The 452562-nt window shown below is 70.0% G+C and carries 419 protein-coding genes (2 of these 419 only partly in view); 250 read left to right on the forward strand and 169 right to left on the reverse strand.

Annotation, left to right across the window (positions count from 1 at the left end; translation table 11 throughout):
* A protein-coding gene (locus tag ACQHIV_RS05325) for an NADPH-dependent oxidoreductase (protein ID WP_427892236.1) crosses the window boundary here: on the forward strand, window positions 1–574 show its 3' portion. The gene continues 245 nt to the left of window position 1, outside the view; 574 of the gene's 819 nt are visible here — the last part of the coding sequence; its start codon lies beyond the left edge, outside the window; it ends in the stop codon at window positions 572–574.
* A 19-nt stretch (window positions 575–593) separates the two neighbouring features.
* On the opposite strand, the gene ACQHIV_RS05330 is transcribed toward ACQHIV_RS05325, so the two are convergent.
* The 3 genes from ACQHIV_RS05330 to ACQHIV_RS05340 form a co-directional block, all read right to left on the reverse strand.
* The gene (locus ACQHIV_RS05330) at window positions 594–932 is read right to left on the reverse strand and encodes a hypothetical protein (protein WP_427892238.1); all 339 of its coding nucleotides are present in this window, start codon (window positions 930–932) and stop codon (window positions 594–596) included.
* 6 nt (window positions 933–938) lie between these two features.
* Entirely contained in the window at window positions 939–1400 is a 462-nt protein-coding gene (locus ACQHIV_RS05335) for a MarR family winged helix-turn-helix transcriptional regulator (protein ID WP_427892240.1), read from the reverse strand.
* A 111-nt stretch (window positions 1401–1511) separates the two neighbouring features.
* Window positions 1512–2204 carry a fasciclin domain-containing protein gene (locus ACQHIV_RS05340; protein WP_427892242.1) on the reverse strand — a complete coding sequence of 231 codons (693 nt, stop codon included), beginning with the start codon at window positions 2202–2204 and terminating at the stop codon, window positions 1512–1514.
* Between the two features lie 178 nt (window positions 2205–2382).
* Here ACQHIV_RS05340 and ACQHIV_RS05345 point away from each other — a divergent pair, with 178 nt between their 5' ends.
* Window positions 2383–4071, forward strand: a complete 1689-nt coding sequence (locus tag ACQHIV_RS05345; RefSeq protein ID WP_427892244.1) for a cytochrome c biogenesis protein CcdA — start codon at window positions 2383–2385, stop codon at window positions 4069–4071.
* Here the strand turns inward: ACQHIV_RS05345 and ACQHIV_RS05350 are convergent.
* Genes ACQHIV_RS05350 through ACQHIV_RS05360 form a run of 3 tightly spaced genes read right to left on the reverse strand, consistent with a single transcriptional unit; the run spans window position 4058 to window position 6362 of the window.
* On the reverse strand, window positions 4058–4834 hold the full coding sequence (locus ACQHIV_RS05350) for a MerR family transcriptional regulator (protein WP_427892245.1): 777 nt from the start codon (window positions 4832–4834) through the stop codon (window positions 4058–4060). The two genes, ACQHIV_RS05345 and ACQHIV_RS05350, sit on opposite strands and share 14 nt — an antisense overlap.
* Window positions 4835–4848: 14 nt before the next feature.
* Window positions 4849–5607: an ABC transporter permease gene (locus ACQHIV_RS05355; protein WP_427892247.1), complete on the reverse strand. Its 759-nt coding sequence runs from the start codon at window positions 5605–5607 to the stop codon at window positions 4849–4851.
* Window positions 5604–6362 (reverse strand): ABC transporter ATP-binding protein, encoded by a 759-nt coding sequence (locus tag ACQHIV_RS05360; protein WP_427892249.1) that lies wholly within the window; start codon window positions 6360–6362, stop codon window positions 5604–5606. Before ACQHIV_RS05360 ends, ACQHIV_RS05355 begins: the two co-directional genes overlap by 4 nt.
* Window positions 6363–6473: 111 nt before the next feature.
* On the opposite strand from ACQHIV_RS05360, the gene ACQHIV_RS05365 reads away from it, so the two are divergent.
* Window positions 6474–7652: an MFS transporter gene (locus ACQHIV_RS05365; protein ID WP_427892251.1), complete on the forward strand. Its 1179-nt coding sequence runs from the start codon at window positions 6474–6476 to the stop codon at window positions 7650–7652.
* Here ACQHIV_RS05365 and ACQHIV_RS05370 read toward each other — a convergent pair.
* Window positions 7544–8398: a helix-turn-helix domain-containing protein gene (locus tag ACQHIV_RS05370; protein WP_427892253.1), complete on the reverse strand. Its 855-nt coding sequence runs from the start codon at window positions 8396–8398 to the stop codon at window positions 7544–7546. The two genes, ACQHIV_RS05365 and ACQHIV_RS05370, sit on opposite strands and share 109 nt — an antisense overlap.
* Window positions 8399–8500: 102 nt before the next feature.
* Here ACQHIV_RS05370 and ACQHIV_RS05375 point away from each other — a divergent pair, with 102 nt between their 5' ends.
* Entirely contained in the window at window positions 8501–8686 is a 186-nt protein-coding gene (locus ACQHIV_RS05375) for a hypothetical protein (RefSeq protein WP_380201949.1), read from the forward strand.
* Here the strand turns inward: ACQHIV_RS05375 and ACQHIV_RS05380 are convergent, their stop codons facing one another.
* Complete coding sequence (locus tag ACQHIV_RS05380) at window positions 8687–9877, reverse strand: PucR family transcriptional regulator (RefSeq protein WP_427892255.1); 1191 nt, start codon at window positions 9875–9877, stop codon at window positions 8687–8689.
* A gap of 260 nt (window positions 9878–10137) precedes the next feature.
* Here ACQHIV_RS05380 and dnaK point away from each other — a divergent pair, with 260 nt between their 5' ends.
* From dnaK to ACQHIV_RS05420, 8 genes are read left to right on the forward strand one after another with little or no spacing between them, the layout of a single operon-like run.
* Window positions 10138–12003: a molecular chaperone DnaK gene (gene dnaK / locus ACQHIV_RS05385; protein ID WP_427892257.1), complete on the forward strand. Its 1866-nt coding sequence runs from the start codon at window positions 10138–10140 to the stop codon at window positions 12001–12003.
* Complete coding sequence (locus ACQHIV_RS05390) at window positions 12003–12476, forward strand: nucleotide exchange factor GrpE (protein WP_427892259.1); 474 nt, start codon at window positions 12003–12005, stop codon at window positions 12474–12476. The genes dnaK and ACQHIV_RS05390 overlap by 1 nt, the downstream gene beginning before the upstream one ends.
* A 4-nt stretch (window positions 12477–12480) precedes the next feature.
* Window positions 12481–13326: a DnaJ C-terminal domain-containing protein gene (locus ACQHIV_RS05395; protein ID WP_427892261.1), complete on the forward strand. Its 846-nt coding sequence runs from the start codon at window positions 12481–12483 to the stop codon at window positions 13324–13326.
* On the forward strand, window positions 13326–13631 hold the full coding sequence (locus ACQHIV_RS05400; RefSeq protein WP_427892263.1) for a chaperone modulator CbpM: 306 nt from the start codon (window positions 13326–13328) through the stop codon (window positions 13629–13631). The genes ACQHIV_RS05395 and ACQHIV_RS05400 overlap by 1 nt, the downstream gene beginning before the upstream one ends.
* Window positions 13622–16243 (forward strand): ATP-dependent chaperone ClpB, encoded by a 2622-nt coding sequence (gene clpB / locus ACQHIV_RS05405; protein ID WP_427892265.1) that lies wholly within the window; start codon window positions 13622–13624, stop codon window positions 16241–16243. The genes ACQHIV_RS05400 and clpB overlap by 10 nt, the downstream gene beginning before the upstream one ends.
* A complete protein-coding gene (gene trxA, locus ACQHIV_RS05410; RefSeq protein ID WP_427892267.1) occupies window positions 16243–16665 on the forward strand; it encodes a thioredoxin in 423 nt (140 codons plus the stop codon). Before clpB ends, trxA begins: the two co-directional genes overlap by 1 nt.
* Window positions 16666–16672: 7 nt before the next feature.
* Complete coding sequence (locus ACQHIV_RS05415) at window positions 16673–17287, forward strand: manganese catalase family protein (RefSeq protein WP_427892269.1); 615 nt, start codon at window positions 16673–16675, stop codon at window positions 17285–17287.
* Window positions 17284–17934: a BON domain-containing protein gene (locus ACQHIV_RS05420; protein ID WP_427892271.1), complete on the forward strand. Its 651-nt coding sequence runs from the start codon at window positions 17284–17286 to the stop codon at window positions 17932–17934. Before ACQHIV_RS05415 ends, ACQHIV_RS05420 begins: the two co-directional genes overlap by 4 nt.
* On the opposite strand, the gene ACQHIV_RS05425 is transcribed toward ACQHIV_RS05420, so the two are convergent.
* Complete coding sequence (locus tag ACQHIV_RS05425; protein WP_427892273.1) at window positions 17909–18856, reverse strand: Dyp-type peroxidase; 948 nt, start codon at window positions 18854–18856, stop codon at window positions 17909–17911. The two genes, ACQHIV_RS05420 and ACQHIV_RS05425, sit on opposite strands and share 26 nt — an antisense overlap.
* Before the next feature lie 182 nt (window positions 18857–19038).
* Between ACQHIV_RS05425 and ACQHIV_RS05430 the strand changes: the two genes are divergently transcribed.
* Both ACQHIV_RS05430 and ACQHIV_RS05435 read left to right on the forward strand, forming a co-directional pair.
* Window positions 19039–20076, forward strand: coding sequence for a M23 family metallopeptidase (locus ACQHIV_RS05430; protein ID WP_427892275.1), 1038 nt, complete (start codon window positions 19039–19041; stop codon window positions 20074–20076).
* 34 nt (window positions 20077–20110) lie between these two features.
* Entirely contained in the window at window positions 20111–21058 is a 948-nt protein-coding gene (locus ACQHIV_RS05435) for a helix-turn-helix domain-containing protein (protein WP_427892277.1), read from the forward strand.
* On the opposite strand, the gene ACQHIV_RS05440 is transcribed toward ACQHIV_RS05435, so the two are convergent.
* Together ACQHIV_RS05440 and ACQHIV_RS05445 are read right to left on the reverse strand one after the other, a co-directional pair.
* Entirely contained in the window at window positions 21055–21222 is a 168-nt protein-coding gene (locus ACQHIV_RS05440; RefSeq protein ID WP_427892279.1) for a hypothetical protein, read from the reverse strand. The two genes, ACQHIV_RS05435 and ACQHIV_RS05440, sit on opposite strands and share 4 nt — an antisense overlap.
* Window positions 21200–22585, reverse strand: a complete 1386-nt coding sequence (locus ACQHIV_RS05445) for an MBL fold metallo-hydrolase (RefSeq protein ID WP_427892280.1) — start codon at window positions 22583–22585, stop codon at window positions 21200–21202. Before ACQHIV_RS05445 ends, ACQHIV_RS05440 begins: the two co-directional genes overlap by 23 nt.
* An 86-nt stretch (window positions 22586–22671) precedes the next feature.
* On the opposite strand from ACQHIV_RS05445, the gene ACQHIV_RS05450 reads away from it, so the two are divergent.
* Window positions 22672–22929 (forward strand): metal-sensitive transcriptional regulator, encoded by a 258-nt coding sequence (locus tag ACQHIV_RS05450; RefSeq protein ID WP_427892281.1) that lies wholly within the window; start codon window positions 22672–22674, stop codon window positions 22927–22929.
* On the opposite strand, the gene ACQHIV_RS05455 is transcribed toward ACQHIV_RS05450, so the two are convergent.
* Genes ACQHIV_RS05455 through ACQHIV_RS05465 form a run of 3 tightly spaced genes read right to left on the reverse strand, consistent with a single transcriptional unit; the run spans window position 22926 to window position 26992 of the window.
* Window positions 22926–24935 (reverse strand): glycoside hydrolase family 36 protein, encoded by a 2010-nt coding sequence (locus tag ACQHIV_RS05455; protein WP_427892283.1) that lies wholly within the window; start codon window positions 24933–24935, stop codon window positions 22926–22928. The two genes, ACQHIV_RS05450 and ACQHIV_RS05455, sit on opposite strands and share 4 nt — an antisense overlap.
* Window positions 24936–24941: 6 nt before the next feature.
* Window positions 24942–25679, reverse strand: coding sequence for a FadR/GntR family transcriptional regulator (locus ACQHIV_RS05460; protein WP_427892285.1), 738 nt, complete (start codon window positions 25677–25679; stop codon window positions 24942–24944).
* On the reverse strand, window positions 25676–26992 hold the full coding sequence (locus ACQHIV_RS05465; protein WP_427892287.1) for an L-fuconate dehydratase: 1317 nt from the start codon (window positions 26990–26992) through the stop codon (window positions 25676–25678). The genes ACQHIV_RS05460 and ACQHIV_RS05465 overlap by 4 nt, the downstream gene beginning before the upstream one ends.
* A 135-nt stretch (window positions 26993–27127) precedes the next feature.
* On the opposite strand from ACQHIV_RS05465, the gene ACQHIV_RS05470 reads away from it, so the two are divergent.
* Genes ACQHIV_RS05470 through ACQHIV_RS05495 form a run of 6 tightly spaced genes read left to right on the forward strand, consistent with a single transcriptional unit; the run spans window position 27128 to window position 35511 of the window.
* Entirely contained in the window at window positions 27128–29476 is a 2349-nt protein-coding gene (locus ACQHIV_RS05470) for a glycosyl hydrolase family 95 catalytic domain-containing protein (RefSeq protein WP_427892289.1), read from the forward strand.
* 25 nt (window positions 29477–29501) lie between these two features.
* A complete protein-coding gene (locus ACQHIV_RS05475; protein ID WP_427892291.1) occupies window positions 29502–30491 on the forward strand; it encodes an ABC transporter permease in 990 nt (329 codons plus the stop codon).
* Complete coding sequence (locus tag ACQHIV_RS05480; protein WP_427892293.1) at window positions 30488–31447, forward strand: carbohydrate ABC transporter permease; 960 nt, start codon at window positions 30488–30490, stop codon at window positions 31445–31447. Before ACQHIV_RS05475 ends, ACQHIV_RS05480 begins: the two co-directional genes overlap by 4 nt.
* Window positions 31448–31481: 34 nt before the next feature.
* The gene (locus tag ACQHIV_RS05485; RefSeq protein ID WP_427892295.1) at window positions 31482–33170 is read left to right on the forward strand and encodes an ABC transporter substrate-binding protein; all 1689 of its coding nucleotides are present in this window, start codon (window positions 31482–31484) and stop codon (window positions 33168–33170) included.
* Between the two features lie 14 nt (window positions 33171–33184).
* Window positions 33185–34498 (forward strand): alpha-L-fucosidase, encoded by a 1314-nt coding sequence (locus tag ACQHIV_RS05490; protein ID WP_427892296.1) that lies wholly within the window; start codon window positions 33185–33187, stop codon window positions 34496–34498.
* Complete coding sequence (locus ACQHIV_RS05495) at window positions 34498–35511, forward strand: glycoside hydrolase family 43 protein (protein WP_427892297.1); 1014 nt, start codon at window positions 34498–34500, stop codon at window positions 35509–35511. The genes ACQHIV_RS05490 and ACQHIV_RS05495 overlap by 1 nt, the downstream gene beginning before the upstream one ends.
* 29 nt (window positions 35512–35540) lie before the next feature.
* Here ACQHIV_RS05495 and ACQHIV_RS05500 read toward each other — a convergent pair whose 3' ends face one another.
* Both ACQHIV_RS05500 and ACQHIV_RS05505 read right to left on the reverse strand, forming a co-directional pair.
* On the reverse strand, window positions 35541–36011 hold the full coding sequence (locus tag ACQHIV_RS05500) for an SRPBCC domain-containing protein (RefSeq protein ID WP_427892299.1): 471 nt from the start codon (window positions 36009–36011) through the stop codon (window positions 35541–35543).
* A 39-nt stretch (window positions 36012–36050) separates the two neighbouring features.
* Entirely contained in the window at window positions 36051–36545 is a 495-nt protein-coding gene (locus ACQHIV_RS05505; RefSeq protein WP_427892301.1) for a DUF3592 domain-containing protein, read from the reverse strand.
* 153 nt (window positions 36546–36698) lie between these two features.
* Between ACQHIV_RS05505 and ACQHIV_RS05510 the strand changes: the two genes are divergently transcribed.
* Entirely contained in the window at window positions 36699–40079 is a 3381-nt protein-coding gene (locus ACQHIV_RS05510) for a beta-N-acetylglucosaminidase domain-containing protein (protein WP_427892303.1), read from the forward strand.
* An 88-nt stretch (window positions 40080–40167) separates the two neighbouring features.
* A complete protein-coding gene (locus tag ACQHIV_RS05515; protein ID WP_427892305.1) occupies window positions 40168–42222 on the forward strand; it encodes a transglycosylase domain-containing protein in 2055 nt (684 codons plus the stop codon).
* On the opposite strand, the gene ACQHIV_RS05520 is transcribed toward ACQHIV_RS05515, so the two are convergent.
* On the reverse strand, window positions 42223–42645 hold the full coding sequence (locus ACQHIV_RS05520; RefSeq protein WP_427892307.1) for a MarR family winged helix-turn-helix transcriptional regulator: 423 nt from the start codon (window positions 42643–42645) through the stop codon (window positions 42223–42225).
* 80 nt (window positions 42646–42725) lie between these two features.
* On the opposite strand from ACQHIV_RS05520, the gene ACQHIV_RS05525 reads away from it, so the two are divergent.
* Genes ACQHIV_RS05525 through ACQHIV_RS05535 form a run of 3 tightly spaced genes read left to right on the forward strand, consistent with a single transcriptional unit; the run spans window position 42726 to window position 44616 of the window.
* Window positions 42726–43505 (forward strand): alpha/beta fold hydrolase, encoded by a 780-nt coding sequence (locus tag ACQHIV_RS05525; protein ID WP_427892309.1) that lies wholly within the window; start codon window positions 42726–42728, stop codon window positions 43503–43505.
* On the forward strand, window positions 43502–44257 hold the full coding sequence (locus tag ACQHIV_RS05530) for an MBL fold metallo-hydrolase (protein ID WP_427892311.1): 756 nt from the start codon (window positions 43502–43504) through the stop codon (window positions 44255–44257). The genes ACQHIV_RS05525 and ACQHIV_RS05530 overlap by 4 nt, the downstream gene beginning before the upstream one ends.
* The gene (locus tag ACQHIV_RS05535; protein ID WP_427892313.1) at window positions 44254–44616 is read left to right on the forward strand and encodes a putative quinol monooxygenase; all 363 of its coding nucleotides are present in this window, start codon (window positions 44254–44256) and stop codon (window positions 44614–44616) included. Before ACQHIV_RS05530 ends, ACQHIV_RS05535 begins: the two co-directional genes overlap by 4 nt.
* Here ACQHIV_RS05535 and ACQHIV_RS05540 read toward each other — a convergent pair.
* The gene (locus ACQHIV_RS05540) at window positions 44596–45255 is read right to left on the reverse strand and encodes a FadR/GntR family transcriptional regulator (protein WP_427892315.1); all 660 of its coding nucleotides are present in this window, start codon (window positions 45253–45255) and stop codon (window positions 44596–44598) included. The genes ACQHIV_RS05535 and ACQHIV_RS05540 overlap by 21 nt on opposite strands.
* A 104-nt stretch (window positions 45256–45359) precedes the next feature.
* Here ACQHIV_RS05540 and ACQHIV_RS05545 point away from each other — a divergent pair, with 104 nt between their 5' ends.
* The 8 genes from ACQHIV_RS05545 to ACQHIV_RS05580 all read left to right on the forward strand — a co-directional run bounded on the left by ACQHIV_RS05545 (window position 45360) and on the right by ACQHIV_RS05580 (window position 54689).
* Complete coding sequence (locus tag ACQHIV_RS05545) at window positions 45360–46799, forward strand: MFS transporter (protein WP_427892317.1); 1440 nt, start codon at window positions 45360–45362, stop codon at window positions 46797–46799.
* Window positions 46799–47683 carry an ABC transporter substrate-binding protein gene (locus ACQHIV_RS05550; RefSeq protein WP_427892319.1) on the forward strand — a complete coding sequence of 295 codons (885 nt, stop codon included), beginning with the start codon at window positions 46799–46801 and terminating at the stop codon, window positions 47681–47683. Before ACQHIV_RS05545 ends, ACQHIV_RS05550 begins: the two co-directional genes overlap by 1 nt.
* Entirely contained in the window at window positions 47680–48672 is a 993-nt protein-coding gene (locus tag ACQHIV_RS05555) for an ornithine cyclodeaminase family protein (protein WP_427892321.1), read from the forward strand. Before ACQHIV_RS05550 ends, ACQHIV_RS05555 begins: the two co-directional genes overlap by 4 nt.
* 67 nt (window positions 48673–48739) lie before the next feature.
* Entirely contained in the window at window positions 48740–50128 is a 1389-nt protein-coding gene (locus tag ACQHIV_RS05560; RefSeq protein ID WP_427892323.1) for an NAD-dependent malic enzyme, read from the forward strand.
* On the forward strand, window positions 50116–50838 hold the full coding sequence (locus ACQHIV_RS05565; protein ID WP_427892325.1) for an aspartate/glutamate racemase family protein: 723 nt from the start codon (window positions 50116–50118) through the stop codon (window positions 50836–50838). Before ACQHIV_RS05560 ends, ACQHIV_RS05565 begins: the two co-directional genes overlap by 13 nt.
* A gap of 111 nt (window positions 50839–50949) precedes the next feature.
* Window positions 50950–52371: an MFS transporter gene (locus ACQHIV_RS05570; RefSeq protein ID WP_427892327.1), complete on the forward strand. Its 1422-nt coding sequence runs from the start codon at window positions 50950–50952 to the stop codon at window positions 52369–52371.
* Between the two features lie 15 nt (window positions 52372–52386).
* Window positions 52387–53808 (forward strand): M24 family metallopeptidase, encoded by a 1422-nt coding sequence (locus ACQHIV_RS05575; protein ID WP_427892328.1) that lies wholly within the window; start codon window positions 52387–52389, stop codon window positions 53806–53808.
* Complete coding sequence (locus ACQHIV_RS05580; RefSeq protein ID WP_427892330.1) at window positions 53805–54689, forward strand: ABC transporter substrate-binding protein; 885 nt, start codon at window positions 53805–53807, stop codon at window positions 54687–54689. The genes ACQHIV_RS05575 and ACQHIV_RS05580 overlap by 4 nt, the downstream gene beginning before the upstream one ends.
* A 3-nt stretch (window positions 54690–54692) precedes the next feature.
* Here ACQHIV_RS05580 and ACQHIV_RS05585 read toward each other — a convergent pair whose 3' ends face one another.
* Complete coding sequence (locus ACQHIV_RS05585; protein WP_427892332.1) at window positions 54693–55553, reverse strand: MurR/RpiR family transcriptional regulator; 861 nt, start codon at window positions 55551–55553, stop codon at window positions 54693–54695.
* 100 nt (window positions 55554–55653) lie between these two features.
* On the opposite strand from ACQHIV_RS05585, the gene ACQHIV_RS05590 reads away from it, so the two are divergent.
* Genes ACQHIV_RS05590 through ACQHIV_RS05600 form a run of 3 tightly spaced genes read left to right on the forward strand, consistent with a single transcriptional unit; the run spans window position 55654 to window position 59623 of the window.
* On the forward strand, window positions 55654–57081 hold the full coding sequence (locus tag ACQHIV_RS05590; protein ID WP_427892334.1) for an MFS transporter: 1428 nt from the start codon (window positions 55654–55656) through the stop codon (window positions 57079–57081).
* A 2-nt stretch (window positions 57082–57083) separates the two neighbouring features.
* A complete protein-coding gene (locus tag ACQHIV_RS05595) occupies window positions 57084–58247 on the forward strand; it encodes an amidohydrolase family protein (protein WP_427892336.1) in 1164 nt (387 codons plus the stop codon).
* Window positions 58247–59623, forward strand: a complete 1377-nt coding sequence (locus tag ACQHIV_RS05600) for an amidohydrolase family protein (RefSeq protein ID WP_427892338.1) — start codon at window positions 58247–58249, stop codon at window positions 59621–59623. The genes ACQHIV_RS05595 and ACQHIV_RS05600 overlap by 1 nt, the downstream gene beginning before the upstream one ends.
* 61 nt (window positions 59624–59684) lie before the next feature.
* On the opposite strand, the gene ACQHIV_RS05605 is transcribed toward ACQHIV_RS05600, so the two are convergent.
* Together ACQHIV_RS05605 and ACQHIV_RS05610 are read right to left on the reverse strand one after the other, a co-directional pair.
* The gene (locus tag ACQHIV_RS05605; protein WP_427892340.1) at window positions 59685–60956 is read right to left on the reverse strand and encodes an ABC transporter ATP-binding protein; all 1272 of its coding nucleotides are present in this window, start codon (window positions 60954–60956) and stop codon (window positions 59685–59687) included.
* Between the two features lie 93 nt (window positions 60957–61049).
* Window positions 61050–62186, reverse strand: a complete 1137-nt coding sequence (locus ACQHIV_RS05610; protein WP_427892342.1) for an N-acetylglucosamine-6-phosphate deacetylase — start codon at window positions 62184–62186, stop codon at window positions 61050–61052.
* Between the two features lie 118 nt (window positions 62187–62304).
* Between ACQHIV_RS05610 and ACQHIV_RS05615 the strand changes: the two genes are divergently transcribed.
* On the forward strand, window positions 62305–63078 hold the full coding sequence (locus ACQHIV_RS05615; RefSeq protein ID WP_427892344.1) for a 6-phosphogluconolactonase: 774 nt from the start codon (window positions 62305–62307) through the stop codon (window positions 63076–63078).
* 92 nt (window positions 63079–63170) lie between these two features.
* Here ACQHIV_RS05615 and ACQHIV_RS05620 read toward each other — a convergent pair whose 3' ends face one another.
* Window positions 63171–64460, reverse strand: a complete 1290-nt coding sequence (locus ACQHIV_RS05620; RefSeq protein WP_427892346.1) for a Gfo/Idh/MocA family protein — start codon at window positions 64458–64460, stop codon at window positions 63171–63173.
* 10 nt (window positions 64461–64470) lie between these two features.
* A complete protein-coding gene (locus tag ACQHIV_RS05625; protein WP_427892348.1) occupies window positions 64471–65124 on the reverse strand; it encodes an SGNH/GDSL hydrolase family protein in 654 nt (217 codons plus the stop codon).
* 93 nt (window positions 65125–65217) lie between these two features.
* Here ACQHIV_RS05625 and ACQHIV_RS05630 point away from each other — a divergent pair, with 93 nt between their 5' ends.
* Together ACQHIV_RS05630 and ACQHIV_RS05635 are read left to right on the forward strand one after the other, a co-directional pair.
* A complete protein-coding gene (locus ACQHIV_RS05630; protein WP_427892350.1) occupies window positions 65218–66441 on the forward strand; it encodes a hypothetical protein in 1224 nt (407 codons plus the stop codon).
* A gap of 26 nt (window positions 66442–66467) precedes the next feature.
* Window positions 66468–67709, forward strand: a complete 1242-nt coding sequence (locus ACQHIV_RS05635; protein ID WP_427892352.1) for a putative glycoside hydrolase — start codon at window positions 66468–66470, stop codon at window positions 67707–67709.
* Window positions 67710–67750: 41 nt separating this feature from the next.
* Here ACQHIV_RS05635 and ACQHIV_RS05640 read toward each other — a convergent pair whose 3' ends face one another.
* Entirely contained in the window at window positions 67751–68743 is a 993-nt protein-coding gene (locus ACQHIV_RS05640) for a LacI family DNA-binding transcriptional regulator (protein WP_427892354.1), read from the reverse strand.
* A gap of 183 nt (window positions 68744–68926) precedes the next feature.
* On the opposite strand from ACQHIV_RS05640, the gene ACQHIV_RS05645 reads away from it, so the two are divergent.
* The 5 genes from ACQHIV_RS05645 to ACQHIV_RS05665 are packed head-to-tail and all read left to right on the forward strand — an operon-like array spanning window position 68927 to window position 74357.
* The gene (locus ACQHIV_RS05645; RefSeq protein ID WP_427892356.1) at window positions 68927–70546 is read left to right on the forward strand and encodes an ABC transporter substrate-binding protein; all 1620 of its coding nucleotides are present in this window, start codon (window positions 68927–68929) and stop codon (window positions 70544–70546) included.
* A complete protein-coding gene (locus ACQHIV_RS05650; protein ID WP_427892358.1) occupies window positions 70543–71547 on the forward strand; it encodes an ABC transporter permease in 1005 nt (334 codons plus the stop codon). The genes ACQHIV_RS05645 and ACQHIV_RS05650 overlap by 4 nt, the downstream gene beginning before the upstream one ends.
* Window positions 71547–72431, forward strand: coding sequence for an ABC transporter permease (locus ACQHIV_RS05655; RefSeq protein ID WP_427892360.1), 885 nt, complete (start codon window positions 71547–71549; stop codon window positions 72429–72431). Before ACQHIV_RS05650 ends, ACQHIV_RS05655 begins: the two co-directional genes overlap by 1 nt.
* Window positions 72428–73414, forward strand: a complete 987-nt coding sequence (locus ACQHIV_RS05660) for an ABC transporter ATP-binding protein (protein ID WP_427892362.1) — start codon at window positions 72428–72430, stop codon at window positions 73412–73414. The genes ACQHIV_RS05655 and ACQHIV_RS05660 overlap by 4 nt, the downstream gene beginning before the upstream one ends.
* Entirely contained in the window at window positions 73398–74357 is a 960-nt protein-coding gene (locus tag ACQHIV_RS05665; protein WP_427892364.1) for an ABC transporter ATP-binding protein, read from the forward strand. Before ACQHIV_RS05660 ends, ACQHIV_RS05665 begins: the two co-directional genes overlap by 17 nt.
* Here the strand turns inward: ACQHIV_RS05665 and ACQHIV_RS05670 are convergent.
* A complete protein-coding gene (locus tag ACQHIV_RS05670; RefSeq protein WP_427892366.1) occupies window positions 74343–75764 on the reverse strand; it encodes a PLP-dependent aminotransferase family protein in 1422 nt (473 codons plus the stop codon). The genes ACQHIV_RS05665 and ACQHIV_RS05670 overlap by 15 nt on opposite strands.
* A 108-nt stretch (window positions 75765–75872) precedes the next feature.
* Here ACQHIV_RS05670 and ACQHIV_RS05675 point away from each other — a divergent pair, with 108 nt between their 5' ends.
* Both ACQHIV_RS05675 and ACQHIV_RS05680 read left to right on the forward strand, forming a co-directional pair.
* The gene (locus tag ACQHIV_RS05675; RefSeq protein ID WP_427892368.1) at window positions 75873–76952 is read left to right on the forward strand and encodes a Gfo/Idh/MocA family protein; all 1080 of its coding nucleotides are present in this window, start codon (window positions 75873–75875) and stop codon (window positions 76950–76952) included.
* A 2-nt stretch (window positions 76953–76954) separates the two neighbouring features.
* Window positions 76955–77317 (forward strand): cupin domain-containing protein, encoded by a 363-nt coding sequence (locus tag ACQHIV_RS05680; protein ID WP_427892370.1) that lies wholly within the window; start codon window positions 76955–76957, stop codon window positions 77315–77317.
* A 5-nt stretch (window positions 77318–77322) separates the two neighbouring features.
* Here ACQHIV_RS05680 and ACQHIV_RS05685 read toward each other — a convergent pair whose 3' ends face one another.
* The 11 genes from ACQHIV_RS05685 to ACQHIV_RS05735 are packed head-to-tail and all read right to left on the reverse strand — an operon-like array spanning window position 77323 to window position 89924.
* Complete coding sequence (locus ACQHIV_RS05685; RefSeq protein ID WP_427892372.1) at window positions 77323–78408, reverse strand: Gfo/Idh/MocA family protein; 1086 nt, start codon at window positions 78406–78408, stop codon at window positions 77323–77325.
* A gap of 32 nt (window positions 78409–78440) precedes the next feature.
* Window positions 78441–81293, reverse strand: a complete 2853-nt coding sequence (locus ACQHIV_RS05690) for an AAA family ATPase (RefSeq protein WP_427892374.1) — start codon at window positions 81291–81293, stop codon at window positions 78441–78443.
* An 18-nt stretch (window positions 81294–81311) separates the two neighbouring features.
* Window positions 81312–81974 (reverse strand): SDR family NAD(P)-dependent oxidoreductase, encoded by a 663-nt coding sequence (locus ACQHIV_RS05695; RefSeq protein ID WP_427892376.1) that lies wholly within the window; start codon window positions 81972–81974, stop codon window positions 81312–81314.
* Window positions 81964–83112, reverse strand: a complete 1149-nt coding sequence (locus tag ACQHIV_RS05700; RefSeq protein ID WP_427892378.1) for a sialidase family protein — start codon at window positions 83110–83112, stop codon at window positions 81964–81966. The genes ACQHIV_RS05695 and ACQHIV_RS05700 overlap by 11 nt, the downstream gene beginning before the upstream one ends.
* Window positions 83109–83867 (reverse strand): HpcH/HpaI aldolase family protein, encoded by a 759-nt coding sequence (locus ACQHIV_RS05705; RefSeq protein ID WP_427892380.1) that lies wholly within the window; start codon window positions 83865–83867, stop codon window positions 83109–83111. The genes ACQHIV_RS05700 and ACQHIV_RS05705 overlap by 4 nt, the downstream gene beginning before the upstream one ends.
* 13 nt (window positions 83868–83880) lie before the next feature.
* On the reverse strand, window positions 83881–84819 hold the full coding sequence (locus ACQHIV_RS05710) for an aldo/keto reductase (protein WP_427892382.1): 939 nt from the start codon (window positions 84817–84819) through the stop codon (window positions 83881–83883).
* Window positions 84816–85646 (reverse strand): ATP-binding cassette domain-containing protein, encoded by an 831-nt coding sequence (locus ACQHIV_RS05715; RefSeq protein WP_427892384.1) that lies wholly within the window; start codon window positions 85644–85646, stop codon window positions 84816–84818. The genes ACQHIV_RS05710 and ACQHIV_RS05715 overlap by 4 nt, the downstream gene beginning before the upstream one ends.
* The gene (locus tag ACQHIV_RS05720; protein WP_427892386.1) at window positions 85643–86488 is read right to left on the reverse strand and encodes an ABC transporter ATP-binding protein; all 846 of its coding nucleotides are present in this window, start codon (window positions 86486–86488) and stop codon (window positions 85643–85645) included. The genes ACQHIV_RS05715 and ACQHIV_RS05720 overlap by 4 nt, the downstream gene beginning before the upstream one ends.
* A complete protein-coding gene (locus ACQHIV_RS05725) occupies window positions 86488–87372 on the reverse strand; it encodes an ABC transporter permease (protein ID WP_427892388.1) in 885 nt (294 codons plus the stop codon). The genes ACQHIV_RS05720 and ACQHIV_RS05725 overlap by 1 nt, the downstream gene beginning before the upstream one ends.
* Window positions 87372–88304 carry an ABC transporter permease gene (locus tag ACQHIV_RS05730; RefSeq protein ID WP_427892390.1) on the reverse strand — a complete coding sequence of 311 codons (933 nt, stop codon included), beginning with the start codon at window positions 88302–88304 and terminating at the stop codon, window positions 87372–87374. The genes ACQHIV_RS05725 and ACQHIV_RS05730 overlap by 1 nt, the downstream gene beginning before the upstream one ends.
* Window positions 88305–88307: 3 nt before the next feature.
* Entirely contained in the window at window positions 88308–89924 is a 1617-nt protein-coding gene (locus ACQHIV_RS05735) for an ABC transporter substrate-binding protein (RefSeq protein ID WP_427892392.1), read from the reverse strand.
* 138 nt (window positions 89925–90062) lie between these two features.
* On the opposite strand from ACQHIV_RS05735, the gene ACQHIV_RS05740 reads away from it, so the two are divergent.
* Genes ACQHIV_RS05740 through ACQHIV_RS05750 form a run of 3 tightly spaced genes read left to right on the forward strand, consistent with a single transcriptional unit; the run spans window position 90063 to window position 93111 of the window.
* Window positions 90063–91319, forward strand: coding sequence for a four-carbon acid sugar kinase family protein (locus ACQHIV_RS05740; RefSeq protein ID WP_427892394.1), 1257 nt, complete (start codon window positions 90063–90065; stop codon window positions 91317–91319).
* On the forward strand, window positions 91309–92313 hold the full coding sequence (pdxA, locus tag ACQHIV_RS05745; RefSeq protein WP_427892396.1) for a 4-hydroxythreonine-4-phosphate dehydrogenase PdxA: 1005 nt from the start codon (window positions 91309–91311) through the stop codon (window positions 92311–92313). The genes ACQHIV_RS05740 and pdxA overlap by 11 nt, the downstream gene beginning before the upstream one ends.
* A 24-nt stretch (window positions 92314–92337) precedes the next feature.
* Window positions 92338–93111, forward strand: coding sequence for a DeoR/GlpR family DNA-binding transcription regulator (locus ACQHIV_RS05750; RefSeq protein ID WP_427892398.1), 774 nt, complete (start codon window positions 92338–92340; stop codon window positions 93109–93111).
* A 58-nt stretch (window positions 93112–93169) separates the two neighbouring features.
* On the opposite strand, the gene ACQHIV_RS05755 is transcribed toward ACQHIV_RS05750, so the two are convergent.
* Window positions 93170–93700 (reverse strand): universal stress protein, encoded by a 531-nt coding sequence (locus ACQHIV_RS05755; RefSeq protein ID WP_427892400.1) that lies wholly within the window; start codon window positions 93698–93700, stop codon window positions 93170–93172.
* 57 nt (window positions 93701–93757) lie between these two features.
* Window positions 93758–94402 carry an HAD family hydrolase gene (locus tag ACQHIV_RS05760; protein WP_427892402.1) on the reverse strand — a complete coding sequence of 215 codons (645 nt, stop codon included), beginning with the start codon at window positions 94400–94402 and terminating at the stop codon, window positions 93758–93760.
* A gap of 37 nt (window positions 94403–94439) precedes the next feature.
* On the opposite strand from ACQHIV_RS05760, the gene ACQHIV_RS05765 reads away from it, so the two are divergent.
* A complete protein-coding gene (locus tag ACQHIV_RS05765; protein ID WP_427892404.1) occupies window positions 94440–95453 on the forward strand; it encodes a DUF4037 domain-containing protein in 1014 nt (337 codons plus the stop codon).
* Window positions 95450–96478: an enolase C-terminal domain-like protein gene (locus ACQHIV_RS05770; protein WP_427892405.1), complete on the forward strand. Its 1029-nt coding sequence runs from the start codon at window positions 95450–95452 to the stop codon at window positions 96476–96478. The genes ACQHIV_RS05765 and ACQHIV_RS05770 overlap by 4 nt, the downstream gene beginning before the upstream one ends.
* On the opposite strand, the gene ACQHIV_RS05775 is transcribed toward ACQHIV_RS05770, so the two are convergent.
* A complete protein-coding gene (locus tag ACQHIV_RS05775) occupies window positions 96430–97353 on the reverse strand; it encodes an aminoglycoside phosphotransferase family protein (protein WP_427892406.1) in 924 nt (307 codons plus the stop codon). The two genes, ACQHIV_RS05770 and ACQHIV_RS05775, sit on opposite strands and share 49 nt — an antisense overlap.
* 41 nt (window positions 97354–97394) lie before the next feature.
* Entirely contained in the window at window positions 97395–98909 is a 1515-nt protein-coding gene (locus ACQHIV_RS05780; protein ID WP_427892407.1) for a sulfatase family protein, read from the reverse strand.
* Window positions 98910–98988: 79 nt separating this feature from the next.
* Between ACQHIV_RS05780 and ACQHIV_RS05785 the strand changes: the two genes are divergently transcribed.
* From ACQHIV_RS05785 to ACQHIV_RS05795, 3 genes are read left to right on the forward strand one after another with little or no spacing between them, the layout of a single operon-like run.
* On the forward strand, window positions 98989–99978 hold the full coding sequence (locus tag ACQHIV_RS05785) for an acetylxylan esterase (protein WP_427892408.1): 990 nt from the start codon (window positions 98989–98991) through the stop codon (window positions 99976–99978).
* 49 nt (window positions 99979–100027) lie between these two features.
* On the forward strand, window positions 100028–100771 hold the full coding sequence (locus tag ACQHIV_RS05790; RefSeq protein ID WP_427892409.1) for a beta-phosphoglucomutase family hydrolase: 744 nt from the start codon (window positions 100028–100030) through the stop codon (window positions 100769–100771).
* A complete protein-coding gene (locus ACQHIV_RS05795) occupies window positions 100768–103137 on the forward strand; it encodes a glycoside hydrolase family 65 protein (RefSeq protein ID WP_427892410.1) in 2370 nt (789 codons plus the stop codon). Before ACQHIV_RS05790 ends, ACQHIV_RS05795 begins: the two co-directional genes overlap by 4 nt.
* 18 nt (window positions 103138–103155) lie before the next feature.
* On the opposite strand, the gene ACQHIV_RS05800 is transcribed toward ACQHIV_RS05795, so the two are convergent.
* On the reverse strand, window positions 103156–103410 hold the full coding sequence (locus ACQHIV_RS05800) for a GlsB/YeaQ/YmgE family stress response membrane protein (protein ID WP_380202086.1): 255 nt from the start codon (window positions 103408–103410) through the stop codon (window positions 103156–103158).
* A 146-nt stretch (window positions 103411–103556) separates the two neighbouring features.
* Here ACQHIV_RS05800 and ACQHIV_RS05805 point away from each other — a divergent pair, with 146 nt between their 5' ends.
* Window positions 103557–104657 (forward strand): DNA glycosylase AlkZ-like family protein, encoded by a 1101-nt coding sequence (locus ACQHIV_RS05805; RefSeq protein ID WP_427892411.1) that lies wholly within the window; start codon window positions 103557–103559, stop codon window positions 104655–104657.
* 2 nt (window positions 104658–104659) lie between these two features.
* Here the strand turns inward: ACQHIV_RS05805 and ACQHIV_RS05810 are convergent, their stop codons facing one another.
* From ACQHIV_RS05810 to ACQHIV_RS05825, 4 genes are all read right to left on the reverse strand, one after another.
* On the reverse strand, window positions 104660–105415 hold the full coding sequence (locus tag ACQHIV_RS05810; RefSeq protein ID WP_427892412.1) for an SDR family oxidoreductase: 756 nt from the start codon (window positions 105413–105415) through the stop codon (window positions 104660–104662).
* A gap of 44 nt (window positions 105416–105459) precedes the next feature.
* Window positions 105460–105660, reverse strand: coding sequence for a DUF1918 domain-containing protein (locus tag ACQHIV_RS05815; protein ID WP_427892413.1), 201 nt, complete (start codon window positions 105658–105660; stop codon window positions 105460–105462).
* Between the two features lie 74 nt (window positions 105661–105734).
* Window positions 105735–106742 (reverse strand): sensor histidine kinase, encoded by a 1008-nt coding sequence (locus tag ACQHIV_RS05820; RefSeq protein ID WP_427896409.1) that lies wholly within the window; start codon window positions 106740–106742, stop codon window positions 105735–105737.
* A 440-nt stretch (window positions 106743–107182) separates the two neighbouring features.
* Complete coding sequence (locus tag ACQHIV_RS05825) at window positions 107183–107860, reverse strand: response regulator transcription factor (protein ID WP_344187609.1); 678 nt, start codon at window positions 107858–107860, stop codon at window positions 107183–107185.
* Between the two features lie 118 nt (window positions 107861–107978).
* Here ACQHIV_RS05825 and yicI point away from each other — a divergent pair, with 118 nt between their 5' ends.
* Both yicI and ACQHIV_RS05835 read left to right on the forward strand, forming a co-directional pair.
* Window positions 107979–110003: an alpha-xylosidase gene (yicI, locus tag ACQHIV_RS05830; protein WP_427892414.1), complete on the forward strand. Its 2025-nt coding sequence runs from the start codon at window positions 107979–107981 to the stop codon at window positions 110001–110003.
* Window positions 110000–111949, forward strand: coding sequence for a beta-galactosidase (locus tag ACQHIV_RS05835; protein ID WP_427892415.1), 1950 nt, complete (start codon window positions 110000–110002; stop codon window positions 111947–111949). The genes yicI and ACQHIV_RS05835 overlap by 4 nt, the downstream gene beginning before the upstream one ends.
* On the opposite strand, the gene ACQHIV_RS05840 is transcribed toward ACQHIV_RS05835, so the two are convergent.
* Both ACQHIV_RS05840 and ACQHIV_RS05845 read right to left on the reverse strand, forming a co-directional pair.
* On the reverse strand, window positions 111890–112906 hold the full coding sequence (locus ACQHIV_RS05840; RefSeq protein ID WP_427892416.1) for a LacI family DNA-binding transcriptional regulator: 1017 nt from the start codon (window positions 112904–112906) through the stop codon (window positions 111890–111892). The genes ACQHIV_RS05835 and ACQHIV_RS05840 overlap by 60 nt on opposite strands.
* Window positions 112815–113750 carry an EamA family transporter gene (locus tag ACQHIV_RS05845; RefSeq protein WP_427892417.1) on the reverse strand — a complete coding sequence of 312 codons (936 nt, stop codon included), beginning with the start codon at window positions 113748–113750 and terminating at the stop codon, window positions 112815–112817. Before ACQHIV_RS05845 ends, ACQHIV_RS05840 begins: the two co-directional genes overlap by 92 nt.
* A 40-nt stretch (window positions 113751–113790) precedes the next feature.
* Here ACQHIV_RS05845 and ACQHIV_RS05850 point away from each other — a divergent pair, with 40 nt between their 5' ends.
* The 4 genes from ACQHIV_RS05850 (at window position 113791) to ACQHIV_RS05865 (ending at window position 118627) form a co-directional block, all read left to right on the forward strand.
* Entirely contained in the window at window positions 113791–114282 is a 492-nt protein-coding gene (locus ACQHIV_RS05850) for a MarR family winged helix-turn-helix transcriptional regulator (RefSeq protein ID WP_427892418.1), read from the forward strand.
* Window positions 114283–114392: 110 nt separating this feature from the next.
* On the forward strand, window positions 114393–116300 hold the full coding sequence (locus ACQHIV_RS05855) for a glycosyltransferase family 4 protein (protein ID WP_427892419.1): 1908 nt from the start codon (window positions 114393–114395) through the stop codon (window positions 116298–116300).
* 11 nt (window positions 116301–116311) lie between these two features.
* Window positions 116312–117130, forward strand: coding sequence for an alpha/beta fold hydrolase (locus ACQHIV_RS05860; RefSeq protein WP_427892420.1), 819 nt, complete (start codon window positions 116312–116314; stop codon window positions 117128–117130).
* Between the two features lie 57 nt (window positions 117131–117187).
* Window positions 117188–118627 (forward strand): glycosyltransferase family 87 protein, encoded by a 1440-nt coding sequence (locus ACQHIV_RS05865; protein WP_427896411.1) that lies wholly within the window; start codon window positions 117188–117190, stop codon window positions 118625–118627.
* Here ACQHIV_RS05865 and ACQHIV_RS05870 read toward each other — a convergent pair.
* Window positions 118624–119550, reverse strand: coding sequence for a threonine ammonia-lyase (locus ACQHIV_RS05870; RefSeq protein ID WP_427892421.1), 927 nt, complete (start codon window positions 119548–119550; stop codon window positions 118624–118626). The two genes, ACQHIV_RS05865 and ACQHIV_RS05870, sit on opposite strands and share 4 nt — an antisense overlap.
* Window positions 119551–119634: 84 nt before the next feature.
* Here ACQHIV_RS05870 and ACQHIV_RS05875 point away from each other — a divergent pair, with 84 nt between their 5' ends.
* On the forward strand, window positions 119635–119895 hold the full coding sequence (locus ACQHIV_RS05875; RefSeq protein ID WP_427892422.1) for a WhiB family transcriptional regulator: 261 nt from the start codon (window positions 119635–119637) through the stop codon (window positions 119893–119895).
* Here the strand turns inward: ACQHIV_RS05875 and ACQHIV_RS05880 are convergent.
* The 4 genes from ACQHIV_RS05880 to ACQHIV_RS05895 form a co-directional block, all read right to left on the reverse strand.
* The gene (locus tag ACQHIV_RS05880; RefSeq protein ID WP_427892423.1) at window positions 119892–120740 is read right to left on the reverse strand and encodes an ATP-grasp domain-containing protein; all 849 of its coding nucleotides are present in this window, start codon (window positions 120738–120740) and stop codon (window positions 119892–119894) included. The genes ACQHIV_RS05875 and ACQHIV_RS05880 overlap by 4 nt on opposite strands.
* Window positions 120685–122010 (reverse strand): hypothetical protein, encoded by a 1326-nt coding sequence (locus tag ACQHIV_RS05885; RefSeq protein WP_427892424.1) that lies wholly within the window; start codon window positions 122008–122010, stop codon window positions 120685–120687. The genes ACQHIV_RS05880 and ACQHIV_RS05885 overlap by 56 nt, the downstream gene beginning before the upstream one ends.
* A 233-nt stretch (window positions 122011–122243) precedes the next feature.
* The gene (locus ACQHIV_RS05890) at window positions 122244–123494 is read right to left on the reverse strand and encodes a DUF2064 domain-containing protein (protein ID WP_427892425.1); all 1251 of its coding nucleotides are present in this window, start codon (window positions 123492–123494) and stop codon (window positions 122244–122246) included.
* Window positions 123491–124141 carry a glycosyltransferase family 2 protein gene (locus tag ACQHIV_RS05895; protein WP_427892426.1) on the reverse strand — a complete coding sequence of 217 codons (651 nt, stop codon included), beginning with the start codon at window positions 124139–124141 and terminating at the stop codon, window positions 123491–123493. Before ACQHIV_RS05895 ends, ACQHIV_RS05890 begins: the two co-directional genes overlap by 4 nt.
* Window positions 124142–124263: 122 nt before the next feature.
* On the opposite strand from ACQHIV_RS05895, the gene ACQHIV_RS05900 reads away from it, so the two are divergent.
* Together ACQHIV_RS05900 and ACQHIV_RS05905 are read left to right on the forward strand one after the other, a co-directional pair.
* Window positions 124264–124959: a response regulator transcription factor gene (locus ACQHIV_RS05900; RefSeq protein ID WP_380202134.1), complete on the forward strand. Its 696-nt coding sequence runs from the start codon at window positions 124264–124266 to the stop codon at window positions 124957–124959.
* A 24-nt stretch (window positions 124960–124983) separates the two neighbouring features.
* A complete protein-coding gene (locus ACQHIV_RS05905; RefSeq protein WP_427892427.1) occupies window positions 124984–126114 on the forward strand; it encodes a sensor histidine kinase in 1131 nt (376 codons plus the stop codon).
* A 57-nt stretch (window positions 126115–126171) separates the two neighbouring features.
* Here the strand turns inward: ACQHIV_RS05905 and ACQHIV_RS05910 are convergent, their stop codons facing one another.
* On the reverse strand, window positions 126172–127218 hold the full coding sequence (locus ACQHIV_RS05910; protein WP_427892428.1) for an NAD-dependent epimerase/dehydratase family protein: 1047 nt from the start codon (window positions 127216–127218) through the stop codon (window positions 126172–126174).
* Window positions 127215–128045, reverse strand: coding sequence for an S-methyl-5'-thioadenosine phosphorylase (locus ACQHIV_RS05915; RefSeq protein WP_427892429.1), 831 nt, complete (start codon window positions 128043–128045; stop codon window positions 127215–127217). Before ACQHIV_RS05915 ends, ACQHIV_RS05910 begins: the two co-directional genes overlap by 4 nt.
* A gap of 86 nt (window positions 128046–128131) precedes the next feature.
* On the opposite strand from ACQHIV_RS05915, the gene ACQHIV_RS05920 reads away from it, so the two are divergent.
* Entirely contained in the window at window positions 128132–128620 is a 489-nt protein-coding gene (locus ACQHIV_RS05920; protein ID WP_427892430.1) for a hypothetical protein, read from the forward strand.
* Here the strand turns inward: ACQHIV_RS05920 and ACQHIV_RS05925 are convergent.
* Complete coding sequence (locus ACQHIV_RS05925; RefSeq protein WP_427892431.1) at window positions 128617–130950, reverse strand: HAD-IC family P-type ATPase; 2334 nt, start codon at window positions 130948–130950, stop codon at window positions 128617–128619. The genes ACQHIV_RS05920 and ACQHIV_RS05925 overlap by 4 nt on opposite strands.
* Window positions 130951–131026: 76 nt before the next feature.
* On the opposite strand from ACQHIV_RS05925, the gene ACQHIV_RS05930 reads away from it, so the two are divergent.
* On the forward strand, window positions 131027–132025 hold the full coding sequence (locus ACQHIV_RS05930) for an RNA polymerase subunit sigma-70 (protein WP_427892432.1): 999 nt from the start codon (window positions 131027–131029) through the stop codon (window positions 132023–132025).
* Between the two features lie 53 nt (window positions 132026–132078).
* Here ACQHIV_RS05930 and ACQHIV_RS05935 read toward each other — a convergent pair whose 3' ends face one another.
* The 3 genes from ACQHIV_RS05935 to ACQHIV_RS05945 form a co-directional block, all read right to left on the reverse strand.
* Window positions 132079–132249, reverse strand: coding sequence for a hypothetical protein (locus tag ACQHIV_RS05935; RefSeq protein ID WP_427892433.1), 171 nt, complete (start codon window positions 132247–132249; stop codon window positions 132079–132081).
* 32 nt (window positions 132250–132281) lie between these two features.
* Window positions 132282–132446 carry a hypothetical protein gene (locus tag ACQHIV_RS05940; RefSeq protein ID WP_427892434.1) on the reverse strand — a complete coding sequence of 55 codons (165 nt, stop codon included), beginning with the start codon at window positions 132444–132446 and terminating at the stop codon, window positions 132282–132284.
* A gap of 160 nt (window positions 132447–132606) precedes the next feature.
* Entirely contained in the window at window positions 132607–134262 is a 1656-nt protein-coding gene (locus tag ACQHIV_RS05945) for a bifunctional 3'-5' exonuclease/DNA polymerase (protein ID WP_427892435.1), read from the reverse strand.
* 418 nt (window positions 134263–134680) lie between these two features.
* On the opposite strand from ACQHIV_RS05945, the gene ACQHIV_RS05950 reads away from it, so the two are divergent.
* The 8 genes from ACQHIV_RS05950 (at window position 134681) to ACQHIV_RS05985 (ending at window position 142651) form a co-directional block, all read left to right on the forward strand.
* Window positions 134681–136033, forward strand: a complete 1353-nt coding sequence (locus ACQHIV_RS05950; RefSeq protein ID WP_427892436.1) for a PLP-dependent aminotransferase family protein — start codon at window positions 134681–134683, stop codon at window positions 136031–136033.
* Window positions 136034–136105: 72 nt separating this feature from the next.
* Complete coding sequence (gene pdxS, locus ACQHIV_RS05955) at window positions 136106–136999, forward strand: pyridoxal 5'-phosphate synthase lyase subunit PdxS (RefSeq protein WP_427892437.1); 894 nt, start codon at window positions 136106–136108, stop codon at window positions 136997–136999.
* Window positions 137000–137407: 408 nt separating this feature from the next.
* Window positions 137408–138823, forward strand: coding sequence for an N-acetylglucosamine/diacetylchitobiose ABC transporter substrate-binding protein (ngcE, locus tag ACQHIV_RS05960; RefSeq protein ID WP_427892438.1), 1416 nt, complete (start codon window positions 137408–137410; stop codon window positions 138821–138823).
* The gene (locus tag ACQHIV_RS05965; RefSeq protein ID WP_427892439.1) at window positions 138820–139815 is read left to right on the forward strand and encodes a carbohydrate ABC transporter permease; all 996 of its coding nucleotides are present in this window, start codon (window positions 138820–138822) and stop codon (window positions 139813–139815) included. The genes ngcE and ACQHIV_RS05965 overlap by 4 nt, the downstream gene beginning before the upstream one ends.
* Complete coding sequence (locus tag ACQHIV_RS05970) at window positions 139812–140693, forward strand: carbohydrate ABC transporter permease (protein ID WP_427892440.1); 882 nt, start codon at window positions 139812–139814, stop codon at window positions 140691–140693. The genes ACQHIV_RS05965 and ACQHIV_RS05970 overlap by 4 nt, the downstream gene beginning before the upstream one ends.
* A 23-nt stretch (window positions 140694–140716) precedes the next feature.
* Window positions 140717–141268 (forward strand): DUF6891 domain-containing protein, encoded by a 552-nt coding sequence (locus ACQHIV_RS05975; protein WP_427892441.1) that lies wholly within the window; start codon window positions 140717–140719, stop codon window positions 141266–141268.
* A complete protein-coding gene (gene pdxT / locus ACQHIV_RS05980; protein ID WP_427892442.1) occupies window positions 141265–141858 on the forward strand; it encodes a pyridoxal 5'-phosphate synthase glutaminase subunit PdxT in 594 nt (197 codons plus the stop codon). The genes ACQHIV_RS05975 and pdxT overlap by 4 nt, the downstream gene beginning before the upstream one ends.
* 31 nt (window positions 141859–141889) lie before the next feature.
* Window positions 141890–142651, forward strand: coding sequence for a YebC/PmpR family DNA-binding transcriptional regulator (locus ACQHIV_RS05985; protein WP_427892443.1), 762 nt, complete (start codon window positions 141890–141892; stop codon window positions 142649–142651).
* A gap of 28 nt (window positions 142652–142679) precedes the next feature.
* On the opposite strand, the gene ACQHIV_RS05990 is transcribed toward ACQHIV_RS05985, so the two are convergent.
* The gene (locus ACQHIV_RS05990; RefSeq protein ID WP_427892444.1) at window positions 142680–143465 is read right to left on the reverse strand and encodes a hypothetical protein; all 786 of its coding nucleotides are present in this window, start codon (window positions 143463–143465) and stop codon (window positions 142680–142682) included.
* A 96-nt stretch (window positions 143466–143561) separates the two neighbouring features.
* Between ACQHIV_RS05990 and ACQHIV_RS05995 the strand changes: the two genes are divergently transcribed.
* Complete coding sequence (locus tag ACQHIV_RS05995) at window positions 143562–145343, forward strand: hypothetical protein (RefSeq protein ID WP_427892445.1); 1782 nt, start codon at window positions 143562–143564, stop codon at window positions 145341–145343.
* A gap of 59 nt (window positions 145344–145402) precedes the next feature.
* Here the strand turns inward: ACQHIV_RS05995 and ACQHIV_RS06000 are convergent, their stop codons facing one another.
* Entirely contained in the window at window positions 145403–149164 is a 3762-nt protein-coding gene (locus tag ACQHIV_RS06000) for a S8 family peptidase (protein ID WP_427892446.1), read from the reverse strand.
* A gap of 150 nt (window positions 149165–149314) precedes the next feature.
* Here ACQHIV_RS06000 and ACQHIV_RS06005 point away from each other — a divergent pair, with 150 nt between their 5' ends.
* From ACQHIV_RS06005 to ACQHIV_RS06060, 12 genes are all read left to right on the forward strand, one after another.
* Window positions 149315–150337, forward strand: a complete 1023-nt coding sequence (locus tag ACQHIV_RS06005; protein WP_427892447.1) for a hypothetical protein — start codon at window positions 149315–149317, stop codon at window positions 150335–150337.
* A gap of 9 nt (window positions 150338–150346) precedes the next feature.
* Window positions 150347–150808: a hotdog fold domain-containing protein gene (locus tag ACQHIV_RS06010; RefSeq protein ID WP_427892448.1), complete on the forward strand. Its 462-nt coding sequence runs from the start codon at window positions 150347–150349 to the stop codon at window positions 150806–150808.
* 10 nt (window positions 150809–150818) lie between these two features.
* A complete protein-coding gene (locus ACQHIV_RS06015; protein ID WP_427892449.1) occupies window positions 150819–151988 on the forward strand; it encodes a GNAT family N-acetyltransferase in 1170 nt (389 codons plus the stop codon).
* A 72-nt stretch (window positions 151989–152060) separates the two neighbouring features.
* Window positions 152061–152657, forward strand: a complete 597-nt coding sequence (gene ruvC / locus ACQHIV_RS06020; protein WP_427892450.1) for a crossover junction endodeoxyribonuclease RuvC — start codon at window positions 152061–152063, stop codon at window positions 152655–152657.
* Between the two features lie 22 nt (window positions 152658–152679).
* Window positions 152680–153282: a Holliday junction branch migration protein RuvA gene (gene ruvA, locus ACQHIV_RS06025; protein WP_427892451.1), complete on the forward strand. Its 603-nt coding sequence runs from the start codon at window positions 152680–152682 to the stop codon at window positions 153280–153282.
* Window positions 153283–153285: 3 nt separating this feature from the next.
* The gene (ruvB, locus tag ACQHIV_RS06030) at window positions 153286–154338 is read left to right on the forward strand and encodes a Holliday junction branch migration DNA helicase RuvB (protein ID WP_427892452.1); all 1053 of its coding nucleotides are present in this window, start codon (window positions 153286–153288) and stop codon (window positions 154336–154338) included.
* 195 nt (window positions 154339–154533) lie between these two features.
* Window positions 154534–154989, forward strand: coding sequence for a preprotein translocase subunit YajC (gene yajC / locus ACQHIV_RS06035; protein WP_427892453.1), 456 nt, complete (start codon window positions 154534–154536; stop codon window positions 154987–154989).
* Between the two features lie 95 nt (window positions 154990–155084).
* The gene (gene secD, locus ACQHIV_RS06040) at window positions 155085–156854 is read left to right on the forward strand and encodes a protein translocase subunit SecD (RefSeq protein WP_427892454.1); all 1770 of its coding nucleotides are present in this window, start codon (window positions 155085–155087) and stop codon (window positions 156852–156854) included.
* Window positions 156854–158041, forward strand: a complete 1188-nt coding sequence (secF, locus tag ACQHIV_RS06045) for a protein translocase subunit SecF (RefSeq protein ID WP_427892455.1) — start codon at window positions 156854–156856, stop codon at window positions 158039–158041. Before secD ends, secF begins: the two co-directional genes overlap by 1 nt.
* Window positions 158041–158580, forward strand: coding sequence for an adenine phosphoribosyltransferase (locus ACQHIV_RS06050; protein WP_427896413.1), 540 nt, complete (start codon window positions 158041–158043; stop codon window positions 158578–158580). Before secF ends, ACQHIV_RS06050 begins: the two co-directional genes overlap by 1 nt.
* Window positions 158581–158724: 144 nt before the next feature.
* Window positions 158725–161088: a RelA/SpoT family protein gene (locus ACQHIV_RS06055; RefSeq protein WP_427892456.1), complete on the forward strand. Its 2364-nt coding sequence runs from the start codon at window positions 158725–158727 to the stop codon at window positions 161086–161088.
* A 290-nt stretch (window positions 161089–161378) separates the two neighbouring features.
* Window positions 161379–162044 carry a hypothetical protein gene (locus tag ACQHIV_RS06060; protein ID WP_427892457.1) on the forward strand — a complete coding sequence of 222 codons (666 nt, stop codon included), beginning with the start codon at window positions 161379–161381 and terminating at the stop codon, window positions 162042–162044.
* On the opposite strand, the gene ACQHIV_RS06065 is transcribed toward ACQHIV_RS06060, so the two are convergent.
* The gene (locus ACQHIV_RS06065) at window positions 162041–162943 is read right to left on the reverse strand and encodes a hypothetical protein (protein WP_427892458.1); all 903 of its coding nucleotides are present in this window, start codon (window positions 162941–162943) and stop codon (window positions 162041–162043) included. The two genes, ACQHIV_RS06060 and ACQHIV_RS06065, sit on opposite strands and share 4 nt — an antisense overlap.
* A 176-nt stretch (window positions 162944–163119) precedes the next feature.
* Here ACQHIV_RS06065 and ACQHIV_RS06070 point away from each other — a divergent pair, with 176 nt between their 5' ends.
* The 3 genes from ACQHIV_RS06070 to ACQHIV_RS06080 all read left to right on the forward strand — a co-directional run bounded on the left by ACQHIV_RS06070 (window position 163120) and on the right by ACQHIV_RS06080 (window position 165124).
* The gene (locus ACQHIV_RS06070) at window positions 163120–163704 is read left to right on the forward strand and encodes a papain-like cysteine protease family protein (RefSeq protein ID WP_427892459.1); all 585 of its coding nucleotides are present in this window, start codon (window positions 163120–163122) and stop codon (window positions 163702–163704) included.
* Between the two features lies 1 nt (window position 163705).
* Complete coding sequence (locus ACQHIV_RS06075) at window positions 163706–164488, forward strand: hypothetical protein (RefSeq protein WP_427892460.1); 783 nt, start codon at window positions 163706–163708, stop codon at window positions 164486–164488.
* A gap of 66 nt (window positions 164489–164554) precedes the next feature.
* A complete protein-coding gene (locus ACQHIV_RS06080) occupies window positions 164555–165124 on the forward strand; it encodes a GrpB family protein (RefSeq protein ID WP_427892461.1) in 570 nt (189 codons plus the stop codon).
* An 11-nt stretch (window positions 165125–165135) separates the two neighbouring features.
* Here ACQHIV_RS06080 and ACQHIV_RS06085 read toward each other — a convergent pair whose 3' ends face one another.
* Complete coding sequence (locus ACQHIV_RS06085) at window positions 165136–166296, reverse strand: hypothetical protein (protein WP_427892462.1); 1161 nt, start codon at window positions 166294–166296, stop codon at window positions 165136–165138.
* 99 nt (window positions 166297–166395) lie between these two features.
* Entirely contained in the window at window positions 166396–167253 is an 858-nt protein-coding gene (locus ACQHIV_RS06090; protein WP_427892463.1) for a hypothetical protein, read from the reverse strand.
* A 128-nt stretch (window positions 167254–167381) separates the two neighbouring features.
* Here ACQHIV_RS06090 and ACQHIV_RS06095 point away from each other — a divergent pair, with 128 nt between their 5' ends.
* Window positions 167382–171233 (forward strand): hypothetical protein, encoded by a 3852-nt coding sequence (locus ACQHIV_RS06095; RefSeq protein WP_427892464.1) that lies wholly within the window; start codon window positions 167382–167384, stop codon window positions 171231–171233.
* 40 nt (window positions 171234–171273) lie between these two features.
* Here ACQHIV_RS06095 and ACQHIV_RS06100 read toward each other — a convergent pair whose 3' ends face one another.
* Window positions 171274–172500 (reverse strand): DUF349 domain-containing protein, encoded by a 1227-nt coding sequence (locus ACQHIV_RS06100; RefSeq protein WP_427892465.1) that lies wholly within the window; start codon window positions 172498–172500, stop codon window positions 171274–171276.
* 237 nt (window positions 172501–172737) lie between these two features.
* On the opposite strand from ACQHIV_RS06100, the gene ACQHIV_RS06105 reads away from it, so the two are divergent.
* From ACQHIV_RS06105 to ACQHIV_RS06120, 4 genes are all read left to right on the forward strand, one after another.
* Window positions 172738–173427, forward strand: a complete 690-nt coding sequence (locus ACQHIV_RS06105) for an MBL fold metallo-hydrolase (RefSeq protein ID WP_427892466.1) — start codon at window positions 172738–172740, stop codon at window positions 173425–173427.
* A complete protein-coding gene (hisS, locus tag ACQHIV_RS06110; protein ID WP_427892467.1) occupies window positions 173424–174752 on the forward strand; it encodes a histidine--tRNA ligase in 1329 nt (442 codons plus the stop codon). The genes ACQHIV_RS06105 and hisS overlap by 4 nt, the downstream gene beginning before the upstream one ends.
* Window positions 174749–176518, forward strand: coding sequence for an aspartate--tRNA ligase (gene aspS / locus ACQHIV_RS06115; RefSeq protein ID WP_427892468.1), 1770 nt, complete (start codon window positions 174749–174751; stop codon window positions 176516–176518). The genes hisS and aspS overlap by 4 nt, the downstream gene beginning before the upstream one ends.
* A gap of 93 nt (window positions 176519–176611) precedes the next feature.
* Window positions 176612–177550: a glycoside hydrolase family 19 protein gene (locus tag ACQHIV_RS06120; protein ID WP_427892469.1), complete on the forward strand. Its 939-nt coding sequence runs from the start codon at window positions 176612–176614 to the stop codon at window positions 177548–177550.
* Here the strand turns inward: ACQHIV_RS06120 and ACQHIV_RS06125 are convergent.
* Window positions 177547–177936, reverse strand: a complete 390-nt coding sequence (locus ACQHIV_RS06125) for a DUF4440 domain-containing protein (RefSeq protein WP_427892470.1) — start codon at window positions 177934–177936, stop codon at window positions 177547–177549. The two genes, ACQHIV_RS06120 and ACQHIV_RS06125, sit on opposite strands and share 4 nt — an antisense overlap.
* A gap of 39 nt (window positions 177937–177975) precedes the next feature.
* Between ACQHIV_RS06125 and ACQHIV_RS06130 the strand changes: the two genes are divergently transcribed.
* The gene (locus ACQHIV_RS06130; protein ID WP_427892471.1) at window positions 177976–178542 is read left to right on the forward strand and encodes a TetR/AcrR family transcriptional regulator; all 567 of its coding nucleotides are present in this window, start codon (window positions 177976–177978) and stop codon (window positions 178540–178542) included.
* Here ACQHIV_RS06130 and ACQHIV_RS06135 read toward each other — a convergent pair.
* A complete protein-coding gene (locus ACQHIV_RS06135; protein WP_427892472.1) occupies window positions 178535–179200 on the reverse strand; it encodes a class I SAM-dependent methyltransferase in 666 nt (221 codons plus the stop codon). The genes ACQHIV_RS06130 and ACQHIV_RS06135 overlap by 8 nt on opposite strands.
* Window positions 179201–179341: 141 nt before the next feature.
* Between ACQHIV_RS06135 and ACQHIV_RS06140 the strand changes: the two genes are divergently transcribed.
* From ACQHIV_RS06140 to ACQHIV_RS06150, 3 genes are read left to right on the forward strand one after another with little or no spacing between them, the layout of a single operon-like run.
* Window positions 179342–180223 carry a hypothetical protein gene (locus ACQHIV_RS06140; protein ID WP_427892473.1) on the forward strand — a complete coding sequence of 294 codons (882 nt, stop codon included), beginning with the start codon at window positions 179342–179344 and terminating at the stop codon, window positions 180221–180223.
* Window positions 180220–180612, forward strand: a complete 393-nt coding sequence (locus tag ACQHIV_RS06145) for a GntR family transcriptional regulator (protein WP_427892474.1) — start codon at window positions 180220–180222, stop codon at window positions 180610–180612. The genes ACQHIV_RS06140 and ACQHIV_RS06145 overlap by 4 nt, the downstream gene beginning before the upstream one ends.
* 12 nt (window positions 180613–180624) lie before the next feature.
* Window positions 180625–180978, forward strand: coding sequence for a GntR family transcriptional regulator (locus ACQHIV_RS06150; protein ID WP_427892475.1), 354 nt, complete (start codon window positions 180625–180627; stop codon window positions 180976–180978).
* On the opposite strand, the gene ACQHIV_RS06155 is transcribed toward ACQHIV_RS06150, so the two are convergent.
* Window positions 180950–181699: a class I SAM-dependent methyltransferase gene (locus ACQHIV_RS06155; protein ID WP_427892476.1), complete on the reverse strand. Its 750-nt coding sequence runs from the start codon at window positions 181697–181699 to the stop codon at window positions 180950–180952. The two genes, ACQHIV_RS06150 and ACQHIV_RS06155, sit on opposite strands and share 29 nt — an antisense overlap.
* A gap of 20 nt (window positions 181700–181719) precedes the next feature.
* On the opposite strand from ACQHIV_RS06155, the gene ACQHIV_RS06160 reads away from it, so the two are divergent.
* The 4 genes from ACQHIV_RS06160 to ACQHIV_RS06175 all read left to right on the forward strand — a co-directional run bounded on the left by ACQHIV_RS06160 (window position 181720) and on the right by ACQHIV_RS06175 (window position 187294).
* Complete coding sequence (locus ACQHIV_RS06160; RefSeq protein WP_427892477.1) at window positions 181720–182190, forward strand: hypothetical protein; 471 nt, start codon at window positions 181720–181722, stop codon at window positions 182188–182190.
* Window positions 182191–182267: 77 nt separating this feature from the next.
* A complete protein-coding gene (locus ACQHIV_RS06165) occupies window positions 182268–184340 on the forward strand; it encodes a M64 family metallopeptidase (protein WP_427892478.1) in 2073 nt (690 codons plus the stop codon).
* An 11-nt stretch (window positions 184341–184351) separates the two neighbouring features.
* A complete protein-coding gene (locus tag ACQHIV_RS06170; protein WP_427892479.1) occupies window positions 184352–185119 on the forward strand; it encodes a hypothetical protein in 768 nt (255 codons plus the stop codon).
* A 234-nt stretch (window positions 185120–185353) separates the two neighbouring features.
* On the forward strand, window positions 185354–187294 hold the full coding sequence (locus ACQHIV_RS06175; RefSeq protein ID WP_427892480.1) for a GxGYxYP domain-containing protein: 1941 nt from the start codon (window positions 185354–185356) through the stop codon (window positions 187292–187294).
* Window positions 187295–187311: 17 nt separating this feature from the next.
* Here the strand turns inward: ACQHIV_RS06175 and ACQHIV_RS06180 are convergent, their stop codons facing one another.
* On the reverse strand, window positions 187312–187869 hold the full coding sequence (locus ACQHIV_RS06180) for an AMIN-like domain-containing (lipo)protein (RefSeq protein WP_427892481.1): 558 nt from the start codon (window positions 187867–187869) through the stop codon (window positions 187312–187314).
* A gap of 64 nt (window positions 187870–187933) precedes the next feature.
* On the opposite strand from ACQHIV_RS06180, the gene ACQHIV_RS06185 reads away from it, so the two are divergent.
* The 17 genes from ACQHIV_RS06185 (at window position 187934) to ACQHIV_RS06265 (ending at window position 206499) form a co-directional block, all read left to right on the forward strand.
* Window positions 187934–188725, forward strand: a complete 792-nt coding sequence (locus tag ACQHIV_RS06185) for a GNAT family N-acetyltransferase (protein WP_427892482.1) — start codon at window positions 187934–187936, stop codon at window positions 188723–188725.
* A 40-nt stretch (window positions 188726–188765) separates the two neighbouring features.
* Window positions 188766–191348, forward strand: a complete 2583-nt coding sequence (locus ACQHIV_RS06190) for an accessory Sec system translocase SecA2 (RefSeq protein WP_427892483.1) — start codon at window positions 188766–188768, stop codon at window positions 191346–191348.
* A complete protein-coding gene (locus ACQHIV_RS06195; protein ID WP_427892484.1) occupies window positions 191320–192150 on the forward strand; it encodes a class I SAM-dependent methyltransferase in 831 nt (276 codons plus the stop codon). The genes ACQHIV_RS06190 and ACQHIV_RS06195 overlap by 29 nt, the downstream gene beginning before the upstream one ends.
* A gap of 74 nt (window positions 192151–192224) precedes the next feature.
* Window positions 192225–192863, forward strand: a complete 639-nt coding sequence (locus tag ACQHIV_RS06200) for a VC0807 family protein (RefSeq protein ID WP_427892485.1) — start codon at window positions 192225–192227, stop codon at window positions 192861–192863.
* Window positions 192864–193118: 255 nt separating this feature from the next.
* Entirely contained in the window at window positions 193119–194540 is a 1422-nt protein-coding gene (locus tag ACQHIV_RS06205; protein WP_427892486.1) for a replication-associated recombination protein A, read from the forward strand.
* Window positions 194537–194845 (forward strand): nuclear transport factor 2 family protein, encoded by a 309-nt coding sequence (locus tag ACQHIV_RS06210; protein ID WP_427892487.1) that lies wholly within the window; start codon window positions 194537–194539, stop codon window positions 194843–194845. Before ACQHIV_RS06205 ends, ACQHIV_RS06210 begins: the two co-directional genes overlap by 4 nt.
* A gap of 50 nt (window positions 194846–194895) precedes the next feature.
* Window positions 194896–195576: a hypothetical protein gene (locus ACQHIV_RS06215; protein ID WP_427892488.1), complete on the forward strand. Its 681-nt coding sequence runs from the start codon at window positions 194896–194898 to the stop codon at window positions 195574–195576.
* Between the two features lie 112 nt (window positions 195577–195688).
* Window positions 195689–196099, forward strand: a complete 411-nt coding sequence (locus ACQHIV_RS06220; protein ID WP_427892489.1) for a DUF948 domain-containing protein — start codon at window positions 195689–195691, stop codon at window positions 196097–196099.
* Window positions 196096–196332 (forward strand): DUF6167 family protein, encoded by a 237-nt coding sequence (locus ACQHIV_RS06225; protein ID WP_427892490.1) that lies wholly within the window; start codon window positions 196096–196098, stop codon window positions 196330–196332. Before ACQHIV_RS06220 ends, ACQHIV_RS06225 begins: the two co-directional genes overlap by 4 nt.
* A 5-nt stretch (window positions 196333–196337) precedes the next feature.
* Window positions 196338–199007 (forward strand): alanine--tRNA ligase, encoded by a 2670-nt coding sequence (gene alaS / locus ACQHIV_RS06230; RefSeq protein ID WP_427892491.1) that lies wholly within the window; start codon window positions 196338–196340, stop codon window positions 199005–199007.
* An 18-nt stretch (window positions 199008–199025) separates the two neighbouring features.
* On the forward strand, window positions 199026–199484 hold the full coding sequence (gene ruvX / locus ACQHIV_RS06235) for a Holliday junction resolvase RuvX (RefSeq protein ID WP_427892492.1): 459 nt from the start codon (window positions 199026–199028) through the stop codon (window positions 199482–199484).
* An 11-nt stretch (window positions 199485–199495) separates the two neighbouring features.
* Window positions 199496–200683: an endolytic transglycosylase MltG gene (gene mltG / locus ACQHIV_RS06240; RefSeq protein ID WP_427892493.1), complete on the forward strand. Its 1188-nt coding sequence runs from the start codon at window positions 199496–199498 to the stop codon at window positions 200681–200683.
* Between the two features lies 1 nt (window position 200684).
* Window positions 200685–201509 carry a shikimate dehydrogenase gene (locus ACQHIV_RS06245; protein WP_427892494.1) on the forward strand — a complete coding sequence of 275 codons (825 nt, stop codon included), beginning with the start codon at window positions 200685–200687 and terminating at the stop codon, window positions 201507–201509.
* A complete protein-coding gene (locus tag ACQHIV_RS06250) occupies window positions 201496–203058 on the forward strand; it encodes an FAD-binding oxidoreductase (RefSeq protein ID WP_427892495.1) in 1563 nt (520 codons plus the stop codon). The genes ACQHIV_RS06245 and ACQHIV_RS06250 overlap by 14 nt, the downstream gene beginning before the upstream one ends.
* A gap of 10 nt (window positions 203059–203068) precedes the next feature.
* The gene (locus ACQHIV_RS06255; RefSeq protein WP_427892496.1) at window positions 203069–204109 is read left to right on the forward strand and encodes a DUF2330 domain-containing protein; all 1041 of its coding nucleotides are present in this window, start codon (window positions 203069–203071) and stop codon (window positions 204107–204109) included.
* Between the two features lie 11 nt (window positions 204110–204120).
* Window positions 204121–204828, forward strand: coding sequence for a prepilin peptidase (locus ACQHIV_RS06260; protein WP_427892497.1), 708 nt, complete (start codon window positions 204121–204123; stop codon window positions 204826–204828).
* Window positions 204829–204915: 87 nt separating this feature from the next.
* Window positions 204916–206499 (forward strand): FAD-binding protein, encoded by a 1584-nt coding sequence (locus ACQHIV_RS06265; protein ID WP_427892498.1) that lies wholly within the window; start codon window positions 204916–204918, stop codon window positions 206497–206499.
* On the opposite strand, the gene ACQHIV_RS06270 is transcribed toward ACQHIV_RS06265, so the two are convergent.
* A complete protein-coding gene (locus tag ACQHIV_RS06270; RefSeq protein ID WP_427892499.1) occupies window positions 206484–207599 on the reverse strand; it encodes an ADP-ribosylglycohydrolase family protein in 1116 nt (371 codons plus the stop codon). The genes ACQHIV_RS06265 and ACQHIV_RS06270 overlap by 16 nt on opposite strands.
* Before the next feature lie 125 nt (window positions 207600–207724).
* On the opposite strand from ACQHIV_RS06270, the gene ACQHIV_RS06275 reads away from it, so the two are divergent.
* The 4 genes from ACQHIV_RS06275 to aroB are packed head-to-tail and all read left to right on the forward strand — an operon-like array spanning window position 207725 to window position 210747.
* Window positions 207725–207925 carry a hypothetical protein gene (locus tag ACQHIV_RS06275; protein ID WP_380199148.1) on the forward strand — a complete coding sequence of 67 codons (201 nt, stop codon included), beginning with the start codon at window positions 207725–207727 and terminating at the stop codon, window positions 207923–207925.
* Window positions 207926–207968: 43 nt separating this feature from the next.
* Window positions 207969–209168, forward strand: coding sequence for a chorismate synthase (gene aroC, locus ACQHIV_RS06280; protein ID WP_427892500.1), 1200 nt, complete (start codon window positions 207969–207971; stop codon window positions 209166–209168).
* The gene (locus tag ACQHIV_RS06285; protein WP_427892501.1) at window positions 209165–209665 is read left to right on the forward strand and encodes a shikimate kinase; all 501 of its coding nucleotides are present in this window, start codon (window positions 209165–209167) and stop codon (window positions 209663–209665) included. Before aroC ends, ACQHIV_RS06285 begins: the two co-directional genes overlap by 4 nt.
* Entirely contained in the window at window positions 209662–210747 is a 1086-nt protein-coding gene (gene aroB / locus ACQHIV_RS06290) for a 3-dehydroquinate synthase (RefSeq protein WP_427892502.1), read from the forward strand. The genes ACQHIV_RS06285 and aroB overlap by 4 nt, the downstream gene beginning before the upstream one ends.
* A gap of 36 nt (window positions 210748–210783) precedes the next feature.
* On the opposite strand, the gene ACQHIV_RS06295 is transcribed toward aroB, so the two are convergent.
* Window positions 210784–212751, reverse strand: coding sequence for a HelD family protein (locus ACQHIV_RS06295; RefSeq protein WP_427892503.1), 1968 nt, complete (start codon window positions 212749–212751; stop codon window positions 210784–210786).
* Between the two features lie 56 nt (window positions 212752–212807).
* Between ACQHIV_RS06295 and ACQHIV_RS06300 the strand changes: the two genes are divergently transcribed.
* The 3 genes from ACQHIV_RS06300 to ACQHIV_RS06310 all read left to right on the forward strand — a co-directional run bounded on the left by ACQHIV_RS06300 (window position 212808) and on the right by ACQHIV_RS06310 (window position 214491).
* Window positions 212808–213389 (forward strand): TetR/AcrR family transcriptional regulator, encoded by a 582-nt coding sequence (locus ACQHIV_RS06300; protein WP_427892504.1) that lies wholly within the window; start codon window positions 212808–212810, stop codon window positions 213387–213389.
* A gap of 4 nt (window positions 213390–213393) precedes the next feature.
* The gene (gene aroQ, locus ACQHIV_RS06305) at window positions 213394–213831 is read left to right on the forward strand and encodes a type II 3-dehydroquinate dehydratase (protein ID WP_427892505.1); all 438 of its coding nucleotides are present in this window, start codon (window positions 213394–213396) and stop codon (window positions 213829–213831) included.
* A 66-nt stretch (window positions 213832–213897) separates the two neighbouring features.
* Window positions 213898–214491, forward strand: a complete 594-nt coding sequence (locus ACQHIV_RS06310) for a LuxR C-terminal-related transcriptional regulator (protein ID WP_427892506.1) — start codon at window positions 213898–213900, stop codon at window positions 214489–214491.
* Here the strand turns inward: ACQHIV_RS06310 and ACQHIV_RS06315 are convergent.
* Both ACQHIV_RS06315 and ACQHIV_RS06320 read right to left on the reverse strand, forming a co-directional pair.
* Window positions 214488–215081 carry an NAD(P)-dependent oxidoreductase gene (locus ACQHIV_RS06315; RefSeq protein ID WP_427892507.1) on the reverse strand — a complete coding sequence of 198 codons (594 nt, stop codon included), beginning with the start codon at window positions 215079–215081 and terminating at the stop codon, window positions 214488–214490. The two genes, ACQHIV_RS06310 and ACQHIV_RS06315, sit on opposite strands and share 4 nt — an antisense overlap.
* Entirely contained in the window at window positions 215078–215968 is an 891-nt protein-coding gene (locus tag ACQHIV_RS06320) for an EamA family transporter (RefSeq protein WP_427892508.1), read from the reverse strand. The genes ACQHIV_RS06315 and ACQHIV_RS06320 overlap by 4 nt, the downstream gene beginning before the upstream one ends.
* 59 nt (window positions 215969–216027) lie before the next feature.
* On the opposite strand from ACQHIV_RS06320, the gene ACQHIV_RS06325 reads away from it, so the two are divergent.
* Both ACQHIV_RS06325 and fxlM read left to right on the forward strand, forming a co-directional pair.
* The gene (locus ACQHIV_RS06325; protein WP_380199161.1) at window positions 216028–216525 is read left to right on the forward strand and encodes a MarR family winged helix-turn-helix transcriptional regulator; all 498 of its coding nucleotides are present in this window, start codon (window positions 216028–216030) and stop codon (window positions 216523–216525) included.
* A gap of 2 nt (window positions 216526–216527) precedes the next feature.
* Complete coding sequence (gene fxlM / locus ACQHIV_RS06330) at window positions 216528–217637, forward strand: methyltransferase, FxLD system (protein ID WP_427892509.1); 1110 nt, start codon at window positions 216528–216530, stop codon at window positions 217635–217637.
* Here the strand turns inward: fxlM and ACQHIV_RS06335 are convergent.
* Window positions 217615–218466, reverse strand: coding sequence for a hypothetical protein (locus ACQHIV_RS06335; RefSeq protein ID WP_427892510.1), 852 nt, complete (start codon window positions 218464–218466; stop codon window positions 217615–217617). The two genes, fxlM and ACQHIV_RS06335, sit on opposite strands and share 23 nt — an antisense overlap.
* 134 nt (window positions 218467–218600) lie before the next feature.
* On the opposite strand from ACQHIV_RS06335, the gene efp reads away from it, so the two are divergent.
* Together efp and nusB are read left to right on the forward strand one after the other, a co-directional pair.
* On the forward strand, window positions 218601–219164 hold the full coding sequence (efp, locus tag ACQHIV_RS06340; RefSeq protein WP_380199164.1) for an elongation factor P: 564 nt from the start codon (window positions 218601–218603) through the stop codon (window positions 219162–219164).
* Window positions 219165–219187: 23 nt separating this feature from the next.
* Window positions 219188–219598: a transcription antitermination factor NusB gene (gene nusB / locus ACQHIV_RS06345; RefSeq protein ID WP_427892511.1), complete on the forward strand. Its 411-nt coding sequence runs from the start codon at window positions 219188–219190 to the stop codon at window positions 219596–219598.
* A 181-nt stretch (window positions 219599–219779) separates the two neighbouring features.
* Here the strand turns inward: nusB and ACQHIV_RS06350 are convergent, their stop codons facing one another.
* Window positions 219780–220295 (reverse strand): transcriptional regulator BldD, encoded by a 516-nt coding sequence (locus ACQHIV_RS06350; RefSeq protein ID WP_141851350.1) that lies wholly within the window; start codon window positions 220293–220295, stop codon window positions 219780–219782.
* 205 nt (window positions 220296–220500) lie between these two features.
* On the opposite strand from ACQHIV_RS06350, the gene pyrR reads away from it, so the two are divergent.
* From pyrR to ACQHIV_RS06395, 9 genes are read left to right on the forward strand one after another with little or no spacing between them, the layout of a single operon-like run.
* On the forward strand, window positions 220501–221094 hold the full coding sequence (gene pyrR / locus ACQHIV_RS06355; protein WP_427892512.1) for a bifunctional pyr operon transcriptional regulator/uracil phosphoribosyltransferase PyrR: 594 nt from the start codon (window positions 220501–220503) through the stop codon (window positions 221092–221094).
* Window positions 221091–222026: an aspartate carbamoyltransferase catalytic subunit gene (locus ACQHIV_RS06360; protein ID WP_427892513.1), complete on the forward strand. Its 936-nt coding sequence runs from the start codon at window positions 221091–221093 to the stop codon at window positions 222024–222026. Before pyrR ends, ACQHIV_RS06360 begins: the two co-directional genes overlap by 4 nt.
* Window positions 222023–223315 carry a dihydroorotase gene (locus tag ACQHIV_RS06365; RefSeq protein WP_427892514.1) on the forward strand — a complete coding sequence of 431 codons (1293 nt, stop codon included), beginning with the start codon at window positions 222023–222025 and terminating at the stop codon, window positions 223313–223315. Before ACQHIV_RS06360 ends, ACQHIV_RS06365 begins: the two co-directional genes overlap by 4 nt.
* A complete protein-coding gene (locus tag ACQHIV_RS06370; RefSeq protein WP_427892515.1) occupies window positions 223312–223797 on the forward strand; it encodes a hypothetical protein in 486 nt (161 codons plus the stop codon). Before ACQHIV_RS06365 ends, ACQHIV_RS06370 begins: the two co-directional genes overlap by 4 nt.
* The gene (gene carA, locus ACQHIV_RS06375; RefSeq protein ID WP_427892516.1) at window positions 223794–224927 is read left to right on the forward strand and encodes a glutamine-hydrolyzing carbamoyl-phosphate synthase small subunit; all 1134 of its coding nucleotides are present in this window, start codon (window positions 223794–223796) and stop codon (window positions 224925–224927) included. The genes ACQHIV_RS06370 and carA overlap by 4 nt, the downstream gene beginning before the upstream one ends.
* Window positions 224927–228232 carry a carbamoyl-phosphate synthase large subunit gene (gene carB, locus ACQHIV_RS06380; RefSeq protein WP_427892517.1) on the forward strand — a complete coding sequence of 1102 codons (3306 nt, stop codon included), beginning with the start codon at window positions 224927–224929 and terminating at the stop codon, window positions 228230–228232. The genes carA and carB overlap by 1 nt, the downstream gene beginning before the upstream one ends.
* A gap of 7 nt (window positions 228233–228239) precedes the next feature.
* Window positions 228240–229271, forward strand: a complete 1032-nt coding sequence (locus ACQHIV_RS06385) for a quinone-dependent dihydroorotate dehydrogenase (RefSeq protein ID WP_427896415.1) — start codon at window positions 228240–228242, stop codon at window positions 229269–229271.
* Window positions 229268–230107, forward strand: a complete 840-nt coding sequence (pyrF, locus tag ACQHIV_RS06390) for an orotidine-5'-phosphate decarboxylase (protein WP_427892518.1) — start codon at window positions 229268–229270, stop codon at window positions 230105–230107. The genes ACQHIV_RS06385 and pyrF overlap by 4 nt, the downstream gene beginning before the upstream one ends.
* Window positions 230108–230120: 13 nt before the next feature.
* Window positions 230121–231068 (forward strand): DUF4037 domain-containing protein, encoded by a 948-nt coding sequence (locus ACQHIV_RS06395; protein WP_427892519.1) that lies wholly within the window; start codon window positions 230121–230123, stop codon window positions 231066–231068.
* Here the strand turns inward: ACQHIV_RS06395 and ACQHIV_RS06400 are convergent.
* Window positions 231047–231901: a LysR family transcriptional regulator gene (locus ACQHIV_RS06400; protein ID WP_427892520.1), complete on the reverse strand. Its 855-nt coding sequence runs from the start codon at window positions 231899–231901 to the stop codon at window positions 231047–231049. The genes ACQHIV_RS06395 and ACQHIV_RS06400 overlap by 22 nt on opposite strands.
* A gap of 69 nt (window positions 231902–231970) precedes the next feature.
* Here ACQHIV_RS06400 and ACQHIV_RS06405 point away from each other — a divergent pair, with 69 nt between their 5' ends.
* From ACQHIV_RS06405 to ACQHIV_RS06450, 10 genes are all read left to right on the forward strand, one after another.
* Window positions 231971–232936, forward strand: coding sequence for an EamA family transporter (locus ACQHIV_RS06405; RefSeq protein ID WP_427892521.1), 966 nt, complete (start codon window positions 231971–231973; stop codon window positions 232934–232936).
* 9 nt (window positions 232937–232945) lie between these two features.
* On the forward strand, window positions 232946–233326 hold the full coding sequence (locus ACQHIV_RS06410) for a hypothetical protein (RefSeq protein ID WP_427892522.1): 381 nt from the start codon (window positions 232946–232948) through the stop codon (window positions 233324–233326).
* Window positions 233327–233404: 78 nt separating this feature from the next.
* A complete protein-coding gene (locus ACQHIV_RS06415; RefSeq protein ID WP_427892523.1) occupies window positions 233405–233785 on the forward strand; it encodes a hypothetical protein in 381 nt (126 codons plus the stop codon).
* A gap of 85 nt (window positions 233786–233870) precedes the next feature.
* Window positions 233871–234185 (forward strand): integration host factor, actinobacterial type, encoded by a 315-nt coding sequence (mihF, locus tag ACQHIV_RS06420; RefSeq protein WP_141851332.1) that lies wholly within the window; start codon window positions 233871–233873, stop codon window positions 234183–234185.
* A gap of 53 nt (window positions 234186–234238) precedes the next feature.
* Window positions 234239–234859 (forward strand): guanylate kinase, encoded by a 621-nt coding sequence (gmk, locus tag ACQHIV_RS06425; protein WP_427892524.1) that lies wholly within the window; start codon window positions 234239–234241, stop codon window positions 234857–234859.
* A gap of 2 nt (window positions 234860–234861) precedes the next feature.
* A complete protein-coding gene (rpoZ, locus tag ACQHIV_RS06430) occupies window positions 234862–235167 on the forward strand; it encodes a DNA-directed RNA polymerase subunit omega (RefSeq protein WP_209695034.1) in 306 nt (101 codons plus the stop codon).
* Window positions 235168–235205: 38 nt separating this feature from the next.
* Window positions 235206–236501 carry a bifunctional phosphopantothenoylcysteine decarboxylase/phosphopantothenate--cysteine ligase CoaBC gene (gene coaBC / locus ACQHIV_RS06435; RefSeq protein ID WP_427892525.1) on the forward strand — a complete coding sequence of 432 codons (1296 nt, stop codon included), beginning with the start codon at window positions 235206–235208 and terminating at the stop codon, window positions 236499–236501.
* A gap of 40 nt (window positions 236502–236541) precedes the next feature.
* On the forward strand, window positions 236542–237654 hold the full coding sequence (locus ACQHIV_RS06440; protein WP_427892526.1) for a winged helix DNA-binding domain-containing protein: 1113 nt from the start codon (window positions 236542–236544) through the stop codon (window positions 237652–237654).
* A 186-nt stretch (window positions 237655–237840) separates the two neighbouring features.
* Window positions 237841–239034: a methionine adenosyltransferase gene (metK, locus tag ACQHIV_RS06445; protein WP_427892527.1), complete on the forward strand. Its 1194-nt coding sequence runs from the start codon at window positions 237841–237843 to the stop codon at window positions 239032–239034.
* Window positions 239035–239146: 112 nt separating this feature from the next.
* Window positions 239147–241171 (forward strand): primosomal protein N', encoded by a 2025-nt coding sequence (locus ACQHIV_RS06450; protein ID WP_427892528.1) that lies wholly within the window; start codon window positions 239147–239149, stop codon window positions 241169–241171.
* Between the two features lies 1 nt (window position 241172).
* Here the strand turns inward: ACQHIV_RS06450 and ACQHIV_RS06455 are convergent, their stop codons facing one another.
* Together ACQHIV_RS06455 and ACQHIV_RS06460 are read right to left on the reverse strand one after the other, a co-directional pair.
* Window positions 241173–242246 (reverse strand): phosphotransferase enzyme family protein, encoded by a 1074-nt coding sequence (locus ACQHIV_RS06455; protein WP_427892529.1) that lies wholly within the window; start codon window positions 242244–242246, stop codon window positions 241173–241175.
* A 203-nt stretch (window positions 242247–242449) separates the two neighbouring features.
* Entirely contained in the window at window positions 242450–243439 is a 990-nt protein-coding gene (locus ACQHIV_RS06460) for an ArsR/SmtB family transcription factor (RefSeq protein ID WP_427892530.1), read from the reverse strand.
* A 64-nt stretch (window positions 243440–243503) separates the two neighbouring features.
* Between ACQHIV_RS06460 and ACQHIV_RS06465 the strand changes: the two genes are divergently transcribed.
* The 3 genes from ACQHIV_RS06465 to ACQHIV_RS06475 are packed head-to-tail and all read left to right on the forward strand — an operon-like array spanning window position 243504 to window position 245877.
* Complete coding sequence (locus ACQHIV_RS06465; protein WP_427892531.1) at window positions 243504–244706, forward strand: MDR family MFS transporter; 1203 nt, start codon at window positions 243504–243506, stop codon at window positions 244704–244706.
* Between the two features lie 9 nt (window positions 244707–244715).
* The gene (locus tag ACQHIV_RS06470; RefSeq protein ID WP_427892532.1) at window positions 244716–245336 is read left to right on the forward strand and encodes an HAD family hydrolase; all 621 of its coding nucleotides are present in this window, start codon (window positions 244716–244718) and stop codon (window positions 245334–245336) included.
* A 4-nt stretch (window positions 245337–245340) separates the two neighbouring features.
* The gene (locus ACQHIV_RS06475; protein WP_427892533.1) at window positions 245341–245877 is read left to right on the forward strand and encodes a DUF1707 SHOCT-like domain-containing protein; all 537 of its coding nucleotides are present in this window, start codon (window positions 245341–245343) and stop codon (window positions 245875–245877) included.
* Here ACQHIV_RS06475 and ACQHIV_RS06480 read toward each other — a convergent pair.
* Entirely contained in the window at window positions 245874–246977 is a 1104-nt protein-coding gene (locus tag ACQHIV_RS06480; protein ID WP_427892534.1) for a hypothetical protein, read from the reverse strand. The two genes, ACQHIV_RS06475 and ACQHIV_RS06480, sit on opposite strands and share 4 nt — an antisense overlap.
* Complete coding sequence (locus ACQHIV_RS06485) at window positions 246978–248369, reverse strand: C39 family peptidase (RefSeq protein ID WP_427892535.1); 1392 nt, start codon at window positions 248367–248369, stop codon at window positions 246978–246980.
* A 159-nt stretch (window positions 248370–248528) separates the two neighbouring features.
* Between ACQHIV_RS06485 and def the strand changes: the two genes are divergently transcribed.
* Genes def through ACQHIV_RS06505 form a run of 4 tightly spaced genes read left to right on the forward strand, consistent with a single transcriptional unit; the run spans window position 248529 to window position 252441 of the window.
* Entirely contained in the window at window positions 248529–249077 is a 549-nt protein-coding gene (gene def, locus ACQHIV_RS06490; RefSeq protein ID WP_427892536.1) for a peptide deformylase, read from the forward strand.
* Complete coding sequence (gene fmt / locus ACQHIV_RS06495; protein WP_427892537.1) at window positions 249074–249997, forward strand: methionyl-tRNA formyltransferase; 924 nt, start codon at window positions 249074–249076, stop codon at window positions 249995–249997. Before def ends, fmt begins: the two co-directional genes overlap by 4 nt.
* On the forward strand, window positions 249994–251400 hold the full coding sequence (locus ACQHIV_RS06500) for an RsmB/NOP family class I SAM-dependent RNA methyltransferase (RefSeq protein WP_427892538.1): 1407 nt from the start codon (window positions 249994–249996) through the stop codon (window positions 251398–251400). Before fmt ends, ACQHIV_RS06500 begins: the two co-directional genes overlap by 4 nt.
* Before the next feature lie 48 nt (window positions 251401–251448).
* Window positions 251449–252441, forward strand: coding sequence for a DMT family transporter (locus ACQHIV_RS06505; RefSeq protein ID WP_427892539.1), 993 nt, complete (start codon window positions 251449–251451; stop codon window positions 252439–252441).
* A gap of 840 nt (window positions 252442–253281) precedes the next feature.
* Here the strand turns inward: ACQHIV_RS06505 and ACQHIV_RS06510 are convergent.
* Window positions 253282–254226 (reverse strand): DMT family transporter, encoded by a 945-nt coding sequence (locus ACQHIV_RS06510; RefSeq protein ID WP_427892540.1) that lies wholly within the window; start codon window positions 254224–254226, stop codon window positions 253282–253284.
* Window positions 254227–254335: 109 nt separating this feature from the next.
* On the opposite strand from ACQHIV_RS06510, the gene ACQHIV_RS06515 reads away from it, so the two are divergent.
* From ACQHIV_RS06515 to ACQHIV_RS06530, 4 genes are read left to right on the forward strand one after another with little or no spacing between them, the layout of a single operon-like run.
* Window positions 254336–255532 (forward strand): cysteine desulfurase-like protein, encoded by a 1197-nt coding sequence (locus tag ACQHIV_RS06515; RefSeq protein ID WP_427892541.1) that lies wholly within the window; start codon window positions 254336–254338, stop codon window positions 255530–255532.
* Window positions 255533–255568: 36 nt separating this feature from the next.
* On the forward strand, window positions 255569–257122 hold the full coding sequence (locus ACQHIV_RS06520) for a hypothetical protein (RefSeq protein WP_427892542.1): 1554 nt from the start codon (window positions 255569–255571) through the stop codon (window positions 257120–257122).
* Window positions 257115–258332 carry an ROK family transcriptional regulator gene (locus ACQHIV_RS06525; RefSeq protein WP_427892543.1) on the forward strand — a complete coding sequence of 406 codons (1218 nt, stop codon included), beginning with the start codon at window positions 257115–257117 and terminating at the stop codon, window positions 258330–258332. The genes ACQHIV_RS06520 and ACQHIV_RS06525 overlap by 8 nt, the downstream gene beginning before the upstream one ends.
* A gap of 8 nt (window positions 258333–258340) precedes the next feature.
* Entirely contained in the window at window positions 258341–259609 is a 1269-nt protein-coding gene (locus ACQHIV_RS06530) for a glycoside hydrolase family 125 protein (RefSeq protein ID WP_427892544.1), read from the forward strand.
* Here ACQHIV_RS06530 and ACQHIV_RS06535 read toward each other — a convergent pair.
* From ACQHIV_RS06535 to ACQHIV_RS06560, 6 genes are all read right to left on the reverse strand, one after another.
* Window positions 259602–260447, reverse strand: coding sequence for an ABC transporter permease (locus tag ACQHIV_RS06535; protein WP_427892545.1), 846 nt, complete (start codon window positions 260445–260447; stop codon window positions 259602–259604). The genes ACQHIV_RS06530 and ACQHIV_RS06535 overlap by 8 nt on opposite strands.
* Entirely contained in the window at window positions 260437–261333 is an 897-nt protein-coding gene (locus ACQHIV_RS06540; protein WP_427892546.1) for an ABC transporter ATP-binding protein, read from the reverse strand. The genes ACQHIV_RS06535 and ACQHIV_RS06540 overlap by 11 nt, the downstream gene beginning before the upstream one ends.
* Window positions 261334–261409: 76 nt before the next feature.
* A complete protein-coding gene (locus tag ACQHIV_RS06545) occupies window positions 261410–261826 on the reverse strand; it encodes a hypothetical protein (RefSeq protein ID WP_427892547.1) in 417 nt (138 codons plus the stop codon).
* A gap of 34 nt (window positions 261827–261860) precedes the next feature.
* On the reverse strand, window positions 261861–262526 hold the full coding sequence (locus tag ACQHIV_RS06550) for a response regulator (protein WP_427892548.1): 666 nt from the start codon (window positions 262524–262526) through the stop codon (window positions 261861–261863).
* A 10-nt stretch (window positions 262527–262536) separates the two neighbouring features.
* Complete coding sequence (locus ACQHIV_RS06555; RefSeq protein WP_325036283.1) at window positions 262537–263181, reverse strand: response regulator transcription factor; 645 nt, start codon at window positions 263179–263181, stop codon at window positions 262537–262539.
* Entirely contained in the window at window positions 263178–264320 is a 1143-nt protein-coding gene (locus tag ACQHIV_RS06560) for a sensor histidine kinase (protein WP_427892549.1), read from the reverse strand. Before ACQHIV_RS06560 ends, ACQHIV_RS06555 begins: the two co-directional genes overlap by 4 nt.
* Window positions 264321–264648: 328 nt before the next feature.
* Here ACQHIV_RS06560 and ACQHIV_RS06565 point away from each other — a divergent pair, with 328 nt between their 5' ends.
* Complete coding sequence (locus ACQHIV_RS06565) at window positions 264649–265029, forward strand: DUF6069 family protein (protein ID WP_427892550.1); 381 nt, start codon at window positions 264649–264651, stop codon at window positions 265027–265029.
* Here the strand turns inward: ACQHIV_RS06565 and ACQHIV_RS06570 are convergent.
* Window positions 264961–265713: a FadR/GntR family transcriptional regulator gene (locus ACQHIV_RS06570; protein WP_427892551.1), complete on the reverse strand. Its 753-nt coding sequence runs from the start codon at window positions 265711–265713 to the stop codon at window positions 264961–264963. The genes ACQHIV_RS06565 and ACQHIV_RS06570 overlap by 69 nt on opposite strands.
* A gap of 74 nt (window positions 265714–265787) precedes the next feature.
* On the opposite strand from ACQHIV_RS06570, the gene ACQHIV_RS06575 reads away from it, so the two are divergent.
* Window positions 265788–266999, forward strand: a complete 1212-nt coding sequence (locus ACQHIV_RS06575) for an alpha-hydroxy acid oxidase (protein ID WP_427892552.1) — start codon at window positions 265788–265790, stop codon at window positions 266997–266999.
* Here ACQHIV_RS06575 and ACQHIV_RS06580 read toward each other — a convergent pair.
* From ACQHIV_RS06580 to ACQHIV_RS06615, 8 genes are all read right to left on the reverse strand, one after another.
* Entirely contained in the window at window positions 266943–268415 is a 1473-nt protein-coding gene (locus tag ACQHIV_RS06580) for a sensor histidine kinase (RefSeq protein WP_427892553.1), read from the reverse strand. The two genes, ACQHIV_RS06575 and ACQHIV_RS06580, sit on opposite strands and share 57 nt — an antisense overlap.
* Window positions 268412–269077: a response regulator transcription factor gene (locus tag ACQHIV_RS06585; protein WP_427892554.1), complete on the reverse strand. Its 666-nt coding sequence runs from the start codon at window positions 269075–269077 to the stop codon at window positions 268412–268414. The genes ACQHIV_RS06580 and ACQHIV_RS06585 overlap by 4 nt, the downstream gene beginning before the upstream one ends.
* A gap of 22 nt (window positions 269078–269099) precedes the next feature.
* Window positions 269100–269864 carry an ABC transporter permease gene (locus ACQHIV_RS06590; protein ID WP_427892555.1) on the reverse strand — a complete coding sequence of 255 codons (765 nt, stop codon included), beginning with the start codon at window positions 269862–269864 and terminating at the stop codon, window positions 269100–269102.
* Window positions 269861–270775, reverse strand: coding sequence for an ABC transporter ATP-binding protein (locus ACQHIV_RS06595; RefSeq protein ID WP_427892556.1), 915 nt, complete (start codon window positions 270773–270775; stop codon window positions 269861–269863). Before ACQHIV_RS06595 ends, ACQHIV_RS06590 begins: the two co-directional genes overlap by 4 nt.
* A 109-nt stretch (window positions 270776–270884) precedes the next feature.
* Window positions 270885–271745: a methyltransferase domain-containing protein gene (locus tag ACQHIV_RS06600; protein ID WP_427892557.1), complete on the reverse strand. Its 861-nt coding sequence runs from the start codon at window positions 271743–271745 to the stop codon at window positions 270885–270887.
* A gap of 9 nt (window positions 271746–271754) precedes the next feature.
* Entirely contained in the window at window positions 271755–272888 is a 1134-nt protein-coding gene (locus ACQHIV_RS06605) for a sensor histidine kinase (protein WP_427892558.1), read from the reverse strand.
* A 79-nt stretch (window positions 272889–272967) separates the two neighbouring features.
* Window positions 272968–273606 carry a pyridoxamine 5'-phosphate oxidase family protein gene (locus ACQHIV_RS06610; RefSeq protein WP_427892559.1) on the reverse strand — a complete coding sequence of 213 codons (639 nt, stop codon included), beginning with the start codon at window positions 273604–273606 and terminating at the stop codon, window positions 272968–272970.
* A complete protein-coding gene (locus tag ACQHIV_RS06615) occupies window positions 273606–274853 on the reverse strand; it encodes an MFS transporter (protein WP_427892560.1) in 1248 nt (415 codons plus the stop codon). The genes ACQHIV_RS06610 and ACQHIV_RS06615 overlap by 1 nt, the downstream gene beginning before the upstream one ends.
* 121 nt (window positions 274854–274974) lie before the next feature.
* Here ACQHIV_RS06615 and ACQHIV_RS06620 point away from each other — a divergent pair, with 121 nt between their 5' ends.
* Window positions 274975–275403: a hypothetical protein gene (locus tag ACQHIV_RS06620; RefSeq protein WP_427892561.1), complete on the forward strand. Its 429-nt coding sequence runs from the start codon at window positions 274975–274977 to the stop codon at window positions 275401–275403.
* Here the strand turns inward: ACQHIV_RS06620 and ACQHIV_RS06625 are convergent.
* Window positions 275396–276037, reverse strand: coding sequence for an alpha-ketoglutarate-dependent dioxygenase AlkB (locus ACQHIV_RS06625; RefSeq protein ID WP_427892562.1), 642 nt, complete (start codon window positions 276035–276037; stop codon window positions 275396–275398). The genes ACQHIV_RS06620 and ACQHIV_RS06625 overlap by 8 nt on opposite strands.
* Before the next feature lie 226 nt (window positions 276038–276263).
* Between ACQHIV_RS06625 and ACQHIV_RS06630 the strand changes: the two genes are divergently transcribed.
* Entirely contained in the window at window positions 276264–276851 is a 588-nt protein-coding gene (locus ACQHIV_RS06630) for a GNAT family N-acetyltransferase (protein ID WP_427892563.1), read from the forward strand.
* Window positions 276852–276922: 71 nt separating this feature from the next.
* Here ACQHIV_RS06630 and ACQHIV_RS06635 read toward each other — a convergent pair whose 3' ends face one another.
* Window positions 276923–277651, reverse strand: a complete 729-nt coding sequence (locus tag ACQHIV_RS06635; protein WP_427892564.1) for a VOC family protein — start codon at window positions 277649–277651, stop codon at window positions 276923–276925.
* Window positions 277652–277766: 115 nt separating this feature from the next.
* Between ACQHIV_RS06635 and ACQHIV_RS06640 the strand changes: the two genes are divergently transcribed.
* Together ACQHIV_RS06640 and ACQHIV_RS06645 are read left to right on the forward strand one after the other, a co-directional pair.
* Window positions 277767–278738: a helix-turn-helix transcriptional regulator gene (locus ACQHIV_RS06640; RefSeq protein WP_427892565.1), complete on the forward strand. Its 972-nt coding sequence runs from the start codon at window positions 277767–277769 to the stop codon at window positions 278736–278738.
* A 182-nt stretch (window positions 278739–278920) separates the two neighbouring features.
* On the forward strand, window positions 278921–279718 hold the full coding sequence (locus ACQHIV_RS06645; protein WP_427892566.1) for a MarR family winged helix-turn-helix transcriptional regulator: 798 nt from the start codon (window positions 278921–278923) through the stop codon (window positions 279716–279718).
* On the opposite strand, the gene ACQHIV_RS06650 is transcribed toward ACQHIV_RS06645, so the two are convergent.
* Window positions 279712–280245, reverse strand: a complete 534-nt coding sequence (locus ACQHIV_RS06650; RefSeq protein ID WP_427892567.1) for a DinB family protein — start codon at window positions 280243–280245, stop codon at window positions 279712–279714. The genes ACQHIV_RS06645 and ACQHIV_RS06650 overlap by 7 nt on opposite strands.
* Before the next feature lie 88 nt (window positions 280246–280333).
* Here ACQHIV_RS06650 and ACQHIV_RS06655 point away from each other — a divergent pair, with 88 nt between their 5' ends.
* From ACQHIV_RS06655 to ACQHIV_RS06665, 3 genes are all read left to right on the forward strand, one after another.
* Window positions 280334–281662 carry an amidohydrolase gene (locus ACQHIV_RS06655; protein ID WP_427892568.1) on the forward strand — a complete coding sequence of 443 codons (1329 nt, stop codon included), beginning with the start codon at window positions 280334–280336 and terminating at the stop codon, window positions 281660–281662.
* Between the two features lie 21 nt (window positions 281663–281683).
* On the forward strand, window positions 281684–282460 hold the full coding sequence (locus ACQHIV_RS06660) for a dienelactone hydrolase family protein (protein ID WP_427896416.1): 777 nt from the start codon (window positions 281684–281686) through the stop codon (window positions 282458–282460).
* A gap of 225 nt (window positions 282461–282685) precedes the next feature.
* Complete coding sequence (locus ACQHIV_RS06665) at window positions 282686–283402, forward strand: hypothetical protein (protein WP_427892569.1); 717 nt, start codon at window positions 282686–282688, stop codon at window positions 283400–283402.
* Here ACQHIV_RS06665 and ACQHIV_RS06670 read toward each other — a convergent pair.
* Entirely contained in the window at window positions 283399–284019 is a 621-nt protein-coding gene (locus ACQHIV_RS06670; protein WP_427892570.1) for a hypothetical protein, read from the reverse strand. The two genes, ACQHIV_RS06665 and ACQHIV_RS06670, sit on opposite strands and share 4 nt — an antisense overlap.
* A 487-nt stretch (window positions 284020–284506) precedes the next feature.
* Between ACQHIV_RS06670 and ACQHIV_RS06675 the strand changes: the two genes are divergently transcribed.
* From ACQHIV_RS06675 to xylA, 3 genes are read left to right on the forward strand one after another with little or no spacing between them, the layout of a single operon-like run.
* A complete protein-coding gene (locus tag ACQHIV_RS06675) occupies window positions 284507–285724 on the forward strand; it encodes an ROK family protein (protein ID WP_427892571.1) in 1218 nt (405 codons plus the stop codon).
* Window positions 285721–286884: a Gfo/Idh/MocA family protein gene (locus ACQHIV_RS06680; RefSeq protein ID WP_427892572.1), complete on the forward strand. Its 1164-nt coding sequence runs from the start codon at window positions 285721–285723 to the stop codon at window positions 286882–286884. Before ACQHIV_RS06675 ends, ACQHIV_RS06680 begins: the two co-directional genes overlap by 4 nt.
* Entirely contained in the window at window positions 286881–288041 is a 1161-nt protein-coding gene (gene xylA, locus ACQHIV_RS06685) for a xylose isomerase (RefSeq protein WP_427892573.1), read from the forward strand. The genes ACQHIV_RS06680 and xylA overlap by 4 nt, the downstream gene beginning before the upstream one ends.
* Here xylA and ACQHIV_RS06690 read toward each other — a convergent pair whose 3' ends face one another.
* Window positions 288042–289097, reverse strand: coding sequence for an epoxide hydrolase family protein (locus tag ACQHIV_RS06690; protein ID WP_427892574.1), 1056 nt, complete (start codon window positions 289095–289097; stop codon window positions 288042–288044).
* A 54-nt stretch (window positions 289098–289151) separates the two neighbouring features.
* On the opposite strand from ACQHIV_RS06690, the gene ACQHIV_RS06695 reads away from it, so the two are divergent.
* Both ACQHIV_RS06695 and ACQHIV_RS06700 read left to right on the forward strand, forming a co-directional pair.
* Window positions 289152–289454, forward strand: coding sequence for a hypothetical protein (locus ACQHIV_RS06695; RefSeq protein ID WP_427892575.1), 303 nt, complete (start codon window positions 289152–289154; stop codon window positions 289452–289454).
* Window positions 289451–290188 carry a YqjF family protein gene (locus ACQHIV_RS06700; RefSeq protein WP_427892576.1) on the forward strand — a complete coding sequence of 246 codons (738 nt, stop codon included), beginning with the start codon at window positions 289451–289453 and terminating at the stop codon, window positions 290186–290188. Before ACQHIV_RS06695 ends, ACQHIV_RS06700 begins: the two co-directional genes overlap by 4 nt.
* Here the strand turns inward: ACQHIV_RS06700 and ACQHIV_RS06705 are convergent.
* Window positions 290115–290870, reverse strand: coding sequence for a hypothetical protein (locus tag ACQHIV_RS06705; protein ID WP_427892577.1), 756 nt, complete (start codon window positions 290868–290870; stop codon window positions 290115–290117). The genes ACQHIV_RS06700 and ACQHIV_RS06705 overlap by 74 nt on opposite strands.
* Before the next feature lie 66 nt (window positions 290871–290936).
* On the opposite strand from ACQHIV_RS06705, the gene ACQHIV_RS06710 reads away from it, so the two are divergent.
* Together ACQHIV_RS06710 and ACQHIV_RS06715 are read left to right on the forward strand one after the other, a co-directional pair.
* A complete protein-coding gene (locus tag ACQHIV_RS06710; protein ID WP_427892578.1) occupies window positions 290937–291431 on the forward strand; it encodes a MarR family winged helix-turn-helix transcriptional regulator in 495 nt (164 codons plus the stop codon).
* Window positions 291432–291499: 68 nt separating this feature from the next.
* On the forward strand, window positions 291500–291673 hold the full coding sequence (locus ACQHIV_RS06715; RefSeq protein ID WP_427892579.1) for a hypothetical protein: 174 nt from the start codon (window positions 291500–291502) through the stop codon (window positions 291671–291673).
* On the opposite strand, the gene ACQHIV_RS06720 is transcribed toward ACQHIV_RS06715, so the two are convergent.
* From ACQHIV_RS06720 to ACQHIV_RS06730, 3 genes are all read right to left on the reverse strand, one after another.
* Window positions 291663–291962 carry a GNAT family N-acetyltransferase gene (locus ACQHIV_RS06720; protein ID WP_427896418.1) on the reverse strand — a complete coding sequence of 100 codons (300 nt, stop codon included), beginning with the start codon at window positions 291960–291962 and terminating at the stop codon, window positions 291663–291665. The genes ACQHIV_RS06715 and ACQHIV_RS06720 overlap by 11 nt on opposite strands.
* A 162-nt stretch (window positions 291963–292124) precedes the next feature.
* On the reverse strand, window positions 292125–292700 hold the full coding sequence (locus ACQHIV_RS06725) for a GNAT family N-acetyltransferase (RefSeq protein ID WP_427892580.1): 576 nt from the start codon (window positions 292698–292700) through the stop codon (window positions 292125–292127).
* A gap of 2 nt (window positions 292701–292702) precedes the next feature.
* A complete protein-coding gene (locus ACQHIV_RS06730; protein WP_427892581.1) occupies window positions 292703–293497 on the reverse strand; it encodes an SGNH/GDSL hydrolase family protein in 795 nt (264 codons plus the stop codon).
* A 28-nt stretch (window positions 293498–293525) separates the two neighbouring features.
* On the opposite strand from ACQHIV_RS06730, the gene ACQHIV_RS06735 reads away from it, so the two are divergent.
* The 7 genes from ACQHIV_RS06735 to ACQHIV_RS06765 all read left to right on the forward strand — a co-directional run bounded on the left by ACQHIV_RS06735 (window position 293526) and on the right by ACQHIV_RS06765 (window position 303393).
* The gene (locus ACQHIV_RS06735) at window positions 293526–293957 is read left to right on the forward strand and encodes a cupin domain-containing protein (RefSeq protein ID WP_427892582.1); all 432 of its coding nucleotides are present in this window, start codon (window positions 293526–293528) and stop codon (window positions 293955–293957) included.
* Window positions 293958–293966: 9 nt separating this feature from the next.
* A complete protein-coding gene (locus ACQHIV_RS06740; protein WP_427892583.1) occupies window positions 293967–297632 on the forward strand; it encodes a sacsin N-terminal ATP-binding-like domain-containing protein in 3666 nt (1221 codons plus the stop codon).
* A gap of 240 nt (window positions 297633–297872) precedes the next feature.
* Window positions 297873–299717 carry an ABC transporter substrate-binding protein gene (locus tag ACQHIV_RS06745; protein ID WP_427892584.1) on the forward strand — a complete coding sequence of 615 codons (1845 nt, stop codon included), beginning with the start codon at window positions 297873–297875 and terminating at the stop codon, window positions 299715–299717.
* On the forward strand, window positions 299714–300808 hold the full coding sequence (locus tag ACQHIV_RS06750) for an ABC transporter permease (protein WP_427892585.1): 1095 nt from the start codon (window positions 299714–299716) through the stop codon (window positions 300806–300808). Before ACQHIV_RS06745 ends, ACQHIV_RS06750 begins: the two co-directional genes overlap by 4 nt.
* The gene (locus ACQHIV_RS06755; RefSeq protein ID WP_427892586.1) at window positions 300808–301689 is read left to right on the forward strand and encodes an ABC transporter permease; all 882 of its coding nucleotides are present in this window, start codon (window positions 300808–300810) and stop codon (window positions 301687–301689) included. Before ACQHIV_RS06750 ends, ACQHIV_RS06755 begins: the two co-directional genes overlap by 1 nt.
* Window positions 301682–302491, forward strand: a complete 810-nt coding sequence (locus ACQHIV_RS06760) for an ABC transporter ATP-binding protein (protein WP_427892587.1) — start codon at window positions 301682–301684, stop codon at window positions 302489–302491. Before ACQHIV_RS06755 ends, ACQHIV_RS06760 begins: the two co-directional genes overlap by 8 nt.
* Complete coding sequence (locus tag ACQHIV_RS06765; protein ID WP_427892588.1) at window positions 302488–303393, forward strand: ABC transporter ATP-binding protein; 906 nt, start codon at window positions 302488–302490, stop codon at window positions 303391–303393. Before ACQHIV_RS06760 ends, ACQHIV_RS06765 begins: the two co-directional genes overlap by 4 nt.
* Here ACQHIV_RS06765 and ACQHIV_RS06770 read toward each other — a convergent pair.
* The 3 genes from ACQHIV_RS06770 to ACQHIV_RS06780 all read right to left on the reverse strand — a co-directional run bounded on the left by ACQHIV_RS06770 (window position 303386) and on the right by ACQHIV_RS06780 (window position 307143).
* The gene (locus tag ACQHIV_RS06770) at window positions 303386–303613 is read right to left on the reverse strand and encodes a hypothetical protein (RefSeq protein ID WP_427892589.1); all 228 of its coding nucleotides are present in this window, start codon (window positions 303611–303613) and stop codon (window positions 303386–303388) included. The two genes, ACQHIV_RS06765 and ACQHIV_RS06770, sit on opposite strands and share 8 nt — an antisense overlap.
* A gap of 238 nt (window positions 303614–303851) precedes the next feature.
* Complete coding sequence (locus ACQHIV_RS06775; protein WP_427892590.1) at window positions 303852–305885, reverse strand: phosphocholine-specific phospholipase C; 2034 nt, start codon at window positions 305883–305885, stop codon at window positions 303852–303854.
* Between the two features lie 223 nt (window positions 305886–306108).
* Window positions 306109–307143, reverse strand: coding sequence for a beta family protein (locus ACQHIV_RS06780; protein WP_427892591.1), 1035 nt, complete (start codon window positions 307141–307143; stop codon window positions 306109–306111).
* A gap of 120 nt (window positions 307144–307263) precedes the next feature.
* On the opposite strand from ACQHIV_RS06780, the gene ACQHIV_RS06785 reads away from it, so the two are divergent.
* The 3 genes from ACQHIV_RS06785 (at window position 307264) to ACQHIV_RS06795 (ending at window position 311064) form a co-directional block, all read left to right on the forward strand.
* On the forward strand, window positions 307264–308631 hold the full coding sequence (locus ACQHIV_RS06785) for an NAD-dependent succinate-semialdehyde dehydrogenase (protein ID WP_427892592.1): 1368 nt from the start codon (window positions 307264–307266) through the stop codon (window positions 308629–308631).
* Window positions 308632–308712: 81 nt separating this feature from the next.
* A complete protein-coding gene (locus ACQHIV_RS06790; protein ID WP_427892593.1) occupies window positions 308713–310167 on the forward strand; it encodes a hypothetical protein in 1455 nt (484 codons plus the stop codon).
* A gap of 24 nt (window positions 310168–310191) precedes the next feature.
* Entirely contained in the window at window positions 310192–311064 is an 873-nt protein-coding gene (locus ACQHIV_RS06795; RefSeq protein WP_427892594.1) for a hypothetical protein, read from the forward strand.
* Here ACQHIV_RS06795 and ACQHIV_RS06800 read toward each other — a convergent pair.
* A complete protein-coding gene (locus ACQHIV_RS06800) occupies window positions 311019–311666 on the reverse strand; it encodes an excalibur calcium-binding domain-containing protein (RefSeq protein WP_427892595.1) in 648 nt (215 codons plus the stop codon). The genes ACQHIV_RS06795 and ACQHIV_RS06800 overlap by 46 nt on opposite strands.
* Before the next feature lie 119 nt (window positions 311667–311785).
* Between ACQHIV_RS06800 and ACQHIV_RS06805 the strand changes: the two genes are divergently transcribed.
* The gene (locus ACQHIV_RS06805) at window positions 311786–312298 is read left to right on the forward strand and encodes a PaaI family thioesterase (protein ID WP_427892596.1); all 513 of its coding nucleotides are present in this window, start codon (window positions 311786–311788) and stop codon (window positions 312296–312298) included.
* Here ACQHIV_RS06805 and ACQHIV_RS06810 read toward each other — a convergent pair.
* From ACQHIV_RS06810 to ACQHIV_RS06825, 4 genes are all read right to left on the reverse strand, one after another.
* Window positions 312289–313551: an aminotransferase class I/II-fold pyridoxal phosphate-dependent enzyme gene (locus ACQHIV_RS06810; RefSeq protein WP_427892597.1), complete on the reverse strand. Its 1263-nt coding sequence runs from the start codon at window positions 313549–313551 to the stop codon at window positions 312289–312291. The two genes, ACQHIV_RS06805 and ACQHIV_RS06810, sit on opposite strands and share 10 nt — an antisense overlap.
* A 51-nt stretch (window positions 313552–313602) precedes the next feature.
* Window positions 313603–316020 (reverse strand): penicillin-binding protein, encoded by a 2418-nt coding sequence (locus ACQHIV_RS06815; protein ID WP_427892598.1) that lies wholly within the window; start codon window positions 316018–316020, stop codon window positions 313603–313605.
* A gap of 124 nt (window positions 316021–316144) precedes the next feature.
* Entirely contained in the window at window positions 316145–316873 is a 729-nt protein-coding gene (locus ACQHIV_RS06820; protein ID WP_427892599.1) for a hypothetical protein, read from the reverse strand.
* An 87-nt stretch (window positions 316874–316960) separates the two neighbouring features.
* The gene (locus ACQHIV_RS06825; protein WP_427892600.1) at window positions 316961–317998 is read right to left on the reverse strand and encodes an alcohol dehydrogenase catalytic domain-containing protein; all 1038 of its coding nucleotides are present in this window, start codon (window positions 317996–317998) and stop codon (window positions 316961–316963) included.
* Between the two features lie 101 nt (window positions 317999–318099).
* Between ACQHIV_RS06825 and ACQHIV_RS06830 the strand changes: the two genes are divergently transcribed.
* The gene (locus ACQHIV_RS06830) at window positions 318100–318969 is read left to right on the forward strand and encodes a helix-turn-helix transcriptional regulator (RefSeq protein ID WP_427892601.1); all 870 of its coding nucleotides are present in this window, start codon (window positions 318100–318102) and stop codon (window positions 318967–318969) included.
* On the opposite strand, the gene ACQHIV_RS06835 is transcribed toward ACQHIV_RS06830, so the two are convergent.
* The 3 genes from ACQHIV_RS06835 to ACQHIV_RS06845 are packed head-to-tail and all read right to left on the reverse strand — an operon-like array spanning window position 318960 to window position 324750.
* The gene (locus ACQHIV_RS06835; protein ID WP_427892602.1) at window positions 318960–320732 is read right to left on the reverse strand and encodes an ABC transporter ATP-binding protein; all 1773 of its coding nucleotides are present in this window, start codon (window positions 320730–320732) and stop codon (window positions 318960–318962) included. The two genes, ACQHIV_RS06830 and ACQHIV_RS06835, sit on opposite strands and share 10 nt — an antisense overlap.
* Complete coding sequence (locus ACQHIV_RS06840; RefSeq protein WP_427892603.1) at window positions 320729–322510, reverse strand: ATP-binding cassette domain-containing protein; 1782 nt, start codon at window positions 322508–322510, stop codon at window positions 320729–320731. The genes ACQHIV_RS06835 and ACQHIV_RS06840 overlap by 4 nt, the downstream gene beginning before the upstream one ends.
* Window positions 322507–324750 carry a HelD family protein gene (locus tag ACQHIV_RS06845; protein ID WP_427892604.1) on the reverse strand — a complete coding sequence of 748 codons (2244 nt, stop codon included), beginning with the start codon at window positions 324748–324750 and terminating at the stop codon, window positions 322507–322509. Before ACQHIV_RS06845 ends, ACQHIV_RS06840 begins: the two co-directional genes overlap by 4 nt.
* Window positions 324751–324949: 199 nt before the next feature.
* Here ACQHIV_RS06845 and ACQHIV_RS06850 point away from each other — a divergent pair, with 199 nt between their 5' ends.
* Genes ACQHIV_RS06850 through ACQHIV_RS06860 form a run of 3 tightly spaced genes read left to right on the forward strand, consistent with a single transcriptional unit; the run spans window position 324950 to window position 327530 of the window.
* The gene (locus ACQHIV_RS06850) at window positions 324950–326317 is read left to right on the forward strand and encodes a ferredoxin reductase family protein (RefSeq protein WP_427892605.1); all 1368 of its coding nucleotides are present in this window, start codon (window positions 324950–324952) and stop codon (window positions 326315–326317) included.
* Complete coding sequence (locus tag ACQHIV_RS06855) at window positions 326311–326751, forward strand: FMN-binding protein (protein ID WP_427892606.1); 441 nt, start codon at window positions 326311–326313, stop codon at window positions 326749–326751. Before ACQHIV_RS06850 ends, ACQHIV_RS06855 begins: the two co-directional genes overlap by 7 nt.
* Complete coding sequence (locus ACQHIV_RS06860) at window positions 326748–327530, forward strand: FAD:protein FMN transferase (protein ID WP_427892607.1); 783 nt, start codon at window positions 326748–326750, stop codon at window positions 327528–327530. The genes ACQHIV_RS06855 and ACQHIV_RS06860 overlap by 4 nt, the downstream gene beginning before the upstream one ends.
* On the opposite strand, the gene ACQHIV_RS06865 is transcribed toward ACQHIV_RS06860, so the two are convergent.
* Window positions 327464–328018, reverse strand: a complete 555-nt coding sequence (locus ACQHIV_RS06865; RefSeq protein ID WP_427892608.1) for a TetR/AcrR family transcriptional regulator — start codon at window positions 328016–328018, stop codon at window positions 327464–327466. The genes ACQHIV_RS06860 and ACQHIV_RS06865 overlap by 67 nt on opposite strands.
* A 75-nt stretch (window positions 328019–328093) precedes the next feature.
* Here ACQHIV_RS06865 and ACQHIV_RS06870 point away from each other — a divergent pair, with 75 nt between their 5' ends.
* A complete protein-coding gene (locus ACQHIV_RS06870) occupies window positions 328094–328519 on the forward strand; it encodes a DoxX family protein (protein ID WP_427892609.1) in 426 nt (141 codons plus the stop codon).
* Here the strand turns inward: ACQHIV_RS06870 and ACQHIV_RS06875 are convergent.
* Genes ACQHIV_RS06875 through ACQHIV_RS06885 form a run of 3 tightly spaced genes read right to left on the reverse strand, consistent with a single transcriptional unit; the run spans window position 328445 to window position 331584 of the window.
* Window positions 328445–329278 carry a carbohydrate ABC transporter permease gene (locus ACQHIV_RS06875; protein WP_427892610.1) on the reverse strand — a complete coding sequence of 278 codons (834 nt, stop codon included), beginning with the start codon at window positions 329276–329278 and terminating at the stop codon, window positions 328445–328447. The genes ACQHIV_RS06870 and ACQHIV_RS06875 overlap by 75 nt on opposite strands.
* 3 nt (window positions 329279–329281) lie before the next feature.
* Window positions 329282–330217, reverse strand: a complete 936-nt coding sequence (locus tag ACQHIV_RS06880) for a carbohydrate ABC transporter permease (protein WP_427892611.1) — start codon at window positions 330215–330217, stop codon at window positions 329282–329284.
* Window positions 330214–331584 (reverse strand): extracellular solute-binding protein, encoded by a 1371-nt coding sequence (locus tag ACQHIV_RS06885; RefSeq protein ID WP_427892612.1) that lies wholly within the window; start codon window positions 331582–331584, stop codon window positions 330214–330216. Before ACQHIV_RS06885 ends, ACQHIV_RS06880 begins: the two co-directional genes overlap by 4 nt.
* A gap of 259 nt (window positions 331585–331843) precedes the next feature.
* Between ACQHIV_RS06885 and ACQHIV_RS06890 the strand changes: the two genes are divergently transcribed.
* Together ACQHIV_RS06890 and ACQHIV_RS06895 are read left to right on the forward strand one after the other, a co-directional pair.
* Window positions 331844–334201 (forward strand): glycoside hydrolase family 3 N-terminal domain-containing protein, encoded by a 2358-nt coding sequence (locus ACQHIV_RS06890; RefSeq protein ID WP_427892613.1) that lies wholly within the window; start codon window positions 331844–331846, stop codon window positions 334199–334201.
* Window positions 334202–334205: 4 nt separating this feature from the next.
* On the forward strand, window positions 334206–335258 hold the full coding sequence (locus ACQHIV_RS06895; protein ID WP_427892614.1) for a LacI family DNA-binding transcriptional regulator: 1053 nt from the start codon (window positions 334206–334208) through the stop codon (window positions 335256–335258).
* On the opposite strand, the gene ACQHIV_RS06900 is transcribed toward ACQHIV_RS06895, so the two are convergent.
* Genes ACQHIV_RS06900 through ACQHIV_RS06910 form a run of 3 tightly spaced genes read right to left on the reverse strand, consistent with a single transcriptional unit; the run spans window position 335259 to window position 337886 of the window.
* Complete coding sequence (locus tag ACQHIV_RS06900; RefSeq protein WP_427892615.1) at window positions 335259–335924, reverse strand: hypothetical protein; 666 nt, start codon at window positions 335922–335924, stop codon at window positions 335259–335261.
* Window positions 335921–336730: an ATP-binding cassette domain-containing protein gene (locus ACQHIV_RS06905; RefSeq protein WP_427892616.1), complete on the reverse strand. Its 810-nt coding sequence runs from the start codon at window positions 336728–336730 to the stop codon at window positions 335921–335923. Before ACQHIV_RS06905 ends, ACQHIV_RS06900 begins: the two co-directional genes overlap by 4 nt.
* Window positions 336642–337886: an MFS transporter gene (locus tag ACQHIV_RS06910; RefSeq protein WP_427892617.1), complete on the reverse strand. Its 1245-nt coding sequence runs from the start codon at window positions 337884–337886 to the stop codon at window positions 336642–336644. Before ACQHIV_RS06910 ends, ACQHIV_RS06905 begins: the two co-directional genes overlap by 89 nt.
* Window positions 337887–337945: 59 nt before the next feature.
* Here ACQHIV_RS06910 and ACQHIV_RS06915 point away from each other — a divergent pair, with 59 nt between their 5' ends.
* Window positions 337946–338917 carry an ArsR/SmtB family transcription factor gene (locus tag ACQHIV_RS06915; RefSeq protein WP_427892618.1) on the forward strand — a complete coding sequence of 324 codons (972 nt, stop codon included), beginning with the start codon at window positions 337946–337948 and terminating at the stop codon, window positions 338915–338917.
* 19 nt (window positions 338918–338936) lie between these two features.
* Here ACQHIV_RS06915 and ACQHIV_RS06920 read toward each other — a convergent pair whose 3' ends face one another.
* Window positions 338937–341687: a beta-glucosidase family protein gene (locus ACQHIV_RS06920; RefSeq protein ID WP_427892619.1), complete on the reverse strand. Its 2751-nt coding sequence runs from the start codon at window positions 341685–341687 to the stop codon at window positions 338937–338939.
* A 46-nt stretch (window positions 341688–341733) separates the two neighbouring features.
* Between ACQHIV_RS06920 and ACQHIV_RS06925 the strand changes: the two genes are divergently transcribed.
* The 4 genes from ACQHIV_RS06925 to ACQHIV_RS06940 all read left to right on the forward strand — a co-directional run bounded on the left by ACQHIV_RS06925 (window position 341734) and on the right by ACQHIV_RS06940 (window position 344581).
* Window positions 341734–342318, forward strand: coding sequence for a TetR/AcrR family transcriptional regulator (locus ACQHIV_RS06925; protein ID WP_427892620.1), 585 nt, complete (start codon window positions 341734–341736; stop codon window positions 342316–342318).
* 771 nt (window positions 342319–343089) lie between these two features.
* The gene (locus tag ACQHIV_RS06930; protein ID WP_427892621.1) at window positions 343090–343644 is read left to right on the forward strand and encodes a CPBP family intramembrane glutamic endopeptidase; all 555 of its coding nucleotides are present in this window, start codon (window positions 343090–343092) and stop codon (window positions 343642–343644) included.
* A 53-nt stretch (window positions 343645–343697) separates the two neighbouring features.
* Complete coding sequence (locus ACQHIV_RS06935; RefSeq protein WP_427892622.1) at window positions 343698–344018, forward strand: hypothetical protein; 321 nt, start codon at window positions 343698–343700, stop codon at window positions 344016–344018.
* 41 nt (window positions 344019–344059) lie between these two features.
* On the forward strand, window positions 344060–344581 hold the full coding sequence (locus ACQHIV_RS06940; protein WP_427892623.1) for a GNAT family N-acetyltransferase: 522 nt from the start codon (window positions 344060–344062) through the stop codon (window positions 344579–344581).
* A 181-nt stretch (window positions 344582–344762) separates the two neighbouring features.
* Here ACQHIV_RS06940 and ACQHIV_RS06945 read toward each other — a convergent pair whose 3' ends face one another.
* From ACQHIV_RS06945 to ACQHIV_RS06970, 6 genes are all read right to left on the reverse strand, one after another.
* Window positions 344763–345494 (reverse strand): amidohydrolase family protein, encoded by a 732-nt coding sequence (locus ACQHIV_RS06945; RefSeq protein ID WP_427892624.1) that lies wholly within the window; start codon window positions 345492–345494, stop codon window positions 344763–344765.
* On the reverse strand, window positions 345488–346216 hold the full coding sequence (locus tag ACQHIV_RS06950) for a hypothetical protein (protein WP_427892625.1): 729 nt from the start codon (window positions 346214–346216) through the stop codon (window positions 345488–345490). The genes ACQHIV_RS06945 and ACQHIV_RS06950 overlap by 7 nt, the downstream gene beginning before the upstream one ends.
* Complete coding sequence (locus ACQHIV_RS06955) at window positions 346213–347433, reverse strand: DegT/DnrJ/EryC1/StrS family aminotransferase (protein ID WP_427892626.1); 1221 nt, start codon at window positions 347431–347433, stop codon at window positions 346213–346215. Before ACQHIV_RS06955 ends, ACQHIV_RS06950 begins: the two co-directional genes overlap by 4 nt.
* 25 nt (window positions 347434–347458) lie before the next feature.
* On the reverse strand, window positions 347459–349423 hold the full coding sequence (locus tag ACQHIV_RS06960) for a hypothetical protein (RefSeq protein WP_427892627.1): 1965 nt from the start codon (window positions 349421–349423) through the stop codon (window positions 347459–347461).
* Entirely contained in the window at window positions 349420–351270 is a 1851-nt protein-coding gene (locus ACQHIV_RS06965) for a PQQ-binding-like beta-propeller repeat protein (protein WP_427892628.1), read from the reverse strand. The genes ACQHIV_RS06960 and ACQHIV_RS06965 overlap by 4 nt, the downstream gene beginning before the upstream one ends.
* Before the next feature lie 151 nt (window positions 351271–351421).
* The gene (locus tag ACQHIV_RS06970) at window positions 351422–352636 is read right to left on the reverse strand and encodes a helix-turn-helix domain-containing protein (protein WP_427892629.1); all 1215 of its coding nucleotides are present in this window, start codon (window positions 352634–352636) and stop codon (window positions 351422–351424) included.
* Window positions 352637–352721: 85 nt separating this feature from the next.
* Here ACQHIV_RS06970 and ACQHIV_RS06975 point away from each other — a divergent pair, with 85 nt between their 5' ends.
* A complete protein-coding gene (locus tag ACQHIV_RS06975) occupies window positions 352722–353336 on the forward strand; it encodes a maleylpyruvate isomerase family mycothiol-dependent enzyme (protein ID WP_427892630.1) in 615 nt (204 codons plus the stop codon).
* Between the two features lie 3 nt (window positions 353337–353339).
* Here ACQHIV_RS06975 and ACQHIV_RS06980 read toward each other — a convergent pair whose 3' ends face one another.
* From ACQHIV_RS06980 to ACQHIV_RS07010, 7 genes are read right to left on the reverse strand one after another with little or no spacing between them, the layout of a single operon-like run.
* Complete coding sequence (locus ACQHIV_RS06980) at window positions 353340–354113, reverse strand: hypothetical protein (RefSeq protein ID WP_427892631.1); 774 nt, start codon at window positions 354111–354113, stop codon at window positions 353340–353342.
* A 15-nt stretch (window positions 354114–354128) separates the two neighbouring features.
* Window positions 354129–355160, reverse strand: coding sequence for a glycoside hydrolase family 43 protein (locus tag ACQHIV_RS06985; RefSeq protein WP_427892632.1), 1032 nt, complete (start codon window positions 355158–355160; stop codon window positions 354129–354131).
* A 57-nt stretch (window positions 355161–355217) separates the two neighbouring features.
* The gene (locus ACQHIV_RS06990) at window positions 355218–355865 is read right to left on the reverse strand and encodes a DinB family protein (RefSeq protein ID WP_427892633.1); all 648 of its coding nucleotides are present in this window, start codon (window positions 355863–355865) and stop codon (window positions 355218–355220) included.
* On the reverse strand, window positions 355825–356415 hold the full coding sequence (locus tag ACQHIV_RS06995) for a dihydrofolate reductase family protein (RefSeq protein WP_427892634.1): 591 nt from the start codon (window positions 356413–356415) through the stop codon (window positions 355825–355827). Before ACQHIV_RS06995 ends, ACQHIV_RS06990 begins: the two co-directional genes overlap by 41 nt.
* Complete coding sequence (locus ACQHIV_RS07000) at window positions 356412–357614, reverse strand: FAD-binding oxidoreductase (protein WP_427892635.1); 1203 nt, start codon at window positions 357612–357614, stop codon at window positions 356412–356414. The genes ACQHIV_RS06995 and ACQHIV_RS07000 overlap by 4 nt, the downstream gene beginning before the upstream one ends.
* Entirely contained in the window at window positions 357595–358434 is an 840-nt protein-coding gene (locus ACQHIV_RS07005) for a helix-turn-helix domain-containing protein (protein WP_427892636.1), read from the reverse strand. Before ACQHIV_RS07005 ends, ACQHIV_RS07000 begins: the two co-directional genes overlap by 20 nt.
* Window positions 358434–360395 (reverse strand): potassium transporter Kup, encoded by a 1962-nt coding sequence (locus ACQHIV_RS07010; RefSeq protein WP_427892637.1) that lies wholly within the window; start codon window positions 360393–360395, stop codon window positions 358434–358436. The genes ACQHIV_RS07005 and ACQHIV_RS07010 overlap by 1 nt, the downstream gene beginning before the upstream one ends.
* Window positions 360396–360471: 76 nt before the next feature.
* Between ACQHIV_RS07010 and ACQHIV_RS07015 the strand changes: the two genes are divergently transcribed.
* Window positions 360472–361731, forward strand: coding sequence for an MFS transporter (locus ACQHIV_RS07015; protein WP_427892638.1), 1260 nt, complete (start codon window positions 360472–360474; stop codon window positions 361729–361731).
* Window positions 361728–362255, forward strand: coding sequence for a chloramphenicol phosphotransferase CPT (cpt, locus tag ACQHIV_RS07020; protein WP_427892639.1), 528 nt, complete (start codon window positions 361728–361730; stop codon window positions 362253–362255). The genes ACQHIV_RS07015 and cpt overlap by 4 nt, the downstream gene beginning before the upstream one ends.
* 499 nt (window positions 362256–362754) lie before the next feature.
* On the opposite strand, the gene ACQHIV_RS07025 is transcribed toward cpt, so the two are convergent.
* A complete protein-coding gene (locus tag ACQHIV_RS07025; RefSeq protein WP_427892640.1) occupies window positions 362755–364425 on the reverse strand; it encodes a DUF222 domain-containing protein in 1671 nt (556 codons plus the stop codon).
* Window positions 364426–364778: 353 nt separating this feature from the next.
* The gene (locus tag ACQHIV_RS07030; RefSeq protein ID WP_427892641.1) at window positions 364779–365384 is read right to left on the reverse strand and encodes a TetR/AcrR family transcriptional regulator; all 606 of its coding nucleotides are present in this window, start codon (window positions 365382–365384) and stop codon (window positions 364779–364781) included.
* A 62-nt stretch (window positions 365385–365446) separates the two neighbouring features.
* Between ACQHIV_RS07030 and ACQHIV_RS07035 the strand changes: the two genes are divergently transcribed.
* The 3 genes from ACQHIV_RS07035 to ACQHIV_RS07045 are packed head-to-tail and all read left to right on the forward strand — an operon-like array spanning window position 365447 to window position 367993.
* Window positions 365447–366448 carry a hypothetical protein gene (locus ACQHIV_RS07035; protein ID WP_427892642.1) on the forward strand — a complete coding sequence of 334 codons (1002 nt, stop codon included), beginning with the start codon at window positions 365447–365449 and terminating at the stop codon, window positions 366446–366448.
* Entirely contained in the window at window positions 366448–367392 is a 945-nt protein-coding gene (locus ACQHIV_RS07040; RefSeq protein WP_427892643.1) for an aldo/keto reductase, read from the forward strand. Before ACQHIV_RS07035 ends, ACQHIV_RS07040 begins: the two co-directional genes overlap by 1 nt.
* A gap of 16 nt (window positions 367393–367408) precedes the next feature.
* A complete protein-coding gene (locus ACQHIV_RS07045; RefSeq protein ID WP_427892644.1) occupies window positions 367409–367993 on the forward strand; it encodes a TetR/AcrR family transcriptional regulator in 585 nt (194 codons plus the stop codon).
* Here the strand turns inward: ACQHIV_RS07045 and ACQHIV_RS07050 are convergent.
* Together ACQHIV_RS07050 and ACQHIV_RS07055 are read right to left on the reverse strand one after the other, a co-directional pair.
* Window positions 367980–369077, reverse strand: a complete 1098-nt coding sequence (locus ACQHIV_RS07050) for an aldo/keto reductase (RefSeq protein WP_427892645.1) — start codon at window positions 369075–369077, stop codon at window positions 367980–367982. The genes ACQHIV_RS07045 and ACQHIV_RS07050 overlap by 14 nt on opposite strands.
* A gap of 45 nt (window positions 369078–369122) precedes the next feature.
* A complete protein-coding gene (locus ACQHIV_RS07055) occupies window positions 369123–369893 on the reverse strand; it encodes an SDR family NAD(P)-dependent oxidoreductase (protein WP_427892646.1) in 771 nt (256 codons plus the stop codon).
* A 33-nt stretch (window positions 369894–369926) separates the two neighbouring features.
* On the opposite strand from ACQHIV_RS07055, the gene ACQHIV_RS07060 reads away from it, so the two are divergent.
* Complete coding sequence (locus ACQHIV_RS07060) at window positions 369927–371852, forward strand: GMC family oxidoreductase (RefSeq protein ID WP_427892647.1); 1926 nt, start codon at window positions 369927–369929, stop codon at window positions 371850–371852.
* Here the strand turns inward: ACQHIV_RS07060 and ACQHIV_RS07065 are convergent.
* Together ACQHIV_RS07065 and ACQHIV_RS07070 are read right to left on the reverse strand one after the other, a co-directional pair.
* The gene (locus tag ACQHIV_RS07065; protein ID WP_427892648.1) at window positions 371849–372364 is read right to left on the reverse strand and encodes a VOC family protein; all 516 of its coding nucleotides are present in this window, start codon (window positions 372362–372364) and stop codon (window positions 371849–371851) included. The two genes, ACQHIV_RS07060 and ACQHIV_RS07065, sit on opposite strands and share 4 nt — an antisense overlap.
* A gap of 33 nt (window positions 372365–372397) precedes the next feature.
* Window positions 372398–373060 carry a LysR substrate-binding domain-containing protein gene (locus ACQHIV_RS07070; protein WP_427892649.1) on the reverse strand — a complete coding sequence of 221 codons (663 nt, stop codon included), beginning with the start codon at window positions 373058–373060 and terminating at the stop codon, window positions 372398–372400.
* A gap of 33 nt (window positions 373061–373093) precedes the next feature.
* Here ACQHIV_RS07070 and ACQHIV_RS07075 point away from each other — a divergent pair, with 33 nt between their 5' ends.
* Both ACQHIV_RS07075 and ACQHIV_RS07080 read left to right on the forward strand, forming a co-directional pair.
* Entirely contained in the window at window positions 373094–373465 is a 372-nt protein-coding gene (locus ACQHIV_RS07075; protein WP_427892650.1) for a DUF5997 family protein, read from the forward strand.
* Window positions 373466–373504: 39 nt separating this feature from the next.
* Window positions 373505–374206: a hypothetical protein gene (locus ACQHIV_RS07080; protein ID WP_427892651.1), complete on the forward strand. Its 702-nt coding sequence runs from the start codon at window positions 373505–373507 to the stop codon at window positions 374204–374206.
* Here ACQHIV_RS07080 and ACQHIV_RS07085 read toward each other — a convergent pair.
* Complete coding sequence (locus tag ACQHIV_RS07085; protein ID WP_427892652.1) at window positions 374190–375557, reverse strand: FAD-binding oxidoreductase; 1368 nt, start codon at window positions 375555–375557, stop codon at window positions 374190–374192. The genes ACQHIV_RS07080 and ACQHIV_RS07085 overlap by 17 nt on opposite strands.
* Window positions 375558–375728: 171 nt before the next feature.
* Here ACQHIV_RS07085 and ACQHIV_RS07090 point away from each other — a divergent pair, with 171 nt between their 5' ends.
* Together ACQHIV_RS07090 and ACQHIV_RS07095 are read left to right on the forward strand one after the other, a co-directional pair.
* Entirely contained in the window at window positions 375729–381242 is a 5514-nt protein-coding gene (locus tag ACQHIV_RS07090) for a carboxyl transferase domain-containing protein (RefSeq protein WP_427892653.1), read from the forward strand.
* Window positions 381243–381263: 21 nt separating this feature from the next.
* Window positions 381264–383378: a transglycosylase domain-containing protein gene (locus ACQHIV_RS07095; protein WP_427892654.1), complete on the forward strand. Its 2115-nt coding sequence runs from the start codon at window positions 381264–381266 to the stop codon at window positions 383376–383378.
* Here the strand turns inward: ACQHIV_RS07095 and ACQHIV_RS07100 are convergent.
* From ACQHIV_RS07100 to ACQHIV_RS07115, 4 genes are all read right to left on the reverse strand, one after another.
* On the reverse strand, window positions 383375–383710 hold the full coding sequence (locus ACQHIV_RS07100) for a hypothetical protein (RefSeq protein WP_427892655.1): 336 nt from the start codon (window positions 383708–383710) through the stop codon (window positions 383375–383377). The two genes, ACQHIV_RS07095 and ACQHIV_RS07100, sit on opposite strands and share 4 nt — an antisense overlap.
* A 79-nt stretch (window positions 383711–383789) precedes the next feature.
* The gene (infA, locus tag ACQHIV_RS07105) at window positions 383790–384014 is read right to left on the reverse strand and encodes a translation initiation factor IF-1 (protein ID WP_427892656.1); all 225 of its coding nucleotides are present in this window, start codon (window positions 384012–384014) and stop codon (window positions 383790–383792) included.
* Window positions 384015–384016: 2 nt separating this feature from the next.
* Window positions 384017–384769 (reverse strand): GNAT family N-acetyltransferase, encoded by a 753-nt coding sequence (locus ACQHIV_RS07110; RefSeq protein WP_427892657.1) that lies wholly within the window; start codon window positions 384767–384769, stop codon window positions 384017–384019.
* A gap of 201 nt (window positions 384770–384970) precedes the next feature.
* Window positions 384971–385585, reverse strand: a complete 615-nt coding sequence (locus ACQHIV_RS07115) for a hypothetical protein (RefSeq protein WP_427892658.1) — start codon at window positions 385583–385585, stop codon at window positions 384971–384973.
* A gap of 92 nt (window positions 385586–385677) precedes the next feature.
* On the opposite strand from ACQHIV_RS07115, the gene ACQHIV_RS07120 reads away from it, so the two are divergent.
* Window positions 385678–389103: an error-prone DNA polymerase gene (locus ACQHIV_RS07120; RefSeq protein ID WP_427892659.1), complete on the forward strand. Its 3426-nt coding sequence runs from the start codon at window positions 385678–385680 to the stop codon at window positions 389101–389103.
* A gap of 30 nt (window positions 389104–389133) precedes the next feature.
* On the opposite strand, the gene ACQHIV_RS07125 is transcribed toward ACQHIV_RS07120, so the two are convergent.
* Together ACQHIV_RS07125 and ACQHIV_RS07130 are read right to left on the reverse strand one after the other, a co-directional pair.
* Window positions 389134–389640, reverse strand: coding sequence for a hypothetical protein (locus ACQHIV_RS07125; protein WP_427892660.1), 507 nt, complete (start codon window positions 389638–389640; stop codon window positions 389134–389136).
* Between the two features lie 52 nt (window positions 389641–389692).
* Window positions 389693–390712: a hypothetical protein gene (locus tag ACQHIV_RS07130; protein ID WP_427892661.1), complete on the reverse strand. Its 1020-nt coding sequence runs from the start codon at window positions 390710–390712 to the stop codon at window positions 389693–389695.
* Between the two features lie 88 nt (window positions 390713–390800).
* Between ACQHIV_RS07130 and ACQHIV_RS07135 the strand changes: the two genes are divergently transcribed.
* Together ACQHIV_RS07135 and ACQHIV_RS07140 are read left to right on the forward strand one after the other, a co-directional pair.
* Window positions 390801–391241, forward strand: coding sequence for an SRPBCC family protein (locus tag ACQHIV_RS07135; RefSeq protein WP_427892662.1), 441 nt, complete (start codon window positions 390801–390803; stop codon window positions 391239–391241).
* Between the two features lie 20 nt (window positions 391242–391261).
* Entirely contained in the window at window positions 391262–392281 is a 1020-nt protein-coding gene (locus ACQHIV_RS07140) for an L-idonate 5-dehydrogenase (RefSeq protein ID WP_427892663.1), read from the forward strand.
* Here ACQHIV_RS07140 and ACQHIV_RS07145 read toward each other — a convergent pair.
* Complete coding sequence (locus ACQHIV_RS07145) at window positions 392259–392741, reverse strand: MarR family winged helix-turn-helix transcriptional regulator (protein WP_427892664.1); 483 nt, start codon at window positions 392739–392741, stop codon at window positions 392259–392261. The genes ACQHIV_RS07140 and ACQHIV_RS07145 overlap by 23 nt on opposite strands.
* 79 nt (window positions 392742–392820) lie before the next feature.
* Between ACQHIV_RS07145 and ACQHIV_RS07150 the strand changes: the two genes are divergently transcribed.
* On the forward strand, window positions 392821–393393 hold the full coding sequence (locus ACQHIV_RS07150) for an NADPH-dependent F420 reductase (protein ID WP_427892665.1): 573 nt from the start codon (window positions 392821–392823) through the stop codon (window positions 393391–393393).
* A gap of 56 nt (window positions 393394–393449) precedes the next feature.
* Window positions 393450–394736, forward strand: coding sequence for a BNR-4 repeat-containing protein (locus ACQHIV_RS07155; protein WP_427892666.1), 1287 nt, complete (start codon window positions 393450–393452; stop codon window positions 394734–394736).
* On the opposite strand, the gene ACQHIV_RS07160 is transcribed toward ACQHIV_RS07155, so the two are convergent.
* On the reverse strand, window positions 394729–396408 hold the full coding sequence (locus ACQHIV_RS07160; RefSeq protein WP_427892667.1) for a sigma-54-dependent Fis family transcriptional regulator: 1680 nt from the start codon (window positions 396406–396408) through the stop codon (window positions 394729–394731). The genes ACQHIV_RS07155 and ACQHIV_RS07160 overlap by 8 nt on opposite strands.
* A gap of 148 nt (window positions 396409–396556) precedes the next feature.
* Here ACQHIV_RS07160 and ACQHIV_RS07165 point away from each other — a divergent pair, with 148 nt between their 5' ends.
* The 10 genes from ACQHIV_RS07165 to ACQHIV_RS07210 are packed head-to-tail and all read left to right on the forward strand — an operon-like array spanning window position 396557 to window position 406652.
* Entirely contained in the window at window positions 396557–398173 is a 1617-nt protein-coding gene (locus ACQHIV_RS07165; protein WP_427892668.1) for a hypothetical protein, read from the forward strand.
* 10 nt (window positions 398174–398183) lie between these two features.
* A complete protein-coding gene (locus tag ACQHIV_RS07170) occupies window positions 398184–399200 on the forward strand; it encodes an FAD-binding oxidoreductase (RefSeq protein WP_427892669.1) in 1017 nt (338 codons plus the stop codon).
* Between the two features lies 1 nt (window position 399201).
* Entirely contained in the window at window positions 399202–400299 is a 1098-nt protein-coding gene (locus ACQHIV_RS07175) for an aromatic/alkene monooxygenase hydroxylase subunit beta (protein WP_427892670.1), read from the forward strand.
* A 5-nt stretch (window positions 400300–400304) separates the two neighbouring features.
* Window positions 400305–400640: a propane 2-monooxygenase effector subunit MimD gene (gene mimD / locus ACQHIV_RS07180; RefSeq protein WP_427896420.1), complete on the forward strand. Its 336-nt coding sequence runs from the start codon at window positions 400305–400307 to the stop codon at window positions 400638–400640.
* A gap of 9 nt (window positions 400641–400649) precedes the next feature.
* Window positions 400650–401645, forward strand: coding sequence for an amidohydrolase family protein (locus ACQHIV_RS07185; protein ID WP_427892671.1), 996 nt, complete (start codon window positions 400650–400652; stop codon window positions 401643–401645).
* Window positions 401642–402334, forward strand: coding sequence for an iron-sulfur cluster assembly protein (locus tag ACQHIV_RS07190; protein WP_427892672.1), 693 nt, complete (start codon window positions 401642–401644; stop codon window positions 402332–402334). The genes ACQHIV_RS07185 and ACQHIV_RS07190 overlap by 4 nt, the downstream gene beginning before the upstream one ends.
* Entirely contained in the window at window positions 402331–403350 is a 1020-nt protein-coding gene (locus tag ACQHIV_RS07195) for an NAD(P)-dependent alcohol dehydrogenase (protein ID WP_427892673.1), read from the forward strand. The genes ACQHIV_RS07190 and ACQHIV_RS07195 overlap by 4 nt, the downstream gene beginning before the upstream one ends.
* A gap of 17 nt (window positions 403351–403367) precedes the next feature.
* The gene (gene groL, locus ACQHIV_RS07200; RefSeq protein WP_427892674.1) at window positions 403368–405017 is read left to right on the forward strand and encodes a chaperonin GroEL; all 1650 of its coding nucleotides are present in this window, start codon (window positions 403368–403370) and stop codon (window positions 405015–405017) included.
* Between the two features lies 1 nt (window position 405018).
* Window positions 405019–405486 (forward strand): ArsR/SmtB family transcription factor, encoded by a 468-nt coding sequence (locus ACQHIV_RS07205; RefSeq protein ID WP_427892675.1) that lies wholly within the window; start codon window positions 405019–405021, stop codon window positions 405484–405486.
* 59 nt (window positions 405487–405545) lie between these two features.
* Window positions 405546–406652, forward strand: coding sequence for an MFS transporter (locus ACQHIV_RS07210; protein WP_427892676.1), 1107 nt, complete (start codon window positions 405546–405548; stop codon window positions 406650–406652).
* Here the strand turns inward: ACQHIV_RS07210 and ACQHIV_RS07215 are convergent.
* Entirely contained in the window at window positions 406618–407196 is a 579-nt protein-coding gene (locus ACQHIV_RS07215; RefSeq protein WP_427892677.1) for a TetR/AcrR family transcriptional regulator, read from the reverse strand. The genes ACQHIV_RS07210 and ACQHIV_RS07215 overlap by 35 nt on opposite strands.
* 72 nt (window positions 407197–407268) lie before the next feature.
* Between ACQHIV_RS07215 and ACQHIV_RS07220 the strand changes: the two genes are divergently transcribed.
* The gene (locus ACQHIV_RS07220; RefSeq protein ID WP_427892678.1) at window positions 407269–408282 is read left to right on the forward strand and encodes a serine hydrolase domain-containing protein; all 1014 of its coding nucleotides are present in this window, start codon (window positions 407269–407271) and stop codon (window positions 408280–408282) included.
* Here the strand turns inward: ACQHIV_RS07220 and ACQHIV_RS07225 are convergent.
* Window positions 408251–409696, reverse strand: coding sequence for an alkaline phosphatase PhoX (locus ACQHIV_RS07225; RefSeq protein ID WP_427892679.1), 1446 nt, complete (start codon window positions 409694–409696; stop codon window positions 408251–408253). The two genes, ACQHIV_RS07220 and ACQHIV_RS07225, sit on opposite strands and share 32 nt — an antisense overlap.
* 241 nt (window positions 409697–409937) lie before the next feature.
* On the opposite strand from ACQHIV_RS07225, the gene ACQHIV_RS07230 reads away from it, so the two are divergent.
* Complete coding sequence (locus ACQHIV_RS07230) at window positions 409938–410243, forward strand: hypothetical protein (protein ID WP_427892680.1); 306 nt, start codon at window positions 409938–409940, stop codon at window positions 410241–410243.
* A gap of 191 nt (window positions 410244–410434) precedes the next feature.
* Here the strand turns inward: ACQHIV_RS07230 and ACQHIV_RS07235 are convergent, their stop codons facing one another.
* Window positions 410435–411700: a S8 family peptidase gene (locus ACQHIV_RS07235; protein WP_427892681.1), complete on the reverse strand. Its 1266-nt coding sequence runs from the start codon at window positions 411698–411700 to the stop codon at window positions 410435–410437.
* Window positions 411701–411776: 76 nt separating this feature from the next.
* Between ACQHIV_RS07235 and ACQHIV_RS07240 the strand changes: the two genes are divergently transcribed.
* From ACQHIV_RS07240 to ACQHIV_RS07250, 3 genes are all read left to right on the forward strand, one after another.
* On the forward strand, window positions 411777–414830 hold the full coding sequence (locus ACQHIV_RS07240) for a CHAT domain-containing protein (RefSeq protein WP_427892682.1): 3054 nt from the start codon (window positions 411777–411779) through the stop codon (window positions 414828–414830).
* A 70-nt stretch (window positions 414831–414900) separates the two neighbouring features.
* Window positions 414901–415476 carry an RNA polymerase sigma factor gene (locus ACQHIV_RS07245; RefSeq protein WP_427892683.1) on the forward strand — a complete coding sequence of 192 codons (576 nt, stop codon included), beginning with the start codon at window positions 414901–414903 and terminating at the stop codon, window positions 415474–415476.
* 4 nt (window positions 415477–415480) lie between these two features.
* Complete coding sequence (locus ACQHIV_RS07250) at window positions 415481–415942, forward strand: hypothetical protein (RefSeq protein ID WP_427892684.1); 462 nt, start codon at window positions 415481–415483, stop codon at window positions 415940–415942.
* On the opposite strand, the gene ACQHIV_RS07255 is transcribed toward ACQHIV_RS07250, so the two are convergent.
* From ACQHIV_RS07255 to ACQHIV_RS07265, 3 genes are read right to left on the reverse strand one after another with little or no spacing between them, the layout of a single operon-like run.
* The gene (locus ACQHIV_RS07255; RefSeq protein ID WP_427892685.1) at window positions 415939–416361 is read right to left on the reverse strand and encodes a VOC family protein; all 423 of its coding nucleotides are present in this window, start codon (window positions 416359–416361) and stop codon (window positions 415939–415941) included. The two genes, ACQHIV_RS07250 and ACQHIV_RS07255, sit on opposite strands and share 4 nt — an antisense overlap.
* Window positions 416362–416369: 8 nt before the next feature.
* Window positions 416370–417191, reverse strand: coding sequence for an IclR family transcriptional regulator domain-containing protein (locus ACQHIV_RS07260; RefSeq protein ID WP_427892686.1), 822 nt, complete (start codon window positions 417189–417191; stop codon window positions 416370–416372).
* Between the two features lie 15 nt (window positions 417192–417206).
* Window positions 417207–418652: an amidohydrolase family protein gene (locus ACQHIV_RS07265; protein ID WP_427892687.1), complete on the reverse strand. Its 1446-nt coding sequence runs from the start codon at window positions 418650–418652 to the stop codon at window positions 417207–417209.
* 163 nt (window positions 418653–418815) lie between these two features.
* Here ACQHIV_RS07265 and ACQHIV_RS07270 point away from each other — a divergent pair, with 163 nt between their 5' ends.
* From ACQHIV_RS07270 to ACQHIV_RS07290, 5 genes are read left to right on the forward strand one after another with little or no spacing between them, the layout of a single operon-like run.
* On the forward strand, window positions 418816–419943 hold the full coding sequence (locus ACQHIV_RS07270; protein ID WP_427892688.1) for a CaiB/BaiF CoA transferase family protein: 1128 nt from the start codon (window positions 418816–418818) through the stop codon (window positions 419941–419943).
* On the forward strand, window positions 419928–420707 hold the full coding sequence (locus ACQHIV_RS07275; protein ID WP_427892689.1) for a citryl-CoA lyase: 780 nt from the start codon (window positions 419928–419930) through the stop codon (window positions 420705–420707). Before ACQHIV_RS07270 ends, ACQHIV_RS07275 begins: the two co-directional genes overlap by 16 nt.
* Before the next feature lie 11 nt (window positions 420708–420718).
* Entirely contained in the window at window positions 420719–421582 is an 864-nt protein-coding gene (locus ACQHIV_RS07280; protein ID WP_427892690.1) for a hypothetical protein, read from the forward strand.
* Window positions 421579–421938 carry a hypothetical protein gene (locus tag ACQHIV_RS07285; protein ID WP_427892691.1) on the forward strand — a complete coding sequence of 120 codons (360 nt, stop codon included), beginning with the start codon at window positions 421579–421581 and terminating at the stop codon, window positions 421936–421938. Before ACQHIV_RS07280 ends, ACQHIV_RS07285 begins: the two co-directional genes overlap by 4 nt.
* A 9-nt stretch (window positions 421939–421947) precedes the next feature.
* The gene (locus ACQHIV_RS07290) at window positions 421948–422919 is read left to right on the forward strand and encodes a quinone oxidoreductase family protein (protein ID WP_427892692.1); all 972 of its coding nucleotides are present in this window, start codon (window positions 421948–421950) and stop codon (window positions 422917–422919) included.
* On the opposite strand, the gene ACQHIV_RS07295 is transcribed toward ACQHIV_RS07290, so the two are convergent.
* Together ACQHIV_RS07295 and ACQHIV_RS07300 are read right to left on the reverse strand one after the other, a co-directional pair.
* Window positions 422903–423643, reverse strand: a complete 741-nt coding sequence (locus ACQHIV_RS07295) for an ATP-dependent Clp protease proteolytic subunit (protein WP_427892693.1) — start codon at window positions 423641–423643, stop codon at window positions 422903–422905. The genes ACQHIV_RS07290 and ACQHIV_RS07295 overlap by 17 nt on opposite strands.
* A gap of 64 nt (window positions 423644–423707) precedes the next feature.
* A complete protein-coding gene (locus ACQHIV_RS07300; protein ID WP_427892694.1) occupies window positions 423708–424631 on the reverse strand; it encodes a nucleoside hydrolase in 924 nt (307 codons plus the stop codon).
* Between the two features lie 48 nt (window positions 424632–424679).
* On the opposite strand from ACQHIV_RS07300, the gene ftsH reads away from it, so the two are divergent.
* Window positions 424680–426737 carry an ATP-dependent zinc metalloprotease FtsH gene (gene ftsH / locus ACQHIV_RS07305; protein WP_427892695.1) on the forward strand — a complete coding sequence of 686 codons (2058 nt, stop codon included), beginning with the start codon at window positions 424680–424682 and terminating at the stop codon, window positions 426735–426737.
* Window positions 426738–426740: 3 nt separating this feature from the next.
* Here the strand turns inward: ftsH and ACQHIV_RS07310 are convergent, their stop codons facing one another.
* From ACQHIV_RS07310 to ACQHIV_RS07320, 3 genes are read right to left on the reverse strand one after another with little or no spacing between them, the layout of a single operon-like run.
* Window positions 426741–427169: an organic hydroperoxide resistance protein gene (locus ACQHIV_RS07310; RefSeq protein WP_427892696.1), complete on the reverse strand. Its 429-nt coding sequence runs from the start codon at window positions 427167–427169 to the stop codon at window positions 426741–426743.
* Between the two features lie 26 nt (window positions 427170–427195).
* The gene (locus tag ACQHIV_RS07315) at window positions 427196–428626 is read right to left on the reverse strand and encodes a dihydrolipoyl dehydrogenase family protein (RefSeq protein WP_427892697.1); all 1431 of its coding nucleotides are present in this window, start codon (window positions 428624–428626) and stop codon (window positions 427196–427198) included.
* Window position 428627: 1 nt separating this feature from the next.
* On the reverse strand, window positions 428628–429185 hold the full coding sequence (locus ACQHIV_RS07320) for a hypothetical protein (RefSeq protein WP_427892698.1): 558 nt from the start codon (window positions 429183–429185) through the stop codon (window positions 428628–428630).
* A gap of 232 nt (window positions 429186–429417) precedes the next feature.
* Between ACQHIV_RS07320 and ACQHIV_RS07325 the strand changes: the two genes are divergently transcribed.
* The 3 genes from ACQHIV_RS07325 to ACQHIV_RS07335 are packed head-to-tail and all read left to right on the forward strand — an operon-like array spanning window position 429418 to window position 435591.
* Window positions 429418–430074, forward strand: a complete 657-nt coding sequence (locus ACQHIV_RS07325; RefSeq protein ID WP_427892699.1) for a hypothetical protein — start codon at window positions 429418–429420, stop codon at window positions 430072–430074.
* Window positions 430071–430781 (forward strand): cobalt transporter, encoded by a 711-nt coding sequence (locus ACQHIV_RS07330; RefSeq protein ID WP_427892700.1) that lies wholly within the window; start codon window positions 430071–430073, stop codon window positions 430779–430781. The genes ACQHIV_RS07325 and ACQHIV_RS07330 overlap by 4 nt, the downstream gene beginning before the upstream one ends.
* A 28-nt stretch (window positions 430782–430809) precedes the next feature.
* Window positions 430810–435591, forward strand: a complete 4782-nt coding sequence (locus tag ACQHIV_RS07335; RefSeq protein ID WP_427892701.1) for an Ig-like domain repeat protein — start codon at window positions 430810–430812, stop codon at window positions 435589–435591.
* On the opposite strand, the gene ACQHIV_RS07340 is transcribed toward ACQHIV_RS07335, so the two are convergent.
* The 3 genes from ACQHIV_RS07340 to ACQHIV_RS07350 all read right to left on the reverse strand — a co-directional run bounded on the left by ACQHIV_RS07340 (window position 435581) and on the right by ACQHIV_RS07350 (window position 440101).
* Complete coding sequence (locus ACQHIV_RS07340; RefSeq protein WP_427892702.1) at window positions 435581–436951, reverse strand: DUF4832 domain-containing protein; 1371 nt, start codon at window positions 436949–436951, stop codon at window positions 435581–435583. The two genes, ACQHIV_RS07335 and ACQHIV_RS07340, sit on opposite strands and share 11 nt — an antisense overlap.
* Window positions 436952–437022: 71 nt before the next feature.
* Window positions 437023–438753 (reverse strand): DUF4832 domain-containing protein, encoded by a 1731-nt coding sequence (locus tag ACQHIV_RS07345; RefSeq protein ID WP_427892703.1) that lies wholly within the window; start codon window positions 438751–438753, stop codon window positions 437023–437025.
* Window positions 438754–438814: 61 nt separating this feature from the next.
* Window positions 438815–440101 carry an ROK family protein gene (locus ACQHIV_RS07350; protein WP_427892704.1) on the reverse strand — a complete coding sequence of 429 codons (1287 nt, stop codon included), beginning with the start codon at window positions 440099–440101 and terminating at the stop codon, window positions 438815–438817.
* A gap of 175 nt (window positions 440102–440276) precedes the next feature.
* Between ACQHIV_RS07350 and ACQHIV_RS07355 the strand changes: the two genes are divergently transcribed.
* Together ACQHIV_RS07355 and ACQHIV_RS07360 are read left to right on the forward strand one after the other, a co-directional pair.
* Window positions 440277–441260, forward strand: coding sequence for a Gfo/Idh/MocA family protein (locus ACQHIV_RS07355; RefSeq protein WP_427892705.1), 984 nt, complete (start codon window positions 440277–440279; stop codon window positions 441258–441260).
* A gap of 3 nt (window positions 441261–441263) precedes the next feature.
* A complete protein-coding gene (locus ACQHIV_RS07360; protein WP_427892706.1) occupies window positions 441264–442256 on the forward strand; it encodes a Gfo/Idh/MocA family protein in 993 nt (330 codons plus the stop codon).
* On the opposite strand, the gene ACQHIV_RS07365 is transcribed toward ACQHIV_RS07360, so the two are convergent.
* Window positions 442253–443164, reverse strand: coding sequence for an SDR family oxidoreductase (locus ACQHIV_RS07365; RefSeq protein ID WP_427892707.1), 912 nt, complete (start codon window positions 443162–443164; stop codon window positions 442253–442255). The two genes, ACQHIV_RS07360 and ACQHIV_RS07365, sit on opposite strands and share 4 nt — an antisense overlap.
* A gap of 88 nt (window positions 443165–443252) precedes the next feature.
* On the opposite strand from ACQHIV_RS07365, the gene ACQHIV_RS07370 reads away from it, so the two are divergent.
* From ACQHIV_RS07370 to ACQHIV_RS07390, 5 genes are all read left to right on the forward strand, one after another.
* Entirely contained in the window at window positions 443253–443816 is a 564-nt protein-coding gene (locus ACQHIV_RS07370) for a TetR/AcrR family transcriptional regulator (RefSeq protein WP_427892708.1), read from the forward strand.
* A 103-nt stretch (window positions 443817–443919) separates the two neighbouring features.
* Entirely contained in the window at window positions 443920–444459 is a 540-nt protein-coding gene (locus ACQHIV_RS07375; RefSeq protein ID WP_427892709.1) for a sigma factor-like helix-turn-helix DNA-binding protein, read from the forward strand.
* A gap of 14 nt (window positions 444460–444473) precedes the next feature.
* On the forward strand, window positions 444474–444827 hold the full coding sequence (locus ACQHIV_RS07380; protein ID WP_427892710.1) for a hypothetical protein: 354 nt from the start codon (window positions 444474–444476) through the stop codon (window positions 444825–444827).
* 66 nt (window positions 444828–444893) lie between these two features.
* Complete coding sequence (locus tag ACQHIV_RS07385; protein WP_427892711.1) at window positions 444894–445931, forward strand: LLM class flavin-dependent oxidoreductase; 1038 nt, start codon at window positions 444894–444896, stop codon at window positions 445929–445931.
* Window positions 445928–446557, forward strand: coding sequence for an NADPH-dependent F420 reductase (locus ACQHIV_RS07390; protein ID WP_427892712.1), 630 nt, complete (start codon window positions 445928–445930; stop codon window positions 446555–446557). The genes ACQHIV_RS07385 and ACQHIV_RS07390 overlap by 4 nt, the downstream gene beginning before the upstream one ends.
* Before the next feature lie 51 nt (window positions 446558–446608).
* On the opposite strand, the gene ACQHIV_RS07395 is transcribed toward ACQHIV_RS07390, so the two are convergent.
* Window positions 446609–447475 carry an EamA family transporter gene (locus tag ACQHIV_RS07395; RefSeq protein ID WP_427892713.1) on the reverse strand — a complete coding sequence of 289 codons (867 nt, stop codon included), beginning with the start codon at window positions 447473–447475 and terminating at the stop codon, window positions 446609–446611.
* 73 nt (window positions 447476–447548) lie between these two features.
* Here ACQHIV_RS07395 and ACQHIV_RS07400 point away from each other — a divergent pair, with 73 nt between their 5' ends.
* Complete coding sequence (locus ACQHIV_RS07400) at window positions 447549–448415, forward strand: LysR family transcriptional regulator (RefSeq protein ID WP_427892714.1); 867 nt, start codon at window positions 447549–447551, stop codon at window positions 448413–448415.
* A 31-nt stretch (window positions 448416–448446) separates the two neighbouring features.
* Complete coding sequence (locus ACQHIV_RS07405; protein WP_427892715.1) at window positions 448447–449778, forward strand: NAD(P)/FAD-dependent oxidoreductase; 1332 nt, start codon at window positions 448447–448449, stop codon at window positions 449776–449778.
* Here the strand turns inward: ACQHIV_RS07405 and ACQHIV_RS07410 are convergent.
* The gene (locus ACQHIV_RS07410) at window positions 449771–451723 is read right to left on the reverse strand and encodes a heparinase II/III domain-containing protein (protein ID WP_427892716.1); all 1953 of its coding nucleotides are present in this window, start codon (window positions 451721–451723) and stop codon (window positions 449771–449773) included. The genes ACQHIV_RS07405 and ACQHIV_RS07410 overlap by 8 nt on opposite strands.
* Before the next feature lie 47 nt (window positions 451724–451770).
* Window positions 451771–452562 carry the 3' portion of an MFS transporter gene (locus ACQHIV_RS07415; RefSeq protein ID WP_427892717.1) on the reverse strand. It continues 579 nt past the right edge of the window, so only the last 792 of its 1371 coding nucleotides appear in the window; its start codon lies beyond the right edge, outside the window; the stop codon is at window positions 451771–451773.

A 452562-nucleotide genomic window follows, 5' to 3' on the forward strand; every position in this document is an offset into this window, starting at 1 on the left:
GGCGAAGCTCGCCGGCGAGCAGGACTTCATCGCCCAGGCCCCGCTGTTCCTGGTCTGGCTGGCCGATCTCGCCCGGGCCCGTCACATCACGACCGAGCTCGGATCCGGCACCGCCGAGGCCGCGGACTTCGTCGAGGCGGCCCTGCTCGCGTTCGTCGACGTCGCTCTGGCAGCGCAGAACGCGGCGCTGGCCGCGGAGTCGCTGGGGCTCGGGACGGTGTTCGTCGGCGCGATCCGGAACCGGCCCCTGGACGTCGCCCACGAACTGGCGCTGCCGCCGAACGTGTTCCCGGTGTTCGGCCTCACCGTTGGTCATCCCGATGAGCTCGGCACGAACGCGGTGAAGCCCCGCCTCCCGCAGCAGGCGGTCCTCCATCACGAGCAGTACGAACTCGAACCGCAGGCCGCACAGGTGACGACGTACGAAGGGGTGCTGAACGCCTTCTATGCAGAGGCCGGGCTGCCGGCCGGCTGGATCGACCGGGTGGTCGCCCGGTTCGGGACGGTCGCCGGCCTGAAGGGTCGTGAGCACCTCCGGGAGGCGCTCAGGACCCGCGGCTTCGAGCTGCGATGACAGCCCTCACCGCGGCCCGCTACCGGAAGATGTAGAAGCCGGTCACGGCGGTGGGGAGGATGCCGAGCAGCGGCCAGAACGAGACGGGGCTCTTGCGGTGGATGGCGAGGATGCCGACCGCGGTCATGACGCCGATCACGCCGGACATGATCCACAGGCCGACGCCCTTGCCGAAGTCGCTGTGCGAGACGCCGATGCTGTACACGGCGAGCGTGACGGCCGGGACGGTGCCGACGTGGAACAGCACCGCCGAGACGACCCAGCGCTGGACGGTCTCGATGTTCATCGGCTTCGGGGTGCGGCGGCGGATCGTCCGCCGGGTTCGTGGTCGCTGGTCGGCGTACGGTGCCTCTTCCATCAATCCTCACTTCGTGGTGGCGTCGCGCGCGGCGGCGATGACGTGGGTCAGCCGTTCGTGGAGTTCCATCAGCTCGCCGACGTCCAGGCCGAGCCGGGCAACGACGGCCGGCGGGACCTTCAATGCGTCGGTGCGCAGTGCCCGGCCCTGGTCGGTGAGCGAGACCGCGAGCGAGCGCTCGTCGCGGGTGTCGCGGTCGCGCCGCAGCAGGCCGGCGCTCTCGAGCCGCTTGAGCAGCGGGGACAGGGTCGCGGGCTCGAGCTGGAGCATCCCGGACAGGTCCTTCACCGAGACCGGCTCGAACTCCCAGAGCGCGAGCATCACCAGGTACTGCGGGTGTGTCAGCCCCAGCGGCTCGAGCACCGGGCGGTACAGCGCGATCACACTCCGGGCCGCGATCGCCAGCGCGAAACACACCTGGTGTTCGAGCGCCAACGGGTTCTCCGGCAGCGCCTGTTCGGTGGTCACAGGTCGAGAATAGCAATAGTTAGTGCACTAACGATTAGTGAGTTAGCTAACGCCGTCGTACAGATGGGAACTGCCGGTCCCAACGGGGACCGGCAGTGGGAGAGCGGATGGCTACTTGGTCGGGGGCATGAGGACGGAGTCGATCAGGTAGACGGTGGCGTTGGCGGTCTTCACGCCGCCGCAGATCACGTTCGCGCCGTTCACCTTCAGGGCGTCGCCGGAGCCGGAGACCGTGACGTCCTGCGTCTCGACGGTCGGGTGCTTGCCGACCACGGCGGTCGGATCCAGTTGGCCGGCGACCACGTGGTACGTCAGGATCTTGGTGAGCAGCGCGCTGTTGGTCTTCAGCGTGTTGACGGTCGCGGCCGGGATCTTCGCGAACGCGGTGTCGACCGGGGCGAAGACGGTGAACTCGCCGCCGTTGAGGGTCGGGACCAGGTTGACCTTCGGGTTGAGCTTGCCGGAGACGGCGGCGACGAGGGTCTTGAGCAGCGGGTTGCCGGAGGCCGCGGTAGCGAGCGGCGCGGCGGCCATGCCGTCGATCGAGCCGGCACCGGTCGGGTTCGCCTTCGCGTACGCCGCGCAGCCCGGGCCGACCATCCCGCCGGCGGCGGCGTTGCTCGCCGGAGGAGTCGTCGCGCTGGGTGTCTCCGCCGGTGCGGACGAGGAGGTGGACGAGGAGGCGGACGTGCTCGTCGAGGGCGAGCTGGTGGACTTGGAGTCGTTGCTGCCGCAGGCCGCGGCCGTGAGGACCAGGGCCAGAGTGGTCGCGGTGAGGCCGGCGCGGACGAGGATGCGGGACATGACGTTCTCACTCTCGATTGAGGTCCGCGAGCAGGCCGCTCACGGCTGTCAACGAGGGGTTCGCAGCCGTCAGGCCCGCGGATAGGTCGAGCCGGCAACGAGTTCGCGCACCCATCCATCCGGGGTGCGGCGGCGAACGGTTGGTGTCTTGTCGATCAACCATCGTTGGAGTCCCGGCATGCTCACCCTCGCGTTCATCGGACTGATCGGTGGCCTGATCACCGGCGTCTCGCCCTGCGTCCTGCCGATGTTGCCGATCATCTTCTTCGCCGGTACGACGGGAAGTGCCGAGCGCGTCCGCCGGGACTGGCGGCCGGTGCGGATCATCGCCGGGATCGTGGTGAGTTTCAGCGTGTTCACGTTGACCGGGTCGGTGATCCTGTCGGCGCTGGGGCTGCCCGACGACTTCCTCCGCTGGGTCGGGCTGATCGTGCTCGCCGTGGTCGGCCTCGGGCTGATCGTCCCGGCGCTCGGGCACCTGATCGAGCGGCCGTTCTACCGGCTGCCGAAGCTCAACCGGCAGGACAGTGGCGCGTTCGTCCTCGGTCTCGGCCTCGGCACGCTGTACGTCCCGTGCGCCGGCCCGGTGCTCGCCGCGATCACGGTCGCCGGCGCGACGGGCCACATCGGCTGGCGGACCGTCGTACTCACGGTCTCGTTCGCGATCGGGGCGGCGCTGCCGCTGCTGATCTTCGCGTCCGCCGGGTCGCGGATCGCCCAACGGGTGAAGGCGTACCGGGACCGGGCGCGCGGGTTCCGGATCGCCGGCGGGGTGGTGATGCTGGTGCTGGCGGTGGCGCTCGCGTTCAACATCACGGACCTGATCCAGCGGTCGTTGCCGTCGTACACCAGTGGGCTGGAGCAGAAGGTCGCGGAGAACAAGACCGTGCAGGGCGCGCTCGCGCCCGCGATCGGGAACGCGTCGACCGAGTTGGCCAAGTGCACGCCGGGTGCGGCGGCGTTGGCGGAGTGCGGTACGGCGCCCGCGATCCAGGGCACGCAGCAGTGGTTCAACTCCAAGCCGGTGACCTTGCCGGAGTTGAAGGGCAAGGTCGTGCTGATCGATTTCTGGGCGTACTCGTGCATCAACTGCCAGCGCGCGACACCGCATCTGCTCGCGTGGGACAAGGCGTACCGCGGGCTCGGGCTGGAGATCATCGGGATCCATTCGCCGGAGTTCGCGTTCGAGAAGGATGCCGGCAACCTGGCGGCCGCGATCCGGTCGGCCGGGATCCGGTACCCCGTTGCCCAGGACAACAATCTCGCGACGTGGACGGCGTACCGCAACCAGTACTGGCCGGCGAAGTACCTGATCGACGCGAACGGCGTCGTACGGTCGATCAAGTTCGGCGAGGGGTCGTACGGGCAGACCGAGAACCAGATCCGGGAACTGCTGACGCAGGCGCATCCCGGTCTGAAGCTGCCGGCGCCGGTGGACGGTACGGTCAAGGCCGAGGTCGCGGGCCAGGACCTGACGCCGGAGACGTACCTGGGCTACTCGCGCTCGGAGAACTTCAAGGGCACCGGGTCGCTGGCGCCGCGGCAGACCGCGACCGCGTTCGGGCTGAACGCGTACCAGCCGAACGACACCTACAGCCTCGGCGGCCGCTGGATCGTCGGCACCCAGAACGTCACCTCGACCGCGGGATCGCAGGCGCGGCTGAACTACAACGCCGCGAAGGTGTACCACGTGCTGTCGGGGCACGGCAGCGTGACGATCTCGAGCGCCGGGCAACCCGACCGGACGATCACCGTGAACGGTACGCCGAACGCCTATCAGCTCGTCGACAGTTCCATGGTCCAACGGGACACGCTGACGCTGACGTACTCGCCGGGCGTCTCGGCGTACACGTTCAGCTTCGGGTGATCCGCTCCGGGACCTGCTCGATCCGGGTCCAGCCCTTCCAGCCGCGCTCCTCCATGATCGCGAGCAGCCGCGCCGCTTCCGGGGCGGACTCGAGCATGACCGCGTCCAGCAGTTCGACGAGCCGCTCGTCGAACGGCTCGTCACCGAGCTGTCCGGCCTCGGCCGCGCGGATGTACAACCGTTCGAGGATGTCGGCGATCTCGATCAGCAAGGTCTCGTCGCCGTCGTTGTCGACCGCCTCGCTGACCAGGCTGTAGAGCTTCTGCGCGTCCGGGTCCTCCAGCTGCTCGTGCTTCGACGCGATCACGGCATCGATGACCTCGGGCACCTGGGCCGCGATCATGATCCAGGCGTCGCGTTCCATCTCGATGTAGCGCTCGCTGATGCCGTGACTCCGCAACCGGTCGAGGTAGCCCACCACGCTCTGCGGGAGCGCGAGATGGTCGCCGGCGGCCAGCTTGGCGAGTCGCCGGCGGCTGTCCTGCAGCCGCCGGATCTCCGCCCGCAGGTCCTTGTCGATCCGGTGGACGCCGTCCTCGAACTCCTCCGGTGCCGCGTCGAGCAGCTCCTGCACCCGGGCCAGCGGTACGCCGGCCTCGGCCAGCGTGTGGATGCGGATCAACCGGACGACGGCGGCGGAGTTGTACGACCGGTACCCGGAGCGGTCGCGGCCGGGCTCCGGCAGCAGCCCGATCTTGTGGTAGTGCCGTACGGCACGCACCGTCACCCCGGCGTACGCGGCCAGCTGGCTGATGGTGAGCATGGGTCCAGCCTGCCTCAGCCGGCCTTCCGTCGATAGGCCATCATCGCCAGGACGTACGCCACGACGAGTACGCCGACGCACCACGCGAGCGCCGTCCAGATGTCGTTGCCGACCGGCTGCTGGGCGAACAGCGCCCGGATCGTGTCGACGATCGACGTCACCGGCTGGTGCTCGGCGAACCACCGCACCGGCCCGGGCATGGTCTGCGTGGGCACGAACGCCGAGCTCACGAACGGCAGGAAGATCAGCGGGTACGCGAACGCCCCGGCGCTCTCCACCGACCCCGCCGTCAGCCCGGGGATCACGGCGAGCCAGGTCAGCGCCAGCGTCGAGAGCAGCAGAATGCCGGTCACCGCGAGCCAGGCCAGTACGCCGGCGCCGGATCGGAAGCCCATCAGCAGCGCGACGCCGACGACGATCACCAGCGCGATCAGGTTGGCGACCATCGACGTGACGACATGCGCCCAGAGCAGGCCGGACCGGGCGATCGGCATCGACTGGAAGCGTTCCAGGATCCCGCTCTTCAGGTCCATGAACAGCCGGAACGCGGTGTACGAGATGCCGGACGCGATCGTGATCAGCAGGATGCCCGGCAGCATGAAGTCGATGTACTTCGCCCCGGTGTTGATCGCGCCGCCGAACACGTAGACGAACATCAGCATCAGCGCGACCGGGGTCAGCACGGTCGTGATGATGGTGTCCAGGCTGCGGGTGATGTGCCGCAGCGTCCGCACCGTCAGGGCGGTGGTGTCGCTCAGGAAGTACCGGTTCATCGCTCGTCTCCAATGACGGCCAGGAAGATCTCCTCGAGCGTCGGCTGCTTCTCGACGTACTCGACCTTCGCGGGCGGCAGCAGTTGCTTGAGTTCGGCCAGGGTGCCGTTCGCGATGATCCGGCCCTGGTGCAGGATCGCGATCCGGTCCGCCAGTTGCTCGGCCTCGTCGAGGTACTGCGTGGTCAGCAGCACCGTCGTACCGGAGCCGGCCAGCTCCTTGACCAGCTGCCACACCTCGATCCGCGCCTCCGGGTCGAGGCCGGCCGTCGGCTCGTCGAGGAAGATCACCGGCGAGTCCCCGAGCAGGCTCATCGCGATGTCCAGCCGGCGCCGCATCCCGCCCGAGTACGTCGCGACCCGGCGCGCACCCGCCTCCGTCAGCGAGAACCGGGCGAGCAGGTCGTCCGCGACCTGGCCCGGGTCCGCGAGGTGCCGCAGCTTGGCGACCAGGACGAGGTTCTCCCGGCCGGTGAGGATCTCGTCGACGGCGGCGAACTGCCCGGTCAGACTGATCGACTCCCGGACGTCGTTGGCCTGCGCCGCGACGTCGAAGCCGTTCACCGTGGCGGTGCCCGCGTCTGCCTTCAACAGGGTCGCGAGGATCCTGATCGTGGTGGTCTTCCCGGCGCCGTTGGAGCCGAGCAGCGCGAAGATGCTGCCGCGCGCCACCTCGAAGTCCACGCCGCGCAGGACCTCCTGTTTGCCGTAGGACTTCTCCAGTCCTTGCACCTGGATGGCCGAATCTGTGCTCATGGCGATCAGGATGAAGGGTTGACCCTGCGTCAAGGTCAAGGCAGCGCTTCCGATCAAGTGCACGCGACAGCCGATCAAGCGTGCGGCGGTTCGGCTCGCGAGGCTTGGAGGGTGTCTTCTACTACTACGTCCCGCGCGGCGGTCCGCCGTACCGGACTGTTGTCTTTGATTGCTCTTGATCTCGGCATCTGCCTGCTGGTGGCGAGCGAGTTCCTGCCGGCCAGCGTGCTGCCGCGGATGGCCGCCGACCTCGGTGTCTCCGAGGGGACGGCGGGGCTGGCGGTCGCCGCCACCGCGATCGCCGGTGCGATCACGGCGCCGTCCATCGCCGTCGTGCTGCCGCGGACGGATCGGCGGCTGGTGCTGATCGGGCTGCTCGCGGCGGCCGCGGTGTCGGACCTGGCGGTGGCGCTCGCGCCCGCGTTCGTCGTCGTGTTGCTCAGCCGGCTGGTGCTCGGGGTCGCGATCGCCGGGTACTGGTCGTTCGCGTTCGGTGCCGGCGTCCAGGCGATGCCTGGCCGGGAGCGGCTGGTGTCGACCAGTCTGTCGGTGGGGGTCAGCGTGGCGACGATCGTCGCGATCCCGCTGGCGTCGGTCGGCGCGGACAGCGCGGGGTGGCGCGTCGTGTTCGGGGTGGCGGCCGCGTTCACCGTGGTGAGCCTGGGCTTCCTGGTGGCGGTGTTCCCGGCGGTGCCGGCGCATCCGTCGGCGGGGCTCGTGATGATGCGGAGCGCGTTGCGGAACCCGTTGCTGATCGCGGGTCTGGTGATGATCGTGCTCGCCGCGCTGGGGAACTTCGTCGCGTATCCGTACATCCGGCTGGCGATCATGCGGGTGACGCCGGGGGACTCGGCCTGGCTGCTGCTCGCCTGGGGATTCGGCGGGTTGCTGGGCAACCTCGCGGCCGGGGCGTTGGCGAGCCGGTTGCGGGTCGCGTCGGCGGTCGCACCGCTGCTGCTGTCCGCGAGCCTGGCGGTGACCGGGTACGCCGTGGGCGTGCCGATGCTGGTGGTCGGCGTGGTGTGCTGGGGGATCGCGTTCAGCATGATCCCGGTCGCGACCCAGCTCTGGGTGGCGCGGGCCGAGCGGGAGCACACCGAGTCCGCGATGAGCCTGCAGGTGACCGCGTTCCAGATCGCGATCACGGTGGGTGCGGCGGTCGGCGGGTCGGTCGTCGACGGTCACGGCGTCGCGGCGGCGCTCACGGTCGGCGCGGTCTGCGCGGTACTCAGCGGGATCGGCTTCGCCGTACTGCGTCCGTCCTCGAGTACGCCGGACCGCCAGGACTGAGGGGAGGAGCCGTGATCGGCGGTGAAGGCGCGGCTGAAGGCGGCGATCGAGCCGTAGCCGCAGCGGGCGGCGACCGCCTCGACCGGGAGGTACGGGTCGGACAGCAGCCGGCGGGCCTCGCCCATCCGGACCTCGCGGAGCATCCGGACCGGGCTGCGGCCGAGGGCCTTCTGGAAACGGGCGCTGAGCGCGGACCGGGACAGGTGGACGAGACTCGCCAGCGACTCCACGCTCCACTTGTTCGCCGGGTCCGCGACCACCGCCTCGAGCACCCGCGCCACGAGCGGGTCGCCCGCCGCGGTGACCAGGCCCTGGTCCTGTTGCCAGGAGTCCGTCATCGCGGCGCCGATCAGCGTGCCGTACCCGTCCGCGAACACCGTCGCGCGGCAGGCCCCGTCCAGCGGGCAGCCGCGGACCAGGTCGGCGACTCCCGCATGCCGGTCCGCGAACCCGCGGACGAGCAGCGGGCTCGGCACCGGCTGCGTCGCGACGACCACCCGCAGGTCCCCGATCGCGAGCTTGGCGCCCTCGTCGGTCGCGATCGCGAACGCGGTCCGCGCGTCCACCCAGGCCGCGTCCCCGACCGCGAGCGGCGTACTCCCGCCCGCCGTCTCGAGGTACGCCGTACCGTCGAGGACCAGCAGCCACTGCGGTCCTGGAACGCTCAACGTCTCGCGCCTGCCGAGGATGTGGTGGTTTAGCTGACCGAGGTCGAACCGGGCCGCCGTACGCCGAGATTCCGCCATGAACGCAAGAACAGCCGGGGCCGGGCGGCCTATTCCACAGAGGTTCCTGTCGAACCCGACAACTGCTGTCCACGGCGTGCGCCGGCTCGCTAGTCTCGAACGATGGTGCGAGATCCGAGTGGCGAGGTAGCGGCGGTCACCACCGACCCGAGCGTCGTGGCCGACGACGCGGCCGGGGAACTGGCCGCCGCGGAGACGAGCGAGACCGAGGACCCGACCTCGACGGACGCGCTGGAGTCCGGTCTGGAGAATCTGGAGGGCGCCGCGAAGGCGTTGGAGGACGACTGATCAGCGGCTCGGACTGAGCTGTACGGCGTACCACGCGCTGGCCAGCTCCGCGGCGTCGTGCGGGTCGGAGAGGGTCCGGCCGGTCAGCTCCTGCAGCCGGCGGAGACGGTAGCGGACGGTGTTCGCGTGGCAGTGCAGGGCGCGCGCCGCGTGCTCCGCCGAGCCGTCGTGGTTCAGGTACTCGTGGAGCGTGTCGAGCAGGACCGTACGGTCGTCGGCCGGGAGCGCGAGCACGCTGCCGAGGACGGCCTCGGCGATCCGGCGGCCCTCGTTCGGGTCGATCGCGATCAGTGCGGCCAGCGGGCTCGGGTCGAACCGGCGTACCTCGGCCCGCCCGACCGGGACCGTCGCCATCGCGGTCCGGGCGAGCTGGAGCGCTCGGGGCGTGTCGGAGAGGTTCGAGTACAGCGGGCTCACGCCGGTCCGGGCGCCGACGCCGTCGCGGAGCAGCGTCAGGACGACCTCCTCCTGACCGGCGGCGACCGCGACCAGGCCCAGCTGGAGCGCCGGCGTCAGCCGCCAGCCCGAGACCACGCCGCGCTCGGACAGCCGCCGTTCGATCGCGGGCAGGCTTTCCGCCGCCAGCGCACGGGTCTCCGCCGCGACGACGAGCAGTTGCCCGCCGGGCGGCAGGCCGAGCAGCGAGGCGGCCTCCCACGGGCCGCCGTCCGGACCTGGCTGACCGGTCAGCAACGCCTCGACCAGCGCGGCCCGGCGTCGTTGCCGTGCCAGCATCAGCTCCGCGGTCGCCGCCCGGTAGGCCTCGGTGACCGCGAGCGCGTGCTCGTCGGTCACCTGCCAGATCAGGCTCGCCGCCGACAGCAACGCGTCCGACGCGGACTGCTCGCCGGTCTCCTTGGCGTGCGCCAGCAGCGCGTCCCACAGCGTCGCGAAGGAGATCCGGTACGCCTGCAGTACTTCGGGCAACGGCGCGGACTGCTGCGCCCGGCGGCGGCCGGTCTCCCGCGGCGCGTCCAGGTCGAGCGGGGCGTGCGGCTCCCGGATCGCGCCGACCAGGAAGCGCAGGTTGTGCCCGACCGAGCGCCGCAGGTCCGCGATCGAGACCACCACGCCGGCCCGGTAGAACGGCATTTTCGCGACGATCGCCGTACAGGCGTTCTCGGCGAGCTCGGGCAGCTGCCCCTCGGCCCAGGCCGCGAGCTGCGCGAGGTCCGGCTCGGTGTCGGTCATGTCCTCATCTCAGCACACCGGCGGCGTCCTGACACCGACCCGCGACCGGTCCACCGGCGGTTCCCGGCGGTTCGCTGGCGGTGCGGACAACCCGGTCGGTCGCTTCGGACAAAGACCCGGGCGATCCGCCGCCGCCGGCGCGGCCCGGCGGTAGCGTCCGGCACGTTCCCGGCGTACCGCGGTGGCCGGCCCGACGCAGGGGCCGATGCCTGGGGCAACGACCGGGCCGGGGAGCGGACCGAGCACTAACGGAGGCTGAGATGGCGAAGGCGGTCGGTATCGACCTCGGGACCACCAACTCGGTGATCGCGGTGGTCGAGGGTGGTCACCCGACGGTGATCGCGAACGGCGAGGGATCCCGGACGAGGCCGTCGGTGGTGGCGTTCACCGAGGACGGCGAGCGGCTGGTCGGCCAGCTCGCCCGGCGGCAGGCGATCCTGAACCCGAAGGGCACGATCTACTCGGCGAAGCGGTTCATCGGCCGCCGGTACGACGAGGTCACCAGCGAAATGACCGCGGTGTCGTTCGACGTCGTCGAAGGTCCGGACGGGTCGGTGCGGTTCGACGTCCGGGGCAAGCTCTACGCACCCGAGGAGATCTCCGCGCTGGTCCTGCGCAAACTCGTCGAGGACGCGTCGAAGTTCCTCGGCGAGAAGGTGACCGAGGCGGTGATCACGGTCCCGGCGTACTTCAACGACACCCAGCGGCAGGCGACCAAGGACGCCGGGAAGATCGCCGGGCTCGAGGTGCTGCGGATCATCAACGAGCCGACGGCGGCGGCGCTGGCGTACGGGCTGGACAAGAAGGAGAACGAGACCGTCCTGGTGTTCGACCTGGGCGGCGGGACCTTCGACGTCAGCATCCTGACGGTCGGCGACGGCGTCGTCGAGGTGCTGTCCACGTCAGGTGACGGGCACCTGGGCGGCGACGACTTCGACCGGCGGCTGGTGGACTACCTGGCCGACGAGTTCAAGAAGGCCGAGGGCGTCGACCTGCGGGACGACGCGCAGGCGTTGCAGCGGCTGTTCGAGGCTGCCGAGAAGGCGAAGGTCGAGCTGTCGTCGGTGACCCAGACGCAGGTCAACCTGCCGTTCGTGACCGCCACCTCGACCGGGCCGAAACACCTGGTGGTGACCGTGATGCGGTCGACCTTCGACGAGATCACTCACGATCTCGTGGAGCGCTGCCTGGGGCCGGTACAGCAGGCGATGGCGGACGCGAAGGTGACCGCGAACGACCTCGACGAGGTGATCCTGGTCGGCGGCTCGACCCGGATCCCGGCGGTGCAGCAGCTGGTCCGGCGGCTGACCGGCGGCAAGGACCCGAACATGACCGTGAACCCGGACGAGGTGGTCGCGATCGGCGCGGCGACCCAGGCCGCGATCATCAAGGGCGAGCTGAAGGACGTGCTGCTGCTCGACGTCACGCCGCTGTCGCTCGGCGTCGAGACGCTCGGCGGGATGATGACCAAGGTGATCGAGCGGAACACCACGATCCCGGCCCGGCGGACCGAGACGTTCAGCACCGCGGAGGACAACCAGAACGCGGTCGACATCGTCGTCCTGCAGGGCGAGCGCGAGCGGGCCGCGGACAACCGGGTGATCGGGCGGTTCCGGCTGGAGGGGATCCGGGCGGCCGGCCGCGGCGAGCCGCAGATCGAGGTCACCTACGACATCGACGCGAACGGGATCCTGAACGTCGCGGCGAAGGACAAGGACACCGGCGTCGAGCAGACGATCACGATCACCGAGAGCTCCGCGCTGGACCCGTCCGAGGTGGACCGGATGGTCGCCGACGCCGAGCAGCACCGGTCCGAGGACACCCGGTTGCGGGCCGACGTCGACGCGCGGAACGAGCTGGACGCGGTGGCGTACCAGGTCGACCGGCGGCTCGGCGAGCTCGGTGACGCGGTCGCCGTGCACGAGAAGGCACGCGCGGAGACGCTGGTCGCGGATGCGCGACAGGCGGTCAAGGACGGCGCCGGGGTCGACCGGGCACGTCCGTTGACGCAGGAGTTGCAGCAGGTGTACCAGAGCCTGGCGGCGAGCCGGCCTGCCGAACAGCCCGCTCCGCCGGCTCCCGACGCTGACGACGACGTGATCGACGCCGACTTCACGGTGGACTGATGTCCGACGAGGAAGCGCTGTCGGACGAGCCGCAGGAGGGTCACGCCGAGGCAGAGATCGCCCGGCTCGACGACCAGTTGCGCCGTACGGCGGCCGACCTGGACAACCTGCGCAAGCGCTACCAGCGCGACCTGGACCGAGAACGCGCCGCCGAGCGCGCCCGGGCAGCGGTCGCCTGGCTGCCGGTGGTCGACAACCTCGAGCTCGCGCTCCAGCACGCCGACACCGGCGCCGAGGCCGTCGTCGAAGGGATCAAGGCTGTCCACCTGCAGGCAGTCGCGGCACTCGAGCGGCTCGGGTACCCGCGGTTCGACCCGACCGGTGAGCCGTTCGACCCCGCCGTCGACGAGGCCGTCAGTACGCTGGCCGATCCGGCCGCGGAGCCGGGGACGGTGATCGCGGTGGTCCGGGCCGGCTACGGTACGGCGGACGCGCTGCTGCGGCCGGCGTCGGTCGTCGTCGCGAAGCAGTAGCGCCATGGCCGATTTCTACGAGTTGCTCGGCGTCGGCCGGGACGCGTCCGCCGACGAACTGCAGCGCGCGTACCGGAAGCTGGCGCGGAAGTACCACCCGGACATCAACAAGGACCCGGGCGCCGAGGAGAAGTTCAAGCAGGTCTCCGAGGCGTACGACGTACTGTCGGATCCCGAGCAGCGGAAGCGGTACGACGCGTTCGGCGAAGACTTCCGCCGGGTACCGCCGGATGCGGATCCGCAAACCTGGGCGCGGCGCGGACGGCAGAGCAGTCCGTTCGACGCCGGGGACATCGATCTCGAGGACCTGTTCGGCGGCATGTTCGGCGGGCGGCGTGGCTGGGGCCCGATTCCGGGGGCGGACCAGGAGGCGGAGCTCGAACTGCCGGTCGTCGAGGCGTACCAGGGCGGCCGGCGGAAGCTGACGATCGGCGGCCGGACGGTCGACGTGACGATCCCGGCCGGGGTGACCGACGGGCAGCGCATCCGGCTGGCCGGGCAAGGCGGCCGGGGGAGCGGCGACGCGCCCGCCGGCGATCTGTACCTGATCGTCAAACTCCTTCCGGACAAGCGGTTTCGGGTCGAGGGCCGCGACCTCTACGCCGACCTCGCGGTCTCCCCGGCGCAGGCCGCGCTCGGTGCGCAGCTCGCACTCGACACCCCCGGCGGCCAGGTCAAGCTCCGGGTTCCCGCCGGTACGTCGAGCGGCAAACGCCTGCGCCTGAAGGGCCGCGGCCTCCGGAACGGCGACCTGTACGCCGAGGTGCGCATCGTCCTGCCCGAGAAGCTGTCCGACGACCAACGTCGCCTCTACGAACAGCTCGCCACCCTCGACCAGGGGAGGTCGTGATGAGTACGGCGCTGGCCCGGCCGCTGTTGCTCGACCTCGAAGCCTTCGCCCGGGTGACCGGCGTCCATCCGCAGCTGATCGGGCGGTTCGTCGCGCTCGGGCTGCTGGAGCCCGCGCGGGTCAGTGGCGGCCGGTTGTGGTTCGCGTACGACGACGTCGCGACCGTCGCGCGGATCCAGCGGCTGCGGGCGGCGTTCTCGCTCAACTATGCGGCGGTCGGGCTGGTGATCGACCTGCTCGACCGGCTCGCCGCCCAGGAAACAGCACTCCGTACCCGACACCTCGGAGACCGGACATGGACCTGAACCACCTGACGCAGAAGTCGCAGGAAGCGCTGCACGACGCGCAGACCAAGGCACTCCGCTACGGGCACACCGAGGTGGACGGCGAGCACCTGCTGCTCGCGCTGCTCGACCAGCCCGACGGCCTGGTACCCAAGCTGCTCGCCCAGGCGGGCACCGACCCGGACCGGCTGCGGACCGACCTGGAGGCCGACCTCGACCGCCGCCCGAAGGTGACCGGCCCGGGCGCGCAACCCGGCCAGGTGTACGTGACGCAACGGCTGTCGAGGTTGTTCGACACCGCCGAGCGGGAGGCGAAACGGCTCAAGGACGAGTACGTCTCCGTCGAGCATCTCGTGATGGCGCTGCTGGAGGAGGGCGCCGACACCGCGGCGGGTCGCCGTACTCGCGAGCAGGGGCTGACGCGGGACAAGTTCCTGCAGGCGTTGACCGCGATCCGCGGCAACCAGCGCGTCACGTCCGCGATGCCCGAGGCGTCGTACGAGGCGCTGGAGAAGTACGGGCGGGAGCTCGTCGCCGACGCGCGGACCGGGCGGATGGATCCGGTGATCGGCCGGGACCAGGAGATCCGCCGGACGATCCAGATCCTGTCCCGCAAGACCAAGAACAACCCGGTGCTGATCGGCGAGCCCGGCGTCGGGAAGACCGCGATCGTCGAGGGACTGGCGCAGCGGATCGCGAACGGCGACGTACCGGAAGGGCTGAAGGACCGTGCGGTGTTCGCGCTGGACCTGGCCGCGCTGGTGGCCGGGGCGAAGTACCGCGGGGAGTTCGAGGAGCGGCTGAAGGCGGTACTGAACGAGGTCACCGCGGCCGAGGGGCGGATCCTGCTGTTCGTCGACGAACTGCACACGGTCGTCGGCGCCGGTGCGACCGAGGGCGCGATGGACGCCGGCAACATGCTCAAGCCGATGCTCGCGCGCGGTGAACTGCACATGATCGGCGCGACCACGCTCGACGAGTACCGCAAGCACATCGAGCCGGACGCGGCGCTCGAACGCCGGTTCCAGCCGGTGACCGTGGACGAGCCGACCGTCGAGGACGCGATCTCGATCCTGCGCGGGCTGCGCGAGCGGCTCGAGGTGTTCCACGGCGTGAAGATCCAGGACGGCGCACTGGTCGCGGCCGTCGTACTGAGCCACCGCTACATCAGCGACCGGTTCCTGCCGGACAAGGCGATCGACCTGGTCGACGAGGCCTGCGCGATGCTGCGCACCGAGATCGACTCGATGCCCGCGGAGCTGGACGAGCTGACCCGGCGGGTACGGCGGCTGGAGATCGAGGACGCTGCGCTCGCGAAGGAGGACGACCCGGCCAGCAAGAACCGGCTGGAGGAACTGCGCAAGGAGCTGGCAGATCTCCGGGCCGAGTCCGACGCGATGCGGGCGCAGTGGGAGGCCGAGCGCCAGGTGGTACGGCGTACCCAGGACCTGCGCGGGCAGATCGAGCAGGTCCGGCAGGAGGCCGACCAGGCGGAACGCTCGTACGACCTGAACAAGGCCGCCGAACTGCGGCACGGGAAGCTCCCCGAGCTGGAACGGCGGCTGCTCGCCGAGGAGGAGCAGCTCGCGACGAAACAGGTCGCCGGGCGGCTGCTGCGCGAGGTGGTGACCGACGAGGAGATCGCGTCGATCGTCGCGCGCTGGACCGGGATCCCGGTCAGCCGGCTGCAGGAGGGCGAGCGGGAGAAGATCCTCCGGCTGGACGACGTACTGCACGAGCGGGTGGTCGGGCAGGACGAGGCGGTGCAGCTGGTCGCGGACGCGATCGTCCGGGCCCGGTCCGGGATCAAGGACCCGCGGCGGCCGATCGGGTCGTTCCTCTTCCTCGGGCCGACCGGGGTCGGCAAGACCGAGCTGGCGAAGGCGCTCGCGGCGGCGCTGTTCGACTCCGAGGACAACCTCGTCCGGATCGACATGAGCGAGTACCAGGAACGGCACACGGTCAGCCGGCTGGTGGGCGCGCCGCCCGGGTACGTCGGCTACGAGGAGGGCGGCCAGCTGACCGAGGCGGTCCGCCGGAAGCCGTACTCGGTGGTGCTGTTCGACGAGATCGAGAAGGCGCACGCGGACGTGTTCAACACGCTGCTGCAGGTGCTCGACGACGGTCGGCTGACCGACGCGCAGGGGCGCACCGTCGACTTCCGGAACACCGTGATCATCATGACGTCGAACATCGGGTCGGCGTACCTGCTCGACGGGGTGACGCCGGACGGGCAGATCAAGGAGGACGCGCGGGACGCGGTACTGGCCGACCTGCGGCACCACTTCCGGCCGGAGTTCCTGAACCGCGTCGACGAGATCGTGCTGTTCAAACCGCTGACGCTGCCGGAGATCGAGCACGTCGCGGAGCTGATGTTCGGCGACCTGCGGGCGCGGCTCGCGGACCGGCAGATGACGCTGGTCGTGTCACCGGAGGCGCTGCGATTCATTGCCGAGCAGGGCTTCGACCCGGTGTACGGCGCTCGGCCGCTGCGGCGGTTCATCTCCCGCGAGGTGGAGACGCGGGTCGGGCGGGCACTGCTGAGCGGCGAGGTGCTGGACGGCGCCGAGGTCGACGTGACGTTGTCCGACGAGGATGCTCTCGTCGTCCGGTACGAGAATCCGCCGGTGTGATGGCCGGCGTCGTGCAGTGCCCGCACTGCGGTCAGAAGAATCGGGTTGCCGGGGACGGGAAGCCGGTGTGCGGGAAGCCGTTGCCGTGGATCGTCGACGGCGGTGACCCGGACTTCTTCGCGACGGTCGAGTCGTCCAAGACCCCTGTCCTGGTGGACGTCTGGGCACCGTGGTGCGGGCCGTGCCGGATGGTCAGCCCGGTGCTGGAGAAGCTCGCGGCCGAGAAGGCGGGCGAGCTCAAGCTGGTGAAGATCAACGCCGACGAGGCACCGGACGTGTCCCGCCGGTTCGACATCCGATCCATCCCGACGCTGCTGGTGTTCCGCTCCGGCCAGCCGGTCGCGACGTACACCGGAGCGGCGCCGGCCACGGTCCTGCGGCCCTGGCTGGAAGATGCCCTGAGCAACAGCTCTGCGAAGTGAGACAGCCATGTTCAACCACCGCCGAGACCTCCAGTTCAGCTGCCGCCCGGCGCGGCCGGACCAGCGATCCGCCGACCAGCTGAGCCTGGTCATCGCCGACCAGTACGCCGAGATCGGCGTCGCCACGCACTACCTGCGCGGGTGGGAAGGCGCCGTACCGGGCCACTACCGCGACACGTTGGTGCACCTCGGCGTGGACCAGGTCGCGATGATCGAGATGCTCGCCACGATGATCGCCCGGCTGCTCGAAGGCGCTCCGCCGGAGACGGTCGACCGGGTACTGCGAACCCACCCGGCCGTTGCCGCCGTGATGGGTGGTGCCGACCTGGAGCGCGCGCTCGAGCCGGAGGTCGCTCCGTGGCATCGGGAGGGTGTCAGCGATCGGCAGCACCTGCTCGCCGACTTCCTCGCGAACGCCCGGGCGGAGCGCGACCACCGGGCCGTCGTACAGGCGTTCCACGACCGCAGCGACGACCCGGACATCAGGCTGCTGCTGTCCTGCGTGCTCGCCCGCACGGAGGAGCACCGCCGCGAGTGCGCGGCGGCCGTCGGTGCGCTGACCGAAGAGCCGGAAGAGCGTGTCTACCCCCCGACAAGCCGACAGGACTGGAGCAGCAGATGAGTGATGACGAGTTGCAGCGTGATGTCAACGATGCGATCTTCTACGATCCGAAAGTCGACAGTGTCGCGATCGTCGCGGCGGTCGAGAAGGCCGTGGTCACGTTGCGCGGGACGGTCGGGTCGCTGCGCGAGAAGGTCGAGGCCGAGAACGACGTACGGCATGTCGCCGGGGTCGTCGACGTGCAGAACGAGCTGGTCGTGACGCCGCTGGACGCCGCGCGGCAGGACGACGCCGACCTGCGCGGCGCCGTACTGCAGGCGCTCGTGCTGGACAGCGGCGTACCGTCAACTGTCGACGTTCGGATTGTCGACAGTTGGGCGACCCTGAGCGGTACGGCGCACTGGCAGCACGAGCGCACCGAGGCGGAGACCGTGGTCAGCCGGATGGAGTCGGTCAAGGGCGTCACGAACAACATCCAGCTCGTGCCGGCCGAGCCGATCGCGCCGGACGTCCGGCAGTCGATCGTCGACGCCCTGCAGCGCAACGCCCGGGTCGACGCGAAGGGCATCACGGTCGAGATCGACGGCACCACGGTGGTGCTCGGCGGGACCGCGACCTCGCTGGCCGAGCGGCTCGAGGCCGCCTCGGCGGCGTGGGCGTCGCCGGGCGTGACCGAGGTGGTCAATCAGATCGAGATCGTGAAATGACCGCCGCGGGCGGGTCGTCGAGGAACTCGGCGGCCGGGACGAAGTACAGGCTGCCGGTGGCCGCGGTCGAGAAGTCGAGGATGCGGTCGTGGTTGCCGGCCGGTTCGCCGACGAACATCCGGTGCAGCATCCGCTCGATCACGTCCGGCGTCGCGGCGTACCCGATGAAGTAGGTGCCGAACTCGCGGGTGCCGACGGCGCCGAACGGCATGTTGTCGCGGACGATCTGCCGCTGGGTCCCGTCGGTCTCGACGATCGTGTTCACCGCGACGTGCGAGTTCGGGGCCTTGTCGGCGTCCGGGATCTCGATGTCGCTGAGCTTGTGGCGGCCGATCACCACCTCCTGCGCCTCGACCGGCAGTTTGTTCCAGGCATCCAGGTCGTGCAGGTACTTCTGGACCACGACGTAGCTGCCGCCCGCGTACGCCGGCTCCTCGGCGCCGATGGTCACCGCTGCCGTGGCGGCCGCGCCGGCGGGGTTCTCGGTGCCGTCGACGAAGCCGAGCAGGTCGCGCTCGTCGAAGTACCGGAAGCCGTGCACCTCGTCGACCACGTCCGCGTGGCCGGCGAGCCGATTGGTGAGCTGTGCGGCGAGCTCGAAGCACAGGTCCATCCGGCGGGAACGGAGGTGGAACAGCAGGTCGCCGGGGGTCGAGACGGCCGTGTGGGCGGCACCTTCGAGCCGCTGGAACGGATGCAGGCCGGCTGGGCGCGGACGGCCGAACAGGCGGTCCCAGAGGTCGGCGCCGATCCCGACGACGCAGTTGAGCTGCGCCTCCGGGACGCGGAACCCGACCGCCCGGACGATGCCGGCGATGTCGGGGAGGAGTTCGCGGACGGCGTCCTCGCCTCCTGGGCGTACTGTCGCCACGACAAAAACCGCCGCCACCGCGGGCGGTGCTACCACGTCCTGGACCGTCATGTTCCCCAATCTGTCCGGCGCGGTGTGCACAGGCCAGCGCCACGGCTGATCCCTGTCCGGACCGCCAAACCTCGCTGGCGGATCGGACAACGGTTAAGGGTTCGGCTACAACTTCTCGTAGCAGCACGGGCGGCTCTGCCACACTCGCGGCACCCATCAGCTAGCTCAGAAGGGTCCCGCCCATGCCCTCCAAACTCATCCTCAAGACAGCCCTCACCGTCGGCAGCCTGCTCCTCGCCGCGACATCCGTCCCAGCTACGCAAGCATCCGCCGTCCAGGCCCCCACCTCCGGCGTGACCGTGAAGCTGCCCGCCGCGGTTGCCGGCACCCTCGGCGTCAGTAGCAAGTCCCTCGTCGACACCGTCGCGGCCGACATCCTCTCGCGCTCCCACGACGCCAAGGGGCTGACCCCAGCGGTTGCCGTCAGCAAGCTCTCGTCCGAGGGCCGCAAGGTGGTCGTCGACGTCCGCAACGCCACGCCCACCTGGGCCCGCGGCGTCGCGTACGTCGAAGCCCCCCGCACCACCGAAGGCAGCCCCGAAGGCTGGCTCTACATCGCCCGTAACGTCGACGGCCACTGGGTCGCCGGTCTCGAAGGTGACCGCACCTTCGCCACCTACGTAGCCACCTCACCCCTCGTCGGCCAGGCCGAGCGGCAGACGATGACCGCGTACGCCGACCACAAAGCCAACCTCACCGCCGCGAACACCGGCGGCCTGCTCCTCCCGTGGATGCCCGACTACTACATGAACCTGACCGGCGGCCCGCACGCCAGCGACGGCGCGACCGGCTACTGGAGCAGCCTCGACTTCTCCGGCGGCAACGCCAGCGGCCGGGTCCGCTCGTCCGGCAGCGGTACGGCGACCTCGATGTGCGGCGCCGGCGGCGGCTGGACGCGGGTGATCCACCCGAACGGCTTCTCGACGGACTACTACCACATGTGGAACGCGACGTACTACAACGGCACGGCGGTCGGCAGCAGCGCGCTGCTCGGCAACATCGGCATGGACACCTGCGCGGGAGGTTCCGCCACCGGTGCGCACGTGCACTGGAGTCTCCGGACGTACGACGCCAACTACAACGGCACTTACACCTGGCTGAACGGCCGTACCATCGGCGGCTGGACCTGGTGGAACGGCTCCAGCCAGTACACCGGCTGCGCGACCCGGCTCGGCGTCACCGCGTGCCCGGGCAACGACATGTACAACCGCGTGAGTTGACGCCTACGGGGTTGGCGCGTGTCTAGAATCTCCTGTGGCGCGCTATCAGCTGGAGCCGGGGGACTACGGGCTGGTGCGGTTCGTGGTGTCCCCGCTCACCGAGCTCGGCAACTCGCTGCGAGCCCTGCGCGCGCCGACCTCCTACCCCTTGCAGGCACCCTGGTACGCCGCCGTCTGCGGCGTCCGTGACCAGCTTCCGCTCGACGTACTGCGCGGGTTGATCGGGCCGACGTTCAACACGCCGGACCTGTTCAACCCGCGGGTCGGCGTACCGCTGACGCTCACCGCGCAGCTCGCGTACCTGCGCGACCAGGACCTGCGGACCCTCGGCGCGGACATCGAGTCCGCGGTCGGCGGCGTACCGCGGGGTCTCGGAGCGAGCGGGCGGTCGTTCGGCCACCGGCTCGCGGACGCGCTGGCGGCGTACTGGGGGTTGGCGTTCCAGCCGCACTGGTCGCGGATGCGGGCGGTCCTCGACGCGGACGTGGCCGTGCGGGCGAGGTCGCTCGCGGCGGAGGGCGTGATCGCGACGCTGAACGGCTGCGGGCCGGGCGTGCGTGCGGACCGGACGTCGATCACCGCGCACATCCTCGGCCGCGGCGACGACGACCTGGTGCTGACCACGCGCGGGCGGCCGTTGTTCGTCGTACCGTCGCTGTTCACGCTGAGCAGTTCGACGCCGCTGACCGACTCGGACCCGATGGTGATGTACGGCGCGAGCAACCAGCGGTCGATGTGGACCGACCCCGGTGACGCCGGCGGTACGGCGTTGCTGAGCCCGCATCGCCGCCGCTACCTGCGGGCTCTCGGCACCGGACGGACGACGACCGCACTGGCCGAGCAGTTCGGCGTGTCGCCGTCGGCCGCGAACCAGTCGCTCCGCGCGATGACCGCCCAGGGCCTGGTCCGCGCCCGCCGCGACGGCCGCACGGTCGTCTACGAACGCACCCCGCTCGGCGACCAGCTCGCCGACCTGACCTAACGCCCGAGCAGCTTCCCCAGCCAGCTGCCGCCCTCGCGCTCGGCCTTCGGGTGGCCTGGGCACCACAGGTCCGCGGGCACGGAGGCCTTCACCTGCGCGACGTGCTGGCCGCAGCCGGCCCAGGTGGTCTTCGAACAGGTCTTACACGTGACCGGTCGGCACATGCTCGTTCTCCTTCAGGGTCAGGCCGATCTTCACGGCGTTCTCGAACTGGTCGTCGACGGCAACGATCTGGCGACCGGCCGCGTGCAGGAATGACGCGGCGATCGACGCGCGGTAACCGGCGGCGCAGTGCACCCACAGCTCACCGGGCGGTACGTCGGCGATCCGCCGCGGCAGGTCGTGCACCGGAACGTTGACCGCACCCACGATCGCGGACGCCCGGTGCTCCTCGGTCCGGCGGACGTCCAGCACGACGACGTCCCGGTGGTGCCGGACCTGCGCGAGGTCCGCGAATGTCGCGGTCGGGAACGACACCGGCCGGTCGGCGCTCCACTGCCCGGGACCGCCGGTGGCCTGCGCCGCGGGGCGGTCGATGCCGATCCGGACCAGTTCGCGCTGGGCCTGCGCCACGTCCGCCGCGGACTCGCCGAGCAGCGTGACCGGCGTACCCCAGGGGATCAGCCACCCGAGGTACGTCGCGAACGCGCCGTCGAGGCCGAAGTTCACCGTGCCGGGCGCGTGGCCGGCGGCGAAGGCGGTCCGGGTCCGCAGGTCGACGACCCATTCGCCGGCGTGGATCCGGCGCTCGAGCTCGGCGGCGTCGGCACGCTGGGGGAGCGAGAGGTCGGGGGCCTCCGGCCCGGCGGCGTTGGCGGGAGCCATGTGTGCGTAGTACGCGGGCCAGGCGCCGAGGCCGTCGAGCAGGTCACGGACGTAGTCGGCCTCGTCCTGGGTGAGCGCCGGGTTCTGCTGCTTCTCGGCGCCGATCGTCGACGCGGTCGCCGCGGACTGGGTCGCCGAGCAGAACGAGCCGAAGCCGTGCGTGGGGAAGACCTCGGTCTCGTCCGTGAGTGCGTCTGCGAGTTTGTGCGCGGAGCGGTGCTGGTGGTGCACGAGCGCCTCGGTGTGCTCCGGGCCGAGCAGATCGGGCCGGCCGGTCGCGCCGTACAGCAGGGAGCCGCCGGTGAAGACCGCGATCGGCTGCGCGTCGTCGGTGAGCGCGTACGACAGGTGGGTGAAGGTGTGGCCGGGGGTGTGGATCGCGCGGACCCGCATCCGGTCGCCGATCCGGAGCGTCTCGCCGTCGCGGACCGGCGTACGGTCGAAGGCGACGTCGTCGTCGGCGTTGACCAGGTACGACGCACCGGTCGCGCGGGCGAGCGCGAGGCCACCGGTGACGTAGTCGTTGTGGATGTGCGTCTCGAACACGTGTGTCAGCCGGACGCCCTCGGCGCGCAGCAGCTCCAGGATCCGGTCGATGTCGCGCTGCGGATCGACCACGAACGCCACGGCACCGTCGTGCACGAGATAACTGCGGTCGCCGAGCGACGGTGTCTCGACGGTCCTGATCGTCAGCCGGCTCATCACCTGATCCTCACTGGACGGCATCCCCCTGGGGGGTTCGAGAAGACCGTAACACATCCCCCCGGGGGGATGTAGAATCGGGCCTCATGGACCTCGATCCGCAGGACATCAAGCCGATCATCACCCGGATGAAGCGCGCCCACGGCCATCTCGGCAGTGTGATCCGGATGCTCGAGGACGGCGCCGACTGCGAAGCCGCCCTGACGCAGCTCGCCGCTGTTAACAAGGCCCTCTCCCGCGCCGGCTTCGCGATCGTCAGCACCGGTCTCCAGCAATGTCTGACCGACGAGGACTCCGACCTCGACCCGGCCAAGCTGGAGAAACTGTTCCTCTCGCTCGCCTAACGCCGAGGGGTGCCGAGGCGGAGGATGCGGGCGGACGGCTCGGGCGTGTCGGTGGTGACGGTGAGCTTGTCGCCGGTCCAGGTGAAGGTCCAGGCTCCGAGCTCGCTCGGGAAGTGCGGATGGATCTCCGTCGGGGGGATGTCCAGGGTGATGATGGCCGGCCCAGGGTCGCGGTGCCAGATCGCCAGGTACGACGTCGCGGCGCCGTTGAGGCAGACCGCGACCCATTCGTCGGTCCACTCCGGCAGCCCGAGCGGCCAGGTCGGGACGAGCGTGCCGAGGTCTGCGAGTACGGCGCGGTGCGCGCCGACCGCCGCCCGGACGAGGTCGAGTTCGGCCGTGGTCATCCGGTTGAGGTGACCGGACAGGTACAGGCGGCCCAGGATGCCGTTCGCGAGGGCGAGGGTGAACTCCTCGCGGGTGGTTCCGGTGATCGGGTACGCCCAGTGGCCGGCCTGTTCGGGGAGTACGGCGGCCGGCGCCGCGGCGGCGATCGGTGCGTAACGCAACGGGTCTTCCTGGTCGGACGTCGACTGCAGATGCAGCCGCGAGAGCATCGCGTAGTCCATCCGCATCGCGCCCGACGCGCAGTTCTCGATCAGGAGGCCGGGATGGCGCGCCTGGAGGTCGTCGATCCAGCCGAGCAGCGCGCGGTTGTGTTCGAGGAGACCCTGGCCGAGCGAGGTCCCGCCCTTGTCGGTGCCCGGCCCCGTCATCGTGTTGTTGTCGAACTTGAAGAAGCCGACGCCGAAATCGCCGACCAGCCGGTCGACCGTCTCGTTGAGGTGCTTGCGGGCGACCGGGCTGCGCAGGTCGAGGAGGTAGCGGCCCGACTCCGACACGCGGCGGCCGTGGCGGGTGAGGAAGGCGTCGTCGGGCAGTTCGGCGGCGATGGGGGAGCGGACCCCGATCACTTCGGGTTCCAGCCAGAGGCCGGGCACCATGCGGCGTGCGTGGATCCGGTCGATCACCTCGGCGAGACCGTTCGGGAAGCGGGTGGCCGACGGTTGCCAGGCGCCGACGGTGTTCCACCAGTCGCCTTCGGCGTACCAGCCGGCGTCGATGCAGAAGTAGTCCGCGCCGGCGTCCGCGGCGGCGTCGATCAGCGGCAGGAGTTTCTCGGTGGTCGGATCGCCGAGCAGCGTGTTCATGTAGTCGTTGAAGATCACCGGCATCCGCTCGTCCGCCGGCCGGCGACGGCGTACGGCGCGCCGCTGCCGGGTGAGCGCCCCGAACACGCTGTCCTGGTCGGTGCCGGCGACGAGCGACACGGGCACGGTGACGAACGGCGCCTCGGCGCTGATCGGCACGCTCCACTGGTGTTCCTGATCGGTCGGGCCGCTGAGCAGCAAGTAGCCGCCGTGCCGGCTCTCACCGATCTCGTAGTGCCACGGGCCGTTGTGCTCGATCTGCCAGCCGAGCGCGTACGGCGTACTCCGGCCGACGAGAACGCCGACGGGCAGCCGTTCCCCGGTGGACCAGGAGTTCGTGCTGGTCACGGCGTACCGGCTTCTGGCGACGTGCTGATGCGCGGGCGTGATGATGTCGGCCAGACCGTCGGAGCGCAGCGGGCGGACCGACCACCGGGACTCGGCCATCCAGCTGTTCGACGCCGAGTGCAGGTCGGCGTCGACCGAAGGCAGCGCGAGCACGAGCGACGACAGGAACGTGAGCTCCAGCGTGCCCGTGCCGACCATCGAGGCCTCGGTCCAGGTACGGACGCCGGCTCCCGCCTCGAACACGCTGGTGACCCGCAGGCCGGTGTCCGGTTCCTCCTGCACGATGCGCAGCGTGGTCCCGGACTCCTCGTGCCGCACATACCGCAACTGCTGTCCCAGCACCGTGTCGACGTGCCGGTTGCTGCTCGGCGATCGACCGTGGCCGACGGCCTCCACCTCGACCAGCGGCTGCGCCGGTACGCCGCCGGTCGTCAGCCGGACCGGTCCGTCATCGAGGTGGAAGGTCAGCGTCAGGTCTGGTGCGGTCCAGTGCAGCAGGTTGTCCACAGATCCTCAGTCCGTCGTACGGCGTTCGAGGAGGTAGTCCTCGACCGTGAAAAGGTGGGCGGCCATCCGGGTCCGGGCCCGGTCGGAGTCGCGGGCCGTGAGCGCCGCGAGGATCGACAGGTGCTCCCGATGCGCGGTCTCGTCGGCGCCGGGCTGGGCGATCGAGCGGCGGAGCCGATCACGCATGGTGCGGCCGCCGAGGGCGTCGATGAGCGCGGACAGCACCGGGTTCCCGGCGGCCTCGGCGACGATGCGGTGGAACGCGATGTCGTTCTCGATCACCGTCTCGTGGTTGGGCTCCGGCAGCGTGAGCTCGACCTCGTTGCCGTGCAGCAGCTCCGCTGCCGCCGCGAGCGCGTCCGCGCCGATCTGCCCGGCGGCCAGCGCGGCCGCCTCGGTCTCGAGCATCCGCCGTACGGCGTGCAGGTGGTGCGTCCCGCTGGCGTGCTGCAGGTCGACCACGAAGCCCATCGGTGCCAGCAGCATCGACGGGTCGAGCGCGGTGACGTACGTCCCGTCGCCTTGACGGGTCTCCAGGACGCCCATGATCGAGAGCGCGCGGACGCCTTCGCGCAGTGCGTTCCGGGAGACGCCGAGGGCCGGCGCGAGCTCCTTCTCGATCGGCAGCCGGTCGCCGGGCCGGAGCCCGCCGTCGATGAGCATCTGCCGGATGCTCTGCACCACGACATCGGTCTGCGAGGGACCGGCGGTGCGGCCCTGCGCGACAGGCTTGACCGCGCTCATGTCGCCGCGGCGGCAGCACGTGCCGTCCAGTAGGAGCCGTCCGGGAAGCGGTAGGTCTCGAGTGACTGCCTGTACATCTCGGCACTGTAACCGGGCGCCGTCGGCAGCACGTAGGCGCCGTTCCGCACCACGCAGGGATCGACGAAGTGCTCGTGCAGGTGGTCGACGTACTCCGTGACGCGGCCGTCGAGCGAGCCGGAGACCGCGACGTAGTCGAAGATCGCGAGGTGCTGGACCAGCTCGCAGAGGCCGACCCCGCCGGCGTGTGGACAGACCGGTACGCCGAACCAGGCGGCGAGCAGGTACACCGCGAGGATCTCGTTGACGCTGCCCAGGCGGGCGGCGTCGAGCTGGCAGTAGTCGATCGCGCCGGCCTGGAACATCTGCTTGAACAGCACCCGGTTCATCCCGTGCTCACCGGTCGCGACGCCGATCGGCGCCACCGCCTTGCGGATCGCGGCGTGGCCGAGGACGTCGTCGGGACTGGTCGGCTCCTCGATCCAGAGCGGATCGAACTCGGCCAGCGCCTTGACCCACTCGATCGCCTCCGGCACGTCCCACACCTGGTTCGCGTCGATCATCAGGTGCACGTCCGGTCCGAGCACCTCGCGGGCGATCCGGCAGCGGCGGATGTCGTCGTCGAGATCGGCGCCGACCTTCAGCTTGACGTAGTTGTAGCCGGCGGCAACGGCTTCCTCGCAGAGCCTGCGGAGCTTGGCGTCGGAGTACCCGAGCCAGCCGGCGGAGGTCGTGTAGCAGGGGTAGCCGGTGGTCCGCAGTTCCGCGATCCGTTGCTGACGGCCACTTTCCCGGGAGGTCAGCAGCGTGATCGCCTGCTCGCGGGTGAGGGCGTCGGTCAGGTACCGCAGGTCGGCGGCGTCGACCAGCTGCTCCGGTGACATCCCGGACAGCAGCTGCCACAGCGGTACGCCGGCCCGCCGGGCGGCCAGGTCCCACACCGCGTTCATCACCGCCGCCAGCGCGAGGTGGACGACGCCCTTGTCGGGGCCGAGCCAGCGCAGCTGGGTGTCCGACTGCAGCTCGCGGTACACCGCGCCGAGGTCGTCGCACAGTTCGCCGACGTCGCGCCCGATCAGCGGCTCGGCGCGCTGCAGTGCCGCCGCCACGCACAGGTCGTTGCCGCGCCCGATCGTGAACGTGAACCCGTACCCGGACAGGTCGCCGGCGTCGGTGTGCAGGACCACGTACGCCGCGGAGTAGTCGCCGTCCTTGTTCATCGCGTCGGACCCGTCCCGGGTCAGCGAGGTCGGGAAGCGGACATCGACGGCCTCGACCGAGGTGATACGGGGCATGGCGGCCTCACCTGAGAATAGATGGGATCTTTCGCGATCTTTCGACGGCGTTCAGTATGGACCATGGCGGCCGTGAGCGCTACGATCCCGGAAATTCATGGGATTAATCCTCGTCATCACGACGGAGGGCTGGAGATGAGCGACCTGGTGAGCGCTGATCGGCTCGGCACGCAGTCACTGGTGTACGACCGGCCGGCGGCGACCTGGCTGGAGGCGCTGCCGCTCGGCAACGGCCGGATCGGCGCGATGTGCTTCGGCGCCGTCGGTGCCGACCGGATCGGGCTGAACGACGAGACGCTGTGGTCGGGCGGTCCGGCGACCGCCCGCCTGCTGTCGGCGCCGCTCGGAGCGACCGGAGCGGATGCCGTCCGCGACGTTCGGGAGGCGTTGTGGGCCGGCGACGTCCGCCGTGCGCACGAGTTGGCCCGGGGCTTCCACTCCGGCTACTCGCAGGCGTACCTCCCCCTGGGTGACCTGCTGCTCGACCTGACGCTGAACGGCGACGTGACGCGGTACCGCCGCGTGCTGGACCTGGACGCCGCCGTGGCGACGACGGAGTACGAGGTCGGCGGGACCGCCGTACGTCAGGAGGTCTTCGTCAGCGCACCTGCCGATGCACTCGTCGTACGCCTGACGACGTCGGCTCCCGTGCCGGAGTTGACCGTTCGGTTGACGTCGAAGCTGCGGGCACACCCGGTGGACGGCGGGCTCGGTCTGTTGCTGCAGGCACCGGCCGATGTCGCGCCACCGCACCGCGACGTACCGGAGCCGATCCGGTACTCCGACGGGCCCGACCGCGGGATGGCTGCCGCGATCGCGCTACGGGCCACGAGCGACGGTGAACTGACTGCCGACGAGACCGCGCTCCGGATCCGGGACTTCACCGAACTCACGCTCTTCCTCTCGACGGCGACGGGGTACGACGGCCCGTCGAAGGCGCCGGTCCGCACGGCCGAGGAGTGCTGGGCGATCGCGGACCGGACGGCACGCGCGGCCGCGGACCGGCCGTACGAGGACCTGCTGGCCGACCATCAGAGGGACCACCGCCGCCTCTTCCGCCGCTCGTCGCTGGCGCTACCGGCAACGGACGCCGCCGAGCTGCCGACCGACGAGCGGGTGGCGCGGTCCGCCGGGACCGATGACCCGGCGCTGGCCGCACTGCTGTTCAACTACGGCCGGTACCTGATGATCGCGAGCTCTCGCCCCGGCGGCCTGCCGACGAACCTGCAAGGTATCTGGAACGAGATCCTGCGCCCGCCGTGGAGCTCGAACTACACGGTGAACATCAACACCGAGATGAACTACTGGCCCGCGGAGACGACCGGCCTGTCGGAGTGCCACGAGCCCCTGCTCAGGTTTATCGATCATCTTGCCGAGGCAGGCCGCCCCACCGCCGCGGAACGCTACGGCTGCGGAGGCTGGACGGCCCACCACAACACCGACGCCTGGTGCTGGACCGCTCCGGTGGAAGGGGATCCGCGCTGGTCGAACTGGCCGATGGCCGGCGCCTGGCTGGTTCGGCACCTGTGGGACCACTACGAGTTCACCGGCGACCTGGCCTTCCTCGGTGACTCCTGGCCGGCGCTGAAAGGCGCGGCGGAGTTCTGCCTCGACTGGCTGACCGAACTGCCCGACGGAAGCCTCGGTACGGCGCCCTCGACCTCGCCGGAGAACGACTACCTCGCCGCGGACGGGCAGCCCGCGTCGGTGACCGTGTCGTCGACGATGGACCTCGCGCTGATCTCCGACCTGTTCGGCAAGGTCGAGCAGGCGGCCGGACTGCTGGAGGTCGCCGATCCGCTGCTCGCCGAGCTGTCCACGGCCCGGAAGCGGCTGCCCGAGCCGTCGATCGGTGGCCGGGGGCAACTGCAGGAGTGGGCGGCCGACCTGCCCGAGGAGGATCCTCAGCACCGGCACATGTCGCACCTGGTCGGCCTGCACCCCGGCGACGCGATCACGCCGGACGGAACGCCGCAGCTGGCCGCAGCGGCCCGGCGGACCCTCGACCTGCGCGGCGACGAGGCGACCGGCTGGTCGCTCGCCTGGAAGATCTGCCTGCGCGCCCGGCTGCGCGACGCGGCCGCCGCACACCGCCTGATTCAGGCGTTCCTGCGGCCGGCCGACGACTCGGCGACCGGCCGGCCCGGTAGCGGTGCCGGCGTCTACCCGAACCTGTTCTGCGCCCATCCACCGTTCCAGATCGACGGCAACTTCGGAGCGACCGCCGGGATCGCGGAACTGCTCCTGCAGAGCCACGCCGGCGACATCGAGCTGCTCCCCGCGCTGCCCGGGGCATGGCGCAGCGGCCGGGTGACCGGCCTCCGAGCGCGGGGCGGCGTGGTGGTCGACATCGCGTGGACACCCCACGGGACCGAAGCAGTCCTGACCGCTGACCGGGATCAGGAACGAACGGTCCGGTACGGCGACCACCGGGTGCGCCTCCGGCTGACCGCCGGCGTCGGGCACCGCGTGCACTCGGCCTGATCACGGGCAGCAAGGAGGAGGTTCGATGGCAACACTGACGACAGTCCGGCCGCCGGCCGGCGAGACACCGGTACGGCGGCGGCGCCGGCGACGCGAACGTCCCGGGATCAAGGGCCTGCGGCGCAGCCTGTCCCGGCACTGGACCCTGTACCTGTTGATGGTCGTACCGCTGATCTGGTTCGTGGTCTTCAAGTACATCCCGATGTCGAACGCCGTGCTCGCGTTCAAGAGCTACAACGTCATCAAGGGCATCTGGGGGAGTCCCTGGGTCGGCTGGCAGAACTTCGACCTGTTCTTCCAGAACCCGGTGTTCTGGTCGCTGGTCAAGAACACCTTCGTCCTGTCGGTCTACACGGTCGCGGCGAGTTTCCCGCTCGCGATCGTCCTCGCGCTGGCGCTGAACGAGATCCGCAACGGGCTGTTCAAGCGGACCGTCCAGCTGGTGACGTACGCGCCGTACTTCATCTCCACCGTCGTGGTCGTCTCGATGACGATCCTGGTGCTGTCACCGCGGCTGGGGCTGATCAACGAGGGGCTCGGCTTCTTCGGGGTGCCGGCGGTCGACTTCCTCGGCAACCCGGACTACTTCCGGCACATCTACGTGTGGTCGGACGTATGGCAGACCACCGGGTACTCCGCGGTGATCTACCTCGCGGCGCTGGCCGGGATCGACCCGGCGTTGCACGAGGCGGCGCGGGTGGACGGCGCCAGCCGGCTGCAGCGGATCCGGCACGTCGACCTGCCCGGGATCATGCCGACCGCCGTCATCATCCTGGTCCTTGCGGTCGGCAACATCATGGCGATCGGGTTCGAGAAGGCGTTCCTGCTGCAGAACCCGCTGAACCTGAGCGAGTCCGAGATCATCGCGACCTACGTCTACAAGACCGGCCTGCTGAACGCCGACTTCAGCGGGGCGACGGCGGTGGGCCTGTTCAACTCGGTGATCAACCTGGCCCTGCTGCTGATCGTCAACGCCATCGCCAAGCGGGTCACCGGGAACGGACTGTGGTCATGACGACTCTCATCGAACAACGGCCGGCCTCGGGCAACAACGGCAAGAAGGTCGAGCGCCGCGAGGCCAGGGCACGCCGGATCCGCGAACCGCGCACCGACCGGATCTTCCTGTTCTGCGTGTACCTGCTGCTGGGCGTCTTCCTGCTCGTCGTGCTGCTTCCGTTGTTGTACATCGTGGCGAGTTCGTTCAGCAGCCCCGAGGCGGTGTCGTCAGGGCGGGTGCTGTTCTGGCCGGTCGACTTCTCGCTGCGCGGCTACCACGCCGTGTTCGAGAACCCGCAGATCGTCCAGGGATACGTGAACTCGCTCTTCTACACGGTCGTCGGCACGATCGTCAGCGTCACGATGACGATCGCGATCGCCTACCCGCTGTCGCGGCGTACGCTCGTCGGCCGGAACGTCGTGATGACGCTGATCCTGTTCACGATGCTGTTCACCGGCGGCCTCGTACCGACGTACCTGGTGGTCCAGTCGGTCGGCCTGCTCGACACCCGGTGGGCGCTGATCGTCCCGCAGGCGATCGGTGTCTGGCAGGTGATCATCGCCCGGACGTACTTCCGGACCGCGATCCCGGACGAACTCGTGGAGGCCTCGCAGCTGGACGGTTGCGGCGACCTCAGGTTCCTCTGGTCGGTGGTGATCCCACTGGCCAAGCCGATGATCGCGGTGGTCGCGCTGATGTACGCGATCATGCAGTGGAACTCGTACTTCGACGCGCTGATCTACCTGAAGAACCCGGACCTGTTCCCGCTGCAGCTCGTGCTGCGCAACATCCTGATCCTGAACACGACCGGTGGTGGCGCCGTCGACGCGTCGCTCGTCATCCAGCGCCAGCAGCTCGCCGACCTGCTCAAGTACTCGCTGATCGTGGTGGCGAGTGTGCCGGTGCTGCTCATCTACCCGTTCGTCGCCCGCTACTTCACCAAGGGAATCCTGATCGGCGCCGTCAAGGGCTGATCCTCCGACCTGTCCCAAACTCTGTGAGGAATCCATGTCTGTAAAGCTCAGTAGGCGGAGGCGTGCCGCGATCGCCGGCACCGCCCTCCTCGCTCTCGCCCTCGCGGCCTGTTCCGGCGGCAGCTCGAACGATTCCAGTGGCAAGCCGTTGCCGACCATCAGCGGCAACCCGGCGGTCACCTTGAGCGTCTTCGCGCCCCAGTCCGCGGACTGGAACCTCGCGACGAACGACTTCACCAAGCTGATCCAGCAGAAGTTCAACATCACGATCAAGTGGCAGACCACCACGTTCGACGGCGGACCGGCCAAGGAGAAGCGGCAGATCTCGCTGGCCAGCGGCGACTACCCGGACCTGTACCTGCTGATTCCGTGGGTCGACCAGTTCACCCAGGTCGATCTGCTGAAGCTGTCGCAGCAGGGTGTCGTCGTACCCCTGAACCAGTTGATCGACCAGTACGCGCCGAACATCAAGAAGGCGCTGGACTCCACGCCTGAGTGGAAGGCGATGGCGACGGCCCCGGACGGGAAGATCTATGGGATGCCGCAGTGGGTGGACTGTTTCCACTGCTCGTACCAGGACAAGCTGTGGATGAACTCGGCCTGGCTGAAGAAGCTCGGCCTGCAGCAGCCGAAGACGACCGAGGACATGCGCAAGGTGCTGGAGGCGTTCAAGACCCAGGACCCGAACGGCAACGGCAAGGCCGACGAGATCCCGCTCAGCGCCTCCGTCGGGAACTCCCTGATCCCGTACTTCATGAACGCCTTCATCTACGACCCGCAAGGTACGAGCAGCGGCAACAACGACTCGACCCTCGTCCTCAAGGACGGCAAGGTCGACCTCCAGGCGAACAAGGACGGCTGGCGCGAGGGTCTGCGGTACATCAACTCGCTCTACAAGGAAGGCCTGATCGACAAGGGCGCCTTCACCCAGAACGGGGACGCGCTGTCGCAGCAGGGCAACCGCGCCGGCTCGGTCGTGCTCGGCTCGGCGACCGTCCTGCACCCGGGCCAGTTCGTCAACACCGGCTCGGCGGACGGGCGGGACAAGCAGTACGACGCCGTACCGCCGCTGACCGGGCCGAGCGGTGCGAACTACACCGGCTACAACTTCCCGAGCGTACCGGGCGCGACGTTCGTACTGACGTCGAAGGCGACCCAGGAGCAGCAGATCCAGGCGATCAAGATGCTCGACTACATCTTCACCGATCCCGGTCAGATCAACGGCCAGTTCGGCATGGAGGGCAAGGGCTGGACCCAGCCCGGCGCCGGTGACGTCGCGCTCGACAAGGCACTGAAGCCGAGCTTCAAGCAGATCCCGCAGAAGCCCGGATCGAAGCCGCTCAACTCCGGCTGGGGCGCACTGGCGCAGTACAACAACACCGCGCACTTCCGGAACTCCGAGGCGATCGGCACCGACATCTACTCGCAGGCGGGCTACGAGCGGAAGTTGTTCGAGGCAACCAAGCTGTACGCCGGGCACGAGGACAAGGCCCAGATCTACCCGTTCTGGAAGGTCTGGCCGGACCCGGCGCAGGCCGCCGAGCTCGCGACCCTGCAGACCAACATCCAGAACTACGTGCAGCAGAACGCGCTCCAGTTCATCACGGGTTCGAAGAACCTCGACACCGACTGGGACGCCTACGTGAAGGGTCTCGACAGCCTCGGCCTGAAGCGCTACCTGGAGATCCAGCAGGCCGCGTACGACAAGGTCCCCAACAAGTAGCAGAGGAGCGATCAGTGCCCTTCGAACCAACCTTTGAGTCCCTGACCACGTTCGAATGTCCCGACTGGTTCCGGGACGCGAAACTCGGTATCTGGTCGCACTGGGGTCCGCAGTCGGTTCCCAGGTACGGCGACTGGTACGCGCGCCACATGTACCGGGAGGGCAGCGACCAGTACCGGTATCACCTGCGGACCTACGGGGATCCGTCGGAGTTCGGGTACGAGGACGTCGTACCGCTGTGGAAGGCCGAGAGGTTCGAGCCGGACGCGCTGATGGATCAGTTCGTCGCCGCGGGCGCACGGTACTTCGTGTCGCAGGCGGTGCACCACGACAACTTCTTCAACTACGACTCGGCGGTGAACCCCTGGAACTCGGTGAAGGTCGGTCCGGGTAAGGACATCGTCGGGCTCTGGAAGGCCGCCGCCGACCGGCGCGGGCTGCCGTTCGGCATCACCGAGCACCTCGGCGCGTCCTTCACCTGGATGAAGGCCACCGAGGGCGACGAGGTGCCGGATCCCTGGTACACCGACGATCCCGCCTGGCACCGGTACTGGCTCGAGGCCGTGACCGAGATGATCGACCGGTACCAGCCGGACCTGCTGTACTCCGACGGCCCGCTGCCGTTCGGCGAGGCGGCGTATGAACCGGGGCTGCGGGCGGTCAGCCATCTGTACAACACCAACCCACGGGCGGTGTACCAGCAGAAGGACCGGCGGCCGGAGGTGAGTGCCGTCGGGATCATGGACATCGAACGCAGCCAGACCCCGGGCGTCCACCCCACGCCGTGGCAGACCGACACCTCGGTCGGGGACTGGTTCTACAACGTCCGCGACGTGTACAAGACCGCTGGCCACGTCGTCGAGATGCTCGTCGACATCGTGTCGAAGAACGGCAACCTGCTGCTCAACGTGCCGCAGCTGCCGGACGGCAGGCTCGACGCCGAATGCACCCGCATCCTCGAGGACCTCGGTGCCTGGACCGCGATGTGCGGCGAGGGCATCTACGGCACCCGGCCCTTCCGTGTGTTCGGCGAGGGACCGTCGAGCGTGCTGATCAAGGGCTTCACCGAGGACCGGGTGCCGTGGACGAGCTCCGACTACCGCTTCACCCGCCGGGACGACACGGTGTACGCCTTCCAGCTCGCCTGGCCCGAGGACGGCCGCGCCGTGATCCGCAGCTTCGTGGATGACCGGGTGACCGGAGTGCGGCTCCTCGGCCACGGCCCGGTCGCCTTCGAACAGGCGGAGGGCATCCTGGTCGTCAGACTCCCCGACACCCCACCGGCCGCCGTCGCGAACTGCCTCGCCGTCGACCTGGAGGCCCGTTGATGTACCACGGCTATCTGTACGCGCACTTCAAGCGTGAGTCGGCGGACGGTGAGCAGATCTACTTCGCGTTGAGCGACGGCAACGACCCGCTGCGGTTCCACGACCTCAACGGCGGTCGGCCGGTGCTGCGCTCGACCGCCGGCGAGTGCGGCGTACGCGACCCGCACCTCGTTCGCTCTCCGGAGGGCTCGCGTTTCTATCTGCTCGCGACCGACCTGCGCCTCTACGACAGCCTCGACTGGGACCGCCACCAGCGACACGGCAGCCGCTCGATCATGGTGTGGGAGTCCACCGACCTGGTGCACTGGGACGCCGGCCGCCTCGTCGGGGTCGCGCCGCCCGAGGCCGGCAACGCCTGGGCTCCCGAGGCCGTTTGGGATCCCGAGCAGGACGCGTACCTCGTGCACTGGTCGTCGACGCTCTACGACAATCCCGACCATGTCGGTCAGAGCTACAACCGGATCATGTACGCCACCACCCGCGACTTCCGCGAGTTCTCCGAGCCGCGGAGCTGGATCGACCGCGGCTGGCAGACGATCGACGCCACGGTGATCGAGGACCGCGGCCGGTACTACCGCTTCCTGAAGGACGAACGGGGCCGCGACGGCGGGGCGCCGTTCGGCAAGACGGTGTTCTCCGAGACGTCGGACTCGCTGACTGCCGCGGAGTGGAAACCGCTGGCCGAAGGCATCGGCCTCGGCACGATCACGCAGGGCGAGGGGCCGCTGGTCTACAAGTCGAACACCGAGGACAAGTGGTACCTCTGGATCGACGAGTTCACCGCGGACCGGCGCTACGTCCCCTTCGAAACCACCGACCTGGAGGGCGGTGGATGGGTCCCCAGCACGGACCACCGGCTGCCGGAAGACCCCTGCCACGGCGTCGTCCTGCCACTGACGGCCGAGGAGCACCACCGCCTCGCTTCTGCCTGGGGAGATTCATCGGTGTTTGTACCGGACGCAGGCAGGGAGGTGCAGGACGGGCGCGTCGAGGTGCCGGCGGGCCTGGGCTGACCAGTCGACGAGGACCCGTAGGTCGTACATCAGGTGCCTCCTGCCGACGTTGGCAGGTAGGTGACGGCGGGGAGCGGGGCGTTGCCCGCGGCGGCCTGGGTGAGACGGTCGAGGGCGTTCGTCCAGAACAGGTCGTAGTGGTGGATGCGGCCGGCGCAGATGCCACCGTGCGTCAGGATCAGGTGGGCGCCGGTCCGCGCCGGGACCACGTCCACGAGGATCGTGCTCGGTCCGTGTGGCGTGTCGTTGAAGTTGGCCTGGAAGTAGTGCGGCGGGTCGCAGGTCGTGACGATGCCGGTCAGCTGCGTCCGCGCACCGGTCTCGACCACAAAGCCGCCGTACTGCGTGTCGCTCAGCACCGTGGGACCGAGCCAGCTGCTGAGCAGTTCCGGCCTGGTGATGAGGTTCCAGAGGCGGTCCGGGTCACAAATCAGCGTCCTGACATACCTGAGCTGTGGCGCCTGAGCCGTCCGTTCCGCGTGTCTCGTTGTCCGCGCCATACACACCCTGTGCCCACGGACGGCTCCTGGTAGTCGCGCCTACCAGGGATCGCGGACGTAGTTGATGTAGCCGACCGTGCTGCCGACCAGCATGATCGCGGCGAGGAGCAGGATCAGGATGTCGCGGAAGCGTTCGACGCCGAGGGAGCTGGTGTAGAACGAGTCCGGGTTGCGCTGGTCGTAGACGACGTCGACCTTGTCGCCGATGTGCCGGGCGCGGGTCCACAGCTGGACCGTCTGGGTGGTGGTGTGGAAGCTGCCGTCCGCGGCGCGGAAGCCGACCGTGACCTCGGTGCCGCCGCCGGTGCCCTGCGGTTCGCTCGGGAGTTTGCGGGCGGCAACGATCTCGCCGCGGGCGCGGGCCTGGTGGTCGGCCAGGTCGCCGAGGTCGCTGATCCGGTGGATGCCCCAGATCAGGGTCGCGACCCCGGCCGCGAACACGCCGACGGCCATCGCGGTGAACATGATCCAGGCGGCGACGACGCCGAGTCGCTTCCGGCGGGTCAGCCGCCGCGCCGAATGCTGGGTGCTCACATCTCTCAAGAGAACTCAGCGGCCGGGTTCTGTCCAGTCGAACCGGCGCGCCGCGCCGCGATCCCGACTGCCTGAAGCTGCCTGCCGTCACCCCTTGACGAGCAGTTCTGCGCAATGGCTAACTGTCGGCACCCGCCTGCCCGAGGAGACTCGATGCGCCTGCTCCGGTCTGCTGTCTGCGTGCTCGCCCTGGCCGCCCCGTTCGCGGTCGTGCCGCCTCCCGCCGGCGCGACTCCACCGACGCTCACCGCCGCAGTCTCACCCGCGCCGCAGCAGCTCGTGACCCGCGCCGACGGCTTCCCGATCACGCCGGTGGTCGGGCTCGTCCGGACCGCACGCACCGACGCCGACGCCGAGCGCGTCGTACGGCAGGCCCTCGACCGCGCCGGCGTGAAGACGATCCGGACGACCGACGGCACCGACCCCGGTACGCCGACCACGATCTGGCTAGGCCGCTCCGCGCCCGTCCTGGACTCCCTGCACGTCACGGACAGCACCGCCCTCCCCGCTGAGGGGTACGTGCTCGCAGCTGGCCGCGACGGCGACGACCGCGCCCAGGTGGTCCTCGACGGCGTCGATGCCGACGGCACCTTCTACGCGGCCCAGTCCTTCGCCCAGCTGATCCAGGACCACGACGGCCGCGACTGGCTCCCCGGCGTCGCGATCCGGGACTGGCCGACGATGCGCTACCGCGGCGCGATCGAGGGCTTCTACGGTACGCCGTGGTCGCAGGCGGACCGCCTCGACGAGCTCAGCTACCTCGGCGAGCACCGGATGAACACCTACGAGTACGCCCCGAAGGACGACCCGTACCACCGCGAGCAGTGGCGCGACCCCTACCCGGCCGACAAGCTGGCCCAGCTCGCCTCGCTGGTCGCCCGCGCCCGGCAGAACAAGGTCGACTTCACCTTCGCGCTGTCGCCCGGTCTGTCGATCTGCTACACCTCCGAGGCCGACTTCCAGGCGCTGATCGCGAAGTTCCAGGCCCTGTACGACGTCGGCGCGCGCTCGTTCAACGTGCCGCTCGACGACATCGACTACAACTCCTGGCACTGCGACGCGGACAAGGCGAAGTACGGGACGGGCGGTGGCGCCGCCGGCCGGGCGCAGAGCGATCTGCTGAACCGGGTACAGCGCGAGTGGGTGGCGTCCAAGCCGGACGTCGCGCCGCTGCACATGGTGCCGACGGAGTACTACAACGTCAGCGAGACGCCGTACAAGAAGGCTCTGCGGGAGCAGCTCGACAGTCACGTGGTCGTGCATTGGACCGGGATCGGGGTGGTGCCGCGCACGATCACCGCGGCGCAGGCCGCGCAGGCGAAGGCGGTGTTCGGCCACGACATCCTGATCTGGGACAACTACCCGGTCAACGACTATGCGGCCGGCCGTCTGCTGCTCGCGCCGTACACGGGCCGCGAGCCGGCCATCGCGGACAGCGTCGCCGGTGTCATCTCGAACCCGATGAACCAGGCAGCGGTCAGCAAGGTCGCGCTGTACTCGTTCGCCGAGCTCGGGTGGAATCCGGCGAAGTACGACCCGCAGGCGTCCTGGCGCCGGGCCCTCGCCGAACGCGCCGGCGGCGACCCGGGCGCGAGCGCCGCGCTCGAGGTCTTCGCCGACCTCAACACGTACGACGGCACGCTGCACCCGGAGAGTGCGCCGGTGTTCGCCGCGGCGGTCGACCAGTTCTGGCAGCTGTGGCGGTCGGGCCGGCGTTCCGACGCGATCGCCGTACTGCGGCCGAAGGTGAACGCGATCGCCGCCGCCCCGGCCACGATCCGGGCGAAGGTGGTGGACCCGGCGTTCGCCGACCAGGCGGAGTCCTGGCTGAAGGCAACGGAACTCTGGGGCCAGGCCATGAACCGCGCCCTCGACCTGCTGGCTGCCTTGGACGCAGGCGACGGAGCGGGCGCCTGGACCGCGCGGCAGCAGATGAACGCGCTCGTCACCCAGGCGAAGGCGATCCGCGACAGCCGGCTCCCGCACAGCGGTACGTACCCGCGGATCGGCGAGGGTGTCGTCGACGCGCTGATCGCCGAGGCCGCCCGCGTCCAGGACCGCTGGCTCGGCGTGCAGCCTGGGCGTACGGCGACCACCAACCTCGGCACGTACCAGGACAACGTGCCGGCGCGGATGGTCGACGGCGACCCGAACACCTTCTACTGGAGCAACGGCGCGCCGAGCACCGGCTCCGAGGTCCGCGTCGACCTCGGTCAACTGTCGACGATCGGATCGATCACCCTCCTGATGGGGAAGGCGTCCAGCCCGAACGACTACATCCACTCGGGCGTCCTGGAGTACTCGCCCGACGGCACCCGCTGGACCGAGCTGACCCGCGCGACCACGGCCGAGGTCCGCGCCACCGCCCCGGCGGGCACGACCGCGCGCTACGTCCGGTACCGCTCGCTGAGTGCGAGCGACTACTGGCTGGTCGTCCGTGAGTTCACGGTCGAGACGATCGGCGGGCGGACCACCACGCTGACCGCGACCGGTACACCGGCCCCGGCCGCGGGCTCGTCGTTGCGGCAGGCCGTGGACGGCGACCTCGACACCGCGTACGTGCCGGCGACCGCACCCACCGCCGGCGAGTCGTTGACCATCGGACTGTCGGCGCCGCGGGAGCTGGCCGGTCTCACGGTTCTCCAGCGGACCGTCGGGTCGGCGGACGTCGAGGTCCAGGCCGGGGGAGTGTGGCAGCGCGTCGGCTTGGTGTCGTCGGCGTACGCCGAGCTCCCGGTGGCCGATCTGAAGGTGGAGGCCGTACGGCTGGTCTGGACGGGCGGTACGCCGGCCGTCGCCGAGGTCGTGCCGCTGTGGTCGGACACCCCGCTGGCCGCGCTGCACGTCGACGAGAACCGCGCCGACGTGATCCGCGGCGAGACGTCGACCTTCACCGTCGACGTCGCGGCCGAACGTGGCACCGACGTCACCGGCGCCCTCGCCGTCACCGCCCCGGCGGGCTGGACGGTCGATGCCGCCGCCACCGTGACCGTCAAGCGCGGCTTCACCCAGTCCGTCCCGGTCAAGCTCACCCCACCCGCCGACGCACCCCTCGCCGACGTGGACGTCCCGATCAAGCTCACCGTCGGACAGACCGCCTTCGACGCGGTCCTACGAGTGGCGGTCCGGCCGCGCACCGCGACCACGAACGTCGCGCTGCACCGCCCGGTCGTTGCGTCCGGCATCGAACCCGGTACGTCGTTCACCGCCGACCTGGCCGTCGACGGCAACACCGCCACCCGCTGGGCCTCCGGGTACGACGACGCCTCCTGGCTGCAGGTCGACCTCGGTACGCCGACCCGCCTCGGCAAGGTCGTGCTGCGCTGGGAGACGGCGTACGGCTCGGCGTACCGGATCCAGGTGTCGGACGACGGGACCACCTGGACCACCGCGACCGAGGTCACGAACGGTGACGGTGGTGCCGACACCCTCTGGCTCGACACCACCGGCCGCTACGTCCGTCTCCAGGGCGTCCACCGCGCCACGCAGTACGGCTACTCGCTCTACGAACTGGAGGTCTACCCGGCCGTCTGACAGCTGACGGCCGGCCGGCCGGCCACTCGACATGAGAGGACGCTGAGAGGCGCGTGTGTGCGGTGGCCCGGCGATCTACGGTGGAACAGTGGGCACGGGGCAAGGGGTCCGGCAGCTGACGCGTTTTCTGGGCGTCAGCGCGCTCGCCGGTGCACTCGCGGCCGGTCTGGCGGTGCCGATCGCCGGCTTTGCCGGGATCGGCACCGAGGCGGTGGTGGATTCGCTGGCCACTCTGCCGAAGCCGTTGAGCAGCCGCCCCGCCGACGTCGGCACGCGGATCCTGGCCGCGGACGGCAGCCTGATCGCGAACCTGTACCAGGAGAACCGGGTCCCGGTCGCGCTGGACAAGATCGCGCCGGTGATGCGGCAGGCGATCGTCGCGACCGAGGACTCGCGGTTCTACCAGCACGGCGCGATCGACCTGCAGGGCACGCTGCGCGCACTGATCCGCAACCGCGCCGAGGGCACCCAGGAGGGCGGCTCGAGCATCACCCAGCAGTACGTGAAGCTCACGCTGCTCGAGGATGCCCGGACCCCGGCGGAGCAGCGCGCCGCGACGGCCCCGACGTACCAGCGCAAGCTGCTCGAGCTGCGGTACGCGATCGCGGTCGAGCAGCAGCAGTCGAAGGACCAGATCCTCGACGGCTACCTGAACCTCGCGAACTTCGGCGACGGCGCGTACGGCGTCCAGGCGGCCGCCCAGCACTACTTCGGGGTGAACGCCGCGGACCTCGACCTGCCGCAGGCCGCGATGCTCGCCGGGATCGTGAAGAACCCGAGCGGGTACGACCCGGTACTGCACCCCGCGGCCGCGACCGATCGGCGCGCGACCGTGATCCAGCGGATGCTCCAGCTCGGGACGATCTCGGTCGCCGCGGCCAACAGCGCGCTCCGGTCGCCGGTGATCGACCTGTCCCAGCTGAACCTGGTGCCGAACGGCTGCGGCAACTCGGCGTACCCGTTCTACTGTGAGTACGTCGTCTCGAAGCTCCTCGGCAACCCGGCGCTCGGCCCCACCGAGCAGGCCCGGGACCAGTACCTGAAGACCGGCGGGCTGACGATCCGGACCTCGCTCGACCCGCGGATCCAGGCCGCCGCGCAGAAGTCGATCGACGAGAACAGCAAGCCGACCGACACCACGATCGCCGCGATCACCGTCGTCCAGCCCGGCACCGGGCTGGTGAAGGCGATGGTGCAGAGCAAGCCGTACGGCGAGGGCCGCAACGAGACGGCGTACAACTACAACGTCGAGAAGTCGTACGCGGGCGGGTACGGCGGGTTCCAGAACGGCTCGACGATGAAGGCGTTCACGATCGCGGCGGCGATCCAGCAGGGCATCCCGATCGACTACCAGATCGACTCGCCGAAGCAGATCGACCTGAGCATGGTCCCGTACCGGACCTGCGAAGGCTGGACCCGGGACCAGAACTACCAGCCGGTGAACTCGACCAAGAGCGGCACGTTCACAATGGTCGACGCCGCCCGGTACTCCGTGAACACGTACTTCCTGCAACTGTCCCGGAAGACCGGGCTGTGCCCGATCGCGACGATCGCCGGCAAGCTCGGCATGTACAACGCGCAGACGTTGCAACCACTGGAGCAGGTCGTCTCGATGACGCTCGGCGTCGGGTACGTCACCCCGCTGATGCTCTCGAACGCGTACGCGACCTTCGCTGACCGCGGGGTGTACTGCCAGCCGTTGCTGATCACCTCGATCAAGGACCAGTACGGCAAGTACCTGTCGACGCCGAGCGAGTCCTGCAAGCAGGTCCTCGAACCGTGGGTGGCCGACGGCGTGAACCGGGTCCTGAGCGCGGTCATGCAGCCCGGCGGCACCGGCGGCAACCTGAAGTTCGGCAGCTGGGACCTGGCCGGCAAGACCGGCACCATCAACCAGAACCTGGCCGTCTGGTTCTCCGGCTACACCCCGAACCTGGCCGCCGCCGCGGTCGTCGCCGACGCGACCCCGCCGTACCAGAACCTCATGGGCCAGACCCTCAACAACCAGACCATCCACGACCCGACCGGCTCCGGTACCGCCGGTCCGCTCTGGGAAGCGGCCATGCAGGGCGCGCTGGAAGGCCTGCCCCACGACCACTTCACCGCGCCGCCGTCCCGCGTGCTCGGCAGCCTCGGGCCGTAACTAGGCGGTCGGATCCGGGCCCAGAGCGGCGTCGAGGAGCGTGCCCAGTTGGTCCAGTTGGGCCGGGGTGAGGCTGTCGAGCGAGGTCTTGAGGACCGCGTTGACCGCTTCCTGACCCTCGGCGCGGAGCTCTTCGCCCTTGGCGGTGAGGCGGTGTTTGACGGCGCGGCCGGGGCCGGGGACGCGTTCGATCAGGTCGCGGTCGGCCATCCGGGTGGCCAGCGAGCCGAACGACTGGTCGGTCTGGAAGGTGAGGACGGCCAGGTCGTGCAGGGACGCGTCCGGGTTGCGGTGCAGGTGGCGAAGGGTGTCCCACTGCACGAGTGACAGGCCGAGTGGGGCGAGCGCGCGGCTGAGGGCGCGGTGGTGACGGTACTGCAGGCGTTTGACGGCCAGGGCGACGTCCGCGGGCTGGTGTTTCATGCCACCCACTGTATCAGGTTGCTTATATCAGGATACTGATCTAAGGTTCCTGATATAAGCAACCTTGTGAGGGAGTCATGATGAGCGCACCGATTCCGGCCGGCAGCCTCCGGCCTGTCCGTACTCTGACCACCGCGGCCGGCATCACCGTCCAGGACCGCGACCGCACCCGGCCGTTCCTGCTGCTGCACGGTGGCGGCGGCGTCCTGACGATGGCCGGCTTCGCCGACCTGCTCGCCGAGCGCACGCACTCCCAGGTGCTGCTGCCGACGCACCCCGGCTTCGGCGGTACGCCGCGCAACGCGGACCTGACCACCGTCCGGGACCTCGCCGCGGCGTACGTCGCGATGCTCGAGGAGCTCGACCTTGCCGACGTGACCGTGGTCGGGAACTCGTTCGGCGGCTGGCTGGCGGCGGAGATCGCGCTGCGGCACAGCCCGCGGGTCAGCGGAGCGGTGATCGTGGACGGGATCGGCATCGAGGTCGAGGGTCAGCCGCTGACCGACGTGAGCGGGTTCTCCGCGACCGAGATCCAGAAGTTCTCCTGGCACGACCCGAGCAAGGCGCCGGTGCCGGCCGGCGCGGGCGGGACCGGGCCGAGCCCGGACGTGCAGGCGCTGATCGGGTACACCGGGCCGACGATGTCCGACCCGACGCTGGCCGGACGGCTCGGCGGCATCGACATTCCGGTGCATGTGGTGTGGGGCGAGAGTGACCGGATCGCCGGGCCGGAGTACGGCAGGGCGTTCGCCGCGGCGATCCCGCTCGCGACGTACACGCTGCTGCCGCGGACCGGTCACCTGCCGCAGTTGGAGACGCCCGAGGAACTGCTCGGCGCGCTGCTCGGGCTGGGGGCATGATGACGACCCTGACGGTGACCCGGATCGGGCACGCCTGCCAGTTGATCGAGATCGGTGACCGCCGGATCCTCACCGATCCGTGGTTCACCCAGACCTCCACCTACTACCAGGGGGAGCGGGTCGCGGCCACGGTCGCGGACCTCGGCCGGATCGACGCGGTCGTGGTCAGCCACGAGCACTACGACCACTGCGACCTCGACGCGCTCGTCGACGGCGGCTTCGACCTCGACGTAGCGCTGGTGGGACCGGGGACGGTGGCGGCGATCGCGCGGGACAAGGGGTTCCGGGACGTGCGCGCGATCGAGGCGTGGGAGGCGGCCGAGGTCGGCGACGTGCGGGTGACCGCGGCGCCCGGGAAGCACGGCGTGCACGAGATCACGTTCGTGATCCAGGGCGGCGGACGGACCGTGTACTTCGGCGGCGACTCGCTGCGGGTGCCCGAACTGGACACGATTCCCGAGCGGTTCGGCCCGATCGACCTGGCGATCCTGCCGACGAACGGCCTGTGCATCCGGCCGCTCAACCTCGAGCAGGTCGTGATGGACGCCGAGCAGGCGGCCGAGCTGACCGCGGTTCTCGCGCCGACGGTCGCGGTCGCCCAGCACTACGCATTCCACAGCGGCCGGCTCGGCGACCAGATGATCACCAAGGCGGACCAGGACCCGCGCCACTACGCCGACGCGGTCAGGCGCCTCGCCCCACAGGTCGACGTACGACTGGCCCTCCCGGGCGTCCCGGTGAGCATCCGATGAGCCGCACGTTCCTGCCCGACGTCGCGGACGACCTGCCGGCCGGTGAGCGCCCGATGGTGGCGATCGTCCGCGCGATCCCTGGTCACGAGGACGCGTTGGCCGCCGCGATCACCACGCTGACCGAAGCGGTCCGAGCGGAGGCCGGCTGCCGGGAATTCCGCTCGTACCGCAGCATCCCCGAGCCGGGCACGTTCTACCTGTACGAGATCTACGCCGACACACAGGCGTTCCGCGATCACCTCACGACCGATCACGTGGCGCACTTCTTCACCGAGCTCGCCGCCCACAGCACGTCCGGCGCCGGCGCCCTGGTGCAGGTAGTCGAGCTGGCCGCCGGATCAGGTGGTGCTCTCCAGTAGGGACAGGGAGGCGGCGGCTGCGGTGGTGGTGTCGCCGGCTTCGATGGCGGCGGCGAGTGCTTCGTGCCAGGTGTCTCCGCCGGACGAGAACACCTGCAGGCACTGGTCGTCCCGCACGCTCTCGGTGAGGGCTCGGGCGAAGCTCGTGTAGAGCTCGATCAGGACCGGGTTGTGCGAGGCGCGCGCCACGCACAGGTGGAACTCGACGTCGTTGGTGACGAACGCGGCCTCGTCACCCGCCTCGCCTGCGGCGGCCCGGGCGGCGAGCGCCCTGTTCAGTGCGCTGATGTCGGCCTTGGTACGACGGGACGCGGCCAGCCCGGCCGCCACGATGTCCAGGCCGCGGCGGACCTCGACGACGTCGCCGTGTTCGGCCGCGCCGAGCCGGCGCCGGATCGCGACGTCGGTGGCGTCCCGGGCGGTGACGTAGGTGCCGTCGCCCTGCCGGGTGGCGAGCAGACCGGCGTGCACCAGCCCGCGCACCGCCTCGCGGACCGACGCCCGGCTGACGCCGAGCTGACCGACCAGTTCGGTCTCCGACGGGATGCGTTCGCCGACCGCCCAGCGACCCTCGGTGATCTCCTCGCGGAGCTGGGTCCCGACGGACTCGACCAGAGAGACCCGCTCGACCTTTTTCATCGCAGCCTCTTCCTCAAACATCAGATGACTGGTAATCCTATCACCAAGCAACCCCGAGATCCCGGCTCGGCTCCGACGAATATCCTCCAGAGGAGGTCGGTCCGATGCACTCGACTGAATCACCGAACCAGCTCACCTCCGCGCCCGCCGCGGACGCCGTGTCCGTCGTAGGTCGCGTCCTGGACGCGATCCCGTTCAACCGTGCGCACCGCCTGATCCTGCTGATGGTCCTGCTGGGCGCGTTCTTCGACGTGATGGAGGAGAACTCGCTCGGCGCCGTCGGCCCGGCGCTGAAGTCGGTGTGGAACATCTCCACCCCGGAACTCGCCTTCCTGCAGACCGTGACGATCGGCGCGATGATCATCGGCAAGGTGGTCACCGGCGCGCTCGGTGACCACAAGGGCCGCCGGTTCGCGCTCGCGTTCAACCTCGCGATCTACTGCCTCGGCGCGCTGGTCTGCGCGCTCGCCCCGGGGTACGCCGTCCTCGCGATCGGCCGGTTTATCGTCGGCGTCGGCCTCGGCGGTGAGATCGCGGCCGGTATGACGATGCTCAGCGAACTGGTGTCGACGAAGTACCGCGGCGCGGTGGTCGCCTCGCTGAACGTCGGCGCCGGCGGCTTCGGCAACGTCGTCTCGTTCGGCTTCGCGGCCGTCGTCCTGGGTCCGCTCGGCAACTTCTTCGGCGGCCCGGACAACAGCTGGCGCTGGATGTTCGGCCTGCTGGTGCTGCCCGCGCTGCTGGTGCTCGTGTACCGGCGGTTCCTCCCGGAGACGCCGCGGTACCTGGCCTCCCGCGGCCGGATCGACGATGCGAACGGCGTACTGACCCGACTGGCCAACGGCCGCCTGAAGGACCGCGGCGGACCGGTCACGCCGTACATCCAGCACACCGGAGCGGCGCCGAAGGTCGAGAAGGTACGGCTGTCCGAGGTGTTCCGCGGCGTGCTGCTGCGGCGTACGGCGGCCCTCGCGGTGATCTCGTGGATGACCTTCGGCGCGCAGGTGACCGTCCTCGTGCTGATGCCGACGATCCTGGTCGAGCAGGGCTACACGATCACCAAGAGCCTCGCGTTCACGATGGTGATGAACCTCGGCAGCCTGTTCGGTGCCGCCGCGGCGACCTGGGCGGCGTTGCGGCTGCCGCGCCGCGCGGTGATCACCGGCGGTGCCGTCGCGGCCTGCGCGGCCGCGCTCGCCTTCGGGTTCCTGGCCAAGTCGCCGGCGTTGGTGCTGATCCTCGGCGCACTCTTCCAGTTCTTCGTGCTGCTGCTGAACAGCACGATCTTCGCGTGGGCTCCGGAGCTGTATCCGACCCGGGTCCGCGCGTTCGGCACCGCGATGGTGGCGGTCCAGGGCAATGTCGCCGGGGCGTTCGTCCCGATCGGCGCCGGGCTGCTGCTCGACCGCGCAGGCGTGGTCGCGGTGTTCGTCCTGATCGCCGCCATGTACTGCGTGATGGCGATCACGAGCCGGTTCGCGCCGGAGACGCACGGCCGCTCGCTCGAGGACATCAACTCCGACACGACTCAGGGAGTCTCATAATGGATCGCTTGCACGTCACCGCCACCTCGCACTGGCCGAACTACCTGCCGGAGTACGTCGCCCGCGAGCTCGGGTACTACCAGGCCGAGGGCCTGGAGTTCTCCCGGTCCGCGCCGGACGACTGGACGCAGGTACTGCGGGACCTCGAAGGCGGCACCGCGGACGTCGTACTGGGCGGCCTGTGGGTGCCCGCGATGTACCACGGCCGGGGCCGCGAGTACCGGGCCTTCGCGCAGCTGAACGCGCGCAACCCGAAGGCGCTGGTGACCCGCGAGCCGGTCGCGGACTTCGACTGGAACGACCTCGAGGGCAAGATCGTGCTCGCCCCGGGCGCCGGCGGCACGGCGCCGTTCGTGCACACCGCCGGGCTGATGCGCGCGGCCGGTGTCGACATGTCGAAGGTGCGCTGGGTCCGCGACCTGTCCGGGTCGATGCTTACCGAGTTGTTCCTCGGAGGGATGGGCGACGCGTTGGTCACGGACCTGGTGAACGCGTCGTTCATGGAGCACCGCAAGGAGGCGTTCGTTGCCGTCCGCCACGATCGGGCCGGCGGCCTGATGCCGAACAGCGTGTACTACACGACCGACGACGTACTCGCCCGGGAGGACCAGCTCGTGCCGCGGTTCTACCGCGCGCTGCAGAACGCGTACGACTGGCTGAAGGCGCACGAGGCGGCCGAGCTGACCGACCTGCTGGCGCGGGAGTGGCCGTCGCTGGACACCGGCGTCCTCGTCTCGATCGTCGACGATCTGCGCGCGAGCGGGATCTGGGACGACCTGCGGATCAGCGAGGAGGGGTACGCCGAATGGATGCGGATCCTGGTCGAGGACGGGCTGCTCGACGAGGTGCCGGCGTACGGCGACCTGGTCCGAGGAGTGTCATGAGTGCGCGGCCGATCCTGGCGCTCAGCCGCGCGGAGATCGCGAAGACGCTCGAGATGCCGGCCGTCATCGAGGCGGTGGAGAACGCGCACGCCGCACTGTCCACCGGCGCCGCGGTGCAGGCTGAGCGGTCCACCGTCGAGGTTCCCGGCTGTACGACGTTGCTCGTGCCGATGACGGCGGCGATCGGGTCGCGGGCGGCGGGTATCAAGCTGCTCACCGACACCCCGGCCAACCTGGCGCGGGACTTGCCGGTGCAGCAGTCGACGATCCTGCTGGTGGACCCGGAGACGGGTACCTGCGAGGCGATTCTGGACGGGCCTGCCCTCACCTTGTTCCGTACTGCGGCTGCTTCTGCGGTTGCTACCAAGTACCTGGCGCGGGGTGGGGCGCGGACGGTCGGGTTCGTGGGTGCGGGGGCGCAGGCGCGGGCTCATCTGGAGGCGCTTGCCTGTGTTCTCGATATCGGGCGGGTTGTGGTGTGGAGCAGGACGAAGGCTCGGGTCGAGGGGTTTGCTGCGCATGCCCGGGACCGTGGTTGTGAGGTGGTTGTTGCCGAGGGCCCCGAAGAGGTCGTGCGGGCGGTGGACGTGGTGTGTACGTTGACGCCTTCGCGGGAGCCGATCGTGCGCGGGGAGTGGTTCGCGCCGGGGTTGCACGTGAACGCGGTCGGGGCGCCGCCGCGGCCGGATTACCGGGAGATCGACAGCGACGGCATCGCCCGGAGCACGGTCGTCGTCGACAGCTACGACGTCGTACGGCGGGAGTCCGGCGACGTCCTGGTACCGCTGGCCGAGGGCCGGATCACCGCGGAGCACTTCGCGACCGAGCTCGGTGACGTGGTCGCCGGCGTCCGGCCAGGACGCCGTACCGACGAGGAGATCACGCTGTTCGACTCGGTCGGCCTCGGGCTGCAGGACATGGCGGCCGCGCGGCTCGCCGTGGACGCGGCCCGCCGGACCGGGCTCGGCGTCGAGCTGCGACTCAACTAGACGTGTGGCCCGCCGCTCGCCGGGATCGAGACGGCGGGCCACACCCCGAACTTCGACAAGGAGCGACATGCCCACACCGAGCCCCGGATACTCGATCACCGCACGGGTCGAGGCGCCCGCCGCACCGCACATCACCACCGCGCTGACCACCGCGATCGGCGCGGCCGGCGGCGCACTGACCGCGCTCGACGTGGTCGAGTCCCGCGCGGACCGGATCGTCGTCGACGTGACCTGCGACGCGGTCGACGTGAACCACGCGGCCGCCCTGGAGAAGGCGCTCGGCGCGGTCGAGGGCGTCGTCGTCCGGAAGGTCAGCGACCGGACGTTCCTGCTGCATCTCGGCGGCAAGCTGACGGTGGTGCCGAAGGTGCCGCTGAAGCACCGCGACGACCTGTCCCGCGCGTACACCCCGGGTGTCGCCCGGGTCTGTCAGGCGATCGCGGAGAACCCGGCCGACGCGCGCCGGCTGACGATCAAGCGGAACACGGTCGCGGTCGTCACCGACGGCTCGGCGGTCCTCGGGCTCGGCAACATCGGCCCGGCGGCGGCGCTGCCGGTGATGGAGGGCAAGGCCGCGCTGTTCCAGCAGTTCGCCGGCGTGGACGCCTGGCCGGTCTGCCTGGACACCCAGGACACCGACGCGATCGTGGAGATCGTCCGCGCGATCGCTCCCGTGTACGGCGGCGTGAACCTGGAGGACATCGCGGCGCCGCGCTGCTTCGAGATCGAGAAGCGGCTGCGGGACCTGCTCGACATCCCGGTGTTCCACGACGACCAGCACGGTACGGCGATCGTCGTACTGGCGGCGCTGACGAACGCGCTGCGGGTGGTCGGCAAGCGGATCGAGGACGTCCGGATCGTGGTGTCCGGGGTCGGCGCGGCCGGGCATGCGATCATCCGGCTGCTCGCCGCCCAGGGTGCCGGCGAGATCGTCGCCTGCGGGCGGACCGGCGCGGTGCACGCGGGGCAGACCGGGCTGGACGAGTACCGCGGCTGGATCGCGGCGAACACCAACCCGCGCGGCGAGACCGGCACGCTGACCGAGGTCCTGCCCGGGGCGGACATCTTCATCGGCGTCTCCGGTCCGGGCCTGCTGACCGGCGACGACATCGCCACGATGGCCGGCGGCGCGATCGTGTTCGCGCTCGCGAACCCGGACCCGGAGGTGGACCCGGCCGCGGCCGGCGAGCACGCCGCCGTGGTCGCGACCGGGCGCTCGGACTACCCGAACCAGATCAACAACGTGCTCGCGTTCCCCGGGTTCTTCCGCGGCATGCTCGACGCCGGTGCGCACGAGATCACCGACGCCGTGATGCTGGCCGCCGCGGACGCGATCGCGCACTCGGTCGCGGCCGAGGAGCTGAACGCGACGTACATCGTCCCGAGCGTGTTCGACCCTGCCGTCGCACCAGCGGTCGCCGCGGCCGTCCGGAAGGTGGCCGAATGCGCATCCTGATCGCGAACGTCAACACGACCCGGGCGATGACCGAGACGATCCGCGCGTCGGCGGCGGCGTACGCGTCCGAGGGCACCGAGATCATCGGCCTCACCCCGGACGTCGGACCCGAGTCGGTGGAAGGCAACTTCGAGAGCTACCTGGCCGCGGTCGCGGTGATGGACGCGGTCGTACGGTACGACGCCAAGTACGACGCCGTGATCCAGGCCGGGTACGGCGAGCACGGGCGGGAGGGGCTGCAGGAGCTCCTCGACGTACCGGTCGTCGACATCACCGAGGCGGCCGCGCAGGTCGCGATGCTGGTCGGGCGGAGCTACTCGGTGGTGACGACGCTCGACCGCGCCGTACCGCAGATCGAGGACCGGCTGCTGCTGGCGGGGCTGTCGGCGCGGTGTGCGTCGGTGCGGGCCAGCGGGCTCGCCGTACTGGAGCTCGAAGCCGATCCGGAGCGCGCGGTCGAGGCGATCGTCGAGCAGTCGGTCAAGGCGGTGACGGAGGACCGGGCCGAGGTGATCTGCCTGGGCTGCGGGGGAATGGCCGGCCTGGACCGCAAAGTCGCCGCGGCCACCGGAGTGCCGGTGGTGGATGGGGTAGCGGCGGCCGTGCAGCTGGCGGAGTCATTGGTCCGGCTCGGACTGTCGACCAGCAAGGTCCGCACCTATGCCGCGCCGCGGCCGAAAATCCTCACCGGCTGGCCGCTGGGGACGTAACAAGAACTGACTTTTCAGAATCGCTTGAAACGTCAGACGACTGGTAATCATACTAAACCGCACCGAGATCCCGGCTCGACAGCAGAATCCCTTGTCAGTAGGAGGTCGGCCATGAACCCCTCGGATGTACGCAGCACCGAAACGCCGCAAGCGAACAGTCGCCTCTCGGAGGTGATGGACCGGATCGGCTGGACCCGCGCGCACTGGGTGGTGGCCGGCCTGGTCCTGGCCGGGATGTTCTTCGACGCGCTCGAACAGGACACCACCGGCGCCATCACCGAAGGGCTGAAGGCCTCCTTCGGGATGGGGACCGCGGATCTCGCGTTCCTGAACACCGTGATGATCATCGGCGGACTGGTCGGCCGGCTCGGCACCGGCTACCTCGCGGACCGCAAGGGCCGCCGGTACGCGCTCTCGTTCAACCTGTTGCTGTACACGCTCGGCGGCATCCTGAGCGCGATCGCGCCGAACCAGACCTTCCTCGAGGTGTCCCGGTTCATCGTCGGGATCGGCCTCGGCGGCGAGTTCACGGTCGGGCTCGCGCTGGTCACCGAGATGGTCGCGACGAAGTACCGCGGCACCGTCGCCGCCTCGCTGAACATCGGCTCCGGCGGCGTCGGGAACTTCGTTGCCTTCGGCCTCTTCCTGATCGTGCTCGGCCCGCTGAACGACTCGCTCGGCGGGACCTCGGCGAGCTGGCGGTGGCTGTACGTGCTGCTCGCCGTACCCGCGCTGCTGATCGTCTTCATCCGGCGGTACATGCCCGAGTCTCCGCGGTTCCTGCTCTCCAAGGGCCGGCTGCACGAGGCGAACGAGGCGCTCACGACGCTCGCGTCCGGCCGGCTCGGCCGCAAGGGTAGCGCGCCGGTCACGCAGTACCTGACCGAGCAGGACATCCCGGATGTCGTCGGCCAGACGGTGCCGTTGCGGACACTCGTGTCGGTCGGCTCGCTGCGACGTACGGCGGCCATCGGGGTCGCGTCGTGGATGTCGTTCGGTGCGCAGATCACGCTGCTGGTGCTGATGCCGACGATCCTCGTTGCCCAGGGCTACAGCATCAGCTCGAGCCTGGCGTTCACGATGGTGATGAACCTCGGCAGCCTGCTCGGTGCCTGCGCCGCGGCCCTGGTCGCGCGGAACGTCGGCCGCCGGACGACGGTCGTCAGCGCGGCGGTCCTCGGCTGCGGAGCGGCGGTCGCGTTCGCCACCTTCGCCCACGGTACGACGCTGATCCTGCTGCTCGGCGGCACGTTCCAGTTCTTCGCGCTGCTGCTGAACACCACGCTCGCCGCCTGGTCGCCGGAGGTCTACCCGACCGAGGTGCGGGCGCTCGGCTGCTCGATCGTCAACGGGATCGGCAACGTGTCCGGTGCCGTGATGCCGCTGATCGCGGTCCCGGTCTTCGCCGCCTGGGGGATGAGCGGCGTGTTCCTGATGCTCGCGCTGATGTACGTCGTGCTCGCGATCGCCGCCCGGTTCGCGCCGGAGACGTACCGGCTGTCGCTCGAGCAGATCAACCAGAGCCAGATCTGAGAGAGGAAACGTCCTGTGAGGGAATACAGCACCCCGGTCGACTACCGGCGGATGGAGTCGCTGCTGCGCGACTTCGAACCGAGCTTCGACTTCGAGCCGGCCGCACAGATCGGCGAGGCGGAGTACGCCGACCGGATCGAGCGGCTCCGCCGGGAGGCGACGGTCGCGGGCCTCGACGCGCTGCTCGTGCACGCCAGCCTGGTCGGCTGGTACCACACGTCGAACCCGTTCCTGCGGTACCTGTGCGACTGGATGCGGGAAGGGGTGCTGATCCTTCCGACGGATGCGGATCTCGAACCCGAACTGCTGTCGTTCTGGACCGAGTCCGCGGTCGTGCCGCCGGGCGGTGAGCCGGTGCTGGTCGGCGACATCTGGCAGATCTCGCCGTTCGGCCGCGAAAGCGTGAACCGCCCGGGATCCCCGCTGCGGAAGACGATCGACGGCTGCGTCGGCGTCCTGCGGCGGCTCGGGCTGGCGGGCGGATCGCTCGGGCTGATCGGCGACGACACCGCCGCGACGTTCTTCGCCGGACTGCGCGAGGAGCTGCCGCGGACGGCGTTCACGAACGCGACCGAGATGATCCTGCGGATGCAGCGGGTCCGGTCGGCGGCCGAGATCGACATCATCCGCTCCGCGGGCGAGCTGATCGGGATCGGCTGGGAGGCGTTGTGCCACGTCGTACGGCCCGGTGTCACGGACTACGAAGCGTACGCGGCGTTCTCGTACGCGCAAATGGCGCGCGGCGGTGAGACCGGCGACGGGTACCAGATCGGCGCGAACCGGTACGGCACGCTCTGCGGGAAGCCGTACGGGCACGTCCTCACCGAGGGCGACCTGCTCAACCTGTACATCTCGAACGTCACCTACCTCGGGTACTGCGCACAGGCCGCGCGGATGCTGGTCGTCGGTACGGCGACCGCGCAGCAGGACGAGGTCCTCGAGATGACGGTCGACGCCGTACGGCGGGCCGAGGCGCTGATCCGGCCGGGCGTGAAGTTCAGCGAACTGCACGACGCCGCGTTCGAGGCGTACGTCGAACGCGGGTACCTGAAGTCCAAGGAGACCCGGACGATGCCGTTCAACTGGGAGGCGATGCCGGACGGCTCACCGCGCCAGGTGAAACGCCAGTACGTCGAGGACGCGGACTGGGAGGCCCAGGGCCGGCGCCTGATGCACGTCTGGCCGGCAGCACCCGGGCCGCACAACCCGAACCTCGGGCACGCGATCGGGATGCCGAAACTCCCGCAGTACAACGTCACCTCGCACAACACCGACCGGATGGAGCCGGGCATGGTGTTCGTCCTGCACGCGCAGTGGGTCGACCCGCTGGTGGCCGGCTCGAACCTCGGCGACCTGTACGTCGTGACCGAGGACGGCTACGAGAACCTGACCCGCCGGACCTCGGTCGAGCCCTACCGAACGGAGACCTCCGCATGACCACGCTCAAGCTCAGCTCGATGGCGCACGGGCTCAACTACCTCCCGGAATACGTTGCGCGTGGCAACGGGATCTTCACCGCGAACGGGCTCTCGGTGCCGTACACCCTGCACGACCCGTGGGACGGCATCATGCACGCCCTCGCCGACGGCACGGCCGACGTCGCGCTCGGCGGGGTGTGGGTGCCGGCGATGTACTCGGGCCGCGGCAAGGACTTCGTCGCGATCGCGCAGCTCAACGACCGGTTCCCGATGTGCATCGTGACCCGGGAGCGGGTCGACGGCTTCGAGCTGTCCTGGCTGCGCGACCGCACGATCCTGGTCCCCGGCCAGGGCGGCACGGCACCGGCCGAGTTCACCCGCGGGTTGATGCGCGAGGCCGGCCTCGACCCGTGGCAGACCCGGTTCGCCCACGACCTGTCGATGCCGATGCTGTACGACCTGTACGTCGGCGGCCTCGGCGACGCGTTCCTCACCGACCTCGTCACCGCGCTGGAACTGCAGCGCGCCGGCCTCGGCCACCTCGCGTACCTGCACGCCGAGCGCGGCGGCCGGATGCCGAACAGCGTGTACTACGTACTCCGCGAACGCCTCGACGAGCTCACGCCCGCGCTCGTCCCGTTCGTGAAGTCGATCGACCAGGCCATGCGGCAACTCCGCGACGGCACGGTCACCGACCTGACCGGGCTCTTCGCCGCGGAGTGGCCCGACGCCGACCCGTCGACACTGCTGGCCGCCACCGAGTTGCTGATCAAGCACGGCGTCTGGAACTCCGCCCGGGTGGACCGCGCCGCCCTCGAACGCTGGACCGGCATCCTGCACACCGCGGGTCTGACCGTCGACCATGTCAAGTACGACGACATCATCGCGACCGTGGACTGATTCTCAGTCGGGCACGAAGAAGTCCATGTCCTGCCACAGGCTGTCGACGTGCGAGATCGCGGTCCGGCTGCGCTGCGGCTCGATCGCGATCAAGGCCGCGGCCAGCCCGTACGCGAGGCTGGTGGCGACGGTCATCGAGCGGAAGTTCGAGATGCCCTCGGCGGGGATGATCAGCACGTGGTCGGCGTGATCGGCGGCGGGGGAGTGCCGGGTGTCGGTGACCGCGCACGTGGTCGCGCCGACCTGCTGCGCGAACCGAAGGGCCGCGACGGTCTGCTTGTAGTGCTGCCAGAAGCTGAACGCGACCACGCAGTCGTCGCTGGTCAGCCGGGCGAGTGCGTTCGCCAGGTGCGCGCCGCCGCGGTCCTCCAGCGCGATGTCGTACCCGCGACTGGCCGCCATCATCGCGAGCCCCTGCGCGGGCAGCGCGTGCGTCCCGGTCGCGACGACCAACGTCCGGGGCGCCGCGTGGATCGCCTCCACCACCGCGGCGCCGGCGGTGAAGTCGAACGAGTGCAGACAGGACTGCAGGTTCTCCGCGTCCCGCGCGAACGCGGTCGCCAGGACGCCGGCGTGCCCCGTCGTGGGGGCGCCGGCGTCGACGTCGTACCGGCGGACGACGTACACCGAACGGAACTCGGCCTGGAACTGCGGCCAGCCGGCGAACCCGAGCGACTGCGCGAACCGGACCACGGTCGCGCCGTTCACCTCCGCCCGCTCGGCCACCTCGGCGGCCGTCGCGTACGACGCGAAGCTGGGCTGGGTGGACACCACGCGCCGGACCCGCTCGGCCTTCGGGCCCAGCCGCGTACCGGGGGACCGGGCGTCCAGCCACTCGCCCACCGTATGGACCTGGTCAGTCATCACCCCATTGTGCCGGATGCACGAAATATTGCACCAGCTATTGCATGCATGAATTCATGCATCTACTGTCCTGGGCATCCACCCGCTGAAGGAGGCTCCGATGACCGTCGACATCCCTGCGTCCGGCCGGACCCTGCTGGACCGCCTGGAACGCCTGCCGCTGTCCCGTCCGCACCTGATGCTGCTGCTGATCGGCGGCCTTGGGATCGCGTTCGACGGGATGGACGGCTCACTGGTCTCGTACCTGCTGCCGGCCGTCAAACCCCTGTGGCACCTCGCCCCGTGGCAGATCGGGCTGGTCGGCAGCTCGCTGCTGATCGGCATCCTGGTCGGCGCGCTGAGCGCCGGCATCGTCGGCGACGCGATCGGCCGCCGCAAGGTGATGATGTACGCGCTCGCGCTGTACTGCTTCGCCACGCTGATCGCGGCGTTCGCGCCGTCCTGGGAGCTGTTCTTCGGCGCCCGGATCGTCGCGGGCGTCGGCGTCGGTGCGGAGGCCGCGATCATCCCGGCCTTCATCGCCGAGTTCATCCCGGCCCGGTCCCGCGGCCTGCTGGTCGGCGCGGTCGCCGGGTTCTTCTCCGCCGGGTACGTCGTGTCCGCGCTGCTCGGCCGGTTGTTCGTACCGGCGTTCGGCAACGGCTGGCGGGTCGCGCAGGTACTGACCGCGCTGCCGGTGCTGATGCTGCTCTGGTGGCGCCGCGGTCTGCCGGAGTCGCCGCGCTGGCTGATCCAGCAGGGCCGGTACGCCGAGGCGGGCGCGGTCGTCGACGCGCTGGAAGACGCCGTACGGGCATCCGGCAAGGTCGTCCCGCCGGTGCCCGCGCAGGCGCCGCAGACGACATTATCCGTGCCGCGGGCGACGAAGCCCGGCGCGGGGTTGATCCTCATGTGGCGCGACGGGCTGGCCCGGCGTACCGCTGTCTTGTGGTTGTTGTGGATCTCGATCACGTTCGCGTTCTACGGGTTCTTCACCTGGATCCCGACGCTGCTCGTCGAACGCGACCTGACGATCTCGAAGAGCCTCAGCTACGCCTTGCTGATCACGGTCGCGCAGATCCCCGGGTACTACACCGGCGCCTACCTGAACGAGCGGCTGGACCGGAAGTGGACGATCGCGTTCTACCTGACGGCCGGCTCGGTGTCGGCGTTGCTGATGGCCAACGCCGGGAGCAACGGGCAGTTGCTCGTGTACGGCATCCTGCTGTCGTTCTTCATGAACGGGACGTACGCCGGGTTGTACGCGTACACGCCGGAGGTGTACCCGACGGCGATCCGGGCGACCGGCATGGGGACGGCATCCGCGGTCGGGCGGCTCGGCGGGATCAGCGCCCCGATCCTGATCGGCGTGCTGTTCACCTCGATCGGGTTCCTCGGGGTGTTCTCGATGATCGCGGCCGCGCTGCTGCTCGGTGCGCTGGCGATCCTCACACTCGGGTTGTCGACCCGCGGCCGGCAGCTGGAGGACCTCGACCCCGATTACGCGGTCGCGCACAACTCGGTCGGTGTCGCGGAAGTGGCGAACTGATCATGGACACGGTGTTCGTCAACGCGACCGTCCTCGACGTCCGGCAAGGATTGCTGGTCGAGGACCAGGAAGTTGCCGTCCGCAACGGCCGGATCGAGTCCGGCGGACGGCGTGATGGGCAGGTGATCGACCTGCACGGGCGGGTGCTGATGCCTGGGCTGATCGACTCGCACGTCCACGTCACGCAGGGCAGTGAGAGCTTCGTGGAGCTGAAGTCGTGGCCGGCGTCGTACGCGGCGCTGCGGTCCGCACAGACTCTGAACGACATGCTGCATCGTGGGTTTACCACCGTCCGGGATCTTGGTGGCGCCGAGGCCGGGTTGGCGCGGGCGCTTCGGGAAGGGCTGATCGAGGGACCGCGGCTGCTGTACGGCGGGCCGATCCTGGCGCCGACGGGCGGGCACGTACTGACCCGGATCTGCGACGGGCCGGTCGAGCTGCGGCGGGCGATCCGGGAGCAGCTGGCGCAGGGGGCGCAGCACATCAAGCTCACGTTGAGCGGAGGCGTGGTGTCTTCGATGGCGCTGGACGCGCTGGCGTACTCCGAGGAGGAGATCCGCGCCGCGGTCGAGGAGGCGGGGTTCGGGCACGGGTATGTCGCCGGGCACGCGTACTCGGCCGCGTCGGTGAACCGGGCGATCCGGTACGGCGTGCGGACGATCGAGCACGGGAACCTGATCGACGCGGAGAGTGTCGAGCTGTTCCTCGAGCACGGTGCCTTCCTGGTGCCGACGTTGGCGACCTTCGACGCGCTTCGGCGGAGTGGAGCGGAGCATCTGACTCCTGAGGGCAAGGGAAAGCTCGACACCATTCTCGAGCGCGGGCTGGAGGCGCTGGAGCTGGCCGATCGGGCGGGAGTGGCGATCGGGTACGGGACCGATCTGCACGGGGCGTTGCACGCTCATCAGCTGGACGAGTTCACGTTGCGCGCCGAGGTACAGAAGCCGGCCGACATCCTGCGGTCCGCGACGGTCGTCGGCGCGGAGATCGCGGGGCTGGTGGGCGAGGTGGGGGAGATCCGCGACGGCGCGTGCGCCGACCTGCTCGTCGTCGACGGCAACCCGCTCGAGGACATCGCCGTACTGACCGAACCGGAACGCCGGCTGCGCCTGATCATGCGGGCCGGCCGGATCGTCAAGAACACGCTGGACAAGGAGACTGCCTGATGTGCCGTGACCACGACGAGCTCGACCCCCTCCCCACCACCGTCACCCGCCGGGGCGTCATCGGCGGCGCGATGGCCGTGATCGGCGCCGGCCTGGCGGCCGCCGGCCTCCCCGCCGAGGCGATGGCCGCAGGCGGCGGTGCCTCCACGGGCGGAACAGGAGCGGCCCGGGCCGCCTCGGGTGGGTCGTCGGGCGTGGGCTCGCCTGCGGCTGGACGCGCCGGGCTCGGGCGCCCGCCGGTACCGGGTGCGGTGGTCGTCGAGGGCGGCACCTTGCTCGACCCGCTCACGGGGCAGGTGGTCGAGGACGCGGTCGTCGTACTGGACCGTGGGAAGGTAGTGGCCTCCGGCAACCGTTCGCAGACCCGGGCGGCGGCTGCCGCGGTGCAGGGGCAGGTGATCGACGCGGGTGGCCGGTGGATCCTGCCGGGGCTGGTCGACGTGCATGTGCACGAGAACGCGGTCGCCGACGCGCATGCCGCGCTGGTCCTCGGCGCGACGACGGTGCGCAGTGGTACGTCGGACTTCTACCAGGACATCGGTCTCCGGGCGCTCGGCCCGTGGGCGCCGGGCGTCGTACCGCGGATGCGCGCGACCGGGACCTTCATCACCCCGGACCTCGGTACGACGATCATCGGCGACCCGGCGCTCGCCCCGCTGGCCGGCGGCGTACGTACCCCGCAGGAGCTGCGGTACATGACGTCGGTCAACCTCGACCGCGGCGTCGACTGGGTGAAGACCCGGGTGAACCCGCGCGCCGGGATCCCCGACCAGGACCCGCTCGTCCAGGTGTACGACTACGAGCAGATCCGCGCGATCGTCACCGAGGCCGGCAACCGCGGCGTCGGCGTGATGTGCCACAGCTACAGCGAGAAGGCGATCGACGACGCGGTCCGGGCCGGGATCAGGACGCTCGAGCACGGCGTGTTCGTCGGCGAGCAGACGCTGCTCCGGATGGCCCGGCAGAACACGTACTTCACGCCGACGATGTCCGCGATCAACGGGCTGAAGGACTCGCCGAACCCGATCCTGAAGCAGCGCGGCGAGCAGTTCTTCCCGGTCCTGCAGGCCGCCGTACGCCGGGCCGCCGAGCTCGGCGTCAACGTGGTCGCGGGGACGGACTCGTTCGGTCTCGCGGTGGACCCGATCGGCGGCGAGGTCCGGCTCCTGCACGAGGCCGGGATGAGCGCCCTCGACGCGATCCGCGCCGCCACCACCGGTGCCGCCCGCCTGCTCGGCCTGCAGAACACGGTCGGCCGCCTCGCCCGCGGCTACGCCGCCGACCTGATCCTCGTCGACAGCAGCCCCCTCGACACCCCCGCCGTACTCGAGAAGCCCCACCTCGTCATCGCGAACGGCACCGTCGTCGGCGGGTGATTTGAACACCCGGTGGGGTCGGGCGACAGGCAATAGCTTGTTCAGCGACCCCGCCGCTTGTTCAGCGGGTGATGCGGTCGACGCGGTGGCCGGTGTGGTCGAAGACGTGGATGCGGGTGGTGTCGAGGGCCAGGTGGACGCGGGTGCCGCGTTGGAGTTCGGTGTCGACGGGGAGTTCGACGACGAGGTCGGCGCGGCGGTGGGTCGGGCCGTGCGGCTCGGGTTCGGGGGCGGGCGGTGCGGCGAGGCCGATCCGGGTACGGAGGCGGGTGAGGAGCGTCGGTCCCGGGGCCGTGGCCGGGATCGCGTGCGCGGGAGTCGGCCGGCCGATCCGGTCGGGGTCGGCGACCTCGATACCGCACTGGACGAACGCGATCGACTGCTGGCCGTGGAACTCGAACGCGCGGATCGTCCCGGTCAGCTGGTTCGGCGCGTCCTCGCCGGCGATCAGGCGGAACGCGTTCGAGCGGGCGCCGACGATCACCGGGGCGCCGTGGTGGTGCCGCAGGATCAGCGACCGCCGGTCGGTCGGGTCGAGGCCGATCGACTGGCCGCCGAACTCGAGCCGGACCCGGTGGTGTGCGGTCACGTTCACGGTCGCGGCCAGGAGGTTGATCCGCGGCGTCCCGAGGAAACCGGCCACGAACGCGGTCGCCGGGTCGTTGTAGACCTGGGTCGGCGTACCGACGTCCTCGATCCGGCCGTCGCGCATCACCGCGATCCGGTCCGCGAGCGTCAGCGCCTCGACCTGGTCGTGCGTGACGTACAGGGTGGTGACCTTCAGGTCGCGGGTCATCGCGCCGATCTCCTGCCGGAGCTCGGTCCGCATCGTCGCGTCCAGGTTCGACAACGGTTCGTCGAGCAGGAACACCTGCGGCCGCCGGACCAGCGCGCGCCCGATCGCGACCCGCTGCCGCTGGCCGCCGGACAGCGTGCGCGGCATCCGGTCCAGCACCGACTCGATGCTGAGGATCTGCGCCAGCCCGGCCGCGGTCGTCCCGGCCTCGGCGTCGCCGTGCCCGGCGATCTGCAGCGGGAACATGATGTTCTCCTGGACCGTCCGGTTCGGGTACAGCGCGCCGGTCTGGAACACCATCGCGACACCGCGGTCCCGCGGCGCCATGTTCGTACCGTTGGTCCGCCCGAACCAGACCTCGCCCTCGGTCACCCGCTCGAGCCCGGCGATCATCCGCAGCAGCGTGGTCTTCCCGCACCCGGACGGCCCGAGCAGCACCATGAACTCGCCGTCACCGATCTCCAGCGACAACTCGTCCACGGCCACGTGTTCACCCTCGAACACCTTGGACACCGCGTCGAGCCGGATCGCCGTCATGTACGCCTTATACGGGACACACAGGGCCACCGGCAAGAACTACTGCATGTAGATGCAAGTAGTCGCTGAATACTTGACTGTTGCCTATAGCAACTAGCTGGTGATGGTTGAGCCGTTGACGACCACCGTGCCGAGGGTCCCGAGAGGGCTGGTCGGGGCCGGGGTGAACTGGAGGATGTCGGCGCGGGTGCCCGGTTCGAGGCGGCCGCGGTCGTGGAGGCCCAGGAGGTCGGCGGGGGTGGTGGTCGCCATTGTCACGGCGACCTCCAGCGGGAGGTGGTTCGCGGCCCAGCGGAGGCAGTCGAGCAGGGAGGCGCCGCTGCCGGCGAGGTACGGCGTACCGGTCAGGCGGAGGCCGCCGTCGGAGGTGACGGTGACCGCGCCGCCGACCGCGGTCCGGTAGTCGCCCGGCGCGCAACCGGCGAGCGCCGCCGCGTCGCTGGTCAGGACGCAGCGCTCGGCGCCCTTCGCGCGGACCAGCGCGACGAACGTGTCGGCCGGGAGATGGTGGCCGTCGGCAATCAACCCGGCCGTCAGGGCGTCCTCGGTGAGCTGCGCCCAGATCGGGTTCCGGTGCCGGTCGATCAGCGCGGGGAGCCCGTTGCCGAGGTGCGTCGACAACCGTCCGCCCGCCGCCGCGAACGCGTGTACGTCCGCGGCGCTCGCCAGTGAATGACCGACCGACGGCAGTACGCCGCTCGCCGCGAGGTGCCGGGTGAACTCGATCGCGCCGGTGCGCTCGGGGGCGACCGTCATGATCGCGATCGCCCCGTCGGCCGCCGCCTGCCAGCGGTCGAACTCGTCCGCGTCCGGGTCCCGGATCACGGCCGGGTCGTGCGCCCCGCGGGCACCCTCCACGGACGAGATGTACGGGCCCTCCAGATGCAGACCGGGTACGGCGTACCGGACGGCCGGATCGTTCGCGCGGGCCGCGGCGGCCGTCTTCACGAGGGCGGTCGTGGTCGCGTCGTCGGCGGAGATGATCGTCGGGCAGACCGTGGTCACGCCCTGCGCCCAGAGCGCGCGGACGAGCTCGGGCAGCGCGTTGGCCGCCGGGTCGTTGACGTCCAGGCCGCCGTACCCGTTGAGCTGGAGGTCGACCAGCCCGGGGATCAGCAGCAGGTCCGGCGCCGACGGGTGGTCGGCGACCTCCTCGATGCCGGCGGGGGAGTACCGCACCCGCACGCCGCGGCCGTCCGCCGTACGGCCTTCCAGGACCTCACTCGTCACAGTGCGCCTCCACGGGCTCGGGGTTCCGGACCAGATAACTACATCTTGGGACTGACGGCAAAACCTGCTAGTTTGCTGCAAACGTTTGTAGTCTATCACCGTCCCGAGGGAGCAGATCGTGCCCGTCACCCAGATCGAGGACCTCCGCCTCGAAGTCTTCCCCGCCACCGCGGACATGGCCGCCGCGGCCGCCGCCGGCACCGCCGCGGTGCTCACCCGGGCCGTCGCCGAGCGCGGCGCCGCCCGGGTCGTGATCGCCACCGGCAACTCGCAGCTCGCGTTCGTCACCGCGCTCGGCGGGTACGACGTCCCGTGGTCGAAGGTCACCGTCTTCCACATGGACGAGTACGTCGGCATCGACGCGAACCACCCGGCGTCGTTCCGGCGCTGGATCCGCGAGCGGATCGCGGAACCGTTCGGCCCGGCGCGGGTCGAGTACATCGACGGCGAGGCGGCCGACGTCGGCGCCGAGTGCGCGCGGTACGAGGCGCTGCTGCGGGCGGCGCCGATCGACCTGACCTGTATGGGGATCGGGGAGAACGGGCACCTCGCGTTCAACGAGCCCGGGCAGGCGGACTTCGACGACCCGCGGTGGGTCAAGCAGATCACGCTGACCCCGGAATCCCTCCAGCAGCAGGTCGGCGAGGGACACTTCCCGGATGTCGAAGCGGTCCCCCCGACGGCGATCTCGCTGACGGTGCCCGCCCTGCTCAGCGCCCGCGAAGTACAGGTGGTCGCTCCCGAGCAGCGGAAGGCGGCCGCCGTCCGCAACACGCTGACCCTGCCGATCGACGCCACCTGCCCGTCGACGATCCTCCGCCGTACCCCGCACGCGAAGCTCTACCTCGACGCCGCCTCTGCCGCCGCCTCCCTCGACCTGCTCCCGGCCTGACCACACGAACGGATATCCACCGGGCTCGCCGGTTCTCCCGCCTTGTCACGGGGGGGAGAACCGGCAACGCGGGGGGTTATCCGTTCGCGTGCTCAGGGGGTGAGGAGCGTGGGGAGGTTGACGGGGCGGTGGGTGGTGAAGGACTGGATCAGGGCGTCGCCCATGGCTACGGCGTACGCCGCTTCTGTACTGGTGGCGAGCAGGCCCAGTTCGACGGACTCCGGGCTCGGGCCGGCGAACAGGTCGTGGCGCATCCGCGGATCGGCGCCGCCGTGGCCGCCCTGTTCGGCGGCGACCTCGACGACGCGGGCCGGGCCGAAGAGCTCGGCGACCCTGATCCGGTCCGAGTCGGGGAGTGCGGCGCCGTCGACCGAGCGACCGTGCAGCAGGTCGATGGATCCGTGCGTACCGGCGACGCTCAGCCGGAAACCCTCCCAGGTGCTGGAGAAGTCGATCGAGTACGTCAGCATCGCCCCGCCCGGGTAGCGCGCGACGGCGCTGTAGGTGTCCTCGATGTCGATCTCGTCGTCGTAGATGTACAGCGGCCGGTCCGCCGGGTACTGGCCTGGGTAGTGCAGGCCGAACAGCCCGGACCGTACGTCGGAGTCGTCGGGGAAGACGCCGGATCCCTGCTGGGCAAGGAAGTACGGGTCCTCGGCCCGGGGCGACCGGTGCGGGCTGGACGCGCCGTAGTAGTTCAGTGCGCCGTACCCGAAGATCTCCGTCGGTGCCTCGCCGATCCACCAGTTCAGCAGGTCGAAGTGGTGGGACGACTTGTGCACCTGCAGGCCGCCGGACAGCTCGCGGCGGCGGTTCCAGCGCAGGAAGTAGCTCGCGCCGTGCCGCAGGTCGACGTGGTAGTCCATCACCACCCGGGTGACCCGGCCGATCGTGCCGGTCTGGATCAGCCGCTTGACCTTGCGGTGCGCGGCGACGTACCGGAAGTTGTGGGTGACCTGCACGCTTCCGCTCGACGCGCGCTCGGCCTCCAGCACCTCGCGGGCCTCGGCGGCGGTCGTGACCATCGGCTTCTCGGTGATCACGTCGATGTCGTGCCGGAGCGCGCCGAGGATGTACCCGGCGTGCGTGTGGTCCGGCGAGGTCACGATCACCGCGTCCGGTACGACGGTCTTCAGCATCTCGTCGTAGTCCGCGAAGTACGGGATCGGCGTTTCGAGCGAGGCGTTGAACTCGGCGACCCGGTCCGCGTCGGTGTCGACGATCGCGACCACCTCGGCGTACTGCGAGAGGTCGTCCTCGTCGGCGCCGTACCCGAAACCCCCCTCGGCGGTGCGGTCGGTGAGGCCGAGGATCGGGAGGACGAAGCTGGCGAGGCCGCGGGCGGACAGACCGCACACGGCGTACCGGCGGATGGCGGGCATCGGGGCTCCTTCAGTCGAGCAGCCGGCAGCAGGCGCTGTCGGCGGCGTACAGGCCAAGACTCTCGAACAGCGTGCGGGCGATCACCCGGTGGCCGCGGCCGCCCGGGTGCGTCGGGTCGGCCATCCACTCCGCCGGCGCCCAGCCGTCGCCGGCCGCGGTCCAGTGCGCGAAGTGGTCGACCAGCAGGACGTCGTGGTCCGCGGCGACGGTGCGGATGGCGTCGGCGTACGCCGGGAGGTGGTCGCCGAGGTTGTACCGGCAGGTGCGCAGTACGGCGGTCGGCGTCTGCGCGACGACGAGCGCGCCGGTGGCCAGGATCATGGTCAGCAAGGTGTCGTAGCGCTCGGCGAACGCCGCGACGCCGTCGGCGCCGGCCTTCGCGTCGTTCGTGCCGACACCGATCACGACCAGGTCGGGCGCGAGGTCGAGCGCGGCCGGGAGGCGGTCGAGGGTGTCCGCGGTGTTCGCGCCGGAGACGGCCCAGCGGACGAACGAGTCGCCGTACCGGGTGAGCTCGTAGCGGACCCGTTCCTCGAGCAGTTGGACGTAGTCGCGCTCGGCGCCGGTCCAGTGCGCGCCCTGGGCGATGCTGTCGCCGATCGTGGACCAGCGGATCGGTTCGTCCGACCGCAGTGCGGCCTCGACTCCGGTGCGGTTAGCCATGGCGACCACGATAGCAACATTCTCTGCTATTGCGACAAACGTTTGCAGTCCGTATCGTCCAGCGCACCCCCTCCGTCGCAGAGGAGTCCGCCCGTGAACGACCCATCCGGAATCACCCGCCGCAGTCTGCTGGCCGGGACGGCGGCGACCGCCTTCCTCGCCGCAGGTACGACGACCCCGGCCCGCGCCGCGGCGTCCGCTCTCACCCTCCCGAACCCACCCGCCGACGGGATCGGCCGCGGGCAGGTCTTCGACAACTCGATCCCGGACCGCTCGGTGTACGCCGGGCTGGTCCAGTTCGTCTGGGGCGCCTCCAGCCTCGCCCAACCGGCCGGCGCGGTGCCGTCGGCATACATGCCGGCGTTCCGCGACTTCGACAAGACGCACACGCTCGCGTGGTACCAGGCCAACCACCCGGACTGGGTGGTGTACACGGCCGACACGGCGGATCGCTCGGCGGTGGCCTGGGAGTTCGGCAACATGACCTACGTCCCGATCGACTTCCAGAACCCGGACGTCCGCACGTTCTACTGGAACTCGTTCGTGCAGCCGAAGATCGACGCCGGCTACCCGATCATTGCCTTCGACAACGTAGCCACCTTCAACGGGTACGGGAACGCCGGTCACTACCACGGCTCCGACTGGGTTCAGCAGTACATCGGACCCGGTCCGGAAGGGCGGGTCGATCCGGCCTGGTCCGCCGCGGTGCTGGACTGGATGTCGTACCTGTCGGGCCGGCTGCACGCGGCCGGCGTCGGGATGGCGGCCAACATCACCTGGAACGGGTCGGTCGTGCTGGCCGACATGCTCGAGGCGGTGAGTCTGGTCGACGTGTACGTCGACGAGCAGGGATTCACCGTGCACCGGCCGGGGAACTACAACGACACCGCCTGGCTGAACAAGTACAACTTCACCCGGCAGATCGCGGCGCAGACGTTGCACTTCGCGATCAACCAGACGACCGAGGACACGCTCGCCACCGCGACCCAGGCGCAAATCGACTGGGCAGTCGCGAACTACCTGCTGTACCGCGAGCAGAAGAGCATGATGACGCTCTGCGGACTCGGCGAGTACCACGTGTGGGTGGACTGCCCGCAGTTGCACACGAACATCGGGCGGCCGTCGGCCTCGCCTGTCGCGGATGCTTCGGGCGCTTACACCCGCGCGTATCAGCGTGGTCTGACGCTGGTGAATCCCTCGTCCACCGCGACCGCGGTGGTCACGCTTCCGTCCGGGACCTTTACCGATCTGCACGGTCGGACGGTCTCCGGGCAACTGTCCCTTGCGCCCAACTCGGGCAGCGTTCTAGCTCAGTGAGAGGAATGTTCATGAGAGTCCGCCGAATGTCTTCGGCCGCGGTGATCGTTGCCGTCGGCCTGGGAATGCTGACAACTACGGCAGGCGCGGCTGAGCCCGACAGCACTGGTGGTGGGTGTGCGCCGGCGGCGTCCGGTGTGCCGCTGCCGGTGACGCGGGATCACGGCGTACTGCAGGCGCAGGTGTTCGATCGGCAGGTGCCGGATCCGTCGGTGTACGCGGGACGGGTCGGGTTCGTCTGGGGCGCGTTGAAGGCGGCGCAGCCCGAGGGTGTGCTGGCCAGTTCGTACGTGACCGCGTTCCGGAACGCGCCGGCGCGGCAGTACACGCCGGAGTGGTTCAAGGCGAACCACCCCGACTGGATCGAGTACACCGCCGATCGGACGACCCCGGCCTGGGAGTTCAACAACCAGGTGTACACGCCGATCGACATCAGCAACCCGGAGGTGCGGCAGTGGTTCACGACGAACCTGATCGACCCCGCGCTGGCCGCCGGGTTCAGGACGATCGCCGTTGACAACATCGGCGTACGGAACGACTTCCACGTCAGCGGGCACTACGACAAGGACGGGAACTGGGTGCAGCAGTTCGGCACCGACCCGAAGGACCCGGCATGGGTCGCGGACGTGCTCGACTGGCTGCGGTACCTGCGTGACTACGCGCACGCGCACGGGGCGTCGGTGGCGTTCAACCTGACGTTCAACGGGTCGCTGCACGACGAGTTCCAGGACAAGTCGCCGGAGTACCTGGCGGCACTGGACCAGATGATCGACATCTCCGACATCTGGCTGAACGAACAGGGCTTCACCGTGCACCGGGCCGAGAACGTCGTCGACGACGAGTGGCAGATCATGTTCGACCTCCTCCGCCGGCACCGCTGCAAGCCGTCGGTCATCATGAACAAGCTCCCCACCGACTACTGGTACCAGGCGACCCCCGAACAGCGCCAGTGGGTCGTCGCCAACTACCTCCTGTACCGCGAGTCTCCCGCCATGCTGGAGTCCACCGGCCGCAAGGACTACGCCGGCTTCAACGAGATCCCCGAGATGTCGGCCGACCTCGGCAAACCCGTCACCCCACCCGTCCACCACGGCCCCACCCTGTGGACCCGCCTCTACCAGTCAGGCCTCACAGTCGTGAACCCCACCTCGTCCACTCCCGCCACCCTCACCCTCCCAGCCGGGACCTGGACCGACCTCCACGGCGTCCAGTACACCGGCACCGTCACTGTCCCCGCCAACACCGGCCTGGTCCTCAAGCACTCCTGAAACCAGAACGCACCGCTCCCGTCTCCGGGAGCGGTGCGTTCTCAGCTGAGGGCTTCTGGGGGGATGCCGGTCGAGCCCCGGATGACCAGGCGGGTTTCCAGTTTGACTGTGGTGGTGGGGGGTTCCTCTTCGTGGAGCTGGTTGAGGAGGAGGTCCACGGCGGCGGAGCCGAGCTCGGCGGCGGGGACGTGGATGGAGGTGAGCATGGGGTGGGTGACCGTGGAGAGCGGGCTGTCGTCGATGCCGATGACGCTGATTTCGCGGCCTACCTGCATGCCGCGTTCGGTGAGGCGGGACATCACGCCGAGGGCGATCAGGTCGTCGTACGCGATGGCGGCGGCTACCTCGGAGGACTGCAGCAGGTCCGCGGCGCGCATGCCGGCCTGGATCTGCGGTTCGAACGGCCCTAGCTCGCGCAGTTCCACGTCGTTGGCGGCGCAGGCCTTGGCCAGTGCGTCGCGGCGTTGCTGGTTGGACCAGGAGCGACGGGGACCGGCCAGGTAGGTGATCCGGCGGTGGCCGAGCGAGACCAGGTGTTCGACGGCCTCCTGCATGCCCTCGTTCTCGTCGATGACGACGCTGCCGGCACCTTCGACCTCGCGGTTCACGAACACGACCGGGAGCTGCTGCGCCAGCCGGGTGAGCTCGGCGGGAGCGGTCCGCGGCGACGCCAGGATCAGCCCGTCCACCTGCCGGCTCAGCCCGCGGGCGAGCTCGAGCTCGTCGGCCACGTGCTCGTCGGTGTCCGCGATCAGGACGGAGTACCGCTTGTCGCGAGCCCTGGCCTGGACCGACTTGATGATCGGCGGGAAGAACGGGTTCGCGATGTCCGGGACGACCAGGCCGACGGTGTCGGTCCGCCCGGACACCAGCGACCGGCCGGCCCGGCTCGGTGCGTAACCGAGCTGCCGGGCGACCCGTTCGATCCGGGCCCGGGTCTCGGCATTCACCTTCTCCGGATCGGTCAGCGCCCGCGACACGGTCGACGTCGACACGTTGCAGGCCGCGGCCACCTCCGCCAGCGTGACAGCCAAGGCAAGCTCCCCACATCGGGTACGGATAGGTCCTGGCATCGTAGCGCAAACGATTGCCGCTGCTCTGCACCCTGATTGTAACCACTTGGAGGAGTTTCCACTGCAAACCGTTGACTCTTGCTGCAAACGTTGGCAGTCTCATCACACCCCGGCCGGTCCGGCCGGGGACCGAAGGGAGATCCCGTGCGCTCCAGAGTGAAACTGACAGCGGTCGTGGCCGGTCTGGCCCTGCTGTCCACCGTGACGGCCTGTTCGGGCGGCGCGAACGCGAACGGCACCGGCGGGAGTGCGAAGACCCCGCCGCTGACCGTCGCGGCGTACTCGCAGCCGACCTTGCAGCCGAACTTCAACCCGTTCTCGGTGAACGCCCTGCGTGGCACCATCGGGCTGATCTACGAGCAGCTGTTCGACTTCAACACCGCGCACGGATCGGAGTTCATGCCGAGCCTGGTGACGAAGTACACCTGGGCGCCGGGTGGAAAGGCGATCGACCTCGCGCTCGACAACCGCGCGAAGTGGTCCGACGGCAGCGCGCTGACCGCCGACGACGTGATCTTCACGTTCGACTACCTGAAGCAGCACGAGCTGCTGGCGCTCCCGGTCGACAAGGTGACCAAGACCGCCGACGGCGTCCACCTCACGTTCACGAAGCCGGCGTACGCCGCGATCCAGGACCTCGGCCGGACCGTGATCGTGCCGAAGAAGGTGTGGACCGGCAAGGACCCGGACACCGACACGAACCTGAAGCCGATGGGCTCCGGCCCGTACGAGCTCGGCCAGGTCACCGGCCAGCAGGCCACGTTCAAGGCGCGCGACGACTACTGGAAGCAGAAGGTCCCGGTCCCGCAGATCACCTACGTGACCACGAGCAACACCAACCTGCTCGCGCAGCAGCTGGTCCGGCACGAGGTCGACCTGGCGTACGCCGGGATCCCGGACGTCAAGACGCAGTACGTGCAGAAGAACGCGGCGCAGAACCACCTCTGGCCGGTCTACGCGAGCATGAAGCCGCTGATGCTGAACCTGAAGCGCAAGCCGTTCGACAACGTGCACGTCCGCAAGGGCATCGCGCTGTCGATCGACCGGCAGGCGGTCACCGACGCGTACAACCCGGGCGTCTACCAGCCGGTCGGCCCGACCGGGCTGTACCAGGGCACCTGGTCGAAGTGGATCGACGCCAAGGACCGCGACCCGGTGAAGCCGGACAAGACGGCCGCGCTGGCGGAGTTCGCGCAGGCGGGCTACAAGGAGCAGGGCGGCAAGCTGATCGGTGCCGACGGCAAGCAGCTTAAGTTCCAGATCCTCACCGTCAGCGCGTTCGCGGACGGGATGGCATACACGCAGGAGCTGGCCTCGCAGCTGACCGCGGTCGGCATCGACGCGACGGTGAACGGCGTACCGTCGGCCGCCTACACCGGTGACGAGGACAAGCGCGACTTCGACGCGATCTACGGCGACGCGTTCACCTTCGGGACGAACCCGTACACGTTCTACAACAAGATGCTGTCGAAGAAGTCGAAGACCAACGTGGTCGGCTGGGACGACCCGGCCACCGAGGCCGCGCTCGGCGCTCTCGCGCAGGCCGCGCCGGACGCGCAGCTGCAGGCGTCGAAGCCGCTGCAGCAGATCATGCTCACCCAGCTCCCGGTGATCCCGGTGTCGGTGAAGGGTACGCCGTACATGTACAACACCGAGCACTGGACCGGCTGGCCGAGCGCCGAGAACCCGTACACGACGCCGGACCCGGGCGCGATCAGCGGTGTGTTCGCGGCCACGATGTTCCTCGCGCTGAAGCCGGCATGACCCGGTTCCTCGGTACGCCGTTCGTGCAGCGGATCGGGTTCTACCTGATCGCGGCCTGGTCCGCCGTCACGATCAACTTCGTCCTGCCGCGGTTGATGCCGGGCGATCCGGCGTCGGCGATCCTGTTCAAGATGTCCGAGCTCGGGCCGGTGTCGGAGCAGCAGGAGGAGTTGGTGCACCGGCTGTTCGGCGGCGCCCGCGGGCAGTCGTGGTGGCACGAGTACGTCGGCTATCTGAACGGGATCCTGCACCTGGACTTCGGGCGGTCGATCTCGTTCTACCCGGCGACCGTGTCGGCGGTGGTGAAGTCCGGGTTCCTGTGGACGTTGCTGCTGGTCGGCAGCGCGACGGTGATCGCGTTCGTGCTCGGCACCGGGCTCGGGATCGTGGCCGGCTGGCGGCCGGGGAAGGCGCTCGACTCGGTCGGCAGCCTGGTGTCGATCTTCCTGCACTCGATGCCGTACTTCTGGGTCGCGCTGATCCTCGCGTACGTGTTCGCGTTCACGCTCGGCTGGTTCCCGCTGTCCGGCGGCGCAGACCTCGGCCTGGTGCCCGGGTTCAGCCCGGACTTCCTGAGCAGCGCGGTCCGGCACGCGCTGTTGCCGGCCGCAACGATCGTGCTGACCTCGGTGAGCGGGTGGATGATCCACATGCGCAACATGATGGCGTCGGTGGTGAACGAGGACTACGTACTGCTCGCGCAGGCGAAGGGCCTGCCAGGGCATCGGGTGGTGTTCTCGTACGCCGCGCGCAACGCCGTACTGCCCAGCATCAGCGGGTTCGCGGTCTCGATCGGGATGGTGGTCGGCGGCTCGTTGCTGACCGAGATGGTGTTCAACTATCCCGGCCTCGGCAGCCTGCTCAACCAGGCGATCGTGAACGTGGACTACCCGTTGATGCAGGGGCTGTTCCTGATCATCTCGCTGACCGTGCTGGCGGCGAACTTCGTGGTCGACTCGCTCTACGTCCTGATCGACCCCCGCACCCGGGAGGTGTCGTGATGGCCCGCGACCGCAAGGTGACCGTCGGACTGGCGATCCTCGGCGTGATGCTGCTGATCGCGATCCTCGGCCCGTACTTCGTCAGCGGTGTGCTCGGCCAGTCGCCGACCAAGCTGCACGCGGGTCCGCCGATGGCGGGTCCGTCCGGGGAGCACTGGCTGGGTACGACGTCGTCCGGCGTGGACGTGTTCGCGCAGTTCATCACCGGTACCCGCGTGTCGGTGTTCGTCGGCCTGGTCGGCGGGACGATCTCGACGTTCCTCGCCGTACTGTTCGGCCTGGTCAGCGGGTACCACAAGGGCAAGACGGGGGCCGCGCTGACCGGGTTCGTGAACATCTTCCTGGTCATCCCGGGGCTCCCGCTGCTGCTCCTGATCGCGAGCTACACCAGGGGCCGCGGCGGCTGGCCGGCGGTCGCGTTGATCATCGGGTTGACCAGTTGGGCCGGTGGTGCGCGGGTCAAGCGGGCGCAGACGTTGTCGCTGCGGAACCGCGACTTCGTGGCGGCCGCGCAGTACTCCGGTGACAAGCAGACGCGGGTGCTGTTCCTGGAGGTCGTCCCGCACCTGGCGCCGGTGATCGCGTCGACGTTCCTGTTCGCGGTGGTCGGGTCGATCGCCGCGGAGGCCGGGCTGGACTTCATCGGCGCCGGCAACACGAACACGGTCAGCTGGGGCACGATGCTCTACTGGGCGCAGTCGCAGGGCGCGTTGCAGACCGGTGCGTGGTGGTGGTTCCTGCCGCCGGGCCTCGGCATCGCGCTGGTCGGTACGGCGGCGGGCCTGGTCAACTTCGGGATCGACGAGCTGTCCGACCCACGGCGCCGTACCCTCCGGACCTCCGCACGGAGACCCAAGAAGCAGCGGAAGGCGGTGACGGCATGACGTTGCTCGAGGTACGAGATCTCGTGGTGGAGTACAGCGAAGAGGTGCGGGCGGTCGACAAGGTGTCGTTCGACGTCGGCCGCGGCGAGATCTTCGGCGTGCTGGGGGAGAGCGGCAGCGGCAAGACCACGCTGATGACCGCGATCACCCGGCTGCAGCGCCCGCCCGCGCGGATCGCCGGCGGCACGGTCACGTACCACCCCGCCGAGGGTAAGCCGGTCGAGCTGGTCGGCTGTACGCCGCGCGAGCTGCGGGAGCTGCGCTGGGAACGGCTGGCCGTCGTGTTCCAGAGCGCGATGAGCTCGCTGAACCCGGTGATGCGGGTCGGCACGCAGTTCGCCGACGCGATCCGCGCGCACCGCCCGATGAAGCGCGCCGCTGCCTGGGACCGGGCCGGGGAACTGCTCGAACTGGTCGGCATCCCGCGCGACCGGGTCCGGAGCTACCCGCACGAGCTGTCCGGCGGGATGCGGCAGCGGGCCGCGATCGCGCTGTCGCTGGCGTGCGAGCCGGACCTGGTGGTGATGGACGAGCCGACGACCGCGGTCGACGTGGTGATGCAACGGCAGATCCTCGACAACCTGAAGGATCTGCAGGCGAGCTTCGGGTTCTCGGTCCTGTTCGTCACGCACGACCTGTCGCTGCTGGTCGAGCTGGCCGACCGGATCATGGTGATGTACGCCGGTCGCGCGGTCGAGATCGCCGCCGCGGCGGACATCTACCGGGACCCGCAACATCCTTATACACAAGGCCTCCGCGACTCGTTCCCGTCGCTGCACGGGCCGCGCCGTGAGTTGCGTGGGATCGGCGGGGCGCCACCCGACCTGCGCCGGTTGCCGACCGGGTGTGCGTTCGAGCCTCGGTGCCCGCAGCGCGTCGACGACTGCAAGGAGACGCTGCCGTTGCTGATCGAGCGCGACCGTACGCAGGCTGCCTGTCTGCTTCTCGACCGTCAGGAGGTGGGCCATGCTGGAGGCCATTGACGTCACCAAGCGGATGGCGTTGCACGGCAGGCGGCACGGGCAGTGGTTCACCGCGGTGGACTCGGCGTCGCTGAAGCTGGAGCCGGGCAAGGTGGTGGCGCTGGTCGGTGAGAGCGGGTCGGGCAAGAGCACGCTGGCCCGGATCCTGACGCTCGGGGACGAGCCGTCCGAGGGCACGATCCGGCTGGCCGGCAAGGAGGTCAGCGGCCGGCGGCGCGCGGACCGGCAGGCGCACTTCGGCCAGGTGCAGCTGATCATGCAGGACCCGTTCGCCTCGCTGAACCAGCTGCACAAGGTCCGCTACATCCTCGGCCGGCCGCTGCGGAACTTCGGCGCGGGCGGCGACCTGGAGGCGCGGATCGTCGAGCTGCTCGAACGGGTGAACCTGACGCCGGGGGAGCAGTACATCGACAAGTACCCGCACGAGCTGTCCGGCGGTCAGCGGCAACGGGTCGCGATCGCTCGCGCGCTGGCCGCGGACCCGGCCGTCCTGATCGGGGACGAGCCGGTGTCGATGCTGGACGTGTCGATCCGGCTCGACGTACTGCGGCTGTTCGCCGACCTGTGCGCGCGGGACGGGCTCGCGATGCTGTACATCACGCACGACATCGCGAGCGCCCGGTACTTCGCGGACGAGATCACCGTGATCTACGCGGCCCGGATGGTCGAGGGCGGCCCGGCGGAGGAGGTCACGCAGCACCCGCGGCACCCGTACACGCAGCTGCTGCTCGAGTCGTCGCCGGACCCGGACCGCGAGGGCGAGCGCGGTAGGTTGCCGATCGTCGACGCTCCTACCGAGCCGGTCGACCGGGAGCAGGAGCTGGCGGGCTGCCCGTTCGCGGCGCGTTGCCCGCACGCGATGCCGGTCTGCACCGAGAAGCCCCCGCCGGTCACCACGCTTGCCAACGGTCATTGGTCGCGTTGCTGGTTAAGTGACAGCTGACGTGAGCGTGACATCGACCGTCGTGCGGTTGAGGTAGTCGGTCCAGGCCTGGGCCAACCGCGTGATGCCTTGAGTCAACGTTGCCGGTGGCAACGCGTACGGCAGCCGGGTGTGGTGGTCGGTGCTGCCGTCCGCGGAGAACACCGCGCCGGGGAGCAGCGCGACGCCGTACCGGAGGGCGATCTGGGCGAAGTGCGTCGCGTCGCCGTACGGGAGGCGGACCCAGAGCGACGCGCCCGCCCGCGGCTCCTCCTGCCAGCTCCAGTCCGGGAGGTGCCGCCCGAGCAGTTCGGTCAACGTCCGTAGTCCGGCGGGCAGCGCCGTACGGCGTTCCGCCTCAGCGGCCGCGCGGTGGTCCAGCAGCCGCCGCGCGACCTCCTGCGCGACCAGCGAGCTGCCGAGGTCGGTGATCCCGCGCACCCGCGCGAACCGAGACACCACCTGCGGTACGGCGCGGATCCAGCCGAGCCGCAGGCCGCCCCAGAACAGCTTGCTCATCGACCCGATCGTGACCAGCCGCTCGTGCGACCCGAGCGCGGGCGGCGCCGGCCGGCCGTCGAACGCCGTACCGGCCAGTGAGGTGTCGTCGACGAGCACCACCTCGTACCGGTCGAGCAGCTTCGCGAGGCGCGCCCGCCGGTCGTCGGACAGGACGACGCCGGTCGGGTTGTGCGCGGCCGCCTGCACGTACACGAGCCGCGGCGACTCGTTCGTCAGCAGCCGCTCCAGCGCCCCCACGTCGAGCCCGTCGGCGTCCATCCGCACGGTCCGCAGCCGGCTCCCGGTCCGCGCGAACGCCTCCAAGGCCCCGCGGTACGTCGGCTGCTCGACGACCACGCCGTCACCCGGCTGCAGGCACCCGCGCGCGACCAGTTCGAGCGCCTGCTGGGCACCGGACGTGATCAGGATGTCCTCGGGCGCGGTCGGCGTACCGGCGTCGCTGTACCAGCGGGCGATCCGCTCACGGAGCGCGGGCAGCCCGCGCAGGTGGTAGCCGTGATGGGTGCTGGTCAGCCGCAGGTAGTCGTCCCGCGTCAGCCCGGCGGCGACGTCGGCGACCAGGTCGAGGCTCGGCAGCGCGGCGGTGGCGAAGTCGATCGTTGCCAACGGCCCGTTCAGGAACTGGCTCGCCGCGTGGTCGCCGGCCGGCCCCGAGACGGTCTCCCGGCCGCGATCGAGCACCACCCGCGTCCCGCTGCCCTGCCGCCGCTCGAGCTGCCCCTTCTCGCGGAGCGCCTGGTACGCCGCGACCACCGTCGTACGGCTGACCGTCAGCGCCGTGGACAGCGCCCGCTCCGGAGGGAGGCCGGCGCCCGGCGGCAGCTCGCCACGCTCGATCAGCTCGGCCAGGCTGTCGCTCAACTGCCGGTACAGCGGCCCGGACCGAGCGCCGGTCCCGACCAGCATGCGCGCGAGCTCGTCCGCTGAGAATTTGCCGTCCTGGCTCACAAACAGAGTCCAATTCCGTCGCTCTGGCTATAGAAGGCATCGGTTTCGAAGTCCAATCTAGGGCCCATGCCTGTGACCTATCAGTTCGAGTACCCCGAGCGGCTCCGCGTGGCCTTCATCGGCGCGGGCGGGCACTCGTACCGCAACGTGTACCCGGCGTTCCAGTACGCGCCGGTGGACCTGGTGGCGGTGTGCGACGTACAGCTGGAGCGGGCCGAGACGTACGCGCGGCAGTTCGGGGCGGGGGCGGCGTACGACGATCACCGGGAGATGTTGTCGGTGGAGCGGCCGGATGCGGTGTTCATCGTGACGTCGTACACGGACACGGGGGATGTGCAGGCGACGGCGCTGGCGGAGGACTGTGTGCGGGCCGGGGCGCATGTGTGGATGGAGAAGCCGACCGCGGCCGGGATCGCGCAACTGGACCGGCTGGAGGCGGCCGCCGCGGGGACGGGCCGGACGGTGATGACCGGGTTGAAGAAGATCTTCACGCCCGCGGCCGAGAAGGTGAAGGCGATCATCGGTACGCCGGAGTTCGGGGCGGTGTCCTCGATCGCGGTGCGGTACCCGCAGGCGCTGCCGGCGCCGGAGGACCGGTCCGACGACGTACGGATGATCGGGTTCCTGGACCACATCTTCCATCCCGCGGCGGTGCTCACGTATCTGATGGGGCCGGTACGGCGGCTGAGCTACGAGTGGGAGCCGCGGACCGGGGCGAGTGTGTCGAGCCTGCTGTTCGAGTCCGGCGCGGTGGGGACGCTGCACCTCGCGGCCGGGGCGGCGAACGGGGCGCCGCTGGAGCGGGTCGAGGTGATCGGGGAAGGCGCGAACGTCGTGGTGGAGAACGGCGTACGGATCACGTACTACCGGCGTGGAGCCGAGCTCGGGTACGGGCGTTCGTCGTCGTTCGTGACGGACGACGCGGTGGCGCCGCTGCGTTGGGAGCCGGAGTTCTCGCTGGGGCAGCTATACAACAAGAACTTGTTCTACCTCGGGTATGTGCCCGAGATCGTGCACTTCTGCGAGAGCGTGCTGGCGGGGAAGCCGGTGCAGAAGGGAACGCTCGGCGAGGTGCGGGAGATCCTCAAGCTGTACGAGCTGTACCGCCGGCTGCCCGCCGGTAAGTCCGCGACGATGGGGAGTTGACCATGGGAGAGAAGAGCCGGGTGACGGCTGCCGCGGCGGTGACGGTGGAGGAGCAGCCGTGGGGGCGGCTGGAGTGGATGGTCTCCGCTGCGCTGGGCAACTCGGGCACGATGACGGTCGGCCGGTGCTACATCCGGCCGGGGGAGCAGAACCCACGCCACTACCACCCGAACTGCTACGAAGTGCTGCATGTGCTGCAGGGCACGATCGAGCACACGGTCGGCGACGACAGGGTCGCTATGGGTCCCGGCGACACGATCAGCATCCCGACCGGCGCCGTCCACAACGCCCGCAACGTAGGTCTGGACGAGGCGATCTTCGTGATCTGCTTCTCCACCCCCAACCGCGAAACGGTGGGTGAGTGAGACGCTTAGCTGCTGTAGTCGGGCACCTGGATCTCCGCGCCGCCGCGTAGCGCGGACTGGTGCGCGCAGATCCCGGGCGCGGTCCACGTCGCCGCCGTCCGGGCGTCGACCCGCGGCCTGCGGTGCTCGACGATGCTGGACACGAACTCGTGGACCAGGTGCGGATGCGACCCGCCGTGCCCGCCGTTCGTGAACCTCCTGATTGCCTCGGGCAACAAATCCGGCGCACCGGTCGGCTCGACGTCGGCCACGCTCACCTCGCGGCCACGCCGTACCTCGGTCAGCGGCGCCATCCGGAACTCCTTCAGCGGTCCGCCCTCGAGCTGCGGCCACTCCAGTGCGCCTTGGTCGCCGTACACCGAGAATCCCTCGAGGTAGCTGCGCCCGAGCTGGAAGAACGACATCGTCACGTTGGCCACCAGGGCGTCGTCCCCGGCCAGCTTGAAGAGCGCTGCCTCGGTGCCGAACCCGTCGCCCGCTGCTCCGATGTGTTCCGGTGTGAGTTGGCTGGAGCCGAGGCACCGCACGGATTCCACTCGGGTGCCGGCGAGTGCGAGTGCGGGGGAGAGGGCGTGCGTGACGTAGTGCATCGGCGGGTAGCCGCGCCAGTACTCCGGGAAACCGTCCAGGTTCTGCAGGTGGTCGCCCTTGAAGTAGCTCAGCCGGCCGAGTACGCCGTCGTCCAGGAGCTGCTTGGCGTGGAAGAACTCGCGCGAGTACACCGCGGTCTCCATCATCATGTAGTTGCGCCCGGCCTCGTCCTGCGCCGCGATCAGCGCGTCCAGGTCGTCCAGAGTCGTCGCCATCGGTACGGCGGACGCGCAGTGCCGGCCGGACCGCAGTACCTGCTGGACCTGCCCGGCGTGGAACCGGACCGGCGTCAGCAGATGTACGGCGTCCCATCCGTCCGCGGCGAGCGCCTCCTCGAGCGACGCGAACCGGTCCGCGATCCCGAGCCGGTCCGCGACGGCCGCCGTACGGGCCGGATCCGCGTCCAGCACCGCGACCCGGCCGACGTCCGGATGCGCCTGGTAGATCGGTGCGAAGTCGGCCCCGAACCCCAGCCCGGCCACGATCACGTCGATGCTCATGCGCCAACTCTGCCGGGTCGCGGCGCCGGCTGCTACCGGGTGAGTGCCGTGCGGAGCTGGCGGCGGGACGTGATGCCCAGCTTGGAGAACGTCTTGCGGAGGTGCCATTCGACGGTGCGGGGGCTGATGAACAGCTGCGCGGCGATCTCCGGGTTGGTGAGGCCGTCGCGGGCCAGGCCGGCGATCTGCGCTTCCTGGGAGGTCAGGTCGTTGGTGGTCTCGGCGGTCCGTTTGCGGACCGTTTCGCCGGTGGCGAGGAGTTCGTGGCGGGCGCGGTCGGCGAACGCGACGGTGCCCATCGCGGAGAGTTGCTCGTGGGCGGTGCGGAGGTGCTCGCGGGCGTCCTGCCGGCGGCCTTCGCGGCGGAGCCATTCGCCGTACAGGAGTTCGGCGCGGGCCGTTTCGAGGCGGAGCGCCGTACGGCCGAGATGGTCGATGGAGGCGCGGTACGCCGCCTCGTCGTTGGTCAGGAGCGCTTGGGCGCGGGCGTGCATGCCGCGGGACCAGTCGGTCGGGACGGCGGCGACGCGGTCGGTGAGCCAGGTGAGCGTGGTCTCGACGAGCTTCCGGTCGCCGGTGCGCGAGGCGGCTTCGGCGAGCTCGCCGACCGCGAGGGCGCCGTACGCGACCGGGTCCTGTTCGAAGACCTGGAGGGCGGCGTCGCGGGCGGTCTCGTAGCGGCCGAGGCCGTTGTTGAGCAGGGCGCTGGTGTACGTCGCGATCGCGGTCATCCGGCCTTGTTCCTGGGCGCGGGCTTCGCGGATCATCGCGTCGATGAGCGGCTGGGCGGCGGACTCGTCACCGCGCAGAGCCGCGAGCTGCATGGCGCCGATGCCCAGTACCCGGTTGCCGGAGGCCTTCGCGAGCCGGCGTTCCTCGTCGACGTACGCCGCGGTCGCGGTCAGGTCGCCGGTCATCGAGACGACGTTCGCGCGGAAGTTGAGCGCCCATTGGAGCTGGACGAGGGCGCCACTGTCGCGGGCGACCCGGTCGTGACGGGCGGCGAGCTCGAGCGCGGTGTCGAGGTCCCAGAGGTCGATCGCGACGATCCCACTCGCCCGATTGCCGGCCAGCCACAGCCACCCGTCGTCGGCGTCCCCTTCGCGGGCCTGATCGAGCGCCTCCCTGAGCTGCGCCGCGGCCGCCGTATACCCCTGCGTAAACCGCACCGCCAACGCCTGCAACAACACATCCCCGCCCCCACTCAGGACGGGTTCGCCGGCTCCTTGACCACCCTCACCCCCGCCGGCGCGCAGGGCGGGTTCGCCGGTTCGTTGACCACCCTCACCCCCGCCGTTGTGCGGGGTGGGGGCTGCGGTGGCGGTTTCGGTGAGGATGCCGGGGGTTTCGGGGCCGCTGGCCCAGATGGCCGCCGACATCGCTTCGAGGTATGCGACGCGTGCCTGGTCGTGATCGTGCGGCTCGAGTTGCCGGGCGGCTTCGACGAGCGTACGGGCGGCCTCGACCGCATGCCCACGGTCGAAGGCGATCTGCCCGCGCAGGCGGGTGATCTCCGCCTCCCGGACCGGGTTCGCGGGACCGGCGGCGGCTCCGGCGAGGAGGTCGAGGGCGGAGTCGAGCGCACCGGCGCTGCGCTTCGCGGCCGCGGCGGCCAGCACACGATCGGCCCGCCGCCCCGGGTCGATCGTCAGCGCCGCCGCGCGCTCCAGAAAGATGCCGGCAGCAAAGAACCCACCACGAGCCCGCGCCCGGTCCGCAGACCGTTCGAGCTCCGCGGCGACATCCTCGTCAGGTGTCACCGCCGCCTGCGCCCGATGCCAGGCCCGCCGGTCCGGGTCGGCCTCCGGGTCCGTCACCGCCGCCAGCGCCCGGTGTACGGCGAGCCGCTGCTGCGGAGTGGCCGTCCGGTACGCCGCCGACCGCACCAACGGATGCCGAAACCGAATCTGCTGATCGAACTCGATCAACCCCGACTCAACAGCCCCAGCCGCCGCCCCCACGACAACCCCGAACTCCCCGTCCCCACCCGAACCGCCTGCGCCAACCTGCCCGCCGGCGCCCGTGCCCAGGCCGAGTTGTTCCGCGGCGCGCCACAGGAGCGTCGGATCGCCGAGGGGTTCGGCAGCGGCGGTCAGCAGGAGGAGACGGGTCTCGGTCGGCAGAGCCTCGAGCCGGCGGGCGAAGGCGTCCTCGATGCGGCCCGCGAGCGTACCGGTCATCCGTCCGTCGGCCAGCTCGGCAGCGGTCCAGGCACGCGGGAGTTCGAGCAGCGCGAGCGGATTTCCGCGGGTCTCGGCGACGATCCGGTCGCGGACCCGCGGGTCGATCGGCCCGGGGAGCACCGACTCGAGCAGCGCCCGCGCGTCGGCGTCGTCCAGCCCACGGATCGCCAGCTCCGGCAGCCCCCCGAACTCGTGCGCGATCCCGTCCCGCACCGCGAACACCATCGCCACCGACTCGGCCCCGAGCCGCCGCGCCACGAACGCCAGGATCCGCGCCGACATCAGATCCAGCCACTGAGCGTCATCAACCACGCACACCACCGGCTGGTCACCGGAGGCCAGCAGGTTGAGCACCGCCAGCCCGATCAGGAACCGATCCGGCGTAGGCCCACTCCGCAGCCCGAACGCCGTACCGAGTGCGTCACGCTGCGGCTCCGGCAGCCGCTCGAGGCTCTCCAGGAACGGCAGGCACAGCTGGTGCAACCCGGCGTACGCGAGCTCCATCTCGGACTCGATCCCCGCCGTCCGCGCGACCCGGCACCCGTCGGCCCCGGCGACCAACGCCTCCAGCAGCACCGACTTCCCAACCCCGGCCTCGCCGGTCAGCACGAGCACCTGACTACGCCCAGCCTTGGCCTCACCAACAAGCGCAACCAGCGCCGCAATTTCCTGCCGCCGCCCACGAAGCTCATTCCCCACCACACCCGCCAGCCTAGACGGTCAAAGCGACGCGCCTGCGCAGATGGTCAGGTGCTGGCCGGTGAGCATGGCGGCGTCGGGGGAGAGGAGGTAGGCCGTCAGGGCGGCGATCTCGTCCGGGCGGATGAGGCGGCCGAGGGGTGGGGTGATCGGGGGTGTTGCGGCGCGGGCGGGGTCGGTGAGCATGGCGGTGTCGGTGGGGCCGGGCTCGACGACGTTCGCGGTGATGCGGCGTGGCGCGAGTTCGGCCGCCCAGGAGCGGGCGAGGGCCCGGAGGGCGGCCTTGGTCGCGGCGTACTGGCTCTTGCCGGCGACCCCGGTCGCGGTCCGGCTGCCGATCAGCACGATCCGGCCACCGTCGATCAGGCGGTCGACGAGACCAGCGGCCAGTCGTACGGCGGCGTCGACATGTACGGCGTACATCCGGGCGCCGTCGTCCGGATCGAGGTCTCCCAGCCGCCCGCTCACCTGGAACCCGGCCGCGTGCACCAGCGCGTCCACCGCGGCGACCGGCGGGAGCTCGAAGCTGCCGGCTAGGTCACACGGATACCAGGTGATCGGCAGCTCGGGCTCGGTGCGCGACAGCCCGACGACGTGCCAGCCGTCGGACTGCAGACGATCCGCGATCGCGTGACCGATGCCCGAGCTGACACCGGTCACCACCGCGGTGCGCTCAGTAGGCATCGGCCGGAAGGTGCAGGTAGCGGATCGCCCGGCGATGGTGTGTGAACGCGACATGCAACGACCCGTTGCCGTCGACAACCATCGACGGATAGCTCAGCTCCCGGTTCAGCCCGTCGCGGGAGTTGTTCGACAACGCGTACCCGTCGCCGTCGGCGAGCACCCGGCGCACTGGCCAGGTCAGCCCGTCGTCGGCCGAGATCGCCAGGGTCAGCGGTGCCCGCGGTGCGCCCCAGAAGGCGGTCCGTTCCGCGCCGTCCCGGACGTCCCGTACGGCGGGTTCGGCGCCCTCGACCACTCCGGCGTCGTCGATCTCGTCGTACAGCGACACCCGTCTGGAGCTGGCATCCAGGCGGCTGCTGTCGTTGAAGACCATCGCGGTCCGGCCGTCCGGAAGCGTGATCGCCTGGATCGACGAGTTGTTGTTCGGCAGTACGGTCGGCCGCGGCGGCGCCCAGTGCACGCCGTCGGCCGATGTACTGCGGTAGATGTGGTCGGCCCAGCGGCTCCGGAAGTACGCCGTACGACCGGCGAGGACGTTCATGTGCACGCAGCCCGTGGAGTCGGGGACAGGCGACTCGGTCCAGGTCTGCCCGGAGTCGTCGGAGTACCAGACGCTGCTGGTGTCGCGGTCTCCGGCCCACTTCCGGCCATCGATCCGCACGCACGCGAACGTTGGCAACACCCACCGTCCGGTCGGCAGTACGACGATCGGCTGGCGGATGAAGATCCCGCCGGTCGTGGAACTCAGCAGGTCCCGCACCGGACCCCAGGTCTCCCCGTTGTCGGCCGAGATCCGCGCCCGTACGACGGCCGTGTCCTGGTCGCCGGCGTGCTGCGCGGTGTAGAGCAGCCACAGCTCACCGGTCGGCGCCGCGAACAGCAGCGGGTTCTGCTCCGAGCGGGTGTCGTCGTCGCTCAACCGCACCGGCTTGCTCCAGGCACCGCCCGGCGCGAGCCGAGAGAACCACACGCTGATGTCGGCGACACCCTCCTGGGTACCGCCGAACCACACGCACCCGAGGTCCCCGCCAGGGAGAACGGTGAGCTGGGCCGCGTGCGACTGCACGGTCTCCGTCGGCAGGTACGCCTCGCCGAGACCGTCCTCGCGCGGCCGCACCACGCCGTCCGTGTCGATCACTGCGCGACTCGCAGGTGTTCGGCGGCTGCCTGCTCGAGGTGCACCAGATCCGACGACACGGTCGCGAACGTGAACCCCTCGCCCAGCCGCTGCGCCGCGACCGAGCCGTGCGGCGTGTGGATGCCCGCGGCAACGTTCGCCGCCTTCGCCGCGGTCCGGACCCGCTCCAGCGCCGCCTCGAACACGTCCTGTACGGCGGGGTCGCCCGGGAACGCGCCGCCGACCGCGAGACACAGGTCCGACGGGCCGACGTACACGCCGGTCAGACCGGGCACCGCGCAGATCGCCTCGACGTTCTCAAGGCCTTCCGGCGTCTCGATCATCGCCAGCACCGACACCGCCGCGTTCGCCTCGGCCGGCTTCGGCCCGATCCGCAGCCCCGAACGCATCGGCCCGTACGATCGGACGCCGCTCGGCGGGTACGTCGCCGCCGCGACCGCCCGGGCCGCGTCGCCGGCGGTGTTGACGAGCGGGACGATGACCCCGGCCGCGCCCGCGTCCAGCGCCTGCCCGATGTGGAACGGCTCGTTCGCGCCGACCCGGACCAGGCCGACCGAGTCACCGCCCGCGTCGATCGCGGTCAGCCCGCGCAGGATCCCGGCGTACTCGATCAGGCCGTGCTGGGCGTCGATGCAGACGTAGTCGTAGCCGAGCCGGGCGATCCGCTCGGTGGAGACGGGGGAGTCGAGCACCACCCAGTAGCCGAGGGCGCGCTCGCGGCGGCGGAGCTTGTCGGTGAAGGCAGAGGCAGACAAAGGGTTCTCCGTATCAGCGGTTGTAGGCGGGCATCGGACCGGAAAGAACACGTCCGACTTCGGCACAGGCCTCGAGTACGTCGGCCGGCAGCGGTCCTCGCCGCGCGGACGCGATGTTGCTGAGCAACTGTTCGGGCTTCGACCCGCCGAGTAGTACGCCGTCGACGACCTCGCGCGAGAGCAACCACCTGAGCGAGAGCTCGGGCAATGTCAGACCTGCGTCGGACGCGATCGTGGCCAGCGACGACACCGCCTCGAAGAGGGCCTGGTTCCAGTACCGCTCGCGGTACATCTGGGACAGTGCCGACGATCCGAAGCGGCCCTCGCCGGGGCTGTCGCCGAACGAGTGCCGCCCGGTCAGCAGCCCGCCGCCGAGCGGGTTGTAGACAATCGTACGAACGTCGTGGGTGGCCGCGTACTCGACGTACTCGGCCTCGATCCGGCGGGCGACCAGGTTGTACAGCTGCTGCGCGACGACCGGCCGGGGTGCGCCCGCGGCGGCGCAGGCGTCCGCGACGTCGGTGATCTGCCAGGCGGCGTAGTTCGAGACGCCGATCTCGCCGATCAGCCCGTCCTGGACCAGGGCCGCCAGCGCGCCGGCGGTCTCCTCGATCGGCACCGAACGGTCCGGCTGGTGCAGGTAGAAGAGGTCCACGCGGTCGGTCCCGAGCCGGCGCAAGCTGGCCTCGACCGACGAGCGCAGGGCCTTTGCCGACAGCAACGGTTCGCCGTTCGCGTCGCCCGGGTAGATGCCCGCCTTGGTGGCGATCGTCACCTCGTCCCGGCGACCGCGCAGCAGCTCGCCGAGCATCTCCTCGCTGCGCCCTCCGGCGTACCCGTTGGCGGTGTCGATCGCGGTCACCCCGTTGCCCAGCGCAACGTCGAGGATCTCCCGGGCGCGGTCGAGCTCGACGGTGTCGCCGAACGTCATCGTTCCGAGGACCAGCTTCATGAGGCGGCTGCGCTTTCTGCCGCGCGGGCGGCGGCGACGGCTCGGACTACTTCTCGGGGTTTGCGGCCGGTGATCAGCGCCGGTTCGAGTGCGCTGCGCCGGAGCCGCTGCGTGTACTCGTGCTGCGGGCGCTGCAGCACGTCGGCGGTCGCGCCCTGTTCGACGATCTGCCCGGACCGCAGTACGGCGACCTGTTCGCTGACCGCGCCGACGACACCGAGGTTGTGCGAGATGAACAGGTACGTCAGCTTCCGCTCCGCCCGGAGCGCCGCGAGGATCTCCAGCACCTGCGCCTGCACCGACACGTCGAGCGCACTCGTCGCCTCGTCCAGCACCAGCAGGTCGGGTTCGGACGCGAGCGCCCGGGCGATCCCGATCCGCTGCCGCTGACCGCCGGAGAACTCGTGCGGCTTCCGGGTCAGCGCCGACGCCGGCAGCCCGACCTGGTCGAGCAGCTCGGCCGCCCGCTTCTCCCGGGTACGGCGGGACCGCTCGCCGCGGATCGCGATCGGCTCCGCGACGATCGACCGCGCGTCCAGGTGCGGATCGAGCGAGCCGTACGGATCCTGGAACACCATCTGGATCCGGTGCCGCAGCGGCCGGAGCTGCCGCTCGCTGAGGGTCGCGAGGTCGACGCCGTCGAACACCATCGCGCCGGCCGACGGCCGGATCAGCCGGACCAGTGCACGGGCGATCGTCGACTTGCCGGATCCCGATTCGCCCACCAGTGCGAGCGATCCGCCGCGCGGCACCTCGAACGACACGTCGTCGACGGCCTTGTGCTCGCCGTACCGGACGACCAGACCGGAGACCTTCAGCAGGCTCATGACCCGCCTCCGTTCATCATCTCGAGCTTGCGGGCGGTGGACAGCTCGGGGTCGTCCCAGGGCCCGAGCTTCGGGATCGCGTCGAGCAGCTTCCGGGTGTACTCGTGCTGCGGGTTGCCGACAATCTCCTCGACCGGCCCGCTCTCCACGAAGCTGCCGGCCTTCATCACGTGGATCCGGTCGCTCATCAGCCGGGCGACGCCGAGGTCGTGGGTGATCAGCAGGATGCCGGCGCCGGTCTCCTGCTGGATCTCAAGCAGCAGGTCGAGGATCCCGGCCTGCACGGTGACGTCGAGCGCCGAGGTCGGCTCGTCCGCGACGATCAGCTCGGCCTCGGCGGACAGCGCCATCGCGATCAGCACGCGTTGCAGCATGCCGCCGGACAGCTCGTGCGGATACTGCTTCAGCCGCTGCTCGGGCCGGCTCAGGTGCACCTGCCGCAGCAGGGCGAGCGCCCGGTCGCGGGCCTCGCTCTTCCCGCAGCCGTGCCGGAGCCGGATCGCCTGGACCATCTGCCGGCCGACGGTGGCGATCGGGTTCAGCGCCGTCATCGGATCCTGCGGTACCAGCGCCACCGCGCGCCCACGCAGCTTGGCGATGTGCTTGCGCGTCCCGATCACGTCCTGCCCGGTCAGTTCCGCCTCGCCGGACAGTACGGCGAGGTCGTCCGGCAGCAGGCGCAGCAGCGCCATCGCGGTCGTGGACTTGCCGGAGCCGGACTCGCCGATGATCGTCACGGTCTCACCGGCGTCGATGCCGAAGCTGACGCCGTCGACGGCCCGGATCACGCCGCCGGCCGTCATCAGGTCGACCGTCAGATTGTTCACATTCAGGATCGGCATCAGCCGGTCACCGCCTTCGCGCGCCGGACCCGGTCGCGCAGTCCGTCGCCGAGCAGGTTCACCCCGAGAACCAGCAGCGCGATCGCGATGCCCGGGACGGTCACCAGCCACCACGCGCCGGTGACGAACAGCTCCCGGCCGTCGGAGATGATGCCGCCCCAGGTCGGGTACGGGCGCTGCACGCCGGCGCCGAGGAAGCTCAGCGCGCTCTCCAGCAGGACCGCCTGGGCGAGCAGCAGGAACACCACGACCAGCGTCTGCGACAGGATGTTCGGGATGATGTGCCGGACGATGATCTTCAGCTTGCCGAGCCCGAGCACCTGCGCGGCGGCGACGTACGGCTTCTCGCGTTCGACCAGGACGAGCGCCCGGGTGAGGCGGGCCGGCTCGGGCCACTGGGCGACCGCGATCACCAGCGTGATCACCGGCACCGACGGGCCGAACAGCGCCACCACGAGCAGCAGCATGAGCAGCAGCGGCAACGACATCTGCGCCTCGAGCAGCCGGGACACGAGCGTGTCGACCCAGCCGCCCAGGTAGCCCGCGGCGGCGCCGGCCGCGATCCCGAGGAGGCCCGACAAGGCGATCGCGAGCAACCCGATCAGCAGCGAGGTCTGGCCACCGTGCAGGATCCGGGACAGCAGGTCGCGACCGTTCGGGTCGGTGCCGAACAGGTGCCCCGGGCTGAACGGCGGCAGCGACGTGTCCTTCAGGTTGCCGTTGACCGGGTCGGCGAGCGGCAGCACCCGCGCCAGCGCGACCGGGACGATCACGACACCGGCGCAGATCGCACCGAGCCAGATCTTGATCGTGCTGTAGCGGGACTTCCGCGCGGCGGCGGACCGGCGCAGCAGCTTCGGCGCGACCGCCGGAACGACACTCATCAGCGGGCCTCCTGTCCGAGTCGCACTCTGGGGTCGATCAGTGGGTAGAGCAGGTCCACGAGCAGCTGGACCAGCAGAGCGAGGACGACGGTCACCAGGACCGTTGCCTGGATCAACGGGAAGTCCCGCCGGGACAGCGCGTCGACGACCAGCGCGCCGACGCCCGGCCACTTGAACACGACCTCGACGATGACGACGCCGTTGAGCATCGCGGCGAACCGGGTGCCGAGCGCGGTGACGACCGGGATCGCGGAGTTCGAGAACGCGTACTGCCAGGTCAGCCGGCGCTCGGAGATGCCGCGCGAGCGCGCGATCGTCACGTACTGCGCGGCCAGGTTCGCGGTCATCTCGCGCCGTACCAGCCGGGAGATCAGCGCCACCTGCAGGACCACGATCGTCAGGCAGGGCAGCACGATCGCGCCGATCGACGTGAACCCGGACGACGGCAGCCACTGCAGGTTCACCGCGAACACGATCAGCAGCACGAAGCCGATCCAGAAGTCCGGCATCGACTGCCCGGCGATCGTCGCGATGTTCGCGCCGAGCTCCGGCGCGGTGTTGTTCCGCCGGGCCATCCAGACCCCGAGCGGGATCGACAGCGCCGCGGTCACCGCGATCGCGGCGACGGCCAGCGTGATCGTGTACGGCAGCCGCTCCATCACCACCTGGAGGGCCGGCTGCCGGAACTGGAACGACGTACCGATGTCGCCCTGGACCAGGTTGCGCAGGTACGTGAAGTACTGCGCCAGGACCGGCTGGTCGAGGCCGAACTCGTGCCTGACGGCGTCCAGTTGCTCGCTGGTCGGGTTCGGTGGGGCGTAGTTGACGGCCGGGTCACCAGGGGCCAGCCGGAGCAGGACGAAGACGACGGTCACCGTGAACCAGGCCGTCAGGACGGTCTGGCCGAGGCGTTTGAGTACGTACCGTGGCATGGCTCAGTCCGCGACCTTGACCTTGGACAGGTCGTAGGAGTTCGTGGCGGACAGGTCGAGCGTGGTGACCCGCTTCCGCTTGGCCAGCACGTTGTCCGGCGTCCACGCCCACAGCGCCGGCCAGAGTGCCCAGATCTTCTCCTGCGCCTGCTTGAGCAGGGCGTCGCGCTTGGCGATGTCCGGCTCGGCGCTCGCCTGGTCGGTCAGGCTCGTCACCTCCGGGAACACGAAGCCCTGGTACGTGTCACGGGTCTTCTCCTTCGCCGCGGTACCGGCGTACTGGCCCTGCAGGTTCGTGATCGCCAGGCCGGTCTGGTTGCCGTAGCCGTTGCCGAGGACGTCCCAGTCGCCGGCCTCGCCGCGCCGCCAGCTGTTGATGTCGCCGCCCTTCGGGATCTGCTTCAGCGTCGCCTTCACGCCGACCGCGCCGAGCATCGTGACGATCGCCTCCATCACCCGGGCAGCGCCGGCGAACTCGGACTCCTCCCAGATGAACAGCAGCGACAGGTTCGACACGCCCTCGGCGGCCAGCATCGCCTTCGCCTTCGCGGGGTCGTACGTGTACTCGCCGGTCTTCACGAAGCCGGACAGCGTCTTCGGTACGACGCCCTCGGCGGACCGCACCAGCCCGTTCATCAGGCTCTTGATCAGCGCGTCGTGATCGATCGCATGGCTGAGCGCCTCGCGGACCTTCGGGTTCGTCAGCGGGTGCCCGGCCGGCTTGCGGAAGTTGTAGAACAGGTGGATCAGCCGGGTGCCCTCCTCCTGCACGATGTCGATGTCGTTCTTCTTCTTGAGCGCGGCCGTCGACTCCGGCGTGATCGTGTCGATGATGTCGGCCTGACCGGAGGTGATCGCGATGACCCGCGCGCCTTCCTCCTCCTGGTAGGAGACGTTCACCTCCTCGAGCAGCGCCTTCTCGCCCCAGTAGTCGTCGTTGCGGACCAGCCGGTACGTGCCGGTGCCGGAGTCGGCCGACGCGACCTTGAACGGGCCGCTGCCGATCCCGTCGCCCAGCTCCTCGGCCTTGTTCGCCTTGGCCGGCGTGATCAGGATGTTCGACATCAGCGAGTCCAGCGTCACCACGGGCTTCTTGGTGGTCAGCGTGAACGTCGAGTCGTCGACCTTCGCGAACGCCGGCTGCTCCGGGAACTGCGAGGCGACGTACCCGGCCTTGACCTGGAAGTACAGCTTGAGCGCGGTCTCGACGTCCTCGACGGTGACCGGCGTCTTGTCCGAGTAGTGGATGCCGCTGCGCAGCTTCACCGTCCAGACGGTCGGCTTGGTCAGCTCGAAGCTCTCCGCGAGCACCAGCTCGGGCTTCAGGTCCGGGCCGATCCGGGTCAGCGCCTCGCGGACCGCGCGCTGCACGGTGACCGCGGCGTCGTACTGGTTGAGCTTGTTGTCCAGGCTGACCAGGTTGCGGTTCAGCACGATGCTGACCTTGCCGCCGGACCCGCCGGCACCGGCACCGGACGCCCCGGAGGACTGCGGTCCGGCGCAGGCGGTGACGGCACCGCCGAGCGCGGTCGACGCGCCGACCAGGCCGAGGAACTGCAGGACCGCTCGTCGGGAGACCCCCGTGCCCGCGCTGTCGGCAAACTTCTGGATCTCGGACATGAGGACTCTCCTTGTATCTCACCAGGGGAACAAGCGGGTGCCCGGTGCCGGGCTCGTTTCCACAAGATGACACCGTTGCGCGGTCTGCGCAATACCTGTAGCTTGAATTGCGTGATTTGAGCCGCGAGGGGAGGGATGATGCCGGAACTGGCGATCGTCGCGGACGATCTGAGTGGGGCCGCCGAGGCTGCTGCCGCGCACCTGCTGCACACGTCACGGATCTCGGTCGGGCTGTCCGCCGCTGCCGTCCGCGGGCGGGACGGCGACCGGGTCGTTGCCATCGACACCGATTCACGGCGTTGCCCTCCTGCTGAGGCGGCTGTGCGGGTGCGGGCTGCTCTTGAACAGTGCAAGGGGATTCCGGTCCTCAAGAAGGTCGATTCGTTGCTCCGAGGCAACCTTGCGGCCGAGGTGCGGGCGCTGTACGAATTGTCCGGCGTACCTCCGGTAGTGGCGACCGCGCTGCCGTCGGCGGGGCGGACGGTCGTCGACGGCGTACTGCGGGTCGGCGGGGTGCCGTTGCACGAGAGCGGGCTGTGGCACGCGGAAGGTTTGCGCGTTCCGCGCAACTTGAGCGAGGCGCTGGCACCGGTTCCGACGGTTTTGGTGCCTTTGGCAACAGTTCGCGACGGCGAGGCGCTGGCGAAGGCGCTCGCGTCCGCCGCGGCGGATCTCCGCGTCGCGGTCTGCGACGCGGAGACGGACGCCGACCTCGACCTGATCCATCATCACGCAGCCGCCGGCGAACGCTCGGTCCTGGTCGGCTCCGGCGGTCTCGCTGCCGCTGCTGCACGCGCGCTGGCTGCTGACGATCCCGTCGTACGCCGCCATTCGGTCGTCGACAACGTACTGGTCGTCGTGGGAACCGCCGCCCCGTCCGCAACCACCCAACTCGAACACCTCGAATCCACAGCAGACGTGGTAGTCCGCCTCACCCCGGACGACCTCCTCCGCGCCACCCTCACCCCCCAACCCGCGCCCTCCCACGAGACGTCGCCGACCGCGGTTTCCGGTTCAGGCGGTGGGGTGCTGGATGTTGCTGCGCGGGTGCGTGGGGCGCAGTGTGCGGTGGTGTGCATCGACGGGCGCGGTGGGGTGCGGCCTGAGCTGGCCGAGCGGCTCGCGGTGGCGCTTGCTGCTGTGGTGGGGCGGGCCGCGCGTGAACGTGATGCTCTTGTTCTTACCGGTGGTGAGACTGCGCGGGGGGTTCTCGACCTGCTCGGTGTCGACCGCCTGGTACCGGTGGCCGAGCGCCACGGTGCCGTGGTTTCCCGTGCCGGCGGGCGGGTCGTGGTGACCCGTCCCGGCAGCTTCGGCGGGCCGATGTCGCTCGCCGACCTTGTCACCAGTCTTTCCACCGCCCCAATACCCGAGGAGCCCACAGATGACCACTAGCCCACGCATCGCCGTCACGATGGGGGACGGCGCCGGGATCGGTCCGGAGGTGATCGTCCGGGCGTTGCTCGATCCGGCGATCGCGGCGTCCGCGCAGTGCGTCGTGATCGGCGACGCCGAGCGCCTCCGGCTGGCCGCGAAGCTGGTGGGCCTGGAGCCGGACATCGTCGCGATCAAGAGCCTCGCGGAAGCGGAATTCACGCCCGGCCGGATCAACGTGATCGACCTCGGGCTGCTGCCCGCGGACCTGCCGTTCGGCCAGGTGTCCGCGGTGGCCGGCGACGCGGCGTACCACTACGTCCGGGTCGCCAGTGAGCTCGCGATGTCCGGCGAGGTGCAGGCGATCTGCACCGCCCCGCTGAACAAGGCGGCGCTGCAGGCCGGGGGCCACATCTTCCCCGGCCACACCGAACTCCTCGCCGAGCTGACCGGCACCGAGGAGGTGTCGATGCTGCTGTCGACGCCGAAGGTGAAGGTCATCCACGTCACCACGCACATCGGCCTGATCGACGCGGTCGACAAGATCGAGCCCGGCCTGGTCGAACGCACCATCCGCCGCGGCCACCGCGCGCTCGTCGACGCCGGCGTCCCGAACCCGAAGATCGGCGTCTGCGGCATCAACCCGCACGCCGGTGAGAACGGGCTGTTCGGCCGTGGCGAGGAGGAGACCAAGATCGCCCCGGGCGTCGAGACCTGCGTCGCGGACGGGATCGACGTGCACGGCCCGCTGCCCGCGGACACGCTGTTCTTCCTGGCCGGCCGCGGCGACTACGACCTGGTGGTCGCGATGTACCACGACCAGGGCCACGGCCCGGTGAAGATCCTCGGCCTGGAGGCCGGCGTGAACGTCACCGTCGGACTGCCGGTGATCCGTACCTCGGTCGACCACGGGACCGCGTTCGACATCGCCGGGAAGGGCGTCGCCGACCACCGCTCGATGATCGAGGCGCTGCGGCTCGCCGTCGAGATGGCGCCGGAACGCGTGGCAGGCTGAGAATCCTTGGATAGGGTGCGATCCGTGAGCAGGCAGAGGTCGGGCGAGCGCCGCGAGGAGATCGTGCGGCTGGCGTCGACGGACGGGCTGGCCAGCGTGGAGGACCTGTCCGCGCGGCTCGGCGTCACGCCGTCGACGATCCGCCGCGACCTGGCCCTGCTCACCTCGCAGGGCCGGCTGGCCCGGACGTACGGCGGTGCGCTCAGCCTGGAGCCGCACCCGGAGGCGTCGCTGCGCCAACGTCTCGGCGAGGCGTACGACGCGAAACGCGCGATCGCGGCGTGGACCGCGAAGCAGATCGTGCCGGGGGAGAGCGTGCTGCTGGACGGCGGCTCGACCACGACGGCGCTGGCGCAGGAACTGGTCGGCCTGGCGAACCTCTCCGTCACCACCACGAGCTTGACCGCGCTCGAGGTGCTGGCCGAGGCCGAGGGCATCGAGGTGATCGTGCTCGGCGGCCGGCTGCGGATCATCAGTCAGTCGTTCGTCGGCCCGATCACCGAGGCAGCGCTCGGACGGATGTCGTTCGACCGAGCCTTCATGGGTGCGGACGGCGTACGCGCGGATCGCGGGATCAACGAGAAGGACCTCGAGCAGACCCGGCTGAAAGAGCTGATGATGGACCGCGCCGACCACGTCTACGTGCTGGCCCACGGGGCGAAACTCGGCCAGAGCCCGTTCCACGCGTGGGCGGTGATGCCGCCGCACTGGACGCTGGTCACCGACGCCTCCGCACCCGCCGCGGAGCTCCGCCGTTTCGAGTCCAAAGGCATCGAGGTCATCAGGGTCGACGGTTAGACCAGCACGACCGGGCCGCGGGCGAGTTGGCCTGGGCCCTGGTGGAGGGTCAGTACGGTTAGGGCGGCGGCGGTCGACTCGGCTTGTACGGCGCTGGTTCCGTTGATGACGCTGCGGCGTACGTCGACCTCCGGGTAGACCTCCTCCCACGCGCTGACGTCGGCCTGGACGGGCCGAGCGTACGGTCGTGAGGCAGCCCGACGACCGCGAGCGAGGCCGTCGTACGGCGGGCCAGGCGGCGTGCGAGCTTCCGTTCGTACCGGCGGCCGTGGCCGATGACGATCAGCGCACCCGTGGTGTCACGGGCCTCGTTGAGCAGCGCGGTGATCGGGCGGCCCGGGAAGACGGTGGAGGAGACGCGCAGGCTCGGGAACAGCTCCCGGACGTACTCGATCGCGTCTTGTACGATCGTCTCGGCCGCTGCCAGGTCCTGCTCGTCGACCGCCAGATCACCGAAGGCGTCGAGTACGTGCGTCCAGGGGAACGCGTAGACGACGCGGAGCTCGGCGTTGCGTGCCGCTGCCTCGGCCGCGGCCCAGTCCAGGGTGTCTTGGCTGTCCTGCTCGATTAAGACCACTACTTGCTCCATGGCCCCACCGTCTCGTCGCAGGTGGGTGCATCACACCAGGGAGAAGCACGGGCGGACTCACGTGTCCAGCAGCTGCAGGGCCTCCGTGATGGACCCCGTGACCGGTGCTCCCGTGGTCAGCAGCGCCTCACGGGTCATCGCACCAGTAGTCACCAGAACACACTGCGTACCAGCCGCCTGCGCCGCGTTGGCGTCGTCGACGACGTCACCGATCAGTACGACGGACGCCGGGTCCAGCTGCTGCTCCTGGAGGTGCAGGGCGAGACTGTCCGCCTTGGAGCCACCGCCTACGTCACCGGGCAGCCCGTCGACGCGGGTGAAGTACTGCGTGAGCCCGTACTGCTCCACGGTCGGTGTGAGCCGGGAGTGGAACCACATCGACAGCAGCGACTGGGTCCGCCCGCCGGTGGTACAGGCACGCAGTACGTCGTGTGCGCCGGCTGCGAGCTCACACGTGTGCAGGAGCGCGTCGTACCGGTCGTGGTAGAGCTTGTCGACCTGTGCCCACTCTTCCTCGTCGAGGGTGCGCTGGAGGACCTGTTCGTACGAGAGCCGCATCGGGCGCGCGTACGCGGCCTGCCACTCGCCCCACGTCAGCTCAGGCCGGCCGAACCCGGTGCAGACCTCGTTGACCGCTGCCAGTACGGCGTGGTTGTCGTTGAGGAGCGTGCCGTTCCAGTCCCACACCACATGCGAAATCACGAGCGCCACTGTAGTGCGGGGTGAAAGGATGTTCCGCATGGCTTTCCTCCCCGCACAGGAGCTGTCGGCTGGGTTCTATGCGGACGTGGTGGCGCCCGTGCTCGCTGGCACGGGCCATGCGGCCGGGCTGCTGGGCTGGGGATCCGATGTGCTCGGCTACGACACCTCCCGCTCGATGGACCACGACTGGGGTCCACGGCTGGTCGTCCTGGTGGACGAGCCCGACCCGGTCCGCAAGCAGATCGAGGCTGTGCTGCCGGACGAGTACCGCGGCTTCCCGGTCCGGTTCGGGTCGTCTGTGCACGCCGTGGAGCACCGCGTGACCGTGGCGCGGCTGGGGGACTGGCTGCGGGGCCACCTTGGCTTTGATGCGTCGCAGGGTGTCGGGCTGGACGACTGGCTGGTCACGCCGCAGCAGCAGTTGCTCGGTGTGGTGAAGGGGCAGGTGTACGCCGACGACGGTCGGCTCGGACCGGTGCGTACGGCGCTGGCGTGGTACCCGGACGAGGTCTGGCGGTGGCTGATGGCGTGCCAGTGGACCCGGATCGCGCAGGAGGAGCCGTTCATGCAGCGGACCCACGAGGTCGGCGACGAGCTCGGGTCCCGGATCGTCGCGGCCCGGCTCGCCCGGGAGGTGCTGCGGCTGGCGCTGCTGCAGTCGCGGTCCTACGCGCCGTACACCAAATGGCTGGGTACGGCGTTCGCCCGGCTGGGGCATCCGGACGGGCTGGACCGGGCGCTCGCGGAGGCCGTTGCCGCGGGCAACTTCGCGGACCGGGAGCGGGCGCTCGGCACGGCGTACCGGCTGGTTGCTGTGCGGCACAACGCGCTCGGGATCACCGACGGGCTGGACCCGGAGCCGCGGCCGTTCTTCGACCGGCCCGCGCTGGTGCTGGACGCCGCGCGCTTCGCCGACGCCTGTCACGCGACCGTGTCGGACCCGCGGCTGAAGCGCGTCGGGCCGATCGGGTCGATCGACCAGTTCGTGGACAGCACCGACGTACTGAGCAATCCGTCCGCCTACCGCCGGCTCGTGGAGGTCTTCCAGTGACGTTGCCGAAACACACGATCAGCTCGGTCACGACCGTGGAGATGGGGTACGAGTACCTGCGGACCGTCGGGCGGAACTCGTTCCTCGGCAGCCACGGGAGCGGCGGGAGCTTCACGGCGTACGTCGTGGAGACGGACCGCGGCGCCACCGGCTGGGGGCTGCCGTTGTCGGACGGGGACCCCGGGCCGCTGATCGGCCGGCCGCTGGCGGAGCTGATCGATCCGGAGCGTGGGGTGATCGACCCGGCGGCGGAGTTCCTCGACTACCCGCTGCACGACCTGGCCGCGCGGATCCTCGAGGTGCCCGTGTACGCGATGCTCGGCGGCGCCGGGTCGCCGCGGGTGCGGTGCTACAGCGGCGGCATCTACTTCGACGACCTGGACGGCGGGCCGGCCGCGATCCGCGCGAACCTCGCGCAGGACCACGCGTTCGGGTTCCGCGACTTCAAGCTGAAGATCGGGCGTGGCCACCGCTGGATGGACCCGCGCGAGGGCCTGCGGCGCGACATCGAGGTGACCCGGTTGGCCCGCGAGCTGTACCCCGACGCCGCGATCCTGGTCGACGGCAACGACGGCTTCACGCTGAACGGCCTCTTCGAGTACGTCGACGCCGTCGCGGACTGCGGCCTGTACTGGATCGAGGAGCCGTTCCCGGAACGCCGCCCCGACCTGCAGGCGCTGCGCGAACACCTGCACGGCGGCCCGATCCGGATCGCCGACGGCGAGTACGACCCGAACGTCGACCACGTCCTCGCACTGGCAGCCGAAGGCCTGGTGGACGTAGCCCTCATGGACGTCATCGGCCACGGCCTCACCGCGTGGCGCCGCACCATGCCGATGCTCCAGTCGGAGGCTTCCCCCCACGCCTGGGGCCTCCCGCTCAAAACCCTCTACGCGGCCCACCTCGCTGCCGGCCTCGGCAAGACCCCCATCATCGAAGGCGTCCCCGGCCCCGACGCTTACACACTCGAGGACGGCTACGTCGTCTTGTCGGAGGAGCCTGGGTTCGGCCTCAAACCAGGGTAGAGCGCGTCCAACGCTGTCAGCGAGGCTCGGTACCACTTCACACTCTGCTGGAAGACGGACTGGAAGAGGTTACTGAACAACGAGAAGCGGAAGTCCCAGCTGCACAGCTCCCAGCTGTAGTCCGGTACGTCCAGAGCCTTCCAGTAGTGCCGTAGGAGGTCGGCTGCGTCGGCTTGGCGGGACGGGAGCGCGCTGAGCGAGTAAGCGAGGTCGTGGGGTGCCAGACCGGGTTTCAGCTCGGACCAGTCGATCACCTTGGGCCGCGGGTTCCCGGCAACGAAGAAGACGTTGCCGAGGAAGTGGAAGTCACCGTGGATCAGCGTCAGGTGCTGACGGCCGGCGACGCGCGCCTGGAACTGTGGCTCCCAGTTGGCGAGTACCTCGTCGAGAACAGCACGCTCCGACCGCTCCAGCTCCGTCGTACGCGCGAAGAACTCGTCTGCTGCCTGGCGAACCTCCAGGGCGTGGCGGGTGATCACGTCCGGCGGCCAGGCCTGCGAAGAGCTCGTCACCGAGGGCTCGAACTCCGGTGTCTCCGTGCAGCCCCAGAAGTGTGCGTGCACCCCGGCGATGACGTCGATCGCGCCGTACAGCTGCTCGTCCGACACCGCAGTACCGACCACGCGGTAGCCGGTCTGCGCGAGGTCCTCGGTCAGGAGCAGTACTGCGTCGCCCGTGTCGTGCGCACCCAGGTACTGCGGGGCCGGATGCGACCAGCCAGGAGCAAGCTGCTCGAAGAACTGCACCTCGCGACGGGCTGCCGCAAGCCCGTCGCCGGTGGCCAGCTTGGCGATCACGGTGTCAGCACCTACCCGCAGACGGGCGACCTCCGCAGCAGAGGCCGCGAAGGTCTCCAGCACCTCAACACCGCGCACAGGCGTTCCCAAGGCGGCGCTTACGTCGGCGGCAGTGAAGCTCACGCCTGACCGCGCTCCGGCAGGTTCTCCAGGTACTTCGCTACCTGGCTCAGCGCCTTCTTGTCGGCCCAGGACCACGAGGGCGCCGGCGTTGACGGACCCTCGTACGGGAGGTCGGCGTAGTGCGCCTGCAACTCACCCAGGCGAACAGCCAGGCCCGCGCGCGTCTCGGCGTACGCAGGGTCGTCGGCCACGTTCGTCAACTCGGCCGGGTCCTTCTGGAGGTCGTACAACTCCCACTCGGACTCGAACAGACGATCCGACGAGCCCGGTACGCCAAGACCGGCACCGTAGTAGTGGATCAGCTTGTAGTCCTTCGTACGTACGCCGTAGTGGGCCGGAGCGTGGTGGATCGGGTCGTCGTGCTCCCAGTACCGGTAGTAGACGGCGTCAGGCCAGTCCGGGACCTCCTCACCGCGCAGCAGCGGCAGGAAGCTCCGGCCCTGCGACGTGGGGAGCGCCGACGCCGCGTCCAGGCCCGCCATCTCCAGGAACGTCGCCGCGAAGTCCACGTTGGTGACCATCGCGTCGCACGTGCTGCCGGCCGGGATCACCGACGGCCAGCGGATCATCATCGGCATCTGCAGCGACTCGTCGAACATCAGCCGCTTGTCGAACCACCCGTGGTCACCGAGGAAGAAGCCCTGGTCGGACGTGTAGACGACGACCGTGTTCTCGGCGAGCCCTTCGGCGTCCAGTACGTCGAGCAGCCGGCCGACGTTGTCGTCGATCGACTGCACGCACTGCAGGTAGTCCCGCAGATAGCGCTGGTACTTCCACCGCATCCGCGCCTCCCGGTTCTCCGGCCCGCGCAGCTCGTCCGGGAGCTTCTCGTTCAGCTCCTCCGCCGCCAGGTCGTCGGCAACGGACATGTGGACGCCGCGGACCGCCTGGCTGCGGGTGCTGTGGTCGTCGAACAGCGTGCTCGGCTCCGGGATCGAACCGACCGGGTAGAGATGCTTGTGCTTCTCGTCCGGCACCCACGGCCGGTGCGGTGCCTTGTGATGCACCAGCAGCAGGAACGGGCGCTCCGGGTCCCGCTGCCGGATCCAGTCGATGCTCTGGTCCGTGACGATGTCGGTCGCGTACCCGGGCACCGTCTCGGCGCCGTCCGGCCCGATCATCAGCGGGTCGACGTACTCACCCTGCCCGGGGAACACCCGCCACGCGTCGAAGTTCCGCGGCGCGGACGCCGGCTGCTCACCGAGGTGCCACTTGCCGAACAGCGCGGTCTGGTACCCGGCGTCCTGCAGCACCTCCGCGATCGTCGGCACCCGGTAGTCGATCTCGGTCCAGATCGACGCGACTCCGTTCACGTGGCTGTACGTGCCGGTCAGGATCGAGGCCCGCGACGGCGAGCAGATCGAGTTCGTGCAGTACGTCGCGTCCATCCGCACACCTTCCCGGGCCAGCCGGTCCAGGTACGGCGTGTTGTTGACCCTGCTGCCGTACGCCGAGATGGCGTGCGCCGCGTGGTCGTCGGACATCACGAAGACGATGTTCGGAGTCGGCATCTCTGCACGATAGTTCACCCGGTACCGAATCTGGACAACGGTTTCCAGCGGGCCGCCCGCTGGCGTAGGTTTACCGGTCATGGCCATGTTCGACCTTTCCCTCGACAAGCTCCGCGAGTACCGGCCCGAGGTGGCCGTGCCCGCCGACCTGGTCGACTTCTGGCGTCGCTCGATCGAGAAGGCGCGCACCGACGACCTGTCCGCCACGTTCACCGCGATCGACAACAAGCTCGCGGTCGTCGACACCTACGACGTCACGTACGCCGGCTTCGGCGGTACTCCGGTGAAGGGCTGGCTGCACGTGCCGGCCGGTGCCGAGGGGCCGCTGCCGACGGTTGTGCAGTACCACGGCTACAGCGGTGGGCGCGGGCTGCCGCACTCGACCACGCTGTGGGCGCAGGCCGGGTACGCGCACTTCGTGATGGACACCCGCGGCCAGGGCTACAGCCAGGGCGGCTTCGACAGCACCCCGGACGAGACGCCGTACGCCGGTCTCAACCACACGCCGGGGTTCATGACGCTGGGGATCACCGACCCGGAGACGTACTACTACCGTCGCGTGTACATCGACGCGGTCCGGGCGCTGGAGGCCGCGAAGGCGTCGCTGTTCGTCGACCCGGCGAAGCTGGCCGTGAGCGGTGGCAGCCAGGGCGGTGGGATCTCGATCGCGGCGGCCGGCCTCGCGCCGCTGGCCGGGATCGACCTGGTCGGCTGCGCTCCCGACGTACCGTTCCTCTGCCACTTCCAGCGGGCGCTGCAGATCACCGACAAGGACCCGTACGGCGAGATCACCCGGTACCTGAAGGGGTTCCGGCAGGACGTCGACGCCGTGCACAACACGCTGAGCTACTTCGACGGCGTGAACCTGGGTGCGCTGGCGACGGCGCCCGCGCTGTTCTCGGTCGCGCTGATGGACGCGACCTGCCCGCCGTCGACGGTGTTCGCCGCGTTCAACAGCTACGGGAGCGAGCAGAAGCAGATCGAGGTGTACCAGTACAACGAGCACGAGGGCGGGCAGACGTACCAGCAGCTCGTGCAGCTCGACTGGTTCGCCGAGATCTTCGGCTGACCGCCTGCCGTTCACCGGCCGAACCGGTCGACCCCCTAGTGTGGTCGGCATGCTCGGACTACCTACGGGGATCCAGGCCTGCTTGTTCGACCTGGATGGCGTGCTCACCGACACGGCTGCCGTCCACGCTGCGGCGTGGAAAGAGATGTTCGACGAGTTCCTCCGCGAGTACGCGGCGCAGCACGGCATCGAGTTCGTGCCGTTCGACGCCCGCGCGGAGTACGACGCGTACGTGGACGGCAAGCCGCGGGCCAGCGGCGTCCGGGACTTCCTGGCCGCGCGGCACATCACGCTGCCGGACGGAGACCCGGACGACCCGCCGTCGGCGATGACCGTGAACGGCCTCGGGAACCGGAAGAACGAGGCCGTCCAGCGGCGGATCCGGACCGAGGGCGTGCACGTCTTCGAAGGCTCCCGGCGGTACCTCCAGGCCGCCGTCGAGGCGGGCCTGCGGCGGGCGGTGGTGTCGTCCAGCGCGAACACTCGCGAGGTGCTCGACGTCACCGGGCTGGCGCAGTACGTCGAGGAGATCGTCGACGGCGTCACGATCCGTACCGAGGGGCTGAAGGGCAAGCCCGCGCCGGACACGTTCCTGGCCGCGGCCGAGCGGTTCGGGATCGAGCCGTCCGCGGCGGCCGTCTTCGAGGACGCGCTGGCCGGCGTTTCCGCGGGCCGCTCCGGACACTTCGGGCAGGTCGTCGGGGTCGACCGCGTCGGCCAGGCCGCCGACCTGAAGACGCACGGCGCGGACGTCGTGGTGAAGGACCTCGCGGACCTGCTGGAGGAGAAATGATCGATCGAGGCCACCACCCGGTCGAGCCCTGGCGGCTCCGCGAGACGCGGCTGGCGATGGACAAGCTGGCCCAGTCCGAGTCGCTGTTCGCGTTGTCGAACGGGCACATCGGCCTTCGCGGCAACCTCGACGAGGGCGAGCCGTACGCGATCCCCGGTACCTACCTCAACTCGTTCTACGAGCAGCGTCCGCTCCCGTACGCCGAAGCAGGCTACGGGTACCCGGAGTCCGGGCAGACGCTCGTCGACGTCACCAACGGCAAGCTGATCCGGCTGCTCGTCGACGACTCGCCGTTCGACATCCGGTACGGCTACCTGACCAAGCACGAGCGCTCGCTCGACTTCCGCAACGGCATCCTCGAGCGCGACGTCGACTGGACCTCACCCGGCGGCAAGCGGATCAAGGTCCGCACCCGCCGGCTGGTCTCGCTGACCCAGCGCGCGGTCGCGGCGATCGAGTACGTCGTGGAGCCGGTCGACCAGCCTGCCCGGTTCGTGATCCAGTCCGAGCTGGTCGCGAACGAGACGCAGCCGAAGCTGTCCGACGACCCGCGGGTGGCCGCCGTACTGGACAATCCGCTGCACCCGGTCAGCCACGACGGCGGCGAGCACGGGACCGTACTGATCCACCGCACGAGCCGCAGCCGGCAGTTGATGGCCGCCGCGATGGCGCACGAGGTCGACACCTCGGTGCGGTACGCGATGGACCAGGACGTCCGCGAGGACTGGGCCCGGACCACGGTGATCTGCCAGCTGCAGCCGGGCGAGAGCCTGCGCGTCGTGAAGTACCTGGCGTACGGCTGGTCGAGTCTGCGTTCGGAGACCGCGATCCGGGACCAGGTCGCGGCCGCGCTCGCGAGTGCCCGGTTCTCCGGGTGGGACGGGCTGACCAAGCAGCAGGTCGAGTTCCTGGACGACTTCTGGGACGGCGCCGACGTCGAAGTACAGGGCCATCCTGAGCTCCAGCAGGCGGTGCGGTTCGCGCTCTTCCACGTGCTGCAGGCGGGTGCGCGCGCCGAGCGCCGGGCGATTCCGTCGAAGGGCCTGACCGGGGCCGGGTACGACGGGCACACGTTCTGGGACACCGAGGGTTTCGTGCTGCCGGTGCTGACCTACACGATGCCGGACGCGGCCGCCGACGCGCTGCGCTGGCGGCATTCCACGCTGCGGATGGCGAAGCAGCGCGCCGAGGAGCTGGGCTTCAAGGGCGCGGCGTTCCCGTGGCGGACGATCCGCGGCCAGGAGTGTTCCGGCTACTGGCCGGCCGGTACGGCGGCGTTCCACATCAACGCGGACATCGCCGAGGCGGTGATGCGGTACCACCGGGCCACCGCGGACGACGACTTCGTCGACGAGGTCGGGCTGGAGCTGCTGGTCGAGACCGCCCGGCTGTGGATGTCGCTCGGCCACCACGACCGCGACGGCCGCTGGCACCTGCCCGGCGTCACCGGGCCGGACGAGTACAGCGCCGTTGCCGACGACAACGTTTTCACGAACCTGATGGCGGCCCGCAACCTGCGCGCGGCGGCCGAGTTAGCGGCGAAGTTCCCGGCTCGAGCGCGGGAGCTGGGCGTCGACGCCGAGGAGGAGGCGTCCTGGCGGGACGCCTCGGCGGCGGTGTACGTGCCGTACGACAAGGACCTCGGCGTACATCCGCAGTCCGAAGGCTTCACCGGGTACGCCGTGTGGGACTTCGAGGGCTACAAGGACAAGTACCCGCTGTTGCTGCACGCGCCGTACTTCCAGCTGTACCGCACGCAGGTGGTGAAACAGGCCGATCTGATGCTGGCGACGTACTGGTGTGGTGACGCCTTCACCGACGAGGAGAAGGCGCGGAACTTCGACTACTACGAGCGGCTGACAGTGCGCGACTCGTCGTTGTCGGCCTGCGTGCAGGCGGTGATGGCGGCCGAGGTCGGGCATCTGGACCTCGCGTACGACTACGCGTACGAGGCCGCGCTGATCGACATGCGGAACCTGCACCACAACACCGGAGACGGGCTGCACATGGCCTCGCTCGGTGGTGCGTGGAGCGCGCTGGTGGCAGGGTTCGGCGGGCTGCGCGATCAGGAGGGCATGCTGTCGTTCGACCCCGCGCTGCCGATCGGGCTGGCCGGGTTGAGCTTCACTGTCCGGTGGCGCGGCGTACGGCTGAAGGTCGAGATCGATCCGGTCGCGGTGAAGTACAGCGTGCACGACGGGCCGGACGCGTCGATCACGTTCCGGCACGCGGGCGAGGAGATCACCGTCGCCGCGACGCAGCCGGTCGTGCGGACACTGCAGAAGCGCCGCCCGCTGCTGCCCCGGCCGCCGCAGCCGCCGGGCCGTGAGCCACGGCCGGCGATGGCGGTCAACGAGGACGGCTGAGGACAGCGCTTCGGGAGTTCAGTTCTTGCTCTTGGCGGCCAGCGACTCGGCGGTCCCGACCAGCATCACGGACGAGATCACCGCGACGACGAAGCCGAGCACGTTCAGCTCGAAGATGCCGCCGGTGCCGAGGATGCTCGCGATCGTGCCGCCGATCACCGACCCGGCCAGGCCGAGCAGCAGCGTGGCGAGCAGGCCGAGCTTCTGCTTGCCGGGGGTGAACAGCCGGGCGAGTGCACCGATGATGAGACCGGCGATGATGAAGCCGAACATGGCTGGGATCCTCCGAGGTGTCGAACGGTATGCCCCAAGTCTCCCGGCGGAACGGCAGCCGCGGCAGTGGAGTTTCCCCTGACCGGACCCGGACCCGACCCTGGTGCTTTCGAAATACTGTCCGGACGAGCCCGTAGGCTCGCGGCGTGACTGTTCATCAGCTGTCGAAACGCGATGCCAGGCGGTTGGCCGTGCGCGCGCAGCTGCTCACCCGCGAGCGCCCGGCCGACCTGTTCGACGTGGTCCGCGGGCTGAACGCGGTCCAGCTCGACCAGACGGCGTACGTCGCTCCGAACGCCGATCTGGTCGCGTGGAGCCGGCTGGGATCGTCGTACGACCCGACTGAGCTCGCCGACGCGCTCGCGTCGCTGGAGCTGCTCGAGCTGCGCGGGTTCGTCCGGCTGCCCGAGACGCTGGCGTTGTACCGCGCGGAGATGGCCGCCTGGCCGACCGACGGCGAACCGCTCGACTGGCAGGAGTACCGCCGCGCCTGGGTCCGGGCGAACGAGGGCTGCCGGGTCGACATCCTCGAGCGGCTGCGCCAGGACGGCCCGCTGGTGATGCGCGAGCTGCCGGACACCTGCGTCCGGCCGTGGAAGTCGAGCGGCTGGACGAACAACCGGAACGTGTCACAGCTGCTGGAGTTCATGACGCAGCGCGGCGAGGTGGCGATCGCCGGCCGCGACGGGCGGGACCGCCTCTGGGACCTCGCGTCTCGCATCTACCCGGACGATCCGCCGGTGCCGATCGCCGAGGCGGTCCGGACCCGGGACCGGCAACGCCTGACGTCGATGGGCCTGCTCCGATCGAAAGGCCCGGCCTGCCCCGGCGAGCCGCTGGACGCGGGTGAGGCGGGGGAGCGGGCCGTGGTGGACGGCGTACGTGGCGAGTGGCGGATCGACCCGGAGCTGCTCGACCGGCCGTTCACCGGCCGGACGGCGATCATCTCGCCGCTCGACCGGCTCGTGTACGACCGCAAGCGGCTGACCGAGATCTTCGAGTTCGACTACCAGCTGGAGATGTACAAGCCGGTGGCGAAACGGCGCTGGGGGTACTTCGCGCTGCCGATCCTGCACAACGACCGCCTGGTCGGAAAACTCGACGCGATGTCCGACCGCAAGGCCGGCATCTTCCGCGTCGACGCCATCCACGAGGACGACCCGTTCTCGAAGACCCTGACCACCGCCGTCCACCGCGAGATCCGCGACCTCGCAACCTGGCTCCACCTGGACCTGGTCATCGGCTGAGGCTACGCCGAGCCGCCGTTGCTCTTCAGTAGTTGGCCGTTGATCCATTGGCCGCGTGCGGAGAGGAGGAAGTCGACGAGGTCGGCGGTGTCGGCCGGGGTGCCGAGGCGGCCGAGTGGGGTGCTGTCGGTGCAGGCGGTGCGGAGTTCGGCGGTCATCCAGCCGGTGTCGATCGGGCCGGGGTTGATCACGTTCGCGGTCAGGCCGAGGTCGGACAGTTCCTGGGCGGCGGCGAGGGTGATCCGGTCCAGGGCGCCTTTGCTCGCGCCGTACGGGAGGTTGTGGACGGTGTGGTCGCTCGTCAGCGCCACGATCCGCCCGGTGCCGTGCGGTACGGCGTACCGGCGGGCGTACTCGCGGATCAGGAGCCAGGTCGCCCGCGCGTTCACCGCGAAGTGCTGGTCGAAGCTCTCGACGGTGGTGTCGCGGATGCCGGAGTCGACACTCTCGCAGTGGCACATCACCAGCGCGGTCACCGGGCCGAGCCGGTCCTCCGCGGCGGCGAAGATCCGCTCCGGGGCGGCCGGGTCCGCGAGGTCCGCCTCAAGCGGTACGGCGCGAGCGCCGAGCCCGGCCAGCTCCGCGGCGATCTCCGCGGTGGCGTCGTCCTGCACACCCCACGGCATCCGCTCGTCGTACGCCGTCCAGTACGTGAACGCGAGGTCCCATCCGGACTCGGCGAGACGGCGGGCGATACCCGCGCCGATCCCGGCCGTACGGCCGACTCCGGTGACAAGGGCGACAGGTCGTTCGGGCATGCCCGCGACCCTGCCCGATCGCGCGACCGCGGGCAATCGAATTGCTACTGCCGCTCGCCGCCGTGCACGATGTGTGCGTCCGGGCCGGGGAAGAACAGTGTGTCGGTGTCGGTGTCCGACCAGTGCACGCGGTACGGCGGTGCGCCGTTCGGGTCGGGTACTTCGACGATCTGCCCCTCGCGGCGGTGCGCCGCCAAGTGACTGCTCTCGACGACAACCTGGTCACCAGCTACGGCTTTCACCACACCCACCTCCTTCACCACCCAGCTTGGTCCCGCCGTCACCGGATGTCTACGGCGAGCCGACCTGAGCGGCGCGGTCAGCTCGGCAGCGTGACCGTGGCCGTGGTGCCGCCGTTGGGGGCGGACGTGAGCGTGATCGTGCCGTGGTGGGCGCGGGTGATCTCGCGGGCGATGGACAGGCCGAGGCCGGAGCCGCCGCTGGCCCGGGAGCGGCTGGTGTCGAGCCGGACGAAGCGCTCGAACACGCGCTGCCGTTCCTCCTCGGGGATCCCGTCGCCGTCGTCCTCGACCGTGATCACCGCGACCCCGTCGTGCTCGGAGGTCGTCAGCCGGACCGTGCTGTGCGCGGCGCGGGCGGCGTTGTCGACGAGGTTCCGCAGTACCTGACTCAACCGGGCCGGATCGCCGGTCACCCGGACCGGGTGTACGTCGCCCTTCACCGTCAGCTCGGGTTTCGAGCTGCGCAGCCGCTTGATCTCGGCCTCGACCAGGTCGTCCAGGTCGACGTCGGTCGGCCGCATCCGGATGCCGGTGTCGTCGGCCTTCGCGAGCAGCAGCAGGTCCTCGACGAGCTGCCGCATCCGGTCGGTCTCGGTCTCCATCACCTGCCGCAGCTCGCGCCACGCCTTGCCGGAGGTGTCCGCCTCGATCACCTCGAGCGCTGCGGTCAGCGTGGCGAGCGGCGACCGCAGTTCGTGGCTGGCGTCCGCGACGAACGCCCGCTGGGTCGCCTGCCCGGTCTCGAGCCGGTCGAGCATCTCGTTCATCGTGACCGCGAGCCGGGCGATCTCGTCCCGCGTCTCCGGTACCGGGACCCGCTCGGTCAGGTCCCGGCTGCCGATGCCCTGCACCCGGGAGCGGATCCGCTCGACCGGCCGCAGCGCCTGCCCGATCATCAGCCACCCGGCGACCCCGACGACGAGCAGCAGCACCGGGAACCCGATCAGCAGGTACTGCGACACCGTCGACACGGTCTGCCGTTGCGTCTCCACCGACGACGCGACCACCACCGTGTACGTCGTACCGCGATACTCCGCGCCCTGCGCCACGATCAGGAACGAGTGGTCGTCGTCGATCAGCGGCATCGCGCCGACCTCGGCCCGCAGCAGCGCGCCGGCCGGCGGGCGCAGATCGGTGAGCGGCGAGTTGTCGACCCGGGACGACGAGGCGGCGACGATCTTCCCGCTCGGGTCCAGGACCTGGATGAGCTGGCTGGCGCGGGTGGTGTTGGCCAAGTCGTGCCCGAGCCCATTGGTGCCCTCGGTACTGACCTGACGGGCGACGTCGGCGACCCGGCCGTCGGCGGCGTCGGAGACCTCGGCGATCAGCGCCCGCTGGAGGAGCAGCAGCAGCGCGGCGGCGCCGATCAGCAGCGCGACCGCGACGACGATCACGGCAGCAGCCGTCGACCGGCTCCGCACGCTGGCCTGCCGGAGGCCGCCCGCGGTCCGGTACCACCCGTCAACGCGACGTCGCACGACCGTGCTCACCCCACCAGTTTCGCAGGTCCGTCCTCAGCTGGGTCTCAGCCGCCCTCGGGGTTCATCCGGTAGCCCATTCCGCGGATGGTCTCGATCGCGTGCCGCGCGAACGGCGTGTCGATCTTCTTCCGAAGGTACCGGACGTACACCTCGACCACGTTCGGGTCGCCGTCGAACGCGGGGTCCCAGACGTTCTGCAGGATCTCGGTCTTGCTGACGGTGTCGCCGCGGTGCCGCATCAGGAACTCGAGCAGCCCGTACTCACGCGGCGTGAGCGTGATCTCCCGTCCGTTCCGCTCCACACGGCGGCGGGCGACGTCCAGCGACAGGTCGCCGGCGGTCAGTACGACGGGACGCTCGGGGCCGCCGCGCCGGATCAGCGCGCGCAGCCGGGCGACCAGGACCAGGAAGCTGAACGGCTTCGTCAGGTAGTCGTCGGCGCCCAGATCGAACGCGTCGGTCTGGTCGTACTCGCCGTCCTTCGCGGTCAGCATCAGCACCGGCGTCCAGATCCCGCGGGCCCGGAGCAGCTCGAGTACGCGGTACCCGTTGAGCTTCGGCAGCATGATGTCCAGCACGATCACGTCGTAGCTGTGCTCTGTGGCCGCCCAGACCGCGTTCTCTCCGTCGTGCACCAACTCGACCACGAACCCGGCGTCGGTCAGCCCGCGGTGGACCGTGTCGGCCAGCCGCAGTTCGTCCTCGACCATCAGCACTCGCATTCCGACAGTGTCACTGGCGAGCACTGAGAGTCCGCTGAGAGGTTCCCGGATTGACGGCCCGGACCGCCCCGCCTAGCGTTGTCGAAGCGCTTCGACAATCCTCTGGAGGCCGGCGACCATGAAGTTCACCGACGGGTACTGGCAGCTCCGGCCCGGGTTCAGCCGGCTGCGGCCGGCGGCGGTCGAGAGCGTCGAGGCGGGGGAGCGCGAGCTGACCGTGTACGCGCCCGCGAAGCGGATCGAGCGCCGCGGCGACACGCTCAACCAGCCGCTGTTCACGATCACGTTCAGCTCCCCGGCACGCGGGGTGATCGGCGTACGGATCGCACATCACCTGGGCGGTCCGCCCGGACGTCCGGCGTACCGGCTGAACACCGACGACCGGCGTCCGGTGAAGGTCGAGGTCGGTCCGGCCGAGGCGAGGCTGACCTCGGGCGAGCTGAGCGTCGTCGTCGGGCTCGACGGGGCGTGGGACGTCCGCTTCGAGCAGGACGGGTGCCCGCTGACGAACTCGGGGGAGCGGAGCGTCGGCCTGGTCACCGACGCCGACGGCCGGCGGTACGTCCACGAGCAGCTCGCCCTGGGCGTCGGCGAGACGGTCTACGGGCTCGGCGAGCGGTTCGGGCCGCTCGTGAAGAACGGCCAGATCGTCGACAGCTGGAACGCGGACGGCGGTACGTCGAGCGAGCAGGCGTACAAGAACGTCCCCTTCTACCTGAGCAGCAAGGGGTACGGCGTACTTGTCGACAATCCGGCGCTGGTCTCGTTCGAGGTCGGCTCGGAGGTGACGTCCCGCAACCAGTTCAGCGTCGAGGGCGAAGAACTGCAGTACTACGTGTTCGCCGGCCCGACCCCGAAGGACGTACTGCGCCGGTACACCGGGCTCACCGGCCGCCCGGCGCGGGTGCCCGCGTGGTCGATGGGCTTGTGGCTGTCGACGTCGTTCACCACGGACTACACCGAGGAGACGATCACGTCGTTCGTCGACGGGATGGCGGAGCGCGACCTGCCGCTGAGCGTCTTCCACTTCGACTGCTTCTGGATGCGCCAGTTCCACTGGTGCGACTTCCTCTGGGACCCGGTGGCCTTCCCGGACCCGGAGGGCATGCTGCGCCGGCTGAAGGACCGCGGGCTGCGGATCAGCGTGTGGATCAACCCGTACATCGCCCAGCGCTCGGTGCTGTTCGAGGAGGGCCGCCGGCTCGGGTACCTGCTGAAGCGCCCGGACGGCTCGGTGTGGCAGTGGGACATGTGGCAGGCCGGGATGGCGATCGTCGACTTCACCAACCCGGACGCAACCGCCTGGTACCGCTCGAAGCTGCAGGCGCTGATCGACATCGGCGTCGACTGCTTCAAGACCGACTTCGGCGAACGCATCCCGACCGAGGACGTCGCCTGGTACGACGGTTCGGACCCGCAGCGGATGCACAACTACTACGCGCAGCTCTACAACGCGGCTGTTTTCGACCTACTCGAGCAGAACCGCGGCGCAGGCGAGGCCGTCCTGTTCGCGCGGTCGGCGACGGCCGGCGGCCAGCAGTACCCGGTGCACTGGGGCGGCGACTGCGAGTCGACGTTCGAGGCGATGGCCGAGTCGCTCCGCGGCGGCCTGTCGCTGGCCGCGTCCGGCTTCGGCTACTGGTCCCACGACATCGGCGGCTTCGAGGGCACCCCCGACCCCGCGATCTTCAAGCGCTGGGTCGCGTTCGGCCTGCTCTCGTCCCACTCCCGCCTGCACGGCTCCTCGTCGTACCGCGTCCCGTGGGCCTTCGACGAGGAGGCGGTCGACGTCCTCCGCAAGTTCACCAAGCTGAAGCTGTCGCTGATGCCGTACCTCCTGACGACGGCCGAGGAGGCCCACACCGACGGCGTACCGATGATGCGCCCGATGATCCTGGAGTTCCCCGACGACCCCGCCACCGCCTACCTGGATCGCCAGTACATGCTCGGCCCCGACCTCCTGGTAGCCCCCGTGATGAGCACCACCGGCGAAGTCACGTTCTACCTCCCCGCCGGCACCTGGACCTCCCTCCTCACCAACGAAACCCACACCGGCCCCACCTGGCTCCACCAAACCCACGCATTCGACTCCCTTCCCCTGTTTGCCCGCGACGGTTCTCCTGTCCTCGAGGTGCGGCCATGAACCTTTGGTACGGCGGGGACTACAACCCTGAGCAGTGGGATCCGGCGGTGTGGAAGGAGGACGTGGAGCTGATGCGTCGGGCCGGGGTGAACCTGGTGACTGTTGGCGTGTTCTCGTGGTCGAGGCTGGAGCCGGTGCCAGGGCGGTACGAGTTCGGGTGGCTGGACGAGGTGCTGGAGTTGTTGTACGGGGGTGGGGTGCGGGTGGATCTTGCCACGCCGACCGCGTCGCCGCCGCCGTGGTTCAGTCGGCTGCATCCGGAGGCGATGCCGGTGACCGCGGACGGTGTACGGCTGACGCATGGCAGTCGGGACACGTACTGCGCTTGTGCGCCGGCGTACCGGGATGCCGCGAAAGGGATCGCGCGTGCGTTGGCCCAGCGGTACGGCGACCACCCGGCGTTGGCGATGTGGCATGTGCACAACGAGTACGGGACCACCTGCTACTGCTCGCTCGCGGCGGAGCGGTTCCGGGAGTGGCTGCGGGAGCATTACGGGTCGCTCGAGCGGTTGAACGAGGCGTGGACGACCGCGTTCTGGAGTCAGGGGTACGGCGACTGGCGGGACGTCGAGCCGCCGCGGAAGACGCAGTACCTGGTGAATCCGACGCAGTACCTGGACTATCGGCGGTTCTGGTCGGACGAGTTGCTGGCGGCCTATCGCGAACAGAAGAACGTGGTGCGGGAGTATTCCGAGCTGCCGGTGACCACCAACTTCGTGTTCGGGGGATGGGTGCCGGTGAACCATGCGACGTGGTCCGCCGAGGTGGACGTGGTGGCGATCGACCACTATCCGGATGAGGCGGGGATCGGGGCCGAGGAGCAGACGGCGTTCGGCGCGGATCTCGCGCGCGGCTGGGCCGGTGGGAAGCCGTGGCTGCTGATGGAGCAGGCGGCCGGCGGCCTGAACGTCGGGCGGCGCTGGCACCCGAAGGAGCCGGGCCGGATGGCGCGGAACAGTCTGTCGCACATCGCTCGCGGCTCCCGAGGGGCGCTGTTCTTCCAGTGGCGGGCGTCGCGTGGTGGGGCGGAGATGTACCATCCGGCGATGGTTCCGCACGCCGGGCCGGACAGCCGGATGTTCCGCGAGATCACCGAGCTCGGTTCGGTGCTGCCCCGGTTGGCAGAGGTTGCCGAGAGCAACGTTGTTGCGGAGGTGGCGATCCTGTGGGACGCCGAGTGCTGGTGGGGGATGCAGGGTACGCACCTGCCGTCGTCGGAGCTGGACTATCTGAAGGCGGTCCGGTCCGCGCATCGGCACTTCTGGCGCGCGGGCGTGACCGTCGACTTCGCTGCTCCGGACGCGGATCTCTCGTCGTACCGGGTGGTGGTTGTGCCGTCGTTGTACCTGGTTTCCGACGAGACGGTGGCGAAGCTGACGGCGTACGTCGAGAGCGGCGGGGAGCTGGTGGTCGGGTACTTCAGCGGTGTCGTCGACCCTGATCTCCGGGTTCGCCCTGCCTTCGCGGAGCTGCTCGGCGTGCGCGTGGAGGAGTTCCATCCGCTCGCCGACGAGGTTGCGTTGGCGTCCGGTGGTCGGGGGCAGCTGTGGGCGGAGGACGTGCAGGCGTTCGCGGCCGAGGTGGTCGATCGGTACGCCGGGGGCGTGCTGGACGGCAAGCCCGCGATCACCCGGCGGCAGGTCGGCGAAGGTACGGCGTGGTACGTCTCGACCGAGCTGGACGACGCAACCGCGGCGCGTCTCGTAGGCGCTGGTGAGCCCGTGGAAACGGTGCGCCGGCGCGCGGGAGACACGACGTGGACGTTCCGGATCAACCACAGCACGCAGGACGTTGTCGTGCCTGCGATCGGCGTCGAGTTGGTGACTGGGCAGAACGTCGACGGGGAGCTGACGGTGCCGGCTGGAGGGTATGCGGTGGTGCGGTCCTCAGCGGGCGCGGTCGGTGGGCGGGCCGGAGCTGCCGCGGGCAGTCAGCGCAGGCGGTAACAGCGTCAGCTGGGGGACAGCGCCGCCCTCGAGTTTCGCGATCAGGGACTCGACTGCCAGCGCGCCGATCTCTTCCGCCGGGATGGTCACCGACGACAGCTGCGGTACCTGCCGCTCCGCCACGTCGTCGGCGCAGATCGCCACCAGCGACATGTCCTCCGGCACCCGCCGGCCGAGCCGCCGCAGTACGTCGAGCAGCGGGCCGATGATCGGCTCGTTCTGCACGACCAGCCCGCTCAGGTCCGGGTGCTCGCGCAGCAGCCCTTCGACCGTGTGCAGGACCGCGTCGAACGTGTGCTCGCACGGCGTCTCGATCCCTTGCACACCACGCCGTACGGCGGCCGCCGCGAAGCCGCTCAGGGTCCGCTGGGCGAATCCGGTCTGGCGCTCGTACACGGCCGACGGCGTACCGAGCAGCGCGAGCGACCGGTGCCCCAGATCGGCCAGGTGGTCCACACACTGCGCGCCCGCGGCGGTGAAGTCGAGGTCGATGCAGGTCAGCCCGTCGGCCTGCTCCGGATAACCGATCAGCACCGACGGCATCGGCAGCTCGCGCAGTACCGGCACCCGCTGGTCGTGCAGCTCGACGTCCATCACCACCAGCGCGTCGACCCGCGCGCTCTGTGCGACCCGCTCCAGCCCGTCCGGACCTTCGTCCGCGGTCAGCAGCAGTACGTCGTGGTCGAACCGGCGGGCCGTGGTCACGACGGCGGCCGCGAACTGCATCATCACCGGTACGTGCATCCCGGTCCGCAGCGGCATCACCAGCGCGAGCACGTTCGACCGCTGGCTGGCCAGCGCGCGGGCGCTCGCGTTCGGCCGGTACCCCAGCGCGCGGACGCTGCGCTGGACGCGCTCGCGGGTGTCAGGCGAGATCGTCCGTTTGCCGCTGAGCACATAGGACACCGTGCTGGTCGCCACCCCGGCGTGCCGCGCGACGTCCCCGATCGTGACCATGCCGCCATGATGGCAGCTGACTGACCGCGATGCCGAGGAACACCAGCGCGAGTCCTAACCCTTGCCGCCCGGTCAGTACGTCGCCGGACCACAGCACCCCGAGCAGTACGCCGGTGACCGGGTTGAGCAGGCCGATCAGCCCGACCGTCGCGGCCGGCAACCGACGGAGCCCGGCGAACCAGGCGGTGAACGCGAGCGCGGTGGCCACCAGGCCGACGTACGTGAAACCGGCGACGGCCGGGAGATCGAGGTGCGGCGGCGCCCCCTCGACCAGGACCGCGAACGGGATCAGGACCAGACCGCCCGCGATCAGCTGCCAGGACGTGGACGCGATCGACGCACGGCCCCACTTCTTGGCCAGCACGTACCCGAACGACGACATCGTCAGCGCCGCAGCCGAAGCGGCGACTCCGCGTATGTCGACGGCGGCCGCTCCGGCCCCGAGCAGCAGAACGACGCCCGCGATGCCGGCGGATGCTCCGGTGAGGACGAGCACGGTCGGACGCTCCGCCAGGAGTCCCCACGCGAACAGTGCCATCGTGAACGGCGCCGCGGACATGATCGTCGACGCGAGGCTGACCGGCAGCAGCTGCGACGCGAGGTAGATCAGTGCGAAGAACGCGCCCATGTTGCAGATCCCGAGCACGAGCGAGCGCCACCACCAGACGCCGTGCGGGAGCCGCCGGGCGAGCGCGAGCAGCAGCAGTCCCGCGGGCAGTGCGCGGAACACCGCGCCGTACAAGGGATGCCCGGCTGGCAGGTACTCGTGCGTGACGAAGTAGTTGGTGCCCCACGCGATCGGCGCGACCGCGGTGACCAGCGTCCAGCGGAAGGTATCTTCCATGGAAAATACTATATCTTCCCGGGAAGATATAGTGGAAGCCGTGGACCACGTGGCAAGAATCCAGGCGGAGTGGCGGGTCGAGCGGCCGGACGTCGACACCGCGCCGCAGGGCGTGATCGGCCGGCTGCACCGGATCGCCAACCAGCTGACGGCGGAGTTGACGCTGCTCTACGCGCAGTTCGGGCTGACCGAGGGGGAGTTCGACGTACTCGCGGCGCTGCGCCGGGCGGGCGCGCCGTACGAGCGGGCGCCGGGGGAGATCGCGCTGCACACGATGGTGACCACCGGGGCGGTCACGAAGCGGGTCGACCGGCTGGAAAGCGCCGGGCTGGTCCGGCGGCGGCGCAGCGACGACGACGGCCGCGGGCGGGTGGTCCGGCTGACGCCTGCCGGGCGGCGGCTGATCGACAAGGCGTTCACCGCGCACATGGCCAACGAGCAGCGCCTGCTCGGCAGCCTGGCGCCCGCCGAGCGGGCGCAACTGGAGACTCTGCTCACCACCTGGCTCGCGCACCTCGAACCGCCCGGCTGAATCAGGCGAAGACACGTGCGGCAGAAGTGCGCGGGCTTGGGTAGAGGTCGTATATTGCCTGCTCAGGGCCGCCGTACAGCCGGCGTCCCCTTGAAGTTTCAGGAGAGTGAGTGGGCGGACCACATGTCGTCATGCTCGTTGCGAACGACATCACCAACGACACCCGGGTACTGAAGGAAGCCGTCGCTCTGGGGAAGGCGGGCTACCGGGTGACCCTGCTCGGCGTGACGACCGCCGGGCGTACGCTGGTGGACACCATCGAGGGCGGGGTCGTAATGATCCGGCTGCCCGGTCGCTTCGTGCTGCGCGACGAGCGGAACCGGCGCCGGTTCGAGCGCCGCAGCCGGCGGCTGCTCGGGGTCCAGGCGGACCCGGCGCGCTCGGCCCGGATCGCGGCCCGGGTCGCGGATCTGCGGGCCGAGTCCGGGCGGGCCCTGGCCGGTCGCCGCGACGGCACGGTCGGACGCGTCGGCTTCCAGGCCGGGCGGGTGGCGCGCGCCGTACGCCGCCGCCGCTGGCAGCTCGCGCAGACCGCGTTGTCCTCCGGGGCGTGGCTGACCGACTACGAGAGCCGGAAGGCCTCGGACCTGTGGCAGTGGTGGGACGGCTGGCTGCCGGCCCGGCGCGGGATGGTGAACTGGCGTTCGATCATTCCCGAGGCCGACGACTACGAGGCGATCTTCGCCGACATCCTGGACGACCTGCGCCCGGACGTCCTGCACGCCCACGACATGCACGTGATCGGTGTCGCGTCCCGCGCCGCCGGCCGGGCCGCGCTGCGCCGCCGTACCGTCAAGGTCGTTTACGACGCCCACGAATTCGTCGCCGGTCTGTCGGAGTACGGCGGCCGTACGCCGCGCACGATCGCGGCCTGGGCGCAGCATGAGCGGGAGTACATCAAGACCGTCGATCGAGTGGTCACGGTCAGCCCGGAGATCGCCCGGACGCTGCACACGCGGTACAAGCTGGACCGCGAGCCGACCGTCGTGATCAACAGCCCGCAACTGTCGATCGACGCCACGTCCGGCACCGACATCCGGACGGCCTCCGGGCTCGCGGACGACGTACCGCTGCTGGTTTACAGCGGTGGAATCACGCGGGCGCGCGGTGTCGAGACCGCGGTCGCGGCGCTTCAGTCGCTGCCCGGTGTCCATCTGGCGGTCGTCTGCGTACCGCATGCGGGGACGCGGCCCGTGGCGGAGCTGCGCGACCAGGCGGCCGAGCTGGGTGTCGCCGACCGGGTGCACTTCCTGGATCCGGTGCCGACCAGCGAGGTGGTGCCGTTCCTGAGTACGGCGGACATCGGGCTGATCCCGATCCTGCGGTACCCGAGCCACGAGATGGCGCTGCCGAACAAGGTCTTCGAGTACACGTTCGCCGGCCTGCCGGTCGTCACCAGCGACATGCCGACGCTGGTCGAGTTCGTCGGCAAGACCGGGATCGGCGAGGTGTTCGAGGTCGAGAACCCGGACTCGCTCGCGGCCGCCGTCCAGCGGATCCAGCGCGACCCGGCGGCGTACCGGGAACGGACGACGGACCCCGGGCTGCGCAGGGAGATGTCCTGGGAGGCCCAGGCCGGGCACCTGCGCGACCTGTACGCCGAACTGGTCGGGCCGCCCGACCTCGCCGAACGGCCGGCCAAGCTGGTGATCGGCCCGATGGGCGCCACCGCGGCCGAACAGTGGGCCCGTGAACTCGGCCCGGTCGCGAAGATCCGCGAGAAGCTCACGCTGAACGACCTCGACGGCGTCACCCATCTGCTGATGGAGGACTGGCAGTCGGTGCTGGAGAGCGAGCAACTGGTGACCGATCTGCCGATGCTCGCGGCCTCCCGGGTCAAACACGCGGTCGTGGTGTACGGGCGCGTCGACCGGGATCAGGTCCGCCGGAAGGCCAGGGCGTACGGCGGGACCGTGTTCGTCACCGATCGCGCCATCGCGGACGCCGTCTCCGGCACTCGGTGGTTGCCGGCCGGCCCCGCGGGGACCGAAGTACTCCGGGCCTTCCTGGCCGACTGACGATGGACTTCGTGACGGGCACCGACGGGCGGCGCCTGGACTTCGTACGGCGCGGTCAGGGTGCGCCGTTGCTGCTGATCCAGGGGATGGCGGCGACGCACGCGATGTGGGGCGAGGAACTGCTCGGCGCGCTGGAGCAGCACTTCGACGTCGTCGCGTACGACCACCGGGGCGTCGGCCGTGGCGATCGGGCGGACGGCGAGTTCACGGTCGCGGACCTGGCCGACGACGCTGCGGCGGTGATCTCGTCGGTCGGGTGGACCGACGCGCACGTCTTCGGCATCTCGCTCGGTGGGATGGTCGCCCAGGAGCTGGTACTGCGGCATCCGGCCGCCGTCCGGTCCCTCGTCCTCGGCTGTACCTGGGCCGGTGGAGACACCGGCGTGATCGCGGAGACGTCGTACCGGATGGTCGAGGCGATCGCGAGCCGCGACCTCGGCCGCGGGCTGCGCGTCAGCTTCGAGGCGAACTTCTCCCCGCGGTACGCCGCGCTGCCGGGGACGCGGGAACTCTACCGGCAGCGGGCGCTCGCGGTGCGGATGCCCGTGCCCGTCGTACAGCTGCAGTTCCGGGCGGCGCTGGCGCACAACGCGGCCGACCGGCTGCCCGAGGTCGCCGTACCGACGCTGGTTCTGCACGGGACCGCGGACGCGGGGATTCCGGTCTCGAACGGATACCGCCTCGCCGAGCTGATCCCGGCCGCGAGGCTCGAACTGTTCGACGGCGCCGGCCATCTGTTCTGGTGGGAGGACCCGGCCCGGGCGGCCGCCCTCGTCGTCGCACACGCCACACAGGGGGACCTGCGCGACGCCGGCGGCCGAGGTGGGTAACCTCGGCGCCGAGCGGTGTCTGACCCGGGCTGTCGCCGGGTGGGCCGATAGGAGATGATGCCGACCGTGACCGGACCACAACGCGAGCTCGCGCCGACGCCGGCGGAGGCCGATCCGGCCATCGCCGGCCTGACTGTCGGGCTCGGCGGGCCGTCCGGCCGGTTCGCCCGGCTGAGCTCGTCGTGGTGGACGCCGCTGCGGATCGCGCTCGCCGTCTGCACGATCACGTTCGGTCTCGGCGTACTGCAGAAGGCGCCGTGTATGGAGGCCGGCTGGGACCGGCAGAGCTGGCGGCCGTTCAAGGCGCTGTGCTACTCCGACATCGGATTCCTCTACCAGGAACGCGGTTTCGCGGAGGGGAACCGGCCGTTCCTGGACACCGGCAACTATCCGGTCCTGGAGTACCCGGTGCTGACCGGCGGGTTCATGGAGGTCGCGGCCCAGATCACCTGGCTGATGACCGGCGACCCGAAGAAGGACATCACCGTCGAGCAGAAGCGCGACACGGCCGGTGTGTTCTTCGTGGTCAACACCGTGATGCTGTTCCTCTGCGCGCTGGTGATCGTCGGTCTCACCGTCGCCACCGCGCGCGGCGTGACCAAGCGCCCCGGCGCGGCCCGCGGGCAGCCGCTGAACGCCCTGTACGTCGCTGCCGCACCGGCGCTGGCGCTGACGTCGACGATCAACTGGGACCTGTTCGCGGTCGCGCTGACAGCCGGCGCGATGTGGGCCTGGTCGCGCGGGAAACCTGTGTGGTTCGGCGTACTGCTCGGGCTCGGGACGGCGGCGAAGTTCTATCCGTTCCTGCTGCTCGGGCCGTTGCTGATCGTGTGCATGCGCGGCAAGAAGCTCGGGTCCTGGTTCCAGGCGGCGATCGCGGCGGCGGTCGCCTGGGGTCTGGTGAACGCGCCGATCTACCTGCTGGCGAAGAACGAATGGCTGTCGTTCTGGCAGTTCAACGACCAGCGCGAGAGCGACTACGGCTCGATCTGGTACGTGCTGAAGCTCGCCAAGCACGAGGTCACCGACGTCAACCAGCTGAACCTCGTGATCTTCGCCGGGCTCTGCCTGTCGATCGCGATCCTCGGCCTGATGGCACCGCGGCCGCCGCGGTTCGCCCAGCTCGCGTTCCTCGTGGTGGCGGCGTTCCTGCTGATCAACAAGGTGTACTCACCGCAGTACGTGCTGTGGCTCCTGCCGCTGGTGGCGCTGGCCCGGCCGCGACTGCGGGACTGGCTGATCTGGCAGGCCTGCGAATGCTTCTACTGGATGCTGGTGTGGATGCATCTGGCGCAGTTCCTGCAACCTGGCGATCCGAACGTGCCGGACCGGATCTACTGGTTCTCGGTGATCCTGCGGATGGCCGGCACCCTCTGGCTGATGCTGGTCGTCGCCCGCGACATCCTGCTTCCGGAGAAGGATCCGGTGCGGCAGGGCGACCTGGTCGACGACCCGTCGGACGGCGTCCGCGGCAACGCCCGCCTCGCGCCTGCCTAGAGCATCAGCCTGCTGACATCGAGGTTCCCGCCGCTGACCACGGCAGCGGTGGGGCCTTCGACGGTCAGACCTTCCAGCAGCGCCGCGAACGGCGCGGCCGCGGCGGGCTCGAGCGCGAGCTTGGTACGGGACATCACCCAGCGGGTCGCCTCCACGAGCGACTCCTCGCTCACCCGGACGATCGTGTCGACGTGCTGCTGGATCAGCGGGAAGTTGTGGGTGCCGCAGACCGGTGCGGCCAGGCCGTCGGCGACCGAGCGGGCACCCGGGAGCCGCTGCGGACTGCCGGCCTCCAGGCTGCGGGAGACCACATCGGCAGCGGCGGGCTCGATGCCGATGACCTTGATGCGCGGGTTCAGCAGCCGCACGGCGCGGGCGACGCCGGAGATCAGCCCGCCGCCCCCGACCGGCACCAGCACGGCGGCCAGGTCGGGGCGGTCCTCCAGGAGTTCGAGGCCGAGGCTGCCGTGGCCGGTGATCACGTCCTCGTCGTCGAACGGGTGGACTCCGGTGAGCCCGCGGTCGTCCCGGATCCGCTCGTACGCGGCGATCAGATCTCCGTCCACCAGCTCGACGGTCGCGCCGTAGCCGCGGGCGGCGTCGATCTTCGCCGGTACGGCGGTGTGCGCCATCACGACCGTCGCGGGCACCCCCGCGTCCCGCGCGGCCCAGGCCAGCGCCCCGGCGGCGTTCCCCGCGGACACCGTGACCACGCCGCGGGCCCGCTCGGCGGCGGTCAGCCGGAGCAGCTTGGTGAGCAGCCCGCGGACCTTGAAGCTCCCGGTCTTCTGGAACAGCTCCGCCTTCAGTACCAGGTCCGCGCCGAACCGCTCGTTCAGCGCCGACGAGGTCAGCATCGGAGTGCGGTGGATGCGCCCCTCGAGCTCGCGGGCGGCCGTGCGGATGTCCTCGAGGGTCGGCATACACCGAACTCTAAAACTCAAGTAAGTTGATCGTATTTCGAGACAAAGACTGCCGGAGGTCCGCGGCGATCTACCGTCGGTGTCATGAGGCCGACGCTGACCGTGATCGTGGATCCTGCCGACCGCTGGATGAGCCGGGCCGCGTGTATCGGGCAGGCGCCGGCGTACGACGAGACCGCGTCGCGGTGGGAGCAGGCCAGGGCGCGGGAGTTGTGCCTGCGGGCCTGCCCGGTGCTGGCGGAGTGCCGCGAGTGGGCGCGGCGGACGAAGTACACCGGGACGGCCGCCGGCGAGACCCTGCTGTACGGGCGTCGCCGGGGCCACCCGGAGTCGGCGGCCAGCTAGAGGCGTCGCGCGACAGCGGCGGCGAGCTTGCCGACCGCGGCGGGGGACTGCGGGAAGAACAGGTACGGCTCGATGAGCTCGATCTCCATCAGCAGGAACCGGTCGTTGACCACGACGCCGTCGACGCGCGCGTACACCGGCGCCTGGCCGGCGGTGGCGAGCGCGGCGCGGGCGCTCTCGAGTACGGCGGCCGGCGGCTCCGTGAGGGCCGTCTGGCCGCCGTAGAACTCCTGCACCCGGTAGTCGCCGTCGGCGGGCCGCTTCACGACCGCGTGGCTGAACTCGCCGTCGAAGAACAGCAGCGACCACTCGCCCGCGGACTGGATCTCGGGGACGAACGGCTGCACCAGGTACACCAGGTCGGGCAGCTCGGCGAGCGCCTGCTCGAGCTCGGGGGAACCGGCCACACCGCGGACCGTGTGCAGGGCGTTGCCGCTCACGGTCGGCTTGATGACGATCTGCGTGCCGGTCAGCCCGGCGACGACCTCACGCAGGCACGCACCCGCGGCGACCTGCGACGGGACGATCGACACGCCGCGCTCGCGGAGCTCCAGCAGGTACTGCTTGTCGCTGTTCCAGCGGACCAGACCGGTGTCGTTCAGTACCGGTACGCCGGCCTTGTCGAGCTGGGCGAGCCACTCGGTGAACTCGGCGTACAGCAGGAAGTAGTCCCAGACCGTGCGCAGCAGGACCGCGTCGTACGCCGACCAGTCGACCGACGGGTCGGTCCAGACCTCGACCACCGGCTCGAGGTCGTGCGCCCGGAGCGCGTCGAGCAGCGGGCGGTCGTCAGGGTGCAGCTCGGCGAGTTCGGCCGAGGTTGCGAGGGCGATGCGTTTCGTCACGCCCGCCAGTGTTCGTGGGCAGGGGGCGTCCGGTCAAACCTGATTCGGCAACGACTCGGTGACGGAGGGTGGTGGCGGTGACAACGATGGCAGCCGCGGCGAGGTAGTACAGGCCCTGCCGGGTGTCGTGTCCGTAGCTCGCGTAGGCCAGGTAGGCGGCGAGCGGTACGGCGATCCACTCCGGGCGCCGGGCGAGCGCGGCGAGGGCGATCAGCGGGAGGCCGTACCAGGGGTACGTCGGGGTGGCGATCAGCAGCGCGGCGCCGTACAGCCAGCAGCAGGTGAGGGCGATCGGGTCGGTCTTCGTCCGGTGGAAGGCGAGGGCGGCGAGGGCCAGCGCGAGGACGGCGGAAGCGAGCTGGCGGGCCTCAGGAGGCAGCAGGAGCGCGAGAATCGCCGATCTGGAGCTGCCGTCGTCGAAGCCTTCCTGGTTCAGGTAGCCGGGGAGGAAACCGAGGACGAGGGTGCCGACGGCGAGCAGGTGGGGGACGTAGGTCGCCGCGAAGGTGCTCATGGCAACTATTGGTTTGCGGCGGCGGAAGGCGGGGAGCAGAAGCAGCGGGAGCAGCTTGACGCTGCCGGCCGCGCCGAGCAGGACCGCGGCGAGGCGTGGGCGGCGTGCGGTGGTGATCACGGCGGCGGTGATGAGCAGGGCGGCGACTACATCGACGTGGGCCGCGTTGCCGGCCTCGAGCGCGACGATCGGTGACCAACCCCACAGGGCGGCCCAGCGTGGGCTCTGTACGGCGAGTAGCCAGGTGAGCGCGATCGCGACCAGCGCGGCGGCGATCTGCAGGCCGAGCGTGCCGGCCGACCAGGGCGTGAACACCGCGACGGCAGCGAAGTACGCCTCCGCCACCGGCGGGTAGATCGTCGGCACACCGGGCCGATTGATCCGCGTCCGTACGTCGTCCACCGGCTGCTGCGCCGGATCCTTCGGTATCCCACTGACCCCCGACCGCTGCTCGGCCGACAGCCCCGGAAACAACACCGGATCCCGCAGTTTCGCCAGCGCGTCGTCCAACGGCACATACCGGTACGGCGAGTGCCCCGCCAGTTGCACCCGCCCGTCCCACACGTACCGGTACGCATCCGTACTCGTAATCGGCCCCTGCAAAACCCCCGGCACCTGACAAGCCGCCCCCACAACCACCACGGCCGCCACACTCAGCCCCCGCCCGAACCGCCACACCAGCCCGGTCACCACCACGGTCCCCACCACCAACACCAGATCCGCCCACCACTGCCGAGCCGCCGCCCCAACCACCACCCCACAAACCCCAACCACCACCAACCCCAACCCCACCACCCGAGCCGCCGCCGGTTGGAGCTTGCGGGGGCTGCGGCCGTCGGCTGTCGGCTCGATCTCTCGTGTGCTGCCTCCGTTGTTGGCCGGCTGCACGTTGGTTTCGGGGGTTGTCGCGTGGGGTTGCTGGTTGTGAGCGCCTGTAGCGGTGGGAGGACCGGGAAGACGTGGGGTTGTCCCCTCGTGTTGGGGTTGGGTCATGCGGTGCGCCGGAGGGTGAGGAAGGCTCGGTGGGGGGTGCGCCAGTCTTCGGTGGGGTGGAGGGGGGTGGTGCGGGCGTGGCGGAGGAGGGTGTGGGTGCCTACTCTTGCCCAGGGCAACGGGGTGGAGCGGCGGCCGGTGGAGGTGTGGAGGATGATCGGGGTGCTGTCGTCGAGGTCGTCGTCGGGGTCCACCTCGACCAGGACGAGGCCGTCGGGGCGGACGAGTTCGGCGCAGCGGCGGAGCAGGTCGGCGGGGTCGCCGCCGATGCCGATGTTGCCGTCCATCAGCACCACGCTGCCCCAGCGCCCCTCGCCGGGCAGCGGCTCCTGCACCGGCCGATGCAGCGCCGCCGCCCCCCGCGACGTGGTCAGCGACACCGCCCGCGGCGACACGTCCACCCCGAGCGCGGGAATCCCGCGTTCCGCCAGCGCCGTCACGATCCGCCCGGGCCCGCACCCGATGTCCAGTACCGGCCCCTCGCACCGGCTCAACGCCAGCCGATCCACGTCGTCCGCGGGCGCCGACCACCGGTCCAGCTCGGACAGCGACGGCACCGCCCGCCCATCGATGCCGGTGGCAACGACCCGCGCCGTACCGCCCAGCGCCTGCTCGAACAGCAGCCCCGGGTGCGCCGAGTGCACCACCCGCGCATACAACCGCGACACCCGCAACCCGGGAAACTCGGCCGCCAGGTACGCCGCGTCCTTCGGCGTGTCCATGTCCCGCAGCGTCGGCAGCATCCCGACCCGCAACCCCAGCGCCCGCAGCCGCCGCAGCTGGTCCCGCCCGGTGTGCTCGGTCGACATCGGTACGCCGGCCAGCGCCCGCCGATCCGGCGTACGCAGCCCGAGGCACCAGTACCCGCCGTCCTCGGTCAGCCCGAGCACCGCGTCGTACCCGCTCCACTCGAACCCGAGCAGCTCCGGCGCCACCTGCGGCGTGTCCATCCCCACCAGCAGCATCGGCGAACCGTCGTACGCGTCCTCGAACGCCGCCGCGATCCGCTCACCCAGCCCGTCCCCGCGCTGCGCCACCACCTCGAGCCCTCCCGGCAACCACGACCCCGGCGACCCGTCCAAGGCGATCACGGCCCGTGCTCCAGTCGCCCGTACGGCGCTCAGCGTGTCCATCAAGGACGCCCGCGCCAACGCCGCGGCCTCCCGCGGCGTGAACTCCGTCTGCAACCGCGTCTTCACCCGCCCCGGCACAGGCTCCTTCGCGATCACGATCACCGTGCCCTTCACCGAGCGAGCACTTTCGACATGTCCAGTACGGCGCGCGCGGCGCCCAACGGTGTTCCGGTGACCTTCGACCGTCCCGAGCGTGGCAGGTAGTCGACGTCGACCTCCGCGATCCGCCAACCCGCATCGGCTGCCCGTACGACAGTCTCCAGCGGATACCCGGACCGCCGGTCGGTCAGCTCCAGCCCGAGTAGCGCCGTACGTCGTCCAGCCCGCATCGGACCGAGGTCGTGCAGCGAAACGCCCGTACGCCGACGGATCCGCCGCGACAGCTCCGCATTCGCGAACCGCAGATGCCACGGCCAAGCCCCCCGGGATACCGGCCGCCGCCGCCCGAGGACCAGGTCGTACCGGCCGCTCAGAACCGGCGCCGTCACCCGCACGAGCTGCCGCGGATCGAGCGACGCGTCCGCGTCCATCACCGCGACCACGTCCGCCTCGGCAGCCTCCAGCCCGGCGTGACAGGCAGCGCCGTACCCCTTGATCTCGCACGCGATCACGGTCGCCCCGAGCCGAGCGGCGACGGCCGCCGAGTCGTCGGTGGAGCCGTTGTCGACGACGATCGCGCGGACGCCGTCCGGGAGCCGTTCGAGGATCCAGGGCAGCGCGGCCGCCTCGTTCAGGCACGGCAGGACGAGATCGACGGACATGCTTCGACGCTAAGGTCGATCCCGCGCCGCCGGGGACGCAACCCGGCTACGGGTCGCTTACGGCGTACCGCGTTCCGGTGCCGGTGCGGCTCCGTGCCGCGCGGAGGATCTACGCTCGGGGCGTGGCTACTCGTGTGCTCGTCGTCGACGACGACCCGACCGTGTCCAACGTCGTCTCGGCGTACCTGACCAAGGCCGGGTACGACGCCCGCGTGGTCGCGGACGGGCTGTCCGCGGTCGAGGTGTGGCAGCAGTGGAAGCCGTCCGTCGTCGTACTGGACGTGATGCTCCCCGGCCTGTCCGGCCTGGAGGTGCTGCGCCGGATGCGCGCGGCCGACGACGGCGCCGCGGTGATCATGCTGTCCGCGCGCGGCGAGGAGGAGGACCGGCTGGTCGGCCTCGAGGTCGGCGCGGACGACTACGTGGTGAAGCCGTTCAGCCCGCGGGAGCTGACGCTGCGGGTGCAGGCGATGGTACGGCGGGAGGAACGCCTGGCCGGCCTCGACCTGACGCCGACGAAGCTCAGCGCCGGACCGGTCACCGTCGACACCGCGGCGCGGCGGGCGTACCTCGGCGAGGACGAGCTGTCGCTGACGCACCGCGAGTTCGACCTGCTCGCGTACCTGGTGTCGCATGCCGGCAAGGCGTACACGAAGGCCGAGCTGCTGCGCCGCGTGTGGGGCTGGGACTTCGGCGACTCGTCGACGGTCACCGTGCACGTACGGCGATTGCGGGAGAAGATCGAGGCCGATCCGTCGGACCCGAAGCTGGTGCTGACCGTGCCGCGCACCGGGTACCTGTTCGCGGGTGACGCCTGATGAAGGCCGCCCATGAATAAGGATATGGCGACGATCCTCGCCCTCACCACGCTGTGGACGCTGGTGGTGGCGGCGGTCGGGGCCGTCGTCCTGTGGCGGTTCCGGCGGCGGTCGTTGCGGATCACGATGATCGTGGCGGCGCTCGCGCCGATGGCGGCCGCGCTGGCCGCCGTACTGCAGAGCGTGCGGGCGATGTTCATCTCGCAGCACGACTCGTGGGTGGTGCTGTGGACGCTGGCGTTCGCGGCGCTGCTCGGGCTGGCGATGTCGGTGCTGCTCGGGCACTGGATCAGCACCGGGTCGCGGGATGTCGGGCGCCGGCTGCGGCACCTCGGTACGTCGTACGAGGCGCCGGAGATCGCGGGTGGCGCCGTACCGGCCGAGCTGCGGGAGCTGACGAACGAGCTGGAGATGACGCGGAAGAAGCTCGCGGCGTCGCACGAGCGGGAGCTGGCGCTGGAGACGAGCCGGCGGGAGCTGGTCGCGTTCATGTCGCACGACCTGCGGACGCCGCTGGCCGGGCTGCGGGCGGTGTCCGAAGGGCTCGAGGACGGGGTGATCGACGACGTACCGGGGGCGCTGCGGCAGATGCGGTCGACGGTGGACCGGATGACCGGGCTGGTGGACGACCTGTTCGAGTTGTCGCGGTTGTCGGCCGCGCCGCCGCCGCGCCGGCGGGCCGCGGTGAGTCTGCGGGAGCTGGCCGAGGACGTCGCGGGGGAGAACAACGAGCACGCCCGGGCGGAGGGTGTGCGGCTCGCGGTATCGACGCCGGACGGGGACGATCGGCTCGCTGTGCAAGGGGATCCGGACGAGTTGACGCGCGCGGTGACGAACCTCGTCGGCAACGCGATCCGGCACACCGCGGCGGGTGGGACGGTGACGCTGGCGGTCGACCGGGAGGCCGACGGGCGGGTCAAGCTCGCGGTCACGGACGGGTGTGGGGGGATTCCGGCGGACGATCTGGAGCGGGTGTTCGACGTCGGGTGGCGGGGCGACGAGCAGCGGACGCCGGAGACGGCGGCGTCGAGTTCGGGTGGTGGGCTCGGGCTGGCGATCGCGCGCGGGGTGGTGGAGTCGCACGACGGGAAGATTGCCGTCAGCAACGTCGACGGCGGCTGCGCCTTCGAGATCGACCTACCGCCCGTCCACTAGCCGGAGCGGACGCCCACCACTCAGCAACGGCTCGCCCGCACGCTCATGGGCACCGCCTCAGGCGGCTGGACCGGGGGTTGGTGAGTGGTGGGCGTCCGGTTCGCGCACCAGCTCCGCGAGGCCGGTGGTCAGGTCGTACGCCGGCTTCCAGCTCAGGTCGGCCTGGATGCGGTCGGACGAGGCGGTGATGTGGCGGACGTCGCCGAGGCGGTACTCGCCGGTGACGATCGGCGGCGGGCCGGCGTACGCCTTGGACAGCTCGGTGGCGACCTCGCCGATGGTGGTGACGGTGCCGCTGCCGACGTTGTACGCCGTGAACGCCGGCTGCTGGGGGAGTGCGACGGCGGACCGGACGACCGCCGCGGCGACGTCGCGGACGTGCACGAAGTCGCGGCGCTGGCGGCCGTCCTCGAAGACGCGGGGTGCTTCGCCGCGTTCGAGCGCGGACCGGAAGATCGCGGCAACTCCGGCGTACGGGGTGTTGCGTGGCATGCCGGGTCCGTAGACGTTGTGGAACCGCAGCGCGATGACCCGGCCGCCGGTCTCGCGGGCCCAGGCCGCGGCCAGGTGCTCGCCGTTCAGCTTGCTGGCGGCATAGGCGTTGCGTGGGTCGAGGCGCGCGTCTTCGTGTACCAGGCCGGGGCGGAGGAAGGCACCGCAGTGCGGGCAGGGTGGTTCGAAGCGGCCGGCCTCCAGGTCCTCGACCCGCCGCGGCCCGGGCGCGACCTGTCCGTGCCGGTCGCAGTCGTAGCGGCCTTCGCCGTACACGACCATCGAGCTCGCGTAGACGAGATTCCGGATCTTCCCGAGCGACTTCAGCAACACCGCGGTACCGAGACTGTTGGACGACACGTAGTCGTCGATGTCGCCCAGGTCGACCCCCAGCCCCACCTTCGCCGCCAGATGCACCACGGTGTCGATCCCGTCGAACGTGCGCTCCTCCCGCACATCCCCCACAATCAACCCCGCCTGCGGCTCGGGCCGCGTCGCGTGCACATCCCCCCGAAACGAATCCAGCACCACAACCTCATGCCCACCCCCCACCAACCCCCGCACCACCTGCCGCCCGATAAACCCGGCCCCACCAGTCACCAACACCCTCACCGCACACCACCAACCGCCTGCGACGGAGCTGAGGCCGGGTCTCCCGCCCCCACCGCGCGGTGCTCGACGGCGGTGCCGTCGAGGGTGTGGTGGCAGGGGCAGTCGGTGGTGGAGTCGGGGAGTTGGGCGATGACTGTGCGGAGGAGCAGTTGCAGGCGCTGGATGCTGAGGTGGAAGGCTTCGAAGACCTCCGCCTGGGTTACTCCGGTGCCGGCTGTGACTCCGGCGTCGTGGTCGGTTACTACGGCTATGGACGTGTAGCAGAGGGCCAGTTCGCGGGCGATGGCGGCTTCGGGGGCGCCGGTCATGCCGACGACGGACCAGCCCTGGGCGGCGTGCCAGCGGGACTCGGCGCGGGTGGAGAAGCGGGGGCCGTTGATCACCACCATCGTCCCCTCCGGTACGACGTTGCCGCTGGCAATCACCGTCGCGCGGCCCGCGGGACAGTACGGATCGGCCGCGTCGACGTGCACCACCTCGTCGTACACGGTCTGCTCCCGCCCCCACGTGCGGTCGACGTACTGGTCCGGCACCACGAACGTCCCCGGGGTCAGCTCCGCCCGCAGTGAACCGACCGCACACGGAGCGAGTACCTGCCGTACGCCGAGCTCCCGCAGCGCCCACAGATTCGCCCGGTAGTTCACCCGGTGCGGCGGGAACCGGTGGTCCGCGCCGTGCCGTGGGATGAACGCGACCGACCGCCCGTCGAGCTCGCCGACCACCGGCGCCTCGCTGGGTGCGCCGAACGGGGTGTCCACCTCGATCCGCTCCGCGCCGGACAGGAACGAGTAGAACCCGGATCCACCGAGTACGCCGATATCAGCCATGGAAGCGACGCTAGTGCCGCCGGCCGCGCCCGCTACCGGATCCGGCCGGACCGTCAGCGCTCCGTAAGGAGTGGTCGAATGGGGCCGTGGAGATCTCCTGGGTGCTGCTCGCGGTGGGTGCCGTGCTGCTGTTGTTCGGCGCCTACGCGAGCTGGACCGCGGGCCGCCTGGACCGCCTGCACCACCGGGTCGAGCTGGCCCGCGCCGCCCTCGGGACCGAGCTGGCCCGCCGGGCCGCGCTCGTCGCGGAGCTGGCCGGCAGCGACATCCTCGACCCGGCGTCCGCGCTGCTGCTGCTCGACGCCGCGCACCGCGCTCGCACCGCGGCGCTCGAATCGGTCGAGGTCCACGAGCAGGCCGAGTCCGCGCTGACCCGGGCGATCCATGCCACCGGCACCGATGTCGAGCCGTGGGCGGGGGAGCTGAGCCTGGCGATGCGCCGGGTCCAGCTGGCCCGCCGGTTCCACAACGACGTCGTGGTGTCGACCCGCGACCTGCGGCACCGGCGGCTGGTGACCTGGTTCCGCCTCGCGGGCCACGCCCCGCTGCCGACCACGATCGAGCTCGAGGACTAAGTACGCCGTACCCGGGCCGAAACCCACCGGACGAGCTCGATCAGGACGATTCCGACCGCGCCCATCGCCAGGCCGCCGAGCACCCGTCGCGGGCTGACCTCGAGCAGGAAGATGCCGTGCCCGATCGCCGGCACGAGTACGGCGACCGCCGCGAGTCCCGCCATCGCCGCGACCAGCCCCGCCTTCCAGAGCCGGAACGGACGCGCCTGGATCGACAGCGTCCACAACGACACGACGAGTACGACGATGGTCGTGACAGTACGAGCCTCCGCGACCGTCGCGGCCGAGTCGAACACCCGCACCAGCCGATACCCGGTGAACGCGCAGATCGCGGTGACCACGCCGACGGGTACGGCGAAGCGCAGTACCCGCCCGAGGAATCCGGGGATGTAGCGCTGCTTGTTCGGCCCGATCGCGAGGAAGAACGCCGGGATGCCGATCGTCAGGTTCGAGATCAGCGTCAGCTGGATCGGGGCCAGCGGATACGCGACGAGCGCGACCGCGGTGGTCATCGTCAGCAGCAACGAGTACACGTTCTTCACCAGGAACAGCGTCGCGGCCCGCTCGATGTTCGCGATCACCCGGCGGCCCTCGGCGACCACGTCCGGCAGGTGCCGGAACTGGCCGTCGAGCAGCACCAGTTGCGCGACCGCCCGGGTCGCCGGCGAACCGTTGCCCATCGCAACACCGATGTCGGCGTCCTTCAGCGCGAGCGCGTCGTTCACGCCGTCGCCGGTCATCGCGACCACGTGCCCGCGCCGCTGCAGCGCCGCGACCATCGCCCGCTTCTGCTGCGGGCTGACCCGCCCGAACGCCGACTTCTCGTCCAGTACGGCGGCCAGCTCGTCGAGGTCCTCGGGCAACGTCCGCGCGTCGACGGCGTCGTCCGCGCCGCCCACCCCCGGTACGCCGACCGCGGCCGCGACCGCGCCGACCGTGCGCGGGTTGTCGCCGGAGATCACCTTCAGCCCGACGCCCTGCTCGGTGAAGTACCGCATCGTCGGGGCGGCGTCCTCGCGGATCCGCTCGGCGAGGACGACGAGGGTCACCGGTACGAGCTTCCCGGGCAGCTGGTCGTCGTCCTGCGCCGTACCGCGGGCCAGGACGAGCACCCGCCGGCCCTGCGCGGCGATCTCGTCGGCCCGCGCGCGGGCGTCCGCGGTCGCCGGGTCGGCGGTGTCGACCAGCACCATCTCGGGCGCGCCGAGCACCCAGGTATCGGTTGCCGTCGTCACCGATTGCCACTTGCGCGCGGACGAGAACGGCACCCGGGCGAGCGCGGTCAGGGACGAATCGGCGTACGACGCGGTGATCGCCTTGCCGGTGGCGTTCGGGGTGTCGCTGACGGCGGCGAGCGCGAGCGCCTGCTCGGTACGGTCGTCGGCGCTGAGCGGGACGAGGTGGTCGAGGACGATGTCGCCGCTGGTCAGCGTGCCGGTCTTGTCCAGGCAGACGACGTCGACGCGGGCCAGGCCCTCGACCGCGGGCAGTTCCTGGACCAGCGTGCGGCGCCGGGCCAGCGTGATGATCGCGAGCATGAACGCCAGCGACGTGAGCAGCACCAGCCCCTCGGGGATCATCCCGACGAGGCCGGCGACCGTACCGGTGACGGCGTCCTGCCAGCCGTGGTTGTCCTTGCTGCGGAACTGGGCCCAGAGCAGCAGCGGGCCGACGACCAGCAGGATCAGCGAGATCCGGCGGAGCAGCAGCGTCGTACCGGCGACGAGTTCGGACTTGGTGACCTGGTACCGGCGGGCCTCGGTCGCGAGCTTGGCGGCGTACGTCTCCGGACCGACCGAGGTGGCGGTGAAGTCGCCCTCGCCGGCGACCACGATCGCGCCGGAGCGGACCTCGTCGCCGGGGCGCTTGTGCACCGGATCGGACTCGCCGGTGAGCAGCGACTCGTCCAGTTCGAGGCCCTCGGACCGCAGTACCGGACCGTCGGCCGGGACCTGGTCGCCGCTGCCGATCCGGACCAGGTCGTCCTGGACGACGTCCTCGATCCCGACCTCGTGGACCACGCCGTCGCGGACCACCCGGACGTGCGTGACGTTGAGCAGCGCGAGCCGGTCCAGGGTCCGTTTGGCGCGGAGCTCCTGGAAGATGCCGATGCCGGAGTTCGTGATGATCACGAAGCCGAACAGGGCGTTCTGCCAGCTGCCGGTGGCGATCACCGCGACGAGCAGCGTGCCGAGGAGCCCGTTGAAGAACGTGAACACGTTCGCGCGGACGATCTGCCCGAGCGTGCGGCTGGTGCGGACCTGTACGGCGTTGGTCCGGCCGTCGGCGACGCGCTCCGCGACCTCTGCTGCGGTCAGCCCACTGCCCATCAGACGTCCTCCTCGGTAGTGGGCGGCGGACAACCCGGCGGCGCGGACCAGCGTACCGGTGTGACCTTCGGATTGAATGGACCTCGTGGACGGGTTCGCGGAAGAGGCCGAGCGCTATCGGCATGAGCTGCGCGTGCACTGCTACCGGATGCTCGGGTCGTTCGACGACGCGGAGGACGTGGTCCAGGAGACGCTGCTCCGGGCGTGGCGCGGGCGGGAGAGCTTCGAGGGACGGTCGTCGCTGCGGGCGTGGCTGTACCGGATCGCGACGAACGTGTGCGTCGACGACGTACGGCGCCCGCGGCGGGTGCTGCCGTACCAACTGGAGCCGGCGTCGTTCCCGGCGACGGCGCTCCCGCCGCGGGCGGACGTGCCGTGGCTGCAGCCGTTTCCCGACGTACTGCTGGATCGGGCCGAGGAGCCGGACGCGACGGCGATCCGGCGGGAGACGATCGAGCTGGCGTTCCTGCTCGCGATCCAGCACCTGCCGCCGCGGCAACGCGCCGTACTGATCTTCCGCGACGTCCTCGGCTGGTCCGCCCGCGAGACCGCCGCGGCGGTCGGCCTGTCAGTGGCGGCGGTCAACTCGGCGCTCCAACGCGCCCGCCCGGTACTGCGGGAACACCTGCCGGCGCACCGGTCCGACTGGACGGCCCGCGACCCGTCCGACGACGAACGCCGGCTCCTGGCCCGCTACGTGACCGCCTGGGACAACGCCGACCCCGAGGCGCTGGCCGCCCTGATGCACGAGGACATCCGCATCACGATGCCGCCGTACCCGTTCTGGTTCGAAGGTCGCGAGGACGCCCTGCGCTCGCTGATCCCGAACCTGACGCCGGCCTACCGCGGCCACTGGCGCTTCCACCCCACCACCGTCAACCGCCAACCCACCCTGGCCGCCTACCTCCAGCCCCCAGGCGCCCCCACCCACCAGCTCTTCGCGCTCGACATCTTCCGGATCGAACACACCCGAATAGCCGAAATCACAGCCTTCGAAACCACCGACCACACCCGCTACGGCCTGCCGAAGACGCTGGAACCGATTGCCGCCGGCGTGCGTCGAACAACTCGGTAATTCATTTCTTGGGATCGGCCGGCCGAGGTATGTCGGCCGGCCGGTGGGTTTTGTCAGCCGATTCCGTGGTTCTTCATCGCACGGACCGCGCGGGCGGCCTTGCGGCCGGACATGGTGCCGCCGTTCTCCATCGCGTTCTGGAGCTGGCCGACCGCCTTGGAGTCGCGCCTGCCCATCTTCTTCTTCTGGTCCTTCTTCGGTTCTTTCTTACCGAACACGCCCATGTTTCTGGTTCTCCCTTGCCGTGGTGGATGCGTCAGCCCCGGCCCTCGCGCATCGCCCGCACGGCGCGGGCGGCCTGGCGGCCGGACATGGTGCCACCGAGCGCCATCTTGCCCTTCAGTTCGGAGACGGCGTCGGCGTCCTTGCCGCGCTTCTTCTCATCCTTCTTGGCGGCATTCTTCTTGCCGAAAACGCCCATTGTGTTCCCTCCGGGTTTGATCGAGTTCCCCGAACGTATAGCCGCGAAGGGTCATTCGTTTGCATTCCCGAATGTCTCAGTTTGTTCTCAGAGCGGCGTATTGGACCATTTTCGGATCCGCCCGCGCGCAGCACCGCACCCGAGTGCGGGCAGTGGTCTGTTACTTCGCGTCCGCGTAGACCTGGACGGTCGCGGTGGTGAAGGCGAAGTTGGTCGGGGTCGGGCCGAAGGTGAGAGTGCCGGCAAGATCGCCGGCCCGCTGGATGGCGGCGGCGACCTGGTCGGCCTCGTCGGCGGGGCAGTGGACGATGACCTCGTCGTGCTGGAAGAACACCAGCTCGGCCTTGAGCGACGCGAGAGACTGTCGGAGGGCGGCCAGCAGCAGCAGGGCCCAGTCGGCGGCGGAGCCCTGGACGACGAAGTTGCGGGTGAAGCGCCCGCGGGCGCGGGCGTGGCGCGGGTCGGTGGTGGGTAGGTCGGCGGGCGGGCCCTCGAGCAGCGCGTCATCGAGGGCGTGCCCTGCGGGCGGACAGGTGCGGCCGAGGTACGTGCGGACCAGGCGACCCTCCTCGCCGAGGCGGGCGGCTTCGTCGACGTACTCGACCGCTTGGGGGAACCGCTTGCGCAGCATCGCCAGGTTCTTCAGCCCGTCGCCCGACGTCTGCCCGTAGATGGCGCCCAGTACGGCGATCTTGGCCTGCGCGCGGTCGCCGGAGAACGCCCGGTCCGAGACCGCCTTGTACAGGTCGCCCGGATCGCTCGCGACCTCCATCAGTGCCCGGTCCCGGGAGATCGCGGCCAGCACCCGCGGCTCGAGCTGCGACGCGTCCGCGACCACCAGCCGCCACCCGGGATCCGCGACCACGGCGCGCCGGATCACCTTCGGGATCTGCAGCCCGCCGCCGCCGTTGGTCACCCAGCGTCCCGACACCGTCCCGCCCGGCAGGAACCCGGGCCGGAACCGGCCGTCGTGGACCCAGTCGTTCAGCCAGCTCCAGCCGTTCGCCGTGTAGATCCGGTAGAGCGTCTTGTACTCCAGGAGCGGCGCCACCGCCGGGTGGTCCAGCTGCTCGAGCTCCCACTTCCGCGTCGACTTCACCTGGTACCCGGCCTGCTTGAAGGCCTTCAGTACGTCGGCCGGCAGCTCGGGCCGCACCCGGTGCCCGAACGCCGCCGAGATCTCGTCCGCGAGCTCGGTCAGCCGGCGCGGTTCGCCCGACCCGGCGAACCGTTCCCCGAGCAGCTCGCTCAGCACCGCCCGGTGCGCGTCCGCGCTCCACGGCAGCCCGGCCAGGTCCATCTCGGCGGCGATCAGCATCGCGGACGATTCCGATGCCGTGAGCAACCGCATCCGCTCCGGGTACTCGGTCAGACCGTGCCGGCGGAGCTGGTCGGCGTACACCTTCAGCAGCGCCGCGAACGGGACCGGCTCGGCGGCGATCTCGAACAGCGACGACTGCTCACCCGGTACGACGGCGCGCAGCGGCGGGTCGGGCGGCACCGGGCCGCCGCTCAGCCGGCCCCACGCGGCCGCGGCGGACCGTGGCTCGCCCAGCCGGCCCTCGTGGCCGAGCAGCAGGCCCTCGGTGTTCTCGAGGTCGTAGCACCGCTCCACCCGGACGCCGGCCGCGAGCAGCCGCGGGTAGATCTCCGCCGTCGACCGCCACACCCAGCGCGCCACCTCCGGCCGCGAGGCCACTGCCGCGACCAGGTCAGGCTCGTGCCGGATCTCCCCGGCGGGCTGCCCGTCCGGGTGCAACGCGACAACCGTCGCGCCACCACCCTCGCCCGGGGCGATCGCCCACCGCTCATCCATACCCGAATCCAAGCACCCACCACAGACACTCACCGAAAACCCCTCGCTCCGCTCGGGGGTGGGCTTGGGAAACTCTCGCTTGGCTCGGGGGTGGGGCTGGGGAACCTCTCGCTTGGCTGGGGGGCTTGGGAACCCTCGCATGGCTCGGGGGTGGGGCTTGGGAAACCCTCGCATAGCTCGGGGGTGGGGTTTGGGGAACCGCTTGCTTGGCTCGGGGGTGGGGTTTGGGGAACCCCGCGCTTCGTTCGGGGCTGGAGCTTGGGAGGCCGCGCGCTTCGCTCGGGGGTGGGGCGACGGGGCGGGTGGTGGGTGGGGTGCGGGATCGGGCGGTGGTGGGGCTTGGGTGGGGGTGGGTGGTGAGGTGTGTTCGGGGGTGGGACGGGGAGTGGGATGAGGCCAGTTGTGGGAAGCTGGACTTATGTGGCGGGTGGGGGACCTGGATGCGGCGGACGGTACCAAGACCGAGCAGGTCGAGGGGCTGGTGCTGCGGCGGATCGAGCGTGGTGACCTGTCGATCGGGTCCCGGCTGCCGTCGGAGCGGGTGCTCGCGGAGCGGCTCGGGGTCAGCCGGGTGACCGTCGTACGGGCGCTCGAGAACCTGCGGCGGGACGGCGTACTGGAGACGAAGCGCGGCTCGGGGACCGTCGTCCGGCCGTTGGACCGGCTGCTGGACCCGGTGGCGCCGGCGTCGACGGTGACCGCGGGGGACCGGCCCGTACTGGACCTGCGGTTCGCGACGACGGCCGCGCCGCACGACGTGGCCGAGGCCGCGGCGCAGATCGTGCAGGACGGGTTGCCGCAGGCAATGGGCGGGGACGGACCGCCGCCGGGTGGCTCGCAGGAGCTGCGGGAGGCGCTGGCCGAGCGGCTCACCAGGGAAGGCGTTCCGACCGAGCCCGATCAGCTGACGTTGACCGTGGGCGCGGCCGCAGGCCTCAACGCGGCGCTGGCCGGACTGGACCTGGGCCCGGGCGTGGCGATCACCGAGACACCGACGTACCCGGCGGCTTTCGACCTGTTGCGCAAGCACCGGCTGGATGTGGCGGGCTGGCCGGCGGGGGTGTGGGACACCGACCAGCTGGCGCACCTTTGCCGGCGGCATCGACCCAAGGTCATCTACCTGCAGGCGGACAACCACAATCCGACCGGCCTGAGTTTGCCGGCCGATCGGCGGCAGGCGGTGGTCGAGATCGCGCGGAGGTACGGCGCGGCGCTGATCAGTGACGAGACGATGCGGCCGCTGTGGCTGGCGAACGGGGAGCAGGCCGAGCCGCTGAGCCGTTATCCCAGAACTGTGAGTGTGGGGTCGCTCTCCAAGATTGTGTGGGGTGGGTTGCGGGTCGGGTGGGTGCGGACGGGGAAGCAACTGAGGCGGCGGATCAATACCGCGGCGCAGTTGAGTGTCGCGTCGCCCAGTGCGCTGGACGACCTGCTGGCGCAGGCGATCGTGCCCAAGCTCGACAAGGTGATCGGGCGGCGGCGGACGCGGCTGCGGGCCAACCTGAACGCGCTCGAGACCGGTCTGCGGACGCTGGACGGTGTGGCGTGGGCCACGCCGACCGGTGGGATGACGCTCTGGCTGGAGCTCACCGAGACCAGGGCGCGGCGGGTGCTGGAGGCGGCCCGGGAGCGGGCGCTGCTGCTCGGTGCCGGTGACCTGTTCACGCCGGACGCGACCGACCGCAGGCACATCCGGATCCCGTTCACCGCGCCGCCCGCGACGCTGCGGCTGGTGGTCGCGCGACTGGGCGAGGCGCTTCAGTCCACTTGATCCGGAGTGGACTGAAGTTGGGTGCCTGACACCTCCTAACCTGGAAACGAGCCCCACGACCAGGAGGATGCAGTGAGCCAGCAGAACGAGACCGGCACCGCGAAGGTGAAGCGCGGCATGGCGGAGATGCTCAAGGGCGGCGTGATCATGGACGTCGTCACCGCCGAGCAGGCGAAGATCGCCGAGGACGCCGGCGCGGTCGCGGTGATGGCGCTGGAGCGGGTCCCGGCCGACATCCGCGCCCAGGGCGGCGTGTCCCGGATGAGCGACCCGGACATGATCGACAGCATCATCGCCGCGGTCTCGATCCCGGTGATGGCCAAGGCCCGGATCGGTCACTTCGTCGAGGCGCAGGTGCTGCAGAGCCTCGGGGTCGACTACATCGACGAGTCCGAGGTGCTCACCCCGGCCGACTACGCGAACCACATCGACAAGTGGCAGTTCACCGTGCCGTTCGTGTGCGGCGCGACCAACCTCGGCGAGGCGCTCCGCCGGATCACCGAGGGCGCGGCGATGATCCGCTCCAAGGGCGAGGCCGGTACCGGCGACGTCTCCAACGCGACCACGCACATGCGCCAGATCCGCCAGGAGATCCGCAAGCTGCAGAACCTTCCGGAGGATGAGCTGTACGTCGCCGCGAAGGAGCTGCAGGCGCCGTACGAGCTGGTCAAGGAGGTCGCCGCGCTGGGCAAGCTGCCGGTCGTCCTGTTCACCGCCGGCGGCATCGCGACCCCGGCCGACGCCGCGATGATGATGCAGCTCGGCGCCGAGGGCGTGTTCGTCGGCTCCGGCATCTTCAAGTCCGGCAACCCGGCCCGGCGCGCCGAGGCGATCGTGAAGGCAACGACCTTCCACGACGACCCCGACGTGATCGCGAAGGTGTCCCGCGGCCTCGGCGAGGCGATGGTCGGCATCAATGTCGACGAGATCCCGCAGCCGCACCGGCTGGCCGAGCGCGGCTGGTAAGTAGGCGCCTGTAAGTAAGTACAAATCAAGAAACCCGATCACCGGCTGCACGCCGATGATCGGGTTTCTGCGTTTTCGAGCAGCTCTCCACTTGCCATGAGGTTACGAAATGGGATCGGATTCGGCGCGTCGGTCGCGGAGCGGGGGCAGGAGAGCAAGCGTGGGGGCGTGTATTTGCAAGGGGTTCAGGGGGTGGAGGCCCGTCGATCGCCGGGTCCAGGACTCGCCGCCCGAAGGCTTGACGCCGAACGACTTTGGCAAAGACAATGCGAAACTACTTGAGCGGGGGTACGCGTTCGAGTGCGTACCGCTGTCGAGCGCTGGCCGCCTACGGACCGGGGGACGCTCAGCACAAGGGGCAGGTGCCAACAGCACCGTCGGGAAACTAGTGAGAAGAGGCAGGACCACATGAGCGAGACCAGCAAGATCGGACGCCGGAGTCTCCTACGGGGGAGCCTGGCGGCGGCCGCGGTGCTTCCCCTCAGCGGCGCGCTCGCCAGCTGCGCGAGCAGCGGCAACACCGGTAGCAACAACTCCGGCTCGACCGGGACCAAGAGCGCCGACAACCCGTTCGGGATGGCGGCCAAGTCGACCGTCGACGCGGTGATCTTCAACGGCGGCTACGGTTACGACTACGTGCAGTTCGCGGCCGACATCGCGCAGAAGAAGCAGGCGGGCTCGACGTTCAAGGTCGCGCCGTCCACGCAGATCGCCCAGCAGCTGCAGCCGCGCTTCGTCGGCGGCAACCCGCCGGACCTGATCGACAACTCCGGCGCCGGCCAGATCGGCTTCAACACGATCCTGGACCAGCTGGAGACCCTCGACGACCTCTTCGAGGCCAACAACTACGAGGGCACGAAGATCGCCGACACCCTGTACCCGGGCGCCAAGAACCCCGGTACGTTCGACGGCAAGTTCGTCGCGATGAACTACGTCCTCACCCTGTACGGCATCTGGTACTCCGACAGCCTGTTCAAGGAGAACGGCTGGACCCCGCCGAAGACGTACCCCGAGCTCCTCGACCTCGGCGCCAAGGCCAAGGCGAAGGGCAAGTACCTGTTCGTCTGGGGCAAGGAAGCCGCGACCTACTACCACACGATGGCCGTCGACGGCGCGATCAAGGAGGGTGGCGACGAGGTCCGGCTGGCGCTGGAGAACCTGAAGCCGAACGCCTGGTCGATGCCGCAGTTCCAGGGCATCTTCAAGGCCCTGGAGACGATGGTCAAGAACGGGTACTTCGTCCCCGGTGGCGCCGGCACCCAGTTCACCGCCGCGCAGGCGAAGTGGAGCAACGACCAGCAGGCCATCCTCTACCCCTCGGGCTCGTGGATCGAGAACGAGATGAAGAAGGCCACCAAGTCGGGCTTCGACATGAAGGGCGTCCCGGAGCCGACGCTCACCGACAGCCCGAAGCTGCCGTACGCGTCGCTGCGCAGCGCGGCCGGCGAGCCGTACATCGTTCCGTCGAAGGGCAAGAACGCTGCGGGCGGCAAGGAGCTCCTGCGGGCCATGCTGTCCAAGGACGCGGCGACCAACTTCGCCAAGACGCGGCTCGCGCCGACCATCGTCAAGGGCCTCGTCCCCGCCGACGGCTTCGGTTCGACCGCGCTGCAGTCGCAGACCCAGATGCTGGACGCCGCCGGCACGAACGTCTTCGACTACCAGGTGTTCGGCCTGTACGGCATGAACACCGACCAGCTCGTGGTCTGGAACTCGTTCCTGTCCGGCCAGCTGGACGCGGCCGGCCTGACGAAGGGCCTGCAGCAGATCATGGACAAGGTCCGCAACGACCCCTCGGTCAAGAAGATTCCGGTCACGAAGTGACCGTGACGCAAGATGTGGTGCCGGGTGCCGGATCCAAGCGATCCGTCACCCGGCGGCGCCGGCCGCTGACCTTCGACCGGGTCAGCTTCATGGTCGTGTTCCTCGGCCTGCCGCTGGCGATCTTCGTGATCTTCGTGGTCTCCCCGTTCGCGCAGGCGCTGTACTACTCGCTGACCGACTGGTCCGGGTTCAGCTCGGGGATGAACTTCGTCGGCTTCGACAACTACGTGAAGCTGTTCCACGACGACATCTTCCTGAAGGCCGTCCGGAACAACGTCGAACTCGCGATCGTGGTGCCGATCGTCACGATCGTGCTCGCGCTGTCGCTGGCCACGCTGGTGACGACCGGCGGCTCGGGGACCGGGACAGTCCGTGGGCTGAAGAACTCGAGCTTCTACCGGATCGTCTCGTTCTTCCCGTACGTCATCCCGGCGATCGTGATCGGCCTGATCTGGGCGCAGGTGTTCACGCCGGGCTCCGGCATCCTGGACGCCGTACTGTCGAAGATCGGGCTGCACCAGATGGCGAACTACGCCTGGCTCGGTGACGCGCGGACCGCGATGCCGGCCTCGATGTTCGTGATGATCTGGGGCGGCGTCGGCTTCTACATGGTGCTGTTCATCGCGGCCATCCGCGGTATCGACCCGGAGGTCTTCGAGGCCGCCCGGATCGACGGCGCCGGCCGGTTCCGGACCGCGGTGGGCATCACGCTGCCGCTGATCCGGGACAACGTGCAGACGGCGTACATCTATCTCGGGATCGCCGCGCTGGACGCGTTCGTCTACATGCAGGCGCTGAACCCCGGCGGCGGCCCGCAGAACTCGACACTGGTCATGCCCCAGCAGTTGTTCACGACCGCCTTCACCAAGGGGCAGTTCGGCTACTCGACGGCGATGGGCGTGGTCCTGGCCGCCGTGACGCTGCTGTTCTCGTTCCTGGTCTTCCTCGTGAACGCCCTGACCGGCGGACGTGAGCGAAAGGTACGCCGATGACTACGACCGCCGAACCGGTCACCGCCTCCCGCCCTCAGGTGCACGGGGCCCGCGAGGGCAAGGGCGTCGCCACCACCGCCCACGTCGCGCTGATCATCTGGTCACTGCTGGTGGTCCTGCCGCTGGTGTGGACGCTGATCTCCTCGTTCAAGTCGACCCAGGAGGTGCTCGGCAACCCGCTGTCGCTGCCGAGCAAGCTGCGGTTCAGCAACTACGCGAACGCCTGGACGACGGCCGGTATCGGCCGGTACTTCCTGAACACGGTGGTCGTCGTCGGTTGCGCACTGGTGCTGGTGATGGTCCTCGGCGCCATGTGTGCCTACGTGCTGGCCAGGTTCACGTTCCCGGGCAACCGGCTGATCTACTACGCGATGCTGGCCGGCCTGACCTTCCCGGTCTTCCTGGCGATCGTGCCGCTGTTCTTCGTCCTCAAGAACCTCTCGCTGCTGAACACCCTGCCAGGGTTGATCATCACGTACGTCGCGTTCGCGCTGCCGTTCACCGTGTTCTTCCTGCACTCGTTCTTCAAGCAGTTGCCGGGTGAGGTGTACGAGGCGGCGCAGATCGACGGCGCGGGGGAGTGGCGCTCGTTCTTCTCGGTGATGTTGCCGATGGCACGGCCGGGCATGGCCTCGGTTGCCATCTTCAACTTCCTCGGGTTGTGGAACCAGTTCCTGCTGCCGGTCGCGCTGAACACCGACTCGAACAACTACGTGCTCTCGCAGGGCATGGCGTCGTTCGCGTCGCAGGCCGGGTACGCGGTCGACTTCGGCGCGTTGTTCGCGGCCGTGGTGATCACCGTGGCGCCCGTACTGGTCGTCTACATCATCTTCCAGCGGCAACTGCAGGCCTCAGCCACCGCCGGCGGTGTGAAGTAGGCCCCTGCACTACGCTTGGTGGTATGCACGTCGACGAGCGGACCGCCCGGGAACTGCGCGGCCTGGCCCGCGTCCTGGTGCGGTCCGGGTATGCGGACCATGCGGCGATCACGGCGGCGCTGACCGAGGCGGTCCAGGAGGACGCGCCGTCGATGGACGCCGCCGCGCTGGTGCCGCTGCTGCTCGGCGAGGCTGTGATGGACCTGAACCAGGAGGCGGCCGGCTGGCCCGCGATCACCGATCCGGACCGGCTGGACGACGTCCTCGGCGAGCTCGCGGCGCAGGGCGTGGTGGTGGTCCGCTACACGACGGACCACCACGTCGCCCGCCGGGCGCTGGAGGCCGCGGACGACCCGCGGGGGCTGGTGTTCTTCACCGACACCGACGTCTGGCACGCGGTCGACTTCGGGATGCTCGAGCTCAAGCTCTGGCACGCCGACACCGCCAACGTCGCCCCCGGCGAGCCGCTCCTGGAGGACGTGCTCGCACTCCTGCACCAGCACGACCTCCCCGCGGTCTTCGACGAGGGCCGCATCGAGGTCACGCTCAACTGGCAGCGGAGAGTGACCCTGTGACGACAATTGGCGTCTTCGCATTGCAGGGCAACGTGCGGGAGCACCTCGCGATGCTGACAGAGGTCGGCGTCGAGGCGCTCGCGGTACGCCGGCCCGCGGAGCTCGAGCAGGTCGACGCGATGGTGCTGCCCGGTGGCGAGTCCACCACCATGTACAAGCTGGCCCGGTCGTTCGAGCTGTTCGAGCCGCTGCAGAAGCGGATCGCCGACGGGATGCCGGTGTTCGGGACCTGTGCCGGGATGATCATGCTCGCGGACGAGATCACCGGCGGGATCAGCGGCCAGGAGACGCTCGGCGGCCTGGACGTGACGGTCCGGCGGAACGCGTTCGGGCGCCAGGTCGACTCGTTCGAGGCGGATCTGGAGTTCCCCGGTTTCGACACGCCGTACCATGCCGTGTTCATCCGCGCACCGTGGGTGGAGCGCGTCGGGAAGGACGTACAGGTACTCTCGACGGTGAGGTCGGGCCCCGCCGCGGGTAGGATCGTCGCGGTTCGCCACGATCGGCTGCTGGCCACGTCGTTCCATCCGGAGATGACCGGGGACGCCAGGCTGCACGGCTACTTCGCCGAGCTGGTCCGCGACCGCTAGACGCGTCAGAGGTTAGAAGGGTTGGTTCGCCATGTCAGGCCACTCCAAGTGGGCCACCACGAAGCACAAGAAGGCCGTCATCGACGCGAAGCGCGGCAAGCTCTTCGCGAAGCTGATCAAGAACATCGAGGTGGCCGCCCGGATGGGCGGTGGCGACCCTGGCGGGAACCCGACCCTGTACGACGCCATCCAGAAGGCCAAGAAGTCCTCGGTCCCGAACGACAACATCGACCGCGCGGTCAAGCGCGGGTCCGGGGCTGAGGCGGGCGGCGCGGAGTACCAGACGATCATGTACGAGGGCTACGGCCCGAACGGCGTGGCGATGCTGGTCGAGTGCCTCACCGACAACCGCAACCGCGCGGCCGCGGACGTCCGTACGGCGATGTCGCGCAACGGCGGCTCGCTCGCCGACCCGAACTCGGTCGCCTACCTGTTCAACCGCAAGGGCGTGATCGTCCTGGACAAGGTGCAGGACGGGAAGTCGCTGTCCGAGGACGACGTGATGGAGGCCGTCCTGGAGGCCGGCGCCGACGAGGTGAACGACCTCGGCGAGTCCTGGGAGGTCGTCACCGAGGCCACCGACATGGTCGCGGCCCGGACCGCGCTGCAGGACGCCGGCATCGACTACGAGTCCGCCGACGTCCAGTTCGTCCCGTCGATGACGGTGGAGCTGGACGCCGACGGCGCCGGCAAGATCTTCCGCCTGATCGACGCCCTCGAGGACAGCGACGACGTGCAGAACGTCTACGCGAACTTCGACGTGTCCGACGAGATCATGGCCGAGGTCGGCTGACCCGGTAGCCCCGGTAGCCCCCGGTAGTTCAGCCTCCGAGGGCCTCTCCGTCGATCACCTGATCGGCCGGAGGGGCCTTCGGCGTCGGCACGCGGTCGTACTCGGTGAACGTCACGACGTCGGTCCCGGACGTCTCGAGCCGCAGCGGGCGGCCGGTGGCCCGGTCGACCCACAGCGTGCCGTCGCTGTCCCGCAGACCGATGGCCGGAACGCCGCCGATGGTGCGCGGCGCGGTCTTGCGGACCTTCCCGGTCGGTTCGAACATGCCGTCGAAGACGGCGGCCTTGTCAGCGAACAGCGCGAAGTCGCTGAACTCCTTGCTGTCCAGGGTGGTCCTGATCCAGCGTCCGGCGATCAGCCCGATGACGGCGTCCGCCTGAGCCTTCGACTTTGCTTGGCCGCGCCAGAAGTCGTCGCTCAGCTTCAGGTACGCGGTCTTCCCGATCACCATCACCGTGGTCGTGATGCCGTTCGTCTTGATCGTGCCCTGTCCGGCGCCCTTCGCCAGCCGGACGTCGAGCGTCATCCGGTCGCGCCCATCCGCAATCGTGCCCTTCATCCGCACGCTCTTGGCGGCTTTGGCGGCGGCTTGTGCCTTTGCGAGGATCTTCGCGGCCGAGAGCTTGGAGATGTCGGCCGTCGGAGTCGGGGTTGGTTTCGGAGTGGTCGGTGCGGCGGGTGTTATCGACGTGGTGGTGGGCGGTGGTGTGGTGCCCAGGGCTTCGTCGGCTGCCGGGGCGGGGCCCCGGCAACCGGCGACGAGAACGGCCAGCACGCCCACCATCGCGCCGGCAGCAGTTCGACGAGTCAGCATCTTGCTCCCCCTCCTGCGGATAAAAGAAAGATGCTGAAATCGCCGTAAAAGTTGTTACGGGCCTACGGTTTGTCCACCCACCGATAGGTTGTCCTGGTGGATCGGACACTGCGTGATCTCTTGCCGACGGAGTTGCTGGTCCGGGCGCTGGGGGAGGTGGGGCGGGTCCTCCCCGGCATCGACCAGCGGGACGCGTGGGACGGCGTACCGGAGCGGGATCGCTCGGCCTTGCTCGCGGAGGCCGAGGAGGTGGCCGCGGGGGAGTGGCCGATGCTGCTGGCGCGGGACTTCGCCCGGTACCAGCGGGAGGGCGACCGTGCGACGTACGAGACGCCGTACTTCGAGCGCCGGCGGCGGGTGGTGATCAGTGCGCTGGCGGCGTTGCTGACCGGGGACGCGGCGTGGGTCGCGGATGTGGTGGACGGGGTGTGGTTGCTGTGTGACGAGGCGACCTGGACGGTCCCGGCGCATGCTTCCGCGGCGATCGAGCGTGGGTCGGCGTTGCCCTGGCCGGGGGACCGGGATCTGGATCTGTTCTGCGCGGAGACCGGTGGGCTGCTCGCGTGGATGGATCAGCTGCTGGGGCCGGTGCTGGACGAGGCGACCCGGCGGCGGATCGCGGTCGAGGTGGACCGGCGGGTGCTGGCGCCGTTCCTGGAGGTGCGGGACTGGCGGTGGCTCGTTGGGTTCACCAACAACTGGAACCCGTGGATCCACTCCAACGTGACCGCGTGCGCGCTGCTCCTGGAGAAGGATCCGGTACGGCGGGAAGCGATCGTCGACCTGGTCGTGCAGGGGCTCGACGTGTTCCTGGACTCCTACCCGGACGACGGCGGCTGCGACGAGGGCGCGTCGTACTGGACCCGGGCGGGTGGTTCGGTCGCCGACAACCTGGTGCTGCTGTACGACGCGACCGGCGGGGTGCTGGACGGGTTCGGGCATCCCAAGCTGCGGCCGATCACGTCGTACCTGCCGGCCATGCACATCGACGACCGGTGGTACGTGAACTTCGCGGACTGCCCGGCGCAACTGGCCGATCCGTCGGCGGCGTACCCGCTGTACCGGCTCGGCGTGCACACTGGCGAGCCGTCCGCGCGGGCGCATGCGCGGGTGATCCGGCACCGCGACGATCCGCTGGTGCCGCGGATCCCGTCGATGCTCCGGGTGGCCGGCGCGCTGCTCGAGCCCGGTCTGCGTGTCGACGATCAGAATGCCGCTAACCGGAACGTCTACCTCCCGGATACCGAGGTGGTCGTCACGCGGACGGAGAAGCTGCTGCTCGCCTGGAAGGGCGGGCACAACGAGGAGTCGCACAACCACAACGACGTCGGGACCTTCGTCGTCGCGGCGGACGGCGTACCGCGGGTGATCGATCTCGGCGTCGGCACGTACACCCGGCAGACGTTCTCGGCGGACCGGTACCAGATCTTCACGATGCAGAGCGACTACCACAACCTGCCGCGGATCAACGGGTTCTCGCAGCAGCCCGGGCGGGAGTTCCGCGCGACCGGGATGACGGCGGAGGGCGCCGACCTGGCGCGGGCCTATCCGGAGGAGGCCGGCATTCGCTCGTGGTACCGCCGGCTGGTGCTCACGGACGCTGTCGAGCTGACCGACACGTGGGAACTGGCGGACGACCCGGCCGAGCTCGTCTGGCACCTGATCCTGCACGGCGACCCGATCCACGAGGGCACCACGATCACGGTCGGCAAGCTGGCGATCCGGTACGACGACAGCTTGGCCGCCGTACTCGAGCCGCTCCCGCTCACCGACCCGAAGCTGTCGGACATCTGGGGCGACCAGGTCACCCGGGTGGTACTGAGCGCCCGCCCGCACCTGTTGCGGCGGACGGGCGCGATCACGCTGACGTTCGCCTGACGCGGCGGGCGGACGGGCCCACCACGCCAGGCTCCAGCTGCTTCAGCTCCCAGACACCCTCAGCGAACGTCGTACGCGCGGACGACGGTCTCGGTGACCTTCGCTCCGTGCGAGTCGGTGAGCTCGACGCGCAGGGAGACCTGCTTGCCGGTGTCACCGGAGTGGTTCACGACCAGGTTGGCGCCGGTCTTGGTGAGACTGGTGCTGCCCTCGGTCCAGGTGGTGCCGTTGTCGACGGACGTCCAGACCTTGGCGGCGGTCAGCGCGCCCGCGTCGTACCCCGGGTTGGCGTCGAACCGCGCCGGGATCGTCACGCTGCCGGCGGCGACGGTCTTGAGCCCGTCAGCCGGCAGGTCGAGCCGCGGCAGCAGCAGCGGCAGCGCCCGGCTGAACACGGTCGGCTCCTGGTGCGAACGGAACGCCCACGTCGTGGTCGTCGACACCGACCGCGTCCAGACCTTCGCCGGCGCTCCGACCTTCGTCGTGTTCATCGTCAGCTCGTACGACGCGTCCTCAGCGGGGACCGTGAACACGCCGGACGGCCAACCGGTCGAACCGAGCGACACGCCGTTCTTCTTCAGCTCCAGGTTGCCCAGATCGCCGAAGCTGCCGGCGTCGGCCCAGTGGCCGGCGCTGTCCGCCCACATCGAGGTCGCGACGCCCATCAGCTCGCCCTGACGCTCGGCGATCAGCTGCGGTGCGCCCGCGCTGTCGGCCCGGACGCCCGGCGACACCACACCGCCGTACCAGCTGTCGGTTACCGCTTGCCCCGGCGTGAAGGTGCGGTATCGGTCGATCATCACCTCGCCCCACGGCATGCTCGAGATGATCGACTTCATCCACGACGTGCCGTCCGCGGTGAAGTACTCGGTCTGGCTGCTCGGCACCGCGACCGCGTCCAGGCTGCCGACCGCGAAGGCCACCCCGGTCGGCCGCAGCGCGGACGTGAAGCCGCCGAAGTTCGTCTTCACACCCATGCTGTTGTACGTCGCGGTGGTCCGGCCGAGCGACGCGTCCGACACGTTGTGCCGCTGCGCCGTCGTCACCTGCTTGTCGTTGAAGAAGCCGAGCGTGTACGCGTACGGCGTACTCGCCGAAGCCGACCAGGTCAGCGTGACGGCACCGGCCGCGAGCTTCGCCGCCAAGGCCGCGCCTTGCGTGTTCGGCAGGCTGTAGACCGGGAGTGCGTTCGGTGAAAAGCCGACCGACGGCAGCCAGTTGTAGGCGTCGTCGCGGTAGAGCAGCAGTGCCTTGACGCCGGCCTTGGCCGCCGCCGACTGAACACTCGAGTCGCTGACACCGGCCGCGAGGTGAACCAGTGCGACCTTGCCGCTCGCGTTGGCCAGCTCGGCCGCGCTGCCCGCGCCACCGTTGACCAGTGCGGCGCTGCCCTTGCCGTCCAGGTTGCTGACACCGGCCTGCGGCGCTGCGGGCGTCAAGGTGAGACCGTCGGTGGTGCGCATCGAGGAGACGATCGGCGCGATCCGGTGCGTCCAGTGCCCGAACTCGAACGAGCCGTCGCCCTTGGCAACCGTTCCGGTGACGTCCGCGTAGGCCTCCTTGGTGAGCGAGTTCGTCGTGATCGAACCGCTGTGCAGCCAGGACGCCGGCCACTGCCGCTCGAAGGTCAGCGTGGTCGTCTGCAGCTGCGAGGGCCGTTGCGTCGCGACCGTCAGCGGGTGTGCCTGCCGTGCGTCGAGCACGATCGCGGTGTCGCGGGTGATCGTCAGCTCCGGGCGGGCCAGGTAGCTGACCGACGCGGGCGCCGCGTTGCCCGGCGCACCGGCCTGCGGTGTCAGCGAGTATCCGCCGAGGTAGTAGCGCCCCGGCCGTACCTGGAAGACCTGCTCGGCGGCTCCGTTGTTGAACCGGCGTTCGCCCTTCGCGACATCGGTGTTGACCAGCTCGACCGACGACGCGCCGGTCGCGGGGTTGCCGTTGCGGTCGAGCACCGAGACCTTGACCGCCACCGTCTCCGGCTGCAGGTACAGGTTGAACGACGTGGACACCCGCTGGTCGTTGCTGGTGGCAATGATCCGCGCGGTCACGTCACCGAGCGCGGACCCGGCCAGCTTCTGCCCAGGCCGGACGGTCACCGGCACGGTCGCGGTCGAGTTCGCCGGTACGACGACGTGCTGCGGGACCCGGACGACCGGCGCGGTCAGCGGCCGCCCGTCGTTCCCGGTCAGGTGCTCCACCGACAGCCGGAGGTCGATCGGGGCCGCGCCGCTGTTGGTGTAGGTGAGTCCAACGGTCTTGTCGGCGGTGCCCGCCTGCGGCCACGCGTACGTGCCGCCGTACACCGACGACGGGCCGGTGACCTTGGTGGTCAGCAGCTTGGCGATGTCGAGCCGCCCGGCGCCGACCTCCTGCACGTCGCCCGGGACACTCGGGTCGGCCGACGAGACCAGCAGGTTCTTCAGCTGGGCGCCGGTCAGCGACGGGTTCGCCTGCTTGGCGATCGCGGCGGCGCTGGAGACGTGCGGCGTGGCCATCGACGTACCGGACATCGTCTGGTACGCGTAGACGCCACGGCCGCCGGCGTTCGCGGCGAGGATCGCGACCCCGGGGGCGGCGAGTTCGGGTTTCTCGACGTGCGTTCCGGAGACCGGGCCGCGGCTGGAGAAGTAGGCGGTCTCGTCGTGGGAGTCGACCGCGCCGACAGTCAGCGCCTCAGGCGCGCAGCCCGGGCTGGAGACCGTGCCCGGACCGGAGCCCATGTTGCCGGCGGCGATCACGAACAGGCTGCTGCTGGTGTTCGAGAGCCGGCTGACGGCCTGCGCGATCGGGTCGTCGCAGGTGGTCGCCGGGACCGGCGAGCCGAGGCTCATCGAGATCGCGTCGGCCTTGTTGTCGACCGCCCACTGCATGCCGGCGATGATCTCCGACTCGGACCCGGTGCCGTCGTCGCCGAGCACCTTGCCGATCAGCAGCCGGGTGCCCGGCGCGACACCGCGCTCCTTGCCGTTGCTCTCCGCGCCGGTGCCGGCGATCGTCGAGGCGACGTGCGTACCGTGGCCCATCGTGTCGTCGGTGCCGTACGCCGAACCCGTGAAGTCCTTGCTCTGCGCGATCCGGCCGGCCAGGTCCGGGTGCCCGGCGTCCACGCCGGTGTCGAGGACCGCGACCGTCGAGCCGGTGCCGTCGAGCCCGGCCTTCCACGCTGCCGGCGCGCCGACCTGCGCGGTGGAGTCCGCGAGCGTCGCCTTCAGCGCCCGGTCCAGCCAGAGCTTGGTGATCCCGCGCCCGGACCGCGACGTCGTGTCGGTGAGCTCGGCGAACGCCGTGTGCGCCTGCTCCTTGCTGACCGGGTACGCCACCGAGCCGACCGCGGGCAGTGCCTGCGCGGCCTCGGTCGCGCCGGTCGGGGTCGGCGTCGCGGCGAGCGCCGTACGCGCGGTGGCGCCGTACTGCGCGATCACCGGGATGGTCTGCTGGTGCGCGTCGTCGTACCCCTGCGCGACCAGACCGGTCACGTCGAAGAACTCGGGGTCGATGAGGCCGGCCGACAGCGCACCGGCGGCCGACGACGGGTAGACGTACACCCGGTCACCGGTGCGGGAGGTCTCGTAGTCGGGGGTGACGCCGTCGGCGCCGGGCAGGAGCTGTACGACGGGTTGCCCGTCGCTGGTGCGGGTCAGCCGCGCGCGGTCGCCGGTGATCAGCGTGACGGTCGCGGACGGTCCGGCCGCGGCTGCCTTGGCGGAGCCCACGATCGGGCGGTCGTCGGCACTGCTCGCCGACGCGGGTGCGGGGAGGACGGCCGCGGCGCACAGGAGTACGCCGGCCGCAGCCACCGGATGACGCCACTTCGGGCGCATGGGGGACCTCCAGGGTCTTCCGGGCCGCTAGGCCCGGGGAAGGTGGACGGGGTTGGCACAGAGGGTGTCAGCGCGGTCACCTCTGGAGGAACGAATCGCGGCGGCGGAGAATCGACGTGACGTGTTTTCGACAGGAAGGCCGCGCTGCGGATGAACGACATCGAGTTGACCGCGCTCGGCCTGAGCCGGCCGGAGGAACTGCACTACCGCTCGCTGGTGATCGACGGTGGTGCGGCTGCCGGGGTGCTCAGCTCTCGCGTCGGGTCGACCGTCGCAGAGGCCCGGGAGGTGCTGGACGCGCTGGCGAAACTGGGGCTGGCCGAGACGGTGCCGTCCGACGAGAGCGAGCCGCGGTGGTTCGCGGCACCGCCGGACGTGGCGTTGCGCGGGCTGCTCAACTCCCGGCGGCACGAGCTGTCGGTCGCGGAGACCTCGGTCGCGCGGCTGGCGGCGATCTTCCGCAGCGATCTCGGGCAGGCGGCGATCGGCGATCTCGTCGAGGTAGTGCTCGGCGCGACCGCCGTACGGTCGCGGTTCCTGCAGATCCAGCGGGCCGCGCGGCACGAGGTGTGCGCCTTCGTGGACGCGCGGCCGGTGGCGCTGTCGGGGCAGGACAACGAGGCGGAGGGAGAGGCGCTCGGGCGCGGGGTGCGGTTCCGGGTGGTGATCGAACGGTCGGCGTTCGAGGCGCCGGGGACGGTGAACGACGCGGTCGAGGCGATCGAGTCGCACGCGCTGGTCCGGACCGTGGACCGGGTGCCGACCAAGCTGGTCGTCGCGGACGGGACGGTGGCGCTGGTGCCGCTGGCGGTTCGCGGCTATCAGACGGCCGCGCTGGTGATCCGGGCGGCCGGTCTGGTGCAGTCGTTGATCGCGCTGTTCGAGTCGATCTGGTCGTCCGCCGTACCCATCGGCCTCGGACCGGGCGGACCGATCGAGGAGACGGCGGCAGGCCCGGACGACGCGGATCTCGCCGTACTCGCGCTGATGCTGACCGGTCTCACCGACGACGCGGTGGGCAAGCAGCTGGGGATGAGTGGCCGGACGGTCCAACGGCGGCTGCGGGTGCTGATGGATCTGACCGGCTCGACCTCCCGCATGCAACTCGGCTGGGAGGCCTCCGAACGGGGATGGGTCACGCGGCGCTTCACAGCAGATGTGACTCGTGAGTAACATGCTGCCATGAGCCAGGTCTTGGGGTTGTGGGAGCGGTTGCGTGGCGTGCCCGGTGGCGATCGGCTGTTCTCCTGGGGGTTCGCCTGGAAGGCACCGTACTTCTGGTCGGTGCGGCCGCGGTTCGTGCAGGTGAGCCCCAACTACGCGGCGCTCACCCTGCCGAAGCGGCGGGCGGTGCTGAACCACATCGGGACCGTGCATGCGATTGCCGTGTGCAACGGTCTCGAAGCGGCGATGGGCGCGCTCGCGGAGGCGACCGTGCCGGCCGGGAAACGCTGGCTGCCGAAGGGGATGGAGGTCGCGTACCTCGCCAAGTCGACGTCGGACCTGACCTGCTCGGCCGAGACCGATCCGGGCACCTGGACGGCCGGGCCCGACGTACCGGTGACGGTGAAGGCGACGCGGTCCGACGGCACGGTGGTCGTCGAGGGAACAATTCACCTGTGGGTGACGGACCAGAAGACGTAGGGTCTCCCGCGTGACTGAGCTGCGCGTGGTGGACGTCGCCGAGGAACAGCTGGACTCGGTGTGGCAGGTACGGATCCGGTCGTTCGGCCCGGGTGGTGACCGGGAGAAGTGGCAGCAGAACGCGCGGACGTTCCTGGACGACGGACGGCTGCTCGGCGTCGTCGACGGTGACGGTGACGGTGACGAGCTGGTCGCGGCGGCGCGGATCTGGCCGTTCGAGCAGTGGTGGGGCGGCCGGCGGGTCCCGATGGGCGGCGTGGCCGGCGTGGTCGTCGCTCCGGAGTACCGCGGCCGCGGGGTCGGCAGCCTGCTGATGCGCGGGGTGCTGCGGCGCTGCGCCGAGAAGGGTTACCCGCTGACCGGGCTGTATCCGGCGACGACCGTTCTCTACCGGCACCTCGGCTACGAGTTCGCGGGCAGCCGGTACAAGTTCTCCCTCCAGGCGGCCGATCTGCGCACCCTCGGCGGCCGGGGTGCGGCGGTCCGCCGGGCCGGGGTCGCCGACGCGGACCGGTTCCTGGAGCTGGCGTCGGCGGCACACGCGGACCGGCGTTCGAACGGCCCGCTGATCTGGCCGCGGTCCGAGATCGAGTCCTGGCTCGCGGACGAGGAGACGTTCGCGTACGTCGCCGACGACGGCTTCGTCGTCTACAACTGGTCCGACGGCGCGCTCTCCGTGGACGAGCTGATCGCCGGCTCGGAGGAGACCGTGCGGGCGTTGTGGGCCACGGTCGGCTCGGGGTCCTCGATCGCGAGGACCGTGCACGCTTACTGCCCGCCGTACGACCCGATCCACCTGCTCGCGGAGCACGAGGCCGAGGGCGACGCCAAGATCAACCGGTGGATGCTCCGGCTGGTCGACGCACCTGCCGCGCTGGCGGGACGTGGGCACGCCGAGGGCGCCGTACTCGAGGCGGACCTGCGGATCGACGACCCGGAGCTGCCTGCGAACACCGGCGACTGGCATCTCTCGATCGCCGGCGGCGTAGCCGAACTGAAGCCGGCCGAGCCGTCGGCGGACGCGCTCCACCTCGGCCCGCGCGGACTGGCCGCGCTGTATGCCGGTACGCCGGTCGCGACTCTGCGCGGCGCCGGCCTGGTGTCCGGGGGAGCAGCGCTCGACCCGGCGCTCGACCTGGCCTTCGGCGGCACAGCGCCGTACATGCTCGACTACTTCTAAGACCGGCGCGTCGATTTCGGGAGTCTGGACGCCTCCGACTAGGGTTGTCGAACAAACGTTCGGAGGTGGTCCATGCGGGTGCTCGGCGTCGACCCGGGACTGACCCGGTGCGGCCTCGGCGTCGTCGAGGGGACGCCGGGGAAGCCGCCGTCGATGGTCGCCGTCGGGGTGATCCGGACGCCGGCCGAGCTGGACGTGGCCAAGCGGCTGGTCCGGATCGAGGCCGAGCTGGACGAGTGGATCGGGCGGTACCAGCCGGATGCGGTCGCGGTCGAGCGGGTGTTCGCGCAGCACAACGTGCGGACCGTGATGGGCACCGCGCAGGCCTCCGGGATCGCGATGGTGGTGGCCGCCCGGCGGGGGCTGCCGGTCGCGCTGCACACCCCGAGCGAGGTGAAGGCCGCGGTCACCGGATCCGGCCGCGCGGACAAGGAGCAGGTGACCACGATGGTGACCCGGATCCTCAAGCTCAGCGAGCGGCCGACGCCGGCCGACGCCGCGGACGCGCTGGCGCTGGCGATCTGTCAGGTCTGGCGCGGCGGGGTGGCGAGCAAGCTGCAGCAGGCGGCGACCAGCCGGGCGAACCTCGAAGCGGCCGCGCAGGCGCAGTCCCGGTTGCAGATGGCGCGGTTGCGGGCCGCGGTGGCCGCCCAGCAGGGCAAGCGGTGAGCACGGAAACAGGAGGTTGGCGATGATCGCCTTTGTACGTGGACCGGTGGCGGCTGTCGGGATCGACAGCGCCGTGGTCGAGGTCGGCGGCGTGGGCCTGCAGGTGTACTGCGACCCCGGCACGCTGGCGGGGCTGCGCCCCGGGCAGGAGGCCCGGATCGCGACCTCGATGGTGGTCCGCGAGGACTCGCTGACGCTGTACGGGTTCGCCGACGACGACGCGAAGAACCTGTTCGAGCTGCTCCAGACCGCGTCCGGCGTCGGCCCGAGGCTCGCCCAGGCCGCGCTCGCGGTGCTCAGCCCGGACCAGTTGCGGCAGGCCGTCGCGACCGAGGACCTCGCCGTACTGGTGAAGGTTCCGGGGATCGGCAAGAAGGGCGCGCAGCGGATCGTGCTGGAGCTGAAGGACAAGATCGGTGCGCCGTCGAAGACCGTGACCGGCCGGCCGCTGCAGGTGCGGGAGGCGTGGCGCGAGCAGGTGCAGGCGGGTCTGGTCGGCCTCGGCTGGTCCGCCCGCGACGCCGAGGACGCCGTCACCGCGGTGTCGCCGCTCGCCGCCGACAACCCGAACCCGTCGGTTCCCGACCTGCTGCGGGCCGCGCTGCGCGTGCTGTCGAAGGCGTAGCCGGTGGACGACAACGTGCGCCCATTGGTCTCCGCCGACGCGGTGGACCTCGAGGAACGCAAGATCGAGTCGGCGCTCCGGCCGCGGTCGCTGGCCGAGTTCGGCGGTCAGCGGCGGGTCAGCGAGCAGCTCGAGCTCGTGCTGCACGCGGCGCGCGGGCGCAATCGCACCCCTGACCACGTGCTGCTGTCCGGCCCGCCCGGGCTGGGAAAGACCACGCTGGCGATGATCATCGCCAGCGAGATGTCCGCGCCGCTGCGCGTCACCAGCGGCCCGGCGATCCAGCACGCGGGCGACCTGGCCGCGATCCTGTCCGGGCTGGGCGAGGGCGAAGTCCTGTTCCTGGACGAGATCCACCGGATGTCGCGGCCTGCGGAAGAGCTGCTGTACATGGCGATGGAGGACTTCCGGGTCGACGTGATCGTCGGCAAGGGACCGGGCGCGACCGCGATCCCGCTGGAGATCCCGCCGTTCACGCTGGTCGGCGCCACCACCCGGGCCGGCCTGCTGCCCGGGCCGCTGCGGGACCGGTTCGGGTTCACCGGCCACCTGGAGTTCTACGAGGCCGCCGAGCTGGAGAAGATCGTGAACCGCTCGGCCGACCTGCTCGAGGTCGACATCACCCCCGAAGGCGCCACCGAGATCGCGTCCAGGTCCCGCGGTACGCCGCGGATCGCGAACCGGCTGCTCCGCCGGGTCCGGGACTACGCCGAGGTCCGCGCGGACGGGATCATCACGCTCGCGCTGTCGAAGGCCGCGCTCGACCTGTACGAGGTCGACAAGATGGGCCTGGACCGGCTCGACCGCTCGGTCCTGGACGCGCTCTGCCGCCGGTTCGGGGGCGGACCGGTCGGTCTTTCCACGCTGGCGGTTGCGGTCGGCGAAGAACGTGAGACCGTGGAGGAAGTAGCGGAGCCTTTCCTGGTCCGATCGGGCTACCTGGCCCGGACGCCGCGCGGCCGCGTCGCGACGCCCGCCGCCTGGCGGCACCTCGGGCTGAAGGTCCCGAAGGGCGCGACGTTCGCGGACACGCTCTTCGACACCGACGAGGACTGAGGAGTTCGGCCTCCAACTGAACAGCCGGGAACCACCGACGGCGCCGGAACGTAGACACTCCGTAGCGAGTAACTCAAACGTGACCCGGCGTCATGAGGCGGTTGTTGACGCTCAGGGTTAGACTCCCCGGTGGCCTGACCTCCAGGTCTATTTCACTGACTGTACAACCGACCCGACGAAGGATTCTGAGACCAAATGCAACTCCTCGCCGTACCGATGGCCTCCTCCGGGGGCGGTGGCATCACGCTGCTGCTGCCGCTGATCCTGATCGTCGGAATGATCTGGTTCATGAGCCGCACGCAGAAGAAGCAGCGCCAGCGTCAGGCCGACACCGTCGCCCAGCTGCAGCCCGGCACGAAGGTGATCACCACCAGCGGCCTCGTCGGCATCGTCGAGGAGACCGACGACGACTACATCACGCTGGAGATCTCCGAGGGCGTGCTGGTGCAGGTCGTGAAGGCCGCGGTCGGCCGGGTGATCCCGGACGAGGACGCCGCCGACGAGCCGGCCGCTGCCGCGGACGACGACGCCGAAGCGACGGACGAGGCGACCGCTCCGGAGAAGGTCGACGTACCGGACGCCGGCGCGGCGAAGGCCGACGGCAAGGTGCAGGACGCGCCGAAGCTGCCGCCGACGCACACCGAGAACTGATTTCCGTCCCAACGGCCTGCGGCGCGTCGTGCGGCGTCCTGTGAAACATCCAGTGACGGTACGGCGCGCCCGGAAGCACAAAGGTTGAATCTGACGTGGCAACTTCGACTTCCCGCCCCGGGCGGAGCCTGATCGCCTTGCTGGTGATCGTGGTTCTGTTGTTCGGGATCATGGCGCTGACCAAGACCTGGAAGCCAAAACTCGGTCTGGACCTGCGCGGCGGCACCACGATCACGCTGACCGCCAGCACCCTGGACGGCAGCGGCAAGGTCGCCGCCGACCAGCTGAACGAGGCGAAGAACATCATCAGCCAGCGGGTCAACGGCGCCGGTGTCGCCGAGGCCGACATCACCACCTCGGGCGCGAACCACATCAACGTGGCCGTCCCGGGCGCCACGAAGGAATCGCTGGTGTCGCAGGTCGGCCAGACCGCCCTGCTGTACTTCCGGATCGTGTACAACGCGCAGTCCCTGGCGCCGGTGCCGACGCCGACCCCGACGACGACGCCCAAGCCCGGTACGACGCCGACCCCGAGCGCGACGCCGAAGCCGAGCACCAAGGTGACGCCGAGCGCCACGATCAAGCCGACGAGTACGCCGAAGGGCCGCGCCTGGTCGAGCGCCCTGGGTCAGGCCACGCCGACCCCGACCGCCACCCCGAAGGCGAGCACCACTCCGAAGGCGAGCACCACGCCGAAGCCGAGTACGCCGTCCGCGACGCCGTCGGCCCCGGCCGCGAGCAGCGACCCGCTGAAGTACACGCCGGACGCCGCGACGCAGGCGAAGTTCGCGACGTTCAAGTGTGGCGACAAGCAGTCGGACGACCCGAAGCAGCCGCTGTTCTCCTGCGACAAGACCAATCAGAACAAGTACCTGCTCGGCCCGGCGATCATGGCCGGCACCGACCTGTCGGACGCCTCCGCGGGCATCCCGCAGAACGGTCTGCAGTGGCAGGTCAACCTGAAGTTCACCGGATCGGGCGGTGACAAGTTCCTCAAGGCCACCACGGCGATCTCGCAGCGCGGCCAGGGCAACAACCTGTTCGCGATCGTGCTGGACGGCGTGACCATCTCCACCCCGAGCGTCGACAACCCGATCCCGGGCGGTCAGGCGCAGATCACCGGTACCTTCACCGAGGCCGACGCCCGCGACCTGGCGAACGTGCTGAAGTACGGCTCGCTGCCGGTCAAGTTCGACATCTCCTCGGTCGAGACGGTGTCGCCGCAGCTCGGTGGCGACCAGCTGTCGGCCGGCATCTGGGCCGGCATCATCGGCCTCGCGCTGGTGGTCGTGTTCTGCTTCCTGTACTACCGCGGCCTCGGTCTGGTCGTGGTGTTCTCGCTGGTCGCGGCCGGCATCCTCACCGGAACACTGGTGATCCTGCTCGGCAAGGCGATCGGGTTCACGCTGAGCCTGGCCGGTATCGCGGGTCTGATCGTCGCGGTCGGTATCACCGCGGACTCGTTCATCATCTACTTCGAACGACTACGCGACGAAGTGCGTGAGGGCCGAAGTCTGCGCTCGTCGGTGGAGACCGGCTGGGCGCGGGCCAAGCACACGATCATCGCCGCCGACTCGATCTCGCTGCTGGCCGCGATCGTGCTGTACATCCTGGCGATCGGCAGCGTCCGCGGCTTCGCGTTCACGCTCGGCCTGACCACGCTGATCGACCTGGTCGTCGTCTTCATGTTCACCAAGCCGCTCGTCACGCTGCTGGCCCGGACCGACTTCTTCGGCCACGGCCACAAGCTGTCCGGCCTGGACCCGGAGCATCTGGGCGTCGAACGCCTGCCCGGACAGACGAAACCGTCGGCCCGGCCGCGCCGGACGCCGTCGACGCGCAAGCCGGTCGGAGGGGAGGTCTGATGTCGAAGCTCGGACAGATCGGTGCCAAGCTGCACCGCGGTGAGGTCTCCTACGACTTCATCGGGCATCGCAAGTTCTGGTTCAGCCTGTCGGCCGCGCTGGTACTGATCTCGCTGGTCGGCCTGTTCGCCCGCGGCCTGGCACTCGGTATCGAGTTCCGCGGCGGCGTCGAGTACGAGGCCAAGGTCAAGGTCACCAGCAACACCGTGCAGGACTTCGGCGATGTCGTGAAGGCGACCAACGCCAAGGGCCTCGGCGACCCGGTCGTCACCACGATCAACAACGACAAGGTCCGGGTCCAGACCAAGCCGCTGGAGCAGGCCGACATCGGCCGGGTCCGGGACGCGATCGCCAAGGAGGCCGGCGTTCCGGCCGACCAGGTGACGTCCCAGCAGATCGGTGCGTCCTGGGGCCAGCAGATCGCCGACAAGGCGATCATGGCGCTGATCGTGTTCCTGGTGCTGGTGTTCGCGGTGATCTGGCTGTACTTCCGCGAGGCGAAGGCGTCGATGGCGGCGATCATCGCGCTGGTGCACGACGTCACGATCACCGTCGGGTTGTACGCGCTGATCGGCTTCGACGTCACGCCGGCGACGGTGATCGGCGTACTGACGATCCTCGGTTACTCGCTGTACGACACCGTCGTCGTGTACGACAAGATCCGTGAGAACACCCGGGGCATCACCGGGTCGAACCGGCTCACGTATTCGGACGCGACGAACCTGGCGGTCAACCAGACCGTGGTCCGGTCGATCAACACCACGGTCACCGCGCTGCTGCCGGTCGGCGCGATCCTGGTCGTCGGCACCGTGGTGCTCGGCACCGGGCCGCTGAAGGACCTGTCGCTGGCGCTGTTCGTCGGTATCGCGGTCGGTGCGTACTCGTCGATCTTCATCGCCCCGTCGCTGCTCGCGGTCTTCAAGGAGCGCGAGCCCGCGATGCAGGCGCTGAACAAGCGGGTCGTGGCGAAGAAGGCGCAGGCCGCGAAGGCGGCGGCCGCTCCGGCCGAGCCGGCCACCGCGGGTGCGCCGGCGGACGCGGCGGCGCGTTCGGTCGTCCAGGACACGCCGCGGAAGGCGGACCGGGCGACCGGTTCCGCGCCGACCGCGTCGACCCGGCCGATGAAGGCGGCGGCCGCCGGGCGTCCGCAGCCGACCCGCAAGCCGCGCTCGAAGCGCGGTAAGTGATGCGGTCGCTGGAGCAGGTGCTCGCGGACGGGATCCGCGACATCCCGGACTACCCGCAGCCGGGGGTGGTGTTCAAGGACATCACCCCGCTGCTGGCCGACCACACCGGTTTCGGCCAGGTGGTGGAGGCGCTGGCCGCGGCCGGCACCGACGACGACGGCAACCCGGTGGTCGACAAGGTGGTCGGGATCGAGGCGCGCGGGTTCATCCTCGCCGCCCCGGTGGCGCTCGCCCTCGGCGCCGGGTTCGTCCCGGTCCGGAAGAAGGGCAAGCTGCCGGCCGCGACGTACGAGGAGTCGTACGCGCTGGAGTACGGCGAGGCGACCATCGAGGTGCACCAGGACGCGTTCGCGCCGGGGGACCGGGTGCTGGTCATCGACGACGTCCTGGCGACCGGCGGGACCGTCGAGGCGTGCCTGCGGCTGATCCGCCGCTGCGGTGCTGACGTCGTCGGTACGGCGGTGCTGCTGGAGCTGTCGTTCCTGCCGGGTCGCAAGCGGCTCGAGGGCGAGCGGGTCAGCGCACTGCTGACGGTATAGGTGACGGTGTAGGAACCGGTACACTCTCCGCAGCCGTCGGGTGACCCGGCGTGTTGTCCACAGGCGGTTCTGCCTGGCTGGACGAAGGCCTCTAGACTGGTGGCCTGTCGGCGGAGGGACACAAACGTGGGCGAAGACCCGGCGATGACATCCGCGGTACCGAACGCCGTACCGCAGGAGCCTCCGCGCGCGCCGTCACCGGTGCGGCCGGCTCCGGCGTCGCCGCCGCCTGCCACCCAGCCGCCGCGGATCGCGCCGGCCCGGGTCCGTGCCCGGCTCGCCCGCCTCGGCGGCACCCGGCACCCGAACCGGGCGCCGATGCTCGAGCCGTTGTTCCGGGTGGTCCGCGCGACCCACCCGAAGGCCGACCTCGGGATGATCGAGCGCGCCTACCGGACCGCGGAGAAGTACCACACCGGCCAGATGCGCAAGTCCGGCGACGCGTACATCACGCATCCGCTCGCGGTCGCGACGATCCTCGCCGAGCTCGGCATGACCGCGACCACGCTGTGCGCGGCGCTGCTGCACGACACCGTCGAGGACACGCCGTACACGGTCGAGGACCTGACCCGCGACTTCGGCGAAGAGATCGCGATGCTGGTCGACGGCGTCACCAAGCTCGACAAGGTGCGGTACGGCGAGTCCGCGCAGGCCGAGACGATCCGCAAGATGGTCGTCGCGATGTCCAAGGACATCCGGGTGCTGGTGATCAAGCTGTCCGACCGGCTGCACAACATGCGCACGCTCGGCTCGCTGCGGCAGGAGAAGCAGGAGCGGATCGCCCGCGAGACGCTGGAGATCTACGCCCCGCTGGCGCACCGGCTCGGTATGAACACGATCAAGTGGGAGCTCGAGGACCTGGCGTTCTCGACCCTGCACCCGAAGGTGTACGACGAGATCGTCCGCCTGGTCGCCGAGCGCGCGCCGTCCCGCGACGAGTACCTGGCGACCGTGATCGACCAGGTGCACGAGGACCTGCGCTCGGCCAAGGTGAAGGCCACCGTCACCGGCCGGCCGAAGCACTACTACTCGATCTACCAGAAGATGATCGTCCGCGGCCGCGAGTTCGGCGACATCTACGACCTGGTCGGCATCCGGGTGCTGGTCGACTCGGTCCGGGACTGCTACGCCGCCCTCGGCATCATGCACGCGCGCTGGAACCCGGTCCCGGGCCGGTTCAAGGACTACATCGCGATGCCGAAGTTCAACATGTACCAGTCGCTGCACACCACGGTGATCGGCCCGCAGGGCAAGCCGGTGGAGCTGCAGATCCGGTCGTTCTCGATGCACCGCCGCGCGGAGTACGGCATCGCCGCGCACTGGAAGTACAAGGAGGACCCGACCTCCGCGGTGCCGGCCACGCCCAGCACCGAGATCGGCGGGCCCAACGACATGCCCTGGGTGCGGCAGCTCGTCGACTGGCAGCGCGAGACGTCGGACCCGTCGGAGTTCCTGGACTCGCTGCGGTTCGAGATCAACAACGCCGAGGTCTACGTCTTCACCCCGCGCGGCGACGTGATGTCGCTGCCGGTCGGGTCGTCGCCGGTCGACTTCGCGTACGCCGTGCACACCGAGGTCGGGCACCGCTGTATCGGTGCCCGGGTCAACGGCCGGCTCGTGCCGCTGGAGAGCACGCTGGAGAACGGCGATGTCGTCGAGGTCTTCACCTCGAAGGCGCAAGGTGCCGGGCCGTCGCGCGACTGGCTCACGTTCGTCAAGAGCCCGCGCGCGCGGAACAAGATCAAGCACTGGTTCTCCAAGGAGCGCCGCGACGAGGCGATCGAGCAGGGCAAGGACGCGATCGCGAAGCAGCTCCGCAAGGAGGGCCTGCCGCTGCAGCGGCTGCTGTCTCACGAGACGCTGACCGCGGTCGCCAACTCCCTGCGCTATCCGGACGTCACCGGGCTGTACGCCGCTGTCGGCGAGCAGCACGTCAGCGCCCAGGCCGTCGTACGGCGTCTGATCGAGACGTACGGCGGGGAGGAGGGCGCGGCCGAGGACCTGTCCGAGGGCGTCCGGCTGCCCGCCTCGCGCGAACGGCGCAAGCGGACGGCGCGTGGCGACGCCGGCGTGATCGTCAAGGGCGCGTCCGACGTGCTGTCGAAGCTGGCGCGCTGCTGTACGCCGGTGCCGGGTGACGAGATCATCGGCTGGATCACCCGCGGTGCGGGCGTGTCGGTGCACCGGGCCGACTGCGCGAACGTGGAGAACCTGAAGACCCAGCCCGAGCGGATCGTCGAGGTCGAGTGGGCGCCGACGGCGCAGTCGGTCTTCCTGGTCGCGATCCAGGTCGAGGCGCTGGACCGGGCCCGGTTGCTGTCGGACATCACCCGGGTGCTGTCCGACTACCACGTGAACATCCTGTCGGCGGCGCTGACGACGACGCGGGACCGGATCGCGAAGTCCCGGTTCACGTTCGAGATGGGTGATCCGACGCATCTCGGGCACGTGCTGAAGGCGGTGCGGTCGGTGGAAGGTGTGTTCGACGTCTATCGCGTGACGCAGTAGTTGCCGCCCGTTCTGTTTGTGGGGGTGGGGACACTGCGGGTATGAGGCGTCGAGTGTTTCTGATCGCGGGTGCCGGGCTGGTGGCTGGTTGTAGCGCGTCGTCGGCGCAGAACCAGCCGAGTCCGTCGCCGTCGTCCAGCGCCCCGCCGTCGACCACCCCGCCCACGACCCCTTCCACCTCGCCGTCCGCGGCCGCTACGCCGACCCCCTCCGCCTCTCCGACCGTTGCTTTGCCGGCCGTGCGTTCTTGGGTGCCGGGGCCGGGTGAGATCGAGCCTGAGGTGAAGCGAGTGGCTGTCGCGGCTGTGGTGAAGATGCTGCAGCCGACCGAGACTCAGGCGGTGGTGGACGTGATCGACGCGCAGTACGGCGGGATCCTGAGCGACTCCGCCAGCGTGCTGGTGCCGTGCCGGGTGTACTCGATCCGCGCGAACCGGCTGATCAGCGGTGGTACGACGGTCGACGTACGGCTGAGCAAGTCGTCGCAGGGGACCTGGCGGGTGACTGCGACCCATCCCGCCCAGCCCGGAGCGCCTGTCAGCAACCTGTCGACGGCTGCGCGGCAGGTCCTGGCCAGTCAGCAGATCACGTTGCCGCCGGCATCGGTCGCGGACATCCGGTCCGGGCAGGTGCACGACAGCGTGCTGACGACGATGCTCGAGCTCGCGAAGACGTACCGGATCGGCATCAGCGTGATCCGCTCCGGGCACCCGATCGACGTGTTCGGGACGACCCGTCCGAGCGACCACCCGAAGGGGCGGGCGTTCGACACCTGGCAGATCGACGGCCGCGCGGTAGTCGCTCCGTCGACGCCGCGCTCACTCGTCACGTCGTACATGCGGGCCGCCGAATCCCTCGGCTCCTACAACGTTGGCGGCCCCTACCAACTCTCCGGCGCCGCGTTCTTCTCCGACAACACCCACCACGACCACGTCCACGCCGGCTTCCAGAGCTAGTCCCACTCCCAGGCAATGCCCACCGTGCCCGGTGCCGCGGACGGTTCGATCGTGTGGACGCGGCCGTCGGGGGTGAGCATCAGTTCGCGGTGGACGAGGTTGGGGCCGAGTGTGTGCCCGCGGCGGAGCTCGTACACGCGGACCGGTAGCGCGGCCCGGTCGAACTGCACCTCGAGCACGTAGTGCATCCCGCCCCACTCGCTGAAGCGCTGGTAGTCCGTGGACGGCAGCCCGTTGCGGTCTTCGATCTCGTACCGTACGACGGCGGTCTCGCCGACCGCGAGCACCCGGTCGAGCAGCAGTTCGCCGAGCAGCGCGCCCGCCTCGGCGGAGCGGGCGATCCGGCCGGTACGGCAGCCGCTCAACGAGCGGAGTGCGAGCCGTTCGGCGTCGGACCCGGGCTCACCCTGGTGCGCGATGATCAGCCGATCCACCGGCTGTACGGCGACCACGCTCTGGCACACCCGCCGCGTCCGGGCGCTCCGCTCCGCGTCGACGTGCACCTCTTCGAGCACCGTGACGTTCCGCGACCGTCCGTGGGCGTCCCGGCGGAGGCGGTCGAGGAGCCGGGTCAGCGTCTCCGCGTAGTCGACCACGGCGTACGGCTGGATGTCCGGCTCGGTGCGGGGCGGCGGGATGCGTACGGTCAGCCAGCCCGGCGGGACCTCCAGGAGCTCCTCCAGCGCCGTCACGGTCGCCAGCGAGTCCTCCCGCGGGACACGGCGACCGCTCTGCCAGGTGCTGAGCGTGGCCACGCCGACCTGCAGCCCGCGGTCCGCGAGGTGCGTGCGGATCCGGTTCAGCGCCAGGCCGCGGCGGGCGATCGCCTGCCGGAGCGCGTCCGCGAACGACGCCTCCGGTGTCACCGCGGGGACCGGTGCTTGGACGGATTTCACCATGGGCCCTCCCTGCCGGAAGTGTAAACGTTCACACCACCGTCCGGCACTGCACAGTCACCCACTGTTCACGCCAGCGTGCCGTTCACACCGCCGTACGGGCGTTCGCCGAACGCTTGCCGCACCGCTGCCGCCTCATGACGATGGACTCCGCCCCAGTCCCTCGTGAAGGAGGAACCATGCGCAGGCTCCGCCCCAGCCGCTCCTGGTCGTTGCTTCTGGCCACGATCCTCGGGCTGGCCGTGCTGGCACCGTCCGCACCGCCGGCCACCGCCGCCGCGCCGTCCAGCTACTACCTGAACGTCACCGGCCAGTCCCAGCAGAAGTCGAACTGGTGCTGGGCGGCCAGCGGCAACAGCATCGCCGCGTTCTACGGCTACTCGTACAGCCAGAACCAGTTCTGCAACCTCGCCTTCGGCTACTCGATGAACGGCACCTGCCCGAACAACCAGGCCACCCTCGGCAACGACCAGACCGCGTTCCGCTCGATCGGGATCAGCACCGGCAGCTACGTCTCCGGGACGCTCGGGTTCAGCACGCTGGTGACCGAGATCGCCGCCGGCCGCCCGGTGATGACCCGGATCGGCTGGACCTCGGGCGGCGGCCACATGATGGACATCATCGGCTACGACTCCTCGAACTCGACCATCGAGTACTACGACCCGTGGCCGGACGACCAGCGCTACAACTACTCGACGTACAGCTGGTACAGGTCCAACTCGCAGTTCACCTGGACCCACTCCCTGTACCGGATCGGAGCCTGACATGCGCCGCCCGAAGAACGCCCTGCTCCGCTGCGCCGCCGTACTCGCCGCCGGTCTCGGTCTGGCCTTCGCCTCGGCGGGCCTCGCCGGGGCGGCCGGTCCGCGGCCGGTCGCGCCCAGTGAGTTGTCCAAGGCAACTACCGCGGCTCGCTCGGCGACCGCTCTGAGCCTGCTCGGGAAGGCCGGCGGTACAGCGAAAGCCGGGGCGACGGTTGCTCAGGACACGCATCCGATCTACGCGCTGAACCCTGCCTTCGTACGGGATGCGTCGGCGCCGGTGGCCACGTTCTGGTACGCGGCGACGACCGCGTCGGCAGGCGGCAAGGCCGCGACGGTCTACACGACGCCGGACGAGCACGGCGGGTGGCAGGTGGTGAATGTTGCTTCCGGCAACACCGAGTCGCGGATGGTGACGGCGGCGGATGGTTCGACCGTCTTCACCGAGCCGCAGCTCGGCGCGTGGTACGCGTTGACGGCGACCGAGGTACGGCCGTTGAACCCGGCCGCGGTGAAGTCGATCGGGTCGAAGCCGATCGGGATCGCGGCGTACCAGGACCTGGTCGCGCACCGGTACTCCGACAAGCTGCCGGGGTCGAAGTACAACGACCAGGGCGTCGCCGGTGGCTACGACGCCGGCTACCAGGACTCGGTCGCCGCCGCCGGCTACCAGGACTCGGTGGTCGCCGACGGGCACAGCCCGGTCCTCCCGATCGCCCTGGGCGGCGGGGTGCTGGCGGGCGCGGTGCTGCTCGTCGTACGTCGTCGCTCGCCGAAGGTCCGCTGAACTCCGGCCGGTTCACCGCACCAGGCCCCTCGGCGCGGTGAACCGGCCGGCTGCGACGATGACGGAATGCCGTTTCCGGACGAGTTGGCCGCGGGCGTCGCCGTCGTCGAGTACGACCCGGCGTGGCCGGGGGAGTTCGCCGCGCTCGCCGAGCGCATTGAGGCTGTGCTCGGCGACCGTGCACTCGCGATCGACCACGTCGGCTCGACCTCCGTCCCCGGCCTCCCCGCCAAGAACTGCATCGACGCCCAGGTCCGGGTCGCGGACCTCGCACCGGACCTGATCGACCGGATGGAATCAGCCGGCTTCCGCTGCCGCCCCGAGCCCTGGAACCGCACCGAGGTCTCCTTCGGCGAAACCTGCGACAAACTCGTCTTCGCCCCACCCATCGGCGAGCGCGCGACCAACATCCACCTCCGCCACGCCCACACCCCCAACACCCGCTTCGCCCTCCTCTTCCGCGACTACCTCCGCGCCGACCCAACCGCCCGAGAAGCCTGGGGCGCCTTCAAACAACGCCTCGCCCAATCAGTCCCCGACCTAGCCGACTACGGCCAAATCAAAGCCCCCGCCACCACCCTCCTCATGCTCACGGCCGAGTGTTGGGCAGCTGACTCCCGTTGGACCGTGCCCTGAGCCAGGGGCCGTCAGGAAATGAGATTCTTCTCCGTGACGAACGCGTGCTCGCCCGTCTCGTCCTTCCAGTAGACGAGTGTCGGCGAGGTGGTGGCGTCCGTCGGCGCCGACGCCTCGAGCGCCCTCCGAGTGGTTCGCGCGGATTCGATGAGCGAATGGAACTCGTTCATGATCTCCCGCTCGCTCTCCATCGTCGAGGTGTAGGCGGCGTTGCGCTTCGCGAGCTCCTTCTCGAGCATGGCCCCCTCGCCGAGTGGCAAGTTGCGCTCCGCCCAGTTCATGCCCTGGAGCTTCGCCTCGAGCTGACCGATCTGTTCCTTGAACACTCGCGAGCGATCCTGCAGCTGTTGCCAGAACACGATCCCGTCGTCGATGACAGCTGCCAGGCGTTCGATCGACGAAGTCACCGACTTCGGATTCTCCTGCATGTCGACACAGACCCGCAGATAGGAGACGCGAAGCTCCACGAACGAGGCGAGCATCGCACTGTGGGCGTCGTAGTTCGCCCGCTGAATCTCGTCGACGTCATCGAGGTTCGTCGTACTGCGCGCCTCGACAAGCTGCTGGAACCTGGCGGCCAGTGCTCTCGCGTCGCGCTCGGCGAGCGCGAGGCGGATGAGCATGTCGTTCGAGAAGGACCCGTCGAGACCGTACTGGCGGTAGATGTCGTCGACGGTCCTGGATGCGGCGAGCAGCTCGCCTGCGTGCGTCGCTTCGATCCTGGCGATCGCCTTGTCCAAGGCGCCCTTGATGGCGTCGAGCCTCCGATCGACCTGCTTGAACTGCTGCATCATCACCGCGGTGGTGAGCGCCTGGATCGCGAGGATCGGCGCGACGACCGGAAGTGAGCTCGCCACGGCGATGAACGGCGCCTGCGCCACGATCCCGCCGGCTCCCATCACGGCGGTGCCGACGCCGTTGCCGATGGTCATGAGCGTGGCAGGATTCGCGGTCGCCATGTAGAGCGTCGACGAGAACGCGGCCGACAGCGCGGTCGCTCCCGTCGCCGCACCTGCGACAGCCAACGACATGGCGCCTTGCGGAGAGACTGCCTTCGCTTCCGGGACGTAGTTCCCGGTGGCCAGATAGCCCTCGCGGAGGCTGGAGATGATCAGCTCGCGCAATTTGCCCTGGAACTCGAAGACGGCGAGCTCCGACCCCTCCTTGCCCAAGCGGCGAACCGCGACTTCTTGAGGACCTTCTACAGATGTCTCCATGACCCCCCTCAGGTCTGCTTCCCCGCCCGTGGGACTTTATCCGAGTTCGCGGCCTCACCACCGCCGCGGTAGGCGGGGTTGTTGGCAGAGGAAGCTGCCTACGGCTAGTTCCAGGGCTGGGTAGCGGCCCCAGAGGTCGGGGCGGCGGATGGGGATGATGTGCCAGCCGAGGGCGTCGAGTTCGGTGCGGCGGGTTTCGTCTTTCAGTTGTTGTTTGGTGGAGGAGTGCCAGGCGTCGCTGTCGTACTCCAGCCCGAGGCGCCGACCGTCGACCGGCCGGTCGGGGTAGCCGAGATCGAGCCAGTAGGTGCGGCCGTTTCCCTCGACGCGGACTTGTAGCTCGGGGCGGGGAAAGCCGGCGTCGAACAGACGGAGCCGGAGCCAGGATTCGCCGGGGGAGGCTGCGCGGCCATCGGCGAGGCGGAGGATTTGGGCGGCTTGGGTGTTGCTGTCCTCGGCGAAGTACGTGACTGCCGCGTTCCTGAGAGCATCCAGTGACATGCCTGAGTGCAGGAGCGCGTCGATGGCTGACAGTGCGAACGGTCGCGGCAGATGTCTCGCCAGTTCGATGGCGGATGCTTCGCGGGTGGTGACCTTCAGGCCGAGGACCTCGGTGCACGGCCGGTCGGTGAAGGTCCACTGTGGGCGGAACAGTTGCGGCCCGAGCGCGGTGGTCTCGATGCCGTGCAGCCAGGCGGCGGCCTGCCCGCACACGGTGGCGTCGGGCGGTACGACGAGCCGCAGGGCGTCGGCGCGCAGGTCAGGTGTGTCCGGCACGCGAATGTCGACGTACACGCCGGAGATCAGTTCGCGGATCTCCTGGCGGGCGAGGAGCCACTTGAGTTTGCGGCCTACCTGGTGGGCTCGGAAGGGGAGGCCGTTCCAGTAGTAGGGGAGGTCAGCGGGGAGCATCGGTCCAGGATGACTGAAATCCCTTGCAGGGGTTCGGAGTTGTCCACAGGGGGTTGACAGCGGCGGCGGTGAGTGGAGTAGTTGCAGGAGCCAACAAGTCGCGCTCGGGGGACTAAGGGGCGTGCGGGATGAGGAGTCGGCGTTCGGTAGCGGGGATCGGGTCGGCGGTACTGATTGCGGCGTTGGTGATGGCGCCGTCGGGAGCGGTGGGTGGTGCGGTCGCGGACGACACTCCGACGCTGAAGGCGGGGACGTCGCCGCCGCGGATCAGCGAGGAGAACGAGCAGGTTCTGCTGCAGCGGGACCTGTATTTCATGAGTCGCCGTACGGCGGGCGACCAGCAGCTCGACAACCAGCAGGCGGGCGCGTTGCGCGCGGCCGCGGCGCACGCGGCGGCGGACCTGCGCAAGAACGGTACGCCGAGCCCAGGGCCCGCGACGTTCACCGGGCCGTGGACCGGGGTCGGTCCGGACCCGATCGTCCAGGTGACCCGCAGTACGCCGATCTTCAGCGCGATGTCCGGGCGGATCGGGGCGCTCGCGATCCGGCCGAGTACCGGGCAGTTCATCCTCGGCGGCGCGCAAGGCGGCATCTGGCTGTACGACCCGGCGTCCGGCACCTGGTCGGCGAAGACGGACGGCCTGCCGTCGCTGGCGATCGGCGCGCTCGCGGTCGCGCCGACGAACGACGCGATCGTGTACGCCGGCACCGGTGAGGGCGCGCTGTCCGGCGACAGCTACTTCGGCAACGGCATCCTGAAGTCGACCGACGGCGGCCAGCACTGGGCGCAGGTGTCGGGCGACTTCTTCGCGGGCGTGTCCACGTCCGCGCTGGCCGTTGACCCGACCAACGCCAACCACCTGTATGCCGCGATCCTCCGCGGCCGCGGGGGAGCCCGCCGTACGACGCCGCCCGCGCATTCGGCGTACGGCGTCTGGGAGTCCAAGGACGGCGGTACGACGTGGACGCTGCTCAAGGGCGCGAAGTCCGAGCTGAACGGCGCCACCGACCTGAAGATCGACCCGCAGAACCCGAACGTGCTCTACAGCTCGTTCTGGGGCGACGCGATCTACAAGAGCACCGACGCCGGCGCGCACTGGGCGCCGATCATGACCGGTCTGCCGGCCGCCGACTACGCGGGCACGCAGACGCGGTTCGCCCTCGGGCTGTCGCATCCAGCGGGGCAGAGCGCCGTACTGTATGCGGGTTTCAACTGGAACGACCAGCCGTCGAGGATCTTCAAGTCGGTCGACGAAGGCGCTAGTTGGACGATGTTGCCGGCCGGTTCCGGGGCCGACAACGTCGAGGACTACTGCGCCGAGCAGTGCACGTACGACAACGTGGTGGTCGCCGATCCGGCGAACCCGAACATCGTCTACGTGGCCGGGCAGTTCAACTACGCGATCGGCTCGGGCGGCATCTTCCGCTCCGACGACGGCGGGCAGACCTGGAAGAACCTCGGGTGGGACCTGCACCCGGACTTCCACGCGGTCGCGCTCGACCCGGCGAACCCGGCGCACGTGCTGATCGGCAACGACGGCGGCGTCTGGTACAGCGCGGACCGCGGCGGCCGGCCGAACGGCAGCGATCCGCTGAACGCCGTGACCTGGCAGAACCTCAACGGTGGCGTGGATCCGAACACCGCGGCGGTGACCCATCGGACGGGTCTGCAGCTCGGCCAGTTCACCTCGATCGCGAACGTGCCGACCGTACCGGCGCGGGTCTGGGGCGGCCTGCAGGACAACGGCACCGAGCGGAAGTCGACGGCGTCGAACACCTGGTTCGACGTGGCCAGCGGTGACGGCGGCCAGGTCCTGGTGGACCCGAACGACCCCAACTACGTCTTCGGTTCGTACTTCGGGATCTCGCCGTTCCGCTACACCGACGGCGGCGGGCAGTTCTTCTCGAACCAGACCATCGCGACCGGCATCGACCCGAAGGACCGGGCCGAGTTCTACGTGCCGTGGGTGCAGAACCAGCGGAAGACCGACCAGCTGTTCCTCGGTACGTACCGGCTCTACCGCACCGACAACGCGAAGGCGCCGTCGGCGGGTGACGTGCGCTGGAAGCCGATCAGCCCCGACCTGACCAGCGGCTGTACGGGCGCGGCGCCGAACGGCGGGCGTGGTTGCTACATCTCGGCGATCGGCATCGGCGGCGGCGACGCGGTCTACACCGGCTCCGAGGAAGGGCTCGTGTACCTGAGCACCAACGCGCAGGTGACCGACACGCCGTCGTGGACCCGCGTCGACCGAGGTGCGTTGCCGAAGCGGCCGATCACGCAGATCGCGGTCGACCCGAGCAACTACCGGATCGCCTACCTCGCGTACGCCGGCTTCAACCGGGCGACCCCGTCCCGGCCGGGCCACGTGTACAAGACCACCGACGGCGGCGCGACCTGGAAGGACGTCAGCGCCAACCTGCCCGACAGCCCGGTCAACTCGGTCGTCCTCGACCCGGCGTACGCGAACACCCTGTACGCCGGAACCGACGTCGGCGCGTTCGTGACGCACGACGGCGGCGTGCACTGGGCGCCGCTGGGCTCCGGGATGCCGGACGTGTCGATCTGGCAGCTCGACCTCGACGCGTCGCATCGCGTCCTCGCGGCCGGGACCCACGGGCGCGGCGCGTTCCGGACGTTCGACACGACGGCGGTTCCGGCGTTGCGGCTGAGCCAGACCGACGCCGGCGTACCGGTCGGACCGGGGAGCCGGCTCGACTACACGCTGACCGTGCGGAACACCGGCAACACGGACGCGACCGGCGTACAGATCACCGATCCGATCCCGGCGAACACGTCGTTCCTCGACGCCGACAGCGGCGGTACGAACGTCAACGGCGTCGCGACCTGGTCGAACCTGACGATCCCGACGGGCCAGAGCGTGACCGTGCACCTCGGCGTACGGATCGCGAACGCGAAGAAGCTCAGCTCGATTGTGGACGACGGTGTCCGGGTAACGTCCGCGCAGGGGCCGTTCACCACCGGTTCGCCGGTGACGACGCCGATCGCGCCGGCGTACGCCGCCGGGGTCACGCCGGCCACCCAGACCGACGGGGCGCGTCCGGGGTCGAGCGTCACCTACCCGGTGACGGTGAAGAACCTCGGCTTCAACACCGACAGCTTCACGATGTCGAGCACCGGTGGGACCGATCCGGTGACGTTCCTCGACGCGAGCTGTACGACGCCGCTCAGCACGACGCCGGCGATCGCGCCGGGTGCGACGACCGCCGTCTGCGTCAAGGTCTCCGTACCTGCCGGGGCGACCGGGGCGAACACGGCGACAGTGGTGGCGACATCGGTCGGCAGTACGAGTGCCACGGGGTCCGCGACGGTGAAGACGCTCGCGGTCACCAACGACACGCTGCTGGTGGACGACGACAACAACGCACCGGACGTGCAGCCCGCCTACGCGGCGGCGTTGACCGCGAAGGGCGTCACGTTCGACACCTGGGACCTCGGTACGGACAGCGACTTGCCGCAGGGGTACCTGAACGCGCACAAGAACGTCGTGTGGTTCACGGGCAACAGCTACCCGGCGCCGGTCACGCCGTACGAGGCCAAGCTGAAGGCGTTCCTCGACGGCGGCGGACGACTGCTGATGTCCGGGCAGGACATCCTGGACCAGGCGGCCGGTACGACGGCGTTCGTCCACGACTACCTGCACATCACGTGGGACGGGACCGAGGCGCAGAACGACAAGGCGACGGCGGCGGTGCACGGCGTACCGGGTAGTCCGGTGTCGGACGGGATCGGTGTGGTGCCGCTGGACCACTCGGTGCTGAACGCGACGTTCGAGGACGAGATCACCCCGAACGGCGGCGCGCAGCCGGCCTTCACCGACGACGCGGCGAACGCCGACGCGCTGTCTTACGCGGGCACGTACAAGGTCGTGTTCCTCGCGTTCCCACTGGAGGCGTACGGCGACGCGGCGGCCAAGGCCGATCTGATCGGCCGGACGATGGCCTTCTTCGGGCCGTGACGACCCGCTGACGGGTGCGGGCCCGCGAGGCCCGCACCGGTCAGCTGAACTCGTTCATCGCGTTCTGGGCCTGGGTGAGCCATTCGCGGCGGGCCGCGATGGCCTCCCGGGCGTCGGTGGCCTTGCGGGTGTTGCCCTGGGACTCGAACTTGGCGGCCTGCTTCTCCAAGTCGGCGATCAGCGACTGCAGCTGCTTCACGGTCGCCTCGGCGCGGGCGCGGGCCTCGGGGTTGCTGCGGTTCCAGACCTCGTCCTCGGCGGACTTGACGGCCTGCTCGACCGCGCGCAGCCGGCTGTCGATCGCGCGCATCGAGTCCCGCGGCACCTTGCCGATCTGGTCCCAGCGGTCCAGGTAGTCGCGGAGCTGCTCACGGGCGGTCCGGGCGTCCTCGACCGGCAGGATGCCCTCGATCTCGACCAGCAGTTCTTCCTTGGCCTTGAGGTTCTCCACCTGCTCGGCGTTCTCCTCGGCCTGGACGGCGTCCCGGGCGCCGAAGAACAGGTCCTGCGCGGCCCGGAAGCGCGCCCAGAGCTTGTCGTCGACCTCGCGCGGCGCCGGGCCGGCGGCCTTCCACTGCCGCATCAGGTCCCGGAACCGGCCGGACGTCGGGCCCCACTCGCTGGACGACGCGAGCGACTCGGCCTCCGCGGCCAGCCGCTCCTTCACCAGCGCGGCCTCCTCACGCTTGGAGGACAGCTCGGCGAAGTGCTGCTTGCGGTGCCGGGTGTACGTCGTCCGCGCCGAGGAGAACCGGTGCCACAGCTCGTCGTCGGAGGACTTGTCGAGCCGGGGGAGGGCCTTCCACTCGTCGAGCAGTTCGCGGAGCCGGGTGACGCCGTGCCGCCAGTCGGTGCCGGCCGCGATCGTCTCGGCCTCGGTGGCGATCTTGGTCTTCGCGGACCGCGCCTCCTCGACCTTCGCGGCGCGCTCGGCCTTGCGGCGTTCGCGCTGCTGGGCGACCAGCGGGGTGAGCGCGTCGAGCCGGGCCCGGAGTCCGTCCAGGTCGCCGACGGCCTGGGCGTCCTCGAGCGCGTTGACCACCTTCTTGACCGCGGCGCGCGCGTCGTCCGGCGACACCGTGCCGGCCTGCACCCGCTGCTCGAGCAGTTCGACCTCGAAGGCCAGCGCGTCGTACCGTCGGGTGTAGAAGGCGAGCGCCTCCTCAGGGTTCGCGTCGGGCCACTGGCCGACCGCCCGTTCACCGTCCTTCGTCCGTACGAAGACCGTTCCGTCCTCGGCTACCCGGCCCCAGTTCTCTCCGGCCACAACTCGCCCCTTCCGGCGGTATGCACTGCGCTCGTGCCCATTCTGGCCAGTCCCCGGTCCAACCGCGTGACCAGGGCCTGTCCGGGCGCGTCGAGGCGCTTACTCGACGCTTATCCCTGAACAATCACAAACTCCCAGCTCAGGCGCAACGGGGTTGGATCACAATCCGGTTCGATCTCGGTGGATCCCGACCGGTAGCCTTGGTGGGTCCCGAACCCTGTTCCAGGAAGGTCTGTCGTGCTCATCGCCGGGTTCCCCGCGGGTGCGTGGGGTACTAACTGCTACGTCGTCGCCACCGGCCAGGGCGCGGAGTGCATCGTGGTCGACCCCGGCATGGACGCGGCCGCGGGCGTCGAGCAGGTGGTCCGGGAGAACATGCTGAAGCCGGTCGCCGTGCTGCTCACGCACGGTCACATCGACCACATGTTCTCGGTGCTCCCGGTCTGCGGCACGCACGACGCGACCGCCTGGATCCACCCGGACGACCGGCACCTGCTCGCCGACCCGATGGCCGGTGTCAGCCCGGAGACCGCCCGGATGCTGCTGGGCGGCGCGCACGAGTTCGCCGAGCCCGACGACGTGGCCGAGCTGAAGGACGGTCAGTCCCTGGAGCTCGCGGGCCTGGACTTCACCGTCGACCACACCCCGGGGCACACCCGCGGGTCGGTCACGTTCACGACGCCGTACGACGGGCCCGAAGAGGTGCCCGCGGTGCTGTTCTCCGGTGACGTGTTGTTCGCCGGGTCGATCGGCCGGACGGATCTGCCAGGCGGCGACCATCCGGCGATGCTGCATACCTTGGCCACCAAGATCCTGCCGATGCGCGACGAGATCGTCGTCCTGCCGGGTCATGGTGGCCAGACCACGATCGGCCGGGAGAAGGCGACCAACCCCTACTTGCAGGACCTGGAGATTCCGAAGATATGAGTAAGGTGACCCCACTCAGCGGGTTCCCGGAGTTTTTGCCCAGTGACCGGATCGTCGAGCTGCGGTTCCTCGACACGATCCGGGAGACGTTCGAGCTGCACGGTTTCGCGTCGATCGAGACCCGCGCGGTGGAGCCGGTCGAGCGGCTGTCGAACCAGGGTGAGGACGCCGACAAGGAGATCTACGGCGTCCGGCGGCTGGCCGCGAACGCCGACGAGGACGCGGCGCTCGGGCTGCACTTCGACCTGACCGTGCCGTTCGCGCGGTACGTGCTGGAGCACAGCGGCAAGCTGGTGTTCCCGTTCCGGCGCTACCAGATCCAGAAGGTGTGGCGCGGCGAGCGCCCGCAGGAGGGCCGGTACCGCGAGTTCACCCAGGCCGACATCGACATCATCGACAGCGGCGAGCTGCCGTTCCACTACGAGGTCGAGCTGCCGCTGGTGATCGCGGACGCGTTCCGCAAGCTGCCGATCCCGCCGTTCCGGATCCAGGTGAACACCCGGCAGATCCCCGAGGGCTTCTACCGCGGCCTCGGGATCGAGGACATCGTCGGCACGCTCCGGATCGTCGACAAGCTGGACAAGATCGGCCCGGACAAGGTGACCGAGCTGCTGACCGCCGCGGGCCTGTCGTCCGAGACGGCCAAGCAGGTGCTCCGGCTGGCCGAGATCTCGAGCACCGACGCGTCGTTCGCGGATCAGGTGCGGGCGCTCGGGGTGCAGCACGAGATCCTGGACGAAGGGCTCGAGCGGCTGTCGCAGATCATGACGGCTGCCAACGAGCACGCGCCGGGTCTGCTGGTCGCGGATCTGAAGATCGCGCGCGGGCTCGACTACTACACCGGGACCGTGTACGAGACGCAGCTGATCGGGGACGAGGGGTACGGGTCGATCTGCTCGGGTGGGCGGTACGACTCGCTCGCCTCGGACGGGAAGACGACGTACCCCGGGGTGGGGATCTCGATCGGTGTGTCGCGGTTGGTGCACCGGCTGATCTCCAAGGGGCTGTTGAGTGCCAATCGTCGTACGCCGACGGCTGTACTGATTGCCCTGAACTCTGAGGAGGACCGGGCGGAGGCGATGCGGACGGCCATTGCGTTGCGCGCCAGGGGGATCGCCGTTGAGGTGGCGCCGGCGGCCGCCAAGTTCGGGAAGCAGATCAAGTTCGCCGATCGGCGGGGGATTCCGTTCGTGTGGTTCAGTACCGAGAACGGGCCCGAAGTGAAGGACATCCGGAGTGGTGAGCAGGTGGCGGCCGATGCGGCCACGTGGGCCCCGCCGGCCGAAGATCTACGTCCAGGCATCATCGAAGAGGAGAAGTCGTGATCCGTAACCGTTCCGCAGGTTCGCTGCGCGCAGCCGACGCCGGCGAGACCGTGATTCTCGCGGGCTGGGTGGCGCGGCGGCGCGATCACGGCGGCGTGGCGTTCATCGACCTGCGCGACTCGTCCGGCACGGTCCAGGTCGTCATCCGCGACGAGGAGGCCGCGCACGGCCTGCGGTCGGAGTACTGCCTGAAGATCGTCGGCGAGGTGTCGCCGCGGCCCGAGGGCAACGCGAACCCGAACCTGCCGACCGGCGAGATCGAGGTGATCGCCACCGAGGTCGAGGTGCTGAACGAGGCGGCTCCGCTGCCGTTCCCGGTCGAGGAGCACCACGCGACGCCGGTCAACGAGGAGATCCGGCTCAAGTACCGGTACCTCGACCTGCGCCGCCAGGGCCCCGGTACGGCGATCCGCCTGCGCAGCAAGGTGAACCAGGCCGCGCGTGAGGTCCTCGCGCAGCACGATTTCGTCGAGATCGAGACGCCGACGCTGACCAAGTCGACACCCGAAGGCGCCCGCGACTTCCTGGTGCCCGCCCGCCTGCAGCCGGGTTCGTGGTACGCGCTGCCGCAGTCGCCGCAGCTGTTCAAGCAGCTGCTGATGGTGGCCGGGATGGAGCGGTATTACCAGATCGCCCGCTGCTACCGCGACGAGGACTTCCGCGCCGACCGGCAGCCGGAGTTCACCCAGCTCGACATCGAGATGAGCTTCGTCGACCAGGACGACGTCATCGCGCTGGCCGAGGAGATCCTGACCGCGCTCTGGAAGCTCGTCGGGTACGACGTGCAGACGCCGATCCCGCGGATGACGTACGGCGAGGCGATGGCGCGGTTCGGCTCCGACAAGCCGGACCTGCGGATGGGGCTCGAGCTCGTCGAGTGCACGGAGTACTTCAAGGACACCCCGTTCCGGGTCTTCCAGGCGCCGTACGTCGGTGCCGTGGTGATGCCGGGTGGTGCGGACCAGCCGCGCAAGCAGCTGGACGCGTGGCAGGAGTGGGCGAAGCAGCGCGGCGCCCGCGGGCTGGCGTACGTACTGGTCGGCCAGGACGGCGAGCTGGCCGGTCCGGTCGCGAAGAACCTGTCCGAGGAGGAGCGCGCGGGCATCGCCGACCACGTCGGTGCGAAGCCGGGCGACTGCATCTTCTTCGCCGCGGGTCCGGTCAAGACGTCGCGGGCGCTGCTCGGCGCGGCCCGGCTGGAGATCGGCCGCCGCGGCGGGCTGATCGACGAGTCGGCCTGGTCGTTCGTGTGGGTCGTCGACGCGCCGCTGTTCGAGCCGGCCGACGAGGCGACCGCCGCCGGTGACGTCGCGGTCGGGTCCGGCGCCTGGACCGCCGTACACCACGCGTTCACGTCGCCGAAGCCGGACTCGCTGGAGACGTTCGACACCGACCCGGGCTCGGCGCTGGCGTACGCCTACGACATCGTCTGCAACGGCAACGAGATCGGCGGCGGGTCGATCCGTATCCACCGCGAGGACGTGCAGAAGCGCGTGTTCAAGGTGATGGGCCTGACCGACGAGGAGGCCTCGGAGAAGTTCGGGTTCCTGCTCGACGCGTTCAAGTTCGGCGCGCCGCCGCACGGCGGGATCGCGTTCGGCTGGGACCGGATCACCGCCCTGCTGGCCGGCACCGAGTCGATCCGCGACGTGATCGCGTTCCCGAAGTCCGGCGGCGGTTTCGACCCGCTGACCGCGGCCCCGGCACCGATCACGCCGGAGCAGCGCAAGGAAGCGGGGGTGGACGCGAAACCCGACAAGGGTTGAGCAATCCGGGGTTTGGGAGCAGACTGGCGACGTCGTGAAGAGGCTTAGTTAGATTTTCACGGCGTCCGCCCCCTCCTCGCCCCAGGAGTGCTCATGCGTCGTCTCCTTTTTGCGCTACTCGTAGGTTTCGGTCTCACCGTCGCCGGGGTCGTCCCGGCGAACGCGACCGGTTTCCAGACGTACGGCAGCGGCGTCAACGTCCGCGCCGACGCCTATCTGTCCTCCGCCGTGGTCCGCACGCTCGGTGGCCCGACGTCGATCGACGTCGACTGCCAGAAGCACGGCGACCGGGTCAGCAACTCCGACGGGACCAGCGAGTGGTGGGCGCACGTGCCCGCGCTCGGCGGGTACGTCACGGTCGTCTACATCGCGGTCCCCGAGGACAAGCTGCCCGGTGTCCCCGAATGCGGCACCTCGGAGCCGCCGGCCGGTGACGACATCACGCTGGCCGACGTCCAGGCGATGTTCGGCACCCGGATCGCGAACCCGTCGATCGTCGAGACCGGTCTGCCGTCGCTGAACCAGGCGATGAAGGACGCGCAGATCAACACGCCGTACCGGAAGGCCGCCTTCCTGGCGACGCTGGTGCACGAGTCGCGGCTGGAGTACAACATCCGCGAGATCGGCGACACCCGGCTGTACGGCGGCCGCGGGTACATCCAGCTGACCGGTGACTTCAACTACGGCCCGGCCGGTCAGTACCTCGGCATCGACCTGCTCGGCAACCCGGACCTCGCGCTGTCGCTGCAGTGGAGCGCGCCGATCGCCCGCTGGTACTGGACGGTTGCCCGGAGCATCAATCCGTACGCCGACAACCTGGACATGGGCCGGGTGAACGCCGCGATCGGGTACCCGGCCGGCGCGGAGGACCAGCGGCGCTGCGACTCGTTCAAGAACGCGCTGCAGTACCTGACCGGTTCGATTCCGTCCGGCGTCATCTGCACCCGCCCGGCCGCGCTGAAGGGCGACACCAGCAAGCTCAGCCGGACCCAGTTCGACTCACTCGCCAAGCAGGGTGGCGGGCTGGGCTAGTGCGTGCCGATGTCGGTGTACTGCTCGGTGCGCAGTAGCCGGCCGTCGTCGGCGAGGGTGCTGAAGGCGCGGATCTCGGTCACGATCGGGCCGCCCTTCCGCATCGTCGCGGTGAGCGTGTAGCGCGCCGCGGCGAAGCCCTCGCCGACCACCGCGTCGTGGACGTCGACCTCGACGGCCGTCGCGCGTTTCCGGGCCGGGCGGACGTGGGCGATCAACCGCTGCCGGTCGAGCGCGACGCCGTCGTTGACCATCAGGAAGTCCTCGCGGTGGTAGCGGTCGAACACGTCCTCGGGCGGTTCGGTGCCGAAGGCCACCTCGACGGGATACCTGGTCAGGTAGCCGACCAGGTCGGCCTCGGTCCGGATCGGGATTATCTTTGACATGTGTGTCAAGGTAATCCCGATCCGCTAACCTTGACAAGCATGTCGAGGAAAAAGCGCGAGGACGCTCAGGCGAACGCCGCGGGCATCGTCCGCGCCGCGGAGGAGCTGCTGGCCGCCGGCCGGGATCCTTCGCTGGCCGACATCGCCGCGCGCGCCGGGGTCAGCCGGCAGACGCTGTACGCGCACTTCGACCGCCGGAGCGACCTGTTCGACCACATCGTCGAGCGCGTGACGCGCGAGGTGGCGTCGCACCTGAGCGGTACGCCGCTGCCGGAGGAGCCGCGGGCGGGGGTCGCCGAATGGGCGACCAGGTCGTGGCGGGTGATCGAGGCGAATCCCGCGCTGCTGAACCCGGCGCTGTTCGCGCATCGGGACAGCGGCGCGGACCGGACCGCCCACGAGTCGATCACCGGCGGTCTCCGGCAGGCGCTGCAGCGCGCCGCCGACGCACAACTGCTCGCGCCTGGGGCAACCGTCGACTGGCTCGTCTCGGCCGTACTGGCAGTCGGTCACGCGGCGGCCGGCGAGTTGGCCGCCGGCCGGATGACCGCGGCCGCGGCCGGTGCCGCGTTCGAGGAGTCCGTGGTGCGGCTGTGCCTCAGCTGAGCTCTGCCCTGACCCACATGCGGTCGGGCGTGAGGTAGCCGCTGAGCTGTAGGCCGACCTCGGCCAGCTGGGCGGCGAGGTCGTCCTCGGACAGGTACTTGGTGACGATCCGCTGTGACCACGAGCGGCCGTTGACGATATGGGTGAGTGTCGCGGCCTGCGCGCCGCCAGGCAGCTCCTCGACGTCCGCGATCACCAGCTTGCGGCGTTCGTTCTCGAGTACGGCGGGGGCGTGCCGGGCGATCTCCTGCTGCAGGAGGACCGACCCGCCGGGGCGGACGTGGTGCGCGCAGGTGCGCAGCAGGCGGAGGCGTTCGGCGTCGTCGGCGACGTTGATCAGGAACGACATCATCAGCACCACGTCGAAGCGCCGGTCCAGCCGCAGCTCGTCGATCGTCGAGCGGATCGTCTCGGTCCCGGTCACGTGCGCGAGCATCTCGGGTGCCTCGTCGACGGCGACGATCCGGTGCCCGCGGGCGAGCAGTGGGCGGGTGATCCGCCCGGTCCCGCAGCCGAGCTCGAGGATGCTGCTGCCCGGCGCGATCGCGGCGTCGATCAGCTCGTCCTCGCCGTGCGCCGGCGTGACCTCGTACAGCTCGACCGCACTCCCGTCCCGCGTGTGCGCGCCCGGCCCGGTGCCGCTCTGTCCGACTCTCATACGCCGCATGCTCCGGCCGGGCCGATCGCGCCGCCAGTCTTTCGGTACGGGCCGAAAGTGCCCGGGATGCAAACGATCGCTTGACTTGGTCGGTTTGTATCAATACATTTGGTACAAATAGGCGAACGGGGCGTGGTTCAGGTGGAGCTGTTGTGGACGGTCGGAGTGATGGTCGCCGTCGAGGTCGTGTTGCTGATGCTGCGGGACAGGTCGGCGCGGCTCGAGGTGGACCGGCTGGTCGAGCGGGCCGGACTGCCTGCTGAGCCGCGGCTGGTCGAGGCCGCCGTCACGTGGCAGCGGCGGCGGCAGACGATCCTGCTGGGCGGGATGCTGGCCGGGACGCTGGTGGCGGGCGGAGTCGTGCTGCTGGTCCACAACGGGTTGCACTTCGGGTTCGCGAGCGGTGACGTGTTCGACGCGGGGCTGCTCAGCTGGCTGTTCGCGGCGGCGGCCGTGGCCGGGGCCGGCGGTCTCGCGACGCTGGCGTACAACTACCGCATCGTGCGCTCGGCCGGCGGCGGACAGCGGACGGCGGCGCTCCGGCCGCGCCGGCTCGCGGACTACCTCAGCCCGCTGGAGATCGCGATCCAGTACAGCTGCCTGGTGCTGCCGCTGGTCGGGATCGGGATGGGCGTCGTGGTCCTCGGTACGGCGGACCACCCGGCGCGCGGCTGGATCCTCGTCGTCAGCGGACTCGTCGCCGTACCGTCATGGGCGCTCGGGTTGCTGCTGCAGCGGCGGGCCTTGCAGGTCAACCAGCCGGCGGGGGACAAGGCCGAGCTGCTCTGGCAGGAGGCGCTGCGGGCGTCGACCCTGCGGGATCTCGGGGCGTCGGTGCTGACGATCTGCTGGCTGCTCGGCGCGGCGTTCCCGATGTCGTTCGACTGGCCGTCGGATGTGCCGCACTTCGTCCAGCGCCTGGCCACCGTGCTGTTCCTGGTCGCCGTCGCGATGCTGTGTGCGCGGGGCGTGGTGGCGGCCAGCCGTCGTGGGCTCGGCCGGGTGCAGCGGATCGCCGGATGATCATCACGGTCGACCCCGGCTCGGCGAAACCGCCGTACGAGCAGGTGAAGGAACGGATCGACGCGCTGATCCGGGCCGGCGAGCTCGTCCACGGCACCCGCCTGCCGACCGTACGGCAGCTCGCCGGCGACCTCGGGCTCGCGGTGAACACGGTCGCCCGGGCGTACAAGGAGCTGGAGGCCGAGCGGCTGGTGGAGACCCGCGGCCGGAACGGCACGTTCGTGCTGGCGACGCGGATCCGGGTCGACGACGAGGAGGCCCGCGCGGCCGCCACGATGTTCGCCCGGGCCGCGCTGCGGGCCGGGCTGAACTTCGCCCAGGCGACCGAGCTGCTGCAGCGGACCTGGGGAAGTGGGGACCGTCCCCGTCGCACGGAGGAGTTCGGCTGAGATGCTGGTCCGATGGAGATCACGGTTGACCCGGTCGGCCTGACGCCGCCGTACGAGCAGGTGCGGTCGCAGCTCGAGGCGTTGATCCGGGCCGGGGAGCTGGCTCGGGGGACTCGGCTGCCCACGGTGCGGCAGTTGTCGCTGGACCTCGGGCTCGCGGTGAACACGATCGCGCGCGCCTACAAGGAGCTGGAGGCCGACGAGCTGGTGGAGACGCGGGGGCGCAACGGCACGTTCGTACTGGCGTTCCGCAGCCGGATCGACGACGCCGCCACGCACACCGCGGCCGCTCAGCTGGCCGCCGCCGCCCGCGAGGCGGGCATGTCGCTCGCGGAGGCTACCGAGATCCTTCAGCGCGCCTGGTAGCTGACGTGTAGCCCACCGGGCGGGATCCTGTTGCGATGACGTTGCCGCCGTTCTGCTCGATGACGGACAGGCCGGCGGTCTCCAGTTCGCTGCGGAGGGCGTCGGGGCGCAGGTGGCGGCGGTGTGGGAGGTACCAGGTCCCGTCCAGTTGGATCGCGTCGTCGGTTGGTCCTGCCGTCTCCTGGTAGCAGATGCCGGTCTGGTCGTCGTACCGGAACTCGCCGTCGTAGACCCGGTTCGCGTCGTACATGGCCGTCGACAACACGTAGTACCCGTTGGGTTTCAGCCGTTCACGGACGGCCCGCAGGACGTTCGACCGGTCGGCGTCCGTGACGATCGACTGGAGACAGTAGCTGTCGAGGACCACGTCGTACTGCTTGCTGCCCGGCGGCATCGCGCACATGTCCTGTACGGCGAAGTTCACCGCCACGCCCCGCTGTGCCGCGAGCCGTCGCGCCACGACGATCGCCTCGGGGATGAGGTCGACCGCATCCACCCGAAACCCCCGCTCCGCCAGGAAACAAGCCGCCGGCCCGGTGCCACACCCGTACTCCAGCACCTCGCCGCCCGGCACCAGCCGACCGAGCACACTCTCCAGGAACGCCCGGTTGGGAAACTCCTCGAACGTCCAACTCTCCCCGAACAGGTCGTTCCACTGCGTGAACCCGTCCCGCATGAGCTGTCGGTAGGCGGTCTGATGCTCGGCGTAGTAATACCTCACGGGCCCTACTATTGCTCGCCATGGACGACGAGATCGAGCGGATTAAGGCCGAGGTCGTGGACGCGGCCTCCGACCCGGCTGCTCAGCAGGAATGGATCCGGCAGTCCAACCTGACGTACGGCGGGCTCGGCGCCGCCGGCCTCGTGGTGGTGCAGCCGTTCCTGACCGCGAAGCCGCTCGACCTGACCGCCACGATCTGTGTGGTCGCGTTCGCCGTCGCGATCCCGCTGCTCGCCGCGCTCCTGGTGCTGAACCTGCAGGAGGAGTATCGCCACCGGGTGACCAGCTCGCGGCTCGTCTCGTTCGCGAAGTCGGTCGCGCAGGGTGCGGCGTTCGTCGGGATCGCCGCCGCCTTCTGGCACATCTCGACGGTCGCCGGGATCGTCTTCGTGCTGGCCGGGTTCTTTGCGGTCGGGGTGCACTCGGCCGGCTACATGCACCTCGAGTACGACGGTACGTTCCGCTCCCGCTTCCCCCGCCGCAAACCCTGACGTATCAGCGGCCCCCGGCGAACACTCCGTCCAGGTAGCGGGTGTTCGTTGGGGGCGCCGCTGTGTAAGGGGGAGTGATGGCTGACAGCATGACTGTGCTGCGGAAGGCAGGGCCGCCTGGGGTGAAGCGGAACATCGCGGTGCTGGGGGACGGGTTCACCGCGGTGGATCAGGTCGCGTACAACAGCTGGGTGCAGACGACGCTGATCGACGGCGTCTTCGGGCACGACTACTACAGCGAGGACGCGTCGGCGTACAACATCTACCGGGTGAACCTGGAGTCCGTCGACTCCGGTGTGAGCACCCGGACGTACGACGAGCACGGGACGCCGACCGATCCGTCGGACGACACGATCGCCTCGCAGACGATCCGGGACACCGCGCTCGGGATGATCTTCAGCGGATCGTGGGCGCACTGCTGGCTCGAGTACGGGCCGGACACCGAGGCGCGGATCCAGGCCGCGCTGAACAAGTGGGTGCCGGACTGGAACGAACTGCTCGTCGTACTCAACAACCCGAACTACGGCGGCTGCGGAGGCGGCGGCCGGGCGCACGTCCCGATGGGCGTGAACTGGACCGTGATCGCGCACGAGTTCGGCCACGGGATCGGCGGTTTCGCGGACGAGTACTCGGCCGGCGGCGCGTACACCGGGCCCGAGCAGGGCTGGATCAACCTGACCACGATCACCGACCGGGCGACCACCAAGTGGGCGAACCTGATCGCGCCGAGCACCCCGCTGCCGACCGGCATCGGGTCCGCCGCGAACTACAACAACGGCCCGCGCCCGGCCGACTGGAACAGCAACACCGACGTCGGCCTGTTCGAGGGCGGCGGCACCAAGAACACCGGCATCTACCGCCCGGTCGAGAACTGCCGGATGAACACGAACACGCCGCCGTACTGCCCGGTCTGCTACACGTCGATCAAGACCGCCCGCGACCACGAGACCGAGCACACGTTCCGGAACGCGTACGCCGGCCGCTTCTACGGCACCGGCCGCAGCGATCTGCTGCTGCACCACGGCACGTCGATCCAGCTGTTCCGCGCCGACGGTACGGCGCTCGAGCACAGCTTCAGCGCCGTCGAACGGGTCCCGGGCTCGTGGCAGTTCATGCCGAACGACCAGGTGTACGTCGGCGACTTCGACGGCGACGGCACCGACGAGGTGGCGATCTTCAACGGCGTCGACTGGGTGATGCCGTACCTCGGCCTGCTCAAGTCCGACGGCGCCGGCGGCCTGCGGCTGGTCGCGCGGTACGACGGCGACATCCGCGGCTGGGGCGGCTTCGCCGCACACGACCGGTTCCTGGTCGCCGACCTGAACGGCGACGGCCGCGACGACCTCGTCGTGGTGAACACCGACGACTGGTCGATGCCGTACGTCGGCCTGCTCCGCTCCACCGGCAACGGGTTCTGGGTCAGCCAGCGGTACGACGGCGACATCCCCGGCTGGGGCGGGCTGGCGCGGCACGACGAGTTCTTCGCCGGCGACCTGACCGGCAACGGCAGCGACGACCTGGTGATCTTCAACGGCGACGACTGGTCGATGGCGTACGTCGGCCTGTTCTCCGCGAGCGCCTCCGGGTACTCGATGATCCACCGGTACGACGGCGACATCCCGGGCTGGGGCGGGCTCGCGCAGCACGACCAGCTGATCCTCGGCGACTTCGACGGCGACGGCAAGTGCGACGTGTTCGTGTTCAACGGCGGCGACTGGTCGATGGCGTACCTCGGCATGTTCCGGTCCACCGGGTCCGGGCTCGCCTACGTGCACCGCTACGACGGCGACGTACCGGGCTGGGACGGGCTCGGGCGGCACGACCAGTTCTTCGCGGCAGACATCGACGGAACGGGACGCTGCGACCTGTGGGTGTGGAACGACCAGGACTGGGCCACGGAGTACCTCGGCCGGATGCTGAGCTCGGGGGCTGACCTGAAGACCGACTACGTCGGCGACTGGGTGGGGGAGTGGAACCTCGGCGCGGTCGACCGGTTCGAACCGGCCCGGATGACCGGGCGTGCCGGAAAGCCGCAGCTGTACGTCCACAACACCGACTGGTTCGGCGTCATCAACGGGCGGCGGGGGATCGTCCTCGACCGCATCTACTACCGCTGGATCCACAACTACCGCTACGGCCGGAACTGGTAAGGAGGCCGACGATGAAACACGCCAAAGGCACACAGACCGAACGGCCGGCAACGCGCGACCGCCGGCCGACAAAGGCTCCGGCCGGAGAAACCCGGCGGAGTCACGTCGCGGTACCACCACACGCCGGACCCACGAAGCCGGATCCGAAACAGCCGACTGCGGGCAGCAGCGGCGGCCCGGACGTGAGCCGGTCGGTGAAGCCCGCGTTCAACCGGGAGGCGGCGAGCCGCGAGTCGACGGAGCAGCAGCCGGCGGGCGCGTACCCGGACCAGCAGGCCGCGCGGACCCGCCGTACCGGCGCTCCGGCCGAGCAGTACGTCCGGCTCCGGATCCGGGTCCGCGGCGACCGCCTCACGGTCGTCGACAGTCACCTCGTCGACGGACCGCTGGCGCAGTCGACGACGTTCCACGGCGCGGACGCGTACGAGGTCACGTACCAGGACCGGCTGCTGCACGCCGGCACGGTCGCGGATCCGAACACGCAACGCTCGTTCCCGCTCCCCGACGGTCCTGAAGGGCATCACGTCACGCCGCGGGAGATCTACGAGTTCACGGCCCGCGTCCCCGCGTCCGACGTCACCGCCGAAACCCGCGCGGGCATCCACGTCCGCCTGCACCGGATCGACGAGCCGACCACCACGACGCACGTCGGCGCCGCCCCGCTGGCCGCCCAGTTCGAAGGCCGCCTGACCCCGGTCGCCGAACTCGTCGGCCTCCCCGAATCCGCCCTCCCGGAGTCCATCGAGGCCCGCGGCGCCCGCACCGGCCAGGGCGACTAGGAACACCCGGTGGTGTCGCGCGACAGGCAATAGCTTGTCGCACGACACCACGGCTTGTCGCGCCATCGGCGGAAACGATTCCAAGCGAGCTATGTACACGCTCTCCTGGGGTTGCTACATTCCCGGCAGATTTGACATCGATGTCAACCTCAGGGAGTGGTCGCGATGGTTTCGAGACGTGCGTTCCTGGCGGGTAGCGGGGCGGTCACCGCGGGGCTGGTTCAGCCTTTCGCATTGACCGCAAATGCTGCAGATTCATCGACGTCCGGCAGCCCCGCTCGGCTGCTGCCGGTGTTCAACCGCCCACGACACCTGGACTACGGCGACGTCAGCAAGCTCAGCGGGGAAGATCAGACCCTGCTGACAACGTTGCAAGGCGTGGTCAACCGTTCCGAGCCGGAGTTGTACTTCATCTACGACACCGGGACCGCGAGCGTGCCGGACGCCAAGTGGCTGTCCGACATGCGCTTGCCGAAGAAGCTCTACAAGAACCCGCTGGACCTGATCGCGAAGTACCGGGGCCGGGTCCGGGGCGCGATCGTGTACGACGACGCCGTACCGGACTCGCTGAACGTCGCGACGACGCTCGCCGGGCTGGAGAACGGCGTGGTCGCGAACGCCGACCAGGCGAAGGCGTACGGCCTGAAGATCGTGAAGGACCTGCGCGGGATGTTCGACGACGACCGGGTGAAGACGTACCGGTGGCAGCTCGACAACCTGTTCCCGCGGGTCACCAAGCAGCTGCTGGCCGGCCTCCCGCCGACCCGGGTGGTCGACGTCGAGGGCGTGCAGTGGCTGGAGATCGCCCGCGAGACGCAGCAGATCCGCGACTCGTCGAACCGCGGTACGTACAACCTCGACGTCTCGGCCAAGCTCGGGAAGGAGGCCGTGTACGTCAAGTTCGGGGACTCGTTCACCGACGACGGCTGGGGTGCCTCGGTGCGGCACGTGGTGATCACGGCGAACGGCACCGAGCTCGCACGGTTCGAGCCGAACACGCCGGAGGAGGCGCCGTACCTGTTCGACGGCTCGCACTCGTCGATCGGTGGTGAGGCCAACAGGTTCGCCGACGGCGGGAACTACTGGATCTACAAGATCGCCCCACCGGCCGGTACGACGTCCCTCGTCGTCACGGTGGAGATGTGGAACCAGTACCTGGTCAGCGCCACCGACACGTCGCCGACCCGCGTCGAGCCGTTCCCGTACTTCCGCGACTACGTGGTGGCCACCAAGGCCCTGGTGAGCTGGCTGCCACCCGGCGGGGCGACGGGCGACCTGCTGATCGAGCACTACGCGAAGTGGCCGACGCTGGCGCCGTACATGGGCTGGTTCGCGAACGACGTCTCCGGTGAGTGGGACGGCGTCGACCTGGCCTCGAAGGGCGGCTCGCCGGTGGTCGCTGCCGACTTCTACATGAACGGCACCGTGCACGCCGGGCTCGCGTCGCCGATCTCCGACAAGCCGCGGGCGACCCGGCGGATCGACAAGCCGCAGAACAAGGTCTACCTGACGCTGACCTTCGGCGAGGGCGACAACATCCAGTACTGCCAGCGCCGGCTGCGGGAGATCTGGGACGACCCGAAACGCGGCCAGGTGCCGACCAACTGGACGATCGACCCGCTGCTGGTCGAGGCCGGGCCGAACATCTACAGCTACTTCCAGCGGACCGCGACCGCGAACGACCTGCTGGTCTGTGGCCCGTCCGGCGCGGGCTACACCTACCCGGCGTCGTGGACACCCGACGAGCTCACGCAGTACCTGAAACTCACGGGCTCGTTCATGCGCCGTACCGGACTGGAGGAGGTGTACGCGTACAGCGGCCGGGCGAACAACACCTGGGTGCTGCTGTCCGAGGAGATCGCCAAGGGGTACGCCGACTACACGCCGACCAAGGGGATCATGCAGACCTGGGACGGCGACACGTTGACCGCCCGGCAGGGCGGCATCCCGATCACGGGCGGCTGGGGTGCACCCGGCAAGGCGGCCGAGTTCAAGGCCGCGCTGGACCAGCGGATCGCGAGCTGGGACGGTTCCAAGCCGCTGTTCATCTCCGGCCTGATCGGCGCCTGGTCGTGGTCCCCGTCCGACATGGTGGACCTCGGCGCGCTGCTCGGCGACCCGTACGAGCTGGTCCTCGCGAACACGTTCTACGACCTGCTCAACCGGGTGCTCTAGGCAACTAGCTGTAGGTCTTACCAATGGTGGGCGACGTCCACCACGAGACGGGTGTTCGAGCCCGGCCCCGCCAGCGTGAACACGCGGAACGGGAGCCGGGCCCGGACACCCACACCCAACGTCGTCTGCCCCTCGAAGCTGCCGGCGAACGCGACCTGCCGCAACGCGCTGTACCCGTTGACGTTCGGAACCTTCAGCGGTGCGTACGCCGGCGCGCGGACGACGACCTGCAGCTTCGCGCCGCCGCGGAGCGGGACGACGAACCCGGAGCCCTCCTGGCGGACGTTGGCGACGTACCGGACGTCGTACCCAGCGGCCCGTCCGTGCAGGTCGACGACGATCCGGTCGAAGCATGCGTGCCGGCCGGCGCGGACGTCCGTGATCGGTGACTGCACCATCCGGCTGTCGCTCTTGGGCAAGGACCCCCAACCGCGTGGGCAGGGCGCGGTGGTGGACATCGGGGCGAGGGTGGTGGACGATCCGGCGACGGCCGGCGCGGCGAAGGCCGCTGCGGGGATCGCCAGCACCGCGAGGGCGGCGAGGACCGTCGTGCGAGTGGTGCGGTGGATGTTCATGATGTCCCCCCTTCTCAGGACAATGGGTTAGACGCAGCCTGGTGGAGGTTGGTTGACTGCGCGGATGACGCCTGAGGAGTTGCTCGAGGTCTTTCACCGCCGGATCCGGTTGCCGGACGCGGACGCGATTCCGGGGTGGAAGCAGGAGCATGTCGGGCTGGTGCACCGCTCGTACGTCGAGGGCCCGGACGGCGCCGGGTTCGTCGAGGCGCCGCGCGGGCTGGGGGACGACCCGGACGCCGTGATCGAACACGAGGTGGCGTTCTTCCGGGTGCGCGGGCTGCCGTTCGAGTGGAAGACGTACGCGTACGACGAGCCGGCCGACGTGGGGGAGCGGCTCGCGCGGCAGGGGTTCGTCCGGGACGATCCGGAGACGCTGATCCTCGGCGAGGTGGACCGGGTGCTCGCGCGGCCGTCGGCGTTGCCGTCGAAGGTGCGGATGCGGGAGGCGGACGGGCCGGAGGACTACGCGCGGATCGCCGTACTCACGGACACGTTGTGGCACAACGGCACCGAGCGGATCGTGGAGCACCTGGCCGGGGAGGCGCGGATGTTCCCGGACCGGCTGTCGGTGTTCCTGGTGGAGGACGTGCTGACCGGCGGCCCGGTGGTGTCGGCCGCGTGGATCCGCTTCCACCCCGGCACCGGGTTCGCCAGCCTCTGGGGTGGCGGGACGCTGCCCGAGTGGCGGCGACAGGGCCTGTACTCCGCCCTCCTCGTGCACCGCGCCCGGCTCGCGAAGGACCGCGGGTACGAATTCCTGCGCGTCGACGCGTCCGTGGACTCCCGCCCGATCCTGCAGAAACTCGGGCTGCACGCGGTCACCGTTACAACGCCGTACCACTGGCGACCCTGACGCGCGGAACGACCGGTTCACGCTGTACGTTGCCTGCATCATGGCCCTGAAAATCGCTTCCCGCTTCCGCCGGCTGCTGCAGCGCCCCGGCTCGATCGATCTCGGCCCGTACGAACGGCTCACCCAGCTGGTCGGCGAGGCGGAGGAATCGGTCCTCTCCCTGACCGACGAAGAGCTCACCGAGGCCGTCACCGAGCTGCGTACCACCGGTGGGCTGCACGAGGACGAGCAGATCGAGTTCCTGGCGCTGGCCCGGGACGCGGGCAAGCGGGCGATCGGCGAGCGCGCGTTCGACGGCCAGGTCGTCGGCGCGCTGGCGATGCTGCAGGGCCGGATCGTCGAGATGGCGACCGGTGAGGGCAAGACACTGGCCGGCGCGATCGCCGCCGCCGGGTATGCGCTCGGCGGCCGCAAGGTGCACGTGCTCGCCGTGAACGACTACCTGGCCAAGCGGGATGCCGAGTGGATGGGCCCGGTGTACGAGCTGCTCGGGGTCACCGTGTCGCACGTCGGGCAGGCGTCGACGCCGGAGGAGCGGCGGGCGGCGTACCAGGCCGAGGTCTGCTACGTCCCGGTGAACGAGATCGGGTTCGACGTACTGCGGGACCGGCTGGTGACGGATGTCGCGGACCGGGTCACCGCGGACGCGGACGTGGCGCTGGTCGACGAGGCCGACTCGGTGCTGATCGACGAGGCGCGGGTGCCGATGGTGCTGGCCGGCGCCACCCGGAACGAGGCGCTGGACGACGACGTCGTACAGCTGGTGCGGACGCTGCGCGCCGGAGTCGACTACGAGATCGACGGTGACGGGCGGACGGTCGCGCTGACCGACAAGGGCACCGACAAGGTCGAGGAAGCCCTCGGCGAACGCGCCGCGGCCGCAACCGAAGAAACCCCGGACGAGGACGTGGACGAAAAGACCACGGACGACGAGACCGAGGACGAGGCCGGGGACGCCGCGGAGGACGCGGAGGACGCGGAGGACGCGGTTGAGGTTGAGCGGCCGCGGTTCAATCTGTACGACGATGCGAACCTGGACCGGCTGACCCAGGTCAACGTCGCGCTGCACGCCGAGGTGCTGCTGCGCCGCGACGTCGACTACCTGGTCCGCGACGGCAAGGTCAGCCTGATCAACAACAGCCGCGGCCGCGTCGCGAAGCTCCAGCGCTGGCCCGACGGTCTGCAGGCCGCAGTCGAGGCGAAGGAGGCCGTCCCGGTCAGCGACTCCGGCGAGGTGCTCGACAGCATCACCGTCCAGTCGCTGATCAGGCGCTACAAGTCGCTGTGCGGCATGACCGGTACGGCCGTCGTGGTCGGCGAGTCGCTGCAGGAGTTCTACGAGGTCGACGTGGCCGTCGTACCGCCGAACACGCCGAACGTCCGCAAGGACGACCAGGATCGGCTGTACCTGACCGTCGAGCAGAAGAACGAGGCGCTGGTCAAGCACATCGCCGAGGTGCACGAGACCGGCCGCCCGATCCTGATCGGCACCCACAGCGTGGAGGAGTCGGAGCAGCTCAGCGACCGGCTCGAGGCCGCCGAGATCCCGCACGTGGTGCTGAACGCGAAGAACGACGCCGAGGAGGCGGGCATCATCGCGGAGGCCGGCGTACCGGGGACGGTGACCGTGTCCACGCAGATGGCCGGCCGCGGTACCGACATCCGGCTCGGCGGCAAGGACGAGACGCACGACAAGGAGAAGGCGCTCGAGCTCGGCGGGCTGTACGTGATCGGCACCGGCCTGCACGCGTCCCGGCGGCTCGACGACCAGCTGCGCGGCCGCGCCGGCCGGCAGGGCGACCCGGGCGGCACGCTGTTCTTCGCGTCGCTCGCCGACGAGCTCGTCACGCGGTACTCCGTGTCGTCGGGCCTGCGCCCGCACCCGGACGAGACCGGCCGGCTCACCGACCGCAAGTCGATCGGCATGCTCGAGCACGCCCAGCGGGTCGCGGACGGCGCGAACGCCGAGCTGCACCGGACCACCTGGCAGTACAACCGGCTGACCGGGCAGCAGCGCGCGATCCTGCTGGAGACCCGGGAGAAGGTGCTGACCGAGGACCTGGCCGCGACCGAGCTCTCCGAGCGGGCCAAGGAGCGGTACGACGAACTCGTCGACGACGTCGGTGAGGACGTGGTGAAGGCTGCCGCGCGGCGGATCGCGCTCGGGCACCTGGACCGGCGCTGGACCGACCACCTGGCGTACCTGGCCGACCTGCGCGAGGGCATCCACCTGCGCTCGCTGGCCGGCGGGATCGTGCACCTGAAGCCGATCGACGAGTTCAACAAGTCCGCGATCGCGTCGTTCGACACGCTGATCTCCGACGCCTGGGACGACGCGGTCGAGACGTTCACGACCGCGGAGATCACCGCGGACGGCCTGGACGAGGAGACCAGCGGGATCCCGCGGCCGACCGCGACCTGGACGTACCTGGTGAACGACAACCCGTTCGGTACCGAGGCGGACCGGATCCTCGGCCGGCTCCGGAACGCGATCAAGCCGGAGTCCGCCGCCGAGCCGGAGGAGATCCTCGCCGAGGAGTTCGACGAGGACGACCTCCCGGACGAGCTCCGGGAGGACGAGGAGGAGCCGGATGATGAGCCCAGGAAGGGAAAGGTCGACTGATCTCGTCGGCGTCCAACAGACCCTGACGCCGGTGCTGAAGGCGAAGGCCCTCGACAACCGGCTGCCGGACCCGATCCTCGGCGACGAGTACGCCGAGCTGGCGATGCGCTGTCTCGACCCGGACTACGACACGGGCCGGTTCGGTGCCAACCAGCTCGGCCTGGCCGCCGTCGTACGTGCCAAGGCCCTCGACGACTGGGCTCGTACCTTCCTCGCCGACCACCCGGACGCGGTGGTCCTGAACCTCGGCTGCGGCCTGGACGCACGGGTGTTCCGGGTCGACCCGCCCGCCGGCGTCGACTGGTACGACCTGGACTTCCCGTCGGTGATCGACCTGCGCCGCCTGCTCCTGCCGGAGCGGGAGCACTACACGCTGATCGGCTCCAGCGTCACCGATCCGGCCTGGCTGGAGGACATACCGCGGGGCCGGCCGGTGCTGATGATCGCCGAGGGCCTGGTGCCGTACCTCACCGAGACCCAGCTGCACCGGCTGCTGACCGGTATCGTCGACGCCTTCCCGACCGGCCAGCTCGAGTTCGACACCGTGTCGGCGTCGGCCTGGCGGATGTCGAAGTGGGATCCGGTCGGGCGCCGGTACAACGCGCGCTTCGAGTGCGGCTTCGACGACCCGGCCGCGCTGGCCGACTGGCATCCACGGCTCGAGTACGCCGGCGAGGCGCCGATGAACGACGCCCCCGAACTCCTGGCGAAGGCGCCCACCGGCGTACGCCGCATGTACCAGCTGATGAACCTGCTCCCGGGCTTCCGGCACTCGTCCCGGATCGTGCGCTTCCGGTTCTGAGTCAGACTTTGGTCTAGGGCCGGACAGCCGTCGGCTCGATGCGGCCGGGCGCGCACCTGGGCGAACCTCTTCCCATGCCCAGACATCGCGGCCCGTGGCTCCTCGTCATCGACATCGCTATCCCGCTTGCTCTGTACTACGGCCTCAAGGCACTCGGCGCGAGCGACCTGACCGCACTGCTCGCCGGCGTCATCCCGGGACTGATCAGTTCAGCGGTGTCCCTGGTGCGAACCCGGCGTACCGACCTGCTGGGGATGGCCGTCGTGGTGAGCATGGTGGCCGGCACGATCGTCGCCGTGGTGGGCGGCGACGCGCGGCTGCTGCTGGTCCGCAACGCCTGGATCAGCCTCCCGTTCGCAGGCATCACGCTCTGGTCGCTGCGGCACCCGCAGCCGATGACGTACGTCGTCACGCGCGCGATGTTCGCTCCCCGGGCCGCGCTGATGGACGAGCTGTGGGAGACCGACGCCCGGTTCCGGCACGCCTGGAAGTGGATCACGGTGTGGTGGGGGATCGCGACGATCGTCGACGGCATCGTCCGGATCGTGGTGTCGTACACCCTGCCGATCTCCGTCGTCCCCGCGACCGACCCGGTGATCACCGTGGTCACGATCGTCGCCCTGCAGATCCCGACCATCGTCCTGCTCCGCCGCAGCGGCTCCTGGCACCGCGTCTTCGGCCCGCGCCGCCCCTACAGCCGGGTCGGTGACTGACCACATTCCGCAGCACCGCATGGCCGAGCCGATCGCCAGCAGCGAGGCGACGCCGATGCTGGCCGAGATGGAGATCGGTCGAACCGCTGGTGCTACATCCCGGTCGAGGCCCCTACGAACCGGCCGACCCCGAGAAGGGGAAACGGTTCGACACCTCGCTTCGGCTGCTGCTTGGGACGCCTCCTTCACCCGACGCTGACCGGGCTTGGTCCGTCTGCTCGGAGGAGTGTCGGTGGGGCTGGATAGGCTGCTGGGGTGAGTGATGGGTTGTTCGATCTTCCTGGTGCGCCGGCGCCTGCTCGTGGGGGCGGGAGTCTCGCGGACACGGACCACACCGCGGCTCCGCTGGCTGTGCGGATGCGGCCGCGGAGTCTCGACGAGCTGGTCGGGCAGGAGCATCTGCTGGCGCCGGGATCGCCGCTGCGCCGGCTGGTGGAGGGCGACCAGCCGATGTCGCTGCTGCTGTGGGGTCCGCCGGGGACCGGGAAGACTACGATCGCGGCCGTCGTCTCGCACCAGACCAACCGGAAGTTCGTCGAGCTGTCCGCGGTGACGGCCGGCGTGAAGGACGTCCGGCAGGTGATCGACGGCGCGCGGCGCGATCTCGCCCGGCCGGGCGGCGCGGTCGAGACCGTACTGTTCATCGACGAGGTCCACCGGTTCACCAAGGCGCAGCAGGACGCGCTCCTCCCCGGCGTCGAGAATCGCTGGGTCACACTCGTCGCCGCGACCACGGAGAACCCGTTCTTCTCGGTCATCTCACCGCTGCTGTCCCGCAGCCTCCTGCTGACCCTGGAGTCGTTGACCGACGACGACATCTCCAGCCTGCTCGACCGCGCCCTCAGCGACGTACGCGGCCTGAACGACGAGGTCGAACTGGCCCCCGACGCCCGCGACCACCTCCTCCGAATGGCCGGCGGCGACGCCCGCCGAGCCCTCACCTACCTGGAAGCAGCCGCCGGCGGAGCCCGCGCCAAACACGAACAGGCTGTGAAGTACCAAGAAGCCGGTGAGGACACGGAGAAGGCTCCGGAGCGAGCGCTCATCGACCTGGTGACGTTGGAGACGGCTGTTGATCGGGCGGCGGTGCGGTATGACCGGGCAGGGGATCAGCATTACGACGTGGCGTCGGCGTTGATCAAGTCGATTCGTGGGTCGGATGTGGATGCGGCGATGCACTACCTGGCGCGGATGATCGAGGCGGGGGAGGATCCGCGGTTCATCGCGCGGCGGCTGGTGATCTCGGCGAGTGAGGACATCGGGATGGGTGACCCGACCGCGCTCGGGGTGGCGGTCGCGGCGGCGGAGGCGGTGCAGTTGATCGGGATGCCGGAGGCGCGGATCAACCTCGCGCAGGCGGTCGTCGCGCTCGCGCTCGCACCCAAGTCGAACGCGGTGATCATGGCCGTCGACGCGGCGATCGCGGACGTGAAGGCGGGCAAGGTCGGCCCGGTCCCGCCGCACCTGCGGGACGCGCACTACTCCGGCGCGAAGAAGCTCGGCCACGGCTCGTCGTACCAGTACTCCCACGACGACCCACGCGGCGTACTCCCGCAGCAGTACGCCCCGGATGTGATCGACGGCACCGACTACTACAACCCCACCCGCCGCGGCGGCGAGGCGTCGTACGCCGACCGGGTGACCGCGATCCGGAAGATCCTCCGGGACCGGAAATGAGCCGTACGGCGGACCACGTGGCCGCGTTCAACCGGGCCGTGACGAGCGGCGACTGGGAGACGTTCGCGGAACGGTTCGCGCCGGACGCCACGATGAGGTTCGTCCGCGTACCGGCCGGACCGTTCGAAGGTCGGACGGCGATCGCGGCGGCGTACCGGGAGAATCCGCCGGACGACACCATGGAACTGGTCGAGGACGGCGCCGAGGTGGCGCGTTTCCGCTGGTCGGGTGGTGGTACCGGGTCGATGGAGCTGCGCTGGGCGCCGGACGGAGCCGTGCAGGCACTCACGGTGAGCTTCGATTGAGGCGTTCACCTCGGTAGGCTGCTGGACGGCCTGGGGTGAAAGGTTCGGTTGTGAGGCAGTCCAGTCCGCGGCATGTCCGTCGGCGTCCGCCGGTGCTGAAGGTGAGCGCCGGCGCAGCAGGTGTCGTACTGCTCGCCGGTTTCCTGTACTTCGGTCCCCTCGGCCCGCACGACCCGGCCCAGGCGCCGACCGCGCGGTCGACCCCGGGCGTCGAGCGCACCGCCGGTACGTCGAGATCCACCGACCGGCCGTCGCTCCCGGTCGGCAAGCCGTTGCAGCCGCTCAGCCCCCCGTCACCGACACGCACCGACCTCGCGCCCCCGTGGTCCACCTCGGCGCCCGCCCCCACCCTCGACCCGTCAACCACCGACTCGGCAACCGGCGACCCGTCAACCGCTGACTCGTCGACGTCCGCCCCGTCGTCCACCGCCACCTCGGCGAACCCGAGCACACCCCGCCCGCCCACACCCACCGATCAACCGACCCCAGGCCCCACCAGCAACCCGACGAGCAACCCGACCGGCAACCCGACGACACCCCGGCCGACCACCCCGTCACCGAGCACCACGCCGACCACCCCGACCACGCCGTCGACGACCCCGTCGACCACCCCGCCCGCCACCCCCGGTCCCACCCCTTCCACCGCCCCCGGTACGTCGCCCTCCACCGCCGGAACGCGCGGTATTCAAGGGATCACCGAGTGGTTGGTCCGGTTTGGTGAGCGACTGTGATGTGCGGGATGGTGTCCTGGAGCGAAGTGCGATAGGGCCGCGCGATAAGGTCAGGCGGTCCATAAGGTGGCATTAGGTCGCACGAGGTCGCTACGGAAGGTGGATCGTTTCCATGAGCGTCGGTGAAGTCGCGGGGCTGATAGCCGCCTGCGCGCTGCTCATCCTGGTGGGCCTGCTGGCCTATCCGATCCTGAAGCTCGGCAAGGTGTTCGACGAGACCCGGATCATGGTGAAGGGCGTCTCCGACTCCAGTGTCCCGCTGCTCGGCGAGGTGACCACCACGGTGGCCACCACCAACGCCCAGCTGGCGAAGGTGGACACGATCACCGACAACGCGACCACGGTGACCACCAACGCGGCCGCGTTGATGTCGCTGTTCTCGGCCACCGCCGGCGGCCCGCTGGTGAAGGCGGCCGCGTTCACGTACGGCGTCCGCCGCGCGCTCGGCGAGCAGCAGCGCAAGGACGTGTCGAAGCGGGTCAAGGACGAGATGAAGGCCGAGCGGAAGGCGCGGAAGCGGTGAAGCGGATCTTCTGGCTGATCATCGGGATCGCCGTCGGCGTGTACGCCGTCACCAGGCTGAAGAAGCGGGCGCAGATCCTCGCTCCGGAGAGTGTCCAGGAGTCCGCGGCCAAGCTGGCCGCCGCGGTCCGGCACTTCGGCGACCAGGTCCGCGAGGGCATGGCCGAGCGGGAGACCGAGCTGCGCGACGCGCTCGGCATCGAGAACACATCCGATCGTGAGGACTACCGGTAACACCCATGGAAACCAGTGAGATCAGGCGGCGGTTCCTGCAGTACTTCGAGGACCGCGGCCACACCGTGGTGCCGAGCGCGCCGTTGCCGTCGCCGGACCCGAACCTGCTGTTCAACGTGGCCGGCATGGCCCAGTTCGTGCCGTACTTCGTCGGCCAGCAGACCCCGCCGTACCCGCGGGCGACCAGCGTGCAGAAGTGCGTCCGGACGCTCGACATCGACGAGGTCGGCAAGACCACCCGGCACGGCACGTTCTTCCAGATGAACGGCAACTTCTCCTTCGGCGACTACTTCAAGGAGAAGGCGATCGAGTACGCCTGGGAGCTGGTCACCAAGCCGCAGAACGAGGGCGGCTACGGGTTCGACGAGTCGGTCCTGTACGCCTCGGTGTACTACGAGGACGACGAGGCGATCGACATCTGGAAGCGGGTCGCGGGGCTGCCCGACGACCGGATCGTCCGGCTCGGCATGAAGGACAACTTCTGGTCGATGGGCATCCCGGGTCCGTGCGGCCCGTGCTCGGAGATCCTGATCGACCGCGGCCCGGAGTTCGGCGCGGACCGGGACTGGGAGGCGGGCGACCGCTACCTGGAGTTCTGGAACCTGGTCTTCATGCAGAACATCCGCGGTGAGGGCGGCGGCAAGGACGGCTACCCGATCCTCGGCGAGCTGCCGAAGAAGAACATCGACACCGGTCTCGGCCTGGAGCGGGTCGCGTACCTGCTGCAGGGCGTCGACAACATGTACGAGATCGACGAGATCTACCCGGTGATCGAGAAGGCGTCCGAGCTGAGCGGCCGCAAGTACGGCGCCGAGCAGGTCGACGACGTCCGGTTCCGGGTGATCGCGGACCACGTCCGCAGCGCGCTGATGCTGATCGGCGACGGCGTCACGCCGGGCAACGAGCAGGGCGGGTACGTGCTGCGCCGTCTGCTCCGGCGGGCGATCCGTTCGATGCGGCTGCTCGGGTACGAGGACCCCAGCCTGGTCGAGCTGCTCCCGGTGAGCCTGGAGCAGATGAAGAAGTCGTACCCGGAGCTGGTGACCGACTTCGGCCGGATCAGCCAGATCGCGTACGCCGAGGAGGAGGCGTTCCGCCGGACGCTGACCGCCGGTACGACGATCTTCGACGTCGCGGTCAAGGAGACCAAGGCGGGCGGCGCGCACCAGCTCGAGGGCTCGAAGGCGTTCCAGCTGCACGACACGTACGGCTTCCCGATCGACCTGACCGTCGAGATGGCCGCCGAGCAGGGCCTGCAGGTCGACACCGAGGGCTTCAAGAGCCTGATGAAGGAGCAGCGCGAGCGGGCCAAGGCCGACGCGCGCGCCAAGAAGGCCGGCCACGCGGACACCTCGGGCTACCGGGAGCTGCGCGAGAAGGGCGTCACCGAGTTCACCGGGTACCAGGAGCTGGCGACGGACTCGCAGGTCCGTGGCCTGCTCCGCGACGGTGCGGTGGCGGCGTTCGCCGAGCAGGGCGAGACCGTCGAGGTCGTGCTGGAGAAGACCCCGTTCTACGCCGAGTCCGGCGGTCAGATCGCGGACGAGGGGCTGATCGTCGGCGACGGCCTGAAGCTCAACGTGCTGGACGTGCAGCGGCCGGTGAAGGGCCTGATCGTGCACCGCGTCGAGGTGCTCGAGGGCGTGCTGCGTCCCGGGACCGACGTGCACGCCGAGGTCGACCACGACTGGCGGATCTCCGCGTGCCAGGCGCACTCCGGTACGCACGTCGTGCACGCCGCGCTCCGCCAGGTGCTCGGCCCGAACGCGCTGCAGAGCGGCTCGTACAACAAGCCCGGCTATCTGCGGCTCGACTTCGCCTGGTCGTCGGCGCTCGACCCGGCCACCCGGTCGGAGATCGAGGAGGTCGCGAACCTCGCGGTCCGCAGGGACCTGCCGGTGTCCGCGCAGTACATGACGTTGCCGGAGGCCCGGGACTGGGGCGCGCTGGCACTGTTCGGCGAGACGTACGACGAGCAGGTGCGGGTGGTCGAGATCGGCGGCCCGTGGTCCCGCGAGCTCTGCGGTGGTACGCACGTGAAGCACTCGTCGCAGGTCGGCGCGCTGACCGTCACCGGCGAGTCGTCGGTCGGTGCCGGCGTCCGGCGGATCGAGGCGTTCGTCGGCATGGAGGCGCTGCACTACCTGGGCAAGGAGCGAGCCCTGGTCCGGCTGCTCAGCGAGAACCTGAAGACCCGTCCGGAGGAGCTGCCCGCCAAGGTCGCGGACCTGTCGGAGCGGCTGCGGGCGGCCGAGAAGGAGCTCGAGCGGGTGCGCGCCGCGCAGGTGCTGCAGGCCGCGGCCGAGCTGGCGACCAGCCCGAAGGACGTCTTCGGCGTCCAGTACGTCGGTCACCGCGCGCCGGACGGCGTGAACGGCGGGGACCTGCGCAAGCTGGCCCTCGACGTCCGCGGCCGGATGGCGAACGACAAGCCGGCTGTGGTCGCGGTGCTCAGCGTGAACGACGGCAAGCCCGGGGTGGTGGTCGCGCTGAACGACACCGCCCGCGAGTGGCGGCTGAAGGCCGGCGACCTGGTCCGGGTCGCGGCCGAGAAGCTCGGCGGCCGGGGCGGCGGCAAGGACGACGTCGCCCAGGGTGGCGGTACGGACGCCGCCGGTGCCGACGACGCGCTGAGCGCCGTCGAGCACGCCATCGGGCACCAGGTCACGGGCTAGTCCGAGGGTGTACCGCTGATGAGACGCGGAGTGCGGATCGCGCTGGACATCGGAGACGCCCGGATCGGCGTCGCCAGCAGCGATCCGCACGGCATCCTGGCCACGCCTGTGGAGACCGTCCGCCGTGGACCGGGCGATCTGGGTAGGATCGCGGAACTCGCCGCCGAACTGGAGGCGTTCGAGATCGTGGTCGGGCTGCCGCGTTCCCTGTCCGGGGGCGAGGGGCCGGCCGCGGTGAAGATCCGGGAGACGGCGGAGCAGGTGCGGGACAAGGTGCGCGAGACGAATACGGGGACGACGGTGCGGCTGGTGGACGAGCGGTTCACCACGGTCACCGCCGAACGGATGTTGCGGGAACGGGGAAAGAAGGGCACTAAGCGACGGGCTGTGGTCGACCAGGCCGCGGCGGTCGTTATTCTCCAGCACGCACTCGACTTCGAGCGCGAGACCGGCAACCCACCCGGGAGGCCCCTGTGAACGGACCATCGGTGGACCAAGACGTGGAAGGCGAGGACCGGCAGGCCGACGATCTCGGCAGCGGCCTCGGGCTGCGGGCCGAGACCCGCGTCGAGCGCCGGGCGAGCCGCCGCCGGTCCCGCGGCCGCCGGGCGTTCGGCTGTTTCGCCGGCCTGGTGTCGCTGATCGTCGTCGGTGCGCTGGTCGCCGGTGCCGTGGTCGGCTTCGGCAAGGGCAAGGACGCGCTGGCGGGCATCTTCTCCGCGCCGGACTACCAGGGCCAGGGGACCGGCACGGTGGTCGTCGAGATCACCGCCGGCCAGAGTGTCTCGTCGATCGCGGACACGCTGGAGAAGAAGGAGGTCGTGAAGAGCGCCCGTGCGTTCGAGCGGGTGGCCCGCGACGATCCCCGCTCGCTGCAGTTGCAGGCCGCGACGTACACGCTGCACAAGCACATGTCCGCGAAGGCCGCGCTCGACCTGATGCTGAACACGCAGTTGTCGGTGCTGGTGACCCGGATCAGCGTCCCGGCCGGGAAGACCATGGCCGAGGTCGCGATGATCCTGCAGAACTCGAAGATGAAGCTGCCCGCCGGGGCGGCCGCGACCGCGCTGGGCAAGCCGGCGATGCTCGGTCTGCCGCCGTACGCGCACAGCCCGGAGGGCTTCCTGTTCCCGGGGACGTACGACGTACCGAAGGACGCCACGGCGTACACGATGCTCAAGCTGATGACGGCCAACTACGCGAAGGCGGCCGCCTCGCTGAACCTGGACAAGACCGCCGCCCGCAAGGGGCTGGACCCGTACCAGGCGGTGATCGTGGCCAGCATCATCGGCGCCGAGACCAACCGCCAGCAGGACTACCCGAAGGTCGCCCGGGTCATCTACAACCGGATCCGGGCCGGGATGAAGCTGCAGATGGACTCGACGATCCACTACGTCGTCGGCAGGAACGGCGGCGTCTTCACCACGCCGGAGCAGCGGAAGAACCCGTCGAAGTACAACACCTACCTGTACAAGGGCCTGCCGCCGACGCCGATCAACTCGCCGACCCGCGAGGAGCTGAGCGCGGCGATCAACCCGGCCCAGGGCTCCTGGCTGTACTTCACGCTGGTCAACCTGGACACCGGCGAGACCGCGTTCGCCAGCACCGCCGCCGAGCACCAGGCGAACGTCAAGAAGCTGCAGGCGTGGTGCCAGGCCCACAAGAACCGGTGCTGACGTGACCCGTTGTGCCGTGCTGGGTTCGCCGATCGCGCACTCGTTGTCGCCGGCCATGCACCGGGCCGCGTACGCCGCGCTCGGGATGGACTGGACGTACGACGCGTTCGAGGTCGCGGAGGACGAGCTGGCGGGGTTCGTGGCGTCGCTGGGTGCGGACGTGCGCGGGCTGTCGCTGACGATGCCGTTGAAGCGGGTCGCGATCGACCTCGCGGACACGGTCGACCCGGTCGCGGAGCTGATCGGTGCGGCGAACACGATGCTGTTCGAGCCGGACGGATCCCGGTCCGTGCACAACACCGACGTACCGGGGCTGGTGAACGCGTTCGCCGAGCAGGGCATCACCGCTGCCGACACCGCGGTGGTCCTGGGCGGTGGTGCGACGGCGGCATCGACCCTCGCGGCGCTGCGCGGGATGCAGGTGCAGGAGGTGACCGTCGTCGTCCGGGACGTGTCGAAGGCCGAGCGGCTGCAGGACCTGGCCGCGGAGTTGGGACTCCGTACGTCGGTCGCGGACTTCTCGCAGGTGGACCAGATCGGCGGCTTCGACCTGTGTGTGTCGACGCTGCCGGGCGGTGCGGTGGACCCGTGGGCGGAGCACTTCGCCGGGGTCGCACCGGTGGTGTTCGACGTCGCGTACCACCCGTGGCCGACCCGGCTCGCGATCGCCGCGCACCGGATCGGTACAGAGCTGTTGAACGGACTTGATCTCCTCGTGCATCAGGCGACCCTCCAGGTGGAGATGATGACGGGTAGGTCACCGGCTCCGCTGGCGGCCATGAGGACTGCTGCCCGTGAGGAGCTGGGGGATCGTGAGCCTGCTTGACCGTCGTTCGGTCCTGATCGCCGGAGCCGCTGTCACGCTGGCCGGCTGCGGCAACGCCAAGAAGGACGCCGGCGGTACGACGCCCTCGCAGACACCCAGCTCCACGCCGACAACCGCCCCGCCGACGAGCACCACCCCGTCGACCTCCACTCCGCCGCCCAGCACGGTCGTCCCGACCACGACGCCGAGCAGCACCCCGAGCACCTCCGCCCCGACGCTCACCGCGGCGCCGAACTGGAACACCTTCGCGCGCTCCCTCAAGGGCCGCCTGTACCTACCGGCCTCGTCCGGGTACGCCGCGTCCCACCAGCTGTTCAACCCGCGCTGGGACAGCGTCCGCCCGACCGCCGTCGTGAAGACCGCCGCGCCGTCCGACGTGCAGAAGGCGATCCTGTTCGCCCGCGCCAACAAGCTCGTCCTGGTGCCGAAGAGCGGCGGCCATTCGTACGTCGGCGCCTCCACGATCGCGAACGGCATGCAGCTCGACGTCGGCGGCCTGAAGAGCATGAGCTACTCCAACGGCGTGCTGACCGTCGGCGCGGGCGCCCGGCTGTACGACGTCCACGCGTTCCTCGACCGGTACGGGCGTTCGCTGCCGACAGGGACCTGTCCGACCGTCGGCGTCGCCGGGCTGACCCTCGGCGGCGGGATGGGGATCCACACCCGGACGTACGGGCTGACCTGCGACCGGGTCGTGTCGATGGGCGTGATCACCGCGGACGGGAAGGCGCACACGGTCAGCGCGTCGTCCGAGCCGGACCTGTTCTGGGCGTTGCGGGGGAGCGGCGGCGGCAACCTCGGCGTGGTCACGTCGTTCCAGTTCAGCACGATCCCCGCGACCAAGCTCGGGTTCTTCCGGCTGACCTGGCCGGAGTCGCAGGCGGCGGCCGTGGTGCGCGGCTGGCAGAAGTTCGCGCAGACCGCGCCGGCCACGTCCTGGGGCAACCTGCACATCGATGCCAAGAGCAACGGCACGCTGTCGATCCACGTGCTCGGCGTCTCCACCACCGGCAACGCGAACGCGGCGGCCGCGCAGCTCGAGTCGTTCGTCGGCGCGAAGGCGTCGGCGCGGACGATCTCGGTCAAGTCGCACCTGGAGGCGGTGAAGTACCTCGGCGGCGGCACGACGAGTCCGCGGCAGGGCTTCCTGGCCGGCTCCGACGTACTCAAGGGGCCGATGGACGCGGCCGCGATCAGTGCGCTGCTCGGTGCGGTGAAGGCGGCGGCACGGGCCGGGACGCCGGCGTCCGCGATCCTCGACCCGCTCGGCGGGCAGGCGGCCAAGCAGCCGGCCGGCGGTTCGTCGTGGGCGTGGCGGAGCGCGCTGTGCACCGTGCAGTGGTATTCGTCGTCGCAGAACAGCGGCGCTCGCACGTTCATCGCGAACGGTCACCGCGCGGTGCGGGCCTACTCTGCGGGCGGGTACGTCAACTACCTCGAGACAGGTCGCGCGGTCAGCACGTACTACGGTGCGAGCTGGGCGCGGCTGCGGTCGGCGAAGGCGAAGTACGATCCGGCGAACTTCTTCCACGGCCCGTTCGCCATCTAGTCTTCCGCCCGTGAAGCTTTGGCGGATGGTGGCAGGTGTGCTGGCGGTCGGGTTCGTCGCGGCCGGGGTGACGCCCGCCTGGGCGTGCGCGTGCGGCGGGTACCTTCCGGACGCGCAGTCGCAGGCCCGGGCGTACGGCGAGACCGCGCTGGTCCAGCACACCGGCAGCGCCGAGGCGATCACGCTCTCGATGGCGGTTCGCGGCGAGTCGAAGAAGGCCGCCTGGATCATGCCGGTTCCGTCCGCGGCGAAGGTGGAGCTCGGCACGAGCGACCTGTTCTGGCGGCTCGACCGGATGATCCAGCCGAAGCGGGTCGTGAAGAAGACGTACTGGCCGTTCCGCGACCTCGGCATCATGGGCCGCTCCGGGAACAGCGTCGGTGCCGCGGCGCCCGGAGCCGGCGTGAACGTCCAGCAGCAGATGGTCCTCGGCCCGTTCGCGGTCACCCGGTTGACCGGCACCAGCGGTACGGCGGTCACGGACTGGCTCGGCAGGAACGGGTACGTCGTACCGGCGACACTGGCCGCGAACCTGACGCCGTACCTGACCGAGAAGTGGGAGATCGTCGCGGTCAAGCTCGCGCCGAAGCAGGACGGCGAGAGCCTGTACGGCGCGACACCGCCGCTCCGGCTGACGTTCGCGTCCGAGCGGATCGTGTACCCGATGCGGCTGAGCAAGGGCGCGACCACCGCCCAGACCGTGACCGTGTACGTCGCCACGGAACACCGCGTCGACGCGACCAAGACGCCGTACGACGGGGTGAAACCGCAACTGCTGTTCGCGGGCCGGGTCGAGGACGCGGTGCTGCCGAAGCCGGCGAACTACCTGACCGCGTACACGGCGTCGTACGGCGACCCGAGCCGGATCACCGACGACTTCACGTTCGCGCCGGCCGCGAACGACGACCCGTACCAGCGCGTGATCTACGTGACCGAGAACGACGGGCTGCTCAGCACGTTCCTGGTGCTCCTCGGCGGCGTGCTGTTGCTGGGCGGCGGCGCGGCGGTGCTCGCGCGGGTGCTGGTGAAACGCTCAGCGGCCAAAGGCTAGGCTGCACGATCGTGCCGGCTGAGAACGCGTTGCTCGCTGCCGGGATCGGTGCTGTCGTCTGCGGTCCAGCGGCGTACGTACTCGGTCCTTGGCTGATGCGGCGCATCCCGGAGCCGGTGCTGGACGAGGGCGAGACCAAGACGCCGTACGCGACGCTGGCGGGCCGGCGGGCGGCGTACTGGTGTGGCGGCCTGGCTGCGGTCGCGGGCGCGATCCTGGGCCGGCTGCTCGGGCTGGACGCGGTATTGCCCGCCTGGCTGGTGCTGGCTGTTGCCGGTGCGGTGCTCGGATACATCGACGCGCGGACGCGGTACCTGCCGTCGGTCATCATCTGGCCGACGTACCTGCTGGTCGGCTTGGGGCTGCTGGGCGCGGCACTGGGCACAGGGGAGTGGGGCTCACTGTGGCGGGCGCTGATCGCGGCCGCTATCGGGTTCGGCGTGTTCTACGTGCTGTGGTTCGCGTTCCCGCGTGGCGTCGGGTTCGGCGACGTACGGCTGTCCGGGCTGCTGGGGCTGGCGCTCGGGTGGCTTGGCTGGGGGCAGTTCGTGTCCGGGCTGTACGGCGGGTTCTTCCTCGGTGCGGTCGTCGGGATCGCGCTGATCGTGGGGCGGGTGATGACCCGCAAGCAGATGGTCCCGTTCGGGCCGTTCATGCTCGTCGGCGCGCTCGGCGGCGTCCTGCTCGGCGTGCCGTTGGAGCGGTTGTACGCCGGATAGCTGAGTCCCGCACTCCACCAGATGGTTGATGTGCGGGCACGCCCGCTTTTCCTAGGGTCGAGGCATTCGATCTCGGGAGGGAACTTCATGCCAGTCAGTCGTCGTGGCCTGTTGGCCGGAACGGCAGTCGCAGGTGCAGCACTCGCCATCCCCGGTACGGCGTCCGCCGCGCCCGTCGCCGCGAGCATCGGGCGCCGGATCGGCCCGGACGACGCGCGGTACCAGGACCTCGTCACCCGCGGGCAGAACCGGCGCTTCGTCGGCAGACCCGACTACGTCCGGGTGATCCAGTCGCCGGCGGACGCCGTCGCGGCGGTGCAGGACGCGGTCCGCGGCGGCAAGCGGATAGCGGTCCGCGGCGGCGGGCACTGCTTCGAGGACTTCGTGGACAGCAGCGACGTCGAGGTCGTGCTGGACATGGCCGCGAACACCAAGATCAGCTGGGACCCGCAGTACCGGGCCTTCTCGATCGGGTCCGGGGCGATCCTCGAGAACGTGTACAAGGAGCTGTTCTTCGGCTGGGGCGTGACCGTGCCGGGCGGCGGCTGCCTGGGCGTCGGCGTCGGCGGGCACTTCGCCGGCGGCGGGTACGGACCGCTGTCGCGGAAGTACGGCTCGGTGGTCGACCACCTGTACGGCGTGGAGATCGTGGTCGTCGACGCCCGCGGCCGGGCGCGCGCGGTGGTGGCGACCCGCGACAACGAGCACCGCGACCTGTGGTGGGCGCACACCGGTGGCGGCGGCGGGAACTTCGGCGTCGTCGTGCGCTACCTGATGCGCTCGGCCGGATCGAACGGCCGGACCCCGGAGGAGTCGTTGCCCAAGGCACCGGCCGGATTGCTGTCCAGCGTGCTGGTGTACGACTGGTCGAAGACCACGCAGACAGACTTCCACCGCCTGGTCCGGAACTGGTTCGACTTCTTCGAGCAGCACAACACGCCCGACTCGCCGTACGCCACGCTGTACGCGCCGTTCATCCTCACGCACTACCGGGCGTCGCAGTTCCTGCTCTCCACCCAGCTCGACTCCAGCGTGCCGAACGCCGCGAAGCTGCTCGCGGACTTCACCGCGGCGATCGGCGCCGGCGTCCAGGTGCGGCCGCAGGAGATCCCCGGCGCCGGGCCGTTCCTGCATCTCACGATGGACCGGTCGATCGGCGAGACCGCCTCGCCGACCCGGAGCAAGTACAAGGCCGGGTACCTGAAGAAGGGCTACACCGACGCGCAGATCGACGCGATGTACCGCGGGCTCAACGACACGTCGTACAACGGCCCGGCCTCGTCGATCCTGCTCGTCCCGTACGGCGGCAAGGTGAACACCGTGCCGTCGAACGCGACCGCCGCCGCGCAGCGGGACGTGGTCGCGAAGATGGTGCTCGCCGCGGCCTGGGAGGAGCCGAAGCAGGACGACACGCACGTCGGCTGGGCCCGCAAGGTGTACGCCGACATCTACCGCGACACGGGCGGTGCCCCGATGCCGAACGCGACGAATGCCGGGTCGTACATCAACTACCCGGACGTCGATCTGGCGGATCCGGCGTACAACAAGTCCGGCGTACCGTGGCATGACCTGTATTACCTCGGCAACTACCCGCGGCTGCAGCAGGTCAAGGCGAAGTGGGACCCGCGGAACGTGTTCCAGCACAAGCTGTCGATTCAGCCCCCTGGATAACGGGTGGTCCAGGCCGTGAACGGCCCGTAGTCGCCGTGCAGGCGTTGCTGCTGGGTGAACTCCAGCGCGAAGTCGTCGGCGAGCTGCAGGATCGTCCCGCGGCCCTCGACGGTGAAGACGAGCTCCGCGGGGAGAGCCGTCTCACCGTGCAGGGCGCCGAGGATGTTCCCGCAGATCGCGCCGGTGGAGTCGCTGTCGCCGGAGTGCGTGACGGCCAGCGCGAGGGCGTCCAGGAACTGGTCCGGCTCCGGGTACGCGAGGGCGGCGTACATCGCGATCGCGAGCGCCTCCTCGGCGATCCAGCCGCCGCCGAGGCGCTCGACGGTGACCGGTCCGGCCGGTGCGGTCGCGGCCAGGTGGCGGGCGAGCTTCAGCGCCGTACTGGTCTCCTCATGGCCCTCGTGCTGCACCAGCAGGCTGGTCGCATTGGTGATCGCGTCGTCCAGCGTGGCGCCGTCGCAGAGCTCACGGACGATCGCGGCCAGCGTTCCCGAGGCGAGCTTGCCGGTCGGGTGACCATGCGTGTATCCGGCGGCCTCCGCGGCCTTGTCGAACACCCACTCCTTCGGGAACGCCGCCGGCAGCAGCCCGAACGGCGCGACCCGCATCACGCCGCCGCACCCCTTCGAGTCGTTGACGGCCTGGCCGCCGTACTGCGGGATCCGCGGACCGCCCTTGCGTGCCTCGGTCAGCGCGGTCAGGCAGGTATTACCCGGCGCCCGGCGCGCGTACAGCCACTGCTCGCCCTGCAGCCAGCCGGTGCCTTCACCTCTCGGTCCCGGCAGCGTCTGCGTGTCCAGCCAGCGGTCGTACGCGCCATGGACGACGCCGACGGTGAAGCCGAGCCCGCGGTCGGTCCGCACGCCCGCGCGGATCAGCCCCTCGACCGTGAACAGCGTCATCTGCGTGTCGTCGGTGATCGTCCCCGGGGGCCACCCCGGACCGCCGTCCACGTAGCCCCGCACCCCGTCCGGGTACTTCGCCACGATCGCCCGGCCGTCCTGGAACTCGACCGGCCCGCCGAGCGCGTCCCCGATCGCCCCACCCAGCAGACACCCACGCACCCGGGCCCGCCACGCCTCTTCTTCCTGCCGCGTCATGCCAGGACCCTATCGATGGTGGTGCCAGCGCTACCCCCAAGACGGGATCTGAGGCCAGTTCGTGCGGAGCCTGTTCCTTCTAGTGTCGTTGTTACAAGCAACCGATCGTTGAGAAGGAGCAGACGATGACCCCCGCAATCCGTCGTACCGCCGGGCGCCTGGCCGTGGCGGCGCTCGCCACGACAGCTCTCACCGGTGCCGCGATCGCCGGTGGTCAGGCAGCCAGCGCCAGCACCTCGTGCAAGGCGTCCCCGATCGTCAAGACCTTCAACGCCGTCCTCGCGGTGCGCACCGGCTCGACCGAGGACAGCAACGCCTGCCGCTGAGACCGCTGTCCGGCAGTTGGGTGCGGCGTGAAAGAATCGGGGCATGCTGCGCTGGCTCACCGCCGGCGAGTCGCACGGACAAGCGCTCGTCGCCGTACTCGAAGGTCTTCCCGCAGGCGTTGAGGTCACCACGGACGACGTGGCCGACGCCCTGGCTCGTCGTCGGCTCGGCTACGGCCGCGGCGCCCGGATGAAGTTCGAGCGGGACGAGGTGACGTTCCTCGGCGGGGTCCGGCACGGGCTGAGCCTCGGCAGCCCGGTCGCGATCCAGGTCGGCAACACCGAGTGGCCCAAGTGGGAGCAGGTGATGAGCGCCGATCCGGTGGACAGCGAGACGCTGGCCGGGCTCGCGCGGAACGCCCCGCTGACCCGCCCGCGGCCCGGTCACGCCGACCTGGCCGGCATGCAGAAGTACGGGTTCGACGAGGCCCGCCCGGTGCTCGAGCGGGCCAGCGCCCGGGAGACCGCGGCCCGGGTCGCGCTCGGCGAGGTCGCCGCCCGGTTTCTCCGGCAGGCGTACGGCGTGACGATCGTCAGCCACGTCGTCGAGCTCGGCACGGTCAAGGCGCCGTACGGCGTGATCCCGGCGTACGGCGACGTCGCCCGCCTGGACGCGGACCCGGTGCGCTGCCTGGACCCGGACGCGAGCAAGCAGATGGTCGCCGAGATCGATGCCGCGCAGAAGGCCGGCGACACCCTCGGCGGTGTGGTCGAGGTGGTCGTCGACGGTCTGCCGCCGGGTCTCGGCAGCTACGTGCACTGGGACCGCCGACTGGACTCCAAGCTGGCCGGTGCGCTGATGGGCATCCAGGCGATCAAGGGCGTCGAGCTCGGCGACGGGTTCGAGCTGGCCCGGACGCCGGGCTCCAAGGCGCACGACGAGATCGTCGCCGAGGACGGTGCGGTACGCCGTACCAGCGGCCGCTCGGGTGGTACCGAGGGCGGCATGAGCACCGGTGAGACGCTCCGGGTGCGGGCCGCGATGAAGCCGATCGCGACCGTGCCGCGGGCGCTCCGGACGATCGACACCGCGACCGGCGAGGCCGCGTCCGCACACCATCAGCGCTCGGACGTCTGCGCCGTACCGGCGGCCGGGATCGTCGCCGAGGCGATGGTCGCGCTGGTGCTGGCGGACGTGTCGCTGGAGAAGTTCGGCGGCGACTCGGTCGGGGAGACCGCGCGCAACCACCGGTCGTACCTGGCTCAGCTGCCGACGACCATCACGCCGCGGGAGTGGGAGTGAGCCCCGTCGTCGTCCTGGTCGGCCCGCCCGGATCCGGGAAGTCGACGATCGCCGCGCTGCTGTCGACGCGGCTCGGCGTCCCGCACCGCGACACCGACGCCGACATCGAGGCGACGGCCGGCAAGCCGATCTCGGACATCTTCGTCGACGAGGGCGAACCGCACTTCCGCGCGCTCGAACGGGCCGCGATCGTGGCCGCGCTGCAGAGCGCGGGGGAGGTGCTGTCGCTCGGCGGCGGCGCGATCCTGGACCCCGACACCCGCGCCGACCTGGCCGGCCACACCGTCGTCTTCCTCGACGTCAGCCTGCCCGAGGCCACCAAGCGCGTCGGCCTCAGCGTCGCCCGCCCACTCCTCCTCGGCAACGTCCGCACCCAACTCCGCAACCTGATGGAAGCCCGCCGCCCCCTGTACACCGAAGTCGCCAAACTGACCGTCCTCACCGACAACAAGACCCCCGACGAAATCGCCGACGAGATCCAGGAGCACCTCGGATGAGGATCCGGGTCGCGGCCGCGGCGCCGTACGACGTTGTGATTGGCAATAACCTGTTGGGGGAGTTGCCGGGGCTGCTGGGTGAGGGTGTGCAGCGGGTGGCTGTGGTTCACCCGCGGGCGTTGCGGGAGACGGGGGACGCGATCCGGGACGACCTGACCGCGTCCGGGTTCACCGCGCACGCGATCGAGATCCCCGACGCGGAGGAGGCCAAGACCGCCGAGGTGCTGGCGTACTGCTGGTCGGTGCTCGGGCAGGCCGGGTTCACCCGCTCGGACGCGATCGTCAGCGTCGGCGGCGGGACCACCACCGACCTGGCCGGATTCGTCGCGGCGACCTGGCTGCGCGGGGTGAAGGTCGTCCACATCCCGACCACCCTGCTCGGCATGGTCGACGCCGCGGTCGGTGGGAAGACCGGCATCAACACCGCCGAGGGCAAGAACCTGGTCGGCGCGTTCTGGGAGCCGGCCGGCGTACTGTGCGACCTGGCCGCGCTCGAGAGCCTGCCGAAGAACGACTACGTCAGCGGCCTCGCCGAGGTCGTGAAGTGCGGCTTCATCGCCGACCCGGTGATCCTCGACCTGGTCGAGAAGGACCCGGCCGCCGTCACCAGCCCGTCGTACGCCGCGACCGCCGAGCTGATCGCCCGCTCGATCCAGGTGAAGGCCGACACCGTCGGCGCCGACCTGCGCGAGCGGACCACCACCGCGGGCGGCCCGATCGGCCGCGAGGCCCTCAACTACGGCCACACCCTCGGCCACGCGATCGAGCGGGTCGAACGGTACAAGTGGCGGCACGGCGCCGCGATCAGCATCGGCATGGTCTTCGTCGCCGAACTCGCCCGCGCCGCCGGCCGCCTCGACGACGCCACCGCCGACCGCCACCGCGCCGTACTCGAGTCCCTCGGCCTCCCGGTCAGCTACCGCCCCGACGCCTGGCCGCACCTCCAGGACGCCATGAAACTCGACAAGAAAACCCGCGCCGACCGCCTCCGCTTCGTCATCCTCGACGCCCTCGCCAAACCCACCATCCTCGAGGCCCCCGACCCCAGCCTCCTGATCGCGGCGTACGGCGAGATCAGCTAGCCGAGGCCGTCCTTCGCACCGGACGCCAAGGTGTGGTCAGCGGAGCTCGGGGGGTACGTCCTCGTGGTGGAGGATGTCGAGCCGGGACACGGCGCGGGTCAGTACTACGTAGAGCCGGTGCAGGCCGCGGGGTTCGGCGGTGATGATCTCGGTGGGTTCGATCGCGATCACGTGGTCGTACTCCAGGCCCTTCGCCAGCGTCGCCGGTACCGCCGCCACCCGGCCGTCGCCGTCCGCGGCTGTTACCTCGACCCCGGCTGCCTTCAGCGCATCGGTGAGGGCAGGGAGTCGGTGGTCGGCGGCGATCACCCCGATCGAACCCTCGCGCTCGAGGGCCAGTCGTACGGCGGTCACGCAGCCGGCGGCGAGGTCGTGGACCTGGGTGATTCTCAGCTCGCCGTCCGAACGGAACGACGTCGTCGGCGGGACCTCGACCCGCAGCGAGGGCAGCAGCCGGTTCGCCAGCTCGACCACGGTGGCCGGCACGCGATACCCGGTGCTCAGGGCAACGATCTCGGCGGTCGGCTTGCCGAGGTGGGTGAGTTGTGAGCGCCAGTCCGGCGCGGCCCACGGGGTCGTGCCTTGGGCGAGGTCGCCGAGCACCGTGATCGAGTTGTGGTCGCTGCGCCGCGCGATCGCCCGGCATTGCATGGGGGAGAGGTCCTGCGCCTCGTCGACGATCACATGCCCGTACGTCGGCCCGCGCTCCAGCAGCGCACCGAGTTCGTCGAACAGCACGGCGTCCGCCGCCGTCCACCGCGCGGTCTTCGCCTTCCGCGGTCGCGGCCACGCGATCGCCGCCCGCTCCTGAGGCGTGAGCGCTGTCGCCGCGCGCGGATCGCTCAGCAAGGAGGCGAGCACCTCGTCGGCCTTGAGCAGCGGCCACACGGTCTCGACGTACGGCGTGACGGCGCGCGCCATCCGCCGCAGCCACACTCCGTTGCAGTTCTGCCCGCGGGCTTCGGCCTGTCGCTGCAGTGCGGCGACGATCCGCGCGATCACCCGTTCGCGACCGGTGAGGTACGTCGTCGCGTCGGCCCGCGTCTCCGCGACCATCGCCGCGAACTCGTGCTGGTTCACCCGCCACTTGTACGACTCGTCGGCGACGACGACGGCCTGCTCCGGCTGCCCGATCCGCCCGTACACGACGTCCCGCAGTACGTCGGCCATCCGGACGTCGTGTTTGACCGCCGCCGCGGCCGGATCGTCGGTCGCACGCACCTCGCGGTCGAGCAGTCGCTCGATCGTGGTCTGCTCGACGTCGACCTCGCCGAGCGTCGGGAGGACCGCGGAGATGTAGTGCAGGAACGCCTGGTTCGGGCCGAGGACCAGTACGCCGTTCCGCCGCAGACGCGAGCGGTGCGCGTACAGCAGGTAGGCCGCGCGGTGCAGCCCGACCGCCGTCTTGCCGGTCCCTGGTGCACCCTGGATGCAGACCGAGACGTCGAGGTCCGTCCGGACCAGGGTGTCCTGTTCGGGCTGGATGGTCGCCACGATGTCGCGCATCGGGCCGACGCGGGCGCGCTCGATCTCCCGCCGGACCAGGTCGCTCGCGCCGGACGGCGCGCCGTTGCGCAGGTGCTCGTCCTCGAAGCTGGTCAGCACGTTCGCCGACCAGCCGAAGCGGCGCCGGGTGCCGATCCCGCGCGGGGCCGCGGCGGACGCCTGGTAGAACGCGGCCGACACCGGCGCGCGCCAGTCGATCACCATCGGCGGGCGGCCGATCGCGTCCGAGATGTGCCGGCGGCCGAGGTAGTAGGTCTGCCCGGTGTGCTCGCCGGCGTCGGGGCCGTAGCAGATCACGCCGAAGAACGGCGGGTTGTCGCCCTCCTCACCGATGTCCCGGGCCAGGGTCTTCAGGTAGTACCCGAGCCGCTCGGCCGTGTACCGGTCGCCCCAGGTGTGCTCGCCGACGGCGACGTTCTCCCGGGCGCCCGCGACCATCCGGCGCAGTGCGCCGCGGCAGTGGCCGGCGTACGCACGCTCCTCGTCGAGGTCTCGCATCGGGGCTCCTCAAAACCTTGACCGAGTTAATCTTTTGCCTAGGTTAACATAGTGCCATGGCCGGACTTCGTGAGCGGAAGAAGCAGCAGACGCACGACGCCCTGTCGGAGGCGGCGATCGCGCTGTTCGTCGAGCACGGCTTCGATTCGGTGCCGGTCGCCGACATCGCGGCCGCGGCCGAGGTCTCGAAGCCGACGCTGTTCAAGTACTTCCCGAGCAAGGAAGACCTGGTCATGCACCGGATCGAGGACCACCGGCGGGAGGCGGCCCGGGTGGTCGTGGAGTCGGCGGAGCCGCCGGTCGCGGCGCTGCGGTCGTACTTCCTCACCGGCCTCGCCGGCCACGAGCCGACCACGGGGCTGAACGACCTTCCCCAGGTCGTTGCCTACTACAACCTCGTCTTCGGTACGCCGGCCCTTGCGACCAGGCTGCGCGAGTTCATGGACGACGACGAGCGCGCCCTCGCCGAAGCGCTGGGCGGTGACCTGGCCGCGGAGCTGCTGGCCGCGCAGCTGCTCTCGACCCGCCGCATCCTCGCGTACCGCAACTGGTCGGCGATCTCGCGGGGCCAGTCCGCCACCGCCCGCTACCCGACCGCGGTCACCGAGGCCGAGCAGGCATTCGACCGACTAGGGTGATGGCGTGAGCAAGCGAGTACTGGTACTGAACGGGCCGAACCTCGGGCGGCTGGGATCGCGGGAGCCGGAGAAGTACGGGACGACGACGTTCGCCGAGCTGACCGACGTGTGCGCGAAGACGGGGGCCGAGCTGGGCTTCGAGGTCGACGTCCGGCAGACCGACGACGAGGCCGAGCTGGTCGGCTGGCTGCACGAGGCCGCCGACGACCGGACCCCCGTCGTACTGAACCCGGCCGCCTTCACGCACTACTCGTACGCGCTGCGGGACGCGATCGCGCAGCGGACCGCGCCGCTGATCGAGATCCACCTGACGAACCCGGCCACCCGCGAGGAGTTCCGGCACACCAGCGTCGTCGCCGGGGTGGCGACCGGGACCATCGCCGGCTTCGGTCTCGACTCGTACCGGCTCGCACTCCGCGCACTGACCACCCTGGATTCGTAACCAACGTGCCTCATCGGGCATCAGGGTGAGTGTGGGTATCACTCTGCGACGCGATGGGGGACGAGGATGACGATTCCGGTCTGGGTGCGGACGCTCGACCCATTGTCGCGGTTCGGCCTGGTGCACGCGTTGGAGTGCAGCCCGGAGCTCTCGCTGACCGACGAGCCCGGTCCGGACGTGGTCGCATTGATCGCCGTCGACGCGCTCGACGCGGTCGCGGTGCAGGTACTGCGGGACGCGACGGAGCGCGGGTGCCGCCGGATCGTTGTGATCGGCAGCTCGATCGACGACGACGCGCTGATGACCGCGGTGCAGCTGGGCGTGTCCGGCGTACTGCGCCGTACCGACGCCACCGCGGACCGGATCGTGCACCTGGTGCAGGCCGCCGCCGCGGGTGACGGCAGCCTGCCGACGCATCTGCCTTCCCGTCTGCTCGGGCAGAGCCAGCGCGTCAGCAGACTGCCGAACGCGGGACTCTCCGACCGCGAGACACAGGTACTGCGACTTGTTGCTGACGGCAAGGATACGCAGGAGATCGCCCGCGAGCTCTCCTACTCAGAGCGCACGGTCAAGAACGTCCTGCACGCCGTCACCAGCCGCCTCCAACTCCGGAACCGCTCGCACGCCGTCGCGTACGCCCTCCGCCAGGGCCTGATCTAGTACCCAACCGTGAAGCGCTGCCGTACGTGCTGCGCCCGCTCCGCCTCGTCGACCAGCGCGACGGCGAAGTCCTCCAGCGAGATGCTCGAGCCGACGAGGTGGTCGTAGCCCGTCCGGTAGCGCCCGGTGCGCTCGCCCGGCTCCAGCAGGGCCGGCGGGCTCATGTAGGTCCAGTCCAGCCCGTCGGCCGCGCGCACCAGCTCGTACTGGGCCGCACACGCGCGGGCGATCGGCAGCAGCTCAGCCGGGAAGTCGGGCGCGTCCATCAGCGGCACCTCCTGTCCCGGCACCAGCAGGCTCGCAGCGCCGCCGACGAGGATCAGCCGCACGCCCGTCGCCTGCAGGCCGAGCAACAGCGCCTTGGCGGCGTCGACCAGTTCGCCTTCCTGACCGTCGCGCGGGCGGGTCGCACTGATCACCACGTCGTACCCGGCACTCAACCGCGCGACGTCGTCGGGGTTCGACGCGTCGCCACGCAGGTACGTAGAACCGGATCGCCCAACGCCGTCGACGTGATGCCCGCGGGCGGTGGCTTCTTGGACGACTCGGCTGCCGACGGCACCGGATGCGCCCCACACCAGGATCCTCATCCGACGAGTACCCGCGGCTTCTCGGCAGCGGCAGGCGTACGACGGATCTGCGCGCCGACGAGCGCTGCCAGCACAATGAGGCCGCCAAGCGCCTGTAGCGCAGTCAGGTGCTGGTTGAGAACCAGCCAGCCCAGTGTGGTGGCTACCACCGGGCTGAGCAGACCCAGGAACGTGACCTCGGTAGGAGCGAGTTCTCGGAGCCCCCGGAACCACAGGGCATACGCAACAGCTGAGCCGAACAGTGCGAGGTACGCATAGCCCGCAACGTTCCGCAGGGTGAAGTCAGGTAGCGATCCTTCGACCAGGAACGTGATCGGGAGCAGTACGAGCCCACCAGCGACCAACTGCCAACCAGTAGTGGCCAGTAGGGGAGCAGGTGACGTCCAACGCTTGCTGAGTACGACGCCGAACGCCATCACGACCGCCCCGCCGACAGCGGCCAGCACGCCCCACGCGTCGAGCCGTGCGCTGGCCCGCAGTACCAGCAGGCCGACGCCGAAGATGCCGGCTATCGCTGTGAGCACAGTGTGGAGAGACAGGCGTTGCCGTAGCAGTGCTGCGGACAGTAGGGCGACCAGCAGCGGCTGGATGGCGCCGACAGTTGCAGCGACGCCACCAGGCAGCCGGTAGGCGCCGACGAAGAGCAGGGCGTTGAAGGCGCCGATGTTGAGCGTGCCGAGGACCAGTGAGCGCCACCACCAGCTGCCGCGCGGCAGGACGCGGGTGATCGCGACCAGCAGCAGTCCGGCCGGCAATGCGCGCAACAACGCGGCCAGCAGCGGGCGGTGCGGCGGGAGCAGCTCGGTGGTGACCAGGTACGTCGTACCCCAGAACATCGGCGCGATCGCCGTGAACAGCAGGAGGGTGGTTCGTCGATTCCTTAGCACTAAGATAAAATATCTCAGCACTAAGATAATCTCAAGTCTCTCACCGCTAAGCTGAGTGGATGGCAGATCATGTCGACCTGGTGCTCGAGCAGTGGCGCGCGCGGCGGCCCGACCTGGACGCGTCGCCGATGGGGATCATCGGCCGGATGAGCCGGCTCGGTGCGCTGTTCGACGCCGAGCTCCGGCGGAACTTCGCCAAGCACGACCTGGACCGCGCGTCCTTCGACGTACTGGCGACCCTGCGCCGCAGCAACCCCGAGCACAGCCTGACCCCGGCCGGACTGATGCACTCGTCGATGGTCACGTCCGGCGCGATCAGCCAGCGGCTCGACCGGCTGGAGGCTCGCGGCCTGGTCACGCGGGCGCCCAGTGAGACCGACCGCCGCGGGGTCCAGGTGACGCTGACGCCGGAGGGGCTCGAGCTGATCGACAAGGTGCTGCCGACCCACGTCGACACCGAGACGCAGCTGCTCACCGGCCTGTCGAAGGCCGAGCGGGATCAGCTGGCGGGGCTGCTGCGGACGCTGCTGGAATCGCTCGGGGACAAGCGCGACTGATCATGACCGGCGCCGGCGCGGACTCGTTGCGGACGGCCCTCGTCCGGCACCTGACCGCGGCCGGCACGATCCACGACGCACGGATCGCCGAGGCGTTCCGGGCGGTACCGCGGCACCTGTTCGTCCCGCATGTCCCGTTGGAGGTCGCGTACGCCGACGACGTCGTACCGATGAAGCAGGACCGGACCGGGGTGCTGACGAGCTCCGTGTCGCAGCCGAGCATCATGGCGCTGATGCTGCAGCAGGCCGCGATCCGGCCGGGGGACCGGGTGCTGGAGATCGGGTCCGGCGGCTACAACGCCGCGCTGCTGCGGGAGCTGGCCGGGCCGGCCGGCGCGGTGACCACGGTCGACATCGACGCGGACGTGACCCGGCGGGCGCGGGCGTTCCTGGACCAGGCCGGGTACGGCGATGTCGCCGTCGTACAGGCCGACGGCGAGTTCGGGGATCCCGCGCGGGCGCCGTACGACCGGATCGTGGTGACCGTGACCGCGTGGGAGGTCGCGCCCGCGTGGGTGCGGCAGCTCCGGCCGGGCGGGCGCGTCGTCGTACCGCTGCGGGTCCGCGGGCAGACGCGGTCGGTCGCGTTCGACCTGGTGGAGGAGCACCTGGAGAGCAGGTCGACGACGATGTGCGGGTTCGTCAGCATGCAGGGTGCGGGGGCGCACTACGAGCGATACGAGTACGGGCTGATGTACGACGAGGACCAGGAGGGCGAGCCGCATCCCGACGTACTGGAGCTGCGACGGGAGTGCGAGTGGTCAGGGCTGCAGGTGCATCGTGAGGAGCCGTTGCTGGACCTGTATCTCTGGCTGGCGTGCAAGTTGCCCGGATACTGCGTGCTGGACAGCGAGGGCGTGCCGGCTGTCGCAACGGCAGACAGCCTGGCCTACGTGTCGAGGCGGCCCGGGCGGGACAAGTCGCACGTCGAGCTGGGGTGCAGTGCGCATGGACCGGAGGCGCATGTGTTGATCGACCGGGTGCTCGGGCAGCTGCGTTCGTGGGAGGGGCAGCGCCCGATGTTCCAGGTGCATGCGATGGGGGCCGAGTTGCCGCCGGGGTTCCACATTGCCCGGCGGCACAGCTACATCACTGTGCAGTGGGAGGCGTAGGCCGCGGCGGGTTGGCGACGGTCTGCCAGAGCTCGTCGATGTCGGAGCGGTCGTCGGGTTCGGGGGTGTCCACCCAGCCGCTGGCCCAGACGTTCTCGTCGCGGTCGTCGAGGTTGAAGATCGACTCCGCGAAGGCCGCCGAACCGACGTACCGGCCGTCGTCCTCGTCGGGTTCGTCCGCCTTCTCCGGTGTGGCTGAGGTTTGCGGGGTGACGAGGGAGCGGGCGTACTGCTGGGCTTCGAGGAGGCCGAGCTCGCGTTCCTCGCTGAGCAGCCGGACGGCGCCGACCTCGTTGCCGGCGTTCATCAGCGCGCGCACCCGGGTGTCCAGGTCCTGCTTGGTGGCGGGCAGGTGGTTCTGCGGTGGCCGGTGTGCGGGCGGCTGGTAGGGGCCGGGGTTGTACTGCATGGGGTACTGCGCCGGCTGGAACTGTCCGGGCGCTTGGTACGGCGCGACCGGCTGACCCGGGGGAGCCCACTCGCCCGGGCGGGCCGGCTGGCGGCCGTTCTGCAGGAGCTGCTGGAGGACGGCCGCGGCCTGCTGGCTGCCCTGCGGATTCCCGGCCTGCACCGGGAACGAGGGCTGGCCGGGCTGGGCCGGAGCTGCCGGCGGTGGTCCGCCCGGTCCGGCGGCCTGGGTGAACTGCCCCTGGAACTGGATCGGCTGGTTCCCGCCCTGCTGTGCCTGGATCTTCTGCACCAGTGCCTGCACGCGTGCGGCCTGCTTGGCGTTGTTCTTGGGGTTGTTGCCGCGGTTGGACTGCTGCCGTGCCTTGGTGATCAGGCTCAGCACGATCATCACCACGACGAAGATCACGAACTGCGTCATCGCCCGGCCTCCTGCCCGTCGCGCGGTCTGGACTGCCAGCCTAAGCCAACCCCAGGTCCGCCGAATCGGAGGAAACCCGGTGTGACCGCTACAATCCGGTGTTACCGCTGATCGATTTCGAAGGGCATACCCGCGTGGCAACGACGAACGACCTCAAGAACGGCATGGTGCTCGACCTGGACGGGCAGCTGTGGTCCGTCGTCTGGTTCCAGCATCACAAGCCGGGCAAGGGCGGTGCCATCGTCCGGACCAAGTTGAAGAACGTGCTGTCCGGCAAGGTGGTGGACAAGACCTTCAACGCCGACGTGAAGGTCGACGTGGCCACGGTCGACAAGCGTGACATGACCTACCTGTACAACGACGGGTCGGCGTACGTGTTCATGGACAAGTCGACGTACGACCAGATCCAGCTGCAGCCGGACGTGGTCGGCGACGCCGTGCACTTCCTGCTGGAGAACCAGGACGCGATCGTCGCCGTGCACGACGACCTCCCGCTGTACGTCGAGCTGCCGGCCTCGGTCGAGCTGCTCGTCGAGTACACCGAGCCCGGCCTGCAGGGCGACCGGTCCAGCGGCGGCACCAAGCCGGCGCGGCTGGAGACCGGGTACGACATCCAGGTGCCGCTGTTCCTGACCACCGGCGAGAAGGTCAAGGTGGACACCCGGACCGGGGACTACCTCGGCCGCGTCAACTCCTGACGACCGAAAGCTGACAACAGCACATGTCTGCCCGTAGCAAGGCCCGCAAGCGCGCACTGGACGTGCTGTTCGAGTCCGAGGTCAGGGGGCTGCCGGTCGGCGGCACCCTGGCCGACCGGGTGGCGGACAACGACCCGCCGGTGAACGAGTTCACCGTGGCGCTGGTCGAGGGAGTGGCGAAGCACATCGAGCAGATCGACGAACTGCTCGAGACGCATTCGGTGGGCTGGTCGCTGGACCGGATGCCGGCCGTGGACCGCAACATCCTCCGGATCGGTGCCTACGAGCTGCTGTACGACGACCAGGTCCCTGACGTGGTCGCGGTGAGCGAGGCGGTGGCGCTGGCGCGGGACCTGTCGACCGACGAGTCCCCGGCGTTCGTGAACGGGCTGCTGGCGAGACTGCTGCAGCTGAAGCCGACACTGGGTCTCTGAGACCCCGAGGGGGCGAGTCCCTCTCTCTTGCTGGTGCTACCTGGCCCGGTGACCGTCTCGGTACGGTCCCGGGCCGCTCTGTGCGGGTACTGCGGTGCGATGAGATGGTGCAGGTGGAGAAGGCGGGCGGCCGCGGGCCAGCTGCTACAAGCCCCGACCGTCAAGTGCCTTCACCTGGTGATCAGGCGCCGGCTGCCTCGGACGACTCCTCGACGTCACCCTTCGCCTCGGGGTTCAGGACACCCCAGGAGATGAAGCGCTCGGTCAGCGTCGTCGGCGACTCGTCGTAGATCACCGCGAGCGTGCGCATGTCGTCCTGACGGATCGACAGCACCTTTCCGTTGTAGTCCCCACGCTGAGCCTGGATCGTGGCCGCGTACCGCGTCAGCGGACCGGCCTCGCTCGCGTCGAGGTGTTGCAGAGCCTCCAGGTCGAGGATCAACCGGGGCGGAGCGGCAGCCGCAGCGGCCGCGCTGGCGTTTCCAGGCAGCAGTTCACGGATCGGTACGCCGTAGAAATCGGCGAGTTCCGCGAGCTTCTGGACCGTGACGGCCCGATCGCCGCGCTCGTACGAGCCGACGACGACCGCCTTCCAGCGACCCTTGGACTTCTCTTCCACACCATGCAGCGACAGCCCTTGCTGCTGGCGGATGGCGCGTAACTTGCCACCCAGTGTCTTCGCGTATTCGCTAGGCACGCTGGTTCTTCCCTCCAACTAGTTTCGTTCGGTCCGGCCTGCCGGAACGGGCCGGGTCTTGAAACCCCCCTCGATTACACAGAGTAACAATATTCCGGAGCGTAGGCCAGCGTCAAGACGGCGTGTCACTTCGGTTACCATGTCAAGCGGTCCGAACGTCCTTTAAAGACCTGTCCAGAGAGGCAGGAAAGGAGGAACGGTAGCGATGAGCCCTGCCCAGAGCGCAGAGCACCCCGAGATCACGCAGCCGCCGAATCGCAGCAGCCGCGAGGTCCTCGACGCTTCCGACATTTCCCGGGCACTGACCCGGATCGCCCACGAGATCCTCGAGCGGAACCGCGGCGCCGACCCGGTCGTCCTGCTCGGCATCCCCACCCGCGGCGTACCGCTGGCACAGCGGGTTTCCGCCCGGATTCAGGCGGTGGAGGGGCAGAGCGTGCCCACAGGGTCACTCGACGTGACCATGTACCGCGACGACATCGGCCTCAAACCTCCCCGTGGCCTCGAGCACACCGACATCCCGGCGGACGGGATCGACGGCAAGGTCGTGGTGCTGGTCGACGACGTGCTGTTCTCCGGCCGGACGATCCGCGCCGCGCTCGACGCGCTCGGCGACATCGGCCGCCCGCGCGCGGTCCAGCTCGCCGTCCTGGTCGACCGTGGGCACCGCGAGCTGCCGATCCGCGCCGACTACGTGGGCAAGAACCTGCCTACGTCCCTTGTGGAACGCGTCACAGTGCACCTCACCGAGCTCGACTCCGAAGACGCCGTCCTGATCGCCGACAAGGGGGCGAAGTGAAGCATCTGCTGAGTGCCGCGGACCTGAGCCGCGACGAGGCGCAACTGATCCTCGACACCGCCGAGGAGATGCGGTCGCTGGCCGACCGCCCGATCAAGAAGCTGCCGGCGCTGCGCGGCCGGACCGTGGTGAACCTGTTCTTCGAGGACTCCACCCGGACCCGGATCTCGTTCGAGGCGGCCGCCAAGCGGCTGTCCGCGGACGTCATCAACTTCTCCGCCAAGGGCTCGAGCGTGAGCAAGGGCGAGAGCCTCAAGGACACCGCGCTGACGCTGCAGGCGATGGGCGCCGACGCGGTCGTGTGCCGGCACGGCTCGTCCGGCGCGCCGCACCTGCTGGCGAAGTCCGGCTGGATGACCGGCTCGGTCGTGAACGCCGGCGACGGCACGCACGAGCACCCGACACAGGCGCTGCTGGACGCGTTCACGATGCGCCGCCACCTCGGCTCGCTGGAGGGTCGCCGGATCACGATCGTCGGCGACGTACTGCACTCCCGGGTCGCCCGGTCGAACGTGCTGCTGCTGTCCACGCTCGGCGCCGAGGTGACCGTGGTCTCGCCGCCGACGCTGCTGCCGGTCGACATGAGCAACTGGCCGTGCGCCACGTCGTACGACTTCGACTCGGTGCTGCCGAAGAGCGACGCGGTGATGATGCTGCGGGTGCAGCGCGAGCGGATGAACGACGCGTTCTTCCCGAGCGCCCGCGAGTACAGCCGCCGGTACGGGCTGGACCGGTACCGGATGGCGCAGCTGCCGGACGACGCGATCGTGCTGCACCCCGGCCCGATGAACCGCGGCATGGAGATCAGCGCCGAGGTCGCCGACTCCACCCGCTCGGTGATCGTCGAACAGGTCACGAACGGCGTGGCCATCCGGATGGCCGTCCTTTATCTGATGTTGTCGGGCAGTAACGAAGAGGAGCAGAAGGCATGACCGCATACCTGATCACCGGCGCGCGCATCGTGGGCGGTGAGGTGGCGGACCTGCTGATCGACAACGGTCAGATCGTTGCTGTCGGCACCGGACTGTCCAAGCCCGAGGGTGCCGCGACGATCGACGCCGACGGGTTGATCGCCCTGCCCGGGCTGGTCGACCTGCACACGCACCTGCGGGAGCCGGGCCGGGAGGACGCCGAGACGGTGTTCACCGGCACCCGGGCGGCCGCGAAGGGCGGGTTCACCGCGGTGTTCGCGATGGCCAACACCGACCCGGTCGCCGACACCGCCGGCGTCGTCGAGCAGGTCTGGCGGCTCGGCCGGGACGCCGGGTACGCCGACGTGTACCCGATCGGCGCGGTCACGGTCGGCCGCAAGGGCACCCAGCTCGCGGAGCTCGGCGCGATGGCGGACTCGGCCGCGCGGGTCCGGGTGTTCTCCGACGACGGCGACTGCGTCTGGGACGCCGCGCTGATGCGGCGCGCGCTCGAGTACGTGAAGGCGTTCGGCGGTGTGATCGCGCAGCACGCGCAGGAGCCGCGGCTGACCCAGGGCGCGCAGATGAACGAGGGTGCGCTGTCCGGCGTCCTCGGCCTGACCGGCTGGCCGAGTGTCGCCGAGGAGGCGATCATCGCCCGTGACATCCTGCTGAACGCGCACGTCGGCTCGAAGCTGCACGTCTGCCACCTGTCCACCAAGGGCTCGGTGGAGATCGTCCGCGCCGCGAAGCGCCGCGGGCTCGAGGTGACCGCCGAGGTGACGCCGCACCACCTGCTGCTCACCGAGGACCTGGCCGCCTCGTACAACCCGGTCTACAAGGTGAACCCGCCGCTGCGCACCAAGGCGGACGTCGAGGCGGTCCGCGAGGGACTGGCCGACGGCACCATCGACATCGTCGCCACCGACCACGCGCCGCACCCGGTCGAGGACAAGGACTGCGAGTGGAGCGCGGCCGCGTTCGGTATGACGGGGCTCGAGACGGCGCTCAGCGTCGTACAGCACGCGATGGTGGACACCGAGCTGCTCAGCTGGGCCGACGTCGCGGACCGGATGAGCTTCCGGCCGGCGGCGATCGGACAGGCCGCCGATCACGGGCGTCAGCTCGAGGCCGGTGCGCCCGCGAACGTGGTGCTGTACGACCCGCGCGTCGAGCAGACCGTCGTACCGGACGCCTCGGTGTCGCTGTCGCGGAACACGCCGTTCGAGGGGATGACGCTGCCGGGCAAGGTGGTCGCGACCTTCCTGCGAGGTGTACCGACCGTCCTGGACGGTGAGCTCACCCGATGAAGGCCGCACTGGGCATTCTCGGCACGCTGCTGGTGCTGGCGGCGGGCTACTTCGGGATGTACCGGGGCTGGCGGAACCGCCAGGCCCGGCAGTCCGGCCTGGCACCGTTGCCGTCGGCACCTGACGGCGAGACGCGCGGCGTCGAGGGCGTGTACGTCGCCACGACGAGCGCCGGCGACTGGATGGACCGGATCGCCGTGCACGAACTCGGGGTCCGCAGCATCGCGGACCTGGCCGTCAGCGCGGACGGCCTGATCTTCCACCGGCAGGGCGCGGCGGACGTGTTCATCCCCGTCGGCCACCTCACCGGTGTCCGGACCGACCGCGGTATCGCCGGCAAGGTGACCGCGGAGAAGTCCGGCCTGGTGGTGGTCACCTGGACCCACGACGGCCGCTCGCTGGACACGGGGTTCCGGCCCCGCCGCAAGGCCGACACCGCCGCCCTGACCGAATCCATCTCGACTCTGATCGGAGCACAATGAGTCAGCTCGCCCAGAAGCCGGCGCTGCTTGTCCTCGAGGACGGCCGGTCGTTCGCCGGCACGTCGTACGGGGCGACCGGGGAGACGTTCGGCGAGGCGGTGTTCACCACCGGGATGACCGGGTACCAGGAGACACTGACCGACCCGTCGTACCACCGGCAGATCGTCACCCAGACCGCGCCGCACATCGGCAACACCGGGATCAACGACGAGGACGACGAGTCGCAGAAGATCTGGGTCGCCGGGTACGTCGTCCGCGACCCCGCCCGGGTGCCGTCGAACTGGCGCGCCACCCGCTCGCTCGACGACCAGCTGAAGGCGCAGGACATCGTCGGGATCTCCGGGATCGACACTCGCGCGCTGACCCGGCACCTGCGCGAACGCGGCGCGATGCGGGCCGGCATCTCGACCGAGATCCTGGACGCCGGCGAGCTGCTGAAGAAGGTCCTCGAGCAGCCGCCGATGGTCGGCGCGGACCTCGCCACCGAGGTGACGACGTTCGAGCCGTACGTCGTGCCCGCCGACGGTGAGCGCCGGTTCACCGTGGTCGCGCTCGACCTCGGGATCAAGGCGATGACGCCGAAGCGGATGGCCGAGCGCGGCATCGAGGTGCACGTGCTGCCGGCCACCGCGACGCTCGAGGAGGTGCTGGCGGTGAACCCGGACGGCATCTTCATGAGCAACGGCCCGGGCGACCCGGAGACCACCGAGCACCCGACGACGCTGCTCAAGGAGCTGCTGCTGCGCGGCAAGCCGTACTTCGGGATCTGCTTCGGCAACCAGGTGTTCGGGCGGGCGCTCGGGCTCGGGACGTTCAAGCTGAAGTACGGGCACCGCGGCATCAACCAGCCGGTGCTCGACCGCGCGACCGGAAAGGTCGAGATCACCGCGCAGAACCACGGGTTCGCCGTCGACGCGCCGCTCGACTCGGTGGTGGAGACGCCGTACGGAACCGCTGAGGTGTCGCATGTTTCGCTCAACGACAACGTCGTCGAGGGCCTTCGACTGACCGGAAAAGACGGTCGTGTGCTGGCGTTCTCAGTGCAGTACCACCCGGAAGCCGCCGCTGGGCCGCACGACTCCGCATACCTGTTCGACCGGTTCGTCGAACTGATGGAAGGACGGAACTGATGCCGCGCCGTACAGACATCGATTCGGTGCTGGTGATCGGGTCCGGGCCGATCGTGATCGGCCAGGCCTGCGAGTTCGACTACTCCGGGACCCAGGCGTGCCGGGTGCTGCGCGAAGAGGGTTTCCGCGTCGTGCTCGTGAACTCGAACCCGGCCACGATCATGACCGACCCGGAGTTCGCGGACGCGACGTACGTCGAGCCGATCACGCCGGAGTTCGTCGAGAAGGTGATCGAGAAGGAGCGCCCGAACGCGCTGCTCGCCACCCTCGGCGGGCAGACCGCGCTGAACGCGGCGATCGCGCTGCACGACAACGGCGTGCTGGACAAGTACGGCGTCGAGCTGATCGGTGCGTCGGTGGACGCGATCCAGCGCGGCGAGAACCGGGAGTCGTTCAAGCACATCGTCGAGAAGCTCGGCGCCTCCGTCGCCCGCTCGGTGATCTGCCACACGCTGGACGACGTGATGGGCGCGGCGGACCAGCTCGGGTACCCGCTGGTCGTCCGGCCGTCGTTCACGATGGGCGGCGTCGGCAGCGGGATGGCGTACGACGAGGCCGACCTGCGCCGGATCGCCGGCGCCGGGCTGCACGCCTCGCCGACCACCGAGGTGCTGATCGAGGAGTCGATCCTCGGCTGGAAGGAGTACGAGCTGGAGGTGATGCGCGACAAGGCCGACAACGTCGTGATCATCTGCTCGATCGAGAACGTCGACCCGATGGGCGTGCACACCGGCGACTCGGTGACCGTGGCGCCGGCGATGACGCTGACCGACCGCGAGTACCAGGTGATGCGGGACCTCGCGATCGGCATCATCCGCGAGGTCGGCGTCGACACCGGCGGCTGCAACATCCAGTTCGCGGTGAACCCGGCCGACGGCCGGCTGATCGTGATCGAGATGAACCCGCGGGTGTCGCGGTCCTCGGCGCTGGCGTCGAAGGCGACCGGGTTCCCGATCGCGAAGATCGCGGCGAAGGTCGCGATCGGCTACACACTGGACGAGATCCCGAACGACATCACCCGGCAGACGCCGGCCAGCTTCGAGCCGACGCTGGACTACGTGGTGGTGAAGGTGCCGCGGTTCGCGTTCGAGAAGTTCCCGGCCGCGGACGCCACGCTGACCACGCACATGAAGAGCGTCGGCGAGGCGATGGCGATCGGCCGGAACTACACCGAGGCGCTGCAGAAAGCGCTGCGGTCGCTGGAGAAGCCGGAGGCCCGGTTCAGTTGGCACGGCCAGCCGTCGTCGGAGCTGGAGCCGTTGCTGGAGGCAATCAAGACGCCGCACGACGGGCGGCTGCGGACGATCATGGACGCGATCCGGGCCGGGGCGACGCCGGAGCAGATCTTCGACAACACCAAGATCGACCCGTGGTTCGTGGACCAGCTGTACCTGATCCACGAGACCGCGCTGCAGGTCGCGGCCGCGCCGCGGCTGACGCCCGAGGTGATCAAGCTCGCCAAGCGGCACGGGTTCTCGGACCTGCAGCTCGCCGAGATCCGCGGGCTGACCGAGGACGTCGTACGTGGCGTCCGGCAGGCGCTCGGGATCCGGCCGGTGTACAAGACGGTCGACACGTGCGCGGCCGAGTTCAAGGCGGAGACGCCGTACCACTACTCGTCGTACGACGAGGAGACCGAGGTCGCGCCGCGGACCGAGCCCGCTGTACTGATCCTCGGCTCGGGGCCGAACCGGATCGGGCAGGGCATCGAGTTCGACTACTCGTGTGTGCACGCGTCGATGGCGCTCCGCGAGGCCGGGTACTGCACGATCATGGTGAACTGCAACCCGGAGACGGTGTCGACCGACTACGACACGTCCGACCGGTTGTACTTCGAGCCGCTCACCTGCGAGGACGTGCTCGAGATCGTGTACGCCGAAATGCAGGCCGGGCCGGTCGCGGGCGTGATCGTCCAGCTCGGCGGGCAGACGCCGCTCGGACTGGCGCAGCGGCTCGCGGATGCCGGCGTACCGATCGTCGGGACGTCGCCGGAGGCGATCCACCTGGCGGAGGAGCGGGGTGCGTTCGGGAAGGTGCTGGCGGATGCTCAGCTGCCGGCACCGAAGCACGGTACGGCGATGTCGGCCGAGGCGGCGCACGAGGTCGCGGCGGAGATCGGGTTCCCGGTGCTCGTCCGGCCGTCGTACGTGCTCGGCGGGCGCGGGATGGAGATCGTGTACAGCGCCGCCGAGCTGACCGCGGCGCTGGACCGGCTGAGCGCCGGGTCGGGGTCGTGGGAGCACCCGGTGCTGATCGACCGGTTCCTCGACGACGCGGTCGAGATCGACGTCGACGGGCTCTTCGACGGGGACGAGTTGTTCCTCGGCGGCGTGATGGAGCACATCGAGGAGGCCGGCGTGCACTCCGGCGACTCGTCGTGCGCGCTGCCGCCGATCACGCTCGGGAACGCGGACATCGAGAACATCCGCCGGTCCACAGAGGCGATCGCGCGCGGGGTCGGCGTACGCGGGCTCCTGAACGTGCAGTACGCGCTGGCCGGCGACGTGCTGTACGTGCTGGAGGCGAACCCGCGGGCGTCGCGGACGGTGCCCTTCGTGTCGAAGGCGACCGCTACGCCGCTCGCGAAGGCGGCCGCTCGGGTGATGCTCGGTGCTTCGATCGCTTCGTTGCGCTCGGAGGGGTTGCTGCCGGCGGCTGGTGACGGGGGTACGTTGCCTGCTTCCACGCCGATCGCGGTGAAGGAGGCCGTGATGCCGTTCAACCGGTTCCGGACCATCGACGGGGCGTCGGTGGACACGGTGCTGGGGCCGGAGATGCGGTCCACCGGCGAGGTGATGGGCATCGACGACACGTTCGGTACGGCGTTCGCGAAGTCGCAGGCGGGGGCGTCGCAGCCGCTGCCGGCGGCCGGGAAGGTGTTCGTGTCGGTCGCGAACCGGGACAAGCGGCACATGATCTTCCCGGTCAAGCGGCTGGCGGATCTCGGGTTCCAGATCTACGCCACCGAGGGCACGGCGGACGTACTGCGGCGCAACGGCGTCGAGGCCGTGACGGTGCGGAAGAGCAGCCAGGGCCCGGGGCCGAACGGCGAGCCGACGATCGTCCAGATGGTGCAGGACGGCGAGCTCAACCTGATCGTCAACACCCCGATCGGCATCACCCAGGGCGGCTCGCCGCGGCTCGACGGGTACGAGATCCGCAGTGCCGCGGTCGCCCGCAACATCCCCTGCATCACCACGGTGCAGGGCCTCGCGGCCGCGGTCCAAGGCATCGAGGCCCAGCGCACCGGCGACATCGCCGTACGCTCCCTCCAGGACTGGACCCCAAGGATCCACGGTGCCTGACCGTTCGATGTACGAGCGGGTGGTGCGGCCTGTCCTTTACCGGTTGGGGCGTGGAGATGCGGAGGTCGCGCACGAGCAGACGCTCGCCGGCCTCCGCCTCCTCGGCCGTGTCCCTGGCGCCCCGCGCGCCGGCGCTCGCCTGCTCGGCTCGACCGCACCCCGCACGGTGTTCGGGGTGCGGTTCCCGTCGCCGGTCGGGCTTGCCGCTGGGATGGACAAGAACGGGGTTGCGTTGCGGGCGTGGCCGGCGCTCGGGTTCGGGTTTGTGGAAGTGGGGACAGTTACCGCACATCCGCAGCCTGGGAACGAGAAGCCGCGGTTGTTCCGGCTCGTGGAGCAGGAAGCGGTCATCAACCGGATGGGGTTCAACAACCTCGGCAGCGCCGCCCTGGCCGACCGGCTCGCGGTGTACGGCGAGCTCGGCTACCCGCTCGGCATCTCGATCGGCAAGTCCAAGGTCACCCCGCTGGACCAGGCGGTCGAGGACTACGTGACCTCGCTGCGCCGCCTCTACCGGTACGGCGACTACTTCGCGGTGAACGTCAGCTCCCCGAACACCCCCGGCCTCCGCGAACTCCAGGACGCCGGCCACCTCACCGAACTCCTCACCGCCCTCCACGCCGAAGCACAAGCGCTGACCGTCGCCGGTCTGGCCCCGAAGCCGATCCTGGTGAAGATCGCCCCCGACCTGACCACCACGGCGATCGACGAACTCCTCCAGGTCTGCACCGGCACCGGCGTCGCCGGCATCATCGCCACCAACACCACGATCGGCCGCCCCGGCGTCGAAACCCACCCGCTGGCCACCCAAGCCGGCGGCCTCTCGGGCCGCCCGCTGGCCGAGATCTCCGCCAAGGTGGTCGCCCACATCCACCACGAGACCGGGGGAGCGCTACCTGTCATCGGTGTGGGAGGGATCGTCGACCCGGCCGATGCGCTGAGGTTGTTCGATGCCGGCGCCAGCCTCGTTCAAATCTACACAGGACTGATTTACCGCGGCCCAGGACTGATCCGCCAGATCAACAGGAGCTTGCCATGAGCAACAACAAACCGTTCGGCGCGCGCCTGCGCGCGGCGATGGACACCCGCGGCCCGCTGTGTGTCGGCATCGACCCGCACGCCCACCTGCTGGACGCCTGGGGCCTCCCGGACACCGCCGAGGGCCTGGCGTCGTTCACGTACGGCGTCGTCGACGCGCTCGCGGACCGGGTCGCGGTGTTCAAGCCGCAGTCCGCGTTCTTCGAGCGGTTCGGCTCGGCCGGGGTCGCCGTACTCGAGCAGGCCACGATCCGGCTCCGCGAGGCCGGCGCACTGGTGATCATCGACGCGAAGCGCGGCGACATCGGGACCACGATGGCGGGCTACGCGTCGGCGTACCTGTCCGAGAAGGGCCCGTTGGCGTGTGACGCGCTGACGGTCAGCCCGTACCTCGGGTTCGGGTCGCTGCAGCCCGCGATCGACGAGGCGCGGGAGGCGGGCGCCGGCCTGTTCGTGCTCGCGCTCACGTCGAACCCGGAGGGTCCGCAGTTCCAGTCCGCCCGTACCGCCGACGGCTCGACGGTCGCGGGCGCCGTACTGAACGGCCTGCGGGACCTGAACGCCGGCGCGGACGGCCTCGGCTCGTTCGGCGCGGTCGTTGGCGCGACCATCAGTTCGACCGAGGAGAACCTGGACATCGGCGGCCCGCTGCTCGCCCCCGGCCTCGGCGCCCAGGGCGGCACCGCCGAGGGCCTGACGAAGGTCTTCGGTACGGCGGTCCGCAACGTCGTACCGTCCAGCTCCCGCGAGATCCTCGGCGCCGGCCCGGACGCGAACGCCCTGCAGGACGCGGCCGAGCGCGCCAACGACGCCTACCGGGCGGTCCTCGGCTACTGAGTACCCTCGTCGGATGACGTCAGGCCTGGAGCTGTGCGCACGGTTCTACCACGAGGTTGTGCGGCACGTCGTCGACGTGCCGCACAGTGCGGCGCTGATGGGGCGTGGTTCGGAGGTGCTCGGGTTCGACGACGAGATGTCGACGGACCACAACTGCGAAGCCCGCGTGCTGCTGTTCGCCGACGGGGATCTCGAGGTGCGGGTCCCGCCGGAGTTCGAGGGACGGGCCGCGTTCGTCGAGGTGCACACGATCCGCGACTACTTCCTCGAGCAGCTGTCCTTCGACGTCGACGCCGAGCTGAGGCCGATGGACTGGTTGACCTTTCCGGAGTCGATCCTTCGCCAGCACACCGCGGGCGATGTCTTCCACGACGACCTCGGCCTGCAGGCGGTCCGTGACCGGCTGGCGTACTACCCGGACGACCTCTGGCGGTACCTGATGCTCGTCGCCTGGTGGCGCGTGCACCCGGAGATGAACCTGGTCGGTCGCGTCGGGTACGTCGGCGACGAGCTCGGTTCGTCGCTGATCGGGGCACGGCTCGTGCACGATCTGATGCAGCTGTGCTTCGTGCTGGAGCGCACCTACGCGCCGTACTCCAAATGGTTCGGTACGGCGTTCCGTCAGCTGTCGTGCGGTCCGGCGCTGGAGCCGCTGCTGCGCGAGGTGCTGCGCGCCGGTACGTGGCAGGAGCGCGAGGATTCGCTGCTGGCGGTGTACGCCGCTGTCGGTGAGCTGCACAACCGGCTCGGGATCACCGAACCGGTGACGCTCCGCGTGGAGCAGATGTGCGGGCGGCCGTTCAAGGTCCTGTGGGGCGACTTCATCGGCGAGCTCACCGCCCAGATCCAGGACCCGGACGTCCTGCGGATCTTCGAGCGCTGGCGCGTCGGCGGGATCGAGCAGGTCCGCGACGCGTTCTGGCGTCCCGCTGACCGCCGTCAGCTGGTGGAGCTGCTGTAGAGCCGGCCGAGCAGCTCCACGGCGGCCTGCGTCGCCGGGTGCGGATCCTCGCGCTGCCAGATCAGGTGTACGTCGACCGGCGCCGCGTCCCGCACCGGGCGGTACGTGACGCCGTCGCGCCGGTACTGCGTCGTCGTGGCCTGCGGTGTCATCCCGACGCAGCGCCCCGACGCGACCGCGGCCAGCCAGTCGTCGACGTCCTGGGTGTACTCGATCGCCGGGCGCGCGTCCGGCGGCCACAGATCGGCCGTGGTGCTGCCGGTACGCCGGTCGATGACGAGGGTCCTGTGCCGGAGCTGGTCGAGCGTGACGGCCCGTTTCCGGGTGAGCGGGTCGTCGGCGGGCAGAGCGCAGTACCGCTGCTCCTGGGTGAGCAGGACGTGCGCGAAGCGCCGGAGGTCGAGGTGGCTGCGGACGACCGCGAGGTCGCACAGGCCCTCGGCGAGGCCGCCGGTCGGGGTGTTGGTGCGGATCAGCTGCAGCTCGGTCCCGGGATGCTCGGCCGCCCAGCGGCGCTGGAACTCGCGGGTGTGGCTGCCGAACGCCGACCACGCGTGCCCGACGCGGAGCCGGCTGTGTCCGCCGGTCGCGTCGGCGACGAGTTCGTCGAGCTCCGCCAGGACGTGCCGCGCACGGGCGAGGACCCGGACGCCGACGGCGGTCGGAGTGAGCGACCGGCTGGTGCGGTGCAGCAGGCGGACGCCAAGTTCGCGTTCCAGCGCCAGCAGGTTCCGGGACACCGCGGCCTGCGAGATCCCGAGCTCGATTGCGGCGTCGGTGAACGTGCCGGCGTCGACGATCTCCACCAGGCACCGCAGCTGCCGGATCTCCATGACTCCAGCGTATAGATCCGCCGTACGCCGCATTTTGCAGCGGGCCGCCGGGAGCGGATCCTCGGGATCGTGAGGCGAGATCGGTGGGTCGGTGTGGTGATGATGCTCGGCAGCGGGCTGTCGACGCAGGTCGGTGCGTCGGTGGCGGCGCTCGCGTTCCCGGTGATCGGACCGGCGGGCGTGGTGGCGATCCGGCAGTGGGTCGCCGCGCTCCTGCTGCTCGCCGTCGGCCGGCCGCGATTCCGTACGATCACCGCCCGCCAGTGGCGCACAGTGATCGCCCTGGCCGCGGTCTTCGCCGTCATGAACCTGTCCCTCTACACAGCCATCGACCGCGTGGGCCTGGGACTCGCCGTGACGCTCGAGTTCCTGGGTCCGCTCTCCGTTGCACTGCTGGGCTCTCGGCGCCTGCTGGACCTGGTGTGCGCACTCGTGGCCGCTCCGGCCGTCATCCTCCTCACCCGCCCGCAAGCGACAACGGACTACCTAGGCGTCGGCTTGGGCCTGCTCGCGGCGCTCTGCTGGGCGTTCTACATCCTCCTGAACCGCAAGGTCGGCAGAGAGTTGCCGGGTGCAACAGGTGCCGCCGCGGCGGCCGGACTGTCCGGTTTGGCCTACGTACCCGTCGGCATCGTCGTACTGCTGCATCACCCCGCGACGCTCGCGGCCGCGACGTACGCGCTGGCTGCTGGTGTGCTGTCGTCCGCAGTCCCTTACTTCGTGGACGTTCTGACGCTACGGCGGGTCTCGGCGCAGTTCTTCGGCGTGTTCATGAGCGTCAACCCGGTACTCGCGGCTCTCGTCGGACTCGTTGTACTGCATCAGCGGCTGGCGGTGCTCGACTGGTTCGCGATCCTCGTGATCGTGTCCGCGAACGCGGTGGCGATCACCTTCGGCGCTGACGCAGTACGTCACAAACGGGTTCCAGTCGCGGAGTGCGACGTTGTTCACGGCGTGCCGGAAGGTGCGGTGACCCCGGCGTTCGGAAAGGTGTCGGCGGACGGGGAGCCACGGTCTTCCCGCGTGACACAGTGAAGGAACACGATGCGGAAGCTGGCAGCCCTCGCGGCGGTTGTGACGATGAGTGTTGGCGCCCTGACGGCCTGCTCGGGTGGCAACTACTGCGACGACCTGAAGAGCTACGTCGACACCGGCAAGAACCTCGACACCAAGAAGCCCGGGGACCTGGACAAGATCCTGTCGGAGTCCAAGAAGGTCAAGAGCTCGGCGCCGAAGGACCTGAAGGACGACTGGCAGGTCGTCATCGACTACATCGGCAAGGTCAAGGACGCGAACGGCGACACCACCAAGCTGGCGGAGCTGGCCAAGGGCGACGGCATGGCCAAGATCCAGTCGGCGCAGCAAGCGATCACCAAGCAGGCGAAGGACTCCTGCAAGATCGACATGAACAGCACCGGTAACTGATCCACCGCGGGTGCATCGGTGGGACGGCTCTGCCCGTTCCGTCCCACCGGAACCCGCCGGGTAGTAGCGTGACTTTCCGTGAAGACTCTCGCCGTTCTCGCCGTTCTCGCCACCGTCGCCGCCGGTGCCGGTCTGCTGACCGCCTGTACCGACGACCAGGCGTACTGCGTCGATCTGGCCAAGTACGCCGCCAAGGTGGTCGACGTCGACCCGCAGAAGCCGGTCGACTACGTGAAGATCCTGGACCAGGCGAAGAAGCTCCAGGGCTCCGCGCCGAAGGACGTCAAGGACGACTGGGGCGTGGTCGTGGCGTTCGCCGAGAAGGCCAAGAGGGCCGGTTCGGACAAGGCCGAGCTGGCCAAGCTGAGCAACCAGACCGGCGCCGTGATGACGGCGTACAACAACATCTCGGGGCAGGCGAAGGACAGCTGCAAGGTCGACCTGCCCAAGCTGAACTGACGACTCGACCCGACGTCGTCCGATCCCCGGGCTGAACCCGTGTTAGGTTCCCTTGCGAAGCCATACAACGGGACAAGGTGAAACGGTGCCACTTCCTACTTTGACTCCGGAGCAGCGTGCGGCAGCTCTGGACAAGGCCGCGGCGGCGCGGCGTGAACGAGCCGAGATCAAGAACCGGATCCGGCACTCGGGAGCGTCTCCGACGGAGGTGCTGCACGAGGGGCAGACGAACGACGTGATCGGCAAGATGCGGGTCAGCCAGCTGCTGCAGTGCATCCCCGGCGTCGGCAAGGTCCGGGCGCAGCAGATCATGGAGCGCGCGGGCATCTCCGAGACCCGGCGGGTCCGCGGCCTCGGCTCGAACCAGATCGCGGCGCTCGAGCGCGAATTCGCCGAGTGATCCAGGTGAGCCAGACCAAAACACCGACTGGCTCGTTGGACACTGGTGTGACGATGACCACGCACCCGAACGACCCTGCACCGGCCGACAGCGGTGAGCGGCCGCCGGCCAGGCTGACCGTGCTGGCCGGACCGACCGCGGTCGGCAAGGGCACGGTCGCCGCGGACATCCGGGAGCGGTTCCCGGACATCTGGATCTCGGTGTCGGCCACCACCCGCAAGCCGCGGCCGAACGAGGTGCACGGCGTGCACTACCTGTTCGTGTCGGACGCCGAGTTCGACCGGATGATCGCCGCCGGCGAGCTGCTCGAGTGGGCGGTCGTGCACAAGGCGGCTAGGTACGGTACGCCGCGGCAGCCGGTGCTGGACAAGCTCGCCACCGGCCGGCCCGCGCTGCTGGAGATCGACCTGCAGGGCGCCCGGCAGGTCCGCGAGACGATGCCGGAGGCGCACTTCGTCTTCCTGGCACCGCCGAGCTGGGACGAGCTGGTCCGCCGGCTGGTCGGTCGCGGCACCGAGACGCCGGAGGAGCGCGAACGCCGGCTCGAGACGGCGGTGCTGGAGCTCGCGGCCGAGAAGGAGTTCGACGTGACGATCGTGAACGCCTCGGTTCGGGAGGCCGCCGATCAGTTGGTAAAGTTGATTCGATCACCCTCCACCCCTGGAAAGAGCTGAACTTGTCTGGCAACCAGCCCGTCGCCATCGGCATCACCTCCCCGCCGATCGACGACCTGCTCACCCACACCGACTCCAAGTACAAGCTCGTGCTGTACTCGGCCAAGCGGGCGCGGCAGATCAACGCCTACTACTCGCAGCTCGGCGAGGGCCTGCTGGAGTACGTCGGACCGCTGGTCGAGACGCACGTCCAGGAGAAGCCGCTGTCGATCGCCATGCGCGAGATCAACGACGGTGTGCTGACCTGCACGGACATCGACCCCGAGGCCGAGGCGGAAGCCGCCGCGGCCGCGGAGAAGTCCGAGTAACAACCCCACACGACCGACCGGGAACGGAGTCCGCGTAGATGTCCGCAACCGGTGACCAGACCCCCGGTACGCCGAGCGCGCCGGGGGCTGACGTCGTGCCCAGGCACAAGCCGAACGTCGTGCTGGGCGTCGGCGGCGGGATCGCGGCGTACAAGGTCTGTGACCTGCTGCGGCGGCTGACCGAGTTCGGGCACAGTGTGCGGGTGGTGCCGACGGCGGCCGCGCTGGAGTTCGTCGGCGCGGCGACCTGGGCGGCGCTGTCCGGGAAGCCGGTGACCGCGGACCCGTTCGACGACGTCCACGAAGTGCCGCATGTGCGGATCGGCAAGGCCGCCGAGTTGGTCGTGGTGGCGCCCGCCACCGCGAACCTGATCGCGAAGGCGGCGCACGGGCTGGCCGACGACCTGCTCACGAACACACTGCTCACCGCGCGCTGCCCGATCCTGTTCGCGGCCGCGATGCACACCGAGATGTGGGAACACCCGGCCACCCAGGCGAACGTCGCGACGCTGCGGTCGCGGGGGATCACCGTGCTCGACCCGGCGGTCGGGCGGCTGACCGGCTCGGACACCGGGCGTGGCCGGCTGCCGGAGCCGTCGGAGATCTTCGCGATCAGCCAGCTGATGCTCGCCGACGAGGCGGCGCGGGCGGCCGGGCAGTCGGTGGCCGATCTGACCGGGAAGCACGTACTGATCAGCGCCGGCGGGACCCGCGAGCACCTCGACCCGGTGCGGTACCTCGGCAACTCGTCGTCCGGGAAGCAGGGGTACGCGCTGGCCCGGATCGCGGCCGCCCGCGGCGCGAAGGTGACGCTGGTCGCGGCCAACTCCGAGCTGCCCGACCCGGCCGGCGTCCAGGTGGTGCCGGTGGTCTCGGCCCAGGACCTGTACGACGAGATCACCGGCCGGGCCGCCGACGCCGACGCGATCGTGATGGCCGCGGCGGTCGCGGACTTCCGCCCGGCGGACGTCGTCGAGCACAAGATCAAGAAGACCGCCGACGGCGCCGTACCCGCGGTCAACCTGGTGCAGAACCCGGACATCCTGCACACGATCTCGCACGACCGCGCCCGCCCCGACCAGGTCATCGTCGGGTTCGCCGCGGAGACCGGCGACGCCAACCACACGGTCCTCGAGCTCGGCCGCGCCAAACTCGAACGCAAGGGCTGCGACCTCCTGGTCGTCAACGACGTCTCCGGCGGCAAGGTCTTCGGCAGCGACCTCAACGAAGCCGTAATCCTCGACCGCACCGGCACCGCCCTCCCCGTCCCCTCCGGCTCGAAAGACGCCCTCTCCGGCGTCATCTGGAACCTGGTCGCCACCCGCTGGTCCTAAGAGGACAGGAGCTGTCCGCTTCTCGTTCTAGGGTCGGGGGATGGAGATCTCCTGGGGTGCTGTGGTTGGGCGGCGGATGCGGCGGCACGGGCTGGTCGAGCCTGTGGGTGCGGCGGTTGACGCGGTGCGGGGGATGTGTGGGGCGCATGCGCAGATCGCGGCGGCGGGGGAGGTTTCCGTGGCGGTGCGGGTGGTGGGGGCGGATCGGGGGACGGTGCAGCGGGACGACGGGCTGGTGAAGACGTTCGGGCCGCGGGGGACCGTGCATCTGTTGCCGGTCGAGGATCTGCCGATGTGGACCGGGGCGTTGTCGGGGCTGCCGGGGAACGGGCAGCAGCCGGAGCCGATCCGGATGACGCCGGACGAGATCGACCAGGTGGTGGTGGCGATCGGGGAGGCGCTCGCGGACGACGACCTGACCGTCGACGAGCTGACCGAGGAGGTCGTACGGCGGACCGGTGAATGGGCTCGTACGCCGACCATCCCCGCGTTCCAGGGCGCGTGGGCGCGGTGGCGGCAGGCGGTGTACGTCGCGGCGCACGCCGGCGTCCTCTGTCACGGGCCGATGCGCGGACGGCTCACGACGTACTCGAATCCGCACCGTCTGCGCCCGTTCGACCCGATGCCCGCCGAGAAGGCGCTCACCGAACTGCTCCACCGGTACCTGTACTCCTATGGCCCCGCCACCCCGCAGCAGTTCGCCCGTTGGCTCAAGACCACGCCCACCCTGGTCAAGCCGTACTTCGACGACCTCCCGCAGGTCCGGCTCAACGGTGAGATGGCGTGGGTGGCACCAGGGGACGAGGACTTCCCGGACGACCGTGCCGACGGCGTACGCCTGCTGCCGTACTTCGACGCGTACGGCGTCGGCAGCTACCCGCGGGAGCTGCTCTTCCCCGGCAAGGCGTTCGAGCGCGCGACCGCCCGCGGCCAGGCCGGGAACTATCCGCTGCTGCTCGTGGACGGCGTCGTCGCGGGCGTCTGGCACCAGAAGAAGGCCGGCCGGACACTGCACGTCACGGTCGAGGCGCTGGCCCCGCTGAACCGGCGCCGGCGGCAGCTGCTCGACGCCGAGGTGGACCGGTTGGGTGCGATCCTCGGTGCTGCGCCCTCGCTCACACTCGGCGACGTGACGGTCGGCCCGCACGCGTGAAACCTGGCCAGTTGTCCAGAATATGGTCGCTGGTCTTGTATATCGGACGAATTCGGAGCGTCGCCGGGATCCCGGGGGAAACTGCTGGCATACTTCCCAGATGCATCGCCAACCGCCGGTGCATTGGGGGGATCGCGCGGCCGGATCCATCAGCCGGGCGGCACACGAGGAATTCGAGGGAGAACTGTGGCGAGGCGCCTTTTCACGTCCGAGTCCGTGACCGAGGGTCACCCGGACAAGATCGCTGACCAGATCAGCGACTCCATCCTCGACGCGTTGCTGGCCGAGGACCCGAAGAGCCGGGTCGCGGTCGAGACCCTGATCACCACGGGTCTGGTGGTTGTCGCGGGTGAGGTCACCACGACGGCGTACGTCGACATCCCGGGGATCGTGCGGTCGCGCATCCTCGAGATCGGCTACGACTCGTCCCTGAAGGGCTTCGACGGCGCGTCCTGTGGGGTGCAGGTCGCGATCGGGAGCCAGTCCGCGGACATCGCCCAGGGCGTGGACACGGCGTACGAGACGCGCTCGGCCGCGTCGCAGGACGCGCTGGACCTGCAGGGCGCCGGCGACCAAGGGCTGATGTTCGGCTACGCGTCGAACGAGACGCCGGAGCTGATGCCGCTGCCGATCACGATCGCGCACCGGCTGTCCGAGCGGCTCGCCGAGGTGCGGAAGAACGGCACGCTCGCCTACCTGCGCCCGGACGGCAAGACCCAGGTCACCATCGAGTACGACGGTGACAAGGCGGTCCGGATCGACACCGTGGTGGTGTCCAGCCAGCACGCGGCCGACATCAACCTCGACACGATGCTGACGCCGGACATCAAGAAGCACGTTGTGGACCCGGTGCTCGAGCAGTTCGACATCGACGCGACCGGCTACCAGTTGCTGGTGAACCCGACCGGCCGGTTCGAGATCGGCGGCCCGATGGGCGACGCCGGGCTGACCGGGCGGAAGATCATCATCGACACGTACGGCGGGATGGCCCGGCACGGCGGCGGCGCGTTCTCCGGCAAGGACCCGTCGAAGGTGGACCGGTCGGCGGCGTACGCGATGCGCTGGGTGGCGAAGAACATCGTCGCGGCCGGCCTCGCGGACCGGGTCGAGTGCCAGGTCGCGTACGCGATCGGCAAGGCCGCGCCGGTCGGCTTCTACGTCGACACGTTCGGCACCGAGAAGGTCGAGGTCGCGAAGATCGCCGAGGCGGTCCGCGAGGTCTTCGACCTGCGCCCGGCGGCGATCATCCGGGACCTGGACCTGCTCCGCCCGATCTACGCCCAGACCGCCCGGAACGGCCACTTCGGCCGCACCGGCGAGGACTTCACCTGGGAGCGCACCGACCGCGTCGAGGCCCTCAAGGCCGCGATCAACAAGTAACGCCCGGTTCACCGCACGGCCCGGCTGCTGTCACGGCAGCCGGGCCGTCGCTTGTCCACAGGGACAGGCCGACCTCCGACGGAGTGTCGTCCCGGCCGACTAGAGTTTCCCGGTGACATCGAACGGAGACTCGCCGGAGCAGCTGACGCTGCTGCGTGACACCGTTCGCCGGTCACGCACGAAGGAACCTGCTGAGATCACCGCGACGTTGCCGGTGGCCCGGATCGCGGTCGACGTCTCGCTGCCGCACCTGGACCGGCCGTTCGACTATCTGGTCCCGGACGACCTGACCGCGACCGCGCAACCGGGTGCCCGGGTGAAGGTGCGGTTCGCCGGCAAGGACCTGGACGGGTTCGTGCTGGAGCGGCTGGCCGAGTCCGACCACGACGGCAAGCTGGCCCGGCTCCGCAAGGTGGTGTCCGGCGAGCAGGTGCTGACGCCGGAGATCGCGGACCTGTGCCGGGCGGTCGCCGACCGGTACGCCGGGGTGTTCGCGGACGTCACGCGGCTCGCGGTCCCGCCACGGCACGCGAAGGTGGAGAACGAGCCGCTGCGCTGTGATCAGCCGCTGGTGCCGCCGGTGTCGACGTCCCGCTCGGAGTGGTCGCCGTACCCGGCCGGTTTCCTCGACGCGATCGCGCGGGGCGAGGCGCCGCGGGCGGTGTGGACCGCCGTACCGGGGGCCGACTGGCCGCTCGCGTTCGCGCAGGCTGCGGCGGTGTGTGCGGCGTCGGGTCGTGGCGCGTTGCTGCTGGCGCCGGACGCGCGGGACCTGGAGCGGCTGGCGGCTGCCTGCACAGCGGTGCTGGGCGAGACCGGGTTCGTCACGCTGTCGGCGGATCTCGGGCCGACGGCCCGGTATCGCGCGTTCCTGGCCGCGCTGCACGGGCGGGCGCGGGTGGTGATCGGGACGCGCGCGGCGGCGTTCGCGCCGGTGGCGGACCTCGGGCTGGTGGCGATCTGGGACGACGGCGACGAGTCGTACGCCGAGCCCCGCGCGCCGTACCCGCATGCCCGCGAAGTCCTGCTGCTACGGGCGTTCCGGCAGCAGTGCGCGGCGTTGCTCGGCGGGTTTGCGCGGTCCGCGGAGGCGGCGGCGCTGATCGAGTCCGGGTTCGCCCACGAGCTGATCGCGGACCGGAAGGTGATCCGCGCGGCGGCGCCGTCGGTGCACATCGCGGGGGAGTCGGACCACGACCTGGCCCGGGACCCGTCGGCGCGGGCGGCGCGGCTGCCACACCGGGCCTTCGAGATCGCGCGCGAGGGGCTGCGCTCCGGGCCGGTGCTGGTCCAGGTCCCGCGGGCCGGGTACCTGCCGAGCCTGGTGTGCCAGACGTGCCGGGCGCCGTCGCGGTGCGCGACCTGCGGCGGCACGTTGCGCCGTACCGGGGGATCGGGGCCGGCCAGCTGCAGCGTCTGCGGGCGCCCGGCCGCGGACCACCGGTGCCCGGAGTGCGGTGACACCCGGATGCGCGCCGCGATCATCGGAGCCCGCCGTACGGCGGAGGAGCTGGGGCGGGCGTTCCCCGGCGTCGTCGTCCGTACGTCGGGTGGCGACAACGTGCTGGACGTCGTGCCGGACGCGCCCGCGCTGATCGTGAGTACGCCCGGCGCCGAGCCGGTCGCCGAGGGCGGGTACGCCGCGGCGCTGCTGCTCGACACCTGGCTGCTGCTGTCCCGCCCCGACCTGCGCGCCGCCGAGGAGGCCGTCCGCCGCTGGTTCAACGCGGCCGCCCTGGTCCGCGCGGGCGCTCCGGTGATCCTGGTCGGCGACCCGTCCGCCCTTCCGCTGCAGGCGATCGTCCGCTGGAGCCCCGAGGGATACGCGCTCCGCGAGATCGAGGAACGCCGTACCGCCCGCCTCGCCCCGGCCGCCAAGCTCGCCGAGCTGACCGGCCCGCCCGAGGCCGTGAACGACCTGATCACCCGCCTCCGCGACGTGATCCCGCCGTCGGCCGGCCTGGAGGTGCTTGGCCCGGTGGACGTCGACGACGAGACCGCGCGCGCCGTGGTCCGCACCCCTCGCGCCCACGGCGGCACGCTGGTCCGCTCCCTCAAGGAAGCCCAATCGGCCCGCGCCACCAAGAAGAACCCCGGCACGGTCCGCCTCCAGGTCGACCCGCCCAACTTCGGCTGACCTACCGCCGGAACGCCTTCCTGGCCGCCGCCGCGGTCGTCGTGAAGTACTCCGCGGGCTCGAGGAACCACCACTCGTCGAACGGCACGCCGTTGGTGAGGTCGCGCCGATAGCCGAAGCACACCAGGTAGAGCGGCCTGATGTACATGACGCCTTCGAGCCGGTCGAGCTCCTCGTCGGTCAGCTCGACGTGCTTGCGGTACGCCGCGACGACCGCCTCGACCCGCTCCTCGTTCGTGCTTCGCGTGGGCGCCCAGTTCCCCGTGCCCCACAGCAGGAACGCGAGATCGGAGAGCCGCGCGCCTCGCCCCGATGCCTTCCAGTTGATTGCTACCGGCCCGTTCTTGCCGATGATCGCGTGATTGGGTGCATGCAGGAGATTGCCGTGGAGCAACCCTTCGGGCAGTCCTTCGGCGTCGTCCGCGGAGCGCACCTGGTCGAGGAGCTGCTCGAACCGCTCGCGGTCGGCCGCCCCGACCTTCGTGTCCACGGCGTCGAGAAACGCCAACCCTGCCAGGAGATCCTGCCGCGGCGTCCCCATCCGCCGGGGGTCCTCGCCGCTCGCCCCGCCTGGCCGGCTGACGGTCTCGTCGTACGGCAGCGCATGCAGCCGTCCGAGCAGGTCGGCCATGATCGCGAAGCCCTCTTCGTCCGGCAGCGGCGTGCTCTCGACGTACTCGGTGACGAGGACCGCGCTGCCGTCGAAGTCGGAGACCGCGTCGTCGACCGCGAGCCGTTCCGCGGGATAGTCGTGCCGCGCGAGAAATCGCAGTACGGCGGCGTCGCCCTCGACGTCGGACCGCGACCGGGCCGGCGGGAATGCCCGCGCGATCCACGCGGGACCGTCGGTCCGGTCGATGCGGAAGACGTACGTCTTGTGCACGCTGAGCTTGGTCGCCGCGACCGCGTCGATCCCGTAGCGGTTCCGGAGATGGACGAGCAGCCGATCGCCGTCCGGCTCGTGGTGGATGCGGTCGGTCAGCCCCTCGAGGTCGGTCAGTGCCTCGGTGTACCGCTGGCCGGTCTCCTCGGCGTGCCGCCGTACGACCTTCTTGAAATTGCCGTCCTTCGTCATGACAAGCCTCCTCGTCGACACCCTCGTCCCCCAGTGACGTGGTGTGCAGAGTTGGCCTGCTGGCAGCAACGACCGAGAGGGCTGATTCCCCTTCGCCCGATGGAACCCCGACTGGGGCGGATGTCCCACGGCTCGGCGACCGGTCGGCGCCGTCAGCCAATCTGGCCGATCGCCGCGGGTGCTGTCAAGCGGTCGATGCCGGCTCAAGCAGTCGATGCCAGCGACGTCGAGGCCGTGAGCAGCTGGCTGCCGAGGGACGTGCGGTGGTAGAGGACGGTCCGGCCGTCGCGCCGGGAGGCGACCACGCCCGCGTTGCGGAGGATGCTCAGGTGGACGCTGAGGGTCGGCGCGGACACGCCCAGCTGGTTGGCCAGATGGGTGGTCGACATCGGCAGGTCGAGGTGGCTGACAATGGCGGCGCGGGTCCGGCCGACCAGGTCCGCGAGCGGGGAGTCGGTGGTGTCCTGGCGGTCCTCCCACAGCCGGCCGAGACCGCGCGGCGGGTACGTGATCGTCGGGACGTGCGGCGCTCCGGTGACGGCGAGGCCGGCGGGCCACGTAAAGACGCAGGGGACGAGCAGCACGCCCTGGCCGGCCATCGGTTCGCCGTCGCAGCAGTACGGGCGGTCGATCTCGATCCGGTCGCTGCGGTAGTGGATCGAGGGGTGCAGGTTGCGGAACAGGCGTTCCAGGCCGCCGCTCGCCAGTTCGTCCAGGCGGAACGCGAGGTCTTCCTGGAGCAGGGCGCGCATCCGGCGCCAGTCGGGCTCGATCGCGCGCCGCCAGTACGAATCGAGGGCCGAGGTGATCCGCTCCAGGCCGGCGGCCGGGTGCGCGATCAGGTCGGGCAGCAACGGATGCGGCGTGTCGTGGTGCAGCCGGCCGAGCTCGTCCACCACCAGGTCGACAGGCGTGGCGGCGACCGCGGCCAGGCCCGACTCGAAGCTCGTCGACCGTCGCGGCGGCGCGGGCGTGAGGAAGTCCGGGACGTACCCGGCCGGCGGGATAAGGGCCTTGAGCAACGTCAGGTCGTCGCCCTCGATGGTGGGCCGGACCTTCTGCAGCCACGGGCCGTGCACGCTGCGCGCGGTGTTGTTGCTCAGCGCCCGGACACTGGTCATGGTCTCCCACAGCGGCGCCAGCGCGAACCGGATCCGCCCGGCGTCCGCGGCGGTCAGCCTGATCGTGATCACCGGCCCAGATTAGTCCTGAGCCTAATCGTCGACAAGGCCCGGGCGACCCCGGACAGTTGGTCCCATGAGCGCAATCGCCGTCGGCAAGCCCCGGTCCACCGCCCTTCCGCGGGCGTTCTGGGCGCTGTGGGTGTGCCAGCTGGTCAACCGGCTCGGCAGCTTCGTCCAGCCGTTCCTCGTCCTCTACCTCACCCACGACCGGCACCTCTCCGCCGGTACGGCGGGAGCCGTCGCGGCCGCGGTCGGCGCCGGCACCGTGACGGCCCAGCTGGCCGGCGGCTTCCTCGCCGATCGGGTCGGCCGCCGCCTGACGATGCTGATCTGCTTCTTCGGTACGGCGGCCGCGCTGATCCTGCTCGGTTCCGCCCGCGAGATGGCGCTGATCTGGGTGAGCGCGTTCCTCGTCGGGCTGCTCGGCGACCTGTTCCGCCCCGCCGTACAGGCGACGGTCGCGGACCTGCTCGACCCGGCCGAACGGGTCCGCGCGTACGGCCTGCTGTTCTGGGCGATCAACCTCGGCTTCTCGGTGTCGACCGTCAGCGCGGGCGTCCTCGCCTCGGTCGGGTACGGCCTGCTGTTCTGGCTGAACGCCGGTACGTCGGTGATCGCCGGCGCGGTGATCTGGGCGCTCGTCCCGGAGAGCCGCCCGGTCCTCGACGCGAGCACGCCCCGCCGGCCGGTGCTCGCCGTGGTCCTCCGGGACCGGGTGTTCCTGGCGATGATCCTGATCCAGATCGGCTATGCGACGATCTACATGCAGGGGTACTCGACGCTGCCGCTGGCGATGTCGGACGACGGCCTGAGCTCGAAGACGTACGGCCTGGTGATCGCGCTGAACGGCGTGGTGATCGTGCTCGTGCAGCCGTTCCTCGCCCGCTGGATGGCGAAGCTCGACCGCCCGAAGCTGCTCGCGACGTCGATGCTGGTGGTCGGTCTCGGCTTCGGGGTCGGTGCCGTCGTGCACAGCTGGTGGGGGTACGGGCTGTCGGTGGTGGTGTGGACGCTCGGCGAGATCGGGTTCGCGGCCGTGATCGGCGCGGTGTTCGCCGACCTCGCGCCGGTCGACCTGCGCGGCCGGTACATGGGCCTGTCCGGGATGGCGTTCGGCGTCGGTACCGTGGTCGGACCGCTCGCCGGTACGAACGCACTCGAGCACCTCGGGCCAACTGTCACCTGGCTGGGCTGCGCCGTACTCGGCGTCGCGATCTTCGTCGGCCAGTACTCGCTGGCGCCCGCCCTGCACGCCCGCGCGGAAGCGAACTCGTAGGGTGACGGTATGAGCGAGCGTGCGGTCGACGTGGTCGTGTTCGACATCGGTGGGGTGCTGCTGGACTGGAGTCCGACGTACCTGTACGCCGACCTGATCCCGGACGAGGAGGCGCGTACGCACTTCCTCACCAAGGTCGCGACCCCGGCCTGGAACCACCGGCAGGACGAGGGCCGGCCGTGGGCCGAGGCGGTCGCGGAGCTGACCAGCCTGCACCCGGAGCACGCCGAGTGGATCGAGGCCTACGACACCGGCTGGCTGCGGATGGTGAAGGGCGTGTTCGAGGACACCGCCGCCGTACTCGCGGAACTCCAGCGCGCCGGCGTACCGACGTACGCGCTGACCAACTTCTCCGCGGAGAAGTGGGAGGTGGCGAAGGAGGCGTTCCCGATCCTCACGCACTTCGACGGCGAGGTGGTGTCCGGCGTCGAGCAGACCGTGAAGCCGGACGAGAAGATCTACCGGATCCTGATCGAGCGATTCGGGCTGGACCCGGCGCGGACGTTCTACACCGACGACATGGCGTACAACGTCGACGGCGCCCGGGCGGTCGGCCTGGACGCCGAGGTCTTCACCGGCGCCGCGAACCTCCGCACTCAGCTCCGTGACCGTGGCATCGCATTACAGTGATCGGGTGACCTCCGAAGACCGGTCGCCCGCGATCGGCGACGTGGACCGCAACGCGGCTGTCGAACGCGTGCAGGCGGCGTACACCGGCGGGTACCTGACGCACGGTGAGATGGAGCAGCAGCTCGACGAGGTGCTGTCCGCGCGGACCCGCTTCGACCTGGAGCTGGCGGTCGCCGCGCTCCCGGCCCTGCCGGCGGGGAGTACGTCGACGATCAACGCGGCGTCCGGGCGGATCGTCCGGCGCGGCGGCTGGCGGCTGCCGCGGTACCTGAAGGTCGTGTCGATGTACGGGCGGGTCCGGCTCGACCTGTCGCAGGCGCAGTTCGAGGACGGCGCGGTCGACATCGACCTGAACGTGATGCACGGCGGCGTCAAGATCACGTTGCCCCGGAACGCGGTCGTCGACTTCGACAGCGTGCACACCGAGTGGAAGGACACCCGGTACAAGCCCGCGCGGAACCCGGCCGCCGACGGCCCGCGGGTCCGGCTCACCGGCGTGCTCGGGTTCGGCCGGCTGAAGATCCGGCACGCCAGGCGTTAGACGGCCGCGGAGATGGTTTCGGTGTACGTCGGGGTGGTCGCGAGGTGCGCCGCCTCGACGTAGATCGTGCGGTCCTGGCAGGTCATCGGAGTGAGCGCGACGCCGGGCTTTCCGGCGTACATGGTCTGCGGTTTGCCGAGGCCGGGCCGCCAGCGGTCGATCGTGTACAGGTCCTCGCCGGTGCTGCTGACGGTGCGGGTCTCCCAGAGGATCCAGTTGCCGCAGGCAAGGATCGTGTCGGTGACGACGGTGCCGAGCCGGCGGGCGGGGGAGTCGCCGGACTCGCGGACGTACGCCTTGCTCTGGTATTGATCTGGGTCGTTGGCGCCGACCTCGGACCAGACCGTCGCGCCCTGGACGGTGGCGCCGCTCCACTGGATGCAGTTCGTTGCCGCGGGCACCGGCTTGGAGGCGCCGCCGGTCAGTGCCGCGGTCTGGATGCGCTTGCAGCGTTGCGCGGTCTCCGGGGCGATGATCTCGCTGAACGTGACTGTGTCGGCGGAGACGACCGGGTCGGCGACGTACCCGGGGGCCGGCACGCAGGTGACGGTGCGGGACTTCAGGGTGGCGAGGTCCGCGACGATCAGGCAGGAGCGGTTCTTCGCGTCGGTGGAGCTGTACGCGAACGTTCCGTCGTACGCGCCGATCTCCGGCTCCGACACCGGCGGGATCGCGGGGGCCGTCGCCTTGCCGGTGCTGAGGTCGTAGCGCAGCACCTTGATCTGCGGGTCCGGACCGTCGGAGCGGATGTCCTCGACCAGCGCCCAGCGGTCGTCGATCACGACGGGGGACTGGGCCACGAATCCCGCGGCGGGGACGTGCCGGACGACGACCTTCTTGGTGGTGCGGTCGGTGATGGTCGTCGTACCGGCCTCGTCGCTGCCGCGGGTGACGACGTACTTGCGTTGCTGGGTGACGAGATGCTGGCCGTCGACCGGTTGCCGTAGGACGTTCGCCCAGGTAGGGATCGCCGTACCCACGTCCGTCGGTTTCGACGGGGTTGGTGTCGGGGTGGGCGTCGGGGTTGTTTCCGGTTTGCTGGTGGAGCAGCCCGCGAGGACGAGGACGAGGGTGCCTACGGCAACGGTACGACGACGCATCTACAGCCCGATGTTCTGGAAGGAGTTGGCCAGGGTGGCGTTGAACAGGGCGCTTGCGGGGATGTTCTTCGGGCCGTCGGTGACGTTGCCGCGGCTGTTGAAGCGGCGCTCGTTGAACACCTCGAAGATCGCGATCGTGCCGTTCTTCTTGTCGTAGCCGCGGCCGACCTGGTAGTGCCCGCTGTGGTTGAAGGCGAGGTACGGGAAGTACCGCTTCAGGAGCTGGACGTGTTCGATCACCGGAGCCTTGTAGACGCCGAGGTGCTTCTCGTGCACCTGCAGGAAGGTCTGTGCGTTCCAGGTGGAGACGCTCTGCACGATGTAGCTGCCGGCCGCCTTGGGCCAGCCGGTCTTCAGGTTCGTCTGCTGCACCATCGCGGAGATCGCCGTACCGCCGGTGGTCGAGCCGAGGTCCTTCGCCCAGGACGCCTGGGTGTCCTTCTGGTTGTCGTCCGCCCAGTCGATCGACTGGAACGTCGCCGGACCGCACCAGTACCCCTTCTCCTGGGACGTCTGATACCCCTTCATGATGTACGCCGAGTCCGGCGCCACCACCGGCACCACCGGAGTGGACGGCGTACTGGTGGGCGAGCTGGTCGGCGTTCCGACGGTGCTCGGCAGGGTCGTTGGTTTGTCGGTTGGTGTTTCGGTGGGGGTGCTGCTGGGGGTTGGTGCCGGGTTGGGGTGTGGGGTGTTGGCCTCGGCGAGTTCGCGGAGTTCGCGGGCCTTGTCGCGGCCGTTCCAGGCTGCTTGCATCTCGTCGAGCTCCGCGGTGACGCGCTGGCTCTTCGGGAGTGCGGCCCGCTGCGCGACGAACGCCGCCGGCGTCAGGTCACCCGTGGGGATGTCCTGCTCGGCACTCGCCTCGTCTGCTGCGCGCAGGCTCGGCTGCTCCATCAACGCGTGCCGCTGAACACCCGTCGGCACCTGCTCCACGAACCCGAGCCCGAGACAGTAGTTCTCGGTCTCCAGCTTGAAACACCTCAGCATCGACGACGCCTGCGCGGACACATCCGCCGAGCGCAGTTGCACGTCACCGGGCGAGGTCTCCGTCACCTCCTTCACCACCTCACTCCACGACCGCGCTGCAGGCGGCTCGTCCGAGCTCGCCGTCGGGGTCCCGCCGGGGGCGGCGGGGTCCGCGGTGGGCTCTCCGCTCGCGACCGCGGTCGGCCCAACGGTCGGCTCAGCCGTGTTGCCGGTGGTCGGCTCGGCCGTGCTGCCGGTGGTTGGCTCGGCGGTCGGCTCGGCCGTGGTGGCGGCGGTGGGCGTTGGCGCGGGTGGAGCGTGGAATTGCGGGTCGCGGGGTTGGTAGGCCTGGGCGGTGAGGGGTGCCTGGGCGAGCAGTGCACCCAGGAGGACCAGAGTGACCCCCCGTGCTGCTGTGAGCATTGGGTCTCCCGAGCGGCGTGTGACGGCAGTGACTGTAGGTACGCCTGGGACCACAGTACGTGCTTGTGGCAACAAACGGGAGGGGCCTCCCGCCCGGAATCTTTCCTGTAGGCCGACTAAACTGTCCCGGTCCCGGTTCTTGAAGCGTGTGGAGTGTCTGTGTCGGTCCAACCCATCCGCCTGTTCGGCGACCCCGTACTGATCACCAAGGCCGAGCCGGTCGTCGACTTCGACGCCGAGCTGCGCCGCCTGGTGGCGGACCTCACCGACACCATGCAGGACGCCCCCGGCTCCGGCCTGGCCGCGCCGCAGATCGGCGTCGGCCTGCGGGTCTTCACGTACCACGTCGAGGGCGAGCTGGGGCACCTGATCAACCCGGAGCTCTCGCTGTCCGTCGAGGAACAGTTCGGCCCCGAGGGCTGCCTGTCGATCCCCGGCCTGACCTTCGACTGCCGTCGCGCCCAGTCGGTCATCGCGAAGGGCTTCAACATGTACGGCGACCCGGTGGTGATCGAGGGCTCCGACCTGCTGGCCCGCTGCATCCAGCACGAGACCGACCACCTCGACGGCGTCCTGTTCGTCGACCGCCTCGACCGCGAAACCCGCAAGACCGCGATGAAGGCCATCCGCGAAGCCGAATGGTCCGGCCTCTCCGGCCCCCCACAGATCAAGGTCTCCCCCCACCCCACGAACGGATTCGGGCTGTGAGAGTCGTCTTCGCCGGTACGCCGGAACCTGCTGTCACCGCGCTCGAGGCGATTGTTGCCAGTCGCCACGAACTGGTCGGGGTCGTCACCCGGCCGGACGCGCCGGCCGGGCGTGGGCGGCGGCTGGTCGCGTCGCCGGTCGCGCAGTACGCCGAGGAGCTCGGTGGGGTGGAGATCCTGAAGCCGGTGAAGCCCAGCGATCCCGACTTCCTGGCGCGGCTGCGGGAGATCGCGCCGGACTGCTGCCCGGTGGTCGCGTACGGCGGACTGCTGCCGCAGGCGGCGCTCGATATCCCGGCGCACGGGTGGATCAATCTGCACTTCTCGGTGCTGCCCGCGTGGCGGGGCGCGGCGCCGGTGCAGCACTCGATCATCTCCGGCGACGACGTGACCGGGGCGAGCACGTTCCGGATCGTGAAGGCGCTCGACGCCGGCCCGGTGTACGGCGTACTGACCGAGCCGATCGGGCCCGAGGACACGTCCGGCGACCTGCTGCACCGGCTCGCGGTGTCCGGGTCGAAGCTGCTGGTCGACACGCTCGACGGGATCGAGGCCGGTGTACTGGAAGCGCGCGAGCAGCCCGCGGACGGGGTGACGCTGGCGCCGAAGCTCACCGTCGAGGACGCCGAGCTGGACCTGAACGCCTCGGCGCAGCGGGTGGACCGGCTGGTGCGCGGGTGCAACCCGGCGCCGGGTGCGTGGACGACGTTCCGCGGCGAGCGGCTGAAGGTGCTCGCCGTACGGCTCACGTCCGAGGAGCTGAAGCCGGGGGAGCTGCAGGCGACCAAGTCCACCGTGAAGGCCGGGACCGGGAGCAAGGCGGTCGAGCTGGTGACGGTGCAACCGCAGGGCAAGAAGCCGATGGCGGCGGCCGACTGGGCGCGTGGTGTGCGGCTGACCGACGAGGACGTCTTGGGGTGAGCGATCGTTCGCCGCGGAACCGCGGGCCGCAGCGGGGCCCGGACCCGGTACGGCGGGTCGCGTACCAGGTGATCCGGCAGGTGACCGCCGAGGGCGGGTACGCGAACCTCGCCCTCAACAAGGCGCTCCGCGAGGCACGGCTCTCGGGTCGCGACGCCGCGTTCTGCACGGAGCTGGTGCACGGGACGCTGAGGTGGCAGGGCACGTACGACGCCTGTCTCGCGCGGAGCGTGTCACGCCCACTGGACGAGCTGGACCCGGAGCTGCTGGACATGCTGCGGCTCGGCAGTCACCAGCTGCTGAACATGCGGGTCGACTCGTACGCCGCGGTGTCGGAGATGGTCACGCTGACCCGCGCGGTGCTCGGCCAGAAACGCACCGGCCTGGTCAACGCCGTACTGCGCAAGATCAGCCAGCGGACGCTGGAGCAGTGGATCGGCACGGTTGCTCCGCGCTGGGAGGACGACCCGCTGGGGCACCTGGCGGTCGCGGAAGCCCACCCCCGCTGGGTGATCGACGCCTTCGACCGTGCGCTCACGGACGGTCCGGGCGCCGCCCCGGAAGGCGACGCCATGATCGAGTTGGAGCGGTTGCTCGTCGCGGACAACGACCCGCCGCGGGTGACGCTGGTGGCTCGGCCGGGGCTGTCGGACGTGGACGAGCTGGTGGCGGCTGGAGCGGAGGCCGCGAGGTGGTCGCCGTACGGCGCTGTGCTGGGTGGCGGCGGAGATCCGGGGCGGATCGAGGCGGTCGCGACCGGGCGGGCGGGCGTTCAGGACGAAGGTTCGCAGCTGGTGGCGATCGCGTTGGCGTCGGCGAAGGTCGACGGGGACGACGCGAACTGGCTCGACCTGTGCGCCGGCCCGGGCGGGAAGTCCGCGTTGCTCGCCTCACTGGTGCAGGACGGCCGGCTGACGGCGGTCGAGCCGCTCAAGCACCGGGCCGAGCTGGTCCGGCAGAACCTCCGCGCGATCCCCGGCGACCACACGGTGCTCGTCGGCGACGGCACCAAGCCGACCTGGCCGGCGGGTTCGTTCGACCGGGTGCTGGCCGACGTACCGTGCAGCGGTCTCGGCGCGCTCCGGCGGCGCCCGGAAGCGCGCTGGCGCCGTACGCCGGAGGACGTCGAGGAGCTGCGGCCGTTGCAGGAGGCGCTCCTGGGTTCGGCGATCGACTCGGTCCGGCCGGGCGGGGTCGTGGCGTACGTGACCTGCTCGCCGCACCCGGACGAGACGCGCGCCGTGGTCGAGACGGTACTCGCCAGGCGGACCGACGTGGCGCTGGAGGACGCGCGGCCGTTGTTCCCCGGCGTACCCGATCTGGGTGATGGTCCCGACGTACAGCTCTGGCCGCATCTGCACGGGACCGACGCGATGTACCTGGCGCTGATCCGCCGTTCATAGTCCGGACCTGGTGTCAGGCGCTACTGGGCGAACGGTCATGATGGTGTGGTGACAACGACGGCCACACGCCCCGCGGGCTCGACTCGGCAGCATCATCTGGTCGGGCTGACGTCCGCGTTCGGGATCGGGATGCTGGTCGCGGTCCAGTCCCGGATCAACGGGGAACTCGGCGGCAAGCTCGGCGACGGGATCCCGGCGGCGCTGATCTCGTTCGGCACGGGGCTGCTGGTGCTGCTGGTCGTCACGGCGCTCGTTCCGGGGGTGCGGCGCGGGCTGGGCAATGTGTGGCGGTCGATCCGCCGGCCGATGCGCGGGTACGGCGGGCTGCGCTGGTGGCAGTGCACCGGTGGTGTCGCGGGTGCGTTCCTGGTGGCGACGCAGTCGATCACGGTGTCGGTGATCGGCGTCGCGGTGTTCCTGGTGGCGGGTGTCGCCGGGCAGGCGATCAGCAGTCTTGTGGTCGACCGCCTCGGGTTCGGGCCGGCGGGGCCGCAGCCGTTGACCACGTTGCGGATCGCCGGGGCGGCGGTTGCGCTGGTCGCGGTCGCACTCGCGGTGTCGGAGCAGTTGAGTCACCCGGACGGGCTCCTGCTCGCGGTCCTGCCCGCACTCGCCGGCGTCGGGACCGCCGTACAGCAGGCCATCAACGGGCGGGTCGCCCGTACCGCGTCGTCGGATGCGTACGGCGCGGTCGCCGCCGGGGTGGTGAACTTCTTCGTCGGGTTCCTCGCGCTGCTGCTCGTCTTCGTCGTCGACCTGGCGCTCCGGGGTGCACCGAAGGCGTTGCCGGGTGAGCCCTGGCTGTACTTCGGCGGCCTGTGCGGCGTGATCTTCATCAGCGCGGCCGCCGCCGTGGTCCGCGTCGTCGGCGTCTTCGTCCTGGGCCTCGGCACCATCGCCGGCCAACTGATCGCCAGCCTCTTCATCGACCTCTTCCTCCCCGTCTCCGCCAAACCAGTCACCACCCCAGTAGTAGCCGGCACCCTCCTGGCCCTGGTCGCCGTAGCAGTCGCCGCCGTCCCCAACCTCCGCCGCACCTAGCCCGAAACGTGCACACCCAGCCCACAGCGCGCGCACACCTAGCCCGGAGCGTGCCCGCACCTAGATCGAGGCGTGCCCGCACCACGCGCGGAGCGTGCCCACCTCGCGCGGAGCGTGCCCGGGCCTCGCGCGGGGCGTGCCCGGGCCTCGCGCGGGGCGTGTCCGGGCCTCGCGCGGAGCGCGCCGACCTGGCGCGGAGCGCGCCCGCATCTCGCGCGGAGCGCGCCCGCATCTCGCGCGGAGCGTGCCCGCACCTAGTTCGAGGCGTGCCTGCACCTCGCGCGGAGCTAGCCCGGAGCGCGCGCACCTAGCGGGAGCGCGCGCACACCTGGCCCGGAGCGCGCGCACACCTGGCCCGGAGCCCGCGCACACCTGGCCCGGAGCCCGCGCACACCTGGTTCGAGGCGTGCCCGGCCCACGCGCGGAGCGTGCCCGCCCCTCGCGCGGTGCGTGCCCGGGCCTCGCGCGGAGCGTGCCCGCGCCTTGCGTGGAGCCTGCGGGCGCGACTTGCGACGCGAACTGTGCGCCTAGCGGGCGGCTCCGCATCCGCAGTTCGTCTGGGACGCGGATCTCCACCACTCACGAACGGTGCGGCGCGGCCCCGCCCGACGCGGCGGCCGCGGCGGCCGGCCGCCGGCTCGGTAGGGTTGGTGAGTGGTGGAGGTCCGCCGATGCAGCTGGGTGTTCTGGTGAGGACCAGTGGGTGGGTGGGAGGCGCCGGGTGGGTGCCGCGGCGGCTGGTTTGTGGCCGGGGTGGTTGGGTCTGCGCGCTGGGGTGGACGCGGTGGTGAAGGTGGGCTGAGCCGGTCGGGGTGGTGAGGAGGGGGAGGCCCGGCGGGCTCAGGTGGTCGCGGTGGCGACCGCCGGTTTGCGGCGGAGGTTGTTGAGTAGGCCTTGGGAGACGGCGACGCCGGCGAGGACGATGAGGCCGCCGACCGGTTGGTACCAGGTGATGTGTTCGTGCAGCACGATGACGCCGACCAGGATCGAGAAGACCGGCATCAGGTACGTCACCATCGACGAGCGGCTGGCGCCGATCAGGCGGATGTTGCGCATGTTGATGACGAACGCGAGCCCGCTGCCCAACGCCCCCAGCGCGACCACGCTCAGCACGACCTTCAGCGACAACGACCACGGCGCGGGTGGTGCCTGCCCGGTGACCAGCGGCGCGACCAAGGCGAGCTGGACCGTTGCGCAGAGCAACAACGCCGTCGACAGCGCCGTACCGGACAGTGACGTGCCGGCCAGGAACCGTTTCTGGTAAGGGATCGCGAGCCCGTAGAAGACCGCGGCCAGCATGCACAACCCCTGCCCGGCGAGGTCCGCCCCACCCTGCACCCGCCACGCCCCGAGCACCACAAGCATCCCCAGGAACCCGATCAGCAACCCGAGCCCGCGCTGCGCGGAGAACTTCTCGGTCCGGAAGATGAGTACCGCGATCGGCAGCACGATCAGCGGCGTGATGCCGTTCCAGATCCCGGCCAGCAACGACGGGATCCGCTGCTCGCCGTACCCGAACAGCGTCCACGGGATCGCCGACCCGATCGCCCCGACCACGAACGAGTGCGCCCACAGTCGCGGGTCCCGAGGCAGCGGCTCGCGCTTCACGATCAGGATCGCCAGCAGTACGACGGACCCGGCCAGCACCCGGCCGAGGGCCAGGTAGAGCGGCGGCAGTTCGCGCACGCCGACCGAGATGAAGAGGAAACTGCAGCCCCAGATGGCGGCCAGCGCCAGCATGTTCGGGACCCAGGCCCGGGCGGGGGCGTTGTCAGGAGTCGTCACCGTGCTCACTCCTGACATCCTGCACTACCGAACCGGCAGTTCGCGCATTTATATCCGTATTCGGGCAGCCGCTGGCGGCGGATGTCAGGAGCGAGAGAGGATGACGCCCATGAGTGCCTTCGACGTGATCGCCGTCCGGAAACAGTTCCCCGCGCTCGACGAGGGCGCCGCGCACTTCGACGGGCCGGGTGGTTCGCAGACCCCGCAGCCGGTCGCCGACGCGGTCGCGAAGACCCTCACCGCGGCGCTCGCGAACCGCGGCCGGCTGACCGCCGCCGAGCGCCGCGCGGACGGGATCGTGGCCGGCGCCCGCGCGGCGATGGCCGACCTGCTCGGGACCGCCGCGAACGGGATCGTCTTCGGTCGCAGCATGACCCAGCTGACGTACGACTTCTCCCGCACGCTCGCGAAGACCTGGACCGCCGGCGACGAGGTGATCGTCACCCGCCTCGACCACGACGCGAACGTCCGTCCGTGGGTGCAGGCCGCCGAGGCCGCGGGTGCGACCATCAAGTGGCTCGGGTTCGACCCGGAGACCTCGGAGCTCGACGACATCGCCCCGCTGCTCACCGACCGTACCCGGCTCGTTGCGGTCACCGCCGCCTCCAACCTGCTCGGCACCCGCCCGGACACGCAGCGGATCGCCGACCAGGTGCACGCGGCCGGCGCGCTCATCTACGTCGACGGCGTACACCTGACCGCGCACGCCCCGATCGACGCGCGGTACGCCGATTTCTACGTCTGCTCGCCATACAAGTTCTTCGGACCGCACCTCGGCGTACTGACCGCGGCGCCCGAGCTGCTGGAGACGTTGACGCCGGACAAGCTGCTGCCGTCGACGGACGCCGTACCGGAGCGGTTCGAGTTCGGGACGTTGCCGTACGAGTTGCTCGCCGGTACGACGGCCGCGGTCGACTTCATCGCCGGACTCGGCGGCTCCGGCAGCACCCGCCGCGAGCGGCTCGCCGACTCGCTCCGCCTGGTCGAGGAGCACGAGGACGCGCTCCGCGACGATCTGGAGGCCCGGCTCGCGGCGATCCCCGGCGTCACCCTGTACGGCCACGCCGCGCACCGCACGCCCACGCTGCTCTTTACGGTCGACGGCCACGCCCCGGCGGAGGTCGCCGGGCACCTCGCGGCGGCCGGCGTCAACGCTCCGGCGGGCTCGTTCTACGCCTACGAGCCGGCCAAGCTGCTCGGCCTCGGCCCGGAAGGTGCGGTCCGCGCCGGCCTCGCGCCGTACAACGACCAGTCCGACGTCGACCGCCTGATCACCGCCTTGACCACTCTCGGAGCCACTAACTAAAGTCTCTGGGGAAATTAATCCGCCCGAGGGAGTCAGGTGAACGAGCCGAGCGCTGTTTTCGTCCAGACGGACCCCTCGGACGGATTGGTGGCGCCGTCGCGCGCCGGTGCCGAGGTCCGGTGGAACGACGGAGCCGTCGAGGTCACGGCCGAGCGGATCTCCCGGGTGGCGCTCCGCTGGTCGGAGAAGCTCCCGGCCGACGCGCTGATCCTCGGTGACGCCTGGGAGCGGTCGTACGGCGACCTGCAGTGGCGGCACCAGCAACCCGAGCGGCTGCTGCCCTGGTACTTCCTCGTCCACTCGGGCGCAGGCACCTTCGGCCTCGGCGTCGACGTACAGCCGAACGCCTTCTGCGCCTGGACGGTCGACGGTGACGGGTTCACGTTGTGGCTCGATCTGCGCAACGGCGGCGGGCCTGTTCACCTGGGCGGCCGTACGCTGACAGCAGCGGTCGTGCGACGATTCGAGGACGCCGGTACACCCTGGCAGACCCTGAACGCAGCGGTCGCCTCCATGAGCACCCGGCTACCGGCGCGACCTGAGCCCGCGCCGGTGGCCGGGCCTGTCGTCGGCGCCAACAACTGGTACTACGCGTACGGCGAGAACTTCGACGAGAAGGCGGTCCTCAAGGACGCGTCGACGATCGTCGAGCTCGCCGACGGGCACCCGGTCAAGCCGTTCAGCGTCGTCGACGACGGCTGGTACCCGGGCAGCGTCTGCTCCGGCGGACCCTGGGACCGCGGTACGCCGGGCGTCTTCGACGACATGGCCGGTACGGCGGCCGCGATCAAGGAGATCGGTGCCCGCCCGGGCCTGTGGTTCCGCCCGCTCTTCGTCCGCGAGCCGAGCGCGTACGCGTCCAAGGGCCCACACGACAAGCCGGGTCGCGCCCTCGACCCCACCCGCCCCCAGGTCGTCGACGGCCTACGCGCGGATCTCCACCGCTTTCAGTCCTGGGGTTTCGAACTCGTGAAGCACGACTTCAGCACCTTCGACATCTTCGGCAATTTCGGTCCCGCGATGGGCTCGAGCCTGACAAGTGACGGCTGGCAGTTCCACGACCCGGCCCGGACCACCGCGGAGATCGTCCTCGACTTCTACCGCGAGGTCCGTACCGCCGCCGACGACCTGGTGGTGATCGGCTGCAACACGGTCGGCCACCTCGCCGCCGGGCTCGTCGACGTGCAGCGGATCGGCGACGACACCTCCGGCCGGGACTGGGAGCGGACCCGGATGATGGGCGTGAACACGCTCGCGTTCCGGCTGCCGCAGCACAACCGGTTCTTCACCGTCGACGCCGACTGCGTCCCGTGTACGCCGCAGACGCCGTGGGAGCTGAATGCGCGCTACCTCGACCTGATCGCGCGCTCCGGTACGGCGCTGTTCCTGTCGATCGACCCGGCCGCCCGGACCGCGGAGATCGACCAGGCGCTGCGGGACGGCGTACGGCTCGCGCTCGACGGCGGTACGCCGGGCGGCATCGAGCCGGCGGACTGGCTGACGAACACCACGCCTCGCGCGTGGCGGACCGGCGACGCGACGGTCGAGTACGACTGGCTGCAGCCGTGGGGTGCGGAGCCGAATGGCTAGACGGGGGACGAACCTGGATCGCGTCGGCGGGTTCAACGACGCCGTCGTCCTGGACGCGATCCGCCGCAGCGAGCAACTCAGCCGGGTCGAGCTGGCCGAGGCCACCGGCCTGTCCGGGCAGGCGATCTCGAACATCGCCCGCCGGCTGCTCGACGCCGGCCTGGTCCGCGAAGCCGGCGTACTGCGCGGCGCCGGGCTCGGCAAGCCGCGGACCCTGCTCGAACTCGAACCCGCGGGCCGGTACGCCGTCGGCGTCCACCTTGACCCGTCCGTCGTCACCGTCGTCCTGCTCGACCTGACCGGTGAGGTGGTCGCGCGCCGGCCGGTCGACCAGTACGCCGACGACCCGGACCTGCTGATCGACGGGATCGCGAAGACGATCGAGGAAGTGATCGCCGCCTCCGGCGCGCCACGCGACCGGGTGACCGGCGTCGGCATCGCCGCGCCCGGGCCGATCGACGTCGAACGCGGCGTGGTCGTGGACCCGCCGAACCTGTCGGCCTGGCACCTGGTGCCGCTGTGCGACCAGCTGCACGAGCGGACCGGTCTGCCGGTCGTCCTGGACAAGGACGTGACCGCCGCCGCGGCCGCGGAGAAGTGGGCCGGGCAGGGCGGCAGCTTCGTGTTCTTCTACCTCGGGACCGGCGTCGGCGCCGGGCTGGTGATCGGCGACGAGGTCGTGCGCGGGTCGTCCAGCAACGTCGGCGAGATCGGGCACGTGATCGTCGACCCCGACGGCCCGGTCTGCTACTGCGGGCGGCGCGGGTGCGTCGGTGAGGCCAGCCAGCCGCGGTACCTCGTACAGCAGGCGGTGCGGGCCGGGGTACTTGCCGGCAGCATCGACCTCGACGACCGGCCGGCCGTCGAGGAGTCGTTCGCCCGGCTGTGCACCCTGGCCGCGGACGGAGCTGCCGAGGCGCGGGAGATCGTCCTACAGTTGGCCGTCCGGATCGCGAAGGTGGTCGAGGACGTCGCGAACCTGCTCGACCTGGACCGCGTCGTGTTCGGCGGTCCGCACTGGGAACACCTCGCTCCGGTCCTGAACGACGCCGTCCGCACGGCGCTGGACGGCCGGTTCCTGCTGCAGGCGGTGCACCCGTTCGAGGTCACCGGAACCGCGCTCGGCACCGATGTCGGCGCGATCGGCGCCGCGAGCCTGGTCCTCGACCGGACCTTCTCGCCCAACCCCGCTCTCGTTGGTGAAAGGTAGATGTGTTGATGATCGACCCCGAGGTTCTCGCCCGCGCCACGGACGCTGTTCGGGCGGCCGCCGGTGACGAGGTGATCGCGGAGATGTTCCGGCGGTCGATGGCCGAGAACCTGCCCGCGGTCGCCGAGCGGTTGCCGGACGGGACGACGTTCGTGCTGACCGGCGACATCCCGGCGATGTGGCTGCGCGACTCCGCCGCCCAGCTCCGGCCGTACCTGCTGCTGTGCAAGGACGATCCGGGCCTGCAGGACATCCTGATCGGCGTCCTGCACCGGCAGCTGGAGTACGTCGTCCTCGACCCGTACGCGAACGCCTTCAACCAGGCGGCGAACGGCGCCGGGCACGTCACCGACGAGACCGAGATGTCGGCGTGGGTGTGGGAACGCAAGTACGAGATCGACTCGCTGTGCTTCCCGCTCGAGCTGGCGTACCGGCTGTGGCGGATCACCGGCCGCGCCGACGTGATCGACAACCGGTTCCGGGCCGCGGCGGAGGCCGTCGTCGACCTGTGGACCGTGGAGCAGGACCACGAGGCGCGCTCGTCGTACCACTTCCAGCGGCACGACGAGCGGCCGGAGGACACGCTGGTCCGGGAGGGCCGCGGGCGGCTGACCCGGCCGACCGGGATGTCGTGGAGCGCGTTCCGGCCGAGCGACGACGCGACCGAGCTGGGCTTCAACGTGCCCGGCAACATGTTCGCGTCGGTGGTGCTCGGATACCTGCAGGAGATCGCCACCGAGGTACTGCGGGACGAGCCGCTGGCCGATCGCGCGAAGGCGCTGAAGGCCGAGATCGACGACGGCATCACGCAGTACGGGACCGTCGACCACCCGGTGCACGGCCGGGTGTTCGCGTACGAGGTGGACGGGCTGGGCGAGGCGCTGCTGATGGACGACGCCAACATGCCGAGCCTGCTGTCGATCCCGCTGACCGGGTACGCCGCCCCGGACGACCCGACGTACCTCGCGACCCGGTCGCTGCTGCTCAGCCCGGACAACCCGTATTACTACAGCGGTACGGCGGCCGCCGGGATCGGCAGCCCGCACACGCCGCCGCGGTACATCTGGCACATCGCGCTGGCCGTCCAGGGCATCTCGAGTACGTCGGCCGACGAGCGGCAGCGGCTGCTCGAACTGCTCCGCGACACCACCGGCGGCACCGGGCAGATGCACGAGGGCTTCGACGTCGACGACCCGCGGAAGTTCACCCGCGAGTGGTTCTCCTGGGCGAACGCGATGTTCTGCGAGCTCGCGCTGGTGCACGCAGGGATCAGGTGACGTCCCGGCGCCGCACAGTCCAGGCCGCCAGGGCCGTGAAGACCGCGCAGTAGGCGATCAAGGTCAGTAGGGCCCGTCCGCCGCCGACCGCGTCCCGTACTCCGGGTGGCGCGTCGGCGGCGGCCATCCCGGTGACGCTGAACACGAGCGAGCCGGCGTTCGTCCCGGGCAGCAGGTTGGCGAGCCACTTGAGGCCCGGCAGCAGGCTGCTCACCACTCCGGCCAGCAGGGTCTCGATGCCGAGGATCCACACCACACCGAGACCGATGGGCAGCGCAACGTTGCGGAAGGCAACGGCCAGGACGGCGCCGGCCAGGCACCACATCATCAGCACCAGCCAGCCACCCGCCAGGCCCTTGACCAGGCCGACGACGCCCGGCCAGTTCATCGCACCGTTCTCCGCGGCCGCGATGCCGACGCTGCACAGGGCGCAGGCGGCGAAGATCCCCAGCACCCAGAGCGCGATCATGGTGCCGAGGGCAAGGAACTGCGCGGCCAGGACCGTCAGCCGCCGCGGGCGCTGGGTGAGCACGGTCTTCAGCGTTCCCCAGGTGTACTCGCCGCCGATCACGATCGCGCCGAGCACCAGCGCGAGCGCCCCGGCGAAGATCGGGTAGCCGCCGATTGTGTTGTCGACGACGCGCGCCGGCAGCATCCCGCGCAGTACCTCGGCCCGCGGTACTCCCGTCGTACTCGGAGTGTTGTCGCCGGTCGTGTAGGCCAGGTACGGCAGCAGGTAGCCGAAGATCAGGCTGAGTACGAGTCCGGCGCCGAACAGCACCCAGACGGCGGATCGCTTGCGGAGCTTGAGGAGTTCCGCGCGGTAGCTACCTGGCATCGGCTTTCTCCTCGGTCGTGAGTTCGAAGAAGATGTCTTCCAGCGCGCGTTCGGTGGTGTGCAGTTCGGAGACCTCGACACCGGCCTCGACCAAGGCCCGGTTCACCTCGGCAGCGCGCTGCGGATCGACCTGCAGCCGCAGCGTGTCGTCGTACCGATGGACCGTTCCGAAGGTCGCCAGCAGCGTCTTCGCCTGGTCTTCGGGGGTCGCGCGGACGACGAGTTCCTGTTCGCCGCGGAGCTCGTCGACGTTGTGCTCGGCAACCATCCGGCCGGCGTTGATGATGCCGACCCGGTCGCAGATCTGCTGCACCTCGCCGAGCAGGTGGCTGGACAGCAGCACGGTCCGGCCGCCGGAGCCGAGCTCGCGGATCAGCCGCCGCATGTCGCGCATCCCGGCCGGGTCGAGCCCGTTCGTCGGCTCGTCGAGGATCACCAGCTCCGGGTCCTTCAGCAGCGCGGCGGCGACACCGAGGCGCTGCTTCATCCCCAGCGAGTACGTCGAGAACCGGTCCTTCGCGCGGTCGGCCAGGCCGACGAGTTCGAGGACCTCGTCGATGCGCTCCCGCTCGGTGCCGGCGTACTCCGCGAGCAGCCGCAGGTTGTCGAGGCCGGACAGGTACGGGTAGAACGCGGGCGACTCGATCATCGACCCGGTCCGTCCCAGTACGTCGGCCTCACCCGGGCGGCCGCCCAGCACGCGGACACTGCCGCTCGTCGGCGCGATCAGCCCGGTGAGGATCCGCAACGTGGTCGTCTTCCCCGCCCCGTTCGGCCCGAGGAACCCGTACACCTCACCCGGCAACACCGTCAGATCGACACCGTCAACCGCGAGGGTGTCGCCGTACCTCTTCGTCAGCCCACTGACCTCAACCAGCGCATCCATACTTCAAGGGTGTCCGTCGGGGCCCGTCCAGCGCGTCCTCTCGGGGGAGTGACGCGGCCTACCACCCGCGGAGTACTCAGGTACTCGGATTCGACGCCAGCGGTTGCACACTCCCCGCCCTGAGTGCGTCCGCCACATGCCCGACCCCCGCCCGAATCACCTGACCGTAACCATCCTCGGGCAGTTCGGGGAGACGCTCACGTGCTGCTTCGAGATGCTCGTTCGCCAGCTCAGGTTGGGCCAGCCGCCGGTAGTCATCCGCCAGGTTCAGGTGCAGCGACGGCAGCCAACCGTCATCCTGTACGCACTCGAGCGCCCGAAGATCCCACTCGAGCTCAGCGTTCACGTCGTCCTGCAGATCAGCCAGATAATGGGCGATCGCGCAGCGTTCCTGGCTGTCGGTGGAGTTGTCCCACAGGTCGGTGAGTCGGTGGCGGGCGGTTTCCCGGTCGCCGGTGCGGCCGAGTTCGACGGCTGCGATGATCTGTTCCATGCGGGGGAGCCTGCGGGTTCGAGCAGGTGGAAGGTCAACCCAGCCAGCCCGGGCGGACCAGGCCGGTCTGGTAGGCGACGACGACGAGTTGGGCGCGGTCGCGGACGCCGAGTTTGATCATCGCGCGGCTGACGTGGGTCTTCGCGGTCGCGGGGCTCAGCACCAGCCGCTCGGCGATCTCGTCGTTCGACAGGCCCTCGCCGACCAGCGCGACGATCTCCTTCTCGCGTTCGGTGAGTACGTCGAGTTCCTTGCTCGCGTGCGGTTGCCGGCTGCGCGACGCGAACTCCGCCACCAGCCGCCGCGTCACACCGGGCGACAGCAGCGCGTCCCCGCGCGCGACCACCCGGACCGCCTGCAGCAGCTCGACCGGCTCGGTGTCCTTCACCAGGAACCCGCTCGCCCCGACCCGCAACGCCTCGAAAACGTACTCGTCCAGGTCGAACGTCGTCAGGATCACCACGTGGACTTCGGCCAGCTCCGGGTCCGCGCCGATCCGCCGGGTCGCCTCCAGCCCGTCCGTACCCGGCATCCGGATGTCCATCAGCACCACGTCCGGCTGCTCCCGCCGCGCGACCACGACGGCCTCCGCGCCGTCCGCGACCTCGCCGACCACCGTGATGTCGTCCTCGGCGTTCAGCAACGACCGGAACCCGGCCCGCACCAACGCCTGATCGTCCGCCAGCAGCACCCGAATCATGAGTCGGAGCTTATGCGAGCCCCGCGTCATGGGCGAGCAGCGCGACCTGGGTGCGGTTGCCGAGTTCGAGCTTGGTGAGGATGTGCGAGATGTGCGCCTTCACGGTCGCGAGGCTCATGAACAGCTCGGTCGCGATCTGCGCGTTCGCCTTGCCCTGGGCGACCGCGAGCATCACGTCGTACTCCCGCGGCGACAGCCGTTCCAGCTTCTGCTGCGCGATCGTGTGCGCGTCGGCCTGGGTCGCCGCGCGGTCCATCAGCCTCCGGGTGATCGCGGGGGAGAGGATCGGGTCCCCGGCCGCGACCCGGCGTACCGCCTCCACGATCTGGGCCGGCGGCGTGTCCTTCAGCAGGAACCCGCTGGCGCCGGCGCGGAGCGCGTGCAGCACGTTCTCGTCGGTGTCGAAGGTGGTGAGTACGACGACGTCCGGCGGGTTCGGCCGCGCCCGCAGCCGCCGGGTCGCGACGATCCCGTCCACCCGCGGCATCCGCAGGTCCATCAGCACGATGTCCGGGAAGTGCGCGTCGACCGCGGCCGGTACCTCGTCACCGTCCGCGGCCTGGCCGACGACCGAGATCCCGTTCGCGCCGTCGAGCATCATCTCCAGGCTGGCCCTGACCAACGCGTCGTCGTCCACCACCAGTACCCGGATCATGAGGGCCACGGTAGCGAGGCCTCGAGGCGGAACGCGCCACCGGGCTCCCTGCCGTGGTCGAGCGTGCCGCCCGCGAGCTGCACGCGTTCGGTCAGCCCGACCAGACCGGTCCCGCTGCCGGGCATCAACGGCGTACCGTTCGACGCCGGGTTGGTCAGCTCGATCCGCAGCCCGTCGCCCGGATGGCCGGTGACCAGCACGGTCACCGGATACCCGGCGGCGTGCTTGCGGGCGTTCGTCAGCCCTTCCTGGACGATCCGGTACGCCGTCCTCCCGGTTGCCGGCGGCAACGACGTGGAGTCCGCGATCCGGTCGTCGTACGCGATCGTGCTGCCCGCCGCCCGCGACTCGTCGACCAGCGCCCGGAGATCCCCGAACGTCGGCTGCGGGCGTCCCTCGTACACGTCCTCGTCCCGCAGTACGTTGATCACCTCGCGGAGCTCGTCCAGCGCCTGGTGGACGCCCGTACGGATCACACCGGCCGCCTTCGCGAGCTTCTCCGGCGAGGAGTCCGGCCGGTACTCGAGGGCACCGGCGTACGTCGCCAGCAGCGACAGGCGATGCGCCAGTACGTCGTGCATCTCGCGGGCCATCTTCGTCCGCTCCAAGGACCGCGCTTCCGCGACCCGGCGACCTTGTTCGGCCTCGGCGCGGAGGGCGCGGTCGCGCAACGAGGCGAGCAGTTGCTGGCGTGCCTGGGTGCCTTGACCCCAGCCGAGCAGGCCCGCGTGGACGACGAAGACGAGGATCGCGTACCAGAAGTACGGAAGGCCTTCGATCGGTTGCCAGAGGCCCTGAACGAGGTGGCTCACCGTGCCGATCGCGGCGACCATGACCGACGTACGGAGGGGCTGGCGCAGGGCGACGTTCAACGTGCCGACGGTGGACGGCGGGGTCGCGGCGGGGGAGAAGGCGGCGAGTACGGCAACCGCGATCGCGCCGGGCACCGGCCGGCGGAACACCAACGGCATCAGGCCCACCGAGGCGATCCCGATCACGATGTCCAGCGGCAGGAACCTCCGGTGCCCCGCGTCCGGCAACCGCCCGACAATCGTCAGCCCCACCAGCACCGCAACCGCCCCGACCGCCACCACCTCGACATACCTCGGCGGCTTCCGCGGCGCGCACAACTCATCCATCCCCCAACCGTAGGCGCCCCCTCCCATCCCCACCACCAACCAAAGTAGAACCCTCCCAGCCACCCGGCCGATGCCACACCCCCACCCCAAACACCACCCTGTACCCCATCACCCCGCCACCCAAGGAGCCCCAATGCCAACCCCCACCAACCCCACCCCGAGCACCACCCACCCCACACCCAGCACCACCCACCCCACACCCAGCACCACCCACCCCACGCCCAGCGCCACCCACCCCACGCCCAGCGCCACCCACCGCGGCCCCGAGCAACCGTCGGGTGGGACAGCGCCTGCTGTTCCTTCACCAGTTCTGGGAGAGCGGAGCGGTGTGAGAGGTAGAAGATTCGGAGTAGTTGGTATTGCAGCAGTTGCCGCACTGGCCGACTGGATCCTGCTCGCCCCAGTAGCCGGCCTCACCCTCACCGCCCGCCAAGGCGGCATCCAACACATCGGCGCCGCGGCCGTGGTCATCTCAACGATCGTCGTCAGCCTCCTCGGCTGGGCCTTGCTCGCGCTCCTCGAACGCCGCACCCCACGCGCCCGCACCACCTGGACCGTGATCGCGACCATCGTCTGCCTCACCTCCCTCGGCAGCCCGCTCACCAACGGCATCGGCCTCGGCGCGAAGCTCGGCCTCGCCTCACTCCACCTGGTCGTCGGCGCGATCGTCATCCTCGGCCTCCGCCGCACCGCCGCCGAACCCTGCTAGCTGCGCCGCCCGGTAGAACCCCCGGATATGCGCGGCCACCAACTCGGCCGCGCGCTCCGCCGCACCGCCCCGCACCGCCGCCAGGATCGCCCGATGTTCGGCCCGCAACCCGACCACGGTCGCCTCCCAGTCCGGCAGATTCGGCACCGCGGCCAGCACATACCCGTGAATGGCCGACCGCAACGACGCCATCACCGCCGCGATCAGCACGTTCCCCGCCAACCCCGACAACGCGACGTGGAACTCCGCGTCGAGCAGATGGAACTCCTCCGGCGACAACCCGCCGTCGTCCATCCGGTCCAGCAGCTCCTCGGCAACCTTCAGCTCACCCGCCCCGAGCTCCCGCCCGGCCGCCTCCCGCGCCGCCCACGACTCCAGCAGCAGCCGCGTCTCCACCACATCGCCCATCGGCAGATGATTGGTTGCCAGGTGCAACCGCAGTACGGCGGTCAGCGGCGACACCGGCTCCGCCACGATCACCGTGCCCGCCTCCGGCCCGGACCCGGTCGCGGTCCGCACCACGCCCATCGCCTCCAGCACCCGGACCGCCTCGCGCACCGACGGCCGGCTGATGCCGAGCTGCTCCGCGAGCGCCCGCTCCCCGGGCAACCGCCCCCCGACCCGCAACCGGCCCGCGGCCAGGTCGGCCTCCACCCGGTGTAGGACCAGCTCGTAGTTCTTCATGTGGACGACTCTATCTGTGTGGTCGGACCACAGGGTAGGGTGTGGTCCGACCACAGATTCAGCCGGGAGTTGTGATGACCGATCGCCAGATGCCCAAATGGTCCGAGCTGAAGCCGCTGCTGCGGCCGAAGCCGATCACGGTGAACTCGACCGACCGGCGCCTGGAGAAGGCGCTGACGATCGCGGACCTGCGCGCGATCGCGAAGCGCCGTACGCCACGTTCGGTGTTCGACTACACCGACGGCGCCGCCGAGGCGGAGATCAGCCTGCGCCGGGCCCGCCGGCTGTTCGCCGAGATGGAGCTGCAGCCGTCGATCCTGCGGGACGTGTCCGACATCGACCTCGGTACGTCGATCCTCGGCAAGCGCTCCGAGCTGCCGTTCGCGTTCGCGCCGACCGGGTTCACCCGGATGATGAACCACGAGGGCGAGAGCGCGGTCGTCAAGGTCGCCCAGGACGTCGGCATCCCGTACGCGCTGTCCACGATGGGTACGACGTCGATCGAGGACGTCGCGGCCGCCGCGCCGGAGGCCCGCAAGTGGTTCCAGCTGTACGTGTGGAAGGACCGCGACGCGGGCGAGGACCTGGTGAAGCGGTCGGCCGCCGCCGGGTTCGAGGCGCTGATGCTGACCGTCGACGTACCGGTGGCCGGCGCCCGGCTGCGGGACGTCCGGAACGGGTTCACCATCCCGCCGTCGCTGACCGCGAAGACGGTGCTGGACGCGTCGATGCACCCGGCCTGGTGGGCGAACCTGCTGACCACCCGGCCGCTCACCTTCGCCTCGCTGTCGTCCTGGGACGGCACCGTCGCGGAGCTGCTGGACAAGCTGTTCGACCCGACGATGACGATCGACGACTTCAACTGGCTGCGGTCGATCTGGGACGGGCCGCTGATCGTCAAGGGCATCCAGACGGTCGAGGACGCCCGCCGGGTCGTCGACGCGGGCGCGGACGCCGTCGTCCTGTCGAACCACGGCGGTCGCCAGCTGGACCGGGCGCCGACACCGTTGCGGATCCTCCCGGACGTCCGGAAGGCGATCGGCAGCGACGCAGAGATCTACCTGGACACCGGCATCATGTCCGGCGCGGACGTGGTCGCGGCGATCGCGCTCGGCGCGGACGCGTGCCTGGTGGGTCGCGCGTACCTGTACGGCCTGATGGCCGGCGGTCAGCGCGGAGTCGCCCGGGCCGCGGAGATCCTGACCAAGGAGGTCCGCCGCACGATGGCGCTACTGGGCGTCTCGAGCGTCGCCGACCTCAACCCCTCCCACGTCAAGCTGCCTTAGTAACGGCAGCCTCAGTGCGAACACCGCGCCGTGTCCGAGCGCGGTGTGGACCGTGAGGTCGCCGCCGTGCGCGCGGGCGATGGACCGTGCGATCGCGAGGCCGAGACCGGAGCCGGCGCCCGCCGAGTGCTTGCGGGCCCGGTCGGCCCGGTAGAACCGGTCGAACACCCGCCCGGCCTGCTCGTCCGTCATGCCCGGGCCTTCGTCCTCGACCGTCAGTACGGCCTGGTCCCCGACCGTGCCGACCTTGATGCGGACTGCCGTACCGGGCGGAGTGTGGGCGATCGCGTTGCCGACCAGGTTGGTCACGACCTGCCGGAGCCGGTCCTCGTCACCGTTCACCGGCGCCGGACCGGGGGCGAAGCGGGTCTCCGGCCCGGTCAGCATGACCTCCCGGGTCGGGTCGAGCGCACGCAGGTCGTGCCGGGCGTCGTTGGCGATCGTCCGGAGGTCCATCGGCGCGCGCTCGAGCTGCGCGGCGGGTTCCTCGTCCAGCTGGGCGAGCAGCAGTAGGTCCTCGGTGAGACCCGTGAGCCGGGTGGCTTCGCGGTCGATCCGGCTCATCGCCTCCGCGGCGTCGGACCCGCCCATCCGGTACAGCTCGGTGGAGCCCTTGATGCCGACCAACGGCGTACGCAACTCGTGGCTGACGTCGGCGAGGAACGTCCGCATCCGGGTCTCGGCCCGGTCCCGCTCCGCGAACGCGTGCTCGAGCTGGCCGAGCATCGTGTTCAGCGACGTCCCGAGGTGGCCGATCTCGGTGCTGGGCGCGGCGAGTCCCGGCACCCGTTCGGTCAGGTCGCCGGCCGCGATCGCGGCGGCGGTGTGCTCGATCCGGCGTAACGGCCGAAGTCCGCGGCCGAGCGCCCACCAGCCGACGCCGGTGAGCAGCACGAGCAACCCGGCCCCGCCGATCAGGCTGCTGGTGCGGAGCTGGGCGATCGTCGCATCGGCCGCGGTCAGCGGGGCGGTCGCGAGCACCGTCCCGCTCCAGCCCGACGCAGGCCGTGCGACAGCGCGCCACCGGCCCGAACCGTCGGCAGCCTGCAGTACGACGGCCGATCCGTCGGTCGGCACCGACCGGAGCGCGTCGTCGGAAGGGAAGGATGTCGCGGCGAGCCGGGACGAGCGCAACGTACCGACGACCGCGCCGCCGCCGTCGAGATAGGCGAGGTACGGCGCGCCGATCAGGTCCAGCGCCGGATCCAGGAGCTGCGGCCGGGCGGGCTGTCCGCGGTCCGGGCCGTTCGGCGCGACCTCCGCGATGATCTGGGTGAACGACCGGAGCTGGCTGTCCAGCCGATCCAGCTGGTACCGCTCCAGCTGGTTCGACACGACCGCGCTGATCAGGCTGAGCCCGGCGAGCAGCAGACCCGCCGTGAGCAGCAGCAGTCTGGATCGCAGCGACAGTCTCACGATCTCGGCTCGCGCATCACGTAGCCCATGCCGTGCACGGTGTGGATGAGCTTCGGCTCCTGATCGTCGACCTTGCGCCGCAGGTACGAGATGTAGGTGTCGACGATGCTCGTGTCGCCGTTGAAGTCGTACCGCCAGACGCGCTCCAGGATCTGCGCCTTGGACACCACCCGGCCTGCGTTCTCCATCAGGTAGTGCAGCAGCCGGAACTCGGTGGGGGACACCCGCAGCGCCGTACCGTCCCGCGTCACTTGGTGGCCCTCGGCATCCAGTGCGAGCGCACCGACGGTCAGTACGTCGTTCGGCCGGCCGGTCGTACGCCGCAGTACGGCGCGGATCCGGGCGATCAGCTCCTCCAGGTCGAACGGCTTCGTCACGTAGTCGTCCGCGCCAAGCGACAGGCCCTGGACCTTGTCGGCCTTTCCGTCGCGGGCGGTCAGGAACAGTACCGGGATCGGACGCAGGCGGCGTACCACCTCGAAGCCGTCCATGTCGGGCAGCATCACGTCGAGCAGCACGAGGTCCGGCGGCTCCTCGGCCGCGGCGGCGACCGCCTCGGAAGCGGTCGCCGCCGACGTCACCTCGAAGCCGGCGAAGCGCAGCGTCGCGGACAGCAGCTCACGCACCGTCGCCTCGTCGTCCACCACGAGTAGCCGAGTCATGATCGCCAGAATACGGAGCCGGTCAGACGTCGCGCCGACGGAAGACCACGAACGCGGCCGCGAGTACGGCGGTCACGCCGATCCAGAGGCCGCCGAGGTTGAGCCACGGATGCGGGAAGTCCGGGTCCGGCACCGTACCGAAGATCGCCGCTGCTCCGAGCGTCGGCCAGAAGTCGAAGACCCCTTGCATCCACGACGGGAACAGCCCGGCCAACGCCGGCACCAGGAACACGATCCCGACCAGTACGGCGAGTGCGCCCGCGGTGGCGCGCAGGATCGTTCCGAGACCTACTGCCAGCAGAGCGGTCGCCGACAGGTACAGCCCGCCGCCCACGATCGCTTTCAAGACACCCGGATCGCCTAGGTGGGCGTACGGCACGTGCTGTCCGACCAGAAGGGCCTGGCCGATGAAGAACGAGGCGAACATGAGCACCTGGCCCGCTACGGCTGCGACCGCGGTCGCAGTGACTGCCTTCGCGGCCAGCAGCCGACTGCGGCGGGGAGCGGCGGCGAGCGTCGTCTGCATCAGCCCGGTCGCGAACTCCGACGTCATCACGAGGATGCCGAGCACGCCGACGATCAGTTGGGCAACGATGAACGTCTTGAGGCTGTGCGCGGTCGGGTCCCAGGCGGCGCGGTCCGCGGCGCTCCCCGTCCAGTAGTCCTCGCCCGCCTTGCTCGTCGACAGCACTGTGATGCCGACGCCTAGCACCATCAGGCAGCCGATCGTGTACCAGGTGGAGCGCAGGCTGCGCAGCTTGATCCACTCGGCCTGCAGCGCGTTCATACGGTCGCCCCCTGGTATTCGATGCTGTCTTTGGTCAGCTCCATGAACGCCTCCTCCAGCGAGGCCCGCTGCGGTGTCAGCTCGGACAACGGCACCCCGTGGTACGCCGCGAGCTTGCCGATCTCGTTGCTGGACAGGCCGGACACGACCAGCGCACTCTCCAGCCCGTCGCGGACCGTGCCGCCCGCGGCTGTCAGGTGGTGCGCGAAACCGCCGGGATCCGCCGTACGGACAAGCACCGTGCCGTCGCCGCTCGCATGCATCAGCTCGGCCATGCCCATGTCCGCGATCAGCCGGCCGCGCCCGATCACCACCAGGTGGTCGGCGGTCTGCGCCATCTCGCTCATCAGATGGCTCGACACCAGTACCGCCCGGCCCTCGGCTGCCAGTGAGCGCATGAAGTCCCGGATCCACCGGATCCCTTCGGGGTCGAGCCCGTTCACGGGTTCGTCGAAGATCAGTACCCGCGGATCACCGAGCAGCGTCGCGGCGATCCCGAGCCGCTGCCGCATCCCGAGCGAGAACCCGCCGGCCCGCTTCCGCGCGACCCCTTCCAGCCCGGTCCGGGCGAGCACCTCGTCGACCCGCCGCCGCGGCAGACCGTTGCTCACGGCAAGCGCCAGAAGATGGTCGTACGCCGTCCGCGCCCCGTGCACCGCCCCCGCGTCGAGCAACGCCCCCACCTCGGTCAACGGCACCGGCAGGTCCCGGTACCGCCGCCCACCGATCGTCACCGCCCCGGCGGTCGGCGCCGCCAGCCCGATGATCATCTTCATCGTGGTGGACTTCCCGGCCCCGTTCGGCCCCAGGAACCCCGTCACCTGCCCCGGTTCGACGGTGAACGAAAGATCGTCCACCACCACCTCGGAGCCGTACCGCTTGGTCAGTCCCCGCACCTCGATCGTCGTCATGCCCGCAGCCTGACGCCCCGATCTGGGCACCCCCGGGGAGAATCTGGGAGAACTCTGTGAATCCGCCGCGGCGGACCCTTCGGCGGCCGCCGCCGTTCACAGGAATTCGTCAGAGCGGACGGGCGACGACGAAGGCGACGCCCCACAGCTTGCCGACCATTCGATTCACGTGCCAGAGACAGTCGAGCAGCATGATGCGGTAGTTCTCTTCGCCGTACCGGTCGATGTAACGCTGCGGGCGGCGCAGCAGCCGGGACGCGTGCAGCAGCCGGCGCCCGGCCGCGCCGCCGTGCTCTTCGCCCGCCTCGCCCCACTCGCCGGCGTAGTCCACGCGCCGGCGCACCTCGAGTCCGGCTCCGGCCGCCGCGGATTCCACGTCGGCCGGCCGCATACTGCGCGCCGTACCGAAACCCATGTCCTGGCTCGCGAACCACTCCGCCTCGGCATCGCTCATCGCCGGACCGGTGAGCACCTGGTAGACGACTCCGACCGCACCGGGGCGCATAACCCGCCGGAACTCACCCATCGCCACGTCGAGTTCGGTGAACGTCAAGGCTTCCTTGCACCACAGCAGGTCCACGGACCCGTCGGGCAACGGGATCTCCTCGGCGCGGCCGACGTACAACCGCACCGCGTCCTGAAGACCCTCGGCGGCGACTCGTTCCGCGGCCTTCTGGATGCTGCCGCTGCGCGGATCGACGCCGTGGACCTGTAGGCCGAAGCGCTGGGCGAGCCGGACCGTGTCGCGTCCGCTGCCGCACCCGACATCGACGGCGACACCACCGGCGGGCGGTTCGACCGTGGCGACCAGGTCGAGGAGCGACCCGGGACCGCGGGGCGCGAGACTCTCGTCGAGGTACTGCCCGAACTCCTCCTCGATCCGGTCGAAGTCGCCGCCGGGAGCTGCCGACGCGGTGCGGAAGATCCGGGCGACCTCGTCGTACTGGGCTGCCGGCTCGGTGTCTGCCATCGTCGGAGCTTATAGCGGCAGGTTGGCGATGATCCGGAGGCCGCCGGCGGGGGTGCGGTTGGCGGTCAGGGTGCCGCCGAGGGCGGTGGCGCGTTCGCGCATGCCGGAGATGCCGTTGCCTTCCTTCGGCTGGGCGGCCAGCGACTCGCCGTTGTCGTCGACCTGTACGACGAGCGCCTGCTCGCCGTACTGGATCCGGACCGTCGCGGACGTCGCCCGCGCGTGCCGTACGACGTTGGTCAGCGACTCCTGGATGATCCGGAACGCGGCGCGGTCCAGGCCGCTCGGCAGCGGGCGGGGGTCGCCGTGGATGATCTTGTGCACCTCGAGCCCGGCACGCGCCGTACGGCTGACCAGGTGGTCGAGATGGTCGAGACCCGCGATGGGCTGACGTGGCGCGGACTCGCCGGACTGCCGCAGTACGCCGACGATCGACCGCAGTTCGACCAGGGCCTCCTTGCTGGCGTCCTTGATCGCGGACAGCGCCGGGGCGGCCCGCTCGGGCTGACGGTCGACCAGGTGCAGGGCGGTCGCGGCCTGCACGTTGATGAGCGAGATGTGGTGTGCGACGACGTCGTGGAGTTCCTGCGCGATCCGCAGCCGTTCCTCGCCGGCGCGGCGCAGTTCCTCCTCCTTACGGGTCCGCGCGGCCGCTGACACGCGGTCGCGGTGCGCACGGAACAGTTCGGCGAGGAACCCGAGGACGCAGAAGCAGGCGCCGACGAGCAGCACCTGGTAGATGCCGTCCTGGGTGAGCCCGAGGATGATCCGGCCGCCCACGTGGCCGACGTACAGCGAGATCAGCCCGGCCCAGCCGGCCACTCGGTGGCCCAGGCGGATCGTGGTGAAGACCGCGATCACGAACGGGATCACGACCGGGCCCCACGGGTACTCGCGGAGCATGTAGGCGAGCGTGGCGCCGACGATCACCCACAGCACCGGCACGGGCCGGGTGTTCCGCCAGAACAGCGAGAGCGCGGCGATCAGCAGCAGGACGACCATGAGCGCGTCCGGATGGTGCCGGTCGGTCTGGCCGCGGGCGGCGCCGAACGTCCCGATCACCGTGAACACGGCCAGCCCGATCGGCAGCGTGTAGCGGCGGATCCGTGCCCCGAGGTCGGGGACGTCGAGAAGTTCGGTCACACTAAGGAACCGTAGACGGCCGCCGGGGCGGGTGTCATCGGCGCCACGGAGTACTTCGCGCTGCGCCTGCCGAAGTAGTTCAGTACTTGACCTTGTAGATCTTTTCTTCGTACGCAGCGCCGTAATACTCCTCCAGCTCTGCCAAGTCGGCGTCCTGACGCTCCAGCGCCTTCGAGATCCGCGGTCGGCTCGGCATCGCCTCCGGCTCCCAGGTCTCCGGCTTCCAGAGCTGCGAGCGCAGGAACGCCTTCGAACAGTGGTGGAAGACCTGCTCGATCTCGACCAACAGCGCCAGCTGCGGCCGGTTGCCCTTGACGACCATCTCGTCGAAGAACGGCGCCTCCTTGACGATCCGCGCCCGCCCGTTGATCCGCAGCGTGTCACCGCGGCCGGGGATGAAGTAGATCAGCCCGACATGCGGGTTGGAGAGGATGTTCGTGAAGCCGTCCACGCGCCGGTTCCCGGCCCGCTCGGGGATGGCGATCGTCGTGCTGTCGAGGACCTTGGTGAACCCGGCGGGGTCGCCCTTGGGGGAGACGTCGCACTCGCCCTGTGCGTCGGAGGTGGCGATCAGGACGAACGGCGAGGCGGCCAGCCATTGCCGATCCAGCTCGTGCAGCTCCATGCGTTCCTTGCCGGCAGCCGCGGCGAGCGGCGGTGGGACGACCTCACGGAGCTCGTCGTACGTCGTGATCTCGACCAGTCCGGGAATCTCCATCAGGCGGCGTTCTCCTCTACCAGCGACGGCGTGGCGTCCTCGTTGACGGCCCTCGTCCGCGCAGCCCATCGTACGGCGGGACCAGTTGCGCAACTGGTCCCCAGGAACAGGGCACCGACCACGATCCAGCCGATCGGACCCCACCCGAGGATCACCGTGGTGAGCAGCGCCGGGCCGAGCATCCGGGCGATCGCGGGACCGGTGCCGAAGAACCCCTGGTACTGCCCCTGCTTGTCCGCCGGGGCGAGGCCGAAGCTGATCTCCCAGGCGCCGGAGGCGAGCTTCATCTCGCCGACGGTGAGCAGTGCGGCGGCCGCCACGAGTACGGCGGCGGTCGTCGCCGGGCCGAGGCCGGCCGCGGTGGTCGCGAACACGGCGCAGGCGGCGAGCATCGCGATCCCGGCGTACCGGACCGAACGGGCGGCCGTGCTCAGATCCCTTACTGCCTTGGCGATCCGCACCTGGAAGAACGCGACGCCGAGGGTGTTCACGATCATCAGCGATGCGACGGCCCAGCTGGGAGCGTGCGTCCGGGTGACGATCCAGAGCGGGCCGACCAGGCTGATCAGCGGCATGAACAACAGCATCACCGCGTTGAGCAGCGCGAGAACGGCGTACGGACGGTCCTGCAGTACCGCGAGCCGGGGCTCACCCTTGGTCCGGATCGACGTGGGGATCGACGGCACCCGGCGGATCAGCGCCGCCGCGACCAGGAAACTCAGCGCGTCGATGGCGAACACGATCAGGTACGCCGCTGTCGTGTCGAAGCGGAGCGCTACGCCGCCGAGGAGCGCGCCGACCGCCAGCCCGGCGTTCACCGTGGACTGCAGGAACGCGCGGATCCTGGTCCGTTCTTCCGGCTGTACGAGCCCGGCCAGCAAGGCCTGTCGCGCCGCGGTGAGGCCGGTCTGGCTGCAGGCGTAGAGGATCGCGGCGACCAGGAACCCCGCGAAGCTCCTGACGACCAGGAACGAGGCGACGGCGGTCGCGGTACTGAGCGCGAGCAGGACGGCGGTACCGCGGGCTCCGCGCCGGTCGGCGAGGCTGCCGAGCGGTACGCCGGCCAGGAATCCGGCCAGCCAGGCGATCGTCAGGCCAAGACCGACCTCCGCGGTGGAGAGCCCGACCACGCGGGTGAAGAACAACGCCGAGGTGACGACGAACGCGCCGTCGCCGACCGAGTTGGCCAGTTGCGCCATCGCGAGGTCCCGGGGCGCTCCGGCCGGGGGAAGAAGTCTGCTGCTCATGACCATGAGCCTAGGCTCGGTGCGGCCCAATCTGCAGGTCCATTGCCGGGGTCAGTCGATGGGCCACTTTGGTCTGTGGATAACCCGGATCGGGGGTCCGGAACGCGGCATCTTTTCTGGCATGAGCTTCGAACAGCTGCCTTCCACCTGGCCCGACCAACCACTCACCGATCCCGCGCTGGCCGCCAACGTCGTCGACCTGATGGTCAGCTTCGGCGACCGCGCCCGCGGCACCCTCGCCGTCCTCCTCTGTGGAGCCGACGCCCTCTTCCGATCCACCGTGATCATCGAGCTCCCAGCATCCGGCCCGACGCCGGCCGAGCTCTGCGAAACCGCGCTCGGCCCCATCATCGAAGCCGTCCGCACCGCCCCCGGCACCGCCATCGTCCTCGCCCTGGGCCGCTCCGGCTCCGGCAGTCCGACCGACGCCGACGACCAGTGGGCCACCGCCGCCAGGGACACCTGCACAACCGCCGGCATCCGCCTCCTCGGCTTCTACATAGCCACCAGAGACGGCGTCTACGAGCCACCCATCCCAGCCCTCACCTGACGCCTCTGGGCCGGAACTGGATGCTGATCCGCGGCCCGACATGCCCTGCCGCCTTGGGAATCGCATGCTCCCACGTGCGCTGACACGAACCACCCATGACGATCAGATCCCCGTGACCAAGCGGATACCGCACTGTCGACCCGACCGCCTGCCCACTCCCCGGCCGAGGCCGCAACGCCAGCACCCGCGGCTCCCCAACCGAAAGGATCGCCACCATCGTGTCCTCGCGATCACCCCTCCCGATCCGATCCCCGTGCCAGGCAACGCTGTCCTTCCCGTCCCGGTAGAAACAAAGCCCCGCCGTCCGGAACGGCTCACCCAACTCGTCCGCGTAGTACGCACTCAACGCATCCCGAGCCTCATCCAGCACACCCAACGGAAGCGGCACGTCCTCCCCGTAAAAGCACAACAACCGAGGCACATCAACCACCCGGTCGTACATCTGCCGCCGCTCCGCCTGCCAAGGCACCTCACCGGCCAACCGCCCATAAACCTCATCGGCCCCACCAAGCCACCCCGGCAACACGTCAACCCAGGCCCCAAGCCCCAACTCGGTCCGCCTGATGTCACCCAACGCCCCAAGCGCAGGCTCCCCAACCGCACCGAACAAGGACCCCTGAAGATCAGCTCCCATACCCCCACCATACCGGAGGATCGAACATATGTTCCCTTAGACTTCCGTTGCGTCCGCTGTGTGTAGCCGCCGTCGATTACCCGGAGTGTCGTCGACGCGGACCTCGGGCTGGCGGCGGTCAGTCCGCAGGAGGCTCGGGTAATGTCCCGGATTCGACCTGTGAAGGGTCAAACCGGAGTGGACGGAGCCGACAGACGTGTGTGCAGCGGATACTGACCTTCCGGTGGTGTCGCTCTCGGACGGCGTAGTCACTCTCCGGCCGTGGTCGAGGGATGACGCCGGGTTCATGGTGGAAGCATTCGCCGATCCAGCGATTCGACGCTACAACGGGGCTCACGATCGACTCGGACGGCCTGCTCCGCCGCTGACGATCGTGGACGCTGAGGCGATCATCGACGGGTTCGCGTCGAGGTGGCAGGCGTTCGGCGCGGCGGAGCCACCATCTGGTGTTGCATTCGCGATCACGGACGCAGCTTCCGGTGTCCTGTTAGGCGGTTGCGGTGTCGATGACTGGTCGAAGGACGATGTGGCGCAGTTCGGCTACTGGATCGGTCCGACCGCACGAGGGCGTGGGTACGCGACTCGCGCGGTGGTTCTGCTCGCCCGGTGGTTGTTCGAGCTCGGCGCAGCTCGCGCCTTCCTGACAGTCGAGGCAGACAACGCAGCCTCGGCCGCCGTGGCCCGCCGAGCGGGGTTCGTGCACGAAGGAACGATGCGGGCACACAGCGTCTGGCAGGGCAAGCGCATCGACGTGATGTGGTTCGCCGCGCTCCCGCTCGAATGGCCGATGCGCGAGCCCGACGAACCAGCATGACGCGGACGCGCCCGGAGCAGGACCGCCCGATCTGGCGCGACGTCCCGAGAGAGGCATCCTCCACCGCTGAGTCAGCTTCGGTCGATCCAGCTGATTCCTCCGGGCCGATACTGCGAATCGCACAGAGTGCTGACGCCCGGTTGCCACGTGCACAGGTAGACGTGGTTGCCGTCGGGGTCGGACAGCACCCAGGCCGACGGCGCGCCCTGGTCGCTGACGAGAGTGCCACCGGCCGCCAACGCCGCATCGATCCGTGGCCGCACCTGATCTGGGTCGACCCACAGGTGCGGATGCCAGACCCGCTGGGTCGATCGAGCCTCCGCGGTCTGGAACCAGACCATCGGCAGTCCCGAACGGACATCACCGACGTCGCCCCAGTCCGCGGTACCGATGACGTGCTCCGAGTCCAGCACGGCTGACCAGAACGGCGCGATCTTGTCGTAGGCCGGCGTGTCCAGGCCGAGTTCGATCCGGGTGAGGCTGCCACATTCGAGTTCAGCACCCGCGGCAGTGACGATGTCAGTGACCTCACGGGCCAACCTCACGTCGGTTTCGGTCACGCCGCCGCCGTCACGGCTGGCCAGCCGGACGTCGACCTGGAAGGGTCGCAGGTCAAGCTCCGCCTGAGTGCCAAGGACCTCCGCAGCCTGCCCGATCGCCTGCACCAGCCGCAGCCCTTGAGAGAAGCTCTCCGTGTGGATCCGCGTCTCCAGGCCGCCTTGCCCGAACGACAGCAACAGGGTCCAGCCGTCGAGTTCTGCTGCGGCGACCTGCTGCCCGGTCAGCACCAGTGTGGTCATGGTTGGTCTCCCTCTTCCGGCCGTGATGTCCGGGCCGATTCGATCCGACATTGATGAGACCGTACGAAACAAAACTGGCCAGCCGTATGTCCTGTTTCTCTGCTAATTTGCGGTAATGCGCGCTGAGCGTTTGGTGGCGATCGCGCTGCTGCTGCAAGCGCACCGAAGAATGACCGCGCCCGAGTTGGCACGGCGCCTCGACGTCTCCGAGCGAACGATCCGCCGGGACCTGGACGCGTTGCTGCTGTCCGGTCTGCCGCTGTATTCCGAACGCGGACGCGGCGGTGGGTGGGCGCTGCTCGACGGTCCGGCGATCAACCTGTCGGCGCTGACCACGCAGGAGGCGCAAGCGCTGTTCCTGGTCACCGGGCCGGAGTTGCTGGCCGGCCTTGGGCTGGAACACGGGGTCACCTCAGCAGTCCGCAAGCTCCTCGACGCCCTCCCCGCGACCACTCGCGCGCAGGCCGACCGCACTCGGCAGGCCATCCACATCGACCCGACGCGGTGGGGCCGAACCGCACCACCCGCGCCTGCCACGCTCACACCGTTGCGGGACGCCGTACTCGCCGGAGTCCAGGTAGACCTCACCTACGCCCCACCCGGAGCCGATGCGGCAGTTCACCGCGTCCATCCGTACGGCTTGGTGTCCAAGAGCGCCATCTGGTACCTCGTCGCCGGCATGGGCGCGGGCCTGCGAACCTTTCGCGTCTCCTGGGCCACCAACGCGGACCCGACGACCGACCCCGTCGACCGGCCCGACGACTTCGACCTCATCCGGGCCTGGGAGGACGTCACCCGCCGCCGCGTACCCTGCGCGAGCAACCGTGTCGAGGTGGAGTTCCAGGTCCGCCCGGCCGACCTCGCCCGCGTCGTCACGGCGCTCTCCGAAGACACCCAACTCCGCCCAGCCGACGGCCCCACCGGAACCCCACGCCGCTTCAAGGCAACCTTCACCTCGGTCCACGAAGCCGCCTGCGAGCTGATCTACCTCGGCGAAGGCATCCAAGTCCTCGAACCCCCATCCGTACGCGCCGAACTGGTACGAATCGCCCACCGCCTATTCGCCACCCACACCCCAAAATGGTGACGCCCCGAGCCGTGCGCGATTGAGGCTCGTGCGGCCGCGGTTGAGTTTTTCGCATCCGCCGGCGGCCGGGTGTCGAACTCGGGGTGGGTTGTTCGTCGCATGGGCGAGAGGGTGTCCGTTGGGGCGCCGGGCTAGTGGAGGAGATGGTGGCGGTGGTGCATTCGCTGGTGAAGGTTCGTCGGATGTTCGGGTTCGTTGAGCCGATCGGGACTGTCACGTTTTCCGACGTGCCGACCGAGGAGTTCTTGGCTGTGGGGATGCGGAACTACTGGGACGGGTACTTCGCGGGGCGGGCGGCGCCGCTTGGGTTGGCGCCGGCTGAGGTGGTGCATTCGGTGTTCTACAACTTTGCGGACGGTGAGGTGGCGCGGCATATCCCGTGGGTGTGGGGGAAGATCACGCCCGAGGATGCGCTGGCCGTGCGGGAGCGGGGGAGTGCCAAGGCGCTTCGGCAGTTGATCGGGGACGAGCTTGCCGATTCGGCCGGTCTCGCGCGGGCCGCCGAGCTGGCCACGCGGGCGGCGTACAGTGCGCCGACCGAGGGGCGCGTGTTGTACGCCGGTCTGCGGGCGCTCGACGTACCGGAGGAGCCGGTCGCGAAGCTCTGGCATGCGGCGACGCTGTTGCGGGAGCACCGGGGTGACGGCCACAACATCGCGCTGGTCGCGCACGGGATCGGCGGGACCGAGGCGCACGTACTGGCCGCGCTCGGCGCCGGGATGCGGGCGGAGGAGTTCGGCCGGGTCCATCACCTGCCGAAGGCGCAGCTCGCCGGAGTCGTCGACGGTCTCCGCGACCGCGGGCTGGTGAGCCCAGCCGGCAGCTTCACCGAGGCCGGCCGTGATCTCAAGGCCCGGATCGAGGCACTCACCGACGAGCTGGCGGCGCCCGCGTACGACGTACTCACGGCCGCCGAGCTCGACGAACTGATCACGCTGCTGGAGCCGATCGCCGCCGCGCTGGAGGCCGCCGACTACTGAGCGGAACCCAGCCGGAGGTACAGGTCGCGGAGCAGGCAGATCTCGGCGCCGTGGTGGATGAGTTCGACGTTCGTGTAGAGGATCTTCTTCGCCATCGGTGCGTGGGCGAAGGCGGGCGGCTCGCCCTGCGGCGCGGCGAGTCCGGCCGTGCCGAGGCGGCGTACGCCGTCCAGCCAGGTCGCGTACTCGTCGTCGAGCTGCCGCAGCGCTTCGCTGGCCGTGCCTGCGTAACAGTAGGTGTCGATGTCGTTCGTCGATGCCATCCCGCCGATGAGGTGCGCCAGCCGCCAGGCGATCGTGGTGACGGGTTCCCGCTCGTGCGGCGGTTCGGCGTAGTCCATCGTGAACTCACCGCCCCCGAACGAGATCGGCGCAGAACTCTCGCCCCGACGACTCAGCGTCCAGCAGTCGGCGACCGGCTGCCAGAAGTACTCGTCGTCACTCAGCCCCTCCAACCGAGGCCGAAGCCGCTCCCGCCAATGCACGTCAATTTGATCGACAACCTCAGCGTTCCAGTCCACATCCACCCGCACGACCGTAGCGGCCGGACGGTCCGCCGGCCGCGGGTGGACCGGTGGGTTCGGGAGACTGGTGGTTCATGGGCTGGAGGTTGGTATGGGGCGGTTGGTGGTTCGGGATGTGGCGGTGCTGGTGGTGCCGGAGGTGGGGGAGTGCCGGGTTGAGGAGGGGCGGGACGTTTGGGTGGAGGACGACCTGATTGTCGCGATCGTGCCGACCGGTGGTGAGGTGGTCGGTGCGGAGGTGGTGGATGGAAGCGGGCTGTTGGCGGTGGCGGGGCTGATCAACTCGCATACGCACAGTCCGATGGTGATGATGCGGGGCGCCGCGGAGGATCTGGCGATCGAGGACTGGTTCAATCGGCGGGTCTGGCCGATGGAGGTGAATCTGACGCCGGAGCGGGTCCGGGTGGGGGCGCGGCTGGCGTGTGCGGAGATGTTGCTGGGTGGGGTGACGACGTTCGTCGACCACTACTTCCACGCGGACCAGATCGCCGCGGTCGCGGTGGAGGCGGGCATCCGGGCGGACCTCGCGCCGACGTACTTCTCGTCCACCGAGCAGGATGTGGAAGCGGCGTTCGACGTCACCCGGGAGCTGCGGGAGTTGCATCCGCGGATCACCGCGAGCCTCGGGCCGCACGCGACGTACACGGTCGACGACGACGATCTCCGGCGTACGGCGGACATCGCGCGGGCGGAGGGTTTCCGTATCCACCTGCACGCCGCCGAGACCGACGAGCAGACCCAGGCGTCGATCGACAAGCACGGGGTGACGCCGATCCAGGTCCTGGAACGTACGGGCGTACTCGACGCCGGCGCACTGATCGCCCACGGCTGCGGGATCCGCGACCACGACCTGCCGATCCTGCAGCAGTACGCCGACCGTACGGCGGTGGCGTCCTGCCCGAAGGTCTACCTGAAGCTCGCGATGGGCGAGGTCACGCCGATCAAAGGCCTCCGCAACGCGGGTGTCCCAGTAGGAGTCGGCACCGACGGCGCGGCCGTGCACAACACGCTCGACGTGTGGGAGGCGATCCGGATGGTCGCGCTCACCCAGAAGCAACGCGAGCACGACGCCGAATGGATGACCCTCTCCGACACGCTTCGGCTGGCGACCCGGGGAAGCGCCGCCGCGGCCGGTCTCAAAGGACGGGTCGGCGTACTCGAACCCGGCTACCAGGCCGACATCACGCTCGTGGACCTCAGCGCACCCCACAACCAGCCGCTCCACGACCCGCGCGCCGCCCTCGTGTACTCCGTCCGCGCCGCCGACGTCGTCACGGTCCTCGTCGCCGGCCAGGTCGTCGTACGCGATCGTGAACTCACCACGATGGACCTCCAGGAAGTCCTCGCGGACGCGAAGTCCCTCGCCCACACCCTCGTCGACCTGTCGGCAGGCGGCGCGATCCAGCACTACAACCCCTAGAGTCCTCGGCATGCTGTCCTCCTGGAAGCGCGCGCCGTTCACCGGCGGCGGCCTGACGTCGACTGTTTCGAGAAGGGCGACGGCCCGGGCGTCGTCCTGATTCCCGAGATCCCCGGTCTCACGCCCGAGGTGGCCGCGTTCGGCGAGCACCTGGTCGACGCGGGGTTCACCGTCGTGATCCCGTCCCCGTTCGGTACGCCGGGACGCCCGGAGACGGCGAACTACACCCTGGGCGTGATCGCGCGGCTGTGTGTCTCCAAGGAGTTCCGGTGCTTCGCGGCGAACGCCGAGCGGCCGATCACGAAGTACCTGCGGGCCGTCGCGACCGACCTGGCCGGACGTACGCCGGGCCGTGGGGTCGGCGTGATCGGGATGTGCTTCACCGGCGGGTTCGCATTGGCTACCGCGGTCGAGGATGTGGTGACGGCTCCGGTGCTGAGCCAGCCGTCGACGCCGTTCGCGGTCAGCCCGAAACTGCGCCGCGACCCCGGTCTGTCGCAGCAAGAACTCGACAAGATCAAGGAACGCACGCGCACCGACGGGCTGTGTGTGCTCGGGCTCCGGTTCAGCCGGGACCGGATGGCGCCGGCCGAGCGGTTCGCGACGCTGCGTGAGCAGCTGGGCGACGCGCTCGAGGTGATCGAGCTCGACTCCGGTCCCGGCAACGCCGACGGGTACCCCCGGAGCGCCCATTCGGTGCTCACCCGGGACCTGCGCGAGAGCCCGCCGAACTCGGCGTACCACGCCCGCGACCGGGCCGTTGAGTTCCTCCGTGAGCAGCTGACAGCGACAGCGTGACGACCGTCCGTCCGGAAATGCAAAGATCGCGTTGAGTAACCCCATCGCGGTGATTCGATGCCCCTGTGACGGGGGAGAGTGTCGGTAATCGGGGGTCGTTCGTTGCTGTCCGCAAGGACGGGGGCGCGGTGCGTGACGCCGCTGTTTCCCTCTGGTCCTGAGTGCCGGAACCATGGCACGATCGGCCACCGAGGTACCACAGGGGACTGGGACGAGTGAGGCTGTATGAACGGGCGGACAGCGGAGGACAGTCGGATCCCGACGAACGGGACCGCGCCGGCGAACGGATCCACTAACGGTCACGCTCCGCAATCAGGCACTTACCTCGAGCCGCCGGGCGAGTGGCAGCCCGGGCAGCGCGTCGGCGAGGTCCACCTCGACCCGCCGGAGGACGTCGTACGGCGCTCCGAGTGGCTGTCGGAGGTCCGCGACCGGCCCCGCGACCCGAACGGTACGACGCTGCGGCAGTTCAACACGCCCGTCCGGGTCGACGAGATCGCGGTCGCGGCGATGACGCTCGCCGAGGACCTGCAGGCCGCGACCCAGACGATGCCGGAGTCCGTCGAGCTGCGCCGGTTCCGGCGCGACCTGGATCACGCGGTGACCACGTTCCGGGACCTGGCGAGCCGGCTGGAGGCGACCGCCGGCAAGCTCGTCCGGCTGGCCGCGAACGAAGGCCAGGCGTGCGGCGTCGGCTGGGGCGTCTGCCCCGAGCACGGGCTGACGCTGATGAACCTCGGCGACACGATCACCTGCCATGTCCTCGGCTGCCACCGCGAGAACGTCGGCGACGTCGAGCGCTGCAGTCACCCGGTCGCGTACCGGGTCGTCGACGCGGCCGGCCCGGCGCTCCTCACCTGCGCGGGCCACGCCGTCGCCTGCCGCCTGTACTTCGACAACCCGGTCATCACCGCCACCGCCGACAGCATGGAGCTCTTCTAGACCTGCGGCGGTGTCGGACGGATCGAGGTCACCGGCGCCTGTCCCTTGAACATCCGGCCGCCGTCGGCGGTCAGCCGCAGGTAGTAGTCCGCGGAGCACGCCGTACCGTCCTCGTCGAGCGCGCGGATCCCGGATCCGGTCGGCACGAAGGCCGACGTCTCGGCGGTCTTCGCGATCTGGTTGCCCTCGTTGAACTCGTCGAACATCGAGATGTACAGGCCTTGGATGCCGACCCGCGTCAGGTTGTAGAACTGCCGCCACATCAGGTCCCCGTGCAGCCGATGCCCGGACTGCAGGTCGCCGGGGATCACACACGGCTGGTAGTCGATCCCGTGGGCGTCGCAGTCCGCCTGGTCCTGCGGGTTCACGTTGTTGTAGAAGTGGTCCGCGCCGGCCAGGTCGCTGATCCGCCCGACCATCCACGGCGACAGCATGTCGAACGCGTGGTACACGTCGAGGTACCCGGGCCGCGAGTCCTCGTTCCCCGGCAGCCAATGGGTCGGTACGCCGCCGATCACGGAGCAGCCCTGCCCTTTGAACCAGTTCACGACGTCGAGGCAGACGTCCGGCGGCCAGGTGTGGTTCGGGTCGTCGAACCCGAAACCCCAGATGCACACCACCGGCGTCGTAAATGATGTAGAACTTCCGGCCGTACTGCTCCGCCGCCTGCCGGACCTTGACGGCCATCGCGTCCCGCGTCGGGCCTTCGCCGCCCGTCGGGTTGAACCGCTGCAGCGCGGCTGTGTCGTAGCCGTTCTCCTGCATCCACTGGAAGTGCGTGTTCACGGTCTGCTGGTCGTACGACGAGAACAGCCGGGCGCCCTGCCCGTTTCCGAGATTCGGGTAGGCGGTCTGGTACGTCGAGGCGAAGTCGCGCACGTCCGGCCAGCTGACGACCGCGGTGTTCGTCGGCGACGGCGGTTGACCCCAGTCGTGGCTCCAATGCCACCACCCGTTGATCGGCGCCCCGTCCCCGGCGCAGGCGAACCAGCCCTGGTAGCCGACCGTGATCTGTAGGAAGTCCAGGGCTCCGGAGCTCTTGACTGCTCGCCTGGCTGAACTTAGTTTGTTGGATCAACAGACAAAGTCGGGAGAGGGTGCGCGATGGTGATCCGGGGTGTTGCTGCCGACCACGTCGCGCTCCGGCGGAACAACCTCTCGGTGGTACTGCGGCACGTGCACGACCTCGGTCCGCGCTCGCGTGCCCGGATCGCCGAGGAGACCGGGCTGAACAAGGCGACCGTCAGCAGCCTGGTCGCCGAGCTCGTCGAACGTGGTCTGCTCCGCGAGGGGTCCGCCGACTCCAGTCGCGCGCTCGGCCGCCCGGGGCAGTTGGTCGAGGTGGACGGTACGGGCGTCTGCGGGATCGGCGCCGAGATCAACGTCGAGTACCTCGCCGTCGTCGCGCTCGACCTCACGGGCAACGTCGTCCACGAGAAGCGCGTCCCGGCGGACGTCGCGCACCTCGGGCCCGGTACGACGCTCGACCGGTTCGCCGACCTCGTCCGCGAAGCCGTCGACGCGGTGGACGCCCGCGGCGGACGACTGGCCGGCGTCACGCTCGCCGTACCGGGCCTGGTCGAAGGTGAGACCGGTGAGCTGAAACTCGCCCCGAACCTCGGCTGGAACGACCTGTCCGTCGCGAAGGAGATGCGCGCCCGCCTCGGCGAACCGACCTACCCGCTGCAGGTGGACAACGAGGCGAACCTCGCCACCCTGGCCGCGTACGCCGAACTCCGCGAGCACGATCTCGTCCTGCTCACCGGCGCCGTCGGCGTCGGCGGTGGAGTGGTGTCCGGCGGACAGCTGCTCCGCGGCGCGCACGGGTACAGCGGAGAAGTCGGCCACATGCCGGTCGCACCCGCCGGACAGCCCTGCGGATGCGGGCGGACCGGCTGCTGGGAGACCGTCGTCGGCCTGACCGCACTGTTGCGCCAGGCAACGGACGCCGACGACCCGGTCCGGGACCCGGAGCTGGACGTCGAGCGCCGGCTGGCCGCGATCGTGGAGCGCGCCGAGGCGGGCGATGTCCGGACCCTCGACGCGCTGAACGACGTGGGCACCTGGCTCGGCATCGGCGGCGCGATCCTGGTGAACATCCTGAACCCGGCCGTGCTCGTGCTCGGCGGGTACTTCGCCGTCCTCGGCCCGTGGCTGGAAGCGCCGCTGGCGAAGGCGTTGCGGGAGCGCGTGCTCGCACCGGACGGCGGCGGCTGCCGGGTCGTCCGGTCGGACCTGGGGTTCGGGGCCGCGGTCCGCGGCGGCGCGCAGATCTGTCTGGACCAAGTATTCGCCGACCCGACACAGCTAGGAGAGTCATGACGAACCTGGGCATCGGCCTGATCGGCTACGCGTTCATGGGCGCGGCCCATTCGCAGGCCTGGCGGAGCGCGCCGCGCTTCTTCGACCTGCCGCTCGAACCCGAGATGAATGTCCTCTGCGGCCGCAACGCCGAGGCCGTCCAGGCGGCTGCCGCCAAGCTCGGCTGGAAGGCGACCGAGACCGACTGGCGCACGGCGATCGAGCGCGACGACGTCCAGCTGGTCGACGTCTGTACGCCGGGCGACAGCCACGCCGAGATCGCGATCGCCGCGCTCGAGGCCGGCAAGCACGTGCTGTGCGAGAAGCCGCTGGCCAACACCGTCGAGCAGGCGGAGGCGATGACGGCCGCGGCGGAAGCGGCCAAGGCCAAGGGGATCCGGTCGATGGTCGGGTTCACCTACCGACGGGTCCCGGCCATCGCGCTGGCGAGGCAGCTCGTTGCCGAGGGCAAGCTCGGGACGATCCGGCACGTCCGCGCGCAGTACCTGCAGGACTGGATCGCGGACCCGGAGGCGCCGCTGTCCTGGCGGCTGGACAAGGCCAAGGCCGGCTCCGGCGCGCTCGGCGACATCGGCGCGCACATCGTCGACATGACGCAGTACATCACCGGCGACACGATCGGCGAGGTCTCCGCGCGACTCGAGACGTTCGTCAAGGAGCGCCCGGTCGCGGCCGAGCACTCGGGCCTGGCCGGTACGGCGGGCACCGAACGCGGCCCGGTCACGGTCGACGACGCCGCGGTGTTCCTGGCGACGTTCCGCGGCGGTGCGCTGGGGGTCTTCGAGGCGACCCGGTTCGCGACCGGGCGGAAGAACGCGATCCGGATCGAGATCAACGGCAGCCTCGGCAGTCTGGCGTTCGACTTCGAGGACATGAACCTGCTGCACTACTACGACGCAGCGGACGACGCGAGGACCGCGGGCTTCCGCCGGATCCTCGCCACCGAACCCGACCACCCGTACGTCGCCGCGTGGTGGCCGCCGGGCCACCTGCTCGGCTACGAGCACGGGTTCACCCACCAGGCAGTCGACCTGGTCACCGCGATCGCCGACGGTACCGATCCGGCGCCGTCGTTCGCGGACGGGCTGCAGGTCCAGCGCGTGCTGGCCGCGGTCGAGGCCAGTTCGAACTCACGTCAATGGCAGGAGATTGCGCAATGAGTGACTACACGCCGTCGAGGGACGACAAGTTCTCGTTCGGGCTGTGGACCGTCGGCTGGCAGGGCGTCGACGTCTTCGGTACGGCGGTCCGCCCGGCGATGGACCCGGTCCACACGGTCGAGAAGCTGGCGGAGCTCGGCGCCGCCGCGGTGACGTTCCACGACCAGGACGTCGTACCGGACGACAGCACCCGGGACCAGGTGCTCGAGCGGTTCAAGAAGGCGCTCGCCGAGACCGGCCTGGGCGTCGAGATGATGACGACCGACCTCTTCAGCCACCCGGTCTTCAAGGACGGCGGCCTGACCGCCAACGACCGCCAGGTACGGCGGTACGCGCTGGCCAAGGTGCTGCGCAACGTCGACCTGGCGGCCGAGCTGGGCGCCACGACCTACGTACTGTGGGGCGGTCGTGAGGGCGCCGAGTCGGGCGGGTCGAAGGACGTCCGCGCGGCGCTGGACCGCTACAAGGAGTCGATGGACCTGCTCTGCGCGTACGTCCGCGAGCAGGGGTACGACATCCGGTTCGCGCTGGAGCCGAAGCCGAACGAGCCGCGCGGCGACATCCTGCTGCCGTCGATCGGCCATGCGATTGCCTTCATCAACGATCTCGCCGACCCGGAGCTGGTCGGGATCAACCCCGAGGTCGGGCACGAGGAGATGGCCGGGCTGAACTACGCGCACGGCATCGCGCAGGCGCTGTGGCACGGGAAGCTGTACCACATCGACCTCAACGGGCAGCACGGTCCGCGGTTCGACCAGGACCTGCGGTTCGGGGCCGGGAACCTGCGCGGGGCGTTCTGGACCGTCGACGCGCTGCAGGGGTCCGGAAAGTACCCGGCGTACGAGGGGCACATCCACTTCGACTACAAGCCGCCGCGGACCGAGGACGAGGAAGGCGTCTGGGAGACGGCCCGCGCGTGCATGCGGAACTACCTCATCCTGCGCGAGAAGGCGCTCGCGTTCCGGGCGGACCCGGAGGTCGCCGAGGCGCTGGCCGCGGCGCGGGTCGCGGAGCTGTCCGAGCCGACGCTGGGCGAGGGCGAGTCGCTGGACGAGCTCCGCAACGCGACGTACGACCGGGAGGCGCTGGCCGATCGCGGTCTGGGCTTCGAGAAGCTGGACCAGCTCGCGATGGAGCACCTGCTGGGTGTGCGGTAACTAGAGCTTCGCGAAGAAGGCGCGGAGGTCCTCGACGACGAGTTCGGGGACCTCCAGTGCCGCGAAGTGACCGCCGCGGTCGAACTCGGTGTAGTGCACGACGTCGAACTCGCGCTGGACGAGTGTGCGGACCGTGCTGTCGTTCGGGAACACCGCGAGCCCGGTGCGTACGGGACAGAACTCGACCTGCGCGCCCCACGCGGATTGCGCTTCGCGGTAGAGGCGTGCCTGGGAGCCGGCCGTCCGCGTCAACCAGGTCAGCGTCACGGTGTCGAGGATCTGGTCGTTGCCGATGGCACCTTCCTTGTGGCCGTAGTCGTCGTACCACTCGAGATTCCAGGCGAGCTGGCCGACGGGGGAGTCGAGCAACGAATAGGCGAGCGTCTGCGGGCGGGTGCCCTGGATGGCGGCGTACCCGGACCGCTCGTTCTGCCAGCGGTCGAGGCCGCCGAGTCGTTGCTGCTCCGCCTCGGTCAGTTCCTCGCCCCGTGGGAACACGAAGTACCCGTCGAGGTGCAGGCCGATCACCCGCTCCGGGACGAGCCGCGCGAGGGCGGGGCCGATCCGGGCGCCCCAGTCGTACCCGTGGACGCCGTACCGCTCGAAGCCGAGCTGCTCCATCAACGTGATCCAGGCGCGCGCCATCCGGTCGACGCCCCAGCCGCTGCTGGTCGTCACGCCGCTGAACCCGAAGCCGGGCATCGTCGGCACGACCACGGTGAAGTCCTCGGCGAGCGCGTCCATCACCTCCAGGTAGTCCGACGCCGCGCCCGGCCAGCCGTGCAGCAGCAACAAGGGGGTGCCCGTGCCGGCCTGCGTGTAATGCACCCGTTGACCGTCGATCTCGGTCACGAACTGTGGATACGTATTCATCCGCTTCTCGAAGCGCCGCCAGTCGTACGACGTCCGCCAGTACTCGGTCACCTCCCGCAGCCGGCCGAGCTCCACGCCGTACGACGACCCCGCGTCCGGCAACTGATCCGGCCAGCGCGCCGCGTCCAGCCGGCGCTGCAACTCGTCCAACTCCGCCTGCGGTACCTCTGCTCGAAACTCCATGCCTTCGACGGTAGAAGCAGTACCGGACGCGGGCTGACCGCTACGCTCGACGTCATGAAGTACGTTGCACGGATCGTCGAGGTGCCCGAGCACGGCATCAAGCTGGAGCCCGTCGACGGGACCACGGTCCCGGAGCAGCCGACCGAGGTGAACCTGCTCGGGATGGCGATCGCGCTCGCCCTGGGCGCGGCCGGGTACCGGCATCACTCGGAGCAGCGGGACCCGGAGTTGCAGACGCTGGACGCGCTGATCGCGGGCGACGCGATCATGCCGTGGCAGCCGGGCACCGCGGGCTTCATGGTGTGCGAGCTGAACGACGGCCGGCCGCGTTGTGAGGTTCGGGCCAGCGCGGAGTGAGCTGGCCGGACGCGCCGCCGTTGCCGCGACCGCGGATCCTGCGGCAGCGGTGGCTCGAGCTGACCTTTGTCCATTGGGCTTTCGAGCCCGCGGCCGTCGCGCACTTCTTCCCGCCGGGGACGCGGCCGGACACCTTCGAGGGACGCACGTACGTCGGCCTGGTGCCGTTCCGGATGGTCGGCACCGGACTGCCGCGCGGGCCGGGCGTTCCATACCTCGGGTCGTTCCTGGAGACGAACCTGCGGCTGTACTCCGTCGACGAGAGCGGCCGGCGTGGTGTCGTGTTCCTGAGCCTGGACGCCGACCGGCTCGCGGTGGTGGCGACGGCGCGGACCGTCTTCGGGCTGCCGTACCGGTGGGCGCGGATGTCGCATGTGCGCGACGGCAACCACCACAGCTACCACTCGACGGTCCGCGGCTCCGGCGCCCACGCGACCGTCGGCGTCGACATGGGCGAACGGATGCCGACAGGCCCGCTCGAGCACTTCCTCACCGCTCGGTGGGGGCTGCATGTCGCGCGAGCCGGCCGCACCTGGTACCTCCCGAACGTGCACCCGCCGTGGGTCCTGCACGCCGCGACGCTGACCGAGTTGGACGCCGACAGCCTGTTGCGGTCGGTGGGGCTGGAGCCGCCCGACCGGCCGCCGGATCACGTCGCGTTCAGCGCGGGCGTTCCTGCGGAGTTCGCCGTACCATCAGCTCCCCGATCAGCTCCTCCGTCTGATCGACGATGAACCCGATGCCGAGCTGACGGGCCCAGCGGTTCACTTCGGTCGCGAGCGCCGCCGATCCGTCGAGGTCGCCTTCGTCGCGCAGCAGGATCGCCAGGTGGGCCTGCTGGGCGAGGGCCGGGCGCAGGTGGCCGTTCTGCTGCAGGAGTTCGGTGGACTGCTCCCATTGTTCGCGGGCGAGCTTCAGGTCGCCGGCCGCATGCGAATGGTGCCCGAGGTGCCGCAGGGCCTGGGCTTTCGTCAGCTCGTCTCCCAGTTCGAGCGCCAGCTTGTAGTGCTCGATGGCCTCCGCGGGCTGCTCGTACACGTTGTCGGCGATCGCGCCGGCCCAGAAGCTCGCTGCGCCTCGTCGCGTGTCGTCGGGGGCGTCCTTGACGAGCGTCAGCATGCGGTCGCGGAGGTCGCCGTCGCCTGAGCGGAAGAGCGCGTCCGCGTAGTCCTTGCGGAGCCTGAGCAGGGCGAGGTCCCACGAGTCCGCGGGTACGGCGGCGAGCGCGGCCGTGGCGTGGTCGGACTGCTGCCCGAAGTCGTGGTCGACGGCGACCGCGGCGCGGGCGAGCGCGAGGGCCTGCTGCTCGGCGGGATCGCCGGACGTGGTGGCGGCGAGGAGGTCGGACGCGGCGGCCCAGTGGCCGGCGAGCGTCAGTTTGGTGGCGGCGGTGACGACGGCTTCGACGTGGTTCATGGTTCGAAGGTATTTCGATATCGAAACATTTGACAACTAACCTTCAGCTGCTGAAAAGTTCTTCGGGTGAAGGACTTTGTGGATACGCATGTCGAGTTGTGGGCGGGGGAGCTGCCCGGCCTCGACCGGGACGTCGAGGGGATCACGGTCCGCCTTCAGGTGGTGACGCGGTACCTCGAGCGGCGGCGGGAGGCGGTGCTGGCGGAGTACGGGCTGCAGCTGTGGGAGTTCAAGACGCTGCACATGCTGCGACGCGGCGGTACGCCGTACCGCGCGACGCCCGGGGAACTCGCACGACAGCTGAGGATGTCGCCGGCGGCGCTGACGAACCGGCTGGATGCGCTGGAACGGCGCGGGTACGTCGAGCGCACGCATGATCGGGACGACCGGCGCAAGGTGATGGCGACGCTGACACCGGCCGGGCGCGAGCTGTGGGAGCGGGGGATCGGGGACATGCTGCGGGTCGAGAACGAGCTGATCCACCAGCTGTCGCCGAGCCGGCGGACGGAGCTGAACGAGCTGCTCCGGCTGCTGGTGATCGCGAGCGAGGAAGATTCGTAGCCGGACGATGTCAAGTTCCGGTGGTCGGGTCCGACGTACCTGTGTAGGCGTCGAGAAAGGACAGACCGATGGAACCCCTCAACCTGATGGTGTCGCTCAGCCACTTCGCGAAGGACGGCCGCGAACACCCCCACGGCCTCAGCCAGCCCGCCGGTCGTCGTACTGACGATCGCCCGAAACCGGTCCGTGGGCGGCGGGTCTGGCGCTTCCGGATCCTTGGCTGGCGGACGATCAGCTCGTAATCACCGCACTGCGCTCCCGGCCGACCTCGACGAACCCGAACCGGCCGTACCAGGGCACCAGTTCGTCCGACGTACCGAGCGCGGCGTGGGTGCAGCCCGTCGCGGCCGCCCGATCCAGCGCCGCGGCAACCACCACGGACGCCGCACCGCGCCCCCGGTCCTCCTCAGCCGTGGCCACCGACCAGATGTTCGCCGTCTCCCCAGCCGCCACCACAGTCGCCGACGACACCAGCCGCTCCCCGTCGAACACCCCCACGATCTCCCCGGCCCCGTGGAAGGACGCGGTCAGGCCGTCCCGATGGTGCGCTCAGGAACAGTTGGTGGGCGATCTTGCTGGGGGTGCCGGTCCACCAGAAGCAGTCGGCGTTGTCGTGCTGTTCCCACGTGAACACGCCCGGTCGCTCGGCGAGGCGGCGCCAGCCGGTTACTGCGGCGTCCCAGACCTGGGGGCTCATGGTTGAGCCGGGCGGTAGAGGGCGTAGTGCATGGGGCCGTTGTGGGGGAGTTCGAGTTCGGCGATGACGGTGAAGCCGAAGGTCTCGTAGAAGCCCACGTTTGCTGGGTCCTGGGTTTCTACGAAGGTGGGGGAGTGGGCCGCGTCGGCGGCCGCGAGGCCGGGCTCGATGACGGCGTGGCCGAGGCCCTGGCGTTGGTGGGCGGGGTCGACGGCGGCGAGTGCGAGGAGCCAGGACGGGGTGCGCGGGTGGAAGAGCGCGATCGCCTGGCCGTACTCCGCGGTGAGGTCTGCCTTCGAGCCCGCGAGGGCCTTGAACTCGGCGGCGTGTGGCGCGAAGGCCTCGGCCGGCAGATCCGGTGGCAGCCAGACCGCGACCGCGCGGACGTCGTCGGTCACCCACACGCGCCCGTACGGGATCCCGATCGCCGCGACGAACAGCCGGTGGTACTGCGTGAGCCGCTCGACGTACCCGTCCGGGTCGAAGCACGCGCGGCTCATCGGGTAGTCGAGCAGGCCCCGCGTCAACGTGTCGACCGCCGCCTCGACGTCCGCGTTCGTTGCCTCACGCACCTTCATGACCTGAGCGCCGCCACGATCAGGTCGGCGACCGCGCGCATGCCGGCGGCGTTCGGGTGGTACGGGACGAAACCGCCGAGGTTCGGCGGCAGCATCGTGAACCCGGTCGTCCACGGCTCCGCCGACCCGATCGCGTGGTCACGACTCGCGGCGGAGGCGGCGACCAGGTCCGCGCCGGTCGCCGCGGCCGCCTTCGCGAACGCGGCCGCGAGTCCGTCGGCCATCATCGCGATGCTCGGCAGCTGCTCCTCGTTCAGCGGTACGTCGAGCCGCGGACGCGTCGCCGGACCGACCAGGCTGAGGTAGTCGACGAGCAGGATCCGCGCCTCGGGCGACCGTTCGCGGGCCCGCTCGACGACGGTGGTCAGCGAGTCGGTGACGGCCTGGTACGACGCGTCGTCCTTGAGGTAGCTGACCCGCGCGCGGATCCGGTTCGCGACCCGGCGGCCGAGGATCGTGGCGGGCTTCGCGATCGTGTTCAGGAAGCTGCCGCGCAGGAACGTGCCGACGTACTCGAGGTCGTTCCCGCCGCAGGTGATCGTGATCAGCGCGGTGTCCGGGGTGAGCGCGTCGAGCTGCGGCGGTGCGTCGTCCTGCCGGGTGTCGAGCAGGTGCGCGGTGGTGGCGCCGGAGTACGAGACGTCGACCAGGTCGAGGTCCAGTTCGGAGGCGACCAGGTGGGCGTAGTTGCGGCCCGAACGACCCGCGGGCGGCTCTACGATCGGGCTGATCCCCGGCCCGGCCGCGAACGAGCTGCCCAGTGCGGCGTACCGGCTGCCGGATGCGATCACCGGATCACAATAGAACGAAGGTGACAGCATGTTCACTCGGGGAGTACTCGCCGCGGTGGCCGCCGGCGGGCTGGCGATCGGGCTGATACCGGCCGCCGCCGACGCGACACCGAGCTCGGGGGTGACCGCGACGATCATCTCGAAGTCGACGATCGGACGGACGGACTACGTACTGCGCGAGATCACCATCCAGCCGGGTGGGACCACCGGGTGGCATTTCCACGACGGAACGCTGTACGCGTTCGTGAAGGCGGGGACGCTGACGCACTCGGACTCGAACTGCACGACCGACGGGGTGTACCGCACCGGCGCGGCGTTCACCGAGCCGAGCGGAACGGATCACGTGCACGTCGGGCGGAACCTCGGGACCAAGCCGTTGATCCTCGACGTCCTGTACGTGCTGCCGACCGGCAGCCCGTTGTCGGAGGACGCGCCGAACCCGGGGTGCCCGTTCCAGTAGCCTGCCGCCGTGACTGACGACGTGTTCGGTACGGCGGGTATCCGCGAGAAGGTCCTGGCGGGGTGGGCGGCGGCGCCGGTGCGCTTCCGCGAGGACGCGAACGCCGAGGAGGAACTGGCCCTCGGCGGGTACGCCGACCGCGTGGTCGTCGAACTGGCCCAGAACGCGGCCGACGCGGCGCTCCGGGAGGGCGTACGTGGTCGGGTCCTGTACGAACTCCGCAACAACACGCTCGTCGTCGCCAACACGGGCGCACCCCTGGATGCCGAGGGCGTGCAGTCGCTGGCAACCCTCCGCGCCTCCGCCAAGCGCGACGTCGCCACGCCGGAAGCCCAGGTTGGGGAGGATCTTCGTCCCGAACCAGGTGGAAGTCCTCCCCAACCGCCACTCGCGGGAGGCGCGGACGGCGCGGGAGGCGGGGGCGGCGCGGGAGGCGGGGGCGGCGCGGGAGGCGGGGGCGGCGCGGGAGGCGGGGGCGGCGCGGGAGGCGGGGGCGGCGCGGGAGGCGGGGGCGGCGCGGGAGGTCGCGGGGTGGTGGTGGGGCGGTTTGGGGTGGGGTTTTCGGCGGTGCTCGCCGTGACGGATGAGCCGGTGGTGTTGTCGCGGACCGGCGGTGTGCGGTTCTCCAAGGCCGACAGCGCGGCGGCGGTTGCGGAGCTGCCGTCGCTGGAGACGGAGGTCAGGCGGCGGGACGGGCAGGTGCCGGTACTGCGGCTCCCGTTCGACGCTGCGGGCGAGCCGCCGGCCAGCTACGACACCGCCGTACTCCTGCCGCTGCGCGACGACGCCGCGGTCGCGCTCGTACGGCGCCTCCTGGCCGAGGCCGACGATGCCCTGCTGCTCGCTCTCCCCGGCCTCGAACGCATCGAGATCGAGACCGAGGACACCCACCGGACCCTCGAGAACGCCGAGTCCCGCTGGCACATCCACCGCACCACCGGCCTCTTCACTCCCGCGGAACGCCAGGCCCTCCTCGCCGACCGCCCCACCGAGGAACGTACCCGCCCCACCTGGTCGATTGTCTGGGCGCTCCCACACGCTGCCACCGCGGCGGAAGGGGTTGTCCACGCACCGACCCCGACGGACGAACCGGTCTCCCTCCCAGCGTTGCTCTTGGCAACGTTCCCGCTCGACTCGACCCGCCGGCACGTGGCCCAAGGACCGCTGACGGACCGCCTCGTACAGGAAGCGGCAACGGCGTACGGCGAGCTCCTGCGCCGCCGCTTCGACGAAGGCGACGACGTACTGCGACTGGTCCCGACCGGCCTCGCCGCGGGCACGGTCGACCGGATGCTCCGCGACGCGATCCGCGCCGTACTGCCGGGCGTACCACTCCTGCGCGCCGTCGACGGATCAGTCGTCCGGCCGAACGACGCTGTCGTCGTGGAAGGCGCCGACGAGTTGTTCGCCGAGGTTCTCGCACCGCTCGTGCCGGGCCTCGTCCACGCCCGGCGCGAACACCGTCAAGCCCTGGATGCCCTGCAGGTAAGGCGTCTCGAGCTCTCCGAGGTGGTCGACCAACTCGGGGGAGCGGAACCGCCGTCCTGGTGGCGCAACCTCTACACCTCCCTCGAGAACATGGTCACCGACCCGCTCGTCCGCGAGTCCCTCGGCACCCTCCCCGTCCCACTCGCCGACGGCCGCCTGGTCCGCGGCGCCCGCGGTCTGCTCCTCCCCGGCCCCGACCTCCCATTCACCACCCTCGAAGCCTTCAGCCGGTACGGCGTTCGCATCGTCCACCCCGACGCCGTCTCCCCAATCCTCGAACGCCTCGGCGCCCACCCCGCCACCGCCCGCTCCCTCCTCGAAACCCCCGCCATCCGCACCGCCGTCGAACACGCAGCCGACACCTGGCAGACCGTGGACCCGGCAAGCCACGTGTTGCCTGCGGACGGGCCCGAGGCCTGGGAAAGCGTGGACCCGGCAGGCCACGTGTTGCCTGCGGACGGGCCCGGGGCCTGGGAGAGCGTGGACCCGGCAGGCCACGTGTTGCCTGCGGACGGGCCCGGGGCCCGGGAGAGCGTGGACCCGGCAGGCCACGTGCTGCCTGCGGACGGGCCCGAGGCCTGGGAGAGCGTGGACCCGGCAGGCCACGTGCTGCCTGCGGACGGGCCCGAGGCCCGGGAGACCGTAGTCCCGGCACCCCACGCGCTGCCTGCGGATGCGCCCGAGGCCTGGGGGACCGTAGTCCCGGGACCCCACGCGCTGCGCGAGGATGCACCCGCCGCCGCGGACTCCGCCGCCGCCGCCCACGACGCCGCCCACGACGCCGCCCACGACGCCGCCCACGACGCCGCCCACGACGACGCCCACGACGCCGACGCCGACGCGGCGGGCGGCGGGGGTGGCCGGGGCGAAGGTATCCACCCGGTCGCGCGGGCGGTGCTCGCGCTGATTGCTGCGGATCCGGGGCAGGCTGAGGGGCTGTGGTGGTTGTCGGATCTGCCGTTGCGTGACGTGGACGGCGAGCTCGTTCCGGCGAACGCCCTGGTGATCGAAGGGTCCGCCGCGCAGCAGGTCCTGGACCCCGACGAGGTGTCGCCGGTGGCCAACGACCTGGTCGAGAGCTACGGACTGCCCGCGCTGCAAGCCGTCGGAGTGCTCAGCACCCTCGGCGTCGTGACAGCCTCCGACGTCACGCTCGACCGGCTCCCGGAGGTGCTGCAGGACCTCGACGCCATCGAGGACTGGGCGTACGACGTGGCCCCGGACGGATCGCCGTACGGCGCGACCGTCGGCGAGCTGGAGGCGATCCGCGACCTCGACTGGATCACCGACGCCAACTGGCCGAAAGCCCTGCAGCTACTGGGCTCCGACCCCGACCTCCGCCGCGCACTCGTCACGCAGGTCCGGGTCGTCGGCCCGGACGACCAGCAGCGAGGCGTACCGTCGTACGCCGCCTGGTGGATCCGCGAACACGTCCTCCTCGACGACGGCGAACCGCTCGCCGGCCGCGCCGACCCCGACGCCGAGCCGGTCCTCGCGAGCCTCCTCGACGAGGCCCCCGACTGGACCGCCGAACTCGACCCCGAGGTACGGACTGCGATCGGCCTGGTCCGGGACGCAGAAGACCTGGACGCCGACGGTCTGGCGCTCGTCCTGGACCGGCTCGCCGACCCGGACCGCGACGTCGACGAGGCCGCCCTCCTCCGGCTCTGGAACCGCCTCGGCACGCTCGCGCTCTTCCCGGGCGACGCTCCGGAACGAATCCGGGTCCTCGACGCCGACGGCACCACCCGGGTGACGGACGCCGAGCACGCGGTCGTCGTCGACGGCCCGATGTGGGTGCAGCGGCACGACCTCGGCGGCTTCGTGATCGGCTCCGGCGCGGCCGCGGACGGGCTCGGCGACCTGTTCGACGTACCGCTCGCCCACGAGGTTGCCGAGGGCAAGATCGACGGCGACGGTACGGCGGCCGACGTACCGGAGCTGGTCCGCGAACTGGTGCCCGAGGTGCCGGCCACCTGGTGGGAGCACGAGGAGCTGACCGTGGACGGCGTCGAGGTCTCGTGGTGGGTGGACGCCGACGGCGCCCCGCACGCGGCGACCTTCGACGGCCTGGCGAAGGCGCTCGCCTGGGCGGCCGGGCGCTGGGACCGGCGGCATGTGATCCGCGCGGTTCTCAACGAACCGGACCGTTCGGCCGAACTTCTGCTGGACGCGGTGTTCGACTGACCGGAACCGGCCGCCCGCCACGCCGAGTGACGGCGCTTGGAAGCGTTTCCGCCTAGAGGTGTCACCTAGAGCGAGCAACGTTGTCAAAGGTTGGTATATCGACTGATCTGCGGATATGACGACGCGGTTGCAACGTGGGAACGAACTCTTGTCAACGTTGTCAACGCTACCTATAGTCCGTGGCACCTCTCGGTCGGTGATCCGCCCGTCCACGCAACGTAAACGGAGGTGACATTCATCATGAATGACGCGCCGCGCCCGCAGTTCGAAGACGTCGAAGATGTCGTCCGCTACCAACTCTCCCGCCGCGGAGCCCTCGGAGGAGGTGCCGCGGCCGCCATGACCGCGTTCCTGGCCGCGTGCTCCGGTGGCGGCGGCTCGTACTCCGACAAACCGGCGAACGCCAACAACAAGCCCAGCGCCGGAAAGTCCATCCAGATCGGCAAGGCGAACATCCCGGTCCCACGGGACCAGACGGTGATCGTCGGCCAGGTCGAGTACACGGTCTTCGACAGCTTCAACGGGATGATCCCGAACGGGTCGCCGTCGGGCGCCGGCGTGGAGCTGAGCACCGAACCGCTGTTCTTCCTGAGCTTCGCCACCGGCAAGCTCACGCCGTGGCTGGCGACGGAGTACAAGTACAACGAGGCCTTCACCGAGCTGACGCTGAAGTTCGACCCGAAGGCGCACTGGAACGACGGCCAGCCGCTCGGCGCGAACGACTTCAAGTTCACGGTGATGCTGCTGAAGGACCGCCCTGACCTGTTCGGCGGTGGCGGTGACCTGAAGGAGTTCGTGAAGTCGATCGCCGTGCCCGACCCGCAGACCGCGGTGGTCACGTTCCTGAAGCCGGCGCCGCGGTTCCACTACAACTTCATCGCCGCGATCTCCGGTGCGCCGAACAACATCATGCCGGAGCACATCTGGAAGTCGCAGGACCCGACGAAGTACAAGGACAACCCGCCGGTCCGCAGCGGCCCGTACAAGCTGAAGACCGCGATCCGGAACCAGAAGATGTTCGTCTGGGAGAAGGACCCGAACTACTGGAACAAGGACAAGCTCGACGTCAAGCCGCAGTACGTCGTGTTCCAGAGCACGTCGAAGCAGCTCGACCAGGCGTCGCTGGCGTTCGAGCGGGCCGAGTTCGACGTCGGCTCGGTGGACGAGCCGCACGCCAAGCTGCTGCGCAACAACGGCTACCCGAACCTGGTGACGACGCAGTTCCACGACCCGAACCCACGGGTCCTCTGGCTGAACTGCGACCCGGCCCGCGGCGTGATGGCGGAGCCGAAGATGCGCTGGGCGATCAACTACTGCATCGACCGGGAGAAGATCGGCAACTCGATCTGGCCGGTGAAGGTGCCGCCGGCGCAGTACCCGTGGGCGGACTACCCGACCAACGACAAGTGGAAGAACGACGACCTCGCGAACAAGTACAAGTTCGAGTTCAACCCGGACAAGGCGACTCAGATGCTGGACGAGATCGCGCCGAAGAACGCGAGCGGCAACCGGGCGTACAAGGGCAAGGAGATCAACCTCGAGATCATCACGGTCTCGCCGGTCGACGGCCCGGAGTACGCGATCGCGAACCTGCTGAAGACGCAGCTCGGGAAGGTCGGCGTACCGGCCACCCTGCGCAGCCTCGCCGGCAGTGTCCACGACGACAAGTTCCAGCGCGGCCAGTACGACATCGACTCGAACTGGGCCGGCTTCGCGATCGACCCGGAGCAGCTGTACACCGACTGGACCAGCGACAAGTACCAGCCGATCGGCAAGAACTCGGCCGGTAAGAACAAGATGCGGTTCCGCAACCCCGACTTCGACAAGATCATCGACCAGCTCGGCCAGATGAACCCGGACTCGGCGGAAGCCAAGCCGCTGCTCGACAAGGCGCTGGAGATCTACTTCCAGCAGCTCCCGTTGCTCGCCTCGATCCAGACCGGCTACCCGTCGTACTTCAACACGGCGTTCTGGAAGGACTGGCCGACCGACGACAACCTGTACGAGGTGCCGCTGAACTGGTGGCCGCACTTCATCTTCGTACTCGGCAAGATCTCTGCCACCGGGCAGAAGGGACCGGCGTGACGGCGGAGGCGCCGCCGGTTGTAGCTGTCGACAAGAGCCGGGACTCCGCACCCCAGTCGGGGGTGCGGGCCTGGCTGTCACGGCATCCGCTGGCGGCGTACGCCATCCGGAGGTTCGGGCTGTACCTGGTCGAGCTGTGGGGCGCGCTGACGATCGCGTTCTTCTTCTTCCGGATGATGCCCGGCGACCCGGTCCAGACGCTGATCCAGACGCTGCAGCAGAACTACGTGTACAACGCGCAGGCGAGCGCCGAGCTGATCGCCCGGTACCGGCACGAGTTCGGCCTCGACGGGAACCTGCTCACCCAGTACTTCAAGTACATGGAGAAGCTGGTCCTGCACGGCGACCTCGGGCCGTCGCTGATCAACTACCCGACGCCCGCGCAGACAGTCATCCTGCGATCGTTGCCGTGGACCATCGGTCTGCTCGGCATCTCCGCGGTGCTGGCCTGGGTGCTCGGCATGATCATCGGCGCGATCGCCGGCTGGCGGCGCGGCAAGCTCGGCTCCGCGATCGCCACCAACCTGTCGATCGCGCTCTCGCACGTGCCGTACTTCTTCGTCGCGCTGATCCTGGTCTACATCTTCGCGTACTCGATGGGACTGTTGCCTGCGAGATCGGCGTACGACTCCAACATCAATCCCGGGATCAGCTTCGCGTTCATCGGCAGCGTGCTCAAGTACGGATTGCTGCCGGGGCTGTCGATCGTGATCATCGGGACGTTCAGCTGGATCCTGTCCACCCGGATGCTGATGATCCCGATTCTCGGCGAGGACTACCTGGTGTACGCCGAGGCGAAGGGACTGAAGGGCCGCCGGATCCTGACCCGGTACGCGCTGCGGAACTGCTACCTGCCGCAGATCACCGCCTTCGGGATCTCGCTCGGCTTCATCTTCAACGGGAACGTCCTGGTCGAGCAGCTGTTCAACTATCCCGGTCTCGGCACCACGCTGGTGACCGCGATCCAGCAGCTCGACTTCAACACGATCCTGGGCGTCACCGACATCGCGATCTTCTCGGTGCTGACCGCCGTCCTGCTCCTCGACCTCCTGCTCCCGCTGCTTGACCCGCGGGTCAAGTACTGGAAGTGATGACGATGAGAATCCTGACCGCGGTACTGCGGACGATCCGCAACAGCCGGCGCCTCGCGACCGGTCTCGTCATCCTGGCCGTGCTCGTCCTGATCGCCCTGTTCAGCCCGTTGATCGTGAAGGCGATCGGCGGCGGGCAGGATCCGGTCGAGCTGGCGGCGTACGACAAATGGCTCGTCCCCGGACCGAAGCACCTGTTCGGCACCGACCAGTTCGGGCGGGACGTGTTCGCGATGGTGGTGAAGGCGCTCGCGGTGTCCCTGCAGATCGGCGCGATCGCCGGTGTCATCTCGACCGTCGCCGGTGTGATCGTGGCGTTCGTCGCCGGCTACAAGGGCGGCTGGATCGACAACGTGCTCTCGACGTTCACCGGGATCCTGTTGGTCATCCCCACGTTCCCGTTGCTGATCGCGCTGTCGGCGTACGCGAAGAACGTCAGCCTGTTCCAGGTCGGGGTGATGATCTCGATCTTCTCTTGGCCGTTCGCGGCCAAGACGATCCGTTCTCAGGTGCTCTCGCTGCGCACCCGGCCGTACGTCGACCTGGCGCGGGTCAGCAAGGCCCGCGACATCGAGATCATCGTCACCGAGCTGCTGCCGAACCTGTTGCCGTTCATCGGCGTCGGGTTCGCCTCGTCGGCGCTCGGCGCGATCTTCGGCCTGGTCGGCCTGGAGATCATCGGTCTCGGGCCGGGCGGCGTGATCGACCTGGGCCAGATCATCTTCAACGCGATCGGCACCGGGGCGCTGACGCTCGGCGCGTGGCCGATGTTCGTGGTCCCGATCGCGCTGCTGACGCTGCTGTTCGCGGCGCTGAACATGGTGAACATCGGCCTCGAAGAGGTCTACAACCCGCGACTGAGGGGAGTGGCCGGTGAATAATGTGCTTGAGGTCAAGGGGCTCGAGGTCGCCTACTCGACGAACCGCGGCGACGTGAAGGCGGTCCGTGGCATCGATCTCGACGTGCACCGCGGCGAGATCCTCGGGATCGCCGGGGAGTCGGGCAGCGGGAAGAGCACGCTCGCGGTCGCGCTGCTCCGGCTGCTCAAGGCGCCGGGCAAGGTGACCGGCGGCTCGGTGATGTTCCACCCCGCCGGCCGCTCGCCGGTCGACCTGCTGAAGGTGCACGGCGAGCAGCTGCGGGTACTGCGCTGGAGCGCGCTCTCGTACCTCCCGCAGGGATCGATGAGCTCGCTCAACCCGGTGATGCGCATCCAGGACCAGTTCAAGGACGTGATCCTGGAACACGCGCCGGGCCGCAAGGACTCGCTCGGCGAGATGATCCCGCGGCTGCTCGAACAGGTCGGCCTGGAGGCCCGCGTCGCCCGGATGTACCCGCACGAGCTGTCCGGCGGGATGAAGCAGCGGGTGCTGATGGCGATCGCGGTCGCGCTCGAGCCGGACCTGGTAATCGCGGACGAGCCGACCACGGCGCTGGACGTGACGATCCAGCGGGTGATCCTGCAGTCGCTGGCCGATCTGCGCACCGACTTCGGCGTGACGCTGATGGTGATCTCGCACGACATGGGCGTGCACGCGCAGCTGGCGGACCGGGTCGCGGTGATGTACGAGGGCCAGCTGGTCGAGGTCGGCGACGTACGGCAGGTGTTCAAGGACCCGCGGGATCCGTACACCCGCCGGCTGATCGAGTCGATCCCGCAGGTCGGAAGGAGGGCCTCATGAAGCCTGGTCGAGAGCATTTGGCGGAACTCGAACTTCGGGGCGTCGAGCAACGATTCCACGCCCGGGACGTACCCGGCGGCTACCTGACCGCGGTCGACGACGTCAGCTTCTCGCTGGCCGCGTCGCCGCCGCAGATCGTCAGCCTGGTCGGCCAGAGCGGCAGCGGGAAGAGCACGATCGCCCGGAACGTCCTCGGCCTGCAGAAGCCCACCGCCGGGCAGGTGCTGTACGGCGGCAAGGACATCTTCAAGCTGAGCCGGGCGGAGTACGACGAGTACCGGCGCGACGTACAACCGGTGTTCCAGGATCCGTACGCGATCTTCAACCCGTTCTACCGGGTCGATCGCGTGCTCTGGAAGGCGGTGAAGAAGTTCAAGCTGGCCGACACCCGGGAGAAGGGGCTGGCGCTGATCGAGGAGTCGCTGCGCGCGGTCCGGCTGGAGCCGGAGAACGTCCTCGGCCGGTACCCGCACCAGCTGTCCGGCGGCCAGCGGCAGCGCATCATGCTGGCCCGCGTACACATGCTGAAGCCGTCGTTCATCATCGCCGACGAGCCGGTGTCGATGCTGGACGCCCAGGTCCGCAAGCACTTCCTGGACATCCTCCTGGACTTCCAGCGCGAGCACGGGATGACGACGCTGTTCATCACCCACGACCTGTCCACGGTGTACTACCTCGGCGGCGAGGTGATGGTCATCACCAAGGGCCAGATCGTCGAACGCGGCCCGGTGTCGACGGTGATGCACGAGCCGTCACACGCCTACACGAAACTGCTCCTCGACTCGATCCCCCAGCCCGACCCGGACCAACGCTGGACCACCCGGATCGCCGTCGACGAACTCGACCACCTCGACGACAACACACCCGCCGACACGACCGCACCGGAGGCACCGATCATCTAGTCCCCGACGTACACAGGAACTGGTAGAACCACGCGCTGAACGACGGATCGGTCATCAGCTCGCGATAGCGGGCGAGCTCGTCCGGGGTGGCGCCGACGGACAGCAGCAGCGGCTCGGCCTGACGGTTGAGAACCCGGTGCAGCAGGCAACCGTCGGTGCCGCCGGCCGTGGTCTCGGAGTACTCCAGCGTGTGGACGTCGTGGAGCCCGGCCGCCCGCATCCGGGCCGCCGTACCGCCCGCCCAGGAGAAGCTGATGCCGCGGGCGGGGCTGCCGACCTCGTGCGAGAGGTACTGGATCCGCGCCCAGAGCGCCTCGTCCTCCGGGCTCGGTGCACTGATCGGGTGCAGGCGTAGCCGTCAACTTCTCCACCCGGCTGCGTTCCCCGCAGGCCCACAGACGCCTCCAGCAAACCACCGGAGGCGTCTACCTGGGCCTCGCGGGCCTCGCCGTACTGACCTAGACGGTCTTGATCGCCGGGTCGCTGACGCCTGGTGCGCCGGTTTCGACGTGGCCGGCGAAGCGGCGGAGGTACGTCGGGTCGTCGGGGGTGGTGACGGAGACGTCGTACCAGTGGGCTGTGGTGGGGACGGTGTACTGCGTGGTGCCCTTGCGGAGGTTCAAGATCTTGGGGGAGCCGCCGTAGGAGCTGGTGATCGTGACGGGGCGGGCCGCGTCGGAGGTGAAGGTGAGGTCGATGTTGCCGGTGCGGGGGTTCTCGCGGGCGGTGATCTCCAGGGCGGTGGCGGGCTTGCCCTTGAAGGTGCGGAGGAAGCCGTTCGGGCCGTGGACGGTGAGGTCGGTGACGCCGGCCGAGTAGATCGGGTTCCAGCTGTCCGCGACGGTCTTGCCCGCCTCGGTGGTGTACGTCCACGGGCCGTCGGTGCGGTTCGCTGACGTGATCAGGAACTGGGCACCGGCATGTGCGCCGGAGCTGAAGGTGAGCCGGTACTTGCTGTCGGCAACGGCTCCGTCGACGATCGGTGCGTAGGGCAACGGCCGGGTCAATCGCCGGCCGCGTTCCTGGCCCGGGAGCTGGCCGACCGCGGGCGGTGTCGGCACGTAGTCCGGGTGCCGCTTGTTGTCCGGCGGCTGGTACGCGCTGGTGTTCGGGAGCTTCGCCGGCCGGGTGGCCGACGTACCGAAGTCGAACGCCGAGGTGAGGTCGCCGCAGACCGCTCGCCGCCACGGCGAGATGTTCGGCTCGTGGACGCCGAACCGGGTCTCCATGAAGCGGATGATCGACGTGTGGTCGAAGACCTCCGAGCAGGTGTAGCCGCCGGTGCTCCACGGCGACACCACGAGCATCGGGACCCGCTGGCCGAGACCGTACTGGCCGTGCGCGGCCTTCGCGCCGGTGTACAGGTCCGGACCCGGATCGACCGTCGACAGACCCTGGTTCGCGTCCATCGGCGGGTACGGCGGTACGACGTGGTCGAAGAAGCCGTCGTTCTCGTCGTACGTGATGAACAGCGCGGTCTTGCTCCACACCTCGGGGTTCGCGGTGAGCGCGTCGAGGACCTGGGAGATGTACCAGGCGCCGTAGTTCGCCGGCCAGTTCGGGTGCTCGGTGAACGCCTCGGGCGCGGCGATCCAGGAGATCTTCGGCAGCCTGTTCGCCTTGACGTCGGCGGCGAGCTGCCCGAACAGGCTCTCGCCGGCCTTCGCGTTCGTGCCGGTCCGAGCCTTGTCGTACAAGGGGTTCCCGGGCTGCGCATTGCGGTAGTTGTCGAAGTACAGCAACGAGTTGTCGCCGTAGTTCCCGCGGTACGCGTCGTTGATCCAGCCCCAGCCGCCGTTGGCGTCCAGGCCGTCACCGATGTCCTGGTAGATCTTCCACGACACCCCGGCCTTCTCCAGCCGCTCGGGGTACGTCGTCCAGCCGTAGCCGGCCTCGTCGTTCCCGAGCACCGGGCCGCCGCCCGTCCCGTCGTTGCCTGTGTACCCGGTCCACAGGTAGTACCGGTTCGGGTCGGTCGAACCCATGAACGAGCAGTGGTACGCGTCGCAGACCGTGAACTTGTCCGCGAGCGCGTAGTGGAACGGGATGTCCTCGCGGGTCAGGTACGCCATCGTGGTCGTCGTCTTCGCCGGGATCCACTGGTCGTACCGGCCGCCGTTGAACGCGGCGTGCGCGTCCGGCCAGCTGTGTGCGAGGTCCTGGATGAACTGCAGCCCGAGGTTGTCCGCCTCCGGCCGGAACGGCAGGATCTCCTGGCCGAGCGCGTTCCTCTGGTGGTACGTCGACTTGCCGCTGGGCAGCGTCACCGGCCGCGGATCGCCGTACCCCCGGACGCCGTTCAGCGTGCCGAAGTAGTGGTCGAACGACCGGTTCTCCTGCATCAGTACGACGATGTGCTCGACGTCCTGGACGGTACCGAACCGGCGGTGCGCGGGGATCGCGGCGGCCTGCTCGATGCTGTTCGCCATCGCGGCGAACGCGGCCGACGTACCGGCCAGCTGCAGGAACCTCCGGCGGTTGATGTCTGGCATCTGGGGTCTCCTTGTCGGGGCGGGTGGAGCCTCCCGGCACCCTAATCTGGACGCTTCGGCCCACGGAAGGTGCAAGCGTCATGGATCAGGTCTGGTACGTCGCCTACGGCTCCAACCTCGCCTTGGCACGATTCACCTGCTACTTGTCCGGCGGCCAACCACCAGGTGGCGCCCGGATGTACCCCGGCTGCCGCAATCCCACCGCCCCGAGATCGCCGGCTGTCTAGGCGGCCAGCTCGCCTAGGTAGGCGAGGTGGTGGGAGGTTGCGAACGAGACCACCTTGGTTCGCGACAGGCCCTGCTGGAGGCCGTCGGCTGCCTCGGCGAATCTGTGGTCGCCCCAGGAGTAGCCCGCTCCGAAGAAGCTGTTGGACTCGACCAGATACCTGGAGACGAGCCGTACCGTCCGCGTCGTCGACGACTCGTCGCTCGCCGCGACCATTCGCTCCCGCAGGTACAGCCAGTGATCGCCGCAGGTGTACTTCACGTTGACGTGCTTCGTGGGGAAGCCCCGCGGATCCCAGACCGGGTGCGCGATCCCGTAGTCGCCGAGACGCAGCCCCTCGACTCCGCCGGCGACGAGCGACCGCCAGATGTCCTCCTCGAAGCGTTGCTGTTCCCACCGGTGCAGCCGGCTGAGCATCCGGGGTACTGAGCCACTCAGGATCGTCCTGGACCGGAACTCCCCGAGGCGGTCGATCAGACCGGCGATCTCGTCCACCCGGAACGCGTCGGCCCCCGCGATGTAGGACAGGTCCACGATCAGGTCGACGTCGGCCGGATCCGTACCGATCCGCTCGATCGCGGCGAGAACGCCGCCAGGGGTCGCCGACGCCATCGGCACCCGGACCGCGCAGCCGTGTCCGAGGTGCCGGGACAACCGCCCGAGGCCGGTCAGGTCCCGCTCGTCGGCGTCGGTGTGAACGACGGGTACGAACGGGACCTCGTCGGGGTCGAACAGGTCGTCCGGCTGGCACAGCCGGTCCGCCAGCCGGTCCAGGACGGCGCCGGGCCGGTCGAATCCCGGCGTACCGGCCATGTTGGCGGCATCGAGCATCAGCAGGCGCCCGAGCCCGAGCATCCGGCGCGCGACCCGCACGACCTCCTCGAGCATGGTGTCGACCGACGCGTTCGGGTCGTACCCGAGGGACAGCACCGGCTGTACGCCGTGGTCGAGGTCGAGGGCGGCCAGCGCGTCGAACTCGCCGCGCCGCGAGCGCAGCACCACCAGCGTCTGGAAGTCGCCAGCTGCCGTCACGCCGCCCTCCCGTCACAGACCGTCACTTTCGAGAGTAGGAGCAGATCCGCGAACCCGCACGCGACACAAGAGAGAAGACTGTATACAGTATGTGGCGTTGCTTCTCGAGCGGATGGAGGGATGTCGATGTACTCGGTCACCGATCCGGCGCGTGGGCTGCTGGTGGAGGAAGTGGAGAACTGGACCGACGAGGAGGTGGCGGCCGCGGTCGGGCGGGTGGCGGGGGCGTACGCGGGGTGGCGGCAGCGGAGTGTGGGGGAGCGGGCAGCGATCGTGGCTCGGGCCGCGGAGTTGTTCGCGGAGCGGGCCGGGGAGCTGGCCGCGATCATGACGGTGGAGATGGGGAAGCGGGTCAACGAAGGGCTGGGGGAGGTCGGCGTCGTCGTCGACATCTTCCGGTACTACGCGGAGCACGGGGAGGCGTTGCTCGCCGACGAGGTGATCGGCATCAAGGGTGGTACGGCGGTGATCACCAAGGGGCCGATCGGGGCGTTGCTGGGGATCATGCCGTGGAACTTCCCGTGCTACCAGGTCGCCCGGTTCGTCGCGCCGAATCTCGTGCTGGGGAACACGATCCTGCTCAAGCACGCGTCGATCTGCCCGCGGTCGGCCCGCGCGATCGAGGAGATCCTGCACGCGGCCGGCGTACCGGCGGACGGGTACGTGAACACGTTCGCCTCGAGTCGGCAGATCCCGGCGATCCTGGCCGATCCGCGGATCGCCGGGGTGTCGCTGACCGGCAGTGAGCAGGCCGGGATCGCGGTCGCCGCCGAGGCCGGGCGGAACCTGAAGAAGACCGTGCTCGAGCTCGGCGGCTCCGATCCGCTGATCATCCTCGACACCGACGACCTCGACGAGACCGTGACCGCCACCGTGACCGCGCGGATGCGGAACTGCGGCCAGTCCTGCAACGCGCCGAAGCGGATGATCGTCCTCGCGGAGCTCTACGAGGAGTACGTCGACCGGCTGACCAAGCGCGTCACGGAGTACTACGTCCCGGGCGATCCGGCCGACCCGTCGACCACCCTCCCGCCGCTCGCGTCGGAGGCGGCCGCAGACGAGGTTGCCGCCCAGGTCGCGAAGGCGGTCGAGCAAGGCGCCACGTTGCGCGCCGGCGGCCGCAGGATCACGCCCGGCGCGTACCTCGAGGCCACCGTGCTGACCGACGTCACGCCCGCGATGGACGCGTACTACGAGGAGATCTTCGGCCCGGTCGTCACGGTCTACGAGGCCGCCGACGAGGAGGACGCCGTACGGCTCGCGAACGACACGCCGTTCGGCCTCGGCGCCTCGGTCTGGGGCACCGACCCGGACCGCAACCGCCGCGTCGCCGACCGCATCGACGCCGGCATGGTCTACCTCAACCGGGCCGGCGGATCCCAGGCTGACCTGCCGTTCGGCGGCATCAAACGCTCCGGCCTCGGCCGCGAACTCGGCCCGGCCGGCATCGAGGAGTTCATGAACAAGAAGTCGATCCGGCTCGGCTGACAGGAACCGGTCAGTCGGGGTGCGGGTGGACCTCGGGGCGGTGACAATTGAGGCATCTGTTCGTGACCGAGAGCGATGCCGATGAGCTACCAGCAGTACCCGCCGCCGCAGGGCCTGCCGTATCCGGGGCCCGCCCCGAAACTTCCCGACCGTCGCCCCCGTGACCCGCTGGCCGTTGCCCTGGGCAACGCTTCGCTGCTGGGGCTCGGGTACTTCCTGGTCCGCCGCTGGTTCTTCGGCGTCCTCGGCCTCGCCGGTACGGCGGTCCTGGTCGTCCTGCTCTGCACGCAGCGGAAGACCGGCTACGAGTTCGCGCTGATCGGGTGGGGTCTGCTCCAGGTCGTGCACGGCTGGTTCCTCGCTCAGCGGCACCCGGTCCGGACGGCGAACCTCACCCAGCGGCTGGTCGCGCTCGGCGTCACGCTGCTCGTGTTCGCGGGCGTCGCGTTCGAGCGGTACGACGTCCACCGGATCGACAAGGCCGCCGTCGCGGCTCGTGACGCCGGCGACTGTTCCGGCGTCCGTGCGGCGCAGGCGAAGTACACCGTCGGGCACCGGATCGGCGACGCACCGCGGACGGTCCGGGTCGAGACCGACACCGACGCCTGCGACAAGATCGACGCGGCCGCGGCCGTCCTGCAGAGCGCTCGCCCGGAAGCCGACACCGCGCGGCTGCAGGTGGGGTTCGAGATGCTCGCCGCGGTCGTCGCGAAGCCCGATCAGCAAGCGACCTCGCGGGCCGCGCTGCACGAGTTCCTGCGCGGGCTGCCGCTGAAGGACGCGTGCCAGACCGTCACGATCACCGAGTGGCTGCGCGGCCGGGCCAAGGCCGGCAACCTGCTCGACGAGGCGAAGCAGATCGTCCCGAAGCTCGAGCCGAACGCGCTGGTCGGCTGCGGCGACACCAAGCTGAAGAGCGCCGACTGGACGGGTGCTCGCGGCACCTACGCGCTGCTGGTGCAGCGTTATCCCCACGCGAAGCAGTCGGACCGCGCCCGCGCCGGGATCAAGAAGGCCGACTACGAGATCCTGCAGGCGAAGATCCAGGCTGAGCTGGCGCGCGTCCGGGGGCTGGTCAGCTCGGGTGGCTACTGTGCGACGCCCGCGAAGTACAGCCCCGCGCCGAAGCTCCGGTCGGGTCTGAACCGCGCGGTGTTCTCGGGAGCTTCGCGCTACACCGCCAAGCTGCCGTCGCAGTGGAAGGGCACCACCGCCGACAACTCCGCGATGGTCGTCTGCGCGAGCGACGAGACCCAGGGGACGGCGGTGCGCACGTGCCCGTACACGCCGTTGATCGGCAGCTTCAAGGGCACGCACTACGTGACCTTCCACAAGATCGCCGTTCCGGTGAAGGTGTACGAGTTGCGCACCGGCCGGCTGCTCGAGAAGACGACCGTCCAGATCAGCGGTTCGGTGTGCCCGTCGACGATCTCGTACACGACGTACAACGGCATCGGTGCCCCGGACCCGGACCAGTACGTCGAGGAGACCGCTGCGACCGTTCAGGCAGCGTTCCGGCCGCTCGTCGTGCGATAGTTGGGCTGGCAGAAGGGGCCTGCGATGACGGAGCCTGCTGGTTACTCGATCAAGACCTACCGCTACCTCCGGATGGCCATGGTGGCGATGATCGTGATGCTCGCCGCCGCGCTGGTGATCGAGTGGTCGAAGACGTCGCCGCACTGTCTGCAGACGTCGATCAGCGCGTACTACTACACGCCGGTCCGGGCGATCTTCGTCGGCGGGCTGATCACGATCGGCGTCTGCATGGTGGTGCTCAAGGGCAACACCGAGACCGAGGACATCCTGCTGAACGTGGCCGGGATCCTGGCGCCCGGTGTCGCGCTGGTGCCGACGCCGGGGCAGGGCGCCTGCCACTCGGTGCCGGTGGTGCTCGGCGACGCGTCCGCGAACGTCGCGAACAACATGCTCGCGCTGTTCGTGGTCGGCGTACCGTGCCTGCTGCTGACGGCGTACTTCATCGTCCGCGACCGGATCCGGGAGCCCGGCGCGTGGACGCCGGCGTACGTGCTCGGGCTCGGCGTCGCGGTGCTGGTCTTCGGCGGCGGGCTCGGCTGGTTCCTGGTCGACCGGTCCGGGTTCATCGGGCACGCGCACTACGCGGCCGCGATCGTGATGTTCCTGTGCATCATCGCGGTCGTGGTGGTGAACGCCCAGCAGCTTCGGCGCAAGCGCGGCGTGCCGCGGTCACGGGTCGATCGGTACTCCGCGATCGCGGTCGCGATGGTCGTCGTACCGCTGCTGATGGTGGCCTGGGCGAAGCTGTTCGGCTGGGCGCACGCGGTGCTCGGGGTCGAGGCCGCGCTGATCGTGCTGTTCGCGGCGTTCTGGATCATCCAGACGGCGGAGCTGTGGAGCGAGGGGCTGCGTCAGGAGTTCCCGCGGTCGCCACAGGCCACCCCGTCGCCGTTGTGATCGAGCTGCTCGGTGTAGCCGGGGTCGCCGCGGTGTAGCGGTGCCTTGCCGGCGGCGCGGACCTCGGCGCAGTTCTTGTAGCTGACCTGCGGCGTCGCCGGAGTCGATGGTGGGACCAACGTCGGCGTCACGGTCGGCGTGGGCGTGAGTGTCGGCGTAGGGGCCGGTGTGGGCGTCGGCGTCGGTCGTTCCGTGGTCCGGTCGGCGGTGGGCGTCGGCGTACTCGCGAGCAGCCGGACGGGTTGTTCGGTACGGCGTGGCGTGGGCGTCGGCGTCGGTACTCGCGTGACCGGGGCCGTCTTCACCGGCGGGCTCGCGCGGTACAACGGCGCCGTACCCGTCTGGTCCGTGCTCCCGAATGGGCTCAGCAGCACGGCGACCATCAGCGCGACCGGTACGACGACGATCGCGAGAGCGGTGGTCCGGCGGGGTCCGCCATACCGTCCGATCGGTCCGCGGACGGCGCGCCCGTGCTCGTTGACCCAGAACGCCCAGCGTGCGGGCGGTGCCGGCCAGGTCGCCGGCGGCTGCCAGCGGCGTGGCGGTCGCCAGTCCGGTCGCGGCGGTGCGGGCCATTCCGGCGGTGTGTTGAACTGCCTCACTTCACATCCTCCCCGCGAGAGCCTAGCGATCGCGGCGCTGGTCGAACAGATTCATACGTTTGCTCCTGGAGAGCTAAGTCTCGTTGACAGACTTAGCGAGCTGGTGTGAGGCTCGGTCCATGACGGAGACTCAGCAGGGGGTACGGAGCCGGACCTTCGAGTGGACGGATCCGGCGGCGACGGCGGCCCGGCTCGGCCGGTCGTCCGGCCTGGAGATGCTGCGCGCGATGCGCGACGGGGACCTCCCGGCGCCGCCGATCCTGCACCTGGTCGGCGGGACCGGGATCGAGGTGGAGGAGGGCAAGGTGACCGTGCTGATGCCGGCCGCCGAGTTCCACTACAACCCGCTCGGCACCGTGCACGGCGGCGTCATCGCGACGCTGCTCGACACCGCGGCCGGCTGCACCGTCCACTCGACGCTGCCGGCCGGCGTCGGCTACACGTCACTCGACCTGATGACGCGCTTCATCAAGCCGGTCACGGTCCAGTCCGGCCTGCTGCGCTGCGAGGGCGGGATCATCAGCCGCGGACGCCGTACGGCGGTCGCCGAAGCGCACCTGTACGACGAACGCGGCAAGCTCCTCGCCCACGCAACCTCGAACTGCCTGATCTTCGACCTGCCTCAGGCCTGATCCGCCAGCAGCTTCTCGCTCGCGACCAGGCGGACGCAGGTGGCCAGGCCGGTGATGGCGGCCTCCACCTCGGGCAGCTCCGGGTACGTCGGGGCGATCCGGATGACCTGGTCCGTCGGGTCGTCGCCGTACGGGTGGGTGGCGCCGGCCGGGGTGATCGCGATGCCGGCCGCTTTCGCCTTCGCGACGACCTCCCGCGCGCAGCCCTCGGGCACCTGCAGGCTGACGAAGTACCCGCCGGCGGGCGCGGTCCAGGACGCCAGCCCGGTGCCGCCGAGCTCCGCGGTGAGGATCTTGTCGACCACGTCGAACTTCGGCCGGATCAGCGCCGCCAGCGTCCGCATGTGCTCGCGCAGGCCGTCGGCGTCGCGGAGGAACTGCACGTGCCGGAGCTGGTTGATCTTGTCCGGCCCGATGCTCCGCTTGACCGTGTGGCTCAGCCACCACGTGACGTTGTCCGGGGACGACCCGAAGAACGCCACACCGGCGCCCGCGAACGTGATCTTCGAGCTCGATCCGAACACGAACGCCCGGTCCGGGTGCCCGTTCTCAGCGCACAGCGCCAGTACGTCGGCCAGCTGCGCGGGGGAGTCCGTCAAGTGGTGCACGGCGTACGCGTTGTCCCAGAAGATCCGGAAGTCCGGCGCCGCGGTCTCCATCGCGGCGAGCCGGCGGACCGTCTCGTCGGAGTACACCGTGCCGTCCGGGTTGCTGTACTTCGGCACGCACCAGATGCCCTTGATCGCGGCGTTCTCGGCGACCAGCCGCTCGACCACGTCCATGTCCGGGCCCTCGGCGGTCATCGGCACCGGGATCATCGTGATGCCGTACCGCTCGCAGATCCCGAAGTGCCGGTCGTACCCCGGCACCGGGCAGAGGAACGACAGCCCCTCGACGTCGGCCCACCGGGTCTCCGCGCCCGGCACCTTCCCGAGCAGCGCGAACACGACCGCGTCGTGCATCAGCTCGAGGCTCGAGTTGCCGGCCGCGAGCAGCTGCTCGACCGGCACCTGCAGGTCCGCGGCGAAGATCGCCCGCACCTCGGGCAGCCCGTTCAGCCCGCCGTAGTTCCGCAGGTCGGTCCCGTCCGCGGCCACCGGATCCCCGCTCAGCCCGAGCACCCCGTTCGCCGCGTCCAGCTGCTTCGGTGACGGCTTCCCGCGCGTCAGATCCAGCTTGAGCCCCTTCGCCACCAGCGTCTCGTAGTCCTGGCGCGCACGCTCGACCTGGGCAGTCAGCTCATCGACACTCACGGGGAGTCCTTTCACAAGTACTAGGTGTTGGACTCCACCTTAATGACTGCCTCAGCCGCGTTTGCACTTGGGGAACTTGGGGTCCCAAGGCGGGCAGGTCGGGTTGCCGGGAGGTGGCTTGATCGTGGCCGGTGGAGTGGGTGGGGTCGGGGGTGGGATGACCGGTGGCGGGGTCGGCGTGGCCTTGCTGCCGTTGGAGATGAACAGGGTGATCACCGCGCCGGCCGGGGCGCCGTCCTCCTGGCGGGGGTTGGTCCAGGCGACGGTGCCGTTGGGGGCGTCGGAGTCGACCCGCGCGCCGTGGTCCATCTGGGCCTTGAAACCCATCGACAGCAGCTTGGCGGCAGCGTCGGCGGGGGTCATGCCCTTCAGGTTCGGCAGGTCCTTGACGTCACCGCGGATGACCTTGTCGTCGGCCTTGACGAACTTCGTCGACGGCAGGCCCTGCAGCGCGAGCTGCATCGCGGTCTCCCAGATCGGACCAGCGGTCCCCGAACCGGACGCGTCGCTCATCTTCTTGCCGTCGAACGTCTGGCCGATCATGTTCTGGATCTTCGGGTCTGCGTCCGCGACCACGGACGCCGCCGCGAGCCGCGTCGAGTACCCGGCGAACCAGACCGCCAGGTTTTCGTTGGTGGTACCGGTCTTGCCCGCCAGGTCGCTGTTGCCGAACTTCAGCTTCGCACCCGTACCGCCCTTGGCCATCACCTGCTGCAGCACGTAGTTGACGCCGTCCGCGACACCCGGCGACAGCACCCGGTGGCAGTTCGGCCCCGGGGTCGGGATCGGCTTGCTGGTCTTCAGCGAGGTGATCGAGGTGATCACCTGCGGGCTGCAGTACATGCCGCGGGCCGCGAACGTCGCGTAGGCGTTGGACAGCATCAGCGGCGTGACGTTACCGGCCGAGCCGAGCGTGTACGAAACGACCTGCTTGAGCGGCTTCAGCAGCTGACCGTCGAACATGCCGAGCTGGTTGGCGATGGTGGCGATCGGGCAGAGACCGATCTGCTGGGACAGCTGCAGGAAGTACGTGTTGGTCGAGGCGCGGGCCGCGTCCACCATCGACGGGTCGAGGATCGTCTTCGTCGAGTTCTTCGGGTTGTACGGGTCGGCCGACGTCGGGCCGTTGCAGGTCTCGAACGGCTTGCCGCTCAGGTCGATGGTCTGCGGGGACCGGATCCGGTACGTCGTCGGCACCTTGCGGGAGATCGCGGCGGCGATCGTGAACGCCTTCATCGTCGACCCGTTCTGGAACCCGCCGAAGCCGCCCGGGTAGGACTTCTCGACGTTGTAGTTGTACGCCGTCTGCCCCTTCTTCGCGCCGTACGGCCGGCTCTGCGCCATCGCCTTCACCAGGCCGGTGCCCGGTTCGACCATGGTGACCGCGCCGATCACGTCGTCGGTGGGCTTGGAGTGCTCCGCGATCGAGGTCTCGGCGGCCTTCTGCGCCTTCTGGTCGAGCGAGGTCTTGATCACCAGGCCGGAGGTCTCGATGTAGTTCTCGCGCTCCTCCTTGGTCTTGCCGAACGAGTTGTTCTCCTTCAGCTTCGACACGACGTACTCGCAGAAGAACGGGTACTTCGAGTTCGCGCAGCCGCTCGGTACGATCCGGACCTTCGCCGGGTCGATGACCGGGGTCTTGAGCGCCTCCTGGGCCTGCTTGGCGGTGATGACGTTCAGTTCCTGCATCCGCCGCAGGACCACGTCGCGGCGGGCCTTCGCGCGCTTCGGGTTGTTGATCGGGTCGTAGCCGTTCGGGTTCTTCACGATCCCGGCGAGCATCGCGGCCTGCGGCAGCGTGAGCTTGGCGGCGTGGACGCCGAAGTAGTGCATGGCCGCGGCCTCGACGCCGTACGAGCGGTTGCCGAAGAAGGCCAGGTTCAGGTACCCGTTGAGGATCTGCCCCTTGGTCATCTGCTTCTCGACCGCGATGGCGTAGCGGAGCTCGGCGATCTTCCGTTCGTACGTGTCGGCGGTCGCGGTCTTGACCTCGTCGGGCGTCCGCGCCTTGTTGATCAGGGTCTGCTTCACGTACTGCTGGGTGATGCTCGAGCCGCCCTGCTGGACGCCGCCGGCCGACTGGTTCCGCAGCAGTGCCCGGAGCGTGCCCTTGAAGTCCAGGGCACCGTGCTCGTAGAACCTGTCGTCCTCGATCGCGACGATCGCCTTCAGCATGATCGGGCTGATCTGCTTGAGCGTGACCGGGTTCCGGTTCTGCTGGTACAGAGTCGCGATGACCCGGCCGTCCGCGTCCTCGATGATCGAGTTCTGCGTCAGCGGTGCCGTCTCCAGGTCCTGGGGCAGGTACTGGACCGAGTCGTGTGCCTTCGCCGTGGTGACGCCGACCAGACCGGCGAACGGGAGGGCCAGTCCGGCGGTCAGCGCTCCGGCGACCGCACTGGCCACCAGGAACACGAATACCGACCACACGACATTGGGCCGCTTGGCCCGCCGCTCGCCTCTGTGCATGGTTGGGCAGAGTACGTGAGGAGAGTGCTTTCCGGGAGTCTCCTCGTTACGGAATTTACACATTTACCCAACGATCTCACCTTCGGTGATCGCCGGTTCACTGCGTGCCGACGTTGTCATGGCTTCAGTCGGCACTCCAGACGATCACGTCGAACGTCGCCCGGTACGCCACGCCGTTGCCGTTCTGGGGCAGCGCGGTGACCCGGAGCCGGGCGATGTTCCCGGCGCTGGTCTGCACGCAGAGCACCGCCGACTTCGCCAGCGGCTGCTGGTCCTGGATGTCGCCCGCCGCGATCGTGGCGGCGCAGTCGCGGTACCCGGGCAGGCTCGTGGACCGTTTCCAGCGGGTGAGCAGCGTGCGGTTCATCGCCGACAGCTGCTGCCCGAGGAGCATGGAGATGTCGCCGTCGGAGCTCCAGTCGGGCGCGGGGCCGGGCGGTGCGGCGTCCAGGTCCTTGGCGTAGGTGTCGAGCAGCAGCGAGCCCTGCCACAGCACGGTGCCCGCCGTGGAGCTCGGCGGCTCGACCGTCGTCGGGACGGTCGGCGGGACCGGCGGCTGGGTGGGCGGCCGGGTGGGCGGCCGGGTGGATGGTGGGGTTGGCGGCGCCGTGGTCCGGACGGTCGTCGGCACGGTGACAGGGACCGTGACCGTGACCGGCCCGGGGCCAGGCCCGGACGTGACCGAAGGGCCGGCGACCTTGTCGTCTCCGGACGAGCCGAGGATCGGAACCAGCGTGGAGATCAGCGCGACGACGATGCTCGCGCCTGCGGTGATCCAAGCGGCTTGCTGGTGCCGCCCGAACCAGTTCTTTCCGTCCTGCGAGGACTCTGCGTCCGGTTCATCGTCAGCCACTGTGCAGCCGCCCCACTGCTCGTTCACGGAGGAGCTTCCGAGGCTAGCAGTCAGTGACGGTCCGGCCGCCGTGAGTGCCGTGTCGCGTCAGGGCCGGATCAGCACCTTGAGCGCCGTACGGTCGTCCATCGCGGCGTACCCGGCCGGGATGTCGTCGAAGCCGACCGTACGGTCGAACACCTTCCCGGGCTGGACCGAGCCGTCGAGGACGCCCGGGAGCAGCCGCTCGATGTACGCCCGCGCCGGGGCCGGTCCGCCGGTCAGCGTGACGTTCGGCCCGAACAACGTGCCGAACCCGACCGATGCCTCGTCGTACTGCGGGACCCCGACCCGGCTGATCACGCCGCCCGCGCGGACGACGCCGAGGGCCTGCTCGTACGCCGGCATGTGCCCGACCGCCTCGAGGACGATGTGCGTACCGTCGCCGCCGGTCAGCTCGCGCACCTTCTCGATCCCCGCCGTACCGCGCTCGGCCACCACATCGGTCGCGCCGAACTCGACGCCGAGGTCGGTACGGTCCTTGTGCCGGCCCATGAGCACGATCCGCTCGGCGCCGAACTGCCGCGCCGCGAGTACGGCGAGCAGGCCGACGGCGCCGTCGCCGATGACCGTGACGGTGGTCCGCGCGGACACGCCGCCCTTGAGCGCCGCGTGGTACCCGGTGCCGTAGACGTCGGACAGCGTGAGCAGGGACGGCAGCAGCGCGTCGTCCACGCCGGCGGGGACCTTGACGAGCGTGCCGTCCGCCAGCGGTACCCGTACCGCCTCCGCCTGGCCGCCGTCGACGCCGTTCGCGTTCCAGAAACCGCCGTGCCGGCAGGACGTCTGCAGATCCTCCTGGCAGAAGTCGCACGTCCCGTCCGACCACGCGAACGGCGCGATCACGAAGTCGCCCACCCGCAGCGTGCTGACGTCCCGCCCGACGTCCTCGACGACGCCGATGAACTCGTGTCCCATGGTCTTGCCGCCGGGCGTGTCCGGCAGGTTGTGGTACGGGTGCAGGTCGCTCCCGCAGACGCAGGACCGCACCACCCGCACCACGGCATCAGTTGGTTGCTGGATCACCGGATCCGGTACGTCGATCACCCGCACGTCTCCGGCGCCGTACATGTAAGTCGCTCGCATGGCTCCAGTGAAGGCGGTCCTTGACAGTCCTGGCAGTGCCTGTCGTTCCAGGTAACGCCAGTGCCTCCCTTGGCATGGTGGTGGTCCGTAGTCTGGAGGACATGGACCACCGGGCGGAGATCAAGGAGTTCCTCAGCTCCCGGCGTGCACGGCTCAGCCCCGAGCAGGCCGGCCTACCGGTGTACGGCGGCAACCGCCGCGTGAAGGGCCTGCGCCGTGAGGAGGTCGCCCTGCTGGCCGGCGTGTCCGTGGACTACTACGTCAGGCTGGAACGCGGGAACCTCGCAGGCGCCTCCGAGAGCGTGCTGGAGGCCCTGGTCCGCGCGCTGCAGCTGGACGACGCGGAGCGGGACCACCTGTTCGCCCTGGCCCGCGAGTCCGACGCCACGCCGGTACGCCGACGTACGCCGACCAAGGGCGTCCGCCCCGCGCTGCAACAGGTGCTCGAGGCAATCACCGACGCGCCCGCGTGGATCCGCAACGCCCAGTTCGACATCCTCGCGGCGAACAAGCTGTCCCGCGCCCTCTACGCCTCCCTCTTCGCCGACCCGCACCCGAACACGGCCCGCTTCACGTTCCTCGACCCGGCCGCCCAGGAGTTCTTCGTCGACTGGGAACGAGCCGCCGACGACATCGCCGCCGTCCTCCGCCTCCAAGCCGGCCAGAACCCCCACGACAAGGCCCTCAGCGACCTGATCGGCGAACTCTCCACCCGCAGCGAAACCTTCCGCACCCGCTGGGCCGACCACAACGTCCGCTTCCACCGCTCCGGCCGCAAGAAACTCCACCACCCGGTCGTCGGCAACCTCGAAATCGACTTCGAAGCCATGGAATTCCCCTCCGACCCCGGCCTCACCATGGTCGTCTACACCGCCCCCGCCAACACCCCCACCGCCGACGCCCTAAAACTCCTCGCCAGCTGGGCAGCCACCCAGCAGTCCGACGAGCACGGCGTACCGGATCAGCGGTAGCCGCGGGCCTGTAGCTCGTACAGCTCGGCGTACTGGCCGCGGCGAGCGAGCAGTTCGGTGTGCGACCCGCTCTCGACGATCCGTCCTTGATCGAGTACGACGATCAGGTCGGCCGCGGCAACCGTGGAGAACCGGTGCGTCACCAGCAGGGTCACGCCGCCGCGACGGCGGGTCTGACGGCTTGCCGCGGCGTACCGCTCGAACAGGTGGTGTTCGGTGACGGCGTCGAGCGCGGACGTCGGCTCGTCGAGGATCAGTAGCAGCGGCGAGCGTCGGAGCATCCCGCGGGCGATGGCGATGCGTTGCCATTGGCCACCGGACAGCTCGGCGCCGCCGGGCCAGGTGGTGCCGAGCTGGGTGTCGAGCCCGGCAGGCAGCCCGGCGACGACGTCCTCGGCCGCGCCGTCGTGGACCGCCCGGAGCACCCGCCGGCGGTCGTCCAGTACGGCGACCTCGCCGGCACCGACGGAGTGTTGTGCGGTGAACTCGAACCGGACGTAGTCCTGGAACGCGCCGGACATCCTGGATCGCCAAGCATCCGGATCCAGCTCGGTGAGATCGTTGCCGTCGACAAAGATCCGGCCGGAGGCCGGCCGGTGCAGCCCTGTGAGGAGCTTGACCAGCGTGGACTTCCCGGCGCCGTTCTCGCCGACGATCGCGACGACGCGGCCGGGCGGGAGTTGCAGCGTCACGTCGGTCAGCGCGTCGTGGTGTGCCTCGCCGTACCGGTAGGTGACGTGGTCGAGACGGATGCCGTCGGCCAGCCGGGACGGCGGCGGCTCGTTGCCCACCGCAACGGTGGTTGCGTAGTCGCGGAGCCGGCTGAAGGGTCCGCAGGTGCGTGCGACCTTGCCGAGTCCGCCGATGGCGCCGGCGAACGAAGAGCTCACGCTCTGCAGGCCTTGCAGTACGCCGATTGCGACGACCAGGGACTGCACTGACACGACTCCGGCGAGGACGTCTCTCGTCATCCACACCAGCAACAGGATCGCCGTACCGAAGAACACCACCGAGTGTGCGGCCGCGAGTGCTGCCTTGCGGCTGGCGGTCTCTGCGATCGGACCTCGCCAACCGGCAACGGCGTCGCGGATCCGGCGTCGGAGTTCGTGCTGGTGACCGAACACTCGGGCCTCGGCACCGGCCGTCGGCGAGCTGGTCAGCTCGAGCAGCTGGTGGGTCAACCTGCCGGGCGCGGCGCTCGCCTGCTCGGCTGCTGTCTCCCGGCGGGCCGACCACCGAGCGGTGAGGAGCCGCGCGGCGCCGAGTGCGACCAGGATCGACAGCCGCCGGTCCGCGGTGATCGCGACGACGAGGACGCTCGCGGCGTAGGCCAAGGTGTTGATGGTGTTGATGACGGTGTTCAGCGCGCCGCCGAGCACGTTCTCGTTGTCGCGCAGGATCTGCAGCCTGTCGGCGTACTGCGCGGTCTCCAGGTGGTCGAGGGTCGGTACGCGGGCCGTGAGCTCGGCGATCTGCGCGTCGAAGACGTGCCCGAGGTGCTCCATCTGCCGGACCCGCGCGTTGACGCCGACGGCCTGCAGCGCCGTGTTCGCCGCGGTCGAGCCGACCAGCCCGGCCGCCGCCAGCAGCATCCTGCCGAGATCCCGGTCGAGGGCGGCGCCGGCGAAGATCCCGACGAACAGCGGTGCGAGAGCGGCGAGCACCTTGCCGAGCGTCTCGAACAAGCAGAGGAGGGCTTGGGTGGGGCTGGTTCTGATCGTGGTGCTCAGGACCACGGCCACACCCCTCAGCGCCGGGCTCATCGGGCCTCCGTGAACGGCCGCGCCTGGAGCGTGAACAGCTCCGCGTAACGGCCGCCTAGCGCGAGGAGTTCCGCGTGGCTGCCGTCCTCGACGATGCCGGAGTCCGTGAGTACGAGGATCCGGTCGGCCCGCCGGACACTCGACAAGCGGTGACTGACCAGGATGGTGGTCACTCCGTGCGTGACCTCCAGGAACCGGTCGAACAACGCTGCCTCGGCCCGTACGTCGAGCGCTGCCGTCGGCTCGTCCAGCACCAGTACGCCGGCTCCGTCCGCCACGGCCGCCAACGCACGAGCCAACGCCACGCGCTGCCACTGCCCACCCGACAGATCCGTGCCGCCGTCGTACTCCGCGGACAGCACGGTGTCCCAGCCCTGCTCCAGCCGACCGAGGAGGTCCGCGCCGCCGGCATCGGTGAGGGCCTGCTCGATCGACTGATGATCCGCGCCGCCGAGTACGACGTTGTCGCGCAGGGGCAGCGGATAGCGCGTGAAGTCCTGGAAGATCACGGCTACCCGCCGACGGGTGGCCTCGTCGAGCGCCGGGTCGCCGCCGCCGACCCGGACGGTCCCTCGGTCGGGTGCGTACAGCCCGCAGAGCAGCTTGACGAGGGTCGACTTTCCCGCACCGTTGACCCCGACGAGCGCGACCGACTGACCAGGAGGAATCGTCACGCTGACCTGGTCGACGGCCCGCTCGGACCGCCCGGGGTAGGCGAAGCCGACCTGCTGCAGGCGTACCTCCGCGGCACCGGCCGGTCGCCGGTACGACGTGGACGGAGGGCGGACCGGCGTGACCGTCGGCAGGCCCAACTCCCGCCGGAGCCCGATCAGTGCGTGGAGCGTCGACGTGCTCCGCGCCAGCGCGGTACTGACGTCTCCGAGGACGCCGAAGCTCTGGAGCCGGAGAACCGCCTGGACCATCGTCAACGCACCGGCCACCGACACGGTGCCGGCGGCGACGTCGGATCCGATCAGCGCCAAGGCACCGCCGACCATCCCCGCCATCACCAGGCAAGTGAGCAACACAGGGCCAAGGCCGCGACGACGGGCCTTCCACAGCGGCGCCATCGCGTCGTACCAAGTCATTCGGTACACCTCGAAGAGCCAGTCGGTGAGACCGAACAGCCGCACTTCCTTCGCCGCGTCGGGACGGGTCAGCAGCCCGCGCAGGTACCCGGCCCGGCGCCGGCCGTCTCCCGCGGTCGTGAGCAGTTCGTCGAAGGCGAGGCTGATCCAGTCGGTGAAGATCTTCGAGACCAGGAAGAACGAGGCCGCGACGACGAGCGGCACCCACCAGCGCCACGGAGCGAGGACCGCGATCGCGCCGATCGCGGCCAGCCGCGGACCGATGATCGACCAGGTCGCGTCGACGCCGGTCACGAACGACCAGTCCCGCATGGCCGACACCACGGTCCGGAGCTTCCCGGCGAAGTCGGGGGCCTCCAAGTGCCCGATCCCGTGCGGCTGGAGCCCGACTTCGGCGGCCAGGTCGTACACGTACCGCAGGTAAGCGACCGAGCAGCGTGCGCTGACAACGGTCAGCGACGCCTGGAGGATCGGGCCGGTGACCAGCAGTGCGGCGACGAGGCACAAACGTTGCCACGTCGTGTGATGCTCAGGCTGGACGAGCGAGCCGGCGAAGAGCCCGATCGCGATCATCAGCCCGGTCCTGACGGCCGCCTCGAGGAGCGTCAGTGCCAGTGCGAGCGCGGACCAGACAGGCGCAGCTGCCCACAGCACCCGGACGTGCTGGAGGCGTGGGCTGTGGGCCCTCACCCCTGCCTCAGCACCTGGGGTAGCTCGCCGAGGATCGTCAGGTGTTTGGTGGCTCGGGTGATGGCTACGTAGAGGTCTGAGAGGCCTTGGTCGGAGTCGGTGAGGATGGTGGTGGGGTCGGCGATGAGGACCGAGTCGAACTCGAGGCCTTTGGACTGGGGGACGTCGAGGAGGGCGGCGGGGCCGTCGAGGACGGCGGGGGTGTGGGTGTGGGCCACGTCGGGGAGGGCGGCGGCGAACTCTTCGTAGCGGGACGTCGGGACGATGACGGCGAGGCGGCCGTCGGCGAGGGCGTCGCGTTCGGATTTGACGGCGGCGCGGACGGCGTCGAGGAGGGCGTCGGCGGGGACCGGGTCGAGGTAGGGGTGGGTGCCGGTGGCGCGGACGGACGTGGGTGGTCGGAGGGTGGGGTCGATGGCGGCGAGGACGGCGGCGGCGACGGTCATGATCTCGGCCGGGGTGCGGTAGTTGACGGTGAGTTCGGCGGTGCGCCAGCGGCGTGGGGCGTAGTGGTCGAGGAGTTCGGCCCAGGAGCGGACGCCCGCGGGCGAGCCGGTCTGGGCGATGTCGCCGACCAGCGTCATCGAGCGGCGTGGAGCGCGGCGCATCAGCATCCGCCAGTCCATCGCGGACAGTTCCTGAGCCTCGTCGACGATCACGTGGCCGAACACCGACGTACGGTCGAAGCCGCGGTCGTCGGCCGGTGCCGGGTTCGCGAGTTGCTGGGTGCGCTGGGCGATCAGGTCGCGGAACTGCTCGATCTCCCAGGGCATGATCTCGATCCGTTCGGCGGTCATCTCGATGTCGACCACCCCGCTCGCGTACTCCCGGTTCGCCTCCGCCGCGGCGGCCGCCTCGGAGGCCTGACGCTTGCGTCCGGCAACGATCTCCGAGGTGTCGCCGAGCAGCTCCGCGGCCTCGTCGAGGAGGGCCGCGTCCGAGGGGGTCCAGTCCGCCGCGAGCGGCCGCAGTACGGCGGAACGCTCGGCCCCGGTGAGGTACGGCGCGGCCGCCGCGAGCCGGTCGTCCGACGAGAACAGGACCGAGACGAGCAGTTGCGGCGTCAACTCCGGCCACAGCTGGTCCAGCAGCTCGAGGACGTGGTCGTCGTCGAACAGCTCCTGCTGGATGTCCTCGATGTCCGCGTCCCCGACGTACTGCTTGCCGATCCGTTGGACGACCTGGTTGGTGAGTGTGGTGAGGATCCGGCGGACGAACAGCGGCCGGGCCCGGTTGTGCAGCGGCTGTGCGGCGAGCGCGCCCTGTCGCGCCTTCCGGATCGCGTCCGGGCGCAGCACCAGCTCCTCGGAGTTCAGCTTCAGCCGGACCGGCTGGGCCGGCACGATCCGGAAGCCAGCGATCGCCCGCGCGATCACGTCGGCCATCGCGAGCTCCCCCTTGATCCGGGCGGCCTCGGCGGACTCCGGCGCGGTCGCGGTCACGCCCGGGAACAGCTCGCTCACGGTCGCGAGTACGACGTCGTTCTCGCCGAGCGAGGGGAGTACCTCGTCGATGTACCGCAGGAACGTGGTGTTCGGCCCGACGACGAGTACGCCGGTCCGCCCGAGCTGCTCGCGATGCGTGTAGAGCAGGTACGCCGCGCGGTGCAACGCGACCACGGTCTTGCCGGTACCAGGACCGCCCTGGACGACGAGCACCCCGGGCAGACCGGAGCGGATGATCTCGTCCTGCTCGGACTGGATCGTCGCGACGATCTCGTTCATCCGGCCGGTCCGGCTCGCTCCGAGCGACGAGAGCAGCGCGGCCTCGCCGATCAGCGTGCTGCGTTCGTTGTCGCCGAGCGCGTCGACGTCCAGCAGGTCGTCGTCGACACCGACGACCGTACGGCCGTGCAGGCGGATGTGCCGCCGGCGTTTGACGCCGAGCGGCTCCGCCGACGTGGCCCGGTAGAACACCTGCGCGACCGGTGTCCGCCAGTCGATCAGCAGCGGGTTGTAGTCGTCGTCGAACAGCCCGATCCGGCCGATGTGGAACCGTTCGCCGGCCGTCTCGTCGATCCGGCCGAAGCACAGTCCGCGTTCGACCGACGACAATTGCGCGAACCGCCCGGAATACAGCCGGGTGAACGATTCCCGCTCCGAGGCGGCCTGATCTGTGCCCACGGTTTCCTCGGCCTGGACCCGGCCGAGTTCGCCGCGGGCCTTTTCCCGCAGTACGTCGAGTCGTTCGTACATCGCCGTCACATCCCCTTGCTCTGCGGCGATCTCGTGTTCCAGCACTTCGGCCTCCCCAAGAATCCAGCACAGCTGTTGTATTGCATTGTCCGAAAAGCTTTGATATTCTGATCTTGGAAGCCCGAAGAGGGCTTCTTTTCATTTCCCGGCACAAATACCCCACGATACTTCACAGCGGACTGCCAGCCAAGCCGAAGCTGCTGCTCAGCGTTCGATCCGACACTGAGGTGTGTTCGCAATCCCTGTGCACGAGCCCCTCGGGCAGCGGGCTCGCACCGACGGCGCCGTCCGGCTCGGGGCGCTGGCCGTCCTCTGGCTGAGCCTGCTGCTGGTCACGTACTGGTGGGTCGCCGGCGGCGGAATCCAGGAGCTCCGCGGCTGGGCGACCGGGCTGACCTCGCTCGGGCGGCTGACCGGTCTCGGTGCCGCCGTACTCCTGCTGGCGCAGGTCGTGCTGATGGCCCGGGTGCCGCTGCTGGAGGCGGCGTTCGGGCAGGACCGGTTGGCGCGGATCCACCGCATCACCGGGTTCACGTCGTTCAACCTGATGCTGGCGCACCTGGTCGCGATCACGTGGGGCTACGCGGAGGGGTCGCTGGGGAAGACTCCTGCGGAGCTGTGGGGCCTCACGATCAACTACCCGGGCATGCTGCTCGCGGTCGGCGGGACCGTCGCGCTGTGCCTGAGTGTGCTGACCAGCATCCGTGCGGCCCGTCGGCGCCTACGGTACGAGTCCTGGCACCTCCTGCACCTGTACGCCTACCTCGGCGTCAGCCTCGCGATTCCGCACCAGCTGTGGACCGGGCAGGAGTTCCTCGGGTCGACCGGCCGCACCGTGTTCTGGTGGACCGCCTGGGCGGTGGCCGCGGCGACGGTGCTCGGCTACCGGATCGGCGTACCGGTCTGGCGGAACGCACGCCACCGCCTCCGGGTGACGGCCGTCGTACGGGAGTCCGACGGGGTGGTCTCGGTGTACGTCGGTGGGCACCACCTCGACCGGCTCCGCGCCGAGGCCGGGCAGTTCTTCTCGTGGCGCTTCCTCGACCGCCCCGGCTGGACCCGCGCGAACCCGTACTCGCTGTCGGCCGCCCCCGACGGCCGCGGTCTGCGGATCACCGTGCAGGACGCCGGCGACGGCAGCGCGGCCCTCCGCTCGGTCAGACCCGGTACGCGCGTCCTCGTCGAGGGACCGTACGGCCGGATGAGCCCGCGCGCCCGTACCCGGCGGAAGATCGCGCTGATCAGCGCGGGCGTCGGCGTCACTCCGCTGCGGGCGCTCGCGGAAGGACTGGACTACGCGCCGGGCGACGCGGTGCTCGTCCAGCGGTACACGGACCAGCCCTTGTTCCACGAGGAGTTCCAGAAGCTGTGGCACCAGCGCGGGCTGTCCCTGCTGACGTTGCCGGGCGCGCGGCGGCGGCCGGATTCGTGGTTCGGTGCCGGAGTTCCGGAGTACGACGACCTGACCGCGCTGCTGCACTGGATCCCGGACATCGCCGAGCGGGACGTGTACCTGTGCGGGCCCGAGCCGTGGACGGAGCTCGTCCGGGCCACGCTCACTGCCGCCGGTCTGCCGGCCGAGCGGCTCCATCTCGAGACCTTCAAGTGGTGACCGCCGTGAAACGTATCGTGCTCTGGCTCCTCGGTACCGTCTCGGCGGTGGTCCTGATGTTCGGCTACCACACCTCCACCTCCACCTCCGGCCCCGAGGCGTCCGTGGGCCCGACCATCGGTGGCGGAGCCAACGAAACACCGGCAACGACGACACCTGGCGCATCCACCGTCACCGGCAGCGTCGCCCAGACCCAGTGGGGACCCGTCCAGGTCCAGCTGACCGAGAAGGCCGGCAAGATCACCGCGGTCAACGTCGTCCAGTACCCGAACGGCAACCGCCGCGACGCCGAGATCAACCAGTACGCGCTCCCGATCCTGATCAACGAGACAGTCCAGGCCCAGAGCGCGCAGATCGACATGGTCAGCGGCGCGACCGTCACCAGCGACGGCTACATCCGTTCCCTGCAAAGCGCTCTGGACCAAGGCAAATGAAGCGGTACGTCGAGCACGTGATGGGCATGCCGATCAGCCTCGCCCTGCGCGGCCGCCACACCGACGACGACCGCGCCGTACGGGCGTGGTCCGAGGTCCTCGACGTACTGCGGTCCGCCGACCAGGTCTTCAGCACCTACCGCGCCGACTCGTACGTGTCCCGGCTGAACCGTGGCGCGCTGGCGATCGCGGACTGCCCGCCCGAGGTCGCGGAGGTACTCGCACTCGGCGAGCAGGCCCGGATCGAGTCCGGCGGCGCGTTCGACGTACGGCGGGACTCCCGGCTCGACCCGAGCGGCGTGGTGAAGGGCTGGGCGGTGGAACGCGCCGCGCGGAAGCTCGCGCGGTTACCGGCGACGGACTACTGCCTCGGCGCCGGGGGAGACCTGGTGTGCCGGGTCTCCGGGCCGGGCTCGGACGCGTGGCGGGTCGGGATCGAGGACCCGCTCGCACCGGACAAGCTCGCGGCCGTCGTACCGATCCGGAACGGCGCGATCGCCACGTCGGGTCTGCACCGCCGGGCTCGCCACATCACCGACGCCCGGACCGGTGTGACGCCGATCGTGCTGGCGTCCGTCACCGTCGTCCACCGGTCGCTCACACAGGCCGACATCGACGCGACCGCGGCGTTCGCGCTCGGCGCGGACGGGCTCGACTGGTTGCAGTCCCGGCCGGGTCGTGCCGGGCTGGTGATCCTCGCGGACGGGACGCGTCAGGTCTTCGGGAACAGCACCCGGGCGACGACGTCGGCCACCATCCGTCGCGGGATCGGGCGGTGAGCGACGAAGTGCCGGTAGAAGAGCGGGCTGGTCAGGAGGTCGGTGGTCAGTTCGGGGTCGGTGTCGGGCGGTAGTTCGCCGCGGTCGCGGCCGCGCTGGAGTACGGCGAGCATGGGCTCGCGGCGGCGGTTCGTGAGGTCCTGGTGGATCTCGGAGAGCGCGGGGTCGCGTTCGGCGGCGTCGATGAAGGCGGCGAGCAGGCGGGGGAACCGCGTCCGTTCGAGGAGCGTGACGAACGCGGTCAGGATCTCGGTGACGTCCTTGGCGACCGAGCCGGTGTCGGGCGCGGGGAACGGGTGGTACGTCGCGTCCATTGCGTCGACGAGGAGTGCGCCGGTGGTCGGCCAGCGGCGGTAGAGCGTGGCCTTGCTGGCGCCGGCCCGGCGGGCGACCGCCTCCATCGTGAAGCCGGCCAGTCCGGACTCGTCGAGTACCGCGAGCGCGGCCTCGAGCATCCGCTGCCGCGCACCGTCGCCACGCGAGACCATTGATCCACCTCCATCGAAACGCTATCGTACCGTTAGCGGAAGAGTACGGAACCGTTTCGATAGCCGGTGAGTCGGATGCGAAGAGCCTACTGGACCACGACCGCGATCGTCGTGGGGGAGTGTGCCGTCGGCGGCACGATGGACCTGTTCGAGCTGGCGCCGTTCTACCCGATGCTGATCGACCTCGGGTACCCGAGCTACCTGTCGCCGATCCTCGGCGGCGCCAAGCTCGCCGCGGCGGTGGTGATCGCCGTACCGGGGCTGCCACGGCTGAAGGAGTGGGCGTACGCCGGGGTGCTGATCAACATGCTCGGCGCGGCCGCCTCGAACGGGGCCGCACACAAGTACTCCGGGATGGTCGCCCCCGCCGCATTCGCCGTACTGGCGCTCGCGTCGTGGGCGACCAGACCCCGGAGCAGGAAGCTGCTAGCGGGAGAACCCGGCCGTCAGGCCGCTGAGCAGTTGCCGGCGGCTCACGGCGTACAGGATCACGATCGGTAGCGTGGTGAGGACGACGGAGGCGAGCACCGCCGGGACGTTCACGCTGTACTGACCCTGGAACGTCCACAGCGCCAGCGGAAGCGTGCGCTTGTCGGGGCTCTGGGTGAGGATCAGCGGGAGCAGGAACCCGTTCCAGACGCCGAGACCGTTGTAGATGCTGACGGTCACGAGCGCGGGCCGGGTGAGCGGCAGCGCGAGCTTGCGCATCATGCCCCACTCGGTCGCGCCGTCCACCCGCATCGACTCGAAGAGCTCCTTCGGTACGTCGCGGATGAAGTTCGCGAGCACCAGCACCGACAGCGGGATCGCGAACGCGATCGACGGCAGGATCAGCGCCAGCAGGCTGTCGTACAGGTGCATCCGGATGATCAGCAGGTACACCGGGATGATCGTCGCCTGCAACGGGATCGCCAGCCCCATCAGGAACAGGCCGTTGACCCCGGCAAGGAACTTGCTGCCGGCACCGCGGATGATCGCGTACGCCGCCATGAACGAGATCGCGACCGCCGGGATGATCGTGCCCACGGTGACGATCACGCTGTTCAGGAAGTACCGCGGGAAGTCGGACTGGATGACCAGCTGGTAGTTGTTCGCGGTCGGCGCGGACGGCAGCGCGAACGGGTTCTGGCTGAAGTACGCGCTCTGGTCCTTGAAGCTGGTGACGACGATCCAGTACAGCGGGATCAGTACGATCGCCAGCCAGATCCAGCCGGCCAGGCCGCCGAACCAGTTCAGCTGCGTGAGCTTGCGAGCCTGCATCGGTCACGCACCTTCCTGCTGGCTGGCCGTCGTACTGCCGCCGAGGCGCCGCAGGATCAGCGCGAGCGCGAGGCCGAGCAGCACGATCATGGCGGCGATCACGCTCGCCGGACCCATCTGGTTGGACATGAAACCGCGCTTGTACATGTCGAGCGCGAGCACCCGGGTGGCGTCACCCGGTCCGCCGGCGGTGAGCACGAAGATCAGGTCGAAGAACGTCAGCGACCCGACCACCATCAGCGTCGACGACGTGATGATCGTGTACTTCAGCTGCGGCACGGTGATGCTGAAGAACTGCCGGACCCGGCCGGCGCCGTCGATCGACGCGGCCTCGTACATCGTGGTCGGGATCTGCCGGACGCCGCCCTGGTAGATCAGCGAGTGGAACGGGATGAACTGCCAGGACACGATGAAGATCACCACGCCGATCGCCAGGTTGCTGCTGCCGAGCCAGTCCTGGGTGAGGAACCCGAGCTTCAGGCCGGGTCCGAGCCCGAAGTTCGGGTCGAGCAGCGCCTTGTAGGTGATCGCGATCGCGGCTGAGCTGAGCAGCAGCGGGATGAAGTACAGCACCGCGAGGAACGCCCGGTACCGCTGCCGGCCGGCCAGGAACGTGCCGAGCAGCAGACTCATCGGCGTCTGCACGGCCCACGAGAGGATCATGATCTCGAAGGTCACCAGGATGCTGTGCGGCAACTGCGAGTCGGTCAGCACGGTCTTCCAGTTGGAGAACCCGGCGGCGTGGATCGCGCCGAGCCCGTCCCACTGGGTGAAGCTCAGGACGAGTACGCCGACCAGCGGGACGACGCCGAACACGATGAAGAGCAGGAGCGCGGGCAGCACCATCCAGGCGACCGGACCGCTCCGCCCGACGCCGGACGACGGACGCTGTTGTTGAGTTGTTGTCGCCGGCGCGACAGGCGGAGCGGTCGTTGTCACTGGCCGATCACCGCGTTCATGTTCGTCGCGAACTGCTGCGGGGAGATGGACAGCTGGAACAGCTTGGCGATGTTGTCGAGGAGGGTCTCGGCCTGGGTCGGGCTGAGCGCCTGGTCCCAGGACTGCGCGAAGTTCTTCGCCCCCGACGCGGTGTCGTAGATGAAGTTCAGCCACGCGTTGTCGTTCTTGTCCGTGATCGAGGACAGTTTGTCCTTCGCGCTCTTCACGACCGGGATGTTGCCCGACTTCACCCAGGCGTCGATCGTGGCGTCGTCGAGGGTGTTGTTCGCGATGAACTTCTTCGCGGTCGCCTTCTCGGCGTCGCTGGCCTTGGACGAGATCGACATGTACTGACCGGGGTTGCCGACCGTGTCGCTCGGGTCGCCCTTGCCGCCGTCGACCGGCGGGAAGTTCATGTAGCCCAGGTGCCCGCCGGTCACGAAGTCGCCGCCGGAGGCCTTCATGCCGCCGTAGGTCCAGGCGCCGTGCAGCATCATCGCGGCCTTGCCGGTGTAGAGCAGCGCCTGGTCGGCGTTCGAGTCGGCGGTGATCGACGAGAAGCCCTTGATGAAGCCGTTCGCCTTGATCAGCTTCTGCATCTCCTCGAGCGCCTTGATCGCCGACGGGTCGGACCAGCCGTCCTTCTTGCCGTCGAAGATGTTCTGGAAGACCTCGCTGCCGCCGATCCGGTCGAACAGGAACTCCAGCCACATCATGTTGGTCCAGCGCGACTGGCCACCGAGCGAGAACGGCGCGATGCCCTTGTCGTTGAACTTCGGCACCAGGTGCAGGATGTCGCCCCAGGACTGCGGGGGCTGCGCGCCGATCTTCTCGAACGCGCGCTTGTCGTAGAACAGCACGATCGGCGTGACGGTCTCGCCCGGAATCGCGTAGAGCTTGCCGTTCACCGTGGCGGCGGTGAAGGCGGACGGGAAGATCTCGCTCTTGAGGGCGGACTGCTCGGTGTTGAACCAGTCGGTCAGGTCCTCGACCTGGCCGGCTTCGACGTACGCCTTCAGGCCGCCGCCGCCCCAGCCCCAGATCAGCGTCGGGCCCTGGCCCGCACCGATGGCGGTCTTGATCTTCTGCTTGAACGCGTCGTTCGCGAATTCGGTGGTCTTGAGCTTGGTGCTCGGGTTCGCGTCGTTGAACCGCTTGACCTGCGCCTCACGGATGGCCTGCTGCGGCTGGCCGGTGAGGAACCAGTACGTCGCGCCGCTGCCGGCTCCGCCGCCACCACCGGCGCCGGTGGTGGAGCCTGGGGTACTGCTCGGGCCGGAGCTGCCGCAGGCTGCGAGGCCGGCTGCCAGCGCGCCACCGCCGACCAGGCCTAGGAAAGTGCGCCGGGATGTCGTGTTGGGATCCACTGTGATCTCCGTACTCCGTGCTGCCCCCACAGGTTGCGGAAGCACCTGCCGATATGACTTGTTTTCGAAACATAGATTTCGGGGATTGGGCTGTCAAGACTTGAACTAAGGACTTTTCGGGGTCACAGTGAGGTCACGCAATCGCCTGGTCATACAGGAGATTCACAGCACTGAGCGACTGTCGCAGGGATGCTGGGCGATCTTCGAAAAGTTTTCGATAATTGCTCACCGAAACGAATGTTGATCAAGGGAGATTTTCTTGTCCATCTCGACCGAGCGGCCCTGGTCCGACCCGTCGCTGCCGGCCGCCGAGCGGGCCGGACTGCTGCTGGCGGCGATGACGCTGGAGGAGAAGGTCGCGCAGCTCGGCAGTCGCTGGGCCGGCAACGACATGGCCGACCAGGAGCTCCCCGAGGACGAGACGATCAACGTCGCCCCGATGGAGGACGTGTTCGCCACCGGCGGTTCGCTGTCGCTGGAGGACGCGAGCCGGAACGGTCTCGGGCACCTCACCCGGGTCTGGGGCAGCTACCCGCAGTCGGTCGAGCAGGGCGTCGCGGAGGTGATCCGCCAGCACGAGGTGGTGCTGAAGGGATCCCGGCTCGGCGTACCGGCGATCGTCCACGAGGAGTGCCTGACCGGGTTCACGACGTACGGCGCGACCGTCTACCCGGCATCGATCGCGTGGGGGGCGACGTTCGACCCGGGGCTGGTCGAGCGGATGGCGGCCGCGATCGGGCGGGACATGGCCGCGGCCGGCGTGCACCAGGGGTTGTCGCCGGTGCTCGACGTCGTCCGCGACTACCGGTGGGGCCGGGTCGAGGAGACGATGGGCGAAGACCCTTATCTGGTGGCGATTCTGGGGTCGGCGTACGTGCGTGGCCTGCAGAGTGCGGGCGTGCTCGCGACACTGAAACACTTCGCCGGGTACTCCGCCTCGCGGGCCGGCCGGAACCACGGGCCGGTGTCGATGGGCCGCCGTGAGCTGCTGGACATCATCCTGCCGACGTTCGAGACCGCGATCGCGACGGCCGGCGCCGGGTCGGTGATGAGTTCGTACGCCGACCTCGACGGCCTGCCCGCGGGCGCGGACCCGTGGCTGTTCAGCGACGTACTGCGGGACGACTGGGGCTTCGAGGGCACGGTCGTCTCGGACTACTGGGCGGTCCCGTTCCTGGCGTCGATGCACCACGTCGCGGCCGACGACGCCGACGCGGGCGCGCTCGCGCTGACCGCCGGTACGGACGTCGAACTGCCGGACACGATCGGGTACGCCGGGCTCGTGGCCAAGGTCCGCGCCGGCGAGATCCCCGAGGACTTGATCGACCGAGCAGCCCGACGAGTCCTGCAGCAAAAGGCCGAGCTAGGCCTCCTCGACTCCGACTGGACCCCGCAATCCTCGGTGAGTGACAAGCCCGTCGACCTGAACTCGGAACAGAACAGGGCCGTCGGGGCCGAGCTGGCCGAGAAGTCGATCGTCCTCCTCGACGCGGGCACCGCACTCCCGCTCACCAACCTTACGAAGGTGGCTGTCGTCGGTCCGTGCGCCGACGATCCGCGGACGCTGATGGGTTGCTACGCGTTCCCCAACCACGTCCTTCCGCGCTACCCCGAGCGTGGGCTGGGCATCACGATCCCGTCGCCGCTGGATGCCCTGCGCAACGAGTTGAGTGGGGTGGAGTACGCGCGGGGATGTGCTGTGACGGGGGACGATCGCTCCGGGTTCGAGCAGGCTGTGGCGTTGGCCCAGGACTGTGAGGTGGTGGTGGCGTTCGTTGGTGATCTGTCGGGGTTGTTTGGGCATGGGACCTCGGGGGAGGGGTGTGATGCGGAGGATCTGGGGCTGCCTGGTGTGCAGGGGGAGTTGGTTGACGCCTTGCTCGATACCGGGAAGCCGGTTGTTCTGGTGGTGGTGTCGGGGCGGCCTTACGCGCTGGGTGCGTACGCGGACCGGCTGGCCGGGTTGGTGCAGGCGTTCATCCCGGGGCAGGAAGGTGCTGCCGCGATTGCCGGTGTGTTGAGCGGGCGGATCGTGCCGAGCGGGAAGTTGCCGGTGCAGATCCCGCGGCACGTCGGTGGGCAGCCCGGTACGTACCTGCAGCCGGCCCTCGGAAGTGTCGAGAGCGCCGGGATCAGCGGGCTGGAGACGCGGCCGTTGTACCCGTTCGGGTACGGCGCGTCGTACACGAGCTTCGCGGTCGGCGACCTGCGGCTGAGCGCGTCCGAGATCGGCAGCGACGGCGAGTTCACCGCGACCGTGCGGGTCGAGAACACCGGCGATCGGGCCGGTGACGAGGTCGTGCAGCTGTACCTGCGGGACCTGGTCGCCCGGGTCGCGCGGCCGTTGAAGCTGCTGACCGGGTTCGCGCGGGTGTCGCTGGAGCCCGGGCAGGCGGCTGATGTCACGTTCCGCGTGCACGCCGATCGCACGGCGTACACGGGTCCGGATCTGCGCCGGATCGTCGAGCCCGGAGAGTTCGACGTGATGGTGGGCACGTCTGCCCTGGACCTGCCGTGTCGTGCGATGCTGCGAATGACTGGGGATGTGAGGGTGGTGGGGCACGACCGGGTCCTGACGACGCCGGTGACGATCAGCGCGGACCCAGGAGGAGGGTGACGACATGTCGCGGTTGAAGGGGCGCGTCACCCTGGCCACCGTGGCCGGGTCGGCCGGTGTCTCGATCGCCACGGTCTCCAAGGTGCTGAACGGCCGCAGCGACGTCTCGCCGGCCACCCGCGCCCGGGTCCAGGACGTGCTCGAGAAGCACGGGTACGTCGGACGCCGCCCGGAGCCGGTACGGCGCGACTCGGTCGAGCTGTTCTACCAGGGCGTCGTGAACGCGTACTCGGTCGAGGTGATCCAGGGCGTGGTCGAGGCGGGCCAGGCGGCCGGCGTCGACGTGGTGCTGAACTCCCGGCCGAAGCACCCGCCGTCGACGGGAGCCGCCCCGGGCCGGGCCGCGACCTGGATCCGGCAGCTGATCGCGAACGACCGCCGGGCCGCGATCGGCCTCACCAGCGAGCTGTCCGAGGCCGACCTGGCGGCGCTGTCCCGGGCCCGGGTGCCGATGGTGGTGATCGACCCGGCGAACACGCCGGAGCCGGACGTGACGAGTGTCGGCTCGACGAACTTCGCCGGCGGGATGGCCGCGGCCCAGCACCTGCTGTCGCTCGGCCACCGGCGGATCGCGTACATCGGCGGCCCGCCGACGTCGCGCTGCAACCAGGCCCGGATGAGCGGCTACCGGAACGCGATGGAGTCGGTCGGCGCCGGCGTCCCGCCGGAGTACATCTGGCTCAGCGACTTCCTGTACGACGACGGCGTGGCCGGCGGGTCCGCGATGCTCGACCTGCCGGACCGGCCGACCGCGATCTTCGCCGGCAGCGACGAGGTGGCGCTCGGCGTGCTGGAGGCGGCCCGGGCCCGCGGCCTGCGGGTGCCGGAGGACCTGAGCCTGGTCGGCTTCGACGACACCGAGGTCGCCCGGCTCGCGTCGCCGCCGCTGACCACGGTCCGGCAGCCGCTGCGTGAGATGGGCGCGGTCGCACTCCGGACCGCGCTGCAGCTCGCCGCGGGGGAGCCGGTCGCCTCGCACCACGTCGAGCTCGCGACCTCGCTGATCGTCCGCGGCTCGGCCGCCCAGCACGGCCTGTCGTCGGTCGCGGCCTCCTGACTACTCCCTCCGGTCCGAGACGGTCCGCACCATCAGCACGACCGCGACCAGGACGACCAGGCACAGGACAGCGAGCAGCGTCGTCGGTACGGCGTTCGTGGCCGCGGACTTCTCGTCGGACAGCACCTTCATCAGCGCGCTGACCGGCGAGATCCGGCGCACCAGCATCAGCAGGATCAGCGTCGCCGCGGCCAGCGTCGCGATCCCGATCCGGCGGATCAGCAGCCGCGAGCACAGCACGCCGATCGCGATCCCGATCATCGCGGACGCGAGCATCGCGAGCGCCCCGACGAGTACGTCGCCGGCCGTCGCGTGGTGATCGCCGGTGACCAGCGGGCAGATCAGCCCGAACAGCAGCAGCGGCACGCACCACGTGACCACCACCGCGATCGTGACCGCGAGGACGTGCAGCGAGTTGCCGACCGTGACCAGCGTGATCTGCCGTTGCGTCGGATCCTCGTGGTTGACGATCGCGACCGCCAGCCAGGTCGAGCAGACGAGCATCACCAGCACGCCGAACGCGTACGACGACTGCAGCGGCCCGTTGTCGGACGCCGTACCGACCGCGAGCGCGCCGAAGAAGATCAGCATCGGCGGGAGGTAGCGCTGGGAGAGCAGGACGCTGTGCATGAGGTACCGGTACAGGGCCCTCGTCTGGGCCGTCATCGCAGCCGCCGTACGGTCGCGACCGACCAGCCGTGGTTCAGCGCGGTCAGCAGCGCCGCGTCGTGTCGGCCCGTCGGCAGCGTCAGCGTGACGTGCCCGTTCTGCCGCCGTACGTCGAGGACGTCGGGGTGCTGTGTCCAGTCGATCTCCGCGCCCGGAACCAGCGAGACCTCGGTCAGGCTGAGCTGTTGTTCCGTCGTCGCGAGCCGGCCGTGCTTGATCTCGCAGACGCGGGTGGCGGTCGTACGGACGGTTTCGGCGGAGTGCTCGGTGAAGGCAACGGCCGCGCCTTGCTCGGCGCTCTCGGTCAGCAGTTCGCGCAGGGTGGTGTGTGCGGTGGCGTCGAGGCCGGACCACGGCTCGTCGAGCACGAGGAGCTGCGGTGGTTCGAGCAGGGCCTGGGCGAGGGCGACCTTCTGCGCGTTGCCCTTCGACAGCTTGCGCATCGGGGTGTCCGCGCCGCCGGACAACGCGAGCCGCTCCAGCAGTTCGTGCGAGCGCTCGCGGGCAGTCCGCGCGCTGAGCCCGCGGATCCGACCGACGTGCATCAGGTACGTCGCAGCCGACAGCCGATCGTGGGACGCGAACACGTCCGGCACGTAGCCGACCACGCGGGCGTCCCGCTCGACCGAGCCGGCCGACGGGTGCGACAGCCCGACCAGCAACCGCAGTACGGTCGACTTCCCCGAGCCGTTGGCGCCGATCAGCGCGACGAGTTCACCCGCGTTCAGGTGCAGGTCGACGCCGGTCAGGATCTCCCGCCGACCGTACCGTTTGGAGACCTCCCGCAGCCGCACCACTTCCATGCAGCGAGCTTAGAGGGCGGGTCAGGGCAACCGAGACCAGCAGCGAGGCCGCGGCGCAGAGAGTCATGGCCGGGGCGGGCGAGGTCAGGTCGGCGAGGGCGCCGGCGAGGATCGCGACCACGCCGAACGTCGTCATCCGCAGCGCCGACTCCAGCCCGAGGACCTGCCCGCGGAGCGCCGCAGGAGTGAGGTCGACGAGCAGCTCCTGCTGGGCGAGCGAGGCGGAGTACCCGCTGCTGCCGATCGCGACCAGCACACAGAGCACCGCGATCGGCAGGTCGAACGCGAACCCGAGGAACGGTACGGCGAGCACGAGCCGCAGCACCCGCGCCGCGATCCGGCGGCCGTTCCGGGTCAGGAACCGCCCGACGACGAGGTCACCCGTCATCATCCCGGCCGCCCCGGCCGCGAGCAGCCAGCCCGCGCGCGAACCGGCGTACGGCACGAACAACGCCTCGCACCCGACGATCAGGCCGTTCGGGATCGCCAGCGCGACGAACAACGGGCGGGTACGCCGGTCCGCGAGCAGTGTGCGGTTGCCCCGCCAGGTCTCCGCGAGGCCGGTCCGCGCGACCCGCCGCGGCGGGCGGTCCCGGAGCCCGAACCGGTTCACCGGTACGGCGACCGCCGAGAACCCGACGGCGATCCAAAGGACGGTCGACGGGCTGAGCGTCTGCAGCAGAAGGCCGGCGATCCCGAAGCCCGCGATCTGCATCGCGCCGACCGACAGGTTGATCGCCGACCGGCCGAGCACGAAGTGCCGCACGTCGACCACCTCGCTGAGCAGACCCCAACGCGCGCCGGAGCCGATCGACAGCCCGTACGCCAGCGCGAGCGCCAGCACCAGCCGGGCGCCGGGCGGCAGGTCGAACCCGGCCTGCGCCGCGACCTCGACGGTCGCCAGCAGCGCCAGCAGCGTGAGCACCTGCCGCGGCCGCGCCGTGTCCGCCGCGGACATCAGCGTCGAGAGCCCGAGCACCTGCGCGAGCGACGGACCGAACATGATCATCGCGGACAGCAGTGCCGACCCGGTCGCGGTGTCGACCATCAGCGCGAGCGTCAGGCTCGTCATCGTCGCGGACGCGTTGCTCAGCGCGCTGCCGATCCACAGGTTCCGGAACTCGGTGTTGGCGAAGATCGCCCGGTAGGTGCCCATGGAGTGCAGGATCGACGGCCCGCCGTTCGCCGCCTACAGTTTCGGGTGGAGGCGAAACGTTGTCCGAATTCCTGGTCGATGCCGACACGCTCGTGAACGCGCGGTTCGGTACGTCGCAGCTCACCGAGACGGTGGCCGCGCTGAAGCTGCTGCGTACTCCGGTCGAGCCGTGGTTCCGGCCGTGGAAGGACGCGCACGTGACGGCGTACCGGGCTGCGCTCGCCGCTCACCCGTTGTGGGCCGCGTTGCTCGACAGTGCGTTCGGGGTGAGCTGGGCCGCGGACTTCCTGACCGTGCCGCCGCTCGAGCCGGACCTCACCCTGGAGGCGGAGCTCGCGTACCTGACGTCGCTCGACGACGACCGCATCCGCGCGGACCTCAGCGTCGTACGGACGCCGTTGCCCGCGATCATCCGGGAAACGTCCGGGTTGTCCGAGGCGGCGGCAGAGCTGTTGCGATGGGTGTGGACGGAGACGGTCGAGCCCGACTGGCCGCGGCGGTTGCGGGTGCTGCAGGCCGACGTCATGTCCCGTACGGCGCGGCTCAGCGAGCAGGGGTGGTCCGGCGTACTGCGGGGGCTCGGCCCGGACGTGCGGTGGCTCGGTGACGGGCGGATCCAGGTGAACCGGTGGGACTACCCGCCGACGGACGTGCGCGGGCAGGACCTGATGTTCATCGCGGCGCACACGCAGCGCGTCAACGTCAGCTGGCGGCTACCGGACCGGTTCGCGTTGACATACCCGGTGACCGGGATCTTCGCGCCGACCGGAACGCCGGACGAGCCGCTGGTGCAGCTGCTCGGCCGCAACCGCGCGCTGATTCTCGCCGAGGCGGCCGCGCCGGTGAGTACGACGTTGCTCGCGGCAACGACCGGGCTGTCGCTCGCGACCGTCTCCGACCACCTGCGGGTGCTCACCGACGCGGGTCTGCTGGAACGCCGGCGGTCCGGGCGGTCGGTGCTGTACTGGCAGTCCGATACCGGCCGCCGCGTCGTACGACGGCCGGCATCGAACCCTCCCGAGCCCCGTTGAAGCTCGTGCAGCCGGGCAGCTAACGGACCTGAAGCTCCGTGGAGAGCGGCAGGTCCGAAACCGACGAGCCGGCTCGGATCGTGAAAGCACCTGGCTCGGTCGTCCAACCGTTGTGCCAGTGCTCGAACGTGTGGTTGTGCAGGTTGACCGTGATCTCCCGCGCTTGCCCGGCGTCCAGCCGTACCACGGCGAATCCGGCGAGCCAGCGCACCGGGCGGTCGACCGTGCTGTCCGGGCGCTCGACGTACACCTGGACCACGTGCTTGCCGGCGCGGTCGCCCGTGTTGCGGACCGTCAGCGCGACCGACGACGGGTCGTTGGCGCGCAGGTCGGACAGCTCCCACGTCGTGTACCCGAGCCCGTGGCCGAACTCGTACGCCGGCGTCGTACCTGCCTTGAGCCAGGCGCGATACCCGATGTGGATGCCCTCGTCGTACCGGACGACGCCGTTGTCCGGCGTGACGTTGATGACCGGTACGTCGGACTCCGCGCGCGGCCAGGTGGTGGGGAGGCGGCCGCCCGGCTCGGTCCGGCCGAGTAGGACGTCGGCGAGCGCGTCGCCGTACTCCTGACCGCCGAAGTACGTCGCCAGCACCGCGGCGACGTCGTCCCGCCAGGGGAGGAGGACGGGGGAGCCCGCGTTGACGACCACGACCGTACGGGGGTTCGCCGCCGCGACGGCGCGGACCAGGTCGTCCTGGCGGCCGGGCAGCGCGAGGCTGGTGCGGTCGTACCCCTCGGACTCGACCTTCGAGTTGGTGCCGACGACAACGAGCGCGACGTCGGCGTCCCGGGCCGCGGCGACTGCCTCGTCGATCAGCGCCTGCGGGTCGTCGTTGGCCGGCTCGACGCCGACCGTGACGCTCAGGGCGTTGCTCAGGCCGCCTTCCACCTTGGGCAGGTCCAGCTCGACGCGTACGTCGACCGGCGTACCGGCGGTGACGTCGAGCGGGGCGGAGATCGAGGGCGGGGAGAGCAGCGCGGCGCCGAGGTCGGTGCCGACCGGTACGGCGGTGTCCGCGCGGAGGAGCTTGCCGTCGGCAAAGATCCGCCCGTGGCCGACCGACGCGAAGCCGAGGTTGACCGGTCCGGACTCCGTCGGCGTCCAGGTGGTGCGGAACTCGAAGACCGCGGTGTCGCCGATCGGGGCGTTGCCGCCGAGGTACACGAGCGCGCTGGAGAACCGATCCTCGGCGAACAACTCCGCACCGTCCGCCGCCAGGAACCGCACCCGCGCACCCGGCCCACCGGTCTGCGGATTGGCCATCGCACCGAGCGGCAACTCCCCGACACCTTCCTGCACAACCGCACCGATCGAGTAGCTGACCTCCGCACCCGGCAACGCCGCCCGAAGCCCCTCCAGCGGCGAAACAACCCGCGCCGGAATCACCGTCGCACTACCACCACCTTGCGTCCGAGCATCCCGACCGTTATGCCCAACCACCGCCACCTTCCGAAGCCCATCCGCCCGCCAAGGCAACTCACCCCGCCAGCCCTTCGCCGACTCGCCCAACCCTCCGTCCAGCTCACCGTGCCCGGCCCTCGCCGGATCGCCCGACCCCGCGTCCAGCTCACCGTGCCCGGCCCTCGCTGGATCGCCCGACCCCGCGTCCAGCTCACCGTGCCCGGCCCTCGCTGGATCGCCCGACCCCGCGCCCAACTCACTCTGCCCGGCCCTCGCCGGATCGCCCGACCCCTCGTCCAGCGCACCGTGCCCGGCCCTCGCCGGCCCACCCGACCCCTCGCCCAGCTCACCCTGCCCGGCCTCCGCCGGATCGCCCGACCCCCGGCCTAGCTCGCCTCGAGCGGCACCTGCTTGCTTGTCGGTGGGGTGGTTGGACAGCAGGACGGTGCCTTCGGTTGCTGCGATTCGGGCGAAAGCTGGTCCGTCGACCTGCGGTACGTCGGCCGGCTTGGCGGTGCCTTCGAGCGCCCCCACCCGAGCCGCAAGAGCAAGGATGCGACGTACCTTGCGGTCGATCGCGTCTTCCTTGACCTCACCCGAGCGAACCGCCGCCACCAGAGCGTCGCCCCAGGCGCCGATCGGCCCGGGCATCGCCAGGTCCTGGGAGTGCTTCGCGCTCTCGACGCTACGGACAGCGGTCCAGTCGCTCACGACCACGCCGTCGAATCCCCAGTCGGTGTTCAGCGGCGTCTCGAGCAGGTCGTTCTCGGACGCGGTCGCGCCGTTGATCGAGTTGTACGCGCTCATCACCAGCCACGCCTTCGACTCCGTGACCGCCTTCTCGAACGCGAGCAGGTACACCTCGCGGAGCGTGCGCTCGTCGACCTCGACGTTCGCGGTGAAGCGGTCGGTCTCGAAGTCGTTCGCGACGTAGTGCTTCGGGGTGGCGCCGACGCCGAGCTCCTGCACGCCGGCGACATACGCGGCGGCGAGGTCCGCGGTCAGCACCGGGTCCTCGCTGAACGCCTCGAAGTGCCGGCCGCCGAGCGGGGAGCGGTGCAGGTTGATGGTCGGGCCGAGTACGACGTCGACGTTCTTCCGGCGGGCCTCGAGCGCCGACACCACGCCGTACCGGTGGGCGATCCCGACGTCCCACGAGGAGGAGAGCGCGGTGGCGGACGGGAGGTTCAGCGACGGGTCGCGCTCGTCCCACACCGGGCCGCGGACGCCGCTCGGGCCGTCGGACAGCACCATCGAGCGGAGGCCGATCGACGGTAGCGCGTGGGTGGACCAGAAGTCCTGGCCGGTGAGGATCCGGACCTTCTCCTCCAGGGAGAGCCGGCCGAGCAGGTCGTCGACGTTCATGGCGACGATGCTACGACCGAAAACCGAGTGATGCTAGGTTTTGGGTATGGCTAGTTCCCGGGGTCCGTACGCGAAGGGCGTCGCGAAGCGCGCCGAGATCCTGCGCGCGGCGCTCGAGGTGATCGCGCGGCACGGCTACCGGAGGACGTCGACCCGGGAACTGGCGGCGGCGGCCGGGCTGAGCGAGGCGGGGATGCTGCACTACTTCGGGTCGAAGGAGAAACTCTTCGAGGAGGTACTGCGGGCCCGTGACGAGGCGGACGCCGCCCGGTTCGCGGACGAGGACCCGATCGACGGGCTGCAGGCGGTCATCCGGCACAACGGGACCGTGCCCGGTCTGGTGCAGCTGTACTCGACGTTCTCCGCGGAGGCAGGCGACCCCGAGCACACCTCTCACGAGTACTTCGTCGACCGCTACGCCACCATCCGCACCCGCCTCGCCGCCACCATCCGCACCCGCCAGTCCGAAGGCACCCTCACCCCCGACGCCGACCCCGGCACCATCGCCACCCTCCTGATAGCCCTCTCCGACGGCCTCCAGATCCAGTCCCAGTACGCCCTCACCACCAACCCCGCCGACGCCTACCACCACCTCCTGAACCTCCTGTCCGTCCCCCCGCGCAATAGTTGACCCATGACACCCCCCGCCGAAGACCCCACCCCACCGGCGGCCCCCACCACCCCAACCCCCACACCCACCCCCGCACCACCCTCACCTACGGCGCCCACCTCACCCGCAGCGCCCACCCCTCCCGCACCTACGGCACCCACCACGTCCACGGCGCGCGCGGCGTCGGCAACCAACCGCCCGGCAGACAAGTCGCCCGACGACGGCACGGTGCCTACGCCCGCGCCTGCGGCGCCCACCACGCCCGCGCCTGCGGCGCCAACCACGTCCACCGCGCCCGCGCCGGGCGCCGCGGAAGCGGCGTCCGCCGAAGATCGCACGGCGGATACGCCGTCCGACGGCGGCGCACCGTCCACCAAGACTGCGCCTGCGGCGCCCAGCGGCTCCTCCACCACTCCCGCGCGGGGGGCGTCGGTCGCTGGTCGTCGGGTGACGGACGCTGCGACAGGCGGGGGTGCGGCGGGTGCGGCCGACGCCGGGGACTCCGGGGTGGGGGCGGCCGAGGTCGGGGGGTCCGGGGTGGCGGGGGATGTCGCGGTCGCTGGGGATGGGGGGCCTGTCACCTCGGTGCCTGGGGGCGTCAGCCGGCGGGTGCTTGGGCGGGAGATTTGGTTGGTTTTGGCGCTTTCGCTCGGGGCGTCAGGGGTGGCGGCGGTTATTTCGTTTGCGGGGGTTTTGACTTCGGGGAAGCCGTTGGGAGGGCAGACGGCGGTGATTGTGGGGTCTCGGGCGCCGGGGCGGCCTTGGCTGGATCTTGCGTGGCAGGTGTTTGCGGTGGTGACCGCGCTGGTGCCGGTCGTGCTGGTGGGGCATCTGCTCGTGCGGGGGAAGGAGTCGCTCAGCACGATCGGGTTCGATCTGCGGGACCGCCGGCGGGACCTGGGCCGGGGTACGGCGATCGCGGCGGTGATCGGGGGAGCGGGGCTCCTGTTCTACATCGGTGCACACGCGGCCGGGGTGAACCTGACCGTCGACCCGTCGCAGCTCCCGGACTACTGGTGGCGGATCCCGATCCTGTTCGCCGTCTCCGCGCAGAACGCCGTACTCGAGGAAGTCATCGTGCTCGGCTACCTCAACCACCGCCTCGACCAGCTCGGCTGGTCCGTCCGCCGGGCGACCGCGACCAGTGCGCTGCTGCGTGGCTCGTACCACCTCTACCAGGGCCTCGGCGGCTTCGCCGGCAACGTGATCATGGGCGTGATCTTCACCTACCTGTACCGCCGCTGGGGCCGCGTGATGCCGCTCGTGGTCGCGCACACCCTGATCGACACCACCGCGCTGATCGGCGCGACGTACCTGCTCGGCAAGGTCTCCTGGCTCCCGAGCTGAACGTCTAAAGACTGACGCGTAACCGATCCACCCCCGGACGGGTTGTTGGAGACGTGACAAGCAACGGGGAAATCACGAGTCCGCCTGAAATCGATGCTGGGCTGGCCACCGCCGCGCTCGCGGTGTTCGCGCACCGGCACGAGGTCGTCCATCTGCTGTACGCCGCCACCGACGAGCCGGATGCGCTCACCCGGATCGGCGGCCTGCTGAAGGTCGACGAGGCGACCATCGCACGGGTGCTGGACCAGCCGCTGCGCTGGATGCTGCCGCAGTTCCGCGCCGAACTGGAGACGATCGCGGCGACGCCAGACTCCACGCCGGCGGCTCCGGACAGTACGCCGGCCGACCTGGAGAAGGCCGCGGCAGCCAAGTAATCCGCAGTACGACGCACCGCTCCATCGCCTAGGTTGGAGCGGTGTACACGCATGGGCGGGGCATCCTGGAGATCGCGGACGAACTGACAACGGCGTACGTCGAGGTGTTCACGGCGCCGCCGTTCGAGCACCGGGACCCGGAGGAGACCCGGACCGCGTTCCGGAAACGCCTCGACGGCGACGCGGAGCGGGACGGGTTCCAGGCGTGGATCGAACGCTCCGACGACGGGCGGATCGCCGGGTTCCTGACCGGGTGGACGACGCCGGCGCCGTTCCGGACGGACCGGTCGTACGGCAGCGTGCTCGACCGGATCGGCGCGGAGCAGGTGGACGAGCTGCTGATCGGCGCGTTCGAGGTCGACGAGCTCGGCGTACTCGCGCACGCCCGCGGCACCGGCCTGGCCCGCCGCCTGCTGGAGGCGGCGACGCAGGCCAACACCCGCGCCTGGCTCCTCGCCTGGAACCAGAACCACTACGCGATCGCCTTCTACCGCCACCTAGGCTGGCGCGAACCCGAGGTCCGCGGCCCGGAGACCGACATCCTCGTCTTCGTCACCCCCTGACGACACGACCGGACAACCCCTGACGTTGCCGGTTCTCCGTCGGTGTCACGAGGGGAGAACCGGCAACCCGAGGGGTTGTCCGCTCGCGTGCCCGGGGGCGGGCCGGGGCGGCCTGGGGCGGGCCGGGGCGGGGTGGGCCGGGGCCCGGGTGAGGCCCCGCGGGGGCCGGGGCGGGGTGGGGTCAGAGGGTGAAGAGGGATTGGGCGTTGCGGTGGGTGATGGCGGCGTGTTCGGCGGGGGTGAGGTTGGCTGCTTCCAAGGCGCCCAGGGCCACGGACGGGTCGATCAGCGTGGCGTCGGTGCCGAACATCATCCGGTCGGGGCCGATCCGGTCGAGGATCCAGCGGATCCGGTTCGCCTCCGGGGCGGACCAGCACGGTTCGAACCAGATCCGGTCGGACCGGTCGGCCGCCTCGGGGACCCGCGGCCAGCCGTTCGCGCCCATGTGCCCGGCGAGTACCCGCGCGCCGGGCACCCGCGCCGCGACGTCGGCGAGGTCCAGCACGGTGTCGCCCCAGGTGTGGACGAGCGTCGGCAGGCCGTACTCCGTGGTGAGCTCGATCGCGGCCCGCATCGGCGGCGTGCTGATCGGGGTCCGGCTGTACTCGCTGTGGATCTTCGCGCCGACCCACCGCGTCCGCCCGTCCCCGGCGAGCAGTTCGTCGAGGTCCTTGCGGGCCTCGTCGAGCCGGCGCGGGTCGACCACGATCATGCCGCGCAGCCGCGGGTCGGCCGGGAGCTGGGCGGCGAGCGACCGGTTGCCGAGCGGGGCGTCGTACACGATCGCCTCGATCGCGGAGACCAGCTGCAGGTCGATGCCGAACCGGTCCAGGCCGTCGAGGTTCACGTCGATGTTCGCGACGTCCATCGAGAAGAACCACGGGCCCCAGTGGGCGTGGACGTCGATCAGCATGCGGGCTCCAGGAGGGTCTCGAGGCTGCGGCTGCCGGCCTGCGCGATCTCGTCCGGGCTCAGTTTCGACGAGAGCAACCGGCGTACGACGGACCGCGTCTCGTGGAACGGCGTACGGGCGCCGAACACGAGCCGGTCCGCGCCGACCTCGGCGGCGACGATCTCGAGCGAGTCCGGCCCGGTCAGCATCCGGGTCGACGTGTGGAACCCGGGCTCCGACCGGGCCAGCAGCACGAAGTCGCCGAGGTAGTAGAAGTGCGTGTCGAGGAACACCACCCGCGCGCCGTGCCCGCGCAGCGCCGGCCCGACCTTCCGTACGTCGCCCTCGACGAAGATCGTCAGCCCCGCGCCGGCGAGCAACCGGACCACGTGCTCGAACGACGGATACCCGGGCTCGACGCTCTGCGCGGTCGGCGCCAGCCGGATCGCCCGCGGCGGCGCGTCGCTTGCGAGCAGCCGCTCGAGCTCCTTCTCGGCGCCGAGCGGATCGCGCAGGTCGAGCACCGGGCAGGCGGTCCACCCGTTGCCCGCGGCAACGTGCGCGGCCTCCGCGTTCCCGGACGGTACGTCGAAGTGCACCGCGCGCAGCGCGGCCACGACGCCGCCGGAGATCCCGCTGTCCGCGAGCACCTTCGCGATCGTCTCGGGTTGCCCCCAGCGCCCGGTCGTCACGTCGTGCCCGACCAGGATGTCGCAGTCGAGCAGCCGGGGCGTTTCACTCATTTGGGCTCCAGTGCGTTGTGGACCTTGCGGACGGCGGCCGCCATGTCGTCGACGTCGGCGTCGGTGTAGTTCTCGTTCCAGGGCAGGACCAGCAGGGTCCGGCCGATCAGCTCCTCGGCGTTCGGGCACAGACCGGCCGGGTACTCGACATCCTGCAACGGGAAGCCGGACGAGCCGTACGTGACCCGCTCGCGGACCGCGGGCGCGGCGTACAGCGGGCTGGTCAGGTAGCCGCCGTTCGCCGGTACGCCCTCGGCGGTCAGCGCGGCGGCCCATTCGCGCAGATCGCCGGCCGCGGGGGAGATGATCAGCGGGTACTGCCAGTAGACGTGGTCGCCGCCGTCGGGCGGTGCCGTGACGCCGGCGAGGTCCCCGATCGCCGCGGTCAGCCGGGCGGCCGCCGTACGGCGATCCTTGACGACCGCGCGGAGCTTGGTCAGCTGGGCGCGAGTCACCGACGCGACCAGCTCGGTCATCCGGTAGTTGAGCGCCAGGAACAGGTACGTGCGTTCGTCGGTGTCGCGCGGCCAGCCCTTGTCCGCGAACAGCCGCATCCGGCGCGCGTGCTGCGCGTTGTCGGTGACGGTCAGCCCGCCGTCGCCCGCGCTGATGTGCTTGGTCTGCTGGAGGCTGAAGCACCCGATGTGCCCGATCCGGCCGACGTACGTGTCGCCGACCGGCGCCAGGTACGCCTGCGCGCAGTCCTCGATCAGCAGGATCCCGTGCCGGTCGCACAGCGCGCGCAGCTCCCGCACCGCGGCCGGCTTGCCGAACAGGTGTACGACGATCACCGCCTTGGTCCGCGGCGTGATCGCGGCCTCGACGGTCTCCGGCGTGAGGTTCCCGGTGATCGGGTCGACGTCCGCGAACACCGGTACGGCGTTCTGCATCATGATCGGGAACACCGTGCCCATGTCGCTGATCGGCGTGGTGATGATCTCGTCGCCCGGGTCCGGGTTCACCGCCGCGACGGCCAGGTGCAGCGCCGCCGTACCCGAGCTGCAGGCGACCGCGTACCCGGCGCCGAGCAGCGAGGCGAACTCCATCTCCAGCGCCGGCACCTCGACGCCCCAGGTGGCCGACAGCATGCCGCTGCGCAGCACCCGCTCGACCGCCTTCACCTCGTCGTCGCCGAACCGCCGCCCGCTGGCGTCCATCGTCGACGGCAACGGCTCGGTGCGCACCGGCGTACCGCCGTCCTTGGCGAGCTTCTCCATGAAAGCGAATCCCTCCGTTGGTTGCTCAGGGCAATGGCAGTTGGACGAGGTCGCGGTCGGACAGGCCCCAGACGCGGTGCCCGGCGCCGCGGACCGGGGTCAGTTGCGGCACGGTGTACCAGCCGTCGCCGAGCTTGTTCACCAGCAGTTTCGCCGTACTCGGGCCGAGCTGGTACAGGTTTCCGCCGAAGTTCGTCTCACAGTAGACCCCGGTCCGGTCAACGAAGAGCTGCCCGTAGCCGGACAGCTTGTTCGCGCCTTTGACGACGGCGCCCGTCCGCAGGTCGTACGTGAACCACGAGCCGCTGGTCCGTTTCAGGACGCCGTACAGGACTCCGTTGTGTACGGCGACGCTCTGGACGGACCGTTCTCCGGCCAGCGGCTCGGCCGTCCACAGCAGCTCGCGCCGCGTGAGGTCGAACGCACCGATCGCGGCCGCGGTACGAGTCGGCGTGACGCCTCCGCCGCCGACCGCGTCGCCGCCGAGGTATGCGATCCCGTCGACGACGTGGACGGACATCACCGACTGGTCGGGCAGTACGCCGTAGTGGACGTCCAGCTCGCCCGTTCGTACGTCGAGCAGTGTGAGTGCCCCGGTGAGCTTGCCGGGGCCCGGCGCGGACGCGATCGCGAGTAGCCGCGTCTTCTCGTCGTACGCCGCCTGCCAGGGGCGGATCTGGTCGTGGCCGATCTTCCCGAAGCTGTGTACGTCGTTCGTCCGCGGGTTCACCCGCACGACCTCGGTGCTCGGGTACAGCGCGGTGTAGAGCTCGCCGCGGATCCAGTTGAGCGTCTTGGCCTCGCCCGCGACCCGGAGCCGGCGGACCTGGTCGCCGGCGTGCTCCGAGATCACCCAGTGGCCGCCGACGTACAGGTTCGGTTCGCCGAGGACGATCGACTGCGGCTTGTCCGGCGCGGGCTCGAACCCGGCGTCGACCAGGTCGAGCAGCTCGAACTCACCGGTCCGTACGTCGAGCCACCACAGCACGCCGGAACCGGTCGAGCCGAGCAGCGTGTCCTCGTCGAGCAGAACGATCCGGCGATGCTCGTCCTCCGGCGCGGGCGTCCCCACCGCGGTCAATGCTGTGTCGGAGAGGCCGCACTTCCACACCGTGCCGGAGGTGCGGGTCGTGAGGTACGCCGTACCGTTCGCGGCGACGGTGATCGCGTCGACGCCGGTCTCGCCGGCAGGCAGGGGCACGCTCCGTACGTCGGTGCCGTCGAGGGCCATGCTGAGCAGCGCCTGGCCGCTGCCGGCGTAGATCCGGTCCGGCGCGGCTGCGAGCGGGCCGAAGTTCTGCCCGCGGGAGGCGGCCGGGGTGAGGTCGCGGAACGTCTGCGTGGTGCGGTCGTATCCGACGAGCTGCGAAGGCGTGTAGATGCCGGCGTACACATAGTTGCCCGCGGCACCGACGTACCGGCCGTACTGCGCTCCCGGGACGGGGGCGCCGAGTTGGGTGGGTGTGTTTGTCGCGGGGTCGATGTGCCAGACGGCGCCGTTCGGGTAGCTGACCGCGTACACCTGGCCGTCCGGGGCGGTCGTCAGGTCCCAGACGAAGCCGCCGGCACCGGCGAGGCTGCCGACGCGGGTCACGGAGCCGTCCGCCGGGTCGAAACAGTAGACGTCGGCGACCGGGTAGAGGCCGGCGTACACCTTGCCCGCGGCAACGGTGATGCCCCAGCCGCCCTCACCGACCGGGAGTTCGACGGTTCGCGTGACGCGCTTCGTGGCCAGGTCGACCTCGGTCAGCCGGGGCGGCACGATGCCGCGGCTGATCACGTACGCGCGGCCGCCGAGCACGGCCATCGCGACCACGGCGGCGGTGGTCACCGCGGGGCCGTGGCTGGTGAGGGCGGACCCGTCCACAGGGAGGTCCGAGAGGCCGGCGGCGCCTTCGACGGGACCGGCCGCCTCGGCGGCCGGGCGGAGAAGGGGGAGTGCGCTGCTCGCGAGTGCGCCTGCGAGCGCGGTTCGGCGGGAGAGCGTCATCGGAGGCCGCCGATGCGGATCAGGTTGCGGCCCTTGATGGTGTAGAGGGCGTCGCCGTTGGGGGAGGTGGTGATCAGCGGGTAGCTGTAGATCTGGGCGCCGAGCCCGTCGAGGACGGTCGTCACCGTGGTGCCGTCGACCTTGAACACTCTTGTGCTGTCTGTCCCGTACAGACCGCTGCGGGCGATCGTCAACCGGCTCTGCCCGGCGCCGATCGTGGTGGACGCGAGCAGCTTGCCGGTCTGTGGATCGAGTACGGCGAGCCGGCCCTCGTCGGTGGTTGCGTAGAGCTTGCCGCGATACACGACGACGTCGCTGTAGCTCTGCGCCTTCGCCAGCGGGGCCGTCTCCCAGAGCGTCTTGTTCGTCCGCAGGTCGAACGCGACAACGGTTGCCTGCGGCAAGATCGGGTCCGTGCCGAGGCTGTTCCGCGTCGCCCCGCCGAGGTACGCGATCCCGTCCGCGGTGGTCACCGAGCGGACCGACTGCCGCGGTACGACGCCGCGGTGGACCTCGCGCTGCCCGGTGTCGAGGTGCTGCTCGACCAGCGTCCCGTCGTACTTGCCGTAGTCGGGTTCGGTGGAGATCAGCCACGTCCGCGAGCGTTCGTCGTACGCCTCGTCGGTCGGGCGGGTCTGCTCGTTGCCGATCTGCCCGAGCTCGTGCAGCGCCGTACCGTCGGGCTTCATCTGCCAGAGCCTGGCCAGCGTGTAGACGCCCAGGTAGACGCTCTGGCCGACCGGAGTCATCGTCTTCGCTTCGCCGGGGAGGAACGTGCGGGTGCTGGCGCCGGTCGCGAGGTCGTGGACCTGGATGCCGGCCTTGCCGCTGACCAGGACCGACGACCGGGTCGCGGTGATCGCCATCGCCTGTTCGGGCGCGGGCGGCAGACCGGCCTGGCCGAGGTCGGTGCCGGTGAACTCCCCGGTCGACTCGTCGAAGTCCACGACCTGGCTGGTCAGCTCGGCCCGGATGGTGCTGCCCGCGACGAAGATGCGGTTGAAGTAGGCGCCGTCGTACGGCGAGCCCAGCCGCGTCAGCGTGTTGTCGCGGTACCGGTAGAGGGTGCCCGACGGGCGGGTGCCCAGGTAGATGTCGGGCCCGTCGAGGGTGATCGCGGTGATGTACTGGTCGCCGCCCGGGGTCTGCACCTCGACCGGGTTGCTGAGGTCGTTCGTGTCGTAGACCAGCATCGTGCCGGTGGGGGAGAGACTCGCGGCGAGCTTCGTGCCCTCGAGCGCGAGCGTGGCGACGAACGTCCGGTCCGCGTACTTCGCCGGCAGGATCTCGCGGCGGTCGCCGGTCGCGCGGTCGATCGCGATCAGGTGCGCCTTGGTGCCGACGCCCGCGTAGATCGTGGTCGCGTCGGCGGCGATGCTCCGGACGTACTGCTCACCCGGGGCGGCGCCGTACGACCTGGTCGCGCCGGTGGCGGGGTCGTACTCGTGGACCGCGCCGTCGGGGTAGGTGCCGGCGACGAGCTTGCCGTCCGGGGTCGCTGCGATCGACCAGATGAACGAGCCGAACTGGGCGACCTTCGTGGCCGTGCCGGTGGTGGTGTCGATCTTGTAGACGTCGCCGGGCGTGTAGAGCCCGATGTAGAGGTCGGTGCCGACGTGCGTCATCGCCCACGCGCCGGCGCCGGTCGGCAGCGAGAGCTTGCGGTCGACGGTCCTGGTCGCGGGGTCGAACGCGCCGACCTGGACGGGGGAGACGCCGGAGGTGATGGTCCAGATCCGGTCGCCGACCTGCTCGGCGACGCTGGTCGAGGTGACGGCGGACGCCGGGCCGAGGTCGGTTACGGTCGGGGCCGCAAGTTGGGCGTCGGCCGGCGCGGAAACGGTCACGAATCCTGTGCAGCTGAGCAGAAGAGTGATCAATCCCCGTGCGAATCGCTTGCCCACAAGGCCTCCCGGGACAGTGCGCACCGAATTACGGTCATGGCTGAAATTAGCCGGACGTGCGTGAGCGCGTCAACCGTTCGGGAAACAAAACGGTCTACAGGTGAACCCGGTACACGACCAGCGGCCGGCCGCTGCCGGTGCCGAGCTGGGTGCCGGTGGCGTCCGCGAGGCCGGCCCGCTCGAGCCGGTTCAGTACGCGCCGGGCGGTCCGTGGCTGGATGCCGAGATGATCGGCGACCGAGCGGGTGGTGAGCCCGTCGTCCGGGGTGGCCCGGACGAGTTCCTGGAGGCGTTCCAGGGTGGCCTTCGACAGGCCGGCGCGCTGGGCGAGCAGCTGGAGTTTCGACCGTTGCTGCGCACGGGGCGGGGCGCCGCCGACCAGGACGAGGTCGATGTCGTTGCGCAGCGACACGACGGCCGCCGTACGTCCGGCCGTCTTCGCCCGCCCGAGCGCGCGGCGGGCGAGGACCTCGGTCTCGGTGCCGGAGCCGCCGATGCCGAACCCGATCCGGACCGGGCCGAACTGCTCCTTCAGCCGGGTCAGCATGCTCAGCTCGGTGAACGCCGCGGTCGCCTGCTCGAGCGGACCGCGGGTCGCGATCACCAGCCAGCGTTTGTCGTCGTACCGGAGCACGCTACCGCCGAGCGAACCGGCCTCGCGGCGCAGGGCGCTCTCGGCGTCCGGGGAGATCTCGACCAGGCCGAGCGCGATCTGCGCATCGTCACTGCGCAAGGCGTCATGAACGAGCAGCAGGCTGTTCACCGCGGCGCGCACCGAGTGCACCGACGGCGCGAGCCGCACCGTGGTCTGCTCGGTCCGGAGCTTCTCGTACGCCGACCGCAGACAGGTGATCGCCACCTCGGCCTTGGCCTGCCGGTGGAACGCGACGATGTCGTCGAGGCTCAGCCCGGGCCGGTACGGCAGTACCCGCACGCCGCGCATCGGCAGCCCGACCTCGTCGAACGTCTCCCGGACATCGGCCTCGTCGAGTACGTCGATACTCAGCGACCGTACGTCGTGACCCTCGCTGAGCAACTGCACCAGCGTCCGCATCAGCGTCGCGCCGGTGTACTCGACGTGCGCGGCCGGGCGGTCGAGCAGGTCCTGGGCGGCGGCGATCTGGTACGGGACGACACCGGTGAACAGCCAGGCGTCGACGCTGCCCGGTGCGTCGGCCATCACCTTCGGCGTGTCGGTCTCCCGGCGGTACCGCAACGGGACGACCTCGACACCGCGCAGCCCCTTGATGATCCGGCTGCTGGAGGTGACCAGGTCCGACGGCCCCACCACTCCGATCGTCGTCACCATGCGCAGGTCCCCTCCATGCGGGCCAGTCTCGCCACAAGACCCCACCGCTGCAAGAACCCGCGCCGTCGTGGGCTACGTTCCAATCATGGACCGGGTTCTGGACTGGATCGACGAGGGTACGGCGCTGTGCCGCGGAGCACTGGCCGACCTGGAGGCGCCGTCGCTGCTGCCGGGGTGGTCGCGACGCCACGTGGCCGCCCACCTCGCCCTGAACGCCGAGGCCCTCGGCAACCTCGTGCACTGGGCCCGCACCGGCGAGGAACGGCACATGTACCCGTCCGCGGACGCCCGCAACGCCGACATCGAGCAGGCCTCGTCGCGGCCCGCGGACGAGCTGCGGACCTGGTTCGACGAGGCGTGCGCCGTACTGCGTTCGTCGATGGCGAGCCTGACCGACGCCCAGTGGCAGACCCAGGTCCTGACCTCGCGCGGCGCCCCGATCCCGGCCACCGAGGTCCCGTGGATGCGCTCCCGCGAGGTCATGATCCACGCCGTCGACCTCGGCACCGGCATCACCTTCGCCGACCTCCCGCCCGACTTCCTCACCCGGCTGTGCGACGACATCCGCACCTCCCGAGGCGACGTACCGGAGGTCCGCGGCCCCCTCCCGGAGGTCGCGGCGTATCTCTCCGGCCGCCCGTACGCCGAGGTCACGGGCGCGGACGGCGCTCCCGCCGAACCGCTCCCGGCCTGGCTCTGACCGCTACGGCGCCGGGATCGTCAGCTTGATCTGGACGGCGTCGTGGCCGTCGCTGACCTGGCCGAGTGAGGTCAGACAGCAGTCGGCCAGCTGGCGTGAGTACATGAAGCCGTCGATGCGCTCGCCGGTGTCGGGGCCGTTGGGCCGCAGATCGGAGCGGGAGCCGATCGAGTTCGGGTCGGCGTCGACGGTCTTGTTCCAGTCGGCGCCGAGGACGGTGAACATGTCGGTGCGCTGGACGAAGGCGACGACGTTGTCGGACATCCGGTCGTACGGGCTGCCCGGCCCGGTCTGGCACCGCGGCGGCGGCATGTGCAGCGAGGCGATGCGGACCCAGCGGCCGTTCGTGAGCTTCACCTTCAGCTTCGCGATCCAGCGCGTCATGATGCCGCCGCCCGGGCAGGAGCCGGCGTCGACACCCTTGACCAGATCCCAGTCGTCCAGGTCCGTGGCCACGGAGCGACGGATCAGGACGGCGCTCCCGAGGCGGTCCTCGGAGTCGTTCTCGTTCGCGACCGTGCCGTGCCGGATGATCCACGTCGAGGTGTCGACGAAGTCGGCCAGCTTGAGGTTCTTCGCCTCCTGCAGGAACACGATGTCGGCGTTCGGGGCGATCAGGTTCCGCCACTTGGCCGGAGTGTTCTCCGGGTGGGCGAAGTCGACGTTCGCGGTCACGAACCGCAACGTCACGGCCTGCGCGGCCGAGGCCTGCGGGATGAACAACACGCCGGCGATCGTCGCGAGGACGGCTGCCAGCAGGAGGGGTCTGCGGCGCATCTGGGGCACCTTTCGTCAGAGGAAGGCACCGACGGACGGCGTCGCGTCGGCGGACCAGTTGAGGATCGCGGCGTATAAGACGCGGCGATGGGCGACACCGTTCCGGAGCTGGTCGTCGGTGCACGGCGACGTACCGGTGCCGCAGACCCAGCCGTGCAGGAAGATCCGCCAGCCGCCGTCGAGGGACGGCGTGACATCCGCGCCGCCGGGGCCGCACAGGCCGGTGCCGGACGAGGTCATCAGCGTGTGCTCGGTCGCGGCGGCGAAGCTCCAGCGGTTGGTCGAGCGCAGCCAAGCGGTGGCGTAGCTGCAGTTGTCGTAGCCGTAGCGGGACGCCAACAGGACAAACTGCGATCCGCGCTGCACCATCGTCGGGTTCTCGATGATGCCGTCGCGCTGGAGCAGCTCGCGACTGTCGCCGGAGGCCTTGTGTGTACCGGCGGCGTTGAGCGGGACCATGCGCAGCGACGACGGGATCTGCTGCGTCTTGTAGAGCAGGAACCGGTTGCCGTTGCTGTCCTGGAACGGCGACGGGTCGATCACCCCCGCGGCCGCGATCGGCCGACCGGGCACACCGTCCTCGCCGCCCTGCCGTCCGCCGGGGCAGACGAGCGGTGCGTCGCCGAGCGGGGCGTACGGCCCGCCGGGAGTGGTCGACGTGGCGACCCCGATGCAGCGTTGCCCACCGAAGTCCTTCGCAACAGCCGAGTAGTAGAGCACGTACCCGGCCGAGGTGTGCCAGGCGTCCGGCGCCCACACGTCAGGCGCACTGTCCATCCACGCAGGGACACTCGCCAACGCCGACCCAACACTGTGCCAAGGCCCACCAGCCGTATCACCCCGACTGACCCGCCCCTTAGGGCCGGTGCTGAACACAAAGAAGTCGCCGTTGACCCGAAGCACACCAGGATCCGCAACCGACGCGTCATACACCGGCCCAGGCACCGCAGCCTCCGCCGGCAACACAGTCAGCAACGAGCCGAGAAGCGCAACCAGAACAGACTTCAACATGCGGCCTCCCAGGGGCGTGGGACCAGTCGCCCACATCCTGAGGCCAATCACTTACCGGTACAAGACCACAACCTGAACTTTTTCCACCTGGAGTTAAGAGCGGTTCCGCGCCCGGAACTCCTCCCACACCGCCGGGTCGTATCCGGGCAGCCCGCGGACGTACGCCATCCACGTGTCCCGGTCGATCTCACCGGTGATGCGGGCGCGGTACATCCGCAGGTACTCCTCGTCGTCCGGCGACATCGGATCCCCCGGACGGCTGCCGACCCGGCCGTCGGTCAACTCCCGGACGACGTCCGCATGACCGGTGTGCCGGGTGGTGTCGACCAGCACGGTGAGGATCATCTCGCGCAGGGTCACCGCGTTCCCCGAGTGATGCGTCCCGGTCGCGTCCAGCTCGAGCGCCCCGATCGACCGCGCGCCCGCCGCACAGGCCCGCCGGTACGCCGCGACGAGCTCCTCGACCGACTCGTCCGGAGTCGCCCACAGATCGAGCCCGAAGAACAGCTCCTCGTCGTCGAGCCCGTCGGACATGCCGTCGCCGGCCTGCTCCTGCCCGAACGCCGCGACCAGATAGCCGTAGGTGATCCCGGTCAGGTGCTTGACGATCCCGATCAGGTTCGTCCCGGTCGGCGTCATCGGCCGCCGGAGTGCGTCGTCGCTCAGCCCCTCGACCTTCCAGAGCAGGGAGCGTTGGACCTCATCCAGGTGTTGGAGCAGGAGTGTCTTTTCGGGGGGCATTCGCGACACGGTAGCGAAGGTGGGTGACGTCTCGGGCGGCCAGTTGCCGGAGGTTTTCGAGTTCGATGTAGTCCGGGGGGAGGTTGTCGAAGAGGCGTCGGCCCTGGCCGAGGAGGACGTTGACGACGTGGAGTTCGAGTTCGTCGAGGAGGCCGGCGCGGAGTAGGGCCTGGGCGACGCCGGCGCCGTGGACCAGGACGTCTCGGTCGCCCGCGGCGGCTTTGGCCCGGGCGGCGCAGTCCGCGACGTCGGTCACGTAGACGGCCGTTCCGGGAGGTACGTCGTCCGCGTGATGCGTGAGGATGAACATCGGTACGCCGTCGTGGTGGTCGCCGTTCCACCGGCCGGCGTGCTCGTACGTACGGCGTCCCGCGATCAGCGCGCCGGTCGCGAGCGCCTCGGCGTACACCTGGCCGCTCGGGCCGTCGGAGTTGCGGTCGTCGAGCCAGTTGAACAGCCGGAAGCCGCCGCGCCCCATCGGCTCGTCGACGCTGTCGTCCGGCCCGACCACGAAGCCGTCGAGCGACATGCTCATGTACAGGCGGATCATCGGGCACCTCCGAGTGCCTGGGGAAACGTGAAGACGTTCGTGGGATCGTACGTGCGCTTGAGGCTCACCAGACGCTCGTAGTTCGCGCCGTGGTACGCCGTACGCCAGTCCGGTACGTCGGGGTCCGGGAAGTTCGGGTAGACATGCCCGGACGCGTGCGGGTGCGCGACGGACCAGGACCGGCGTACGGCGTCCCGGTCGGTGCCGGCGTGCTCGAGGAGGAAGCGTTCCTCCCGGTGGGCGAAGGCGGTGGCATCGACCGGGACCCGGTTGTACGCGCCGCCCATCGGAGTGAAGTTCAGCTCGCAACCCGTGCCGAGGAGCTCGTCGACCACCGCGCGGGGGAGTGCGGTGCGGACGAACTCGGACTTGCTGTGCACCACGCGCTCATCGCCCTCCGCCAGACTCGCCTTGAGCTCCGGCCAACTGAGATCGTCCCGTACGTCGACCTCGCTGCCGGCGAACGGCCCGGGATCAAACCCGTCAAGGCTCGCCCCGAACACCTCCACGCGATCACCCGTCACGGTCAGGCTCGCGGTCACGTCGTCGGACGCGTCCGGCGCCCACTCCTGCCAGGCGCCGATCACCTCCGCCGCACGCTCCCGCGCCCACCTGATCCGGAACCGGGTCGCGGCCGGCGACGGTACGGCGTCGAACACCAGCGCCGTGACCACCCCGAACTGCCCGCCGCCCGCACCCCGCAACGCCCACAGTAACTCCGCGTCACCGCGCACAACGTTGCCGTCAGCAAGCACCACCGTCGCGTCGGCCAGCCGGTCGCAGGTCAGCCCGTACCGCCGTCCCAGCAGCCCGAGCCCGCCGCCGAGCGTCAGCCCCGCGATCCCCACCGTCGGGCCGCAGCCGGCCGGAATCGTCAGCCCGTGCTCGTGCAGCCCGCGATACACCTCCGCGAGCCGGGCCCCGGCCCCGATCGTCGCCCTCCCGTCCGTCACCGCCACACCGGCCAGCGCGGACAGCTCGATCAGCAACCCGGTCGTGGACGACCGCCCGGCAAAGCAGTGCCCGCCGCCGCGAGGGACCACCGGCAGGCCACGCGATCGACCGTACGCGAGGGCTTCCGCGACGTCGCCGGTCGACGCGCACCGAGCGATCACGGCCGGCCGGACACCGTCGTACCGCGGCTGCGCCGGCCGCCGGAGTACGTCGTACAGCTCGTGGTCAGGCCCGATCAGTTCCATCCGCCGACGGTAGAACGGCAACCGCCCGACGGGCTTGAACGAAACGTGCGCCCAGGAACGGCGCCCACGACGCGGTGTGGTCGTGGCCGCAGTCGCACCGGTCGGCCTTGTCGCCGAGGAGGTCCCGCGGCGTCACCCCGGCCAGCCGTACGCACTCTCGGGTGAGGTGAGCGTGATCGGCGTACCCGACCTCGGCCGCGAGATCCGCGAGCCCGTTCCCGAAACCGGCCTGCGCCAGCGCGAGGTACCCCTGGAAGCGGAGCGTTCGTTGCAGCGTCTTCGGCCCGACCCCGGTCGACGTCAGGCAGCGGCGCCGGAGCTGGCTCTCGGACAGCGACAGGTCGTCCGCGAGCGTCGCGATCGGGGCCGGCTCCCACGGCATCAACCGGCGTACCAGCTCCGCCACCACCGGATCCGGCCGCAGCTCGTGCCGCGCGAGAAACCGCTGTACGCCGAGCAACGCCAGCCGCGGACTCGCCGCATCCGCCACCATCGACCCGATCACGTCCGCGAGCGGCCCGCACAGGTCGACCGCGCAGTCCACCAGTTCGTCGGCCGGTACGCCGAGCAGCCGCGTCCCCACGCCCGGCATGAACCGGACGCCGACGATCGTGGTCCGCGGCGGGATCACCTGCAGCTGCGCCCGCGTCAACGGCCCGATCAGCCGCGGTACGCCGCCGACCGGGCAGTGCAGCTCGACGCCGCCCGTCGGCAGGTCCCGCTGCGGGTACGGCTCCGGGCCGGTGCGCTGGATCCAGACCGTACGGACGAGACCGGCCAGTGCGGGCACCGGCGCGCTCTCGTCGTACGTCTGGGTCATCAGACCTCGATGTGCGAACCGATGATGACCGTGCGGTCGCGGGGGAGGCTGAACGCCTCGGCGGCGTCTGCGGTGATGTGCGACGTGGCGAGGAACAGCTGTTTGCGCCAGCCCGCCATCGTCTTGGCCTTGCCGCGCCGGAGCTCGATCTTCGAGAGGAAGTACGACGCCCGGTCGAGGTCGAGCGGTCCCTCGGACTCGGCCGGATCCAGCAGCGCCAGCGCGGCCGGTACGTCGGGGCGCTCCATGTAGCCGAACTTGATCGTCACGTGCGTGATGCCGTCGTCGCCGTACCCGAGGTCGTTCACCGTGACCCGGTCCTCCTCGGCGACCCGCGGTACCGGTTCGGTGTCGATCGCGACGATCACCACGTGCTCGTGCCGGACCTCGTTGTGCTCGACGTTCGCGCGCAACGCCAGCGGGGCGCTGACGCCGCCGCGGTTCAGGAAGATCGCCGTACCGGGGACCGTGCGGACCGCCAGCTTGCCCGAGCTCAGCTCGTCGATGAACTCCTGCAGCGAGCCCTCGGCGCGCTCCCGCTCCCGGGTGACGACCTCGCGGCCGCGCTGCCACGTCGTCATCACGGTGAACGCGGTGAGCGCGATCAGCAGCGGCAGCCACGCGCCGTGCAGCAGCTTGGTCAGGTTCGCCGCGATGAACAGCCCGTCGATCAGCAGCAGCGGTGTGGCGCCGGCGATGATCACCCACTTCGGGATCTTCCAGCGGTAGTGCGCGACGTAGAAGAACAGCAGCGTGGTGATGCTGATCGTCCCGGTCACGGTCATGCCGTACGCGTACGCCAGCGCGGCCGAGCTGCGGAACGCGAAGATCAGCGTCAGCACCGACACGAACAGCAGCCAGTTGACGAACGGTACGTAGATCTGGCCGATCGTGGTCGCCGACGTGTGGGTCACCCGCAGCCGCGGCAGGTACCCGAGCCGGGCGGCCTGCGCCATCACCGAGTAGGCGCCGGTGATCACGGCCTGCGATGCGATCACGGTCGCCGCGGTCGCGAGCAGCACCAGCGGGAGTCGGCCCCAGCCCGGGACCAGCAGGAAGAACGGGCTGCTGATGTTCTCGTGGTTCTTCAGGATCAGCGCGCCCTGGCCCATGTAGCTGAGCGTGAGGGCCGGCAGTACGAGGAACAGCCAGCCGCGGCTGATCGCCTTCCGGCCGAAGTGGCCCATGTCGGCGTACAGCGCCTCGGCGCCGGTGATCGACAGCACGACCGCGGCGAGCGCGAAGAACGCGATGTGGAAGTGCCCGGCCAGGAACGAGATCGCGTACGTCGGGGAGAGCGCCTTGAGGATCTGCACGTGGGTGAAGATGCCGCCGATTCCGGCTGCGCCGATCACCGCGAACCAGACGATCATCACCGGCCCGAACGCCCGGCCGATGGACTCGGTGCCGCGGCGCTGGACCATGAACAGCCCGACGATGATCACCGCGGTGATCGGGACCACGTACTCGCCCAGCGACGGCTGCACGGTCTTCAGGCCCTCGACCGCGGACAATACCGAGATCGCCGGGGTGATCATGCCGTCGCCGAAGAACAGCGACGCGCCGAACAGGCCCACCGTGGCCAGCACCGCGGCGGCCTTCCGGCCCGGGTGCGTCTCCCGCCACTTGCGCAGGAGCGTGATCAGCGCGACCACGCCGCCCTCGCCGTTGTTGTCCGCACGCATCGTGAGCATGATGTACGTGACGGTGACGATGATCATCACCGACCAGAAGATCAGCGACACCACGCCGTACACGTTGTTGTCGTTGAGCGGCACCGGGTGCGGATCCGCCGGGTTGAACACCGTCTGCAGGGTGTAGATGGGGCTGGTGCCGATGTCACCGAACACGACACCGAGCGCGCCGACGATCACGGCCAGCCTCGCCGTGTCGTGTGCTGCGCTGTGCCCCGTCGGATGCCCGGGGCTTTCGTCGGCGCTGGGCGCCTGCTGATCCGTCACGGCACGGGACGATACCCGCCCCGGGAGCTATCGGAGTGCATGTCGAGCCGACGACCCCGGCTCCGACGTACCGGACATGACAGCCGAACGGGTACTGCGCACCTACCTGACGCTGGTCGCGGTGTCGACCGGGGCGTCGTCGATGATCTGGGGCATCAACACGCTGTTCCTCCTGGACGCAGGCCTGAACGTCGCACAGGCGTTCGCCGCGAACGCGTTCTTCACCGTCGGGATGGTGCTGTTCGAGGTCCCGACCGGGGTGGTCGCCGACACCATCGGCCGGCGGGCGTCGTACCTGCTGGGGACGGCGACGCTGTTCGGTACGACACTGCTGTACCTGTGGCTGTGGCGTGTCCACGCCGGGTTCGGGTGGTGGGCCGTGGTGTCGGCGCTGCTCGGGCTCGGGTTCACGTTCTTCAGCGGGGCGACCGAGGCGTGGCTCGTCGACGGGCTGCACGCGACCGGGTACGAAGGGTCGCTGGACGCGGCGTTCGCGAAAGGGCAGGTGGTGAACGGGGTCGCGATGATGGCCGGCTCGATCGGCGGCGGCGTACTCGCCCAGCTGACGAACCTCGGCACGCCGTACGTCGCCCGAGCACTGTTGCTGACGGCCACGTTCGCCGTCGCCTGGCGCTCGATGCGCGACATCGGCTTCACACCCAAGACAGGCGTGTCCGTCCGCGGCGAGATGACCGGCATAGTCCGCTCCTCCCTCCACCACGGCCTCCACAACCCCCGAGTCCGCTGGGTGATCCTCGCCGGCCCCTTCACCGCAGGCGTCAGCGCCTACGGCTTCTACGCCGCCCAGCCGTACCTCCTACACCTCTACGGCCACACCACCTCGTACGCCATAGCCGGCCTCTCCGCCGGCATAGTCGCCGCCGCCCAGATAGCCGGCGGCCTCCTGGCCCCCCACCTCCTCCACCGACAAACAGGTGCGGCGGACCGGCGGGTGGGGGTGTTGATGGGGGCGATTGTGGTTTCCGGGGTGGTTATTGCCGGGATCGGGGTGGTGACGAGCTTCGGGGTCGCGCTGGTGTTGTTGATGGTGTGGGGGAGCATGTTCGCCGCGATGACTCCCGTCCGGCAGGCCTACCTGAACAGCCACATCCCGTCCGAGCAGCGCGCCACCGTCCTCTCCTTCGACAACCTGGTCGGCTCCGCCGGCGGGGTCGTCGTACAACCGGCCCTTGGCCGCGCCGCGGACGTGTGGGGCTACGGACCGGCGTACCTGATCTGCGCCGTCGTCCAGCTCCTCGCCGTACCGATCCTCAGCCTCGCCCGCCGTAAACCGGTCGAGACCGCCGACGCCGAACCTCTAGCCTTGCGCCCGTGACGGCGCGACTGATCATCATCAACGGCGGCTCGAGCTCCGGGAAGACCGGCATCGCCCGGAGACTGCAGGCCGTACTCCCGGACCCGTGGCTCGCGCTCAGCGTGGACGACTTCGTCGACGCGCTCCCCGCGGTGATGGACGGCGGCATCGAGTTCGGCCCGGACGGCGAGGTGTCGGTCGGCCCGGCGTTCCGCGCACTGGAGGCCGCCTGGACCGCCGGCATCGTCGCGATGTGCCACGCCGGCGGCCGCGCGATCGTCGACGACGTGTTTCTGGGCGGCGCCTCCTCCCAACAACGCTGGCGCGATGCGGCCGGAGACCTACCAACCGTCTTCGTAGGCGTCCACTGCACCCCCGAAGTAGCCGCCGCCCGCGAACTGTCCCGAGGCGACCGCACCCCCGGCATGGCCGAACAACAGGCGTACGTCGTCCACCAGGGCGTCACATACGACGTCGAGGTAGACAGCTCCCACACCGACTCGCCAACCCTCGCCCGCCAAATCGCCACCCACCTCAAAAGCTGACAACTCCCGCCTCACCGGGCGGTCGTGGCATGTGCCCACCAGCGGCCTTGAAGGCTACACCTGTCCAACTGGGCGATTGCGGCATGCGCTCACCAGCGACGATCTCGAAGGCTGACAACTCCCGCCGCGCCGGGCGGTCGCGGCATATGCCCACCAGCGGCCTCGAAGGCCGACACCACCTGTCCAACTGGGCGGTTGCGGCATGTGCCCACCAGTGACGATCTCGAAGGCTGACAACTCCCGCCGCACCGGGTGGTCGCGGTTCCCACCTGCCGTCGGCCTGAAGGGTGGCAGCACCTGCCCGGACTGGCAGGGTCGCGGGCGGGGGCCTCGTGTGGCTTAAGAGCTGACAAGCACCCGTGCAACCGGTCCGAGGCAGGCTGCCGCCTCGTTTGTGGGTCTGTGCTCACGGAGGCATTGCCCTCTTGACCAGCGGTTGCAGTGGCCAGCGCAGCCGCGGGTGTCCGACCCATCCACCGGCGGTGGATGGGTCGGCGGGTCAGATCGTCGCGAAAGGCGGTGAGCCGGTGGCGGGTTCCGTGGTGCGCTCGCCCCACACGGCGAAGCGGGCTGCGGCGGTGAGGGTTGCTTCGTCGGCCTTCCAGCGGCTGGTTCGTGCGGCGGGCACGGCTGTGTTGTCCCAGGGGGCGTCGGTCGGCTTCCCCGGATCAGGCGGTCTGGGGCTGGAGGCGGCGTCGGCCGGGCAGGCTGATCCGGCACCCGGTGGTGCGGGTGCGGAAGGGGTGTTGGGCGGTGGCTCGGCGGGCGGCGGGGGATCAGGGCGAGTCGGTTCAGCCGTCGTGGGTTCTGCGGAGGTTGAGCTCGCCCAAGCCGAGCGCGGGCCTGGCCGCCCGGGGGTTGGGGTAGCCGATGTGGGGCGGGAGCCAGGCTGGACGGGGATTGGGGTAGCCGATGTGGGGCGGGAGCCAGGCCGGACGGAGATTGGGATGGCCGCGGTGGAACAGGAACCGGGCTGCGCGGGTGTTGGGTCCGCCCAGGTGGGGCGGGCTACCTGGACTTCGCCGTCGGTGATGTTGATGCGCCAGCGGCCGTTGTGGAGGTCTACGTGGTGGCGGCGGCGCAAGAGGGTCAGGTTGTTGAGGGCTGTGGGTCCGCCGTCGAGCCAGGAGGTGAGGTGGTGGGCGTCGCACATCACCGGCGGCGCCGCACACACCACACAGCCGCGGTCGCGGGCGATGAGGGCGTGGCGGATGTGTCTGGTGACCAGGCGTTCGCGGCGGCCGACGTCCAGCGGTTCGGAGTTCGAACCGAGCACCAGCGGGATGACGTTCGCATCGCACGCCAGGCGCCGGATGGTCGCGGCGGACAGGTCGTCGCCGTAGACGGTTTGGCCGGTCGCGTGCGCGGTCGCCGACCTCAGGTCGTCCAGGTCGATCGTCACGGTGATGTTCGCCTTCGCGCCATGGCCCGCGGTGTCGGTGTCCCACGCGTTCGACGCGACCGTCAACGCGGCGGTCAGGGCGTCGGCCTGACGCTTGTCCCGCGGACGGGGATCATGCTCGCCGTCGACGGTCTTGTGCGGGCGGGCACCAGCATGCACGATCGCGCGCAGCAGCTCGGCGTTCTCGTTGGCGAGGTAGCCGCGGATCTTCACCCCGTTCTCCGCGGTACTCAACGTCAATGACTCGCGGGCGTAGGCCTTGTGTTCGTCGGGTTCGGGGCCGTCGGCGTCGATCCGGTCGCACAGGTGCTTGGCCGCGGCCCGCAGCTCCTGCGGGGTGTGGGTGGGGACGAGCCCGACCAGTTGCTGCTCGGTGACGTCGAGAGTTTCGACCGGGACCCGGTCGCGGACGCGTTCGAGTTCGGTGATGATCGCGGCCGCGTGACCGGTCTGCAGCTGGTGGACCGTGCCGTCGGCCGACACGACACCGTCGGTGAGGGCGGTGTTCACGGCCTGGTACTTGGGCAGGGCGCGGGCCAGGCGGACGTCGCGCCAGACTTCCGTGCGGTCGCGGCGGTGGCGCAGGGTCAGGAGTTCGACGGTGTCGCGGGCGCCGACTTCCTCGGGCAGGCCGTCGGCCTCGCAGCGGGCGATGAGTTGCAACTCGACGGATCGCAGGCGGACGATCTCGGCACGGACCTCATCCAGGGCAGGCAGCACCTCATGGTTGCTGATAGCAACCACTGTCCGTCCGCCGAGAATGTCCATGCCGATGACTGTAGCTGGCGGTTCCGACAGTTTTCAAAGCCGGGAACCCCTTATTTTTAAGGAGATTAGTTATCCACAGATTTGGGACCCACCCCATCGGCTGTGGAGACGGATTCTGTGGATTCCAGTTAGCTGGGGGTGTGGGTGGCGTTGACGCCGTCATCTCACACGACTACGACTAGCGCTGAAGGCACCTGTTAGCCCTTCCCATCGCAACCGCAGTACGCGCTAGCTCCTCCCTCGCAACCTTGGCACCTCCCTCGCAGCCGCCGCGGCCGTCAGTTCTTCGAGCGGACAGCACCTGTCAGCTCCTTCCTCACAGCACCTGTCATTCCTTCTCGGTCTCAGGTCGTTCAGCTGTGGAGTTGGGCGATTGAGGCGAGGGTGGTGATGAGGCGGGCGCGGTAGTCGGCTGCGACTACGGTCTCGTCTTCGGTGGCCAGGATTCGGCGGATGGCCTCGAGGTGGACGGTGCGTACGGCGGCCACGGTGAGGGCTGCGGTTAGTTGGGGATCGGCGACGCCGGTGTGGGCCATTGCGTCGGCGATCGCGTCTTCGAGGTGTTGGAGGAGTTCCCGGGCTCGGGCCTGGAGGGGGCGTGACTCTGCTACCACCTCCCAGAAGCGTCGGAAGCGTGCGCGGATCGTCGACAACGGATGCCCCTGGTCGGACAGTTCGATCAACAGGTCCGACAGAGCCGCGACCGCCGACGTACCCTCCGGCCGGTTGTTGATTGCGGCAACGACCAGTGCCTCGGCCTCCGGGTAGCGGTCGAAGAGGAGGTCCTCTTTGCGGGCGAAGTGGGCGAAGACGGTGGGCCGTGCGACGTCGGCCGCCTCGGCGATTTCGGAGACCGAGACGTCGTCGAATCCGCGCTCCAGGAACAGGCCGGTGGCGACGTCCGAGATGCGCGCCCGGACTTCGGCCTTCTTCCGCTCCCGGCGACCCTGATGCTCCACGGCCTAACCATACTGGATAAAAAGATGTACCGAGTATGGCGACCGGTTGTAGGCTGCCGACCATGGTTTCCATCGGGGTGAACTACGACACGGGCTTCGTGTACGGCGGCCGCAACACCCGCCGCCGCTTCGACATCGACGCGGTACGCAACGACCTGTCCGTGATCGCCGAGCAGCTGCACGCTCCGGCGGTCCGGATCTCCGGCGACGACCCGGACCGGCTGACGGCCGCCGCCGAGGCGGCACTCGCCGTCGGGCTGGAGGTGTGGTTCTCGCCGATGCCGGTCGACCTGGAGCCGACCGAGTTCGTCCCGTACCTGGCCGACTGCGCCGCCCGCGCGGAGGTCCTGCGGCAGAACGGCGAGGTCGTGATGGTCCTCGGCTGCGAGCTCACGCTGTTCTGCAAGGGGTTCGTACCGGGGGAGACCTCGCAGGAGCGGATCGCGCTGATGTCGGATCCGGCGACCTGGACCGACCCGGTGAAGGTCGCCGGGTTCCAGGCCGGACTGACCCGTTGGACCACCGTCCAGGCCGACCTGGCGGCCGCGGCCCGGAAGGTCTTCGGCGGCCGGATCACGTACGCCGCCGGCCTGTGGGAGGACGTGAACTGGGACCTGTTCGACATCGTCGCCGTCGACGCCTACCGGGACGCGCAGAACGCCGCGACCTTCACCGACGAACTGGCCTCGCGGCACAAGTGGGGCAAGCCGGTGGTGGCGACCGAGTTCGGCTGCTGCACGTACCGCGGTGCCGCCGACCGTGGCGGCCTCGGCTGGGCGATCGTGGACGCGAAGTCCGACCCGCCCACGCTCGACGGCCCGTACGAGCGACGGGAGGAGGAACAAGTGGAGTACCTGATGGACCTCGTCGAGGAGTTCGAACGGATCAACCTCGCCGCCGCGTTCTGGTTCAGCTTCGCCGGCTTCGAGCTGCCGCACCGCCCCGGCGATCCGCGGCACGATCTGGATCTGGCGGCGTACGGCCTGGTGGCCGTCGACGACGACGGGAACTGGACGCCGAAGCAGGTCTTCGGCAAGCTCGCCGAGCTGAACACGGACCGCTGATGGACCAGGTCCGGCTGGGCGGCACCGGCCTCAGGGTGTCGCGGATCTGCCTGGGGATGATGAGCTTCGGCACCGGCGGCGCCCGCGAGTGGCACCTCGGCGAGGAGGCGGCCGAGCCGATCGTACGGCGGGCCGTCGACGCCGGCGTGACGTTCTTCGACACCGCGGACGCGTACTCGAAGGGCACCGGCGAGGAACTGACCGGCCGGCTGCTGCGGAAGCTCTTCGCCCGCCGTGAGGACTACGTGCTCGCCACCAAGGTGTACTACCCGACCGGCCCCGGCCCGAACGACCGCGGCCTGTCCCGCAAGCACATCCTGGACGCGATCGACGCGTCCCTGAAACGGCTCGGCACCGAGTACGTCGACCTGTACCAGATCCACCGCTGGGACGACGAGACCCCGATCGAGGAGACCATGGACGCGCTCGCCGACGTCGTCCGGGCCGGAAAGGCGCGGTACCTCGGTGCGTCGAGCATGGCCTCCTGGCAGTTCGCGAAGGCCCAACGCGTCGCGCCGATCCCGTTCGTCGCGATGCAGAACCACTACAACCTCGTGTACCGCGAGGAGGAGCGCGAGATGATCCCGCTCTGCGTCGACCAGGGCGTCGGCGTGATCCCGTACAGCCCGCTCGCCCGCGGTCTGCTGGCCCGGACCGGCAGTACGGCGAGAGCCGGCAGCGACCCGGTCGCCGACGACCTGTACGGCGCGAACGACCGCGACGTGGTGGACGCCGTACATGCCCTGGCCGCCGAGCGCGACGTACCGCCGGCGCAGATCGCGTTGGCCTGGCTGATGGGGTCGGCCGGGGTGACCGCGCCGATCCTCGGTGCCACCAAGACGCGGCACGTCGACGACGGCGTGGCCGCGGCCGGCCTGGTGCTGTCGGCGGCGGAGCGGGCCCGGCTGGAAGCGCCGTACCGGCCCCATCCGGTGCTGGACTGAGGGGTACATTCGAGGTGTGCTGACGGCGAAGGGTGCGGCGACGCGGGACCGGATCGTGGCGGCTGCCGCGGCCGAGATCCGTGAGCGGGGGATCAACGCGGTGAAGCTGGACGACGTCGGCCGGCGCAGCCGGACCGGGAAGAGCCAGCTGTTCCACTACTTCCCGGACGGGAAGGAGCAGTTGCTGCTCGCGGTCGCCGAGCGCGAGGCGGAGCAGGTGCTCGAGGACCAGGAGCCGCACCTCGGGCAGCTGACCAGCTGGGACGCCTGGCGCGACTGGCGGGACGCCGTCGTGGAGAAGTACCGGCGGCAGGGCGTGAACTGCCCGCTCGGCGTACTGATCACCGAGATCGGCCGCCACACCCCGGCCGCACAGGCGGTGACCGGGCAGCTGCTCGCCCAGTGGGAGCGGCGGCTGCGGCAGGGGATCGAGCAGATGCAGGCGGCGGGCGAGATCCGTGCCGACGTGGATCCCGCCCGTGCCTCGGCCGCGCTGATCGCGGCGATCCAGGGCGGTGTCGCGATCCTGATGGCGTCCGGTTCCGCGACGCACCTGGAGTACGCGCTCGACCTGTGCCTGGACTACCTCAGCGCCAGTTGACCACCGGTGGGTGGTATCCGGCCGGCTTGTCCGCGACCTTCGCGCCCGTGCTGACCATCCAGCCCTGGTACTCCGGCGTGAACATCCGGTAGACCGACGACGGCGGTACGGCGCTCGCGTCGTCGAGCCGGGTCCGCAGCTCGGCCGGGAGTTCGAACCCGAGCGCCGCGATGCTCGATTCGAGCTGCGCCGGGTTGCTCGCGCCGACGATCGCGGACGCGACGCCCGGCTGGGTGGCGGCCCAGTTCACCGCGACCTGCGCCATCGTCACGCCGAGCTTGTCCGCGACGTCCCGAACCGTCGGCAGCAGGTCCCACTGCCGATCGGTCCAGCTTTGCCCGGCCGCGCCGTCCCCGGTCAACCGGCCCTCGCCGGCCATCCGCTTCGACTCGTCCCGCTGGTACTTCCCGGTCAGGAAGCCGCCGCCGAGCGGGCTCCACGCGGTCACGCCGAGCCCGAGCTGCTGCGCCATCGGCACGTGCTCGGTCTCGACCCCGCGCTCGATCAGCGAGTACGGCAGCTGCAGGCTGACCATCGGCGTCAGCGCGTGCGCGTCGGCCAGCGTCTGCGCGCGGGCGGCGTACCAGGACGGTACGTCGGACAGCCCGGCGTACCGGATCTTGCCGGACCGGGAAAGGTCGTCGAGGGTCCGCAGTACCTCGTCGACCGGGGTGATCCGGTCCCAGGTGTGCAGCAGGAACAGGTCGACGTAGTCGGTGCCGAGCCGGCGCAGCGAGTCGTCGAGCGCGCGGATCAGGTGCTTGCGGCTGTTTCCGCCCGCGTTCGGGTCGCCGGTGTCGACGCTGTTGGTCGCCTTGGTGGTGAGCACCATCCGCTCCCGGACGCCGGCCTCGGCGATCAGCCGGCCGACGATCCGTTCGCTCTCGCCCGCGGTGTAGAAGTCCGCGGTGTCGATGAAGTTGCCACCGGCATCTATGTAGGCGCGGAAGATGGCCCGCGCCTCGTCCTCGGTCTTGCCGTACGGCGCGTGGAAACCGTCCTGGCCGAAGTTCATCGTGCCCAGGGCCAGCCGGCTGACGCGCAGTCCGGACCGCCCGAGCAGGTAGTAGTCGTCAAGTGCCATGACCACAGCGTTGCTCGGCAAAAATGGACCGGCAAGTACAAACCGTCAGGTGGCCGTGTACCCGCCGTCGACCGGTACGACGGCACCCGTCACGTACGCCGCCGCGGGCGAGGCGAGGAACGCGTACGGCGCCGCGATCTCGTCGACCGTGGCCCGTCGGCCGAGCGGTGTGAACGTCGCGATCCGCCGGTCCGACGCGGGGTCGTCGTGCGCGGTGACGCTGTCCATGATGTTCGCGACGTACCCGGGGGCGACCGCGTTCACCCTGATCCCGTGCTCCGCCCACTCGGCCGCGAGCGTCCGCACCAGCTGGTTGATCCCGCCTTTGCTGGCGGCGTACGGCGCCAGTGCCGGGATGCCGACCTGCCCGGCGATCGAGGACGTCATCGTGACCGACCCGCCGCGCCGGTGCGCGATCCAGTGCCGCGCGGCCGCCTGCGCCGGGAGGAACGCGCCGCGCAGGTTCACGGCCAGGATCCGGTCCCACTCGTCCGGCGTGTACTCGACGGCCGGTTTGATGATGTCGATCCCCGCGTTGCAGACCAGATGGTCCAGCCCGCCGAACGCGTCCACCGCGGCCTCCACCAGCCGCTGCCCGATCTCCGCCTCGCCGACGTCTCCGGCGAGCGCCACCACCCGCCCGGGGAACGCCTGGGACAGCTCGTCCGAGGCGCCCGCGGTCTCGTCGGCCGCGTACCCGTTCACGACCACGGACGCGCCTTGCCCGAGCAGCACCCGCGCGATCGCCAGCCCGATCCCACGACTCGACCCGGTCACCACGGCCACCTGACCCGACAGGCCGAAAAGTTCACCCATGCGCCAAACGGTAGTGCGTGCAAGGATTTCGGGGTGCACCTGTCTGAGCAGCAGCGGCGTGAGCTCGAGCGGTTGGCGGAGTCGGTGGTTCCGGGGGAGGGATGGCAGCAGGCCGCGGTCGGGTTTGTCGAGCGGGTGCTGACCGAGGACCGGCCGGACTGGCAGGGGCGGGTCGAGCGGGCGTTGGGTGGTGAGGATCGTGCCTGGCTGACGCGGTTGGTTGCGCAGGGGTACTACTCGCAGCCGGCCGCTTGGGAGCGCGTGGGGTGGCGGACGGGGGAGTTCGCCGCGGTGCGGACCTCGTTGGCCGTCACGCCGTGGGAGGCGATCGCGGAGCGGTACGACTGTGTGGTGATCGGGTCGGGCGCCGGTGGCGGCGTGGCGGCTCAGGTGCTGGCGGAGTCGGGGCGGTCGGTGCTGGTTGTCGAGCTGGGCGACTACCCGTCGACGGAGGCGCTCGCGCGCGATCACCTGCGGAACCCACGGGCGACGCTCGGGTTGCCGGCGCCGACCGATCCGGATCCCGCGGGCCGGCCGCGGGTCGCGGTCGTGGACGGCGTACGCCAGCAGGTGTTGCCGGCGGACGGCGCGTGGGGGAACAACGCGTTCACGGTCGGCGGCGGGACCCGGGTGTACGGCGCGCAGGCGTGGCGGTTCGTGCCGCGGGACTTCCGGATGGCGACCACGTACGGCGTACCGGAGGGGAGTGCGCTGGCGGACTGGCCGATCTCGTACGACGAGCTGGAGCCGTACTACTCGTTGGCGGAGCAGCGGTTCGGGGTGAGCGGCGGCGGTACGGATCCGTGGCATGGGGTGCGGTCGATTCCGCTGCCGATGCCGGCGATGCCGCGGACTGTGGCGGGGGAACTGCTGGCCGGGGCCGCGGACCGGTTGGGGTGGGGGACGCTCGACGTACCGCTGTTGATCAATTCAGTCGATTATCAAGGGCGTTCGGGGTGTGTGCGGTGCGGGCAGTGTGTCGGGTTTGCCTGTCCGGTCGAGGCGAAGGGCGGGACGCACAACACCGCGCTGCCTGCTGCGCTGGCGACTGGAAACTGCGCGCTTGTCACCGGGGTTACCGCTGAGCGGCTGGTCACCGACTCGGGTGGGCGCGTCGTGGGGGTCGCGCTGGTGAGTGGTGACGGGCGGCGGACCGTGTCATGCGCGGAGGTGGTGGTTGCGGCCGGTGCTTCGGAGACGCCGCGGTTGTTGCTGAACAGTGCGCATGAGGGCGAGCCGGCTGGGATCGGGAACAACCAGGATCAGGTCGGGCGGCATTTGCAGGCGCACGTGTACGCGGGCGCGGTGGGGCTGTTCGAGGACGAGGTGGTTGATCTCGTCGGGCCCGGGGTGTCGATCGCGACGTGTGACTTCCGCCATGGGAACGACGGGATCGTCGGGGGCGGGATGCTTGCCAACGAGTTCGTGCCGACGCCCGCTGCGACGTACGACTATCTGACCGCGGCCGGGATGATTCCGGCGGCCGGGGCGGAGAGCGTGGCCGGGATGCGGCACGCGGTACGGCGGATGCTGCGGGTGGTGGGGCCGATCCAGGAGGTGACGTCGGCGGAGTCGCGGGTGCGCGTCGACCCGTCCGTCGTCGACCGCTACGGGAACCCCGTGGTGGTGACGAGCGGGTCGATCCACCCCGAGGATGCCCGCGCACACCGCTTCATGAGCGCGAAGGCGCGGGCGTGGCTGGAGGAGGCCGGCGCGGCGCGTACGTCGGTGGGTGAACTCGGGAGCCTCGGTCGCCCGAGCACCGGCCAGCACCAGGCCGGGACGTGCCGAATGGGCGACGACCCGGCCCGCTCGGTCACCGACCCGCACGGCCGCGTCTGGGGCCACGACAACGTCTGGATCACCGACGCCTCGGTCCACGTCACCAACGGCGGCGTGAACCCGGTCCTCACCGTCCTGGCAACCGCGCTCCGTACGGCCGAAGGGATTGTGGGCTAGCCGATCCGGGAGATGCCTACGCCGCTGCGGGCGTCGGGGCCGTACTTCGCCAGTTCGGCGGCGAGGTCGAGGCGGGCGATGCCCGTCTTGTTCTTGTCGTCGTCGGTGAGGAGGTCGGCGGGGATGATCCAGACGATCTCGAACTCGAGGCCGTCGGGGTCCTTGCCGTACAGGGACTTGGTGGTGCCGTGGTCGGACGCGCCGACCAGCGCGCCGGCCGCGCTCAGCGCACCGGCCAGGGACTCGAGATCGCCGAGGGTGTCGACCTCCCACGCCAGGTGGTAGAGCCCGACGGTCGTCCGCCCGGCGCCCGACGGGCCCGCCTGGGAGCCGATCTGGAACAGGCCGAGATCGTGGTCGTTGGCCGACCCGGGAGCGCGCAGGAACGCCGCGCCGGGGATCGCGTCGCCGGTCTCGGTGTACCCGAAGCCGAGCACGTCTCGGTAGAACGCGACGCTCGCCTCGACGTCACGTACGTACAACACCGCGTGGTTCAACCGGAAGATCGCCATGTCCACCATGGTAGTTGAAGACTCAACTTATTTCTAGCGCCGGCGTCTCGGCTTTTGCTGCGGAGCGGGTCGAGGCCTGGGCTTGGCCTTGGGCTTGGGGAGGGCCGGTCCGCGGGAGCTGTTCACGGTGCGCCCGCGAACGATCCCGATCAGGTGCTCGACGAGCTCGCCGGTCTCCGCCTCGGGCCAGCTGAGGGCGACCTGCGACTCGGGTACGCCGGTCAGCGGGCGGTAGGTCAGGTCCTTGCGGTGGTGCAGCCGGGCCAGTGACTGCGGGACCACCAGCAGACCGGTGCCCATGGCAACCAGCTCGACCGCGTCGGCGGTCCGCGCCGGGCGGTCCGCGATCAGCCGGCCGGGCGGGTGCGGCCAGTCGAGGACGTCGTCCAGCGGGTGCAGTATCAGCTCGTCGGCGAGGTCGTCGACGGTGATCTCCTCGGCGGCCGTGACGACGTGGTCCTTCGGTACGACGACCACGGTCTGCTCGACGTACAGCGGGATCGCGTGCAGGCCGGTGCGGTCGATCGGGAGCCGGAGGAGTACGGCGTCGAGTTCGGCGCGGCGGACCAAGTCGGGGGCCTCGGCGGCGGCGACCTGGACGAGCTCGAGGGGGATCCGGGGGAGTCGCTCCGTCCACATCCGGGACCATTTGGCGGGCGTCACGCCGGGGACGTAGCCCAGCCGGAATCCGGTCACGGACCCGAGATTACCGGGCGTTACGCTGCTGCCATGACGGCGCGTAAGACTCAGACGATGAAACCGGCGACGGCGGCGAAGAAGCTGGACGTGTATCTGCCGGCCACACCGGCCGAGTTCCAGGACGGCGTCGTGTCGCGCGAGGAGCTGAACGCGCTGCAGACCGACCCGCCGGAGTGGCTGCGTGAGCTGCGGAAGAACGGGCCGCATCCGCGGTCGGTGGTCGCGGCCCGGCTCGGCGTCTCGATCAGTGGGCTGGCGCGCGCCGGCGTCACCGAGGCGCTGACCACCGACGAGATCGACGCGATCCGCACCGAGAACCCCGACTGGCTCGACCGCGAACGCGCCACCCAGGCCGAGGTCCGCCGCCAGGAAGCCGAGCTGAAGCGCACCCGCTCCGACTGACCCCGGGGGAGCTGACACTGTCAGCAGGGGGTGGGGGCGATGCAGATCATCGAGAACAGCATCGTGGGGACACGGTCCGCCGTACTGCGGCTGACCAGGCGGGCCGGGGGACCGGAGATCGTGGTGTACCCGATGCTGCACGTCGCGGAGCCGCGGTTCTACCGCGAGGTCGAGACCCGGCTGCGGGCGTCCGACCTGCTCGTGGTGGAAGGCATCACGGGCGAGTCGACCGCCGTCGAGGGCCTGACGATGACCTACCGGGTGATGCCGGTCGTGGACGATTCGGGGCTGGTCGAGGACGACATCCCGTACGGCGACCTCGGCGTACCGCTGGTGACGCCGGACCTGACCGGCGCGGAGTTCCAGGAAGGCTTCCAGGAGCTGCCCTGGCAGACCAAGGCGATGACCTGGGCGGCGGTCCCGGTGGTGTCGATCGGGCACTTCCTGGCCGGCCGCCGGGCGCTGCTGTCGCGCAACATCGAGGTCGACGACCTCCCGACCCGGGAGGAGGAGTTGCGCGGCGAGCAGTGGGACCGCTTCCTCGACCTGATCCTGGACCGCCGCGACGGCCGCGCCGTCGAGGCGCTCGCGGAGGTCGTCCGCGAGCGCGCCGGCGAGGACATCGAGGTGGCGGTCGTGTACGGCGCCGCGCACGTGCCCGGCATCCTGCGCGGGCTCTACAAGCTCGGCTACCGGGTGGTCAGCGCGGAGTGGCTGATGGTCGTCAACGCCGCGGAGTAGGCCCGTACGGAAACAGCCCGTCCGGGTCGTACGCCGACCGGACCGCGGCCAGCCGGGCGAACGTGTCCGCCGGCCAGGACGCCTGGTACGACCCGGGCAGCGCGAACCCGCCGGCGAAGTTCACCGTGGTCTCCGCGCACACCCATGGCGCCAGCTTGTCCAGGATCCCGTCGACCGTTGCCGGCAGCACCTTTTCGAACAGGTTCGGGTCCGGTACGCCGATCAGCGTCAGCGTGCAGGCCCCGCCGCGCCCGCCGACCGCGGAGCCTTCCGGTACGTCGCGCTCGGTCGCGCCGCCGAGGTGCCGGACCTCGACCGCGATCAGCGGCAGCTGCTGGTCCGGGCCGGCCACGTCCAGGAACGCCGCGACGAAGTCCGCGTCCAGCTCGTCGAGCATCAGCCCGCGGTCCCAGGACGGCGTCGGGTCCCTCGGGTCGTTGTGGATCGTCGCGATGGCGGCGGCGGACATCTCGCCGACCCCGTCGATCAGCGTCGTACCGGCGTCCCGGATCGGCTGGAACAGGCGCTTGCCCTCGGCGGCGTCACCGACGTACGCGAACCGGACGTTCAGCACGGTCTTGCCGCGCAGCGGTGCCGGGATGAACTCGAGCGGCGGCAGGCGCAGCACGACGACCGACGAGTTCGCCTCCTCGGGGAGCGTCTTGGTCCACTCCGCCCAGGTGCCGAACACCGGCGCGATGTGCTCGGCGTCGAAGAACACCGACCCGCCGTACAGCGTGCTCAGCTCGACCAGCGCGAAGTCCATCGCGGTGACGATCCCGAATCCGCCCTTGCCGCCGCGCAACGCCCAGAACAGTTCCTCGTTCTCGGTCGTACTGGCGGTCACCGCGCCGGTCGCGGTCACGACGCGGAAGCCGCGCGCCCAGTCGGACGAGAAGCCGTACGTGCGGGCCAGCGGACCGAGGCCGCCGCCGAGGGTGTAGCCGATGCAGCCGACCGCGTCGGACCCGCCGGTGATCGGTGCGAGCCCGTGCGGTGCCGCGGCCGCGATCACCTCGTCCCAGCGGGTGCCGGCGTTGATGTGCGCGGTCTGCGTCTCGGCGTCGACGGTGACGCCGGTCATCCGGGTGGTGGTGACGACGATCCCGTCCCGCATCGGGTTCGGGATGCCGTGGCCGGTGGCCAGCACGCGGACCGGCGTACCGGTCTCGGCGGCGGCCCGTACGACGGCGACCGCGTCGTCCTCGGACGTCAGCCCGACCACGACGTCCGGGGTGTGCGTGACCGCGAGGTTGAAGCCGGACAGCTCCTCGGCGTACCCCTCGTCGGCGGGTGTCAGTACAGGTCCGGCGACTTCGTTGCGTAGCCGGGCGATCAGTTCGTCAGTCATGTGATTTCCCCTCCTGCGCGGCAGTTTTCCGCACACTGGGGTCATGCTTTAGCAGAGCTGAGAACACGCCTCAGAAGGGGGCCGACTCGACGGTAACAGGCCAAGCCTGAAAGCCTGTGCGCGCAACGGCGATCCCGTTGGCGGACGCAGGGTGAGACACGGAGGCGGTCTATGTTCAAGCGTATCGCAATAGTGAACCGGGGAGAAGCCGCGATGCGGCTGATCAACGCGGTCCGGGAAGTCAACGCCGAGGGCGGTGACCCGATCGAGACCGTGGCCTTGTTCACCGACGGCGAGCGCACGGCTACGTTCGTCCGGTCCGCCGACATCGCGTACCCGCTCGGCCCGGCGGCTGCCCGGCCGTACCTGGATCTGGCGGTGCTGGAGCGTGCGCTGGTGGAGACTGGGGCGGACGCGGCCTGGGTCGGCTGGGGCTTCGTCGCCGAGGACCCGGCGTTCGCGGAGCTGTGCGACCGGATCGGTGTCACGTTCATCGGCCCGTCGGCCGAGGCGATGCGCAAGCTCGGCGACAAGATCGGCTCGAAGCTGATCGCCGAGGAGGTCGGCGTACCGGTCGCGCCGTGGAGCCGCGGCGCGGTCGAGTCGCTGGACGCCGCGCTCGAAGCGGCCGACCGGATCGGCTACCCGTTGATGCTCAAGGCAACGGCCGGCGGCGGTGGCCGCGGCATCCGGGTGGTCCGCTCCGCCGACGAGCTCTCCGACGCGTACGCCCGGACCAGCGAGGAGGCGGCCCGCGCGTTCGGCAGCGGCATCGTGTTCCTGGAGCGCCTGGTCACCGGCGCCCGGCACGTCGAGGTCCAGGTGATCGCCGACGGCGAGGGTACGGCGTGGGCGCTCGGCGTCCGGGACTGCTCGGTGCAGCGCCGCAACCAGAAGGTGATCGAGGAGTCGGCGTCGCCGTTGCTGGCCGCGTCCCAGGTGGAGGACCTGAAGGCCTCGGCCGAGCGGCTCGCGATCGCGGTCGGGTACCGCGGCGCGGCGACGGTCGAGTTCCTGTACCACCCGGGCGAGAAGTCGTTCGCGTTCCTCGAGGTGAACACCCGGCTGCAGGTCGAGCACCCGATCACCGAGCTGACCACCGGGTTCGACCTGGTGAAGGCCCAGCTGCACGTCGCGTCCGGCGGCCGGCTGGAGGGCCCGAAGCCGGTGGAGAGCGGGCACGCGGTCGAGGCCCGGCTGAACGCCGAGGACCCGGACCGCGACTTCGCCCCGTCGCCCGGCAAGATCGTCGTACTCGACCTGCCGGCCGGTCCCGGCATCCGCGTCGACACCGGCGTGAGCGCCGGCGACAGCATCCCGGCCGACTTCGACTCGATGATCGCGAAGATCATCGGGTACGGGCGCACCCGCGAGGAGGCGCTGGCCCGGCTGCGACGCGCGATGCAGGCGACGACGGTCCTGATCGAGGGCGGCGCGACCAACAAGAGCTTCATCCTCGAGCTGCTCGACCAGCCCGAGGTGATCGACGGCAGCGCCGACACCGGCTGGATCGACCGGGTCCGCGGCGAGGGCCGGCTGATCTCGCACCGGCACTCCGGGATCGCGCTGGTCGCGGCCGCGATCGAGGGGTACGAGGACGCCGAGCAGGTCGAGCGCACCCGGCTCTACGAGACCGCGCACGGCGGCCGCCCGCAGGTGCAGCACGAGGTCGGCCGCGCGATCGACCTGAAGCTGCGCGGCGCGAGCTACCAGGTGACGGTGGCGCGGATCGGGCCCGAGCGGTTCCGGGTCGGCGTCGGGAACGGCGAGCTGAAGATCGTGGACGCCGAGCTGGAGCGGCTCGACGAGTACACGAGCCGCCTGGTCGTCGGCGGGCAGCGGTTCCGGCTGGTGACCGCGACCCACGGCCCGGTGCACCTGGTCGAGGTCGACGGCGTCACGCACCGCGTCAGTCGCGACGAGGGCGGGGTACTGCGGTCACCCGCGCCGGCGCTGGTGGTCGCGACGCCGGTGCAGGCCGGGGCCGAGGTCGAGGCCGGTGCGCCGGTGCTGGTGCTCGAGTCGATGAAGATGGAGACGGTGCTGTACGCGCCGTTCAAGGCCACCGTGAAGGAGTTGCAGGTCTCGACCGGCAGCCAGGTGGAGACGGGCGCGCCGCTGCTCCGGCTGGAGCCGGTCGCGGACGAGTCCGCCGCCGAGGCTGTGTCCGATTCTGGGGTAGCGCCGGTGCACAACGGCGTACAGCTCGATCTGCCGAACGGGACCGGGGAGAAGTCCGCGGCCGAGCGGGCGGAGCGCGGGCTGGACGACCTGCGGAGCATGCTGCTCGGGTTCGACATCGACCCGCAGGACGAGGGCGGCATGCTGGCCGACTACCTCGCCGCGCGGGCCGAGCTGGACGAGTCGCCGGTGGCGGGGGAGATCGAGCTGCTGGCGGTGTTCGCGGACTTCGCCGAGCTGAGCCGGAACCGGCCGGCCGGCGCCGACACCACGATCGAGAACCGGGTACACAGCCCGCGGGAGTACTTCCACACGTACCTGCAGAGCCTCGACCCGGATCGGGGCGGGCTGCCGGCCGAGTTCCAGGCGCGGTTGAGCCGGGTGCTCGGTCACTACGGTGTGACCGCTCTGGAGCGCAGCCCGGAGCTCGAGGAAGCGGTCTTCCGGATCTTCCTGGCGCAGCTGCGGTCGACCCCCGACGTACTGCTGGTGACGTCCGTGCTGCAGCGGTGGATCGCCGAGCCGCTGCCGGCCGCGCCGCTGGACGAGTGCGTGCACGACCTGCTGGACCGGCTCGTGCTGGCCACGCAGCTGCGGTTCCCGGTGGTCGGCGACCTGGCCCGGAGTGTGCGGTTCCGGTGGTTCGACCAGCCGCAGGTGGACGCCGAGCGGGCGTCGATCATCGCGGGCGTCAGCGACGAGGTCGCCGACCTGGCCACCCGCCTGGACGCGCCGGACCGGCAGCAGCGGATCGACGCGCTGGCCGCCATCCCGGAGCCGATCGTCCGGTTCCTCGCGCAGCGGCTGGAGCACGGCTGGGGCGAGCAGGAGCCGATGCTCGAGGTGCTGATCCGCCGGCACTACCGCGAGTACGAGCTGCACGACCTGCGCGCGTTCGCGGTCGACGGGCGCCCGTTCGCGACCGCCGACTACTCGATCGACAACAAGCCGAGCCACCTGGTCACGACCGTCGGCACGGTCGCCGAGCTGGCCGACCAGGGCAGCGCGCTGTCGCGGGCGCTGACCGACCGGATCGACGCCCGGACGGCGGGACACGAGGCCGTCGTCGAGCTGTACCTGTACGGCCCGGACCTCCCGGAGTCCCAGCAGGACGCCGCCGACCTGTACCGGCGGATGGTCGCCGACCTGCCGATCGCCCAGCGGGTACGGCGGATCTCGGTCGCGGTCGCCCCGGGCCAGGGCCGGCCGGTCTCGTACTTCACCTACCGCCCGGCCGGCGGCTCGATGGCCGAGGACGACAACGTCCGCGGCGTCCACCCGATGGTCGGCCGGCGGCTGAACCTGTGGCGGCTGCGCGACTTCCGGATCACCCGCCTGGAGGCGCCGGAGGACGTACTGCTGTACTACTGCGTCGCCCGCGACAACGAGGCCGACCGGCGGCTGGTCGCGCTGGCCCAGGTCCGCCAGTTCGCGGTCGCCCGCGACGAGGAGGGCCAGGTCACCTCGCTGCCGCACGCCGAGCGCGCAATCGCGAACTGCCTGGAGGCGATCCGCCGGGCCCGGACCGCCCGCGGCGCGGCCGGTGCCAAGCTGGACATGAACCACGTCTGGGTGCAGATCTGGCCGGTGGTCGACGTCCAGATCGACGAGGTGACCGCGCTGCAGCGCAACATCGCCCCGATGACCGCGGGCGCCGGGATCGAGGAGGTCCTGGTGCAGGGCGACGTGGCCGGGCCGGACGGCTCGGTCAACCCGGTCGCCGCCCGGTTCTACTACCAGCACGGCGCCGGTGTGGTGACGTCGATCGAGCAGCCGCCGACCGGGCGGTTGCTGCCGCTCGACGACTACGCGCAGAAGGTGCAGCGGTCCCGCCGGCGGAACACGATCTACCCGTACGAGGTCAGCGGCATGGTCGCCGGCCAGGGCGGGTCGTTCGTCGAGCACGACCTGGACGACGCCGGCAACCTGGTCCCGGTGGAGCGGCCGAAGGGCCTGAACAAGGCCGGCCTGATCGTCGGTATCGTCACGACGCCGACCGAGCGGTACCCCGAGGGCGTCACCCGGGTCGCGATGAGCGGTGACCCGACCAAGGCGCTCGGCGCGGTCGCCGAGGCCGAGTGCGCGCGGATCATCGCCGCGCTGGACCTGGCCGAGCGGCTCCGGATCCCGGTCGAGTGGTACTCGCTGTCGGCCGGTGCGCGGATCTCGATGGACTCCGGCACCGAGAACATGGACTGGGTCGCGAAGGCGCTGAAGCGGATCGTCGAGTTCACCCAGGCCGGCGGCGAGATCAACGTCGTGGTCGCGGGCATCAACGTCGGCGCGCAGCCGTACTGGAACGCCGAGGCCACGATGCTGATGCACACCAAGGGCATCCTGGTGATGACGCCCGACAGCGCGATGGTGCTGACCGGCAAGCAGACGCTCGACTTCTCCGGCAGCGTGTCCGCCGAGGACAACTTCGGCATCGGCGGGTACGACCGGGTGATGGGCCCGAACGGTCAGGCGCAGTACTGGGCCCCCGACCTCAAGGGCGCCCGGGACGTGCTGATGACGTACTACGACCACACGTACGTCGTCCCCGGCGAGCGCGGGCCGCGCCGGGCGCCGACCTCGGACCCGCTGGACCGCGACGTCACGCCGTACCCGCACGACGTGGCCGGGAGCGACTTCAAGACGGTCGGCGAGATCTTCTCCGCGGCCACCAACCCGGACCGGAAGAAGGCGTTCGACATCCGCACGCTGATGCGGGCCCTCACCGACCAGGACCACCCGGTGCTGGAGCGCTGGGCCGGGATGGCCGACGCCGACACCGCGGTCGTGGTGGACGCGCGGCTCGGCGGGTTCCCGGTCTGCCTGGTCGGGATCGAGTCCCGGTCGGTGCCGCGCCGCGGCTTCCCGCCCACCGACGGCCCGGACACGTACACCGCGGGCACGCTGTTCCCGCGGTCGTCGAAGAAGGTCGCGCGGGCGATCAACTCCGCGAGCGGGAACCGGCCGCTCGTCGTCCTGGCGAACCTGTCCGGCTTCGACGGCTCGCCGGACTCGATGCGGAACCTGCAGCTCGAGTACGGCGCCGAGATCGGCCGCGCGATGGTGAACTTCTCCGGGCCGATCGTGTTCTGCGTCGTCTCCCGCTACCACGGCGGCGCGTTCGTGGTGTTCTCGAAGTCGCTGAACCCGTCGATGACCGTGCTCGCGGTGGAGGGATCGTTCGCCTCGGTGCTCGGCGGCGCGCCGGCCGCGGCGGTCGTTTTCGCCGGCGAGGTGGACGCGCGGACGGCCGCGGACCCGCGGGTGGCGGCGCTGGCCGAGCGGGTCGGCGAGGCCTCCGGCGCGGAGCGGGCCGCCCTCGCGACGGAGCTCGCGGACGTCCGAACCGTCGTACGGGCAGAGAAACTGGGCGAGGTGGCGACCGAGTTCGACCGGGTGCACAGCATCGAACGAGCCCGCGAGGTCGGGTCGGTCGACGAGGTGATCAAGGCGGCAGAACTGCGACCAAAGTTGATCGAGGCAATCAAATCCGGGGTACCCGCAGAGTGATCGGTCGTCTACCCTGGGGTAATGCGTGCCGAGAGGGGCGGTCGCAACTGGGCTCGGTCGGTGATCATGTTCATCGGCGTGAGCGCGCTGTCGGGCGCGCTCGCGGCCGGACTGGCGATCCCGTTCGCGGGCTTCGCCGGGCAGGGCTCGGCACAGGTCGCGGCCACGGTCCAGAACCTGCCCAGGGAATTCGAGAGTGACGCGCCCGCCGTCCGCAGCCGGATCCTGGCCGCGGACGGCACGCTGATCGCGACGCTGTACGAGCAGAACCGGGTACCGGTCCGGCTGAGCGCGGTCGCACCGATCATGCGCAAGGCGATGGTCGCGATCGAGGACTCCAGGTTCTACGAGCACGGCGCGCTGGACCTGAAGGGCACGCTGCGGGCGATGGTCCGCAACCAGACCGGTGGCGAGGTGCAGCAGGGCGGGTCCAGCATCACCCAGCAGTTCGTCAAGATGAGCCTGGTCGAGAAGGCGAGGACCGCGACCGAGCGGGCCAAGGCGACCGAGGTGTCGTACGAGCGGAAGATCACCGAGCTGCGGTACGCGATCGCGGTCGAGAGCGAGTACTCCAAGGACGAGATCCTGGAGAAGTACCTGAACCTGGCGAACTTCGGCGCCGGCACGTACGGAGTCCAGACCGCCGCGCAGCACTACTTCCGGACCACCGCCGACAAGCTCACGCTGCCGCAGGCCGCGCTGCTCGCCGGCATCGTGAAGAACCCGACCGGGTACAACCCGGCCAACAACCCGGCCCGCGCCCGCGCCCGCCGGGACGTGGTGATCAAACGGATGCTCGAGCTCGGCGTGATCACCGTGCACCAGGCGAACGAGGCGCTCCGGACGCCGATCGACCTCTCGCTGGTCGAGCCGGTGCCGAACGGCTGCGCGAACTCGCGGTACCCGTTCTACTGCGACTACGTGGTCTCGAAGCTGCTCGCGAATCCGGCGCTCGGCGCGACCGCGAAGGACCGCGACCACTACCTGAAGACCGGCGGGCTGCTGATCCGGACCTCGATCGACCCGGCGATCCAGGCCGCCGCGCAGGCGTCCATCGACCGGCACAGCCAGGCCACGGACTCCTCGATCGCCGCGATCACGATCGTCCAGCCGGGTACCGGGCTGGTGAAGGCGATGGTTCAGAGCAAGCCGTACGGCAACGGGCGGCACCAGACGAACTACAACTACAACGTCGAGAAGTCGTACGCCGGCGGGTACGGCGGGTTCCAGAACGGCTCGACGATGAAGGCGTTCACGATCGCGGCCGCGCTGGCCAAGGGCATCCCGATGGACTACCGGATCAACTCGCCGCAGCAGATCGACCTGCGGAACAAGAAGTTCCGGACCTGCACGGGCTGGACCCGCGACCCGACGTACCAGCCGAAGAACTCGACGCACAGCGGCGACCTGACCATGGTCGAGGCGGCCCGGTTCTCGACCAACACGTACTTCCTGCAACTGTCGGAGCGGACCGGGCTGTGCGCGATCGGCAAGGTCGCGGGCAAGCTCGGGATGTACAACGCGCAGACCGGCGAGCCGCTCGAACAGGTCGTGTCGATGACCCTGGGCGTCGGGTACGTGACGCCGCTGATGCTGTCGAACGCGTACGCGACGTTCGCCGCGCGCGGGACGTACTGCAAGCCGCTGGTCGTCACGTCGGTGCGGGACAAGGCCGGGCGGCCGGTGCCGGGGCCCGGGTTCGACTGCAAGCAGGTGCTGTCGAAGCAGGTCGCCGACGGCGTGAACCGGGTGCTGAGCCAGGTGATGATGCCGGGCGGTACCGGCGGCCACCTGCGGTTCGGCACCCGCGACATGGGCGGGAAGACCGGCACGATCCAGCAGAACCTGGCTGTGTGGTTCTCCGGGTACACGCCGAACCTGGCCGCCGCCGCGGTCGTCGCCGACGCGAGCCCGCCGTACCGGAACCTGATGAACCAGACCCTGAACGGCGACCCCATCCACGACCCGACCGGCTCCGGCACCGCCGGCCCGCTCTGGGAGTCCGCCATGCAGGGCGCGCTCCGCGGCCTCCCGGTCGAGCGTTTCGTCGCCCCGCCGAAGAAGATGATCGGCAACCCGAACCCGCCGAAGACGCCGCCGGACAAGAAAACCCCGAAGCCCAAACCGGGCGGCTAGAGCGGGCGGAGGTCCTTGCCGGGGACCCAGGCGAGTTCGCCGTTCTTGTCCCGGAACTTGCCGAGCCATTCGCCGTTGTGCCGGATCCAGACCTCCAGCTCGCCGGTGGACCAGGTGGCCCGCTCCACCGGCTGGCTGGGGTCGATCCGCCGGACGGCGTCCGCGGCCCGGGGGCCGTGGGCGTCGTACTGGACGTCGAGGTCGAAGGCGACTTCGTACGCCTCCGCCTCGTCGTCGATCCCTGTTGCACGCCACCCGTTGACCGCACCGTCCCAGACGCCGAACCTGTTGGATCCGTCGTCGGACGGGCGAACCGTGAACCGACCAAGCATGTTTTCAGATTAACGCCTGATCGAACACATGTTCTAGTCTTGATCGAGACAGGAGGTGTGTGTGATGGGTGACAGTTCCTCAGTTCCGGTACCGGAAGATGATCCGGCCCCGATCCAGGTCGTAGGGGCTGAGTTCCACCAGGACGCGGTCCTCGAGGACGATCTTGATGTAGTTCTTCCGGATCTTGCCACTGATGTGCGCGAGCACCTTGTGACCGTTACCGAGCTGGACCCGGAAGGTCGCGTTCCGGAGGCACTCGACGACGGTGCCCTCGACCTCGATACCGCCTGCTGCTCTGGGCATGGTCAGGCCCTCCCGCTGATCAGCTCGAGACTCCGGCCGGTGCGCCGGCCGATGTCGTCGAACAACGCCAGCGCGGCCGTGTTGGTCTCGTCGACCTCCGCGGTGGCTTCGGCGGTGTCGCGGAGGGCGTGGCTCAGGAGGGCCCGGGCGATGCCGTGCCGGCGTTCGGCGGCCAGGACGGCGACGAGCCCGATCCGCGGGCGCCTGGTGTGCGTCGCCAGCCGGATCATCCCGGCGTACCGGCCGTCGCGGATCGCCACGGTGTACCTCGCCGGGTCGAGCGGACGCGTTCCGCCCTGCCAGGGCAGGACTTCCGCCGGCATCGTGTGCCAGCCGGGGCCGGCCTCGACCTCGGCGCGGATCGCCCGGTCCAGCTCCCGCAACGGCGCCTCGTCGGCGGTGGTGATCGTGACTTCGCCGGGCACAGTCACCGGGAGGCGGCCGGGTACGACGTACTCGGACTCGCGACGCCAGACCGCGAATCCCGCGCGTTGCCAGCCGGCCGCGAGCTCACGATCGGCCTCGTCGACCACCGTGTACACCGGTTCCGGCTGGTTGGCCAGCATGACCGCGGCGAGCCGGTCGAAGACCGAGTCCTGCCAGCTGTCGATGCTGAGAAAGGTCCGTCCGTCGAGCCGCCGCGACGCGTACCCGCGCCCGACGGTCCGATCGTTCCGGACCGCATGCCATTGGTTGCCCGCGACCTGCGAGACAGTCACCGCCCGGAGACCCGGACGGAAAGGCGAAGTGTTCATAGGTGTTATCCCTTCGGGAGCTTCTCAGGGCACTCCCGACGACACCTACGTCAATCGCCCGCCCGTGACCACGAGAGGGGTGAGCACCCACAGCGCTACAACGCTCATCGGGGCCTCACCTCCAACAGTCGTGTCACGGACGACGGAACGGTACCAGCGTCGCAGCCCCGCCGGTCAACCGGTTTTCAGGCGGGACAGACCTCAGCCGAGGGAGAGTAGTCGCTCCTCGAGGAGTGGTCCGGCATGATCGATGGTTTCGCCCAGATCGAGCCAGGACTGCTCATGCGCCTGCGGCTCGTCCATCCTGGCCACGGCCAGGCTGAACACCCCCGTCAGGACGTCCCGCCGCCCGTCCGGCCGCACCACCGACAGCGCGAACTCCATGGCAAGGCCGGTCCGCACCACCTGCGCCTTGCCCGGATCATCGGCCAGCGGCTTGCCGCCCGTGACGAACGTCGGCTCCTTGGTGACCTTCAACCACTCGACCTTGGCCCCGTCGACCTGCTCCGCCAGCAACTCCTCGATCCGGTCGCGCACCGCTCGCGCGGGCCGATCTCCCAGCCAGTCGAGCCAGTGATCGGGCTTGGTGAGCAACTCGAAGTCGTCCCGGGGGCGCCCGTGCTGTTTGTTCGCAACGAACTCACCGGTGAGTTCGCCCGCGTCGTCGACCCGCCAGCCCCCACGAATCGCCTCGATCGGTACATAACCGTCCGGATCGTCGACCCACTCCCCGTCGATCTCGTAGACCCACCCACCCGGATTCCGGGCCGCCTCGGCCGCCAGTCCGGCAGGTGGCCGGCGCCGTCGTTTGAACATGCTCACCCACCCCAGTCTGCCTCATGGGGGGCGGGGTTCACGGTCTAAGGGAACATATGTTCTAATTTCTGGTGACGGGAGGTGAGCGGGCGATGGGGTACAACAACCCTCCGATCAAGTGGTCGGAGTTGGAGCGGAGGTTGTCGGATCGGTCGCGGCCGGGGAGTCATGGTGGGCGGCCGGTGACGGCTGATGGGGGGGACAGTCCGGCGTGGTCGCAGCATCGGGGGCCGTATGTGCCGGAGCCGGTGCGGCGGCCGGAGCATGCGGTGCCGTATGCGGAGCTGCATGTGCATTCGAACTTCTCGTTCCTGGACGGGGCCTCGCAGCCGGAGGACCTGGTCGAGGCGGGGGTCAAGCAGGGGCTGCATGCGCTGGCGTTGACCGATCACGACGGGTTCTACGGCGCGGCGCGGTTCGCCGAGGCTGCCGCGGCGTACTCGTTGCCCACCGTGTTCGGGGCGGAGCTGTCCCTCGAGCTGACCGGTCCGCAGAACGGGGTGGCCGATCCGGAGGGCAGTCACCTGCTGGTGCTGGCCGAGGGGCAGGAGGGGTACCACAAACTCGCCGGGGAGATCACCGAGGCGCAGCTGAAGGGCGGGGAGAAGGGCAAGCCGGTCTACTCGCTGGAGCGGTTGGCCGACAAGGGTCGTGACCACTGGGTGATCCTCACCGGCTGCCGCAAGGGGCTGGTCCGGCAGGCGCTCGAGCTCGGTGGACAGGCCGACGGTCCGGCCGCGGCCAGCCGCGAGCTGGACCGGCTGACCGCGCTGTTCGGCAAGGACCGGGTGGTCGTCGAGCTGATCGACCACCACCTGCCCGCCGACACCACCCGGAACCGGATCCTCGCCGGGCTGGCCGCCGACCACGGCCTGCCGGTAGTTGCCACGAACAACGTTCACTACGCGACCCCGGCGCAGTACCGGCTGGCGTCCGCGCTGGCCGCCGTCCGGGCCCGGCGCGACCTGGACGCGATGGACGGCTGGCTGCCGTCGAGCGGGATGGCGTTCGTGCGGTCCGGCGCGGAGCTGACCACCCGCTTCCAGCGGTACGACGGGGCGGTGGCGCGGACCGTGACGCTCGCAGACCAGCTCGCGTTCGACCTGGCGCGGGCGAAGCCGAAGCTGCCGCTGCGCGACGTACCGGACGGCGAGACGCCGATGTCGTGGTTGCGGAAGCTGACGCTCGAAGGTGCCGCCCGGCGGTACGGGACGCCCGCGCAACGGCCGGACGCGTACGAGCGGCTGGACCGGGAGCTGGCGGTGATCGCGGAGAAGGAGTTCCCGGGGTACTTCCTGATCGTCGAGGACATCGTCCGGTTCGCCCGGGACAACGGGATCCTCTGCCAGGGCAGGGGATCCGCGGCGAACTCCGCGGTCTGCTACGCGCTCGGGATCACCGCGGTGGACAGCATTCTCTACAACCTGCCGTTCGAGCGGTTCCTGGCGACGACGCGCGCCGAGGAGCCGGACATCGACGTCGACTTCGACTCCGGGCGCCGCGAGGAGGTGATCCAGCATGTCTACGAGAAGTACGGCCGGCACAACGCGGCCCAGGTGGCGAACGTGATCTCGTACCGCCCGAAGTCCGCCGTCCGGGACATGGCGAAGGCCCTCGGGTACTCGGTCGGCCAGCAGGACGCCTGGTCCAAACAGGTGGACGGCTGGAGCCCCGAGATCACCTCGACCGAGCACGACATCCCGCCGCAGGTGGTGGCGATGGCGAGCGAGCTGCTGAAGTTCCCGCGGCACCTGGGGATCCACTCCGGCGGGATGGTGCTGACCGAGCGGCCGGTCGGCGAGGTGGTGCCGATCGAGCACGCCCGGATGGAGAACCGCACGGTCCTGCAGTGGGACAAGGACGACTGCGCGTGGATGGGGCTGGTGAAGTTCGACCTGCTCGGGCTCGGCATGCTGGCCGCGCTGCAGTACTGCCTGGACATGGTCCGTGAGCAGATCGGCGAGGGCTGGGAGCTGCACACGATCCCGCGCGAGGAGGCCGGCGTCTACGACCAGCTCTGCCGGGCGGACTCGGTGGGCGTGTTCCAGGTCGAGTCCCGGGCCCAGATGGCGACGCTGCCGCGGCTGAAACCGCGGAAGTTCTACGACCTGGTCACCGAGATCGCGCTGATCCGGCCCGGCCCGATCCAGGGTGGCGCCGTGCATCCGTACATCCGCCGCCGGACCGGGGAGGAGCCGGTCACCTACCTGCACGACAAGCTGCGGCCGGTGCTCGAGCGGACCATGGGCGTGCCGCTGTTCCAGGAGCAGCTGATGCAGATGGCGATGGCGGTCGGCGAGATCGACGGCGACGAGGCCGACCTGCTGCGCCGCGCGATGGGCTCGAAGCGTGGCATCGAACGGATCTCGTCACTGAAGGACAAGCTGTACGCCGGGATGGCGGGCAACGGGATCACCGGCGAGCTGGCCGACGAGATCTACGCCAAGATCGAGGCGTTCGCGAACTTCGGGTTCGCCGAGTCGCACTCGATCAGCTTCGCGCTGCTCGTGTACTCCAGCACCTGGCTGCGGCTGCACTACCCGGCCGCGTTCCTCGCCGCGCTGCTCCGGGCGCAGCCGATGGGGTTCTACTCGCCGCAGTCCCTGGTCGCGGACGCCCGCCGGCACGGGGTCGAAGTACGGCGTCCGCAGCTGCAGCTGTCCGGTGTCGACGCGGGGCTGGAGCTGCTCGTCGACGGGCAGCAGCTGACCGGGCCGACCGGGCTCGACGCGTGCCTGGCGGATCCGCAGCCGCCGGTCGGGCCGTTCGATCCGAAGGCGCCGTTCGACGCCACCGTGCACCGGCGGGACGGGGCGTTCGCGGTCCGGCTCGGGCTGGCCGAGGTACGTACGGTGGGGGAGAAGGGCGCGAAGCTGATCGTCGAGGAACGGGACCGCGGCGGGCCGTACGCCGAGATGGCCGACCTGGTCCGGCGGACCGGGATCACCGCGGCGCAGGTCGAGGCGCTGGCGACCGCGGGGGCGTTCGAGTGCTTCGGGCTGGACCGGCGGCAGGCGCTCTGGGAAGCCGGCCGCGCCGCCGAGGAACGCCCGGGCCGGCTGGCCGGGATCAGCGCGGCCGGTCCGCCGCCGACCCTGCCCGGGATGAGCGACGTCGAGGCGGACATGGCGGACCTGTGGTCGACCGCGATCACCACCACGAGCCACCCGATGGAACGCGTCCGCGAACAGCTCCGCGCCGAAGGAATCCTGTCCGCCGCCCAGCTCCGCGAGGCCCCGAACGGCGCCCGGGTCCGGGTCGCCGGCGTCGTCACGCACCGCCAGCGCCCCGCGACCGCGTCCGGTGTCACGTTCATGAACCTCGAGGACGAGACCGGCATGGCGAACATCGTGATCACCGTGGGCTGCTGGCACCATCACGCCGCCGTGGCCCGCAACGCCGCCGCCCTCATCATCCGCGGCCGCGTCGAACGCGCCGGTGAAGTAACCAACCTCTCCGCCGAACACCTTCAACGCCTCCCGCTGGCAGCCCGCACCAAGTCCCGCGACTTCAGATAGCCGGCCAGCACCGGTTCCGCAGGTCGTGGGTCAGGTGGAGCGGGACCGGAGGGTCCGGCGCAGACGAGTCAGGAACTGGTCGGTGAACAGGCCGGCCAGGCAGCCGGTCAGTACCAGTACGGCGACTGCTGCGCTGGACGTGGTCTGGTCGCCGATGCTCAGGAGGCCGGTGTTCACCGCGATCACCGAGACCGAGCCGAGGAGTGCGGACCACGGTGGGCGCATTACGTACCAGCTCACCTGGTGGCCCGGCGTACTGCTGCGGGCGAACGCCATGCTCTGGTGGATCACGCTGCCGACCATGCCGGCGGCGGCGCCGACGATCAGTAGGCTCATGTTGAGGGTGATCGCGACGTGCGCGACCGACCGGCTCGCGACCTGGTGTGGTCCGGCGAGTTCCTGGGCGGCGACGAGGCGTTCCGCGAGGCCGTACGACGCGATCAGGAACGGCAGCGCGACGACGGCTTCGGCGATGTTGATTCCGGTGATCGTGCGTCGGGCGGACCGACGGCGTCCCGGTCGAACTGTGTTGCTCATGACAACTCCCCCTTACGTGGTCGGAGTCGTCAGCGGTCGCCGCGATACATGCTCAACCAGATGCGAGGGTCGCAAGGATGGTGGCGGCGAGGTCGGCGCGGCTGGTGTCGCCTTGCCATTGGCTGCGGACGTCGTCGGACTCTAGCGCCTGCTGCAGCCGGGACCGATCGTCGGCAGCGAGTGATGTGGCCATGAGGTTCGCGACCGTCAGTGCGTGGTACTGCTCGGAGGTCGAGCGCGGGCTCTGGATCGCGTTCAGGACCGACGGGAAGTCGGCCAACCGCAGGTCGGTCTCCATCAGGGCGAGGGCGGCCATGCGGCTGGCGGGGGTGCCTTCGTTGAACAGTTGCGCGACGTCCGGTGCGGCGAAGGCTTGTGTGTCGGTGAGGCGCCGGGGCTGGCGGACCGTGGACTGAGCTTCGGTGGCGAGGGCCAGTTGGTTGTTGGCTCGTTCGCGGGCGGTTTGGGCGGTTTCGGTGTCGCCCGCGCGGTCTGCGCGGCGGGCCAGTTCGAGGAGGGCGTCGGTGTTGCTCATCAGCAGGCCGAGGCGGAGTCGTGCGTACAGCCAGCCGCTCAGGAAGCCGACGACGAAGAAGTAGATCACCACGCTGCCCGCGAAGGACTCCCGTCCGTTGCCGTTGCCCAGCGCGGGGGCCAGCGCGTGGAAGAGCTGCGTTGCCTGGTGTTTGATGGCCACGAACTGCGTGAGCCCGACGCCGACGAGGATCTTCGTCAGCCAGTCGGAGATCTGTTCGAGGTTGGTGTTCGCCCCCACCGCGCCGACCGCCGGCTTGTCGTTCCCGGTGGTCGTAGTCGTCCGCGGTACGCCGAAGAGGATGCCGGCCAGGACGCCGCTGCCCAGCGCGGCGACCGCGATCATCGCCGACGCGGACACGACGGGCAAGCTCGCGTTCGACCCGGCCGCGGCGTACGCGATGGTCGCGAGCAGGCCGCCCGCGATCGCCGTCACCTCCACGGCGTAGACGGCCGAGACCCTCGAGCCCGGTGTACTGCCCGGACGGCCCTGCCAGAAGCGCCACCACGGGCGCCGGTCCACCTGCACTTCGGACACCGGTCCCCACCCCCATCCCCTGAGACCGAGGATCGCCGCCCGCCCACAGCCTGTAAATAGCTCGGTACCCGGCCGTAGAGTCGTTCGCATGGCTGTCGACGTGCTGACCGAGACGGTGATCGAGCGTCCGGTCGAGGTGGTGGCCGGGTACGCCGGAGATCCGTCCAACGCGCCGCGGTGGTACTCGAACATCGAGTCGGTGAACTGGCGGACCGAGCCGCCGATCGCCGTCGGGTCGCGGATGGACTTCATCGCGCACTTCCTCGGCCGGCGGCTTGCCTACACGTACGAGGTCGTCGAGCTGGTTCCCGGCCGCCGGCTGGTGATGCGGACCGCGCAAGGCCCGTTCCCGATGGAGACGAGCTACGAATGGTCGCCGGCGAGTGAGAGCAGCACCCGCATGACGTTGAGGAACCGTGGCGAGCCGAGTGGGTTCGCCGGAGTCGCCGCGCCGCTGATGGTGGCGGCGATGCGGCGCGCGAACACGAAGGACCTGGCTAGGCTGAAGCAAGTCCTCGAATCGCGATGAGCTGCAGGGGTGATGGCCGGGTGGACGCGTGTGTGGTGCACGGTGCTGGGGATCTGCGGGTCGAGGGGCGGGCGGCGGTCGAGCCGGCGGCCGGGGAGGTGGCGGTGCGGATCGCGTACGGCGGGATCTGCGGGACGGACCTGCACTACTACCGCGACGGCGGTGTCGGGAACTTCCGGATCGAGCAGCCGCTGGTGCTCGGGCACGAGGTGGCCGGGTGGGTGAGTGCGGGGGACCTTCCGGCCGGTACGCCGGTCGGCGTGCATCCGGCGACGCCCTGCGGGAAATGCCCGGAGTGCCTGCAGGACCGGCGGAACATCTGTGCCTTCAGCAACTATCTCGGCAGCGCCGCGCGGACGCCGCACATCCAGGGCGGGTTCGTCCACGAGCTGATCCTCCCGGCCGACCAGGTGCGGGTGCTGCCGGACGGGCTCGAGCTCCGGCGGGCCGTGCTGGCGGAGCCGTTGTCGGTGGCGATCCACGCCGTACGGCGGGCCGGTGACGGGGCTGTGGACGGTAAGAAGGTGCTGGTCACCGGAGCCGGGCCGATCGGTCTGCTGGTGGTGGCCGCGCTCCGGCAGGCGGGGGCGCGGGAGATCATCGCGACCGACCTGCACGAGACCCCGCTGGCGTTGGCGACCGAGGTCGGCGCGACGGCGACGGTCCGCGCGGACGCGACCGAATGGCCGGACGAGATCGACGTAGCGATCGAGGCGTCCGGTACGGCCAGCGGGTTGCGGACCTGTGTGGAGCGGGTACGTCGCGGCGGCACCGTCGTACAGGTGGGGTCGTTGCCGCCCGGCGACACGGGTTTCCCGGGGGCGTTGCTGATGACGCGGGAGCTCACGCTGACCGGGGCGTTCCGGTTCGACCACGAGTTCGACACCGCGATCGAGTGGCTGGCGGCGGGCCTGTACGTCGAGCCGGTCGTCACCCACACGTTCCCGCTCGAGGAGGCGGTCGCGGCGTTCGACCTGGCCTCCGATCGGACCGTCGCATCGAAGGTCCTGCTGGAGATCAGCGCCGATAGACCGCGCTGAGGTCGCCGTCGGGGTCGACGGCCTCGAGGATGGCGCCGGCGATGTCGGCGAGTTGGGTGACCTGCTCCGGGGTGAGCGCGTCGATGACGTGCTGACGGACGGTTTCGACATGGCCGGGAGCGGTCGCCCTGATCTTCTTCCAGCCGGCCGCGGTGAGCCGGGCGTTGGTAGCGCGGGCGTCCTCCGGACAGGGGAACCGCTCGATCAGACCGCGGTCCTCGAGCCGCTTCACCACATGCGACAGCCGGGGGAGTGTCGCGTTCGTCCGTTGCGCGAGCGCGGTCATCCGCAGCGTCCGCTTCGGTGCCTCGGACAGCATCGCGAGCACGTAGTACTCGTAGTGGGTCAGCTCGGCGTCCCGACGCAGCTGCGTGTCGAGGACGCCGGGGAGCAGTTCGACCACGCCGACCAGGCGTAGCCAGGCGGTCATCTCGGCGTCGTCCAGCCATCGTGTGCTCACGACAACATCCTAATTGTTGTAGCTACAACTATAAAGCGCTATCGTGATGGTTGAAGCTACAACCAAAGGAGCGCGAAGCATGACGCACGTCAGCATCATCGGCAGCGGCACCATGGGCCAGGCGATCTCCGCGGTGGTCGCCAAAGGCGGCAACACCGTCGAGCTGTTCAACTCCAGTGACAAGGACAAGGCGGTCACCGGCGAGGTCGTGATCCTCGCGACGCCGTACCCGGCGTACGAGCAGATCCTCGCGGAGCGTGCGGATCAGCTGGCCGGCAAGGTCGTGGTCGACATCAGCAACCCGCTGAACTTCGAGACCTTCGACTCGCTGACCGTCGCCGCCGACGGTTCCGCGGCGGCCGAGCTGGCCGCCAAGCTCCCGGACTCCAAGGTCCTCAAGGCGTTCAACACGAACTTCGCGGCGACGGTCGCCACCGGCAAGGCCGGCGAGGTCCCGACCACGGTCCTGATCGCGGGCGACGACGCGGACGCCAAGGCGCTGCTGGCCGGGATCGTCTCCGCGGGTGGCCTGCGCGCCGTCGATGCCGGCTCGCTGCGGCGTGCCCGCGAGCTCGAGGCGGTCGGCTTCCTGCAGCTCACCCTCGCGGTCGCCGAGAAGACCCCGTGGACGGGCGGCTTCGGTCTCGCCTGACCAGATACTGGCAAACGCTTACCCGGAGGCGTCGATCCCTGCCAGACTGAGGTGCCATGGCACAGGTGATCAATGACAACGGTGCGTGGTGCTGGTTCCAGGACGAGCGGGCGGTGGTCGACCCGGACAACGGCGTACTCGTCGTCGGGTCGATCGCCGCGCCCGAAGGCCCCGGCGGTGCGGGGCGGGCCGGGAACGTCGAGCTGACGGTCGTCGAGCTGCGCACCGGTACGACGGACGTCGTCGTACTGCACGATCGGTTCGAGGCGGACGACCACAACGTGCCGGCGTTGTGGCGGCGTACGGACGGCCGCTGGCTGGCCGTCTACACGAAGCACAAGACCGACGACCTGACCCGCTGGCGGGTGAGCGAGCCGGGCGACCCGCGGGCCTGGGGACCGGAGCGGACGTTCGACTGGAGCGAGCACACCGGCGGGCGCGGGGTCACTTACTCGAACCTGCACGAGCTCGACGGCCGCCTCTACTGCTTCGCGCGGGCGGTGAACGACGACCCGTGCGCGCTGGTGTCCGACGACGAGGGCGACACCTGGACGTACGCCGGCAAGCTCTTCACCCGCCCGAAGGTGGGTTACGTCAACGGCTACACGCGCTACACGTCAACGCCCGAACGCATCGACCTGATCACCACGGACCACCACCCGCGGGACTACAACAACTCGATCTACCACGGGTATCTCGCAGTCGGCGCGCTGCACCGCTCCGACGGCATCGTCGTCGACGAGAAGGCGCTCGACGCCGACGCGCCGTCGCAGGTCGAGCTGACCACGGTCCTCCAGGCGGACTCGGTCTGGGACGGCGAGCCGATGACGCACTGCTGGACCGTCGACCTCCGCAACGCAGCTGACGGTACGGTCGCGGCCGTCATGCTCGCGCGGCACGACACTCCGGAACGCCCGGAGGACACCTACGCCCGGCAGCATCCCGTCCCCGACCACCGCTTCTTCTACGGGCGCCTGACGGACGGCACCTGGACAGTGCACCAGCTGGCGAAGGCCGGCCACGGCCTGCTGCCGCATGAGAACGACTACACCGGCCTGGTCGCGATCGACCCGTACGACGTCGACTCGCTGTACGTCTCCACACCGATCGACCCGCGCGACGGCACTGCCCTCAAGCACCACGAGATCTTCCACGCCCGTACGGCGGACGGCGGCGCAACGTGGACGTGGACGCCGGTCACCGAGAACTCACCGGTCGACAACCTCCGCCCGATCGTCGCGCCGGGCGACCCGCAGCGAATCCCGCTGCTCTGGTTCCGCGGCACGATGACGGCGTCCCAGCACTACGACTGCGAGGTCGTGCTGAAGGACGAGCTCAGGTGACGATCGCGTAGTCGCGGATCTTCCGGTAGATCGTCGCGCGCGACATCCCGAGCGCCAGCGCGGCCGCCGCCTTGTCGCCCTGGTGCGCGGCCAGCGCGTCGACGATCGCGTCCCGCTCGAGTGCCTCCAGCCGGGTCAGGTGCCGGCGCGTCGACGCCCGGCACTCGGCGGGCAGCCCGTCCAGCTCGACGACGCCGGACCGGCGCCGCCGCGCTACCTCGCCCAGGACCGTCCGCAGATGCGTGACGTTGCCCGGCCACGGCAACCGCATCAGCTGACTCACCGCGGCCTGCGACAACGTCACGCCCGCGACCCCGGTGCGCGCGAGCAGATGCGGTACGAGCGCCTGTACGTCGTCGAGGTGGTGCCGCAGCGGCGGGACGGCGACCGTACGCGGGAAGAACCGCAGCAGTTGGGTATCGAGCTCGTCCTGCGCGTCGGACTGCCCCGTGATCACGGTCAACGCGATCCACGGCTCGTCGGACAGGCTGTCCCGGACGGTCTGCAGTACGTCGACCAGCGCGTGGATGTCCTCGGTGGACAGCAGGTGCGCGTGCCGCAGTACGAGGTCCGAACCTGCTTCGAGCTCGGTGGTCGCGGCGTTGACGACCTCGGGATCGTCCGCGTCGAGGATGACCAGCCGGTTGCCCGGGCGCGAGTAGTTGTGGACGGCCCGCAACAGCGTCAGCTTGCCGGTGCCGGTCTCACCTTCGGCGACGATCCACTCCGAACGGCCGGCGGATTCGAGGACCTCCTGCGTGGTGTGCCGCCAGAGCGCGCTGGTACCGATCACGCCGGGCAAGGTCGGCACCCGGGCCGCGGAGCTCCGGAGCCCCGAGCGGTGTTCCCGGACCTGGACGATGCCGCCCGCGAGCCGGTTGCCGAGGAACGTCGGCTGGTACGCGAGCCGCGCGGTGAACCCGCTGGGCAGGTCCGCGATGAACGTGCACGGGCGGGTGCCGCCGCGGGCGTCCCGGGTCCGGTCGATCAGCGCGGCCTGGTCGACCGAGTCGAAGTGCGCCTGGGCGTGGGCGTTGATCATGAACACCTCTTCGCCGAGCGCGATCACCGAGCCGCCGGTGTGCCGGCAGGCCGCGTAGTAGTCGCTCAGCAACGCCTGGTCGAGCGCGTTGGCCTCCTCGATGATCCGCTCCTGGATCCGCCGGGCGGCGAGTTTCGCGAACGACAGCAGGACGGCGTTCGAGTTCCGCGCCTGGGTGGTGATGTCCAGGACGCCGAGCTGCCCGCCGGTGACCGGGTGCGTGATCGGTGCGCCGGCGCAGGCGAATCCGCGCAGTACACCGGTGTAGTGCTCAGGTCCGAGCACGAGGATCGGGCCGCCGACCTCGAGCGCCGTACCGATCCCGTTGGTGCCGACCTCGGACTCGGAGTACGTGAAGCCGGGGGAGAGGTCGACCGCGTCCAGGCGGCGGATCAGCGCCGGGTCGCCGCCGCGGCGGTCCAGGACGATGCCCTTGGCATCGGTCAGGATGATGCAGACCGGCTCGTTGGTGAGCTCCGAGGCGAGCGCGTCGATGACCGGGCGGGCCGCCCGGGTGAGCGTGGTGTCGACGTCGATGCCGGAGATGTACGCCGGGGAGGGCTGGTCGACGTCGACCAGCGACGCCTCCGACCGCTGCCAGGACTGCAGGATCGACTCGCGAAGCGACATCGTGCACCTCCTCGATCGACGGATCACCCAGCCAACACCGACCAAGGTAGTCCGGCATCGGTGTGACCGGTATCTCACATTGAGACAGCAGCGCCCGGGCGGTCCGGCTTTCATTCCTGCAATCAGCCCGACCCCTGGAGGCAGGCACATGAGCAGGCAAAGTCTCACCAAGGCCCACGCGAAGATCACCGAGCTCTCGTGGGAGCCGACCTTCGCGACCCCGGCGACCCGGTTCGGCACCGACTACACGTTCGAGAAGGCGCCGAAGAAGGACCCGCTGAAGCAGATCATGCGGTCGTACTTCCCGATGGAGGAGGAGAAGGACAACCGCGTGTACGGCGCCATGGACGGCGCGATCCGCGGCAACATGTTCCGCCAGGTCCAGCAGCGCTGGCTGGAGTGGCAGAAGCTGTTCCTGAGCATCATCCCGTTCCCGGAGATCTCCGCGGCGCGGGCGATGCCGATGGCGATCGACGCGGTCCCGAACCCGGAGATCCACAACGGGCTCGCCGTGCAGATGATCGACGAGGTCCGGCACTCGACGATCCAGATGAACCTCAAGCGGCTGTACATGAACAACTACATCGACCCGGCCGGCTTCGACATGACCGAGAAGGCGTTCGCGAACAACTACGCGGGCACCATCGGCCGGCAGTTCGGCGAGGGGTTCATCACCGGCGACGCGATCACGGCCGCGAACATCTACCTCACGGTGGTCGCGGAGACCGCGTTCACCAACACGCTGTTCGTCGCGATGCCCGACGAGGCGGCCGCGAACGGCGACTACCTGCTGCCGACCGTGTTCCACTCGGTGCAGTCCGACGAGTCGCGGCACATCAGCAACGGGTACTCGATCCTGCTGATGGCGCTCGCCGACGAGCGCAACCGGCCGCTGCTGGAGCGCGACCTGCGGTACGCGTGGTGGAACAACCACTGCGTCGTGGACGCCGCGATCGGCACGTTCATCGAGTACGGCACGAAGGACCGCCGCAAGGATCGGGAGAGCTATGCGGAGATGTGGCGGCGGTGGATCTACGACGACTACTACCGCAGCTACCTGCTGCCGCTGGAGAAGTACGGGCTCACGATTCCGCACGACCTGGTGGAGGAGGCGTGGAACCGGATCACGAACAAGGGCTACGTGCATGAGGTCGCGCGGTTCTTCGCCACCGGGTGGCCGGTGAACTACTGGCGGATCGACGCGATGACCGACAAGGACTTCGAGTGGTTCGAGGACAAGTACCCGGGCTGGTACTCGAAGTACGGCAAGTGGTGGGAGAACTACAACCGGCTCGCGTACCCGGGCCGGAACAAGCCGATCGCGTTCGAGGACGTCGGCTACCAGTACCCGCACCGCTGCTGGACCTGCATGGTGCCGGCGCTGATCCACGAGGACATGGTGGTCGAGAAGGTCGACGACCAGTGGCGGACGTACTGCTCGGAGACCTGCTACTGGACCGACGCGGTCGCGTTCCGGAGCGAGTACGACGGCCGTCCGACGCCGAACATGGGCCGGCTGACCGGCTTCCGCGAGTGGGAGACGCTGCACCACGGCAAGGACCTCGCCGACATCGTCTCCGACCTCGGCTACGTCCGCGACGACGGCAAGACCCTGATCGGGCAGCCGCACCTCGACCTGGACCCGCAGAAGATGTGGACCCTGGACGACGTCCGCGGCAACACCTTCAACAGCCCGAACGTGCTGCTGAACGAGATGACCGACGCGGAGCGCGAGGCGCACGTCGCGGCGTACCGCGCGAGCTGAGGTGGTCCGGGTGGCCGACAAACACATCGTCCAGTTCGAACCGGTCGGGATCGAGATGGAGGTCGGCGAGGACGAGAAGATCCTCGACGCGGCGTTCCGGCAGGGCATCCACCTGATGCACGGCTGCCGCGAAGGACAGTGCTCGGCGTGCAAGTCCTACCTGCTCGACGGCGACATCCAGATGGAGCGCTACTCGACGTTCGCGTGCAACGACGCGGAGGTTGCCGAGGGCTACGTGTTGCTCTGCAAGGCGCACGCGTTCAGCGACTGCACGATCGAGCTGCTGAACTTCGACGAGGACGAGCTGCTCGGCGGCATCCCGATCCGGACCGTGGGTACGACGGTGGCCGCGATCGAGCCGGTCACCCGGGACATCGTGTCGCTGCGGCTGAAGCCCGCGGAGGAGTTCGACTTCAAGCCCGGGCAGTACGTCGACCTCACGATCCCGGGGACCGACGAGCACCGGTCGTTCTCGATGGCGACGACACCTTCGGGTGAGATCGAGTTCCTGATCAAGAAGTACCCGGGCGGCCGGTTCTCCGGGCTGCTGGACGACGGACTGGCGGTCGGCGACGAGCTCTCGATGACCGGTCCGTACGGATCGTCCACCCTGAAGGACGGGCACGTGCTGCCGGTGATCTGCGTCGCCGGCGGTGCCGGGATGGCGCCGATCCTGTCGATCCTGCGGCACCTCGCCGCGACCGGCAGCACCCGGCCGGTCCGGTTCTACTACGGCGCCCGGTCGGCGGCCGACCTGTTCTACCTGGACGCGATCCGCGAGCTCGGGGCGGGTCTCGCCGACTTCGAGTTCGTGGCGTGCCTGTCCGAGTCGGCGGACCCGCGGTACGAGGCCGGCAACGTCACCGAGGTGGTCGAACGCCGGGAGCCGCTGCTGCACAAGTGCGAGACGTACCTGTGCGGGCCGCCGCCGATGGTGGACGCGGCGCTCGCCCTGCTCGACGACCACGACGTACCGAAGGACCAGATCTTCTACGACAAGTTCACCAGCCCAGCGACTGGAGCCTGAGATGTCACAGACCAAGCAACGTAGTTTCCCGCGGATCGAGTTCACCGACTCCGAGGCCGGTGCGCTGGAGTTCCCCAGCTCGACCAGCCGCAGCTACAACTACTACAAGCCGGCGAAGCTGCGGGCGACGATGTACGAGGACGTCACGGTCGACGTCCAGCCGGACCCCGATCGGCACCTGAGCCAGGGCTGGATCTACGGCTTCGGCGACGGCCCGGGCGGCTACCCGAAGGAGTGGACGGCGGCGAAGTCGTCCAACTGGCACGCGTTCCTCGACCCGAACGAGGAGTGGGACCAGAGCATCTACCGGAACAACTCAGCGGTCGTCCGGCAGGTTGACCTGTGCCTGCAGAACGCCAAGCGGGCCAGGGCGTACGACGGGTGGAGCTCCGCCTGGCTGAAGTTCATCGAACGCAACCTCGGGGCGTGGATGCACGCCGAGAACGGGCTCGGGCTGCACGTGTTCACCGCCGTCCAGCGGTCCGGTCCGACGAACATGATCAACACCGCGGTCGCCGTGAACGCGGCGCACAAGCTGCGGTTCGCGCAGGACCTCGCGCTGTTCAACCTGGATCTCAGCGAGGCCGACGTACCGTTCGACGGCGCGGCGCACCAGGAGGTGTGGAAGTCGGCGCCGGAGTGGCAGCCGACGCGTGAGGTGGTCGAGCGACTGACCGCGGTCGGGGACTGGTGCGAGTTGCTGTTCGCGACGAACGTCGTGTTCGAGCAGCTCGTCGGCTCGCTGTTCCGCAGCGAGCTGGTGATGCAGATCGCGGCCCGCAACGGCGACTACATCACGCCGACGATCGTCGGCACCGGCGAGTACGACTACGACCGCGACCTCGGCTACTCGCGGAACCTGTTCCGGCTGCTGACCCGGGACGAGTCGTACGGCGAGACCAACAAGGTCCTGTTCGGCGAGTGGCTGGCGACCTGGGTGCCGCGGTGCCTGGACGCGGCGCACGCGCTGCAGCCGATCTGGTCGCAGCCGGCCGACAAGGCCGTCACGTTCGCGTCGAGCTTCGACGCGGCCAAGCAGAAGTTCCGCTCGTTGCTCACCGAGCTCGGGCTCGACACCCCGAAGGAGCTGGACCAGTGACCGCGATGCAGTTCGGATCCCAGACGCAGTTCTCCAACAAGTGCGGCGTGACCCTGATGAACACGCCGGTCGGCCGGGTGGTCGCGGACGTGATGGGCGGCAAGGACGGCGTCGAGCTGACCGAGTACCCGTCGATGATCCGCGTCGACGGTACCGGCGTCCTCGACTTCGACTACGCGGAGCTGACCGACGCGCTCGGCTCGGACTTCGACGGGTCGGTGTTCGAGGAGATCAGCTCGACGCACTACGGCCGGATGGTGCACCTGGACGAGCGGACCTTGCTGTTTGCCAGCCCGGAGGACGCCGCGGAGTACATCGGCTTCGACCTGACAGCCCACTAGGAGGCACGCATGTACGAGAAGGACGGCGAGAAGTACTACGTGGTCGACGCGCACGTGCACCTGTGGGACGGCCGCGAGTCGAACCTGAAGAACGTGCACGGCAAGCAGTTCATCGACTGCTTCTACGACTACCACCGGAACCTGAGCCCCGAAGAGCAGGTGTGGGACTACGACACCTACACGTACTACGGCGGCCAGCGGCTGATGAAGGACGTCTTCGAGGACGGGTACGCCGACCACGCGATCTTCCAGGCCACGCTGCTGAACGACTTCTACAAGAAGGGTTTCGGCCAGACCGACGAGGCGTTCGGGCTGGCGACCGAACACCCGGACAAGCTCACCTACAACCACGCGTACGACCCGCGGAACGGCGAAGCCGGCCTCGAGCAACTACGCCGCGACGCGGAGCGTTTCGGGCTCAAGGGCGTCAAGCTCTACACCGCCGAGTGGCACGGGGACTCGCGCGGCTACAAGCTCGACGAGCCGTGGTCGCGCCGGTACCTGGAGGAGTGCCTGAAGCTCGGGATCAAGAACATCCACGTACACAAGGGCCCGACGATCCGGCCGCTGGACCGGGACGCGTTCGACGTCGCGGACATCGACAAGGTCGCCACCGACTACCTCGACCTGAACTTCGTCGTCGAGCACGTCGGGCTGCCCCGGCTCGAGGACTTCTGCTGGATCGCCACCCAGGAGTCCAACGTGTACGGCGGACTCGCGGTCGCGATGCCGTTCGTCCACGCGCGGCCGAAGTACTTCGCGCAGATCATCGGCGAGCTGCTCTACTGGCTCGGCGAGGACAAGATCCTGTTCGCCAGCGACTACGCGTTGTGGACGCCGAAGTGGCTGGTGGAGAAGTTCGTGGACTTCCAGATCCCGGACGACCTGCCCGAGTACGCGCCGATCACGACCGCGCAGAAGAAGAAGATCCTCGGCCTGAACGCGGCCGCGCTGTACGGGCTCGACGTACCGGCCGAGTTGCAGGTTGCCGAGGCAGTCGCATGATCGCGGTCGCCACCTCGCTGTCCGACAGGGTCCTCGCGGCCCTGTCGACGGTGGCGGATCCCGAGCTGGACGAGCCGATCACCGACCTCGGTTTCGTCCGCTCGGTCCGGATCCAGGACGGCGACGTGACCGTGCACCTGCGGCTGCCGACGTCGTTCTGCTCGCCGAACTTCGCCTACCTGATGGCGTCCGACGCCCTGGACGCGCTGCGCACGGTCGAGCGGATCGGCGACGTGGTCGTGCGGCTGGACGACCACCACGACTCGGACAGGATCAACGCCGGCCTGGCGGCGGAGGCGGGGTACGTCGGCACCTTCGGCGTCGAGGCGGAGGAGAGCCTGGACGACCTCCGGCGGATCTTCCGGGAAAAGGCGCACCTGGCGGCGATGGAGCGGTGCGCCGCCGCACTCCTGCGGGACACCGAGCTGACCGTCGACAGTCTGCGGCTGGTGACGCTTGCGGACGTCCCGGAGGGGCCGCAGAAGGAGGCGTTGCTCCGGCGGCGGGTGGCGATCGGCCTCGGTGTTCACCCGGACGATCCGGTGGTCGTGGACGAGCAGGGCGGGCCGCTCGCGGCGGACGACGTACCGCTGCGGCTGCGGTTCGCGAAGTCCGTGCGGATCTCGATGGAAGGCAACGCGCACTTCTGCCGTGGACTGCTGGCTACGAGGTATGGAGACACACCATGAGAGCGGTACAGGTGGTCGGCTATCACGCCGATCTGACGATGTCCGACGTACCGGAGCCGAAGATCGAGGGCCCGCTCGACGTGATCGTTCGCGTCGGCGGCGCCGGAGTGTGCCGGACGGACCTGCACATCCTCGAAGGGCAATGGGCGGCGAAGTCCGGCGTCACGCTGCCGTACACGATCGGCCACGAGAACGCCGGCTGGGTGGAGGCCGTCGGCGACGCCGTCACCAACGTGAAGCCCGGCGACAAGGTGATCCTGCACCCGTTGGTCACCTGCGGGCTGTGCCGGGCGTGCCGCTTCGGCGACGACGTGCACTGCGAGAACAGTCAGTTCCCCGGGATCGACACCGACGGCGGGTACGCCGAGTACCTGCGGACGACGGCCCGCAGCGTCGTACGGATCGACGACAGCCTGGAGCCGGCCGACGTCGCGGCGCTCGCGGACGCGGGACTCACGGCGTACCACGCGGTCCGGAAGGCGTCGAGTCTGCTGCGTCCTGGGGACGTCTGCGTGATGATCGGCGCCGGCGGGCTCGGACACATCGGCATCCAGGTGCTGAAGGCGCTGTCTGCCGCGACGCTGGTGGTCGTCGACCGGAATCCGGCCGCCGTGGAGCTCGCCGTCGCGATCGGCGCCGACCACGGGATTGTTGCCGATGGCACCCAGGTACGGCAGGTGCTGGAGCTGACCGGCGGCGCCCAGGCGGTGATCGACTTCGTCGGCGAGGGCGGCGCGACCGCGGAGGGCGTCGCGATGCTGCGGCGGGCCGGCAACTACTACGTGGTCGGGTACGGCGAGAACCTCGACGTACCGACCATCGACATCATCTCGACCGAGATCAACTTCGTCGGGAACCTGGTCGGCTCGTACACCGACCTGCAGGAACTGATGGTGCTCGCCGCCCGGGGCCAGGTCACCCTGCACACCAGCAAGTACCCGCTCGCCGACTACCAGCAGGCGATCGACGACCTCGGCCGCGGGCAGGTCCGCGGCCGGGCGATCCTGATCCCGTAAGAGAGGTCTGACTGATCATGGCCAAGGAACTACGGTTCAACGAAGACGCACGGCGGCTGCTCGAGTCCGGGGTGAACGCCCTGGCCGACGCCGTCAAGGTGACGCTGGGTCCGAAGGGCCGCAACGCCGTCCTGGAGAAGCTGACCGGGCCGCCGACGATCACGAACGACGGGGTGACGATCGCCCGCGAGATCCAGCTGCGCGAGCCGTTCGCGAACATGGGCGCCCAGCTGGTCAAGGAAGTCGCGATGAAGACCAACGGCGTGGTCGGCGACGGTACGACGACCGCGACCGTGCTCGCCCAGGCGATGGTCCGCGAGGGGCTGCGGGCGGTCGACGAGGGCGCCAACCCGATGCGGGTACGCCGCGGCATCGAGCAGACCGTACCGGTGGTGGTGGCGACGCTGCGCTCGTGGGCGGCCGACGTCGGCGGCGGGCAGGACCTGCGGAACATCGCCACGATGGCGGCCGGCGACGACGAGTCGATCGGCGAGGTGATCGCCGAAGCGGTCGAACGGGTCGGGCGGAACGGGATCGTCAGCACCGAGGAGTCCGACGGGCTCGGGCTGTCGGTCGAGGTCGTCGACGGGATCGAGTTCGACCACGGGTACACGTCGGCGTACATGGTCACCGACAAGGAGCGGATGGAGGCGGTGCACGAGCGGCCGGTCATCCTGCTCACCAACCGGAAGATCAACCAGGTGCAGGACATCATGCCGACGGTCGAGGTGGCCAAGCGGGCGGACCGGCCGCTGGTCGTGATGGCCGAGGACGTGACCGGGCCGGCGCTGCAGTTCCTGGTCGGCGGCAACATGCACGGCACGATGCAGACGGTCGTCGTACGGGCGCCCGGCTTCGGGCACCGGCGGATCGCCGAGCTGGAGGATCTGGCGGTCGCGCTGGGTGGGCATGTGATCGCGCAGGACACCGGGCTGGAGCTGGGCGAGGTCGCGTTGGAGCACCTGGGGACGTGTGACCGGATCACGATCAGCGAGAACAGTACGACGATCGTGGGCGGGCACGGTGATCCCGCACTGGTCGAGGCGCGGCTGGCGCAGTTGGAGACGCAGTTCGAGCGGGCGCGGATCGACGCGGACCGGGACAGCCTGCAGCTGCGGATGGCGCGGCTGTCGGGGCGGGTCGCGGTGATCCGGGTCGGCGGCGCGACGAGCGTCGAGCTGAAGGAGCGGATGCTCCGGGTCGAGGACTCGCTGGCCGCTACCCGGGCCGCGGTCGAGGAAGGTGTAGTGGCCGGCGGCGGTACGGCGCTGGTGCAGGCGCAGGAGGCGGTGTCTCGCGTCGAGTTGACTGGTGACGACGCGATCGGCCGCGAGGTCGTCCGGCGGGCGCTGCCCGAGCCGCTGCGGTGGATCGCGATCAACGCCGGATACGACGGTGACGACGTGGTGAAGAAGGTGGCGGATCTGCCGCTGGGGCACGGGTTCAACGCGCTCACCGGGCAGTACGACGACATGTTCGACCAGGGCGTGATGGATCCGCTGAAGGTGACCCGCGCGGCGCTGGAGAGCGCGGCGTCGATCGCAGCCCTGCTGATCACCACTGAGACCGCTGTGGTCGAGGAGATCCTCGGCAACCCCGGCGCCATCGTCGCCCCCGGCTTCGGCGACCTGGCCGAGGGCATGGTCCGCCCGTCGAACATCTACTGAGATGACAGTGTCCGAGCCCGCGGTGCAGGCTGGGGGTGCGGCGGCCCTGATCCCCGGGCCGACCGCGCGCCAGCTGTCCGCCGCGGCCCGGACCTTCGGCCTGCTGGTGCCGCCGGTCCGGCTGCACCTCGTCTGGCTCGCGGCGCACTTCGAGTACGACGTGGGCACGCTCGCGGCCCACGCCGGGGTCAGCGTGGCCACCGCCAGCCAGCACCTCGCCAAGCTGCGGATCGCCGGCCTCATCACCGTCCACCGGCACGGCCGGCGCCACGTCTACACCGTCGACGACCCACACATCCGCGCCCTGGTCGCCCAGATCTTCGCCCACATCACCCCCGACGGCACCCTGGCTCCGCTCGCCCCGGACAGCGCCCGCGCCGTGGACGCGACCCCCCGCACGGTTGTGTCCCCCGCCGGGCTGATCCCGGTCCGGACCGGTGCTTTACGGAATCAAATCCGCTCTCCGTGACGGATATGTTCCGGAAAGGCGGCTGCGAGTAGAAGGTAACGACCAGTACTATCTAGTCCATGACGGTTCCGGTGCGGCGGTTGTGGGTGGCGGTGCTGTGTGGGTACCTCGCGTTCGGGGCGGCGTTGCAGGCGTTGCCGACGTACGTGCCGGAGAGGTTCGGCGGGGGAGCGCTCGCGAGTGGGACCGCGGTGGGGATCGCCTTCCTGGCGACGGCGTGCGGGCGGCCGTTCGCCGGGTGGCTCGCGGATGCGGGGTGGTCGCGGCCGGTGGTGATCGCCGGGGGAGTGCTGGCCGCGGTCGGTGGCTTGGGGCAACTGCTCGCGCCGGATCTGCCGGTGTTGCTGGTGGCGCGGCTGGTGATGGGTGCCGGCGAGGCCGCCTTGTTCTCGGCCGCTCTCCCATGGGTCCTGTCCGGCAGTCGAACCTCCCAGCGAGGGAAGCTCGCCGGCTGGTTCGGCCTCTCCATGTGGGGCGGCCTGGCCGCCGGCCCGGTACTGGCAGGTGCTGTCGGCCGGGTGGTCTGGTGGGTGGTTGTCGGTTTGTGTGTGGCGTCGGTACTTCTCGTGCTGAGTACGCGGCGGGATCCGGGGCGGATGCGTCCGCTGGGGAAGATCCGGATCGTCGTCTCGTTGCCAGGGGCAATTATCGGACTGGCGGCCTACTGCTACGGGACGGTGGTGGCGTTGCTGGTGCTGCGGCTGCGGGACGCGCACCTCGGGGGTGACGGGTTCGCGCTGAGCGTGTTCGCGGGCGCCTTCCTCCTGCTGCGGTTCGCCGGGAGCCCGTTGGTCGACCGGTACGGCGGGCGTGTCGTCGCCGTGGTGACGGTCGCCGTGGAGGTGGTTGCGCTGGTGGTGATCGCGCGCGCCGCCACCTCCACCCTCGCCCTCGTGGGTACGGCGTTCGCCGGGTTCGGGATGGCGCTGATCTACCCGGCGTGTGTCTCGATGACGCTCGACCGGACGCGCGGACTCCCGCCGGGCGTGTCGATGGGCGTGATGACCTCGTTCTGGGACCTCGGCGTGATGGCGGCCGGTCCGCTCGGAGGCCTGATCGCCGAGCGGGCCGGATACCCCGCGGCGTTCCTGGTCGCGGCCGGCACCGGCTTCGCGTGTGTCGTCGTACTGCTCAGAATGCCGCGTCGAGCAGTGTCTCCACGATGACCCGCGCCTCCGCGCCCAGCCCGGGGTCCTGGTCGATCGCGCTGATCAGCGTCGCACCTTCCAGTACGACGACCAGCTGCCGCGCGATCGCCCGCGGATCCCGCGCGTCGGCCAGCAGTCGCTCGAACAACTCCCGGTAGAACCGGAGATGGTCCCGCGCGAGCCGCCGCGGCGCGCCGTCCTGGCCGCGGTCCTCGGTGGCCGCGTTCATCATCGCGCAGCCGCGGAACCCGGCCTCGGCGTACCAGGTCGCGATCAGGTCGAAGACCGCGAGCACCTGCGCACGACCGGGCGGCGCGGCGTCGACGGCCTCGTGGTGCCAGGCCCGGACCCGCTGGGTGCGGTCGGTCAGCACCGCCTCGACCAGGCCCTCCTTGGAGCCGAAGTTCTTGTAGATCGTGAGCTTCGACGCTCCGGCCGCCTCGACGATCTCGTTGATCCCGGCCGCGTGGATCCCGCGCCGGCCGAACACCTCCGCCGCCGCCTTCAGGATCCGGGCCCGGGTCGCCTCGGGGTCCAGCCGTTCGCCAGCCTTCACCGGCATCGTGCGATCACCTCCACGGCCCCACCCTACCGAGCTGGACCAAGATAAGAACGATCGGTACTATCATGCCTCATGTGGGCACACGTAGCTGAGGCGTTCGAGCGGAACTTCACCGAGTACGGCGAGCCGGGCGCGGCGTTCGCGGCGTACCACCGGGGCGAGCTGGTGGTCGACCTGTGGGGCGGTACGGCGGGCCGCGACACGATCCACCTGATGTTCTCCGGCACGAAGGGGCTGACCGCCGCGTGCGTGCTGCTGCTCGTCCAGCGCGGACAGTTGACGCTGGACGATCCGCTCAGCCGGTACTGGCCCGAGTTCGGTGCCCAGGGCAAGGAATCGGTCACGGTCGCGGAGGTGCTGTCGCACCAGGCGCGGCTGCCGGGCGTGGAGGCGGGGTACGCCGAGCTGCTGGACCACGATGCGATGGCGGCACATCTGGCCGCGCAGGCCCCGGATGCCCACGCCGGGTTCGTCTACCACCCGATTTCCTGGGGCTGGTTGCTGGACGAGCTGGTGCGGCGGGTGGACGGGCGGCCCGTCGGGCGGTTCTTTGCGGAGGAGTTTGCCGCGCCGCTGGAGCTGGAGGTGTGGATCGGGTTGCCGGACGCGCTGCATCACCGGGTGGCGACGATGGTGGCGCCAGAAGGTGTGCTGGTGGAGGGGCCGAACCCGTTGTGGGTGCCGGGTGCGGAGAAGATCTGGAACAGCACCGAATACAGAAGCGCCGGCCTGGCCGCGGTCGGCGGTTATGCGACGGCCCGCGGGATGGCGAAGTTCTACGCGTCCCTGCTCGACCCCGACGGCATCCTGACGCCGAGGACCGTCGAGCTGGGACGGCGTGAGATCCGGCGCGGCCGCGAGATGCGGTACGGCGCCGGCTTCGAGTTGCAGACCGGTGACGGCCGGATGGGCGACGACGCGGACGCGTTCGGGCACGCCGGGGCCGGTGGCTCGCGGCACGGCGCCTGGCCGGGCCGCGAGACCAGCTTCTCCTACCTGATGACCGAAGTACGCAACGCGCCCGACGACCGTCCGGTCAACCTGCTCCGGGCGCTCAGCCGAGGTAGTCGCGCCACGGGCCGGTGATCGCCAGCGTGATGCCCGGCGTCTGGATGTTGACGAACAGCACCTTGCCGTCGGCGGAGAACGACGGACCGGTGAACTCGGAGTCGTTCAGCTGGTTGCGGGCGATGGCGTACGTCGGGCCGCCCGGCGTCGCGCTCAGCACGTGGCTGCTGGCGTTGCCGTCCTCGGCCAGTACCAGCGAGCCCCACGGCGTCACGGTGACGTTGTCCGGGCTGTCGAAGTTGTAGTCGTCGTACTTCGCGTCCGGGCCGAGGTCGGCGGCCGCGTTGTCCGGGAAGTACGTGACCAGCTGGATCGTCTCGGTCTTGTAGTTGTAGAACCAGACCATGCCGTCGTGCGGGACCGCGTCCTTGGGCAGGTCCGACGTACCGGACTCGGCGTACGAGTTCACGACGTACACGCCGTCCTCGGTGCCGAAGACGCCCTCGAACTTCTTGCCGCGGGTGATCTGGCCGTCGGTGAACTGCTTGCGCACCGAGGTGGTCGCGCCGTCGCGGTCCGGCACCGGCACCCACTTCACCCGGAACGGGCGGAGCAGCTGCGCGGAGGTCAGGTACGCCACGTCCGGGATCGGCTTGCCGTCGTCACCGAGGATCGCGAGCGCCTCGAGCGTGCCGAAGTCCTTGTTCTGCAGGTCCTGCCAGCTGTGCGGGCCGAGCTTGTAGCCGCGCGGGCCCGACCAGCGGTAGAAGGACCCGTTCGGGCCGGAGGCGTCCTCGGACAGGTAGACGTGGGTCCGGTCGGCGTCGATCGCGAGCGCCTCGTGGGCGTACCGGCCGAGCGCCTTCAGCGGCACCGGGTGCGCGGTCTTGCCGTCGCCCCAGACCTCGAAGACGTACCCGTGGTCCTTCAGCCGGGTGGTGCCGTTGGCCTTGTTCTCGGTCTCCTCGCAGGTCATCCAGGTGCCCCACGGGGTCGGGCCGCCGGCGCAGTTCGTCAGCGTGCCGGAGATGCCGACCCACTCGCCGAGGTTCGTGCCGTCCTTGTCGACGTCGATCACCGTGCAGCCGCCGGCCGCGCCGACGCCGGTGTCGTAGACGGTGCCCTCGATCTGCGGTACGCCGAGCGCGTCGTTGCCGCCGATCTCGTGGTTCTGGATCAGCTGGTACCGGCCGCGGTCGCCGGCGAACACCGCCGTACCGTCGTGCAGCGTCGGCGTCGGGTGGCCGCTCTTCAGCTTGGTCTCGCCGGCCTTGGTGACGATCTTGTACTTGAACCCGGCCGGCAGCGCGAGGATGCCCTTCGGGTCGTCGAGCAGCGGCGGGAAGGGCCGGTGCTGCGGGAACGGCCCGTGGCCGGGGTGCGACGCGGGGGTGGCCTCGGCCAGCGTCGGCACGGCGCCGACAGTGGTGAAGCCGACGCCGGCGGCGCCGGCAGCGGCGCCGCGGAGGACGGAACGGCGGTCGACAGACATGGTGTGACTCCTTGGAATGACGGTTCCCGAGATCTGGATCCTTCCGGCCGTTGGCTGACAAGCGGCAAACATCAGGTGAACTGCTCTCAGCCAACTCTCAGTTGAGCCACTGCAACGAACCGTCACCGGGCGGCGTCTAGGGTGAGAGGTGATCATGATGCGCGAGGCGCTGACCGTGGTGGCTGTGGCCGTGCTGCTGGTTGCGTGCGGCAATGAATCGACGACTGGAGGACAACCGTCCATGACGCCGAGCACGAGTAGCAGTTCCGGGCCCGCGAGCCCCGGCGGCGGTCCCGCCGCGCAGGCCACGGCCGATCTGGCCAAGCGGCTGGGCGTCGACGCCGCCGCCGTGAAGGTGGTCAGTTCGACCGAGGTGACCTGGCCGGACGGCAGCCTCGGCTGCCCGGAACCGGGGATGATGTACACCCAGATGCTGGTACCGGGGAACCGGACGATCCTCGAGGTCGGCGGGAAGCAGTACGCGTACCACTCCAGCGCCTCCCGGGCGCCGTTCCTTTGTGAGCATCCGAAGCCACCCGCACGGTGAAAACTTTCCACACAATCGGGTGTATCAATCCGCGCCGAGGGCGACTCCGCAGCAGTGTGGGGGGACGCCCTCGGCCGTTGCAGGGGGGAGAGCGGCGCAGGGCGGCGTAGAGGGGGAGGCTGACGCGGTGCGGGGAGTCCGGGCGGTCAGGCCGGAGGTCCGCACCGCGTCGGCGCGCGTCGGCGCGCGTCTCAGAGCGAGGCGAGCGCGTCGCCGGCCTGGAGGACCGGGCCGGTTCCGGGAGCCGGCTGGGTGCGGGCGAACGCGAGCAGCGCGGCGGCTGCCTGTACGGCGTTCTCGCCGGTGACGGACATCCGCCCCGCGATCAGCCCGGCGACCAGCGGTGTCGCGAACGACGTACCGCTCCAGCGCGCCATGCCTTCGAACTCGCGGAGTTCGCCCGCGTGTGGCGGTTCGGTGCACTGGTACTCGCCGGTGAGGAACGCGTTCACCAGGTCCGACCCGGGTGCGTAAACGTCGACCCAGCCGCCGAAGTTGCTGAACGACGCCCGGTCGCGCCCGTTGTCCGCGAGCGCACCGACCCCGACCGTCTCCGGGAACGCGGCCGGCCAGAAGTAGTCCCGGGTCGCCTCGTTGCCCGCGGCAGCGACCAGAGCCAGGCCGTTGATCCGGTCGAGCCTGGTCTTGATGAACACGTCCAGCCCGAGCGGCGGCAGGTTGAAGCGGGTCCGCGTACCGGCCGACAGGCTGATGACGTCCGGCGCCAGGTCGAGTACCTCGTCCAGCGCCTGCGCGAGATCGAACTCCCACATCGCCCCGGCCGTGGTGAAGTAGCTCTTCACGACGATCTCCACATTGCGCGCGACCGCCCGCATCACCCCGGCGATGAACGTGCCGTGCCCGGCGTACGGACGGATCCGCCCGGAGCCGTCGAACGCGTTCTCCGGGTCGCCGGTCACCCCGCCCAGCCAGTACGCCGCGGGCGCGTCCGACCAGCCGACATCGAGTACGACGACCTTCACACCACGGCCGTCGGCGGCGCCCGCGGGCAGGAACGGCGTCGGCAGCACCGGGTCCGGCGGACTGCCCGGCGGTACTTCCTCCGGCTCGGTGGCCGGGCACGGGCTGACGCTCGGGCACACGTAGAACAGGTGTTCCGGCGTTACCACGCCGCGCCCGAGACGCAGGTCGGCGTACCGCAGGAATCGTTGGGTGTACGAACGGTCCTCCGGCGCGTCCGGCGGTACCTCGTCGGGCAGCAGCAGCCGGGTGACGCCGCCGATCCCGCCCTCGGCCGGACGGCCGCCGCGGAACAGTTCGATCACCCGCGGGACGTCCTCGTCGCGGACCAGTACCACGCCGGTGCGGTACAGGTAGTCGGCCCCCTCCGGCCGCTTCTCCCAGTCCGGCGGGAAGATCTCGACCTCTTTGCCGTACGCCGCCAGAATCAATTCGAGCTGCGCGACGTACTTTCGCTCATTCGTTTGATCCACCATTTTCCGTTTCCTCCCCTGGATCAATCTGCGGCCGTATCATTTCAGAATGCCGGTGGCCGGGGGGAGTGCCGCGGCGGTGGAAAATCTACTGCCGCTCGCGTTGTCGCGTCCGCACGACGCGATCGCCGCGGCGCGGACAGTGCTGGCCGATTCGCCGCCGGCCGTCGCCGCCTCGATCGCGCACCAGGCCTGGGGGATCGGGCTGCGGCAGCTCGGCGAGGTGCCGCCGGCGGTCCGGCAGTTGCGCACCGCGCTGCGGCTGGCCGAGCAGTCCGGGCGGTCGGAGCGGGAGGCGGATGTCCTTGCCACGTTGGGCGCAACGCTCGGCCGGGCGGGGCGGAGCCGCGAGGGGCTGGCCCGGCTGGACCGGGCGGTGGACCTCAGCCGCGGCGCGCTGACGGGGCGGGTGCTGCTGCGGCGGGCCGACGTACTGCTCGTGCTCGGCCGGCACCGGGAGGCGCTCGACGACCTGCGGGCCGCGATCACCCGGCTGCGGCGGTCCGGCGACCAGGTCTGGGAGGCGCGGTCGCGGAACTATCGCGGATTCATCCAACTGGCGTTGGGCGGGACGAAGCGGGCGGACGCGGATTTCGCGGTCGCGGAGAAGTTGTACGCCGCCGCGGGGCAGGAGTTCGAGTACGCCGAGGCGCGGGGAAACCGGGGGCTGGTCGCGTACGCGCGGGGGGATCTGCCGGCCGCGCTGCGGTACCTGGACGAGGCGGGACGGCGGTTCGCGGCGGTCGGCGTGAGCTGGCCGGACCTCGCGATCGACCGGTGCGGCGTACTGCTGGCCGCCGGGTTGAGCGCGGAGGCGCTGGCCGAGATGGATCAGGCGATCGGAGCTGGGGGCGGTACGGCGACGAAGCGGGGCGAGCTGTTGTTCGCGGCGGCGACGGCCGCGCTGGCGGCGGGGGATCCGGCCGGGGCACAGGAGCGAGCGGAGCGGGCGCGGCGGCTGTTCTCGGCGCAGCGGCGGGAGTGGTGGTCGGTGCGGTCGTCGATGGTGGTGCTGGAGGCGCGGTACCAGGCGGGTGAGCGCGGGGAGGCGTTGCTTCGGCGGGTGACCGAGGTGGCGCGGCGGCTCGATGCGGTGGGTGCTTCGGAGGCGACGGCGGCGCATCTGCTGGCTGGGCGGTTGGCGTTGGCTGCTGGGCGGACGGTGGCGGCGGATCGACAGCTGGCGTTGGCGGGGCAGCACAGCAAGGACGCGCCGCCGATCGCGCGGAGTGCGGCGTGGCTGGGGAAGGCGTTGCGGGCCGAGGCGCGGGGCGACGTACGGGCGATGTTGTCGGCGTGTGGTCGTGGGTTGGATGCGTTGGACGAGCATCGGCTGACGATGGGCGCGACCGAGTTGCGGGCGTTGGCGACCGGGCAGGGCGCCGAGTTGGCTGAGCTGGCGTTGCGGGATGCGTTGCGGCGCGACGATCCGCGGCGGTTGCTGGTGTGGGCCGAGCGGTGGCGGGCGACGACGTTGGGCGTTCCACCGGTCCGGCCGTCCGACGATGGTCAGCTGGCCGGGGAGCTCGCCGCGTTGCGGGACGTCGTACGGCGGTTGGACGCGGCACCGGATCCGTTGCTGGAGAAAGAACGGCGGCGACTGGAGAAGACGGTGCGGGACCGTACGTTGCGCGCGCAGGGTGGGGCGCGGGACGGGGCGCTGCTGCCGTTCGACGTCGACGAACTGATCGACGCACTGGGCGAAACGGTGCTCGTAGAACTGCTAGACATCGGCGGGACACTCCACGCACTGGTCCTCCGCGACGGCAACATCACCCACCACGAGGTAGGCTCCCTCACCACCGCCGCCCTCGAAGCAGAACGCACCCGCTTCCACCTCCGCCGCCTCGCCCACACCCGCCCCCCAACCCCGATACCCACCCCCCACACGCCCACCGCTGCACCCGAGGGGTTCCCGCCCGCCGCTCGACCCGAGGGGTTCCCATACCCCGGTCCGGCCGAGGGGTTTCCGCACGCCGGTCCGGCCGAGGGGTTTCCACCCACCGCTCCGTCCGATGGGTTCCCGCCCACCGCTTCACCGGATGGGTTTCCACCCACCGCTCCACCCACGGGGTTGCCGGACGTTGGTTCGCCTGCGGGGTTTCCAGACGCCTCCCCGGTCGCGGGGCTCCCACACGCTCGGCCGCTGGTGGGATTTCCACACCCCTCTGCGCTCGGAGGGGTGGTGGACGGGACGGCGGTTGGCCGGCGGCAGCCGGCGGGTGGGGAGGGTGAGCCGGGCGCGCCGCGTCCCGCGGGTGGCGAGGGTGCACCGCGTCCCGCGGGTGGCGAGGGTGCACCGCGTCCCGCGGGTGCGGCGGGTGGGGAGGGTGGGCCGCGTCCTGCGGGTGCAGGTGGGAGCGGGGGTTATCGCGGGCCGTCGTTCGAGGTGTTGGGGAGGCGGTTGGCGGACGCGGTGTTGGGGAGTGCGCGGGAGCTGATCGGGGATCGGGCGGTGGTGGTGGTGCCGCCGGGGCGGTTGCAGGCGTTGCCTTGGGGGTTGGTGCTGGGGGAGCGGGCGGTGAACGTGGTGCCTTCGGCGGCGGTGTGGTTGCGGGCTCGGGAGGTGCGGGCGCCGGCCGAGCGGCGGGTGGTGCTGGTGCTGGGGCCGGGGTTGCCGGCGGCGCGTGGTGAGGTGCTGCGGCTGGCGGCGCAGTACCCGGACGCGACCGTGCTCGCGGACGGCGACGCGACGGCGGAGAGCGTACTGCGGGCCCTCGACGGCGCGTGGATCGCGCATATCGCGGCGCACGGCACGTTCCGCGCGGACAGCCCGCTGTTCTCGTCACTGCGGCTCGACGACGGACCGCTGACCGTGTACGACTTCGAGCGCCTGCGCCGGGCGCCGTACCGGATGGTCTTGTCCAGCTGCGATTCCGGGCTCGCGAAGCCGGTCGGCGCGGACGAGCTGCTCGGGTTGAGCAGCAGCCTGATCCCGCTCGGCGCGGCCGGCATCCTCGCGAGCGTCGTACCGGTGAACGACCCGGCGACCGCGCCGCTGATGCTCGCCGTCCACGAGAACCTGCGGGCCGGCCAATCGTTGGCGGAGGCCTTCGCGGCAGCCCGGCAGAGGATCGGGAACGACCCGGTCGCGGAGGCGGCGGGGCGATCGTTCGTCGCACTCGGGGCGTGATGTATCAGCAGTCGGCCGGAGCGCTCTGTACCAGTAAGAGCAGAGTGGTCCGGCGGAGAGGGGGGACGGCATGCGGGACGATCCGACGGTCGTCGACCTGGTCGCCAGGGCCAGGGACGGCGAGAAGAACGCGTGGGACGAGCTGGTGCAGCGGTACGCGCCGCTGGTCTACTCGATCTGCCGGCGGTACCGGCTGGCGCAGCCCGACATCGACGACGTCGGGCAGAGCGTGTGGCTGCGGCTGGTCGAGCACCTGCCCGGCCTGCGCGAGCCGGCCGCGTTGCCGGGCTGGATCGCGACCACGACGCAGCGCGAGTGCTTCCGGCTGATCCGGGCCGGCAGTCGTGTCGAACCGGTCGACCTGGCGGCCTCCACCGACGTACCGGAGCAGGCGATCGCGGAGGAAGAGGTACTGCGGCACGAGCGTGGCGCGATCCTGCGGACCGCGTTCGGTGAGCTGTCCCGCCGGTGCCAGCTGCTGCTGTCGCTGCTCATGCAGGACCCGCCGGCGCCGTACGACGAGATCAGCCGGCGACTGGAACTACCGATCGGCAGCATCGGCCCGAACCGGGCGCGCTGCCTGACCCGGCTGCGGCAGACACCGGCCCTGGCGATGCTCGCGGCCGACGACGGATCAAGGGGGTGAGATCGTGATCGACCCGGACTGGAACGACGACGAGAAACTGATCGAGGCGTTGCGGGTGGCGTTCGCCGACGCGGACGACGTACCGGCGGCGTTCGTCGAGGCCGGCAAGGCGGCGTTCGCGTGGCGGACCATCGACGCCGAGCTGGCGGCGCTCACCTACGACTCGGCGCTGCACCCGCCGGCCGCGCTCGCGGTCCGCTCCGAGAGTGCGGTACTGCGGTCGATGACGTTCGCGTCGGACGGCTGGACGGTGGAGCTGGAGCTCACTCCGGACGCCGTCCTCGGGCAACTCGACCCACCCGAGGACGGCTCGGTCACCGCCCGCGGCGACGGCGGCACACTGGCCACCGCGGACATCGACGAACTCGGCTTCTTCGTCCTCGGCCCGCCGCCGACCGTCCCGTACCGCCTGGTCTGCTCCACCCGCTCGGGCATCACCATCCTCACCGGCTGGATCACCCCCTAGGTTGCGAACACCTGCGAGTCGTCCGCGAACGCCTTGAACTCGAGGGCGTTCCCGGCCGGGTCGTGGAAGAACATCGTCCACTGCTCGCCGGTCTGCCCCTGGAACCGGACGTACGGCTCGATCACGAACTCGGTGCCGGCCGCCGTGAGCCGCTGCGCGAACTGCTGGAACTCCTCGACGGCGAGGATCAGCCCGAAGTGAGGCACCGGTACGTCGTGCCCGTCGACCGGGTTGTGGATCCGCTGCGCGCGCTCGGGCGCGAGGTGCGTGACGAACTGGTGACCGTGCAGGTTCCAGTCGATCCAGGTCTCGGAGCTGCGACCCTGCGCGAGCCCGAGAACCTCACCGTAGAAGCGCCGCGCCGCGTCCAGATCGTCGACCGGCATCGCGAGATGGAAGCGAGGAATGGATTCAGTCATCGCACCATTCAAGCAGTCGTCTCGTCCCGCAGTTCGATCTCCACGTGTGGCCGCGACTGCCACAACGCCCACTCCGCGCTGACGTCCCCAGCGGTGCGCAGCAGCAACGGCAGATGGTCCTGCAGCAGCGTGTCGACCGTCGTCTCCGCCGCATGCACGGTCACGTTCATCGCGGCCCGGACGGTGCCGGTCCCGTCGCGGACCGGCGCCGCGACCGACCGAACTCCCGGCGCGAGTTCCTCGTCCGCCAACGCCCAGCCGCGCGCCCGGATCTCGGTCAGCTCGTCCCGCAGCTGCTCACCACTTCGCCCGATGTACGGCGGAAGCCCCGCCCGGCTCGGCTGCGCCAGTACGTCCGCCAACTCGTCGGGGGAGAGCGCCGACAGCAACACCTTCCCCTGGGAGGTCTGTACGGCAGGGAACCGGGTGCCGATGTCGACCCGCAGCGCGATCAGCTTCGGTACCGACACGCGCGCGACGTACACGATGTCGGACCCGTCGAGCTGCGCCATCGACGACGACTCGCCGGTGCGGGCGACGAGCGCCTCCAGGTGCGGTCGCGCGATGTCCCACAGGCCGAGTGAACCGACGTACGCCATCCCGAGCGTGAGCACCTTCGGCGTCAGCTGGAACGCGCCGTCCGCGGTCCGCACGAAGCCGAGCTCCTCCAGCGTCAGCAGCAGCCGGCGCGCGGTCGGCCGGGCGAGACCGGCGGCCGCCGCGACCTCAGACAGCGACATCGTGCGGTGGCCGGCGTCGAAGCAGGCGAGCACGTCCAGTCCGCGCGCCAGCGCCTCGACGAAGTCCGGTCCGGTTCCGCGGCCTGCCATCTGTCCTCCTGCTGTCTACGGTTCACCGAAGATGGTGCCACGCGCTTCGCGGGTCGAGTCGGACTTGTAGTCCGTGTACTGGTACGGGTTGTCCAGCACCTCGCCCTCCGGCAGCTCCGGGTTCATCCCGCTCTTCCACGCCTCCTCGCCGAGCGCCGACCGCAGGTGTTCCACGGTCGCGTCGACTTCCCGGCGTACGGCGGACAGGTCGCAACCGACCAGCTTGTGGTCCTGCTTCACCACGCGACCGTCGACGATGACCGTGTGTACGTCGCCGCGCTGCGCCTGGAACGCGACGTGGCCGTAGGGATTGAGGAGCGGGAACGAGACCGGTGAGGCGTCGTTCTTGATCAGCACGACGTCGGCCTTCTTACCTGGTTCGAGGCTGCCGAGGTCGTCGCGGCCGAGAGCCTTCGCGCCGCCGCGGGTCGCCCAGTCGACAACGTGCTCGGCGCGGAGATGGCTGTGCGTCACGGTGGCACCCTTCAGATGCGCCTCCAGGTGCTCCCGGGCGCGGTCGGCGCCGAGCGTACTGCGCATCGCGCTGAACAGGTCGCCGCTCCACCACACGCTGGTGTCCATCGAGAGCGACACCGGGATGTTGTGCCGCCGGACCTGCCAGGTGGGCGGATACCCCTGGCCGGCGCTCTGCTCGGACTCGGTGGAGACCGAGATTGAGCCGCCGGTCGCAGCGATCCGCTGGTACGAGTCAGTGGTCAGCGTCGCCGAGTGGACGTAGATGTTCTTCGGCGTCATGAACTCGTTCTCGTGCATGAGCCGGATGCCGTTGTCGTTCGTCGCGCCCCAGACGCCGGCGTGCGTGGTGACCGGCAGGTCGAGTTCGCGGGCCACCTCGAACGCGGCCCGCTCCGGGAACTCCGGGTCTCCGGTGACGTCGAAGGCCAGCTGCAGCCCGAGCCGCCCGTCGTCGCGCAGCCGCTCGAGGAACGCCCGTACGGCGGGGTCCGCGGTCCACTCCCACGGCCCGGCCTGGATGTTGCCGTAGGCAAGCACGAACCGCCCGGGTACGGCGCGCAGCGCGTCCATGGCGGCCTCGGCGTGCTCGACGCTCTGCAGGCCGTGCGACCAGTCGACGGTGGTGGTCACGCCCGCCTCGAGGGACTCCCAGGCCGACGTCAGGTTGCCGGCGTGCACGTCCTCGGGGCGGAAGGTCCTGCCGTGCTCGAGGTAGTACCAGACGAAGTACTGCGTGAGCGTCCAGTCGGCGCCGTACGCGCGCATCGCGGTCTGCCACATGTGCCGGTGGGTGTCGATCATCCCGGGCATCACGATGCCGCCGGTCGCGTCGATCACCTGAGTGCCCTCGGGGACGGCGAGGTTCGGGCCGACCTCGGCGACCTGATCGCCGGCGATCAGCACGTCCGCGCTCGGCAGCACCGTGTGCCGGTCGTCCATCGTCAGGACCGTGCCGCCCCGCAAGACGATCGGTGCTGTGCTCATGAGTCCCCTCCAGAAGTAGCCGGACAGACGTCCGTATGACGGTCATCGGGGCGATGAGGCTCACTCTCTGCCGCCCTGCGAGTGCTGTCAAGAGGTCTTGACGGCAGACTTTCGCGCTGCCGAGACTGATTGCGGACAGATGTCCGTGAATCCTGGAGGTTGCGTGAAGGGACCGTTGTCCGGGTTGCTGGTGGCCGACTTCTCGCGGATCCTCGCGGGGCCGTACGCGACCATGCTGCTCGCCGATCTGGGCGCCGACGTGATCAAGGTCGAGGCGCCCGGCGGTGACGACACCCGGTCCTGGCAGCCACCGGTCCGCGACGGCGTCTCGACGTACTACCTCGCGGTGAACCGGAACAAGCGGTCGATCGCGCTCGACCTGAAGAACGCCGAGGACCTGGCGGTGGCCCACGAGCTGGCCCGGCGGGCCGACGTACTGGTGGAGAACTTCCGGCCGGGCGGGCTGGCGCGGTTCGGGCTCGACTACCAGGCCGTTGCCGAGGGCAACCCGCGGCTGGTCTACGCGTCGATCAGCGGGTTCGGGTCCGGGCCGCGGGGTGCGGAGCTGCCCGGGTACGACCTGATCGTGCAGGCGATCTCCGGGCTGATGAGCCTGACCGGCGATCCGGGCGGCGAGCCGTTCCGGGCCGGGATCTCGGTGTTCGACGTGATGGCCGGGCTGCACGCGACCATCGGCGTACTGTCGGCGCTGCACCAGCGGGCGGACAGCGGCCGCGGTCAGCACGTCGAGGTGAACCTGTTGTCGTCGGCGCTGTCCGGGCTGGTGAACCAGTCGAGCGCGTACGTCGCGGGCGGCGTGGTGCCGGAGCGGATGGGGAACAGCCACCCGAGCCTGTTCCCGTACGAGCCGCTGCCCTGCGCCGACGGGGACCTGATCATCACGGCCGGGAACAACGGGCAGTTCCGCAGGCTGGTCGAGGTGCTCGGCGTACCGGAACTGGCCGACGACCCACGCTTCGACCGGAACGAGCAGCGTACGGCGAACCGCGACGAGCTCCGGCCACTATTGGTGGAGCGGCTGCGGACCCGGACCCGGATGGAGTGGTTCCAGGACATCATCGCGGCCGGTGTCCCGTGCGGCCCGATCAACACGGTGGCGGGCGGGGTGGCGTTCGCGGAGGACATCGGCCTGGACCCGGTGGTGACCGCGGGCGGCATCCCCGGGGTCCGCAACCCGATCACGTTCTCGGACAGCGCGGCGTCGTACCGGCTGCCGCCGCCGTCCCTCGACGAACACGGAGGTGAGCTGCGCAAGTGGCTGACGGACTGAGTTTCCCCACGTCATTGGGTACGTCGACGGCCGACGAGATCCGGCTGCTCGGCCAGGACCTCACGGCCGACCTGATGGGCAAGGTCGGCTTCGGCGAACTCGCCTTCTGGCTGGTCGCGATGCGGCGCCCGACCCCGTCCGAGACCCGCGTCTTCGAAGCCGTCCTGGTAGCCCTCGCCGACCACGGCTTCACCCCGACGGCCATCGCCGCCCGCCTCACCTACCTGTCCGCCCCCGACTCCCTCCAAGGCGCCCTGGCGGCCGGCCTCCTGGGCGGCGGCTCCCGTTTCCTGGGCGTCACCGAAGACTGCGCCCAGTTCCTGCACGCCGCGCTCCCGGACCCCGTGCCGACCGGTGACTCCGACTGGGACACCCTCGCTCTGCAACTCGTCCGACAGTCCCGGGCGAACGGAACGTTCATCCCTGGGTTGGGGCATCCGGTGCACAAGGTCGAAGATCCGCGCACGCCGGTTCTGATCGGGATCGCCCGTGAGGAAGGTCTGGAGGGACCGCATCTCAAACTGTTCCAGGCTGTCGGGCGAATGCACGAGCAGGTCCTCGGGCGCCGACTTCCTCTGAACGGTGCGGGGGTGTGTGGCGCGGCGCTGGCCGATCTGGGGTTGCCGGTCGAGCTGTTGCGGGGGTATGCGCTGCTTGCGCGGGCGGCGGGGTTGCTGGGGCAGTTGGCCGAGGAGCGCCGGCGTCCGATCGGGATGGACGCCTACCTGACGATCGATCGCAACGCCGAGTACGTCGAGCCGTAAAGGAGCACCAGATGGCCACCGTCGCCGCGGTGATCGCGTCCACCCACCATCCGTTCTACTACCGCGCGAGCACCGCGACCGGTGCCGGCCGGCCGCCGTTCGCGGACGAGTGGGTGGCGAAGATCGAGGCGTTCCGGGAGACCCTGACGAAGGCCCGCCCGGACATCCTGGTGATGGTCGGCAGCGACCACTTCCACCAGTTGTGGCTGGACAACATGCCGCAGTTCCTGGTCGGCAAGGCGCCGTACTTCGACGCGAACTGGTACAACGAGGAACGCGAGTTCGGGCTGCCCCGGATGCGGCTGACCGGTGACGAGCAGCTCGCCGGACACATCCTGCGCAACGGCCTGGACGCCGGCTTCGACCTTGCCTTCAGCAACGAACTGCGGATCGACCACAGCATCACCTGCCCGATCATCACGCTCCGTCCGGACGCGGACCTGCCGATCGTACCGATCTACACGAACATCTTCGCGCCGCCGCTGCCGCGCCCGGGGCGGTTCGTCGAGCTCGGCCGGACGATCCGGCAACTGGTCGAGTCCTGGCCGATCGACAAGCGGGTCGCGATCATCGGGACCGGGCATTTGTCCCTGGAGCTGGGCGGGCCGCGGCAGTTCGGCGCGCACGGTCCGGACCCCGAGTTCGACCGCAAGGCCGTCGAGTGGATCGCGGGCGGCGACATCGAGGGCTGCCTGTCCGAGGTGACGCTGGACAGCCTGCACCTGCCCGGGAACGCGACGCACGGGTTCATGGACTTCATGCTGATGATGGGCGTCGCCGGGGCCGGCGCGAAGGCGGACCACGTGGACTCGCTGGACCTGTTCCACACCATGGAGGCGTACTTCACCTGGTACCCGAACGGAGTGCCGGCATGAGCAGGTACCTGCTGAACAAGTTCCTCTACACGGTCGATCGCGACCCGGACCTCGTCGAGCGCTACCGGGCAGATCCCGCCGGGACGGTGACCTGGTGGGAGGCGGAGATCGCCAATCAGCTGCTCAACTGTGCGGTGCCGGAGAAGTCGACCTGGCAGTCGTTCACCGCGGACGAGCGGAAGGCCCTGCGGGAGCACGACCACGTGGCGCTGTTCGAGCTGGGCGCGCATCCGTTCCTCACGCTGACGCTGTTCATCGCGATGTTCGAGCGTGACCACGGCCCACTCGAGTACCAGAAGGCCTACGGTCACGCCCTCCGGCACCATTCGCTACCGTATCCGGACATCGCGACCTGAGGAGACGCTGTGCGAGCCGCAGTCCTGCACACCCACGGTGAACCGCCAACGCAGGCGGAACACCCCGACCCGGTCGCGGGCGCGGGCCGGTCCATCGTCCGGGTGACGGCCGCGCCGATCGTGCCGCTGGATCTGCTGTGTGCTTCCGGTACGTCGTACTTCGGGGCGCCGGCGCTGCCGTACGTGCCCGGTGTGCAGGGCGTCGGCGTGGTGGAGGAGTCCGCGACGGTCGCGCCAGGGACGCGGGTGTTCTTCGCGACGTCCGCCGGGATGGCTCCGGGCGACGGCAGCCTCGCCGAGCGGGCCGCCGTACCGGATGGCGACCTGGTGGCGCTCGAGCCGGGCGCGGACGATGCGGCGGTGGCGGCGATCGGGTTGTCCGGGGTCGCCGGGTGGATGACGTTGACGTTGCGGGCCCGGCTGCAGGCGGGGGAGCGGGTGCTGGTGCTCGGGGGCGGTGGCGCGGTCGGGCAGGTGGCGATCGGGGCGGCGCGGGTGCTCGGGGCGGGGCGTGTGGTGGCCGTCGTACGGTCGGATGCCTCGCGGGCGCGGGCGGTGGATGCCGGGGCGCACGAGGTGGTTGCCTTGAGCACCGATGTGGACGAGTTGACGGCGCGGCTCGGCGGGCCGTACGACGTGGTGATCGATCCGGTGTTCGGGGTGGCGGCGACGGCTGCGTCGCGGGTGCTGGCGGAGGGCGGGCGGCTGGTGAACCTGGGCGGGTCGTCGGGAGACGAGGCGGTGTTCTCGTCGGCGGTACTGCGGAGCAAGTCGGCGAGCGTGCTCGGGTATACGAACAACGCGCTGACGGCGGAGCAGCGGCAGGATGCGCTGACCGCCGTACTGCAGCATGCCGCGGCCGGTGCGATCAGAGTCGCGCACGAGACTGTCACGCTCGCGAACGTCGCGTCGGCGTGGGAGCGCCAGGCGGCAGGCAAGACCTCCGGCCGCCTGGTGCTGACACTCAGAGGAGATCGGTGATCAGGCCGTAGGTCTGCGCCTCCTCGGCGGAGAGGACTCGGCCGGTGGTCAGGTCCTCGGTGACCTCGTCGGGGGTGCGGCCGGTTGCCTGGGTGACGAGGTCACGGAGGCGGGCGAGTTCGCGGTCGTGCTGGGAGGCGAGGGCGGCGAGTTCGTCGGCGGTGCCGTTCGCGGTGAACGGCGGAACCGAGAGTACGAACATCGTGTGCTTGTGGGCCTGGCGTCGCGCGGCGGCCGCGAGTACGGCGACCGCGGGACCGCGGACGGTGCCGCGGGCAACGACGTGCACCGGTGCGCGGATCAGGTCGATCGCCGCGGCGACCGAGAGCGCGGCGTCCAGCTCGGAGTAGGCGGCCGACAGGTGGATGGTCACCGGTTCGTTGCCCCCGGCATCCAGCAGCAGCAACTGCGCCGCCACATGCTCCGCCAGTCCGTCGTCCAGCCGCCCGCCGACCAGGATCACCCGCTCCGCGAGCAACCGGTCAGCCAGCTCCCGCTCCACGTTCACCGACACCGGCTCGTACCAGGCCGGCAAAATCGGCTGCGGCGCAGCCGGCCCTTCCGGCTTCGCCGGCACCCCAGGCCCCGGCACCTCCGGCCAAGGTCGTCCCGGCACGTCACCGCGCGGCCGGCCCACCGCCGGACGGGTGGCGGTAGCGGGCGCGGCGGAGCGCGGCGGTGGGCCCAGCCGGGGCTGCGGGGCAGTCTGCTTCTCGACGTACATGGTGTTCTCCTTCGACTGCTCCAGCCTGGGGGAGGGGAGCTTCGGGGAGAAGGGTGTTCCGCTGTCAGCAGACGGAGATCGCGGTGAGGAGCCTGTCCCAGAAGGCATCGCGGTCCAGGTCCACGGCAATCCGTACGTTGGGCGGGCGACCCGTGTAGCCGTCGAGGTCGACCACGGTCGCGCCGGCGGTCCACCGGCCCTCGGTTTCGACGACCAGGTTGGCCTCGACACACCGGACGATCGCAGGATCGATCACCCGGGCGACAGCAACCGGATCGTGCAGCGGCGGGTGCTCGAAACCGAACAGCTCCCGGTACGTCGACGCGAAGAACGTCATCCACTCCCCGCACACGTCCGCCAGCGGCGTGCCGATCCGCGCCAGCCGAGCCAGGACGTCATCCGTGACCAGCGCCTGATGCGTGACATTGAGCCCGCACATCGTGAACGGGATCCCGGACCGTACGACGACATCCGCCGCCTCCGGGTCGACGTACGCGTTCGCCTCCGCCAGCGGCTGGATGTTGCCGCGGTCCGTCGAGCCGCCCATCCACACGATCTCGGTGATGTTCGCCGCCGCCTCAGGCGCCTCCGTGAGCAGCCGCGCGAGGTTCGTCAGCGCGCCGGTCGCCACGACCGTCGCCGGTTCCCGCAGTACGTCGACCAGCAACTCGTGCGCCCGTAACGGCGACTCCGGCACCGAAGGCTCACCGGTGAACGTAGGCCCGTCCAACCCCGTCCCACCGTGTACGTCGTCCGCGATCCGCAACGGCCGCACCAACGGCCGGTCGGCGCCCCGCGCGACCGGAACCGACGAGACCCCGGCCAGCGACAGCACCCGCCGAGCGTTGAGCGTGCACTTGTCGACGGTCTGGTTTCCGGCAACCGTTGTCACGGCGCGCAAGTCGACGGTGGGATCCGCGACCGCGAGCAGAATCGCCAGCGCGTCGTCGTGCCCGGGGTCGCAGTCGAGGATCAGCGGCGTAACCATGCGTCAGCCTACTGTGTCGAGGTTGCCGAAGGTCCTATGTTGGGCACCATGAGCGAGAAGGAACCGCCGGCCAAGGACCAGGCCTCCGAGCCGAACGGCGCGGACCCGAGTGCCGACCGGAGCGCCGATCGGGGTGGCGACCGGAAGGACGACAGGTCGTCGCGGGCGCCGCACAAGCCGTGGCGGACCGAGGGGCTGCCGGCCGGGCACGGGGACGACGACAAGCCGCGCCGGCCGCGGTGGTGGAAGTGGGCCGCGTGGATCATCGGCGGCTACCTCGTCCTGTTCCTGCTCACCACCATGCAGGACCAGCTGGCCGGTGGCGAGCAGACGATCGCGTACACCGACTTCGCCGCGCAGGTGCAGAAGCAGAACGTCGCGGAGGTCTTCGCCCAGGGCGACACGATCCAGGGGCGGCTGAAGCAGGCGGCGGACGTGCCGGGTAAGAGCGGGTCGACGTACACGAAGTTCACCACCGAGCGCCCGACGTTCGCGAACGACAACCTGTACGGCGAACTGCAGAAGGGCGGCGCCACGGTCCGGGCGACGCCGGTGGTCGCGCAGCGCGGCGTGCTGTGGAACCTGCTGATCTCGCTCGGCCCGTTCATCCTGATCGCAGCGTTCTACTTCTGGCTGTTCCGGCGGAGCCGGGCCGGCGGCGGTCTCGGCGGGCTGCTCGGTGGCGGCGGGCAGCAGAAGAAGCCGGTCGACCCGAGCACGGTGCGGGTGACGTTCGCGGACGTCGCCGGGATCGACGAGGTCGAGGCCGAGATCGAGGAGGTCGTCGACTACCTGAAGGATCCCGGCAAGTACCGGCGGCTGGGCGCGCGGGCGCCGAAGGGCGTGCTGCTCGCGGGTGCGCCCGGTACCGGCAAGACGCTGCTGGCGCGGGCGACCGCGGGCGAGGCCGGCGTACCGTTCTTCTCCGCGAGCGCCTCGGAGTTCATCGAGATGATCGTGGGCGTCGGCGCGAGCCGGGTGCGGGAGCTGTTCGGCGAGGCGCGGAAGGTGGCGCCGGCGATCATCTTCATCGACGAGATCGACACGATCGGCCGGGCCCGGGGCGGCGCGCGGTCGGTCGGCGGGCACGACGAGGGCGAGCAGACGCTGAACCAGATCCTCACCGAGATGGACGGCTTCTCCGGGACCGAGGGCGTCGTCGTGCTGGCCGCCACGAACCGGGCCGACGTACTCGATCCGGCACTGCTCCGGCCGGGGCGGTTCGACCGGACGATCACCGTGCACGCGCCGGACCAGCCGGGGCGCGAGGCGATCCTCAAGGTGCACGCGCGCGGCAAGCCGCTGGCGCCGGACGCGGACCTGGGCGCGCTGTCGCGGTCCACGCCCGGGATGACCGGAGCGGACCTCGCGAACCTGCTGAACGAGGCGGCGCTCGCGGCGGCCCGGCAGGGCGAGTCGCAGATCACCATGCGGGACCTGACGGACGCGCTGGAGAAGATCCAGCTCGGTACGGCGCGGAACGTCGTCATGCCGGCGGACGAGCGCCGGCGGACGGCGTACCACGAAGGCGGGCACGCGCTGCTCGGGATGATCCAGAAGGGCGCGGACCCGGTGCGGAAGGTGTCGATCATCCCGCGCGGGCGGGCGCTCGGCGTGACGCTGTCGACGCCGGAGTCCGACCGGTACGGGTACGACGTGGAGTACCTGCGCGGCCGGATCATCGGCGCACTCGGCGGGATGGCCGCCGAGCAGGAGGTGCTCGGCGTGGTCACCACCGGAGCGGAGAGCGACCTCGAGACGGCGACCCGGATCGCGCGCTCGATGGTCGGCCGCTGGGGCATGTCCGAGGCGATCGGCCCGGTCTCGGTACTGCCCGCGGAGGGCGACGCCCGGATGGCCGGCGTCTCGGACGAACTGCTGAACAAGGTGGACGCGGAGGTACGGCGACTGATCGACGCGTGCTACGCCGAAGCCCGCCGCCTGCTCCGCGAGCACCGCCCCCAACTGGACTCGATCGCCGGCCAGCTCCTCGAACACGAAACCCTCGACGAGGCCGACGCGTACGCCGCGGCCGGCATCGCCCGCCCGTCCCGGCCCGAGCTGCCCCAAGTGGCAGCTCAGACCGCCCAGCGGGACGACGCTTAGACCTCAGGCGACGGTGGCGTCGACGGTGACGGGGATGTTGCCGCGGGTGGCGTTGGAGTACGGGCAGACCGTATGCGCGGCCGCGACGAGCGCGTCGGCTGCTGCCTGGTCGACGCCGGCGAGCTCCACGTGCAGGGCGGCGGCGAGGCTGTAGCCGCCCTGTTCGGTGGGAACCACGCTGATCTCGGCGACCACGGCCGAATCGGTGAACGTGACCTTCTGCGCCGCCGCCACAGCCTTCAACGCGGAGTGGAAGCAGCTCGCCCACCCGGCCGCGAAGAGCTGCTCGGGGTTGGTGGCGCCGCCGGGTCCGCCCATCTCCGGCGGGACGGCGAGCTTGACATCGACCAGGCCGTCGCTGCTGACGGCCCGGCCTCCCGCGCGGCCGTCCCCGGTCGAGGTGGCGATGGCGGTGTAGAGGGAGTCGGACATGGTCGTGCTCGCTTTCTGTTGTTGGGTTACCGGCCGTCGGTCTCGAGGAGCCGGAGCCAGATTTCGCTGATGGTCGGGTAGGCGGGAACGGCGTGCCAGAGGCGGTCCAGCGGGACCTCGCCGGTGATCGCGATCGTTGCCGCATGCAATAGTTCGGCGACGTCGGGCCCCACGGCGGTGAAGCCGAGCAGGACATTGCGGTTCTCGTCGATAACCATCCGCGCCTGCCCGCGGTAGTTGTCGGCATGCAGCGCGGCACCGGAGACCGCGCCCAGGTCGTAGTCGATGACGCGGACCTTCAGCCCGGCCTCGGCGGCGGCTTCGGCGGACAGGCCGACGGCGGCGACCTCGGGATCGGTGAAGATCACCTGCGTGACGGCGCGCTCGTCGGCGATGGCCGCATGGCGTCCCCACGGACTGAGGTCGACCTGCTCACCGCGGGCGCGCGCGGCGATCGCGTCGCCCAGCGCGCGAGCCTGGTACTTGCCGTGATGCGTCAGCATCGCCCGCTTGTTCACGTCGCCCGCGGCGTACAGCCAACCGACAGGGCTGCCGGCGTCGTCCACCACACCGAGACCATCGTCGACGGGCAGCCAGCTTCCGGGGACGAGGCCGACCTGGTCCAGTCCGAGGTCCTTGGTGTTGGGCGTCCGTCCGGCGGCGACCAGAAGCTCGTCGGCGTCGACGGTCTGCCCGTCGGAGAGGGTCAGGTGCACCACACCGGATTCGTCACGCCGTACGTCGGTGGCCTCGACGTCCAGGTGGAGCGACGCTCCCGCCGTACGGAGAGCATCGGCGACGTACTCGCCGGCGAAGGGCTCCACGGTGGGCAGCAGCCGGGTCTGGGACACGAGCGTCACCTGCGAGCCGAGGGCGCTGAACGCGGTCGCCATCTCGGATCCGACGACCCCGCCGCCGATGACCGCCAACCGCTTCGGGATGGTGCGGACGGCGGCGGCCTCTCGGCTCGTCCACGGTGCCACCTCCGCCAGACCTTTGATGGGCGGCAGGTAAGCGCTGCTGCCGGTGGAGATCACCACGGCGTGTCGCGCCTGTACGGCGGTCGTCGTACCGTCGGCGTGGGTGACGGTGACGGTACGGGTGCCGGTGATGCGGCCGTGCCCGCGGAGCAACGTGATCCCGGCCTGGTTCAGCCAGTCGACCTGACCGGAGTCGTTCCAGTTCGAGGTGAACCGGTCGCGCCGGGCCAGGACCAGGGCTGGGTCGAGGGCGCCGGTCACGGCCTGGCCGGCGGCCGGCAGGGCGCGCGCGGCGCGGAGGGCGGCGGCGTCCCGGAGCAGGGCCTTGGTCGGCATGCAGGCCCAGTACGAGCATTCGCCGCCGACGAGTTCGCGTTCCACGATCACCGCGGTCAGGCCGCCCCGCACGACCCGGTCGGCGACGTTCTCGCCGACGGGGCCGGCGCCGATGACGACGACATCGACGTCGACTGGCATGTCAGTTCACCTTCCCGGCAAGGCGGTGCAGGCGGATCGCGGAGATCAGGAAGAAGACGCCGCCGAGGATCGCGTACCCGGCCACGGTGGTCAGCGACGGGTCCGGCTTGCCCGCCATCAGGACGAAGCTGCCGCCGGCCAGCACCGAGATGCCGCCGCTGAGGATCATCGGCCACTGGCCGCCGAGCCGGTACCGCTGGATCGCGAGAACCAGCTGGACGATGCCCGCGGTGATCGCCCACGCGCCCCAGACCCGCAGTACGGCGGGGATCCCGGAGGCGGCCGCGATCGCCAGCCCGATGGTGGCGAGCAGGCTCAGGCCCATGTTGACGTAGAGCGGCGACCTCTGCCGGGTGCTGCCCGACGTACGGAAGTCGATCACGGCAGCGGCGACGTCGAACAGCGGGTAGATCACCAGCAGCACGCCAGCCGCCGGGTTGATGCTCTTGGCGATCGCCATCGTCAGCACCGCCCAGACGACGGCGAACCCGAACCGGGTGAAGTAGAGGGTCCGCAACGCCTTGGTGCTCGCGGCGGCGGTTTCGAGTGAGGTGGACATCAGGTGCTGCTCCCGATTGAAGGTAGATAGAACGATCGGTACAGCACTGAGCTTGCAGGATGGTGCCGAACGTTGTCAAGACCGATCGTTCTATCTCGTTCCAATCGTTCACTTAGCGGCTTTCTGAGAGCTACCTGAGAAGGGCTGCTTGTTGCCTGGGTGTTGGCAGAGTCCGGCGCGGTTGCGTGTGGCGCGTGTCTTGGGGGACCGCGAGTACTCGGAGCGCTGACGCTTGGGCAGGTTCTGGCTGGTCCTGTCGGCCGTGGGGTTGCTGTCGCTGGCCGGGGTCACGCCGGCGGCGGCGCATCCGTTCGGAGATCCGCAGACGGTGGCGATCGACGCCGAAGGTTCCGTCGTCCATGTGCGGTGGAAGGTCGGTGGGCTGGACGACCTGACATTGCTGGGAGTCGCGCTCGGGGTGCTGCCGCAGGACCGGGTGATGCTGGACGGCGCGGTGATCTACCAGCCGTCCGACGGTACGGCGATGGCGCCGTCGCCGAAGCTCGGTGAGTACCTGCTGCGGCGGATCAGCGTCGCGACCCGGGGCAAGGACTGCCCGGGTTCGGTGCGGCCGGTGAGCGATCTGGCGAAGGCCGGTGTATCCATCGACTACACGTGTCCCGGGGCGGTCGGCGCGGTCGACGTGACGGTGAAGACGCTGACCGATCTGAACCCGGCGTACAAGACGCTGGCCACCGGGCCGAACGGGGCGCGGGCCGTGTACGGCGAGGGATCCGAACAGCACGAGTGGACACTCGGCGCCGAACAACACCTCGGCCGAAGCGCGGCGACCCAACTCGGCGCAGTCGGAGCCGCAGCCGCCGGCGTGGCCCTCCTGACCACCGCGGGCATCCTCGCCGCACGACGTTCGAGGAGGCGAGCTGCGTGAGCTTTGCTGATCAGCTTGAGGGTTTCCTTCATTCCGAGGGGATCCCGCCGGTTGCTTTTGTCCTGGCATTCGCGGCTGGGGCGGGGCATGCGGTGATGCCGGGGCACGGGAAGAGTTTGGCGGCGGCCTACCTGGTGGGGGAGCGGGGGAGGGTAAGGGACGCTGCCTGGCTGGGTGGGTCGGTCGCTGTCATGCATACGTTGTCGGTGCTTGTTGTCGCGGTCGCATGGACGTTCTTGTCGCTTTCGAATGTCGTACGGATGGAGCAGCTCACCGGTTTCCTCCAACTGATCGGTGGGTTGCTGGTGGTCGCTACCGGTGTTTGGTTGGGTTGGCGGCGGCGCTATCGCGGGCATGGACATGGGCACGGGCATGGGCATGGGCATTCGCGGCCTGGGCTGGTTCTGCTGGGGGTTTCCGGCGGACTGACACCTTCGCCGTCGGCGTTTCTCGTGCTCGTCGCGGGGCTGTTCCTCGGGCGGGGCGGGTTCGCGTTGCTGCTGGTGATCACGTTCGGGGTCGGGATGGCCGTCGTACTGTTCGGCGTCGGGCTGCTGGCTGTTGCCGGGAGCAACGTCGTGGTGCGTGGCGGCCGTTGGCACCACGTGTTGTACGTCGCGACCCGGGTCGCGCCGCTGCTCGCCGCTGCCGGTATCACGCTGGCCGGCGTCGTGATGACGGCGTACGCCGTCGCACAGCTCCTCTGACCGCCATTGAAGGAGAGTTTCCCCTGCCATGAAACACAGACTGAGAACCGCGGCGGCGATCCTCGCCGCTGCGCTGGTCGCGGGCTCCGGCACCGCGATCGTCTCCACCACCTCCGGCGCCGAGGCGGCCGCCGCCGCGGAGTCGACCGGCGCGCCGACGCTGAACGTGCGCGACGGCCAGACCCTCGAAGGCACGATGCGCGTCACCGCCGAGCCGTCGGCCGAGAACGACTCGGTGGTCGCTCTCAAGGTCGACGGCCGGCAGCTTGACGCGGACAAGACCGCCGGTACGGCGCACTTCGCCTTCGACATGGGCGGCAATGGCACCGAGGCCCGGTACCACAACTACCTGACCGTCAACGGCCGTACCGAGAAGGTCTTCTTCCCGGACATCCCGGGCGGTCAGAGCGGCCGGCTCGACCTGCCGGGCGAGTGGCTGCACGCCGGCGCCAACACGGTCTCCGTGCACGCGGGCGCGGCGTGGGTCGACACCACGAACACCGCGGCGACCGGCTACGAGGTCCTCCCGTACGGCGAGGGCGGCCGCTGCCCGAACTACGACGACTTCGCGCTCAGCAGCCTCGGCCTGAGCCTGCTCGGCACCGCGGTCGACGGCGAGCAGAACGACTTCAGCTACAGCTTCGGCGACGGCACCTGCGGCAGCTCGAAGCGCCTGCTGACCCAGGACCTGACGTTCATCGTCACCGGCGAGCCCGGCAGTACGGCGGGGCTCCGGACGGACCTGGACACCACGAAGCTCGGCAACGGCGAGCACACGATCGTCGCGACCACCGCCTCCGGCGCCGCGGCGACCGCGAAGATCCAGGTGAACAACGCGCCGGCCGGCGCCCCGAAGATCACGCCCGCCGACGGCACCGTGGTCAAGGGCGAGCAGCCGGTGATCGCCGCCGTACCGACGGGGAGCGACCACGGCGTCGACTCGCTCGCGATCGACGGCGGCCCGGCGCAGAACGACGAGACGCTGGCGGCCGGTACAGCGACGTTCGGCGTCACCGTCGAGGCGGGCAACTCGGTCGAGGCGCGGTACCACAACTACCTGCTGGTGAACGGCAACCGGGTCGACCTCGGCGGCGACTACGGCGTCAGCGGCGCGGAGACCGCGAACGTGAAGCTGCCGCAGCGGTACCTGAAGCCCGGCGACAACGTCGTCCAGGTGAAGACCGGCGACTACAACGGCACGCTGAACGGCGCCACCTGCGCGAACCACGACGACTTCAAGATCAGTACGCCGACCCTGAGCGCGGCAGGCACCGTCACGCGCGGTACGACGTACCTGCTGACCACGACCGGGTCGACGACCACCAAGGCGGCGACGAGCGACGCGGTCCTCGCGCTCGGCGACGGGACCTGCGGGCCGAACAAGGAGGCCGAGTTCCACTTCACGATCGCGGACGCACCGACGGCGCGGACGATCGACACGCTCGGCGCCGGGACCGACGCGCGCCTGAAGGTGTACGTCGGCGGCAACGGCTCGGACAACGGGTACGACAACAAGGTGCTGGTGAACGGCGTCCCGCTGGACCTCGGGATCTGGGAGAAGGAGACCGCCGAGCTGACGTTCCCGAACGAGTGGCTGGTGCCGGGGACCAACGTGATCGAGTTCGTCGCGGGCTCCGACCACGGCAGCGCGAAGCCGGGCGGCTGCGACAACTACGACGACTTCACCCTCCGGGACTTCGAGCTCACACCCGACGGCGCGAAGGCGACGCTGCTGTCGCGGGAAGTTGCCGAGAGCAACGTGGTGATCGGCAGCGCGACGTACCCGGCCGGCTCACCGGTGACCGTCTACATCGGCGACGGTTCCTGCGGGTCCAGCCACAACGCGGTGCTGCGGAAGACGATCCTGTTCGACGTGACCGCGCCGGACGGGTCGCCGCTCGCGGCGCTCGGGCGGCGCGCCGACGTGGACACGACGACGATCGCCGACGGCGCACACTCGATCGAGGCGGTCGTGGCGGACAAGACCGCGACCCGGCACTTCACGGTCGACAACTCGGCGCCGACGGTGACGAGCAGCGTTCCGGCCGCGGGGCAGCGGATCACGTCGACGGTCGCGCTGACGGTGAACGTCGACGACGCCAACGGCCTCGCCGGTACGCCGGTGATCACGATCGACGGCAAGCCGGTCAAGCAGGGCGACCAGATCGGGCACGGTCTGCCGGCCGGTGCGCACACGATCGCGGTCACGGTCACCGACACCCTCGGCAACACGGCCGTCCGCGAGATCCACTTCACCAGCGCGAGCATCCCCGACGTACCGTCCGACCTCGGTGCGGCCGTCAGCGGCGTGAACTCCCAGACCGCGCAACTCTCGGCGAAGATCCCCGGCGAAGACGGCACCCCGCTCACCGCGACCTTCACGAAGGCTGACGTAGTAACACCAGTTCAGGGCTATCAGGGCGAGGCGTCTGATGTACCCGATTCGCTCGACGTAGCACACGACAGCACGGTCGACGTCACCTCGCTCAAGCCGTTGGACGGGAAGACTGTTGATACTTCCTCCAGCCGGGATGTGGTGTTCCAGCGGTACGACCTGAAGGCAGGCGCGGGGAGCACACTGCGGTGGGAGGGGACGATTGATCCGAAGAGGGTAGTTGCACTGAGGGCCTGGGACCGTGGTGCAAACAAGTGGGTCGTGTTGACCAGCGGGCGGGGGGTGGCTGGGCAAGCGACCGTGCTTACCGCGGGTGTTGAGGAGCGGTTTGTGGATGGGGGCGTTGTGCATGTGCTGGTGACGGGGGAGGATCCGTTCGCGGACGATCTCTCGCCGCACGACTCCTCGGCGCAGGACGACAAGGATCACTTCGAGGACCCGGCGTCGTACGACTTCTCGATCGCGCACTTCACCGACACGCAGTACCTGACCGAAGGTGCCGCGGGCGGGACGTACGACGACTGGGACGGCGTCAAGGAGCCGTCGGACGTGATGACGGCCGAGGAGCAGGCGATCTGGGCGGCGGCGTACCGCAACGAGGTGCAGTGGATCGCCGACAACAGCGCGGGCCGCAAGATCCAGTACGCCGCGCACACCGGCGACATCATCGAGAACGACTACTACGACCCGCTGGCGAAGAACCCGGACGGCTCGCTGCAGCGGCCGGGGCTGAACGAGGAGGTCGAGAAGGAGCTCGCGCTCGCGTCGTCGTACCAGGAGATCCTGGACAAGAAGGGCGTCGTCAACCAGGTCATCGCCGGTAACCACGACAACCAGCTCGGAGTCGAGACCGGTCCGGCCTCGCGGTTCAGCAAGACCTTCAGCGCGCAGCGGTACCAGGAGGTCGCGAAGGGCTGGCCGGCCGGTGCCGAGTACCACGCCTGGGACGAGAAGGTGAACGCCGACGGCTCGATCACCCCGGGCAAGGACAACCAGAACAACTACGTGCTGTTCTCGGCCGGCGGGCTGGACTTCGTCGCGGTCGGTCTGTCGTACGGCGTGACGCCGCAGGAGGCGAACTGGGCCGACTCGGTCTTCAAGCGGTACAAGGACCGCAACGGGATCCTGCTGTCCCACGACTACCTGCGTCCGTCGACCAACCCGGACGGCCGCGGCGCGGCGTTCTCGTCGCCGGACGGCTCGCCGCTGTACAAGCAGGTCGTCGAGGCGAACCCGAACGTCTTCCTGGTGCTGGCCGGTCACGAGCACGGCGTCGGCACCAACCTGAAGTCGAAGATCGGCGTCACGGTCGCGCACGACGTGGTCGAGCTGCTCGCCGACTACCAGTTCTACACGGTGCCCGCGGGCGAGCTGTGGCCGTCGCTGGTCGATGCCTCTGGCACCATCGACGTCAACGGCGACGGTACGCCGGACCACAAGGCGACGGACCGCCTGCAGTTCGGGGCGAGCTTCCTGCGGCTGCTGCAGTTCGACGTCCAGCGGGCGGAGATGCACATCGACACGTACTCGCCGTTCCTGAACAACTTCGGGGCGACCGAGTACGACCTCCGCCAGGACGGCAGCCAGACCAAGCCGCGGTACAACGGCGCCGAGGACAACCTCACGCTGCCGGTCGACCTGACCACGCGGAAGACGTCGTTCAGCACCGACTCGCTGGCCGCGTACGTCCCGAACGGCGTGGTCGGCACCGACACGGTGACCGCCAACGGTACGGCGACCGCGACGTGGACCGGGCTGAACCCGGCGACGTCGTACGGCTGGATCGTCACCGCTCGCAGTGCGGACGACGGTACCGCGGTCGCGCAGCCGGCCGTGTTCCGGACCCGCAAGGGCCGGCCGACGGTGACGGCCCAGGGCGTGTCGGTCCCGTGGGGTACGGCGGCCAAGGTGACCGTCAACGTCACCGCCGGGAGCCTGCCGGTGGACGGGACGGTCTCGTTGCTCGAGGGCTCGAAGGTGCGGGGCACCGCACCGGTGACCGCGGGCAAGGCGACGTTCACGCTTCCGGTCGGGCTGGCCGCGGGTGTGCACGCGTTGACGGCGTCGTACTCGGGCAGCGACACGTTCGAGGCCGCGCAGGGCTCTGTCAGCGTGAGTGTCAACCTGCCGCCGGCCTGGAACGCGAAGACGCTGTACAAGGCCGGCGACAAGGTCTCGTACCAGGGCAAGCCGTACCTGGCTCCCTGGGCGAGCATCCGCCAGACGCCGGGCGATCCGTACGGCGCCTGGCAGGAGCTCGCGATGACCGAGGACGGGACCACGCTGTGGACCGCGTCCAGGATCTTCGAGAAGGGCGACGTGGTGCTCTACCAGAACAAGCGCTACCAGGCCAAGTGGTGGACCCGGAACCAGGTCCCGGGCGATCCTTACGGGCCTTGGGCACCTATCGGATAGTCACCGTCTGCTGTAGGTCGTTGTAGCCGGTGGCCGGCTGCCAGGTTCCGTTGTTCGCGAAACGCAGCGCATACACCGCGTTGTAGGTCTCACTGGAACCTGGCAGCCGGCCCTGCCCCTGAAGCTTCGGATCAGCCACGTTGAGCAGCACCTTGTAGGTTCCTGGTACTGGGGGAGCTTTCACTGTCCAGTTCAGGGTGATCGGGGCGCCGGGGTTCCAGCGGCGGGGATCGGCGGGAACGTTGTACTTGTAGGTGTGCTTGCTGTTCTGGAAGATCAGCTGGACTTGGCGCGGGTTGTACGGTGCCGCCCACCCGTCGTTCCGCAGCTGCACGTTGACGCGGACGTTTCCACGGGACTGACTCACGGTGGATTGGGTGAGCGCGAACCGGTAGCCCAACTTCTGCTTCGCGATCTCGATGTTGGACCCCCAGCTCGCCAGCACGTCCGGGTGGTACTCGATGTTCAGGAACGAGAAGTGCAGCCGCGCCATCTCGGCCGCCGCCGACGGCCACTCCGACCGCGGCGCGTCCACGCCGCAGGTCTCACCGCCCTCCGGCACATAGTTGGTGTCCTGGGCAACGAAATCCTTGTCCAGCTCGATTGGGTCGCTCAGGTATGTGCCGTAGTCGTCGGGACTCGCGAGGAAGCAGTCGTTGTGCTGCCCGATCCGCGCCACCGCGGACCCGTCGTACGCCTGCGCCGCGGTCAGACCGCCCGCGGTCCCGGTCGGTACGCCGTACATCCGCTGCTTCATGTACGGCGTCCGCACCTGGACCATCCGGTCCTTCGGCAGCGCCTGGAGCAGCGCGTCGACGACCGCCTTGCGGTCCGCCCAGTTCTGGTCGGAGACCTGGCTCGGGTCCGCGGGGTTCGAGAAGTAGTCGGTGTAGTAGCCCTCGCCCCAGAGCCCGACGAACCCCGACTGGACGACCTCGATCATGTCGGAGTTTGCCCGCAGGATCGGAGTGAGCTGCTTGATCTGCTTGAGGACGCGCGCCACCGGAGCGTCGCCGTACGGCGTGGGCGGCGGCCACCCGGCACCGGGCAGCGCGTAGGCGAAGCGGACGATCAGCTTGACGCCGGCGGCGCGGGCGGCGTTGAAGTCGGCCTGCATCAGGTCGAGGTAGTGCTTGTCGATCACGTCCTGCTTCGCGAACTTCTCCAGGTAGAACAACCGGAGGACCTGGGTGATGTGCTCCTGGGTGCGGAAGGTGCGCAGCTTGGTGACGTCGAGCGGGACGTAGCCGGAGTTGTCGGCGTAATAGTGGGTCTCGGCGTGGTGGTAGAAGCCGCGCTCCTGGTTGGCGATCACCTCGTCGTTCGTCGTGTAGGTGACCGTCGTAGCTTCTTGTGCCATGGCCGTTTGAGTAGGTAGCAGCAGACCGATCGCTGCGAGAGCTGTGACGAGCCGTCTCATCTGGGGATCTCCTAGCTGACAGTGAGCGTGTGCAGGAGCGAGTTCATCCCGGTCGCCGCGTCCCAGGTTCCCTGGTTCGCGAGGCGGATCGAGTACTCGGGGCGTGTGGACAGGAGCGGATCCGGCAGGTTGAGCAGCAGGTCGTACGAACCTGCCGGGACGCCGGCCGGAACGGTGACGGTCTGGTCGACGGTGGTCGACGTACCGGCGGTCCAGCGGCGCGGGTCCGCGGTGAGCGGGAGCTTGTAGGTGCTGCCGGTGGAGGTGTTCCGCAGTACCAGCTCGAGGCTGCGGGGGTTGAACGGGGTTGCGTAGCCGTCGTTGTGGACGGTGAACGAGATCGGCAAGCTGCCGCCTCGGGCCGCCGTGGCGGGGTAGGTGCCGGACTCGAGGCGGAAGCGGTAGCCGAGGTTCTTGGTGATGTCGGCGAGGCAGCCGCCGGTGTTCCAGGAGTTGAGGACGTTCGGCTCGTAGTCGGTGTTGAGGAACGACCAGTGGAACTGCGCGAGTTCGGTCGTGGCGGTCGGGCATTGGGAACGCGGCGGGTTGGTGCCGCAGGTCTCGCCGCCCATGGCGACGTACGTCGTGTCGGCCTGGAGGTACGGGTACTCGACGGAGGTGTTCTCGTACGTGCCGAAGTCGTCCGGGCTGGCGAGGAAGCAGTCGTTGTGGTGACCGATCCGGGACAGCGCCGAGCCGTTGTAGGCGTCCGAGGGCTGGACGGCGGTGGTGGAGTACATGGTGCGTTTGAACTTCGGCGTCCGGAGCTGGATCATCCGGGAGCTCGGGACGACGCTGAGGAGTTTGTCGGTGACCGCCTTGCGGTTCGCCCAGTCGGTGCTGGAGATCGTGCCGGCGTTGCCGAAGTTCTGCGTGTAGTACCACTCGCCCCACGCGCCGATGAGGCCGGCTTGGACGACGGCGATGACGTCCTGTCCGGCGGTCAAGTACGGCGCCAGCTGGTCGAGGTGCTGGAGGACGCGGTCCTTGCTGGTGTCGTCGCCGGTGGTCGAGGTCGTGTAGGCGAAGCGGAGCACCATCTTCAGGCCGGCCGCGCGGACGATGTTGATCTGCTGTTGCAGGTGGTCGAGGGCGGTCTGCGCGATCGGGCCGTTCTTGTAGTCCGCCAGGTAGAAGACACACATCACCAGCGAGATGCCTTGGGTGGTGCGGTAGTTCTCCAGGGTGGCCTGGGAGAAGTCGGCCTTGTCACAGTCGCCGGTGTGGTGGTAGAGGCCGCGCTCGGGGTTCGCGAAGTTGTCGGTCGACGGGGTGTAGGTGACTCCGCCGGTCCCGCCGGTGTACATCTGGGTGTACTTCGTGGACGTCTCGAGCGGCGCTTCCGCCTGGAAGACCAGGTCGGCGTCGCCGGGGGTGGCGGCCTCGCCCAGGTCCGACCGGTTCACGGTCCACTGGGCGACACCGCCGGTGTTCGTGAACGTGACTGCCTTCAGCAGCGTCCAGCTCCAGCCGGTGCCGGTGTGCTGGTAGAGGTTGCCGTTCTCGACCAGGTAGTCGGCGCCGATGCCGCCCTGGGCGTAGCCGGTGGACAGGTTGCGGTCGGTGTCGACGTACGTCCGGAGGTACTGCGGGGTGCCGGTGTAGCTGAAGCGGTACGTGACGGTGGTGGCCGTGTTGGTCGCGCCGGCGCCGCTGATGGTGGCGTGGGCCGGGGTCGTGACGACGGCGGCGAGCAGCGCGCCGACCGTGGCGAGGGTGGTGAGCAGGCGGAACGGACGCATGATGATGCTTCCTCTCGCTGGGCGTGGCGATGGGATAATCATGGAGTCCAGGGAAATTATGTCAAGGTCTGAGCCCGTCGGTGATGGCCGCCTCCACCTCGTCCAGCGCGAGCCGGACCGCCCCGAGCGCCACCCCTTCGTCGGCGAACGCCGAGACCCGGATCTCCGGCGTCCGCAGGCACCACCGCTCCAGCTCCCGCCGCAACGGCTCCACCATCACGTCCGCCGACCGCGAGAACCCGCCCCCGATCACCACCAACTGCGGATCCAGCGCCAGCACCAACGCCGACGCCCCGATCGCCAGATCCTGCACATACCGCTCCACCGCCCCCCGAGCCACCCCATCACCCGCCCGAGCCGCCCCGAACACCCGCTCAAACCCATCCACCACCTCACCACCCCCACCCACCCCCGCGCCTCCCTCGCCCACCCCGGCCCCGGCCTCCACCCCGGCCCCCGCCTCCGCGCCGGCTCCTGCTTCGGCGGGGCGTGGGGTGGTGGGTGGGTTGTTCTCGAGCCAGGTGTGGAGATGCTGTGGGGCCTGCTGCCAGCCTGCGGCGGGGAGGGCGCCGATCTCGCCGGACCAGTTGGCGAAGCCGCGATGCAGCTTGCCGTCGATGATCAGCCCGGCCCCGGTCCGCAGCCCGGCGAGCAGGAACACCACGTCCTTCGCATACCGCGCCACCCCACGCCACGTTTCCGCCAGCGCCGCGAGCTTGCAGTCGTTCTCCACCCGCACGGCGCCTGGCACCAACCGCCGTACATGCGCCCCCAGATCAACCCCGCTCCACTCCGGCAGCGAGTCCGACAACATGACCTTCCCCGCACCGTCCACAAGCCCGGTCGTCGCCACCCCGGCCGCCCAGATCGACACGCCACGCTGCCCACGCTGATCGGGGGTGCGGGCGGAGCGGCGGGTGGTCGGGATACCGGCCGCGGTGAGTGCCTTGGTGACGCACTTGTCGACGGCCGCCAGCCGCTCGCGGCGGCCGGCTTCGGCCGGGACCTCGACGCGTGCCTGGTGGAGGACTTCGCCGTCGAGGTCGGTGACCAGCGCGAGGATCTTGTGGCCGCCGATGTCGACGCCGAGCAGCCGGCCGGCGCCGGAGTTGAAGCGGTAGCGGCGTGCCGGGCGGCCGACGCCGCCCGCGGCGGGCGCCACCTCGACCAGCAACCCGCGCCCGAGGAGGTCCCGCGCCACGTCCTCGGTGGAAGCGCGCGACAGTCCTGTGCGTTTCGACAGTTCGGTGAGCGTCAGCGGCTGATTTCCGCGCAACTCCCGCAGGACGGCGGTCGCGTTCAGTTGGCGCAACCGGGACAGATCCCCGCCGGCCGGCTCCTCGCTCATCCGCGACTCCTAATCCTGGTCTCCTGGATAACTATAAGCACCCGGACTGCGCGCGGGTCTCAGCGTGTGAACGCCCCCGGAAGAACCCTGTTGCGGACTCCTGACAACGTTGTACCGTGATCTGCCGACGGTCGATCAGAAACGTTTCCGCAGGTTTCCACTGAGGAGGACCAGCGTGTCCAATCCACTGAAGATCGCGACGCTCAGCTTCTGGCACGTGCATGCCGGCGACTACTCGAGACAGGCCCAGGCGCATCCCGGGACGGACCTGGTGGCCGTCTGGGACGACGACGCCGACCGCGGCCGCGAAGGCGCCGAGCGGTTCGGTGCCGAGTACGTCGACGACCTGGACGCGCTGCTGGCGCGCGACGATCTCGACGGCGTGGTGGTCACGACGCCGACCGACGTACACCGCGACATCATGGTGAAGGCCGCCCGGGCCGGCAAGCACATCTTCACCGAGAAGGTCCTGGCGCCGACGGTCGCCGAGGCCGAGGAGATCGTCGCCGCCACCGACGCCGCCGGCGTGAAGCTGGTCGTCTCACTGCCGCGGCTGTACCACGGCTACACGACGGCGATCCGCGAAGTACTCGACAAGGGCACGCTCGGCACGCTGACGTACGGCCGGGTCCGCCTGTCGCACGACGGCGCGATCGGCCGTGACGGCAAGGAGGGCTGGCTGCCGCAGCGGTTCTTCGAGCCGAAGGCCGCGATCGGCGGTGCGCTCACCGACCTCGGCTGCCACCCGGTGTACCTGACCCAGCTGTTCCTCGGCGCGCAGCCCGAGACCGTGAGCGCGACGTACCGCTCGATCGCCGGGCGCGGGCTGGAGGACAACGCTGTCGTGGTGGCCGGGTACGGCGACCAGCGGATCGGCGTGATCGAGGCCGGATTCGCGAGCAACAACCCGTTCACGATCGAGCTGTTCGGGACCGAGGGGACGCTCACGTACACCGACGCCGGCAACGTGCTGCTGGTGAACGGCGAGCAGGTCGACGTACCCGAGCATGCGCCGGACGCGTTCGCGCAGTGGGTCGATCACATCAACGACGGCACCCGCGCGGACGACAACATCGCACGTGCGGTCGAGCTGACCCGCCTGGTGGTGGCGGCGAACGCGGCGGCCGAGTCCAACCGAGTGATTTCCTACAAGGAGTAGCAGATGATCAAGGTTGGGTTGATCGGCGCGGGCGGGATCGCCTCGGCGCACATCAAAGGGTACGAGGCGCACTCCGGCAAGATCGGCGTGACGGCCGTCGCGGATGCCGTCGAGGAGACCGCCAAGAAGCGCGGCGAGGAGCTGGGCGCCACGCCGTACACCGACTACAAGGAGATGCTGGCCGGCGAGGAGCTGGACGCGGTCGACATCTGCCTGCCGCACCATCTGCACCGGGACGCGATCGTCGCGGCCGCCGAAGCCGGCAAGCACATCCTCTGCGAGAAGCCGCTGTGCCTGTCCGCCGAGGAGGCGGCCGACGTCCGCAAGGCGGTCACCGAGAACGGCGTGACGCTGATGTGCGCGCACAACCAGCTGTTCATGCCGGCGGTCGCGAAGGCGCGGGAACTGTTGCAGGGCGGCACGATCGGCACCGTCTACGAGGTCCGGACGACCGACAGCTTCTACAACGACTTCGACCCGAGCACGATGGGCTGGCGGGCGAGCAGCAAGACGAGTGGCGGTGGCGAGCTCATTGACACCGGGTACCACCCCACCTACCTGATGCTGCACCTGGCCGGCGGCATGCCGGTCGAAGCGACCGCGATGCTCTCCACGCACCGGTTGAAGTTCATGGAGGGCGAGGACTCCGCGCAGGTGCTGATCAGGTTCGACAACGGAGTCGTCGGGCAGCTCGTGACCAGCTGGGCGTACCAGCCGGCCGAGTCCACCGAGCGGTTCTCCGCGGTCGGCGAGCTGGGCTCACTGACCAGCGACGGTACGACGCTCTCGTACCGGCTGCGCTCCGGCGAGACCGAGACGTTCGAGTTCGAGCCGGTCGACACGTTCGTCGCCGAGATCGGCCACTTCGCCGACTCCCTCGCCGGCAAGCAGCGCCCGCTGCACACCGAGGAGGAAGGCATCGCCGTCCTCGGCATCCTGCTGGCCGCCTACGAGGGTTCGAAGTCAAAGACCGTCGCGCCGGTCCTGAAGGTCTAGTTCTCCTTGAAGTAGAAGCCTTCCGCGAGGTCGGCGAGCAGGTCCGGGTGGGTGGGCTGCCAGTTGAGCAGCTCGCTCGTCCGGGCCGCCGAGGTCGGGTTGTCCATCTGGGCGAACTGGCTCAGGAAGCCGACGTACTCCGCCGCCTCGTCCGGCGTGACCGAACGCGCCGGCAGGTCGAGCCCGCGGCCGATGGCCTCCGCGATCGTGCGGAACTCGATGCCCTCGTCCTGGACGGCGTGCAGCCGGCTGCCCGCGGGTGCGGACTCCAGCGCGAGCCGGTACGCCCGGGCCGCGTCGAGCGTGTGCACCGCCGGCCACCGGTTCTTCCCGTCGCCGACGTACGCCGCGAAACCGTTGCGCCGGGCGAACGAGATCAGCGACGGGGCGAACCCGTGCAGGTCGAGGCGGCTGTGGGTGATCGCCGGCAGCCGGACGATCGACGTACGGACGCCCTTGCCGGCCAGGTCGACGACGAAGTTCTCGGCGTCGATGCGGTAGCCGCCGTTCGGGTCGTGGTCCGCCTCGGTCGCGACCCGGCCCTGCTGCAGGTGCGCGAGCATGCCGGTGCCCGACGTACTGACGAGCGGCTTGTCGGTGCCGGCCAGGGCGTCGCCGATCGCCTGCAGGGCGGCGAGATCGGACTCCGCCGCGCCGGCCAGGTCGCCCACGACCATCGCGTCGTGCCGGAACGCGAGGTGGACGACGCCGTCGGCCGCGGCGGCCGCCGCCCGCAGCCGGTCGAGGTCGTGCAGGTCGCCGCGGACCGCCTCGGCGCCCCACTCGGTGAGCCGTTTCGCCGACTCCTCCGACCGCGCCAGGCCGAGCACCTGGTGACCGTTGTGCAGGAGCTCCGGGACCAGCGCCGACCCGACGTGCCCGGACGCTCCGGTGATGAATACGCGCATGACTGTCCTTCCAGAAGTGATGTCATTGACTGACATCACCGATGCTACACCCTGATGTCACTCGATGACATCGGCTAGGATCGGCGGCATGGGACGGTGGGAACCGGACGCGGCCGGACGGCTGCGAGAGGCCGCGATGGCGCTGTACGCCGAGCGCGGGTACGACGGCACGACCGTCGCCGAGATCGCCGACCGGGCCGGGGTCACCGCGCGGACGTTCTTCCGGCACTTCGCGGACAAGCGCGAGGTACTGTTCGCCGGGTCCGAGCTGCTGCAGGAGCACATGGTCGCCGCGCTCGCGGCCGCGCCGGCGGACGCGACCCCGATGGCGGCGATGACGACCGCGGTGCTCGCCTCGGCCGACTTCTTCGACGACATCCGCCGCGAGTACTCGCGCCGCCGCGCCGCGGTGATCATGTCGACGCCGGAGCTGCAGGAACGCGAGCTGATCAAGATGGCAAAGCTCACCACCGCCCTCACCCAGGCCCTGCTCGACCGCGGCGTCCCCCCGGACATCGCCGCCCTCGCGTCCGAAACGGGTGTCGCGGTCTTCCGCGTCTCGTTCGAACGCTGGATCAGCGCACCGGACGACGTACCGATCGCCGACGTCCTCCAGACGACGCTGAAGAACCTCGCCGCACTCACGTCCTAGCGCCCGGCGGGAGACGTACATCGGGCCGTGGCTGCCGGAGCCGGTCGACACCAGCGCCGACCCGTACCTCGGGGCGGAGCACGGCGAGGCGCTGAGCTTCGCCGTGCTGCTGGTGCTCGAGCGGCTGTCGCCGACCGAGCGGGCGGCGTACATCCTGCGGGAGGCGTTCGACTACCCGTACGACGAGCTGGCCTCGATGCTGGAGACGACGGCGCCGGCGGTTCGGCAGCTGGTCAGCCGGGCGCGGAAGCGGATCCGCGCGGAAGGTCGTACGGAGGTGACCGGGCCGGAGCAGAAGAGGTTGCTCACGGCGTTCATCGCGGCGGCCCGTTCGGGTGACCTGCCGGTGCTCGAACGGTTGCTGACCGCCGACGCGGTCAGCTACTCGGACGGGAACGGCGCGCGCCAGGTGTCGAAGTTCCCGGTCGTCGGTGGGGAACGGGTGGCGAAGTTCCACCGCGCGTTCGCCTCGCACTTCTGGAACGACGTTCGAGTGGAGCTAGGTGAGGTGAACGGCGCCGCGGGCGCGATGCTGTACCGCGACAACAGGATGTTCGCGGTCTGCATCGTCTCGGTCTCGGCCGACGGGATCCGAGAGGTGATGTGGCAGTTCAACGGGGCGAAGCTGACCGCGGTCGCTTGAGCAGGAGGATCAGTGTGTTCAAGCGAAGCGAAGATGCGGTCGTACACCGGTTCGCGACGGCGTGCCGCGCCGGCAGTCCCGGTGCGGTGCGGAGCCTGCTGACCCGGGAGGTCGTCGCGGTCAGCGACGGCGGCGGCCGGGTCGGCACGCCCGGTCGGAGCCACGGCCCGAACGAGGTCGCGCGGCGGGTGACCGAGCTGATTGTCCCGGGCGTCGAGCTGTCCGTCGAGGCGGTGAACGGGCAGCCTGGCGTCGTACTACGGGTCGCGGGCCGGGTCGTCGCGGTGGTCAGCCTGCGGGTCACTGGCGCGAAGGTGGCGGCGGTGTGGATCGTGGTGAACCCGGACAAGCTGCGGCACTGGGAATGAACCCCGCCCACTCTGGTGTTGACATGTCAACCTAGACTTGCTGGGACTGGACAGGAGCGTGCAGACATGACCGAGGTCGCCTTCGGGCTCGACACCTTCGGGGACATCCCGGTGGACGACGCCGGTGCGCCGGTGACCGCCGCGGCGGCGATCCGGCAGGTGGTGGACGAGGCGGTGCTGGCCGACCAGATCGGCGTCGACGCGATCGCGCTCGGCGAGCACCACCGGCCGGAGTTCTCGATCTCGACGCCGGAGACGGTGCTCGCCGGGATCGCCACGAAGACGCAGAACATCAAGCTCGGGTCGGGCGTGACCGTGCTGAGCTCGGACGACCCGGTGCGGGTGTTCCAGCGGTTCTCGACCGTGGACGCGCTGTCGAACGGGCGCGCCGAGGTGATCCTCGGGCGCGGGTCGTTCACCGAGTCGTTCCCGCTGTTCGGGTACGACCTGGCCGACTACGACAAGCTGTTCGAGGAGAAGCTGGAGCTGTTCGTGCGGCTGCTCGACGAGAAGCCGGTGACCTGGGAAGGCACGGTCCGGGCGGCGCTGGACAGCCAGGACGTCTACCCGAAGACCGAGTCCGGCCGGCTGACCACCTGGGTCGGCGTCGGCGGATCACCGCAGTCCGTGGTGCGGACGGCGTACTACGGGCTGCCGTTGATGCTCGCGATCATCGGCGGCTCGCCGGAGCGGTTCGCGCCGTACGTCGACCTGTACCAGCGGGCCGCGGAGCAGTTCGGGACCGTCGCGCATCCGGTCGGGATGCACTCGCCGGGGTTCGTCGCGGACACCGACGAGGAGGCGAAGGAGATCTACTTCGCGCCGTACAAGGTGATGCGGGACCGGATCGGCGCGCTCCGCGGCTGGCCGCCGTTGAAGCGCGAGGAGTTCGAGTCCGAGGTGCTGCACGGGTCGATGTACGTCGGCTCGCCGGAGACGGTGGCGCGCCGGATCGCCGGCGCGGTGCGGGCGATCGACGCGAAGCGGTTCGACCTGATCTACTCCGGCGGCCCGCTGCCGACGAGCGCCCGGCTGAAGGCGGTCGAGCTGTACGGGACGAAGGTGGTCCCGCTGGTCCGCGAGCTCCTGGCGGAGTCCAAGTGACGACCATCGGCATTCTCGGCGCCGGCAAGGTCGGCACGGTGCTGGCGAGGCTGGCGGTCGCGGCCGGGTACAAGGTGCTGATCGCGGGGTCCGGCGACGTCTCGAAGATCGCGCTGATCGTCGAGGTCGTGACGCCCGGCGCGGTCGCGGTGACCGCTGCCGAGGCGGCCGCGGCGGACGTGGTGATCCTGGCGCTGCCGCTCGGGAAGTACCGGACGATCCCGGTGGCCGAACTGCGCGGCAAGCTCGTCGTCGACGCGATGAACTACTGGTGGGAGGTCGACGGCATCCGCGACGACCTCACCGACCCGCGGACGTCGTCGTCGGAGATCGTGCAGGAGTTCCTGCCCGGCTCCCGCGTCGTGAAGGCCTTCAACCACATGGGCTACCACGACCTCGACGAAGGCCCCCGCCCCGCCGGATCTCCCGACCGTAAGGCCATCGCCGTCGCCGGCGCCGCCGAGGACGCCGCCGAGGTGGCCGACCTCGTCGACGCCCTCGGCTTCGACCCCGTTCTGATCGGCCCGCTGCCGGAAGGCAAACGCCTGGAACCGGGCACCGAGCCCTTCGGCGCCAACGTCGACGCCGAGGCCCTTCGGAGCATGCTCGGCCAGGCGCGGGCGTAGGGCGCGTACCGAAGAACGGGTAATAGCCGGCTGGGTGAGCCTGTTCACCGCTCACGGCGTGCCGGTGGGGCAGACCATTACCCGTTCTTCGGTACGGGTCGCGGCGCGCTCGGCGCCGATGCCAGCGGTGATCACGCAGGCGATGCCGAGGGTTTGGAACAGGCTGGGGGACTGGCCGAGGAGCAGCCAGCCGATCAGCAGGGCGAGCGCGGGCTCGAGGCTCATCAGCGTGCCGAACACGCCCGCGTCCAGCCGACGGAGTGCGAGGTACTCGAGGCTGAACGGGATCACCGGCAACAGCAACGCCAGACCGAACCCGATGATCACCAACTGCCAGGTCAGCACCGAGATCGTCGCCGGACCGGCAACGACGGTCGCCACGACGGCCGCGACCGGAATCGACACGCCCATGCCCTGAAGCCCCGTGACGTTGCTGCCGACGTGCTGCGTGAGCACGATGTACGCCGCCCAGCACGCGGCCGCGCCGAGTGCGAACAGGACGCCGGCACCGTCGACCGCACCGTGCCAGGGCTGCGTCAGGATCAGTACGCCGGCGAACGCGAGCGCCGGCCACACCAGCCGCCCGCGACTCCGCAGTACGGCGACCGTCAACGGGCCGAGGAACTCCAGCGCGCTCGCTGTCCCGAGTGACAGCCGCGCGACGGCGGCCATGAACAGCAAGGTCACGCCACCGGTCGCAACCCCGAGACCTACCGCGGCCAGGAACGCGTTCCGGTCGAAGGCACTCGGTCGCGGCCGGAACAGCACCAGCACGATCACGCCCGCACAGGCCAGCCGCAGCCAGGCGGCGCCCTCCGGGCCGACCCGGTCGAAGAGCCCGACCGAGACGGCCAGCCCGAGCTGGACCATCGTCATCGACAGCACCGCGAACGCGATGCCGGTCCTCCGTGTGCGCATGCCGTCCAGTGAAGCCCGTCGCCGCCGTTCGCGTCCACGTGAGAATCCTGGACAGATCGTTCATGATTGCTGAATGGACGTACGCCGCCTGGAACTCCTGCTCGCGCTCTCCCGGCTGGGCTCGATGCACGCGGTGTCTGAGGTTCTCGGCGTGACGACGTCCACCGTCTCCCAGCAGCTCGCCGCCCTCGCCAAGGAGGCCGGCACTCCACTGCTCGAACCCGACGGTCGCCGCGTCCGGCTCACCCCCGCGGGCCACCGGCTCGCGGCTCACGCCGTCACGATCCTGGCCGCCCACGAGGCCGCCCGCGCCGACCTCGACCCGGCCGCGGAACCCGCCGGCACGGTCCGCGTCGCCGCCTTCCACACGGCGATCCGGGACACGTTGCTGCCCGTCGTACCGCGTCTGCCGCCGGCTGTTCGGCTGGAGATCCAGGAGCAGGAACCCCCCGACGCCCTCTCGCTGCTCGAACGCGACCAGGTCGACCTGGCCCTCACCTACGACTACAACCTCGCGCCCGCGCGGCTCGGTCCCGCGCTCGCGGCGACGGTCCTCTGGGAGTCGTCCTGGAGCCTCGCGGTCCCGTCCCGCTGCCGTCGTACGCCGGGCACGGCCGCCGGGGTGCTCGCCGCGTTCGCCGGCAGCGACTGGATCGTGAACTCGCGGCACACCGCCGACGAGCAGGTCGTCCGTACGATCGCCGCGCTGGCGGACTTCGAGCCCCGGGTCACCCAGCGGGCGGACAGCCTGCAGCTTGTCCAGGAGATGATCGCGGCGGGCCTAGGCGTCGCGCTGATGCCGGCCTCCTACCCGAAGACCACCGGCATCTCGCTACGCCGCCTCCGCGACCCGGAACCCCGGATGCGCGCCCAGGCCGTCGTCCGCCGCGACCGAACGTCGTGGCCCCCGTTGTCGTTTGTTCTCGGACTTCTCGACTAGCGTTTGGGCCAGACGACGGACGGAGTGAGCGGTGCGCAAGATCCTGGTGGTGGGCGGTGGGTACGCCGGGTTCTACACGGCCTGGCGGCTGGAGAAGAAACTGCGGCGGGGTGAGGCCGAGGTGGTCGTGGTCGACCCGCGGCCGTACATGACCTATCAGCCGTTCCTGCCCGAGGTGGTGGCCGGGTCGGTCGAGGCGCGGCACGCGGCGGTCTCGCTGCGGCGGAACCTGCGCCGCACGAAGATCGTCGCCGGAATGGTCGTCGGCATCTCGCACGCCGATCGGACCGTGACGATCCGGCCCGCGCAGGGCGAGGACTACCCGATGACGTACGACGTGATCGCCGTGACCGCGGGCGCCGTCACGCGGACCTTCGACGTACCGGGGGTCGCGGAGCGGGCGATCGGGATGAAGCATGTCGAGGAAGCGGTCGCGATCCGGGACCGGCTGTTCACCGCGTTCGACGAGGCGGCCGGGCTGGAGCCGGGACCGCGGCGGCGGAAGCTGCTCACGGTCACCTTCGTGGGCGGCGGATTCTCCGGCGTCGAGGGGATGGCGGAACTGCTCTCGCTGGCGCGGGCGCTGCTGAAGAAGTACCCGGAACTGTCGGAGAGCGACCTGGCGTTCCACCTGGTCGAGGCGTCCGGGCGGATCCTGCCCGAGGTCAGCGACAAGCCGGGCGACTGGGTCGTGAAGAACTTCGAGAAGCGCGGCGCGGTCGTGCACCTGAACACCACGATGACGTCCGCCGACGACGGTCACGTCGTACTGTCGGACGGTTCGGAGTTCGACTCGGAGCTGATCGTCTGGACGGCCGGCAACGCCGCGACCCGGCTGCTGCGCAACCACACGGACCTGCCGCACAACGAGCGCGGGCTGGTCCAGGTGCGGGCGGACCTGCGGATAGGCACGGCGGACGAGGTGATCCCGGACGCATGGGCGGCCGGCGACGACGCGGCGGTGCCGGACCTCGCGACCGGAACCGGGTACACCGTGCCGAACGCGCAGAACGCCGTACGGCAGGGGAAGGTGCTGGCGAAGAACCTGCTGCGGTCGCTGCGCGGGCGGGAGCCGAAGGACTACGTGCACCACAACCTCGGCGTGATCGCGACCCTCGGCCTCGGGACCGGCATCTTCCAGTACAAGCGGATCGTCATCAAGGGCCTGCTCGGCTGGCTGATGCACCGCGGGTACCACGTGATGGTCGTGCCGACCTGGGACCGCAAGGTCCGGGTGTTCGCGATCTGGGTGGCGTCGTTCTTCTACGGCCGCGATATCGTGTCCCTGGCCTCGGTCCAAAGCCCCCGCGACGCCTTCCAGGACGAGGCCCGCAAGACGGTCCGGGTCGAGCAGATCAGCTGATCCGGGTGAGGCGGCCGTCCGGGGAGACCCGGATGGTCGTCTTGCGCGCGCCGACGGTGAGGTCGACGAAGAACAGGCCGGCTGTGGTGCGGGTCTTGTAGCTGACCGCTTCGTTCGGGGCGGTCGGGACGACGGCGGAGAGGATCGTCGCCTCGGTGCCGGTGCGGTTGAACTTGACGACCGGGGCTGACTCGCGGTGGAAGATGTCCGGGTAGTACCAGCCCTGCACCGGGTCCTGCTGGCCCTCGACCACCGTGATGCCGTCCTTGGCGGGCTGCTGCTGGTATGGGATCTGCAGGAGGGACGTCTTCGTTCCCGGGGCGATCGCGACGGCAGTCGTGAGGGACTGGACGGTCACCTTCTGGCCGGGGGCGAGATGCCAGAGCGTTTCGTACCGCTGGTCCTCGGTCGCCTGGCCGCGGTCGAGCGTGATGATCAGGTCGGGGTCCTTCAGCACGAGTACGTCGCGCTTGCGGGTGACGCCCGGCGCGGGGGAGTCGGCGAGCGAGTACGACTCCCAGGTCGGCGTGATCGACGCGCGGACCAGTTGGGTGTCGACGGATGCGGTATCGGCGGACGGGATCGTCATCACGTTGTGCGCGGCCGGGCTCTTCGACCATGCCTGCCACTTGTCGAGCTGGTACCCGGAGTGGCCGGGATCGATCAGTACGTCGCGGCCGTGGGACGAGTAGGTGACCGACATGTGGTCGTCGTGCCCGTGCAGCGTGCGCGCCGCGCCGTACCGGATGCTGTACGTCGACTCCTGCGCGAACGGGCGCGTCTCGCCCCAGCCGGTGCGCCCGAACACGTACCCGGCGTCGTACACCGCGACGCGTTTCGACGGACGCGTCCCGCGCTTGCCGAGCGAGGCGACGTAGTCCAGCGCCGTCCCCGCCGCGCCGGTGGGCTTCTGTTTCACGGCGTCGCCGACCTGCTGGAGTTCGCCGGTGGACTTGGTCGCGAGCGCGAGCCATTCGGACAGGGCGGCGCGACGCTGGTCGATGACCTTGCCGGGGTCGGAGCCGCAGCGTTGCAGGGCGGTCGTGGCGCGGCCCCAGAGCAGGTAGTTGAACATCGCGTACCCGACGGACTGCTCGTTCGTGGAGCCCTGTGGGTCGATCGCGGTGGTGATCGCCTGGGTGAGCCGCTCGACCGCGAGCTGCTTCAGTTCAGGCCGCTGGAGGGTGCAGCCGACGCCGAACAGCGCGATGCTCTCGTCGGTGCCGTGGTTCGACCGGCCGCTCCAGTTCACGATCATGAACTGCGCGTGGTCGATGAGCGACTTGTCGAGCCAGGCGTACTGAGTGGGCAGTTTGGTGACGTGCAGGCCGCGGAGGACGGCCTGGCGGGCGCAGAGAAGCACGTTGGTGCGGTGCATCGTCGCTTCCCACGCGCCGACGTCGCCCTTCCAGCTGTACGGGTTGTCCTGGACCCAGTCGTGGATGATCGCCAGCACGTGGGTGAGCGTCTTCCGGTCGCCGTTCGCGCCGGCCTCGATGCCTTTGCCGAGCCAGCGCAGGGAGTGCAGCCACATGTACCAGCTGGGCTTCTTGTACGGGTCGGCGCGCCAGTTGATGTTGCCGTTGCCGTTGCCGACCTTGTACGCCGGGTCGTCGCCCCACTGGAAGGTGTCGCTCATCAGCATGGGGAGCGGGACCTGGATGCCGCTGTAGCCCGGGCACTCGTACGTACCGGTGTTCGCGACCGGGGTGGACGGCGGGGGAGTGGCCGGGGTGTCCACGCCGGGGAGGGGCTCGTCCGTCGTCTCAGGGATGCTTGGGGCCGGCCGCGAGGGCTTGGCTGGGGTGCTCGGCGTCGGTGAGCCGGTGGCGGAGACCGTCGTACTGCGGTCTCGGGCGCCCGGCATCAGTACGAAGACGGCGCCGGCGAACGCGACCCCGCAGACCAGCACGCAGGCAAGCGTCAGCGCGACGGTCCTCCCCACCCGTCTCTTCCCCTGCGCCACTCAGAACCCCCTTTTCACCCTCATTCTCACCCGCGCTCGGGGCAGGAGCGTACGGGTACCGGCGTACGGCGACCCAAGGCGGTCACGCCCAACCCGGCGAGACTCGCCCCGGCCGCCACGATCGCGCACAGGACGAACCCGCGCCCGAGGTCGTGCGCCGTACCGAGCAGCGGACCGAACGTCGCCACCCCGATCGCCCCGCCGATCTGACGCGACGTGTTGAACGCCGCCGACGCCGCACCGTGCAACGCAGGTTCCACCGCCGCGATCGACTGCGCGGTCATCGTCGGCACCAGCAGCCCGGAGCTGAACCCGATCGGCACCAGCGCCAGCACCATCGGCCACACCGCCGATGACGTACTCGCCCAGGCGAGCGCGAGCATCGCGACAGTGATCACCGCCTGCCCGATCGCGAGTACGACGGGACGCCCGAGCCGGCGCGCCAGCGGTGCGGAGCCGACGTTCGCGATCGAGATCAGCCCGGTCAACGGCAGGAACAGCAACCCGGTCGTCAACGCGCTCAGGTGCCGTCCTTGCTGGAGCAGCAGGCTCATCGAGAAAAGCACGCCGTAGAAGGCGAAATTGAGCAGCAACCCCTGCAGCGCGGCGGCCGCGAACCCGCGATCGGCGTACAACCTCGGCGGCAGCAGCGGCGCCCGTACCGACCTCTCGACGACCACGAAACCCACCAGCCCGGCAACCGCCACCGCACCCGCGGCAAGGATCGCCGGATCGAGCCACCCGCGCGCCGGCGCCTCGATCAACGTGAACACCAGCCCACCGATGAACGCCGTCGCCGTCGCCATCCCGCCGAGGTC

It is taken from the genome of Kribbella polygonati (genome assembly GCF_050320105.1).
Taxonomy (GTDB): Bacteria; Actinomycetota; Actinomycetes; order Propionibacteriales; family Kribbellaceae; genus Kribbella.

Coding starts and splice junctions, on each gene's coding strand:
- ACQHIV_RS05625 (WP_427892348.1), bottom strand. CDS start 65,124: ATGGCTAACCGCACCGGAGTCGAGGCCGCACTGCGGTCGGACGAACCG.
- ACQHIV_RS07300 (WP_427892694.1), bottom strand. CDS start 424,631: ATGGTTACGCCGCTGATCCTCGACTGCGACCCCGGGCACGACGACGCG.
- ACQHIV_RS06955 (WP_427892626.1), bottom strand. CDS start 347,433: ATGGAGAAGCTCGCCAAGGACGGCGGTACGCCGGTGCGCACCGAGCCG.
- ACQHIV_RS07350 (WP_427892704.1), bottom strand. CDS start 440,101: ATGAGCGAGGAGCCGGCCGGCGGGGATCTGTCCCGGTTGCGCCAACTG.
- ACQHIV_RS06550 (WP_427892548.1), bottom strand. CDS start 262,526: ATGATTCGGGTGCTGCTGGCGGACGATCAGGCGTTGGTGCGGGCCGGG.
- ACQHIV_RS06095 (WP_427892464.1), top strand. CDS start 167,382: ATGAGGAGTCGGCGTTCGGTAGCGGGGATCGGGTCGGCGGTACTGATT.
- ACQHIV_RS05840 (WP_427892416.1), bottom strand. CDS start 112,906: ATGGTCACGATCGGGGACGTCGCGCGGCACGCCGGGGTGGCGACCAGC.
- ACQHIV_RS06925 (WP_427892620.1), top strand. CDS start 341,734: ATGGCTAGTTCCCGGGGTCCGTACGCGAAGGGCGTCGCGAAGCGCGCC.
- ACQHIV_RS05540 (WP_427892315.1), bottom strand. CDS start 45,255: ATGAAAAAGGTCGAGCGGGTCTCTCTGGTCGAGTCCGTCGGGACCCAG.
- ACQHIV_RS07190 (WP_427892672.1), top strand. CDS start 401,642: ATGATCGCGGTCGCCACCTCGCTGTCCGACAGGGTCCTCGCGGCCCTG.
- ACQHIV_RS06960 (WP_427892627.1), bottom strand. CDS start 349,423: ATGACGCTCTCCCGCCGAACCGCGCTCGCAGGCGCACTCGCGAGCAGC.
- ACQHIV_RS05370 (WP_427892253.1), bottom strand. CDS start 8,398: ATGGCGGAATCTCGGCGTACGGCGGCCCGGTTCGACCTCGGTCAGCTA.
- ACQHIV_RS05430 (WP_427892275.1), top strand. CDS start 19,039: ATGCCCTCCAAACTCATCCTCAAGACAGCCCTCACCGTCGGCAGCCTG.
- ACQHIV_RS06120 (WP_427892469.1), top strand. CDS start 176,612: ATGCGTCGTCTCCTTTTTGCGCTACTCGTAGGTTTCGGTCTCACCGTC.
- alaS (WP_427892491.1), top strand. CDS start 196,338: ATGGAAACCAGTGAGATCAGGCGGCGGTTCCTGCAGTACTTCGAGGAC.
- ACQHIV_RS07160 (WP_427892667.1), bottom strand. CDS start 396,408: ATGTCGCTTCGCGAGTCGATCCTGCAGTCCTGGCAGCGGTCGGAGGCG.
- ACQHIV_RS06715 (WP_427892579.1), top strand. CDS start 291,500: ATGGAACCCCTCAACCTGATGGTGTCGCTCAGCCACTTCGCGAAGGAC.
- ACQHIV_RS07155 (WP_427892666.1), top strand. CDS start 393,450: ATGGCACAGGTGATCAATGACAACGGTGCGTGGTGCTGGTTCCAGGAC.
- ACQHIV_RS07295 (WP_427892693.1), bottom strand. CDS start 423,643: ATGTACGTCGAGAAGCAGACTGCCCCGCAGCCCCGGCTGGGCCCACCG.
- ACQHIV_RS07280 (WP_427892690.1), top strand. CDS start 420,719: ATGGCCACCGTCGCCGCGGTGATCGCGTCCACCCACCATCCGTTCTAC.
- ACQHIV_RS06005 (WP_427892447.1), top strand. CDS start 149,315: ATGAACGACATCGAGTTGACCGCGCTCGGCCTGAGCCGGCCGGAGGAA.
- ACQHIV_RS07360 (WP_427892706.1), top strand. CDS start 441,264: ATGATCAAGGTTGGGTTGATCGGCGCGGGCGGGATCGCCTCGGCGCAC.
- ACQHIV_RS06600 (WP_427892557.1), bottom strand. CDS start 271,745: ATGGCAGACACCGAGCCGGCAGCCCAGTACGACGAGGTCGCCCGGATC.
- ACQHIV_RS07115 (WP_427892658.1), bottom strand. CDS start 385,585: ATGTTCAAACGACGGCGCCGGCCACCTGCCGGACTGGCGGCCGAGGCG.
- ACQHIV_RS05970 (WP_427892440.1), top strand. CDS start 139,812: ATGACTACGACCGCCGAACCGGTCACCGCCTCCCGCCCTCAGGTGCAC.
- ACQHIV_RS06315 (WP_427892507.1), bottom strand. CDS start 215,081: ATGAGGATCCTGGTGTGGGGCGCATCCGGTGCCGTCGGCAGCCGAGTC.
- fxlM (WP_427892509.1), top strand. CDS start 216,528: ATGACCGGCGCCGGCGCGGACTCGTTGCGGACGGCCCTCGTCCGGCAC.
- ACQHIV_RS05895 (WP_427892426.1), bottom strand. CDS start 124,141: ATGTCCGTCGATCTCGTCCTGCCGTGCCTGAACGAGGCGGCCGCGCTG.
- ACQHIV_RS06980 (WP_427892631.1), bottom strand. CDS start 354,113: ATGCGCCGCAGACCCCTCCTGCTGGCAGCCGTCCTCGCGACGATCGCC.
- ACQHIV_RS05400 (WP_427892263.1), top strand. CDS start 13,326: ATGAGTACGGCGCTGGCCCGGCCGCTGTTGCTCGACCTCGAAGCCTTC.
- ACQHIV_RS05670 (WP_427892366.1), bottom strand. CDS start 75,764: ATGCTGGTCGGGACCGGCGCTCGGTCCGGGCCGCTGTACCGGCAGTTG.
- ACQHIV_RS05460 (WP_427892285.1), bottom strand. CDS start 25,679: ATGAGCGCGGTCAAGCCTGTCGCGCAGGGCCGCACCGCCGGTCCCTCG.
- ACQHIV_RS06275 (WP_380199148.1), top strand. CDS start 207,725: ATGACCCCCGCAATCCGTCGTACCGCCGGGCGCCTGGCCGTGGCGGCG.
- ACQHIV_RS06680 (WP_427892572.1), top strand. CDS start 285,721: ATGACGAACCTGGGCATCGGCCTGATCGGCTACGCGTTCATGGGCGCG.
- ACQHIV_RS05665 (WP_427892364.1), top strand. CDS start 73,398: ATGCTGGAGGCCATTGACGTCACCAAGCGGATGGCGTTGCACGGCAGG.
- ACQHIV_RS05340 (WP_427892242.1), bottom strand. CDS start 2,204: ATGTCCCGCATCCTCGTCCGCGCCGGCCTCACCGCGACCACTCTGGCC.
- ACQHIV_RS06990 (WP_427892633.1), bottom strand. CDS start 355,865: ATGCCCCCCGAAAAGACACTCCTGCTCCAACACCTGGATGAGGTCCAA.
- ACQHIV_RS06595 (WP_427892556.1), bottom strand. CDS start 270,775: ATGACGACGATCGAGGTGCGGGGACTGACCAAGCGGTACGGCTCCGAG.
- ACQHIV_RS07370 (WP_427892708.1), top strand. CDS start 443,253: ATGGGACGGTGGGAACCGGACGCGGCCGGACGGCTGCGAGAGGCCGCG.
- pdxA (WP_427892396.1), top strand. CDS start 91,309: ATGACCACTAGCCCACGCATCGCCGTCACGATGGGGGACGGCGCCGGG.
- ACQHIV_RS06065 (WP_427892458.1), bottom strand. CDS start 162,943: ATGGTGAAATCCGTCCAAGCACCGGTCCCCGCGGTGACACCGGAGGCG.
- ACQHIV_RS06470 (WP_427892532.1), top strand. CDS start 244,716: ATGAGCGAGCGTGCGGTCGACGTGGTCGTGTTCGACATCGGTGGGGTG.
- ACQHIV_RS07315 (WP_427892697.1), bottom strand. CDS start 428,626: ATGCCAGTCGACGTCGATGTCGTCGTCATCGGCGCCGGCCCCGTCGGC.
- ACQHIV_RS05875 (WP_427892422.1), top strand. CDS start 119,635: ATGAGGCCGACGCTGACCGTGATCGTGGATCCTGCCGACCGCTGGATG.
- ACQHIV_RS05975 (WP_427892441.1), top strand. CDS start 140,717: ATGCACGTCGACGAGCGGACCGCCCGGGAACTGCGCGGCCTGGCCCGC.
- ACQHIV_RS06535 (WP_427892545.1), bottom strand. CDS start 260,447: ATGCCAGGTAGCTACCGCGCGGAACTCCTCAAGCTCCGCAAGCGATCC.
- ACQHIV_RS05935 (WP_427892433.1), bottom strand. CDS start 132,249: ATGGGCGTGTTCGGTAAGAAAGAACCGAAGAAGGACCAGAAGAAGAAG.
- ACQHIV_RS05570 (WP_427892327.1), top strand. CDS start 50,950: ATGAACCCCTCGGATGTACGCAGCACCGAAACGCCGCAAGCGAACAGT.
- ACQHIV_RS06400 (WP_427892520.1), bottom strand. CDS start 231,901: ATGGAGATCCGGCAGCTGCGGTGCCTGGTGGAGATCGTCGACGCCGGC.
- ACQHIV_RS05755 (WP_427892400.1), bottom strand. CDS start 93,700: ATGGAGCAAGTAGTGGTCTTAATCGAGCAGGACAGCCAAGACACCCTG.
- ACQHIV_RS07050 (WP_427892645.1), bottom strand. CDS start 369,077: ATGGCACTTGACGACTACTACCTGCTCGGGCGGTCCGGACTGCGCGTC.
- ACQHIV_RS07235 (WP_427892681.1), bottom strand. CDS start 411,700: ATGGTGGATCAAACGAATGAGCGAAAGTACGTCGCGCAGCTCGAATTG.
- ACQHIV_RS05950 (WP_427892436.1), top strand. CDS start 134,681: ATGTGGCGGGTGGGGGACCTGGATGCGGCGGACGGTACCAAGACCGAG.
- ACQHIV_RS07340 (WP_427892702.1), bottom strand. CDS start 436,951: ATGGCACAAGAAGCTACGACGGTCACCTACACGACGAACGACGAGGTG.
- trxA (WP_427892267.1), top strand. CDS start 16,243: ATGGCCGGCGTCGTGCAGTGCCCGCACTGCGGTCAGAAGAATCGGGTT.
- ACQHIV_RS06755 (WP_427892586.1), top strand. CDS start 300,808: ATGACGATGAGAATCCTGACCGCGGTACTGCGGACGATCCGCAACAGC.
- ACQHIV_RS06185 (WP_427892482.1), top strand. CDS start 187,934: ATGACGCCTGAGGAGTTGCTCGAGGTCTTTCACCGCCGGATCCGGTTG.
- ACQHIV_RS06485 (WP_427892535.1), bottom strand. CDS start 248,369: ATGCTCACAGCAGCACGGGGGGTCACTCTGGTCCTCCTGGGTGCACTG.
- ACQHIV_RS06675 (WP_427892571.1), top strand. CDS start 284,507: ATGGTGATCCGGGGTGTTGCTGCCGACCACGTCGCGCTCCGGCGGAAC.
- ACQHIV_RS05835 (WP_427892415.1), top strand. CDS start 110,000: ATGAACCTTTGGTACGGCGGGGACTACAACCCTGAGCAGTGGGATCCG.
- ACQHIV_RS06835 (WP_427892602.1), bottom strand. CDS start 320,732: ATGAGCCCGGCGCTGAGGGGTGTGGCCGTGGTCCTGAGCACCACGATC.
- ACQHIV_RS07055 (WP_427892646.1), bottom strand. CDS start 369,893: ATGGGTGAACTTTTCGGCCTGTCGGGTCAGGTGGCCGTGGTGACCGGG.
- ACQHIV_RS07245 (WP_427892683.1), top strand. CDS start 414,901: ATGCGGGACGATCCGACGGTCGTCGACCTGGTCGCCAGGGCCAGGGAC.
- ACQHIV_RS06970 (WP_427892629.1), bottom strand. CDS start 352,636: ATGGTGACGACGATCGGAGTGGTGGGGCCGTCGGACCTGGTCACCTCC.
- ACQHIV_RS06180 (WP_427892481.1), bottom strand. CDS start 187,869: ATGAACATCCACCGCACCACTCGCACGACGGTCCTCGCCGCCCTCGCG.
- mimD (WP_427896420.1), top strand. CDS start 400,305: ATGCAGTTCGGATCCCAGACGCAGTTCTCCAACAAGTGCGGCGTGACC.
- ACQHIV_RS06265 (WP_427892498.1), top strand. CDS start 204,916: ATGCCAGTCAGTCGTCGTGGCCTGTTGGCCGGAACGGCAGTCGCAGGT.
- ACQHIV_RS06570 (WP_427892551.1), bottom strand. CDS start 265,713: ATGAAGAACTACGAGCTGGTCCTACACCGGGTGGAGGCCGACCTGGCC.
- ACQHIV_RS06270 (WP_427892499.1), bottom strand. CDS start 207,599: ATGACGCGGCAGGAAGAAGAGGCGTGGCGGGCCCGGGTGCGTGGGTGT.
- ACQHIV_RS05930 (WP_427892432.1), top strand. CDS start 131,027: ATGGACCTCGTGGACGGGTTCGCGGAAGAGGCCGAGCGCTATCGGCAT.
- ACQHIV_RS05810 (WP_427892412.1), bottom strand. CDS start 105,415: ATGCCCGAACGACCTGTCGCCCTTGTCACCGGAGTCGGCCGTACGGCC.
- ACQHIV_RS06050 (WP_427896413.1), top strand. CDS start 158,041: ATGCGGTCGCTGGAGCAGGTGCTCGCGGACGGGATCCGCGACATCCCG.
- ACQHIV_RS06300 (WP_427892504.1), top strand. CDS start 212,808: ATGGCCGGACTTCGTGAGCGGAAGAAGCAGCAGACGCACGACGCCCTG.
- ACQHIV_RS07260 (WP_427892686.1), bottom strand. CDS start 417,191: ATGGCAGGCCGCGGAACCGGACCGGACTTCGTCGAGGCGCTGGCGCGC.
- ACQHIV_RS07110 (WP_427892657.1), bottom strand. CDS start 384,769: ATGAACACTTCGCCTTTCCGTCCGGGTCTCCGGGCGGTGACTGTCTCG.
- ACQHIV_RS07220 (WP_427892678.1), top strand. CDS start 407,269: ATGTGGGCACACGTAGCTGAGGCGTTCGAGCGGAACTTCACCGAGTAC.
- aroC (WP_427892500.1), top strand. CDS start 207,969: ATGCTGCGCTGGCTCACCGCCGGCGAGTCGCACGGACAAGCGCTCGTC.
- ACQHIV_RS05790 (WP_427892409.1), top strand. CDS start 100,028: ATGCTCGGACTACCTACGGGGATCCAGGCCTGCTTGTTCGACCTGGAT.
- ACQHIV_RS06985 (WP_427892632.1), bottom strand. CDS start 355,160: ATGTGGGCGACTGGTCCCACGCCCCTGGGAGGCCGCATGTTGAAGTCT.
- ACQHIV_RS07165 (WP_427892668.1), top strand. CDS start 396,557: ATGAGCAGGCAAAGTCTCACCAAGGCCCACGCGAAGATCACCGAGCTC.
- ngcE (WP_427892438.1), top strand. CDS start 137,408: ATGAGCGAGACCAGCAAGATCGGACGCCGGAGTCTCCTACGGGGGAGC.
- groL (WP_427892674.1), top strand. CDS start 403,368: ATGGCCAAGGAACTACGGTTCAACGAAGACGCACGGCGGCTGCTCGAG.
- ACQHIV_RS05720 (WP_427892386.1), bottom strand. CDS start 86,488: ATGCCGATCCTGAATGTGAACAATCTGACGGTCGACCTGATGACGGCC.
- ACQHIV_RS06615 (WP_427892560.1), bottom strand. CDS start 274,853: ATGAGCAGCAGACTTCTTCCCCCGGCCGGAGCGCCCCGGGACCTCGCG.
- ACQHIV_RS07015 (WP_427892638.1), top strand. CDS start 360,472: ATGACAGCCGAACGGGTACTGCGCACCTACCTGACGCTGGTCGCGGTG.
- ACQHIV_RS05530 (WP_427892311.1), top strand. CDS start 43,502: ATGATGACGACCCTGACGGTGACCCGGATCGGGCACGCCTGCCAGTTG.
- ACQHIV_RS07100 (WP_427892655.1), bottom strand. CDS start 383,710: ATGCTTGGTCGGTTCACGGTTCGCCCGTCCGACGACGGATCCAACAGG.
- ACQHIV_RS07395 (WP_427892713.1), bottom strand. CDS start 447,475: ATGCGCACACGGAGGACCGGCATCGCGTTCGCGGTGCTGTCGATGACG.
- ACQHIV_RS06645 (WP_427892566.1), top strand. CDS start 278,921: ATGTTCGGGTTCGTTGAGCCGATCGGGACTGTCACGTTTTCCGACGTG.
- ACQHIV_RS07265 (WP_427892687.1), bottom strand. CDS start 418,652: ATGAGCACAGCACCGATCGTCTTGCGGGGCGGCACGGTCCTGACGATG.
- ACQHIV_RS06795 (WP_427892594.1), top strand. CDS start 310,192: ATGACGGAGCCTGCTGGTTACTCGATCAAGACCTACCGCTACCTCCGG.
- ACQHIV_RS06440 (WP_427892526.1), top strand. CDS start 236,542: ATGGAGATCTCCTGGGGTGCTGTGGTTGGGCGGCGGATGCGGCGGCAC.
- ACQHIV_RS05685 (WP_427892372.1), bottom strand. CDS start 78,408: ATGAGCATCGACGTGATCGTGGCCGGGCTGGGGTTCGGGGCCGACTTC.
- ACQHIV_RS05925 (WP_427892431.1), bottom strand. CDS start 130,950: ATGGGCAGTGGGCTGACCGCAGCAGAGGTCGCGGAGCGCGTCGCCGAC.
- ACQHIV_RS06385 (WP_427896415.1), top strand. CDS start 228,240: ATGTACGAGCGGGTGGTGCGGCCTGTCCTTTACCGGTTGGGGCGTGGA.
- ACQHIV_RS06705 (WP_427892577.1), bottom strand. CDS start 290,870: ATGAACCACGTCGAAGCCGTCGTCACCGCCGCCACCAAACTGACGCTC.
- ACQHIV_RS06195 (WP_427892484.1), top strand. CDS start 191,320: ATGAGCCCAGGAAGGGAAAGGTCGACTGATCTCGTCGGCGTCCAACAG.
- ACQHIV_RS05675 (WP_427892368.1), top strand. CDS start 75,873: ATGCCTGTGACCTATCAGTTCGAGTACCCCGAGCGGCTCCGCGTGGCC.
- ACQHIV_RS05655 (WP_427892360.1), top strand. CDS start 71,547: ATGGCCCGCGACCGCAAGGTGACCGTCGGACTGGCGATCCTCGGCGTG.
- ACQHIV_RS07035 (WP_427892642.1), top strand. CDS start 365,447: ATGGTTTCCATCGGGGTGAACTACGACACGGGCTTCGTGTACGGCGGC.
- ACQHIV_RS05735 (WP_427892392.1), bottom strand. CDS start 89,924: ATGTCCGAGATCCAGAAGTTTGCCGACAGCGCGGGCACGGGGGTCTCC.
- ACQHIV_RS06625 (WP_427892562.1), bottom strand. CDS start 276,037: ATGGGAGCTGATCTTCAGGGGTCCTTGTTCGGTGCGGTTGGGGAGCCT.
- ACQHIV_RS06075 (WP_427892460.1), top strand. CDS start 163,706: ATGCGCCGCCCGAAGAACGCCCTGCTCCGCTGCGCCGCCGTACTCGCC.
- ACQHIV_RS07005 (WP_427892636.1), bottom strand. CDS start 358,434: ATGACCCAGACGTACGACGAGAGCGCGCCGGTGCCCGCACTGGCCGGT.
- ACQHIV_RS05555 (WP_427892321.1), top strand. CDS start 47,680: ATGAGTGCGCGGCCGATCCTGGCGCTCAGCCGCGCGGAGATCGCGAAG.
- ACQHIV_RS07025 (WP_427892640.1), bottom strand. CDS start 364,425: ATGGACATTCTCGGCGGACGGACAGTGGTTGCTATCAGCAACCATGAG.
- ACQHIV_RS07230 (WP_427892680.1), top strand. CDS start 409,938: ATGACGCCGAGCACGAGTAGCAGTTCCGGGCCCGCGAGCCCCGGCGGC.
- ACQHIV_RS07125 (WP_427892660.1), bottom strand. CDS start 389,640: ATGAGCAACACAGTTCGACCGGGACGCCGTCGGTCCGCCCGACGCACG.
- ACQHIV_RS05390 (WP_427892259.1), top strand. CDS start 12,003: ATGTCCGACGAGGAAGCGCTGTCGGACGAGCCGCAGGAGGGTCACGCC.
- ACQHIV_RS05845 (WP_427892417.1), bottom strand. CDS start 113,750: ATGGAAGATACCTTCCGCTGGACGCTGGTCACCGCGGTCGCGCCGATC.
- nusB (WP_427892511.1), top strand. CDS start 219,188: ATGTCTGCCCGTAGCAAGGCCCGCAAGCGCGCACTGGACGTGCTGTTC.
- ACQHIV_RS05495 (WP_427892297.1), top strand. CDS start 34,498: ATGTACCACGGCTATCTGTACGCGCACTTCAAGCGTGAGTCGGCGGAC.
- ACQHIV_RS06295 (WP_427892503.1), bottom strand. CDS start 212,751: ATGCGAGACCTCGACGAGGAGCGTGCGTACGCCGGCCACTGCCGCGGC.
- ACQHIV_RS06620 (WP_427892561.1), top strand. CDS start 274,975: ATGAGCTTCGAACAGCTGCCTTCCACCTGGCCCGACCAACCACTCACC.
- ACQHIV_RS06655 (WP_427892568.1), top strand. CDS start 280,334: ATGGGGCGGTTGGTGGTTCGGGATGTGGCGGTGCTGGTGGTGCCGGAG.
- ACQHIV_RS05565 (WP_427892325.1), top strand. CDS start 50,116: ATGCGCATCCTGATCGCGAACGTCAACACGACCCGGGCGATGACCGAG.
- ACQHIV_RS07255 (WP_427892685.1), bottom strand. CDS start 416,361: ATGACTGAATCCATTCCTCGCTTCCATCTCGCGATGCCGGTCGACGAT.
- ACQHIV_RS06465 (WP_427892531.1), top strand. CDS start 243,504: ATGAGCGCAATCGCCGTCGGCAAGCCCCGGTCCACCGCCCTTCCGCGG.
- ACQHIV_RS06090 (WP_427892463.1), bottom strand. CDS start 167,253: ATGCTCCCCGCTGACCTCCCCTACTACTGGAACGGCCTCCCCTTCCGA.
- ACQHIV_RS06130 (WP_427892471.1), top strand. CDS start 177,976: ATGTCGAGGAAAAAGCGCGAGGACGCTCAGGCGAACGCCGCGGGCATC.
- ACQHIV_RS06555 (WP_325036283.1), bottom strand. CDS start 263,181: ATGATCCGGGTACTGGTGGTGGACGACGACGCGTTGGTCAGGGCCAGC.
- carA (WP_427892516.1), top strand. CDS start 223,794: ATGAGTCAGCTCGCCCAGAAGCCGGCGCTGCTTGTCCTCGAGGACGGC.
- carB (WP_427892517.1), top strand. CDS start 224,927: ATGCCGCGCCGTACAGACATCGATTCGGTGCTGGTGATCGGGTCCGGG.
- ACQHIV_RS06830 (WP_427892601.1), top strand. CDS start 318,100: ATGGACCACCGGGCGGAGATCAAGGAGTTCCTCAGCTCCCGGCGTGCA.
- ACQHIV_RS05590 (WP_427892334.1), top strand. CDS start 55,654: ATGACCGTCGACATCCCTGCGTCCGGCCGGACCCTGCTGGACCGCCTG.
- ACQHIV_RS07400 (WP_427892714.1), top strand. CDS start 447,549: ATGGACGTACGCCGCCTGGAACTCCTGCTCGCGCTCTCCCGGCTGGGC.
- ACQHIV_RS05650 (WP_427892358.1), top strand. CDS start 70,543: ATGACCCGGTTCCTCGGTACGCCGTTCGTGCAGCGGATCGGGTTCTAC.
- ACQHIV_RS06010 (WP_427892448.1), top strand. CDS start 150,347: ATGAGCCAGGTCTTGGGGTTGTGGGAGCGGTTGCGTGGCGTGCCCGGT.
- ACQHIV_RS05695 (WP_427892376.1), bottom strand. CDS start 81,974: ATGCCTACTGAGCGCACCGCGGTGGTGACCGGTGTCAGCTCGGGCATC.
- ACQHIV_RS07345 (WP_427892703.1), bottom strand. CDS start 438,753: ATGCGTCCGTTCCGCCTGCTCACCACCCTCGCCACGGTCGGCGCGCTG.
- ACQHIV_RS07310 (WP_427892696.1), bottom strand. CDS start 427,169: ATGTCCGACTCCCTCTACACCGCCATCGCCACCTCGACCGGGGACGGC.
- ACQHIV_RS07090 (WP_427892653.1), top strand. CDS start 375,729: ATGTTCAAGCGTATCGCAATAGTGAACCGGGGAGAAGCCGCGATGCGG.
- ACQHIV_RS06310 (WP_427892506.1), top strand. CDS start 213,898: ATGACGATTCCGGTCTGGGTGCGGACGCTCGACCCATTGTCGCGGTTC.
- ACQHIV_RS07285 (WP_427892691.1), top strand. CDS start 421,579: ATGAGCAGGTACCTGCTGAACAAGTTCCTCTACACGGTCGATCGCGAC.
- yajC (WP_427892453.1), top strand. CDS start 154,534: ATGCAACTCCTCGCCGTACCGATGGCCTCCTCCGGGGGCGGTGGCATC.
- ACQHIV_RS05985 (WP_427892443.1), top strand. CDS start 141,890: ATGTCAGGCCACTCCAAGTGGGCCACCACGAAGCACAAGAAGGCCGTC.
- ACQHIV_RS05450 (WP_427892281.1), top strand. CDS start 22,672: ATGGACCTCGATCCGCAGGACATCAAGCCGATCATCACCCGGATGAAG.
- ACQHIV_RS05820 (WP_427896409.1), bottom strand. CDS start 106,742: ATGCCGCTGATCGACGACGACCACTCGTTCCTGATCGTGGCGCAGGGC.
- ACQHIV_RS05825 (WP_344187609.1), bottom strand. CDS start 107,860: ATGCGAGTGCTGATGGTCGAGGACGAACTGCGGCTGGCCGACACGGTC.
- ACQHIV_RS06865 (WP_427892608.1), bottom strand. CDS start 328,018: ATGGTCTCGCGTGGCGACGGTGCGCGGCAGCGGATGCTCGAGGCCGCG.
- ACQHIV_RS06545 (WP_427892547.1), bottom strand. CDS start 261,826: ATGGAACAGATCATCGCAGCCGTCGAACTCGGCCGCACCGGCGACCGG.
- ACQHIV_RS07085 (WP_427892652.1), bottom strand. CDS start 375,557: ATGACTGACGAACTGATCGCCCGGCTACGCAACGAAGTCGCCGGACCT.
- ACQHIV_RS05580 (WP_427892330.1), top strand. CDS start 53,805: ATGACCACGCTCAAGCTCAGCTCGATGGCGCACGGGCTCAACTACCTC.
- ACQHIV_RS05560 (WP_427892323.1), top strand. CDS start 48,740: ATGCCCACACCGAGCCCCGGATACTCGATCACCGCACGGGTCGAGGCG.
- ACQHIV_RS06515 (WP_427892541.1), top strand. CDS start 254,336: ATGAGTGCCTTCGACGTGATCGCCGTCCGGAAACAGTTCCCCGCGCTC.
- ACQHIV_RS05595 (WP_427892336.1), top strand. CDS start 57,084: ATGGACACGGTGTTCGTCAACGCGACCGTCCTCGACGTCCGGCAAGGA.
- ACQHIV_RS06080 (WP_427892461.1), top strand. CDS start 164,555: ATGCCGTTTCCGGACGAGTTGGCCGCGGGCGTCGCCGTCGTCGAGTAC.
- ACQHIV_RS05375 (WP_380201949.1), top strand. CDS start 8,501: ATGGTGCGAGATCCGAGTGGCGAGGTAGCGGCGGTCACCACCGACCCG.
- ACQHIV_RS06895 (WP_427892614.1), top strand. CDS start 334,206: ATGTCGCGGTTGAAGGGGCGCGTCACCCTGGCCACCGTGGCCGGGTCG.
- ACQHIV_RS06770 (WP_427892589.1), bottom strand. CDS start 303,613: ATGCGGGCGGCCGGGCTCCACGACGTCCACACGCTGGAGTACTCCGAG.
- ACQHIV_RS06135 (WP_427892472.1), bottom strand. CDS start 179,200: ATGAGAGTCGGACAGAGCGGCACCGGGCCGGGCGCGCACACGCGGGAC.
- ACQHIV_RS06190 (WP_427892483.1), top strand. CDS start 188,766: ATGGCCCTGAAAATCGCTTCCCGCTTCCGCCGGCTGCTGCAGCGCCCC.
- ACQHIV_RS05660 (WP_427892362.1), top strand. CDS start 72,428: ATGACGTTGCTCGAGGTACGAGATCTCGTGGTGGAGTACAGCGAAGAG.
- ACQHIV_RS05795 (WP_427892410.1), top strand. CDS start 100,768: ATGATCGATCGAGGCCACCACCCGGTCGAGCCCTGGCGGCTCCGCGAG.
- ACQHIV_RS06000 (WP_427892446.1), bottom strand. CDS start 149,164: ATGCGCCCGAAGTGGCGTCATCCGGTGGCTGCGGCCGGCGTACTCCTG.
- ACQHIV_RS06640 (WP_427892565.1), top strand. CDS start 277,767: ATGCGCGCTGAGCGTTTGGTGGCGATCGCGCTGCTGCTGCAAGCGCAC.
- ACQHIV_RS05510 (WP_427892303.1), top strand. CDS start 36,699: ATGCGCCTGCTCCGGTCTGCTGTCTGCGTGCTCGCCCTGGCCGCCCCG.
- ACQHIV_RS06995 (WP_427892634.1), bottom strand. CDS start 356,415: ATGATCCGCCTGTACATGAGCATGTCGCTCGACGGCTTCGTGGTCGGG.
- ACQHIV_RS06335 (WP_427892510.1), bottom strand. CDS start 218,466: ATGACGCAGTTCGTGATCTTCGTCGTGGTGATGATCGTGCTGAGCCTG.
- ACQHIV_RS06145 (WP_427892474.1), top strand. CDS start 180,220: ATGATCATCACGGTCGACCCCGGCTCGGCGAAACCGCCGTACGAGCAG.
- ACQHIV_RS05475 (WP_427892291.1), top strand. CDS start 29,502: ATGGCAACACTGACGACAGTCCGGCCGCCGGCCGGCGAGACACCGGTA.
- ACQHIV_RS06575 (WP_427892552.1), top strand. CDS start 265,788: ATGACCGATCGCCAGATGCCCAAATGGTCCGAGCTGAAGCCGCTGCTG.
- ACQHIV_RS06455 (WP_427892529.1), bottom strand. CDS start 242,246: ATGACGAAGGACGGCAATTTCAAGAAGGTCGTACGGCGGCACGCCGAG.
- ACQHIV_RS07205 (WP_427892675.1), top strand. CDS start 405,019: ATGACAGTGTCCGAGCCCGCGGTGCAGGCTGGGGGTGCGGCGGCCCTG.
- ruvC (WP_427892450.1), top strand. CDS start 152,061: ATGCGGGTGCTCGGCGTCGACCCGGGACTGACCCGGTGCGGCCTCGGC.
- ACQHIV_RS06210 (WP_427892487.1), top strand. CDS start 194,537: ATGAGCCGTACGGCGGACCACGTGGCCGCGTTCAACCGGGCCGTGACG.
- ACQHIV_RS05870 (WP_427892421.1), bottom strand. CDS start 119,550: ATGCCGACCCTCGAGGACATCCGCACGGCCGCCCGCGAGCTCGAGGGG.
- ACQHIV_RS05740 (WP_427892394.1), top strand. CDS start 90,063: ATGCCGGAACTGGCGATCGTCGCGGACGATCTGAGTGGGGCCGCCGAG.
- ftsH (WP_427892695.1), top strand. CDS start 424,680: ATGAGCGAGAAGGAACCGCCGGCCAAGGACCAGGCCTCCGAGCCGAAC.
- ACQHIV_RS05800 (WP_380202086.1), bottom strand. CDS start 103,410: ATGTTCGGCTTCATCATCGCCGGTCTCATCATCGGTGCACTCGCCCGG.
- ACQHIV_RS06635 (WP_427892564.1), bottom strand. CDS start 277,651: ATGACCACACTGGTGCTGACCGGGCAGCAGGTCGCCGCAGCAGAACTC.
- ACQHIV_RS05710 (WP_427892382.1), bottom strand. CDS start 84,819: ATGAAGCTGGTCCTCGGAACGATGACGTTCGGCGACACCGTCGAGCTC.
- ACQHIV_RS07150 (WP_427892665.1), top strand. CDS start 392,821: ATGACGCACGTCAGCATCATCGGCAGCGGCACCATGGGCCAGGCGATC.
- secF (WP_427892455.1), top strand. CDS start 156,854: ATGTCGAAGCTCGGACAGATCGGTGCCAAGCTGCACCGCGGTGAGGTC.
- ACQHIV_RS06975 (WP_427892630.1), top strand. CDS start 352,722: ATGGACCGGGTTCTGGACTGGATCGACGAGGGTACGGCGCTGTGCCGC.
- ACQHIV_RS06170 (WP_427892479.1), top strand. CDS start 184,352: ATGAAACACGCCAAAGGCACACAGACCGAACGGCCGGCAACGCGCGAC.
- ACQHIV_RS06945 (WP_427892624.1), bottom strand. CDS start 345,494: ATGCTGATCGACGTCCACGCCCACTGGGGCCCGTGGTTCTTCTCGATG.
- ACQHIV_RS07225 (WP_427892679.1), bottom strand. CDS start 409,696: ATGTCTGTCGACCGCCGTTCCGTCCTCCGCGGCGCCGCTGCCGGCGCC.
- pyrR (WP_427892512.1), top strand. CDS start 220,501: ATGAGCCCTGCCCAGAGCGCAGAGCACCCCGAGATCACGCAGCCGCCG.
- ACQHIV_RS05550 (WP_427892319.1), top strand. CDS start 46,799: ATGGATCGCTTGCACGTCACCGCCACCTCGCACTGGCCGAACTACCTG.
- ACQHIV_RS07365 (WP_427892707.1), bottom strand. CDS start 443,164: ATGCGCGTATTCATCACCGGAGCGTCCGGGCACGTCGGGTCGGCGCTG.
- ACQHIV_RS05500 (WP_427892299.1), bottom strand. CDS start 36,011: ATGGCGCGGACAACGAGACACGCGGAACGGACGGCTCAGGCGCCACAG.
- ACQHIV_RS05545 (WP_427892317.1), top strand. CDS start 45,360: ATGCACTCGACTGAATCACCGAACCAGCTCACCTCCGCGCCCGCCGCG.
- ACQHIV_RS06165 (WP_427892478.1), top strand. CDS start 182,268: ATGGCTGACAGCATGACTGTGCTGCGGAAGGCAGGGCCGCCTGGGGTG.
- gmk (WP_427892524.1), top strand. CDS start 234,239: ATGACCACGCACCCGAACGACCCTGCACCGGCCGACAGCGGTGAGCGG.
- ACQHIV_RS06950 (WP_427892625.1), bottom strand. CDS start 346,216: ATGAGTGAAACGCCCCGGCTGCTCGACTGCGACATCCTGGTCGGGCAC.
- ACQHIV_RS05600 (WP_427892338.1), top strand. CDS start 58,247: ATGTGCCGTGACCACGACGAGCTCGACCCCCTCCCCACCACCGTCACC.
- ruvX (WP_427892492.1), top strand. CDS start 199,026: ATGAGACGCGGAGTGCGGATCGCGCTGGACATCGGAGACGCCCGGATC.
- ACQHIV_RS05360 (WP_427892249.1), bottom strand. CDS start 6,362: ATGAGCACAGATTCGGCCATCCAGGTGCAAGGACTGGAGAAGTCCTAC.
- ACQHIV_RS05585 (WP_427892332.1), bottom strand. CDS start 55,553: ATGACTGACCAGGTCCATACGGTGGGCGAGTGGCTGGACGCCCGGTCC.
- ruvA (WP_427892451.1), top strand. CDS start 152,680: ATGATCGCCTTTGTACGTGGACCGGTGGCGGCTGTCGGGATCGACAGC.
- ACQHIV_RS07175 (WP_427892670.1), top strand. CDS start 399,202: ATGTCACAGACCAAGCAACGTAGTTTCCCGCGGATCGAGTTCACCGAC.
- ACQHIV_RS07385 (WP_427892711.1), top strand. CDS start 444,894: ATGACCGAGGTCGCCTTCGGGCTCGACACCTTCGGGGACATCCCGGTG.
- ACQHIV_RS06530 (WP_427892544.1), top strand. CDS start 258,341: ATGATCGACCCCGAGGTTCTCGCCCGCGCCACGGACGCTGTTCGGGCG.
- xylA (WP_427892573.1), top strand. CDS start 286,881: ATGAGTGACTACACGCCGTCGAGGGACGACAAGTTCTCGTTCGGGCTG.
- ACQHIV_RS05420 (WP_427892271.1), top strand. CDS start 17,284: ATGAGTGATGACGAGTTGCAGCGTGATGTCAACGATGCGATCTTCTAC.
- ACQHIV_RS06220 (WP_427892489.1), top strand. CDS start 195,689: ATGAGCGTCGGTGAAGTCGCGGGGCTGATAGCCGCCTGCGCGCTGCTC.
- ACQHIV_RS07065 (WP_427892648.1), bottom strand. CDS start 372,364: ATGGCGATCTTCCGGTTGAACCACGCGGTGTTGTACGTACGTGACGTC.
- dnaK (WP_427892257.1), top strand. CDS start 10,138: ATGGCGAAGGCGGTCGGTATCGACCTCGGGACCACCAACTCGGTGATC.
- ACQHIV_RS05905 (WP_427892427.1), top strand. CDS start 124,984: ATGGCGACGATCCTCGCCCTCACCACGCTGTGGACGCTGGTGGTGGCG.
- ACQHIV_RS06480 (WP_427892534.1), bottom strand. CDS start 246,977: ATGCGTCGTCGTACCGTTGCCGTAGGCACCCTCGTCCTCGTCCTCGCG.
- ACQHIV_RS05415 (WP_427892269.1), top strand. CDS start 16,673: ATGTTCAACCACCGCCGAGACCTCCAGTTCAGCTGCCGCCCGGCGCGG.
- ACQHIV_RS06560 (WP_427892549.1), bottom strand. CDS start 264,320: ATGGATGAGTTGTGCGCGCCGCGGAAGCCGCCGAGGTATGTCGAGGTG.
- ACQHIV_RS07120 (WP_427892659.1), top strand. CDS start 385,678: ATGGGGTACAACAACCCTCCGATCAAGTGGTCGGAGTTGGAGCGGAGG.
- ACQHIV_RS06665 (WP_427892569.1), top strand. CDS start 282,686: ATGAACGGGCGGACAGCGGAGGACAGTCGGATCCCGACGAACGGGACC.
- ACQHIV_RS05605 (WP_427892340.1), bottom strand. CDS start 60,956: ATGACGGCGATCCGGCTCGACGCGGTGTCCAAGGTGTTCGAGGGTGAA.
- pyrF (WP_427892518.1), top strand. CDS start 229,268: ATGAGCAACAACAAACCGTTCGGCGCGCGCCTGCGCGCGGCGATGGAC.
- ACQHIV_RS07195 (WP_427892673.1), top strand. CDS start 402,331: ATGAGAGCGGTACAGGTGGTCGGCTATCACGCCGATCTGACGATGTCC.
- ACQHIV_RS06590 (WP_427892555.1), bottom strand. CDS start 269,864: ATGAACGCGCTGCAGGCCGAGTGGATCAAGCTGCGCAGCCTGCGCTCC.
- ACQHIV_RS06745 (WP_427892584.1), top strand. CDS start 297,873: ATGAATGACGCGCCGCGCCCGCAGTTCGAAGACGTCGAAGATGTCGTC.
- ACQHIV_RS05635 (WP_427892352.1), top strand. CDS start 66,468: ATGTCTTCGGCCGCGGTGATCGTTGCCGTCGGCCTGGGAATGCTGACA.
- ACQHIV_RS05445 (WP_427892280.1), bottom strand. CDS start 22,585: ATGAGCCGGCTGACGATCAGGACCGTCGAGACACCGTCGCTCGGCGAC.
- ACQHIV_RS05345 (WP_427892244.1), top strand. CDS start 2,383: ATGCTCACCCTCGCGTTCATCGGACTGATCGGTGGCCTGATCACCGGC.
- ACQHIV_RS05480 (WP_427892293.1), top strand. CDS start 30,488: ATGACGACTCTCATCGAACAACGGCCGGCCTCGGGCAACAACGGCAAG.
- ACQHIV_RS06150 (WP_427892475.1), top strand. CDS start 180,625: ATGGAGATCACGGTTGACCCGGTCGGCCTGACGCCGCCGTACGAGCAG.
- ACQHIV_RS06525 (WP_427892543.1), top strand. CDS start 257,115: ATGGCTAGACGGGGGACGAACCTGGATCGCGTCGGCGGGTTCAACGAC.
- ACQHIV_RS07095 (WP_427892654.1), top strand. CDS start 381,264: ATGCGTGCCGAGAGGGGCGGTCGCAACTGGGCTCGGTCGGTGATCATG.
- coaBC (WP_427892525.1), top strand. CDS start 235,206: ATGTCCGCAACCGGTGACCAGACCCCCGGTACGCCGAGCGCGCCGGGG.
- ACQHIV_RS06875 (WP_427892610.1), bottom strand. CDS start 329,278: ATGCAGGCTCGCAAGCTCACGCAGCTGAACTGGTTCGGCGGCCTGGCC.
- ACQHIV_RS07000 (WP_427892635.1), bottom strand. CDS start 357,614: ATGGAACTGATCGGGCCTGACCACGAGCTGTACGACGTACTCCGGCGG.
- ACQHIV_RS05915 (WP_427892429.1), bottom strand. CDS start 128,045: ATGGCTGATATCGGCGTACTCGGTGGATCCGGGTTCTACTCGTTCCTG.
- ACQHIV_RS06790 (WP_427892593.1), top strand. CDS start 308,713: ATGAGCTACCAGCAGTACCCGCCGCCGCAGGGCCTGCCGTATCCGGGG.
- ACQHIV_RS06325 (WP_380199161.1), top strand. CDS start 216,028: ATGGCAGATCATGTCGACCTGGTGCTCGAGCAGTGGCGCGCGCGGCGG.
- ACQHIV_RS06125 (WP_427892470.1), bottom strand. CDS start 177,936: ATGTCAAAGATAATCCCGATCCGGACCGAGGCCGACCTGGTCGGCTAC.
- ACQHIV_RS06825 (WP_427892600.1), bottom strand. CDS start 317,998: ATGCGAGCGACTTACATGTACGGCGCCGGAGACGTGCGGGTGATCGAC.
- ACQHIV_RS07135 (WP_427892662.1), top strand. CDS start 390,801: ATGGCTGTCGACGTGCTGACCGAGACGGTGATCGAGCGTCCGGTCGAG.
- ACQHIV_RS05990 (WP_427892444.1), bottom strand. CDS start 143,465: ATGCTGACTCGTCGAACTGCTGCCGGCGCGATGGTGGGCGTGCTGGCC.
- ACQHIV_RS06395 (WP_427892519.1), top strand. CDS start 230,121: ATGACGTCAGGCCTGGAGCTGTGCGCACGGTTCTACCACGAGGTTGTG.
- ACQHIV_RS06860 (WP_427892607.1), top strand. CDS start 326,748: ATGAAGCGGTACGTCGAGCACGTGATGGGCATGCCGATCAGCCTCGCC.
- ACQHIV_RS06365 (WP_427892514.1), top strand. CDS start 222,023: ATGACCGCATACCTGATCACCGGCGCGCGCATCGTGGGCGGTGAGGTG.
- ACQHIV_RS06540 (WP_427892546.1), bottom strand. CDS start 261,333: ATGGATGCGCTGGTTGAGGTCAGTGGGCTGACGAAGAGGTACGGCGAC.
- ACQHIV_RS07075 (WP_427892650.1), top strand. CDS start 373,094: ATGACGGCGCGTAAGACTCAGACGATGAAACCGGCGACGGCGGCGAAG.
- ACQHIV_RS05465 (WP_427892287.1), bottom strand. CDS start 26,992: ATGCCCCGTATCACCTCGGTCGAGGCCGTCGATGTCCGCTTCCCGACC.
- ACQHIV_RS06775 (WP_427892590.1), bottom strand. CDS start 305,885: ATGCCAGACATCAACCGCCGGAGGTTCCTGCAGCTGGCCGGTACGTCG.
- ACQHIV_RS05865 (WP_427896411.1), top strand. CDS start 117,188: ATGCCGACCGTGACCGGACCACAACGCGAGCTCGCGCCGACGCCGGCG.
- ACQHIV_RS05715 (WP_427892384.1), bottom strand. CDS start 85,646: ATGAGCCTGCTGAAGGTCTCCGGTCTGGTCGTCCGGTACGGCGAGCAC.
- hisS (WP_427892467.1), top strand. CDS start 173,424: ATGAGTAAGGTGACCCCACTCAGCGGGTTCCCGGAGTTTTTGCCCAGT.
- ACQHIV_RS06160 (WP_427892477.1), top strand. CDS start 181,720: ATGGACGACGAGATCGAGCGGATTAAGGCCGAGGTCGTGGACGCGGCC.
- ACQHIV_RS05780 (WP_427892407.1), bottom strand. CDS start 98,909: ATGCCGACTCCGAACATCGTCTTCGTGATGTCCGACGACCACGCGGCG.
- ACQHIV_RS06370 (WP_427892515.1), top strand. CDS start 223,312: ATGAAGGCCGCACTGGGCATTCTCGGCACGCTGCTGGTGCTGGCGGCG.
- ACQHIV_RS07215 (WP_427892677.1), bottom strand. CDS start 407,196: ATGCCGGTGAAGGCTGGCGAACGGCTGGACCCCGAGGCGACCCGGGCC.
- ACQHIV_RS05485 (WP_427892295.1), top strand. CDS start 31,482: ATGTCTGTAAAGCTCAGTAGGCGGAGGCGTGCCGCGATCGCCGGCACC.
- ACQHIV_RS06765 (WP_427892588.1), top strand. CDS start 302,488: ATGAAGCCTGGTCGAGAGCATTTGGCGGAACTCGAACTTCGGGGCGTC.
- ACQHIV_RS06690 (WP_427892574.1), bottom strand. CDS start 289,097: ATGGAGTTTCGAGCAGAGGTACCGCAGGCGGAGTTGGACGAGTTGCAG.
- ACQHIV_RS07185 (WP_427892671.1), top strand. CDS start 400,650: ATGTACGAGAAGGACGGCGAGAAGTACTACGTGGTCGACGCGCACGTG.
- ACQHIV_RS06735 (WP_427892582.1), top strand. CDS start 293,526: ATGTTCACTCGGGGAGTACTCGCCGCGGTGGCCGCCGGCGGGCTGGCG.
- ACQHIV_RS05395 (WP_427892261.1), top strand. CDS start 12,481: ATGGCCGATTTCTACGAGTTGCTCGGCGTCGGCCGGGACGCGTCCGCC.
- ACQHIV_RS05525 (WP_427892309.1), top strand. CDS start 42,726: ATGAGCGCACCGATTCCGGCCGGCAGCCTCCGGCCTGTCCGTACTCTG.
- ACQHIV_RS05785 (WP_427892408.1), top strand. CDS start 98,989: ATGGCCATGTTCGACCTTTCCCTCGACAAGCTCCGCGAGTACCGGCCC.
- ACQHIV_RS05725 (WP_427892388.1), bottom strand. CDS start 87,372: ATGAGTGTCGTTCCGGCGGTCGCGCCGAAGCTGCTGCGCCGGTCCGCC.
- ACQHIV_RS06585 (WP_427892554.1), bottom strand. CDS start 269,077: ATGACTCGGCTACTCGTGGTGGACGACGAGGCGACGGTGCGTGAGCTG.
- ACQHIV_RS05350 (WP_427892245.1), bottom strand. CDS start 4,834: ATGCTCACCATCAGCCAGCTGGCCGCGTACGCCGGGGTGACGGTGCGT.
- ACQHIV_RS05765 (WP_427892404.1), top strand. CDS start 94,440: ATGGCTTTCCTCCCCGCACAGGAGCTGTCGGCTGGGTTCTATGCGGAC.
- ACQHIV_RS05425 (WP_427892273.1), bottom strand. CDS start 18,856: ATGACGGTCCAGGACGTGGTAGCACCGCCCGCGGTGGCGGCGGTTTTT.
- ACQHIV_RS05730 (WP_427892390.1), bottom strand. CDS start 88,304: ATGCCACGGTACGTACTCAAACGCCTCGGCCAGACCGTCCTGACGGCC.
- ACQHIV_RS06695 (WP_427892575.1), top strand. CDS start 289,152: ATGAAGTACGTTGCACGGATCGTCGAGGTGCCCGAGCACGGCATCAAG.
- ACQHIV_RS07040 (WP_427892643.1), top strand. CDS start 366,448: ATGGACCAGGTCCGGCTGGGCGGCACCGGCCTCAGGGTGTCGCGGATC.
- aroB (WP_427892502.1), top strand. CDS start 209,662: ATGAGGATCCGGGTCGCGGCCGCGGCGCCGTACGACGTTGTGATTGGC.
- ACQHIV_RS05355 (WP_427892247.1), bottom strand. CDS start 5,607: ATGAACCGGTACTTCCTGAGCGACACCACCGCCCTGACGGTGCGGACG.
- ACQHIV_RS05380 (WP_427892255.1), bottom strand. CDS start 9,877: ATGACCGACACCGAGCCGGACCTCGCGCAGCTCGCGGCCTGGGCCGAG.
- ACQHIV_RS07320 (WP_427892698.1), bottom strand. CDS start 429,185: ATGTCCACCTCACTCGAAACCGCCGCCGCGAGCACCAAGGCGTTGCGG.
- ACQHIV_RS06070 (WP_427892459.1), top strand. CDS start 163,120: ATGCGCAGGCTCCGCCCCAGCCGCTCCTGGTCGTTGCTTCTGGCCACG.
- ACQHIV_RS05940 (WP_427892434.1), bottom strand. CDS start 132,446: ATGGGCGTTTTCGGCAAGAAGAATGCCGCCAAGAAGGATGAGAAGAAG.
- ACQHIV_RS05440 (WP_427892279.1), bottom strand. CDS start 21,222: ATGTGCCGACCGGTCACGTGTAAGACCTGTTCGAAGACCACCTGGGCC.
- ACQHIV_RS07210 (WP_427892676.1), top strand. CDS start 405,546: ATGACGGTTCCGGTGCGGCGGTTGTGGGTGGCGGTGCTGTGTGGGTAC.
- ACQHIV_RS06410 (WP_427892522.1), top strand. CDS start 232,946: ATGCGGAAGCTGGCAGCCCTCGCGGCGGTTGTGACGATGAGTGTTGGC.
- ACQHIV_RS07080 (WP_427892651.1), top strand. CDS start 373,505: ATGCAGATCATCGAGAACAGCATCGTGGGGACACGGTCCGCCGTACTG.
- ACQHIV_RS05680 (WP_427892370.1), top strand. CDS start 76,955: ATGGGAGAGAAGAGCCGGGTGACGGCTGCCGCGGCGGTGACGGTGGAG.
- ACQHIV_RS06815 (WP_427892598.1), bottom strand. CDS start 316,020: ATGCACAGAGGCGAGCGGCGGGCCAAGCGGCCCAATGTCGTGTGGTCG.
- ACQHIV_RS07335 (WP_427892701.1), top strand. CDS start 430,810: ATGAAACACAGACTGAGAACCGCGGCGGCGATCCTCGCCGCTGCGCTG.
- ACQHIV_RS05330 (WP_427892238.1), bottom strand. CDS start 932: ATGGAAGAGGCACCGTACGCCGACCAGCGACCACGAACCCGGCGGACG.
- ACQHIV_RS06910 (WP_427892617.1), bottom strand. CDS start 337,886: ATGGGCACCTACCGGGCGATCTTCGCCAACACCGAGTTCCGGAACCTG.
- ACQHIV_RS06610 (WP_427892559.1), bottom strand. CDS start 273,606: ATGGAGATTCCCGGACTGGTCGAGATCACGACGTACGACGAGCTCCGT.
- ACQHIV_RS05470 (WP_427892289.1), top strand. CDS start 27,128: ATGAGCGACCTGGTGAGCGCTGATCGGCTCGGCACGCAGTCACTGGTG.
- ACQHIV_RS06805 (WP_427892596.1), top strand. CDS start 311,786: ATGACGGAGACTCAGCAGGGGGTACGGAGCCGGACCTTCGAGTGGACG.
- ACQHIV_RS06200 (WP_427892485.1), top strand. CDS start 192,225: ATGCCCAGACATCGCGGCCCGTGGCTCCTCGTCATCGACATCGCTATC.
- yicI (WP_427892414.1), top strand. CDS start 107,979: ATGAAGTTCACCGACGGGTACTGGCAGCTCCGGCCCGGGTTCAGCCGG.
- ACQHIV_RS06920 (WP_427892619.1), bottom strand. CDS start 341,687: ATGAACGTCGACGACCTGCTCGGCCGGCTCTCCCTGGAGGAGAAGGTC.
- infA (WP_427892656.1), bottom strand. CDS start 384,014: ATGCCCAGAGCAGCAGGCGGTATCGAGGTCGAGGGCACCGTCGTCGAG.
- ACQHIV_RS05520 (WP_427892307.1), bottom strand. CDS start 42,645: ATGAAACACCAGCCCGCGGACGTCGCCCTGGCCGTCAAACGCCTGCAG.
- ACQHIV_RS06870 (WP_427892609.1), top strand. CDS start 328,094: ATGCGAAGAGCCTACTGGACCACGACCGCGATCGTCGTGGGGGAGTGT.
- ACQHIV_RS06905 (WP_427892616.1), bottom strand. CDS start 336,730: ATGGAAGTGGTGCGGCTGCGGGAGGTCTCCAAACGGTACGGTCGGCGG.
- ACQHIV_RS06785 (WP_427892592.1), top strand. CDS start 307,264: ATGTCGATGTACTCGGTCACCGATCCGGCGCGTGGGCTGCTGGTGGAG.
- ACQHIV_RS05620 (WP_427892346.1), bottom strand. CDS start 64,460: ATGCCCGCCATCCGCCGGTACGCCGTGTGCGGTCTGTCCGCCCGCGGC.
- ACQHIV_RS06900 (WP_427892615.1), bottom strand. CDS start 335,924: ATGACGGCCCAGACGAGGGCCCTGTACCGGTACCTCATGCACAGCGTC.
- ACQHIV_RS06055 (WP_427892456.1), top strand. CDS start 158,725: ATGACATCCGCGGTACCGAACGCCGTACCGCAGGAGCCTCCGCGCGCG.
- ACQHIV_RS05945 (WP_427892435.1), bottom strand. CDS start 134,262: ATGGATGAGCGGTGGGCGATCGCCCCGGGCGAGGGTGGTGGCGCGACG.
- clpB (WP_427892265.1), top strand. CDS start 13,622: ATGGACCTGAACCACCTGACGCAGAAGTCGCAGGAAGCGCTGCACGAC.
- ACQHIV_RS05535 (WP_427892313.1), top strand. CDS start 44,254: ATGAGCCGCACGTTCCTGCCCGACGTCGCGGACGACCTGCCGGCCGGT.